The sequence below is a fragment of the Plantibacter sp. ME-Dv--P-122b genome (assembly GCF_030209375.1).
In the GTDB taxonomy this organism is placed as follows: Bacteria; Actinomycetota; Actinomycetes; order Actinomycetales; family Microbacteriaceae; genus Plantibacter.
Genome location: NZ_JARVSC010000003.1, coordinates 517,592 through 974,255 on the forward strand (window position 1 = coordinate 517,592; position 456,664 = coordinate 974,255).

Consider the following 456,664-nt stretch of genomic DNA (forward strand, 5'->3'; position numbering starts at 1 on the left):
ATCCAGACGAGGGGGGACAGGATGAGGATCTCGGAACTCGCGGCGGTGTCCGAGGTGCCGGTGGCGACCATCAAGTACTACCTGCGCGAGCAACTCCTCCCGGAGGGCGAGCGCACCTCGGCGACCCAGGCGAGCTATGGCGACGCCCACGTGTCGCGGCTGCGTGTGATCCGCGCGCTCCTCACCGCCGGCGTGAGTATCGCGGAGACCCGCAATGTCGTCGCCGCGCTCGATTCGCCGCCGCCGGGCCCGTACGACCTCCTCGGGGTCGCCCACACCGCCGTCACCCCACGCCCGAGCGGTCCGGTCGACACGACCCGCGCCCTGGAGCTCTACGAACGACTCGGCGGGATCGAGGCGCAGTGCGATCCCGGACTCCTCGCCGGCCTGGCCGGGGCCCTGGACACCCTGGAACGAGCCGGCTTCACGGTGCCGCCCGCAGTGCTCGACCGCTACGTCGACGCAGCGCGCCGCATCGCCGAGGCCGAGATCGACGGGATCCCGGCGGACTCCCCCGAGCTCGCGGTGCAGTACATCGTGCTGGGCACCGTGCTCACCGAACCGCTGATCCTCGCCCTTCGTCGGGCAGCCCAGCAGGTGGTGTCATCGGAGCACTTCGCCGGGACGGAAGTCCCGACTCCTCAGCCGTCCTGACGCTCAGGCCCCCAGCGTCTCAGGCGTCGAGTTCCGCCGAGGTGGGCGGGTTCGCCCCCGGCCGCGACACCGTGATGCTCGCGGCCCGCGCGGCGCGGTCGAGCAGCTGCTGCAGCACCTCGTCGGACACCTCACGAAGTCGTTCCGCGGCCCCGGGCCCCGCGATACCGGCGGTCAGCAGTCCGTCGATCAGCGCACCCATGAACGTGTCGCCGGCACCGACGGTGTCGGCCACCTGCACCCGCGGCGTCTCGATCTCGAGCACGGAACCGTCCCTGACGGCTACCGCCCCGTCACCACCCATCGTCACGATCACGAGTCCCGGCCCGGCCGCGACCCACTCTCGGGCGGCGTCGACCGGCGCCACACCGGGCAGGAGGAACGCGACGTCCTCGTCACTCGCCTTCACGACGTGAGCGCGCGCGATGCAGTCGAGCGCCGCCTGACGGACGCGAGCCGCGTCGTCGATGAGGGATGGCCGGATGTTCGGGTCGTAGGTGATGAGCGCCGAGGGACGACGCGCGTCGACCAGCTCGCGCAGGCGGTCGGCACTCGGCTCGAGGACCGAGGCGATCGAGCCGGTGTGGACGACGGCGGCGTCCGGCGCACCCGCCGCATCCAGATCGAGCGAGAGGTCGAACTCGTAGGTGGCCGCCCCCTCGGCGTCGAGGGTCGCCTGCGCCGTGGACGTCCGGCCGATCGGAGCCGACACGAGGGTCACCGTGGACGCGTCGAGCCAGGAGCGGATCGCCGCGCCCCGCTCGTCGTCGCCCACATGGGTCACCAAGGCCGGGGCGCGGCCCAGCCGACCGAGGGTGATCCCGACGTTCGCCGGGCTGCCGCCGGGGCTCTCCGCGTGCGTCCCGTCGAGCCGCCGGACGATGTCGATGAGGGTCTCGCCGGCGATGAGGACGTCGGTCGTGGGGGCTGCGTGCATGGCATCTCTCTCTGCTGGATCCGAGGGTCGGGTGGCGTCAACCGGCGTCGGTCGACACCGCGGCGATGAGCGAGTCGCGCTCGATGATCGGCATGGTGACCAGCTCATGCCCGAGGGCGTGCTGGCCGAGGAGCATCGACGCTCCGAGCGCGCCGATCTCCTGATAGGGCAGCCGCGCGGTGGTGAGGCCAGGACGCAGGTAGCCGGCGAGGATCTCGTCGTCGAACGAGACGACGGAGACGTCCTGCGGGATCCGACGCCCCTGTTCGAGCAGCACCTGGTAGGCACCGAAGGCGACGCCGTCGTTCGCGGCCAGGATGGCCGTGACGTCGGGGTGGCGTTCGAGGAGCGTGGCCGTCGCCTCGTAGCCGGGTTCCGGCTGCCACTCGACGATGTCGACCCGTACCGGTTCGATCCCGGCCTCCGCGAACGCCGCGGCGATGCCCGCGAAGCGCAGTGCCACCGTCGCGGTCTGTCGCGGATCGTTGATGACGTGCTGCGGCAGGTCGCCGACCACGCCGATCCGCCGGTGGCCCGCGTCGACGAGCCGCTTCGCGACCGCATAGCCGGCCGCGCGCTCGTCGGGCAGGACGTTCGCGTGCCCCGAGGAGGACGCTCCGTTGAGGACGACGACGGGGACACCGGTCGAGGTGGCGGGGAGGTCGATGAGGCGGGCGCCGAGGAGGCCGATGAGGATGCCGTCGACCCGGTGGTCGATCATCGTCTCGAAGGCGCGCGCGAGGCCACCCTCGATCCCCTCGGTCTCCGCGATGAGCATCGTGTGGTCGTGGGCCTTCGACACCTCGAGCGCACCGCCGATGAGCCCGGAAGCATGGCGGGTGAGCGTGACCTCGTCGGAGATGAACCCGATCGTCCTGGTCTTCCCGCGGCGCAGCACCTGGGCCGCGGGGTTCGGCCGGTAGTCGAGCTCCGCCGCGGCGGCGCGGACCCGCTCGACGGCGTCCGCGGACAGCCGGGAACCGGGGCGGTCGTTCATGATCATGCTCACCGCGGCCTTGGACATGCCCGCGCGCTCCGCGACGTCCGCGAGGGTCGTGCGGCGGCGTTGCGTGGACATGACACTCCCTCGTGCGGTTTGCTGAATCAGTTCAGCATATCGCGTGGAGCTGTGTTATGTTTCGTCTGCTGAATCCGTTCAGCACCAGAAACAGCACCTCCATTCACGGCTCATCGTCCGCGCCCTGCGAACGGTCTGCCCCGATCTCGCAGGAGCAACAACGTGGTTGATCTGAGTCGCAGGGCGGCACTCGCCCTGCTCGGTCTCGGTCTGGCGGGCACGGCCATCTCCTGGCCGCGCCTCACCGGCGGAGACATCCCCGGCCGAGGTGACGACGCCCTCACCGTCGCCCTCTTCGGCACCGCCCAGGACGCCGCCGCCCGGCAGTCGCTCGTGGACGGCTTCCAGAAGCTGCACCCCGACATCCCCGTCCGGATCATCGCGATCCAGGGCCAGGACTGGGGCAACTTCTTCGCCAAGATCCTCACGATGGTCGCGGCCGGTACCCCGCCGGACATCGTGTCGGTCGCCACGGAGGGCACGCAGCTGTTCGCCGAGCGACTCGCCCACCCGATCGACGAGTACGTGCAGCGCGACGCCGCCGAGCTGCAGGAGTACTTCGACGACGTGAACCCCTCGCTCATCGAGTCGTTCATGTACAAGGGCAACCTGTTCCAACTGCCGGACAACTTCAACGCGGCGAACATGTACTACAACACGTCCGCATTCGAGCGGGCCGGCCTCGAGCGTCCACGCGACGACTGGTCGGTCGACGACTTCTTCGCCGTCGGCCGCACCATGCAGGCCAGCGCCCCCGGATCGTTCCTGCCGTACTTCTGGAACAACCGGCTCTGGGGCGGTGTCGTGCCCTGGTTGTACATCAACGACACGAGCTTCCTCACCGAGGAGAAGGCACCCGGCGGCGACTGGATGTGGTCGCGGTTCTACCCGGACGAGACCCCTCGGGGTGGCGGGTACCTGTGGGAGAACGCCGACGCGTTGAGCGACCGCACCGTCGAGAGCTTCGAGGTCCTGCAGCGCATGGTCTCCGAGGGCATCGCCGCGAACCCCGCCCAGGGCGGCGGCAACGAGCTCGTCTCACTCTTCTCCCGCGGCTCGGTCGGCATGACGCCGGCCGGCGGGTTCTGGGTCAAGGGCCTCAACGACGCCGGCCTCGGTAACGACGAGTACGACGTCACCTACTTTCCGAAGATGCGCGGACAGCGCCACCAGTTCGGCGCCGGCGGCTACGCGATGATGCAGACCTCCGAACGCAAGGACGAGGCGTGGGAGTGGATGAAGTACTGCATCTCCGTCGAGGGCATGTCGATCGCGCACAGCCAGCCCGACTCGTCGCTGCCCCGGCGCTCGCTCAACGCCGAGCTGTACGGCGGTGACATCGGCCCGAAGCACTGGGAGGTCTTCTACGACACCCTCGACCGGTTCCCGACGACCGGCCCGATGCCGGCGCCGCCCCAGCAGGCGGCCGTGGAGTCGGCCCTCATCAAGAACGTGGTCGGCACGATCACGAACGGCCCGAACGGCGTCCGCCGCGGCCTCGAGACGATGCAGCGGGACCTCGAACTCGCACTGAAGGGACGATGATGGCACTGCAGTCACCGACAGCGACCCGGGCACTGGTCGTCCCGCCCGAGGCCAGGACCGGACGGGGCAAGCGTGCTCCTCGCGGCAGCCGGCTGCTCGTCTGGGTGTTCCTCGCCCCGACGCTCATCGGCCTCGGACTCTTCAGCTTCGTCCCGATCATCGGTTCGTTCGTCCTCGCCTTCTTCCGATGGGACATCATCTCGGCACCCGAGTTCGTCGGCGTCGGCAACTTCGTCGACCTCGCGGCCAACCCGACGGTGCGCGTGTCCTTCCTGAACACGGTCGGCTTCGTCGTGGTTGCGGTGACGCTGCAGCTCGCCGTCGCCCTCCTCCTCGCGATCCTCGTGCAGTCGCGCATGCCGGAATGGCTGCGTACCTTCTTCCGCTCCGCGCTGTTCTTCCCGTTGGTGCTGTCGGCCGCGTCCGTGTCGCTCGTGATGTCGTACCTGTTCAACCAGGAGTTCGGCCTCGTCAACGAGTTCCTCGGGCTCTTCGGCGTCGGGAACATCGGCTGGCTGACGACCGGGTTCGGGGCGAAGATCGTCGTCCTCCTCGTCTACGTGTGGCAGAACTTCGGCTTCACCTTCCTGCTCTTCATCGGCGGACTCGCCGCGATCCCACGCGAGGTCTACGAGGCGTCGTCGCTCGACGGCGCGTACGGCTGGAGCCAGTTCCGGAACGTCACCCTGCCCCTCGTGAGCCCCACCATGCTCGTCGCGTCCGTCATGGCCATCATCAGCGCCCTGCAGATCTTCGACCAGCCGTACGTCCTCACGCGAGGTGGGCCGGGAGACGACACCCGTACCGCGGTGATGGTGATCTACGAGTCCGCGTTCCAGCAGCTCGACTTCGGTCTCGCCGCAGCGATCGGCATCGTGCTGACGCTCCTGATCATGCTCGTCACCGCCGCACAGTTCCGGCTGAGCAAGCGTTTCGTCTTCTACGGATGAGGTCCCAGATGTCCATCGCAGCAGTCACCCCCGACTCATCACGCCGCCGACTCGCCACGGCCGGGAAGTTCCTCGTCCTCGTCATCGCCGCGTTCCTCACGCTCGCGCCCGTCGTCTGGACCCTCATCACGGCGCTCACCCCCGCGAACGTCGCCACCGGGCAGACCGAGTTCGGCCCGGGCGCCTTCATCGACGTCTTCCAGAAGATCCCGATCCTCCTCTACACGTGGAACAGCGCGCTGGTGACGCTCCTCATCGCGGCCGGGCAGATGCTCAGTGCGGCGATGGCCGGCTACGTGTTCGCGCGCTTCGACTTCGGCGGCAAGCGCATCCTGTTCGGCCTCATCCTCGCCACGATGATGGTGCCGATGCAGGTGACGATCGTCCCCGTGTTCATGCTCATCCGCGGCATGGGACTCTCCGACACGCTCCTCGCGCTCATCATCCCGATGATCCCGACGGCGTTCGGCACGTTCCTCATGCGGCAGTACTTCATGGGGTTGCCGCCGGAGCTCGCCGAGGCGGCGCAGATCGACGGGGCGGGACCGTGGAAGATCTTCTTCCGCATCTACCTGCCGCTCGCCGCCCCGGGCCTCGCCATCGTCGGCATCCTCGCGTTCAACTACCACTGGAACGAGTTCTTCCGACCACTGATCCTCACGATCAGCGAGCAGAACTTCACCCTCCCGCTCGGGCTCGTGACCCTGCAGGGCAATCTCGGCACCGGGTCGGTCGCGACCGTCCTCGCCGGTGTCGTCCTGTCCATGATCCCGGCTGCGCTGGTCTTCGTCTTCGGCCAGAAGCCGCTGCTCGAAGGGCTCACCGCCGGCGTCAGCAAGTGACCAGCACCACCGCCCTCCCCTCGATCCGACTGATCTCGAACCGAAAGGAAGCCATGACCGGCCTCCACGCAACGCACGTCCTCGACCGCGGCTTCCCGCTGCTGCACCCACGACCCGAGGCCGGGTGGTTGAACGATCCCAACGGCATCATGTTCGTCGACGGTCGCTGGCACGTGTTCTTCCAGTACAACCCGGGGTCGGCCAGGCACGAGGACATCCACTGGGGTCACGTGAGCTCGCCGGACCTGCTCGCCTGGGAGGAGCACCCGGTGGCTCTGGCCCCCCGCCCGGGCACCACCGACGGCTTCGGCTGTTGGAGCGGCGTCGGGGTCGTCGACCAGGGCCGGCCGGCCGTCGTCTACTCAGGCGCGCGTGACCGGCACGGGTTCTCGGAGGTCGTCGTCGTCCACGGCTCGGCGGATGCGCAGGACTGGAGCGGCGAACGCATCGTCGCTGCGGGGCTCCCCGCCGATGAGCGCGTGACGATGGTGCGCGACCCGTTCGTCTTCGAGCTGGGCGGGCGCCGCTGGGCGATCCAGGGCGCCGGCCGCTCCGACGTCGGTGGCGCACTGCTCCTGTACGGCGTCGACGACCTCGACGCCTGGACCGAGGAGGGGTACCTGCTGACGGCCGAGGCGCCGGTCGTCTCGGAGCTCGCTCCGTGCGAAGGGTGGGAGTGCCCCCAGCTCGTTCGCGTCGGCGACGACTGGGTGCTGCTGGTGTCACTGTGGCTCGACGGCCAGCCGCACCGCGGGGTGGCCTGGGTCCTCGGCTCGATGGAGCTCGACGAAGCCAGCGGGCGACCCGTGTTCAGGGCTCGCCGGACCGGCATCGTCGACGAGGGGTCGAGCTTCTACGCGCCGCAGGCCGTCCAGTCCGACGGCTCCGACGGCCAGCCGGAGCGGGTGCTCCTCTGGGGCTGGGCGCAGGAGATCGCCCCCGATGGCGTGCGCGGCCGGACGCAGGCGGACACCGACGAGCACGGTTGGTCGGGCATGCTGACGTTCCCACGCGAGCTCGTGGTCCGCGGCGACGAAGTCGAGCTGATCCCGGCGCGGGAGCTGACGGGACTCCGGGCGGATGTCGTCGATCCGGCAGCGCTTCCCGATCAGGCGGAGGTGCGACTCACGGGTGCAGGCGCGGCCTCCGTCGAGCTGGACGGCTCGGAGACGCAGGCAATCTGGCAGGGCGAGCTGGCCGACGGGGACGAGGTCCGGATCCTCATCGACGCGTCCATCGTCGAGATCCACCACACCGGGCACCCCACCCGCACGTTCCGTGCATACCCGGCTGACGGCGAGCGGTACGCCGTGCGGCACGACGCGACCGTGCGAGCCGAGGCCTGGTCGCTGGCGGTCTGACGGCCTGAGCGACTCCCGAGCGACGCCGCCGGCCGATGCAACCACGCATCGTCCGGCGGCGTCGACGAGGTCTTACCCGACCAGCCCTGAGCCGCATCCACATCAGCCGTCGCGGTCCGAGCAGCTTGCTAGGGTGATCGGAACGGCGGACCGGGGGTCGGGCCGCCGTTCTCGGGGGGAACGATGCGCGGACGCACGAACATGCTCACGATCGGGGTGCTGGCGCTGGCGCTCAGCGGATGTGCCGCCCCGGAGCCGCCCGCACCCGACACCACGCAAACCGTCGACGACACCTCGGTGACCACCGGCGAGAGCGTGTGCGGCGAGCAGACGGTGGAGACCATGAACACTCTCACCTCCGCGCCGACCAACAGGTGGGAGTTCGTCGGGGACATCGCCGTCACCGCCGAGAACAGCGATGGGCGGCCCCTTCGTCGTCCGTGACGGCGAACGGTACTGCTTCGCACACACGGCGTACGGGGCTCTCGCCGCCGCGGTCAACTACACCGCGTTCGCCTCCGAGACCGACCCGGAGGTGCTGGCCGGGCTCATCCCCGTGTTCGTCGCCCCGGGACCGGGTCGCGACGCAGCGGTCGCGGCACCGACCACCCTCGCCAACGGTGCACTCGGATCACCCCAGGTCGCAGGCTTCGCCATCGACGCGTACGACGTCGACGCTGCCACAGTCGACCTCGTCTGGGTCGACGCGGACCAGGGCGGTGCGCTCGTCAGTTCGCCGGTCTCCGTGCAATGGGTCGAGGGCGACTGGAAGGTCGTCCTCGACGATCGTGCGCAGTCACCACTGCCGGCGGCGGTCATCGACTCCATGGACGGCTACCTGCCCTGGTCGGGCGACTCGCGCTGACCGCGACGTCGGGCGGGGTGCCGCGCTCGGAGGCGACGGTCACGACCGTCGGGCGATGGGGCACAGCGCGCCCACCGCCCGACGCTTTACTCGATTCGGCGATTACTTCGCGAGGAACTCCAGGACGGCCCGGTTCCACTCCTCCGCGTGGCTGACGTTGACGCCGTGCGGAGCACCCTCGACGACGTACAGCGTCGACGACGGGATCGCCGCATGCGTCCGCGCACCGGAGCCCTCGAAGGGGACGGTCGCGTCGCTGTCACCGTGGATGACGAGGGTCGGGACCGTGACGTTCGGCAGGTCGTCGCGGAAGTCCGTGTTCGCGAACGACGCCATCGCCTCGAGCGCAGCGGGCTTGAACGCCTGGTGCGCGAGGGCGAGTGCCTCCTGACGCTGCTCCTCCGTGACCTTCAGGTCACCGTCGACCGAGAAGAAGTCGGTCGTGAACTGGTCGTAGAAGGCGTCCTGGTCCGCAGTGAGACCGGCGGTCATCTTCGCGGCCTCGGACACGGGGAGCGGGCCGTCCGGGTTGCCGGGCGTCTGCAGCAGGTAGGGCGGCACGGCGGAGGCGAACACCGCACTGTGGATGCGCTCCGAGCCGTGGCGGGTGAAGTAGCGGGCGACCTCGCCACCACCCATCGAGAACCCGACGAGCGTCACGTCGCGCAGGTCGAGCGCTTCGATGACGGCCTGCAGGTCGTCGGTGAGGCGGTCGTAGCCGTAACCGGTGAGCGGCTTGTCGCTGCGTCCGAAGCCGCGGCGGTCGTAGGTGATGACACGGTAGCCGGCGGCCTCGAAGGCCGGGACCTGTTCCTTCCACGACTCACCTGACAGCGGCCAACCGTGGATGAGCACGACCGGGCGTCCCGTGCCGCCGGTGTCGTCGACGTGCAGCTTCGTGTCCTTCAGCAGGCCGTGGTGTGCGGTGATCTCCGTCATGGCGTTCCTCTCCCGGGCCGCGGGTCGCGGCCTCTCAGACCAGCTTCGGAGGAGGCGGCGCGAGGGGATGGGGGCTTGCAACCGATGCCGGGATGCTCTAGCCGGGCGACTCGACCGCGGCGACCGCCGTCACCGCTCGGTCGGGAGCAGCCCCAACCGCCGGGCGGTGGCCAGCGCGTCCTCGCGGGAGTCGACACCGAGCTTCCGGTAGACGTTCCGGAAGTGGAACTTGACCGTGTTCGCGGACACGTACAGCGCCTGCGCGATGTCCTGACGGGTCCGGCCCCCCGCGGAGAGCTGGAGGATCCGGCGCTCGGTGGCGGTCAGCTCGACGAGCTGCGCGGTCTCCGGGGTCGGCTCGGGACTCGAGGCGAGCGTCCGCTCGATCCGCGCATGGGTCTCGCTGGGCGACACCGTGCCGAGGAGGTGTCGGAGCGGCCTGCGCGGCGCGACCACGAAGGGCGTGAGCATCCCGGTCCGCGCCGTCGTCGCGATCGCCTGCAGGAGATGCCGCCGCCCGTCCTCGTCCGAGTCGTCGGCGAGCGCCGAGGTGATGAGCAGCTCCGTCTGCGCACCGGCGTCGATGTGCTCCTCCGCGAGCCCGGCGGTGGCGAGTTCCCGGGCGAGGGACTTGCGGTCGGTCAGGAGCGCGAGCCGCGAGGCGACCGCCGCGGTGTGGGCGTTCCGGTCACGGCCGTCGAGGAGGACGCTGGCCTCCGTCGGACGGTCGAGGGCGAGGAGGAGTGACGCTTCCACGGCGTCGAGGAGACGCTCCGACCCGGCATGACGCAGGCTGCGACCGGCGAACACACGGGTGCGTTCGATGAGCTGCAGCGCCGCCCGTCGATCGCCCCAGAGGAGTGCGTGCTGCGCTTGCGCGTAGGTGATGAACGGGGCCCAGGACCGCTCGCGGTTGACCTGGAGCTCCAACGTCGCGAGCGCGGTCTCCGCCGCCGCACGGTCGACGCGGGCGATGGCGATCAGCGCCCGGGCGATGGACCCGGACAGTTGGACCAGGGGCACCATCCACCCATGGGCGCCGCCCCCGTCGTCGTGGCGTCCGAGCCAGCGGTCCGCCTCCACGATCTCGCCGCGCACCGCATAGAGCAGGGCGAGCTTGCCGGAGGCGTCACCGCCGTTCCGGCCGTCCCACGACTCGTCCCGGAGTTCGTATGCCTCGCGAAGCACGAGGCTCGCCTCGTGGAGGTCGCCCACGAGCAGTTTCGTGATCCCCACCTGCAGCAGGGCGGTGGGGACGCGGGGAGCGAACTCGGTCGGGCGGTGCACGCGGGCCCGTCGCGCGAGCTCCTCGGTGATCCGCGCGTAGTGCAGCGCCCGCTGGTGCCGGCCGTGCACACGGTAGGCGATCATGAACGCCGTCGATGCGCTCAGGCTGATGCGCGCGAGCTCGGTACGGGCGCGATCTCGGATGTCGTCGGGATGGGTCGGGAGCTGGAACTGCCCCACCGACTGGTCGAGTCCGTCGGTCTCCCCGCGGATGTTGAGTCGGATCTCGCGGACGGCGAAGACGATGGGGTGGTTCGAGAGCACGCGCGCCGGGAGCGCCTGCAGCGCGCGGTCGAGCGTGGCGAGGTCGAGCGCCATGAGGATCCCCCACTCGTACTCGATCACCGAGACGACCGTGTCCCAGTCCTCCTCCTGGATGGCCGTGGTGAGGAGACGGGTGACCGGGGCGACGTCCGTGGGGTGGAGGAACCCCGTCCCCAGGGAGGGAAAATACCTATCCCGACCGATGTGCACGGGTCAACCCTAAGTGACCGCCACCTGTCGGGGAACACCCGGGGCAGGATGCGGGGTGGTCTTTGGCCGATCCGCCCGGACCGCGCGCGGCTTGCCGCTCTACTGATCCTCGGCCCCTCAGCTGGGGCCAGGTTTTCGGCGGGCGCACCGCCGCTTCACGGGGAGGCAACACACATGCAGCAGCACACGGGTCGAAGGAGTCACCGCGCGCGGTGGCGGAACCGGTGGGGGGCACCGTCCGCCGGTCGCGCGACCATGGGGATCATCGGGGTGACCGTCCTGTCGGCGCTGTCGCTCGTCGGGGTCGGGTCGACCGCGCAGGCGCTGCCGGGGACGCCGGGAACGCCGCAGACGGGCTCGGTCGTCTACGCCGAGGACTTCGAGAACGGCGTGACGTCGCCGACGTACATCGAGGACTACGTCGGGGCCGACGGCACGCGGTACACCGCGGACGCCTCCTGGCGCGACCACACCCAGTGCAACGGCAACATCACGAGCTTCGCCTCGTCCGCGGAGCCGCAGTGCCTCGCGGCGTCGGCTTCCGGTGAAGGGCGCACGCGGCAGCTCGCCTGGGCGCTCGGCGGCGACGACGGCGACACGGCCAACCACTCCGTGAGTGCCTGGACCTCGCAGCAGAACCTCACGATGAACCCGCCGAACGCGATCGAGTTCGCGACCGTCGACCCGATCGCGCTCACGAGCGCCGGCCGGTTCCTGACCACCTCGGTAGATCTCGCCGCGGTGTCCTGCAACGCATCGCAGCAGCCCGTCCTCGAGTTCTTCCTCACCGACGACCAGGGTGGCGCTCACTCCGTCGGGGCCATCAACGGCTGTACTGCAGCAGGCTCCCGGTCCGTCACCGCCCCGGCGACCGGTGCGGCAGGGGCTGAGAACGTCCGTGTCGGCACCTACGTCTCACCGGGAGCGGTCCTGCTCCCCGGGGCGACCGTCGGCATCGTCGCCCGCAACCTGACCGGCGGCGGCACGGCCGGCAACGACCACGCCTTCGACAACATCCAGGTGCTCGACGTCTCCCCGCAGTTGGACAAGTCGTTCAGCCCGACGAGTGTCGTCGCCGGTGAGACGTCCACGCTGACGCTCACCATCACGAACACCGACGAGCTCGCCGCCAAGAACGGCTGGTCGTTCACGGACGCGCTGCCCACCGGCCTGACGATCGCCGACAGCGACGCGTCGACCACCTGCCCGTCGGGTGTCGTCACCGCGCCCGAGGGCGGCTCGTCGATCGACGTCACCGGCAACCTCAGCCAGGGCATGACCTCGTGCGCCGTCACCGTCGAGGTCACGTCGCCCGTCGCCGGGACGTTCACGAACGGTCCCGACAACATCACAAGCGTCGGCCTCAACCCGCCGGCCGACGCCACGGTCGAGTTCGTGCCGCAGGCTCCCGCGATCACCGTCGTGAAGTCCGCGTCCCCCGCTGCGGCGGAGTACGCCGTCGGCGACGAGATCACCTACTCCTTCCTCGTCACCAACACCGGGAACGTCCCGCTCACGGACGTCCAGGTCGACGAGGGCGCGTTCACCGGCACCGGAGACCTCTCCGATGTCGTCTGCCCGGCAGGAGCTGCGACGCTCGCACCCGCGGCGGCCATCACCTGCGAAGCGACCTACACGATGACGCAGGCCGACATCGATGCCGGTACCGTCTCCAACTCGGCCACCGCGACCGGGACGCCGCCACAGGGCCAGCCGCCGGTCTCGCCGCCGTCGGAGGTCACCATCCCGGGCGTGGCCCAGGCCCCGGCGCTCACCGTCGCGAAGTCGGCGACGCCGACCACGGTCGCGAACGCCGGCGAGGACGTCACCTACTCGTTCCTCGTCACCAACACCGGCAATGTCACCCTCACCGACGTCCAGGTCATCGAGGGCGACTTCACCGGCACCGGTGAGCTGTCCCAGGTCGTCTGCCCGCCCGCGGCAGGCGCGCTCGCCCCAGCCGCGACCGTCACCTGCGAGGCCACCTACACGGTGACCCAGGCCGACGTCGATGCAGGCTCGATCTCCAACTCCGCGACCGCGACCGGCACCCCGCCGAACGGTGGCACTCCCCCGGTCTCACCGCCGTCGGAGACCACCGTCGCGTTCCCGGCGACCCCCGCCATCACCGTCGTGAAGTCGGCCGATGCGGTGGCCCAGGACGGTCTCGCCGTCGGCCAGGTCGTCACCTACTCCTTCCTCCTCACCAACACCGGGAACGTCACGCTGACGAACCCGACGGTGACGGAAGGGGAGTTCTCGGGCGCCGGCGAGCTGTCCGACGTCGTCTGCCCGGCCGAGCCCGCTTCGCTGGCACCGGGCGCGACGACCACCTGCGAGGCCACCTACACGGTCGTGCAGGCCGACGTCGACGCGGGTCTGATCACGAACTCGGCGACCGCGACGGCGACGCCGCCGAACAGCGTGACCGGTGTGCCGCCGGTCTCGCCGCCGTCCGAGGTCACGATCCCGTCGCCGCCCGTCCCCGGGCTCTCGGTGGTCAAGACGGCCGACGTCGAGCGGGCCACCGCTGCTGGACAGGTCATCACCTACTCTTTCCAGGTGGCGAACACCGGCAACGTCACCCTGCGTGACGTCGCGGTCCAGGAGGGTGACTTCACCGGCACCGGCACGCTCTCGGCGATCACCTGCCCAACGGGCACGGCGCTCCTCGCCCCCGGGCTCCAGATCGTCTGCACCGCGACGTACACGGTCACCCAGGCGGACCTGAACGCGGGCTCGATCCGCAACACCGCGTTCGGGACCGGCGTGACGCCGGGCGGCGAATCGTTCACCTCCGACCCGTCCACGGCCACCGTGAGCACGCCGGGTCCGGTGCTCGCCTCGACCGGAACGACCGTCGCACCACTAATGGTCGGAGCGGCGATCCTGCTGCTGCTCGGTACCGGGCTCGTCATCCGACGCCGCCTCGTCACCGGGCGCTGACCCGGACCCGACCGATGGGGCGGGTCGAGCCTTCGGGCTCGGCCCGCCCCATCGCGTTTCCATCACCACTACCCTGTTGAGGCCATGAGATCCGCGACCACCACGACCCTGCTGCGCTGCGCGGCCTTCGGCGCTGTCGGCGCCCTCGTCCTCCTCCTCGTCAGCCCGCTGACCTCGACCGCCGCCGTGCTCAACCCGGTGCTCTACGCCGCGATCGCCGCTGTCACGATGGTGATGCCGATGCTCGCCAGGCGCTGGACGGGCACGCCCGGTGCGACGGTGCTCACCGCGGCCGTCACCGGCGTCCTCGCGCTGGCGTTCACGGCGCTCGGCCCGGCGATCATCGTCGCGCTCGTCGTCCCGGCGGCGGCGATCGACCTGGTGCTCGCCCGACGCCGTGATCCCGGCCGCGTGGTGACCTGGCTTGCGGCGGCGGCCGGCGGCGTCGCGATCTGGGCGCTGTCGTTCGCGGTGATCTCGCCCGGCCTCGTGTCGCCGGTGCTCGTCATGGTGCTGCTCGCGGTCCGCGTCGTGAGCTACGTGCTCGCCATGGAGCTGGCCGGTCTCGTCGCCAGGCGCCTCCGCCGATCCGGCGTGCGATCGGTGCGTGCTGCGTCCCGTCGCGACGACGCCCGCCGAGGATCCTCCGACGCCTGATCAGCGTCAGCTTGCAGGGGCCGCGTTCCACCGGGGGCGGTCGGGCGCGGCGTCCCATTCCTCCAGCACCGCTGAGGCCGAAGCCACCGGGAAGGTCGTGATCAGGCGCTCGTCGATGCCGTACACGAGCGCGACGGCGTCGGTTTCCGACCGGTCACCGAGCGCCAGACGCATCCGACCGGACGGGCCGTCGGCCGTCCGTACCGGTCGTGCGAGCAGGTCCTGCGCGGCCACCGTCACCCGCGACAGCAGGGACGACGCACGAGCCCACGGGACGAACTCGTCGTCGGGGAGCCCGAACGCGCGCGCGAGCGCTCCGTCGAGCCAGCGGTCGCGCTTCAACCCGTAGGGCGTCGGGACCGACGAGAGCAGATAGCCGTAGACATGGAGGAGCCCGGCGTTCCCGACCGGCCAGGTCGCGGCGATGCCGGCGCGCGCATGGAGCGCCTCGAACAGCACGCGTGGCACGACCGGCCCGCCCGTGTGCTCGTCGATGACGGTCGACGCACCCCACGAGGCGAACCGGCCGGCCGCCGTGTCGTCGTCGATCGCCGCGCCCAGCCACGAGCACTCCTCGAGCACGGTCGCGGGTTCGGTCACCGCTCGTCGCGCGAACTCCGTCATCATCACAGCACCACAGCATAGGCGGCTCGTGCGTCGGTGAATTCACCCGCCGTTCACCCGCCATGGTGATTGCGTCCACACTCGCCGTCCATGATGGACGCAGCGTCCGCAGGAGCGGCCGTGTGAACGAAACGCTCAGAAGGAGCGCCTGTGGCCCCCACCATCCTCTTCGATTTCGACGGCACCCTCGCCCTCGGCGACGGGCCGATCACGGCCTTCGCCCGCGCCATCGCCGAGCGCACCGGCGACGCCGAGTTCGCGATGCGCGCCGAGGCAGCCCTCGCCGCGTTCGCGAACGGCGAGACCGACGCCCGCGACGGGTACGACGCCGTGACCCGGATCGCCCGCGAAGCCGGCGTCGGCGCCGACGTCATCGGCGCCTCCTACGACGACTCCCGCGCCCTGCTCGGCTCGAGCGAAGCGGCGGTCGACTCCCCCGACGGCCTCCCCGCGTTCCTCGAGACACTCGGCACCCGGGCCCGACTCGTCCTGGCCACGAACGCCCCCGGCGACGGCATCACGGCGCTCCTCCAGACCTGGGGCGTCGCCGAGGCGTTCGACGCCGTGCACTTCACCGTCGGGAAGCCTGCCGGCCTCGTCCCGCTCATCCGCGACGCGCTCGCCACCGGCCCCGTCCTCGCCGTCGGCGACATCGTCGAGAACGACCTCGCCCCCGCAGCCGAGCTGGGTGCCGACACCGCTCTCGTCGGCGCGACCTTCGAGCGTTCGACGGCCACCGCCACGATGCGTGGGCGCTCGCTCGCCGACCTGTACGACCAGATCATCGCCTGGGCCGCAGCCGCATCGCGCCTCCCCGACGCCTCCACGACCTCCACGCCCGCTCCGTCCGCCTCCTGATCACCCTCCACCCTCGAAAGGCATCCCGAACATGCGTAAGACCCTGCTCCTCACCGGCGTCGCGGCCGTCGCCGCCCTCGCCCTCGCCGGCTGCAGCCCTGCAGCCTCCTCCCCGTCGGCCACGGGCACGGCGTCCTGGCCCGACTCCATCACCATCTCGCTCGTGCCGTCGGTGGAGGGCGAGGACCTCGCCGAAGCACTCGACCCGCTCACCAGCTACCTGTCGGAGAACCTCGGCATCGAGGTCAACGGCGTCGTCGCGACCGACTACGCCGCGACCGTCGAGGCCCTCGGCAGCGACCAGGCGCAGGTCATCATCACCGACGCCGGCTCGCTCTACAACGCGACCGAGCGCTACGACGCGAACCTCATCCTGCGCGACGTCCGCTTCGGCGCGACCTCGTACGCGTCGGTCGCCTACACGAACAACCCCGACAAGTACTGCGCCGAGGCTCCCGTCATGGTCACCTACGCGGCGAGCGACACCCCGCTCTCGTACTGCAACGGCATCGAGCCCGGCGCCGACGCTGCGACCGGTACCGGACCCGCCGCGCTGAAGGCCCTCGACAAGATCTCGAAGGGCACCAAGGTCGCTCTGCAGGCTGCCACCTCGCCCGCCGGCTACCAGTACCCCGTGGTCGCCATGCGCGACGCCGGTATCGACACGGACGCCGACATCACCCAGGTGCCGGTCGAGGGCAACAACAACGCGGTCCTCTCCGTCTACAACGGCGACGCCGAGGTCTCGTTCGGCTACTGGGACGCGCGCACGACCGTCCTCAAGGAGGCGCCCGACGTCGCCGACAAGGTCGTCGCGTTCGCCTACACCGAGATGATCCCCAACGGTGGCGTCGCGGTCTCGAAGTCGCTCCCGGCTGACCTCACCAAGCAGCTCACCACGCTCATGGCGGGCTACGCGGACTCCTCCGACGCGGCGAAGAAGGTCATGTTCGACCTCGTCGGCCTCTCCGGCTGGACCGACAAGACCGCGCCGGACGAGATCACCCGCTACGGCGAGATCCTCGACCAGTTCTCCAACTGACCCGCTCCAACCGATCGACCCTCTCCAGGAATCCGGTGCATGAACACTGATCAGCATCGCGCGGAGGCCCGAGCCCAGCTCGCGGCCTCCGCGTCGTGGTCCATCCGTCTCGACGACGTCTCGGTCACCTATCCGAACGGCACGAAGGCGCTCCGCAACGTCTCGCTCGACATCGCCGCCGGGGAGATGGTCTCCGTCGTGGGGCTCTCCGGCTCCGGCAAGTCGACGCTCATCCGCACGATCAACGGCCTCGTGTCGGCGACGAGCGGGACCGTCGCCGTCGGGCCGCACATCGTCACCGGTCTGCGCGGCCGGCAGCTCCGTCGGCTGCGCGGGCACGTCGGCATGATCTTCCAGGGCTTCAACCTGGCCGACCGGACGAGCGTGTACCGCAACGTGCTCGTCGGCCGGTTCGCCAGCACCCCGACGTACCGGAACCTCCTCGGTCTGACGACCGCCACCGACCGGGAGCTCGCTCTGCGCTCACTCCAGTCGGTCGGCATGCTCGACAAGGTCTGGACGCGCGCGGCGCAACTCTCCGGCGGGCAGAAGCAGCGCGTCGCGATCGCCCGCGCCCTCACGCAGCAGCCGAGCGTCATGCTCGCCGACGAGCCCGTCGCGAGCCTCGACCCGCCGACCGCACACACGGTGATGAACGACCTGCGCCGGGTGAACACCGAGACGGGCCTCACGGTGCTCGTGAACATCCACCTCATGGACCTCGCGCGCACCTACACGACCCGCATGATCGGGCTCCGCGACGGCGAACTCGTGTACGACGGCTCCGCAGCCGACGCGACCGAGGCGGACTTCGAGCGCATCTACGGCCGCCCCATCCAGCCCGACGATCGGCTCGACCGATGACGGCGACCGGCACCGACGTGCAGCTGCCGCCCGGCACCGACTGGCAGCTGCCGCCCAGGCCGAGCACCCGACTGCGAACCGCGCTCATCATCGGGGCCGTGGCCGCCTTCACGATCGCCACCTGCCTTCCGGCGATCGGCGGCGTACAACTCGACTTCGGCGCGCTCGTCTCCCACTGGGACAACGGATCCGGTCTGCTCCTCCAGCTCTTCCAACCCGACGTCGCCTTCCTGCCGCGCACGGTGCAACCGATGCTCGAGACGCTGCAGATGGCGCTCGTGGGTGCGGTGGCCGCTGCGTTGCTGTCCGTCCCGCTGACGCTGTGGGCGGCAGCCCCGACGAACCCGAACGGTCTGTCGCGTCGCATCCTGCGCGCGATCGTCAACGTCGTCCGAGCGGTGCCCGACCTCGTCTACGCGACCATCCTCGTCGCCATGGTCGGCGTCGGTGCGCTGCCCGGCCTCCTGACGCTCTTCCTCTTCGACCTCGGCATCATCGTCAAACTCGTCTCGGAGGCGATCGACTCCGCCGACCACCCGTACATCGAGGCCGGCAAGGCCGCCGGTGGGACGCAGACGCAGATCAACCGCGTCACCGTCCTCCCGCAGGTCTGGCCGCTGTTCGCGAACCAGTGGCTGTACACCCTGGAGCTCAACGTCCGCATCTCCGCCATCCTCGGCATCGTCGGCGCCGGCGGCATCGGTCGCCTGCTCGACGAACGGCGGGCCTTCTACGCCTACGACGACGTCTCGGTGATCGTCCTCGAGATCCTCGTCGTCGTCGTGCTCATCGAGGTCGCGTCCAACCTGCTGCGGAGGCGACTCGTATGACCGCGAACGATCCGAACACCGTGCTCCCCCGCCGTCCCTCGCGGCTCGTCCCGACCCTCGCGGCCGTCGCCGTCGGGATCGTCGTCATTGTCGCGACCGCCGGCCTGCCGATCGACTGGCGCGACCTCGGCACCGTCCCGGCGCAGCTCGTGCACTTCGGCAGGCTCATGTTCGAGAGCCCGAACTGGGAGAAGCTGCCGCGGGCGCTCACCGAGATGTGGCGGTCGATCTCGATGGCCTGGATCGGGGCCATCCTCTGCGTCCTCGTCTCGATCCCGCTCGGCATGCTCGCCGCAGGGTCGGTCGGGCCGGTCTGGCTGCGGCTGCCGTTGCGTGGGGTGTTCGCCGTCATCCGCGCGGTCCCGGAGGTGATCATCGCCCTCATCCTGCTCACGATCACCGGACTCACCCCGTTCACGGGCGCGCTGGCCCTCGGGATCGCCGGCATCGGCACCCAGGGGAAGTGGGTCTACGAGACGATCGAGTCCGTGCAGGAGGGCGCCTCGGAGGCCGTCCGCGCGGCCGGTGGCGGTACCGCCGAGGTGACGCGCTGGGCGCTCTGGCCCGCCGCCGCCCCGGCACTGCTGTCGCTCGCGCTCTACCGGTTCGAGATCAACATCCGCACCTCGGCAGTCCTCGGGCTCGTCGGCGCGGGCGGGATCGGCAGCATGCTGGCGAACTACACCAACTATCGCCAGTGGGATACAGTCGGGATGCTGCTGATCGTGGTGGTCGTCGTGACCATGACGATGGACGCGATCTCGGGTGCCATCCGACGCCGGATCACCCGGGGCCCCGGCATCGCCCGCACCACCCGTACCGCCCTTCCCGCCCGCACGACGAGGAGCCGCAATGTGGACAGGGTCCGCTGACGCCCCGCCGACGGCCAGGATCGCGATGCTCGCGCCGTCGCTCCAGCCGAGCGAACGCCGGGTGGCCGAGACGGTGGCCGAGGACATCGAGGCGAGCATCGAGCGCACCGCCCAGGAGGTCGCCGACCTCGCCGGCGTCGGCCGCGCCACCGTCATCCGCACCGCGCAGTCGCTCGGGTACGAGGGCTACCCGCAGCTGCGGGTCGCCCTCACCCGCGAGGTCGCGCTCGGGACACCGACCGCCCGTGACGATGGCGACGACACGATGCTCGGCACCCTCCGCGGGGCCATCGACCACTTCGCCGGTCGCCTCGGCCAGACGACGTCGGCGATGACGGAGGAGACGCTCGAACGGTTCGTCCGGGTGCTCGACGAGGCGCCGCGACTGCTCATCGCAGCGAACGGCCTCTCCTCACCGCTCGGTTCCGATCTGGCGATGCGGCTCATCTCGGCCGGCCGACCGGCGGAGTACCTGCCCGACACGCTCGGGCAGCAGATCGCGGCCACCCACCTCGGCCCGGGCGCGGCGTGTCTGGTCCTGTCGGGCTCGGGCGCGAACCGGGCGTCCGTCGACGTGGCCGCGGCAGCCCGGGCGAGTGGCGCGACCGTCCTCGCGATCACCTCCTTCCCACGCTCGGCCGTCGCCGAACTCGCCGATGTCGCACTCGTGGTCGCTCCCATCGACGCGACCTTCCGCGACGAACTCGTGCACACCTCCCGGGCGGCCATCATGCTCGTGACGGAATCCGTGGTCGGGCTACTCGTGGGCCGACGTGGCGATCGTGCGCAGCGCGCGCAGTCGGCGACGCTCGCGGTCATCAGCGGCTCGCTGTCGGACGACGCCTCGGACTGACCCGGCTCGGGCTGTTCCGATCGGCACCGGACCAGGCCGGTGCCGGGATCCGCGAGAATGTTCTCCATGCCCCGTCATCGACTGCGTCGTCACCTGCTCACCGCCGTGATCGCGGCCACCGGTTCCCTGCTCGTCCTCAGCGGCTGCGCGGGCCCAGCCACGACACCCACCGCGGACACCGACGCGACGCTCCGCGTGGGCCTCGTCCTCGAGCCGTCGGACCTGAACATCCGAACGACCTCCGGCGTCGCACTCGAGCAGGTCCTCATCGACAACGTCTACCAAGGGCTGGTCTCGCGTACGACGGACAACGAGATCGTCGACACCCTCGCCGAGCGCCACGAGGTCAGTGCCGACGGGCTCACGTACACCTTCGTCCTCCGCGACGGCGTGACCTTCCACGACGGCGCTCCACTCACCGCCGCCGACGTGGTCGACTCGCTCACGCAGGTGCAGCAGAACGCGGCGTTCGTCGACCACCTCGACCTGGAGCAGCTGCAGACCGTCACGGCGACCGACGACCGCACCGTCCGTCTGCAGCTCAGCTCCCCCGACTCCGACCTGCTGTGGGCGCTGACGGGTCGTGCGGGGCTCGTCCTCCGGTCCGGGGCGGACAACGACCTGTCGACGACGGCGAACGGCACCGGGCCGTTCAGCGTCACGTCGTGGAAGCAGGGCGACAGCATCACCGTCGAGCGGAACGACGACTACTTGGGTGACGCTCCGGAGGTGAAGGAGGTCGTCTTCAGCTACATCCCCGATGCGTCCTCGGCCGTCAACGCGACCCTCGCCGGCGAGGTCGACGTGCAGATCGGTCTCGATGCGAACCTGCGGGACCAGGTCGCTCGTGCCGACGGCCTGACGATCGTCGAGGGGAAGACGACCGACAAGTACACCCTCGCCTTCAACAATCAGCGCGCACCGCTCGACGACCCCCTCGTCCGGCAGGCGCTCCGTACCGCCATCGACCACGCGGCCATCGTCGAGGCGGTCGGTGGCGCCGCCGCCCTGCAGTACGGACCGATCCCGGAGCTCGATCCCGGCTACGAAGACCTCAGCGACGTCGTGAGCTACGACCCGAAGGCGGCGAAGGCGCTCCTCGCCCAGGCCGGGCAGGAGGATCTCGCGCTCACGCTCACCGTCCCGAACCACTACGGCACCGCCGCGGCCAACGTCCTGGTGTCGCAGTTCAAGGCCATCGGCGTCACCCTCACGGTCGACAGCGTCGAGTTCCCCACGTGGTTGAACGACGTCTACACCAACCACGACTACGACCTCAGTCTCGTGAACCACGTCGAGGCACGCGACATCCAGCACTGGGCGGACCCGGCCTACTACTTCGGCTACGACAACCCGACGGTGCAGTCGTTGATCGCCGAGGCGAGGGCTGCGACCGACCCGGAGGTCGCGGACGAACGACTCCGCGAAGCCGCAGCACTGGTCTCGAAGGACCACGCCGCAGACTGGCTCTACACCGGGATCACCCTCACCGTCGTGCGCGACGGCGTCACCGGCTTCCCCACCGACTTCGTCAGCGAGCACCTCGACCTCCGGGACGTCGCCGTCACGGGCTGAACGGTGGCGGGAGGTTAGCCGCGACCCGCACCTCGCGTGGCGGAGGACACCAGGTCGTCCTTCGGCAGCGCCGTGCCGTCCATGAGGGCCTGCGTCCAGGACGCCGTCGTCGCCACGGCGGCGAAGTTCGAATCGAGCAGCGCCATGAGGGTCGTGTGCACCGTCTTCGCGTCGACGGACCCGGCCGCGTTCTCGAGGTTGATCGCGCCGGTCGCGTCGGAGAGCACCTCGACGTCGATGCCGAGTTCCTCGGCGCCCGCCGCGGACGCGATGACGCAGTTGTTCGTCATGTACCCGACGAGTGTCACGGTGTCCGCGCCCTGCACGCGCAGCCACGCCTCGAGGTCCGTCCCGGCGAAGACCGAGCCGTACTCCTTCACGACCGCCTTCCACGACGGCTGCGCGCGGCGGGCGACCTCGGGGTGGAGCTCGAAGGCGCTCGTGTCCGGGTCGAAGACCGGAGCCCCGCTGCCCGATGCGTGCTGAACGACGACGACCGGGATTCCTGCTGCCGTCGCCGCGTCGATGGCGGTCGCGATACGCAGGATCGACTCGTCGCGCGGCGGGTACTGGATCGCGAGCGGACCGGCGAAGTACTCCTCCTGGACGTCGATCAGGATCAGGGCGCGGCGGGTCGTGGTCACAGGAGAACTCCTCGGTTCGGTGATGGCATCGACACGACGCCGGTTCCATCCTCCCGCGGAAGCGACCACGGCGCGCCACCGATAGTCTCGGCGCATGGGGATCATGGGTGCGGGGATGCGGTCGGTCGGAATCGGTGCGGGGCTCGCCGTGATGGTGACGCTCTCGGCGTCGGCATGCGCGTCCTCTGCGACACCGGACGCGTCGCCGACCTCCGACGCACCGCGCACCTCGGCGTCCACCGAGCTCCTGACGTGCAGCGACCTGGCATCGCTCGACACGGTCGCCGGCGTCCTCGCCGCTGAACCGGCGGACGTCGTCGAGGCCGTCCAACCGTCTGACGCCGTGGACTCGGCCGTCCTGACGGCGGCCGGTGGGCTCGCCTGCTCCTGGCGCGTGGGCGCCGGACAGCAGATCATCGGCGACGGAGCGGGAGACTGGGCCTACCTCTCGATCGAGATGTTGCCGGGCGCTGCCGACGACTGGGCCCCGCCCTACGCCGGCGACACACCGTCCGAGGACACGAGGACGATCGCGGGCGTCGAGGCGACCACCGCGTCTGGCGAGACCGGGTGGCGCGTGTCGGCGCCCGTCGGCTCGGCCTGGGTCGACCTGTCGATCACCGCTTCCGGACTGACCTCCACCGGCAGCCGGTTCGAGGGCACGCCGGCGGGCGAGGTCCTCGACAACCTCGCCACGGCGGCGGAGACGAGTTTCGCTTCCGTCGCATCCGCTTCCGAGGCTCAGCTCGCCTGGCCCGCGATCAGGCCGCGCGAAGGTGTCGCCAGATGCGATGGCGGCCTCAGCGAAACCGGGATCGTGTCGGCGCTCCAGTACGGCGAGGCCACCACGACCTACACCGTCATCGACCCACGGGTCCAGCCGATCGACGATCTGGAGGATGCGGCGAGCGCCCGCGTCGGTGCCTTCAGCTGCGAACTCTTCGCTGAGGGCTTCGGGTACACCGACATCCTGGTCGTGCGTGATGGCGCGGCGATCGTCGACGGGCTGGCAGCCCAGCCCGACATGGCGACGGCCCTGGAGCCCGTGACGCTGGAGGGCATGGCGGACGGCGAATCGGCGTTCGTCGCGCGCCGCATGGACGGTCCGCGGTCGCCGCTCTACCTCACCGTCGGTGAGACGTTCTACGCCGTCAGCTCCGGTGACGGCGCGCAAACGGTCGCCGAGGCGATCATCGCGCAGACCCGGTAGGCCGGCGGCGCGATTACTCGGTGTCGAATCCGCAGGTCTGGATGGTCCAGGCGATGAACGCCTGGTATTCCGGGTCGGTCGCGGCGCTCTGCACGGCCTGCGACTCGGTGAACCTCGGGTCGAGCCCGACGTCGGAGACGAGGCTGTCGGCCGGGAACTCGGCGAGGATCGCGGCGGTCTCCTCAGCGGCGGTCGCGAAGACCTCGGCGCCGGCTGCGACCTCGGCGCTCACGTCGTCCAGCGGCAGGAGGTCGCGGATCGTCGTGACCTGCGCCTGCACAGCTTCGAGGTCCTCGCCGACGGTGCCCGACTTCGCGGTCGCCGCCGCCCGGTTGGCCGCGCAGAACGCGGTGTAGTCGGCGGGCCCGTCCGCAACGTCGGCGGTCGCCGTGGTGGTGGGGGTCGACGACGGCGCCGCGGAGTCGCGATCCCCGCTGGACGGGGCAGAGCATCCGGCGAGGAGGCCGGCGACGAGGAGGCCGGAGCCCCAGACGAAGGCGAGTCGGCTGCGGTGCGGTGCGGTCATGAACGAGGTCCCCTTCAACGGTCTGCGAGTCAGCGCCATCCATGTTGCCGCACCCGTAGGTCCCGACGACAGTGCCACGGTCGTCGGGCTCCGTCACCGAGCCGATCCCGTGCGCGGGACGGCGTGCACGTCGGTGATGCCACGCTTCGCCAGCGAAGCCGGATCCGCCGCGGTCCGAGACGTCACGACGGTGACCGGCTCGCCCTGTTCACGCAGCTCGTGCCAGCGCTCGAACACGACGCCACCCGGTGCGAGGTCGGCCCGAGCGATCGGAAGATCGTGCTCGTCCACCTCGACGACGACACCGATCGAGCGCGGGAGTACCCGGGCCGTGGCTCCGGCGCGCGCGTCCGCGACCAGCTCGGCGAAGCGACGGCCGAGCGGCTTGACGGCGTTGTCCACGTCGAGCAGGCCGAGCGAGTACTCGAGGTCCTTGTAGTCGCCGAGCGAGCGGGACACATCGTGCGAGCACCACCAGGTGATGCCGTAGAGAGCGGGCGAGGAGAGCGCCGCCTCCACCGTCCGGGCCGCGAACTCCGGCATCTCGGCATCCGCCAGGTTCATCGACGGAGCACCGACCTCCTGCAGCCACACCTGACGCTCCGTGTCCGTCGCGAACGCCTTGGACAGCTCGATCATCCACTCGGCATGGCGGACGGATTGCGGGGACAAGCCGCCGTAGCGCTTCGCCGTGCCGTTGAAGATCCAGGAATGCACGGTCGTGATGTCACCGAGCCGCGAGGCGTGCACCGGGAGGAACGGGTGCCCGTCCCGATACCAGAGGTGATCGTTCTCGCTGTGGGTGAGCAGATGCCGGGGATCGGGGTCGACCGGAGCCTCCAGGAGACTGGTCAACCAGTGCGCGACCTGATCACTGTCCGCCGGCATCGCGGCCGGATTCGGTGGCTGGAACTGGTTGAGCTCGTTGCCCAACGTGAGGCCGATCAGGTTCGGGCGGTCCCGCACGGCGTCGTAGACGGCGGACACGAGGGCGGCCTGCGCGTCGACGGCTGCCTCGTCGACGAACATGTTGCCGTCGTGCCAGTTGAGGAGCCAGGCCGGGACGAAGTCGAACCCCGACATGTGCCCTTGGATCACGTCGACCGCGATGTCGAGTCCGAACTCGGCGGCGAGGTCGGCCACGAGCGCGATGTCGTCCAGCGCCTGGCGTCGGATCAGCGTGCGGTTCGGCTGCAGCACCGGCCAGAGCGGGAACACCCTGACGTGGTCGAGGCCGAGACCGGCCAGCGCCTCGAAGTCACCGCGGACGACGTCGGCGTCGATGCCCATCCACTGGAACATCCAGTCCTTCGAGGGGGTGTAGTTCGCTCCGAAGCGCGGAGTGTGGTCGGTCACGGGGTCACGCATCCTTCTCGATCGGGGTCTGGGGCCGGGGCCGGCACCCGTGCGGTGGATTCCCGCACGATGAGTCGGCGCGCCGAGACGGTCTGTGAGACGGCTCGCTCGCCGTTCACGAGCTGCTCGAGCAGCTTCACCGCCGTTCTCGCACTCTCCTCGACAGGCGCGTCGAGCGCGGTGATCCGGGGACGCACCAGGGTCGACACCCACGAGTCCTCCCACGCGATGACGGACAGGTGCTCAGGGACCCGCACGCCCAGCTCGGGCGCGTGGGCGATGATCTCCGCCGCCATCGCCTCGCTGTCGACCAGGAGTGCCGTCGTCGGCCCTGACCGTCGGAGCACGTCGGCGACAGGATCCTCGGCGGACGACTCCCAATGCAGCACCATCGGGGTCATGCCACGGGCGTCGGCGGCCTCGATGAAGCGACGGTCGCGCTCCGTCGAGTGCACGAGGCCCGGTGAGTCACTCACGCGGGCGATCGTGCGGTGTCCGAGCGCGGCGAGGTGCTCCAGCACCTCCTCGTAGGCCGCGTCGTCGTGCACGGTGACAGCCGGCACGACATCGTCGACCGGCGCTCCGAGGAGCACAGCCGGAGCTCCCAGTTCACGCACCTGCCCGATCCGAGGGTCGTCCTCACGCACGTCGACGAGCAGGAACGCGTCCACCCGCTGTTCGCTCCACCACTCGCGGTAGACGCGCTCCTCGTCGGCACCCTGCACGAGCGTGAGTGACAGCGACCAGCCGATGTCGGCGAGGGGTTCGGTGAGTCCGGCGATCAGCCGCATGAAGAAGGGATCGCGCTCGAACGTGTCTCCGGAGCGTGTCACGACGAGGCCGAGACTGCGCCCTCCACGACCGCTGACCTTGCGACTGGCGTAGTTCGGTCGCCAGTGCAGCTCGTCGGCCGCGCGGCGGATGCGGGCCGCGGTGGCCGCAGACACGTTCGGTCGTCCGTTGAACACGTGCGACACCGCCGACGGGGAGACCCCCGCACGGGCGGCGACCGCGGCGATGGTCGCGCGAGCCGGTTTCTTGTCGTTCATCGTGACCGAGAGTAGGGGCTTGACCGCGTCTTGTAAAGCGGTATACATTGACCGCACGTTGATGTGTACCGCTACACAAGCGCCACGCGGACGACACGATCACATCCCATCCCGACGCACCGCAGCTTTCAGGAGGTCTCATGACCGATGGCATCAGCAGACGTACGTTCCTCGGCACGGTGATCGGGGGCGGGGTGATGATCCCCCTGCTCACCGGATGCGGTCCCCTCGTCCCGGCCTCCGGCATCCCCGGGTCGATCTCGGTGCACACGCAATTGAGCGGCGCCGTCTCGGGAGCCCAGGTCTTCTCCGACGTCGTGGCCGCGTACTCCCGTGCGACCGACCGTGCCGTCGCCCTCCTCAAGAACGGTTCCGACCTCCCCATCGTCTTCGAGACGAGCTCACTCGCGGGCAAGGAGGCGGACATCGCCATGGTGAACCTCCAGGGACGCACCCTCTCCTGGACCCGACTGGGCGCCACGATCCCCGTGGAGCAGCTGCTGGACGACTGGGGGCTCCGCGACAAGATCATCCCGGAGGCACTCGCGGAGTGGACCGACGAGGAGGGGCACCTCCGCGCGTTCCCGTTCACGCGGACCAACTGGCCCGTGTCGTTCAACACCGGTCTGCTCGCGGAGGCGGGCGTCGAGCTGCCGACCACCTCCGACGAGCTCATCCTCGTCGCCGACGCCCTGCGGTCGAAGGGCATCGGCCCGGTCACGGTCGGAGGATCGGACTGGAGCGGTCAGAAGCTGTTCCTGCAGATCCTGCAGGGCTTCCTCACCAAGGACGAGGCCACCCGGGCGTTCTCCTCCGGCAAGCTCTCGGAGTTCCCGGGAGCGGTCGCCGGCGTGGAGCACTTCGTCGAACTGCGGGACGCCGGCGTCTTCGTCGACAACGTGCAGGGGTACACCTCCGACTCGGAACTCACGCAGTTCAACACCCGGAAGGCCGCGATCGTGCCGGCGATGTCGTCCGCGCTCGCCCTCGTGCCCCAGGAGCGTGCGAGCGAGGTGACCGTCGGCGGTTGGCCGGTGCCCTCCCAAGGAGGCGTGGTCGAACGGCCGACCGTCATCCAGAGCTACAACGGGCACGGCATCTGGATCAGCGCGAACGGCGCGGAGAAGCTCGAGCTCCTGAAGCCGTTCATCCAGAACCTCTACTCACCGGAGGTCACGAGCGAGTTCATCCTCGGCTCCGGGCGGGACATGAACCGGATCACGGACGTGGTCAGCACCGACTTCCCCCTTGTCGCGCAGGCGTCGCAGCTCACCACCGACCAGGTGACACCGGTCATGCTGCCCGACCTGCTCATCCCCGATGCGGTCTTCGAACCGATGATCCGGGTGACCGCGATGGCCTACGGCTCCGCGAGTGCCGACCAGATCATCGATCGGTTCGAGCAGGCCTACGACGCGGCCTGAGGGCCCGAAAGGACATCATGACCGTGCTCGACGCCGCTCCCACCACGGGACGCCCTGTCTCCGAACGACCGCCCGCCGTCCGACCGCGCCGCTCACCACTCCGCGAGCGCTTCCCGGGCCTCGCCCTCCCCGCACTCATCTGGTACGCGGTCTTCATGATCGGGCCGGTCGTCGCGATCTTCGTGATCGCCTTCCTGCGCTGGCCCGGGATGCTCGAGACCCCGTCCTTCGCCGGCCTGGACAACTTCCGGGCCGTCTTCACCGACGCCACCTTCTGGGCGGCCCTCGGCAACTCCGCCGTGCAGATCGTCGTCGGACTCCCGATCATGATCGTGCTGGCGTTCCTCCTCGCCTTCTACGTGGTGCAGAAGCCCCGTGGGCACCGCGTCCTGCGGTACATCCTGTTCATCCCCGCGCTGATCTCGGCCCCGGCCACCGCCATGGTGTTCTACGCGATGCTCAACCCGGACGGACTCGTCAACGGACTCCTCGCACCGCTCGGCCTGGCCGGCAACGCCTGGCTGGCGAACCCGTCGACCGCCCTCGGCGCCATCATCGCGGTCGAACTCTGGAGCGGGATCGGCTACTCGGCCGTGCTCATCGCCGCACGCCTCGACGGCGTCGACGCCGAGATCGTGCAGGCGGCGCGAGTGGACGGTGCCACCGACTGGCGCATCGCCTGGCGGATGTACTGGCCCATCGCCCGCGACTTCATCGGTGTGGTCACCATGCTCCAGTTCCTGTCGCTGCTGTTCAACTCGGCGCAGACCGTCCTGCTCCTCACCCAGGGCGGTCCGGGCACCTCGACGATGACGCTGTCGTACCTCATCTACAGCAAGGCGTTCGTCGAGACGGACCTCGGATACAGCCAAGCGGTCGGCGTGGTCCTGTTCGTCGTCGGGTTGCTCGGCATGTGGCTGATCCGCCGGACCCTGCGCGCCACCCACTGATCGGACCAAGGAGACTCTCATGGCATCACGCACCGTCCTCCCCCTCCGCGACCGGGTGGGGTCCCTGACGAGCGGCACCCTCGCCTGGCTGTATGCGGCGATCCTGCTCATCCCCTTCTACTACTTCATCTCGTCGTCGTTCAAGACGAACGAGGAGATCTTCGAGTCGCCGCTGGCGCTGCCGACGTCGTGGGACCTCTCGAACTTCGCCACCGCGTTCCGGCAGGCGGACCTCGGGCTCGCCATCGCGAACTCGGCGCTCACCACGATCAGTGCCCTCGTCCTCACCCTCCTGCTCGCCCTCCCCGCGGCGTTCGCGCTCGCACGGTCACAGGGCAGGCTCGGCCGGATGATCGAGAACGTCTTCAACCTCGGCTTCCTGATCCCCGCGTTCGCCGCCCTGTTCCCGACCTTCCTCCTCGCCGCCGCCGTCGGGCTGTTCCACACCCGCACCTTCGTCGTCCTGCTGCTCCCCGCCACCGCGCTCCCCCTCTCGATCGTGATCCTCACCGCGTTCATGCGGACGATCCCGCGTGAGCTCGAGGAGGCCGCATCCATGGACGGCGCGTCCACGCTGCAGGTCCTGCGCCAGGTGTACCTCCCCATCTGCATCCCCGGCATCGCGACGGTGCTGCTGCTGAACTTCCTGTCGTTCTGGAACGCCTACCTCTATCCACTCATCCTGATCGGCCCCGACACCGCCCAACGCACCATCCAGGTCGCGCTGCCGACCCTGAAGGTCGACGCCGGCACCGACTACGGTGTCCTCATGGCCGGAACCCTGCTCACGCTGCTCCCGGTCTACCTCGTCTACACGGTGCTCCAGAAGCAGATGCAGAAGGCCCTGGTGTCGGGAGCCGTCAAGGGATGACCCGGTCGGCGGCCGAGCTGAGCCTGCGCGAGCGGATCGGCCAGATCAACCAGCGACTCAAAGGGTGGGAGGCCGTCGAGTGGGTCGACGGTGCCCCGCGGGTCACCGACGTCCTCCGACGCGAGGTCGACCGGTGGGGTGGGATCGGCGCGATCTACGGCGTCCTGCGCGCGGATCCGTGGTCGCAGGTGCGCTGGAGCAACGGCATCCCGCCCGAACGGAGCGCGGAGGCCTACGAGGCGGTGCAGGAGATCGTCCGCACGCGCGGATCCGGACTGCCGACCCTCTTCGTCGAGGAGGTCCCGCACGGCCTCATGGCGCTCGGCGGCACCACGCTCCCGGTGAACCTCGCGCTCGGAGCCGGGATGGACGTCGACCTCGTGGAGGCCCTCGGCGCCCGGGTGGCGGCCGAGGCCCGGGCACGAGGCACGCACGTGGCGCTCGTCTCCGGGCTCGACGTGCTGCGCGATCCCCGGTGGGGTCGTGCGGAGGAATGCTTCAGCGAAGACCCGGCGCTGGCCGCGCTGCTCGTGGAGGCGACCGTGCGTGGCATGCAGGGGCGTGCCACCGACGGCCGGATCGCCGACGACCGCGTCGCCGTGGTGGCGAAGCACCTGGCCGGGCAGGGTGCCGGCATCGGCGGGCGGAACGGATCCGGCGCGCCGATCGGCCGTCGCGAGCTCGGCGAGATCCATCTGCGCCCGGCGTTCGTGGCTGCTCGGGCCGGGGTCGCCGGCTTCATGGCGGCGTACAACGACATCGACGGTGTCCCGTGCAGTGCCAACGCGGAGCTCCTCACCGGTGTCCTCCGTGAGGACTGGGGATGGCAGGGGATCGTCATGGCGGACGGCACTGCGGTCGACCGATTGCGGGACAGCGCGCCCGATCCGGCGAGCGCCGCGGCGCTCGCCGTCACGGCCGGGGTCGATCTGAGCCTGTGGGATGAGGCGTTCACGTACGTGGAAGAGGCCGTCGAGCGCGGGATCCTCGATACGGCACTCGTGACCCGCGCCGCCGACCGGGTGCTCGCGCTGAAACGGCGGGTGGGCCTGCTCGAGGAGGCGCGGCCGGAGCACGCCGTCGCCGATCCGACCGGGAGTCCCGCTGCACGGGAGTTCCTCGAACTCGCGCACCGCGCAGCGGCCCAGTCCTGTGTCCTCGTGCACGACGAGGGCGTACTGCCGCTCCCCGCTTCCGCCGTCGTGGCCGTGATCGGCCCGAACGCCGACGATCTCGAGGCCCAGCTCGGCGACTACACGCCTCCGCGGCCGGACGACGATCCGCACAGCTCCACGGTGCGGTCCGCGCTCGAGGCGCGTCACGGCATCGGCAACATTCGTTACGCGCGGGGCACGTCGCACCGTTCCCGCCTTCCGGGTGACGCGGCGGAGCAGGTGGACGCGGCGCTGTCCGGGGCGGATGCGGCGGTCGTCGTCCTGGGTGGGACGAGTCGGCGGAGCTACGACGAGGAGTTCGCCGACAACGGCGCCGTCGACGGCCCCGCACCGGACACCACCAACGGCGAGGGCGTCGACCTCTCGCGCCTCGAGCTCCCCGAGGCACAACTCGACCTCCTCCGCGTCGCCCGGGCCGCCGTCCCCGTCGTGATCGCAGTGCTGATCGACGGTCGTCCGCGCCCGATCGAGCCGCTCGTCGCGCTGGCCGACGCCCTGATCATCGCGCCGTTCCCCGGACCGGTGGGCGGAGCGGCGATCGTCGACGTCCTCGGGACCGGTGTCGGTGGCGGGCTGCTTCCGGCCACCTTCCCCGCGAGCGACGGCGTGCTGCCCGTCGCACACGACGAGCGTCGGGAGACGGCCCGCGGCTACGTCGACGCCCGGCATCCCGTGGGCAGACTGCTCGGCAGCGGCGCTCCCGCCGTGTCGGTCCGGCTGTGTTCCGTCGAAGCGACGCTCACCGCGGAGGCGCTGCGCGAGGGAGGCACGGTCACGCTGACCGCCGACCTCGTCAACGACACCGATCGGACGGTCTCTGTGCCGGTGCCGCTCTACGGACGCCGCCACGAGCTCGGCGTCCGACCACGTCGACGCACCCTGCTCGCGGTCGAACGGGCCCATGTCGCTGCCGGGTCGACGGCCGTCGTACAGTTCACCCTCGGTCTCGACGAGCTCGGTTCCTGGGCGGGTGGTCGTCCGGTCGCTGCCCCCGTGGAGGTGGTCGCCTGGACTGCTCAGAGCCACGATCCTCCGCCCGACGCCCTCGTCGTGCGGATCACCGATCAGGAAGGAGACACCGGATGGGGACACTGACCCCCTTCGCCCCGGACGCCCGCACCCGTGAGCTGCTCGCCGACGCCGCCGAGGAGGTGGGACAGGTCACCGACGGCCGCATCGGCGACCTGGTCGGCCGGGCGCTGCTCGCCACGCTCACCGACACCGTCGGCGTCGGCCCGTCAGGACAGGTGTTCGTCATCACGGGAGACATCCCGGCGATGTGGCTCCGCGACTCCACGACCCAGCTCACCCCGTACCTGCGGTTCCTCGAACGCAGCGGGCAACTGGCCGACCTCGTAGAGCAGGTGGTCCGACGCCAGTTCGGGTTCATCGCCCACGACCCGTACGCCAACGCGTTCAACGACGGTCCGACCGGTGCCCACTACGACCCCGAGGACGTCTGCGAGGATCCCGAGGTCTGGGAGCAGAAGTACGAGGTCGACAGCCTCGCCTACCCGATCACCCTGGCGCACGCGCTGTGGCGCAAGACGGGACGGACGGGGTTCCTCCTCGACGCCCCGACGCCCGAGGTGCTGCGGACCGTCGTCGATCAACTCCGAGTCGAGCAGCGTCACGACGCCTCTCCGTACCGGTTCGAGCGGGCGACCGCCATCCCCACCGAGACGCTGTCGCGCGGCGGTCGAGGCTCGCCCGTCGCGGAGACCGGCATGACCTGGAGCGCCTTCCGTCCCTCCGACGACGCCTGCACGTTCGGGTACAACATCCCGGCCAACCTCTTCGCTGCGGAAGCGCTGCTCGCGCTCGCCGAGATCGCGACCGAGGTGCTCCAGGACATGCCGTTGGCCGCGGACGCCCGCGCACTCTCCGCCGAGCTCGTCGCCGGCGTCGAGGCGCACGGCGTCGTGCCCGGACCCGGAGGATCCCCGATCTACGCCTACGAGGTCGACGGACTCGGCGGCAGGCTCATCATGGACGACGCGAACACGCCGTCGCTGCTCTCGCTCCCCCTGATCGCACCGACCGTCCTCGATCCGGCCGTGTGGGCGGCCACTCGCGACGTCGTGCTGAGTCCGGCGAACCCGTACTGGTTCGAGGGCTCGGCGTTGCGCGGCATCGGGAGTCCGCACACCCGTGATCGACGGGTTTGGCCGATCGCACTCGCCGTCGAAGGGCTGGTGGGCACTCCGACCGACCGTCGCCGTCTGCTGCGCATGATCGCCGACACGGATGCCGGCACCGGCCGAGTGCACGAGAGCATCGACGTCGACGATCCGGCCGTCTTCTCACGCCCCTGGTTCTCCTGGGCCGAGTCGATGTTCTGTGAACTCGCCCTCACCGTGGTGGACGACGAACGGGCGCAGGTGGGGTGACGCCCAGCCGGGCACGGCCGATCGGCCGCCGGTTCAGCGGCGATCCGGGGCGATGGTCAGCAGCGGGTCATCGACCGCCAGACGCGCCAGCACCTCGTCCGTCGTCGACCGCTTCGCCTCCTCGACATCGGCGTCGGTCAGCGCGACGGCCTGCCAGAAGGCGACCCGGCCGTTCGGCGTCTCGATGGGAGCGACCACCGGGTCGGCGGTGACGGCGAGGGTCGTGAGGGCGCCGTCGGGATCGTCGGTCACGCCGTCGGCGAGTCGGATCCGATCGCCCAGCCAGAGCTCCTGCGGCCCACTGCGCACGTACTGCGCGAGGACGATCAGCGCGCGGTACGGCCACTGGGGCGGCGTCTCGTCCGACGGCGACCGGCGCACGCGCATCGTGAGCTCGTACCCGAAACCGCTGGTCGTCGGATCATCGGAGTCCTTGCCCCACAGTTCGGTGAGCCCGTACGTGACGTAGAACCAGTGGTCGGGGCCTGGCAGTGCCGAACACCCCTGCAGGGCGGACCCGAAGTGCAGTCCCGGCGAGTAGGCGACATGGAACTCGCGGGCACCCGGGTAGTGCTGCGACACCGCCTGCGCGACCGCGTCCCATCCCCGCTCGTCGAGGTCGTCGAGGTCGTCGGGTCCGTCGGGCCCGTCGGGCCCGCCTACTGCAGGCTCGGTCGCGGTGGGCGGGGTCGGTGGCTGCTGAGTCTTGCGTCGGAAGAAGCGCATGCGACGAGTGTAGGCATCGGTCGCTCGGACGCGCCCGCGGAGGCATCCGGCGCGACGGCGATACAGTGAATTGGCCCGAAACCGGGCGGGACACCTGGGAGGCCCGATGCCACGCTGGATCGAAGGCACGGAGCGCCACCCCCGGCTCGGCCTGCTGAGCCGGAGTCAGGGGCCGCTAGCGCTGGGAGTGGGGATTGTCACGGTGATCGTCGGCACCACCAGTCCGGCCGTCCTCCGTGTCACCGAGCTCCAACTTGCTTGGGCCGTGATGGGACTCGCGCTCGTCGCGACACTCGTGCTTCCGTGGGAACGGATCGCGCGCCCGTGGGCGCTCACCCTGGTCAGCGCCGACCTCGCCGTCGTGGGGCTCGTGAACCATGCGGTGTCCCCCGTCCTCGGCGCCTCGATCGTGCTGCTCGCCTTCCCCGTGCTCTGGCTGTCCTACAGCTTCGGTCAGCTCGGGGTCGTCCTCGCTCTCGTGGGGAGTGTGCTCGTCCTCTGGTTGCCCAGCCTGTTGTACGGCGAGGGTCCCGAGAACGCGCAGGGCCAGAGCGAGCTCGTCGCGCTCACCCTGCTGCTGGTGCTGGTCATCATCGCCGTCGGTCTGCAGTCGCGGCGGTTCGAACGCGCGCAGTCGAGCGTGCGAGCCGAGGGCGAGGCGAAGGTCGAGGCCCTGGAGCGGCAGAACCGGCTGGCCGTGATGCTCCGCACCGTCGCCGACGAGGTGAACGTCGGACTGGTCTTCTTCGACGAACACGGAGACCAGATCCTCAACAACCGACTCGCCGTGGAACTCGCGACGCTGGCCGGCTACGACGCGTCGACCGGGGGCGCCCGCTTCATCTGGGCGGCGGACGGCGTCACCCCGCTGGCGACGGAGGACCAACCGGTCGTGCGGATCCTCGATGGACAGGACGTCCGTGACTTCTTCTACTGGGTGGGGCCTCCCGGCAAGCAACGAGCCCTCGTCGCGAACGGTCGGCCGGTCAGCGGCGCGGACGGCGCGCCGAACGGAGCACTCCTCGTCGGACAGGACGTGACCGAGCTCACCGAAGCCGTCCGGATGCGCACCGAGTCGCTCACGAGCCTCAGCCACGAGCTCCGGACACCGCTCACGAGCATCCTCGGGTACCTCGACATGCTCGAGGACGACGCGGACATCGCGCCCCGGGTGCAGGCTCAGCTCGCCGTCATCCGCCGGAGCGCCGATCATCTCGGGCGCCTGGCTGAACAGTTCCTCGCAGCGAGCGCACCCCACCTGGAGATCACCGACGAACCCGTCGACCTCAGCGCCATCGTCCTGGAGGCGGCCGACGAGCGACGACGACTCGGCCTGCCCGACGGCGTGGAACTGCGGACGGCGGCCGTGCCGACGCTGCAGCTCGTCGGCGATCGAGCGCGCCTCCGGGAGTTGCTCTCGATCATGCTCGACAACGCCGTGACCTACACCCGCGCCGGCGAGATCTTCCTGAGCGTGCGCTCCGACGGAGTGGATGCGATCATCCGCGTCACCGACACGGGGATCGGCATCCCGACGGACGAACTCACCCGGGTCTTCGAACGGTTCCACCGGGCCGGGAACGTGCGCGAGGAGACGATCCGCGGTTCGGGCCTCGGACTCACCATCGCCAGATCCATCGCGCAGGCGCACCGCGGCACGATCGAGGCGTTCGCCACCGGTGATCCCGGAACGACGTTCATCGTCCGCTTACCGCTCGCCCGTCGGAACCGCTCGGTCGCCTGACACCGCCGATGAGTCGTTCGGCACGGCGGCGCAGTGCGCGTCGACGGACCGTCGGAGACCCGTGCAGGAGCTGCACCCTGCGGATCACGACACGCTGAGCGATAGACACCCGATGAAGCGCACCGTGACCGGAGGCGACACGACCGGCGACCGGCTTGCTAGCCAGGCCGGACGCGGAGAGCGTCACCGTCTCCGTTCCGTGACTCCGCGTCGACCGAGATCCCCGTTGCGGCATCCTGTGCTGAGGGGGCTGCAACGCCTTCTCCGGCCATGACGGCTCGCATCGTCCAGACAGTCGGCCCCTGTGGGAGGTCGCTGCGGCCGGTGACCCGGAAACCGTGGCGTTCATAGAGCCGAACGTTGTCCTCACTGGATGTCTCGAGCCGGACTGCTCGCGCCCCGCGTCGGGTGGCCTCCGCGAGCCCGAGCTCGAGCAACGCTCCTCCAGCGCCCCGCCCTTGAACGTTCGGGTGAACGCCGAGTGTCTCGAGTGTCCAGTCGTCACCAGAGGAGCGCCGGTGTGCGAGCCGGTCCAATCGGTCGCCGTGCAGTGCCATGACCTGGTCGAGGACGTTGTCGTCTGGGCCAGGGGCGTCGGGGGGAAGGAGCGCGATCACTCCGGAGCCGTCGTCGACGACTGCGACGACCCCGTGCTGGTGGGCATGCGAGAGATAGAGGTGCTGGAGCGCGCGGAGGCGAGCCGGGTAGTCGTCGTCAGGGATGACGTGACGTGTCCACGGGTAGTCGGCGAAGGCGACAGCCAGCGCTTCAGCTGCTGCAGCGAGGTCTGTTGAAGCGCACAGGCGGACGAGGATACTCACGGGGTCGGGCCTTCTCGTTCGGTTGGGAGCTGGGAATCAGGGGAAGCAGGGCCGCCCGAGTCGACGATCGCTTGCAGGGTCGCCAGGTGCTGGGTGAACGCGGCACGGCCAGCGTCGGTGATACCCACCCAGGTGCGGGTGCGCCTGCCGGAGGGCTCCTTGCGCACGTTGACCAATCCGGCGTCCAGCAGCGCAGTGAGGGCCTGGGACAGGGTTGAGTCGCTGATCTCGAGGAGGTCACCGAGGAAGCGGAAGTCCACGTCTTCCAGATTCCGCAGCGCTGCGAGCAAGGAGAAACGCACCGGGGAGTGGATGAGCGAGTCGAGATCCTTCCGCGGGTGACTCATCGGCGCGAGCTTGCGGACAGGCACACGAGAATCGGGCTCACTGCGACGACACCGGCCAGCACCCACCACCACGAGGACGTGGCCCCCACGAGCTGCAGTGCCGGGTCGAGCATCCAGGTATAGAGCACGAACCAGGTGACGACAGCTATCTCCATGTTCCGGATGCCGTCGCGTGGAGCAGACCGACGACGCAGCAGGGCAACCAACCAGATCGACGCGGTCCCCAGCAGCATCGGTACGAACGCACTCCAGTAGGGAGTGTGGAACACGTCGACGGAGACGGTGAACGACAGGGCGAAGCATGCCTGCACGATCACGAACCACGGGAACCAGCGGGCTGCCCGACGTGCTTCGCTCGAGATCTTCTCGTTCGTCGCGAGACGGACGTGTGCTTCATCGAGGGGAAAGTGCTGTTGAGTCATGACACCACTTTATCACTTCTAAAGTGTCTTTCAATGCTCGCGCAGCTCTTGCCGCGCGGCTCTGCTGACGCCTGCCGCATCGTCTCGACGCGGCAGTCGACCAGACGGGATCAGGCAGTGTCGGCACCGGCGGCCGGGGTGCGGCCGGGGTCGATGCCCAGCCGTTCCTCGCGCCGCTCCACGTCGGCGAAGCGCTGCCCCTCGACGACGAGCAACACCTTCTTGGGCACCGTCTTGAGCCAGATCCTGCCGCCGTTGGCCAGTTCCCAGTACGGATCTCCGCCCTGGGATCCGGAGGGCTGACCACGGTGCCCGCTCAGCGCCGCCTGCAGGTCCTGTGCGGCACCCCGCAGCGCACCCGCGTCGTCGCTTTTGTCGGAGACCGCGATCACGATCTGGGAGATCGCGTCATCTGCGACGAGCGAGCGAACGGTCGGCAGGTTCACGGGATACCCGGAACGGTGCTGGACGCCGCTCGACGTCTCCAGCTTGAACTGCCACCCGAGACGCTCCGCGAGCGCCTTGAAGTCGTCGCGACCCAGCGGCCACGACACCGAGGTGAAGGCTTCGCAGACGGCATCGATCTGTGCGTCCGTGGCTCTGGCGAGTGCATCCATCCGGTCATCCTACGACTGTCTCCGCACCGGCTTCGGCGGCGGACGACGAAGCGCCCCGAAAACCAGAACAGCCGCTGACCTGGGTGTTCCAGGGCAACGGCCGGGTGAAGCTGATGGAGCCGCCCAAGGGAATCGAACCCTTGACCCTCTCATTACGAGTGAGGGCGATGGGGTACTTGGCAGTCCTTGATCGTCCACTGATGGGGCGACATCCTCGTGAATGATCCGCCGCGGTCGAAGACGACTGGTTTGCACTTCTGTCGCATTAGGGAATCCGCTTCATATCAGACAGGAACCGCACCAGGACTCCGCGGCGAGCTGCTCATTGCGACAGGTCCCCACCGGAGACATCAAAATTTGCTGCTGCGCACGCTTCGAAATCTCCGAGCCCCCTAGAGAATTCACCGCCCGGGCCATCCTGAGTGTCACAAGTGTCAGAGCAGAACTGATGGAGACGAGCCTCGCTGATCACAGGACGTCACCAGCAAATCAGGACCGCAAAGAGGGTTTCACACCAGCGGGATGGACCTCCCTGCTCGCATCAGCAGGCACGATTCTGCCCCGTCAGTTATTCGAGAGGAGGTGCCGGATCTACGATTCCCGGCTCATCGTATTGAGCAGTCTCGATACTATCCAGGTTTCCTTCAGAATGACGCAGCTCCTCCATCGCATCGAGCGGCACGACAGTGAATGCAGCGTGAGCGGAATCGGGAAGGTACATTCGAAATGGCCAGTCAGCATCCTTACTGCAAGCATCACATATCGCTATGACCTTTGATGAATCAAAACCTGAACTTCGTAGGCTTGCCATAGCTTTATTGACCGGGTCATGATAATGCCGATCAATAGCGAAAACCGGATAGTCTCGCCCACCCCAAACACCTTTCAGAAAGTGTCCGCCAAGGAACGCAAAATCATCGACCGCATGGAGTCTCGGGTTGTCGGGATCAGCCGCCTCGCCATGCGCGGAAACCGCCATTGCCCAAGCGACTTCGATGCTTAGCGTGAAGTTTCGCTGAGTGGAAAGCGAATACACCCTGAAGCCAGTATCGATACTCGGGCCAAAATAGTCATAGAGGTACTTGGACGGTGTCCTCGTACCAGACAAGGCCTTGTCATTCAACCGAACTACGGAATCGGCGGACTGCTCGATGGTCGGTTGGCGCGGAATAGTTGATTCACTATCCGGCCCAGGGAAGGTCGCAATGAATGCACCACCCTTCAGCGCAAGACTCACGTCAGACAACACATCGCGCTCATAAAAGCTAATGGCATCCAGCCAGACACGAACAGCACGCCCTACCGCTAGTTCAGTCTTAACGTCCACCTCGAAGATCAGTTCATCGCCGACCGCCTTCCACAGCGAGAACCCCGTTTCGAGGCCATCAATCGCTGAGCGACGACGATCCGCTTCGACGAGAAACTGAGGAAACTCACGATAGAACGACAGAAAAATCTTCTGCCAGCCAGGCTTCGCCTGCTTATAGCTTGTAGACCCCACAAGGTCACAAGAGAGAAACAGAGCAGACCTGTCTCGCTTCGCCGCCGGCGACACGTCTAGAGACCGAGCGCCTGAGCACGAACCTCGGCTGACCGAGGTGACACTTCAAAGCGATCTGCGAGCTTCCAAGCATCTCCGCCCAGTTCGCGATGAGCCGATCGAAAGATCTCAGCTGGCATCAGCAATGAAGCCGCGAAGTAGTTTGCCTGCGTTTCAGCGCGGTTACGATCCCCCCGCCCGAAACGCGAAGGGCCTTTGAGGTCGGGTTGTAGGTAGTGGAGGAAATAGTGCCCGATCTCGTGGGCAATCGTGAAGCGGTCCCGGCGCGTCGACGTCATCGGGGGAAGATGGATGGTGAAATCTCCGCGGTCACGCACCGTAAGAGCCTCAGTTGAGACGAACGAAGAGGAAACATCGATACGGCCGCCCAAGATTTTGACCAGACGCTCCAGGTCCGCACAGCCGGACGAATCGTAGATCGCGTGGTGCTCGCCCACGCGCTCCGCATACCCTGCGATAGCCTGGCTAGACAGCGGCGATACAGCAGCGCTCATGACTTTCCCTCCCGGAAGCAAGAGTCTACTTGAACCCTCTGTCATCCGTGACGACGATCCTCCGTGGTGGACAGCAAGATTCGTTCTCGGACAGGATCACGATCCAAGTGCAGCTGTAAGCACCCTGGGGTCGAGGATCCATCCAGCTGGCATCACCGAGAACATCGCCTCTCTGAGTCGACCTCCTGATTCCTCCTCGACCACCGACATCTCGTTGATCCCCGTTTGGAGCCGTTCGAGTAGCGTGTGGAGCCATTCGCGGGCCGTCTCGTTGAAGGGGTTCCAGGGAGGCTCGACACGGTCGACGCCAGACAGCAGGTCAACGCCGTCGCAGTGGAGGTCAACCTGTAAGCCCAACTTCTCGTCTGCGGATAGGTACACTCTCCACCTCAGTAGAGGGCCAGACGACCCGTCCACGTAGTCCGAAATGCTTGAACGGTGTGTAATGTCAACTGACGGCCCGAGGAGAGCGGCTACTCGCTCAGTCACTGACTCATCTGGATCGATCACAGTGGCAGTTTGGGGTCCCGCGGAGCTGGCGACCCATTGACGAGCGACCAGGTCTCCGGCAGGGAACGAGTATCCGACAATGACCAATTCTTCCGCTCTAGCTAGCGCTTCTGCACCTGCACGCCATTGAGCTTTGAGCGATCGATTCGCCAGGTAGGGGCCTTTTGAATACGTGGGCGGAATCAAGAGCGGCTTGAGGTCGTCGTACATGTGCTGGTACCGCGGAGGACGCTCGCCCGCGGGGGCGACTTCGGGGGCCCAGGGCAGCAGGTCCGTGGTGAGAACGATTGGGTCACTCGTGGGAGCGTCGAGGCCACCGAACGCCCAACTCGTCGACCCGTGCAACTTGAATATCGTCGGCAGTGATCCGCGCGGGTCTGAAGGACCAAGGAAGAGACCGCTAGCCGCAGCCGCGCGAGATGTGATCGGAGCAACGTACAAGTCCGCCCAGGTACCCACTCGATTGATCCGGCTCAGCGCCCTCTCAAGGAGCGTGTCGTAGTTGAAAGTGAAGACCGACGCTGATGCATCAGCCTGAGACCACGCGAATTTCAGAAGCCAGTCCGGTGGCGCAGTCGCGACGACCGAACGTTCCGCTGCGACAATCTGGCGGTACACCTCATCGGTGATCCTGATGAAGCTCGCTCGGTTAGACAAATTGTCGGCGTCAGTCAGCCAGGGTTGGTCGACGGAAAGAAACGACAGCCACTGCTCGAGATCGTTGCCAAACTTGGTCAGGCTCTCGGCATCCACTAATCCCACGCCCGAGACGGCCTTGACCAGCTCGGTCATCGTGGGCATCGCTGGCGAAATCGCTCGAGAGAAGCCTGCTCCTAGTATGAAAGCTCGCACCATCCGAACTCTAGCGTCGATGCAACGGTCCAGAGGCAGAGGCAGAGGCAGCAGCAGAGGCAGCTGCGGTCGGCCCGTCGAGTCGCTCGCTGGACCTGCACCCTGGATCTGAGTCGACTTGAGCCCCGCGTCCGCGGGTAGAGCGCCTACAGCGACAATTTCAAGTCGAGCTCCCGACAGCCGCCCGCCTGATCGATCGGTTCCTGGCGAGGACGCTACCGCCGGGTGCCTCCGGGCTCTCCGCGCCAGTCGCTAGTCTGCTTTGGATCCAAGAGCAGCCGACCACTCCGCAGAGTGCATCCAATCGGTTCGGGAGATCGTCCCGCGGAATTGGCTCAGAACCTCTCCGACCGGTCCGATCACGTGCAGACGGTGACCTCTACGACCTCGGGGCGCCGCTGGACGACAGCTTTATACAAGCGCGGATTCGGAGGCCTTCACTGACAAAACCGGTTTGTTTCGCGTGGAGCGCCAGTCTCTGCGCACAATCACCGGAATGTTCAGACAGCCTCAACTGTGTGAGTCGACACGGACAATCTGGTGGCACTAGATGCGCAGTACCATTTCCCCGTGCCCGAAGTTGAACGCGCCTGCCACTACACCAGCACTCAAGGTCTCATATCGATCCTCCAGAACCACGCCCTGCGCGCGTCCTCTGCAGCTTTCATGAATGACGCCAATGAGATGCGTAGCGGTGCCCGCGCGTTCAGAACCGCCTTCGAAGCTCGCAGAGCGGGGCTGCAATCCGACGAGCACACACACGTCGAGCACAGCGGACTCATGAACGAGGAAACCGCGTTCAGCAATTTCCTCCTCTCAGCGGCTCGCGATCCCGACAGCCTGACTCTCTGGCGAAACTACGGCGTGTCCGAGGTTGCATACTCCATTGAACTCGATGGTTCGCAATCCCTCGTGCCGCTCGTTGCACGATCCGGCGAGTCACACCCGAGCCCTCCGCCGGACTTCTACGCGCCCGACGAAGTGGCCGAAGACGGCACGCCCATCCACTACTTTCCCGCCGACGCTACCTTCGTACTCGGCGGAAGCTGGAGGGACGTTGACTATATCGAAGGTGTCGATGATCCACTCATCGGCAAGCGACTGGACGAGTTGATTGCGAGATACCGTAAGAACAGGGATGCAGGAAAGCTCATCGTCACCGGCTACGCCAACGCGCCCATCGACTTCATGAAGGATCGCGGTTTCAGCGACGAACGCGAGGTTCGGTGCGTGTTCACGGTTAATCCATGGTGGAAATTCGTTCGCTACCGGCCCACACGCTTCGGAATAGTCCCGTACATCGAACTGACCGGCGGTGGCGGCAAAATGGAAGAGGAGTGGGGATCGCGGGGATCGTGGGCGATGACTCCGCAGCCTTTGCCGGTCAAGCGGGTGACAATCGGCCCCAACGCCCCTCACGAAGCCGAGCGTGCCCTTAGGTCGCTGCTAGACCAGACGGGGTATGGAAGCGCATCGGTAGCGCGAAGCGAAACGCCGTATCGGTAGCGGCCTCAATCATGCCAGCAGGGCGATCGCCTCCGTTTTCTAGTCGCACGTCGCGGCGGCGACGCCTCGAGACGTCTCAGACGTGATGTACGCCGCACTAACTCGACCACGTCAGGACCAACATGACCACGCACGCTGATCACCGTTCGCCACCGTCCGCTGGATAAGCGCTACATGCGTTGCTATGTTTCGTGCATTACCGACGGCCGTTGCCCCACCGAGCGGGCCGCAGGATACGCGGCGCGCGCATGAAACAGCCGCTGACCGGGGTGTTCCAGGGCAACGGCCGGGTGATGCTGGTGGAGCCGCCCAAGGGAATCGAACCCTTGACCTTCTCATTACGAGTGAGATGCTCTGCCGACTGAGCTAGGGCGGCGCGTGCGCTGGTCGCCCGGCGCACGAGTATCCATGTTAGCGCAGCTTTTGGACCGTCGTGTACAGCTCGGCGAAAGAACGACGGATCCGCTCGGCGAGAGAGCCCGGCGTCGGCGCATCGGCCCAGCAGCGCCAGGCGTGACGCAGGCCGGCGAAGCCCACCATCGTCACCATCCAGCAGCGGTCGAACAGCGCCTCGGCGTCCTCCGCGAGCGTCGGATCGTCGTTCAGCACCCGGCGCTCGACGACCTTGTAGAGGCCCTCCTCGAAGCCGCGCATACTCGCGATCCGCGCGCCCAGCAGGTGCGGGTGGTCGCGCAGGACGTCCTTGCGGAGATGGTGGATCTCCACGTCCTCGTCGGCGTCACCCACGGTGCGGGCCAGGAGCTCCCCCAGGTCGGTGAGCACGTCGGTGGCGGGCCCCGCGGTCAGGAAGGCGTGCAGGGCGTCGCCGTCAGGGATCAGCGGGATGTCGCCGATCAGCGCCTCCTCCTTCGTCCCGAAGTAGTTGAAGAAGGTCCGCGGCGAGACCTCCGCCCGACGGCTCACCTCCTCCACTGTCACGTTCTCGAGCCCCTGCTCACTCGCGAGCGTCAGCACCGCGTGCTGGATCGCCCGACGCGTCGCGAGCCGCTTCCGCTCGCGGAGCCCGAGTTCAGCCGGCGCCGTCATGGTCATCAGGATCCCGCCGTCAACTGCACATCGGGTCCTTCGACGGCACCGTGCCGTCGATGAGGTACTGGTCGACCGCCTGGTTCACGCAGTCACTGCCCTTGTTGTAGCCGGTGTGACCCTCACCCTTGTAGGTGATCAGCTGACCCTTGTCGAGCTGCTCCGCGAGGTTCTGCGCCCAGACGTACGGCGTGGCCGGGTCGTTCGTCGTCCCGACGACGAGGATCGGCGCTGCGCCCTTCGCGTGGATCTCCCCACGCTCGGTCCGCGTCTGGTACGGCCAGTTGGCGCAGAACGTGTCGCCGTAGGCCATGTACTCGCCGATCACGGGAGCCGCCTCCTCCAGCTGCTTCGCCTCGTCGGCCATCTTCGTCTTGTCGTCGTCGTAGCTGTAGTCGAGGCAGTTGATCGCGTTGAAGGCCTCGGTCTGGTTGTCGGCGTACTTGCCGGACTCGTTGCGACCGTTGTACCCGTCGGCGAACTGGAACGCGATGTCGGTCCCGCCCTGCATGACCTCGGCGAACATCTTGCTGAGGTACGGCCAGGCATCGGCCTGGTACAGCGGGTAGATGATCGCCGTCAGCAGGGTGTTGCCGCCCAGCTCACGTCCGTCGTCGCCGGGGATCGGGTTCGCGTCGACCTCGTCGAGGAGCGTCTTGATCTCGGTCATCGCGCTGTCGACGGAGCCCTTGAACGGGCAATCCTTGCCCGTCATGCAGTCCTCGAGGTAGGCACGCAGAGCACTCTCGAAGCCCTTGGCCTGCTCCTTGACGACCTCGAAGTTCGACGTCGACGGGTCGATCGCACCGTCGAGCACGAGACGCCCGACGTTCTTCGGGAAGAGCTCCGCGTACGTCGCGCCGAGGAACGTGCCGTACGAGTACCCGAGGTAGTAGAGCTGTTTGTCACCGACGGCAGCACGCAGCATGTCGAGGTCCTTCGCAGCGCTCTGCGTGTCGACGAACTCGAGCATCTTGCCCGTCTCCTCCGCGCACGCGTCGCCGAAGTCCTTCGCGGCCTTCTCGTTCGCGGCGATCCACTCGTCGGAACCGCGCTTCCCCGGCGTCACGTCGTACAGGTACGCGTCCATCTCGGAGTCGGTCAGGCAGGTCACCGGCGTCGACTTGCCGACACCGCGGGGGTCGAAGCCGACGACGTCGAAGTTCTCCTGGAGGTCCTTGTCGACCGCGAAGTCAAGGCTGTCGGCGACGAGGCTGTAACCGGAACCACCCGGGCCGCCGGGGTTCATGAAGAGCGAGCCGATCGGCTTGCCGTTCGTCGCCTCGTGCCGCACGAGCGCCAGGGAGAGTTCGCCGTCCGAGGGGTTGTCCCAGTCAATGGGCGCCTTCGCCGTGGCGCATTCGAAGCCGTCGGCACAGCCACTGGTCTTCCAGTCGAGCTGCTGCTCGTAGAAGGGCTTCAGCTCGGCGTCGACGTCACTCGTCGCCGGCGAGGAGGACGACGTCGTCGGCTCGGCGGCCTTCGGCGGCAGGAAGGCCGTCACGCACCCGCTCAGGGTGAGTGCCGCGACCGCGAGACCGGCCACCAGGGCGACCCGCGCCGCACGGCGCGCACCGGGACCCCTGCGACGGGGTGCACCGGTCGATCCCGTCGAGTCCGACGGCTGCTGCCTGGGCGAAGTCACAGAGGCTCCCTACCGGACCGCCGACACGAGCATGGCCTCCAAGGCCAGCGCCGGGGCGACGTTCCCTTCGATTCGTGTGCGGGCGACGGAGATCGCCTCCAAGGTTTCGATCGTAACCGCAGGCGTCGTCCGGCGAGCGGCTTCCTCGAGTTCCGGACGCAATTCACGGTTGATGATCGTGGCGTCGTGCCCCAGCTGCAGGAGCACGATGTCGCGGTACAGCGAGAGCAGGTCGACCATGATCCGGTCGAGCCCGTCGCGCAGACTGCGGGTGGCGCGTCGCTTCTGGTCCTCCTCCATCGCCCGGACCTGCGAGCGGAGGGCCGGTGGGACCGACTGACCGGGCTCGACGCCGAGTGAGCGCAGGGTGCTCTCCCGCTCGGCCTCGTCGCGCAGCGAGGTGTACGCCTTCGCGTCGTCGCCGGCCAGCTCCAGGAGGCGGCCGGCGGTGACGACCGCTTGCCCCGCGCTCCGGATGTCGAGCACGGCACGGAGCGTGGATTCACGGCGCTGCCGTGCACCGGGGTCGGTCGCGAGGCGATGGGCCATGCCGACGTGGCTCTGCGCCTCGCGGGCGGCGCGTTCGGCGAGTTCGGGTGCCACGCCGTCGCGCCGTTCCAGCAGCTCGGCGACGTCATCGATGGTGGGGACGCCGAGGCGGACCGAGCGGACGCGCGACCGGATGGTGGGCAACAGGTCGGCCTCGCTGGGCGCGCACAGCACCCAGATCGTGCTGCTCGGCGGCTCCTCGAGCGACTTCAAAAGCAGGTTGGACGTGCGCTCGGTCATTCGATCGGCGTCCTCGACGACCATGACGCGGAAGCGGCCGACGGAAGGCGCGCGGTAGGCGTTCCGGACGAGATCGCGGACCTCGTCGATCGTGATGATGACGCGATCGGTGCTCAGCGCCGAGAGGTCGGGGTGGGTGCGGGCCTCCACCTGACGACGGGTGACGTCGTCGCCCCCGGGCTCGCGGCTGAGGAGCGCGGCGGCGAAGGCGTAGGCGAGGGTCGACCGGCCGGAACCGGGCGGTCCGGTGATGAGCCAGGCATGGGTGAGGCCCTTGGGCGTGACCGGGTCCGACGCCGACTGGAGGAGCTCGATCGCGTCGCGTTGACCCGTCAAGTCGGTCCAGGAAGCCATGCGTCTACGATACCGGGCGGTACCGACGTGAGCCGGCGGGGTGCGTGCTCAGAGGAGGGGCGCGATGCGGGCCTGGATGTTGGCGGCGAGCTGCTCGGGTGGGAGCGCGGCGTCGACGACGAGGAACCGCTCCGGCTCCGCGGCCGCGAGGGCGAGGAACGACTCCCGTACCCGGGTGTGGAAGTCCTGCGCCTCGGCCTCGAGCCGATCGAAGCGCTTGTTGGCGTTGTCGAGACGGCCGCGGGCGACGGCGACGTCCAGGTCGAGGAGCACGGTCACGTCGGGCAGGAGGTCCTCAGCAGCCCAGAGCGAGATGGCGCGGATCTGCTGGGCGTCGAGCACGCGTCCGCTGCCCTGGTACGCGACCGACGAGTCGAGGTACCGATCCTGCAGGACGACCTCGCCCCTCGCGAGGGCCGGGCGCACCACGGTGGCGATGTGGTGCGCGCGGTCGGCCGCGTAGAGCAGGGCCTCGGCACGTGGGCTGATGTCGCCCCGGTGATGCAGGACGATCTCGCGGATCTCGACACCGAGCTCACTCCCACCAGGCTCACGGGTCCGGACGACCGTCCGACCCTGTTGCTCGAACCAGTCGCTCAGGAGTCGCGCCTGCGTCGACTTCCCGACGCCGTCGCCGCCCTCGAGGGTGACGAACAGGCCCCGAGGGCGTCCTCCCTCACTCACGTGACGGCGTCGGCCTTCGCCGCAGCCGCCTTGTTCGCGGCGCGGGTCGCGGCAGCCTTCTTCGCCGCTTCCGAACGGGCGGTCGACGTGGCCGTAGCGGACTTCGTGGCCGCCGTCTTGGCGGTCCCCGTCTTCGCCGCGGCGGTCTTCTTGGCCGGAGCCTTCTTCGCGGGTGCCTTCTTCGCGGGAGCCTTGCGACCGGCCTTCGGCTTCGCCGGGCCCTTCGCGCGCTTGTCTGCCAGGAGCTGGACCGCTCGCTCGAAGTCGACGTCCTCGACCTGCTCGCCACGAGGGATCGTCGCGTTGGTCACGCCGTCCGTCACGTAGGCACCGAAACGGCCGTCCTTGATCTTGATCGGCTTCCCGCTCTCGGGGTCGGCCTCGAACTCCTTGAGGGCGCTCGACGCCTTCCGGGCTCCGTACTTGGGCTGCGCGAACAGCTCGACGGCACCGGCGAGGTCGACCGCGAAGATGTCGTCCTCGGAGGTGAGCGACCGAGTGTCGGTGCCCTTCTTCAGGTACGGACCGTACCGGCCGTTCTGCGCGAGGATCTCCTCACCCGACTCGGGGTCGGCGCCGACGACGCGGGGCAGGTCGAGAAGCTTGAGCGCGGTCTCGAGGTCGATGGTCGCGAGGTCCATCGACTTGAAGAGCGACGCGGTGCGCGGCTTCTCGGCCGCAGCCTTCTTCTTGGCGGGGGCCTTCTTCTTGGCACCTGCAGCGGGCTCGGTCACCTCTCCGGTCGCCGTGTCGACGGAGAGCTCCGCCTCGGGCTCCGGGTCGACCTCGGTGATGTACGGGCCGAAGCGTCCGTCCTTCGCGACGATCTCCTTGCCGGTCGTCGGATTCACACCGATGACGCGGTCGCCGACGACGGGTGCGTCGATGAGCTCGTGCGCCTTCGCGGGCGTCAGCTCGTCGGGCGCGAGGTCTTCGGGCAGGTTGACCCGACGCGGCGTCGGGGCCTCCTCGCCCTCGGCCGGCGGCGGACCGTCGGGGGTGACCTCGAGGTACGGGCCGTACTTGCCGATGCGGAGCGTGACACCGTCGTCGATGACGATCGAGTTGATGCGGCGGGCGTCGATGTCGCCGAGGTTGTCGATGACCTGACGGAGGCCGCGACCGGAGTCGTCGCCGAAGTAGAAGCCCTTGAGCCAGTCGACGCGGTCGACCGAGCCGCCGGCGATCCGGTCGAGGTCGTTCTCCATCTCAGCGGTGAAGTCGTACTCGACGAGTTCCTCGAAGTACTCCTCCAGAAGACGGACGACGCTGAACGCCACCCAGCTGGGGATGAGCGCCTGGCCGCGCTGCGTCACGTAGCCGCGATCGATGATCGTGGAGATGATCGACGCGAACGTGGACGGCCGGCCGATGCCGAGCTCCTCGAGTCGCTTCACCAGGCTGGCCTCGGTGTAGCGCGGGGGCGGCGAGGTCTCGTGCCCCTTCGCCTCCGGGTCCGCGATGCCGAGCTGCTGGCCTTCGGTGAGGGGCGGCAACTTCGCCTCGGATGCGTCGTCCTGGGAGTTGCGGTCCTCGTCCTGGCCCTCTTCGTAGGCGGCGAGAAAGCCGCGGAAGGTGATGACGGTACCGGAAGCGGTGAATTCGGCGCGGCCCACGTCGGTCTTCGACTCGAGCGTGATCGTCGCGGTGGAGCCCTTCGCATCGGCCATCTGGCTTGCGACGGTGCGCTTCCAGATCAGGTCGTACAGCTTGAAGTCGTTGCCGCGGAGGGTCGCGGCGAGCGAGGACGGCGTGCGGAAGGTGTCGCCCGAGGGACGGATCGCCTCGTGCGCCTCCTGCGCGTTCTTGCTCTTGCCGCTGTACAGGCGCGGCTTGTCGGGCACCGTCTCGGCACCGTAGAGGGCAGCAGCCTGCTTCCGCGCCGCGTCGATCGCCTGCTTGCTCAGCGAGGGCGAGTCGGTACGCATGTAGGTGATGTAACCGTTCTCGTAGAGCGACTGCGCGACACTCATCGTCTGGCGAGCGGAGAACCGCAGCTTGCGACCGGCCTCCTGCTGGAGCGTGGAGGTCGTGAAGGGCGCCGCCGGCCGGCGGGAGTACGGCTTGGACTCGACGGAGAGGACGGTCGCCTTCGACTGCTCGAGCGCTGCGGCGAGCGTTGTGGCCCGCTGTTCGTCGAGCGGGACGGCGCTGCCCTTGAGCTGTCCGAGGTCGTCGAAGTCGCGGCCGGTGGCGACGCGGTCGCCGTCGAGCCGGACGAGGCGTGCGGTGAAGGGCGCTCCGGTGGCGTCGGCTTCGGGGAGGAAGCGGGCGATCACGTCCCAGTAGGAGGCGGCGCGGAAGGCGAGGCGCTCGCGCTCCCGGTCGACGACGAGGCGGGTGGCGGCGGACTGCACGCGTCCGGCGCTCAGTCCGGGGCCGACCTTGCGCCAGAGCACCGGCGAGATCTCGTACCCGTAGAGACGGTCGAGGATCCGGCGGGTCTCCTGGGCGTCGACGAGGTCGGTGTCGAGGGGCCGCGTCTTGTCCTTCGCGGCGAGGATGGCGTCCTTGGTGATCTCGTGGAAGACCATGCGGCTGACGGGGACCTTGGGCTGCAGGACCTGCAGGAGGTGCCATGCGATGGCCTCGCCTTCGCGGTCCTCATCAGTCGCGAGGAGGAGTTCGTCGGCGTTCTTGAGTGCGCGCTTGAGGTCCGCGACGGTCTTCTTCTTCGCGTCGGAGACGACGTAGTACGGCTCGAAGCCGTTGTCGACGTCGACCGAGAACTTGCCGAGCGAGCCCTTCTTGAGCTCGGCGGGAAGGTTCTTCGGCTCGATGAGGTCGCGGATGTGACCGACCGAGGACAGCACCTCGTAGTCGTCACCGAGATATCCGGCGATCGACTTCATCTTGGTCGGTGACTCTACGATCACGAGTTTCTTGCCTGCCACGAGGCTCCTTCCATCAGGCACACCATACACACGTGCACAGCAGGCTTGTCCAATCGTGGGGCGGCCACGCGCGTGTCCATCCCCTTGCGTTCTGCGGCGTTCGGAGCAGAATGTCTGCCATGAGTACCCAGACGAGTTACACCGTGAAGTTGACCGACGGTCCACTGGAGGGCAAGACGATCAGCGCCCGGCTCAACGACCACGGATCACCGACGCCCACCGTCGACGTGCCGAGCGGCACCGCCGGCAAGGTCTACCGGTACGCCCGGACGACCGGCGAGGAGTACGACGACTCCGGCGCCCCGAGCGCCGTCGACTACCGCTTCCTGGAGGCGGTCTTCACGACCGACTCCGGTCAGGGCTGACCGTTCTCACCGCTACCTCTTAATAGGTGGCGGTCACGGGCACCCCGATGACGGCGCCGGATGCCTCCGGAGGAGGTCCGGCTCTCGCGGCGACCGTGATGGCGCCGAAGGCCGTGTCGACAGTGGCGTCGACGAGGACGGTGACGCCCTCCACACTGCAGGTGCCGAGCGACGCCGCATTGCGCGCCGCAACCATGCGAGCAGTTTCGCAGGGGAAGCCTGGGAGACGGCCGGACGCGGTGTCGGCTGCCGCCAACGCGGCTGCGTCGGCCGCATTCGCCGCTCGCTGATGGGCGGCGAACAGCGTCACCACGGGCAGGGTCGCCAGGAGGACGGCGACCAGCGCCCCGAGGATGCCTGCCGCCAGAACCGACCCGGCTCCGGTCTCGTCGCGCAGGGCTCGCGCCGCGCGGAGGGCGATACGGCGCGGTTGCACGCTCATCGGCCGCCGCCCATGGCGCACGAGGATGCCGACACCGGGACGACGCCGGCCAGGCCGGATCCGCCCACAGCCTCGACCCGTACGCAGACGAGGTCGCCTTCCGCGCCACTCGTCATGGTGGCTCCCGGGAGGACGCGCGCGACCCGGCCCGCCGCGGTCCCGGCGTCGTCGCCTCGCCCCAGACTCCGGGCGGCGTCGGCCGCGGCGTCCGTCGCGCGGAGCTGGGTGAGCCCCACCTGCACCGCGGAGAGCCCCATCGCCAGCACGAGGACGACGGCCGGGACGACCACTGCGAACTCCGCGGTCACCGCGCCGTCCTCGGACGCGAGGGTGGGCAGGTTCAACCGCACGGCTCAACCGTTCGCCGTCAGGGCTCGTCGGATGAGGTCGGTGAGGATGCCCCGCACCTCGTCTCCACGGAGGATGGCTACGAGGAGCCCGGCGAACCCAACGGCCGCCATCGTGGCCACCGCGTACTCCGCCGTGGCGGACCCCCGTTCGTCCTGCAGGACGCGCCGCACCTCGCGCGTGACACGCTGCTCGACTCGACGACCGATCGTGATCATGATGTTCCTTCCCCGCACCGGAGTGCTGCGCTCGTGGCACGAACACCTCCATGTTCGGTGAACGCGTCCAAGGATGTGCTGGCGGAGCCGACGACGGCGACGGGCGGCACGGACAGATGAGGTGTGGAGCGGACTCGCCTTGCAGCCAACCACTATTCATGATTGAGTAATAGTCATGGATGAACAGTTGGCGGCGCGCGACTCGCAACTCCTCCGGGGCGTCTTGCCGATGCTCATCCTGTCCACCGTGCACCGCGGCGAGACCTACGGATATGAGCTCGTCGAACGGCTCCGAGCCCTCGGGTTGGCCGATCTGGCGACCGGAGTCGTGTACCCGGTCCTCAGCCGGTTCGAACGCGATGGACTGGTGACCGCGCGTCGGGTCGCCTCCTCGGGCGGCCCCGCACGGAAGTACTACGCGATCACCGAACGAGGAGACGCGGCGAGGCTCGACGCCATCGCTCGCTGGAGGGCGATGACCGACATCGCCGAACGAGGAATCGACTCTGAAGGAGCATCAGCATGATCGACCAGAAGCGCCCCACAGCGGATGACCTGCTCGCCGAGCGCGCTGCACGCGGACTGAGCCTCGCGGACCGCTGGCGACGCAACTCGTACCTGCAGCGCCTCGACTGGCACCTCGAGGCCGTGGTCACGGGGCGGGAACGCCGCTCGATCATCCGCTCACTCCGCGACGAACTCTCGGTCGATCGGCGACCGATGACGATCGCGCTGGCCGACCTGGGCTCACCTCGCGCCCTGGCCGCCCGCTACGCCGACGACCCGGCCCGGTTGCGACCCGCTTGGTCGATCGGGGTCATCTGGGGCGGCGTCGCGATCCTCGCCTACTGGTTCTCGTTCGCCCTGTTCACTCTCGGGATGCTCGCGGTGGTCGAGCAGTCGACGCTCGATGAGGCGCACGCACGCTTCTTCTTCGTCGACGTGCTCGCGTTCGCGAACGAGGACGGCATCGGCGTCGGTTGGTCCGGTGACGTCGCGTGGATCCTCGTACCGGTCGTGATCATCGCCGTCGCCGTACTCATCGGAGCACGCTGCTGGCGCGCACTGCCACGCGCCCGCGACTGAAGCAGTATCGCCAACGGAGCAGGGCGGGTCGGCGGCGACCAGAGCGTCAGAAGCCGAGCATCGTCGACGTGACGACGCTGAGGAGGAGCGGCGCAACACCGACGAGGAGGAAGGCCGGCAGGATGCAGACCCCGAGCGGGATCATGAGGCGGGTCGCGAGGATCGCTGCTGCCCGCTCGCCATCGGACCGCGCCTGATCACGCTGCTGCTCCGCCTCGCTGCGCAGCAGCTCACCGGCGGGGATGCCCGCCCTGGCCGACAGGGCGAGGACGCTCGTGATCGTGGCTTCGTCGTAGGGGACGGCGAACCGCTCGCACGCCTCCTCGACGATCGACCGGGCCGCCGGCGCCGCTCCCCCACCCGCCATCGCCACCGCGACGAGGTCGAGCGACAACCCCGGTGCGGGGTCGCGCCTCGCCGCCCGGGCACTGAGCGCCGAACTCCAGCGCGCACCGACGATGAGGAACACCACACCGGCCGCGAGACAGCAGAGCCCAGGAGGCGTCGCGAAGAGCGTCCGCAGCGTGTCAAAACCGAGGGCCATCCCGAGGAGGACGGCGATGAGCGGCAACCAGAGCACCAGCCTCGCCGTCGCGGACGGTCCGGCGAGCGCCGTGCCGACATCGCGACCGATGCGGTCCAACTCGCGCAGCGACCCGGCGAGGTCGCGCAGACAGACGCCGAGTGGTGCGCCGCTGATCGACGCGACCTGCCAAGCGGCGGCCAAGCCCGCCCAGGCCGTGCGCGCGCCAGCACCCGTCTCCTGATCAGCGATGGCGGCGATCGCCGGCGGCAGGTCGCCGCCACGTGCCGCAGCGTCGGCCACCGCTGACAGCACCGCCGCGTCGGATCGATGATCGCTCGTCGGGCCGGTTTCATCGTCTGGTTCATCCGTCGCGAGGCCGTCTGACTCCCCGGCGGATCGGGTCCGCGCATCGGCGTCGGCTTCCAGGGCGAGATGCCTCCAGGCACTGCCGGGCGCGACGCCGGCACCCAGCAGCACGGCCAGACGACGGGTGGTGCGCGCCACGCGGGCGGGACCGTCGTCATCGGGCGGAGCCGCGCCGGGAAGCGCCGCGAGCACCCGCCGCAGGACCCGTGGCGGCATCACGGCAACTCCTCGACGGAGAGGCGGTCGTGTTCGTCGATCAGGAGGCGGCCGACCGCCACCACCTGCCGGCCGACCGGGAGCCGAGCCAGATGCACGATGAGTCCGATCGCGCTCGTCGCTTGACGGGCGACGGCCTCCTGACTCATGCCCGCAAGGGCACCGAGCGCCTCCAAGCGGGCGGGCACGTCGGTCACGGAGTTCGCATGGAGGGTGCCGGCACCACCGTCGTGCCCGGTGTTGAGCGCCGACAGCAGCTCGCGCACCTCGGGCCCCCGGCACTCGCCGAGGACGAGCCGGTCGGGACGCATGCGGAGGGCCTCGCGCAGGAGGCGTTCGAGGTCGATGCCGCCGGCCCCCTCCAGGTTTGCCTGGCGCGACTGGAGGGCGACGACATGGGGATGGAGGATCCGGAGCTCCGCGACGTCCTCGATCACGACGAGCCGCTCGGCGGGAGAGGCGAGGCCGAGCAGTGCGCCGAGGAGCGTCGTCTTCCCGGAGCCGCCCGCGCCGGTGATGAGGATGTTCGTCCGAGCGGCGACCGCGTCGCGCAGCAGTTCGGCGACCGCCGCCGGGAACATCCCGGCGGCCTGCAACGCATCGAACCCCAGCGCTTCGTCCCGCGGCACCCGGATGGACAGGAGCGTCCCTCGCGTCGACACCGGCGGCAGCACCACGTGGACCCGCACGCCGTCCTGCAGACGCACGTCGACGCAGGGGGTCGCCTCGTCGACGTGCCGCCCGCCTCTCGCCACCAGGCGCACCGCGAGCGCTCGGATGGTCGCCTCGTCGGAGCGCCACCCCACCTCCCGGACGAGCCCGGCACCGTGATCGAGCCAGAGGCCGGATGAGCCGTTGACGAAGAGGTCGGTGACCCCTGGATCGGCGAGGTAGGGAGCGAGCGCCCCGAAGTCGGCGAGCGCCGTGACCCCGCGCGACTCGGCCGCACGCGCGGGCTCGGTGTCGACCGCCGCCTCCGGCGGGTCGGGCGGAGCGGCATCGGGCGGGACGGAGACGACGAAGCGATCGGACATGCGGCGAGCGTAGGCGCGCCCATACGAGCACCGCGGTGCAGAGGCGCAGACCATGAACCGCACACGAACGATCCCGGTTGTGGAGCGGCGTCAGGCGGACGTCGACCCGACTCAGCGACCGATCGTCGAGGCGCGGATGACGAGGTCCGCAGCGATCATCGGGGCGGGTGCCACCGTCCGGCCCTCGATCCGGGCGAGGAGTTGCTCGGCGCCCGCGCGACCGAGCGCCTCACCAGGCAACCGCACACTCGTCAACGGTGGATCGCTCACGACCGACGACGCCAGGTCGTCGAACCCGACCACCGCGAGCTCCCCCGGCACCGGCATGCCCATCGCCCGCGCCGACTGCAGCACCCCGTACGCATGCGTGTCGGTCGCGCACACCAGCGCGGTCACCCCGGCGTCGCGCCACCGCGGCCAGCTGTCGACGAACGCCGCGGCCGCCGCTTCGAGGTCGATGATGCTCTCCGCGCGATCGTCCGCGTGCACCCGCATCCCACGCACGGCGGCCTCGCGCTCGAGCAGCAGCCGACGCAGGAGGAACGTGTCCGTCGCCGTCCGCCCACCGAGGTACCCGAGCTGGCGGTGGCCCAAGACGTGGAGGTGATCGAGGAGCGCTCGGACACCGCCGAGGAGGTCGAAGTCGACGGAGACGGCGCGTCGGTCGGCGGTGACGGCACCGGACGCTGCCTCCGCCGTCGTCGTCGGGAGGCGGGGTGCGTCGAGCAACACGAGCGCGGTGTCGAGCCGGAGCTCCTCGAGGAAGGCCTCGCTCGGCGCGTCGACCACGACCCCGGCAGGTCGGAGGGCCGCCAATCGGCCGAGCGCCGCCGCCGTGGGCACGTCGCCCTCCCCGGTCACCGACACGAGCAGCTGGTACGCGTCGCCGAGGCCTGCCCTGAGCCCCCGGATCACCGCACCGAAGTAGGGGTTCGACGCGTCCGGCGTCACGAAGACGACCAGGTTGCTCGACCCGCTCGCGAGTGCCCGAGCGGCGTGGTCGGCGACGTAGCCGAGCTCGGCGATCGCCTGGCGCACCCGTTCGGCGTTCTGCGCCGACACGTGCCCGGCATCCTTGCCGTTGGCGACGAGCGACACGGTCGCGACCGACGTCCCGGCCCGCTCCGCCACCATCGCAGCCGTCACGCGACGGGCGGCGCGTGGCTGGGGATCGTTCGGTTCGAGGGGCACCCGTCGATCGTATCGGGGCCGCGGAACCCTGGGCCGAACGACCCGGTTTGGCGAACCTAAAGCGCTTGACGTAGGCTGCTCCCGGCGAACCTGAAGCGCTTTACGCGCGTCGACGCCGGACTCCCCCAGCACCCCAACGATGTGGAGAACCATGCCCCGCAAGATCATCCTCGACTGCGACCCAGGCCACGACGACGCGATCGCCATCCTCCTGGCACACGGCAACCCCGAGATCGAGCTGCTCGCCGTCACGACCGTCGTCGGCAACCAGACGCTCCCGAAGGTCACCCGGAACGCCCTCGCCGTCGCCCGCATCGCCGGGATCACCGACGTGCCGTTCGCCGCCGGTGCCGACCGCCCGCTCGTGCGCCCGCTCGAGAACGCGCCGGACATCCACGGCGAATCGGGCATGGACGGCCCCGTCCTCCCCGAACCGGCGATCGCCCTCGACGACCGCCACGCCATCGACCTCATCATCGACCTCGTCATGTCGCACGAACCGGGCGAGATCACCCTCGTCCCGACCGGTGGCCTCACGAACATCGCCCTTGCAGCCCGCAAGGAGCCCCGCATCGTGGAGCGCGTCAAGGAGGTCGTCCTCATGGGCGGCGGCTACCACGTCGGCAACTGGTCGGCGGTGGCCGAGTTCAACATCAAGATCGACCCCGAGGCCGCGCACATCGTCTTCAACGAGAGCTGGCCCGTCGTCATGGTCGGCCTCGACCTCACGCACCAGGCCCTCGCCACTCCGGAGGTCGTCGAGCGGATCGCCGCGATCGGCACCGGCCCCGCACGCTTCGTCGAGGAGCTGCTGGAGTTCTTCGGCACCACCTACAAGGACGCACAGGGCTTCGACAGCCCGCCCGTGCACGACCCGTGCGCCGTCGCCTACGTGATCGACCCGACGATCGTGCGCACCGTCAAGGTGCCGATCGACATCGAACTCACGGGCACACTCACCCTCGGCATGACGGTCGCCGACTTCCGCAGCCCGGCTCCGGACGACTGCAGCACCTGGGCCGCGACCGAGCTCGACCATGCACGCTTCTGGGGCCTCGTCACCGACGCCCTCGAGAACATCGGGGAGATCGAGCTGTGAGCGACCTCCTGAACGCCACGAAACCAGCCGTCCGCATCGGCGCCCTCATGACGGCACTGCTCGCCGCCTGCGTCGCCTTCCAGTTGAACGCCAGCATGCTGAGCCCCGCGCTCGTCAGCATGGCGCGCGAACTGCGGACCGACGACGCCACCATCGGCCTCTCGCAGACCATGTTCTTCACCACGGCGGCGCTGTTCTCCGTCTTCCTCCCCCGCCTCAGCGACATCATCGGCCGGAAGCGCGTCCTGACCGGGATGCTCGTCATCATGCTCGTCGGCACCGTCGTCGCGGCACTCGCCGTGAACGTCGAGATGCTGTTCGTCGGCCGCATCATCCAGGGTGTGTCCGGGCCGGTCGTGCCCATCACCCTCCTCATGCTGCGCGCCGAGGTCACCGACCCGAAGCGGTACGGCGCCATGATGGGCCTCATCACCGCGGTCAACGGCGGCATCGCCGGGATCGACGCCCTCGCCGGCGGCTGGCTCGTCACGAACCACGGCTTCCGGTCCGTCTTCTGGACCATGGCCGTCGTCGCAGCCGTCGCGATCGTCTTCGTCGTCCTGTGGGCCGCGAACTCGCAGCCCTCGAAGGGCACGAGGATGGACTGGTGGGGCGTACTCCCGCTCGTCGTGTCGATCGCCTCACTGCTCACCGCCTTCAACGAGGCGGGCAAGCTCGCGGCGGCGAACTGGTTGCTCGTCGGCGGGTTCATCGTCGTCGCCCTCGTCGCGTTCGCGATCTTCTGGACCGTCGAGAACCGCGTCGCCGAACCACTGGTGGCCACGAAGTACCTCCGCCAGCGGAGCACCTGGGCACTCCTGCTCACGACGCTGCTCACGATGACCGGTGTCTTCGCCGTCGCCAACGGCCTCGTCACCTCGATCGCCCAGAACGCCGACGCGGGCTTCAGCATGGAGGCGGACCTCGCCTCCCTCGCGTTCCTGACGCCGTACGCCCTCGTCGGCTGGCTCGTCGGCCCGTTCGCCGGTCGTCTCGCGCCCACGCTCGGCTACCTGAACGTGCTCCGCATCGGCCTCATCGGCAGCATCGTCTCGATCGTCATCATGGCGCTCGTCGGTGTGCACTCGCTGCCCGTGCTCATCGCGACGACCGTCCTCATCGGTGCAACCTACGCAGGCATCGGCAACATCATGCTCAACGGGCTGGGCATCGTCCTGTCGCCGAAGGAGAACCCGGGCTTCCTGCCCGGGCTGAACGCGGGCGCCTTCAACCTGGGCGCCGGCCTCAGCTTCGTCGTCCTCCCAGCCGTCCAGATCGCCGTCGCGCCCGCCGGAGTGACGTCGACGGCCGGGTACACGAGTGCCATGCTGGTCGGTGCGGGCATCACCGCGGTCGCCCTGCTGGTGTCGTTCCTCATCCCGAAGCCCGCGGGCGCCGAGGTCCGTCCGGCCGAGACCGCCTCGGCAGCCTAGGAGGGTCACCATGCAGAGTCCACGCATCGTCGTCGTCGGGTCCTTGAACGCGGACCTCGTCGTCCGCACAGCACGCTTCCCGCAGCCCGGGGAGACGCTCACGGGATCCGAACTCGCCGTCATCCCCGGCGGCAAGGGCGCCAACCAGGCGGTCGCCGCGGGCAGACTCGGCGGCGACGTCACCATGGTCGGCGCGGTCGGCGACGACGCGCACGGGTCCCTCCTGGTCGATTCGCTGTCGACGTCAGGAGTGGACGTCACCCGGATCGCGCGGCGTGACGACGTCGCGACGGGCACGGCGGTCATCACCGTCGACGACGCCGGGGAGAACACGATCATCGTGTCGCCCGGGGCGAACGGCACCCTCACACCCGATCGGATCGGCGAGGCGTGGACGGCGCTCGACGGCGCCGGCGTCGTCTGCCTGTGCCTCGAGGTGCCGATCGACACCGTGCTCGAGACGGCCCGGCGGGGCGCGGCGGCCGGCGCCCTCGTGCTCCTCAACGTCTCCCCGTACGGTCCGGTGCCGGAGGAGCTCCTCCAGACGACCGGCGTCCTCCTCGTGAACGAGCACGAGGCGGCCGACCTCGCCGGGGTCGACCCGGAGGAGGCCGGGTGGGATGCGGTCGCCACGGCGCTGCGCAGCCACGGCATCCGCCGAGCCGTCGTCACGACCGGGGCGGCGGGCAGTGTCGTGATCGACGGCGAGGCCGCCCCGACGTCCGTTCCGTCACCGACGGTGGACGCCGTCGACACCACCGGCTGCGGCGACGCGTTCATGGGCGCCCTCGCGCTGCGCCTCGCTGCCGGCGACGAGCTCGTCGACGCGGCTCGATTCGCCTCGACCGTCGGCAGCTACGCGGCAACCGGGGCCGGCGCCCAGGCGTCCTACCCCGATCAGGATCAGCTCGCGGCGTTCCTCGAGGAGCGATGAGGCACGGGGTCCCGCGTGAACCGACGCGGGACCCCGTGGCGCCTCACCCGGCGGCGATCACCCAGAGGTAGAGCACCGCAGCAGCGGCGATCGCCCAGCTCGTGAAGCTGCCGACGAGGAACTCCTCAGCCTTGCCGCCGACACCGCGGTCCTCGGAGATCTCCGGGAAGCGCACGATGCCCTTCGCCGCGACGAGGGCGGCGATCACCATGCCGGTGCCACTCAGCGCGAGGACGACGATGAAGACCCGTTCGAGCGGGCCGATGAGTCGGCCGCCGAGCAGCTGTGTGGTCGGACGATGCGGCGTGGCGCCCTGCACGACACTCCCCAATTCATGACCGCGGATCCTGACCGTCCAGGCGGAGGCGGGCGTCGCGGTCGGTTGCGGCTCGTCGTCCTCACGCGCGCGGCGCAGGGACGCCCGCACGATGAGGTTGCTGCTCCGCGTGAGGAAGACGAGCGTCGACCCGGCTGCGACGGCGAGGGGCAGGGGCACCTCCTGCAGCACACCGAGATCGAAACCCGCGTAGACCTGGGCGGCGGGGCTGTCGGCCGTCCCGTCCGCCCCGAACACGAGCGTGGAGGCGGCGACGAGGAGACCGAGCACGAGCACGGGCCAGAGTCCGCGTGGTCGCGAGGCGTCCGAGGACGGCATGGCCACGATCCACCCGAGGGCGACGAGGCCGGCCAGCGTCGGCCACCACCAGTCGAGCCCGAGACCCAGCACGGCGAACAGCCAAACCACCACCAGCCCGATCGCGGGCGACCAGCGCGGCCGGCGGACCACACCACGCCAGATGTCGACGACCCCGACCATGAGCAGCAGGACGGCCGTGATCATCGAATCGGCGCTCCGGCGAGCAGGTCGAGGGCCGACACGAGCGCGGCCCCGCCCGATCGTTGCAGGTTCTGCGACACCGCGGACTGCGAGATGCCGGCTTCGGCCGCCATCGACTCCTGCGATCGACCGAGGAGCGCGCCTGCGGCGAGCTGTCGCTGTCGGGGGTTCCGCATCTGGTCGATCGCGTGGTCGCGCAGGGTGAGGAATGCGTTCACGATGGCGTCTCCGTCCTGGGGCGATTCGCCCTCGAACCACGATCGCAGGTACGGCTGACGTCGATCCTCCCGCCGATGCGCCTCGTCGATGGCGGCTCGGGCCCGCCACCAGGCGGAACCGTCCTGGATGATCGAGTCCTGCCCGGCGTCGATGTCCGTGACCTCGCCCCAGCCGAGGCCGAACCGGCAGTCGACCTCGGCTGGGAACAGGAGCCGCGCGAGGGTGGTGGCACGCAGCGCGGTCCCCACGTTCGCGTACACGACCTGGAACTCATCGCCGACCGTCGGACGCAGCGGCTGTTCGGCGGGCCAGGTGGCCTCCACCTGCAGGAAGACGTCCTGGATCGCGCGTTGAGCGCGGGTGCGATCGTCGAGACGGCGGGAACCCACGATGTCGACCACGACGGCCAGGAGGAGATCGGTCATCTCAGAAGCATAGAGCTGATAGTGGCGGAACTATAAGCAATATTCGAATGATCGTCGTCGGACGCGCTCGGTCGGAGCCGGAGACAGAAGAAGGCGGCACCCATTGGGGGGAATGGGTGCCGCCTCTACAGTGCCGGATTGGGGGGAATCGCTGGCACTGCATGCACGAATGTGTATTCGGCCGGGTCCAAGTGTACGCCAGTGGACGGGGAATACAAGCATTCAGACGACCCCAGATCGAGTGGTTTCCCTACCATGCCCAGATCATTCACAGACTGGGCCCACGAATTTGTTCGGATGAGTGACAAATCCGCAACCGAGAACGCGCTACGCTCGTGCATGGCACGGACTCGACCCGCTTCGGTGGGTCGGGTCAGGAACGCGGATTCGCAAGGGAGCGAGACACACACGATGAGCACTCAGATCGACAGCCTGCTGCACGAAGACCGACGATTCCCACCGTCGGAGGAGTTCGCCGCGCAGGCGATCGCCAGCGCCGAGCTCTACGAGCGGGCGTCGAGTGACCGGCTCGCCTTCTGGGCCGAGCAGTCCCGCGAGCTGCTCACGTGGAGCAAGCCGTTCTCGAAGACCCTCGACTGGTCGAACCCTCCCTTCGCGACCTGGTTCGACGACGGCGAGCTGAACGTCGCCTACAACTGCCTCGACCGGCACGTCGAGGCCGGTAACGGCGACCGCGTCGCACTCCACTGGGAAGGCGAGCCCGGCGACACCCGCACGATCACCTACGCCGAGCTCACGGCCGAGGTCAAGCGCGCGGCCAACCTGTTCACCAGCCTCGGCGTCGAAGCCGGCGACCGGGTCGCCATCTACCTGCCGATGATCCCGGAAGCGATCGTCGCGATGCTCGCCGTCGCGCGCATCGGCGCGGTCCACTCGGTCGTCTTCGGCGGATTCAGCGCCGACAGCCTGCGCTCCCGGATCGACGACGCGGAGGCGAAGCTCGTCATCACCGCCGATGGCGGCTACCGCAAGGGCAAGGTCTCCGCGCTCAAGCCCGCCGTCGACGCGGCGCTCGCGAGTCGCGGAGAACTGCCCGTGCAGGCGACCGTGGACCACGTACTCGTCGTCCGCCGCGGCGAGAACGAGGTCGACTGGACGGCCGGGCGCGACCTCTGGTGGCACGAGGCCATCGCCGACGCCGAATCCGAGCACGAGGCGCAGCCGTTCCCCGCCGAGCAGCCGCTCTTCATCCTCTACACCTCCGGCACCACCGGGAAGCCGAAGGGCATCCTGCACACCTCGGGTGGCTACCTGACGCAGACGGCGTTCACCCACAAGAACGTCTTCGACCTGCACCCCGAGACCGACGTGTACTGGTGCACGGCCGACATCGGTTGGATCACCGGTCACAGCTATGTCACCTACGGACCCCTCGCGAACGGCGCGACGCAGGTGCTCTACGAGGGCACGCCGGACGCCCCGCACCCGGGACGCTGGTGGGAGATCATCGAGAAGTACGGCGTGAGCATCTTCTACACGGCGCCGACGGCGATCCGCTCCTTCATGAAGCTCGGTCGCAAGATCCCGAAGCAGTTCGACCTGTCGTCACTCCGCCTGCTCGGCTCGGTGGGCGAGCCCATCAACCCCGAGGCGTGGATGTGGTACCGCAAGATCATCGGGAACAAGGTCGCGCCGATCGTCGACACCTGGTGGCAGACGGAGACGGGGGCGATCATGGTGTCGGCCCTCCCCGGCGTCACGTCGACGAAGCCCGGCAGCGCGCAGGTCCCGATCCCGGGCATCGCCATCGACGTCGTCGACGACGCCGGTGACGCCGTCGGTGCCGGCGGCGGCGGGCTCCTCGTCGTGACCGAGCCCTGGCCGTCGATGCTCCGCGGCATCTGGGGCGACCCCGAGCGGTTCAAGGAGACCTACTGGGAGAAGTTCTGGGACGTCGAGGGCGGCCCGTTCTACTTCGCCGGCGACGGCGCCCGACTCGACTCGGACCGCGACGTCTGGCTGCTCGGCCGCGTCGACGACGTCATGAACGTCTCCGGGCACCGGCTCTCGACCGCTGAGATCGAGTCGGCGCTCGTCGCCAACGAGATGGTGGCCGAGTCAGCCGTGGTCGGTGCGGCCGACGAGACCACCGGGCAGGCGGTCGTCGCGTTCGTCATCATCAAGGAGTCCCACCTCGAGCAGGCGTCGGGACTCGCGGACATCACCGGGGCGCTCCGCAGCTGGGTCGGCGAACAGATCGGTCCGATCGCCCGCCCACGCGAGGTCTACCTCGTGAACGAACTGCCGAAGACGCGCTCGGGCAAGATCATGCGCCGTCTCCTGCGTGACGTCGCCGAGGGCCGCGAGGTCGGCGACACCACGACGCTCGCCGACACGACGGTCATGCAGATCATCACCGACAAGATGGTGAAGAGCATCTGACCCGATGCTCGAAGCACGAGAGCCGGACGGAATCAGTGATTCCATCCGGCTCTCGTGCATGTGGCGACCGCCTCCCAGGCACGCATCACGACCTGACCGTCCACATCCGTTCCGCTCCCACCGGCGGTCGCACCCCGCCTGGGTCAAGCTGCCAGCATGGACCTCATCGGATGGCTGGATCGACACGGCGGCATCGCTGAACGCCGGGAGGCGATCGAGCTTGGCGCGACACGAACGCAGATCGACTCCGCTCTCAGAGCCGGCACCCTCCGACTCATTCGTCGCCGATGGCTCGCGACGGCCACCGCTCCGACCGCTCTGACCACGGCGGCAGCGCGGGGAGGGAAGCTGACGTGCCTCAGCGCGGCTCGCGCGCTGGGACTCTGGGTCATCGACGACGGACTCGTCCACGTGAGCGTCAGGGCGAGTTCATCGGAACCCTCACCTCCCGAGGTGAAGCTCCACTGGATGCGCACTCCGCCAGGCACGAGTAGCCGCCGACTGGTCGAGCCCGTCGAGACGGCCCTCATCCACTTGGCGACCTGTCAACCCTTCGAATCCGCGCTGACGACGACCGAGTCCGCAATTCGCATGGGCCTCATCGATCGTGACCACCTTGTGCGGTTGGAGACTCGTTCGACGCGCTTCCGCGCCGTCGTCGCGGAATGCACCGGCTTGGCGGACTCGGGCATCGAGACGATCTCCAGAATCCGACTCGAGCGGATCGGATTGCGCATGGAGCAACAGGCCGTCGTCGACGGCCACCGAGTCGACGGTCTCATCGGCCGTCGACTCGTTCTGCAGTTCGATGGGCATGCCCCGCACCAGCAACCGCAGCAGCGGAGTCGGGACCTGCGCCAGGATCGGCGATTGGTGTTGCTCGGCTACACCGTGCTCCGTTTCAGCTATCAGCAGGTGATGCACGAGTGGGAGCGGGTGGAGCAATCCGTGGTGGCTGCCGTCGCTCAAGGGCGGCATCGCTGAATGCACGAGAGCCGGACGGAATCAGTGATTCCATCCGGCTCTCGTGCATGTGGCGCGGGGAGGCGCTACGCGAACTCGACGATGAGCTCCACCTCGACCGGAGAGTCGAGCGGGAGCACGGCGACGCCGACGGCGGATCGGGCGTGCACGCCGAGGTCGCCGAAGATCTCGCCGAGGACCTCTGACGCACCGTTGATGACACCGGGCTGGCCGGTGAACGCCGGGTCGGAGGCGACGAAGCCGACGACCTTCACGATGCGGGTGACGCGGTCGAGCGAACCGATCTGGCTCTCCACCGCGGCGAGCGCGTTGAGGGCGCACGTCCGGGCGTAGGTCTTGGCGTCGGCGGGCGAGACGAGTCCGTCGCCCTCACCGACCTTGCCGGTGGCGGGGAGCTTGCCGTCGGTCATGGGCAGCTGGCCCGAGGTGAAGACGTGCTCGCCGGAGACCACCGCGGGGATGTAGGCGGCGACGGGCGGGACGACGGTGGGCAGGGTGATACCGAGCTCGGCGAGTCGGTCGGCGATCTGAGACATGGGGGTTCCTCCGGGGCGTCGGGTCAGTCGGCGATGGGGCGCTTGAGGTAGGCGACGAGCCCACCCTCCGGACCGGTGACGACCTGGACGAGCTCCCAACCCTCCCCGCCCCAGTTGTTCAGGATGGCAGCCGTGTTGTGGATCATCAACGGCGTGGTGAGGTACTCCCAGCGGGTCATGTCTCTCCTCGATCGGGCGCTCCGCACGGAGAGGCGGACGCGCAGGGGATCTTCATGGCGAACACCGAGTGAAGCTCGCTCACAGTTTCCCCGCTTACCTTCGATCCTATGCCTGAACCACGTACCCCCGCGAAGACGGTCGCGCAGAGCGTCCTCGGCTTCGTCGGCTTGAGCGTCGCCGCCGGTGTGCTCGCCACCGCCGCGGTCACCCCTGCCATCGCGATGACCGGTCTCGCCACCTCCACGGGCATCTCCGTCTTCGACGGCCTCCCCGACTACCTCCAACTCGACTCGCTCGCCCAGAAGTCGAGCATCTACGCCAAGGACCCCGCGGGCAACCCGGTGCTGCTCGCGTCCTTCTACGACCAGAACCGGATCGAGGACAGCTGGGACCAGATCTCCCAGTTCGCCAAGGACGCCGCGGTCTCGGCCGAGGACCCCCGCTTCTTCGAGCATGGTGGCGTCGACCTCGCGGGCACCGTCCGCGCGGTCGTCAACAACGCCGCCGGCGGGTCGACGCAGGGTGGCTCCTCCATCACGCAGCAGTACGTGAAGAACGTCCTGGTGCAGAAGGCCGAGGCGATCCCCGACAAGAAGGAGAGCGACGCGGCCTACGAGGAGGCGACCGCGACGACCCCGGAGCGCAAGCTGAAGGAGATGCGGCTCGCGATCGGTCTCGAGAAGACGTACGGCAAGGAGGACATCCTCCGCGGGTACCTCAACATCTCCGGCTTCGGCGGACGCGTCTACGGGATCGAGGCCGCGTCCAACTACTACTTCAACACCACGGCGGCGAACCTCACGCTGGAGCAGGCGGCGACGCTGCTCGCGATCGTCAACAACCCCGAGAACCTGAGGATCGACAAGCCCGACAGCGCCGACAACGGCGCGGCCAACGGCTACGCCCTGACGAAGACGCGACGGGACTACGTGCTCGACCAGATGCTCAAGGAGCAGAAGATCTCCCAGGAGCAGCACGACGCCGCCGTGGCGACGCCGATCACCCCGACGATCGTGCCACCCGTCACCGGCTGTTCCGCGGCCGGGTCGTCCGCCTACTTCTGCGACTACGTGACCCAGGTGCTGCAGAACAACGAGATCTTCGGCGCCACCCAGGACGAACGGTGGACGAACTTCAAGCGCGGTGGGTACAGCGTCTTCACGACCCTCGACCTCGACCTGCAGAACGCATCGCAGGCCGCGATCGACGAGTACGTGCCGAAGACCACGACCGAGCTCGACCTCGGTGCCGTCTCCGTCAGTGTCCAGCCGGGCAGTGGCCGGATCCTCGCCATGGCCCAGAACAAGGACTACTCACAGGATCCCGACGTGCTCGCCACGGGCCCGAACTACAGCGCGATCAACTACAACACCGACCAGGCGTACGGCGGCTCGGCCGGCTTCCAGCCCGGGTCGACGTACAAGATCTTCACCCTGACGGACTGGCTGAAGTCGGGCAAGGGCGTCAACGAGTCGATCAACGCGAATCGCAGATCCGACTGGGGTACCTTCACCAACAGCTGCGTCCCGGGTGGGACGGAGCAGGCGGAGGCCGGGTGGAGTCCGCGGAACGACGAGGGCGAATCGGGGTCCTACACCGTGAGACGCGCCACGCAGCAGTCGATCAACACCGCGTTCATCGCGATGGCGCAGGAACTCGACCTCTGCGACATCAGCAAGACCGCCGAGTCGATGGGCGTGCACCGTGCCGACGGCGCGCCACTGAACAACTCCCCCGCGACCGTGCTCGGCACGAACGAGGTCGCTCCGCTGAGCATGGCGACCGCCTTCGCGACGCTCGCCGCCGGCGGCAAGACCTGCGACCCGATCGCGATCGACTCGATCACGAAGCCCGACGGTTCCACTGCGGAGGTCCCCTCGGCGAACTGCCGCCAGTCGGTCGACGCGAAGGTGGCCGCCGCCGCCGACGATGTCCTCCAAGGTGTCGTGTCGAGCGGTACCGCGTCCGCCTCCGGCGCCCGCACCGACGGCGTCGGTGAGCTGATCGGCAAGACCGGGACCACCGACAACGCCGAGGCCACCTGGATGAGCGGCGCGAGCACGACGGTCGCGACGGTCGTCGGCACCTTCAACGTCAGCGGACACGTCAACCTCCGCGACACCTACATCGACGGCACCCAGGTCGCGTCCATGCGGCACTACATCTGGCCGGAGGTCATGTCGGCCGCGCTCGCCAAGTACCCGGGCGGCGACTTCCCCGCGGCCGACCGCGCCACGCTGCAGGGCGACGGGACTGGTGGCAGCGGCGAGGATTCGACCCCCGCCCCGACGCCGACGACCGACCCGACGCAGGCACCGAGCGAGGCGCCGACACCGGCACCCGGCGACGGCGGGGACACCGACGGGACTGGCGAGAACGGCGGCCCGGCAGCCCCGGGGAACGGCAATGGGAACGGCGGCGGTGCCGGGAACGGGAACGGGAACGGCTCACCCGGGTGATCTGAGGCGGCTGCCGGTCTGACGCCGACCGGCAGCTACCCCGCGCCGCCCGGCGGCAACGATCGGGTTTCAACGCGGCGCTGAGCGGGCCTTTTTCAGGATTGTCGCTTAGCATCGATCCATGCCTCAACAACATCGCACGGCCACCGGTGTGCTCGGCGGCTTCCTCGGCTTTCTCGGCCTGAGCGTCGCAGCGGGTGTCCTCGTCACCGCCACGGTCACCCCGGCCCTCGCCGTCACGGGGATGGCGACCAACAGCACGATCAACGTGTTCGACGGTCTGCCCGACTACCTGGCGCTCGACGAGCTGGCACAGAAGTCCAGCATCTACGCGACCGACAGCGCCGGCAACCCGCAGCTGCTCGCGTCCTTCTACCAGCAGAACCGCATCGAGGTCGGCTGGGACCAGATCAACCAGTTCGTCAAGGACGCGGCGGTCTCGGCTGAGGACCCGCGCTTCTACGAGCACGGCGGTGTCGACCTCACGGGTACGATCCGAGCCGTCGCGATCAGCGCGACGGGCCGCGACCTGCAGGGTGGTTCGTCCATCACGCAGCAGTACGTGAAGAACGTGCTGGTGCAGAAGGCCGAGGCCATCACCGACGAGGCCAAGATGAAGGCCGCGTACGAAGAGGCGACGAAGGCGACCCCGGAGCGCAAGCTCAAGGAGATGCGCATGGCCATCGGCCTCGAGAAACGCTACGGCAAGCAGGACATCCTGCGCGGCTATCTGAACATCGCCGGCTTCGGCGGCCGCACCTACGGCATCGAAGCCGCAGCCAACTACTACTTCGCAACCTCCGCCGCCAACCTCAACCTCGAGCAGGCCGCGACGCTCATGGCGATCGTCAACAATCCGGAGACCCTGCGTCTCGACCGTCCCGAGAGCGAGACGAACGGCGCAGCGAACGGGTACGCGCTCACCCTCGACCGACGGAACTACGTCCTCGATCAGATGATCAAAGAGGGCAAGATCACGCAGGAGCAGTACGACGTCGCTATCGCGACGGCCATCACGCCCACCATCAACCCGGCCAGCACGGGTTGCCAGACGGCCGTCAACGTCGTCGCGGGCGCCGGGTTCTTCTGCGACTACGTCACCCGCGTGTTCCAGAACAACCCGATCTTCGGCGCGACCGAGGACGAGCGCTGGGCCGCGTTCAACCGTGGCGGTTACAGCGTGTTCACGACGCTCGACATCGATGTCCAGAGCGCTGCACAGGCGGCGATCGACGAGCTCATCCCGCGGGTGAGCGACCAGCTCGACATCGGCGCGGTCGCCGTGACGGTCGCGCCCGGCTCGGGTCGCATCCTCGCGATGGCGCAGAACAAGGACTATTCCAACGACCCCGACGTCCTGGCGACCGGAGCGAACTACTCCGCGGTCAACTACAACACCGACGTCGATTACGGCGGTTCCACCGGCTTCCAACCCGGATCGACGTACAAGACCTTCACCCTCGCCGAGTGGCTCAAGGAAGGCCACGGTCTGAACGAAGGCGTCGACGGCCGGAAGCGCTCGCCTTGGGGCACCTTCAAGGACTCCTGTGCCGACGGCGGCACCGTGTACGCCGGTTCCGATTGGAACCCCGGCAACGACGAGGGTGGCAACGGTGGCCAGTACACCGCGCTCCAGTCGACGAAGCAGTCCATCAACACCGGCTTCATCGCGATGGCGAAGCAGCTCGACCTCTGCGGCATCCGCAAGACGGCCGAGTCGATGGGCGTGCACCGCGCCGACGGCGGCCCCCTCCTGCAGTCTCCTGCGACGGTCCTCGGCACCAACGAGGTCGCTCCGCTGAGTATGGCGACGGCCTTCGCGACCTTCGCCGCGGGTGGCGTCACCTGCGACCCGATCGCGATCGACCGGGTCGTGAAGCCCGACGGCACCGAGATCCCCGTTCCCTCGGCGAACTGCCGAGTCGGACTCGAGGCCAATGTCGCCGCCACGGCGAACGTCGCACTTCAGGCGACGTTCAATGGCGGAACGACGAGCTCCTCTCGAATCGGTGACGGCGTCCCCCTCATCGGTAAGACGGGCACCACCGACAACAACGAGGCCACCTGGATGAGCGGCGCGAGCACGAAGGCGGCGACCGTCGTCGGCGTCTTCAACGCGACCGGCCACGTCAACCTCCGCCGTACCTACTTCGACGCCGGGCAGGCCGCGACGATCCGACACAAGATCTGGCCGCGGGTGATGGAGGTCGCGAACGCCAAGTTCGGTGGCGACGCGTTCGGCGACCCCGACCCGTCGCTCATCAACGGTCAGTCGATCCAGGTGCCCGATGTGGCAGGGAAGACGATCGAGGAAGCGCAGAAGATCCTCGAGGACGCGGGCTTCGGCTTCGCGAACGGTGGCGCGGCCGACTCGGTGCTTCCCGCGGGGCAGGCGGCGAGCACCAACCCGGCCGGCACGGTCCCGAAGGGTTCGATCATCACCGTCTACACGAGCAACGGGCTGCTCGCTGCCGTGCCTGACGTGAGTGCGGCCGCGAGCTACGAGGACGCGAAGGCGGCCATCCAAGGCGCCGGCTTCGCGAACGTCGGACAGAAGTGTGTGGTCGACCCGGCAGCGACGACTCCGAAGATCACCGGGGTCGATCCGCCGGCAGGCACTGCGGCGCGCAAGGACGGCAAGATCACGGTGACCGTCTCGAAGACCAGCTGTTAGCGTCCTGACGTCAGGATGAAGGGCCCGACCGGTTTCCGGTCGGGCCCTTCGTCGCTCCGGGCTGATGCACTCCGGGGATCTTCGGAGGGGCAGCCGGTACGCTCGTGGGACGGTCGGCACCACTCGGCGACCGAAGAGGAGACGATCGATGGCGGCACCCATGAGCACCGGCGGCAGACTCGGAACGGCAGCAGCTGTCGTGGCGGGCCTCGGAGCCCTCACCTTCGGCTACGCGTCGGTCGTCGAGCGCAACGCCTTCACGCTCCGCAGGGTGACCGCTCCGGTCCTCCCGCCCGACGCCGAGCCGATCACCGTGCTGCACCTGTCCGATCTCCACATGGCGCCCTGGCAGCGCCGCAAACAGGCCTGGCTGCGGTCGCTGGCCGATCTCCGGCCGGACGTCGTGATCAACACGGGCGACAACCTGGGACATGAGCAGGGCATCGACGGGATCCGGGCTGCGCTCTCGGTGTTCGCCGGGGTTCCGGGGGCGTTCGTGCACGGCTCGAACGACTACTACGGCCCGACGGCGAAGAACCCGTTCAAGTACTTCACGCAGACGTCCTCGAAGCACGTCTCGCCGACGACCCTCGACACAGGCGCGCTCGAGCGGTTCTTCATGGACGAACTCGGGTGGATCGACCTCAACAACGCGGTCGGTGAGATCTCGGTGGGCAGGACCCGCCTCGACCTGTTCGGCGTCGACGACCCACACAAGCACTTCGACCGCCTGGACACCCTGACGGCGCTCATCGACGAGCGACTGGACGCCGAGACGTTGGAGACCGACGACCCGTCGCTGGCGCACACCGTGACGGTGGGCGTGATGCACGCTCCGTATCGGCGAGTGCTCGACGCGTTCGTGACGCAGGGCGCGCAGTTCATCTTCGCGGGGCACACCCACGGCGGCCAGGTCTGCGTGCCGGGCTACGGTGCGCTCGTGACGAACTGCGACATCCCTCGCAAGCAGGTGAAGGGGCTCAGCGTCTGGCGCCATGCCCTCCGCTCGGCGTACCTGAACGTGTCCGCGGGCGTCGGGACCTCCATCTACGCGCCCGTGCGCTTCGCCTGCCGGCCGGAAGCGTCGCTCGTGACGCTCCTCCCCCGTCGCACGGTGGTCTGACCGGGCCTGACTGCCCTTCGACAGGCTCAGGGACCGGGACTCTTCCGGAGAAACAGAGAAGCCCGGCCAGACGATTTCTCGTCCGACCGGGCTTTGCTGTCGGGGTAGCGGGATTTGAACCCACGACCTCTTCGTCCCGAACGAAGCGCGCTACCAAACTGCGCCACACCCCGATGGCCCGAAGGCCTTGTCTAGGATAGCCGATTTTTCAGCGGCTGTTCGCCACTTCCTGGAATCGGTGCATCCCGGACCGGATCAACCGGACGCCGCCATCGCCGCCCGGCCGATCCGTGATCTTACGCCTGCTGGCGGCGACGCACCATCACGGTACCGAGCGCGGCGGCACCGACGGCGAGGAGCCCGCCGGCCACCCACGGGAGGGCGGTTCCGGCGAATCCGGTGTCGGCGAGGGCGTTGCCCCCGGCAGACGGGTCGGACGCTGATGCGGCGGCCGCAGCGGCGTCCGCAGGGTCCAGAACGGTGAAGTCCGACGAGTCGGTCACGGCGCCCTGGGTCGCGGTCAGCGTGTAGGTGCCCGCGGGGTCCCCGGCGGTGTCGATGGAGACCTGGATGTCACCGGCCTCGTCGGCGACGGTCGACAGGGTGCGAGCCGAGACGCCGGCCACGGAGGAGTCGATGGTGATCGACACCGTCTGGTTCGCAGCCCAGAAGTCCGAGCACGAGTACGAGACCGCCGCGCCGCGCGCGACGCTCGCCGGCGTGATCGAGTTGCAGCTGCCAGGACCGTAGCTGTCGCCCTCGAGCGCGTTGGCTGCGGTGGGCAGCGCGACGACGGCGAGGAGGACGAGTGCGGCGGCGGAGAGAGTTCGTTTCATGTGCGGGCCCCTAAAGTGTGCGGATGGCGCATGCGCTGCGTGATGCGACATGCGGACACGGCCTGGAGCCGAGCACTGATCGCTCGTGGCCTCCATGGCCGTCATCATGCTAGGGCAGCCGTCATCTCATCAGGGCGGAAAAACCGCGGAATTCCGCGGATGTGACCACCTTTGGGGGTAGGACCTGTCCGTCTGACGCCATGCCGGGCGAGCACGGTACCAGGCCGAAGCCCATGAGGGAGAGGAGCCCTCCCGCCAGGTCGCGGTCCGAGCGGAGTACCGCTCGGACCACGGATCCCGACCGACGGATCAGGCCGTCTTGCGGCGACGGATCGCCATCGCTCCGACGACGCCGGCACCGACGACGAGGAGGCCTCCACCGATCCACGGCAGGGCTCCACCGTCGAAGCCGGTCGAGGCGAACTCGCGCTCCGAGACCTGGAACGAGGCGCTCTCGGTGGTCGCGCCCTGGGTCGCCGTGACCATGCAGGTGCCGGAGGCGGTCTTGCTGGTCTCGATCGTCACCGCGAACGCTCGGGCGGCGTCGGCGCTGAACGTGCCGGACGTCGGCACGGCGCTCTGCTCGGCGGCCTGCTCGGTCGCGCCGGCGGTGTTGGGCTTCGCAGCGGGAATGCTGCAGCCGGGCCCGGCGACCGTGACCGTCACCGGGGTGCCGGGGTCGAAGGTTCCGTCGCAGCGGAAGACGGTCGACTCCCCCTGGGTCACCGATACCGGTGTCAGGGTCGCACAGCCGGCAGGGCCGTACGTGGACGAGTCGGTCGCTGCACTCGCGGCGGTCGGGGCCGCGAAGACTGCCAGGAGGCAGAGCGATGCTAGGGCAAGGGTGCGCTTCATGTTGATATCCCCAAGGAACGTCGAATACCCCCTGCGTCCGCCGATTTCGGGTGGGCGTCCGCGCGAGGTTCCCCAGGGTCACGAATTCGGGTGCGTGGCTTCCTGAGGTGTTGTCATGCTATGTCAGGAGCCGCACCGAGGGAAGGCTGAAATGGTCGTTTTGCCCGTGATTCCGGGGGTTGTGACCAGGTTTGGGGGTACGTCGGAGGCCTTCGGAGCGAGCACCGTGAAGACGAGTTCCGTTGTCGCCCCCGGAGTGAGGGTCACGTCGGTCTGCGCGTAGAGACGACCGTTCGGGTCGGTCACGGCCTTGACCGGCAGGTCCTCGCCGTCGCTCGCTCCGAGCAGGGTCGCGCCGAGCGGACCGTGGATCACGACGCGCGTCGCAATGTCTCCCGCGGGGGTGCCGAAACGCCCTCCCGCGGTCACGTAGTCCGGCAGGGAGGTCGCGGCATCCGTCGGCGCGGTGGACGTCAGGGTGACGGCGACGACGTATTCGGCGCCCTGCTTCGTGCACCGCGCGTCGCGGATGTCGACCTTCGTCTCCAGGTAGTAGTCCATCTTCGCGCGAGTCAGGTCCTCGAGGTAGACCCCGGTGTAGACCGCCGCGTCGTCGGTCGCCGGTGGGATCCCGGCGAGGCTCGTCTGGGCGATCAACGCCTGTTCGGCGGGGACCGCACTCCACACGTGGAGACGGTTCTCCGCGCCGGACTCGGACAGGGCCTGGACGAGGGCGCCGGGGTCGGGCGAGCGGGAGATCATGCCCTCGAACACCGCACCCGAGACCGCGGCGAAGAACGCGTCCTGTACGAGCCGGTCCGGGAACCGGGCGTAGACGTCGCTCAGCAACGTCTTCGCCGCGTTGTCGGCGGTGAGCTCGGTGCCGTCCGGGAGGGAGACGGGTCCGGTCGCCTGCAGCAGGTGCGCGAGGACGTAGGGGTCGACGGCGACCACGGTGTCGATGGGCACGCCGAACACCTGGGTCCCCATGGCTGCGGCGAGCTCCCCGGTGCGACTGAAGTCGACCGTGAGATTGGTGTCCTGGATGTACCGGCCGAGGTTGTCGGTGTAGACGTTCTGCTCGAACGGGGTGAGCGGCAGCACGGGGGCGGGGAATCCGGAGAAGTCGTCGCTCCCCCGGGTGCCGACGAAGGAGATGACGCCGTTCTCCGCGTGGATGAGGGCCACCGCCCCGGCGATGCCGCCACTCGAGCGCAGCTCCGCGTTGTTCTGGATCATGACCATGATGTTCCGAGGCCCGGCCCCACCCGCCATGTCCGGCAGGAGCGCAGTGGCCCGCGCCGCGGTGTCGAGCATCGTGGACGCACCGGTGATCGTCCGGGTGAGCTTCTCGACGGCGTCGGCGACGACCGGCAGCGCACCGTCCGTGCCGATCGTGTCCACGCGGCCCGCGATGGCGTCCGCCGCTGCAGCAGCCTCGGCCACGGTGGGTGCGACGGCACGGAGCGGCTCCGTCGCGATCGACCCGTCCCCGGGGAGCAGCGACGACAGCTTGACCTGATCGGCGATCTCGACGACCCTCGGCACGACATCGACCGCGACGTCGTCGGTCGCAGCGGCAGCCTGTCGCACCGCGGAGAAGTTCACGCCGAGGAACGGGACCGCCTCGGCCGCCCTCCAGATGGGATCACTCGTCAGGGACACCGCCTCGGCGGTGTGCTGCGTGAGTGCACGCTGCGTGGCTTCGGTGCCGCTCGCGTCGCCCGAGAGCACGGCCGACTGGAGCGACTTCGCCTCGGACTGTGCGGCTTCGAGCGCGTTCTTCGCCAGGGACGCCCGGACGCCGAGCCATGCTCCGAGCGCGAGGACGACGAGGAGGACGGCGAATGCGATCCACCACAGCCGCAGGCGCCGGCGGTCGGGCAGGCGGATGCCGGCCGTCGCCGGGCGTGGGTCAGCCAAGAGTGCTCCTTGTTCGGGTAGGCACAGCCTAACCGCCGGATGACGGCCACCGAGGGTCGGTGCACGCCCCCTTTCAGGGGTGAGCGGCGCCCGCGGCAGCCGGGCTCTCGGCCGCTCATGGCCTACGATTGCGAGGTGCTGTCAGCACCCTCGCCGACCGATCTGGAGCCGCACCGCACATGACCCGCACGCCGCGCATCGTGATCGGGATCCTGCTGCTGCTCTGCCTGTGCGTCATGCTGGGCATCGCGTTCTGGCCGACGCCCGTCGACGCCGACGGTCGGACGACGCTGCTCGCGATCCTCGACCGATTGCAGGCCGCTGGCGCGCCGGCCTGGTTCGACTACCGCTTCGTCGAATCGGCCGCGAACGTGGTGCTGTTCATCCCACTCGGCGCCCTGCTCGCGCTGGAGCTGCCGCTGCGGCTCTGGTGGGTCGCACCGCTGACGACGACCGTGTTCTCGGTCGCGATCGAACTCGGACAGACGCTGCTCCCCGAACGCGTCGCGACGATCGCCGACGTCTACGCCAATGCGGCCGGAGGGCTGCTCGGCGCGACGATCGTGCTCGTCGTCCGGTTACTCGTCACCGGTCACGGACGACCGAGACCGATGTAACGCCACCCGGCGCCCCGCCAGGCGTCCACGTCGAGGCAGTTGCGTCCGTCCACGATCGTCTTACCCGCGGTCAGTTCGGCGACGGCCGTGGGGTCCAGGGCACGGAACGCCTTCCACTCGGTCACGACGACGACGATGTCCGCGTCCGTCACGGCCTCTTCCGCCGAGTCCGCGAACTTCAGCTGCGGATGGAGCCGACGCGCGTTGGGGACGGCTTCCGGGTCGAAGGCGAGCACCTGCGCACCCAGTCCGTTGAGACCGACGGCGACGTCGAGGGCCGGCGAGTCGCGGACGTCGTCGCTGTCGGGCTTGAACGCGAGCCCGAGCACTGCGACCCGCTTCTGGTAAGCACTCCCGCCCAGCTCCTCCACGACGAGGTCGATGACACGCTGACGGCGGCGCAGGTTGATCGCGTCGACCTCCTTGAGGAAGGCCACCGACTCCCCACGGCCGAGCTCCTCGGCGCGAGCGGTGAAGGCGCGGATGTCCTTCGGCAGGCAGCCGCCGCCGAACCCGACACCGGCGTTGAGGAAGCGGCGACCGATCCGGGCGTCGTAGCCGATCGCGTCGGCGAGCTCCGTGACGTCGGCGTCCGTGACCTCGGCGATCTCCGCCATCGCGTTGATGAAGGAGATCTTCGTGGCGAGGAACGCGTTCGCGGCGACCTTCACGAGCTCCGCGGTCGAGTACCCGGTGGCCACGAGCGGCGTGCCGGTCGAGAGCGCCTGGGCGTAGACCTCGTCGAAGGCGGCTCGCGCGACGGCGGCGTCCTCGGGAGCCGGCGGCAGCCCGTACACGAGTCGGTCGGGCGCGATGGTGTCCTGCACGGCGAAGCCTTCCCGCAGGAACTCGGGGTTCCAGGCGAGCACGGCGCCGGTGGGGGCGACGAGTTCCGCGAGGCGCGCAGCGGTGCCGACGGGGACGGTCGACTTGCCGACGACGACGTCACCGGCGGACAGGTGCGGCAGGAGGGCCGTCACCGCGGCGTCCACGTAGCGCAGGTCGGCCGCGTTGGAGCCGGCCTTCTGCGGCGTGCCGACCGCGACGAAGTGCATGGTCGCCCCGGCCGCGTCGGCCATGTCCGTGCTGAACCGCAGGCGGCCCGACTCGACGCCGGCCAGCAGCAACTCAGGCAGGCCGGGCTCGAAGATCGGCGAGCGTCCGGCGGCGAGCGCCTCGATCTTGGACGGGTCGACGTCGATACCGACGACCTCGTGCCCGATCGACGCCATGGCGGCCGCGTGCACGGCCCCGAGGTAGCCACAGCCGATGACGGAGAGCTTCATGCGTGTGATCCTTCGCTGATGGGACGTACGGTGGGCGTGCTGGACAGGCGTCCGCCGGACTCCTGCAGGTAGCAGACGCCGCAGAGCGATTCATAGGTGACGGTCGTGCCGTCGATGGCGACCTGGTCGCCGTCGAAGACGAAGGTGTCACCGAACCGGCGGCCGTTGAAGATCGCCTTCCGGCCACACCGGCAGATCGTCTTGAGTTCCTCGAGGCTGTGGGCCACCTCGAGGAGGCGGCGGCTCCCGGGGAACGCGACGGTCTGAAAGTCGGTCCGGATGCCGTAGGCGAGGACCGGGATGCCCTCGAGCAGCGCGATGCGCAGGAGGTCGTCGACCTGCTCACCGTGGAGGAACTGCGCTTCGTCGACGAGCAGGCAGCTGACGTCCTCACCGGTCTCCTGCACGACCCGGCGGCGGTGCTCTGCGAACACCAGGACCGCGTCGTCGTCAGGACCGAGCAGGAAGTCGGCGTCGCGGGTCACGCCGAGGCGACTGACGATGGCGGCGTCGCCCTTCGTGTCGAGGGACGGCTTGGCGAGGAGGACGCGGTGGCCGCGCTCCTCGTAGTTGAACGCCGCCTGGAGCAAAGCGGTGCTCTTGCCGGAGTTCATCGCCCCGTATCGGAAGTACAGTTTCGCCACCAGGCAAGCTTAGGGTCCCAAGCTGCACCTGTCGCATCCGACGACCGACCGGGCGAGCGCCCGTGCGGCGGCTACAGCGAGATGTCGAGGGCCTCGGCGGTGCTCTCGAGGACCTTCGCGGCCGTCGCGGGGACGTCGTTCAGCGTCGAGCCGTAGGTCGGGATCATCTCGCGGAGCCTCGGCTCCCACGCGGTCATGCGGTCGGGGAAGCACTTGCGGAGGACGTCGAGCATGATCGGGACGGCCGTCGACGCGCCGGGGGAAGCGCCCAACAGGCCCGCGATCGTGCCGTCCGCACCCGTGATGACCTCGGTGCCGAACTGCAGGACGCCGCCCTTGGCCTTGTCCTTCTTCATCACCTGGGCGCGCTGCCCGGCCTCGATGAGATACCAGTCCTCGTCCTTCGCCGTCGGCAGGAACTCGCGGAGGCTGTCCATCTTCTGCTTGCGGGACTGCAGGAGCTGCCCGATGAGGTAGGTGATCAGACTCGGGTTGTCCTTCGCGACCGCCAGCATCGGGAGGAGGTTGTGCGGTCGCACCTGGGTGACGAGGTCGAGCATCGATCCGCGCTTGAGGAACTTCGGGCTGAACGTCGCGTACGGGCCGAAGAGGAGGCTCGCCTGACCGTCGACGACGCGGGTGTCGAGGTGCGGGACCGACATCGGCGGGGCCCCCACCGAGGCCTGGCTGTAGACCTTGGCCTGGTGCTTCGAGACCACCGCGGGGTTGTCGGTGCGGAGGAACTGCCCGCCGATGGGGAAGACGCCGTAGCCCTTGATCTCGGGGATGCCGGACTTCTGCAACAGCTTGAGCGCCCATCCACCGGCGCCGACGAAGACGAAGCGGGCGTTGATCTCCATCGGTGAACGACCGAGGGTCTGGCGGCCACGGATGCGCCAGGTGCCGTCCTTCAGCCGCTTGAGCGACCGGACCTCGTGGTTCGTGCGGACGTGCGCGTTCGGTGCCGCGTCGAAGAGCTTGTGCGTGAGCGAGCCGAAGTCGACGTCGGTGCCCGCGGTGATCCGGGTGGCCGCGATGCGCTCGCCCACGGCGCGACGGTTGATGAGGAGCGGAGCCCACTCGGCGATGACGGCCGGGTCCTCCGAGAACTCGATGCCGGCGAAGAGCGGCTGGTCCTTCAGCGCCTCGTAGCGCTTCCGGAGGTATTCGACGTCCTTGTCGCCGCGCACGAACGTCATGTGCGGGGTCGGGTTGATGAAGGTGTCGGGTGCTCCGAGCAGGCCCTCCTCGACGAGGTGCGACCAGAACTGACGGCTGAGCTGGAACTGCTCGTTGATGCCGATGGCCTTCGCCGGGTCGACCTGGCCGTGGGCGTCCTGCGGCATGTAATTGAGCTCGCACAGTGCGGCGTGGCCCGTCCCGGCGTTGTTCCACGGGTTGGAGCTCTCGAGTGCGACGTCGCTCAGGCGCTCGTACACCTCGACCTTCCAGTCAGGCTGCACCTGGTGGATGAGGGCGGCGAGCGTGGCGCTCATGATGCCACCACCAATGAGGGCTACGTCGATGGTTTCGGTCACCAGAGCAGTCTAGTCGCGGCGAGGCCCGAGCTCTCCACCCGCGTGCTGTCGCTGATCGCGTGCAGTGAGATCGCTCGATGTCGAGACACTTCGACCAGACTGTCCGACCGCCGGGTCAGCGTCCGGGGAGCGCAGGGGTGAGGGCGTCGAGTTCCTCGAGCATGCGCTGAGCGAGGTGCGCATACCCGGCGTCGCTCGGGTGGAGGCCGTCGGCTGAGATCCACGTCGCCGGGTCCTCGTCCAGCCAGTGCGACGCCCCGGAGATGTAGTCGGCCCCGATGGTGTCGGCGGCGTCGTGCACCCACCCGATGATCTGTTCGACGGAGGCCGGTCGCTCAGCGGTGTACCACCAGGGCTCCACCACGATGATGCGGGTGCCCGGCAGCCCGTCGCGCAGCCGCTGGAACTCCGGCAGGATCGCGTCCTGGATCGCCTGCTCGTTGCCAGTCCACTCGAAGTTGTCGTTGATGCCGAGCGCGACGATGAGGACCTCGGGGTGCTGCGCGATGACGTCGGCCGCGACGTCGCCGACCTTGTCGCGCTTGCGGACGAAGCCGAGACCCGGGTAGCCGGCGTTGTACTCCGTCCACCCCTCGGCCTGCGCGACGAGCGAGGACCAGCGGGCGGCGGGCGATGACGCCGCCGAGCCCTTCGTGTAGGAGTCGCCGTAGAAGGCCACGAGCGGCCCGACGGCGACCTCGGAGCCGGCGGCGTCGGCTCGGGCGACCGTCGTCTGCTGGACGTCGGCACGCAGACCGCTCACGGTGATCACCGCGGTGACGGCGACGGCCGCCGCGATGAACGCGACGAACCACCGTCGGCGAAGGCGTGGTCGCTGGCGGGCCATGTCGTCGTCCCCGATCGGGTGGAGGGAGGGCCGGTCAGACCGCGGCGGGCTGTGCGAGCAGCTCGGCCGCGACGATCTCGGCGATCTGCACGGCGTTGAGGGCGGCACCCTTGCGCAGGTTGTCGTTCGAGATGAACAGGGCGAGGCCCTTGCCTGCCGGCGCGCTCTGGTCCGGACGGATGCGCCCCACGAACGACGGGTCTGCACCGGCGGCCTCGAGCGGCGTCGGCACCTCCGACAGCTGGACGCCCGGAGCGTCGCTGAGCAGCTCGATCGCCCGTTCCGGCGACAGGTCGCGCGAGAACTCGGCGTTGATCGACAGCGAGTGTCCCGTGAAGACGGGCACGCGCACGCAGGTGCCCGACACGAGCAGTTCCGGGAGCTCGAGGATCTTCCGGCTCTCGTTGCGGAGCTTCTTCTCCTCGTCGGTCTCGCCCAAGCCGTCGTCGACGATCGAACCGGCGAGCGGGATGACGTCGAAGGCGATCGGGGCGACGTACTTCTCGGGGGCCGGGAAGTCGATCGCCGAACCGTCGTGGACGAGTCGGGTGAGGTCGCCCTGGGCGACCGCGGCCTCGATCTGTCCGGCGAGTTCAGCCGCACCGGCGAGCCCGGACCCGGAGACCGCCTGGTAGGTGTTGACGATGAGGCGGGTGAGGCCGGCCTCGGCGTCGAGCACCTTGAGGACCGGCATCGCCGCCATGGTCGTGCAGTTGGGGTTCGCGACGATGCCCTTGACCGCGTCCTTGATGGCGTGCGGGTTCACCTCGCTGACGACGAGCGGGACCTCGGGGTCCATCCGCCACGCGCTCGAGTTGTCGATGACGAGCGCACCGGCAGCGGCGAACCGCGGAGCCTGCGTGCGGGAGCCGGTCGCGCCGGCCGAGAACAGGGCGATGTCGATGCCGCTCGGGTCGGCCGTCTCGACGTCCTCGACCACGATGTCCTGGCCACGGAACGGGAGCGTCGTGCCCGCCGAACGTGCCGTCGCGAAGAAGCGGATCTCGCTGATCGGGAACTCGCGTTCCTCCAGCAGGCGGCGCATGACCTTGCCGACCTGACCGGTCGCTCCGACGACACCGACACGTACACCGTTGCTCATGGGGATTCCTCTGGTTTCAGGGGGTTGTTGTGAACCATCTTGCATCAGGATCGGCGGGGTCGCGCCCGTCGGTCGCTGGTCGGCTCAGCGGCCGGTGCCACCGTGGACGACGGCTTCGTCCTCGCCGTCGAGACCGAACGCGGAGTGGACCACGTTCGCGGCCTTGTTGAGGGTGTCGGCGCGCGTGACGACCGAGATGCGGATCTCGCTCGTGGAGATCATCTCGATGTTGATGCCCGCTGCGCTGAGCGCCTCGAAGAGCTTCGCCGAGACACCGGTGTTCGTGCGCATACCGGCACCGACGAGGGCGAGCTTGCCGATCTGGTCGTCGTGCTGGATGGCCGAGAAGCCAACCCGCTCCTGCTCGGCTGCGAGCGCGCGGAGGACCTGCTGCGCCTCGGGCTTCGGCAGGGTGAACGAGATGTCGGTGACGCCGGAGACGGCGGTGGACACGTTCTGGACGATCATGTCGACGTTGCCGCCCGACTTCGCGACGATCGTGAAGATCTCCGCCGCCTTGCCCGGCAGGTCGGGGACACCGACGACGGTGATCTTGGCTTCGCTGAGGTCGGTCGCGACTCCGGCGACGATGGGCTGCTCCATGGGTGCCTCACCTGCTCCTGGGTTGTTGCGGCTCGCGTCGTTGAGGACGAGCGTGCCTTCGTTGTTGTTGAAGGACGACCGGACGTGGAGCGTCACGCCGTGGCGGCGTGCGTACTCGACGGCGCGGATGTAGAGGACCTTGGCGCCCGAGGCCGCGAGCTCCAGCATCTCCTCGCTGGAGATGCGATCGATCTTCCTGGCTTTCGGGACGACGCGGGGGTCGGAGGTGAAGATGCCGTCGACGTCGGTGTAGATCTCGCAGACGTCGGCGTCGAGGGCGGCGGCGAGCGCGACGGCCGTGGTGTCGGAGCCGCCACGACCGAGCGTGGTGATGTCGCGGGTGTCGCGGTTGAAGCCTTGGAAGCCGGCGACGATGACGATGGCGCCGTCGTCGAGGGCCTCGCGCAGGCGCACGGGGGTGACGTCGACGATGCGCGCGGCACCGTGCTGGGCGTCGGTGATCATGCCGGCCTGGCTGCCGGTGAAGGACCGTGCGACGTAGCCCATGCTGCTGATCGCCATCGCGAGGAGCGCCATCGAGATGCGCTCGCCGCTCGACAGCAGCATGTCGAGCTCTCGGGGCGCCGGGATGGGCGTCACCTCGTGGGCGAGGTCGAGCAGTTCGTCGGTCGTGTCGCCCATCGCCGAGACGGCGACGACGACCTCGTTGCCCGCTTTTCGGGTCTCCACGATGCGCTTCGCCACGCGCTTGATGCTCTCGGCGTCCGCGACGGAGGACCCGCCGAACTTCTGCACGATCAATGCCATCGGATCTCCTGGGGAAGTCGGTGCGGGCACGAGCGGCCCAGCGATCATCCTACCCATCCGGGCATTCCGCGCTGTTCATGTGACGACCCGCTCCCGGCGGCAGGAGATCCGCCCAGCAGCGGGACGCTTCGGCCCGTTCGGTCCTGCTGTCGGGCCGATCTCCTGCGGTGGGGAGGCGGGTGGGCATCGGTAGGGTTGGCCTATGCAGCAGGAAGACGCGCGGGTGCTCGCGACGGTGCGACGCCTCTGGCAGGGGCTCGCCTCGCCGACCGCGCGGTTCTCCGCCGGCAGGGTCGCCGTCGTCGTGAACGCCGGCTCGATGGCGTGCCCGCCCGGATGGATCGGCGTCGTCGAGATCGACGGCAGCGCCCTGGCGATCGTGCCCGATGAGGACACCGCCAGGCGGCTCGCCATCGAAGACGAGTCGCCGAGGAGCGTCGGGACGGTCGAGTTCCTGCGCTCGCGTGTGCAGGTCGCCGAGGTCCTCGGGCCGGCGACGCTCGACTACCTGCTGCCCGGGCGGTTCCGACCGGCCGAGGAGATCGACGTGGTGGCGAGCAAGGCGAGCGATCCCGCCATCGAGTCGCTGCTGTCGAAGGTGGGCGACGACGAGGCCTCGGAGAGCGGGATCTTCGGCATCACCTCGCCGCTGTTCTCGGTGCGCGAGCACGGTCGGGTGCTCGCCGTCGCCGGCTACCGGTCGTGGCCGTTGGGCGTCGCGCACGTCACGGCGTTGACCGCCCCGGAGGCTCGAGGGACCGGTCTCGCGACCCGGCTCGCCTCGACCGCGGTCGAGCACGCGCTGGCGGCAGGACTCCTCCCCCAGTGGCGGGCCGCCGACACGAACCCCGGCTCACGCGCCGTCGCCCGCAAGCTCGGCTTCTCCGCGATCGGTCGACAGCTGTCGGCCCGCCCGGTCGTCGCCGAGTGGCCGGCGCCCTCCGCCGACGCTTGAGGCGCGCCCGGTTGCCCCAACTCAGGAGTCCGTCGGCACGGCGGAACCCACCAGCCCCGACACACCGGACAACTCCTGAGAAAGGGACCGACCGGAAGCAGACCCCTCGCCCGGCAAACCGACCCGAGCCTGACGCCGACCCAGTTGCCCGAACTCAGGAGTCCCTCGGCGCGGCACAACCCAGCAGGCACGACACACCGGACGACTCCTGAGAAAGGACCGATGGCAAGAAGGGGGTGGAGGGGCGGGCGACGAGGCGGCGGGGTCAGCCGCTGACGACGGTGCGGCCCTCGAAGGCGCGACCGAGGGTGACCTCGTCTGCGTATTCGAGGTCGCCGCCGACCGGGAGGCCGGAGGCGAGACGCGTGATTCGGATCCCCATCGGCAGGAGCAGCCGGCTGAGGTAGGTGGCGGTCGCCTCCCCCTCGAGGTTCGGGTCGGTCGCGATGATGACCTCGGTGACGGTGCCGTCGGCGAGGCGCTGCATGAGACGACGGATGTTCAGGTCGTCGGGTCCGACGCCGTCGATCGGACTGATGGCGCCGCCGAGCACGTGGTAGAAACCGCGGAACTCACGCGTACGCTCGATGGCGACGACATCCTTCGGCTCTTCGACGACGCAGATGAGGGCCGGGTTGCGACGGGGGTCGCGGCACACGCTGCACAGGTTCTGCTCGGAGATGTTGCCGCAGATCTCGCAGAACTTGACCTTCTCGCGGACGACGGTGAGCAGCTCGGCGAGCTTCGACACGTCGAACGACTCCGTCTGGAGGATGTGGAACGCGATGCGCTGCGCCGACTTCGGACCGATACCGGGCAGCCGCCCGAACTCGTCGATCAGATCTTGGACGATTCCCTCGTACATGGCCTACCGCCCTCCGGAGCGCGGCTCGTGCGGCTGCTCCTCGATGAATGTGGCGCCGAGGAGCTCGCGGACGACGCTCTCGCCGTACCGGTTGTCGCCAGCGGGGTGGGACGTCGGCACCGGCGGCGCCTGGCGCATCCGGACGGGCGGCTGCGGGCGCCGCTCGGCGACCGGTGCGGCAGCCGGTGCGGCCTGCGGTGCGCCGACGGGAGCTGCAGATGGCGCGCCGGCCGCAGGGGATGGAGCAGGAGCCGACGACTCGAACGGGTCGGGGTAGGGCGGCTCGTCGTCCGGCGGCGGTGCGTCGTCGTCGGACGGGATCGAGACGACGTCCCACGTGACGGTGCGCGAGCCGAGCGCGTCGCCGTTGGACGGACCTCGGGCGGGTGCCTGCTGGCGCGGCGGGGCGGACGGCTGCTGCGGCGCGGGTGAGCCGGCCGGCGTCTCGGGTGCTCCGGATCCGGCGGGTCGCCCGGGCTGCCCTTCGACAGGCTCAGGGACCGGAGACGGCCGGGTCGATGAAGCAGGCTCGGGCGCGGACGTGGGCCCTTCGACGGGCTCAGGGACCGGCTCTGGGACCGGGGACAGCTCGGGCTCATCGGCCGGCGGGGCGACCGTCGCCCACGAGGAAGCGGAGACGGAGGTCTGCTCCCCCGCCGGGGCAGGGGCCGCCGGGCCCGCGGGCGATGACGCAGCAGCCGTCGACTCGGCGTCGACCGGGGCGGCGGAGGCGGGCTCGCCGCCTGCCGGTGCGACGGTGGGCCACGAGGAGCGGGATCCCGACCCGCCGCTGCTGTCGGACGACGACGGGGCCGCGGGGGCGGGGACGGTCTGCGGCAGGCTCGGGGTCGACCAGGCGGAGGCCTCCGATGACGGTGCACCGGCGGCGGACGCAGGGGCCCGCGGTGCCGGCGGCTCATCGGCACCGACCACCTTGGCGAGGTACTTCACCCGCACGCCGAGGACGTCGAGGACCGCCGTGCGCAGAACCTCCGCGACACCGGTGCCGGGCGCATGACGTGCCTTGAAGTCGTTGAGGTCGCTGTTGTTCGCGAAGACGAGCGTGAGGACGTCGTCGTCCGAGTAGCCGCCGACCTGGGTGTTGACGACGATCATCCAGGCCTTGCGGTCGGCCTTCTCGACCCGCGCCACGATCTCGGGCCAGGCGTCGCGGATGTGCTGCAGGGTGACCGGGCCGACCCGAGGGGTGGCGGGGGTCGGTGCGGTGGGCGGCTGCGAGGCCTGCGCCGCGTGCGACGGAGCGGACGCGGGGCTGGACGGACGCCCTTCGACAGGCTCAGGGACCGATGCAGGCTCAGGGACCGATGCAGCCCCAGGGAGCGATGCGGACGCCGGGGCCGATGCCGGTGCGGCGGCTGCCGATGGGTTCGCCAAGGCCGAGACGGCCGGCGCGCCCGATGCGGTGGCCGGTGCCCCGGTGCCGGGGGCCTCTGGAGTACCACCCTCGACGCCGATGCGACGTTCGAGCCGCTCCACCCGGGCCAATGCACCACGAGCGGAGTCGTCGGCTGCGGGCACGAGGATGCGCGCCATCATGAGCTCGAGGTGGAGCCGGGGCGACGTGGCGCCCGTCATCTGGGTGAGCGCCTCGTTCACGACGTCGGCCGTGCGGGACAGCTCGGCGATGCCGAACGCCCGCGCCTGGGCGAGCATCTTGTCGAGTTCGTCCTGCGGGAGCCCGCGGAGGACCGCCGCCGCGTTCTCGCCTGTGGCAGCCACGACGATGAGGTCGCGGAGTCGCTCGAGGAGGTCGTCGACGAAGCGGCGTGGGTCTTGGCCGGTCTGGATGACGCGGTCGACGGTGCTGAAGGCGGCACCGGAGTCGCGGGCGGCCAGGGCGTCGACCACTTCGTCGAGCAGTGCCGTGTGGGTGTAGCCGAGCAGGGCGACCGCGCGCTCGTAGTCGACGGAGTCGCCCTCGGAGCCGGCCATCAGCTGGTCGAGCAGGGACAGCGTGTCGCGGGCGGAACCGCCACCGGCCCGGACGACGAGCGGCAGCACGCCGGCCTCGACACCCACGTGCTCGCTCTCGCACAGCTGCTGGACGTAGTCGAGCATCTGCGCCGGCGGGATGAGCCGGAAGGGGTAGTGGTGAGTGCGGGAGCGGATCGTGCCGATCACCTTGTCGGGCTCGGTCGTCGCGAAGATGAACTTCACGTGCTCCGGCGGCTCCTCGACGATCTTGAGCAGGGCGTTGAAGCCCTGCGGGGTGACCATGTGCGCCTCGTCGAGGATGAAGATCTTGTAGCGGTCGCGCGCGGGGGCGAAGATCGCGCGCTCGCGGAGGTCGCGGGCGTCGTCGACACCGTTGTGGCTGGCCGCGTCGATCTCGACGACGTCGAGCGAGCCGGAGCCGTCGCGGGAGAGGTCGACGCAGCTCGCGCAGACGCCGCACGGGGTGTCGGTCGGGCCCTCGGCGCAGTTGAGGCAGCGGGCGAGGATGCGCGCAGACGTCGTCTTGCCGCAACCACGTGGACCACTGAACAGGTACGCGTGGTTGACGCGGTTGGTGCGCAGGGCCGTCATGAGGGGATCGGTCACCTGCGCCTGACCGATCAAGTCGGCGAACGTCTCGGGCCGATACCGGCGATACAGAGCTGTGACCACGTGTCAATGGTAGCCGTCGCCCCCGACATCGGAGTCGGGGATCGGACTGCGCCGTCAGGCCGGCCCGGGAGCCGGTCGACGGGTCGGGGACGATCCCGTGGTGCCCTTCGACCGGCTCATCCCGTGCTGCCCTTCGACAGGCTCAGGGACCGGAGCAGATGCCAGGGACCGGAGGAGATGCCAGGGACCGGGGTCGAGGGCGGGGCAGGCGATCGGCTAGAACTCGGTCGGGCCGAGGGACGGGCGGGCGAGGAAGGAGAGCTCGGGCGTCGTCAGCGCGTGGAACTCGAAGACCGTGAAGCGGTTCTCCCCGGCGCGGAGCTGCCCGCCGGGGACGTACAGCGTGTGCTGCGGTCCTCGCGACCAGTAACGGCCGAGCAGGAAGCCGTTCACCCAGACGAGCCCCTTGCCCCAGGCCGCGGTGTCGAGGAACAGGTCGGTGGGCTCGCCGAGCGTCACGGTCGCGGTGAGGAGGACCGGTCCGGCACCGCTGATCGTGGCGTCGGACGTCCGCGCAGCCGCCGCGTCGACGACGGCGTCGATCCGGTCGAGGGCCACGGGGGCGATGCCCCACGACGTGAGGTCCACGCCGTCGAGCGACACAGGCCCGATGATCCCCTTCGGCTCCCCCAGGCGCTTGCCGTAGTTGACGCGGCCCTGGTTCTCGAGGAGGAGTTCGAGCGTCTCACCCGCCGGGATGACGATGGACCGCTCCTTGAACTCGCGGGTGAGTGCACCGACCGGAACGCCGTCGACGGAGACGACCACGCGGTCGCGCACCTCGGCGAACCGGAGCACCCCGCCGCGTCCGCCGAGCGACGCCCGGTACCGCGCCAGACCGCTGAACGCTCCGAGTTCGTCCATCGTGGGGATCCGGTCGAACGCCTGGAGCGGCGCGATCTCGTCGGCCACGTCCGCGAACGGGACTTCCTGCTCGAAGGACACGGTGAACGCCGGGGCGTCCGTCGCGGCGGGCGGGATCTCGGTCGGCACCTCGGCGTACTTCGCGATCACGTCGCGGAAGGCGAAGAACTTCTCCGTCGGGTGGCCCGCCTCGTCGAGGGGCGCGTCGTAGTCGTAGGAGGTGACGTGCGAGCGGTACTGCCCCTTGTCGTTCGCGCCGCCGGTGAACCCGAAGTTCGTGCCGCCGTGGAACATGTAGATGTTCACGGACGCGCCGGCTGCGAGGAGCGCGTCGAGGTCGGCCGCCGTCTCCGCGATGGGTGTCGTGTGGTGGTGCTCGCCCCAGTGGTCGAACCAGCCGTCCCAGAACTCGGAGCACATGAGCGGCCCGGTCGGCTGGTGTTCCCGCAGGGTCGCGAGGCGTTCGAGTGAGCGGCTGCCGAAGGATGCGGTCTTGTGGAGCTCGGGGATGCTGCCGTCCTCGAGCATCTGAGCCGTGGGCTGGTCGACGGTCGTCAGCGGCACCGTGATGCCGAGCTCGCGGGTCCACGCGGTCAGGGTGCGGAGGTAGTCGTGGTCGTCGCCGTAGGCGCCGTACTCGTTCTCGACCTGCACGAGGATGACGGGACCGCCGCGGTCGATCTGCAGCGGGGCGACGATCGGCAGCAGCGCCCCGAAGTATTCGCGGACGGCGGCCAGGTAGCGCGGTTCGCTGCGACGGAGGCCGAGCTCGGGGTCGTGCAGCAGCCAGCCGGGCAGACCGCCGTTGTCCCACTCGGCGCAGATGTAGGGGCCGGGACGCACGATCGCATACATGCCGGCGTCGGCGACGAGGCCGAGGAAGCGTTCGAGGTCGTTCACGCCCGTGGTGTCGAACACGCCGCGCTCGGGGCTGTGCTGATTCCACGCGACGTAGGTCTCGATGGTGTTGAGGCCCATGAGCTTCGCCTTCGCGATGCGGTCCGCCCACTGCTCGGGGTGCACCCGGAAGTAGTGGAGGGCTCCGGAGAGGATCCGGAACGGCTGACCGTCGAGCAGGAAGTCGTCGGCGCCGATGGAGAAGGTGGGCATGCTGGGGCTCCGTGATGAAGGGGTGCGGATGGAGCGACCACGGCCGGCCGGAGCGGATCCCGGAGGACCCTCCGACCGGCCGCGGTCGATGGTGCTGGTGCTGCAGGTGTCGGTCGACTACTTCTCGGTGACCGTGAAGCCCTGCGTGTTGCCGTACTCGACGAGCTGCTTCTGCCAGTCGGCAAGACCGTCGTTCAGGTCGGCCTTGTTCGCGTAGGACTGTCCGACGGTGTCGGCGAAGATGCTGTTCGCGTAGACCTGGTACGGCAGGTACTGCCACCCGGTCGACACGTCCTTCGCGCCCTGCACGAGGACCTCGTTGATCTTCTGGCCGCCGAAGTACTCGGGAGCCGCGGAGAGGAACTCGTCGGAGTTCAGGTCGGCGGTCGTCGCCGGGAAGCCACCGTTGTCGAGGAAGACCTTGACGCTGTCCTCGTCGTTGTTCAGCCACTTGAGGAAGCCCGCGGCGAGCGCCGGGTTCTTGCTCTGCTTCAGCACGACCTGGCCACCGCCACCGTTCTCGGCGTTGGCGGGCTTGCCGTCGTAGGTCGGGATCGGGGCGACGCGCCACTGGCCGGAGGCCTCGGCGACGGACGACTCGAGCACACCCGGCATCCAGGCGCCCGTGATGAGCGTCGCGATGCTGCCGTTGCCGAGCGACTTGTACCAGTCGTCGCTCCACCCGGGGACGCTGGAGAGCAGGTCGCCCTCGACGAGCTGGTTCCAGGTGTCGGCCCACTTCTTGGAGCCCTCGTCGGCGAGGTTGACACTCACCTTGGTGCCGTCGGCGGTGAACGGACGTCCACCGGCCTGCCAGATCATGCTGGTCGCGAAGCCGGAGTCACCGGAGTCGTTGGTGATGTACTTCGACGGGTCGGCCGCGTGCAGCTGTGCGGCTGCCGCGATGTACTCGTCCCAGGTGGTCGGCACGGCGATGCCGTACTGGTCGAACACCGTCTTGTTGTAGAACATGGCCATGGGGCCGGAGTCCTGCGGGAGGGCGTAGAGGCCGTCGCCGATGTTGACGGAGCTCCACGGGCCGGGGCTGTAGTCGTCCTTCAAGTCGCCGAAGCCGTAGGCGTTGAGGTCGACGAGGGAGTCGCTGAGCGCGAACTGCGGGATGGCGTAGTACTCGACCTGCGCGACGTCGGGAGCACCCTTGCCGGCCTTGATCGCGTTCTGCAGCTTCGTGTACTCGGTGGTGTTGGTGCCGGCGTTGACCAGGTTGACCTTGACCTTGGGGTAGGCCTTCTCGAACGCGGCGACCTGCGCCTCGGCGGACGGCGTCCAGGACCAGTAGGTGATCTCGCCACCGGCTTCGAGGGCGGATTCGATGTCCTTGGCGTCGCCCGAGGCGGTGCTGCCGCCGCCGGACGAGCAGGCGACGAGCGAGGCTCCGATCATCGCGGACGCGACGGCCGCCGTGGCCGCGCGGCGCAGAACCGTGCGAGACGGTGAGATGCGCTTCATGGGTGTTTCCTTTCACTGCGTTGGGAGGAGGAGGTGATGCCCCGGTCCCTGAGCCTGTCGAAGGGCGGAGGTGGTGCCCTTCGACAAGCTCAGGGACCGGTTGGTGGTGCGGTGGCCCTTCGACAAGCTCAGGAACCGGTGGGAAAAGCGGGAATCAGCCCTTGACGCTGCCGGCGCTCAGGCCGGACTGCCAGAAGCGCTGCAGGAAGAGGAACGCGATGACGATCGGGACGATGGTCAGGAGCGATCCGGTGATCACAAGGTTGAAGATCGGCTGCGCGGCGACACCGGTGGCCTGGGCGCTCCACTGGCTGAGGCCGACCGTGAGCGGATACCAGGTCGGCTCCGACAGCATGATGAGCGGCAGGAAATAGTTGTTCCAGGTCGCGACGATCGCGAAGAGGAGCACCGTGACGATGCCGGGGCCGAGGAGTCGCAGCGAGATCGTGAAGAAGGTGCGGAACTCCCCCGCGCCGTCCATGCGGGCGGCCTCGAGCAGCTCGGTCGGGACCGCGTCGACCGCGTACGTCCAGATGAGGTACAGGCCGAACGGGCTGACGAGCGAGGGCAGGATGACCGCCCACGGCGTGTTCGTCAGGCCGACCTGGCTGAACAGCAGGAAGGTCGGGACGGCGAGTGCCGTGCCCGGCACCGCGATGGAGCCGAGGATGATCGCGAACACGGCGCGCTTGCCCGGGAACCGGAACTTGGCGAGGCCGTAGCCGCCGATCGTCGCGAGGAGCGTCGCCCCACCGGCGCCGACGACGACGTAGAGCAGTGTGTTGCCGAACCAGCCGACGAACTGCCCGTCGCGGTAGGTGAGCGTGTCCACGATGTTCTGCCAGAGGTTGAACCCGCCGTCGCCGAACCAGAGACCGAAGGACGAGAAGAGGTCGGGCTGGGACTTCGTCGCGTTGATCAGGAGCCACAGGATCGGGACGACGGAGTAGAGGAGGAACACGGCCATGACGATCGTGAGGACGATCGAGCGCTTGCGGCGCGGGTCGTGGCGCTTCCGGGTGGGCCGGTCGAAGGCACGCGGGTTGCGGGCGGTCCGGGTCGACACGGTCTGCGGGCGGACGGTCGGGTTCGAGACGGTGGCCATCAGCTGTTCTCCTGTCGGGAGCCGCGCACCTGCACGACGTAGGCGATGACGGCGGTGATGACGCCCATGATGATCGCGACCGTCGCCGCGAGGTTGAACTGCTGGCCGGCGAACGACAGGTTGTAGGCGTACATGTTCGGGGTGAAGTTGCTCGTGATCACGTTGGGCGCGAGGTTCTTCAGCAGGTTCGGCTCGTTGAAGAGCTGGAACGACCCGATGACGGAGAAGATCGTCGCGATGACGAGCGCTCCGCGGAGGGCTGGGATCTTGATGCTGAAGACGGTGCGGAACTGTCCGGCCCCGTCGATCTCGGCCGCCTCGTAGATCTCACCGGGCACGACGCGGAGGGCGGCGTAGAAGATGAGCATGTTGTAGCCCATGAACTCCCACGTCACGATGTTGCCGATGGACGCGAGGACGGCCTGGGAGCTGAACGGCTCGAGGATCTGCGCGCCGACGAGGTCGTTGAAGCTGCCGGCGAGACCGAACTGGTCGCCGTAGATGAAGCCCCAGATGAGTGCTGCGACGACGCCGGGGACGGCGTACGGCAGGAAGAGCGCGATGCGGAAGAAGGCGGCGCCGTGGAGCCGGGCGCTGTCGAGCGCGAGCGCCGCGGTGAGCGACAGGGCGAGCATGATCGGCACCTGCACGACGAAGAACAGTGCGACACGGCCGAACGGCTCCCAGAACTTCGGGTCCTGGAGCACCTGGGCGTAGTTGTCGAACCCGACGAAGGCGTTGCCGCCGATGAGCTTCTCCTGGAAGAAGCTGAGGTAGAGCGCGTAGACGAGCGGGGCGATGATCATCAGCGCGAAGACGATCATGAAGGGGGCGATGAACGCCCAGCCCTTCCAATCCCGGCGGTCGCGTCGGTGGACACGGACCGCTGGTGGCCGGCCGGTGCGAGCGGTCGTAGTGGTCATGGGCAGCTTCCTTGCTGGGATTCGGGCGGAACCGTCGTGCGGTGGAGCCGTGCGGGGGAGGGATCGCGGTGGATGTTTACGTCAACATCTGATCGGTACCATAGCATGTTCACGTCAACATGCAAGGATGGATGCGACGATAGGGAGACCATGACGGACACCACCCGGAGAGCGCCTGGCCGCGCCAGGCGAGCACCGTCGATGGCGGACGTCGCGGCGCACGCCGGCGTCTCCTCCCAGACCGTCTCCCGCGTCGCGAACGGGCTGACCAACGTCGACGACGGCACCCGCGACCGCGTGCTCGAGGCGATGACCGAGCTCGGCTACCGCCCGAACAAGGCCGCTCGAGCGTTGCGATCGGGGCGCACCCGCAGCATCGGGATCACGATGTTCACGCTCTCCTCCTACGGCAACATGCGCACGCTCGACGCGATCACGGTCCAGGCAGCACGGGCCGGCTACTCGGTCACGGTCGTCCCCGTCGAGTACCCGACGCAACGCGACGTCGCGGTCGCCCTCGACAGCCTCCGCGAGCAGGATGTCGACGGCCTCATCATCGTCATCGAGTCGCACATCGTCGACGGCGCCGACGTCGAACTCCCCTCCGGCCTGCCCGTCGTCGTCATCGACTCCGCGGCACGCACCGACTACCCGGTCGTCGACAACGACCAGGCACAGGGTGCGGCACTCGCCACCCAGCACCTCCTCGACCTCGGACACCAGGGCGTGTGGCACATCGCCGGCCCCCGCACGTCGTACTCGGCGGCTCGTCGCGAGCAGAGCTGGGCGGACACCTTGCGCGAGGCCGGGATCACGCCGCCGCCCGCGTTCCGTGGCGACTGGTCGACGACCTCGGGGTACGAGATCGGCCTCGAGATCGCCGAGCGCCCGGAGATCACGGCCGTGTTCGCCTCGAACGACCAGATGGCGCTCGGGCTCCTCCGCGCCCTGCACGAGCGCGGGCGTGCCGTGCCGGAGTCGATCAGCGTCGTCGGGTTCGACGACACCCCGGAATCGGACTCGTTCTGGCCGCCGCTCACGACGGTGCACCAGGACTTCGACGAGATCGGACGCCGGGCGATCACCACGCTCCTCCGCGAGATCGAGGAGGGCCCGCAGCTCTCCACTGAGCCCCTCACCCCGACGTCCCTCGTCGTCCGCGCGAGCACGGCGCCCCCGCCCACGGTCTGAGGTGAGCGAGACACTCCCCTGCGGTCATTGACCGCCTGTCGAAATGCCCCAGCGACACCTCGACCATCGCGGCGAACGAAGCCCCGGTCATTGAGCCTGTCGAAATGCCCACCTCCGCACTTCGACAGGCTCAGTGACCGGAACGGACCGGAGTGGGCCTCAGTGACCGGAACGGACCGGAGTGGGGCCTCAGCGACCGGCCATCGCTTGACACCCGAGCGAGGGGTCGCCCATACTCGTCGGAAATGTTGACGTGAACACGGTGGTTCGACGCCGCTAAATGTTCACGTGAACATCCCCTGTACCACGGCCTCCAACGAAGGAACCACCGATGACACTGCCGTCACCAGTCCGCCGACGAACGATCGGAGCGACCGTCGCCGTCGCCCTCGGCATCGCCGCGATCGCCCCAGCACTCGCCACCGTGGACGCCGCACCCGCGGCCGCCGCGGAGAGCACTCCCCTCACCATCACCCCCAACCCGGCCTACCAGAACGAGGCGTTCGAAGGCTGGGGCACGAGCCTCGTCTGGTTCGCCAACGCCACGGGCGACTACCCCGCGGACGTCCGCCAGGACCTCTTCGACAAGGTGTTCGGCGAGGACGGTCTCAACCTCAACATCGCCCGCTACAACATCGGTGGCGGCAACGCGAGCGACGTCCCGCCCTACCTGCGGGCCGGCGGCGCTGTCGACGGCTGGTGGAATCCGGACCTCGCCGCGAGCGACGCCGACGGCCCCATCACCTCCGACTACGCCGACCGCGACCGCTACGCCGCCGCCTGGGACGCCGACGACCCGGCCTCCTACGACTTCGACGCCGACGAGACCCAGCGCTGGTGGCTCACGGCACTCAAGGACAAGATCACCAAGTGGGAGGCGTTCAGCAACTCCCCGCCCTACTTCATGACCGAGAGCGGTTACGCGTCGGGGAACTTCAACGCCGCCGACGAGCAGCTGAAGCCCGAGAGCGTCGATGACTTCGTCGCGTACCTCACGACCGTCGTCGACCACCTCGAGGCCGACACGGGCATCGACTTCGACACCATCGACCCCTTCAACGAGCCGAACACGAACTACTGGGGCACCCAGATCGACGCGGCCACCGGTTGGCCGAAGGGCGGCCGCCAGGAGGGTGCGCACATCGGCCCGGCCATGCAGGACACCGTCATCAAGGCCCTCGCCAAGCGCCTCGCCGCTGAGGGCACGTCAACCGAGGCCGTCATCGCGGCCATGGACGAGACCAACCCCGGCATCTTCGCGACGAACTGGAACGGCTGGTCGCAGACCGCCAAGGACCTCGTCACGCAGCTCAACGTCCACAGCTACGGCCAGGGCGGCAGCGTCGTCGCGCGCGACATCGCGAAGACCGCCGGCAAGCCACTGTGGATGAGCGAGGTCGAGGGCAACTGGGACTCCAGCGGCAAACACAACCTCACGAACATCGACAACGGCATCGGCATGGCGACGCACCTCATCGACGACCTCCGCAACCTGGAGCCGACCGCGTGGGTGCTCTGGCAGCCCGTCGAGGACCTCTACAACATGGAGAAGGTCGAGAAGCTCAACTGGGGCAGCGTCCTCATCGACTTCGACTGCAACGCCGAGGGCGACTCCGAGCGACGCATCGCCGACGGTGACGCCGACCCGAGCTGCTCGGTGAAGACGAACGCGAAGTACAACACGCTCCGCAACTTCACCCACTACGTGCAGCCCGGTGACCACCTCATCCCGTCCACCGACGCGCAGACCACCACGGCCCTCCGTGCCGACGGCACCGGTGCGACCCTCGTGCACGCCAACCCGTCGACCTCGGCTCGGACGATCACGATCGACCTGTCGAAGTTCGCCGACATCGCCGCCGGCGCGACGGTCACGCCGGTCGTGACGACGGAGTCCCCCGCGGACGACGTCACCGCCAATGCACTCGTGCAGGGCGACGCCGTGTCGATCGACCCGGTGACGAAGCAGGCGACGCTCACCGTCCCGGCGAAGTCGGTCACCACCTTCCTCGTCGACGGCGCGACCGGTGTCGCAGCCGACGCGGCGCCGTTCCAGGATGGACACGCGTACCAGCTCGTCGGCAAGCAGAGCGCGAAGGCGTTCACCGCCGCAGCAACGACCGGGACGGTCCCGGCCGGCACCATCACCCCGCGTGCCTCCGACGCCACGACCGGTGCGGCGCAGGTGTGGACCGCCGAGCGACTCTCGGGTGGCGGCACGAACACCGACCGCTACGCCATCCGCAGCTCGTCCGGAGCACTGCTCTCCGCGAACTCCGCCGGCACCTCGCTCGTCGCTGCGACGCGGGAACAGGCCGGGTCCGACCCCTCGCTGCAGTGGATCCCGACGACGACCAACGGCTCCGAATGGAGCCTCGTGAACGTCGGCACCAGCCAGTCCCTCGAGGTCGGCGGGCAGTCCACCACCACGGGCGCCGCGGTCGGCGTCTACCAGTCGAACAACGGCGCGAACCAGACCTGGAGTTTCGTCGACACCGCCCTCACGGGGGTGCAGCCCGTCACGGCGCAGACCGTCGCCGGTGTTGCGGCGTCGCTGCCGACGACGGTGGTCCCGCTCTACGGCGCGGTCCAGGGCGCTCCGGTTCCGGTGACCTGGGACACCTCGGCCGTGGACTGGAACACGCCGGGCACGATCGTCGTGAACGGTTCCGGCACTGACGGCTGGGGTGCGGCGTTCACCGCGCAGGCCACCGTCGACATCGGCGGCTTCACCACCACCGAACCGGTCTCCCTGACGGTCGCGGCCGGGTCCCCGGCGAGCGCCGTCATCGCTGCGGCACCCACCACGGTCCCGGCGCAGATCGGGGCCAGCACCAACCGATTCGACACGGCCGTCACCTGGGACTTCAGCACCCTCGACGACGCCGACCTCGCCGACACCGGTGTGGTGCAGGTGCGCGGCGCGGCTGCGTCGAACGATCCGGCCGCGGCACCGATCGACGCACTCCTGTCGATCATCGTCACGGCGCCCGGCGAGCGGAACATCGCGCCGGACGCCACGACCGTCGCGAGCGCGACGTCCACCGAGTCCGGGTATCCGGCGAGCAACACCAAGAACGGTGTGCGGAACGACAAGGGCTGGTCCAACTGGCGCTCGTCGAACAAGCCGGCGAGCGACACCCTGAGCTACGAGCTCGGCGGCGAGCACACGATCGAGCACGTCACCTTCTACGCCTACAAGGACGGGAGCACCGACAGCTGGCCGAGTGCGTTGACCGTGCAGTTCCGCGACGCCGATGGCGCGTGGATCGACGCTCCGGGCGGGGCGGTCACCGTGCCGGTCCCGACCGATGGGACGGCTCCGATCGTCGACGTCGACCTCGGCGGCGTCACGACGAGTGCGGTCCGTGTCGTGATGACGGCGTATGCGAACACGCACCTGGTCGTGTCTGAGGTCGAGATCTACGCGCTCGCGCCGTCGGTCGCGACCGAGGCCAGCCTCGCGGCGCTCCGGGTGAACGGCACGCCGATCGAGGGCTTCGAACCGGCGGTGCTCGAGTACGAGGTGCCGCTGGCGGGATCCGCCGATCCGGTGGTCGACGCCATCCCGGCCGACCGCGACGCGACGGTGACGATCGAGCCGCTCCAAGCGGCACCGGCGGCTGCGGCCCGTGCTGCAGCTGACGCGAGCGACGGCGTCGTCATCACGGTGACGGCGGCTGACGGTGTGACCACGCGGTCGACGACCATCACCTTCGCCCGGACGGCGGTCGCGACCGCGATGCTGTCGAGCGTGGCCCGCGAGGGCGTCCCGACGACCGCTGCGGTCGTGGTGGACCCGGAGGACGCGGCCGTGGTCTACGCGTGGCTGCTCGACGACGCGGTGGTTGACGGAGCCGACACGGCGACGTTCACGCCGCCCGTCGGCAGTGCGGGAGCCGCGCTCGCGGTGCGGGTGACGGTCTCGGCGGAGGGCTTCGCGCCGGTCGCGACGACGTCCACGCCGGTGACGGTGCTCGCCGCCGCGGTGGACCCGGGGACCGATCCCGGCACCGACCCGGGGACGAACCCCGGCACCGGTCCCGGTACGGGCTCCGGCGGTGGCACGGCCGGCGGCGGTGACGGCACGAGCTCGCCCTCGGGCGGTTCGGCCACCGGCGCCGACTCGCTGTCCCGCACGGGTGTGGACGTGTCGAGCATCGGGCTCGTCGCGCTGCTGCTCGGCCTCGTCGGTTTCGCCTCGGTGCTGGTCGCGCGTCGCCGTCGCTCCGCCGCGTAGGTCGCTCCTGACGAACCCCGTCGCCCGTCGTCTCGGGTGGCGGGGTTCGTCGCGTGCCGGCAGCCGCGCGGTTCCCGCGAAGGCACTTCGACAAGCTCCGCGACCGGAACGATTCCACGCTCCCTGAGCCTGTCGAAGGGCCCACGAGGAAGCCCCACCGTCCGAGGTGACTCGGGCGGCGGGGCTTCGTGGCGCGGGGTGACTACTCGGCGTCGAGGTCCGTCTCGAGGAGACCGGCGAGCTCGGCGAGTGCCTCGTCGGCGCCCTCGCCCTCAGCGCGGAGGGTGACGACGTCGCCGTTGGTGGCGCCGAGGCTCATGATCGTGAGGATGCTCGAGGCGTCGAGCGGGCCCGAGTCGCCCAGCTCGATCGTGACGGGCACCGGCTGGCGCTTGACCGTCTCGATGAAGAGCTTGGCGGGGCGGGCGTGCAGCCCGACGCGGCTGGCGATGGTGGCTTGGCGTTCGGCCATGATGATGCTCCTTCTGCGGTTCGGTTGGTGCCGGCCAGACCAGTGGATCAGGTCAGGCTGTGGATCGGACGGGTATGGATCAGACGGTCGCGGGCTCGGTGGCGACCGCGGGGGCTGCCGTGTCGGCACCCTCCACCGGACGACGACGGGCGAACCGCTTGAGGAGGACGACGGCAACGGCGGTGATGACCGTACCGACGAGGACCGAGAGGGCGAACATCCCGAAGTTGCCGATGGCGAAGAACACGAAGACGCCGCCGTGCGGTGCCTGCGAGGTGACGCCGGTCGCCATGACGAGCGCACCGGTGGCGGCACCACCGAGGATCGACGCCGGGATGACGCGGAACAGGTCCGCAGCGGCGAACGGGATCGCACCCTCGCTGATGAACGCGGCACCGAGCAGCCAGGCGGCCTTGCCGTTCTCCCGCTCGACCGCGGTGAACGAACGACGGCTGAGGACGGTCGAGGCGAGCGCCATCGCGAGCGGCGGCACCATGCCGGCGGCCATCACGGCGGCCATGATCTGCCACGGTGCCTGGTTGGCGAGCGTTCCCGCACCGAGACCGGCGACGGCGAAGGAGTACGCGACCTTGTTGACGGGGCCACCGAGGTCGAACGCCATCATCGTGCCGAGGATCACGCCGAGCAGGATCGCGGAGACACCGGTGAGGCCGGAGAGCCAGGAGTTGAGACCACCCATGAGTGCGGCGATCGGGCCGCCGAGGACGAGGATCATGAGGCCGGACGCGACGATCGAGCCGATCAGCGGGATGATCACGACGGGCATCAGCCCACGCAGCCACCGCGGCACGTTCAGGCGACCGAGGCCGTACGCGACACCACCGGCGAGCAGACCACCGACGAGTCCGCCGAGGAAGCCGGCGCTCATGAGGAGGGCGACGGCACCGGCGACGAACCCGGGAGCGATGCCCGGTCGGTCGGCGATGGCGTAGGCGATGTAGCCGGCGAGGGCCGGGACGAGGAACGCCATCGAGGCGTTGCCGATGGAGAACGCGACCGCGCCGAGGTAGGCGCCGAGTCCGCCGGCCGGCAGGTTCACGAGGCTGTTCTCGACGATGATCTTGCCGGCGTTCTCGGTGATGTCGTAGCCACCGAGGAGGAAGCCGAGGGCGATGAGCAGACCGCCACCCGCGACGAACGGGATCATGTAGCTGACACCGGTGAGCAGCCAACGTTTGATCGACTGACCGACGTTGGCGTCCTTCTTGTCCGACGTCGACGCGGAGGCGTCGCCGGCCGCCGCGGCGACCCGCGGGGCGTTCGGGTTCGAGATCGCGGCGACCGCGTCGTTGATGAGCTGCTCCGGGGCGTCGATGCCGCGCTTCACGGGAGCCTTGATGACCGGCTTGCCGGCGAAGCGGGTGACGTCGCGGACGTCCACGTCGACGGCGAAGATGACCGCCTGTGCCTTCGCGACGACGTCGGCGGGCAGCGGAGTCGCACCGGAGGCACCCTGTGTCTCGACGTGCAGCTCGACACCGAGGCGCTTCGCGGTGGCGGCGAGCGAGTCGGCCGCCATGTAGGTGTGGGCGATGCCCGTGGCGCACGAGGTGACCGCGATGAGCACGGGCCGTGAGGCCTGATCGCCGGCCTCGACGGGAGCCGTCGCGGCGCGCTCGGCTGCAGGAGCCGACGCGGGCTTGGGCGCGTCGCTGAGTGCACCATCGACGAGGGCGACCACCGCGGCGGCGTCGGGCGCCTCACGCAGGGAGGTCACGAACTCGGGCTTGATGAGCGAGCGGGCGAGCTTCGACAGGAGCGCGAGGTGCGCCTGGTCGGCGCCGTCCGGGGCCGCGATGAAGAAGAGGAGGTCGGCCGGGCCGTCGTCGGAACCGAAGTCGACGAGTGGCGAGACGCGGGCCATCGCCAGCGTCGGCTCGGTGACGGCGGCCGAACGGCAGTGCGGGATCGCGATGCCGCCGGGGATGCCGGTGTCGGTCTTGCTCTCCCGCGCCCAGGCGTCGGCGAAGAGCGCCTCGGTGTCGGTGGCACGGCCGGCGCGGACGACGAGCTCGGCGAGCGCGCGGATGACACCCGCGCGATCGGTGCCGAGGTCGGCGTCGAGGGCGACGAGCCCTGGGGTGATGAGTGGGGTGGACATCTGGGTTCTCCTTCGAAACGGATGCTGGTGCTTCGGGTGGTCGGGGCGGCCCTTCGACAAGCTCAGGGACCGGGGTGGTCAGGGGGCGGATGGGATCCGCTGCGGGAGCTGGACGACGTCGATGGCGGCGGCGTCCGTCCCGGTGAGCGCCGGCACGTCGCTGCCGGGGAGCGCCGCGGCTGCGGCTCCGTGGGCGACGGCCTGCGCGAGGCGAGCTGCGGGTGCGAGACCTGCGGTTCGGGCGATCAGGTAGCCGGCGAGGGAGGAGTCCCCCGCGCCGACGGTGCTGCGCGCGACGATCTTCGGGGCCCGGGCCGACCAGGCGGTGTCGCCCTCCACGAGGACGGCTCCTCGGGAGCCGAGCGTGACGAGGACGGCGGCGACCGGACCGGGTCGGTCCGTGGTGCCGATGAGCGTGGCGGCGACGGACGCGGCGAGCGCCGGGTCCGCCTCGATCTCGTCGCCGGACGCGGTGCCGGTGAGTTCGGCGAGTTCGGCACCGTTCGGCTTGATGAGGTCGACGCGTTCCCCGGTGGCGGCGAAGGTGTCGAGGAGGGCGGCGAGCGGCTCCCCCGAGCTGTCGACGGCGACGAGCGGGCGGTCGCCGTCGGTGAGGGCGCGAGCGGCCCGGACGATCCGTGCGTAGAAGTCGGCGGGGAGACCGGGTGGCAGCGAACCGGCGATGACGAGCCATTCGGCACTCGCGGCGGCACGGGCGGTCGCGTCGACGAGGCGTGCCGCGTCGTCCTCGGTGAGGAGCGGACCCGGCTCGTTGATCTTGGTGGTGGTGCCGTCGGGCTCGGTGAGCGTGATGTTGCGACGCACGGGCTGCCCGGTCGGGACGGCGAGGACGTCGATGCCCTGCGCGCGGAGCGACTCGATCATCGGGTCGGTCGATTCGCCGGGGAGGACGGCGATGGTCGCCAGCTCGGCGGCGGCGATGGCCCGCGAGACGTTGACGCCCTTGCCGCCCGGCTGCTCCCGGCTGGCGAGGGCGCGGAGGACCTCGCCGCGCTCGACGACACCGGGGAGCTCCACCGTGTGGTCGAGCGAGGGGTTGGCGGTCAGGGTGATGATCATGCGACGACCACCTCGACACCCGCAGCCTCGAGGGCGTCCCCGAGGGTCGTCGGAACGACCTCGTCGGTGATGACGGTGTCGATCTCGTCGAGGGCGGCGAAGCGGATGAGCGCTTCCTCACCGAGCTTGGCGGCGTCGGCGAGGACGACGGCCCGGCGCGACCCACGGACGATCGCCGACTTCACGGCGCCCTCGAGTTCGTCGGGCGTGCTGAGGCCGAAGTCGGCGCTGACCCCGTTGGCGCCGACGAAGGCGATGTCGGGGCGGAACCGGCCGAGCTCGTCGACGGTCGTGCTGCCGACGGCCGCACTCGTGATGCCACGGACGCGGCCACCGAGGAGGTGCAGTTCGACGTGGTCGCAGTGGTGGAGCGTCGCGGCGATCGGGACGGAGTTGGTGATGACCGTGAGCGTCTGTCCGGCGGTGGCCGGGCGCCAGGTGACGAGCAGGTCGGCGAGGTGGGCCGTGGTCGTCCCGGCGTCGATGACGATCGAGCCGCTGAACGTCGCCGGGATGAGCCGGAGGGCCGCACGGGCGATCGTGGCCTTCGCGTCGCTCCGCTGGCCCTGGCGATCGGCGAGGCTGGCCTCCGCGACGGAAGCACGTGCTGCGGAGACGGCACCGCCGTGGACGCGGCGCAGGACACCGGAGGTCTCGAGCTGGTCGAGGTCGCGGCGGATCGTCTCAGCGGTGACGCCCAGTTCGCGGGAGACGTCGGCGACGGAGACCCGTCCGCTCGTCTTCACCCGGCTGGTGATGTGCTCGTGCCGCTCCGTCGCGTACATGCGTCGTCCTTGACCTTCGTTTCCGGTGTTGCAGGCTTGCAGTGCGAAGAAAGTATCACACAAACACAGAGAAACACAGATCCAGTTCTCCGCCGGACCCTGAGCCTGTCGAAGGGCAGCAACCACCCCCGGTCCCTGAGCCTGTCGAAGGGCGCACTCCGACAAGCTCAGTGACCGATCGAGTAGGACGGTCGGCAGCGGGTCAGGGCGCGAGGGACGGGACCGGCAAAGGGGTGGCGGTCGGCGCAACCGTGGCGCCGACCGCCGATTCGTCTCGCACCCGAACGTGCGAGACGGCTGTGGTCACGACGGCGAACCGGCCGACGTCGTGACGGGTCTCTCCGTCGCCTGGCGCTCCGGCAGCAGCTGGCGGAGCACTCCCCCGGCGTGCGCCGCCCACCGACCGACGGCGACCCAACTGCGGTCGCGGACGAACAGCAGGTCGAGCGCGATCATCGCGAGCGAGAACGGCCACAGGCCGAGGAACAGACCGATCCCGAGGTGCATGAGGATCGTGAAACCGAGCGCGAGGATCCGCGTCGGCCGCCACAGGATGAGCACCGGGAACAGCAGCTGCACCCAGACCGACAGGAACGTGGCGACCCAGACGAACGGGCCGACCTGCCAGGCGAGGTCGCTCAGCACGGGGAAGGGTCGGAACACGTCGAGGACGAGGGAGTAGTAGAACGCCGTGCCCTCGCGCCACTCGGGACCCATCAGCTTGTAGATACCGGAGTTCACGTAGACGAGCATGATCTGGTACGCGCAGAGCAGGACCGCCGTGTTGTTGGCGGCGTTCGCGAGCCACGCCGGGATCGCGAGTCGACCGCGCAGGATCGGCCGCGGCGCTCGACCCCGCCGCTTGGCGAGCCACGCGTCGACCGACCAGTGACGCGACAGGTCCGCGAACACCAGGAACAGCAGCGTGATGCGGAGGATCGTGTCGCCGCCGTTGGTCAGCACCGTGCTGTTGGTCGCGAGCCCCACCCAGAACACGAGCAGGACGGGTGTGACGAACCGGGTCTGCCAGCCGACGAGGAACAGCAGCCCGAGCACGATGAGCACCCCGTAGGCGAGGTCGAAGACGAAGGCGCTGTCCTTCGTGAAGACGACCTCGAACAGCGGGAACCACGCGCGGCGGTTCGCCTCGGGGTCGACCCACTTCGACGCGACGCCCCAGAGGTAGTGGCGGTCGGCGAGGCTCGTGACGAGGAAGCTGACGATCGCGACACCGTAGAGGATCCGCAGGGCGGAGAGGCTGTAGCCGGCGTGCTTGGCACCCGTCACCCAGCCGGCGAAACGGTCGAACCACGCGCGGACGGCGTTCATCGTGCACCTCCGTAGCGGGTGACGACATCGCGGTAGACGGCGAGGGTCTCCGGGTCGATGACGTCGTCGACGTGCCGCCAGCCGAAGGTGACGGCGGTGTCGTCGAACTGCTGCTCCTCGGAGAAGCGGTTCTCGAAGTCGTTCGGGCGGGTGCGGTCGATCCGCCACCGGACACGCTCGACGTCCTGGTCGAAGTACGCCGTGGAGAACGCTGTCGCGTACTCCTTGAGCATGTAGTCGTAGCGGAGGAACCGGACGATGTCGCCCTGCCCTGAGCCCGGCGTCGTGCTGGCGGCGTCGAGGTCGGCGATGAGCGACTCGGCCGACTGGGCGCGATACCCGCCACCGTCGGCCCGCTGGATGAAGGTGTCGCGGACGATCTCGCGCTGCTGGGCGTCGAGCGCGAGGTAGCGGGTGTTGTAGGCGAGCATCGCGTTCCACGAGGACTTCTGGATCCGCGACGGCTCGGCGTGGCCGGGGACCGCCTGCTGCTCGAGCTTCGTCACATTGACCCAGTCGGACTTCACGAGCGTCCCGTCCGCGTCGCGCCACTGCGCCTGGACGGAGAAGGTGATGTTCGTCTTCATGATGCTCGGCGCGAAGACGTTCCACTTCTGTGTGAAGTACGGGCCCGCCGCGGCGACGACGGCACCGCGGACGGGTGTGGTCGGCGAGACGATGACGAGGGTGCCGGCGACGTAGACACCGACGAGGGCGATCGAGACCGCGGCGGCGATGCGAGCGGCCCGCTTCGGCGGGGCGGACGACCCCGTTCCCTGTCCGCCCTCCGGTCCGTCAGCGCAGGGCAGTCCCTCGGCGCCGCCTGGCCCCTGAGCGCTCTTCGGTCCCTGAGCGCCCATCGGCCCCTGAGCGCCCATCGGTCCCTGAGCCTGTCGAAGGGTGTCAGGACGATCCCCGACGGGTGTGCGTGTGATCGGAGTCACGGTTCCTCCTTGGTGCTGGGTGATGATGAACCGCGGGGCACCCGTTCGGTGGTGCCGTCCGCGGGGGAAGGAGTGGGCCGTGCCGACCCGAATGCGGCACGGCCCGCTCAGCGGGGTCACTCCAGACGCGCTCGTCGCGTGGCCACGAAGGCGCCTCCGAGGAGGAGCATCGTGGCGCCGAGTCCCCCGAGCCACAGGCCGTCGAAGCCGGTGCTCGGCAGACCGGGGCGTGACCCCGGTGCGGCAGCGGCCACCGCGGTGACCGTGAAGGCGGTCGCCTCGCGGTCGAGCGGCAGGTCGCCGGTCACGGATCCGGAGAGCTCCACCCGGTGGGCACCCAGCTCGATCGACGAGTCGACCGGGAAGGTGAGGGTGGCGTTGCCGGAGGCGTCGGCGACGACCGGCGTCAGGGCGAACGGCGTCGAGAAGACGGTGGCCGAGACGGTCTCGCCGGGCTCGAAGCCGGTGGCGTAGACCTCCTGGATCACGCCCGTGTCGCGGACGATCGTCGAGTACTTGACGGTCGCCAGGCGGTCGTCGCCGGCGTCGGTGTCACCGTCGGCGTCAGCTGCCGTGTCGGCGTCGGTCGCCGTGTCGGCATCCGTCGCTGTGTCGGTGTCGACATCCGCGTTCAGGTCGACGTCAGCCCCGTCGGACGCCGCATCGACATCCGCAGCAGCGTCAGTGTCGGCCGCAGCGTCCACATCTGCCGCAGCATCGGTGTCGGCGTCAGCGGCCGTGTCCGCATCCGTCTCCGTGTCGGCGTCGACATCCGCGTTCAGGTCGACATCCACTCCGTCGGACGCTGCATCGGTGTCAGCGGCTGCATCGACATCCGCGGCGGTGTCCGTGTCGACAGCGTCCACATCAGCAGCCGCATCGGAATCGACGAAGACGTCCGCATCCGTAGCCGCATCCGTGTCAGCAGCAGCATCGGTGTCAGCAGCAGCATCCACATCCGTTGCAGCATCGGTGTCAGCGTCCACGTCAGCAGCCGCATCGACGTCTGCCGCAGCGTCCACGTCAGCAGCCGCGTCGGTGTCCGCAGCAGCATCCACATCGGCCGCAGCGTCGGTGTCGGCGGCAGCGTCCACATCAGCATCCACATCAGCCGCGGCATCCACGTCCACGTCGGTGTCGACATCGGCGTCAGCATCCGTGGCAGCGTCCACGTCGACCGCAGCGGCGTCGGTGTCGACGTCGACCGCTCCCTCCTCGATGGCGACCTCGGCCGCGGCCGGCGTCTCGGAGACGTCGCCCTCGGCGGTCACCGTGACCGGTCCGGGCGTGTAGTCGTCCGGGATCGGCAGGTCCACGGTGAAGGAACCGTCAGGGTTCGTCACCACGGTGACGGACGGTGCGCCCGGGATCGAGACCGTGACCGTCTCACCTCCGGCGAAGCCCGTCCCGTCGACCGTGACCGTCTCACCCGGCAGCACCGACGACGGGTCGACCGTGATGGCCGTGTCGTAGGCGAGGACCTCGATGATCGTGGTCGCCGGCTCGTTCGATGCAGCACCGAGTGCCGTGACCGTGACGTCGCCGAGCGCGTAACCGTCGGGGACCGGGAGGGTCACCGTGAAGCCGCCGCCGGCGTTCGTCACCTGCGTGACGACCGGAGCGCCCGGGATGGACACCGTCACCGTCTCGTTGGCTGCGAAGCCCGTGCCGGTGATGACCGTCGTGTTGCCGGCGATCAGCGCGTCCGGGGAAGCGGTGATGACGGGCGAGAAGACGACCACGGTGACCGTGACAGTGGTGGTGGCGGGTGTCTGCGACACCGCTCCCTCGGCCGTCACGACGAGCGGGCCGACGGTGGCAGCCGCGGGGATCGTGATCCCGACCGAGAACTCACCGGCGCCGTCCGTCGTCGCCGGGACGGCGGTGCCGCCCGGGACCGTGACCGTGACGGACTCGTTCGCGGCGAAGCCGGTGCCCGTGACGAGCGTCGCTCCGCCGGCCGTGACCGTGCTCGGGTCGGCGGTGATCGCCGTCTCGTAGGCCTCGACCGTGAGCTCCGCCTCAGCGGGCGTCGCCGAGGTCTCACCGACCGCGGTCACCGTGACCGGGCCGGCGGGCGTGCCGGGCGGCACCGGCAGGGTCGCGGTGAAGCCGCCGTCGCCGTCGGCCGTCACCACGACGGGGTCGCCGCCGGGGATCGAGACGCTGACCGACTCGTTCGGCTGGAAGCCGGTGCCGGTGACCGTGGTGGTCTGGCCCGGGTTCACCGTGTCCGGCGTGAGGGTGATCGCCGTGTCGTAGACCGTGGCCTCGACCGTGACGGTGGTGGTCGCCTCGGTCGCCGAGACGACGCCGAGTGCGGTGACCGTGACCGGACCGGTCGCGAAGCCCTGCGGGACGGCGAACGTCGTCGTGATCTCACCGTCGGCGTTCGAGGTGACCGTCACCGGCGCGAGACCGGGGAAGGTGACCGTGACGCTCTCGCTCGGCGCGAAGCCGCTCCCCGAGACCTCCGTCGAGGTCCCGCCGGGGACCGTCGCCGGGTCGGCGGTGATCGTCGGCGTGTAGACCAGGTCGACCGTGAGGTTCGTCGTCGCAGGGGTGTCGGACGTCGCGCCGAGCGCGGTCACCACGACCACACCTTCGGCGTAGTCGGCCGGGACGGGCAGCGACACCGAGATGGTGCCGGTCGCCGTCGCCGTGGTGGTCACCGGGTCGGCGCCGGGGATCGAGACCGTGACGCTCTCGTTCGGTGCGAAGCCGGTGCCGGTGACGAGGGTGCTGGCACCCGCGACGACGGTGGTCGGGTCGGCGGTGATGGCCGTGACGTAGGTCGTGGCCTCGACGGTGAGCGTCGCCGTGGCGGGGGTCGCCGAGACGGCCCCGGTGGCGGTGACGGTCACGGGTCCGAGCGGGAAGTCCGCCGGGAGGTCGACGCTCACGGAGATCTCACCGTTGCCGTTCGACGTGGTGGGGATCGGTGTCGCGATGCCCGGGACGGTGACGCTCACGGCCTCGTTCGGCGCGAAGCCGTCACCGGCGACCGTGGTGCTGCCACCGGGTGCGACCGTCGCCGGGTCGACCGTGATCGCGGTCTCATAGGCCTCGACGGTGACCGTCGCCGTCGCGTCCGCCGCGGAGACGGCGCCAGTTGCGGTGACGACCAGCGGTCCGGCGGGCGTGCCCGACGGGATCGGCAGGGCGGCGGTGAAGCCGCCGTCACCGTCCGCCGTCACGACGACCGGCGTGCCACCGGGGATCGAGACCGAGACGGACTCGTTCGGCGCGAAGCCGGTACCGGTGATCGTCGTCGAGGTGCCGGGGAGCAGGGTGTCCGGGTCGGCGGTGATCGCGGTGTCATAGGGCACCACGGTCACGTCGGCGTCGGCCGGTGTGTTCGACGTGTCGCCGGTCGCGGTGATCGTGATCGGCCCAGCAGGCGTTCCGGCCGGGATCGTCACGGGCTGCGTGAAGTCGCCGTCGCCGTTCGTCGTCACGGTGACGGGGTCGCCGCCCGGGATCGTGATGGTGACGGTCTCGTTCGGTGCGAAGCCGGTGCCCGTGACGGTGGTGGTCCCACCCGGGTTGACCGTCGTCGGGTCCACCGTGATCGCCGTGTCGTACACGACCGCTTCGACGAGGACCGAGGTCTGCGCCGGCGTGAGCGACAGGGCACCCGTGGCCGTGAAGGTGACCGTCACGGGGACGAAGTCCGCCGGGAAGGTGACCACCTGGCTGATCTCGCCGAGCCCGTTCGCCGTGGTCACGATGTCGTCGAAGCCGGGAGCCGAGATGGTCACCGACTCGTTCGCGACGTAGCCGCCACCCGACAGGATCGTCGAGTCACCGGGGTTCAGCGTGGACGGCGTCGCGGTGAGCGTCGTGTCGAACGCCTCGACGGTGATCGTCGCAGTGGCGGGCGTGGCCGAGACCGCGCCGACGGCCGTCACGACGACGGGGCCGGCGGGGGTGCCGGGCAGGATCGGCAGGATGGCGGTGATGTCGCCGTCCGGACCGGCCTCCACAACGACGGGCGTGCCGCCGGGGATGGAGACGGAGACGGACTCGCCGGGCAGGAAGCCCGTTCCGGTGACGGTGGTGCTGCCGCCGGGGAGGAGCGTGTCGGGGTCGGCGGTGATCGCCGTGTCGTAGACCGTCGCTTCGACCGTGACCGTGGTCGTCGCCTCGGTCGCGGAGACGACGCCGAGGGCCGTGACCGTGACCGGACCGACCGCGAAGTTCTGCGGGACGTCGACGGTGGTCGTGATCTCACCGGCTGCGTTCGACGTGACCGTGATCTGGTCGAGGCCCGGGAAGGTGACCGTGACGCTCTCGCTCGGCGCGAAGCCGGCGCCCGAGATCTCGGTGCTGGTGCCGCCGGGGACCGTGGCCGGGTCGGCGGTGATCGTCGGGGTGTAGACGACGTCGACCGCGAGGTTCGTCGTGGCCGGGGTCTCGGAGACCTCGCCGAGGGCGGTCACGACGACCGTGCCCTCCGCGTAGTCCGCTGGGACCGGGAGCGAGACGGAGATGGTGCCGGTCGCTGAGGCCTGCGTGGTGACCGCGGGCGCACCGGGGATGGAGACCGTGACGGTCTCGTCGGGCTCGAAGCCGGTACCGGTGACGAGCGTGCTCTCCCCCGCGACGACGGTCGTCGGGTCGACCGTGATGGCCGTGACGTAGGTGGTCGCCTCGACGGCGAGCGTCGCCGTGGCCGGGGTGGCCGAGACGGCACCGGTGGCGGTGACCGGGACGTCGCCGAGCGGGAAGTCCGCCGGGAGCGTGACACTGACCGTGATCTCACCGTCGCCGTTCGCCGTGGTCGTCACGGGCGTCGCGAGGCCGGGGATGGTGATCGAGACGGACTCGAGCGGAACGAAGCCGGAACCGGTGACGACCGTGCTGCCACCGGGGGCGATGGTCGCCGGGTCGAGCGCGATGTCGGTGTCGTAAGCCTCAACGGTGAGGTCCGTCTCGGCCGGCGTCGCGGAGACCGCGCCGGTGGCGGTGACCGTCAGCTGGCCGGCGGGCGTCCCCGACGGGATCGGCAGGGCGGCCGTGAAGCCGCCGTCGCCGTCAGCCGTCACGACGACGGGCGTGCCGTCCGGGACGGAGACGGAGACCGACTCGTTCGCGGCGAAGCCGGTACCCGTGATGGTGGTCGAGTTACCGGGGAGGAGCGAGGCCGGGTCGGCGGTGATGGCCGTGTCGTACGGGAGCACCTCGAGGTCGGCGGTCGCCGGGGTGGCCGACGTCTCACCGGTGGCGGTGACGACGACGGTCGCGGCGGGCGTGCCGGCCGGCACGGTGAGATCGACGGTGAAGCCGCCGTCCTCGTCGGCGACCGCGGGCACCGGGGTGCCGCCCGGGTAGCCGACGGTGACCGTCTCGCCGGGCAGGAAGCCGCTGCCGGTCACGGTCGTGGTGTTCCCAGGGATGAGCGACGTCGGGTCGAGCGTGATGGCGGTGTCGTAGACCGTCGCGGTGACGGTGACGACGGTGGTGGCCTCGGTCGCGGACACGGCGCCGAGGGCGGTGACCGTGACGTCGCCGACCGCGAAGTTCTGCGGGACCGCGATGGGGGTGCCGATCGCGCCGAGTGCCGTCGCGGTGACGGTGATCGGCTCGAGGCCGGGGAACGTCACGACGACGTCCTCACCCGGTGCGAACCCGGCACCGTTGATGATCGTGGTCGTGCCACCCGCGACCGTGGCCGGGACGGCGACGATCGAGGTCTCGTAGACCACGGCGAGGTTGGTCGTGGCCGGGGTGTCGGACGTCTCGCCGAGCGCGGTCACGACGACCGGGCCTGCGACGTAGCCGGCGGGGATGTCGAGGTCGACCGAGATCGTGCCGGTTCCGGTGGCCGTCGTGGTGACCGGGTCGACGCCGGGGATCGAGACGGCGACGGTCTCGCCCGAGGCGAAGCCGGTGCCGGTGATCGTCGTGGTCCCGCCGGCGACGACACTGGCCGGGTCGGCGGAGATCGCGGTGACGTACTGCGTCGCCTCGACCGTGACCGTCGTGGTCGCGGGGCTGGCCGAGGAGACGCCGGTCGCCGTGACCGTCACGGGGCCGAGCGGGACGTCCGCCGGAAGCGTGAGGCTGGCGGAGATCGTGCCGGTGCCCGTCGCGGTGGTGACGACCGGGTCGGTGAGGCCGAGGACGGTGATCGACACGGACTCGCCGGGCAGGAACCCGGTGCCGGTGATCGTGGTGCTGCCACCCGGAGCGATCGTCGCCGGGTCGGCGGAGATCGCGGTCACGAACGGCGCGACGATGAGGTCGGCGGTGGCCGGGGTGTCGGAGGTCGCACCGGTGGCGGTGAACGTCAGGGTCGCCGGGGTGAAGCCGGCGGGGACGGTGACGCTCTGGCTGATCGCACCGGAAGCGTCCGACGTCGTGATGACCGGGTCGAGACCGGGCGCGGTGATGGTGACCTGCTCGTTCGCCGCGAAGCCGGTGCCGTCGATCACGGTGGACTGGCCCGGGTTGACGGTCGCGGGCGTGGCGGTGATGGCCGTGTCGTACACGACGAGCGTGCCGCGGACGGAGGACGATGCGAGGTTGACCGTCGCGAGCGAGATCGCCGGGACGAGGGAGATCTGCACGGCTCGGACGGTCGCCGATCCGTCACCGAGGTCGCCGGTCGCCGGCTGCACGTTCGCGGTGACATCGGCGACGAGCCGCACGATGTCGAGGATCGGTCCGACGACGTTCGCCGCCAGGCCGCCGGTGATGCCGTTCAGGGCGGTGTTGAGCGTTCCGACACCGGTGTAGGCCGTGGCGACCGTGTTCTTCACGAGGTTGAGGACGAGGTTGACGACCTGGTCCAGGCTCAGATCGAGGGTCGCAAGGATCGGGTTCAGCACGTTCGGGAGGAGCCCGGCCGAGGTGAAGGCGGCGGTGCCGTTCTGGACGGCACCGAGGGTCGAGTCGAGCGACAGGGAGATGACCGGGACCTGCGTGACGACGACGTTCGTCGTGACGTTGCCGGTGACCTGGATACGCGTGCCGTCCACGGCCGCCTGCAGGCCGGCGGACACGGCCGTGACCTGCGCGGTGACGGCGGAGGTGATGGCCGCGGCGATGGCGGCACCGATCGGGCCCGAGAGCAGCGAGGTGTTCGGCGGCAGGTCGTTCAGGTCCGGCAGGTTCGGGTCGTTCGCGAGCAGGGTCGCGAGGTCGACGGTCACCGCGCCGGTGAGCAGGTTGACGGAGACACCGGTCGCCGCCGACTGCGATGCCTGGGTGGTGAGGATGTCGTTGACCACGGTCGCGAGGTTCGGCGGGGTCACCGTCCCCGTCGCGCTCACGCGGAGGACGCCGATGAGGTTCGCGTTCAGCGCGGTGTTGAGCGCCGACGTGAGCCCGTTGAGCGTGGTCTGCAGCGGCGGGAGGAGGCCGGTGACCTGCGTCCCGACGTTCTGCACGAGGGGGCTCTGGAGGGTGAGTGTCGCGCCAGCGATCTGGTAGTCGGGAACAGCCGTGGCGCCGCCCGTCTGCGAGATCGTGGAGGCGAGGGCGCCGAGGCTGAGCGAGAGGTCGCTGAGGACGCCGCCGGTCGGGGTGCCGACGCGGCCGAGCAGTCCGGTGAGGTCGAGTTCGGCGTCGGCCGGTGGGGCGTCCGGTCCGCCGATGGACACGCCGCCCTGGTCGGTGACGGCGCCGGACCCGGCGAGCGCGTCGCCGTTGTCGGCGGCTGCGCCGTACTGGGCGACCGCACCGAGTTCGATGACGCCGTTCGTGCCGAAGAGCTGGAGGGAGTCACCGAGGTCGACGCCGAGGGTGTCGAGCACCTCTGCCGAGAGTGGGTTCGCGGCGACCGGGTGCACCCCGCTGGGGTTCTCCGCTCGGGCACCGTTGACGGCGGCGAGCGTGTCGAGGTTGATCCCGGCAGCCTGCCCGCCGAGGAACCGGCCGAGCCCGTCCGACACGTCGGACGGTGCTGCCACTGCTGCTGTCGTCGTCGATCCCATCGCGATGACCGTGCCGACCACGGCCATGGCCGCGACCTTCCAGGCACGGCCTCGGCCGAGGATGCTGCGTTGCTGTTCCCCCACGGTGGAACCCTTTCGTCGGTGCACGGGCGGGCCCGCGTCTGGCGTCGATCCCGGCCAATCTAGGGGCGCAGGTCCGTGTCCCCCAGAGGTGGGACAGCAACCCGGGTAGTGGCGTGGCCGAAACCGGTATTCCGCTCGCCCGGGGCGGGGAGTGGGAGGTTTCCCCCGGTGACTACGAGGTATCCCCCACGCGGGGTACGTAGTTTCTACTGAGAACACTCAGCTAGGGCTCCTGAAGCACCCAGGCAGTCCGGATAATGGGGGACAGATCCAATGGAGGGTCGAGTCGAATGGAGGGTCAGTACCGCTGAGCAGGGGTGAGCGGTCAGCCGACAGGACGACGGATCTCGCTGGACGACGGAGCTTGAGGGGGCTGCGATGGAAGAGCAGGTTGAGACCGCACCGGTGCGGAGGCGGCAGGTCGGAGCCCACGAGCGAGCCCTACCGTGATCGAGCGCTCGCCGCGATACGCGGGTGGGTCCCGCTCGGCCGGGTCACCGATGCGACGGACGGCCGAGTTCCGCCAGGCCGCGTCGCGGGCGCCGGGTCCGCAAAGCAGCCGCGAGGCCGCCATCGCCCGGGTCGCCGTGCTCATCGAACACCGGACGAGTACCCTGCTCGTCGGTCCACACGGCTACGGCAAGACCCACACGGTCGATACGATCGGTGCGCACATGCAGCGCTCGGGTCGTGCCGTCGTCCGACTCTCAGGGACAGCGCCCGACGCCTCACACCTGCTGAGCGACTGGCGCACCGCCCCGAGCGGCTCCGTCTTCATCATCGACGACGGTGCCGGCCTCCAGGCGAGCGGGCTGTCCGACCTCGTCGACCTCGCAAGGTCGCGTGAACACGTCGCCCTCGTCACGCTCGAACAGGAGCGCGTCGGGCTGCCGAGTGCCTCAGACGATTCCGCGCAACGGCTGCTCTCCGTGTGGCGGGGCGGGGCGCTCACCCGGATCGACCTCCCAGCGCTCGACGGGTTCGAGGCCTCGGCGCTCGCCGACGCCGCGGCGGACGACGCCATCCTCGACGACATGGCGAAGGCCGTCATCGTGCGCCTCAGCAACGGCTCACCACGCCTCGTCCACGAGCTCACCAAGGACGCCCTCGAGACGGGCGGCGAGTTCTACCTCCCGCGCAGCATCCTGTCGCTCGGGGTGGCCGGCGTCTCGCCACGCATCCACGATCTCACCGATCCGCAGCTCTCCCGCCTCGACGACGAGGGCCGCTACGCCCTCGTCATGCTCGCGAAGCTCGGGCCCGTCCCCTACGCGCGCGCGGCACGGCTGATCGGCGAACACGAGCTCCACACGCTGTTGCGGCTGGGCCTGGCGCGCAACGACGGGTCAGGACAGGACCGGATCGTCGCGGACGAGCTGCACGCCTGGTCGGCGCTGGCCGAGTGGCGGCACGGCGGTCGGCTGCGCCCGCACGACCGCGTCCAGCGCACCCTCATCGCGGACCTCCGCTCGGGGAGCCGGCTGACGCCGAACGAGTCATTCATCCTCGGCCGGTACTGGCTGTCGATCGACGACGACCGCTTCGACCACGGGTTCGAGGCGATCACGATGGCGCGGGTCTACCTGGATGCGGCGCACGTCGCGAACGTCGCAGGACTGCCCTCGGACGGCCAGTTGCTCGCCGCTCGCGCGTTCACCTGGCGTCCGTCGGTGAGCGCGGCCCTCCAGCAGTCGAGATCACTCGCGATGCTCGGTGATGTGGACGGGGCGCAGCGCGTGCTCGAGGTCGGTCCGGAGGCCGATTCCGACGAGGACATCCAGGCCGAGGTGTTGAGTTGGCGAGCGACGCTGGACCGCTGGGGCGACCGCACGTGCGCGCAGGTCCTGACGGAACGAGCCGAGTACGGCCGTGCGCTCACGCGGCGCATCGAGATGGTCGAGCTGTGGCGCCAGCACACCGAGCCCGGGCCGACCGAGCACGACGGCAGGTATCAGGACGTCCTCGACGACGAAGCCGCCGCGCAGTCGCCGCGCCTGTACGCGGCCGCCGCGCTCCTCAGCCGACGGGGCCTGCACTCGTCGCCGACCGAGCTCCACGAACTGCTGCGTGCCGGTGATGCGGTGTACCGGCGGGTACCGTACAACGCTGCGCGCCCGCTGTCCCACGCGATGCGTGACGCGAGCGCGATGTACGTCCTCGCGGCCGGCACGGTCCGGCTCCTGACCGGCCTGTCCTGGGCCGGCTTCGCGCGGTACATCGACGAGTTCGCCGAGCGTGCGGAACGTGGAACCGGTCGGCTGGCGACGACCGATCAGTGCATCGTCGGTCTGCTCGGCGCCCAGCTCGCGTTCTTCGACGGCAGACCGGAGCGAGCGCTGGCGGACCTACGGGTCGTCGAACGCATGCTCGACTCGACGATCCCGCCCGACGTCCACACGCAGGCCTCGCTCATCCTCATCGGCGCGCTCGCGCAGACGGGACAGCTCGACGAGGCGATGGACCGGCGTGCCGGAACGGACACGCGTCTCGTCGCGTCGTCCGCGGTCCTCTCCTACCTCGCCGACATCGCTGACTTCAGCCTGCTCTTGGCCGACGGCAACCTGACGGCTGCCAAGGTGCAGTTGCACCACATGGCCGAGTCCGGCTCCAATCCGCTGACCGAACGGCTCTACTCCGCGTGCCTGGCCTCCGTGGTCGGCACTGACGCAGCGGAGGCGTTCTCCTGGGTGGCCGACGCGAAGGACCGCGAGATGACGCCGCTGCAGGGCGCGTTGTTCCTACTCCTCGATGCCGGCGCGTCGGGTGATGCGAGCCGGGTGGAGGAGGCCGCTTGCTCCCTCGAAGCCGTGGGAGCCCGGCATCGGGCCATCGGAGCCCATCAGCTCGCTGCGCGCCTGCACACGGAACAGGGACGCCCGCATCACGCTCGTCGCTGTGCCGAGCGCATCGCGGGGCTGTCGGAACAGCCGACCGGACCGCTCGTGGATCTGACACCGGGGCACACGCTCTCGGGCCCCACCACGGACGGTTTCGGACCGGCGGCGTCGGCACCGCCCGCTGCCGATGGCGCCCTCGCGGTCGGCGACCCCGCCGACCACGCACCGCTCGCCTACATCCCGTTCGATCAGCACGCGCATCGCGACGAACCGCCCGCCGACCTGTCCGCGCTCACCCGGCGCGAGTTGGAGGTGGCGCACCTCATCGCACAGGGATTGAGCAATCAGGAGATCGCCACCCGCCTGTTCCTCAGTGTCCGGACGGTCGAGTCGCACGTGCTGCAGGCGCGGACGAAGCTCGGCGCCGGGCGCCGGCGGGACCTGGGTCGGATCGTCGTGCAGTCCGGCCGACGCGAGGCGTGACCGACCCGGCCCGTGGGCGACCTCCGCTCGCGGGCCGGATCGGGCGATCTCGGTAGTCCACCAGCGCTTTGCCACGGATCCCAGTACCCCACTACTGGTGACAACACGCAGCCTGCTACCTATCGTCCTGAGTGTGTCGCGAGACGTGCGGAGACCGTCTCCGCACGCCCGACACCTGAGGTGACGCGAGCCGTCACCGGCGGACTCCAGGGGGCTTCCATGACCATCGACACCAGCACCGAGGCCCCAGTGGCCACCGCCACCGACGCGCCCGTCCGCGGCCAGCGCAGCAAGCGGGCGAAGGCGATCCTCGCCGGCGGCCTGGTGCTCGGCGTCGGTGCGGCGATCACCCTCGCGGCCTGGAACGACTCCGAGTTCGCGACGGGGATCTTCGCCGGTGGTGGGTTCGGCATCGAGGGCAGCACGAACGGCACCACGTTCTCCGAGCACCCAGCCGCAGCCGCAGCCGCACCGCTGACCTTCGCCGTCGAGGCCGACAACCTGGCTCCCGAGGAGCCCGTCTACGCCGGCTTCGCCGTGCAGCTGACCGCCGCGTCGACGTACGCCGGAACGGTCGACATCACCGCCACGAGCGGCGACGCCATCGCCTTGTCGCTCAGCTACTCCGTCGTGGAGACCACCACCTTCGGCTGTGACGCCACGAGCTTCGCGGCCGGTGACCCGCTCGTGACGGACGCCGCCACGGCGGAGAGCACGGCCGCGGACATCTTCACGCTGGGTGCCGCGACCACGCCGGTCTTCCTGTGCTTCGAGGTCACCCCGGCAGCGAGCCTCCCCCAGGCGTCGCCGAGCGGCACCGTGGTCTGGGAGTTCGCAGCCGAGTCCACCACGCCGCTGCCGTAGTCCACGGCAGGGCGGACGATCATGGGACGGCACACACCGGGGGCCGGTCGGCATCACCGCGCCGCGGAGCCAAGCGGCGGCCGATCACGGTTCACGAGGACGCGAGCGCTTCTCGCGAGTGCCCTCGTGCTTGGGGTGGGGACCTCGCTGACTCTTGCAGCGTGGAGCGACGACGAGTTCGGGTCGGCGTCGTTCGCGGCGAGCACCTTCGCCGTCGAATCGCAGACGGCGCCGGGAAGTTGGGCGGCGCACGAAGCGGCCAACCCGGTGACGCTGCTGTTCAACGCGACCGCCATGTCGCCTGGACTGTCCCAGTACGCGTACGTCGACATCCGCACCACCTCGGCGACGACCATCGGCGGGACGGCTACCCTGTCCGCAGTGTCGGCGGCAACCGGCGGGCTGCTTCCGGCGCTCGAGTACCGCGTCGTGGCGACGGCGACGGGCACGACGTGCGGAGCGGGTGCATTCGCCTCGCAGACATACACGGGGTCGTTGGCGGCCGGCGCGGGGGTGCCGACGGCGTCCGGCCCCCTGGGCACGGCGTCGGCGACCCCGGTGCGTTTCTGCTTCGACGTTCGGGTGAAGCCGGGCACGGCCTCCAGCTTCCAGGGCAACACGGCGTCGGCGACCTGGGTGTTCACCAGCACCTCCAGTTCCTGATCGGAGCACCGTGACCCGGACCCCCACGGACGCCACCGACGCCCCCGAGCCTCGGCAACCCCGCCGCTCGGTGGCGTCGATCGTCGGCAGCACCCTGCTGAACCTCGCCGCCGTCGGCGGGGTGGTCTGCATCGTGCTCGTCATCCTCGCGACCTGCTTCAACGTCACCCTCATCATGTTCAAGACCGGTTCCATGAGCCCGACGATCCCCACCGGCTCACTCGCCCTCGTGCGCGAGATCCCGGCATCCGACATCGCGGTGGGCGACGTCGTGACCGTCGACCGAGCGGGTCAGCTGCCGGTCACCCACCGCGTCACCTCGGTGACCGGCGGCGTGGACACCGCAGGGCCACAGCGGACGATCACCATGCAAGGCGATGCGAACCAGTCGGAGGACCCCGAGCCGTACACCGTCTCGACGGTCCGCATCGTGCTCGCCTCCGTCCCCGGGCTCGCCTACCTCGTCGTGTGGCTCTCCAACCCGTGGGTGCTGGCCGGACTGACGCTCAGCTGTTCGGCCCTCGTCATGTGGGCGTTCTGGCCGCGCTCCGACCGCAAGCGTCCGCCGAGCGGCTCGGGAGGGACCGGCGGCGACGGTCGTGCTGCTTCCCGACGCCGCTCCTCCACGGCAGGCGCCGACGGAGCCGGACCACGACCAGCCCGTCACGCCGCGCTCCGCTGCTCACCGGTCGCCCTGCTCCTCGGAGCCGGCCTCGCGATCGGCGGCGCCGCTCCCGCACACGCCGAACCGATGGTCGACGTCATCGCCGGCGAGGCGGTCGTCCTCACCTCGATCGGCGACCCCTCAGCCATGCGGTCCCTCACCCCGGGTCGATCGACGCCCTGGGAGGTGGGTGTCAGCACCAAGCCGGAAACCACGCCGGGCTCCATCGACGTGACCATGGTCGGCTCCGGCTCGCCCGAACTCGGACTCGTCATGGTGGTCGACGCCTGTTCCGTCCGCTGGACCGCGGCCGGCTGCGTCGGCACCGTCACCCACCTGTTCGACGAGATGGCGGTGCCCGTCGACGGCGTCGAGCGCGCAGTGCTCTCGATGCGCAGCACGGAGGCGTGGTGGCTGAAGTTCGACGTCCGGATGCCGTCCGGTGCTGCCATCGCGAACGCCTCGGTCGCCCTCACGGTCACCGCCGAGGGCATCGGCGACAACGTCTCGGTCTCGCCCGGGCCGATCACCACGCTCCCCCGCACCGGCGCGAGCATCGAGTTCGCCGTCTGGGCGGCAGCGGGCGCGATCCTCATCGGTCTCGTCGGCGCATGGTTCGGCGCGCTGCGTCAGCATTCTCGCTCGGCGAGGAGCGCTTGATGAAACCAGGTCGGTCAAGACACGTCGCGGCGGTCGTCCTCGCGACCACTGTCGCACTCGTCGCGGCTCCTGCTCCGCAACCGGTGGAGGCCGCATGGCAGGACGCCGAGTCGGGCGCCGTGACGTTCGCCGCGCTGAGCATCCCCAAGCCCGCCTACCTCGCCGGAGCAAACGGGTGCTCCATCTCGACGACGTCGGTGCTCGGCGTCGGACTGGTGATCAACTCCTACACCCTGACGTTCACCATGCCGGAGGGGTATGGTGCGGCGGACATCCAAGTCGGCGGCGGGAACACGTCGACCACGATCGCCCTCGCCTCGGCGGCGGTCACACCGGCCGCGACCTCGCCGACGCCGAACCCGACGAGGCAGTACTCGATCACCTTCAACCGCGCTCTGCTCGACGGACTACTCACCGGCCTGCTCGGTGGGTCCGGCTATCTCGGCGTCCGCGTGGCGCCGTCGAGCCTGATCGTCCCGCCGCTCGCTCGAGACACGATCTGGACGTCGCCGTGGGCCGTCGTGCAGGTGGGGACAGGCCTCCTCGGCACGAACCCGACGTGCGCCGTCATCGGGTGAGTCGCACCGGACCGGACGATTCTCGGACGATCAGCTCGAACCCGGCGCGCACCCGCCGCCCCGGCCCGACGTGCCCGGCCACGCGTTCGACCAGCATCGCGACGGCCTCGCGGGCGATGGCCTCCTTGTCGGGCGCGACCGTCGTCAGCGACCGCATCGCGTACCGGCCGTCCTCGGTGTCGTCGAAGCCCACCACCGCCAGGTCGCGCGGGATGTCGACGCCGCGATCCCACGCGGCACGCATCGCGCCCAGCGCCATGAGGTCGTTGAAACAGAACACGCCGTCAGGAGGATCGCCCGCGTCGAGCATCGCCCCCATGACGGCCGCTCCGCTCGCTCGGTCGTATTCCCCTTCGGCCATATACCGGTTCGGGTCGAGTCCGGCCTCCCGCATCGCCCGCTCGAACCCGTCCACCCGCTGCTTCGCGGTGCCCGTGGAATGAGCCTGCCGACCGATGGCGGCGATCCGGGTGCAGCCACGTTCGATCAGGTGCCGGGTCGCGACGTAGGCCGCTTCGGTGCCGTCGATGGCGACGTGGTCCGCGCTCGCGCCGTAGTCCCGCTCTCCGAGGAGGACGATCGGCTGGGTCGCGGCGGCCGCTTCGACGTCGGCTGCCGTCAGGTTGAGCGCGTTGAGCAGGACGCCGTCGAAGGTCGAGGACACCGCTCCCCCGGTGAGCACGGCGCGCTCGCGTTCCGGGTCGCCGTTCGTCTGGTCGACGACGAGGGTGAGCGAGCGCTTCGTGAGTTCGGGGATGAGGCAGCGGGCGAGGTCGGAGAAGTACGGCACGTCGAGCTCGGGGACGACGAGCGCGATGAGTCCGCTGCGGTTGTTGCGGAGCCCCCTCGCGTGCGGATTGGGCCGATAGCCGAGCTCGTCGATCACCGTCTGCACGCGCTTGCGGGTCTCTGCTCCGACCCGTCCCGGCAGGTTCACGACGTCCGACACCGTGCGCTGAGAGACGCCGGCCGCCTGCGCGACATCCCGTGCGGTCACTGCCATCCGTGCCTCCCCGTCGGTCGCGCGCGCTCCACCGTGCGTCGGTCCTGACGCAAGCGTACCGACTCCACGACCGCCGGATACCGGCGGCAACCGATTTCCAAATCCGTCTTGTGCTACGTAGCACAAGCGGTTAGCGTGTCTCCCTGTCAGCACGGTCGCAGCGAGTCGAAGGAGATGCGCAGCATGTTCGAGAGCCCACCACCCATCACCCGAGCCGCCACATGAGCGCGCTCAACGAGCTGCGCGCGCTGCGGACGCCGAAGGGGGCGATCAAGCATCGCGACGCTTCCGAGTTCCGGGACAACCGCGCGGCGCTCCTCTTCCTCGGCCCCTGGATCATCGGCTTCCTCGTCATCACGCTCGGGCCGGTACTCGTCTCGCTCTACCTGTCGTTCACCGACTACAACCTCCTCCAGAACCCGAACTTCACCGGGCTGGAGAACGCGCAGCGGATGGTCGAGGACCCCCGCCTGCACCAGTCCCTCGGTGTGACCATCACCTACGTCCTGGTCTCGGTGCCGTTGCAGCTCATGGTCGCCCTGGCGATCGCGGTCCTCCTGGATCGCGGCCTGCGCGGGCTCTCGTTCTACCGGTCGGTGCTGTACCTGCCGTCGCTGCTCGGCGGCAGCGTCGCGATCGCCGTCCTCTGGCGGCTCGTCTTCGGCTCGAGCGGTCTCGTCAACGCGCTGCTCGCCGTCTTCGGCATCCAGGGCCCCGGGTGGATCTCGGAACCCGACACCGCGCTGTCGACGCTGATCATCCTGCACGTGTGGACGTTCGGTGCCCCGATGGTGATCTTCCTCGCGGGCCTCCGGCAGATCCCTCGGCAGTACTACGAGGCGGCGTCGACGGACGGCGCCGGCCGGTGGACGCAGTTCCGGTCGATCACCCTCCCGCTGCTCAGCCCGATCATTTTCTTCAACCTCGTGCTCGGCATCATCGGCGCGTTCCAGTCGTTCACGCAGGCGTACGTGGTGTCGAACGGATCGGGCGGGCCGTCCGACTCGACGCTGTTCATCACGCTCTACCTGTACCAGAAGGGCTTCGGCAGCTTCCAGATGGGGTACGCGTCGGCGATCGCGTGGCTCCTGCTCATCATCATCGCCGCCGCCACGGCCATCAACTTCTGGGCCTCGAAGTATTGGGTGTTCTACGATGACTGACCTCAAGACCCGCCCCTCATCCGAGGACGGACTCTCACCCGATGCGGCCGCCCGTCGCGAGCGTGGTGATGCTCAGCGCGCCAAGCTCCTGCGTCGGCAGCGGATCTCGAGCATCGGCAAGCACGCGCTGCTGATCCTGCTCGGGCTGCTGATGCTCTACCCCGTGCTGTGGATGGTGGTGTCGTCACTCCGCCCGAACGGGTACATCTTCGACAACCCGGGCCTCGTGCTCGACACCTTCGAAGCGTCGAACTACACGAACGGCTGGAACGCGCTCGCACAGCCGTTCGGGAGTTACCTGGCGAACTCGGCGATCGTCGTCGTCGGGTCGATCATCGGCAATCTGCTCACCTGCTCGCTCGCCGCGTACGGCTTCGCAAGGCTGCGGTTCCGGTTCAAGCGCTTCGCCTTCGCGGCCATGCTGCTCACGATGATGCTGCCGATCCACGTGCTGATCATCCCGCAGTACGTCATCTTCGCCCAGCTCGACTGGATCAACACCTACCTGCCGCTCATCGTGCCGAAGTTCCTCGCGACGGACGCGTTCTTCATCTTCCTCATGGTGCAGTTCATCCGCGGCATCCCGCGCGAGCTCGACGAGGCGGCGCGGATCGACGGAGCCGGTCACCTGCGGATCTTCGTGCAGATCATGCTCCCGCTCATGACCCCGGCACTCGCGACGACGGCGATCTTCACCTTCATCTGGACGTGGAACGACTTCTTCGGCCAGCTGATCTTCGTGACCGACCCCGACAAGTACACGTCGTCGGTCGCCCTCCGGTCGTTCGTCGACACCCAGTCGCAATCGGACTACGGCGCCCTCTTCGCCATGAGCGTCGTCACCCTGCTGCCGGTGTTCCTCGCCTTCCTGTTCGGACAGCGGTTCCTCCTCCGCGGCATCGCGACCACCGGAGGCAAGTAACCCTCGAGCTGCACTTGGTCCCTGAGCCTGTCGAAGGGCCCGGTCCCTGAGCCTGTCGAAGGGCCCGGTCCCCGAGTCCCCAACCGGTCCCCGAGTCCACAACCCGGTCCCCGAGTCCACAACCGGTCCCTGAGCCCACAACCCGGTCCCTGAGCCTGTCGAAGGGCCAACCGATCCACCCATGCAAAGGAGCATCATGCAACGCCAACCACGATCCCGGTCCCGCCTCCTCGGCTTCGCAGCCGCCACCGCCGTCTCGGCGCTCGCCCTCAGCGGCTGCGCCGTCGGCGGTGGGAACGGCGACGCCGCGCTCAGCGACGAGGACGTCACCATCACCTTCAACTGGTGGGGTGCCACGGCCCGTGACGAGCGCACCCGCGCCGCCATCGACCTGTTCGAGAAGAAGTACCCCAACATCACCGTCAAGGGTCAGTCGACGGAGTGGGGCGGCTACTGGGACAAACTCGCCACCACGGTCGCCGGCGGTGACGCCCCCGACGTCATGCAGTTCGACCAGCTCTACCTCGCCTCGTACGCCCAGCGCGGGGCTCTCGCCGACCTCGGTGCTCTCGACAAGTTCCTCGACACCTCCGACCTCAGCGCGGAGGTGCTCGACCAGGGCAAGGTGAAGGACGAGCTGTACGGCGTGCCGATCGGCGTCGGCACCGTCGGCCTCATGGTCAACCGGTCCATCTTCGAGCAGTACGGGATCCAGCTGCCCGACGCGACGACGTGGACGTGGGACGAGCTCAACGACGTCGCCCTGCAGGTGACCGAGGCCTCGGGCGGCGCTGTCCACGGCATGTCCCCGTTCGGCGGCGACATGCCCACCCTCACGCTCTGGGCGCGGCAGCACGGCAACGACATCTACGACAAGGACGGCAAGGTCATCCTGAAGCCCGAGGTCGTGGAGAGCTACTGGCAGTACGCGCTCGACCAGATCGAGAGCGGCGCGGCCCCGAGCGCCTCGCAGCTGGCCGAGGGCAACGGTGTGGCGATCGACCTCATGGACATGAGCACGGGCAAGGTCGCGATGACCTTCCAGCCGTCGTCGGTGCTCACCGCTTTCCAGGCCGCTGCACCCGACCACCAGCTCGACATGCTCCCCTTCCCCGCGGCGAAGGACGCCTCCGAGGGATACCAGTACCTGAAGCCGTCGATGTACTGGTCGGTCTCGTCGAAGTCCGAGCACCCCGCTGAGGCGGCCTTGCTCGTGGACTTCCTCACGACGGACACCGAGGTCGCGAAGCTGTTCAGCACCGAACGCGGCATGCCGGCGAACCCGGACTTCCAGAAGGCGATCGACCCCGACCTGACGCCGACGGACCGCATCGTGGCGGGCGTCGTCGACGCTGCGCGCGAGGAGTCGGGCACCCCGCCGGCGATCACGCCCGTCGGTGGTGGCGACAGCGAGAAGATCCTCGGCCGCTACAACCAGGACGTCCAGTTCGGCAAGACCACCCCCAAGGAGGCCGCCGAGGCCTTCGTCGCCGAGCTGACGAAGGCCGTCGACGACGCCCGCTAGCGACTCCCCGCCCTTCGACAGGCTCAGCCCCCGGTCCCTGAGCCTGTCGAAGGGCCCGACGACACCTCCACCCATCACCACGCATCGGAACGACACCCATGACGCACCCTCTCCTCTTCCCCGCCCCGCTGCCGAGCGGCCGCGCCGACAACACGCCGCAGCCGCGCCCGGAGTACCCGCGGCCGCAGCTCGTCCGCGACGGCTGGGTCAATCTCAACGGCCTCTGGGAGTTCGAGATCGACGCCGGCGACAGCGGGCTCGAGCGCGGGCTCCTCGGCCGCGAACTGACCGATCGCATCCTCGTCCCGTTCGCGCCGGAGTCGGCTGCGTCGGGCGTCGAGCACACGGACTTCATGGAGGCCGTCTGGTACCGCACGCGCTTCACGGTGCCGTCGGCGTGGCAGGGCAAGCAGGGCGTGCTGCACTTCGGTGCCGTCGACCACGACACGACCGTGTGGGTCGACGGGGTCGAGGCGATGCGGCATCGGGGTGGCTTCACGCCGATCCGGGTGCCGCTCGGCGCGGTCGAGCCGGGCCAGGAACTCGAGATCGTGGTGCGCGCGCGCGACACCCGTCACGAGCCGAAGGCCGGTGGGAAGCAGGCGACCTGGTACGGCAACACCGACTGCTACTACACCCGCACCACGGGGATCTGGCAGACGGTCTGGGTGGAGGCCGTCGACGAGCTGCACCTGCGGCGGTTCACCGTGGTCCCCGATGCGGACGCCGCGCGGTTCGACTGCACGCTCGTCCCCAGTCGGAACGCGGCGGGGGCGACCGCGACGGTGACCCTGTCCGCCGACGGCGTGGTCGTCACCAGCGAGACCGCGCAGCTCGGGTCGACGATGTCGCCGTCGGTGCGGCTCGAGGTCCCGGCCGACCAGCAGCGGCTCTGGAGCCCGGCCGACCCGTTCCTCTACACCCTCGACATCGAGATCCGCGATGGTGCCGGCGACGTCACCGACCGCGTCTCGAGCTACGCGGGGCTGCGCAGTGTCGCCATCGACGGCACCGCGGTGCTGATCAACGGCGAGCACGTCTTCCAACGGCTCGTGCTCGACCAGGGGTACTGGCCGTCGTCACTCATGACCGCGCCGGACGACGACGCGCTCGTGGCCGACATCACGCTCGGGATGGACGCCGGGTTCAACGGTGCGCGGCTCCACCAGAAGGTGTTCGAGGAGCGGTACCTCTATCACGCGGACCGGCTCGGGTATCTGGTGTGGGGCGAGTTCGGCGACTGGGGAGTGTCGGGCGCGGGCACGGTCGGTCACAACCAGGGTCCGACGGCGTCGTTCATCACCCAGTGGGTCGAGGCGTTGGAGCGCGACGTCAACCATCCGTCGATCATCGGCTGGTGCCCGCTGAACGAGACGCACCAGACCCTGCACGACCGGGTGACGGTCCTCGACGACGTCACGCGCGGCATGTTCCTCGCGACGAAGCTCATCGACCCGAGTCGCCCGGTGATCGACGCCTCGGGCTACGCGCACCGGGTGCGGGAGACGGACGTGTGGGACGCGCACTCCTACGAGCAGGACCCGGCGGCGTTCGCCGTCGAACAGGGCGGGATCGCGGACGGTGAGCCGTTCACGAACCTCGAGGATGGACGCACCATCTCCCTGCCGTACGAGGGGCAGCCGTTCTTCGTGTCGGAGTTCGGCGGCATCTGGTGGAACGCGGAGCTCGCGGCGGCGGACACCGGCGGTGACTCCTGGGGCTATGGGGCGCGGGTGGCGTCGGTCGAGGAGTTCCACGAGCGCTTCGCGGGGCTCGTCCGGGTGCTGACCGACGACGAGAACATGTTCGGCTACTGCTACACGCAGCTCACCGACACGTTCCAGGAGCAGAACGGCATCTACGACTTCGATCGCAGGCCGAAGTTCGACCTGGCCCGGGTGCGTGCGGTCCTCGCGGCCGACGCCGCCTACGAGCGCCGCGTCCGACCCTCCGCCTCCTGACCCCTCGGTCCGTCAGCTCATCGCAGTCGCGATCACCGTCGCGGCGGCCATCCCGTTGAACCAGACGTGCGTCCAGATGCCGGGGCCGAGGCGCTTGGTCGTCGCGGCGTAGACGCCGTTGACGATGCCGAGCACGAGGATGCTGAGGCCCAGCGTGACCATCGTCACCGGACTCCCCCATCCTTCATAGAGGTGGACGGCGGCGAAGAGCAGCGCGCTCACCCCGACGGAGACGACGGCGGCGGCGCGACGACGAGAGGTCGACGGCGTCGCGGCGCCACCGCGCACCGCTCCGGTCGACCGTCCGCGGAGGACCGTGTTCCGGAAGCCGCGCAGCAGTAGGCCTCGGAAGAGGAGCTCTTCGCAGAAGGGCGCGACGATGGCGACCGCGATCACCGAGTTGAGGATGACCCACCCGATCTCGGGTGCCGGCGGCGCCATGTTGGACTTCGGCGTTCCGCCCATCAGGGTGATGACGACGCCGTCGATCATGCCGGCGACGAGACGGATGCCGATCGCCGAGCCCAGACCGATGAAGACGTCGAACCAGCGGAACTGCAGGCCGAAGTCGGTGACCCAGGAGCCCGTGCCGAGCCGTTTGCAGACGACGCCCATCGCCACGAGGATGCCGCCGTAGAAGACGGTCCAGAGGATGAGATCGGCGAGCTGCGTGTCCCCGAGGATCGCCGGGAGCACGATGCGGAGCACGACCAGCAGGGCCAGGGTGATCGCGAGGACGACGAGCGCGGTGCCAGCGCCCCAGCGGCTGCCGTCCGCCGGAGAGTAGGGCAGAGCCGCAGCCGCCCGGCGGTCTTCGGCGCGCTGCTGGCGCGGGGTCGGCGGTGGGTCGGTCCGTTCCTGGGTCATCGGACGGGGCGGGAGAAGTGCGCGCGGGCTGCCGGCAGGTACATCTCCACGACGGCGACGATCGTGACGATCACGACGATGATCGCGAGGATGCTACCGGTGAAGATCGTGGCGATGGAGCCGAGCACGGAGAGGACACCGAAAATCGTGAGGACGACGCGTGCCCAGTTGCGGCCCTGGACCATGAACCATGCGAAGAGCACGTGGAGTGCGGCGCCGATGATCGAGCCGATGCCGGAGGAGATGGTCATGACCTCGGTCGGCACGGGCAGCTTGAGGTTGGCGGCGGCGGTCTGTTCGGCTGGCGAGGTGGCGGTGATGATGCCGGAGATGACGAGGAGGACGGCGACGACCACCCACAGCCAGAAGGAGACGGCGATGGGCGTCGGGACGGTCTTCTTGCCGATGGTCATGGTCATGATGCTCGTTTCGGTCGTGCAGGATCCGACGACCGGACCCAGGCTGCTGGAACTGTATTGCCCGTCACCTGTCCCCCGGAAGGGAGGTATATCCCGGCCTATCCGTTTTCCGCAAGAACCGTCGGTCCGCCCGGTCCCTGAGCCCGTCGCCCCGGTCCCTGAGCAACCCCCACCGGTCCCTGAGCACCCCCCCGGTCCCTGAGCTTGTCGAAGGGCCAGAACCTCCGCCCGGACCCCCTGTCAAGCCCGCTCACCCGCGCCGCTGTACCTCTTAACGTGTTCCCCATGACGAACGACACGAACGACCCCGACCAGAACAGCAGCGAGGGAACGCCGAAGCCGGGCGGCCTGGGCGAGAACCAGACCATCCCCAACAGCGAGGACGGCCTCGCGGTCGGTCACGACCCCGACGCCTCGAACTTCAACCAGGAGGAAGACCCCGACCACCCGAGCGACGACGCGTAGGGTTCGGACACCAACAAGAACGGCCGGTGCAGATGCACCGGCCGTTCTTGTTGACCCGAAGGTCGAGAGGCTTACTACGCTGCAACGCCTGCGCGCTGGCGGCGGATCATCACGAACACCGCGATGAGCGCTGCGCCGAGGACGACTGCGCCGGCAGCACCCCACACGAGGAAGGCCGGGGTGTTGAAACCGGTGTCGGCGAGCCCGCCGTTGCCGGCGCCGCCACCTGCAGCAGCAGCCTTCACGGTGACCGTGATGGTGCCGATGAGCTGCGAGGAGAGGCCGGTGCCGGTGACCGTGTACGTGCCGGTCGCGTTGGTCGGGAGCGTGACGGTCAGGACGACGGACCCGGTGGCCGAGGCGGTCTTGACGAGCGTCTTTGTGTCAACGGCTGCGAGCGTCGCGCCGGTCGCGTTCTCACCGGTGAGGGCGAGGGACACGTCCTCGTTCGGCTGGAACGCGCCATCGGTGAACGTGACGTCGAACGTTCCACCGGGAGCGACGTTGCCGGTAACGACGATGTCGGCGCCAGGAACGTACGAAGCGTTTGCAGCGAGCGGAGCGACGAACAGGCCAGCGAGGGCCAGCGCGAAGACCGCGGTGATTTTCTTGAGCATGTGGGTTCCCCTTGGAGACTTGTCAGTTAGCGGTGCTGTGCTGGCATAGCTGTAGCTACCGTCACAACCAGCGGCGTCGTGACGAAGAATATTGCGCCGAATCTGATACCCCCCGAAAACGGCTCAAATCCGACAACACGCATCACTGTACGGCAAATTTGCAGGTAGGCACCAGTTGTTGTGTTTCGGAAAGATGAAGTTTCGGGGTCGAGACGACAAAAGGCTGCTTCGACACGCCGGACGTTGAAACCCCCACGTCGATCGTCGTGCTCTCACCTGGAGCCAACTCGAGCCTGAATTGGGACACCGGGAAATCACCGTCGAGCCCGGGTTGCACCGAGAGATCAGCGCCATCACGCTGAACTCCCTCGGTGTACGACCCTGGAGGCGAGTAGACCGCGACCTTGAAGTTGAAGTTCCCTGGCGTGACCCCGTAGATGCCAGCGCCGGTGATGTAGTCACTCAGCGAGGTGGCTGCGTCAGCCGGAGCCGTGTTCGTAATCTTCAGACGCAAACCCAAGACCTGTCCTGCGGCACCGCACTGTGCTATGCCACTCTGCGTCTCGACGTCGAGGTAGTACCCCATCTTGCTACCGGTGGAGTCGTTGATGTAGACGCCGAATGCGTCGGCCTGCTGCTCCTCGGTCGGTAGCATGTCGGTCAACGTGGTTCCGGCCAAGAGCACCTGCTCCGCTTCAGCGGCGTTCCACACCAGAACGCGTCGCTCGTCCCCCGACTTGGCGAGTGCTGCAACCAACTTCGTGGCGTCGAAGTTACCGGTCGAGATGCGGTCGAAGACCGCAGCCGATGCTGCCGCGAAGAAGGCGTCTTGCTCGGCCCCAGCGGGGTAACGCTGGTACACCTGGTTCAGCAGTAGATCTGCCGCGTTCTCGGTCGTGAGCTGATCACCCGAGGGAAGGTCGATCGGTCCCGTCGCCGCGAGCAGGTATCCCAAGGCGACCGGGTCGATACTGAGGACGCCATCGACGCGGGTACCGAACCGCTGGAACCACATTTCCGATGCAAGCTCGGCGGACACGTCGAATCGCGGCGTCAGCGTGACGTCCTGGATGAAACGGCCCGTGATGTTGCCGTAGATGCCGGCGGTCTCCGTCGACAGCGGCAGAACCGGCTCCGGGAATCGCGGGAAGTCGCCCGACGTCGCCTGCTGCAGGAGCGAGATGCGGCCTCCGTCTGTACCGATCAGAGCCAGGGCACCCGGGTTGCCGCCGCTCGCGCGCGGCTCGGCAGGATTCTGGAACATGACCAGGTAGTTGCGCGGACCGTTCGCGCCGAGCATCACCGGCAGCAGATCGATGGCGCGCCGCGCTGCATCGACGGTGTCGGCGGTCTCGGTGAGTACCGGTCCGAGCTGGTCGACCGCAGACGACACCTGACTGATGAGGCCCGACTGCTCGATCCCTCGAACTCGCTTGGCCGCACCCTCGAGAGCGTCGTCGGCCGAGCGAACGTCCTGCTGAGCATCGATCATCGGCTGCAGCGGCACCGCACCGTCAACAGGCTTGAACAGGTCGGGGCGAAGCGACCCGGAGAGGTTCACCAACGGAGCGATCGCTCCGACCGCGACCTCATCGGTCGCACCCGCCAAGTTCCGGACAGCTGCGAGGTTCGGCCCGATCCACGGCACGATCTCGGCGGCGCGCCAGATCGGATCACTCGTCAGCGCGGCAGCCTCGCGGGCGTGGGATGCGAGCTCACGAGCGGTCTTACCTGCAGCAGCTGCGTCTCCGCCGAGCACTTGCTCGCGGACCTGCTGGGCAAGGGGCACTGCCGCTTCCAGCTCCCCCTTGGCGAGGAATGCGCGTACACCGATCCACGCGACGGCCGCCAACAACAGCACGAGAACGCCGGAGACGATGAGTGCGGTCCTCCGGCGTCGAGCACGCAGCCGCTCGGGGTCGGCGTTCTCCCGTCGTCGAGCGCGGGAGCGCGCGCTCGTGGCTCGCCGGCTTCCGGACCCCCGGGAGGAGGTTCTCGATGGGCCTGAGGAAGGCGAGCGACGATTGTCGGATTCGGGTGCCGGCATGGGGGTTATTCAATCACGACGCCGGTGCCGCCGGTCACGGCGGACAGACCGAGCGCCAGGATCGACGCATTGAACACGACATGCGCCACGATCGCGGGCCCGAGCCGACCGGTCAGGACCGCGAGGCTTCCCGCGCCAAGTCCGACGAGCAGCGTCCCAACCCCGACGACGATCGCCTGGGCGACGGTGGTGACGGCGAGGAGATGCAGGACGGCGAAGAGCGACGCACTGACCGCGACCGCGATCCATCGCCCGCCGCGGAGCATCCCGATGATCGACGGGAGGACGAGCCCGCGGAAGAAGGTCTCCTCGATCACCGGCGCGATGAGGACTACTGAAAGCAGTGCGACGACGACGTACACCACGTCGTCCGCGGTCGCGAGCGGGACAGCGTTCCCAGCTGTGGCGGGAAGCCCGCCATAGGAAAGGACCTCGAGCGAGCTCACGATGATCCGCAGAAGGAGACCCGCCGCAGCACCCCAGAGAAGGTCGATCGGGCGGATGCCCCACCGGACGGCGGACGGAGCCATTGGGCGCAGGCTGGGGACGAGCAGGACGATGACGAGGGCCAGCACGAGTGGAAGCCACACGAGCAGATAGCCACCGAGCGGGGAGAACGGCCCGACCATCCGGACACCGCCCGGGAATCCCAGCGCGATCACCACGGTCGCTGCGAATCCGATCGTCGCGATCACGAGACGCGTCCGCGCCGCCTGCTGCTCGTCGCGCGGAATGGTCTCACCTGGGATCGTCACGAGAGCAAACTACGGCAATCGGCCACGCTCATGACACGGACGCTCGGGAACAAGCGTCGGTTTATGGCAGCATGGCTCCCAACGCCCTGTTCGGGGCACGCCTTGGTAGCAGGGTGAACCGCTCTCCTCCTCATCGAACGGAAGCCACCGCGTGGAGCTCACCGACTATCTCCGTGTCCTTCGCAAGTATTGGGTGCTCATCGTCGCGCTCGTGCTCGTCGGCGTCGCCGCCGCTGCCGCCTACTCTCTGGCGAAGACGCCCGAGTACAGCTCGTCGGCAAAGGTGTTCGTTTCGACACAGTCGAGTGACAACGTGTCGGACCTCACGCAGGGGAACACCTACTCGCAGCAGCGGGTCAAGACGTACGTCAACCTCGTGAGCACACCGATCGTGCTCCAGCCGGTCATCGCGGCGCTCGAACTCAACATCACCGCCGGCCAGCTCGGCGGGCAAGTGTCCGCCGTGGCCACGCCCGACACCACGATCATCCAGATCACCGCGACGAGCGAGGACCCGGTTCTCGCCGCCGAGCTCGCGAACACCACCGCGGAAAGCTTGACCGGCGTCGTCGCGAAGATCGAGAGCACCGACGACGGCGCAACGAGCCCGGTGAAACTGACTCGCGTGCAAGAAGCGAACGTGCCGACGACGCCAGGCAGCCCGAACGTACCCCTCAATCTCGCTCTCGGTGTCCTCATCGGCCTCGCGCTCGGAATCGCCTTCGCGGTCCTCCGTGAGACGCTCGACACCCGCATCCGGAACGAGCGCGACATCGAGGGTCTCACCGAGATTCCGATCATGGGCGGTATCGCATTCGATCCGAAGGCGAAGCAGCGCCCCCTGATCGTCCAAGCCGACCCGAAGAGCCCGCGCGCCGAATCGTTCCGCAGCCTTCGAACGAACCTCCAGTTCCTCGACGTCAGCGACCAACCCCGCAGCTACGTCGTCACCTCGTCGATCCAGAGCGAGGGCAAGAGCACGACGGCGGCGAACCTCGCGATTGCTTTGTCGGACGCCGGCCACCGCGTCATCATCATCGACGCCGACCTCCGTCGACCGAAGCTCGCCACCTACTTCGACCTCGAAGGAGCCGTCGGCCTCAGCGATGTCCTCATCCGGCGCGCGACGCTCGAGGACACGATGCAGCCCTGGGGCCGCGGTGCGCTCACCGTCCTCCCGGCCGGCGCGATCCCGCCGAACCCGAGCGAGCTCCTCGGCTCGAGCGTCATGCAGAAGCTCATCTCCGGTCTCGAGAAGCAGTTCGACTACGTGCTCATCGACGCACCGCCACTCCTTCCCGTCACGGATGGTGCACTGCTGGCTCGCCACACCGGCGGCGCATTGGTCGTCGTTGCCGCCGGCAGGACCCACAAGAACCAGCTGAAGGGTGCGCTCGAGGCGCTCGTCCATGTGAACGCCTCGGTCGCCGGTCTCGTCATGACCATGGTCCCGACGAAGGGCCCGGACGCCTACGGATACGCGCGCTACGGCTATGGTGCCGGCTACGGCTACGCCGAGGACGTGAAGGCGTGACCGACGCCACAATGGCGGCCATCCGTCCGTTCTCGGTGCTCTTCGTCTGCACCGGGAACATCTGCCGGTCGGCGCTTGGTGCCCAGCTCCTGAAGGCACGGCTCGATGGTGCCGGCGTCACCGCGGGTGGCCACCTCATCCGCGTGTCCAGTGCAGGCACGGGGATGCAACCTGAGCTGACCATGCCGCCAGAGGTCGTCGAGCAGTCACGTCGTTTCGGCGGAGATCCGAGCAACCACGTCGCGCGGCAGCTCGACCGGGACATCGTCGCGGAAGCGGATCTCATCCTCACGGCGACGCGAGAGCACCGGAGCGATGTCGCCCGTCTCCTCCCCCGTGCCTCGCGAGTGACATTCACCGTTCCGCAGTTCGCTCGCCTGATCGCGGAGACTGAACCAGCCGCCGATCTCCGGGAGCTCGTCGCGTCGGTCGCGGCCGAACGCGGCCTGGTGCCACCTCCGGCGAACCCTGACGACGACGACATCGAAGACCCGTACCGTCGCAGCTCGGAAACGTACGAGCGGGTCGGTGCGCAGATCAATGAGTTCATCGACATCATCGCGAAGCACTTGGCGCAGTCGGGCGATCGGCGGTGAGCACGAAGCGCGGACGCTCCACATTCCGATCGGCGAACGTCCGGTCGCGGTGGCGCGATTCCCTGAGTTCCAGCCAACGTGTGCTGGTCGTCGTCGGTCTGGTGCTGTTCCTCATCGTCGATGTGATCCTCGTCGGGCTCGCCCTCACGGCGAACCGCGCACCGACGGCTGACCGCACGCCGCGGCCACTCGTCACCTTCAACACGACGCCTGAGCCGGAACCCGCGCCTGACGCATCGGCGGAACCGACGGGTGACGCCGCAGCGGACGGCAAGCGCTTCATCACCACGGTGGACGGCCAGACCCTCTGGCGTGCCACTGCGGGCGCCTGCTCATCGACGCCCGCAGTCGTCGAGCGGAGCGTCGACGCCGGGGAGACCTGGACACCGCTGGCGACGAGCGCATTCGACCTCCGTCAGGTGCTCGCTCTCACGACCGGCGACGATGGGGAGATCGAGATCATCGGTGCAACCGGCGAAGCCTGTGCGGTCGGAGGCTTCTCGTCCTCAGATGCCGGTGACTCTTGGGCACCGGATGCCGCCCTGCCGGGCGAGATCAGCTACCTGACCCCTGATGACGCGGCCATCGTCGTGTCGGGCCAGGGAGTCGGGCTCCCCTGCCCAGCCATCGACGTCATGAGTGCGACGACCGACAGGACCGTGACCGCTTGCACGGCCGTCCTGGCGGAATGGGACCCGACCACCGGATCGTGGGGTACCACCCCGTACGCCGGTGTGCATGCGCTTGCCACCGAGGGCGAGCGCCTCATGTTCGTGGCCCGCGGTGTTCCCGGATGCAACGGCCTGGGCGCGCTGGCGATCAACGGGGTCCCCGCGGCGTTCGCGAGCGCCCCGCTCGTCGGCTGTATAGACGGAGCCGACGTGTCAGCACCGGCCGCACTCGCGATCTCCGGCCAGGGCGCTTGGCTCTGGGTCGGCGACCAGCTGTACCGCTCGCCGGACGGCGGCGTCACCTGGGGCTAGGGTTATCCCTACATTTGTCACCAATCCGGGGCGCATCCGCAAAAAGGAGGACAGATGTTGCGCATCTTCACCGATAGTCTCAGCAGCAGTCCCGATACATCCGCGTATCGAACCACCAAGCTCTTCCCTCGTCACCCGTAGTAATTACGTGTTCCACCACGGAGACCGCATGCTGTCGCAGCCTTCCGTGCCGCTGCCAACGACGCCTGCGAGCACTCCCCCCGACCCAGCTCGCGCTGTCGTGCGCGATTGGCGCCGGGTCTACGCTCGGCGCCTCGCAGTTACCGACGCGATCGTCCTCATCTGGATCGTCTTCGGCACCCAACTGTTCTGGTTCGATTTCGACCAGGAGACGACCTCGGTCGGATTCGACATGACACGCGTTGTCGTGAACTACACCGTCATCTCGATCACCCTCATCGTCGCCTGGCTCGTGACGCTTCGCATCTTCGGCACCCGGGAGTACCGAGTGGTCGGAAGCGGGAATGCGGAGTACCGACTCATCGCCGACGCGAGTATCCGCCTGTTCGGCATCATCGCGATCATCGCCTTCCTCGTGAAGCTCGATCTCGCGCGCGGATACTTCTTGCTGGCCTTCCCCCTTGGGATCCTCGTCCTGCTGCTGTCACGGTGGATGTGGCGCCAGTGGCTGTCCGTGCAGCGTGCCCACGGTCGCTACGCGTCGCTGGTGCTGCTCGTGGGATCGGCTGATTCGGCCGAACACATCGCCAAGGAACTCACCCGCAACACGGACGCCGGCTATCGAGTGGTCGGCGCCTGCGTTCCGACGGGCAAGGTCGGCGGAACCCTCGGTGACACCGGTATCCCGGTCTCTGGCACCGTTGACACAGTTCTCGACGCCCTCGCAGTGACACGCGCAGATACGGTCATCATCACCAGCTCGGACGAGTTGACGCCGGTGCGTGTCCGCGAGTTGAGCTGGAGTCTCGAACCGGGGCGCCAGCATCTCATCGTCGCGCCGAGCCTCACCGACGTCGGCGGCCCGCGCATTCACACCCGCCCAGTAGCCGGCCTTCCACTCATCCACGTGGAGACCCCTCGCTACGAGGGTCGCAAGCGCTTCTCCAAGCGCGCCTTCGACATCCTCGGTTCCGGCCTCATCCTGCTCGTCGCCTCCCCCATCCTGCTGGTGGTCGCCCTCCTGGTGAAGTTCACCAGCCCCGGTCCGGTCCTGTATCGCCAGGAACGCATCGGCCTGAACGGCGAGCCCTTCAACATGCTCAAGTTCCGATCCATGCGGGTGAACGCCGACGCCGAACTGGCCGCGCTGCTCGCCGAGCAGGGCACGAGCGACCGGCCGCTGTTCAAGGTGCAGAACGACCCACGCCTGACCCGCGTCGGCGCCACGCTGCGGAAGTTCTCGCTCGACGAGTTCCCCCAGCTCATCAACGTCTTCCGCGGCGACATGAGCCTGGTCGGTCCGCGCCCACAGCGTGAGGGCGAGGTCGCGCTCTACGACTCCGCGGCGAAGCGTCGCCTCATCGTGCAGCCCGGCATGACGGGCCTCTGGCAGGTCAGCGGTCGCTCGGCACTCAGCTGGGAGGACGCCATCCGCCTCGATCTGTACTACGTCGAGAACTGGTCGTTGACCGGCGACGTCATCATCCTCTGGCGCACCATCCGGGCCGTCGTGGCTCCGGGCAAGGAAGCCCACTGATGGCGGGGCTCATCATCCACGAGTGGATCGAGCGGCACGGCGGCTCCGAGAACGTCGTCGATGCGATGGCCGCCGCCTATCCCGACGCCGACATCCACTGCCTGTGGAGCAACGCGCCCGACCGCTTCCCCGGCCACACGGTGAGTGAATCCTGGATCGCCCGCACACCCCTGCGGAAGAGCAAAGCGGCCGCACTGCCGTTCATGCCGGCCACCTGGGCCAGGACCGACGTCACCGCCGCCGACTTCGTCCTCATCAGCTCGCACGCGTTCGCGCATCACGCCGGCGGACGCCAGGGAGCGGACGGCCCGCAGCGGTTCGTCTACGTCCACACGCCTGCTCGATACCTCTGGGCCCCTGAGCTGGACGTCCGCGGCGGCAACCTCGCGGCGCGGGCGATCGCGCCCGCACTCCGACGGATCGACCGGAACCGCGCGCAGGACGGCGCGACGTTCGCCGCCAACAGTGACTACATCCGCCAGCGGATGGAACGCTCGTGGGGCGTCGAGGCCGAGGTCATCCACCCGCCGGTCCGCGTCGAGTACCTCCAGAGCGTGCCGTCCTGGGCGGACCGCCTGAGCGCCGAGGACGCCTACCTGTTCTCGACGCTGCCGACCGAGTACGTCCTCGGTGCCTCCCGCTTCGTCGACTACAAACGACTCGACGTCGCCATCCGCGCTGGCGAACTCGCCGGCCTGCCGGTCGTGCTCGCGGGCGCTGGACCGCAGCATGCCGAACTACAGGCACTGGCAGATGCCGCGACGGTGCCGGTCATCATCATGACGAGGCCGAGCGACGAGTTGCTCTTCGCGCTCTACCAGGCGGCGTCGCTCCTCGTGTTCGCGGCCGTCGAGGACTTCGGCATCATGCCCGTCGAGGCGATGGCCCTCGGTACGCCCGCGCTCGTGCTCTCCGAAGGTGGCGCGTCTGAGAGCGTGCTCGCCATCGACGGCGGTGTCGTCGTCGATGCCCTCGACGACGCGACGCTGCGCGAGGCGGTCGAGCGCGCCCTCCTCGTCGACATGGCACCGGCTCAGGAGCGGGTCAACGCCCTGTTCGGATCCGCCGCGTTCGCCACCAAGCTCACCGGCTGGGTCGGTCATTCCGCCCGAGCTGATGGAACCGATCGGACCCTCGCCTCATGATCCTTGCCGACACCAGGTGGAGCGGCGTCCACGGCATCGGTCGTTATGCGTCCGAGGTGCTCTCGCGGCTGGGCGTCGAGTGGTCGCCGCTCGAGGTGGGCGGCAAGCCGTCCGATCCGCAGGACTTTCTCCGAGTGCGCCGCACGCCCTCCGGCGAGACCATCTACTCCCCCGGCTACAACGGGTTCCTCGCGCGCTCGCCCCAGGTGGTGACGGTGCACGACCTGATCCATCTGCACCCGACGACGAATCGTCGTGCCGTGTACCTCGCGCACTATTCGGCAGTCCTGCGCCCGATCATCCGCCGGAACAGACTGGTGCTGACCGTGTCGGAGACGTCGAAGCGCGCGATCGAAGAGTGGGTGGATGACGATCGCGTCCAGGTCGTCAACGCCGGCAACGGGCTGTCGGAGGCGTTTCACCCGGGCGACGCCCCGGCTGACGCCACGGATGCTCTCCCCTACTTCCTGTACGTCGGCAACCTGCGAGCGCACAAGAACGTCGACGTCGCGTTCCGAGCGCTGGCCCGCGTGCCGGACGCCAGACTCGTCGTCGTCATGAACGACTGTGAGGGTGCCGAGCGTCGGGCCGCCGAGCTCGGGGTTGCCGACCGCGTAGAGGTGCGGAGCGGACTCTCCGATCCGGAGCTCGCGGACCTCTACCGGGGCGCGGTGGCCACCGTCTTCCCGTCGCTGGTCGAAGGTTTCGGGCTGCCTGCCGTCGAGAGCATCGCGTGCGGGACCCCGGTGATCTTCTGGGAGGGTTGCGAGTCGATCGCCGAGATCTCGAGTGGGCAGGGTTTCCCGGTCGGTGACGCGCACGACGACCTGGCCTGGTCCGAAGCCCTGCGCACGGTCCTCGCTGACCGTCCCCGCGCCACGGCTCCGGCAGCGAGCTACAGCTGGGACCGGACGGCTGAGATCGTCTCGAACGTGTTGCGAGAGCGTTGATGGATCGTCCTGAAGCGGTCTCCTCGCCCCAACCTTCGATTGCCGCGGTCGTCCTGAACTGGCGCGACGCAGAGAACACGACCGCTTGCATCGCCTCGCTCGCACAGGACGGCGGTCTGAACCCGATCATCATCGTCGACAACGAGGCTGACGGCACGCTTCGGCAAGCGCTCGACACGTCGGACGCTCCGGATCACGTCCTGCTCGAACGGTCGCAGAACGGCGGTTTCTCCGCCGGAGTCAACGTCGGTCTGCGCTATGCCCTCGACACTGGCGCAGACTTCGTGCTCGTCATCAACAACGACGCTCGGCTGCACGAGGGAGCCTTGTCCGCGATGCTGGCCGCGTTCGAACGCGATGCGAGTGTGGGAATCGTCGGCCCGGCGATCCTCAATGAGGACGGCTCACTCCAGGCGCTTGGTCCGACCATCGGGTTCCCCCTGCGGATCGACGAGACAGCGGGGTCGACGAGCCCCGACTTCGTGACCTGGGCGTGCGTCCTGGTCTCCAGACGCCTTCTGGAGGCAATCGGCCTGCTGGACGAGACCTTCTTCATGTACTGGGAGGACGTGGAGTTCGGCTACCGCGCCCGCGCCGCGGGTTTCGGGGTTGCGATCGCACTCGACGCGACCGTCGCTCATGCGGTCTCGTCGTCGCACAGCATCGCCGGCGATCGAGTCCAGCTCTACTCGGCGTATGGACTCGGCCGTGTCGCTGCGCGTCAGCGGCACTTCCTCCTGGCGTCCGTCATCCGCGCGACGCTGCGTGTGGGCAAACGCGTCGCCGCAGGCCGATTCCGCTTCGCTGGTGACATCTGGCTGGCGTATCGAGACGGTCTGCGCCAGACGGAACAGCCTGCTTTCGAACGTGTGACGAAGGACGCTTGGCCCCGATGACCCAGAAACCCATCGCCCGGTATTACCGCGGCGCGCGAACGACGCACCTCGAGCGGCTGCACGACAGCGCCCCGGGCGACTTCTTCTATCAGAAGCCGATGTACGACTTCGATATGACCCGAGCTCCTGCGGGAGTCCGGGTCGAACAGACGTCATTCGCACACATCGCGACACTGGTCCTCAAGGGCACCTACTCCAGGCTGGAGATCGTCGAACCCTACGCTCCGAGCGCTCTGCCGCAGAACCTGATTATCTCGGCGGCAGCGCGAATCGGCCGGCTGTTCCATCGTCAGCCGACCCAGCTCGTGACCTACGCGATCGAGAACGCCGACCTGCCGCGGAAGGTCGCCTCGAGCACACATCTGCCAGTCGCCGTCACCCGAGCCCTGCTGCGGCTGACGGTCGGATTCTGCTACCGGTCGCTGACTCGCGTCGTCTTCGGCACCGCCGACGCGGAGACGAACTACGAAGCCCTCCTCGGCGCCCGGATGAAGCGTCGTCCGCCGGAGACGACCCTGATCTGGGGCCTGCCGACCGCCCACCCGTCCGCACTCGTCGGAGAGGGCGACAAGCCGGCCTCGAAGGTGCTGTTCGTCGGCGCGCTCGACGAGCGGAAGGGTATTCGCCAGCTCATGGACAGCTGGTCGGACGTGTTGGCCGCCTCACCGGACGCCGAACTGCAGATCCTCGGCAAGGGGCCGCTTGAAGCGGAGGTCCTCAGTTGGGCGCAGACGGCACCGCGAACCACCGTCATCATCGACCCCGCCCGTGACATCATCTTCGAGGCGCAGCGCCAAGCTGACGTCGCCGTTCTACTGTCGCAACCCTTCACCAACTGGAAAGAGCAGATCGGCCTTCCGATCGTCGAGGGCCTCAGCGTCGGAACCGAGATCATCGCGAGCTCGGAAACCGGCATCGCAGACTGGCTGGAAAACCACGGACATCGCGTGCTGGCGCCTCAGGCTCCGCGCGGCGAGCTGACGCGCGCAGTCGTCGACGCTCTCCGATCCCGCCGTGCGCGCTCAGCCGTACTAGCCGATCTCCCTCAGGTCGACGGTCGATTTGCCGCTGATCGATGGTTGTTCGTCCGGTCGATCTGATCGCCGTAGCGGCCTCGGTTGTGTCGGACCGCCGTCACCCACATCGAGCTTGCAAGGTGTAGCGCCAAGCCGAGTCTCAGACCGAAGACGTTCCGGCCGTCGTTCGAGACGGGCCGGTCGCTCTCGTCGATGTCGTTGACTTCGGGACGACCAACTGGGGCTGACTCTCCGCCGGACGAGCCGGGGCCGTCACCGCCGCGGCCGCGAGGGCTGCGGGGATGAACCAGGTCGGGAACAGCATGTAGCTGGAATCAATGCTTGCTCCGATGGCGAGCGTCAACCACACGACCCACATGCCGCTTCGGCGCGAGATTGAACGCGCGATGATCGCGACAAGCAGGATCATCCCGAAGATGCCGATCTGCATCATCATCCCGATGATCCCCTCCGCGGGAGTGCGCCAGGACGCCGTGCCGAAGAAGTACTCGAGCGGCGTCAGCTGCGACAACACCATGGACCAGACATCGCTCCTGCCGGCACCTCCTGATGCGAGGATGTTGTCGATCGAATACCGCTCGATGAAGCCCGGCTGAATCGTGACCACGGACATCACGACGCCCACTGCCACGGCAGAGATGGCCAGTTTGCGGCTGAGGCTTCCTCCGCGTAGGAACACGACAAGCGTCACGATCACGGCCGCGAGGATCGCCGTCCTGGAGCCAGAGAGCGCGATCGCCGCGAGTGCCCCCAAGAGGACGACGACGTCTTGAACGCTGGATTGCTTCTTCGCGATCCGCAGCAGTGCTGCTGAGAAGAACACCGCGGCCGCCAGTCCGAAGATGTTGCCGTTCTGGTAGGTCGACGGGATCTTCGAGAAGTCGGCAACGGTGCTCGAGTAGATGACGTTGTTCTTCTCCAGGATGTCATCGCCAAGTGCGTAGGAAAGGCCGGGAATCGCCGTCTCGACCACTCCACCGACGAACTGGACGAGCGCATATACGCAGGCGACGAGGAATCCGCGCTCCAAGCTCTTTCGGATGGGCGTCCCGTCGCCCTTGAGGTGAGTCGTGATGACGAGGAGGACGACTGGGATCGCCGACCAGGCAAGCAACTGGAATGCAGGTGTGAAACCGGCCGGGAGTCCGACTGCGACGACCCGGCACAGGACCCAGACCAGGTAGATCAGCAGCAGGATGTCCATCGTCGGGGCGCGACGCTTCCATCCGAGTGCGATCGTGGCGAGAGCGACAGCGAGGATGAGCCCGAAGAGGAACACAGGGAAGGGGAATCCGTCGACCTTGATTCCGGCTTTCGGGAACGCTGCCGTCAAGAAGGCGAGAACGCACGCCGCTTGGAGCGGTTTGAAGAGTGCCCACACGATCAGCAGCCCAGCCCCGAGGAGCAGCAGGGAGATCACTGGAGAGAGAAAACGAAGGCAGGCGAGCACCAGGACCGCTGTGGCGATAGCACCGCCGATCCCCCAGACCACCCCGCGATTGTTCACTGGTCCAGTATGTCTCACCCGACCAGTGGTCCCGAGAGTTCTCTCCGATATCGATGGGACGAGCGACACCCCGCAGAATGACCGGCATTCCGGATGAGTGATGCGACGTTCAGTGATGTATCCCGTTGGTAGTCTGGGACGCACCATCACGCTCAGGACAGTGCTGAGATCACGCCATTTGTTCCCGCTTCGCCCTGAAAGGCATCTTGTATGGGTCGGCTGCGCTTCCCGGACCTCTCGCGATGTGAGAACGACGCATGAGAATCGCGATCTTCACCCCGGACATCACGTCGAACTCGCTCGGTCGCACCTACTGCCTCTGGCTGCTCATGCGGGCCAACGGCTGGGAGACGCAGGTGTTCGCGCCACGTGGCGGCGAGATCTGGGGTCCACTGCGCGGCGGAGACTTCGCCGCGAACTGCCGCACGATCGACGAGGATGACCCCATACTCCTCGCGGCTGTCGAGGGTGCCGACCTGGTCTTCGCAGTCAAGCCGGTGGAGACGTCATTCGGGCGCGCAAGACGGCTCGCGCACGCCGTGCAGCGACCACTCCTCCTCGATGTCGACGACCCGGATCTCGAAGCCGCGCTGTCGTGGCGGCGCCCGCTGCGCCGCTTCGCGAAGGGCATCCTCAAGTTCAGCGCCGTGCGCAAGAACAAGGAGCTGAAGCGGCTCGCCCTGCAGGCGGAAACCATCGTGAGCAATCCGGTCCTCCAAACCATTTACGGCGGGCCTGTCGTTCCCCATGTTCGCGACGACCGGGGCTTCGGCGCACCGCACACCAGCTCCAAGCCCTCCATCGCATTCGTCGGAACGAATCGGAAGCACAAGGGCGTCGACATCCTGCGTGAGGCGGTCGCGAACCGTCAGGATCTCCACATCACGCTCAAGCTCACCGACGAAGCACCCGAGGACGCTCGGCCCTGGGAGCAGTGGGTCGGAATGACCTCGTTCGATGAGGGCCTCGCGCTGGTCGAGAACGCGGACATCGTGGTAATCCCGAGCAAAGACGACGGATACGCCCATGGTCAGCTCCCGGCGAAGTTGATGGACGCCATGCTCGCCGGTCGCGCGGTCATCGTAAGCGACATCGAGCCCATGACCTGGGCAGTGGGGTCCGGCGGTCTGACGGTGGAACCTTCATCGGTGCCCGCCCTTGCCAACGCGTTGGAGAAATTGACTGATCCTCTCGTTCGCCGGGAGCTAGGCTCTCGAGCGCGGCGCAAAGCGCTCGACCTCTTCACGATTGACGCCAACCGCGAGCCCTTCCGCGAAGTATGCGAGCAGGTGGTTTCATCTTTCCGGCGGGCAAGAGGCGAGCAGTGAGATTCGCGCCGACACGTCGTCGGCCGGAAGATAAGCTCCGATGAACGCGAAGACGTTCCGTCGACTCTTCGGGTTTCTCGTTCTCCCGATGCTTGGTGCGATCAGTCCGCTGATCGCGCTACCCGCGATCACTTCCAACTTCGGAGCCCTCGCATGGGCGGCGGTTGCGATCGCTCAATCCGTCGGTGCAGCCGGCGGCGTCCTCGTCGAATTGGGGTGGGGTCTCAATGGACCGCAGAGGGTGGCACGAGCACGAGCGACGAATCAGCGTCAGATCTTGGCGACCTCGCTTGCAACGAAAGGCGTTGCCTTTGTCGTCATAGGGCCGATCGCTGCAGTTGTTTCGGTGCTGCTGGCGCCAGGCTACGAGATCGCCGCGGCTCTCGTTGCAGTCGGAGCAACCGGCGTTGGGCTGACGGCGTCCTGGTTCTTTGTCGGGACAGGTTCACCCTCAAAGATCATGATCACGGACTCCTTGCCTCGGATCATCGCGGTGATCATCGCAACCGTGGCAATCAGCCTCGGTGCACCGCTGTTGGTCTATGGCTTGGCGATCCTCATTCCCTCCCTCGCCTCACCGGTTCTGGCGCTCCTGCTGACGCGAGTGAGGTTTGGCGATTTCCGAACTGTTCGCGGCGGTCGGATCCTCATCGCGATCCGCCTCCAGATGGTTGCCCTCTCGGGACGAGCGGTCAGCGCCCTCTACATCGCTCTCCCCATCACCCTTGTCAGCATTGTCTCTCCGCAATCGGTCGCGGTATTCGCGTCGATCGAGCGACTGCAGCGGATGACGTTGACGGTCCTGCAATCGATTCCAAACTTCATGCAGGGTTGGGTCGGTCGTGCGCCAGATCGCGAAACCAGGCTGAAGCGCGCCACTCGCTCGATACTCCTCAACGCCATCATGGGGGCCGCCGCGGGAGCGGTGTTTGCGGCGCTGGCGCCGTGGGTCAGCTCGATACTGTTCTCGGGAGTCGTCACCGTATCGTTCACCCTGAGCGCCCTCGGGGGGTGCATGATCTTCATCGTCTGTGTATCCCGAGCCACAGGGAACATCACCCTCGTCGCCTTGCGTAACATCCGTGCTATCAGCCTCAGCGCGCTCGCAGGCGCGCTGGTTGGCGTGCCAGCAATCCTTCTACTAGCTTTCCATTTCGGACCGTTGGGGGCTCTCCTCGGGGAGATCGCTGCGGAGGCGACAGTTCTCCTCATCCAGCTTTCGGCGGTCAGACGAGCACTTAAGCTGGCCCGGTAAGCTCCGTCTAACGCCGGGCCCGCGCGCCTACAGACGCCACCCTCATCTGAGTCTCAGATGTCGACTACACGGCTCTTAACCACGTTCCTTTCGGGATGCGTGGTTGGTTGGTGAGGCTACCCAGCCGCTTTGTAACTAACGTCGGCGGCGCAGTCCTCCTAGCGGTTCACGAAATTCCAGACTGTCCCTCGTGCGAAATCGGTCGCCCTGACGAAGTCGCTCGCGAGCTCACCAAGCTACGACTTACGACGTCGCTAGACCGTCGCGGATTTTCTCTTAGCCAATCACCTGTGCGAAAAGAAATCAGCCCTCCTGGTCCCGCATTCGTCGCAACGCTAGACCAAGTGCCGGGACCAGGGCGCAAGATCACCGGAGAACTTGCCCGCAGGGCAGGACTATCATATGCGCCCAGATGCAGGGTAAGGTGCGTCAGCCCAAGGGGGCGCTAACGGACGATACATCGTGGGCGCTAAGTCGGTTCACCTGTGGTAGCAGACAACGGTCCGACGGTGGGGGCCATATCAGGTCTTTTTCGAGCGAAAAGCTTGGACGATGGTTTTTCTACAAGGAACCAGCTCGCGACTGCCAGCGGTAAGGTCACGACAACACTGATCCCCGCAAAACCCCAGATCGGCAATGCCACCAAAACGGTTGACGCCAGTATCTGCTGAATGGGAAACGCGTAGATGTATACGCCGTACGAGAAATCATTTCGGAGCGCCAGCCACGGAAGCTTCACGAGAGCTCCCACAGCGACGAGGAGATACGCGTATGGCCATACGCCCAGGATCCGGTAGTCGGGTAAGAACAGGGAGACAGCCAGCAGCACCGCTGCCGCCACAACCAGCGGCCAGGTTATCGGGATTCTACGAGCGAGGGTGAAGATAAGAACACCTACCAGGAATAGCATCGCAAATCTGATGCCATCGTCGAGACGGCTCTCCAAGAAAATACTTCGATCCAGCCGACCATGTAGAGCCGTATACAGGCTCCAGAATACGAGCGTCAGGCTCGCAACGAACCACTTGCGACGAAGCAGACCCGTGAGCCCGAGAACCAACAGTCCCACATAGCAGAAAGCTTCCCACTGCAGCGTCCATAGAGAACCATTCCACGAGTCGCTGTATGGCAGGCCCACCGGAGTTCCACCGACTCGATGTTCAAAGATGTATAGAGCTGCATTCTGTACCACGTAGGACAAGGATTCGCCGGACGTGATCAGCTTCCAACCGTCAACGCCCTGGAAAGCTGCACCAATTGGCGCGAGAAGAAATGCGGTCACGACGAGCGCCACCCAGAATCCTGGGAGAATTCTCCGCCCGCGGGCCAGCAGAAATGCAGACCACTTTGGATTCCTCACCCAACTCCCGGCGATCAGGTACCCAGACAGGATGAAGAATCCGTCGACCCCGAGGGTATCAAGTGGCCCACCAAGATGACGTCCAGTCAGAGGCCAGGAGTGAGCCACGATCACGCTTACTGCAAGAATGAGTCGTATCGCGTTGAGCGAATTTAACCTAGGATTAAAGCACTGTTCCAAGCTCGGCAATTTTTCTAAGCGCGGCAAGGCCTGCCCCTTCTCGGTGGGATCGAGTGACCGAATGCTATCAGTCGGCGTCTTATCCTGGCGTACTACGTGGTAGTGCGTTTCCGCATACGCAGAGAGCAGATCAGGCTGCGTCAAACTTCTTGTTGATACGCGCAGTTCCCGCCGCTTCATGGAAGGCCGCAGGCGAATACAGGAAACGTTGCGCGCCTGGGGGCGCTAGTCCTGCCGATGACTCAGGATGCTACCCACCGCATAGTGTAGCTACTACGGTACCGGACCGGAGCCTTGAAGGTCTGCGGTTACGAAGGGGGAAGCGATGTCCAGCGACGGGGATTCACGCCCGGAGACCGGTTATGAGCCGACGGGCGGTAAACGCCCCAAACGCCCCACCTCCCGCCGCGACTTCTTCCGCGCCGCGGGCTTCGGCGTCGCGGGTCTCGCTGCCGGCGGTGCGGTCGCCGGCGGCATCGCAGCTGCCACCGCACCCAACCCGCAGGAGGACTACGGGTTCACGCCACTCTCCAAGCGCAGCGAACCAGGGTTCGACCACGTCGTGGTCGTGATGTTCGAGAACCGGTCCTTCGACCACATGCTCGGATGGCTGTACCCCGCGGGTGGCGAACCGGCCGGCCAGACCTTCGACGGCCTCGCCCAGGGCGACTACAGCAACCCCGGCGAGTCCGGTGAGCCGGTCCCCGCCCACGTCTACACAGGCCCCACCGACCAGATCATGGCGCAACCCGACCCGGACCCCGGCGAGTTCTACCCACACGTCAACACGCAGCTCTTCGGCACCATCGACCCCGCCAGCAACGGCGACCTCCGCAATCCGCTGCAGCCGCCGTGGAACCTCCCGGCCGACACCTCCTCCCCCAAGAACGACGGCTTCGTCAAGGACTACATCGTCAACTCGACGCTCGCCCGCGGACGCAAGCCGACCCCTGAGGAGTACTCCGCCGTGATGGGCGGCTTCTCCCCCGAGATGCTGCCGGTGCTGTCCACGCTCGCCAAGAACTTCGGCGTCTACGACCACTGGTACGCGGCGGTCCCCTCGCAGACCTTCTGCAACCGCTCCTTCTTCCACGCGAGCACCTCCCACGGCTACGTCACCAACATCGAGGGCGACGGCATCGGCAAGTGGTTGAGCGCACCGGCCGTCCCCACCGTGTTCAACCGGCTCGAGGAAGCCGGCAAGACCTGGCGCGTCTACTACGACGCCTTACAGGTCGTCTCCCTCACCGGCCTCCTGAGCGCACCGTCGATCGAGCAGTACTGGAAGACCAACTTCCGCAGCATGGAGCAGTTCCACGAGGACGCGGCGAACGGCAACCTGCCCGACTACGCCTTCGTCGAACCACGCATGGTGTTCGACCACAACGACATGCACCCACCGGTCGTCCGTCCCGACAACCCCGGCCGCGACGACGTCGACCCGGAGCTCGACTCCGCCTACTCCGACATGCGCGCCGGCGAGCAACTGCTCGGCGAGGTCTACACGGCGATCAAACACGGCGCGTCGACCACCGGCTCGAACGCGATGAACACGGTCATGCTCGTCACCTTCGACGAACACGGCGGCATCTACGACCACGTCGCGCCACCCAAGGCGACCCCGCCATCGGGTGAGCCGGAATCGGGCGAGATGGGCTTCACCTTCGACCGCCTCGGACTGCGGGTGCCGACCATCGTCATCTCCGCGTACACGAAGGCCGGCAGCGTCATCAACGAGGAGATGCATCACGGCTCACTCATGAAGACCCTCGCCGAGCTGCACGGACTCGACCCGCTGACCGAACGCGACCGCACCGCCACGAGCATCTTCAACGCCGTGAACCTCACCTCACCGCGGCAACCGGTGCTCTGGCCGACGGTGACGCCCGCCTACGTGCCGCCGAACCCCGAGGCGAACGCGCGGGCCGATAAGGACAAAGACCGCAAGCGACCACTCACGCCGCCGGCCCTCGGACTCATCGGCATCCTCCTCGCGAAGTACGAACCCGGCGCCCCGCTGCCCGACAACTACGCCGACGCCTACGAAGTGCTGACGAAGCACGGTGAAGGGCTGTTCGGCACGCGGGACTGAGCGGGCGGTGGCGCCCTTCGACAAGCTCAGGGACCGAACCGGATCGAGACGGATGCGAACGCTTCGGTTCTCCGCGCATCACTCCCGGCCCCCGAGCATCCGTTCCGGTCCCCGAGCACCCGTTCCGGTCCCGAGCATCCCGCCCGGTCCCGAGCATCTCTTCCGGTCCCGAGCATTCCTCCCGGCCCCGAGCCCCCCTCCCGGTCCCGAGCACCCCTCCCGGTCCCTGAGCCTGTCGAAGGGCGGCAACCGCCGTCGAGGCGCGACCTCAGAACTCGACGTCCGCCACCAGCGGGAACTCGGTGATCGGTTCATCGCCGAACGGGGCGATTTCCAGGTACGTCGGCCGGTCGTCCTCGATGAAGAGGAGGAGGAACGCGTTCGAGGTGCTCGCCTCGAGGACGGTCTGACGCGTCGGTGTCCGCCGGTCGCCGCTGTCGCGCACCAGGTCGATCGAGGGGCAGGTGCCGCACCCGCACGTTCCATGCACCATGACGCCAGGGAGCTGCCCCGCCCACCGTTCTCGATCGGAGGCCGTGATGGCCCGGTCGGCATCCGGCTCTGTGCCGCGGTCGATCAAGGCGACCAGAAGATCGCGCTCACGGACGGAGAGGGGGCGCATACCGGGAGTGTACGCGGGCCACGCGAGAAGTCCCTCGCCGCTCGCAGAGCCCGTCACGGCATCAACGTACAACAGATGTTGGCTAGATATCCCAGATCAGCGCCCAAATCGATCGGCGTTCGAATGTCAGTGGCTCATGTTTGGATGGTCCCATGTCCAGCAGCCCACGCGTTCCCCTCGGTCCGGTCTCGGCCGACCCCTTGGGCACGCTGAGCGAGACGGTGTCCGAGCTCCTCCGCGCGTGGTCGGGCGCGCTCGACCCGATCCGACCAGGCGACGACGCCATCGAGCAGCTCGCCGGCATGAACGACGCCGGCGTGGTCCGCGTCCTCGACCAACTGGGCGCAGTGCAGCACGTCGTCGAAGTCCTAGCCGCTCGTGTCATGGGTTCGGTGTCGGAACGCTCCAGGGGCGGCATCGTCGGCCAAGACCTGTTGGCCCGCAGCCACGGGTACGCGACACCGGCCGTCATGCTCTCGGAGCGGTGGCGCATCTCGCGCGGACGCGCCGCCACGATCACCTCGGTCGCCCAGGCGATCACCCCCAAGCGCGCGCTCACCGGCGACGTCATCGAATGCGACCGCCCCGAGATCGCCGCCGCCATCGAACCCCGGGCCGCCGTCGACGCCCCCTGCCTGCCCCTGTCCGAAGGCGACAACCCGACGTGCACGGTCGACCACGACGAGGCGACCACCCCGTCTGGCTTCGTCCGGTCCGCACTCAGCATCGAGGGCGCGGGGATCCTGCTGCGCGAACTGCGACTGGTGAAGTCCGGTGTCGACGACGAGCGCGTCCACCGCGCCGTCAGCGCCGGCATCGAGCACTGCGACGGTGCGCCGCTCGCCGAGGTCAGCAGCCTCGCCAAGCTCGTCCGCACCAGCCTCGACCAAGACGGCCCCGTGCCACGCGAGATCGCCCTCCGGAAGCAGCAGCGCTGCACCCTCCGCGAGCTGCCAGACGGCATGACCGAGCTCCGCGCCTTCCTCGCACCCGAGGCGGCGGGGTGGGTCCGCGCGACGATGGACGCCGTCGTCGGCAAGCAGCTGCGCCAGGTCCGGTTCGTCGATCCCTCGGATGACACCGCCGGGGCGGCAGCAACCAGCGAGTTGCCCTCAGCGGATCCCCTCGACGACGCCTACGTCCCGGCCGCGGAGATGCCCGACACCCGCACGATGGACGAACACCGAGTGGAAGCCCTCGTCGAGGTCTTCCGTCACGCCGCGGGTTGCGAGTCGGCGGTCATGGACCTGGCGCCCGTCTCCCTCATCATCCGCATGGACGAACCCGACCTGGCCGACGACGGCCAGTGGTCCGACGGCAGGGCGTACATCGACGGCGTCTCCGAACCGATCTCCGCCGGCACCGCGCGGTGCATGGCCGCCGATGGTCGGATCATCCCGATGGTGCTCGGTGGGCCGTCCCAGGTGCTCGACCTCGGAGTTGGCACACGATTGTTCACCAAAGGGCAGAAGCTGGCCCTCGCCGAGCGCGATGGCGGCTGCGCCTGGACCGGCTGTACCCATCCACCGTCGTATACCGAGGCCCATCACCTCGTCTGGTGGTCACGAGGCGGGCCGACCGATCTGTCCAACGGCATCCTGCTCTGCAGCTTCCATCACCATCGCATCCACAACGACGGATGGGAGGTCATCGTGCGCGACCACGTGCCCTGGTTCATCCCGCCCGCGCATATCGACCCGCATCGCATCCCACGCCGCGGCGGCAAGCCGAGGCTGCGCGCTGCGTGACGACCCCGTGGCGCTCCGGCGTCCACGTCCGGGCGTCGATTCCGACCAAACCGGTCTGTGGAGTGCTCCGAAGTATGGGTTCCGGTCATTTTCGTTACCCGAACGCGCAAATGGCCGGCGCGCATGGCCTGGGCCAAGCGGCCCGGGCAGATGCGACCGGGCGGGGTGCAGCAACGGGGCTGCCGCTCCGCCTTCCCTCCCCGCCGGACTCGAACCGAGGAGCGTCCCGTATGCCCTTCGACAAGCTCAGGGACCGAAGGAGTATCGGTCATTGAGCCTGTCGAAATGCACCACGCAGAACCCAGCCAGTCGCAGGAGTCACCCGTGGGCCCTTCGACAGGCTCAGGGACCGGAACAGGTAATCGGGGATGACTTCGGTCACTGAGCCTGTCGAAGTGCACTAGGGGGACCCGCCCTTCGACAAGCTCAGGGACCGGTGGGGGTAGCTCAGGGACCGGTGGGGGTAGCTCAGGGACCGGAGGATGTGCCCAGGGGCCGAAGAGGCGCGCAGAAGCGCCGTCGGTCACTGAGCTTGTCGAAGTGCGCTCAGGTACCGAAGCACCGGGGTTACGCGAGGGCGGCGACCGTCTGGCGGGCGATCTCGAGTTCCTCGTTCGTCGGGACGACGAGGACGGTCACCGGGGAGTCGTCCGTGGAGATCACCCGGATGCCACGCGCACGCTCGGCGTTACGGTCCTCGTCGAGGATGATGCCCAGCCCCTCGAGGCCCTGCACCGCACCCGCACGGATCAATGGCGCGTTCTCGCCGACACCGGCGGTGAACACCACCACGTCGAGCCCACCGAGCACCGCGAGATACGCGCCGAGGTAGTGCCGGAGGCGGTGGACGGTCACGTCGAGCGCGAGCTGCGCCGCTTCGTCGCCCTTCGCCGCGGACTCGGTGACGTCACGCATGTCTCCCGTACCCGACAGCCCCAGCAGACCACTGCGGCGGTTGAGCAACGTGTCGAGCTCGTCGAACCCGAGACCCGCCTTGCGGTGCAGGTGGAACAGCACCGCGGGGTCGAGGTCACCGGAGCGCGTACCCATGACGAGTCCTTCGAGCGGCGTCATGCCCATCGAGGTGTCGACCGAGCGGCCGCCATCGATCGCGCACGCCGACGCACCGTTGCCGAGGTGGAAGACGATCTGCTTCAGCTCGCCGAGCGGACGATCGAGGAACGCCGCCGCCGCCTCCGACACGAACTTGTGCGAGGTGCCGTGGAAGCCATAACGACGCACGCGGTGCTTCGCGGCGAGCTCCGCGTCGATCGCGTAGGTGTACGCCGCAGCCGGGATGGTCTGGTGGAACGCCGTGTCGAACACCGCCACGTGCGGGACGTCGGGGAACGCGACCTGCGCCGCATTGATGCCCTGCAGATTCGCCGGGTTGTGCAGCGGCGCGAGCTCGGAGATGTCCTCGATGTTGATCTTCACGAGGTCCGTGACCACCGTCGGCTCGAAGAAGCGCTTCCCACCGTGCACGACCCGGTGGCCGACCGCGATCGGCGCATGCTCGTCGAGTGACGGCCCGTGCTCGGCGAACGCGTCGAGCATGACCCGGAACCCGGCCGTGTGGTCGGGGATCTCACGCTCGATGACCCAACGTTCCTCGATGGGCGGCGCCGTACTCCCGGCGGCGTCGGGCAGGTACGACCGGTGCTCGGCCGCACCCGTCGCGTCGCCGATGCGTTCGACGAGTCCGCTGGCGAGCGTTCGCTCCGTCTCGACATCGATGAGCTGGTACTTGAACGACGAGGAACCGGAGTTCACCACGAGGACGGTGGGCATGTGTGTCTGGACCTATTCCTGTTCCTGCGCCTGGATGGCGGTGATCGCGACGGTGTTGACGATGTCCTGCACGAGCGCGCCGCGCGACAGGTCGTTGATCGGCTTGTTGAGGCCCTGCAGCACTGGACCGATCGCGACGGCGCCCGCGGAACGCTGCACCGCCTTGTACGTGTTGTTGCCGGTGTTGAGGTCAGGGAAGATGAACACCGTCGCGCGGCCGGCGACCTGCGAGTCGGGCATCTTCGTCGCGGCCACCGCGGCGTCGGCGGCTGCGTCGTACTGGATCGGCCCCTCGACGAGGAGGTCGGGCCGACGGTCGCGCACCTGCCTGGTCGCGGAGCGGACCTTCTCGACGTCGGCACCCGCACCGGAGTCACCGGTGGAGTACGACAGCATCGCGATGCGCTGCTCGATCCCGAACTGCTCCGCCGTCTCGGCCGAGGAGATCGCGATGTCGGCGAGCTGGGCGTCGGTCGGGTCGGGGTTCACCGCGCAGTCACCGTAGACGAGCACGCGGTCGGCGAGCGCCATGAGGAACACGCTCGACACCACGGAGACGCCGGGCTTCGTCTTGATGATCTCGAACGACGGCCGGATGGTGTGCGCCGTCGTGTGCGCGGCGCCCGAGACCATGCCGTCGGCGAGGCCGAGATGCACCATCATCGTGCCGAAGTAGGAGACGTCGGTGACGGCGTCGCTCGCCATGTCGATCGTGACGCCCTTGTGGGCCCGCAGCCGGGCGTACTCCTCCGCGAACTTCAGGCGCAGGACGGCGTCGAAGGGGCTGACGATGGTCGCCTTGCTGAGGTCGATGCCGAGCTCGATGGCCCGCGAGCGCACCTCGATCTCCTCACCGAGGATGGTGAGGTCGGCGACCTCGCGGGCGAGCAGGGTGCCGGCGGCGCGGAGGATGCGGTCGTCGTCGCCCTCCGGCAGCACGATGTGCTTGCGGTTCGACCGCGCGCGCTCCAGCAGCCCGTACTCGAACATGAGGGGCGTCACGACGTCGGCGCGCGCCACGTTGAGCAGCTCGAGCAGGAGCGGTGCGTCGACGTTCTGCTCGAACAGCGCGAGCGCGGTGTCGTACTTGCGCTGCGAGTCGGCGGCGAGCCGGCCACGGGTATTCATGACGCGGACCGCGGTGTCGTAGGTGCCGAGGTCGGTGCTGACGATCGGCGGGATCTCGCCGAGACCGGAGATGAGTTCCTCCACGACCTCGGGCAGCGGGAACCCGCCGTTGAGCACGATGCCCGCGATCGACGGGAACGTGCCGGAGGCGTTGGCCATGAGCGCGGCGAGGAGCACTTCGGTGCGGTCGGCCGGGATGACGATGACGGATCCCTCGGTGATGCGCGGGAGCACGTTCACCATCGACATGCCCGCCACGACGACGCCGAGCGCCTCGCGGGTGAGCAGCTCCTCGCTGCCCTTCACGAGCGTGCCGTCGACGGCCTCGAGGATGCTGTCCATCGTCGGGGCGATGAGGAAGGTGTCTTCGGGGATGGCCCAGACGGGGACCATTGCGGCACCGGCGGCATGACCGGCCGGGGCGACGACGGAACCGTTCGCGGAACCGTTCGGGTGGATGGCGTCGCTGATCGCCGCGGTGATCTCGAGGAGCTTGTCGGGATCGGCACGGTTCGCGACGACGGCGAGGAGCTGCGCGTGCGCGTCGGCGAGCTCACCCAGGGCGAGTTCGGCGATGTTGCGCATGTCGTCGGGTGTGCGGGCGACGGACTGGCCGAGCTGCTCCCCCGCACCCTGACCGGCGCGACCGCCGAGCACGAGCAGCACCGGCGCACCGAGGTTCGTGGCGATCCGGGCGTTGTAGCCGAGCTCCGTCGGGCTGCCGACATCGGTGTAATCGGAGCCGAGGATGACGACCGCGTCGCACTGCGCCTCGATGTGCTTGTACCGCTGGACGATGCGCGAGAGCGCCGCCTCGGGATCGGTGTGCACGTCGTCGTAGCTGACGCCGATGCAGTCCTCGTAGGCGAGGTCGACGCCGTCGTGCTCGAGCAGCAGCTGCAGCACATAATCGGGTTTCGTCGTGGACCGCGCGATGGGGCGGAACACCCCGATCCGCTCGATCTGATGGCTCAGGGTGTCGAGGACCCCGAGGGCCACCGTCGACTTCCCGGAGTGTCCTTCGGCAGAGATGATGTAGATGCTTCGCGCCACGGTTTCCAGCCTACGGGGGCGGGCTCTGCGGGGGCTGGGTAAGCGCACAATGTCGTTCTCACGGGGAGCAGTAGCAGCGGATTCGCCCCAGGGCAAGCCCGGATTTTCGCCGCCAGGAATGTTGCGGCCAATCCGCCCTGCAGGAATGGCAGAAGTGGAAACGCTTACACGATCGACAACCGCGACATTCCGCCGAAGCGGCCACCGATCCTTGCGCTACACCCGCGTAGCGTTGCGCTGATCAGGCATTTTTGTCGATTAGCCAATTTCCGCTTGGGGGCCAACAGCTCTCAGGGAACTGTTAGTTTCTCCCGCAGGGCGACCGACATCCGACGGACGCCCGGTCCGGTCGTCACACCCGTCCACGAACACGGACGCCCTGCACAGTCGCATGCGGCTGTCCTGCCGGACGCCCCAGCCCGATCCTCGAACCCAAGGAATCCTCTTGTCACGACACCTGTCCTGGCGGAAGGCACTCGCCGTGCCCGCCGCCATCGCTCTCGCCCTCGGCGGCGCAGTACTCACCGCAGCTCCGGCCTCTGCCGCCGAAGCCGGCCTCACGGTCACCGCACCGGCCCAGAACTCCACCGTCGACTCCCGCACCGTCACCGTCACCGGTTCCGTGTTCGGCGGGTCGACCGTCATCGTCTACGCGGCAGACGGCACCACCCCGCTCGCCCGGACCAACGTCGGCGGCAGCTTCGGCCAGCCCATCGACTACAGCGTCCAGCTCCCGACCTACGAGGACGACGCAGCCGTCGCCCAGAACATCAAGGTCGGTGGCCTGTTCGGCGGCAGTGGCATCCCGCAGGTCGGTGTCGACTTCTCCCTCCCGGCCGTCGCCCCCGTCTTCGCAGTGACGAGCCCGACTGAGGGCCAGTCGCTCCAGTCACGCACCGTCACGTTCACCGGTACCGGCACCGACGGCTCCACCGTCAACGTGCTCGACACCAACGGTGGCCGCGTCCCCGGCACCACCGCCGCCGTCGTGACCAACGGCCAGTGGACCACCACCGGCACCTACGCCGACGATGCAGCCGTCGCCCAGACGGTCAACATCAACCAGCTGACCGGCGGCGCAGGCCGCGGCGAGGCGACCGTGAACTTCACCCTCCCGGCCGCCGTGCCCGCGCAGACCTTCTCGGTCACCAGCCCGACCGAGGGCCAGGCTCTGGACTCCCGCACGGTCACGTTCACCGGCACCGGCACCGACGGCTCCACCGTCAACGTGCTCGACACCAACGGTGACCGCGTCCCCGGCACCACCGCCGCCGTCGTGACCAACGGCCAGTGGACCACCACCGGCACCTACGCCGACGACGCCGCCGTCGCCCAGACCGTGAACGTCAACCAGGTCACCGGTGGCGCAGGCCGCGGTGAGCAGACCGTGAACTTCACGCTCCCGACCAACACTGTCCTCGGCGCTCCGAGCATCACCAGCCCGACCGAGGGCGAGACGGTCGTCGGCGACGTCGTCACGTTCACCGGAACCGGCGAGCCCGGCGCGTACATCGGTCTCCTGACCGTCCCGACCGCCGCACTCGACGAGGTCCAGGCCAACGCTCGCGCCGCAGCCGAGCCGGCCGACCCTGCCGACGACATCCTCGTCGACGAGAACGGTCAGTGGAGCGTCACGCTCGCCTTTGCACCGAACGCGTACACGACCGTCGCGATCCAGAGCGCCGTTCCCAACCCGACCGAGGCGGACCAGATCTCGGCACCGTCCGAGCCGGTCTCCTTCACCCTTGCCGCGGCTCCGGCCGCTGTCGCACCGGGTGCAGCCACGCCGCCGGCGGCGAACGCCGGGAACTCCCTCGCGTCGACCGGTGTCGACGGCACCGCGTTCCTCGGTCTCAGCGCCCTGCTGATGCTCGGCGGAGCCGCACTGCTCGTCGTCCGGAAGCGTCGCGCTCAGCTCAGCTGATCTGACGCACTCCCGAGCCCCGGGGTCCTGCCAGGTGCAGGGCTCCGGGGCTTTCGCGTGTGCTGGCCGTCGTCGAACGACCGGCTCAGGCGCGGGAGATCGGCGCGAGTGCAGGAGCGAACGGCGCCGGAGATCCTCCTGCCGGGCGGATCTCCTGCCGCGGCACAGGCGGGCGGCGGGAGCGCACCGCGGGCACGAAAAGACTCCCCGCGCACCCGCCAGAGCCCGGTTACCCTTGCTGCGTTTCCGCCCTGGGGGAGTTGGCCTGGATGGCGCCACGCGGGGAGCCGTCACCTAGTGTACCCGAGCCGCGACCGGGTTGCGTACGCCCCGGTTCAGGCGTTGACTGGCGGATCTGGGACCACTGGACCCAGACCACCGGTCGACCGCCGTCCCCACGAACGGACGGCGCACCGATCGGGACCGCATCGAACGAGAGGACTCACATGACCGACGTCGTCATCGCCGGAGGACACGGACAGATCGCCCTGCACCTGCAGCGACTGCTCGCCGAAGCAGGACACTCCCCCGCCGGCATCATCCGCAACCCCGAACAGGTGGGCGAACTCCAGGGCATCGGTTCCCGAGCGATCGTCCTCGACCTCGAGCACTCCTCGGCAGCCGAACTGGCCGACGAACTCGCCGGAGCCGACGTCGTCGTGTTCGCGGCGGGAGCCGGCCCGAACAGCGGCGCCGACCGCAAGCTCTCCCTCGACCGCGACGGCGCCATCCTCCTCGCCGAGGCAGCGGAACTCGCCAAGGTGCCGCGGTACGTCATGGTGTCGGCGATGGGCAGCGACGACTTCGACCCCGAGTCGGACGACGTGTTCCAGGTCTACCTGCGCGCGAAGTCCGAAGCCGATGCCGACCTCCGCGGACGCGACCTCGACTGGACGATCGTCCGTCCGGGTGGTCTGACCGACGACGCCCCGACCGGCACGATCACCGCCGCGACGACCACCGACCGCGGCTCGATCCCGCGCGCCGACGTCGCCGCCGTGCTGTTCGCGCTCATCGAGTCGGGCGCGGCGTCCCGCACGCAGTTCGAGGTCATCGGCGGCGAGACCCCGATCCGCGAGGCGCTCGCGGCGCTGTAGGTCGGTCCGGTCCCTGAGCTTGTCGAAGGGCACACGGGACACCCTGCCCTTCGACAAGCTCAGGGACCGGAGAACGTCTCACCGACCAGGTGCGTGCTCAGTGCTCGCGTCCACACAACCGATGGCCACGACGGCTCCGAAGAGTTCCCTGACCGGCATCGGCACCGTGTGCGCGCGACCTGGCGCACATATGGAGTTCCTGTGGGCGACACGTCCAGGGGTGTTACCTGTTCGTTATCAGTCCTAGGATCGGGCAACGGGTTCCGGCCCGGACGATGTACGCAGCGCGACGGAGGCCGACGATGGACCAACGCTACGACCCCGCGTTCCAGCGCGGTCACACCGACGAGCGCATGCGCCCGAACGCCGGTGACCCCGGCCGCCGCAGCCGCCTCGCCTCGCTCGAGGAGATCGCCCCGCAGCTCATCCAGCCGCCCACCGACGGTCGCCCCGTCCGCCCGCCGACCGACGACCGGTTCGACGACGGCCCGCGCGCCCAGCCGTCCCGCGGCATGCCCTCGCAGACCGACCGTCGCGTCCACCCGTTCGAAGCCCGGACCGGCGACACCACGGCGGTCGCCGATCAGCCTGGGGTGGCGGGTCCCGACGCGCAGCAGACCCAGCTTGACCAGGAGCGGTACGAGGAGTACCTCGACGCCGCCGAGGCCCACCGGGTCCGCGCCGTCGTCTGGGAACGGGTCCTCTGGGTCGTCGGTGTCGTCTTCACGCTCGGCGGCGGTGTCGGGCTGTGGCAGTCGTTCACCCTGCTGTACCGCGGGTTCGTCGGCGACAGCGGCCCGACCGACAACTACCTCTGGATGCAGTTCCTCGGAGCACTCGCCCCGACCCTCATCACGATCGGCCTCGCCACCATCGTCGCGCTGCTGTTCAAGCGCATGCTCGACCACGACCGCAGGAGCCGACCATGACCGAGCAGAGCAACACCAGCCGCGCCCCACGGGACACCGTCGCCGAACTGAAGCCCGCGCTGAACGCCGAGGAGTTCCAGGTACTGGCCGAGCGCATCCTCGACAACGTCGAGCGCGTCCTCGACGGCAAGCCGTTCGCCGCGCGGATGGCGCTCATCGTGATGCTCGCCGAGGGTCACCTGCTCATCGAGGACGTCCCCGGCGTCGGCAAGACGGTCCTCGCGAAGGCCCTCGCCGCGTCCGTCGGCAGCACCGTCCGCCGCATCCAGTTCACCCCCGACCTGCTCCCGTCCGACGTCACCGGCGTCTCGATCTTCAACCAGGTCGACCGCGAGTTCGAGTTCAAGCCCGGCGCGGTGTTCGCGAACATCGTCATCGCCGACGAGATCAACCGCTCCTCGCCGAAGACCCAGTCGGCGTTGCTCGAGTCGATGGAGGAGCGTCAGGTCACGGTCGACGGCGAGACGCACGCCCTGCCGTCGCCGTTCACGGTCGTCGCCACGCAGAATCCGCTCGAGATGGAGGGCACCTACGCCCTGCCGGAGGCTCAGCGCGACCGCTTCATGGCGCGCATCTCGATGGGATACCCCGACGCGTCCGCGGAACTCGCGATGCTCCGCCAGCGTGACACGGTCAATCCGCTCGACACCATCGGCCCGGTCGCGTCGCGCGGCGACGTCGAGCGCCTCATCGCCTGGGCCCGCGGTGTCTTCGTGTCGCCGATCGTCGAGCAGTACTGCGTCTCACTCGTGCAGGCGACCCGCGTGCACCCCGAACTCCGACTCGGCGCGAGCCCGCGCGCCACCCTGCAGCTCGTCCGCGCGGCCAAGGTGCTCGCAGCGCTCGACGGTCGTGAGTTCGTCCTGCCCGACGACATCGACCAGCTGCTGGCACCGGTCCTCGCCCACCGGCTCATCCCCACCCGCCGCGCGGTGAGCGCCCACGACCGCTCGGGCGTCCAAGCGGTCTCCGAGGTGCTCGTCGAACTGCTGGAGCGGACACCCGTGCCGCACTCCGGGCGCACCGAACTGAGGTCCTGATCCGATGGCCCCGCACCACGACCGTCGGATCGCCGTGATCCGGCACCGGAGGTCCTGAGCCCATGAAGCGTCGCGTGCCGTTGACGAGACGCGCGGTCGGCGTGCTCGTCGCGGCCGGCGTGTGCCTCGTCTTCGCGCGCGGGATCGGCTCGCCGGAGTTGCTCGCGGCGGCCGGACTGCTCGTCGCGCTCGTCGCCGCCAGCTTCGGCGCGGTCTACCTCGAGCGGCCGTCGCTCCGAGTCGACCGCACCACCCGGCCCGACCTCGTCGCCGTCGGCGGTCGGATCGCCGTCGAGGTCACGATCGCCGAGTCGAGCGCGCTCCCCCACGTCCACGCGGAGTGGAAGGACCGCGTGCCGGCCGGACTCGCCGGCAGCGCCGAGGGCACCCTGCCGAGTACCGGCGTCGCGGGCATCGGTTCACGCCGCCGGACGGCCGAATACACCGTGACGGCGCTGCGTCGCGGGGAACACGAGCTCGGCCCGCTCGGGCTGACGGTGAGCGACCCGTTCGGGCTCGTCGTCCGTCGTCGCGACGTCGGAGGGACGCATGCGGTCGTCGTCCTGCCGGAGGTCGTGGTCCTGCCGGAGATCCCTGCACTCACCGCCAGCCGCGACGGTTCCACGCGCCCGTCGTCACTGCACGTCGGCGCCGGCGAGGACGACATCATCGCGCGCCCCTACCTCCCGGGAGACGCGATCCGCCGGCTGCACTGGCGGGCGAGCGCGCACCACGGTGAGCTGATGGTGCGGCAGGAGGAGCAGCGCAACGACCCCGAGGCGACCGTCCTCCTCGACACCGCCGCAGCCCACTGGGCCTGGCCCGACGACGATCCGTCGTACCTGCCGGCGTTCGAGCAGGCCGTGTCGCTCGCGGCCTCGATCACCGCCCACCTCGTCGATGCTGACTACCGCGTCAACCTGGTCGGCGCCGGCACGGAAGCGCTCTCCCGGGAGATCAGTGCGAGATCCGCGGCCGGGGGCCTGCGGTCCAGCCCGGTGGGCGACATGGGCGACGCGCTCGCACGCGGCGGGCAGCATCTCGAGGAGGACGACCTCGACGCCGCCCTGCTCGACCTAGCCCTCCTGCGTCCGTCGGTGCAGCCCAACCGCTTCCTCGACCTCTCCCCCGTCATCGCCGCGCGTCGATCGCAACCGGTCATCGCGATTCTCGGCGACGTCGAGGAGAGCGACCTCGGCGAACTCACCGCGGTCGCGCACCTCTCACCACTCCCCGTCGCGCTCCTCCCGGCCGGCGCCCGGCGTCGGAGCATCGAGCTGTTGGAGTCAGCCGGGTGGCGCTGCCATGTCGGCGAGCGCGGCGCATCGTTCCAGGCCCTGTGGCTCGGCACGAGCGGTCCGGCGACCGCCACGTCGGCGCCGTCGAGCGGCCGTGAGGGTCGGGGCGGTCGCCGGGGTGCCGGGGGTGCGTATGTCCGTCGCTGAGGAACGCCGCGCGGCGGCAGCCGCCCGTGGCCGGGGGCCGTCTCGCGGCGGCGCGCCATCGGGCTTCCGTCCTGGTTCCGGTTCGTCGAACCCTCGACGCCCCTCCCGCGGAACCAGTGGCGGCTCGTGGTCGGGAGGCGCCGGCGGACGCCGCGACGATCCGCGCGACACCGCGAACGTCGGCGATCTGCGCCTCGGCCTCGCCGCCTTCCTCCTCCTCGCGACCGGCGGTCTCGGCTTCGGGCGGGTGCTCGACGCGCTCGACTGGTGGTTCGTCACGAACCTCGTCATCGCGATCGTCCTCGCCACGACGATCCTCCTCCGGCGCACGAGACTGCCGGCGGTGTTCGTGTGGCTCGGCGCCGCGGTCGCGTGGCTGCTGACGATCACGCTGTTCTTCGCCAGTGAGACGGCGATCATCGGCATCGTCCCGACCCCGACGACGCTCGGCGCCTTCGAACGGTTGCGCGACGCCGGGTTCCAGACCTTCCACGACGGCTCGGCCCCGCTCGACACCGACGCCGGCGTGGTCTTCGTCATGGCCGCGGGCGGTGGCCTCGTCGCGCTGGCGGTCGCCTGGCTCGTGCTCGGTCGCCACGCGCCGGTGCTCGCGGCCGTCCTGGTCTTCGCCGTGTACGCCGGTCCGACGGTCGCCGTGCCGTTCCCCCTCGATCCGTGGGTCTTCGCGTTCGTCGCGCTCTCCTTCCTCTGGCTGCTCCGCGAGGACGTCCGGCGCCGAGAGCTGCTGCGAGCGCTCGCCTCGGCCCGGGCCGCCGGCGACGGGCGCGGCTTCGGCCCGTCGGCGATGACCGGTGCCGGTCGCTTCGGAGGCCTCGGCCCGGCCGTCCTCGTCAGTGCCGTCGCGGTGGTCGTCGCCCTCCTCACGCCGGCGGTGCTCCCCGACCTCGCCGTCCGGGATGTGACCGCGGGCGCCCGTGGCAGCGGTCCGTTCGTGAACGGCATCAACCCGCTCATCTCGCTCGGCCAGAGCCTGCGGCGCCCCGCGAACACGACCGCGCTCGAATACACGACCACCGCCGACGAACCGCCGTACCTCAAGGTCACCGACCTCAACGAGTTCACCGGCACCGTCTGGGGACCGGACAACTCCGGCTACGACGACGGCAACACGCTCGACGCCTTCCCCGCACCGGCCGGGCTCAGCGAGGCGATCCCGGTGGAGACCTTCGAGACGACGGTCACGGTGGACTCGCTGTCGAGCCCGTGGCTCCCCCTGCCGTACCCGACGCAGCAGGTCGACGGGCTCCGCGGTGACTGGCGCTTCGAGGCCGCCGGACTGACGGCGATGGCGGAGCGTGGATCCACCCGCGGGCAGACGTACACGGCGACGAGCACGGCGATCCTGCCGACGGCACAGCAGATGCGCGACGTCCCGCCGGTCGCCGACCCCGCGTCAGCCGCTCCGTATCTCGAGCTGCCCGACGATCTGCCGCAGATCATCCGTGACACGGCCGCCGACGTCACGGCGACCGCCTCCACCGACTACGACCGCGCGATCGCCCTGCAGCGCTACTTCCGCAGCACCTTCGAGTACTCGGAGTCGGCACCGGTCGAGGAGGGCTTCGACGGCAGCGGCGCCGAGGTCATCGCGACGTTCCTGGAGCGCAAGGCCGGATACTGCATCCACTTCTCGTCCGCGATGGCCGTGATGTCGCGCGTCCTCGGCATCCCCGCGCGCATCGCCATCGGGTACCTGCCGGGCACGACGATCGACAACACCCCGGCGAACCGCGACACCTACATCGTGACCTCGGACCAGTTGCACGCCTGGCCGGAGCTGTACTTCGAGGGTGTGGGCTGGGTGCCGTTCGAGCCGACGGCCAGCCGTGGGGTCGTGACGCAGTTCAGCGACGCGAGCACGGCGACGCCGGGCAGCGGATCGGTGAGTCCCGACAGCCGTCCGGCTCCGACCGCGGCATCGACGCCCACCCCCACTGCGGACGCGCTCGGCGGACCGACCTCGACCCGGTCCGGCGGGGCCTTCACCGCCGCCCTCGTCCCGCTCGCGATCCTGCTCGGCGTGCTCGTGCTGCTCGCCACCCCGTCGATCGCGCGGGGTCTCCGGCGTGCGGCCGGGCGTCGGCGCGCACTTGCTGCGGGGACCTCGGCGGGCTGGGCCTGGGCGGAGTTCCTCGACACCGCCCGCGACCTCGGCTTCCCCGTGACGTCGGCGGAGTCACCACGCGGGTTCGCGTCGAGGCTGCGCGGGCAGTTCCGGATCGAGTCGCCGGCCGTCGACCGGCTCGTGGCGGCGGTCGAGCGGGAGAGCTATGCGCCGAGCGCCCCGGAACGACGCGACATCGGGGGCGATCCCCGGATCGGTTCCTCGAATGGTGGTGCGGCGAGCGCCGGTTCGGTCGACGCGGCATTGGCTGAGGCGAAGGCGGCGCTGCGGTCGGCGAGTCAGCCGCTCGAACGCGTCCTCGCGGCCGTCCTCCCGCGGTCGCTCGTGCTGCGGCGCGACCAACGGGTGGACTGGCGTCCGCCTGCCGCGAGCTGACGGTCGCCGCGCTCGGTGCCGAGGTCTCCGGTCGCGAGCGCTCGTGCTCGGCCGGGCTCGGAGGGCGGCGCCGGGGCCGGGTGGCGCGCGGCGGTCCGCGAACCAGGTATGCTGCTATCTGGCCGTTTTTCACAAACAGCCTTGGAGAATTCGCCTAGTGGCCTATGGCGCACGCTTGGAAAGCGTGTTGGGTTAACGCCCTCGGGGGTTCGAATCCCCCATTCTCCGCCAGCTCCACCACGAACGCCCCGCCCACCGCGGGGCGTTCTGCGTTTCATGCTCTGCGCGCGGAAGATCACGCACAACACCCACAGCCGGGGTTCGAATCCCCCATTCTCCGCCAGCTCCACCACGAACGCCCCGCCTCGCGCGGGGCGTTCTGCGTTTCCGGAGTCAACCCAAGTGACGTATTCCCGTGGCGCCAGCGCGGTGCGCTGACGCGAGCGCGGGTCACTCGCGTGAGCGCGGGTCTCCGGAGGGGCGCGGTCAGGGCTGTGCCCCGCGCCCGCGCCGAATGAACCCATCTCGGCTCAGCGCACCGCGCTGGCGCCGATTCCGCCCCTCTCACGTCAGCGCACCGCGCCGGGCGAGAGAATCATTCGAGGGTTGACAGTTAGAAGTCAAAGCATTAGCGTTCTAACCATGGACGACGGAACACCCACCCTCAGCAGCACACTCGAACTGGTCCGCTGGATCGGGTGGGCACAGCGCAAGGCCGGCGAGGACTGGATCCGAGCGCGCGAGCTCAGTCACGAACAGGCCTTCGTCCTCGGCCACCTCGTCCGGCAGCCAGGATCGATCCAACGCGACATCGCCGAGGTGAGCCGAACGAGCGCCGCCAGCGTCTCGAGCCTTCTGCAGGGACTCGAACGCCGAGGCCTCGTCGAACGTCGCACGGAGGACGGAAACGCGCGCACCAAGCGCGTCTACGCCACCCAGCTCGGCACCGACCTCATCGCCGGGTTCGAGACCGCGATGGCCGAGGCCGACGACATCATCCTCACCCCGTTGGACCAGAGCGAACGCGACACCCTGCACGCTCTGCTCACGAAGCTCACGGCGCACCTGCCGCAGCCGACCCGCTGATCACCGCTCGGGGAACCCGAGCCCCCTGACCACGCGCCGGGACCACTCGCCGCGTCATTCACCGATCGCCGCACACCATGGTGATCGCGGATGCCACGACGGCGCTGTCCGTCGCGCCCGGACGCCCGCTGAGCCGTTCCGCTCGGCCCGCACCGGACGACCACCCCATCACCGACCCCTCGCCGCGCCGGCGCTCATCGTCGCGCCCGGAACCTGCCCGAAACGGAGCCTGCCATGCACCCCGAAGACCACACCGATCCCACAACCGGAACCCCGAGCCCCACCGACACCGCGCCATCGACCACCTCCGCACCCGCGACCACCTCCGCACCGTCGGCCGCCTCTGCGGATGCCGTGGGCAGCAACCGCTGGTACCTCTCGACCGCCCCGATCATCCGAGCGCTGATTCACCTGTGCGTCCCGATGGCAGCGGCCCTGGTCGTCAGCGCCGTCTACAACCTCATCAACGCGGGCGTCGTCGGCTCGCTGCACGACACCACCCTGCTCGCCGCGATCACGCTCGGAGCCCCAATCCTCGGACTGATCATGGCCATCGGCGACCTGTTCGGCGTCGGTGGCGGCGCGCTCATCTCCAGACTCCTGGGCGCCTCCGAACACGACCCGGCACAGGCCGCGGACATCAAACGGGCCGCCTCCTTCTCCGTCTGGGGCGCGTTCCTCGCCGGCGCCGTGCTCGGCGGGATCGGTCTCCTGTTCCTCGGCCCGCTCGTGTCGCTGCTCGGCGCGGACGCGGTCACCGCCCCGGCGACCTCGGCGTTCATCGGCGTCATGCTCGTGTTCGTCCCCGTCATGGCGACCGCGTTCTGCCTGGAACAGCTCGTGCGGGCCGAGGGTGCCGCCCGTCAGGTGATGATCGCCCTCATCGCGTCGGCCGTGGCGAACCTCGTCCTCGATCTCGTCTTCATCCTCGGCTTCGGCTGGGGCGTCGCCGGTGCGGCGCTCGCGATGGGCCTGGCGAACCTCGGTGTCCTCGTCTACTTCGTGGCGTGGTTGCAGCGCAACAGCGAGCACGTCAGCCTGGCACCGCGCTGGTTCACCCTGTCGCCGACGATCCTCAAGCCGGTCCTCGGTGTCGGGGTCAGCACGCTCCTGCAGTCGGGGTTCCTCATCGTCACCGCGCTCGTGTTGAACACCCTGGCCGCGGCCTACGGAGACGCCCCGCTCGCCGCCATGGGCGTCGCGGTCCGGATCGCCCAGGTACCCGAGTTCCTGGTCATGGGCGTCACCTTCGGGGTACTCCCCCTCCTCGCCTACTCGTTCGGCAAGGGCGACGGCGCGCGCCTCCGGTCGGCTCTCCGAGCCTCGGCACTCACGGTCGGTGGGATCTCGGTCCTCTTCGCCGGCGTCGTCTTCGTCCTGCGCGAGCCGATCGTCTCCGCGTTCATCGCCGACCCCGCCGTCCTCGGGCTCGGCGTCACGATCCTCGTCGCCCAGCTCACCGCGATGATCGCCAACGGGTTCACCGGGCTCATCACCTCGCTCTTCCAAGCGACCGGGCGAGCACTCGCCGTGGCGGTCATGGCCGTCACCCAGGGCGTGCTGTTCGTTCCGATCGTCCTCCTCGGCAACCTGTGGTTCGGACTCGATGGCATCGTCTGGTCGCTCACGGTCACCGAGGTCATCGTCTTCCTGGTCGGGGTCCTGCTCTGGCTCGGCTCGCGGAGCGCGATCGACCGAGGGCTCGCAGCCGGCTCCCCTGAACGTGCCGACGCCCAACTCGCCGACGCCTGACGGACTGCCAGCGCGGTGCGCTGACGTGAGCGCGGGTCACACGCGTGGGCGCGGGTCTCCGGAGGGCCGCGCCCACGTCCCTGGCCCGCGCTCACGCCGATTGCAGCGATCTCACGTCGGCGCACCGCGCCGGCACCCACACCACCGCGCTCGGGTCAGCGCACCGCGCTGGCGACACCCCACTGAGCGTGGAGGCCGTCCCAGGAGCATCAGACCGCCGAAGCACCCGGCAGCACGCGCATCACCGCGTTCTCGATGAGCACCCCACGGCGCTCGACCCGCTGCTCGCGGACGACGACGAAGCCGTGGCGCTCGAACACCGGCTGCGCCGTCCGACTCGCCTGCACGGTCACCTCCCGAAGCCCCACCGCCCGCGCTTCATCGAGCATCTGACGGATGAGTGCGGACCCGACGCCGCGCCGTCCAGCGTCCGGATCGACGAACAGCATGTCGAGGTAGCCGATCTCGACGTCCAGGTCGGTGAATCCGACCACCGCGTCGTCGAGCTCGGCCACCCACGTCGTCACCGCGGCACGTCGGGCTGCCCAGTCGTCCAACACCGCCTCTGCCGGGTCGTCCGGCACCCACGCGGCGAGCTGCTCGGCCGTGTAGTGAGCGGCAGCCGTCACCCGCACCGCCCGCTCGAAGACCGACCTGGTCGCTCGCGCATCGGTGTCACGGTAGCGGCGGATCCGGGGGTCGTCGAACACGCGCGTCAGCTTAGCCAAAGCGCCGGGACGCCGCAGCGAAGCGACCTCAGCCCTCGAGTGCCGGGATCTCCGAGAGGTCGGTGTACACGGGGATCCCACGCTCACGGGCGATCGCGACGTCGGTGTCGGCACCCGACGACTCCCCCGGCAACCGGAGCACGGCGTCACAGTGCTGGAGCAACCGCCTGGCCGTCTCGTACATGACGTCACCGTCGCCCGCCGCGGGGTCGATCCCGCGCAGGATCGGCAGTGCGACCCACTCCCCGATCATCGGGACGTGACCGCGCGCGTAGATCGGCGCTGCAGCGGCTTCGAGTCGCTCCAGGTTGCGGGCGATGGCATCGGGATCCCCACCGGTCCCGGAACGGTAGGGGCCGGCGATGAGGATGAGGAGTGGCGTGGTCATGTCCAGCACTGTAGCGTTAACCGTGCACTATCGTGCAACACCACGAAGGAGCACGCATGTTGAGCGCACAACGACGATCACACCTGCTCGACCTCCTCGAGCGCGACGGCCGGATCGTCGCGAAGGACGCCGCCGCCGCGCTCGGGCTCTCCGAGGACTCGATCCGCCGCGACCTCCGCGAGCTGGCCGAAGCCGGCCTCTGCGTCCGCGTCTACGGTGGTGCACTCCCGGTCGCAGCAGCCGACCGCCCGTTCCGGGATCGACTGTCCCTCGGGACGGCGAGCAAGGAGCGCGTCGCCCGCATCGCCGCCGAGCGGATCCGGCCGGGCAGCACCGTCATCATCGACGCCGGCACCACCGCGCTCGCGCTCGCCCGACTCCTCCCGGACGACCCGACCCTCACCGTCATCACCCCGAGCCCGGCGGTAGCCCTCGCCGTGGCGGAGCACTCGCCGGCGCGCGTCATCATGATCGGTGGCGAACTCGGACGTCACTCGATGGTCGCGGGCGGCGCCCTCGCCGCGGAGGCCATCCGTCACCTGAGCGCCGACGCCTGCTTCCTCGGCGTCACGGGCTTCCATCCCGAACACGGCCTCACCACCGGCGACCTCGACGACGCCGCGACGAAGCGCGCACTCGCCGAGCGCAGCACCGACGTCTACGTCCTGGCGAGCGAGGAGAAGGTCGGGGCCGTCTCCCGGTACCCGGTGCTCGACGTCGGCGAGGTCACCGAGGTCATCGTCGACCAGCAGGCGGACGGATAGGACCGGTCGACGCGGGCCGGGGGTCCGGCGCGCGGGATCGTCAGGATCGCGGGTAGGTCTCGGCGAGGAACGCGGCGTAGCCACCCGGGGTCCGGCCACGTCGCCGACCCGAGGTCTCGACGGGCGCGTCCGGCGTCGGCACGACCCGGAGACCCGCCGCCCGGGCGCGCTCGACGAGATCGACGTCCTCATGCTCGGCCAGCTCACGGAAGCCGCCGAGTTCGTCGAGCCGATCGGCCCGGACTCCCAGGTTGGCCCCGTGCACGTTGCCCGGCAGATGTCCGGGCGGGTGGGTCTCCATCCAGCGCTCGATGTCGCGCTCGGAGAAGTCCGCGAAGTCGGGGCGGACAGTCCCCAGGAGCACGTCCACGCCGGCGTCGAACGCATCGGCATGCACGGAGAACCAGTCCTCCGGAACGCGCGAGTCGGCGTCGGTGTTGGCCATCCACCGCGCGGAGATGTCGGCAGAGTCCGATCCGGCAGCGCCCGATCCCAGAGCGGCCACGACACCCGCACGCCGGGCCGCCCCGACACTGCGCTCGTCGATGACGACGGTGACCGCCTCCTCCGGATCGACGCCCGCCGACCGTTCCCCGACGATCCGCGCCGTGTCGTCGCGGCAGTCGTCGAGCACCACGACGATCCCCACCTGCAGCTCGGGACGACGACGCAGCACGGCGGCACGCGCGACGAGCAGCGCGTCGAGGCATGCCCCGATCAGCTCCTCCTCGTCGTGCGCGGGCACGACGGCATCGATCCGTCGCAGCATCAGCCGGTCAGACCGTCCACCGCGGCGACGCTCGCCTCGTCGGCAGGCACGAGGACGTCAAGCAGGAAGTCGTCCTCGACGTGCTGGATCGACCGACGGCCGGGCCAGCGTTCGAGCAACCGGCGATGGACGAACTCGGCCGACGTCGTGGCGTGGTCGTCGGGGTGCCGCCAGTGACACGCGACGATGCTCCCGCCAGGCGTGAGCGAGCCGAGGAGGTGGTCGATGACCCGGTCGAGGTCGGTCGCCGACAGGTAGTAGCCGACCTCCGACATCACCACGAGGTCGAAGGTGCCACCCGGCCAGTCGTCGGGGAGCGTGCCCCGTTCGAACCGGGCAACGGGCACCCGTCGGCGGGCGATCTCGAGCGGCGCTTCGGCGATGTCGACACCGAGCACGTCGTCGCTGCGGTCCGCGAGCCGCTCCGTGAGGACACCCGTCGCGCAGCCGAGTTCGAGCACCGAACCGTAGCGCTGGCGCGGCAGGGCGGCGAGGAGGACCCGACGTTTCCGCTCCTCGTACCAGGAGCCGAAGTCCCAGCCGTCGGGGTGGTCGCGGTAGTGGTCCTCGAACGACTCCTTCGACCGCGACGCAGCGTCGGCCGTCGCGGTGTCGTCGGCGGTTTCGGTGTCGGTGTCCGCCGCCGCGCCTACATCCGGGTCGGAACCTGGCGCGAGGTCCAGCGCACGCCCGTTCGGGAACAGCACCTCGAACCGCCGCGCGTAGTGCTGCAGGTGGTGGTGGTCGACGATCGCCTCGTCGCCCGGTGCGTCCGAGAGCGGCTCCGTCTGCGAGGGGTAGGCGTCCATCGCGGCGATCTTCGCCCCGTGGGCCGCGGCGTCGAGTGGGACGATCCGCGCCTCGCCCCATGGCAGGGTCGCGTCGTCGGTGTCGGCCCAGTGCCAGAGCCAGATGGGGAACTCCACGAGCGCGAGGTCGAGTTCGGTCGCGAGGGCCGTGGCGAGTTCGCCGGCGATCCGGTGGTCGCGGTGCCCGTCGCCGCGCCAGGGGGCGACGATGAGCGGTCGCGATCCGGCGGTTGCGACGGCCGCCCGCAGTCGCTCCGCGATGCCCGCGCGTTCGGCGTCGAGGCCGCCGTCCGGGATGTGCAGGACGTCGTACCCGACCGTCCGGTGGAGACGGCCGATCGCGTCGACGAACTCCGCCTCCCGGCGCGGGGCTAGCTCCTCGGGCGTGGTGGTCGGCGAGTCGGGGTGCGATCCCTCGCCGAGGGTCACGAGGAGGACCTCGACCGGGATCCCGGCGGCCGCGGCCGCCGCGATCAGCCCGCCGGCACCCAGCGACTCGTCGTCGGGGTGCGGCGACAGGACGACGACGCCGGTGGCGTGGCGCCAGCCGTCCCAGACGGGCAGGTCGAGCTCGTGGAGTCGCGTCGCCCAGGCGGCTGCCGACGTGCCGGGGTCGCGGTGGTCGAACGCGGGCATCAGTCGGCCTCCACCAGCATGCGGCCGTAGCGCGCGAGGTCGCGATCGCCGTGGTCCTGCTGGACGTACAGCTCGAGGTCGGACATCCGCGCGAGATACGCGGGTTCGGAGGTGAGCGGGCCGGGGCCGAGTGCTCCGAGCACCCCGGCTCGGATGGCGTCGACCCGACCGCGGACCGTCGACCGCACGCGCTGGGCGAGGCGAGGGCCGGCCGCGTCGTCGGCGTGGCCGTGCTCGATGGCCTGGGCCGCGTCGGCGATCGCCTGCTCGGCGATCGAGAGGTCGATGGCCGCGGCGCCGAGCGTGCGCAGGAGGAGGTCGGCGTCGGGTCGGGTGCGTGCCGCGGCGAGGAGACGGTCGACGAGCGTGACCGCGCCGCCCCACCAGCAGGCGGCGACGCCGATCCCGCCCCAGGAGAAGCCGGGGCGTCGCAGGTACCACCCGTCGTCGCCGACCGGGGAGGCGGGGACCCCGTCGAAGCCGACTGGGCCACTCGGTACGAGCGGCAGTCCGCGGGCGAGCCACGCGCTGTCGTCGGTCGTGACCCCGGGGTCGGTGAGCGCGACGGCGAACAGCCGCCGCTCCCCGGGCGCGGTGTGGGCGGTGACGAGGGCGTCGCTCAGATGGGACGCGAGGGAGCACCACGGCTTGGTGCCGGTCAGCTGCCAGGCGTCGTCGACCAGGGAGGCGTCGAGGCGCAGCCCCGGCGCCTCGGCCGCGAAGACGCCCCAGGTGGAGACGGCCGGCGGTTCGAGGTCGGCCTGATGCAGGATGGCGAGCGCGTCGAGGTGCGGTTCGACGACGCGTGCGAGTGTGACGTCGACCGCGGCGATCGCGCCGAGTCCCGCGAAGACGCGCCCGGCGGTGTGCTGTTCGAGGGGGCCGACGAGTCGCACGGCTGTGGAGGTGAAGGCCAGACGCGACTCGATGCTCGCCAACGACCCCGTCGCCGCGTCGTGCAGGGCGTCGAGGTCGAGGGCGGTGCCGCTGGTGGGCCAGGCGGTCGACTGCAGACGGATCATGCGATCCGCGTCTGGTGTCGGGGTTCCATCGGTGCGCGCATGCGACCTCCTCGCGTCGTGGAGGTCCAAGTCTCGCACCGCCACGCACCGCCGCACGCCCCTGGACCGCGACCACCGACCCTGGTAGTGCGCCAGCGCGGTGCGCTGACGTGAGCGCGGGTCATCGACGCGAGCGCGGGTCTCCGGAAGGGTGCCAGCGCGGTGCGCTGACGTGAGCGCGGGTCATGGACGCGGGCGCGGGTCTCCGGAGGGGCGCGGTCAGGCGTGTGACCCGCGCTCACGCCGGTTCCCTCGGGTTCGCGTCAGCGCACCGCGCTGGCACCGGTTTCCGGCGACTCAGCTCAGCGCACCGCGCCGACAACCCATCCAGGCGCGGTAGCGGGCCGAGACTCAGTCGCGGAAGAGGGCGCTGTAGGCGTTGATCGCCGGCTGCCCACCGAGGTGCGCGTACAGGACGTTGCTCGACGCCGGGATGTCACCGCTCGTGACGAGGTCGATCAGTCCAGCCATCGACTTCCCCTCGTAGACCGGGTCGATGATGACGCCTTCGAGCCGACCGGTCAGACGGATCGCCTCCATCGTCGACTCGACCGGGATCCCGTAGAGGTCTCCGGCCCACCCCTCCAGCACCGTGATCTCGTCGACGCGGAGCTCCCGTTCGAGGCCGATGAGCTCCGCCGTGTTGCGGGCGATGCGTGCGACCTGGTCGCGGGTCTCCTGGATCTTCGCCGACGCGTCGATCCCGATCACCCGGCGCGGTCGGTCCTGGCCGGCGAACCCGGCGATCATGCCGGCGTGCGTCGACCCGGTGACGCTGCAGACGACGATCGTGTCGAAGAACACGCCGAGTTCACGCTCCTGCTGCTCGACCTCGGCGGCCCAGTTCGCGAAGCCCAGACCGCCGAGCCGGTGGTCCGACGCGCCGGCCGGGATCGCGTAGGGGGTGCCGCCGCGTTCGCGCACGTCGTCGAGGGCGCGCTCCCAGCTCGACTTGAACCCGATGCCGAAGCCCGCGGGGTCGAGACGGACCTCGGCCCCCATGATCCGCGACAGCATGATGTTGCCGACCCGGTCGTTCACGGAGTCCGGCCAGTCCACCCAGTTCTCCTGCACGAGCACGGCCTGCATCCCGAGCTTCGCCGCGACGGCCGCGACCTGACGCGTGTGGTTGGACTGGTAGCCACCGATCGACACGAGCGTGTCGGCACCCTGCGCGATGGCATCGGGGATGAGGTACTCCAGCTTGCGGGTCTTGTTGCCGCCGTAGGCGAGACCGCTGTTGACGTCCTCACGCTTGGCCCAGATCGTCGCGCCACCGAGGTGGGCGGTGAGGCGGTTGAGTTCGTGGACGGGACTCGGTCCGAACGTGAGCGGGTAGCGGGAGAAGTCGCTGAGGGACATGTGGTGGCTCCTGGGTCTCGGTGGTGCTGTGGGCCCGCGACGAACTCGGGAACGGGTCGGGTCTGGGGAACGGGTGGGGTGGTGCGCGCCGCTCAGTCCTCGTCGAGGTGGGCGAGGACGAGGTCGGCGAGGGTCGTCCAGTTGCCCCGGACGAGCGCGGCCGCCGCATCGACGTCCCCCTCCGCACAGCGCTCGATGACGGCGTCGTGCTGCGCGATCGACCCGCGCGCCGCGACCGAGGAGAACCGCAGCCGTTCGATCCGGCGCAGCAACGGGGTGACCGCCTCCAGTGCGTCCCGGATGAACGGATTCCCGGCGACATCCACGGCCACGGCATGGAAGGCGTCGTCCGCTGCGAGCGCGGCGTCGGCGTCGTCACGCTGGAGCGCGGCTGCGAAGTCACGGTTCGCCGCGCGCATGCGATCAAGGTCGGCGGCACTCAGGTGCGGCACCGCCTCGCGGACGGCGAGTTCGTGCATGGCTGCGGCGACCGCCTGAGCCTGCAGCGTCGCCCGGATGTCGAGCGGGGCGACGACGGTCGACCGACCGGGTTTCGCGATGACGAGCCCGCTCCGGGCGAGGCGCAGGACGGCCTCGCGGATGGGCGTGCGGCTCACGCCCAGCCAGCGTTCGAGTTCGGTGTCGACGAGTTTCTCGCCCGGGGTGAACGTCCCGTCGACCATCGCGTTGCGGAGCGACTGATAGACGTCGTCACGGAGGAGCGCCCGGCGATGCGGGTTGGCTTGAGCGGGAGCGGGCATGCAATATATTGCACATCGCAAACGTCGGAAGTCAAATGCACCCGTGCGCCGGGTCGACGCCCACGGAGTGGGGCATTCCCCCTACTTGTCCCCCACATGGCGGATTGTCCACCCACTGAAAGCACGCCACGATGGTCCGCGGGGGGTGAGCTGGTGACGCGACGGGGTGACGAGACGGTGACGGTCAGACCGCATCCTCGCGTGCTCTGGAGCGCCGTCCTGAGCGCCGCCATCGTCGTCCTCCCGGTCTGGGGCGTCTCGCTCTGGCTCGTCGGCCCAGCCCAGAGTGTCGAACGCACGTGGGTCATCACGCTCGGCATCATCGGGATGGTCGTGCTGCTCGGTGTCGCGGTCCTGTCCCGTCGCCAACGCATCGTCGTGTGTCGCGACGGGTTCATCGAGCAGCCCATCGTTGGGCGGCAGCGGTTCGTTCCGCGGGACGCGATCGGCCGCAGCCTGCTCTTCGAATTCCGGGGTCGGGGACTGCAAGCGAGCTCGCAGTTCTTCGTCTGCGACGCCGAGAACCGGCCCCTCCTCCGGATGCGCAGCAACCGATGGAGCACGGACAGCATCGCGGCCGTCGTCGCCGCCTACGACGGTCCGGTGGAACGACCTCGCCAGCCGGTCTCTCTCGACGACCTCCGCGAGGACCACCCCGACCTGCTCACCCCGCTCGAGCGTCTGCGTTGGGCGCGCGCCGAACTCCTCTAGCGGAGACGTCCAGCCCCGACGGCGGCGGCGGATCGCGAGCGCGTCGTCGCACCACCCGGGATCCGGCTCGAGTCGGACACCGCCCGGGTCAGAGCGCCTTCGCGTACCAGTGGGCCCCGGGGTCGCCGTCGACCCGTGTGAAGCCCGTCCGCTGGTAGAACTGCTGCGCCCCGGTGTTCGAGACACCGACGCCGAGGTGGACGCCCGGGACACCGCGCTCGGCGAGGAGCCCGCAGAACGCGTCGATGAGTCGTCTGCCGACACCCATCCCCTGCGTCTCCGGCAACAGGTCGATGTGCAGATGCGCCGGGTACTGCGCGAGGAGTTCCGGGGCCAGTCCGCCGCGATCGGTCGCGGATCGGACGATGCCGCGCTCGCTCTCCGAGGCGGCACCGGAGGCCGCGGCGGCCGCGTACTTCCCCGCGACGGTCGGCCACCAGCGCTCGACGAACCACCGGTCGAAGGCGGTCGTGTCCGCCGTGCCGAGGATGTACCCGATCGGGCCAGTGCCGGCGTCGACGAGCAGCGCCAACTCGGGCTCGTGCTCGACGTAGGGCAACGCATAGATGTCGGGCAGGAGGTCGTCCGTGCTGAACTGCCCGGTCGCGTCCGCCCCCGAGTCGCCCGTTCGGGTGCAGATCGCCGCCACGGCGGCGCGGTCGGTCGGTCGGTACGCGCGGATCTCGGTCACCGCGCCAGCCTAACCGGCGTTCCTCGGTCCCGTCCCCACTCCCTCTCCCGGTCCCTGAGCCCCACCCTCCCCGGTCCCTGAGCCGCGCACTCCCGGTCCCTGAGCTTCTTCTGCCGGTCCCTGAGCCACACCTTCCCGGTGCCTGAGCTTGGCGATGTTCGCCCGCGTGCCCTTCGACAAGCTCAGGGACCGACCGAAGGGCGACCGAAGGGCGACCGAAGGCCCGGGACATGACCCGGAGACGGAGACCGAGGCGTGACCAAGGGCCCGACCGAGGTGCGACTGAGGCACCGCCCGCGGTGCCGTTCAGGGACCGAGGCGCGGCCCAGGGATCGGTTCGACCGGGTTGCTTAGGCTGAGTCCCGTGACATGGCGACCAGGAGGCATCGACGCGGCCGTCGAGCAGTGGCGGCTCGTGCGCGACGGCGAGCTGATCGTGACGCCGTCGAGCCGGCTGCTCCCCGTGACCCACCGCGGACGACCGGCGATGCTCAAGGTGCCGTTCGTCGAGGAGGAGGCGCTCGGCGGACGACTGCTCGCGGCGTGGGGCGGCACCGGGTGTGCGGCGGTGTTCGCGGGCGACGACCACGCGATCGTCCTGGAACGAGCGACGGGTGGCCGTGACCTCGCCTCGCTGACCCGCGCAGGTGACGACCTCGGAGCCGTCGCAATCCTGTGCTCCGTGCTCGACACCCTGCACACGGCGATCCCCGCCCCGTCGCCGACCGATGCCGGTGGTGTCATCGCCGAGCTCCCCTCGCTCCGCCGGTGGTTCCACGAGCTGCTCGCCGACGACACCTCCGCCGTGGGCGCCCTCGTCGGCGATCCGGCGAGCGCCGCGTTCCTCGAGCGTGGGCGGGCGATCGCGGGCCGACTGCTCGACACCACGACCCCGGCCGACGTCGTCGTGCTCCACGGCGACCTCCACCACATGAACGTGCTCGAGTTCTCACCCGGCGACTGGCGGGCGATCGACCCCAAGGGCATCGTGGGTCACCGCGCCTTCGACGCCACCGCGCTGTTCAACAACCCCGATCCCGCGACGGCGCGGAACCCACGTCTGTTCGACGAGCGGGTGGAGTTGGTGAGTCGGTCACTCGGCCTGTCGCGACGCGTCCTCCTCGAGTGGGTGGTCGCGCGCTCCGCGCTGTCCGCGGTGTGGTCGCTGCAGGACGGGCTGCTCGACGATGCCCGGGTCACCGTCGAGCTCGGTCGCCTCGCCGAGGACGCCCTGGGGTAGGAGACCGTTGGCCCCTCGACAGGCTCAGGGACCGGAGTGGTGCAGCACCGAGGACCGTCAGCGCGTACCTGCCGACGGCCGCTGTGCAGGCGCCCTTCGACAAACTCAGGGACCGGGCGGGGTCACCGAGCTTGTCGAGGCGTGCCCTTCGACAGGCTCAGGGACCGGGGAAGCGCTCAGGGGCCGGGACCCTCAGCGGCGGCGCCGCGTCCCGAAGATGCCCTCGACGACGCCGGTGAGGATCGACCGCGTCGCCTTCGACCCGAGGATCTCCTCGAGCGGACTCTTCGACGACGTCGACGACGACCTCGTCGACGTCCGGCGGGTCGTGCCGGCGGTCTTCCGGAGCAACCGTTCGTACTCGGCGTCGGCCTTCTTCTGCGCTGCTGCCTGCGCCTTGTCGGCGGCAGCCTGCTGCTTCGCGAGTTCCGTCGCGATGCGCTGCCGCTCGAGTTCGGCCTCGGCGGCGAGCGCGGCCTGGTTCGCCTCCTCGAGCTTCGCCGTCAGGATCTCCCTCGCCGACTCACGGTCGACGGGCGTCCCGTACCGCGCGAGCAACGGTGAGGCTGCGATCGCCGCATCGATCGCGGTGTCGGCACTCGGCGACATGAGTCCCTGCGGCGCCCGCAGCCTCGTCCACGCGACCGGCGACGGCGCACCCTTCTCGTTCATCACGGTGACGACCGCCTCACCGGTGCCGAGGGAGGTGAGGACCTCGCCGAGCTCGTAGCCGGAGGTCGGGTAGGTCGACACGGTCGCTTTGAGCGCCTTCGCGTCGTCCGGGGTGAACGCACGGAGGGCGTGCTGCACGCGCGAACCGAGCTGCGCGAGCACCTCGCCCGGGACGTCCTTCGGTGTCTGGGTGACGAAGAAGATGCCGACGCCCTTCGACCGGATGAGCCGGACCGTCTGCGTGATCTGCGCGAGGAAGTCCTTCGACGCGTCGCGGAACAGCAGGTGCGCCTCATCGAAGAAGAAGACGAGCTTCGGCTTCTCGGGGTCGCCCACCTCGGGGAGGGTGTTGAAGAGGTCGGCCAGCAACCACATGAGGAACGTCGAGTAAAGCGCCGGCTGGTTCTGGACGCCCGGCACCTCGAGCAGGCTGACGATGCCCTTGCCGCTCGGGTCGAGGCGGATGAAGTCGGCGGTGTCGATCTCGGGTTCGCCGAAGAAGACGTCGGCGCCCTGGTCGGCGAAGGTGATGAGCTCCCGCAGGATCACCCCGACGGTGGCGCCCGACAGCCCGCCGAGCTCCTGCAGCTCGCCCTTGCCGTCGTCGCTCGCGAGGTAGGTGAGGACCGCGCGCAGGTCGCTCAGGTCGAGGAGCGGCAGGCCGGCTTGGTCGGCGTAGTGGAAGACGAGGCCGAGGCTGGACTCCTGCGTGGCGTTCAGGCCGAGGACCTTGCTCAGCAGCAGCGGGCCGAAGGCGGCAATGGTGGCGCGGATCGGGACGCCTTTGCCGACACCGCCGAGCGCGAAGTACTCCGTCGGGGTGGCGGCCGGCGTCCAGTCCTGGCCGATGCCGCGGGTGCGGTCGAGGAGCTTCTCGTTCGACTCCCCCGGGGTCGCGATGCCCGAGAGGTCACCCTTGATGTCCGCGGCGAACACGGGGACGCCGGCGGCCGAGAGCTGCTCGACGAGGCCCTGGAGCGTGCGGGTCTTCCCGGTTCCGGTGGCGCCGGCGACGAGTCCGTGCCGGTTCATGACACTGAGCGGGATGCGGACCTGCACCCCCGGCACCGGTTCGCCGTTGACCAGGGCGCCCATCTCGAGCGCCGGGCCGTGCACGAGGTAGCCGTCGCGGATCTTCAGCACGTCGTCGAGGCCGAGCGGGCCTGGGCCGATGGTGTCGGCGTCGAGGTCGTCGGTGCTGCTGGCGCCGCTGCTGCCGGTGGCGGTGCTGCTGCTGGTCTCGGCACCGACCGCGTCGTCGGTTGTGACGTCCGCCGGGACATCGGATGGGGCCTCGGCGGCCGGCGCATCACTCGCAGAACCGGAGCCCGCCGGCTCGACGGGTGACGCCGCTCCGGTCGCCCCATCCGACGCGGTGATCCCCGCGTCGGCGAGCGCCGCTGCCGCCTCGGCCGCCTTCACCTTCGCTGCGGCGAGCGCCGCCTGCGCCTGGGCGGCTTCGAGCTCGGCCTGTGCGTGGGCGGCTGCAGCCTGGAGTGCGGCGATCTGCGGGTCGGATGCTGCATCACTGGGCGTCATGTGCCGAGCCTAGCGACGCGCTCCCCACCGGTCGAGGGGTCGCGCGAGCGCGAGGAGACTGCTCCGATCACCACTGTTCGCGGGTGCGCTCCTGGTCGACGACGGCCCGCAAGTCGGACAGTCGTCGCATGCCGGCCAGCGGCTGTGCCATGCGGGTGTTGTGCCGGATGCTCGGCTCCACACGGTCGAGGAAGGCCCAGTACCCGGCGGTGAAGGGGCAGGCGTTTTCGCCCAGCCGCACCTTGGGATCGAAGACGCACCCACCGCAGTAGTCGGACATCTTGTCGATGTACGCGCCACCCGAGGCGTAGGGCTTCGTCGCGACGATGCCGCCGTCCGCGTGCTGCGACATGCCGATGACGTTCGCGGGCATCACCCAGGGGGTGCCGTCGACGAACATGTCGATGAACCAGTCGTTGAGCGCGACCGGGTCGTACCCGTGCTGCAGGGCCCAGTTGCCGAGCACCATGAGCCGTTGGATGTGATGCGCCCAACCGTGGCGACGCATCCCGTCGATCGTCTCGCGGAGACAGTTGGACTGGATGGCGGCGGCGTCGAGTTCGCGGAACTGGCGCGGGAGCGGCTCGTGCGCTCCGAGGGCGTTGTGACTCGTCCGGTACGGCTCGCCGAGGTGCCAGTACAAATGCCAGACGTAGTCACGCCAGCCGATGATCTGGCGGGTGAAGCCCTCGACGCTCGACAGCGGTGCGCGACCGGCGTGATACTCGGCGACCACGGTCTCGACGGCGTCGCGCGGGTCGAGCAGGCCGAGGTTGAGCGGCGCGCTCAGCAGGGAGTGCGCCATCGTCCAGTCGCCGCCGAGCATGGCGTCCTCGAACGGGCCGAAGTCGCCGAGCCTGGTCTCGATGAAGTCCGCGAGCGCCGCCTCCGCCTCGGCCGCGGTGGCCGCGAAGCGCCGCGGCCCGTCGTCGCCGACCAGCTGGACCAGCCCGTCGCGCTGCCACCGGTCGAGGTCCTCCCGGACCTCCGCGTCGATGTCGTCCTCCTCGGGCCAGAGCGGCTCGGGCAGACCGAGCCGGGCGGCTCCCTTCGGCGGCGGGTTCCGGTTGTCGTGGTCGTAGTTCCACCGGCCGCCCTCAGGCTGGTCGCCGCGCATGAGGATCCCGGTCCGCTCCCGCACCGTGCGGTAGAAGTCCTCCAGGAGGAGCCGCTTGCCGTCCCGCGTCGCCGCCCAGGCCGCGAAGTCGGGCTCCGAGGTCACGAAGCCGCGGCTCGGGAGCACCCGGAGGCCGCGCTCGCGGATGAAGCGCCGAGCGGTCCACGAGGGTGGGTCGATCACCTCGAGGTCGGCCCCGGCCTCGACGACCTCCTCGTAGCGGTCGACCTGGTGGAACTCCGCACGGTCGCCGAGCTCCGCCGCGCGATGTCGGATGGCCGAGAGGAAGAGGTGCGCCTTCGCCCGGTGCATCGGTCGCTTCGCGAAGGTGGACGTCGATTCGATGAGCAGGATCGGTCCACCGTCGTCGAACGCCGGGCCGAGCTGGCCGGTGAGGATCCATCGTCGTCGGCCGGCGGTCGCTTCATCGTCGTGCTCGGCGGCGCTCCGGCCGGTGGTGTCCATCGCCTCAGGGTACGTGGGACGACGGACACCACCGGGGGCTTGCTCAGCCTGGTCCGATGCTGCTCGGTTCTGTACTGCGGTGCCCCGCTCGGCTCACAACGCTCAGAGCGTCGCGGCGAACGGGTCCCAGTCCTCCGCGACGAGCGGGACCGGCGTGACCCGGCTCGCCACGTCGACGGTCTGACCGGACACCACGGACTCGTCGATCGAGACGAGCGTGTCGAGCACGTGGTAGCCGAGGGCGCCCGAGGCGAGCGGTGTGCCGCCGGAACGGATCGCCCGGGCGAGGTCGAGGACCCCGGTCCCGCGGCCGGCGAGGACACCCTCGGTCGGCACGACCTCCCACTCCGGGTCCTGCTGCATCCGCTCGATGGGCGCCGCGCGGGTGATCCGCACCTCGCCAGTGAACATGTTCGGGTCGGGGATCACGAGTGTCCCCTCGGTGCCGGTGATCTCGACGACGCCCATCTTCGCAAGCGGCGACTCGAAGCTGAAGACGCTCTGGCTCACGCCGCCGTCCACGAAGCGGGCGATGGCGCTGACGTGCGTCGGCACCTCGACGGCGAACTCGGTGCCGACGCGGTCGCCCTGCTGGATCGTCCGCGTCGCACGCCCACGGGAGCCGGCCGCCGACACCGAGGCGACCGAACCGAACACCTGCACGAGCGTCGTCAGGTAGTACGGCCCCATGTCGAACAGCGGCCCGCCACCGTTCGCGAACAGGAACTCTGGATTCGGGTGGAAGATGTCCGGCCCGGCGTACTGCATGACGGTCTGGGCGGTGAGCGGCTGACCGATGTCACCGCGGGCGATGGCGCGACGCGCGGACTGGACGCCCGGGCCGAGCACCGTGTCCGGCGCGATGCCGACGAGGAGTCCTGCGGCGTCGGCCTGCTCGAGGAGCGCGAGCCCGCTCGCACGGTCGACGCTGATCGGCTTCTCCGTCCACACGTGCTTCCCGGCGGCGAGCACCTGCGACGCGACCTGCGCGTGGACGGCGGGGATCGTGAGGTTCACGACGAGCTCGACGTCCGGGTGCGCGAGGACGTCGTCGGCGGTCCCCCACTCGCCGACGCCCCACTTCTCGGCCTGCGCCTTCGCGCGGTCGACGTCGAGGTCACCGAGGATCACGACGCGGACGTCGGGGAACGAGGTGAGGTGCTCGAGGTAGGTGTCACTGATCATGCCGGTGCCGATGAACCCGACGCCGACCGGGCCACTGCCCTGCGGTGCGCGTGCCGTCGTGCCCTGCGCTGCCGCGGGCATCGCGCCCTGCGCTGTCGCGGCCATCAGCGGACCGCCGCTTCGGTCGAGACGAGCTGTTCGGCGACGAGCGCGTCGACGCTCGCCCGGATGCCGTCGAAGATGTCGCCGGCGCCGTAGTGGTCGAACTCGATGATCGCGAAGCGTGCCGAGGGGGCCGCCGCGATGGACTCGCGCAGCGGGACCTCGCCCTGCCCGAACGGTCGCTGGTCGAGACTCGTTGGCACGAAGGGTGCGGCGCCGGGGGCGAACGGGTCGGCGGGCAGCAGGCCGTCCTTGACGTGGAGCGCCTGGACGCGGTCGCCGAGGCGTCCGAGCAGCGCGGGGACGTCCTGACTGGCGGTCGCCGCCCAGAACAGGTCGACCTCGAGGGCGACGTCGTCACGCAGCTGATCGGCGAAGACCTCGAACGCGCTGCGTCCGCCGAACGATGCGACGAATTCCTGGGAGTGGTTGTGGTACCCGACGCGGAGGCCGTGGTCGGCGGCGCGCTCCGCTGCGGCGTTCAGGCGGGACGCGGTGTCGGCGACGGCCGCTTCGTCGAGCCAGCGGTCGGGGCTGACGAACGCGTCGATGACGATCTCGAGGCCGATGGCCTTCGCTGCCGCGAAGACCTCCTCCTGCGGGGCGACCGGCATGACCTGGTCGCCGAACCGGATCTCGTCGGAGAGGAGGGTCGCGTGCCCGGTGCGGGCGGCGAGCCCGTGGCGATCGAAGGCCTCGCGGAGCTGGGGTGCACGGGAGACGAAGTCGAAGGCTTCGACCTCGCGGATGCCCATGCCGGCGAGCCGGGCGAGGGCGTCGTCGAGTCCCTGGTCGAGGTGCTCCTTGATGCTGTAGAGCTGCACGGAGAGCGCTGGTGCGGTCATGGTGTTGCCGTCCGTTCTGACGCCGTCGTTGGCGTCGCTGGTGATGGAGTGGAGCTGGTGATCGGGGTGCGGGAGGCGGTGACCGGGGTCACCCACGGGTCGCGATCGATCCGGTGATCGTCCCGTCGGCGTTCCGTGTCATGCGGTGTCGGACCGGCAGGATCGTCAGCGCGCCGAGCACCGCGATCACCCCGGCGCCCCAGAACAGGGCCGTGTAGTTGTTGCCGACCGCGCCGAGCCCGAGGAGGAACGCGCCCACCGCGCCGGCGAGCGACTGCGGCAGGGCGTTCGCGATGTTGAGGACGCCGAGGTCCTTCGCCGCGTCGTCGGGGTTCGGGAGGACGTCGACGACGAGGGCGGTGTCGACCGCGACGTACACGCCGTACGCCGCTCCCATGATCGCCTCGACGACGTAGAACATGGGCACGGTCGTGGTGTGGGCGAGCAGGATGAGTCCGACCGCGAACACCACCGTGGAGCCGATGACGAACACCTTGCGGTTGAGCATCCGGTCCGACAGCCAGCCGCCGAGCTTCGCGGTGATGACGAGCGCGATCGTGTAGATCAGCACACCCATGGTCAGGGTGTCGACCGCGCCCTGCTGCGACAGCCCGACCTCCTCCTGCAGGAAGAACAGGCGGAACGCGACGAAGAGGAACGACGCGAGCGTCAGGAGGAAGCGCGACAGCCAGACCCAGCCGAAGTCCGGGTGCTTGAGCGGGTTCACCCAGAAGGTGAAGAGCAGGCCCTTCCAGCCGCCGACATCCGGTCGGGTCGTGATCGCGCGGTCCGGCAGGACGAAGCAGTACAGCCACACGGTGATCAGTGCGAAGACGGCCGGAGCGACGAAGAGGAGCAGCATGTCGGTGACGAACCAGCTGGCCACGAAGGCCGCCGCGAGGATGCCGACGTTCTGCATGACGCCGACGTTCGCGGACACGCTCCCGCGCTGCTCCGGCGGGACCTGGTCGGCGATCGTCGCGAGGAGCGGGCCGAGGATGGCGTTGCCGGTCAGCTGGGCGAGGCACCACCCGGCGATGAGGACCGGGACGTTCGGCGCGAGGGCGACGATCGTGAGCGACGCGACGAAGCCGATCGCGCCGAGGAACATCCACGGGCGGCGGCGACCGAACCGCGAGAGGGTGAGGTCGGAGAGTCGGCCGATCACCGGGTTCGCGACGAGGGCGAACAGGGCGGCGATGGAGAGGACGTTGCCGTTGACGACCGCCGCCTGGTCACCCGGGACGAGCTGCTGCGTCTTGAGCGCGAGGCTCACGGTGACCGGGGCGAGCAGGGCGACGAACAAGCCGAACTGGGCGAGCGCCATGGTGGTGACGACCCGTTTCGACGCCCGTTCCGTCGGTCCCGACGGGCCGGTGACGAGGCTGACGTAGGGGCCGCTCGAGGCGCGCTGGCCGGTGGGTTTGGGGCGGCGGGGTGGGTTGGACATCCGGGTTCCTCTCAACGCTGAGCTGCGGACCGGCTCTGGCCCGCGGGTGGTGCTGTCCTCACAGGATCGAGAAACCGATCACTGCACGGCTTTGAGTATAGACGCGAAACCCGAGCGGTCAATAGGTTTTCACGAAACCTGTCGGTGGGGCTGATGCCAGCGCGGTGCGCTGACGCGAGCGCGCCCCAGTCGCGTGAGCGCGGGTCTCCGGAGGGCCGCGCTCACGCGCCCGGGGCGCGCCCACGCCGATTCCCCAGCGCTCACGTCACCGCACCGCGCCGGGCCCCACAGACCCGCGCTCGGGTCAGCGCACCGCGCCGGCGTCGCCGACGAGGAGGGCCCAGGCACGCTCGAGGTCACCGGCCATGTCGACGGACGGGTCGAGCGTCCACTGCACCTGGAGCCCATCGGCGAGGGCGACCATGACACGCGCCACGTGCTCGGGGTCGAGGTCCGCGGCGACCCGCCCGGAAGCCTGGCGATCCCGCACGACGTCGGCGATGCTCCGACGCACCGCCGTGACGTGATCGACGAAGAACCCGCGCACCGGGTGCTCCGCATCACCGGCGGCGGCCGCCATCGTCAGGTACAACTCGACGAGGCCCGGGACGTCGCTGTTGTGGCGCATGACCGCGACCAGACCCTCGATCGCGTCCTGCGACCCGGCCGCGGCGAACTCCTCGTAGTCGACGGCGTCGCGCTCCCGCAGGATCGCCGCGAACAGGTGCTCCTTGGATTCGAAGTAGTGCATGAGCCCCGGCAGACTGACGCCGACCTCACGCGCGACCTCACGGAGCGACGTCCCGCGGTACCCCTCGCGCGCGAACACCGCGAGCGCGACGCGCAGGATCTCCTCCCGGCGCGCAACGCCCTTCGCGTAGGAGCCCCGTGCCGTCATGTGCCGATTGTAGGGCTGCACGACGACGGCGACGAGTGGAAGATCCCACCCGTCGCCGAGGTCGTCACGCGAGACGGACCCGTTCGCAATTCAGGACGCTTCCGGCGCGCCGCGCCCTGACCACCACAGGACCGACCGACACGCCGAACCGGTCCTGAGTTGCGAACCGGAGCACCCGTCATCCGCAGCCGACAACGCAGTAAGCAGCCCACACACCACAGCCCGCATCCCGACTCAGGCGCCGAGCGCGACCGCCGTCCACGACACGGGCGGGAGCGTGATCGTCAGGGTGCCGTCAGCGAGCGACGCGCTCTCGTTCGCGACGAGGCCGACGCGCTCGCGGTCGTCGATCGTGTTCTTCGCGTAGACGTCCTCGTCGTGGATGCCGTTCGCCTCGACGATCGAACCGACGCCGAGCGCCGAGACGTCGACGGTCACCGTGATCGCCTCGTCCTGGTGACGGTTCACGAGGAAGACGGCCGCGGTCCCGGCCTCGGCGTCGTACGTCGCGACCGAGTCGACGAGCGGTGCGTCTCCATGGATCTTCGTGGTGTAGCTGCCGACCTCGATGCGCGGCGCGATCACGACGCCCGACGCGAGCCGGCTCGTGACCGAGAACGGGAAGAACGTCGTCTGCCGCCAGGCACCGCCACCCGGCTCGGTCATGATCGGGGCGATGACGTTCACGAGCTGCGCGAGGCTCGCCGACCCGACGCGGTCGCTGTGCTTGAGGAGCGTCATGAGCAGGTTGCCGAACACGACCGCGTCGGCGACCGAGTAGACGTCCTCGATGAGGCGGGGCGCGTAGGCCCACTCCTCGATCGTGCCCTCGATCGCGTTCCACTCGTCGAGGTACCAGACGTTCCACTCGTCGAAGGAGAGCTGGATCTGCTTGTCGGAGTGACGCTTGTGCTGCACGTGGTCGGCGGCCGCGACGACCGTCCGGATGAAGTACTCCATGTTGAGGGACGACGCGAGGAACGACCCGAGGTCACCGTCGCGCTCCTGGTAGTACGCGTGGCAGGAGATGTAGTCCACCGAGTCGAAACTGTGCTCGAGGACGGTGCGTTCCCAGTCGCCGAAGGTCGGCATCGAGGAGCTCGACGAACCGCAGACGACGAGTTCGAGCTTCGGGTCGACCATCTTCATCGCCGACGCGGTGCGGGCCGCGAGCTTGCCGTAGTCGTCGGCCGACATGGCGCCGACCTGCCACGGCCCGTCCATCTCGTTGCCGAGACACCACATGCGGATGCCGTAGGGCTCGGGCGCACCGTTCGCGACCCGCTGGTCGGACAGCGCCGTACCGCTCGGGTGGTTCGTGTACTCGAGGAGGTCGAGCGCTTCGAGCACCCCGCGCGTGCCGAGGTTGACGGCCATCATCATCTCGCTGCCGGTGAGCTTGCACCACTTGGCGAACTCGTCGACGCCGACCTGGTTGGTCTCGAGCGAGTGCCAGGCCAGGTCGCGGCGCACGGGGCGGCTCTCGCGCGGCCCGACGCCGTCCTCCCAGCGGTAGCCGGAGACGAAGTTGCCGCCGGGGTAGCGGATGGTGCTCGTGCCGAGCTCGGAGACGAGGTCGACGACGTCGCCGCGGAAACCGTCGGCATCGGCGGTGGGGTGGCCGGGCTCGTAGATGCCGTCGTAGACGCAGCGGCCCAGGTGCTCCACGAACGAGCCGAAGATTCGGCGGTTGACGGGGGCGACCGTGACGTTCGGGTCGATGGCGATGCGTGCGGTGGTCATTGGGTCCTCTCCGGGGACGTCGTCGTCCAGATTTCTACAACGTTGAAGGTAAACGTTGTAGAACAGTCTCATGTGCCGATCGGCAGCTGTCAAGACACGGCTGCAGGTGGGGAGTCGGTGTCGAGGGACGGGGACGCGGTCGACTCTCGTCGCACCAGTTCGAAGTCGGCGTAGACGCGACGGGGTGGCACGTCGTCGACACCTCCGGCGATCCGCTCGACGAGCAGCGAGACCGCGGTCCGGGCGATCTGCTCCCGCCCCGGTGCGATCGTCGACAGCGATGGCAGCGAATACCGGCCCTCGTCGATGTCGTCGAAGCCGATGATCGCGACCTCGTCGGGCATGGCGACGCCTCGCTCACTCAGGACGCGCATGGCTCCGAGTGCCAGGGCGTCGTTGAACGCGACGATGCCGTCGAACGCGACACCCTCGTCGAGCATCGCGCGCATCGCGACCGCTCCGTCGAAGCGACCCCAGATCGGGACCTCGCGGACGAGCTCCGGGTCGAACACCATGCCGGCGGCCTCCAGCGCGGCTCGGTACCCGGCGAGGCGCAGACTGGCCGAACTGACGATGTCGGCGCGGTGTGCTCCGAAGGCGACGATCCGTGACCGACCGAGACCGATCAGGTGCTCCGTCGCGGCACGCGCACCCTCGGTGTTGCGCATCGTCACGTGGTCGTTCGGAGCGTTGAACATCCGTTCACCGAGGAGCACCATGGGGATGGTGACCTCTTCCACGACGGCGAGGTCCTCGTCGCCGAGGCGGAGCGCGCTGTAGAGGACGCCGTCGACCGCACGGAGTCGTGCACCGCGTACGAGCTCGGCCTCGCGTGCCCGGTCGCCGCCGCTCAGCTCGATCAGCACCGACAGGCCGAGTTGGTCGGCCGCGTGCATGACAGCGTCGGCGAGCTCGGCGAAGTAGGAGTTCCGGAGGTCGGGGATGATCAGGCTGATGACGCCGGACCGGCCGGAGCGGAGCCCGCGTGCGGAGAGGTTGGGGCGGTAGCCGAGCTCGGCGATCGCCGCGAGCACCCGCTCCTTCGTCGCCTGCTTGATGTGGGGGTAGTCGTTGACGACGTTCGAGACGGTCTTGGCGGAGACCCCGGCGAGCTTCGCCACATCGTGCAGGGTGATCGCCATGGTCCTCCTCGACGGCGGCATCCTCGGCCGCCCTGTACGCACTCTACAACGTTGAAGGAGCGGCCCTGGGTCGGGGCTCGTGAGCGGTGGCGGAGCCGGTGGACTCCCTCGGGACGACGCGGAAGCCGCTGACGATCGCGCGCGGTGCCGCCGGCTGCCCGGGCTCGGCGATCCGCTCGATCAGCAGCTCGACAGCACGCTCGGCGATCTCCTCCCGGCCGATGTCGACCGTGGACAGGGTCGGGAGGGCGTAGCGCGTCTCGTCCAGGTCGTCGAAGCCGATGATCGCGACGTCGTCGGGGATGCGGAGTCCGGCATCCTGGAGGACGCGCATGGCGCCGAGGGCCATCGCGTCGTTGAAGGCGACGACGCCGTCGAACGGGAGACCCGCGGCGATGACCTCGCGCATCGCGTTCGCCCCGTCGCTGCGATGCCAGCTGACGACGGTGCTGACGTAGGCGGGATCGGCCGGGATACCGGCGGCTTCGAGCGCCTCGCGATACCCCTGGAGGCGGAGGGCGGCCGGTCCCAGGGTGTCGTGCGGGTCGGTGCCGAGTGCGACGATGCGGCGCCTGCCCTGCGCGAGCAGGTGTTCGGTCGCCGCGCGGGCGCCGTCGACGTTCGCCATCGTCACGTGGTCGCGGTCGCCGTCGAACAATTGCTCGCCGAGGATCACCATGGGCCCGTCCGGGAGTAGCGCGCTGTCCTCTCGGTCGAGGCTGAGCGGGCTGTAGAGGATGCCGTCGACGAGCTGCATGCGCGGCCCGCGGAGGATCTCGAGCTCGACGTCGCGTCCGCCGGCGACCTGCTCGATGAGCACCGAGAGTCCGCGCGCACGGGCCTGACGCATGACCGCGTCCGCGAGCTCTGCGAAGTAGGCGTTGCGGAGGTCGGGGATGATGAGGCTGATCACGCCGGACCGGCCTGAGCGGAGACTCCGGGCCGAGAGGTTGGGGCGGTAGCCGAGCTCGGCGATCGCACGCTCGACCTTGGCCCGTGTCGCGTCGCTCACGTGCGGGTAGTCGTTGACGACGTTCGAGACGGTCTTGATCGAGACGCCCGCGCGTGCGGCGACGTCGTGCATCGTGATCGACACGCGTCTCCTCCCCCGGCCGGCTCCCGGCTGTCAGCAGACTACCGCCCCACCGGCACGGGGTGTCGTGGCCGCCAGCGCGGTGCGCTGACGCGAGCGCGGGTCTGTGGCGTGAGCGCGGGCCTCCGGAGGGGCGCGCCCACGCGGAGGACCCGCGCTCACGCCGGACCGGGCGGTCTGGGGTCAGCGCACCGCGCTGGCGTCAGGACGGAACACGGACGACGAGCGCTGGACGACCGGCATCGAGCGACGGGCGTCCACTCGGTCAGCCGTCGGTCAGCGGGACCCGTTTCTTCGGTTCGGTCGACATGCGCTGCAGCAACGGCACGGCGATGATGAGCGCGACACCGGCACCGAGCAACAGCCCACCGATCGTGTCGCTCACCCAGTGGGCGCCGAGATAGGTCCGCGACAGCATCATCAGCAGCGTGTAGGCGACGCCGATCAACCACACCCAGACCCGCGGGAAGATGATCCCGAACGCGACGGCGATGGTCGCCGCGTTCGCGCTGTGCCCCGAGGGGAACGAGCCAAAGTCCGCGTGGACGAGGATGTCCTCGGGCCGCGATCGACCGACGATGTTCTTGATGATCTGTACCGCTCCTGCGCTCAGGGCGGAGACGATCGCGAAGTACAGGGCGGCCCACGGTCGGCGAAGCAGCAGGAGGACGGCGATCCCGAGCAGCGGCACGACGAAGATCGCGACGACCCCGCCACCGAGCCAGTTCATGACGAGCGCAGCCTGGACGAGCCACGGCGAACGCTCCTCGAGGACCTCCTGCATCCACTCCTCGTCGAACCCGAACGGGGCGTTCGGACCACGCTGGAAGAGCAGCACGCCGAGCAGGAGGACGAGGACCACGGCGATCGCGCCGCTGATCAATGGCCACCGTCGGGAGACCTTCGCGGCGAGCTTCGGATCGGGCCGGATCGACGCCGGGTCCGGATCCATCGCGAGCGCACCCGACTCGTCGAGCGCGGGCGAAACTGCCTCGTGCACCTCGGGAGCCGGTGCAGCTGCTGGGTCGTCGTGGTCGTCGGGTGCCGTCATCGTCCCATCATGCCGTGTCGGGCATGTCTCACGCGTGGGCTTGCGCCAGGAGGATGACGCCCTGATCGCCGCGTCGATGCACCTCTGGACTCGCGCTGACGGGCAGGAGCGACCGACGTCCGACGAGAACGACCCGCGGGCCTGGCGGGCGATACTGGAGTGGTGACCCACGACGCCCGCATCGCTCCCCTCGCCGACGACGCACGGTGCCCCTGCCTGTCAGGTGAGACGTACGGCGCCTGCTGCGGGCGCCTGCACCGAGGCGCATCGGCGGCGGCGACCGCGGAGGCGCTCATGCGGTCGCGGTTCTCCGCCTTCGCGGTCGGCGACGCGGAGTACCTGCTGCGCACGTGGCATCCGTCGACCAGGCCGGCGTCGCTCGAATTGGACGACTCGCTCCGCTGGTACCGGCTCGACATCGTCGCGACCTCCCGCGGTGGCCTGCTCGACACCGAGGGGGTGGTCGAGTTCGTCGCGCACCACAAGGTTCTCGGCGTGCGAGGCTCCGCGGGGAGCCAGCACGAACGGAGTCGGTTCTCGAAGGACACCGGCGCCTGGACGTACGTGGACGGCGTGGACCCCTCCGTCTGACCGGGACCCCCTCACCCGATCCGGGGTCCGAGTGCCGGCGCGGTGCGCTGGCCCGAATGACCCCGAACCGGCGTCAGCGCGGTGCGGCCACCCGAGTGAGCCCGAACCGGCGTGACCGCGGGGCACAGCCCTGAGCGCGCCGCTCCGGAGACCCGCGCCCACGCCACAGGCCCGCGCTCACGTCAGCGCACCGCGCTGGCGCAACCCACCAGGTCAGCCGGCGAGGGCCGGGACCTTCTTCGGTTGCACGATGAACCAAAGCGCACACACCGACACGACCGAGGTCGCGGCCATCACGGCACCCATGGGGATCGCAGTACCGATCCCGAGCACACCAACGATCGGCGAGATGAGTCCCGCGAGACCGAAGTTGAGCGCCCCGAGGAGCGACGCCGCCGTCCCGGCCTCGTGCCCGTGGTTCGCCAGCGCGAGCACCTGCACCGCCGGGAACCCGAAGCCGCACGAGAGGATGAAGAAGAACAGCGGCACCAGCACACCGAACAGCCCGACGTCGGCCATCGTCAGCGCGACGATCGTCACCGCGGAGATGAGCTGCACGATGGTCGTGCACGCCAGGATCCACTGCGGCCCGTACCAGCGCATGAGGCGGGACGAGATCTGCACCCCGGCGACGATGCCGAGCGAGTTCACCGCGAACAGGAGACCGTACTCCTGCGCGTCGAAGTCGTAGACCTCCTGGAAGAGGAACGACGAGCTCGAGAGGTAGGCGAACAGGCCCGAGAAGCTCATACCACCGATGAGGGCGACACCGACGAACACACGGTCGCTGAACACCGAGCGGTAGCGGTCACGGACGGTGCTGTGCCCGGCGTCGCGACGTCGCGCCGGCGGCAGGGTCTCGACGATCCAGAGCGACACCGCGATGACGACGAACAGCCCGTAGGCGGCGAGGAACACGAAGAGTCCGCGCCAGTCGAGGACGAGGAGGAGCTGCGACCCGATGACGGGGGCGGCGATCGGCGCGAGCCCGTTCACGAGCGCGAGTCGCGACAGCATCCGCACGAGCGGCTTCCCGCCGAAGAGGTCGCGGACCATCGCCATCGCGACGACGCCACCGGCCGCCGCACCGGCGCCCTGCAGCACGCGGAACACCATGAGCCACCCGATGTCGGGCGCGAACGCGGCGCCGACCGAGGCCAGGATGTGGATGCTCGTCGCGAGGATGAGCGGGAGACGCCGGCCGACCTTGTCGCTCCAGGGCCCCATGAAGAGCTGGCCCACCGCGAAGCCGATCGTGGTCCCGGTGAGGGTGAGCTGGATGAGGCTGACCGGGACGTCGAGGTCCTGTTCGAGGATCGGGAATGCCGGCAGGTAGAGGTCGATGGTGAACGGCCCGAGCGCGGTGAGCGCGCCGAGCACGAGGATGTAGACGAGGCGCTGCCTGCCCGAGAGCGAGTCCCCGGGGTGGACGACGGTGATTCCTGCGGTGTGCACTGGTGAACGGATTCCTAGCGAGGTGCGGGGGGGGGTGGGAGGGGTGGTCCGAATCGATGTCGAATCGATTCGAGAATCGGCGTCAAGGCTAGCAGTCGGGGACGCGTTTTCGCGACACCCCCGGACGACCGATCGGCGTCGACCTCGCTCCACAGGCCCTGGGGAGCAGGGTCGTCTCGACGACTCCCAGGCGACCGCCCAGCATCGGTTTCACGACGTTCGCTAGGCTGATCCGGCTGCAGACGAACCGGTCGCGGTCCGCCTGCCTGGAGCCCGATCCACCCTGCATATCCCCCGATGCAGGCCCCGTAGCCGCCGACGGAAGAGAGCCATGCCAGACCACTCCCGAGCCCCGCTGCCGTTCCAGGTCGATCTCCGCGGAGTCGTCGACCTGCTCAGCCGCCACATCTACTCGGGACCGCGCGTCTACCTCCGTGAGCTCCTGCAGAACGGACGCGACGCCGTCGCAGCCCGTCGCGCCGAGGACCCGACGGCGCCTCCCGGCAGACTCCTCATCACCCCGCACGTGCCACCGTCCGGCTCGGAAGCGGGTTCGCCGTTCCGATTCCGCGACGACGGCGTCGGACTCACCCGAGACGAGGCCGCCGAGCTGCTGGCGACGGTCGGCCGCAGCTCGAAGCGCGGCGACCTCGACGAACTCCAGCGCGGCGACTACCTCGGACGGTTCGGCATCGGTCTGCTGAGCTGCTTCATGGTCGCCGACACCATCACCGTCCGCAGCCGATCGGCTCGCGGCGGTCCGGCCATCGAATGGGTCGGCGACGCCGACGGCACGTTCACGATCCGGGAACTCGACGACGCCACGAGCGCCGCCATGCCGATCGGCTCGGAGGTCGTCCTCGACCCACGCATCGACGGTCCACTGCACGACGGCAGTCTGCTCGGGCACGGCACGGTGCTCGGCCTCGCCACGACCTTCGGCCGCTTCCTCGACCTCGACGTCGAGGTGGTCGATCCCTCGGCACCCGACCACCCGGTGCGCATCAACGTCGACCCGGTGTTCCGGACGGCTGAGGCGACCACTCGCGAGGAGCTCCTGGCGTTCGGGGAGGAGCTCCTCGGGACACGTCCGTTCGACGCCGTCGAGATCGTGGTGCCCGGCACCGGCACCCGCGGCACCGCCTTCGTCCTCCCCTCGCCGCCCCCGCCGGGCGCCCGGCAGGCGAGCCGGGTCTACCTCGGCGGCATGCTGCTGAGCGAACAGATCGACGACCTGCTTCCCGAGTGGGCGTTCTTCGTGCGCTGCATCGTCGACACCACGGGGCTCCGCCCGACGGCGTCGCGCGAGCAGCTCGTGCAGGACGACGCCCTGGAGTTCACCCGCGAGGCCATCGGAGCGACCCTCCGTCGGTGGATCCTCGACCTCGCCCGCCAGCGGCCGCACCGACTCCAGGAGTTCATCGGTGTCCACCAGCTCGGCATCAAGGCGATCGCCGCACACGACGACGACCTCGCGAGCGCCGTCGTCCGCTGGCTGCCGATCGAGACCTCCGCCGGCACGATGACCATCGACGAACATCTGTCGCAGACCGACGTCATCCGGTACACGGGATCCCGCGACGAGTTCCGGCAGATCGCCGCGGTCGTCGATCCCGCTTCCCCGATCGTCAACGGCGGGTACGTGTACGACCAGGAGATCCTGGAGCGGCTGCCCCACCTGATCGACGGCGTGCGGGTCGAGCGGGTGACGGTCGCCGACGAGCTCGACAACCTCGAGCCGCCGCACCTGGACGACCTCGCCGCGACGACGGCGCTCGAGGACCGCGCCAGCCGCGTGCTCGCCGAGGTCGAGTGCCGGGTCTCGGTTCGCCGGTACCGGCCGGACGACCTCGCGGCCCTGTACGTCGCCGACCCGTCCGTGCTCCGTCGGCTCGAGCGGCACCGGGCCGCCTCGGTCGCGCCGGGCATCTGGTCGCAGGTCGTCGGGGCCGTCGACTCCTTCCTCGCCGACGCCGGCCAGGGAGCCGACGACGCCGACACCGCAGCCCGGCTCTGCCTCAACTGGAACGCGGCGCTCGTCCGCCGCCTGGCGACCCTCGACGACGACCTCGTGTTCGAGCGCAGCATCCAACTGCTCTACGTTCAGGCACTCCTCGCCGGACACCGCCCCCTCGAAGCACGCGACCGCCGCATGCTCGACGCAGCCATGACCGACCTGATCGGCCTCAGTGTCGGTCTCGACGACAAGGAACTCCGATGACCGACACCACCACCCCCGTGACCGACATCGACCCCGATGCGAGCGTCCAGGACCTCCTCGAGGAGGCCGACACCCTGCCGTGCGGTCCCGCCGAGCGCGCCCTCCTCGACGAGGCCCTCCGGCGAGCCGAGGCCGCCGGCGACGAGGAGGCCGCGTACGCGACCCGCATGCGGCTGACCCAGTCCGCGCACATGACGGGCGACACCGACGCCATGTTCAGCTCCTTCGGCTGGTGCGTCGGCAAGCACGACGCCGACCCGGAACGCTTCCCGATCACGGTCGACGGCTGCGACCTGCTGTTCCAGTACAAGTGGATGGCCGGCCGACTCTCGACGAACCCGACCTTCTCGCTCGCGCAGATCGAGGCCATGCACGAGGACATGCGGGCGAGGTACGCGGCAGCGGGTGCCACCATGAGTGGCGTGGTGCAGTCGCAGTTCCACATCGCGACGGTGACCGGCCGCCTCGACGAGGCAGCAGCGTTCCTGGAACGCCGTTCGACCATCGAGGACGACCGCTACAGCCACTGCGAGGCGTGCGTGCGCAACGAGGACGCCTGGTTCCACCAGCTCCGCGGACACGACGACGAGGCGATCCGCATCTACGACGAGATGTTCGAGAACCGCATGAGCTGTGGTGAGGAGCCGGAGACGAGCGAAGCCCAGGCACTGCTCCCCTACCTCCGAGCCGGCCGGTTCGACGACGCCAAGGCGGCGCACCAGCGCAGCTACCGGGTCGCCCGTTCCAACGCCGACGGATTCGGCATCATCGCCGACCACCTCGTGTTCTGCGCGGTCACGGGCAACGAGGCGCGCGGCCTGGCGATGCTCGAACGCCATCTGCCCACCCTCGTCAACGACCCCATCAACCTGTCCGGGCACGCCGACGGCCTGATCGCGGTCGGCGTCCTGCTGGATGCCGTCGCCCGAGCCGGTCACGGCGATCTGCCCGTCCGCGGTGCCGACGCCCCGGACCTCGCGCGGTACCTCGGCACCGAGCCGACCGACCCGGCCGACTGGACCGTCACCGCGGTCGCGGCGCGCGCCTGGGCAGCCGCCGAGCACCTGACCCGTGCCTTCGACGAACGCAACGGCAACGGCTTCCGCACCGAGCGACTCGAGGCCGCGCGGGCACTCGCGACGGAGCACTGGGACCTCCCACTGTCGGTCGAGGGGTTCGCGGCCCCCGTCGCCGAGCCGGAACCGGCGACCACGGCGGCCGAGTGGCGCGAGCGGACCTCCGCCCTCCTGCAGAGCGCGGACCCACGCGGTGCGATCATCGCCGCCGAGCAGGGCCTCGCGCTCCTCGGAAACGACGCGGATCCCGACGACAACCTCCGCGCCGGGCTCCTCGGCGCGATCGCGCAGGCGGCGGTCATCGAGGGTGACGACGACCGCGCGGGGGCGGCCTGGGCCGACCGCGGCGCGGCGCTCCGTGCAGCGGGACGCGTCGCGGTCGCCGACGTCGAGGCCCGCTTCGGCGTGGCCCTCCTCGGCACGGCGACCGAGGACCGGCTCACCCTCCTGCTCGCGGAGCTCGACGACGCCCGTCTCGTCCCCGTCGACGCGGACCGGCTCATCCACACACTCGTCGTCACCGCACGCCATGCGTTCGAGCTCGCGGGAGCGCAGACCGAGCAGGAGTCGGCGGAACGGTTCATGGGGATCGCCGATCGGCTCGCGGGTGAGGCCGTGCTCGCCGCCGCGGTCGACGACCCGGGCGAGGCAGGCCCGCCGGCCCGTCTCCTGCACGCACACCTCTTCGCCGTGACGGGACGGATCGAGGAGGCGGTAGAGCTCCTCGACCCGCTCCTCGAGCCCGAGCAGCGGGCGTCGGTCCGCCTCCCGGCGCTGACGCTCCGCACCCGGATGCTCGGCGGGGCCGGGGCCTTCGCCGAGGGGGTCGCACTCGCCGACGAGCTCGTCGCACTCCAGACCGCGCTCGGCAACCGCCTCGGCATCATCCAGGCGTGCACCCTCTCGGCGGCACTCCTCAGCGACGCCGATCGCGACCGCGAGGCCGCGGCCCGCATGCAGCTCGCGATCACCCACGCGAAGCGGGCGGAGTACGCCGACCTCGACTCGCTCACGCTCCAACTCGCGCGATACCTCCAGTTCGCGGGCGATGCCGCTACGGCGCTCGAGCACTACGACGAGGTCTACCAGGCGAGGCGCGAGCACGCCGCGCCGGGTGAGCTCGCGGACCTGCTCGCCAACATGGGCGAGGCCGCGCGCATGATCGGCGAACACGGCATGGCCTACGGCGTGTGGCGCGCCGCGATCGACGACGCCGCATCGGTCGGGAACGACCAGGTGGTCATCCGCACCGGCTTCGGGTTGAGCACGCTCCTCGTCCAGTTCGAGGACGACGACGCGATCGAGGTCATCGACCAGGCACTCGCCGCCGCTCGCCGTCTGGGCGACCCGCAGCTCCTCGTCCAGGCACTCCAGCGTGCGGCGAGCGCACGGGCGGCCTTCGGCGACGACACCGGGCTGCCGCTCTACGCGGAGGCTCGGGACATCGCCTCGGCGCACGAGGCCGCGTGGCTCGTGGCCGACATCACCGATTCGGAGGCCCGCTCGCTCGGTGCGCTCGGACGTGCCGACGACGCGACGGCGACCGCTCGGCTCGCCGCCGCGGGGTTCGTGGCCGCCGGTGACGAGAACGGAGCGGCGGTGGCCGAGGTGTTCGCGGCGAGGTCGCGGGTCGCCGTCGACGACCACGCCGGTGCCGTCGAGCTGTTCCGCTCGGCTCGCGGACGGCTCCCTGCCGGCTCGCCCGATTGGATGACGGTCACGGCCGAGCTCGCGGACGCCCACGAGCGCTTGGAGCAGCACACCGATGCGGCACTGCTCCGGGCTGAGATCGAGGAGTGATCGGGACCGCCCTCAGCGTGCCGACGGCACCGCGAGGACGGTCTTCGGACCGCGCCTAGGGCAGTCGCGCGAAGGCGCGGACGGGGAAGGTCGCGAAATCCTCGACGAGCGGCGGCGTCGCGGTGAAGGCGGCGCCGCTCGCGGGGAGCTGCTCGAGCCCGGTGAGGTGCTCGACCACCTGGATCCCGGCCTCGAGGAGCAGCGAGTGGGCCGGACGCGCGCCGCCGGATCCCGGCTCGGTGTCGTCGATGTTGATGGAGTCGATGCCGACCAGCACCACGCCCTGCTCGACGAGGTACCGCACCCCGTCCTCGGCGAGGTAGGGGGCGTCCTTCGTGTAGGCCTCGGTCGCGAAGTGGCGGTCCCACCCGGTGTGCAGGAGGACGGCTGTGCCGCGCAGTTCGCGGTCGAGGAGGGCGTTCGCGCCGATGCCGCGTTCGGTGGAGTCCTGGAGGTGGAACACCTCGGCCGGGAGGTCGACGAGCTGCTCGAGCGTCAGGCTCGCGAGGTCTCCGCCGCCGGCGTAGCGGTGGTACGGGCTGTCGAGGTAGGTGCCGGTGTTGCCGACCATCTCGATGATGTCCATCGCGAATTCGGTGCCCTCGGCGTACTTCGGGCGCGAGTCCTCACGCGTGAGGAACGGACGGATCACGGGCTCCGGCAGCCCCGGGTAGGTGCGGAGGCCGGCACGGATCGGATGGCTGAGTTCGACGAGCGCGCCCACCGGACGGGGGCGCACGGCGTCCGCATGCGCTGCGGCGTCCGGGATCTCGAGTCCGGCTGCCGCGGCCGCCGCCAGGATCCCGCGGGAGCCCTTGTGCTGCTCGCGCACGATCTCGAGCTTGGTGATGCGGATCTCGCCGACCATCGCGAGACCGAGGTGCGTGACGAGCAGCCGACCGACCTCCTGCTGCTGCGCCTTCCCCTTCGCCTGCGCGATGGCGGGCGGCAGGTCGAGACGGAAGTCCTCGACGGCGAGACCGCCGCCGTTCAGGAAGCTGACGGTGGCATCGAGGACGGCGCGTTGTTCGGTCATGCCCTCATTCTGGCGGGTGCCGCGAACCCTGCCGAGGGATTCCCGGCCATGGATCACCGATATCCGGCCATGACCGCGGGACGTCGTCGAATCGACGGCTGAGAGCACTCCACAAGCAGCCCTCACGAGGCTTTTGTACACAGGGCTTGCATATCACATACCTCATGCTTATCCTCGATATGCAAGGACGACTGACGAACCCGTCCGCGAGCGAGGAGAGCCCCCCATGAAGCACCAACGACCCCTGTCGATCGCCGCTGCAACCGCCACGTTGGCCGTGCTCTCCGCGTGCACGGGCGACGCCGGGGGCGAGCGCGTCGGTCGCTGCGCGATCGCCGACGAGTTCGCCGCTGGAACGCCGGTCGACGCGACGCCGTCCGGCGAGATCACCTTCCAGACCACCGCGCTGAAGGCCTCGTTCTCCGAGTACTTCACCGAACTCATCGAAGAGTTCGAGGCCGCCTACCCCGGCACGACCGTCACCTGGGAGGACGACCCTGGCGACGGCAGCTTCGCCACCCGGCTCGTCGCGGACGCACAGGCGTGCTCGCTGGCAGACGTCGTCAACATGCCACTCGCCACCGCCGGCGGCCTCCGCGACCAGGGCTTCCTCGCCGACCTCGACGCCGCGTCACCGGGCATCGGCGACGACTTCATCCCGAGCCTGTGGGAGAGCCTGGTCCTCCCAGGCGACGACCACCACTACGTGCTCCCGTGGTACTGGGGCCTCATCGGCCTCCAGACGTACAACACCGAGCTCATGCAGCGCGCCGGGCTCGACCCGGAGCAGCCGCCGACCACCTTCGAGGAACTCTTCGACGCGGCCGATCAGGTCGCCGAACGGTCGAACGGCGAGTTCAGTGCCTTCTCCGCGAGTCTCGGGCTGCGACTCCCGCTCGAGTGGCAGCTGCAGGAGGCCGAGGTCATCGCCGACGACGGTTCGGCGTTCGTCTTCGCCGACGATCCCGCCGTGCAGGAGTGGACCGAACGCATGACGCGACTCGCGCTGGCCGGCGGCATCCCGAAAGACTCGATCGCGTCCGACGACGAGCCCACCGCCCTGTTCACCCAGGGCGCGACCGTCTGGGGCTCACCGAACGCTTCGTCGCTCCGGTACGTGCAGGAGGGCAACCCGGGCGTGTACGAGCAGGTGGGCGTCTCGTCCCTCCTCGACCGCCGCGGCACGGCGATCGCCGAGGTCCAGACCATCGGCGTCCCGAGCACGAGCACCAACCCGGCCACCGCCATCGCGTTCGCGCGGTTCCTCCTCGCCGCCGAGCAGCAGGACCGCTTCATCAGCGACCCACGCATCCAGAATTTCCCGAGCACCACCGAGTCGCTCGGCATCCCGAAACTCACGGACATCACCGGTACCGCACCCATCGACGAGGCGAACCGTCTCGCCGTCGACCTCGCCGACGAAGCGGAGATCGTCACCATCGTCCAGTGGAGCGACGCGGTCGCGAACGCGGTCAACGCCGAGCTCCAGCTGGCGCTCACCGGGAAGAAGGCGCCGCGCGAGGCGCTCCAGGCCGCCCAGGACGCCGCCAACCGGGTCATCGGAGCCGACGCTCGATGACGAGCGCGATCCACCTCAACGGGGCGGCGCGCTATCGACCGCCCTGGGTGCCGCTGCTGTGGTGCGCACCCGCGCTGCTCATGATCACGATCTGGAGCGTCGGGCCCTTCGTCGGGACCATCGCGCTGTCGTTCACCGATACGTCCCCGCTCGGCATGGGTGGAGCGTTCGTCGGCCTCGACAACTACCGCTCGATCCTGCAGGATCCCGCGTTCTGGTCCGCGACCGGCAACAGCGTGCTGTACGCGATCATCGCCGTCCCCTTGCTCGTCGTCCTCCCGTTGCTGCTCGCGCAGCTCGTCCACACCAGGCTCCCCGGGATGGGGTTCTTCCGCTCCGCCTACGCGGCTCCGATCGTGGCGTCCGTCGTCGCGGTCGGACTGGTCTGGCAGAACCTCCTCGGTGAACAGGGGCCCGTGAACACGGTGCTCCAACGGGTCGGTCTCATCCAGCAGGCGGTGCCGTTCCTCTCCGAGGGGTCGCTCATCCTGCTCAGCGCCATCGCCCTCACGGTGTGGCGTGGGCTCGGGTGGTACCTGATCTTCTACCTGGCGGCGCTCTCCAACATCCCCCGTGAGCTGCACGAGGCGGCCGAACTCGACGGCGCCGGCCCGACGCGACGGTTCCTCACCATCACGGTGCCGGGCACCCGCCTCACGATGCTCCTCGTCGGGCTCCTCGCCGGCATCGGATCGCTCCGCGTGTTCAGCGAGGTCTACCTGCTCGGCGGCGCCACCGGTGGTCCGGGAGGCGAGGCACGGACACTCCCCTTCTTCATCCGCGACGCAGCGCTCGACCCGATCACCGGCAACGCGGGCTACGGTGCAGCCGCGAGCGTGGCACTCTTCGCGCTCACCGCCGTGTTCGCCGTGCTGGCTCAACGCTTCGGCGGGGAGCGGGACGCATGAGCGCGCACATCGAGCAGCCTTCCGCACGACCGCTCCTGCGGCGTCGGCGTCGGCGCTGGTCGAGGACGACACCGGTGCGGTACGCGCTCCTGCTCCTCGTGCTCGTCATCTCGGTCGGCCCGCTGCTGTGGCAGTTCCTGTCGTCACTCAAGGGCTCCGGCGAAGCGCTCTTCGGGCTCGAGGCCACCCTGTTCCCGCAGTCCCCGACCCTCGACGCCTACGTCACGATCTTCCAACAGATCCCGATGGACGCCTACCTCGCGAACAGCGCGATCGTCTGCGCGCTGACCATCGCCTCCCAGGTCGTGCTGCCGACCGCCGCCGGATACATGCTCTCCCGACGCGGCTGGCGCGGGCGCCGGGTCACCTTCACCGTGCTGATCGTGTCGATGGTCGTGCCCTTCGAGTCGATCATGGTGTCGCTCTTCCTCATGACCCAGGAGCTCGGCCTGCTCGACACCCTCGTCGGCGCGTGGCTCCCCGGTGCCGTCTCCGCGATGAACGTCCTCATCATGCGGGCCGCGTTCACGGCGGTGCCCGACGAGATCGAGGACGCCGCGTTCCTCGACGGAGCCTCGGAGTGGCAGCGGTTCACCGCCCTGTTCCTGCCGTCGTCCATCGGCGCGATGCTCGTCGTCGTCGTCAACTCGTTCATCACCGCGTGGGACGACTTCCTCTGGCCGCTCCTCGTCCTGCGGAGCGAGTCGTCGTTCACCGTGTCGCTCGGACTCGCACGACTCTCGGCGTCGTCGTTCGGGTTCGACCCCAGGGTCGTGATGGCCGGATCCATCATCGCCGTCGTCCCGGTCCTCGTGGTGTTCATCGTGCTGCAACGATGGTTCCACCGAGGCGTCGCAGCAGGAGGAGTCAAGTGAATCAACAGTCGCACCACCACCAGCACCGTCACCGTCCCGTCCCGACCGAAGGCCAGTTGCGTTGGCAACAGGACGGGTTCGGCGTGTTCTTCCACTTCGGAGTCAACACCTTCGCCGGCAAGGAATGGAGCGACGGCACCCTGCCCGCCTCGAGCTTCGATCCGGCCCACCTCGATGCGCGGCAGTGGGTGCGCGTGGCGGCCTCGATCGGCGCCAAGTACGTCATCCTCACCGCGAAGCACCACGACGGGTTCTGTCTCTGGCCGACCGAGACGACCGACTACAGCGTCGCATCCTCACCGTGGCAGGACGGCCACGGCGACGTCGTCGCCGAGCTCGCTGCAGCCTGTCGCGAGGTGGGTCTCGGACTGGGGTTGTACCTGTCCCCCTGGGATCGCCATGCACCCGAGTACGCCGACGAGGCGCGCTACGCCGAGGTGTACGCCCGGCAGCTCACCGAACTGTGCACGAACTACGGCGAGCTCGTCGAACTGTGGTTCGACGGCGCCGGGTCCGAGGGGTACACCTACGACTGGCCCGGCATCTCCGCCATCATCGAACGGCTCCAACCGCGGGCGATGGTGTTCAACATGGGCGCGCCGACGATCCGCTGGGTCGGCAACGAGAACGGCCTCGCCGAAGACCCGGTGCGGTACGTCGTCGACCACACCGACTTCAGCAACTACACCGTCGTCACCAGCCGGTTCGAGGAGGCCCTGTACCTGCCGCCCGAGTGCGACGTCTCACTCCGCCGCGGCTGGTTCTGGCATCCGGACGACGAACCGAAGTCGGTCGAGCATCTGCTCGCGATCTTCTACCGGTCCGTCGGACTCGGCGCGAACCTGCTCCTCAACCTCCCACCCGACACCCGCGGGCTCCTCCCCGACGCCGACGTCGAACGGGTGACCGCCTGGGCCGCGGAGCGCGACCGACGCTTCGCGCGACCGATCCCGGGAACGCTGACCACCGACGGGTCGACGGTCACGGTCGCGTTCGCGGAGCCGGTCACCATCGATCACCTCCGGCTGCACGAAGACCTCACCGCCGGGCAGCTCATCGACCGCCACGAGGTCCGGACGCCGGACGGCCGCACGCTCGTCGAAGCCGGTTCCGTCGGCGTCTCGAGGGTGCACGTGTTCGAACCGGTCACGACAGACCGGCTGACGATCGCGCTCGTCCCCGACGTCTCCGACGAGGCGGGCAGCTCTGCGGAAGCGCCGGTACCGACGCTCCTCGCGGTCACCGCGTTCCACGCCGGCACGAGCGCCGTCCCCGAGCTGCCGGCCGGATACGAGGCCCCGACGGACGCCCCCGACTGAGCGGGCCCCACCTCGACGCGGAACTAGGCTGGTGGACGTGCAGGCGCTTCCCGAACCACTCGACACGAGTGCGCTCACCCGACCGCTTCCCCGCCACGAGGTTCGAGAGCAGTGGCGAGCCTTCGTCGGGGAGCACCCGGATGCCCGCGATCGCATCGGGCGAGCCCGACGGCTCACCACCACCCTGGGCGCGTTGGGAGGGCTGTTCGGCATCTTCTTCTTCGGACTCGTCGGCCTGCTCGCCTACGCGCAAGGCGGCAGGAACGCGGGAGGGATCGCCTTCGGCATGGGCACGCTCGTGGTGGTCATGATCCTCCTCGCCGTGATCCTCGTCCGGATGACGATCCGGGTCTGGTCCCGCAGGACCCTCCGGCGCACCCACCTCCGCCTCGCGACCTTCGCCGAGGCGAACGGGTTCGACTACCGGGTCGGTCCCATCGCCCTCCAGCGCGACATGCCCTGGCGGAGCCGTGGCTCGGTGAACCTCCACCGAGTCATCCGGAGCCGGGAGCCGCGCGGCATCGAGATCGCGAACTACGAGGTCATCGGCAACCGCAAGAACCTCGCGGCCCCCTTCGGCGGCTACTGCGCGCTCCGGATGCCCGTCGCGCTCCCCCACATCCTGCTCCGCGCCCAGGACGGCCGCCGTCGAGGGATGAGTGGCGCGGGCGCCCCGACCGACACCCAACGGCTCAGCCTCGAAGGAGGCTTCGACCGTCATTTCCAGCTGTACTGCCCGATCGGCTACGAGGCCGACGCCCTCTACCTGTTCACGCCCGACGTAATGGCGCGCCTCCTCGACCATGTGCGCGGCTTCGACGTGGAGATCGTCGACGACTGGCTGCTACTCGTGACCACCGACGACCTCGTCACGACCAGACCACAGGACTGGCGGGACATCGCGGACGCCGTCGACGCGCTCGACGATCGCGTCGAACGCTGGGCCCGGTGGCAGGAGACCCGAGCTGACCGTCGGAGCGCCACAGCCGACGAGTCTGCCTCGACCGCGGCGGCCGGCCGAGTCAGCACCCGTGGCCGGCGGCTCAGGGTCCGCATGAGCATCGACGACATCCTCATGTGGAGCGCGCTCGGCTTGTTCGTCGTCGGCACGATCATCGGGCTCCGGTAGCGCGCTCGAACGCGCCCGACCCGGCCCGGCTCAGTCGCCGTATTCGTCGAGGAAGGTGTCCGACTCGGCGTCGAGCGCACAGCCCTCGGCGGCGGCCTCGCCCGGGGTGCGGTCGCCGGCGTCGATGATGCTGTTCACCCGCTCGGTGATGCAGCGTTCCATCGCCCGTTCGGCGGCCGCCGGGTCGGCGGCGGTGAACCCGCCCGTCGCCGCGACGATCGCGAGGACGGCCCCGACACCGGCGATGAGGACGGTCCCACCGATCGCGAGCTTCCACCCGAGCCTCGTCGGCTCGGCCGTCCCCTCGTCGCCCGGCTCCTGCTGCTCCGTCTGCGTGAACACATCCGTCATCGGTCGACCCCCGTCGCTCAGCGCACCACCCCCGGCGCATCGCCCCAGGCTAGCAAGCGCCGTCGTCGCACCGCCCGATCGGCGACACCACGACGCGAGACGGCCTCCCGCTGGTGGGCGGGAGACCGTCTCGGTCGGATCGTCCCGGGGCTAGAAGCCCTGGGCGAGGCGGTAGTACGCGTTGTTCCAGCGCACCTCGCGCTGGAAGTCGCGCGTCGTGGTCGACTCGTCGATCACGAGGAGCTCGGTCTTGGCGATCTCCGCGAAGTCGGCGAACACCTCGACCCCGACCGCGGTCGACATGACGGTGTGGTGCGCGGCACCGGCGGTGAGCCAGGCGGCGGCCGAGGTCGCGAAGTCCGGGGCAGGCTTCCACACGGCGCGCCCGACGGGCAGCTTCGGCAGGGCCTCGATGGGCTGGACGACCTCGACGACGTTCGCCGTGAGCCGGAAGCGGTCGCGCATGTCGCTCATCGCGACGACGACGGCGGGGCCGGAGTCTGCCGTGAAGACCAGGCGCACCGGGTCCTCCTTGCCGCCGATGCCGAGCGGGTGCACCTCGAGGGTGGCACGAGCCGAGGAGAGCGTCGGGCTGACCTCGAGCATGTGCGCCCCGAGGATGAGCTCGTTGCCGGGCTCCATGTGGTACGTGTAGTCCTCCATGAGCGAGGCGCCGCCGGGGAGGCCGGCACCCATGACGGATGCGGCGCGCACGAGGACGGCCGTCTTCCAGTCGCCCTCCGCGCCGAAGCCGTAGCCGTCGGCCATGAGGCGCTGGACGGCGAGTCCAGGCAGCTGACGCAGTTCGCCGAGGTCCTCGAAGCTCGTCGTGAACGCGGCGAAGTCGCCGGCCTCGAGGAAGGAGCGCAGCCCCAGCTCGATCGCGGCGCCGTAGCGGAGCGACTCGTGCCGCTCGCCACCCTTCCGCAGCTCGGGGACGACGTCGTACAGTTCCTCGTACTCGGCGACGAGGGCGTCGATGTCGGCGTCCGTCGACGCGTGCACGGCCTCGGCGAGCTCGTTGACACTCCACGTGTTGACCTGCACACCGAAGCGCAACTCGGCCTCGGTCTTGTCGCCCTCGGTGACCGCGACGTAGCGCATGTTGTCGCCGAAGCGTGCGAGCTTGAGCTCGTGCGTGGCCGCCCAACCGGCGGCAGCGCGCTGCCACGTGCCGACCTCACGCTGGACGCGCGGGTCGGAGACGTGCCCGACGACCGTCTTGCGGGCGACGCCGAGACGCGTCTGGATGTACCCGAACTCGCGGTCGCCGTGGGCGGCCTGGTTGAGGTTCATGAAGTCGAAGTCGATCTCCGACCACGGCAGTTCGACGTTCGCCTGCGTGTGGAGGTGGAGCAGCGGCTTCTGCAGGGCGTCGAGGCCCGCGATCCACATCTTGGCCGGACTGAAGGTGTGCATCCAGGTGACGAGACCGATGACGCTGTCGTCGGCGTTCGCGTCGAGCATCGCGCGACGGATCGACTCGGAGTCCTTGAGGACGGGCTTCCACTCGATCCGCACGGGGACGTCGGCTGCGGCGCCGAGCTCGGCGGCGATGGCCTGGGACTGCTCGGCGACCTGACGGAGGGTCTCCTCGCCGTACAGGTTCTGGCTGCCGGTGAGGAACCAGACGGTGTAGTGGTCGAGCGTGGTGGTGGGCTTCGGCATGGGTGGGTCTGCTTTCTGAATGGTTCGGAGTTCGGTGTCGTGGTCCTTGCCCTTCGACGAGCTCAGGGACCGGGATCGGCTCAGGGACCGGGATCGGACCGGAGTGCGGAGGGGTTAGAGCGTGCCCTGCGGCGCCTGGCCGTAGACGTTCTGGTAGCGGTCGAACAGGGCGTCGATCGCCTCGGTCGGCATGGGCTTCGGCTCGCCGAGCTGACGCGAGATGTGCACGGTGCGGGCGACGTCCTCGACCATGACCGCGGCCTTCACGGCGTCGCGGGCGTCCTTCCCGATCGTGAACGGTCCGTGGTTCTGCATGAGCACCGCGCGCGACCGGTGACCGGTGAGCGTCTCGACGATGCCGCGACCGATCGAGTCGTCGCCGATGATCGAGAACGGACCGACCGGGACCTCCCCGCCGAACTCGTCCGCCATCGCCGTGATGACACACGGGATCGGCTCGGCACGGGCCGCCCAGGCCACCGCGTAGGTGGAGTGGGTGTGCACGACGCCGCCGACCTCGGGCATATGCCGGTAGACGTATGCGTGCGCCGCGGTGTCGCTCGACGGCGACCGCTCGGCACCGGGGGTGCCCGGGATGACGTTGCCGTCGAGGTCGCAGAGGATCATGTTCTCGGGTGCGAGGTCGTCGTAGTCGACGCCGGAGGGCTTGATGACGAAGAGGTCGGCTCCCGGCACCCGGCCGGAGACGTTGCCGCCGGTCCAGATGACGAGCCCGTACCGGACGAGTTCGCCGTGCAGCTTGGCGACGTCCGACCGGACGCGGGCGATCGCGACCTCGATCTCGGGTGAGTAGGTGTTCACGCGGTTGCTCCTTCGAGGGCGGTGGTCTCGGTGTCGGTCGGCAGGCTGTCGACGCCGCCGCCGAGCGCGGCACGGCGGATGCGCTTCAGGCGCTTCATGACGTCGTTGGCGCCACGACCGAAGTAGTCGTGCAGCGTCGCGTACTCCGCGTAGAGCAGATCGTAGGCGTCGGCGGCGGCCTCGTTCGGCGTGTAGACGGCGCGGTTCACCTTGCCCATGGCGGCACTGGCGGCAGGGACGTCCGGGTAGGCCCCGGCGGCGACGGCCGCGTGGATGGCCGAACCGAGTGCGGGCCCCTGGTCGCTCGCGGTGATCGAGATCGGCAGGCGGAGGATGTCGGAGTACGTCTGCATGAGGAAGGGGTTCCGCTGCAGACCGCCGGCGACGATGAACTCGGTGACGGGGACGCCCGAGGCGTTGAAGGTCTCGACGATCTTCCGGGTGCCGAAGGCGGTCGCTTCGAACAGCGCGCGGTAGACCTCCTCGGTGCGGGTCGTGAGCGTCAGTCCGAGGACGGTACCGGAGAGCTCGTGGTCGACGAGTACCGAGCGGTTGCCCGAGTGCCAGTCGAGGGCGACGAGCCCGTGCGCGCCGACGGGCTGGTCCTGGATGAGCGAGGTGAGGTGTTCGTGGATGCTGACGCCGCGCGCCGCAGCCTCCTCGGTGTACCGGGCGGGGACCTGGTTGGCGACGTACCAGGCGAAGATGTCGCCGACGCCCGACTGCCCGGCCTCGTAGCCGTACAGGCCGGCGATGATGCCGCCGTCGACGACGCCGCACATGCCGGGGACCTCGCGGAGGACGTCGCCGTTCATGACGTGGCAGGTGGAGGTGCCCATGATCGCGACCATCTGGCCGGGCGAGACGGCCTGCGCCGCGGGTGCCGCGACGTGCGCGTCGACGTTCCCGACCGCGACCGCGATGCCCTCTCGGAGACCGGTCCACGCAGCGGCCTCGGCCGACAGGGTGCCGGCGGCGGCGCCCAGCTCGCCGATCTCGTGCTCGACCTTGTCGTCGGCGAACCGTTCGAAGGCGGGGTTGAGGGCCGCGAGGAACTCGTGGCTCGGGTAGGCACCGTCCTGGTAGATGCCCTTGTAGCCGGCGGTGCAGGCGTTCCGGACGTAGGTGCCGGTGAGCTGCCAGATGATCCAGTCGGCCGCTTCGACCCAGTGGTCCATGCGCTCGTAGAGCTCCGGGTCCTCCTCGAGGAGCTGGAGTCCCTTGGCGAACTCCCACTCGCTCGAGATCAGGCCGCCGTAGCGCGGCAGCCAGGACTCGCCCCGCTCGGCGGCGAGCTCGTTGATGCGGTCTGCCTGCGGCTGCGCGGAGTGGTGCTTCCACAGCTTCACGTAGGCGTGCGGGCGGTCGGCGTACTCGGGCAGCTCGTTGAGCGGCGTCCCGTCGGCGATGACGGGGACCATCGTGCAAGCGGTGAAGTCGGTGCCGATGCCGATGACGGCGGCCGGGTCGATCCCGGCGGCCTCGACGGCGCGCGGCACGGCGGACTTGATGACGGCGACGTAGTCGGCCGGCATCTGCAACGCCCAGTCGGGCGGCAGCGCGGCGCCGGTCGAGGCGAGCTCGCGATCCATGACGGCGTGCGGGTAGTCGAGCACCGCCGACCCGAGTTCGGCACCGTCGGACACGCGCACGACGACGGCTCGGCCGGACAGCGTGCCGAAGTCGACGCCGATCGTGTAGGTCTCGGCGTGCGTGGCTGTCGCCTGCTCGGGGGCGCTGGCGGCCGGGTTCTGCTCGGTGTTCACCGGTGGGACTCCTTCGTCGATCTGGTGCTCGGTTGATTCGCGATGCTGTGGTGCAAGCGGGTGGGAACGGCTGCTCGGTCGGGTGGATCAGAGCTGGGCCGCACTCCAGTGTACAACGTTGTATATTGCCGTGGCCATGGACAGGACGATGCGATCTCGACTCATGCGAGACCGCCCATCGCCTCGATGACGGCGCGTGCGTCGAGACGCTCGGCATCCGCGGCGCCGACCGTGCCCACGGTCCCCACGATCCGGCCCGCACGGACGGCGACGACCCGGTCGCAGACGGCCGCGAGCGCCGCAGGGTCCTCGCTCGAGACGACGACCGCCCGACCGGACGCCGCGAGCGAGCGGATGCGTGCGTACCGCTCCGCCCGGCGGCGTCCGTGGTCGGAGCCGGGTGCGCCCGTCGCTCCGAACGGTTCGGCGAGCAGCACGGCGCGCGCCTCCGTGTCGGCGACGACGCGGAGCGACTCGGTGAACTGGTCGGCGTCCGGTCCGCGGTGCACACCGGGCAGTGCGGCGACCAGGCCGCTCGGCACGGTGGTCGCCCGGTAGTCGCGGCGCGGGTCGGCCACGCCGAGCCTGACCATCCTCGTGAGGGCGTCCGGGGAGACGCTCGACGGCACCCCGCCGAGGAAGGCGAGGTCGAAGCGGATCGGATGTTCGGTCGTGTAGAGGACCCCGGCGGCGCGCGCCAGATCCGTCGTCGAGACGTCGACCACCGCACCGTCGAGCGCGACCGTGCCACGGGTCCGCGCGCCGTACGATCGACCGAAGACGCTCAACAGCACCTCCCCGGCACCGGAGTCGGGCGGACCGAAGAGGCCGAGCACCTCCCCCGGCGCACAGGCGAAGGACAGATCGTCGACGACGGTCCGCCCGGGGTCCGCCGGGTGACTCGCGGTCCAGTGTCCGACGGCGAGTCCGGCAGCCGTCACCGGCGTCGCGATCGACGAAGCGTGGTCCGACGTCGATGTTCCGTCGGCGACCGGACGGGACGCGTCGACGCCGCCGACCGCGGCGGCCAACGCGGCGAGCACCTCGCGTTCCCCGTCCACGGTAGACAGCCGGATCGAGGGCGACGGGGCACCGCCGACGGCGAGCACGGTCGCCGTCGTGGCGACCCGCGCGAGCCCGGTGACGGCCCCGGTCGCGAGCAGGACACCGGATGTGGGGGCAGCGGTTCGACGAGCTCGGGCCACCTCGACCATCGCCTGCCGCCAGCGCTCGACCTCGTCCGCTCGGAGTGCGGGTCCGCTGTCGTCGATCACGATGAGCGACGCCTCCGAGGCGACCGCCCTGGCCAGCTCCACGAGCCGACGCTCCACGACCGACAGGGCACCGGCGGAGTCCGCGGGTGACCGGTCGAGCCCGACGACAGCCAGAGCGCGGTGGATCCGCTCGGTGTCGCTCTGCCCGACGGACGTCCGGTCGGCGGACCGTCCTCGGAGGAGCCGCATGACCGTCTCCCGCAGTCCCACCCCACGCTCGGACCCGAGGAGCACGTTCTCACCGATGGTCTGCGACCAGCTGATGGCCTGCCCGGCCGTGACGACCGCCACCCCGGAGGCGCTCGATGCAGCCCGGGACGACAGCCGCGCCGGTCTGCCGGCGACGAGCACCGTCTCGGAACCGGACGCTCCGACCGCGCCGCGCGGGGCGGGAGACGTCCCGGACAAATGCGCGATCAGATGCCGGAGCGCGGAGACCGTTCCGAGCACGGCGTGCACCGTGCCGAAGGGCACCTCGAGCAGCGGCCGGCCGTCCCGCAGGACCGCGAGCGCCGCTGGCGGGACCGACGAGGACTCGGGTGCAGCGGTCGCCTCGCCACCACGCACGGAGGCGAGGGCACCGGCCAGGTCGCCGGTGCTCTCGCCTCCGTGGTGGATGTCCATGCGTCGGATCGATCCGGGTTCCGCGGTCGCGGACCTCGGGATCAGCGTCCGCCGCTGCGGCGCTTGTTGTAGACGTCGAAGGCGACGGCCAGCAGCAGCACGAGGCCCTTGACGGCCTGCTGCCACTCGATGCCGAGGCCGATGATCGACATACCGTTGTTCAGCACACCGATGATGAGACCACCGATGATCGCGCCGCCGATGGTACCGACGCCACCCTGCACCGCGGCTCCACCGATGAAGGCCGCGGAGATCGCCTCGAGCTCGAAGCCGTCACCGGCCTTCGGACCGGCGAGGTTCAGGCGGGCCGTGAAGATGAGGCCCGCGAGCGCCGCGAGGAAGCCCATGTTGACGAACAGGAAGAAGTCGACCTTGCGGGTCTTGATACCGGACAGCTCCGCGGCGTGACGGTTGCCACCGATCGCGTAGATGTGGCGGCCGAACACCGAGCGGTTCATGACGATGCCGTAGACGAGCACGAGGACGGCCAGCACGATGAGCGTGACCGGGATCCCCTTGTAGGCGGCGAGGGCGTACACGAAGAAGCCGATGCCCGCGATGATGAGGACGAGCTTGGCGACGAACCACGGGAACGGCTCGGTCTCCTGGCCGTACTTCTGACGACCGAGGCGCGTGCGGACCTGCTGCACGACGAGGCCGACGACGGCGATGACGCCGATGCCGAGCGTGAGCGGGTCGATCGGGAAGTCACCGAACACGTCGTTCAGGAAGCCGTTGCCGAGCGCGCGGTACTCCGCCGGGAAGGAACCGATGTTGGCGTTGCCGAGGACCACGAGCGCGAGGCCACGGAAGATGAGCATGCCGGCCAGGGTCACGATGAACGCCGGGATCCCGACGTAGGCGATCCAGAAGCCCTGCCAGACACCGACGAGCGCGCCGATGGCGAGCGACAGGATGACCGCGATCCACCACGGCATCTGCATCTGCACGGCGAACACACCGGAGACCGCACCGACGAAGGCCGCGACGGAACCGACCGACAGGTCGATGTGGCCGGCGATGATGACCATCACCATGCCGATCGCGAGGACGAGGATGTACCCGTTCTGCACGATCAGGTTGGAGATGTTCTGCGGCCGCAGCAGGATGCCGTCGGTGATGACGGCGAAGAACACGACGACGAGCAGGAGGGCGATGAAGATGCCGTTCTTGCCGAGGTCGCTGAGGATGTGGGTCAGCCAGCTCGTGAAGCGGTTGGTGGCCGGGTTGACGAGGCCGCCGGCGGCGGTGCCGTCGCCTGCCGGGACGGTGGGTTTGGTGTCCAGATCGGACATTGCGGTTCTCCTTCGATCCGTCCGCGCCCGCGTCAGCGGGGCTTCTCCATGGTCATGAGCTTGAGGAGCGCTTCGGGGTTCGCTTCCTCGATCGGCAGTTCGCCGGTGATGCGGCCCTCACTGAGGGCGTAGATGCGGTCGCAGATGCCGATGAGCTCGGGGAGCTCGGAGGAGATGACGATGACGCCCTTCCCCTCGGCGGCGAGGCGGTTGATGATCGTGTAGATCTCGTACTTCGCACCGACGTCGATGCCACGCGTGGGCTCATCGAGGATGAGGACGTCGGGGTCGGAGTAGATCCACTTCGAGAGGACGACCTTCTGCTGGTTGCCGCCCGAGAGCTTCCCGGTCTTCGCGAGCACGTTCGGAGCCTTGATGTTCATGCTCTTCCGGTACTCCTCGGCGACCTTGTACTCCTCGTTGTCGTTGACGAGTCCGCCGCGTTCGAGCTTCTTCAGCGAGGCCATCGAGATGTTCCGCTTGATGTCCTCGATGAGGTTGAGGCCGTAGTACTTGCGGTCCTCGGTGGCGTACGCGAGTCCGTTGTCGATCGCCTCCGACACCGTGCGCGTGCGGATCTCGGTGCCGTTCTTGAACACCTTGCCGCTGATGCGGCTGCCGTACGACTGGCCGAACAGGCTCATCGCGAACTCGGTGCGGCCGGCGCCCATGAGGCCGGCGATGCCGACGATCTCACCGGCGCGGACGTTGAGGTTGACGGCGTCCACCATCACGCGGGTCGGGTCCTGCGGGTGGTGGGCGGTCCAGTCCTCGACGCGCAGGATCTCCTCGCCGATGTTCGGCGTGTGGTCCGGGTAGCGGTGTTCGAGGTCGCGGCCGACCATGTCCTTGATGATGCGCTCTTCGGTGACGTCGTTCTTCACGATCGTCTCGATGGTCTTGCCGTCGCGGATGACCGTGACGGTGTCGGCGACCTTCTTGATCTCGTTGAGCTTGTGGCTGATGATGATCGACGTGATCCCCTGCTCCTTGAGGTGCAGGATCAGGTCGAGCAGGTGGTCGGAGTCCTCGTCGTTCAGTGCGGCGGTCGGCTCGTCGAGGATGAGGAGCTTCACGCGCTTCGAGAGGGCCTTCGCGATCTCGACGAGCTGCTGCTTGCCGACGCCGATCTCGAGGATCTTGGTCGTCGGGTTCTCCCGCAGGCCGACCCGGGCGAGCAGGGCTGCCGCCTCCTGGTTGGTGCGGTTCCAGTCGATGAGGCCGAGCGGCCCCTTCAGCTCGTTGTTGAGGAAGATGTTCTCCGCGATGGAGAGGTAGGGGCTGAGGGCCAGCTCCTGGTGGATGATGACGATGCCCTTGGACTCCGAGTCGCGGATGTCCTTGAACTCCATCGTCTCGCCCTCGAAGACGATGTCGCCCTCGTAGGTGCCGAACGGGTAGACGCCGGACAACACCTTCATGAGCGTCGACTTGCCGGCGCCGTTCTCACCGCAGATGGCATGCACGGTACCGCGCTGCACATCGAGCGTGACGTTCGAGAGGGCCTTGACGCCGGGGAAGGTCTTGATGATGTTGCGCATCTCGAGGATGCTCGTGGTCTCGCCTGACACCGTGTCTCCTTACAGGTGATCGTCGTTGAACCGGGCCCCCCGACAGGCCCAGGGATCGGAAGTGATTCCGTTCCCTGAGCCTGTCGAAGGGGTGTGGCAGGACTGACTAGCCCTTGATCTCGTCTTCGGTCCAGTACCCGGAGTCCACGAGGACTTCCTGGATGTTGTCCTTGACGACGATCTGCGACTCGAGGAGGAAGGACGGGACGACCTTCTTGCCGTTGTCGTAGTCCTCGGTGTTGTTGACCTCGGGCTTCTCACCGTTCAGCACGGCGACGGCCATCTTGACGGCTTCGCTCGCCAGCTGGCGGGTGTCCTTGAAGATGGTCGCGTACTGCTCGCCGGACTCGATGGCCTTGACCGAGTCGAGCTCGGCGTCCTGGCCGGAGATGACGGGCCAGCCGTCGCCCACCGAGTAGCCGGCGTCGGTCAGCGCCGAGATGATGCCTCGCGAGATGCCGTCGTAGGGCGACAGGACCGCGTTGACCTTGCTGCCGTCGGAGTAGGTCGACGTGAGGATGTTCTCCATACGCTTCTGCGCGGTCTCACCGTCCCAACGGAGCGTTGCGGCCTGCTCGAAGGAGGTCTGGCCGCTGGCGACCTTGAGGGTGCCCGCGTCGATGAACGGCTTCAGGGTGTCCTGAGCGCCGTCCCAGAAGAACGTGGCGTTGTTGTCGTCGGGCGAGCCGGCGAACATCTCGATGTTGAACGGACCGGCGGGTGCGCCCTCGGTGGGCTTGCCCTCGAGGTCGACGAGGCCGAGGCCGTTGAGGACGGAGTTGGCCTGCTGCACGCCGACCTTGTAGTTGTCGAACGACGCGTAGTAGTCGACGTTCTCGCTGTCGCGGATCAGGCGGTCGTAGGCGATGACGGGGATGTCGCCGTCCTTGGCCTCCTGCAGCACGCTCGTGAGCGTGGTGCCGTCGATGGAGGCGATGATCAGGACGGAGGCGCCCTTGGTGATCATGTTCTCGATCTGCGAGACCTGGGTGGGGATGTCGTCCTCGGCGTACTGCAGGTCGACCTTGAAGCCCTCCTTCTCCAGCTGCTCCTTGACGGCGTTGCCGTCCTGGATCCAGCGCTCGGAGCTCTTGGTGGGCATCGCGACGCCGACGAGCTTGCCGTCGCCTTCGCCGCCGCCCGATCCGCCGCTTGCGCCGCCGGAGCAGCCGGCGAGCGACACGACCATCGTGCCTGCGGCCAGCGTGGCGAGGAGCATTCTCTTCTTCACTGTGTGGTTCCTTCCCTAGGGAGTTGCTTGGACGTCATTGTCATGCGCAGGTCTGTCGGCTTCGATGTGTCCAGCTCATCGAGGCCGCTCATCGGCTACGTGGCGTTCGCGGGTGCGGGTGCGGACGCCTCGTCGTGATGCCGGCGAGGGTGCAGGGAGAGGTGGCCGGCGGAGAGCCGGGCCGAGAGGGAGCTGTGGTCGGATCGATCGGTGCCGTGGATCGGGAGGTGGCTCATCGCCGACCTGCTCGCTCCATTGCGCTTCGTTCCCACGTCGACTTCCTCGTCACTCCGAATGTGACCGTTCACATTGTGTGTCACACGATAGCCCCAGACCTCCACCTGATGTCAAGTCGGGATGTGTCTCATTTTCATAACCGGCGATTGTCGGGGCATGGTCGCGCTCTCAATCAGCCCACGCAGGCAGACGCCGGAGGAGCAGACACGCCTCGATCGGCATGCCCGGAACCCGGAGAGGTGCCCGGGCGATCCCAGTGGACGCCTAGAGTTCGGCGTCGATCGCGCGGATGACGTCCCAGGCGCCGTCCTCGGAGTTCGACAGCACGACGACGTCGATGGCGTCGGCGGCGGTCGGGCCGAAGTAGGTGCGCACGATGCCGCTCGCGCCGGGGTTGACACCGTCGAGGTACATCGATCGCACCTGGCCGTCCTCGTCGACGTCGAACTCGAAGCCGAAGCCGTAGGAGATCTCCTCGTCGACCTCGATCTGCGGGGAGGTGAACTCCTCGGTCAGCTCGGCGGTGAGGATCTTCGCGTCGCGGGCGGCGCGCAGGAAGGTGATGAGGTCGGCCGCGGTGGACTGTGCACCGGCGTCCGGGCCACCGAGCGGTGGGAACGCGTCGGCGTTGGAGTGCCAGACGCCGTCGTCGTCGACGTCGCCGCCCTCGGCCAGGCCGGGCTCGCCCGTCCGGCGGTCGACGAAGCCCGAGTGGTCCATGCCGAGGAGCGCGAACACCTGCTGCTCGATGAGCTGGCGGTATGGCAACCCCGTCACGCCCTCGAGCGCGAGCCCGAGCAGCACGTAGCCCGCGTTGACGTAGTTCGCCTCTTCCCCAGGGGCCGCGAGCGGCTCCTTGTCGGCGAAGAGCGGCAGGAGGTCGGCGGTCTCGCGGATCGACGAGGCCGGGCGCTCGGCCCAGAGGTCGTCGTAGCTCTCGCCGGCGGTCTCGTCGGCGTCATCGGCGATGCCGGAGGTGTGGGTGAGGAGGTGGAGCAGCTGGACGTCGCGGCGGATGGTGGTGCCGTCGAGGTCGACGTACTCGTGGATCGATTCGTCGAGGTCGATGTGTCCGGCGTCGACCTGCTGGAGCACGGCGGCGGCGGTGAAGAGCTTCGTGATGGACGCCGTGTCGAAGCGGGTGTCGAGCGTGATGGGCTCGTCGCGCTCCCGCGAGGCGAGGCCACGGGCGGCCTCGAAGAGCGTCTCCTCACCGCGCTTGACGAGCACGACGCCCGAGAAGTCGGTGGCTTCGATGACGCGGGCGACGCTTTCGGTATCCATCCCCCAACGGTACCGTCGTGGACCCCTCCGTGGCTCCACACACCCTGGGGGACCCGATCCGTCGGGGGCGTGGCGCGTGTGCATAATGGGTGCAGCACGAAATGTGACCGTGCACATCGAGGTCCGAGGAATCCGTGAGCGACGACGCCGAACGGGGGCGAGCCCCCAATATCCGTGATGTCGCGCGCCTGGCCGGGGTGTCCCACCAGACGGTCTCGCGAGTGCTCAACAACCACCCGAGCATCCGCGACTCCACCCGCGACCGGGTCCTCGCGGTCATGGACGAGGTCAACTACCGTCCGAACCGGGCGGCGAGGGCGCTCGTGACGAGTCGGTCGCGGACCATCGGCGTGCTCGCGAGCCAGCGGTCGCAGTACGGTCCGGCGAGCATGATCCAGGCGATCGAGAACGCGAGCAAGGACGCCGGGTACCTCGTGAGCACGGCGAACCTGCCCGACGTCTCCGACGCGTCGATCGTGGCCGCCGTCGAGCATCTCCTCGCGCAGTCGGTCGACGGCATCGTGGTCATCGCGCCGCAGGTCCGGGTGTTCCGGGCGATCGAGGAGTTGCAGGTCCGGGTGCCGTTCATCGCGGTGCAGTCCGGCGGCGACCTCGACGACCACTCGATCGGCGTCGACCAGGTCGCCGGTGGACGCTTGGCGACGCGGCACCTCATCGAGCTCGGCCACCGGAACATCTACCACCTCGCCGGCCCGCAGGACTGGATCGAGGCGGAGGCGCGCATGCACGGGTTCCTCGCCGAGATGAGCGCGCAGGACGTGCCGACGACCGCGCCGATCCTCGGTGACTGGACCGCGGACTTCGGGTATCGCGCCGGGATCGAGCTCATGCGGGTGCGCGACTTCACGGCGATCTTCTCGTCGAACGACCAGATGGCGCTCGGTCTCATCCACGCGATCCGCGACGAGGGGTACGACGTGCCGCGGGACGTGTCGATCGTGGGGTTCGACGACATCCCGGAAGCGCCCCACTTCTGGCCGCCGCTCACGACGGTGCGGCAGGACTTCGACGAGCTGGGGCGTCGCTGTGTCGCGCGGTTGCTCGGCAACCTCGAGGTCGACGCCGTCGGGTACCGGGGAACGATCGAGCCCGAGCTGATCGTGCGGAAGTCGACGGGTCGCCCGGCCTTCTGACCCCTGTCCGTCCTGGTCGTGTGTGGTGGTGGGGTGGTGGTGGCGCCAGCGCGGTGCGCTGACGCGAGCGCGGGTCACACGCGTGAGCGCGCCCCTCTGGAGACCCGCGCTCGAGTCCCCGGCCCGCGCCCAAGCCGGTTCGGGCGGTCCCACGCCAGCGCACCGCGCTGGCACCGGGTGACGACGGCTCGCGCCAGCGCACCGCGCTGGCACCGGGTGACGACGGCTCGCGCCAGCGCGGTGCGCTGACGTGAGTGCGGGTCGTACGCGTGGGCGCGCCCCTTTGGAGACCCGCGGTCACGCGCCAGGCCCGCGCTCACGCCGATGCGGGTGATCTCACGTCAGCGCACCGCGCTGACCACCAGACCCTCAGCGCCCGGGGGGAGGGGGACGATCACGAGGCGGCACGGGTCACCAGGCGGCGGGGTCCGCGATGAGTCGATCGAACGCGAGTTCCGCGGCACCGATGAGCAGGAGGTCCTGGCCGAGTGCAGCACGCACGATCGCGACGTCCTCGAACGGCGGCACGAGCGCCCGCTCACGGACCGCGTCGTGCAACTCCTCCGACGCCAGCTCGAGCACGATCCCGAGATGCCCGCCGAGGACGACGAGCTCCGGGTCGAGGATGTTCACCGTCCCGGCGAGCGCCCGCCCGAGCGTCCTGGCCTGCCGGACGACCTCCTCGCGCATCGCCCCGGCCGGATCGGCCTCGATACCCTCGGCGAGGGCAGCTTCGAGGACCGCGTCGTCCCCCGCGGCGAGGCCGGCGACGCGGAGCAGTTCGCTGCGTCGGACGGCGTCTTCGAGTGCGTTGCCCGCGGCCGTCGCCGAGGTGTGACCGAACTCCCCCGCGTACCCGCGCGCACCTCCGACGGGTCGGCCTCCGGCGATGATGCCACCACCGATACCGCTCGCGCCGCCGTTCAGGTAGACGAGGTCGTCGATGCCGCGGCCCGCTCCGAAGGTCCGCTCCGCCCGCGCGCCGAGACTCGCGTCGTTGGCCGCGAACACCGCGCGACCGGTCGCGGCGCGCAGCCGTTCGACGAGGGGCTCGTCGACCCATCCCAGGTGCGGTGCGAGCCGGACGACGCCGTCGGCGTCCCGGACGAGGCCGGGGATCGCCAGCCCGATCCCACCGCCACCCCGAGCCTCGTCGGGTAGGCGGTCGGCGAGGTCCGCGACCAGCTCCGCGATGATCTGTGTGGCCTCGGCCGCCGTCGGGGTCGTGTCGACCTCGCGACGCACTCGCTCGACGACCTCGCCGCCGAGTCGCACGGCCGCCACTGTGATCGCGTCGAGTTCCGGGTTCGCCGCGAAGGCGACGGCTCGCGGGCCGGCCGAGACGAGCGGCGAGGGCCGACCGACACCCTGCCCGCCGACCGGGACCGATTCCGTGACGATGCCGATCGACGCGAGTTCGGTGACGAGCGCTGCGACCGTCGACCGGTTGAGGCCGGTCGCCTTCGTGAGCGCCGACCGCGACTGCACGCCGCCCTGGTGCACGAGCTCGACGATCCGTCCGAGGTTGCGACGGCGCACCGAGTCGAGTCCGCTCCCCATGCCGGATCCGCCCGCCGGACCCGCCCCGACCGCTGTCGACTCGCTCACACGCACACCCTCTGCTCGATCCCTCCAGTGTTCCCTATCCGGGCCCGCGCCGGTTCATCCGGCACTCGCTCAGGTTCGGGGCACGTCTCGCCCGGTGCGCCTCGAGCCGGGGCAGGTGCCGGTTCGCCGACCTCCGGCCGCTGATGGTTGACTGGACGGATGCCCGCCGTCTGGACACTCCGCCCCGCCACCATCGATGACGCGACCTGGATGGCCGAGCTGCGCGCCGTCGTCATGCGGCCCGACCTCGAGCGCCTCGGTCGCTACGACGAGACCCGCGTCCGCCGTCGCTTCCTCGACGCGTACCGTCCGGAGCACACCTCGGTGATCGAGGTCGAGGGCGTCACCGCCGGGCTGGTCGCCGTCCGTCCGGAACCCGGCGAGCGGTGGGTCGAGCACTTCTACCTCGCACCCGAGCACCAGGGCGCCGGCCTCGGCACCGCGGTGCTGGAACAGCTCCTGACCGACGACGGTGACCCGCGCCCGTTCCGCCTCAACGTCTTGCAGGGCAGCCCGGCCCGCCGCCTCTACGAGCGCCACGGCTTCACGCTCGAACGCGAGGACGAGGTCGACGTCTGGATGGTCCGCCGAGGCTGAACGCCCAGCGGAACGGCAGCCGGAGATCGGCACCGCAGCGTGACGCCCGGCTGAGGAGCATCCTGCCACCGCGCGGATCTCCTGCCGCGACGCCGACATGGGCTGGCGGGTGAGCCGCGCGGCCCCCGGAGCAGCTCACGCCGGCTGGCGGACCGTGGTGACGATGTCGACGAGGTGCGGGTCGGCCGGCGCGGAGCCGAAGCCGAAGCGCACGGGCGGATCCAGTCGTGCGAGGGTACCGAGATCGGCGCCGGACCAGCTCGCGGTGGCAGCGGTGATACGGCGAGCGCCGGTCACGCCGTAGTACTCGCGTCGACCGTTGCCGGCGGAGCCCGCCGTCCTGGCGCCGGGTTGGAGCACGCGGGCGAGGGGGTCGATGGTCTGCAACCAGACGGGGTTCACGGCCACCGGTTTGGGGACGACCCGGAGCGCACGGCCGAGCGGCGAGCTCCCGCCGATGCGGAGGGTCGTGTCCAGCGGACCGCCCACGAAGCGGAGCCCGGTCGGCAGCCGCGTCCAGCCGACGGTGCCGATCTCGACGTCGTCGAAGGTGTATGTGGAGGAGATGAAGTCGGCGATCTCCTGCGTCGGCGCGAGCAGGAGGCGTTTGCCGCGGGAGTCCTCGATCATCGCGTCGGCGAAGGAGCCGAACGGCGAGGTGGACCAGAGCCCGAGGACGATGCGGACGCCGCCCGTGGTGCCGTAGCCGGCGATCCTCCCGGAGAAACGAAGGTCGGTTGCGGGCATGGGATCACCCTAGTCGCCCGTGCTGCGCGAGTGTCCGTGAACGGCGGTCCGCGGCCCGGTCCCCGAACCGGGTGGAGGAGGACCACAGCGCAACCCGCCCGGTCCCTGAGCCGGTCGAGGGGCGCGGGAGCACCACCCGGTTGACGGGGTCGGCGCGATCCGCTTCCGTGGGAACATGCCGACCTCGCTGCTCCTCCTCGCCGACACCCACCTGCCGAAGCGGGCCAAGGTCCTGCCGGACGCGGTCTGGGCCGCCGTCGACACGGCGGACCTCGTCGTCCATGCGGGTGACTGGGTCGATGAGGCGACCCTCGACGCCCTCGAGGCCCGGGCCGCCCGCCTCGTGGGCGTCTTCGGCAACAACGACGGCCCCGGACTCCGCACGCGTCTCCCGGAGGTCGCGCGCTTCGAGCTCGACGGGCTGCGGTTCGCCGTCGTCCATGAGACGGGGGCGGCGACCGGTCGCGAGCGACGGGCCGACGAGGCCTTCCCCGACACCGACGTCCTGGTCTTCGGGCACAGCCACATCCCGTGGAACTCGGTCTCGCCAGCTGGTCTGCGTCTGCTCAACCCCGGCTCGCCGACGGACCGCCGACGTCAACCGGAGTGCACGATGATGACCGCCCGGGTCACCGACGGCACCCTCACCGACGTCCGCCTCATCCCGGTCGCCCGCTAACCCTCCCCCTGCCCGCGAACTGTCACTCGGCGCTGGTCCGGGCGGCTGGGACTGTGCCGGAGTGACAGTTCGCGGGCAGGGGGGAGGGTCAGGCGACGGGTGCGGGACGGGGGACGGTGCTGGTGAGGTCCACGACGCGGTGCTCACGACCGGCGACGATGATCGCCTCCATGATCTCCAACACGTGGAACGCGAGGTCGCCCGACGCCCGATGCGGTCGGTCCTGCTCGATCGCCTCGCCCAGGTCGGACAGGCCCACACCGCGCCCGGCGTCGACGAAGCCGGCGCTGTCGGGGACGGCACGCCAGGTGCGGTCGTCGGCCGTCGCGATCTCCACCGGGTCCGAGAACCGGTTCGGGTCGGGCACAGCGACCGTCCCGCCCGTCCCGTAGACCTCGAAGAGCGGCACGCGGCTCGCCCACACCTCGAACGACACCGTCACGGTCGAGACCACCCCGTTCGCGTGCTCGAGGATCGCGGTGACGTGCGTGTCGACCTCCTCGTGCACCGGGATCGGCGTCCCGGCCAGCGCACCCGTCGCCACCGACCGCTCACGATCCGACCGTGCCACCGCCCCAGACACCCGCACGACGGGACCGAAGAACGACACGAGGCTCGTCAGGTAGTACGGCCCCATGTCGAGGAGCGGCCCGCCACCCGGCTGGTAGTAGAACGCGGGAGCCGGGTGCCACAGCTCGTGGCCCGGGGCGCTCCAGGCGACCGCCGCCGCGATCGGCCGACCGATGGCGCCGCTGTCGAGCACGGCGAGCGCCGTCTGGACGCCCGACCCGAGGACGGTGTCCGGTGCGCTGCCGACGCGGAGGCCGTTCGCCGCCGCGAGCTCGAGCACCGGTCGCGCCTCGGCGGTCGAGAGCGCGAGCGGCTTCTCCCCGTAGACGTGTTTGCCGGCCTCGAGGGCTCGGAGCGCGACCTCGGCGTGCGCGGCCGGGATGGTCAGGTTCAGGACGACGTCGACCTCTGGGTCGGCGAGCAGCTCGTCGACGCTCGACGACCGGACACCCTGCTCGGCGGCGACCTCCGCGGCGCGGGTGAGGTCGAGGTCCGCGACGACGACGAGCTTGAGGTTCGGCAGCTTCGGGAACTCGGCGAAGTACTGCTTCGAGATGTTGCCGACGCCGATGACGCCGACCCGGAGGACCGATCCCCCGGTCTCCGATGCCCCGTTCAGCGTGCTGCCCACAGCAGGCCCCTTTCGATGATGGTGCGGACGTTCGGGTCTTCCACGATCTCGATGCGGTGGCCGGGCGCGGACACGAAGATCCTGCCCTTCCCCCACTGCCGCGTCCAGATGGCGGGCGCCGTGACGGGACGGTTCCATGCGTCCCAGGGCCGCACCTCCTGCGTCGTCGTCGCGAGGACGTCGTTGTACTCGTCGCTCAGCACCCAGTACTGCTCGGTGACGAGGTCGAAGTCCTCGATCCCCTCCGTGATGGGGTGCGTCCGGCCGTACTCGGTGATGTGGACGGTGTAGGGGATGTAGTTGTCGGACTGCTCCCCCGTCCGCTCCGCCGGGTCCTTGCCGGCGTGGTGCGCGAACTGGCCGCCGATCATGTGGAGATAGTCGGCGTTGTTGCGGTACGAGTCCGCGATCCCGCCGTGCCAACCGGCCATGCCCGTCCCGTTCAAGACGGCGCGCTGCAGGCCGGCGAACTCCTCCGGCTCGATCGTGTTCATCGTGTTGATCTGCACGATGAGGTCGACCGTGTCGAGGTAGTCGGTGTCCGTGTAGACGGTGGTCCCGTCCTCGATGCGGACGGTGAACCCGTTCGCCTCCAGGAAGGGGATGAAGGCCGCGGTCGTCTCGACGGGCATGTGCCCGTCCCAGCCGCCTCGCACCACGAGCGCCTGCTTGTCAGTCATGTGTTCCTCTCAGGGGATGGTTCGGTCATTGGTCGGCTCGTGATCAGCACTACTTGCTGAAGCCGGCGGTCATGCCACTGATCAACTGGCGTCGGCCGAACAGGTACAGGATGAAGATCGGCAGCGTCGACAGCACCACGGCGGCGAGCACGGCCGGCACGTTCACACTGAACGAGCCCTGGAACGTCCACAGCGACAGCGGCAGCACCCGGTTGCTCGGCGACTGCGTGAGCACCAGCGGGAACAGGAAGCCGTTCCACACGTTGAGCGCGTTGTAGAGCGCGACGGTGACGATCGCCGGCCGGGCGAGCGGGAGGACGAGCGAGACGAGGGTCCGCCAGCTCGACGCCCCGTCGACGGTCATCGACTCGAACAGCTCCTTGGGGATGTCTCGGATGAAGTTCGACAGGATGAGCACGGTGACGGGCACCGCGAAGCCGATCGACGGCAGGATCAGCGCCAGGAGCGTGTCGTAGAGTCCCGCCTTGCTGAGCATGTAGAACAGCGGGATGATCGTGGCCTGCAGCGGGATCGCGAGGCCGAGCAGGAAGAACGAGAACGCTCCCCGCGTGAACCGGGAGTTGGTGCGCACGATCGCGTACGACGCCATGAGGCAGACGAACACGGTGACGGCGACGCTCGCGACGGTGATGATGACGCTGTTGCCGAGGTACAGGAAGAAGTCGCTCTGCAGGACGAGCGCGTAGCCGTCGAGGGTCGGGTCGGTGGGCGGGATGAGCTGGTTGCTCGAGAAGAACCCGGCCTGCGGGCGCACGCTCGTGATGACGATGTAGTAGATCGGCAGCACGATGATGAGCAGCCAGATCCAGGCGCCGATGCCGCCGATGATGTTCGGCTTGCGGCGGGCACCGCGGGGGCGCCTGCCTCGCGTCTCGTGTTCGCCCGGGCGTCCGCGCTTGGATCCAGCGGTCGAGACGCTGACCGTGTCGAGGCTTCCCGTCGGGAGCGCGCCGGGCTTCGTGAGTGGGTTGGTCGCTGACATCAGAGGCCCTCCTGCTGACTGTCCATCTTGGCGAAGCCGCTCAGCTTGGTGAGCAGCAGGGCGATGGCGAGACCGATGACGGCCAGGATGATCGCCATGACGCTCGCCTGCCCGAACTGGCTCGCGGAGAAGCCCGTCACGTACATGAGGATCGGGAGGATGCGGGTGCCGGCGCTCGGAACGCCGCCGGTGAGCACGAAGATCACGTCGAAGTAGGTGAGCGATCCGATGATCATGAGCGTGGACGACGTCACGAGTGTGTACCGCAGCTGCGGGAGCGTGATGTGGAAGAACTGCTTGACCGTCCCCGCACCGTCGATCTCGGCCGCCTCGTAGAGCGACGCCGGGATCTGCCGCACGCCGCCCTGGAACAGGAGCGTGTGGAAGGGCACGAACTGCCACGCGATGATGAAGATCACGACGAAGAGCACGAGCTGCTGGTTGCCGAGCCAGTCCTGCTTGAGGAACGGGATGCCGAGCGACGCCGACAGACCGAAGTTGGGGTCGAGGATCGCCTTGAACGCGATGGCCGTCGCCGCCGACGACAGCAGGAGCGGCAGGAAGAAGATCGCGCCGAGGACGGCCCGGTTGCGCTGCTTGCCGGCGGTCCACGTCCCGAGCAGCAGGCTGATCGGGGTCTGGACGATCCAGGAGATCACGATGACCTTGAGGGTCAGGACGAGGGCGTCGATCGCGACCGGGTCGACGAGGACGGAGGCCCAGTTGTCGAGGCCGACCCACGCGGGGTCGGTGATCGCGTCCCAGCGGGTGAAGCTCAGGTACAGGGCGACGATGAGCGGGATGATCGCGAAGACGAGGAAGAAGCCCAGCGCCGGCGCGACCATCCAGCCACTGGGGCCGGTGCGACGACGCATCGCTGCCGCACCGGCCCCTCGGGCCCCGTTCAATGGACGGGTGACGGTCATCGGGAGATCACTGTCCGATCGTCTTGTTCATGTTGTCGGAGAACTCCTGCGGGGTGATCTGCAGGTTGAACAGCTGGTCGAGGTTCGTCAGCAGTGCGGTCGCCTGTGCGGGCGGGAGCGCCTGGTCCCACGACATCTGGAAGTTCTTGGCGTTCTTCGTCAGGTCGTAGACGGTCGTGCCGAAGTCGCCACCGGCGTCCGCGATCTGGTCGTCGATCCCCGTGATCGGCGGCACCTGGCCGGCCTCGACCATGCGGTCGATGTAGCCCTTGTCGAAGACGCCCTCGGTGAGGTACTTCAGCGCGCTGGCTTTCTGCTCCTTCGTCGCCGAGGCGGAGATGGAGAAGTAGCCCGAGGGGTTGCCGACGATGTTCGACGGGTCGCCCTTGCCACCGGTGACGGCGGGGAAGGTCGTGTAGCCGAGACCCTTCTCGGCGAACTCGGCCGCCTGCTGCTTGAAGGTCGTCATGACCCAGGCGCCCTGGAGCATCATCGCGGCCTTGCCCGTGTAGAGCAGCGCGACGTCGGCGTTGCTGTCGGCGGTGACCGAGGCGTAGCCGTCGACGAACGCGCCGGCCTTCACGAGCTCCTGGATCTTCTCGTTCGCCTCGATGATGCCGGGGTCGCTCCACGCGTCGGCTTCACCGGCCATGATCTTGTTGAAGGCCTCGGGTCCGGCGACGCGGTCGACGAGGTACTCCTCCCACATGAGCGACGGCCACTTGGACGCACCGGCGAGCGAGAACGGCGCGACGCCCGCGGCCTTGAGCTTGGGGATGGCGTCGACGATCTCGTCGAAGTTCGTCGGGACCTCGACGCCGGCGGCCTTCAGGACGTCCTTGTTGTAATAGAACATGATCGGCGTGGTGGCGTTCATCGGCACCGCGTAGACCTTGTCGTCGATGACGCCCTGGTTCCAGACGGACTCGAGGAACTTGCCCTTGGCGTCCGCGGTCTCCGAGGTGATGTCGGCGACCTTGCCGGCGTCCACGTAGGAGTTCAGGGTGCCGCCCGCCCAGCTGTAGATGATGGTCGGGGCACTGCCCGCGCCGACGGCCGTGCGGATCTTGGTCTTGTAGGCGTCGTTCTGGAAGTAGGTCGCGGCGACCTGGCCGTCGGCGTTGGCGGCGTTCCACTCCTTGAGCGACGGGCCGAGGACGGTGTCCTCGTCGGTGCCGGTGAGGCCCCAGAGCGTGGCACTGCCGCTCGGGGCGCCACCGCCGCTGGAGCAGGCGGTCGCGCCGAGCATGAGGGCCGAGACGCCGAGGGCGACTGCGGCCAGTCGGGTCCGACGGCGGGATGAAGTACGAAGCGTCATTGCGTTCTCTCCTTGGTGGGTGCTGCTGCTGATGGTGCGAGGTGGTCGGGTCAGTCGGTGGGCGTCCAGGCGCTGCCGTCGGCGGCGCTGCGTTCGACGGCGCGCAGGACGCGCTGGACCTGCAGCCCGTCGGCGAAGGACGGCTCGGGATCGGTGCCGCCGGTGATGGCCTGGACGAGGTCGCGCACCTGGTGCGAGAACGGGTGCTCGTAGCCGATGCCGTGGCCGGTCGGCCACCAGGCGGCCATGTACGGGTGCTCCGGCTCGGTGACGACGATGCGCGTGAAGCCCTGCTTGCCGGCGGGAGCGGTGGCGTCGTACACCTCGAGCTCGTTCATCCGCTCGAGGTCGAAGGCGATGGCTCCGCGCGAGCCGCTCAGCTCGATGCGGAGCGCGTTCTTCCGTCCGGTCGCGTAGCGGGTGGCTTCGAAGGCACCGATGGCGCCGTCCGCGAGTCCGCCCGTGAGCTTCGCGGTGAACCAGGCGGCGTCGTCGACGGTGACCGCGCCGCGTTCCTCCGAGGCGGTCCCGCTCAGGCCGACGGTCTCACCGAGGAGCGGTCGCTCGGTGACGAAGGTGGCGAGCGTCCCGCTGACGGTGTCGAGTCGGGCACCGGTCAGGTGCTGCACGAGGTCGATGGCGTGCGCGCCGATGTCGCCGAGGGAGCCGGAGCCGGCCTGGTCCTTGTCGAGGCGCCAGGTCATCGGACCCTCGGCGTCGCTCAGCCAGTCCTGGAGGTAGAGCGCGCGGATCTGGCGGACGTCCCCGAGCGCGCCGTCCGCGATGAGCTGGCGCGCGTACCCGATGGCGGGCACGCGACGGTAGCTGAAACCGACCATGGAGCGGACGCCACGAGCCCTGGCCGCCTCGGCCGCGGCGACCATCAGCTCCGCCTCTTCGACGCTGTTGGCGAGCGGCTTCTCGCAGAGGACGTGCTTGCCGGCTTCGAGGGCGGCGATCGCGATCTCGACGTGCGAGGAACCGGGCGTGCAGACGTCGACGATGTCGATGGTCGGGTCCTCGATGACGCTCCGCCAGTCGGTCGAGGCCGACTCCCAGCCGAACTTCACGCGGGCCGCCTCGAGTGCTTCGGGATTGCGGCCGACGATCGTCGCCATGACCGGTTCCGCGTCGAGGTCGAAGAAGCGCGGTGCCGTGCGCCAGGCCTGCGAGTGCGCGGCTCCCATGAAGCCGTATCCGATCATCGCGACCCGGAGTTCCGGCCGTCCGCTTCCCGCCATGTGCAACGCTCCCGAGCTGCTCGCGCAGCTGCGGCCCCGGGGCTCCGGATCGCTTCGCTGCGGTGCCCTGAAGCTAGCCCCGCCGCCTGTCTCCCCGCAACTTCCCCATCCTCGATTGGAAACTTTTCGCACCCGCCACCCATCCCCCTGCCCGCGAACTGTCACTCCGACACAGTCCCGGCCGCTCGGACTAGCGTCGATTGACAGTTCGCGGGCTAGGGGGTGGGCGGGGCGGCGGTCGAACCCCGGACGACGAGGGAGGTGGCGAGGTCGAGGCGGATGTTGTCGACCGCCTCGGAGCGGAGCTTCAGCACCAGGCGGGTCGCCTCCTCGGCCATCTCGATGAGCGGCTGCCGGATGGTCGTGAGGGCAGGGCCGACCCATTTCGCCGGCGGGACGTCGTCGTATCCGACGACCGACAGCTGCTCCGGGATGGAGATCCCGAGCGAGCGCGCCGCCTCGTAGACGCCGAACGCCTGCATGTCGTTGCCGGCGAAGATCGCGGTCGGTCGGTCGTCGAGCTGCAGCAGTTCGAGCGCGAGGACGCGCCCCGCCTCCGGGATGAACTCACCGCGACGCAGGATGGTCTCGTCGAGCGGGATCCCGGCCTCCTCGAGCGCGGACCGGTAGCCGGAGACCCGGGCTCGCGAGCACATGAGATCCTGCGGGCCCGAGATCAAGCCGATCCTGCGGTGACCGAGCTCGATGAGATGGCGGGTCGCGGCCATCCCGCCGGACCAGTTCGTGGAGCCGATGGCGGCGACCTCGGGGCCCGGGTCCCCCGCCGGGTCGACCACGACGACCGGGATGTTGCGCGTGTGGAGCTGCCGCCGGTACGCCGGGTCGATGTCCGAGAACACGAGGATGACCCCGACCGGCTTCCGCGAGATGATGCTCTCGACCCAGCCCTCGCCGGTCGAGCGCCTCGCCCCCGTCTCGGTGAGGGTGACGCTCATGCCGTGCTGGCGCGCGACCTTCTCGACACCGCGGATGATCTCGAGCGACCACGAGCTGTCGATGTACTCGAAGACGAGCTCGATGAGCGAGCCCTGCGCGAGCTCGCCGCCGCGGCGACTGTAGCCGTGGCGGTCCAGCAGCCGCTCGACGATCTCCCGGGTGTCCGGCGACACCCCCGGTCGCCCGTTGAGCACCTTCGAGGCGGTCGACACCGACACGGAGGCCTCCCTGGCGATGCGCGACAGGGTCGCTCGCCCGCCACCGGCACCGGCACCGGGTCCAGCGGTCTGCACCGCGAGGTCGTCGCTCATCCGAGTCCTCCGATCCCTCCCTGTCGGGCCGGCCGGCCGTCTCTGCAGCGAGAAGTTCTGCCCATGCTAACGAAATATTTCGCGTCACTCGACCGGCGACGCGAGGCCAACGATCTGCTACTCTCGACCATAAGTTGTGGTTAACAACAAATCATCCGCTCACCAACGACGTTGAAGGACTGCACGCATGAGCCTCACCCCCACCAAAGCCGATCGCTTCTCCTTCGGCCTCTGGACGATCGGCTACAACGGGACCGACCCGTTCGGTGGCCCCACCCGCCCCGACCTCGACGTGGTCGAGGCCGTCACCCGCCTGAACGAGCTCGGCGCCTACGGCCTCACCTTCCACGACGACGACCTCTTCGCCTTCGGCTCAACCGACGCCGAACGCCAGAAACAGATCGACCGCCTCAAGCAGGCGCTCGCCGACACCGGCGTCATCGTGCCGATGGTGACCACCAACCTGTTCAGCGCGCCCGTCTTCAAGGACGGCGGCTTCACGTCGAACGACCGCGCCGTCCGTCGCTTCGCCCTCCGCAAGGTGCTCCGCAACCTCGACCTCGCCGCCGAGCTCGGTGCGAAGACCTTCGTCATGTGGGGCGGCCGCGAGGGCGCCGAGTACGACTCCGCGAAGGACGTGCAGGCGGCCCTCGAGCGCTACCGCGAGGCCGTCAACTTCCTCGGCGACTACGTGACCGACAAGGGCTACGACATCCGCTTCGCGATCGAGCCGAAGCCCAACGAGCCCCGCGGCGACATCCTGCTCCCGACGCTCGGCCACGCGATGGCGTTCATCGAGACCCTCGAGCGCCCGGAGCTCGTCGGCATCAACCCCGAGGTCGGCCACGAGCAGATGGCGGGCCTCAACTTCACGGCCGGCATCGCTCAGGCGCTCTACCAGGGCAAGCTCTACCACATCGACCTCAACGGCCAGCGGGGCATCAAGTACGACCAGGACCTCGTCTTCGGTCACGGCGACCTGCAGAACGCGTTCTCGCTCGTCGACCTCCTCGAGCACGGTGGCGTGAACGGCGGCCCCGCGTACGACGGCCCGCGTCACTTCGACTACAAGCCGAGCCGCACCGAGGACATCAGCGGCGTGTGGGACTCCGCAGCCGCCAACATGCGCATGTACCTGCTGCTCAAGGAGCGTGCCGAAGCGTTCCGCGCCGACCCCGAGGTGCAGGAGGCGCTGGCCGCCGCCCGCGTGCCCGAGCTGCGCGAACCGACGCTGAACCCCGGCGAGACCGTCGAGCAGCTGCTCGCCGACCGCTCGTCCTACGAGGACTTCGACGCCGACGCCTACTTCGGCGGCAAGGGCTTCGGATTCGTCCGCCTGCAGCAGCTCGCCGTCGACCACCTCATGGGCGCGCGCTAGCCACACCCGCGAACCTGGCGTTCCGTCTCCTGATCCGAGAGGATCGGGGGCGGAACGCCGTTCCGCGTTCCACCCCACCGCAGACCCGGCGGTCACCCGACCGCCCCACCACCGAGAACAGGGAGAGCGATGACGCTCGTCGCCGGCATCGATTCGTCCACCCAGAGCTGCAAGGTCGTCATCCGCGACGCTGAGACCGGAGCGCTCGTCCGCGAAGGACGCGCGGCGCACCCGGCCGGCACCGAGGTCGACCCGGCCGCGTGGTGGCAGGCGTTGCAGGAGGCGGCCGCCGCCGCCGGCGGATTGTCCGATGTCGCCGCGGTGTCGGTCGCGGCCCAGCAGCACGGCATGGTCGCGCTCGACGTCGACGGACGCGTCATCCGTCCGGCGCTCCTCTGGAACGACACCCGGAGCGCGCAGGCCGCGACGGACCTCATCGCCGAGTTCGGCGCTGCAGAGCTCGCCCAGCGCACCGGGTGCGTCCCCGTCGCCTCGTTCACGATCACGAAGCTGCGCTGGCTGCGCGACGCCGAACCCGCGAACGCCTCCGAGGTCGCCGCCGTCGCGCTCCCCCACGACTGGCTGAGCTGGCGTCTGCGCGGCTTCGGTCCGGCCGACGAGAGCCCGCTCGGCGCCGACCTCGCCGAACTGAGCACCGACCGCTCCGACGCCTCCGGCACCGGGTACTGGTCCCCGGCCGACGGCGAGTACGACCGCGAGCTGTTCGTCGCGGCGCTCGGCCACGATGCGATCCTGCCGCGCGTGCTCGCGCCCGAGGAGTCCGCCGGGACCGGTGTCGACGGTGGCCTCATCGGGCCGGACACCGTCATCGGGGCGGGCGCCGGCGACAACGCGGGAGCCGCCCTCGGACTCGGGGCGACGGCCGGCGATGTCGTCGTGTCGATCGGCACGAGCGGGACGGTGTTCGCCGTCACGCCGGCCGTGGTCCGCGACAGCTCGGGCACCGTCGCCGGGTTCGCCTCGGCCGACGGCGCGTTCCTGCCGCTCATCGCGACGCTCAACGCCGCCCGGATCCTCGACGCGGTGGCCGCGCTGCTCGGCGTCGACCACACGGAACTCGGTCGACTCGCGCTCGAGGTCCCGGCCGGGGCACGCGGCCTCGTGCTCCAGCCGTACTTCGAGGGTGAGCGGACGCCGAACCGGCCGGACGCGACCGCGACCCTCTTCGGCATGACTCTGGAGTCGACGACGCGTGAGGGCCTCGCCCGGGCGGCGATCGAGGGGCTGCTCTGCGGCCTCGCGGACGGCCTCGACGCGGTGCTCGCGCAGGGCGTCACGGCGGAGCGGGTCCTCCTCATCGGCGGTGCGGCGCAGAACCCGGCGGTGCAGGCGATCGCGCGCGAGGTGTTCGACGTGCCGGTCGTCGTGCCCGCACCCGGGGAGTACGTCGCCGACGGCGCCGCCGTGCAGGCCGCCTGGGCGCTCAGCGGGACCCGCCCGACGTGGGCTGCGGTGGGGGCCGGCGACGGCGCGGACCCGGCGGGCGAGGTCGCCGCCGACGCCTCCGGGATCGCGCGGGAGCAGTACGCCGCCCGAGCCTGAACCGGCGCCGGTCGCCGGTCACTGAGCCGAACCCGCCCGGTCACCGAGCCGCCCCCTCCCGGTCACTGAGCCTGTCGAAGTGCCGACGGAATCTTCCGCGGGGTGGAGGCGTTGGCCCCGGTATGCGATCGATCGTCTACTCCACCAACGGTGACCCGTCCGTCCTCCACCTCGTCGAGCGCGAGCTCCCCGAGCCCGGCCCCGGCGAGGTCCGCGTCAAGCTCGCGTTCTCCGGCGTCAACCCGACCGACTGGAAGACCAGGCGCGGCGGCGGCCCGTCGGGCGGCATGCCCTTCCCCGAGGTCGTCCCGAACCTCGACGGCGCCGGCGTGATCGACGCGGTCGGCCCTGCTGCCGACGATGCGGCGTCCACGACCGGCTTCGCCGTCGGCGACCGCGTCTGGGTGTACCTCGCGGCGCATGAGAGCCCGCTCGGCACGGCCCAGGAGTTCACCGTGCAGCCGGTCTCCCGGGTGGTCCCGTTGCCCGACGCCGCGTCCTTCGAGCTCGGCGCCAGCCTCGGTGTCCCTGCGATGACCGCGCACCGCGCCCTCACCGTCGCGCAGGACGGCCCGACCCGGCTCTCCCCCGGCGCCCTCGACGGCCGGACCGTCCTCGTCCAGGGCGGCGCCGGCGCGGTCGGCAACGCCGCGATCCAGCTCGCACGCTGGGCCGGCGCGACGGTCATCAGCACCATCAGCAGCGACGAGAAGGCCCGCCTCGCGACCGCCGCGGGTGCGCACCACGTCGTCAACTACCGCGAGGGTGATACCGCCGCGGCGATCCGTGAGGTGGCACCCGACGGCGTCGACCTCGTCGTGGAGGTCGCGATCGCGCAGAACCTCCCCCTCGACCAGGCGATCCTCGCCCCGCGCGGCACCGTCGTCAGCTACGCGAACAACGGCGGTGACTCGGTCACGCTCGACATCCGGCCGCACATGGGGCTCAACACGCGGCTCCAGTTCATGCTGCTCTACACGGTCGGCGACGCCGCCCTTCACGCCGCGGCCGAGGACATCACGGCGGCGATCGAGGACGGCGCGCTCGACGTCGGCGAGGACCACGGTCTGGCGCTGACGGTGTTCCCGCTCGCCGAAACGGCTGCGGCCCATGCCGCCGTCGAGGACGACACGGTCGGGAAGGTCCTCATCGCCGTCACCGAGTGACACGAGACGTCCCTCGGCACCACGCAGAACCGGCCCCTCCGCACGAGCGGAGGGGCCGGTTCCGGCACCGGTGAACTACTTGAGAGCGGCTTTCAGCTGGTCGACGAACGCCTTCGCGGCCTCCTTCGGCGTGGTCGACCCGAACATCACGTCGCTGCCGAGCTTGGCGATGATCGTCTGCGTCTCCGTGCCACCGACGGGCGTCTGGACGTTCGGCGCACCACCCTCGGCGAGGATCTTGTCGAGGAAGTCCTTCTGCACGACCTCGTTCGGGGTCAGGTCGGGTTCGATCGCCGCCAGCACATCGGGGTTCGCCGGGATGCCGAGGGTCAGCTTGTTGAGCGGGGCGGCCTCCTTGCTGTTCAGCAGCCAGTCGATGAGCATCGCCGACTCCTTCGGGTGCGCGCTCTTCGCGGACGCCGAGTAGAGGACGGTCGGCTGCGGCCAGAGACCCGGCTTCCCGCCGTCGTTCGGCACGTTCAGGATCTTGAGCTCCTGGCCCGAGGACTGCGCGTAGATGTCGATGAAGTTGATCGGTTCGAACGACATCGCCACCTTGCCGGTCCCCATGAGGCGCTGCTCGAGCGCGAGCCCGTCCTGCTCCGCGGTCGCCGACGCGTCGGGCGAGCCGCCGGTCTCGATGAGGCGCTTCGAGAGGTCGAACATGAACTCGGCGTCCTGCTCGATGCCCTTGCCGACGCCGCCGTCCTCGGAGTAGATGTTGCGGCCGTTCTGTCGGGCGATGGTGTTGAGACCCTGCTCGGTGTTGTTCTGCGTGGACCCGAAGGTACCGGCGGGTGACGCCGCGGTGATCTTGGCGGCGATGTCGACGTAGTCGTCCCAGGTCCAGGTGCTGTCGTCGGGGAGCGGGACTCCCGCCGCTTCGAAGATGGCCGGGTTCACGATGATGCCGCGAGCACCGAGGCCGGTGGGGACACCGTAGTTCTTGCCCTCGTACATACCGCCGTCGAGCGAACCCTCGGCGTAGTCGGAGAGGTCGAGCTGCTTCTCCACGGTGGAGAGGTCGAGGAGGGCGTTCCGGCCCGCGTACTCGGCGATGTAGTTGTAGGTGATCTGCAGGACGTCCGGGCCGTTACCGCCGGCCACCTGGGTGGCGAGCTTGTCGTAGTAGCCGTTGTACTCGCTCGGCTCCCCGGTGACCGTGATGTTCGGGTGCGCCTTCTCGAAGGAGGCGATCTGCTCGGCCTTGATGGCGTCGAGTTGTTCGCTGCCCCACCAGGCGAAGCGGAGGGTGATCTTCTCGTCACCACCGCTGCCGGCGGAGGAGCAGCTGGTGGTCAGGAGGGCTGCGGCGACCGCTGCCACGGCGATGGCGGTGCGCGCTGTGCGCCGTCGAAGGTTCATCATCATCGATTCCAATCGAGCTCTGGAGTGCGCATCCGCCGCCCCGCCTCCTCGAACCACGTTGATCGAGAAAGCGTTTTCTCACGAGTGCGGAAACTGGTCGGGAAAGCGTTTCCTCGGAAAGCTAGCAGACGCATTCGAACCCTGTCAACGCGATCCCGGGAGCGTGTCCTGGAGGAAGCGCCACGCGTCCTGCTGCATGTCCTCGTCGAAACGGTGTCCGACCGGGAAGAAGCGCCCCTCGTAGCGTCCGCGGACCGCCTCGGTGAGTCGCTCGTGCGCAGCCCGCATCCCCTCCATCGGGAAGAGGGCGTCGGTCTCGCCGTACTGCACCAGCAGCGATCGCCCGGAGAGCGGTCCGACGGCGTCCGGCCACTCCGTCCGCGCCCACAGACCCGGCGTGTTGAGCAGCCAGGAGTGCGCCTCCAGGTAGTCGGGCATGAGCGACGCGAACGTCGCCATCATGCACACGACGACCGTGCTCGACACACGTTCGTCGAGTGCGGCGAGCGCCACCGCGCGTCCTCCCCCGCCGGAGAAACCGAAGGTCCCGATGCGAGCCGCGTCCACCTCGGGCACGGCCAGCAACACCCTGAGCGCGATCAGGTCGTCCCTCGCGACCGTGCCGGCGAGGCTCGTGCCGAGGACACCGGCCGTCTTGGCGACGACCTGCTCGTGGAGGCCCGCGAGGACGTTGTACCGTTCGGCCTCCGTCGGCGTCTCGCCGCGTTCGCGCCACAGCGCGTCGTACGCTTCGGCGGCGCCGGCGACGGTCGACGGCAGTGGGTCGAACCCGAAGCCGCGTGACCCCCAGCAGAAGGCGTCATGGGCGAGGACGGCGAAGCCGCGCCTCGCGAGGTCCTCCGCCGCCCAGCGCCCGCCGTAGTAGGCGTCGCGCATGGCGATCGCCTCACGCGAGGACGGTTCACCACCGGTGAGCTGCTCGTGTCCGAGCCATTTGTCGCCCCCGTGGCAGTGCAGGGCGAGGACGCCGGGCAGGGAGCCCTGCACGTCCGCCGGCGTGAGGAGCTGCGCGTGGGTGCGTGGGCCGAAGCCCGTACTCCAGCTGAGCCGCCGCCGCCGGACACCGTCGATCACCGTGTCGGACTCGGTGACGACCGGAGGCGCCTCCTCGCCGGGGTCGGCGACACCGAGAGCCTCGGCGACCGAACGCCCGTGGCCGTCGGCCGGTCGGTAGGTGTCCGCCGCGCGCGCGAACGCCGGCCAGTCCTCGTACCCCTGCAGCGGCCGTGAGGTCACGCGTCCACCGCCTGCGGCGCGGCGGTGCTGCCCCGGACCTCGAGCCGGGGCCGGAAGTACACGTTGTGGTCCGGCGCCTCGCCGTCGAGGAGTGCACGCAGTCGCAGCCAGGCCTGCTCGCCGAGTTCCGTGACCGGCACGGACACGGTGGTGAGCGGCGGGGTCGTGTACTGCGCGAAAGGGATGTCGTCGAACCCGGCGACGGAGAGCTGTTCGGGGACGCGGACGCCCGCCTCGCCCAGGCCGCTGAGCAGGCCCATCGCGACGAGGTCGTTGAACGCCATCACCGCCGTCGCATCCGACGCCGCGACCGCCGCAGCGGCCCCGTGCCCGTCGGCGAAGGTCACGCCGCAGGCCACCTCCGTGACGACGAGGTCGGGGTGGGCCCGGACGACCTCCTCGATCCCGAGCTGACGATGACGGTTCGAGGCGCTGTTGTGCGCGCCGGCGAGGAAGGTGACCCGCCGGTGGCCGAGCCCGACCAGGTGCATGAGGAGTTCGACGATCCCGGAGCGGTAGTCGGCGGCGGCCACCGGGGCCGAGGTCCCGAGGACGTCGCGGTTGATGAGGACGGCTGGTTCGAGCTGCGGAAGCAGTTCGCGGAGGCGTTCCTCGGACATCCGGGGTGCGCAGAGGATCACGGCGTCGCAACGGCGCCGGGTCTCGAGGGCGAGGATCGACTCCTCCGAGACGACCTCGCCGGTGTCTGCGATGAGCACCCGGTAGCCGTCCTTCGCCGCGGCCCGGCTCACACCGCGGAGCGCCCCCTGGAAGGTCGGGTTGGCGAGATCAGGCAGGACGAAGGCGACCGTGAACGTCTTCCCGAGGACGAGGCTCCTCGCGAGCGGACTGGCGGAGTAGTTCAGGGCTTTCGACGCTTCGAGCACGCGTTCCGCGAGGTCGGTGTCCACCGTGCCGTTGCCGTTCATGACCCGCGAGACCGTCGAGAGCGACACCCCGGCCTTCGCCGCGACGTCTCCGATCGTGACCGATCTCGACCCGGTCGATCTGCCTGTCCTCACCACTGCACACCTGCGCTTTCCCCGTCTGTGACGTCGGATCCCGGTGATCGACGCACCTCCCCCAGGGGCGCAGGGACGAGGGAACCGTGGTTCCCGGTCACCCTTGACCCGCTGAGCCGAGTCTATGTTACAGTCCCCAGAAAGCGTTTTCTCGCATCGCAGCAAGAACGCCCCGCACCGTCGCGGGAGATTGGAAGACACCATGTCGCACTGCAGCGGCGGAGGCTCCGCATGAGCGCGCTGAACGAGCTCGGGCAGCTCGCCAAGCACCGCGGACCCGCAACCAAGGCGGAGCGCCGCGACGGGAAGGCGGCCTTCGTCTTCCTGCTCCCGTGGCTCCTCGGCCTGGCGGTCATCACCCTCATCCCGATCATCGCCTCGCTGTACCTGTCGTTCACCGACTACAGCCTGCTCGAGAGCCCGAACTGGATCGGCATCGAGAACTACCTGCGCATGTTCGAGGACCCGCGCCTGCTCAACTCGCTCCGGGTCACCTTCACCTACGTACTCGTCGGCACGCCTCTGCAGTTGATCCTCGCACTGCTCGTCGCGATGCTGCTCGACAAGGGCATCCGCGGACTGCCGATCTACCGCTCGGTGTTCTACCTGCCCTCGCTGCTCGGCGCGTCCGTCGCCGTCGCCATCCTGTGGCGGCAGATGTTCGGCACCTCGGGGCTCGTGAACCAGTTCCTGTCCCTCTTCGGCATCGAGGGCATGGGGTGGATCTCGAACCCGGACACGGCGCTCAGCACGATCATCCTGCTGCACGTGTGGACGTTCGGTGCGCCGATGATCATCTTCCTCGCCGGCCTCCGCCAGATCCCGGCGATGTACTACGAGGCGGCCCAGGTCGACGGGGCGGGCGCGTTCAAGCGCTTCTTCCACATCACGCTGCCGCTGCTCAGCCCGATCATCTTCTTCAACCTCGTGCTCGGGATCATCGGTGCGTTCCAGTCCTTCACGCAGGCGTTCATCGTCTCCGGCGGCAGCGGCGGCCCCTCCGACTCGACCATGTTCTACACGCTGTACCTCTACCAGCGTGGCTTCGCGAACTTCGACATGGGGTACGCATCGGCCATGGCCTGGCTCCTCCTCCTCATCATCGCGGCCTTCACCGCGATCAACTTCATCGCTTCGAAGTACTGGGTGTTCTATGACGACTGATCTCGGGCGACGTCCCGCCACTGTCACGCAAGCCATCACCACCGACCCCTCGGGTCGGCGGCGGCGCCGCAACGACGACGACTTCGTCGCCGTGAAGCAGCGCTACCTGCGACGCGAACGCCTCCGCGGCTTCGGGAAGCACCTCCTCCTGCTCGCCCTCTGCTTCGTCCTGCTCTACCCGCTCATCTGGATGGTCGTCAGCTCGCTGCGTCCCTCCGACGAGATCTTCCGGGAGCCGGGCATCGTCCTCGACTCGCTCGAGGTGCAGAACTACGTCGACGGGTGGAACGCCCTCGCCTTCCCGTTCTGGCACTACCTGGTGAACTCGGCCCTGGTGACGCTCGGCGCGATCCTCGGGACCCTGTTCTCCTGCTCGCTCGCCGCCTACGCGTTCGCCCGGCTGCAGTTCCGCGGGCGCAACGTCTTCTTCGCACTCATGCTCATCACGATCATGCTGCCGTTCCACGTGGTGATCGTGCCGCAGTACATCATGTTCAACCAGCTCGGCTGGGTGAACACGTTCCTCCCGCTGATCGTGCCGAAGTTCCTCGCCACCGACGCCTTCTTCGTCTTCCTCATGGTGCAGTTCATCCGGGGGATCCCGAAGGAGCTCGACGAGGCGGCCCGACTCGACGGCGCCGGACACGGCCGGATCTTCTTCCAGATCATCCTGCCGCTCATGAAGCCGGCGCTCGCGACGGCGGCGATCTTCACCTTCGTGTGGACGTTCAACGACTTCTTCGGAGCACTCCTCTACCTGAACACACCGGACATGTGGACCGTGCCGCTCGCACTCCGCAACTTCCTCGACGCGCAGGGCAAGTCGAACTTCGGCCCGCTGTTCGCGATGTCGATCGTGTCCCTCCTCCCGGTGTTCATCGCCTTCCTCATCGGGCAGAAGTTCCTCATCAAAGGCATCGCGACGACGGGAATCAAATGACCTCCTCACCCTCCACCGGGCCGAACGACGGCCGACGGACCCGCTACGCCCTCGTCGGCACCGGATCCCGCGCCGAGATGTACCTCGACGCCATCGCGACGGCGCACGCCGACGTGGCGGAACTCGTCGCCCTCGCCGACGTGAACCCCGGGCGCCTCGCGCACTACCAGGCCAGGGCCACCGCTACGGGCTCCGCGCCCGTCCCCGGCTACCACCCCGACGACCTCGAGTCGATGATCGGCGAGCGGTCCGTCGACCGGATCATCGTGACGACGCCCGACCACACGCACGCCGACCTCATCGTGCGCGCACTCGACGCCGGGACCGATGTCGTGGTCGAGAAGCCGATCACGATCGACGACGCCGGGTGCCGCCGCATCTCCGAGGCCGTCGATCGCACCGGCCGGTCGGTCGTCGTCACGTTCAACTACCGCTACTCGCCGCGGAACAGCGCCCTGAAGCAGCTCATCCAGGACGGTGTCGTCGGTCGGGTCACCTCGGTCGACTTCGAGTGGACGCTCGACACCTCGCACGGCGCCGACTACTTCCGGCGTTGGCACCGCGAGAAGCGCAACTCGGGCGGTTTGCTCGTGCACAAGTCGTCGCACCACTTCGACCTCGTGAACTGGTGGATCGACGGCACGCCCGCGAAGGTCTACGCGGCCGGAGGGCTGCGGTTCTACGGCGGTGCGGACGAGGGCGTCGCCGAGCACTACCGCCTCGAGCGGAGCGCGGGGAACGACCCGTTCGGCCTCGACCTGGCAGCCGACCCGCGCCTCGACGCCCTCTACGGCGCCCCGAGCGCGCACGACGGCTACCGACGGGACCTCGACGTCTTCGCGCCCGGGATCACCATCGAGGACAACCTCGCCGTGATCGTCGAGTACTCGGACGGCGTGCCGCTCACCTACTCCCTCAACGCGCACAGCCCTTTCGAGGGCTACCGCGTCGTCGTCAACGGCACCCTCGGCCGGGTCGAGCTGGAGGTGATCGAGCGGAGCGCCGTGCTCACGGACACCGACGGCGGCACCGTCGTCGACCCGACCGCCCATCCCGAACTGTCCGCCCCCGACCCGCTCCGGCCGGGCGGCGCGCGCCTGATCCTGCAGCGCCACTGGGAGCGCGCCGAGGAGATCGCGATCCCCGAGGGGACCGGCGGCCACGGCGGCGGCGACGAGATCCTCCTGAGCGACGTCTTCCGCGGACCGGGAGCCGACCCGCTCGGCCGGCCGAGCGACTCCCTCGACGGCTTCCGCGCGATCGCCGTCGGCATCCTCGGCAACCGGTCGCTGCGGAGCGGCGACGCCGTCCGCGTGTCCGACGTCGACTTCGGCGTGTCCCTCGATCGTGGCCTCAGCGCCCGGCAGGACGCCTGATGGCGCGCGTACTCGTCACCGGGTCGTCCGGTCGGCTCGGTCGCAGCGTCGTCCAGGCCCTCGTCGACGCCGGCTCCGAGGTCGTCGCGGTCGACAGCGCCACGAGTCCGGGCAGCCCGGCGGCCAGCACCGAACGCGTCGACCTCACCGACATCGGCTCCTGCTACGCCGTCATCGCGAAGCACCGCCCGGACGCGGTGGTCCACCTCGCGGCGATCGCCGTCCCCTTCAGCGCCCCGGAGCACGTCATCCTGCGGACGAACACCCTGCTCGCCTTCAACGTCGTGCGCGCAGCGGTCGATCTCGGGACGACCCGGATCGTGACCGCGTCGAGCCCGACCGTGATCGGCTACGGGTCGCCGGCCGGCTGGACCCCGGAGCGACTCCCGCTCGACGAACGGGTCACGCCGAAACCGTGGAACGCGTACGCGCTGTCGAAGCTGTTCGCCGAGCAGCTGACCGCGTCGGTCGCCGCCGAGCGCGGTGACGACATCGCCGTCGCGGCGTTCCGACCGTGTTACGTCATCTCCCCCGAGGAGTGGCGCGGTGCACTCACCCAACAGGGCCACACGGTGCACGAACGGATCGCCCGCCCGGAGCTCGCCGCGCCATCGTTGTTCAACTACCTGGACGCGCGCGACGCCGGCGCGTTCGTGGTGCGGCTCCTCGAGGCCATGGGCGGTGTCGAGAACGCGCAGAGCTACTTCGTCGGTGCCTCCGACGCCCTGGCCGAACGCCCGCTCGCGGAGCTCCTCCCCGAGTTCTTCCCCGCGACGACCGGCCTCGCCGCGGAGCTCACCGGTGACCGCCCCGCATTCTCCATCGGGAAGGCGGAGCGCCTCCTCGGCTGGCGCCCGACGCATCGCTGGCGCACCGAACTCACCTCATCCACCCCCCTGCTCGACCGACTGGAGACCGTATGACCACCCCGCTCGCCTTCGACGGCGTCCTCTTCTTCCCGGTCACGCCGTTCGCCCCGGACGGCACCGTCGACCACGGGCTGCTCGCCGAACACCTCACGTCCCGGCTGTCCTGGAACCCCGGCGCCGTGTTCCCCGCCTGCGGCACGGGCGAGTTCCACGCCCTCGCCGCAGAGGAGGTCCGCGAGGTCGTCGCCACGACCGTGTCCACGGTCGCCGGTGCGGTGCCCGTCGTCGCCGGGACCGGCGGTCCACTCGGCCACGCGATCGCCTGCGCTCGCTCCGCGGAGGTGTCGGGCGCCGACGCGCTGCTGATCCTGCCGCCGTACCTCGTCGCCGGCCCGATCGACGGCACGGTCGCGTACATCGAGGCGATCCTCGCCGCCACGTCGCTGCCGGTCATCGTCTACCACCGCGGCACCGCCCAGTATTCGGCTGCGGCGATGCGTCGACTCGTCGAGCACCCGCAGGTGGTCGGGTTCAAGGACGGCAGCGGCGACGTCGCCCTCGCCCAGGAGATCGTCAGTGCGGTGCATGCCGCCGGCCGCGAGGACTTCTTGTTCTTCAACGGACTCCTCACCGCCGAGCTCAGCCAGCGCGCCTACCGGGCCCTCGGCATCCCGCTCTACTCCTCGGCGAGCTTCGCGATGGCCCCGGCGATCGCGGACGCCTTCTACCGCGCCTACCGCGACGACGACCAGACGTCGATGGAACGCCTGCTCACCGGGTACTACGCACCGCTCGTCCGACTGCGCGACGAGACGCCCGGGTTCGGCGTCTCCCTGATCAAGGCGGGCATCCGTCGCGAGGGGCTGCCCGTCGGACCGGTGCGCGCACCGCTCGTCGACCCGTCGCCGGCGCAGCTCGAGCGGCTGGGATCGATCATCGACGCCGGGCTCGCCCTCGTCGAGTCGACGCGAACGCTGACGGATGCCTGAGCCACGACCCGAGCCCTCCTGGGCCGACGACTGCATCGCGAGTGTCACGACGGGTCTCCGACGGGTCCCGCTGCCGAGGCCGTGGGGGCCGGACGTCACCACGATCGACCTCATCGAGGTGACGGTCACGACCGTCGGGGGGCGCGTCGGGCACGGCTTCAGCTGGACGCCCACCATCGGCGGGGCTGCCGTCGAGGCCATGCTGCGCTCCGACATCGCGCCACGCGCCGTCGGTTCCGGCCTCGACCCCGAGGTCCAGTGGGACGAACTCTGGTGGCAGCTCCACGAGGCCGGGTCCGCCGGAGTCACGACGTTCGCGCTCGCCGGGCTCGACCTCGCGCTCTGGGACCTCCGGGCGCGGACGGAGCGTGCCTCATTGGGCGGCCTCCTGACCCGGCTCGGACGTCGGCCGCGGCCGCAGGTCGAGGTCTACGGCAGCGGGGTCAACCTCCACTACCCGCTCGAGGACCTCGTGGAGCAGGCGCGCCGATGGGTCGGGCTCGGCTACGACGCGGTCAAGATGAAGGTCGGCGGGCCGGACCTCGCGGTCGACGTCGACCGGGTGGCGGCCGTCCGCGACGTCATCGGGCCGGACCGCCGACTCATGATCGACGCCAACCAGCGCTGGGACCTGCGTCGAGCGCTCGCCGCCGCGTCCGCACTCGAGCGGTTCCAGCCGGCCTGGCTGGAGGAACCGTTGCTGTCGGACGACCTCGCCGCCCACATCGAGCTCCGTCGGGAGACGGCCATCCCGATCGCCGTCGGCGAGAGCATCCACTCCGTGTGGCGGTTCCGCGAGTGGCTCGACGCCGGGGCGGCCGACATCCTGCAGCCGAACGTGATACGCGTCGGCGGCATCACCCCGTTCCTCCGCATCGCCGACGAAGCGACCACCCGCGGGGCCACCGTGCACCCCCACCTGCTCCCGGAACTGTCCGGCCAGCTCGCCCCCTTCCTCCCCGAGGGTTCGCTCGTCGAAGCCGTGGATGGAGCGATGTTCGCGGAGCTCGGCATCCTCGCCGGCCCCGGCCCGATCGACATCCAGGGACCGACCCTCACCACCACCGACCGGCCCGGTCTGGGCCTCGACCTCCGGAGCACCAGATGACCACCCTCGACGAACTCGCGACGACCACCGCGACCGCTGCGGCAGCGGCGCCCGCCGTCGCCGCCTCCTCCCCCGCCACCCGTGCCGCCTGGCTGCGCGCCGCCGCCGACGCCCTCGATGCGAACGTCGACGAGCTGGTCGGGATCGCCGACCGGGAGACCCGCCTCGGCCGTCCGCGACTCACCGGAGAGGTCGGCCGCACCAGTGGTCAGCTCCGCCTCTTCGCGGACGTCGTGCTCGACGGCGCCTTCCACGAGGCGATCATCGACCACGCGGTCCCCGACGCGACCCCGCCGCGGCCCGACCTCCGTCGCATCCTCCGCCCCATCGGACCGGTCGCGGTCTTCTCCGCCTCGAACTTCCCCTTCGCCTTCTCGGTGGCCGGGGGCGACACGGCGTCCGCGCTCGCAGCCGGGAACCCCGTCGTCGTGAAGGCCCACTCCGGGCACCTGGACCTGTCGACCCGGGTCGCCGGGATCGTGGCCGCCGCCCTTGAAGCGGCCGGTGCGCCGCACGGGACGCTGCAGCTCGTCACCGGCCGGGAGACCGGCAGCGCGCTCGTCGTCGACCCGGCGATCGCCGCCGTCGGCTTCACCGGCTCCGTCGACGGTGGACGCGCGCTGTTCGCACTCGCCGCCGGTCGCGACGACCCGATCCCGTTCTACGGCGAACTCGGGAGCATCAACCCGGTCGTCGTCACGCCGTCCGCGGCGGACGGCCGAGGCGACGAACTCGCCGCCGGCTTCACCGCTTCCTTCACGCTCGGTGCCGGCCAGTTCTGCACGAAGCCCGGGCTCGTCTTCGTACCGTTCGACTCGGCGTTCGAGCGCGCGGCCGTCGCCGCCGTCCGGGCCGTGGAGACGACGAGCTCACCGCTCCTGACCGACCGCATCTCGGAGGGGTTCGGCGTCCTCGTGGGCGCCGCCGCCGCCGACCCGGACGTCGAGGTGCTCGCCGGTGACGCCGGGCAGTCGTCGTCCGACGGGGCCAGCCCGGTGCTGCTCGCGACGACGGCCGCGGCCGTGGTCGAGCGCGCCGAGACCCTGGCGGAGGAACGCTTCGGCCCCACCTCGCTGCTCGTGCGCTACCGGGACGAGGCCGAACTGCTCGCCGCGATCCGCGCCCTCCCGGGCAGCCTCACCGGCACCATCCACGCCGACCCCGATGAGGCGATCGACGCGGTCGTCGACGCCCTCGTCGACCGCTCGGGACGCCTGCTCTTCGGCGGCTGGCCGACCGGTGTCGCGGTGACCTGGTCGCAGCACCACGGCGGCCCGTGGCCGGCGACGACCTCGTTCCACAGCTCCGTGGGTGCGACGGCCATCCGCCGGTTCCTGCGGCCGATCACCTTCCAGGACGCGCCGGACGCCATCCTCCCCGAAGCGCTGCGCGAGGCGAACCCGCTCGGCATCCCGCGCCGGGTCGACGGGGTGCAGACCGTCTGATTCCCGGGCCAGGAGGAACGTCAATCGGTGCGACCGCTCGACGCGGTCGCACCGATTCGTCCGTTCAGCGCTCGAGTTGCACCGGACGCGGTCGGCCGTCGACGACGGTCGTCGGCCAGGCGGGGTCGACCGTGAGGGCCTCGACACCGGCCGACCCGAGGAGGACGGTGTCCTCGACCTTCGCTCCCGGTGCGGACGGGTTCCAGGCGAACGCCTGACCGAGGGCCACCGTGTCCCGGGCGCCGGGCGTCGCGCGGGGGTCGCGCCCCGCATAGCCGGCGGCCCCGCCCTGGTGGTGCGCCCGCCACTCCTCGGGCCCGAAGCCGTGGTCGGCGTAGGCGCGCTCGATGTCGACGAGGACCTCGCCGAGACTCCGGCCGGGCACCGTCGCCCGGAACGCCGTTGCCTCAACCTCGAGGATGCGCTGCTGCCGTTCCTGATCCGCCCGACGTTCCGCGGAGTCGCCGCCGTCGAACCCGACCCAGCGGGTGACGTTGGCGATGAGCCCGTGACGACGGGCGCACAGGACGACCATCGCTCGCCGACCGAGCGGCGCGTCCGTCGGGAGCGGGTGTCGGAACCCGAGACGGGAGGCCCCGGCCACGAGGACGACGACCGGGTCCGCCCCGCGCGCGACGACCTCACCGGCGACCCGCGCGGCGATCGACCGCTCGGTGTCCGACGGGTCGGCGGCACGCAGGACGGCGGTGAGGACGGCAGCGGCGTCCTGCCCCAGCGACCGGAACCGGCGCGACTCGGCCGGCAGCAGCACGCGGCGCAGGGACCGCAGCTCGCCGTCGACAGCGGACTCGTCGAGCGCCCCCGCGTCGTCGAGCGCTTGGAACCACGGCCGCTCGACGATCGACACGTCGGCCGGAAGCTCCTCGGCCACCAATCGCCCGGTCTCGTTGTCGGTGACGCGCACCTCGTCGCGGTCGCGGGTCACCCGTACGGTGACGATCGGATCGGCGGCGAGGCTCACGTGGGCGCGGGCTCCGTCGAGGTACCAGGTCACCGCGGCCGCGGAGCGGAGGACGACGGACTCGGCCCCGTGACGGTCGAGCAGCTCGTGCACGGCCGCGCGCTTCCGGGCCCGGTCTGCTGCATCGGGGGCGCCGGTTTCCGGGTCGCTCGGCCGGGTCGCCGCGACCGGTTGCAGGAGGGCGGCGTCGCCGACCGTTCCTGCGGGGTTCACCGGATCCCTCCGGCGGCACGCAGTGCGGCGTCATCGAGGACCCCGTCGGCGACGACGATCCGGAGACCGCGCCGGAGCGGCCGGTCCTCCGACACGACAGTCGGTCGCACGACGGCGATCGACGATCCGATGCCGGGGTACCCGTCCACTCGGACGAACCACGGATCCTCGCGCGTGGCGTCGTCCGTCCCGGCCAGCAGCAGGCTCGCCGGGCCGCCGGGGAACGTCCCGGTCCAGGCGATCCAGGGAGCGCTGGTGCCATGCGTCGCGGCCTCGCCGACGTGGTCGGCGGTGCGGACCCGGACGTCCGAGCAGGCGGCGAGGCGGAGGAAGAACCCGCCGTAACCGGCGCCCTCCCGGCCGTTCGTCGCCGGGCTGCCGAGCAGGACCTCCCCGACACCTGCGGGCGTCCGCAATTCGAGGTCGACGTCGAGCACCCAGGCGGTGTCGACGGCGTCACCGGGTGCCCGCGACGCTCGGACGCTGGTCCGCTCCTCGAGGAGTGTGGCGCCAGCCGGACCCAGCCAGCGTCGGTCGGTGTCGAACCCGTCGCGCCGGGCGGTCAGCGCGGTGGTCTCGATCCGGCCGTGGTCGGGTCGGAGCACGTATCCGAGGTCGCGCACGAAGGTCCCGCCGCCCCAGAGGTTCGCTCCGCCGACGTCCTGCACGGTGAACCCGAACCCGAGATGCCAATCGTGGTCCGCCGGATGGGCGTCGGTGATCGTGACGCCAGCGAGCGTGGCGAGTGGATGCAGGTGGGGCCGGGGCGAGGACGCCGGAGCACTCCCCCGGCCGTCGAGCAGGGTGCCGGTCACCGGTCCGTCACCGGGTCGGAGCTCCGCCAGAACGCGGTCGGCCCGCGGGAATGCCCAGGGCGCACCGAGCTCGCTGAAGGTCGCCTGGGCACGGACCGCCCGCGCCGACCACTCGGCGATGTCCGCGAGCACCGGAGACGCCTCGGCCCCCTCGCCGACCCACTCGACGAACGCGCCATCGATAGGCGTGGGGTCCGGTGCGGTGCGGATGGCCTCGAGGACCTCGACGAACGCTCCGGCCGAGGCGAGGGAGGAGCGCAGCGGCGCCCCCGCAGCACGGGAGGCCAGCAGGTCTTCGAGGAGGTCGATCCGGTCGAACACCCGCGATGTCGACTCGTCGTCGGACTCGGACGCGGGTACACGACCCTCGATCCGCATCCGGTCCGTCGTGTACTCGAGCACCGCCGTCCCGTGCTCGCCGTGGACGGAGACGGTCGGCTCGAGCTGCTCGGGCGCCGCAAGGGTGAGCGCTGCGGTGATCACGACGCCGTCCACCAGCTCGACCCGGATCACCGAGGTGTCGTCGCTCTCGATGTCGTTGACGCGGTACAGGTCGGTCGTCACGCGGGCGACGCTCTCCCGGGTGCCGTCACCGGCGATGCGGAGCGCGGTCGCGATGGCGTGGGCCAGCGGGTTGGTCGCGACGCCGTCGACGACGTCCTCGCCGTCGAGTCGACGACGCCCGGCCCACGGGGACCGACTCCAGTACCGGAGCGGGCGACTCCACAGGCCGACGACGCTGAGCGCGCCCACCGGTCCCAGCCCGACGGTGTCCTCCGCGAGGGCGTCGAGCGCCGCGGAACCGAGGCTTTGGAAGCCCACCTGGACGAGCCCACCGGTGCGATCGGCCGTGAGCAGGAGTTCCTCGAACTGCGCCAGCGAGGCGACCGGTGGTTTCTCGAGGAGCACGTCGGCCCCGGCTTCGAGGGCCGCCGTCGCGATGGCCGCATGGGAGGAGATCGGGGTGGCGACGATCACGACGTCGAGGTCCGGCGTCGCCCGCAGCAGCTCGTCGACGTCGGTGAAGGCGACGACCTCGCCGTGCGACCAGACCGGAGCCGGGAGGAACGGGTCGGCGACGGCCACGAGTTCGAGCCGACCGGCCGCCTGGAGCCGGTCGAGGTTCTCGAGATGGACCGTCCCGAACCCACCGACGCCGACCAGCGCGATCCGCGGTGTCCGCGTGGCCGGTTGCCCGTCGTCCGGGTGCGGTCGGTCGGCGGTGCCGTGCTGCGGTGCACTGGTGGTCATGGTCGCCCTTCGTCGTCGCGAGTGCTCCCATCGTATCCGGCAAGCGCTTTCCCGCAAGGGTTGAGACGCGGTCGCCGCACCCGCTCCCAGTCACCCGCGGCAGCGTGTCCCGCTCAGGTCTCTGCGGGCACTCCGACCCGGCTCGCGAGCGCAGCGCCAGCGGCCCGGAGGTGGACGAGCGGATCCGCCATCGCAGCCTCGACGCCACCGGCGAGTTCCGTCAACGAGACGGCGTCACGGAACACGTCCTCCGTCGCCGCGGCGATCGCCCCGGCGACGAGCATCGTCCGCCCCGGCGCTTGCGCGGCCACGTACGCCGCGACCTTACCGGAGGCGGTCTGCGCGTCGTACCGCCCCTCACCGGTGACCACGAGGTCGGCCGCACCGACCGCCTCGGGCAACCCGATCGCCGCCCCGACCCCCGTCGCGCCCGAGCTCGGCGTGGCTCCCCACAGGAGCAGGCCGAACCCGGCACCACCCGCGGCACCGGCGCCCGGGGTTCGAGCAGCCGACCGGGCCTCCACCGGGGTCTCGGCTGCGGCGAGCTGCCCGACGAACCGTCCGAGCGCAGCCTCGAGCGCCGCGACGTCGTCGGGTCGGGCTCCCTTCTGCGGCCCGTAGACCGCAGCGGCCCCGTCCGGGCCGAGGAGCGGGTTCGCGACGTCGTTGAGGATCACGGCACCGCCCGGCGGCAGGGCGCGGAGGTTCGCGCAGTCCACCACGACGACCGATCCGGCTCCGGTGTTCCCAGGCGGCAGGTCCCGCCCCTCGGCGTCGCGGAACCGGGCACCGAGGGCCTGCAGCAACCCCATGCCGCCGTCGGTGCTCGAACTCCCGCCGATCGCGAGGAGCAACCGCTCGACGCCGGCGTCGAGGGCGGCCGCGATCGCCTCACCGAAGCCGATGGTCTGCGCCTCGAACGGTCGGAGGTCGTCGAGGAGCGTCAGGCCGCTCGTGAGCGCGAGCTCGACGACGCCCGTCCTGTCCGGCAGCTCCAACCAGGCCGAGGCCACCTCGCGTCCGTCGGGGCCGGTGACGACGATCGCGTGCCGCACCGCGCCCGGTACCGCCGCGGCGAACGCATCGAGCGTCCCCTCTCCGCCGTCGGCCATCGGGAGTTGGACGACCTCGTCGTCGGGGCGGACGGAACACCACCCCTCGGCGATGGAGCGGGCGACGTCCGGGGCTTCAGCCGTCCCCTTGAACGAGTCGGGCGAGATGACCACGGTGCGTCGATGCATGCCGACAGCCTGCCATGCCACCGTCCCCCACCGCACCTTGCGGAGCGCGTCGAACCCGGCTAGCTTGTCCATGGTAAACGCTTTCCGAACCCAAGGAGCCACCGTGTCAGAGCCGACCATCGGGATCATCGTCAACGGCGCCACCGGGCGCATGGGCTACCGGCAGCACCTCGTGCGGTCGCTGCTGGCCATCCAGGAGCAGGGCGGCGTGCAGCTGTCCGACGGCACCCGCCGCCAGATCGAGTTGATCCTCGTCGGCCGCAACCAGGTGACGCTCGACGAGCTCGCCGCACGGCACGGCATCGAGCACACCTCGACCGACCTCGACGCGGTCCTCGCCGACCCCCGCTGGGACATCTACGCCGACTTCCTCGTCACGAAGGCCCGCGCCACCGCGCTCCGCAAGGCGATCGCGGCCGGCAAGACCATCTACACCGAGAAGCCGACGGCGGAGACCTTCGAGGAGGCGCTGGAACTCGCACGCCTCGCCGCCGAGGCCGGCGTGAAGAACGGCGTCGTGCACGACAAGCTCTACCTGCCGGGGCTGCGCAAGCTCAAGCGCCTCATCGACTCGGGCTTCTTCGGTCGGATCCTCTCCGTCCGCGGCGAGTTCGGCTACTGGGTGTTCGAGGGCGACTGGCAGCCGGCGCAGCGCCCGAGCTGGAACTACCGGGCCGAGGACGGCGGCGGCATCGTCGTCGACATGTTCCCGCACTGGAGCTACGTGCTCGAAAACCTGTTCGGTCGGGTCGAGTCCGTGTACGCGAAGGCGACGACGCACATCCCCGAGCGCTTCGACGAGCGGGGCGAGGCCTACGCTGCCACCGCCGACGACGCCGCCTACGGGGTCTTCGAGCTCGAGGGCGGCGTCATCGCCCAGCTCAACTCCAGCTGGACGGTGCGCGTCGACCGCGACGAGCTCGTGCAGTTCCAGGTCGACGGCACGCACGGCTCCGCGGTGGCCGGGCTCTTCGGCTGCAAGGTGCAGCCGCGGAACGTCACCCCGAAGCCGGTGTGGAACCCCGACCTCGCCGACGACCACGACTACGCGGGCGACTGGCAGGACGTACCGACGAACGACGCGTTCGAGAACGGCTTCAAGACGCAGTGGGAGGAGTTCCTCCGCCACGTCGTCGAGGACGGCCGCTACGAGTACGACCTCCTCGCCGGCGCGCGCGGCGTCCTGCTCGCGGAGCTCGGCCTCGAGAGCTCGCGCACCGGCCGCCGCCTCGACCTGCCCGAGGTGACGCTCGGAAGCACGGGCGACACCGCCGGCGCGGACGAGGAGCTGGCGTCGCTCGAGGCCTCGGTCGCACGATGACGTCCGTCCCGCTGCTCTCGACCGACGGCACGGTCACCGCGCTGGAGCTCCGCGAGCCCGTCGTGGCCGAGCGCCCGACCACTCCCCTGACGAGCCGCACCGCCTACGCCGCGGCACACGTCGTCCCGAAGCCTTGGGCGGACAACGTGCCTGGCGCGCTGGCCGAGCTCGACTGGGACGCGACGCTCGCCTACCGCCACCACGTGTGGTCGTACGGCCTCGGCGTCGCGGACGCGATGGACACCGCCCAGCGGAACATGGGACTCGACACCGCTGCCACGCGCGAGCTGATCACCCGGAGCGCCGCCGAGGCCGCATCCGTCGGCGGAGCGCTCGTCGTGGGCGTCAACACCGACCACCTCACCGACGAGACCGTCTCGCTCGACGCGGTCGCCGACGCCTACCTCGAACAACTCGCGTTCGCGGAGGACGCGGGCGCCGGGACCGTGCTCATGGCCAGCCGACACCTGGCGAGGGCGGCGCGGTCCACCGACGACTACCGTCGCGTCTACGACCGGGTCCTGTCGGCGGCGCAGGCACCCGTGGTCCTGCACTGGCTCGGCACGGCGTTCGACCCGAGCCTCGAGGGCTACTTCGGTTCCAGCGACGTCGCCGAGGCCTCGGACACCCTGCTGCGCATCATGGCCGACCACGTCGACCACGTCGCCGGGGTCAAGATGAGCCTCCTCGACGCCGGCGCGGAGATCGCCGTCCGACGTCGCCTCCCGGCCGGCACGACGATGTTCACCGGGGACGACTTCAACTACGTCGACCTCATCGCCGGTGACGCTGTCGGACACTCCGACGCCCTGCTCGGTGCGTTCACCGCGATCGCACCGGCCGCGTCCGCTGCGATCCAGGCGCTCGACGCCGGCGACCCGGCCGCCTACGAGCGGATCCTCCGACCGACCGAGGCCCTGTCGCGGCAGATCTTCGCCGCACCGACCTACTACTACAAGACGGGCATCGCCTTCCTCAGTTGGCTGAACGGTCACCAGCCGGCGTTCTCGATGGTCGGCGGTCTGCACGCGGCCCGGAGCCTGCCGCACCTGTCGGAGATCGTGCGCCTCGCCGACGCGGCCGGCGCGCTCGAACACCCGGAGCTCGCCGCCGAACGCTGGACGGGCCTGCTGCGCTCGGCCGGCGTCGTCGACGCCCTGCCCCTCCGGTCCCCGAGCCTGTCGAGGGGAGCCCGATGAGCGCCACCGCCCGCACCCCGGTCCCCGAGCCTGTCGAGGGGCGCACCACCCCGCACCCGCGGCTCTCGGTCAATCAGGCCACGATCAAGTACGCCACCCTCCCGGAGGCGGTCGCGGCCGTCACCGCGGCCGGCGTCACGAGCTTCGGCGCTTGGCGCGAGCCGGTGCAGGAGTACGGCGTCGCAGCCTCGGCGAGCCTCCTCACGGACAGCGGCCTGCGCGTCTCGAGCCTGTGCCGTGGTGGCTTCTTCACGATGCCCGAGGGACCGACTCGCCGGGCGTCGATCGACGACAACCGGACCGCGATCGACGAGGCCGCCGCGCTCGGTGCCCCGGCACTCGTCCTCGTCGTCGGCGGTCTCCCGGCCGGGTCCCGTGACCTCCTCGGCGCCCGCGAACTCGTCCGCGACGCGATCGGCGAGCTCACCGACCACGCCCTCGAGTCCGGCGTGCAGCTCGCCATCGAGCCGCTGCATCCGATGTACGCTTCGGACCGCGCGGTCGTCTCGACGCTCGGTCAGGCCCTCGACATCGCCGAGCAGTTCGCTCCGGAGGCCGTCGGAGTGGTCGTCGACACCTTCCACATCTGGTGGGACCCGCAGGTCCTCGAACAGATCGCCCGAGCGGGTGCGACCGGTCGGATCTCCAGCTATCAGGCGTGCGACTGGGCGACACCGCTCGCCGCCGACGTCCTCCTCTCCCGGCACTACCCGGGCGACGGCGTGATCGACTTCGGTTCGCTGACCCGTGCCGTGGAGGCAGCGGGGTACACGGGCGACATCGAGGTCGAACTCTTCAACCAGGAGATCTGGGACAGCCCGTTCCAGCAGGTGGTCGATCGCACCGTCGACGCATTCCAGGCGACGGTCGTCCCGCACCTCGACCACGAGGACGACGCGATCCACCAGCCCTGATCGCCGCGGCCGCCCTGTGGCAGAGTGTGTCTCAGCAGCCGCCCATACGAAGGAGCGCCATGTCGGTCGACGAGCACCGGACGACGCCGGTCCCCCCGACGCTGCACGACGTCGCGCGGGAGGCCGGCGTGTCCTTGGCCACCGCGTCACGGGCGCTCAATGGGAGCACCAGGACGGTCAACGAGGCCTTCCGTCGCCGGGTGCTCGACGCCGCGGACCGCCTGAACTACACGCCGAACCTCTCCGCCCAGACGGTCGCGAGGGGCCTGTCGTCGACGATCTCGCTGCTCGTGAGCGATATCGCCGACCCGTATTTCTCGTCCATCGCGGCCGGAGCCATCCGCACGGCCGACGAACAGCGGATCGCCACGACGATGGCCGTGACGCACCGCGACCACGACCGCGAACTGGAACTCGTCCGGGTGCTCCGCGGACAGCGGCCGCGCGCCATCATCCTGACGGGCAGTCGCTGGGACGGGGCTGCGTCGGAGCACCGGCTGGCGGATGAACTCGCAGCCTACGAGTCCACGGGCGGACGCGTCGTCCTTGTCTCGCAGCGGACACTCCCGTTCGCAACGGTGCAGCTCGGCAACGCGACCGGCGCCCGCGAGCTGGCCCGGGAACTCGTCGGTGCCGGGTACCGCCGGTTCGCGGTCATCGCCGGCGACGACCGGCTGCTCACCTCCCGCGAGCGTGCGGGTGGGTTCGCGGAGGGCCTGGCCGAGCAGGGCATCGCGATCCACCCCTCGCGGATCGTCCGAGCCGAGTTCACCCGCGACGGTGGACGCCAGGGCGCCCTCGACCTCCTGGAGCAGGGGCTCGACGACGTCGACCTGGTCTTCGCCGTGAACGACGTGATGGCGATCGGGGCGATGTCGGCGTTCCGTGCGGCCGGACTCCGCCTCCCCGAGGATCTCGCCGTCGCCGGCTACGACGACATCGCGACCTCCCGCGACGTCACCCCGGCGCTCACCACGGTCGCCGTGCCGCTCGAGGCGGTCGGTGAGCGCGCGGTGCGGCTGGCGCTCGACCCGGCGACGGACAGCACGACCACGGAGCCCGTCGGCGCGACGGTCCTCCTCCGCGAGAGCACGCCCGCGCGCGCCTGACCCGTCCTGTTCTGTTCGCAATTCAGGAACGCCACGGCGAGCCGTCCGCAACCGGTGCGGAGGTGGGGTCGGCTCGCCGGAGGCGTTCTGAATGGTGAACGCGGTGTTGCCTCGTCTACTCGGCGACGTGCTCCTGGAACCACGGCGTGTAGGCCGCGACCTTGGTGCGGTGACCGGCACCGGCGACGAGTCGCTTGACGTGCTCGCGGACGTTGACCGTCGCGACGCCGATCACGGTGACGCGGTCGAACGGCACGGCGTCGGCGACGAGCACCTCGGCGCGTCGCAAGGCCGCGGGGTCCTCGTCGGTCGCGAAGCGCTGCACCATGCGGTCGGCGGTCATCGGGTTGGCGCCGATGCTCGTGAGCACGTGGGAGGCGTCACCGTCGGCGACCACGACGCGCGCGCGGGACGGCCGGCCGGTGTCGGCGTCGAACTCGCCCGGGTGCACGGCTGCGCCGTCGATGGTGGTGACGAGCACGACGTAGTCGTTGACGGACGATGCGAGCGCCTCGGCGGACAGTCGGACGTCCTGCTCGCCCGCACGGATGCCCGCCCAGAGGTCGGCGTCCGGGGTGAGGAAGAACGGGACGAAGTCGGCCGGCGTGAGGTCGTCGGTGCCGGCGAGGACCATCGTGCGTCGCGCCTCGCGGTGGCTCGCGGCGGCGATGTCGACGACCGGCCCGTCGGGGAGCGCCGGGGACGCCACCGGCAGGATGCTGCCGGTCTCGAGGATGCGCTCCAGGTTGCGGATGTGGGTGACGTGGTACAGCCGCTGCTCGCCGACGCGCACCACGGGCAGGGCGGCCGCCGCCTTCGTCACCGTCTTCGCGGTCGCGGCGGTCCGCACACGGGTCGGGGCCGGTTCGCGGAGCGATGGCGCGACCGTCGACCGACGGACCTTGGGAGCGGGTGGTTCAGCGACCGGCACCTCGCGGGGCGGCGGCGGGAAGCAGGTCGCGCAGAGGCCGTTGTCGAAACCGTGTTTGCATTCGTCGCTCAAGAGAGTCCTTCTGCAGTCCGGCTCCGAGACACGAGGAGCGGGTCACTGGGGGGACGAGCCGAGACGTACGCATCAAGGGTACGCGGCTTCCGCACCCCTCGTGCACGCGAACGGCGTCAGGCGAGTCCGCGCTGGGCCCGGAACACCCGGACGCACGAGACGGCGAGCGATCCGAAGAACGCCGCCATCAGCACCGGGAGCAGCCACGGTGCCATCCACGCGGGCACGCCGAGCCACGTGGTGAGTGCGACGACGGCGATGAGCGCGGCGGTCGCGATGGTCAGGTTCCCCAGCAGTCGCACGGTGGCGTCCAGCGTGGCAGCCGTCACCTCGGGACGAGGAGACAGTTGCGTGGACCACGTCGGTGCAGTGGCCGGTGGGTGGGGATCGACATCCGATCGGGTCCTTCCGGCGAGCGGCATGCAGGCGGCGACGATCCAGAAGACCGCCACGACCGCGGCACCGATGATGGCGGGGAGCAGGAACCCGCCGAGGCTCTTGTCCGCCCAGGCGTCCGGCTGGAGCGCGGCGTCGAAGTGCACCGGCATCGGATCCGGAGCGGACGGATAGACGACCAGACCGACGACCAGCGTCGCCGCGACGATGACGAGCGCGACCAGATGCGGCCAGACCGGCGGCCGGCGAACGGGCCGGTCCGCAGAGGCGGTCATCGATTCCTGCACGATCCCCCTCATCTGCACGAGGCCCCCTCGGTGCACCTGCCGCCGGCGCACAGCAGATCGGCATCAAGGATACCCAGTACCCCCGCCCTCCGTCTCGCGACGCCGCCTGGACACTGCAGCGATGCGTGGGCGACGCTACCCCCCACGCACCGCAGCACTGTCCAGGCGACGGCGTCTCGGCTCACCCGGTCGCGTCGGGCTCCGCTGGTCGGCTCACGCGGCGCGCGACGACGACGGCCGCGACACCGGCGACCAGCGCGATCGCGAAGCATCCGGCGAACGCGATCCCGCCGGACGCGATCCACCCCAGCCCCGCGAACACACGGGAGCCGTCGAGTGCCGTGAACGCCAGCCCGGTCGCCGCGAGGGCGAGGGCCCCGCCGATCGCGTCGCCGATCGACATCGCCGCGCTGTTGAACCCCTGCGAGCGCTCGTCGGAGTAGGCGAGCGTCATGACACTGAGTCGCGGGAACATGAGGCCCATCCCGCCACCGCTCACCACCCAGGCGGCGATCGGCACCACCGGCGGCAGGCCGATGAGCGCTGCGGACAGGGCGATCGCGACGGCGACCGTCACGAGCGACGACCCGATCTGCACGGCGTTCGCATTCGACAGCCGGTCCCCGAGGCGCCCCTGCAACCAGGACGACAGCGACCACGCGATCGCCCCGCCGGTGAGCGCGAGTCCGGCGAGCGCCGGCGTGAGCCCGTGCTCGCGGGTCAGCAGGTACGGCACGTACACCTCGGCACCGAAGAACGCGGCGGAGGTCAGTCCGCGCACGAGGATGACCGTCGGGAGCCCGCGGCGTGCGGTGAGCGTGCCGAGCGGGATGAGTGGGCGGAGGGCGAGGATCGCGACCACGGCACCGACGACCGGCAGGGCCCAGGCGGTCCACCCGGAGAACTCGGTCGAGAGGTTGACCGCGAGGACCGCCGCCGCGACGAGCACCGCCCACCCGAGTCGACGCAGCTCCGCGCCCGTCCGCGCGACGGTGGCCGCCTCTCCGCCATCGTCCGCCGACTGCCGCTCGGCGGCCTCTCGCTCGGCGCGTTCGGTCGTGGAGGCCCGCAGCATCCGGAGCGCCGGCAGGAGGAGGAGCGTCGCGACGACCACGAGACCGACCACACCGAGGAAGACCCAGTGCCAGCTGAACCGCTCCGCGACCACCCCGGCGAGGAACGGTCCGATCAGGGAGGGGACGACCCAGGCGGCAGCGAACCCGGCGAAGATCCGCGGGTGCAGGGCCGGTGGGTAGATGCGGGCGACGAGGACGTACAGGGCGACGGTCATCGCTCCCGAACCGAGGCTCTGGACGAGGCGTCCGGCGACGACGGCCCACATGGTGGTCGCGGTTCCGGCCAGGAGGAGACCCACGAGGAACAGGACGACGGAGGCCAGCAGCGGCTGGACCGGGCCGATACGGTCGGCGACCGAGCCCGCCGCGACCATGCCGATGACACTCACGGCGAGCGGGCCGGCGAAGGCGAGGGCGTAGAGCTGCTCGCCGCCGAGCTCGCCACTCACGAGCGGCATGATCGTCGTGACGGCGAGGGACTCGAAGGCGCCGAGGAACACGAGCGCGCACGCACCGATGGTGACGAGGACGAACCGGCGGCTGAAGATCCCGCGGTCGCGGGGCGTCGGTCCGGTACTGGACGCGTGCTGGGAGGTGGTCGCTGCGGTCACGCATCCGAGCCTAGAACCTCAACGTGACTTGAGGTCAAGCACTGCAGTGCCGTCGACCCGTTCACCATTCAGGACGGGCCCGGTGCGCCGTCGCCGTTCGACGGATTCGGGCGCGGGCGCGCCGCAGCCTTCCTGAATTGCGAACGAGCCGGAACGGCCCGCTAGTGCTTGGCGCTCGCCTTCAGGACCTTCGTGAGTGCGCGGTCGAGGTCGGCGATGAGGTCCGCGACGTCCTCGATGCCGACCGACAGGCGGACGACGTTCTCGGGGACCGCCAGCTCCGTGCCCTTCACCGAGGCGTGCGTCATCTGCGCCGGCAGGCCGATGAGCGACTCGACACCGCCGAGCGACTCGGCGAGTGCGAAGAGCTTCGTCTTCTCGACGAGGCGCGTGGCTGCAGCCGGGCCACCGACGAGCGCGAGCGAGAGCATGCCACCGAACCCGGACATCTGGCGGGCGGCGAGCTCGTGACCGGGGTGGCTCTCGAGGCCCGGGTAGTAGACGCGCTCGACGGCGGCGTGGCCGTCGAGGAACTCGGCGATCGCCTGCGCGTTCGCACTGTGCTGACGCATGCGCACCGCGAGGGTCTTGATGCCGCGGGTCGTGAGCCACGCGTCGAGCGGGGCCGAGACCGCGCCTGCGGCGAACTGCACGAAGCCCAACTGCTCGGCGAGCTCGTCGTCGTTCATGATGATGGCGCCACCGAGGACGTCGGAGTGACCGCCGAGGTACTTCGTCGTGGAGTGCACGACGATGTCGGCCCCGAGCGAGAGCGGCTGCTGCAGCGCCGGCGAGGCGAAGGTGTTGTCCACCACGGAGAGCACCTCGTGGCGGTGCGCGAGGGCCGCGAGCGCCGCGATGTCGCTGATCTTCATGAGCGGGTTGCTCGGCGTCTCGACCCACAGCAGTTTCGTGCGGCCCGGGATGATCGCGGCTTCGACGGCCGCGAGGTCGCCGAGGTCGACGACCGTGTGCTCGATCCCCCAGGCGCCGTGCACCCGGTTGATCAGCCGGTAGGTGCCGCCGTAGACGTCGTTGCCGATCACGATGTGGTCGCCGGGGCGGAGGGCCGTACGGATGAGCGCGTCCTCGGCGGCCAGGCCGGAGGCGAAGGAGAAGCCGTGCTTCGCGCCCTCGAGGGCGGCGAGCTGCGTCTCGAGCGCCGTGCGGGTCGGGTTGGCGGAGCGGCTGTACTCGTAGCCGCCGCGGAGCCCGCCCACGCCGTCCTGGACGAAGGTCGACGTCTGGTAGATCGGCGGGATGATCGCCCCGGTGGTGGGGTCGAACTCCTGTCCGGCGTGGATGCTGCGGGTGGCGAAGCCGTGGTCGTGCTTGCTCATGGGTGACTCTTTCGATTCAGGTTTCGGGGAGGTGTCGGGCTGGGCGACCGGTCGGACGGGTCACCGGGGTCGGGCGTGGTCGGGACATCGCCCGGACCCCGCCCACACGACCTGCATTCCGCCCACGCTCAACCCGCCAGGTAGGTGAGGAGGTCGTGCCGCGTGATGACACCGATCGGCTTGCCGCCGTCGGTGACGAGGAACGCCGGGGCGGCACCGAGCGCCGCACGCGCCGCCGGGATGGACTCACCGAGACCGATGAGCGGCAGCGGGTCGCCGACGAAGGCGCTCGCGGCGTCGTTCATCTTCGCCGCGCCACTGAAGACGGCGTCCATGAGGCTCGCCTCGTCGATCGCACCGACGACCTCGCCCATCACGACGGGCGGCTCGGCGCTCAGCACCGGGAGCTGCGAGACGCCGTACTCGGTCATGATGTCGACGACGTCGCGGACGGTGTCGCTCGGGTGCACGTGCACCAGGTCGGGCATCTCCGAGCCCTTACCACGGAGGATGTCTCCGACCGTGCGGTCGTCGGCGACCTCGCTGAAGCCGTAGGACTGCAGCCAGGAGTCGTTGAAGATCTTGCCGAGGTAGCCACGCCCGCCGTCGGGCAGGAGGACGACGACCACGGCGGACGCCGGGAGGTCGCGGGCCGCGACGAGGGCGGCCTGGACCGCCATGCCACTGGAGCCGCCCACGAGCAGTCCCTCCTCACGGGCGAGGCGACGTGTCATCGCGAACGACTCGGCGTCGGTGACGGCGATGATCTCGTCGGGGATGGACGGGTCGTACGCGGTCGGCCAGAAGTCCTCGCCGACGCCCTCGACGAGGTAGGGGCGACCGGTGCCACCGGAGTAGACCGAGCCCTCCGGGTCTGCACCGATGATGCGCACGCCGCCCTCGGAGACCTCCTTGAGGTACTTGCCCGTTCCGGAGATGGTCCCTCCGGTGCCGACACCCGCGACGAAGTGGGTGATCTCGCCCTCGGTGTCGCGCCAGATCTCGGGACCGGTCGACTCGTAGTGGCTGCGCGGCCCGTTCGGGTTCGCGTACTGGTTGGGCTTGAACGCCCCCGGGATCTCGGCGGTGAGGCGGTCGGACACGCTGTAGTAGGAGTCGGGGCTGTCGGGAGCGACGGAGGTCGGCGTCACGACGATCTCCGCACCGTAGGCGGTGAGCACGTTCCGCTTGTCCTCGCCGACCTTGTCGGGCAGGACGAACACGCAGCGGTACCCGCGCTGCTGGGCGACGAGGGCGAGGCCGACGCCGGTGTTGCCGGAGGTGGGCTCGACGATCGTGCCGCCCGGCTTGAGGTCGCCCGATGCTTCGGCGGCGTCGATGATGCGCGTCGCGATGCGGTCCTTCGAGGAACCGCCCGGGTTGAGGTACTCGACCTTGACGAGCACGGTGGCCGCGATGCCCTCGGTGACCCGGTTGAGCTTGACGAGGGGCGTGTTCCCGATGAGATCGAGGACGGAGTCTGCGTAGTTCATGTCTGCAATCTGTTCCTGTGGTGCGTCACCGCACGACTCTCGCGTGCGTCACCGGACGGCTGGGGCGGCTGAGGCGGCATCCCGGCAGGGACGGTTCAGCGGGGACAGCAGGAACACGACAGGCGGAGACGCATGCTGACCACCCTACCCGGCGAGTGCGGGGAACGCAGCCGGATGTCGGCGCCGATCCGACGTCAGTGGATCGCGACGAGTCGCTGCCGCGGACCGAGTGCCGAGACAGCCGAGGACACCAGCCGGATGGCGAGGGTCAGCACCATGAGGATACCGATGACCGTGAGCACGACCGCGGCGAGCAGCAGCACCGCGAGGAGCGCCGGGAGTCGGCGCAGCGCGAGTTCGACCGGGCGACGACGGGGTGTCCCGTCCGCCTCGGGCGTCTCCAGGTGGCCTTCGCCGGCCATCGCCGCGGCGACGAGTTCGAGCGTGGCACGCGCGCCGGATCCGAGCCGCGCGGTCGAGGTGCGCAGTGCCTGGGACATCACGGGGCCCTTCTCGTCGGGTGGATCGGTGTTCGCGGGTGTGAGGTCTCGACCGTAGCAGTCGGGTGCCCTGTTCGGGGGTGCCTGCGCCTATTCTGCCAGGCGGGGGTGAACACGCGGTGGCCTGCCGACGGCCGCATGATGGACGCCTACCGTGCTCTCTAGACTGGAGGCATGACCGTCTCCGGCCTCTCCGCCGTCTCCCAGGACTACCTCAAGACGATCTGGACGACCTCCGAGTGGGCCGACGAGTCGGCCACCGTCAAGCTGCTCGCGGATCGCATGGGTGTGCGCCCCGCGACCGCCTCCGACGCCGTGAAGCGACTCGCCGCCCAGGGACTCGTCGTGCACGAGCCCTACGGCAGCATCGAGCTCACCCCTGCCGGGCAGGCGCACGCGGTCGCGATGGTGCGCCGTCACCGGCTCATCGAGACCTTCCTCGTCGAGATGCTCGGGTACGGCTGGGACGAGGTCCACGACGAGGCGGAGATCCTCGAGCACGCGGCCAGCGACACGATGATCGAGCGCATCGACGCCGCACTCGGCCACCCGATCCGCGACCCGCACGGCGACCCGATCCCCTCGGCCGACGGCACGCCGCACCGCCCGGACGCGGTCCGGTTGAACGAGGCGCCGTCCGACAGCCCACTCATGGTGTGCCGCATCTCGGACGCCGACCCGGAGACCCTCCGCCACCTGAGCACCCTCGGCATCGTCCTCGACACCGAACTCAGCGTGGACGACCACCGTGCGTTCGCGGGCGAGCTGGAACTCCGGCTCACCGCGACCGGCACACGCCTCACCCTCGGTCGGCTCGCCGCGGATGCGGTGTGGGTGACCGTCGCCGCCTGACCGCCGACCTCTCCGTCCGCCCAGGTTCGGGCGGGTGAACCGCCGGGCGGATCACCCGAAGAACGTCAGCACGATGAGCGCGACGTTCAGCGTGACGATGAGCGCGACCACGATCCAGGCGAACACCCGGGTGGCGAGCTGGTCGACGTGGACGCCCATGATCCGGCGGTCGCCCGTGTAGCGCACGAGCGGGATGAGCGCGAAGGGGATCCCGAGGCTGAGGAACACCTGGCTCAGCACGAGCGCGGTGGTCGGGTCGATGCCCGCCGCCAGGATGACGAGCGCCGGGATGAGGGTGATCACCCGTCGGGCGAGCAACGGGATGCGCACCTTGAGGAGCCCGCCCATGATCGCCGCTCCCGCGTAGGCGCCCACCGAGGTCGAGGCGAGCCCAGAGGCGAGCAGGCCGATGGCGAAGATCACGCCGATGACCGGCCCGAGCGCAGCGGTGATGGCCGCGTGGGCCCCCTCGATCGAGTCCGTCCCCTCGACACCGCCGAGCGACGCGGCCGCGAGCAGCAGCATCGCGATGTTCACCGCTCCGGCGAGGACGAGTGCCGCGGCGACGTCCCAGCGGGTCGCCACGATGAGCCGACGGATGGCACCGTCGCTCGTCTGGACGCCGTGCCGGTCCCGGCTGAGCGAGGAGTGGAGGTAGATCGCGTGCGGCATGACCGTCGCGCCCAGCATGCTCGCGGCGAGCAGGACCGTCGCCGTGCCCTCGAACCGCGGCACGAGGCCACCGGCCGCGGCACCCCAGTCGACGGGACTGACGAACAGACCGGCGAGGAAGCCGACGGCGATGACGGCGAGGAGCGTCAGGATCGCGAACTCGAAGTGCCGCTGGCCGTACCAGTTCTGCACAGCGAGGAGCACGATCGAGAAGACCCCGACGATGACGCCGCCGAGCACGAGTGGGATCCCGAAGAGCAGGTACAGCGCCACGGCGCCGCCGATCACCTCGGCGAGGTCGGTCGCTGCGGCGACGAGCTCCGCCTGCACCCAGTAGAGCCGACGCGGGCCGGTGCGCAGCCGCGAGCCGAGCAGCTCGGGCAGGCTCTGCCCGGTGACGAGGCCGAGCTTGGCGGAGAGGTACTGGACGAGCACGGCCATCGCGTTCGCGGCGACGAGCACCCAGACGAGCAGGTAGCCGTACTGGGCTCCCGCCGTGAGGTTCGCCGCGACGTTCCCGGGATCGACGTACGCGATCGCCGCCACGAAGGCGGGCCCGAGGAGGAACAGGAGTCGCGGTCCGCGTGGCGTGCGGGTCGTCGGAGCGGCGAGGTCAGTGGTCACGTCGGCCATGTTAGCAACACCGCGCTACATTTGTTAGATGAGGCTAACTCTTGGATTCACCCGCCTTCTGCTTGGATGAGCCTGAGAATCGACTGCGCATCGCGAGGCGCCCGAACGGCCTCCGGAACCACATCTGGTTCGATAGTTACGCATACAACTTTTCGAGAGGCCCCCGTGACCCCCGCAGCAGATCGCCCCAAGAACACCCCCGTCCCGCCCGCCGTGAAGCAGCAGAGCGTGAAGCAGGAGCGCGAAGCCCAGCGTCAGGCCAAGGTCGCGGCGTTCAAGCAGGCGCAGAAGCGGAAGAACCGCAACCGCCGCATCGGAATCTGGGCCGGTGTCGTCGGCGGCGTGGCCGTCATCGCGGTCCTCATCACGAGTGTCGTCCTCACCCTGCCGAAGAACGCCAGCTACCCCGGCGGTGGCACCGGCACCGGCCAGGACATCGCGGGCGTGGAACTCTTCCAGAACACCTCGGAGCACGTCGAGGGCACGGTCGACTACCCGCAGAACCCGCCGGCCGGTGGCCCGCACAACCAGTACTGGCTGAACTGCGGCATCTACACCGAGGAGCAGACCAATGAGAACGCGGTCCACTCCCTCGAGCACGGCGCGATCTGGGTCACCTACGACCCGTCCCTCAGCGACGCGGAGCTCACGAAGCTCAAGGAGCTGCTCCCCACCACGTACGTCGTCCTGTCGCCGAAGTCCGACCTTCCCTCGCCGATCGTGCTGAGCGGCTGGAACTCGCAGCTGCAGGTCAACAACGCCAGTGACGCGCGCATCGCCGATTTCTTCGAGGAGTTCTGGAAGAGCAACAACGTCCCGGAACCCGGCGCGGCCTGCACCGGCGCGATCGACGGTCCCGGCAAGGTCTGATCCGTTGACCCCGGCGACCCGACCCGACGCCCCGGCGACCGGTGGACCGGCCGACGGCGGCGTGACCGACGAGGAACTCGCCGCCTGGGAGGCGCAAGGCTCCCCCGACGGCTCCAGCCGGACCCGCGTCGTCATCGCCGCGATGGCCGTCGTCGCGATCATGGTGGCCGCGGCGATCGGTTTCTCGGTCGGTCGGCTCAGCACGCTCGCCGACCCGACACCCACCACGACGAGTGCGGAAGCGGGCTTCTCGCGCGACATGCAGGTGCACCACAACCAGGGCGTGGAGCTCGCCATGATCATCCGCGACCGGACGGACGCGGTCGACGTGCGCACCCTCGCGTACGACATCGCGACCACCCAGGCGCAGCAGTCCGGCCAGCTGTACGACTGGCTCGTCCAATGGAATCTGCCACAGGGGTCGCGCCAGCCGGACATGACGTGGATGACGCTCCCCACCCTCACAGGCGCGAGCGGCCATGCGCACGGCGGCGACACGGCGACGCCCGGATCCACGCACACCCCGGGCGACCCGATGCCGGGCCTCGCCACACCCGCCCAGATCGACCAGCTGACGGCGGCGTCCGGGCTCCAGGCCGAGCGGGTCTTCCTCACGCTGATGATCGCCCACCACCAGGGTGCGGTCGAGATGGCCGAAGCGCTGCAGCCGCGGACCACGAACGCGACCGCGCTGGCCTTCACACGCGCGGTGATCGCGAGCCAGCAGGCGGAGATCGAGCTCATGACCCGCATGCTCGACGACCGGGGTGGGCCGGTCGACCTCGCCGGCTGACGCCTCCCGGCGATGCCCCATGCGCACGGTGCGCGCCGACAAGGGGCTAGCCAGAACACCGACTGACGGCGAAGAATGATCCCGACGCCCGAACGGGCCCGATGAACAGGAGCGACGAATGGCACTCGACGACATCACCAAGAAGGCTCAGGAATTCCTGAACGACAACAAGGTCAAGGACGCCCTGAAGAGCGAGCAGGCCGAGGACATCAGCGACAAGCTCCTCGGCAGTGTCGCCGACGCGGCGAAGAAGGTCACCGGCGGCAAGTTCGACCAGCAGATCGACGGCGCCCGCGACGCGGCCGACAAGGCCGTCGGCAACGAGTAGTTCCCCGATCCGAGACGAGCGACGGCCGGGTCCCGATGGGCGCCCGGCCGTTCGCGTCTGCGACGGTCAGCGCTCGATCGTCGCTCCGGGTCGGTCAGCGCCCGTCGAGCTCGGCGTCGACGGGATTGCTCCGGAACCGGTCGAGCGCGATGGCCACGAGTTCGGGGGCCGACAGGTGCGTGTCCTGCATGAGGTCCGAGAGGACTTCGGACGCGCGCCCGCTGAGCGTCAGTTGCACGGTCGCGGAGCGGTCTTCATCAACACCGCTCAACGCGCGACGACGTTCGCCCAGGCTGAGGATGGCCGACCGCAGATAGGTGCGGCTGGCGACGGTGTCGATCTCCCATCGGCCGGCGCGGCGGTTCGCGACGACGTTGCCACGACGGATGTTGGTCATGAGGGACGCTCGGCTCACATGGAGCCGCGCGGCGAGTTCCGCCGTCCGGACCGGTCGCGGGAGGTCGTCGATGAAGTCCTCGACGAGCGCCTCCCGGAGGAGCTCCCAGGCGACGTCCGGTGGGAGCGGCGCATCGGGCACGCCGCCGCCATCCTGCAGCGGACCCACCCACGCGGTCGTGGGGGCGTCGCGTTCGGTCATCGTCATCGCCCCTCCAAGGTTCCGGCGCTCGAACCTCAAGCATGCTCGGTGCCCGTGGAAAGCGCGTCCCCCAATGCGGGTTGCCCGCGTTCGCGGGGTGCCGGCCCGAAACGACGCACCCCGTCCACCAGGGCGGACGGGGTGCGGGCGACGCTCGGACGACTCAGCTGCGGTTCGCGATCGGTCGGGAACCCACCGGGCGGGTCCCCTCGAACAGGATCCGGTAGCTGAATCCGGCGATCAGGGCACCGATGATCGGGAACACGATGAACACCCAGACCTGCGCGAGCCAGTCGCCCCCGCCGAAGATGGCGGTCGCGATGGAGCGCGCCGGGTTGATCGAGCCGTTGTCGATCGGGATCGCGATCAACAGAAACAGCGTGAGGGCGCCGCCGATGGCGATCGGCGCGAAGCCCGCGGCCGCACGAGTGTGTGTGACGCCCAGGATGACGTAGAGGAACAGTGCGGTGATGACGACCTCGATCACGATCGCCGAGACGAGTCCGAATCCTCCGGGCGAGAGCTCGCCGAACCCGTTCGAGACGAAACCGCTCGCGACGGCCTTGTCGAGGAAGCCCGCCGGGCCGCCGGCCGCAAGGCCGAACACCACGAGTGCGCCGAGGAACGCTCCGACCAGCTGCGCGAGGATGAACGTCCATGTCGCGCGCCAGGGGAACCGACCGGCCGCGGCCAGCCCGAGCGTCACCGCCGGGTTGAAGTGCCCGCCGGAGATGGGGCCGAACGCGTAGGCGGCGATGGTCACCGAGAGGCCGAGGGCGATCGCCACCCCGAGGAAGCCGACGCCCAGGGGGTTCGACGTCTCCTCGCCGAAGAACGCGGAGAAGGTCGCCGTCCCGACGAGACCGAAGACGAGGAGGAAGGTACCCGCGACCTCGGCGAGCAGCTGTGACGCGGTCGTCGGTTCGACAGAGGGTGGGACTTCCGGGGAGGACATCTGGACTCTTCTCGCTCGAGGTGACGACGTGGACACGGTCGGCCGGCGGCTACCGCATCACCAGCAGACTATTGCCCGGCGTCCCACCGGCGACAGCCCGCGGTCCGCATGTCGCCGTCCGTCAGTGCACCTCCAGGTCGTGGAGCGGGACCTGGAGCCGGAAGACGTGCTCGATCGCGAGTTCCGCGCCGACGGCGTCGCCCGAGGCGATCGCGGAGCGGAGGTGCGGGTACCCGACGCGCAGATCCGACCAGTCGACCGTCTCAGCCGACCGCGTCGCCGCGACGCGGTAGATCAGGGCGCCGATCACGTCCTTCGTCGCCGTGACGAGGACCGGGTTCTCGCAGTGCTTCAGGAACCGGTCCACGAGGCCCCAGACGCAGCGGCCGTGCGCATCCGCGTCCTCCGCCGTCACCGTCGTCATCGTGTGCTCGACGAACGCGACGAGCTCGGCCCGCTGCCCCGCCGTCAGCGTCGGGACGGTGACGCGGACGACGCCGCTCACGAGTGCCCCGAGCGTCTGGAGCACGGCTGTCCGGTCCTCGGCCCGTGGCTGCGCGACGCGCGTGTGCCGCTGCGGTGCCGTCTCGACCAGTCCGACGCGCTCGAGTTCCTGGAGCGCTGCGTCGATCGCGTCCGGCGGCGCGCCGAGCCACACCCGCAGCTCCTCCTCGATGAGCAGCTCGCCAGAGGCGAGCGTCCCGTCGTAGATCGCCGTGCGGATCCGCTCGGTCACGGACTCGCGGGCGGGAGACGGCCGCGACCCGGACGGTCCATCGGGGTTCGGCATCGGTTCCTCGCTCGGCTGGGGACGGCTGCTGGCTATCGGCCGATCGTACCGCGGACGATCCCCGCTTCGGCGAGCGCCGCGTGCGCCTGCCGACCGCGTCTGTGTGTTGTGCCGCGCTCGCTCGACGAAGCTCCTTCGCTCAGACGGTGACGGCCTGCTGGGCGTAGAGGGTCGCGTACACGCCGCCGGCCGCGAGGAGCTCCTGGTGGGTGCCGCGCTCCACGACGCGCCCACGGTCGAGGACGAAGATGACGTCGGCGTGCACGATGGTCGAGAGGCGGTGGGCGATCGACACCGTGGTGCGTCCGCGGGTCGCGTCGTCGAGAGCCACTTGGACGACCCGTTCGGAGATGGTGTCGAGGGCGCTCGTGGCCTCGTCGAGGATGAGCACCTCCGGGTCCTTCAGCAGCACGCGCGCGATGGCGATGCGCTGCTTCTCGCCGCCGGACAACCGGTAGCCGCGTTCGCCGACGAGCGTGTCGTAGCCGTCCTCGAAACGCATGATCGTCTCGTGGATGTTCGCCGCGCGGCAGGCGGTCTCGAGTTCGTCGAGGGTCGCGTCGGGCTTCGCGTAGCGGAGGTTCTCCGCGATCGTCGCGTGGAAGAGGTAGGTCTCCTGGCTGACGATGCCGATGCGGGAGACGAGGGACTCCTGCGTGACGTCGCGGACGTCGGCGCCCGCCACCATGACCCGGCCACCCGACACCTCCTGGAAGCGCGGGATGAGGTAGGAGATGGTCGTCTTGCCTGCTCCCGACGGTCCGACGAATGCGGCGAACTGTCCGGGTTCGATCGTGAAGGAGACACCGTCGAGGGTGGGGGTCGAGTCGTCCTGGGCGTCGGCGTAGCGGAAGGTGACGTCGTCGAAGCGGATCTGCGGTGCGACGCTCGGGAGCGGTGCGGCGCCGGGGCGGTCGGCGATGGCGGGCTTGAGGTCGAGGTACTCGAAGATCCGCGCGAAGAGGGCGCCCGAGGTCTGCAGGTCGAGGGCGACGCGCATGACGCCCATGAGCGGGAACAGCAGGCGGGCCTGGATGGTGGTGAAGGCCACGATCGAGCCGGCGGTGACGTCCGCCGCGCCGCCGGTGATGAGCCAGCCGGCGACCAGGTACACGATCGCTGGGATGGACGACAGGAAGATGTTCACCATCGCGAAGAACCACTGACCACTCATCGCCTGGCTGACCTGGAGGCGGATCTGGGTGCGGTTCTCGGCGCTGTAGCGCTCGACCTCGGTGTCCTGGCGGTTGAAGCTCTTCGCGAGGAGCACGCCGGAGACGCTCAGCGCCTCCTGGGTGATCGCGGTCATCTCCGACAGCGACTCCTGCGTCTTCGTCGCGATCCGCGCTCGGACCTGACCGACGCGGCGCTGCGCGATCACGAGGATCGGCATGAGGATGAGGGCGACGATCGTCAGCTGCCAGTTGAGGATGAGCATGGCGACGAGCGCGGAGATGACCGTCACGGTGTTGCCGAGCACGCTCGACACGGTGTTGGTGAGGACGTTCGCGACGCCGCCGACGTCGTTCTGGAGGCGCGACTGGATGATGCCCGTCTTCGTGCGGGTGAAGAAGCTCAGTTCCATCGCCTGCAATTGCGAGAACAGCTTGATGCGCAGGGCACCCATGACACTGTTGCCGACGGTCGCCGTGAGGTAGGTCTGCCAGACGCCGAGGAGGGCGGCGATGATGAACAGCGCCACCATCGCGCCGACGATCTCCGCGAGCGCGACGAGGTTCGGACTGCCACCGTCGGTCGGGAACAGGCCGACGTCGAACGCCTGCTTGACCAGCAGCGGAGGGAGCACCGCGAGGGCGGCACCGATGACGACGAGCACCATCGTGAGGATGATCTTCGCGCGGAACGGCACGAACAGCGCGACGATGCGCTTGCCGAGGTTCGGGATCCTCGGCGCCTCCGCGTTGAGCGCCTTCTGCGCCGCCATGTCGCCACCGCTGACGCGGCTGCCCGCGCGGGGCCCGCCACCCCCGGGTGCACCGCCGCGTGGCCCGCCCCGTCCGCCGTGCATGCTCATCCCGCCACCCTATCCCCGCCCACCCTCCTCCCCCTCCCCTGTCCCCGTCCCGCGGTTCACAACTCAGGAGCGGCTCGGCGTTTCGCCTCCGTTCGTGTGCCTGCGGGCCGACACGCCGTCCCCGATCCTGAGTTGTGAACCGACACGAGCGTGCTCCACAACCGGTCGAACCGGTCATCCGTGCACATCGGCGCAGGCGTGCGTCATCGCGACCGATGCGACACGACGACGCTGGAGCGATGATCGGACTCACGACCGCCGTCGAGCACCTGGGGCAGGTGGCGACTCGACGTGAACTGATCGACCACGGGTTCACTGGGCGACAGCTGACGTTTGCAGTGGCGGCAGGACTCCTCGTCCGACCACGCCGCGGCTGGTACGCAACACCCGCCGCAGATCCCGCGTTGATCAGGGCCGTCCGGGTGGGCGGGCGACTGGGCTGCGTTTCGGCCGCGGAGCGTTATGGCTGGGCCGTTGCACGGAGAGGCGAGGTGCATGTGAGTCTCACTGAGAACGCCTCACGACTCCGCCATCCCGATGACCGGACGACCTACCCCAGTGGCGAGGAGTTCCGCGACCTGCAGGGTCTCGTTCTCCACTGGCACTCGCCCCTCTCCAGAGATGACCGGCCGAAGCTCCTGACCTCGCCGTACGAGACCACCCTGCAGATTGCGGCTTGCCAGCATCCCGACCTCGCTGTCGCCGCATTCGACTCCTTCATCAACGTCGATCCACGCGGCGCAGCTCATCTCGAGGACTGGCTGCTGGACCTCCCCCGCCGGTTCTTCGACGCCCTCCCCCGGCGAGAGAGCGGCTGCCACAGCTTCCTCGAGACCATCGGCCGGATCCGCCTCGAGCGCGCGGGCATCCGCGGAGTCCACCAGGTGTTCGTCGAGGGGGTGGGACGGGTCGACCTCGTCCTGGCTGGACGGATCGTCATCGAGTGGGACGGACGTGAGTTCCATGACACACCCGATGCTCACGAGCAGGACCGCTGGCGGGACGCGATGCTGGCGATCCGCGGGTACCGAGTCCTCCGGTTCACCTACCGGATGGTCATGGACGACTGGTACGCCGTCGAAGGAGCCATTCGTTCGGCTCTCGCCGAAACGTGACCTCGACTGGTCGTTCGATGCGCCGCTGTTCTCGGTTCACAATTCAGGACGTCCACGGAGTGTCGCGTCCACAACCCGGTTGATCGGCCGTGGCGCGCCGAGGCTCTCCTGAATTGCGAACACCGCCGTCGGACTCCCCCACCTGTCTCCGTGTTCACAATTCAGGACGTACCCGGCGAGCCCAGACCGTGTAGCCCGGTGGCAGGTCCGACACGCCGAGACTCGCCTGAATTGTGAACAAAACGAACGACCGGCGGGCGCACGGACGCCCCGGGAGCGTGAGCTCCCGGGGCGTGCGCGCACCGACGACGCTGTCGATCGGAGGATCGAACCGCGTGTCGGGTCAGCCCTTCGTCGAACCGGCCAGGAGCCCGCGGACGAAGTACCGCTGCAGCGCGAAGAACACGACGAGCGGGACGAGGATCGAGATGAACGCGCCGGCCGTGAGCAGGTGCCACTCGTTGCCACGCGTACCGGTGATCTCCGCCAGCAGCTTCGTGATCGGCGCGACCTCGCCGTCCGCGAAGATGAGCGCGACGAGCAGGTCGTTCCACACCCACAGGAACTGGAAGATCGCGAACGATGCGATTGCGGGCATCGTCAGCGGCAGCACGATCCGGAAGAAGATCTGACCGTGACCGGCGCCGTCCACGCGTGCCGCTTCGATGACCTCGCCGGGGATCTCCGCGACGAAGTTGTGCAGCAGGAAGATCGCCAGCGGCAGCGCGAACATGGTGTGGGCGATCCACACCTGGGCGAAGGTGCCGCTCGCGTCCAGGCCCTCGCCGACCTGCAGACCGAAGATGTTCAGTCCACGGGAGAACGTCGACAGCAGCGGGACGAGCGCCATCTGGATCGGCACCACCTGCAGCGCAAACACGAGGATGAACAGGAAGTTCTTGCCGCGGAAGTCGATCCACGCGAACGCGTACGCCGCGAGGCTCGCCACCACCAGCGGGATCAGCGTCGCCGGGACCGCGATGGCGATCGAGTTGACCCACGAGCCCGCGAGGTTCAGTGTCGAGTTGCCGGCCTGCAGCACCTGCACGTAGTTGTCGATGGTGACCTGGAAGTCGGAGAAGATCGTCCACCAACCGGTGGTCTTCACCTGCTGCTCGGGCCGGAACGAGGAGACGAAGAGACCGAAGGTCGGGATCGTCCACAGCACCGCGATGACGACGGCCGCGATGGTCGCGCCACGGCTCGTGAGCCGCTTCTTCGTCCGTCGGCTCGCGGCCTCGATGCCGCGTTCACCCTTCGCGAGCTGTTCCTTCGTCGAGTCGTCGATCGGTAGTTCGATCGGCTGCACAGCACTCATCGGATCTCCCTCTGCTTCTTGATCTGCCGTGCGTTGTAGATGACGATCGGCAGCACGAGGATGAACAGGATCACGGCGAACGCCGCACTCCGGCCGTTCTCGAAGTTCTTGAACTGGGTGTACATCTCATTCGCGATGACCGAGGTGCCGTTGTTGCCGGCGGTCATGGTGCGGACGATGTCGAAGACCTTCAGCGACGCGATGGAGATCGTCGTGACGACGACGACCAGCGAGGAGCGGATGCCGGGGACGATGACGTTGGTGAAGCGCTGCCAGCCGTTCGTGCCGTCGAGCTCGGCGGCCTCGATCTGCTCGGTGGGGACACCCTTGATCGCGGCGGACAGGACGACCATCGCGAATCCGGTCTGCACCCAGATGAGCACGACGATGAGGAACAGCGTGTTCCACGGCTCGTTCTGCAACCACTGCACCGGAGTGCCGCCGAACCACACGACGATCTGGTTGAGCAGACCGATCTGGGTCGCATCGGCCTCACGGTAGGCGTAGATGAAGCGCCAGATGATCGATGCGCCCACGAAGGAGATCGCCATCGGCATGAAGACGAGGATCTTGAAGTACTTCTCACCGCGGGACTTGTCGATGAACACGGCGTAGGCGAGGCCGAAGGCCGTCGACAGCGCCGGGACGAGCAGCACCCAGATGATCGTGTTGATCACGGTGCGGATCGCACTCGGCTGCGTGAACAGCCAGATGAAGTTGTTCAGGCCGACGAAGTTCTTGCCGGACGCCGACATGAAGGCGGCGATCGTCGTGTTGATCGACGGCAGGATGAGGCCGATCAGGAGGAGCAGGAACGCCGGTGCGAGGAAGCCGACGAGCTGCACGAGGTAGCCGACGCCCTTCTTCGAGCGGTAGTCGAGGAGGAACAACACGCCACCGAGGACGGCGGCGACGGCTGCGGCCCACAGGAACGAGCCGAAGAAGAGGACGACCACGACGGGCACCAGGACGCAGAACGCCAGACGGATGACCGTGTAGAGGGTGCCCTTGCGTGGCGCGATGTCCACGAAGAAGAGGAGGAGGGCCACCACCGCGCCGAAGGCGATGACGACGATCGGGATCTGGGCGAGCGGTGGCAGTCCGCCCAACCAGTTGAGGAAACCTGACATAGCTGGCCTTTCGAGTACGGCGTTGGACCCTGAGTGAACCCTAGGGGGTTCCACTGCCGAGGCGGAAGCGCCGGAGGGTGGTGATCACCCTCCAGCGCTCCCGCTCACGAGCAGCAGTTCCGGATATCGATTACTCGCTGGAGGGCCAGCCGGCTTCGATGTCCTTGAGGACCTGGTCGGTCTCGTCGCCGTTGATCCAGTTCACGAGGCCCTTCCAGAAGGTTCCGGCACCGACGGCACCGGGCATCAGGTCGGAGGCGTCGAAGCGGAACGTGGTGTCCTTGTCCTGCAGGATCTCGATCGCCTGGCTGAGGATCGGGGTCGAGGCGTTCGCCGGGTCGAGGCCGTTGTTGGCGGAGATGACGCCGCCGAGCTTGACCCGCTTGTTCGCCCACTCAGGGCTCGAGAGGTACTCCTGGACCTTGACGGTGCTCTCGTCGTCGCTGAACGCGCCGACGATCTCGCCACCGCCGGTGACAGCGGTCTCGCCTTCCTTGATGCCGGGGGTCACGAAGGCCCACACGTCACCGTCGGGGGCGACGGTCGCGCCGGCGTCCTCGAGGAAGCCGGAGAAGAACGACGCCTGGTGGTGCAGTGCGCAGGCACCGGAGGCGAGCGCCGGAGCGACGTCACCGAACTCGGTCGAGTTGATCGAGGACACGTCGCCGAAGCTCGCGTTCACGTACTCCGGGTTCTTGAGGATCTCGCCGACCGAGTCGAACGCTTCCTTGATCTTCGGGTCGGTGAACTTGACCTTGTTGGCCACCCAGTCGTCGTAGACGTCCGGGCCCTGCTGGCGCAGGACGAGGTCTTCGATCCAGTCGGTGCCGGGCCAGCCCGAGGCGTCGCCGGAGCCGAAGCCGGCGCACCAGGGTGCGGAACCAGTCTTCTCCTGGATGGTCTTGGTCAGTGTGAGCAGCTCGTCCCAGGTCTTCGGGACCTCGACGCCCCACTCCTTGAACTTGGCCGGCTGGTACCAGACGAGGCCCTTGACGCTCGCCATGAGCGGAGCGCCGTAGACGGTGTCGTTGACGGTGCCGTAGGCGGCCCAGTCCTTCGACCAGTACTTCTCGATGTTCGCCTTGACGCTGTCGGGCGCGGGCTTCAGGTAGTCGCGCTTGGCGAGGTCGGCCAGGAGGCCGGGCTGCGGGAAGATCGCGAGGTCGGGCGGGTTACCACCCTGGGCGCGGATACCGATCTGCGACTCGAACTCCTTGGAGGACTCGTACTTGATCGTGATGCCGCTGTCCTTCTCGAAGTCGGCCCAGCTCTCCTCGAGCAGCTTCGCCTCGGTGTCGGCGATCGTCCCGTAGATGGTGACGGTCTTGTCGTCGTCGCCACCGCCGCTGCTGCCCGATCCGCCTGAACAAGCGGTGAGCGCGACGCCCGCGACGGCCAGGACGGCCAGCGGCAGGGCCGCTCGGCGGGTCCGAATGAAACTCATCTGTGTCCTCCTCATTGAGTGCTGCAGGTTCGAACGTCTCCAGGGTCGAGCCGTTCCGATGATGCACTGGTGCGGAATCGGTCCGGATGCGGAACCGTTTCCATGCGTCAAAGTACTTCACCCGGCGACAGGATGCAAGCACGAGAACATAACGAAATAGACAGTGAGAGCGCTCCCACCGAAATCATGTGGCCGGGCGGACCATTCGTGTTCCAGATGTTATGGATCAGTTCCAGTCGGCAGTTCCAGGTCTGTTCCAGATTCGCTATGGTGGTGCTACCCAACGGAGGGAGTCGGCATGAGTGGTGCCATCAGTGATGTCGCGGCCCTCGCCGGCGTCTCGAAAGCGACGGCCTCGCGAGCGCTCACCGGGCGCGGATACGTGTCGGCCGAGACCCGGGAACGGGTCGTGCAGGCCGCGGCCACGATCGGGTACGTCGCTTCGCCCATCGCCGCGAGCCTGTCCACCGGACGCACGCTGGCCATCGGCGTCCTCACCTCGTTCCTCAACCGCTGGTACTTCGGCGAGGTCCTGGAAGGCGCCGAGGGCGCCCTCCGTGCGCGGGGCTACGACCTGACGCTCCACCATCTGCCGCCCGACTCCCCGGAACGCGACCGCATCTTCGACTCGTACCTCACGAACAAGCGCTTCGACGGCATGATCTCGATCGGGATCGAGGCCTCGCAGGACGAGATCGCACGTCTGCTCGCCAACCCCCGTCCGCTGGTGTCGATCGGCGGCAACATCCGCGGGGCTCACTCCATCAACATCGACGACCAGGCGCTCGGCCGCGAGGCGACGGAACACCTCATCACCCTCGGCCACACGCGCATCGCCCACATCACCGGTCACGACGCCGAATTGCAGACGGACACCGTGCACGGCAGGCGGTTGGCCGGATACCTGGCGGCGATGGAGGAGGCGGGGCTCACCTCGGCCGTGCACGTCCTGCCCGCGGTCCACTCGTTGCCGGGCGGATACGAGGCCGCCGCGCAGCTGCTGCGGGACGCACGGATCCGCCCGACGGCGGTGTTCGCCTCGACGGACGAGGTGGCGATCGGCATCGTCATCGCGGCACGCCGCCTCGGGATCACCGTTCCTGCGGAGCTGTCGGTCATCGGGATCGACGGGCACTCCTACGCGGAGATGTTCGCACTGACCACCTTCGAGCAGGAGCCCCGCGCGCAGGGGCGACGTGCCGTCGAGATCCTCCTCCAGGACCTCGAGGACGAGCAACGCGCGCAGGCCCCGGACGCCGGGGACTCGGGCAGCAGCGTCTCGGAGGTGCACTGGCCGACCCGCCTGGTGATCCGACAGACCACGACGCGACCCGAATCCATCGAGTGACGACCTCCCTGCCGCACACCCCCGCCACGGTTCGCCAGCGCGGTGCGCTGACGCGAGCGCGCCCCACTGACGCGAGCGCGGGCCCCTGGAGGGTGGCGCTCGCGTCAGTGGGGCGCGGTGACCGGTCGGATCAGCTCGCGTCGGCTGCGGTGATCGCGATGGCCTCGTCGAGCTCGCTCTCCACCGGGCCGTCGACGCGGGCGAGGTGCTTGCGCCCGAGGACGACGATGAGGACCGCGATGATGAGCGAGCCTGCGGCGACGTAGTAGGGCGCGGCGGGCGAGAGGAGCTTCGCGATCTCGGCGGCGGCCGGCGGCGCGATGGCCCCACCGAGGAACCGCACCGACGAGTAGGCCGAGGATGCGACGTTGCTCGGCAGGTCCGTCGCCTCCATGACCGACTCGGTCAGCACCGTGTTCATGACGCCGAGCAGGAGTCCGCCGACGACGATGCAGACGATGAGGCCGGCGGTGGACTGCACGAGGAGTCCGGCGGCGACCAGGTCCAGCGCGAGCAGCGGCAGGACCAGCTTGATCACCGAAGTGCGACGCATCCGAGCCGTGAGCAGCGGCGCGACGAACACGCTCGTGATCGCCAGCGCGACACCCCACCCGAAGAAGGTGAACCCGAGCCCCATCGCGTCGAGGCCGAGCGGGAACGGCGAGTACGCGAGGAGCGTGAAGAAGCCGATGTTGTAGAACAGGGCGGCTGCCGCGAGGATGCCGAGCGACGGGATCGCCAACGCCTTGAACGGTGCGGACAGCTTGAGCGGCGCGGGCTTCGGACCCTCGGTCTTCAGCAGGGTGACGATCGCGATGAACCCCACGGCCATGAGGGTCGCCGTGCCGAAGAACGGCCACTTCCAACCGATGCCACCGAGGAGACCACCGAGCAGCGGACCGATCGCGATACCGAGCCCGAGTGCCGCCTCGTACAGGATGATCGCGTTGGCGCGGCCGCCCGCTGCGGCTCCGACGATCGTGGCGAGTGCCGTCGAGATGAAGAGCGCGTTGCCGAGGCCCCAGCCGGCACGGAAGCCGATGACGGCACCGACCGAGTCGGACAGGCCTGCGAGGAGCGCGAACAGGACGACGAGCGCGAGTCCGATGAGGAGCGTGCGCTTGGCGCCGATCCGGCTCGACAGCCAGCTCGTGAACAGCATGGCCACACCGGTGACGAGCAGGTAGCTCGTGAAGAGCATCTCGGCCTGGGTCGGCGTCGCCTGGAGGTCTTCGGCGATCGCGGGCAGGATCGGGTCGACGAGGCCGATCCCCATGAAGGCGATGACGCTCGCGAAGGCGACCGCCCACACGGCCTTCGGTTGGTGGAGGATGCCGCCGAGCCCGGCACCGTGGCCGTGGCTCGATGCCGTGGGCGTGGAGGACGTGCGTGCGCCGGTGTCGGCGCTCATGCCGTCAGCTCCGAGGCGACCTCGACGGCCACACGGGCCTGGATGATCTCGACCGTCCTGGCGATCGCGGCGAGGTCGTCGTCCTCGAGGTCGGTGAAGGCCGGCTCCAGGGCGTCGGTCAGCTCGTCGCGCCAGGCGAGGAGAGCGGCCGTCCCTTTCGGCGCGATGGCGATGAGCCACGCGCGGTGGTCGTCGACGTCGGCGATCCGCTTGATCCAGTCGCGCTCGTCGAGGCTCTGCACGAGCTTCGTCATCGTGGGTTGGGACACCCGGCTCTGGCGGGCCAGTTCGCCGACCCGGACGGGGCCGACCGTGGTGAGCACGGAGAGCGTGCGCCAGACGGCGGGCGATTCGGAGGATCCGGTGGCCTGGGCGGCAAGGCGGGTGAGCCGGTGCGATGCCGTGATGAGGTCGCCGAGGATGGTGTGCAGGGATGAATGCGTGCGGTTCTCGGTCATGATCCACCCAGTATACATAGCCTGGCTATGCACTTGCACACTCGGTCCGATGATCACAATTCAGGAGGCTCCCGGCGCGTCGGCACCGGGAACCTCCCGCAGGGCGGGACTCGCCCATGCGGTCCTGAACTGTGAACCGGGTCAGCGCATCCAGGTGGTGAAGGACTGGCTGACCCGCGGATCGGGCGGGTGGGCGTCGCTCGCCCGTTCCGACTCGGTGCAGGCGGATGCGAGCTGGGCTCGGATCCAGGTGATGGTTGCACGCCAGCGTGCGTGGGTGTTCATGGTGGTGGGTTCTCCCGATTCGGGCACCGCACCGACGGCCAACTCTCACCGGGAGCGGGACGACGACGCGGATACCTGCGTGAACCGTCGACGAACGTCGTCGACGGGTGCAGAGCATCCGCGTCCGTGTGGAGCGACGCGACGAATCGCAGGCCCTCCGGTTAACTGACGGAGGGCACCGCTCCCGAACGAATCGGGGGCGATGCCCTCCGATCACGGATGTCTCTGCCGAGTGCATGCAGCACTCGTCTCAGGAAGATCCGCGATCGTCAGCGGCGAACGAACGGAGTCGGTCGCCAGCCCAGTGGTTGTCCCCCGCAGGGGACCGACTACTTGAGCGTGACGGTGGCGCCGGCAGCCTCGAGGGCTTCCTTCGCCTTGTCAGCGGCTTCCTTGTTGGCGCCTTCGAGGACGGCAGCCGGAGCGCCGTCGACGAGAGCCTTGGCCTCGCCGAGGCCGAGCGAGGTGAGCTCGCGGACCGTCTTGATGACCTGGATCTTCTTGTCGCCAGCAGCCTCGAGGATGACGTCGAAGTCGGACTTCTCCTCGACCTCTTCAGCAGCAGCGCCGCCGGCAGCAGCCGGGCCGGCAACGGCGACGGGAGCAGCAGCGGTGACCTCGAAGGTCTCCTCGAACAGCTTGACGAACTCGCTGAGCTCGATGAGCGTGAGCTCCTTGAACGCGTTGATCAGTTCTTCGTTTGACAGCTTTGCCATGATTGTTCTCCTTGTTTCATGCCCTGCAGCCGCTTCACGCGGCGTACAGATACGGGGTTGATGGTTCGCGGAACCGAATTACTCGGCCGCGGACTCCTGCTTCTCGCGCAGCGCCTCGACCGTGCGAACGGCCTTCGAGAGCGGTGCGTTGAAGAGGTAGGCAGCTCCGAACAGCGAGGCCTTGACGGCGCCGGCAAGCTTTGCCAGCAGCACTTCACGGGACTCGAGGTCGGCGAGCTTGCGCACCTCGTCAGCGGTCAGCGGGTTACCGTCGAAGTAACCGCCCTTGACCACGAGGAGAGGGTTTGCCTTGGCGAAGTCACGAAGAGCCTTCGCGACGGCGACTGGGTCACCGTGCACGAATGCGATCGCGGACGGACCGGCGAGCTCGTCGTCGAACGACGAGATGCCGGCGTTGTTCGCCGCGATCTTGGTCAGCGTGTTCTTCACCACGGCGTAGGTTGCGTCCGCACTGATGCTCTTGCGCAGGTTCTTGAGCTGAGCAACAGTGAGGCCGCGGTACTCGGTCAGCAGAACGGCGGTCGAGCTCTGGAACTTCTCCGTGAGTTCGGCAACCGAGGCTTCCTTGTTCGCCATGGCCACTCCTTTTCGAATCTTGAATGCATGCAGCGGAGGCCGCACACACCAACCGCCGGGCCGGTGAAGGGTTCGGGCATGAAAAAAGCTCCGGCGCAAGCGCACGGAGCTGGGGAGAGGCGAGCCTCGATCAGATCTTCATACACCTGCGCTGGACGTCTCGTCATGAGAACCTTCGATTGTCTCGTTTGCACGCGACAATGACCGGCGGTCTTTGGTTTCGACAACCATAGCACACCCCCGGCCCTGTTCCGACAGGCGTGCACCGGGCGCTCACGACCATACGACCGGATGTCCGAGGCGACGGGCACCATGGAGCCATGATCCAGACGCTCGCCATCTCCGGCTACCGGTCCATCCGAGACACCGTGCTGCCGCTGCACGGCCTCGACGTCGTGACGGGCGCGAACGGCACCGGCAAGTCCAACCTCTACCGGGCACTCCGACTCCTCGCGAGTGCGGGCGACGGCGATGTCGTCGGATCCCTCGCGCGCGACGGCGGACTCTCCTCGACGCTCTGGGCCGGCCCCGAGCACGTGAGTCGGGCCATGGTCGACGGCTCCGTCCCGGTCCAGGGCACGCGCCGCTCGGGTCCGATCGGCCTGCGACTCGGGTTCGCGACGGACACGCTCGGCTATCTCATCGACCTCGGGATCCCGCAACCGTCCACGACGCTGTTCGGCCGCGACCCCGAGATCAAGCGGGAGCAGATCTTCGCCGGCGCACTGGCCAAACCGAGCAGCCTCCTCGTCGACCGGCACGGTCCGGCGGTCCGCGTCCGCGACGGCTCCTGGCGTCCGATCGGTCGAACGCTCGGCAGCTCGGAGAGCATCCTCACCGAGTTCTCGGACGCCGACGCGACGCCCGAGGTCCTCCGTGTGCGCGGCCAGGTGCGCGGCTGGCGGTTCTACGACCAGTTCCGGACCGACCGCGAGGCCCCCGCACGTGCGCCGCAGGTCGGCACGAGGACGCCGATCCTCGGCCACGACGGCGCGGACCTCGCCGCCGCGGTGCAGACGATCATCGAGTCCGGCGGACGGGACCGGCTCGACGCCGCCGTCGACGACGCGTTCCCCGGCAGCGTGCTGCGCGTGCGCGCCGACGACGGGGTGTTCCGACTGGAGCTCGAACAGCCCGGGATGCTCCGTCCGCTCTCGGCCGGCGAGCTGTCCGACGGCACGCTCCGCTACCTGCTGCTCGTCGCGGCGCTCCTCACGCCTCGCCCGCCCGAGCTCATGGTGCTGAACGAGCCGGAGACGAGCCTGCACGGCGACCTCCTGCCGCAGCTCGCCCGGCTCATCACGGCGGCGAGCGCCGATACCCAGCTCGTGGTCGTCTCCCACGCCCGCCCGCTCATCGAGGCCATGCTCGACGCCGGCGAGGTGCACGAGCACCGGCTGGTGAAGCGACTCGGCGAGACGACCGTCCAGGATCAGGGCCTGCTGTCGACGCCGCCGTGGGCCTGGCCGTCGCGGTGAGTGTCCGGCCCCGGTGACCGCCGTCTAGGCGCGGTCGGCCTGCTTGCCCAGGTAGCGGTCCGAACCGTAGCTGAGGATGAAGAAGCCGATCAGCTGGAACAGGATGAGCCCGAAGATCCGGAACACCGTGCTCTTGTCGAACTGCTTGCCGATGTGCCATCCGACGATCCAACCGAACACGATGTTCACGAGCGGGATGAAGTAGAGGATGGTCGCCGCTCCCGTGAAGCCGGCGAGCTTCACGACGACGTACCAGTTGTAGATCGGGATGATCGCGGTCCAGCCGGAGCGGCCCGACTTCTCGAACATCCCCCAGACGGACGCGACGAACAGGGCGTAGCCGATGATGCCGCCGAACACGTTGGCGGGGGCGTTCATGAACTCGATGGCGGCACGACCGTTGTCGTCGGCGGCGAGCAGGATGGTGTCGAACACGGTGGTGGCGCTCCTTGTCGTCATCGCGGTCGACCGACCGCCTCATCCGACGAATGTAGCGTGCGGGTCACGCCCCGGACCAGCGGGTGTCCCTCGGACGCTCAGACGGCCCGGGCGGTTCGGGCGGCGTGCACGAACGACCGGATGAGCTCCGGCGACTTCACTCCGCGCGATGACTCGACCCCGCTGGACACGTCGACCCCCCATGGGCGGAGTTCCGCGACGAGGCCCTGGACGTTCTCCGGGGTGAGCCCGCCGGCGAGGATCCAGGTGCGGGTGGGTGGGTTCGCCACCAGGGCGATCGTGTCGAAGGTCTTCCCGGCTCCCGGGTCCGGTGCATCGAGGAGCAGCAGCTCCTCGGCGTAGGCGGCGCGCTCGGCGGCGTTCTCGGAGGCGTAGTGCACCGCCGAGGTCGCCCGGAGCGTCCGCCACCCCATGGCCTGCAGCTCGTGGAAGGCCTCGGGTGGTTCGTCGCCGTGGAGCTGGACGGCCTGCACACCAGCGGCACCGGCGATCCGCGAGACCTCCTCGACGGACTGGCGCCGGAAGACGCCGACCGTGAGGACCGACTCGGGGACGTCGGCGAGCAGCGAGGCGACGCGTTCGGGCTCGACGGTCCGGGGCGACCCCGGCGCGAAGACGAATCCGATCGCGTCGGCGCCGGCGTCGACCGCCGCAGCGACGTCGGATGCCTCGGACAGACCGCACACCTTCACCCACATGGGGACCACGCTACCCGGCCGCACGGATCACTCCGCCGTCGGGACGAGGACGTCCGGGGTGACGACGGCCGGCAGCTCCACGCGGAACACCGTCCGTCCTGGTGCACTCTCGCATCTGACGGTGCCGTGGTGCGCTGTCACGACGGCGTGCACGATCGCGAGCCCGAGGCCGGTGCTCCCCGTGGCCCGGGAGCGGGAGTCGTCACCGCGGACGAAGCGCTCGAAGAGGTTGGGCTGCAGCGCAGGGTCGATGCCGGGGCCGTCGTCCGAGACGGTCAGTACGGCGATCTCGCCCGCAGGACCGCTCTCGACCGCGAGACCCGTCCGCACGGTCGTCCCGGCGGGCGTGTGGGTCCGCGCGTTGGCCAGCAGGTTGACGATCACCTGTTGCAGCCGGGACGCGTCACCCGTGACGAGGACGGGCTCCTCGGGGAAGTCGAGTTCGAACACGTGGTCCGGCCCGGCGACGTGGGCGTCGCCGACGGTGTGGATGACGAGTTCGGTGAGGTCGACGGGGCGCTTCGCGAGTTCGCGTCCCTCGTCCAACCGCGCCAGCAGCAACAGGTCCTCGACGATCGTGGTCATGCGACCGGCCTCGGAGCGGATCCGCCCGAGCGAGTGGGTGACGTCCTCCGGCAGCGCGTCCGACTTCCGGGCGGCGAGTTCCGAGTATCCGGCGATGGACGCCAGCGGGGTCCGGAGCTCGTGGCTCGCGTCCGAGACGAACCGGCGAACCTTGTTCTCGCTCGCCTGCCGCGCGTTCAGCGCGGACGAGACGTGCCCGAGCATGCGGTTGATCGCCGATCCGACGCGTCCGACCTCGGTTCGCGGGTCGGTGTCCGACTCCGGTACCCGGACGGCGAGCGCCACCTCACCGCGGTCGAGGGGCAGCTCGGCGACGACCGCGGCCGTCGCGACGACCCGGTCGAGCGGGCGGAGCGAGTACCGCACGATCGCGAACGCGGCCAGCCCGGCGAGCAGCAGGACCACGACGCTCATGATCGCGATGAGGGTGACGAGCTGCATGACCGTCGAGGTGACCTCGGCGAGCGGGAGCCCGATGATCCTCGTCGCGCCGCTCGCGTCGGTGACGGCGACGACACGATACTCGCCGAGGTGCTCCCCGAGGTCGATGGTCGACGGTCGGTCGCCCGCCGACACCGTGAGGATCATGGCGTCCTGGCTCTCCGTGCACGGGACCGTGCTGCCGTCGGCGTTGAGGTATCCGGCGTTGACGATGGTGCCGTCGACGACGATCGCCCCCAGTGCGCCGGGGCCGAGGCCCGGAGCGCCGATGAAGGCGGGAGGTTCGCGCGTGCCCGAGCCACCGCCGTAGCCGTCCGGGATCGCAGCGTCGGGGATGGATTCCGGCGCGGGGAGTTGACCGTTCCGGCCGTAGTCGACGATCCGCTCCGCGGCCTTCGTGAGCTGGTTGTCGACGCCTTCGGTGAGGAGGCCGCTCACCGCCACCGCGCTCGCGACGCCGACGACGGCGCTGCCGAGGGCGAGGAGGCCGACGACGACGACCATGAGACGTCGACGGAGCGTCCATGGAGCCCGCTTGGGGTGGGTGGAACCGGGGGTCGTCGCTGCCGGGTCGGTGACGGGGGCGCTCGTGGTCACGAACCGACCGTCGGGATCTTCAACATGTAGCCGGCACCGCGCACGGTGTGGATCATGGGCTCGCGTCCGGCGTCGATCTTCTTCCGCAGGTAGGAGATGTAGATCTCGACGACGCTCGCTCGACCACCGAAGTCGTAGCTCCACACCCGGTCGAGGATCTGGGCCTTGCTCAGCACCCGGCGCGGGTTCCGCATGAGGAACCGCAGCAGCTCGAACTCGGTCGCGGTGAGCTCGATGGGCTCGCCGTCGCGCGTCACCTCGTGGCTGTCCTCGTTGAGCACGAGGTCGCCGACCACGATGTCCGGGCCGGACTCGTCCGCGGCCAGCAGGGTCGAGCGGCGGATGAGCCCGCGCAGCCGCGCGACGACCTCCTCGAGGCTGAAGGGTTTCGTCACGTAGTCGTCGCCGCCGGCGGTGAGGCCGGCGATGCGGTCGTCGAGCGAGTCCTTGGCGGTGAGGAACAGCACGGGGACGTCGCTCCCCGAGGTCCGCAGGCGGTTCAGCACCTGCAGTCCGTCCAGGTCGGGCAGCATGATGTCGAGCACGATGGCGTCCGGTCGGAAGTCGCGGGCGGTCGTGAGGGCCTCGCGGCCGTCGGCGGCGGTCCTGATCTCCCAGCCCTCGTAACGCAGGGCCATCTGCAGGAGGTCCGTGAGCGTGGCCTCGTCGTCGACGACGAGCACGCGGACGGCGGTGCCGTCGGCCCGTTTGAGTGCGCTTCGCGCGGCACCGGGCGCCTGGGTCGGGATGTTCACGGGTTCAGTATTGGCCGCCGCCCTATGAGCTGTCTATGAACCGACCAGACGGATGCTGTGCCCTCCCCGAGTCGGCGACGCGCCCGTAGCGGCCTGGGCCGATTCATAGCGTCGCCGAGGCGCAGGCCAAGCGGGCCTCCGTAGCGTCCGGTCCGAGTCATCCGCGACGTGCGGATCGTCGGCGTCGCGCAACGGGGACGCCGGCACGTGCACCAGAGCAGAAGGAAACACAGACATGTTCGGAACGTATCTCCGGCGGGAACTCGTCGGTCGTCGCAAACAGACCATCATCATCGCCATCGGGATGGCGCTCGCCATCGCCCTCGTGATCCTCGTCAATTCGGTCGCTGCCGGCGTGAAGACGGCGCAGGCGTCGGTGCTGGAATCGGTCTACGGGGTCGGAACGGACATCACGGTGAGTCAGGCCGCCGAGGCACCGACGGACGGCGGCGGCCCCGGCCAGAACTTCGACTTCGGGTCGGGCGACGGGTCGACGAGCGACGGGACGACGACCGTCAACCAGTCGCGGCTCGAGGCGGCGCGCGGCACCTCGACCTTCGACGCGACGGCGCTCGGCACGATCACCGACGTCGCCGACGTCGAAGCCGCGGCAGCCACCCTGTCGCTCACGAACACGACCTTCACCGGTGAGCTGCCCGACTTCTCCCAGGCGCAGGGATCCGATGGGGCGGCGGGCGTCCCCGGCGGCGATGCGACCGGTGCGACCCCGCCGCAGGGCGGTCCGGACGGCGCAGGCGGGAGTTCCTTCGGCGTCGACTCCTTCACCGTCCTCGGTCTCGACCCCTCGGGCGACGCCGTCGGTCCGCTCTCGGCCGTCACCCTCAGCGACGGTCGCTCGCTCGCAGCCGACGACGCGGGCACGGACGTCGCCGTCCTCGACGCCTCCTACGCGACCGAGGCCGGGATCGCCACCGGCGACACGATCGACATCGCGGGCACCACGTTCAGCGTGGTCGGCACGGTGACCGCCTCCGGAGCCGACGCCACGACCGCTTCGAACGTCTACATCCCCCTCGACGTCGCGCAGACGCTCGCCGGACTCGACGGCCAGGTCAGCCACGTGTACGTGCAGGCCGCCTCGTCGACCGACATCACACAGGTGCAGACCGACATCGAGGCGGCACTGCCCGACGCGACCGTGAGCACCCAGGAGGACCTCGCGTCCACCGTGTCCGGCTCGCTCGCCTCGGCGTCGACGCTCGTGTCGAACCTCGGAACCTGGCTGTCGCTCATCGTGCTCGCCGCAGCGTTCCTCATCGCGATCCTGTTCACGATCTCCGGAGTCACGCGCCGGACCCGCGAGTTCGGCACGCTCAAGGCGATCGGCTGGAGCAACCGGCGCATCGTCGGCCAGGTCGCGGGTGAATCCGTCGTGCAGTCGCTCATCGGCGGCGCCGTCGGTGTCGCGGTCGGCCTCGTCGGCATCCTCGTCGTGAACCTCGTCGCGCCGACGCTCAGCGCGGCGGCGACGACGACCTCGGCCGATGTCGGTCTCGGCGGCCCCGGAGCTGCCGCCGGCATGCCGTCGGACGTGGCGGCGGGAGCAGCCGGAGGGTTCGGCGGTGCCCCGGGCGCTGCAGCCGCGAGCACCACCGACATCGTCCTCCAGGCCCCCGTGACCGCGTGGATCATCGTCATCGCCGTCGGGATCGCCATCCTCGGCGGGCTGCTCGCCGGTGCCATCGGCGGGTGGCGTGCCTCACGGCTCCGTCCGGCCGAGGCACTCCGCTCCGTCGCCTAGGCGACGCACCAGACGCCGCCGGGTGGTCGTCTCCCCCGCGACCATCCGGCGGCCCCATTCCTCACTCCGACCAGCAGAACGAAGGACCCCATGTACACGATCACCGGCCTCACCAAGCAGTACCGCCAGGCGAAGCGCTCCGTCACCGCGCTCGACGGCGTCGACCTCGAGATCCCCGACGGCCAGCTCGTCGCCATCCAAGGCCCGACCGGCGGCGGCAAGTCGACGCTCCTCCAGATGCTCGGCGCGCTGGACCGACCGACCGCCGGCAGCATCTCCCTCGCCGGCGACGACCTCTCGACGCTCAGCGAGACGAAGCTCGGCAGGATCCGCGCCACGGAGATCGGCTTCGTGTTCCAGGGATTCAACCTCATCCCGACGCTGACGGCACAGGAGAACGTCGAGATGGCCCTCGTCCCGATCGGCACCCCGCGGGCCGAACGCGAGACCAGGGCTCGTGCGGCACTCGCGTCCGTCGGACTCGCGGAGCGCGGTTCGCACCTCCCCACCGAGCTGTCGGGCGGGCAGCAGCAGCGGGTCGCGATCGCCCGTGCGCTCGTCAAGGAGCCCGAGGTGCTGCTCGCCGACGAACCGACCGGCAACCTCGACGAGGAGACCCGCGACGAGATCATGGACCTCCTCGAGGGCCTGTGGCGCGACCGCGGACTCACGGTCGTGGTGGTGACGCACGACACCGCGGTCGCCAAGCGCGCCGAGCGGCGTCTGCACCTCGCGAACGGGAAACTCAAGGACGTCACGACGCGGCGCTGACCGGCCCCTCGGCAGGCTCGGGGAGCGGCTCCCATCCGCTCCTCGAGCCGCCCCACCCCGGTCCCCGAGCCGCCCCTCCCCGGTCCCTGAGCCGCCCCTCCCCGGCCCCTGAGCCTGTCGAAGGGCGACGGGAATACCCCGCCACCGCGATTGGTTGACACTGATCAACTACTTCTCATATAGTTGACGCATATCAACTAGCTGACGTCATCACGATCGCGGAGCCCATGTCACACACCACCTCAACACCCGCCACGCCCGCTCGCGCGGACAACGGCATGACGCATCGCCAGGTGCTCGAGGCCCTCTCCGGCCTCCTCCTCGGCATGTTCGTGTCGATCCTCGCCGGAACCGTCGTCTCCACGTCCCTCCCCCGGATCATCTCCGACCTGAACGGCGACCAGACGGCGTTCACCTGGGTCGTCACGGCCACGTTGCTCGCCACCACCGTCTCGACGCCCATCTGGGGCAAGTTCGCCGACCTCTTCAACCGCAAGCTGCTCATCCAGCTGGCGCTCGGCGTCTTCGTGCTCGGTTCGGCACTCGCCGGCTTCTCGCAGGACACCGGCACGCTCATCGGCTTCCGCGTCCTGCAGGGTCTCGGCGCCGGTGGACTCACGGCGCTCAGCCAGATCATCATGGCCGACATCATCAGCCCGCGCGAGCGTGGCCGGTACATGGGCCTCTTCGGTGCGGTCATGGCGGTCGGCACGGTCGGCGGCCCGCTCTTCGGCGGACTCCTCACCGACTCGCTCGGCTGGCGCTGGAACTTCTTCGTCGGCGTGCCCTTCGCGATCGCGGCGATCTTCCTGCTGCAGCGCACGCTCCACCTCCCGAAGCGGAAGGTGGGCAAGGTCAAGATCGACTACCTGGGCGCCGCTCTCATCGCCGGCGGTGTCTCGCTGCTGCTCATCTGGGTCACCCTGGCGGGGACGCAGTTCGAGTGGGCGAGCTTCACGACGCTCGTCATGGTGGGCATCTCCGTCCTCCTGCTCGCCGCCGCGGTCATCGTCGAGATCAAGGTCGACGAGCCGATCATCCCGATGTCGCTGTTCAAGAACCGCACCTTCACCCTCGCCGTCATCGCGAGCATCTCGGTGGGCGTGGCGATGTTCGGCACCTCGGTGTTCCTCAGCCAGTACATGCAGCTGGCGCGTGGCGCGACGCCGACCGAGTCGGGCCTGCTCACGCTCCCGATGATCGGTGGCCTGCTGATCGCCTCCATCGTGGTCGGACAGTTCATCTCCCGCTTCGGCCACTGGAAGCCGTACCTCATCGTGGGTTCGATCCTCCTCACCGTCGGCCTCTTCCTCATGAGCACGATCCACTACGACACGAACTACGTGCTCGTCTCCGTGTACATGTTCGTCCTCGGCGCCGGCGTCGGCATGGTGATGCAGAACCTCGTGCTCGTGGTCCAGAACGACGTCCTGCCGCAGCAGCTGGGGACGGCGAGCGCCGGTGTCGCGTTCTTCCGCAGCCTCGGCGGCACGATCGGCGTCTCGGTCATGGGCTCGGTGCTCGCGACGAAGGTCACCGACATGCTCGCCGACCGCCAGGACGACCTGCAGGCGGCCATCGTCGCCCTCGGTGCTCCCGGCGCCAAGATCGCCGAGACGCTCTCCAGCGGCACGATCCCGAAGGTGAGCACGCTGCCCGAGTCGGTGCGGACCATCATCGAGTCCGTCTACGGTGACGCGGTGGCCGACATCTTCCTCGTCGCCGCACCGCTCGCGATCCTGACGATCATCGCCGTGATCTTCCTGCCCAACAAGAAGCTCGGGTCGAAGAACGCCGTCCAGCGCATGGCCGAGCAGGGTCCCGCGGAGCCCGCCCTCGTCGGCGCGGCCACCGGGTCCGTCACGACGGCCACCGCGTCCACGTCGACCCAGTCCTTCGCGACCGGCGCGCTCGACGTCGCCGAGGCCATAATCGGTGGCGAGGCGGACACCCGACTCGAGCGAGGACGGGACGAGACCGCCGACACGGACAGCGGCACGGAGGCCGACACGCACAGCCCCCGGCACGGCCGCTAGTCCGTACAATGCGAACGATGTCCATCGATCACGACGCCCAGGCCGGGCCGGCCGCTGCCGACGACGCAGCGGCCGGCACCGCGCACGACCTCGCGATCGGTGCCGTGGAGGAGCAGTTCGCGCTCCTCGTCAACCGCATCCGCAACGGCATCCGCGACCGCGCCGAGCGGATCTCCCCCGGACTCCAGCCGGCCGGCTACAAGTTGCTCAGCATGGTCTCGCGCTCCGGAGCGATCCGCGCCGGTGCCCTGGCCGAGATGCTCGCGACCGACAAGAGCGCGGTGAGTCGCCTCATCCACCAGCTGGAGACGCTCGGCCTCGTGACGAGGACGCCGGACCCCGAGGACGGCCGGGCGAGCCTCGTCGTCGCGACCGCCGAAGGTGAGCGCCGGATGGAGTCGACACGGGCCAGCGACCAGGCGATGCTCTACCAGCAGCTCTCGTCCTGGGACGAGGACGAGGTGCGGCGGCTCGCCGAACTCCTCGCGAAGCTCAACGGCGCCCTCTGACCGGGAGTGCTGTTCACAATTCAGGACGCCCGCGGCGCGTCGCGCCGGCTACCCGTCGCGAGGTCGGAACACGCCGTAGGCGTCCTGAGTTGTGAACGTCACCCTGTCCGGTTCACAACTCAGGACGCCCGCGGCGCGTCGGCGGCTCAGGAGCAAGCCGGCGGGCGACTGGCCGGGGCCGTCCTGAATTGTGAACCGTCAGGGGGCTGAAGGGGCGTCGCGCCAGCTGTGCTTCGGGTCGTACCCGAGGACCTCGCGGGCGTGGTCGATCGACAGCAGCGTCCCGTTGCCGGCGATGTCACCGGTGACGGGGACGTCCGGGAAGACCTCTGCGACGAGCTCGACGTTGTCGCGCGACATGACCGTGTCGGCCGCCGCGATGATGAACCGGTCGAACCCCGTGGCCTGGTGCTCGAGCGCGAGCCGCACGGCTTGGGCGCCGTCACGGCCGTCGATGTAGCCCCAGAGGTTCCACTTGCGGAGGGTGGCGTCGGCGTCGAACGACGGGAACGCCGCGTAGTCGGCCTCGTCCATCACGTTGGAGAAGCGGAGGGCGATGATCTTGAGCTCGGGGTGCCACCGCGTGAGCTCGATCGCCAACTGCTCCTCAAGGTGCTTCGACAGCGAGTACGTCGACTCGGGTCGGGCGGCGTAGGCCTCGTCGACGGGGATGTAGGGCGGCGGGGTGTCGAACGGCAGCCCCAGGACGGTCTCGCTCGACGCCGTGACGATGTTCGTGATGCCGGCCTTGATGGCGGCGTTGAACACGTTGTACGTGCTGAGGATGTTGTTCTGGAAGGTCGCGGTGTTCGTCGAGAGCCCGGGCGCGGGGATGGCGCTCAGGTGGACGACCGCGTCGAACCCGTCCGGCGCCTGCTCGTCGACACCGGTGAGGGCGTCGAACACCTGGCCCGCGTCACGCAGGTCGATGCGGACGAAGCCGTCACCGCGCTCTCCCGCCTGGTCGAGGTTGACCACCAGGTGACCGTGCTCCCGAAGATGGCCGACCACTGTTCGCCCGAGCTTGCCCGAGCCTCCCGTCACTGCGATTCTCATGACGCCATCCTGGTCCATCAACCCGAGATCGTGCGGACGATTGACAACTCCCCCAGGATCCCGCGACCGAAGCGGAATGGTCGACCGCCGGGTCGCGTTGCAGGAGACGTGAAGCTCACCCTGTACACCTCCGCGTTCTGTGCCCCCTGCATGCAGGCTCGCGCCGTCCTGGCCGAGGTCCCGGCGCTCGTGGCCGGCGCCGTCGTCGAGGAACGCGACGTCGCCTTCCGTTCGGCGGAGGCGGAGGCCGACGGCATCCGTTCCACCCCGACGGTCATCATCACCGCCGACGACGGCACCGAGGTGTTCCGCGCGACCGGTGCGCCCACGCTCAACCAGGTGCTCGTCGCGGCGGCGAAGGCGTTGTAGCCCTTCGACAGGCTCAGGGACCGAACAGGCGGCTCAGGGACCGAAGAGGCAGCTCAGGGACCGGGGCTACTGGGTGCTGAACGCCGCGTCGAACGACTGCTCGGGCAGCTTCCAGAGCAGGTTCCGGATGTACCCGACGGCCTCCTCGGCACCGTGCAGGCGGTCCATGCCCGCGTCCTCCCACTCGATGGAGATCGGACCGGCGTAGCCGATGCTCGACAGGGCACGGAACGCGTCCTCCCACGGCACGTCGCCGTGACCGGTCGACACGAAGTCCCAACCGCGTCGCGGGTCGCCCCAGGGCAGGTGCGAGCCGACGATGCCGGCGTGACCGGTGGCCGGCCGGATCCGCGTGTCCTTGCAGTCGACGTGGTAGATCCGGTTCGCGAACTCGACGATGAACCCGACCGGGTCGACGCCCTGCCACATCATGTGCGACGGGTCCCAGTTGAAGCCGAACGCCGGGCGGTGGTCGATCGCCTCGAGGGTGCGGACACTCGTCCAGTAGTCGTAGGCGATCTCGGACGGGTGCACCTCGTGTGCGAAGCGGACACCTTCGGCGTCGAAGACGTCGAGGATCGGGTTCCAACGGGTCGCGAAGTCCTCGTACCCGGCGTCGATGACGGCGGCCGGCACCGGTGGGAACATCGCGGAGTACTGCCAGATCTTCGACCCCGTGAAGCCGACGACCGTGTCGACGCCCAGCTTGCGCGCGACCCTCGCGGACCGCTTCATGTCCTCGGCCGCCCGCTGCCGCACCCCCTCCGCGTCGCCGTCGCCCCAGGTGTAGTCACGCACGATCGCCTGGTGGCGGAAGTCGATCGGGTCGTCGCACACGGCCTGGCCGGTGAGGTGGTTCGAGATCGCGAAGACCTCGAGGCCGTGCCGGTCGAGGATGTCGAGGCGGGACCGCAGGTAGGCGTCGTCCTCATCCGCGCGCTTGAGGTCGAGGTGGTCGCCCGAGGCCGCGATCTCGAGGCCGTCGTAGCCCCAGGAGGCGGCGAGGCGGGCGACCTCTTCGAAGGGGAGGTCCGCCCACTGTCCGGTGAACAGGGTCACCGGGAGGCGGCTGGCGTAGGTCTTGTCGGTGGTGTCGGTCATGCGGTGATCCTCGTCTCGTCGTCGGTGGAGGTGGTGATCGCTTCCCAGCGGCCGGTGTCGGCCGCGTCCAGAACGGCCTCGGTGATCCGCGCGGTGCGGAGTCCGTCGGCGAAGACGGGCAGGCCGTCCGGCGACTGCCCGGCCATCGCCGCGTAGCTGTCAGCCACGAACGCATTGAAGGCGTCCTGGTAGCCCATCGGATGCCCGGAGGGGACGATGGACAGCCGAGCGGCGTCGGGGTGCAGCTGGTCGGCGTCGCGAGGCAACACCTGCGTGCCCGACCGACGGCCGAGCCACAGCGTCTCGGGCGCTTCCTGATCGAAGCCGATGCTGAGCTCCGTACCCGCGATCTCGAGGTGCAGTCGGTTCTTCCGACCCGGTGCCACCTGGGAGACGAGCAGCGTGCCGATCGCGCCGCCCTCGAGCCGGATGACGACCGCCGCAGCGTCCTCGGTCGTGACCTCCGGGGTGTTCGCGCGTTCGGCGAAGAAGGTGCGGACCGTCGAACTCAGCTCGGTGATGCGCGCGCCCGTGATGAACTCCAGGAGGTCGACGAGGTGCGAACCGATGTCGGCGAAAGCGCGAGAACGGCCACCGGCCGCCGAGTCGACCCGCCAGTTGTCGTCGGCCTGCGCGAGCAACCAGTCCTGGAGGTACGACCCGCTGATCGTGAGCAGGGTCCCGAGGTCACCCGCGGCGACGCGCGCCCGGGCCTCCCGGACGAGCGGGTGGAAGCGGTACACGAACGGCACCGTGCCGACGACACCGGCCTCCGCGGCGGTGGTGACGAGACGCTCGGCGGTCGCGGCGTCGGTCGCGAGGGGTTTCTCACAGACGACGTGCTTGCCGGCCGCGATGGCCGCGAGGGCCTGCTCGGCGTGGAGCGCGTTCGGCGTGCAGACATGCACCACGTCTACCGAGGGGTCGGCCAGCAGCTCGTCGAGCGAGCCGTACCCGCGCTCGAAACCGAGGTTCGCGGCGACCTCCTGCGAGCGTTCGGGCGTCGAGGCGACGACGCCGACCAGCCGGGCACCCGCAGCGCGGGCCGCCCGGCTGTGGACGGTGGCCATGAAGCCACCGCCCACCACGGCGATACCGGGACCGGCCACGGTCATGCCCCGAAGGTGCCGTCCGCCGGCGTCCACGACTCGGGCAGCGCGGGCGCGAGCTCCACGGTGCTGACGACGTCGACCGAGGTGCGGCTGAGACCCGACTCGGCCGTCGAGACCATGACGTCGAGCACGTGGTACGCGAGCTCGCCCGACGCCCGCTCGGGACGACCGGCGCGGATCGCCTGGGCGAGCTCGACCACCCCGGTTCCGCGGCCCTGCGTCGGGCCGGTCGACGGGATCGACTCGGGCTCCTCGCCACCGCCGTAGACGAGCAGGTCGCCCTCGAAGGTGTTCGGGTCGGGGACGACGAGCGTGCCGGTCGAGCCGGCGACCTCGAACTGCGTGCGGCCGAGCTTGGAGTCGAAGCTGAAGACGCTCTGCGCGAGCTGGCCGCTCTCGAACTCGAAGAGGGCGCTCACGTGGGTCGGCACCGTCACGTCGAACGACTGACCGGCGCGCGGGCCGGATCCGATCGTCCGCTGGGGGAAGGCCTGCGAGGCCAGGGCCGTGACCCGGGCGACCGGCCCGAACAGCTGCACGAGCGCCGTGATGTAGTACGGGCCGATGTCGAAGAGCGGGCCGGCACCATCCTGGAACAGGAAGTCGGGGTTCGGGTGCCACGACTCCGGGCCGGGGCTCTGCATGAGGGTCAGCGCGGTGAGGGGCTGGCCGATGCCGCCGGCCTCGACGAGGCGGCGGGCGGACTGGATGCCGGCGCCGAGGAAGGTGTCCGGTGCCGTGGCGACGCGGAGCCCCTTCTCTTTCGCGGCGGCGAGCAGGGCCTGCCCGCTCTCGCGGTCGAGCGCGAAGGGCTTCTCGCTCCACACGTGCTTGCCGGCGTCGAGGATCTGCATGGCGACCTCGACGTGGACCTTCGGGATGGTCAGGTTGACGACGATCTCGATCTCGGGGTCGGCCAGGAGCTCGGCGACCGAACCGTGGCCGGGCACCCCGTACTTCTCGGCCTGCGTCTTCGCCCGCTCGAGGTCGAGGTCCGCGACGAACCGGACGTCGAGGTCGGGGAAGGTGACCAGGTTGCTGAGGTACTGGTCGCTGATGACGCCGGCGCCGATGAGGCCGACACCGACCGTTCCGGTGCTGTTGCTCATGCCTGGACTCCGTTCGTGGTGAGGTACGTGAAGCTCTGCTCGAGCCCCTGGAAGATGTCGCCGTCGAACGCGTCGAACTCGACGACGCGCAGGGCCTGCGGTGCCGCGGCGAGGATGTCGAGCACCGGGACGACCCCGGCACCCGCTGGCAGCTGCTTCAGCGTGTCGCGTGAGGCGTCGCCGTCCTTGACGTGGATGAAGCGCACGCGATCGCCGATCGCGGCGAGGACGTCGACCGCGCGGCGTCCGCCGACCTCGACCCAGTAGGTGTCGACCTCGAACACGACGGCCGGGTCGGTGAGTGCGGCGAGGTGCTCGAGCGGGCTGGTGCCCGCGACGTCACCCTCGAGCTCCCACCAGTGGTTGTGGTAGCCCACCTGGACCCCGTGACCGGCGGCGACCGCTGCCGCGGCGTTCAGCTCGTCGGCGATCGACGCGACCGTCTCGGCCGTGGCGAAGCGCTCCTCGGCGATGGCGGGATCGATGAGGACCTGCACGCCCTGCTCGGCCGCCGCGCCGAAGGCCGCCGACAGGTCGATGTCGTCGGCGATGACCTTGCCGTGCGCGCTCGGGGTGGCGAGGCCTGCATCGTGGATGTCCTGGAGGCTGACGCCGGGACCGAAGCCGAACGGCTCGGCCTGGCGGAAACCGATCTCGGTCAGGCGCTGCAGCGCTGCGGCGCGATCCGCGGTGAGCGGCTCCCGTACCGAGTAGAGCTGGACAGAGAGTTGGGAAGTCGACACGATGCTCCTCAATGATGATGGTGTCAGGCAGCCGCTGCTGCGAGATCCAGGCTAACCACACTTCTGTCGGTGGTCAAACAAAAGTCTCCCACCGGTCGCCGCTCCCCCGGCGACCAATACCGCAGGAGTCGGAAGCGTGGGGGACAATGGTCAGGTGAACCCCGCACTGCTCTCCCGGATCGTCGCTGACTCCAGCGACCGCATCTCGTGGCTGCGGGCTCGTTCGCGCGGGATCACCGCGACCGACGTCGCGACGCTCTCGACGCCGGCCTCGATCCAGCGGGCGGCCGACGCGAAGCTCGGCGGGACGGGTTTCTCCGGCAACGCCTTCACCGACCACGGGCGCGCCCGCGAACCGGAGATCGCCCGATGGGTCGCCGCGACCCACGGCATCAACCCCTCGTCGGCACTCTTCCGAGCCGAGGTCGAACACCGCCATCTGGCCACCCCCGACGGCATCGCCGTGACCGAACGCGGTGCGGTCGTCCTCGCCGAGATCAAGACCACGAAGAAGTCCTGGCGCTCGATCCCCCGCAACTACCTGCGCCAGGTCTGGTGGCAGCAGTACGTGATCGGCGCGGAGCGGACGCTCGTCGTCTGGGAGGAGCACAAGGACTTCGTCCCCGTCGACGACGAGCCGCTCTGTCGGTGGGTCGAGCGCGACGACGCCGAGATCGCGAAGCTGGTCGGGCTCGCGAACGCGCTCATCGACGAGCTGTACCACCGCACCAATCCCGCCGCTCGGCGCCCGGTCCTCCCGGAGCCCGCGCCGGTCGCACAGCCGCTCCAGGAATCCCAGCTGAGCCTCGACTTCTGACGGTAAGTCGACAGAAGTCGACCGGGATGGTTGACTGTCGCCATGACCGAGCCGCAACGCCCCTCCCCCGGAGCACCGGGCGCCGGCGACCTCTTCCAGCTCTTCCGCGGCGGTGAGGCACGCACGAAGTCGGAGTTGTGCGCCCTGACCGGCCTGGCCCGCTCCACCGTCTCCCTCCGGATCGACGCCCTCGTCGCCGCAGACCTGCTCCGCCCCGCCGGAGAAGCGGCCTCGTCAGGCGGTCGCCCGCCCGCCCGGATCGCGTTCAACCCGCTCGCGCGCGTCGTCGTCGCCGTCGACCTGGGGGCGACGCACGGGACGGTGGCCGTCACCGACCTGTCCGGAGCGATCCTCGCGACGAGTCGGTCGGAGCTGCAGATCGCCACAGGACCCGAGCCCGTCCTCGACTGGGTGGTCGAAGCGGCGTCGGCCCTGCTGGCCGCTCCGCAGACGTGGGCCACACCCCAGCCGGTCGCTCCCCCGGTCATCGGGATCGGCATCGGCCTCCCGGGGCCGGTCGAGCACTCCACCGGACGGCCGACGAACCCGCCGATCATGCCGGGATGGGACCGCTTCGACGTCCCCGCCTACATCCGCCGGACCATCGACGTCCCGGTCCTCGTCGACAACGACGTCAACGTCCTCGCGCTCGGCGAGCACGCGATCTCCTGGCCGCACACGGCCGACCTCGTCTATGTGAAGGTCTCCACGGGGATCGGTGCCGGGATCATCGCGGGAGGCGAACTGCAGCGCGGGGCACTCGGTGCTGCCGGCGACATCGGACACGTGCAGGTCCCCGTCGGTCGCGACTCCCCTCGCGCGGCGGACGACGAGCGCGACCTCGAGGCCATCGCGAGCGGACCGGCGATCGCCACCGAACTCCGCGCCCACGGGATCGACGCCGTCAGCAGTCGCGACGTCGCGGCACTCATCCGTGCGGGTGACCGGACGGCCATCGAGACCACCCGGCAAGCCGGCCGGGAGATCGGTGAGGTCCTCAGCGTCGTGGTGAACCTCCTGAACCCCTCCGTGATCGTGCTCGGCGGGACGATGACCCGGGCGGGCGAGCATCTCCTGACCGGCGTCCGCGAAGTGGTCTACCGTCGGTCGATGCCGCTCGCCACCGGGCACCTCGGCATCGTCACCTCGACGGCCGGCGAGGAGGCCGGGGTGTTGGGAGCGGCGATCATGGTGCTCCGCGAAGCCCTCTCAGCACCGGCGATCGATGCGATGACTCAGCCCCGGGCGCTCGACGCCGCATCGACCTGACGCGCGTCCTCGACCGCCGAACCAAGGCGTCCGACAACGTCCGTCCTCCCGACGGCGAGTACCTCCGCCAGGCCGTACCCGACGAGCCAGAACAGGGCGATGGTCATCGCCGCGAACTCCAACCAACTGCCGACCTGCTGCCCGATCTCGGCGAGCGAGAGCAGGCCACCCACCCCCGCGACCACCGCGACGGCGGACCCGGCGAACCAGGACAACCGCCGGACGGCGCGCAGCCGCGACCCGAGGGCCGACCCGATCATCGCCAGGCAGGCGAGCGCGAAGCCCAGCACCGCGAAGGAGATGTGCACCGCGTCCTGGAGCGTGAACAGGGGGTTCGACGGGATCGGGCACTCGTAGGTGCAGGTCACCCGCGAGGCCACGAGGAAGCACAGGCTCGACAGTCCCACGAGCAGCCAGGGCACGAGCAGCAGCCGCACTCGCGAGCGGCGCGGACCGGCCTCTCGGGACTGGCCCACTCGCTGCAGGGCGACGGCGATGCTGAGACCGCCGACCGCGACCATGAGCAGCGCGGTGTTGAAGACCGGAGCCGTCACCTCGCCGGTGGAGCCGAGCCCGCTCACATAGCTGTTCTTGCCGAGGCTGAGTCGTGCGCCCCAGATCATGATCGTGGCGACCACGACGAGCACGCCCCCGATGACCGCGAACCAGAGCGCGATGGAGCGGCGACGGCGCACCGCCGAGGATCGAAGGACCCGCTGGTCTGGTGTGGGCCCCGTCATCCGCGGATGAGCCTCGTCCGGCTCAACGCGATGACGGCGCAGCCCATGAGGCCGATGAACCCGGCGATGGCGATCATGTAGACGACGACGGCTCCCCAGCCGCCGGGCTGCGCCGGGTTGAGGAACGGGTACGGGTACCAGCCGACGATCGATCCGCGGATCATCGTGTAGACGGTCCACACGAGCGGGAACGCGATGATCGCCCACACCTGACGCCATTCCAGGCGCGACTTGCCGGGCGTCACGATCCAGACGAGCACCAGGTAGATCGGTGCGATGAGGTGCAGCACCTCGTTCGACCAGCCGAGGGTGTGTCCCTGGTCGAGGGCGATGCCGCGCAGCAAGAGGTTGTAGACCACGCCGGTGGTCGCCATGTACGTCACGACGCAGCCGAGGACCAGGTTGTACCAGGCGGGATCGCGTCGCAGCCGGAAGCAGAACCCGGCGCCGACCAACAGGACGATCGCACTCAGCGCGTTCGACAGGATCGTGAAGTAGCTGAAGAAGTTGACGAAGAAGTCGTCGGGCGCATCGCCGAAGGACAGGGTGTAGACGAACTGGCCGACGATGGCGGCGATGATCACCCCGGCCGCGATGATCCTGATGACTCCGAACAGTGCTCGCATTGCGACACTGTATCGGAAGCATGCGCCCGACGATCGGGCGACAGCCGGGCCGTCGTGTCCCCCGAAGAGAGGGAATCGTTTCCAGCCAATTGACACCCCCGTAACAGCGCCGACTCATTCGACGGCTTTGATGAGAGCAGAGCCGGACCACGCACCGGAGCGAGACTCGTCGCCGAGCCGACCTCCGCCGGGTGGAGCGTTCGGGGGATGAACGACGAAGGAGTACTCGATGCGTCAAGGAGTCGGACACTCCTGGTCACTGGTGACAACCGCGGACGCGGTGAAGCCGGCACCGGAGACCATGCGAGCCGCGGTGATCGACGCCGTCGGCAGCCCTGAGGTCCTCCGGATGGAGACCGTGCCGACACCGCGTCCGGTCATGGCGGAGTTCCTCGTGAAGGTCGTCGCGGCCGGCGTGAATCCGATCGACGCCAAGACCCGCTCAGGCCGAGGCGTCTCGTCGGCCATCACGGCGATGCCTGCCGTCCTCGGGTACGACTTCAGCGGCATCGTGGTCGAGTCGCCCTTCGCGGCCGCCGGCCTCCTGCCCGGCGACGAGGTCTACGGCATGACGAGCTTCCCGCGGACGGGCGGCAGCTACGCCGAGTACGTCACGGTGTCCTCGCTGAGCCTGACACGGAAGCCGACGACCCTGTCGCACGTCGAGGCAGCCGGGGTCCCCCTCGCCGCGCTGACCGCATGGGGCATGGTCGTCGACGTCGCGAAGGCGCACGAGGGGCAGCGCATCCTCATCCACGCCGGGAGTGGCGGCGTCGGACACTTCGCCGTGCAGTTCGCCACGTACTTCGGCGCGCGGGTGATCGCCACCGGCTCCGGTCGGAACGTCGGTTGGCTCCGCGAACTCGGCGCTCATCAGGCGGTCGACCATGAGCTGCACCGGTTCGAGGACGTCGTCGACCAGGTCGACGTGGTGATCGACCTCGTGGGCAACACCGTGGAGGACACGGGGTCGCGTTCCCTGCGGGTCCTGCGTCCCGGCGGGCTCGTCATCAACGCGCCGACCGGTTCCTGGCCGACGCTCGAGGAGGAGGCCCGGACCGCAGGTGTCCGTGCGACGCGGTTCACCGTGGCTCCCGACGGCGCGACACTCGACACCATCAGTCGGCTGCTCGAGTCCGGGGACGTCCGGGTGTTCGTCGACCAGGTGTTCGACCTGGACGCCGTCCGGCAGGCCCACGTGCTCCTCGAGGGCGGACACTCCCGGGGCAAGATCGTCCTCAAGGTCGCCGACGGCTAGGCACCCCGCCCTTCGACAAGCTCAGGGACCGGTAGGGGCCCAGGGACCGGTAGGGGCTCAGGGACCGGAGGACCGGTCACTGAGCCTGTCGAAGTGCGTCCCCGAAGACCTGCTCCATGACGAAGTCGTCGTGCCGTTCGGGTCCGACGAGGAACGTCTTCGTCCCCGCGACCGCGAAGCCGCTCTTGCCGTAGAACCGGATCGCCCTGGCGTTCTGCTGGTTCACCCCGAGCCACACCGACGTCACGCCTCGGGACCGCGCGTCGTCGAGAGTCGCCTCCATGAGCGTGCGCGCTCCGCCGGCACCGTGACTCGCGGGGAGCACGTAGAGCTTGCTGAGTTCCACCGTCGGGCGGTGCATGATCGCGGCGAGCACGTCGGGGTCGACCGGGTCTCCGAAGACGAGCATCGTGTAGCCGATGGCGGTGCCGTCATCGTCGTCGACCAGGAGCCGGAGCGAGCGTCCGGGGTCGGCCAGGTAGTCGGTGAACCGGTCGAGCGTGAAGTGCTCGGCGATGAACGCGTCGATGTGTTCCTGCGCGGTGCCGGGTGGGCAGGCGAGGGCGAAGGTCGCTGCGGCGAGCGTTGCGAGGGCGGCGGCGTCATCGACCGTGGCGGGGCGGGTGGAGACCATCCCTGCATCGTACGACGCCACCCCGCTGAACGACGAAGGCCCGGTCGCGTGACGCGACCGGGCCTTCGTGCTGGTGAGACTAGATGGAGTTGACGTCCAGCGGGATGCCGGGGCCGAACGTGGTCGACACGGCGCCCTTCTGGATGTAGCGACCCTTCGAGGACGACGGCTTGAGGCGGAGGATCTCCTCGAGCGCGGCGTTGATGTTCTCCTCGAGCTGCGAGGCGTCGAACGAGGCCTTGCCGACGACGAAGTGCACGTTGGAGTGCTTGTCGACGCGGAACTCGATCTTGCCGCCCTTGATGTCGGACACGGCCTTGGCCACGTCCGGCGTCACGGTGCCGGTCTTGGGGTTCGGCATGAGGCCGCGGGGACCGAGGACCTTACCGAGACGACCGACCTTGCCCATGAGCTCCGGGGTGGAGACCGCGGAGTCGAACGAGGTGTAGCCCTCGGCGACCTTCGCGATGAGCTCGTCGCCGCCGACCTCGTCAGCACCGGCCGCGATCGCGGCCTCTGCTGCCGGGCCCGTCGCGAAGACGATGACACGGGCGGTCTTACCCGTGCCGTGCGGGAGGATGACCGTGCCGCGGACCATCTGGTCCGCCTTGCGCGGGTCGACACCGAGCTTGAGGGCGACCTCGACGGTGCTGTTGAACTTGGCGGAACCGGTCTCCTTGGCGAGGGCGACCGCCTCGTTCGGGGAGTAGTACTTGTCAGCCTCGATCTTCTCGGCTGCGGCCCGGTAGGCCTTCGACTTCTGTGCCATGTGCGTTCTCCTATGAGAAATGTGGTCATCTGCGCCTGGCCGGCGCTGCCACGAGTGAAAAAGTGAGACGTGCGCGGTTCCGCCTGATGGCGTCCCCGAAGCTGGTCGGGAGGGTTAGCCCTCGACCGTGATGCCCATGGAGCGGGCGGTGCCGGCGATGATCTTCGCGGCTGCGTCGATGTCGTTCGAGTTCAGGTCGGGAGCCTTCTGCTCGGCGATCTGACGGACCTGCTCCTTGGTGAGCTTCGCGACCTTGACGGTGTGCGGGGTGCCGGAGCCCTTGGCGACGCCGGCGGCCTTCTTGATGAGCTCCGCTGCGGGCGGGGTCTTCAGGATGAAGGTGAACGAACGGTCCTCGTAGACGGTGATCTCGACGGGGATGACGTTGCCGCGCTGCGACTCGGTGGCCGCGTTGTACGCCTTGCAGAACTCCATGATGTTGACGCCGTGCTGACCAAGGGCGGGGCCGATGGGGGGAGCAGGGTTTGCGGCGCCGGCCTGGATCTGCAGCTTGATGAGACCCGTGACCTTCTTCTTCGGTGCCATGTTTCTTCCTTCTTCTGGGGTTCGAGCGCCATCGGATGATGTGCGCTCTCCCGCGCGCCCGTCGGGCGGCGGTGGACTGTGGAGCCGTGCGGCTTAGAGCTTGGTGACCTGGTCGAAGCTGAGCTCGACCGGCGTCTCGCGCTCGAAGAGGGAGACGAGCACCGTGAGCTTGCCGCTCTCGGGCTTGATCTCGCTGATGGAGCCGGGCAGGCCCGCGAACGAGCCTTCCTTGATCGTGATGGTCTCGCCGATCTCGAAGTCGACCTCGGCGGGGATGACACGCTGCTGCGTGGCGCTGCCCTTGGTGCCGGAGCCCTTGACGGGTGCGGTCTCCTTGACCTCGACGAGCGACTTCAACATGTTGAAGGACTCTTCGAAGCGGAGCGGCGTGGGGTTGTGCGCGTTGCCGACGAAGCCGGTGACGCCAGGCGTGTGGCGGACGACCGACCAGCTGTCCTCGTTGAGGTCCATGCGGACGAGCACGTAGCCGGGGATGCGGACGCGGGTGACCATCTTGCGCTGGCCGTTCTTGATCTCGACCACGTCTTCCATGGGGACCTCGACCTGGTAGATGTAGTCCGCGACCTCGAGCGTCGACTTGCGCTGCTCGATGTTGGCCTTCACCTTGCGCTCGAAACCGGCGTAGGAGTGGATGACGTACCACTTGCCGGGCAGGAAGCGGAGTTCCTTGCGGAACGCGTCGTAGGGGTCCTCCTCGGACTCCTCGGCGGGCTCGGCGTCGGTGTCCGTTGGGTCTGCCTCTTCTTCGGCGATGGCCTCTGCTGCGGCTTCGACCTCGGCGGCCTCATCGAGCTCGAGGGCGTCGTCGACGACGGCGTCGGCCTCGGGGTCGACGGCCTCGGCCATCGCGTCGAGCACGGCGTCGAGGTCGACCTCGGTGTCGCCGGTCTCCTCGACGTGGACGGCGTTGTGCTCAGCGGGGTCGACGGAGTGCTCGTCGGCCGAGAGCACGTTGCCCTCCTGGGCCTCGTCGTCCTCCGAGGACTGCTCGGCAGCGGTTGCCCAGTCGACGTCGTTCGAGTTTCGCTCAGACACTGATTTCCATTCCGTTTCTGTTGTGCGGACCGTGGGTGATCCCCGACCGCGGCGCCAGATGCTGGCGCGTGACGACTGCGTCGCCGTCTGTGATTGTGGAACCCGGGTGCCGGGCCGGAGCACCGGAACCTGAGCGTGACTAGCTCGCGGTACCGAACACCAACGTGACGACCCAGGCGAAGACGAAGTCGATGCCGTAGACGAGCGCCATCATGATGCAGACGAAGACGAGCACCACAGCCGTGTAGCTGAGGAGTTCCTTCCGCGTCGGCGTGACGACCTTCTTGAGTTCCGCGAAGACCTGCTTCAGGAACAGGACGATGCCCGAGAAGAAGCCGCGCCGTTCAGCACGGTCCGCCTTCGCCTTGACGACGACGTCCTCGCCGGGCGTGTCGGTACTCTTCGGGGCCACTCGTTACACCTTTCGTGTGCCGGTGCATACGCACCGACTCGCAGGGCGGACAGGACTTGAACCTGCAACCTGCGGTTTTGGAGACCGCTGCTCTACCAATTGAGCCACCGCCCTTCAGTGCTGACGCACCGGAGGGGTCGAAGCTACCCTGAGCTCCTGAGCGTTGCCTCACCACACGGGTGAAAACAGGCGCAGAAAATCATGGCAGATTTCAACTACCTCCATCCAGTGTACGGCACGGTCGCCCGGCTGTAAAACCAGGGGCGGGACGCCCCCGCGACCACGCAGCATCCCCTGCCCCCACGGCCCTCGCTCGCGTAGGGTTGCTCCTTCGAACGCACGACGACTCGACCCAGGGGGACCGATGAGCAGCGCAGACGAACACGCCGCGACCGCGAAGGCGGCCGAGACGCACCGCGAGGACGGTCGCCGGATCCCGGCCCGGTTCGCGGACGACAGCCCGCTCCCGGGCGCCGGCCCGGTCCAGGCGTTCCTGCGCTTCTGGAAGCGGTATCCGATCTTCACCGGGCGGGCCAGCCGGAGCGAGTTCTGGTGGTGGGTGGTCGTCCACGCCGTCATCGTCACCGTGCTCCTGGTGATCGGACGCGGTGTCGACGTCGCGACCGGCGTCACGGCAGGGTTCTGGGAGGGTCAGATCACCGAAGGCCCCGCATGGGGTGCCCAGAGCATCCTGTCGGGTGCCTGGGGCCTCGCGACGATCATCCCGGGGCTGTCGCTGAACGCGCGCCGCATGCACGACACGGACCATAGCGGCTGGTGGCAGCTCATCAACCTGGTCCCGATCTTCGGGTGGTTCTTCTTCATCTGGCTCGCGGCCCAGCCGAGCGACCCGGGCGGCGCCCGCTACGACACGGGGCCGCACCGCGAGGCCGTGCAGATCAAGCCGGGCGGCGCTCCGCAGTGACCCGACGGTCCGGGAGGACCGTGTCGGCGATCGCGGCGAGGACGAGCACCGCCGTGCAGAGACACCCGAGGGCGAGTTCTCCGAGCTGCGGCACGAGGAGCGCGACGGCCGCGCAGCACGCGAGCAACGCGAGGCCGATGACCGGTGCGAGTGGAACGGCGCGATCGACCACGAACCGGAACAGCGACAGCCCGAGGAGGTAGAGGACCGGGCCGCCGATGATCACGACGCCCCCGGCGAGCTCGACGGCGGCGGCCGGTCGGTCGAGGATCTCCTTGTCCCCCACCGAGACGAGCACGATCCCGGCGACGATCACGACGTGGGCGTAGCTGTACCCGTCACGGGCGATGCGTCCGAGACGTCCGGGCCCACGTCGTCCGGGGCGGGACCCGTCGCGGTCGGCGCGGTCGGCCTCCTCCTCGGCGGCCTCCACCGCTCGTCGTCCCGCCGCCTCCGTGCGGTGGAAGTACAACCACCACAGCGCCACCGCCGAGACGAAGGCGCTGAGCATCCCGACGACGGCGGCGGCCGACGTCTCGAGCTCCACGAACGCGAACCCGGTGACGAGCAGCGACTCGCCGATCGCGATGATGATGAAGAGCGACGCCCGCTCGGAGAGGTGCGCGCCGGAGAGCTCCCAGCTCTCGACCTCCGAGGCCCGCACACCCGGCAGTCGGAATCCGAGGGCCCCACCGCCGTACTCGATGGCGACGGCGCAGATCCAGAACGCCAGCTGCCAGTCGGCCGGCACCAGCGCGCCGGCGATCCAGAAGCAGGCGGCGAACACGGTCCAGACGAGGACGCGCGCGAAGCTCAGGGCCACGTCGCGGTCGTGCCGCCAGGTCGCCACCACCATGAACAGCGTCCGGACGAGTTGGAGCACGACGTAGGCGACGGCGAACGCCAGCGCACGGTCGGTGAACGACGCGGACACCGACACCGCCGCGACGAACGCCAACAGGCCGAAACCGATGAGCGCGAGTCGCACCGCGAGCCGTTCCGGGTCGAGCCAGTTCGTCACCCAGCTCGTGGACACCCAGGACCACCAGAGCGCCAGGATGAGGACGATCGACTCGAGCGCGGCGGTGACGCTCTGGTCGTCGGCGATGAGCTTGCTCAGCTGGGTGAGCGCGAAGACGAAGACGAGGTCGAAGAACAACTCGACGAACGTGACGCGCTCGGCACGTTCACCGGACTCCGGGCGGCGGAGATCGGAGACGAGGCCGAATCTGGGGGCGGACATCTTCGTATCCTGGCAGGCATTCGACGGATGTCGGGAGAACGGCCGATGAGGGATCCCGGTGCCGACGCCTCCCCCTCGGATTCGTCGACACCGGGTCGTGCTCGTCGCGAGCTGCGGGGACAGAGCCCGACGACCACACCATGAGCCTAACAAGAAGTATTCCAGATGCACAAGGTCCAGAAGCATCATCGGAATATCGACGGTCATCGGTGGGTTGCGTCCGGAGGCCGCGTCGTCCGCGTGCCGCACCCCCACGAAAGGCACCACCCGTATGGATCTCTTCGCCCCCGTCCGACTCGGCGACCTCGAACTCGCCAACCGCGTCGTCATGGCCCCGCTCACCCGCATGCGGTCCGGAGCCGACGGCGTCCCCGGCGACCTCGTCGCCGAGCACTACAGCCAGCGCGCAGGCCTCGGGCTCATCATCACGGAGGGCACCTACCCCAGCGCCGAGTCGCGCTCCTACCCGGGCCAGCCCGGCATCGTCACCCCCGAGCAGGTCGAGGGCTGGCGCGGCGTCGCGGAGGCCGTGCACGGAGCAGGCGGGCTCATCGTCATGCAGCTCATGAACGGTGGCCGCGTCTCGCACACCGACATCACGGGCACCGACCGCATCGTCGCGCCGAGCGCGATCGCCATCGCCGGCGAGGTCCGGACGCCCGCGGGTGCCCAGCCGTACCCCGTCCCGCACGCGCTGACCACCGAGGAGCTCGACACGGTCCGCGACGAGTTCGTCCAGGCAGCCCGCAACGCGATCGAGGCAGGTCTCGACGGCGTCGAGCTCCACGCCGCGAACGGCTACCTGCTGCACCAGTTCCTCTCCCCCGTCTCCAACGTGCGCGACGACCGTGCCGGAGGCAGCCCGGAGGCCCGTGCGTCCTACGTCGCCGAGATCGTCGGTGCCGTCGCCGAGGCGGTCGGTGCAGCGCGCGTCGGCATCCGCATCTCCCCCATGAACGGCGCCGGTGACACGGCGGAAACCGACGAGGCCGACGTCCGCGCGACCTACGAGGCGCTCCTCGACACCCTGGCACCGCTCGGCCTCGCCTACCTCAGCATCCTCCACGAGGACCCGGCCGGCGCGCTCGTGCAGGACCTCCGCGGTCACTTCGGCGGCAAGCTCATCGTCAACAGCGGCTTCGGCACCGTCACGACGCGCGACGAGGCGATCGCCCTCGTCGAGCACGCGCACGCCGACGCCGTCGCCGTCGGGCGGCTCGCCATCGCGAACCCCGACCTCGTCGAGCGCTGGGCGGGCGAACACGAGGAGAACACGCCGAACCCGGCCACCTTCTACGGTCCGGGCGCCGAGGGCTACACCGACTACCCGCGGCTCGCGAGCTGATCACGCTGAGGTGAGGCACCTCGTCGCTCGACGCACTGCGCAGCGACGAGGTGCCTCACCTCAGTCCGCCCGTGGCGCGTGCGACTCGAGGAACTCGTACACCTCGACGGAGTCGACCCCCGGGAACGACCCGGTCGGCAGCGCGGCCAGCAGACTCGTCGGCGTCCGCGCCGCCGGCCAGGCCTTCCCCTCCCACCGTTCGGCGAGCGCCGGCGACGCCCGACGGCAGCATCGCTCGTCGGGACAGTTCGACGTCGACCGATGCGGTGTCTCGCGTCCGCGGAACCACTTCACGTGCGCGAACGGGACGCCGACGCTGACCGAGTACTCGCCCTCCTTGGCCTTCTCGATCCGCGAGGTGCACCAGAAGGTGCCGGTGTCCATGTCGGTGTACTGATACCAGGGGCTGAAGCGGTCCTCGACGTCGAAGACGGTCCTGGCCGTCCAGTTGCGGCAGACGAGCGAGCCCTCCACGGCTCCGAGGACGTCGGAGGGGAACGTCACCCCGTCGTTCTCGTACGCCTTGATGATCGTCCCAGACTCGTGCACCTTCATGAAGTGCACCGGGAGTCCGAGGTGTCTCGTCGCGAGGTTCGTGAAGCGGTGGGCTGCGGTCTCGTACGACACCGCGAACGCGTCGCGCAGGTCCTCCATCGAGATGCGTCGGAGCTGTTTCGCCTCGCCGAGGACGCGCACGGCGTCGCGCTCGGGTAGCAGGATGGCCGCCGTCAGGTAGTTGGTCTCGACGCGCTGCCGCAGAAAGTCCGCGTAGTTTCTCGGTTCCTCGTGCCCGCACAGGTGACTGGCGAACGCCTGGAGGATGGGCGATCGCGAGTCTCGGGAGATCGAGGGTTCGGTCGGCAGGTAGATCCGACCGTTGCGTCGGTCGGTGACCGAACGCGTCGAGTGCGGCAGGTCGCCGACGTAGTGGAGTGAGAACCCGAGGTGCTGCGCCATCTCAGCGACCGTCTGGTGCGAGACCGGACCTCCGGTGTAGCCGACGGCGTCGAGCAGCCCCTTCGCGACGGCCTCGAGGTCGGGGAAGTGGTTGTCGGCCGCTCGCATGTCCGCCCGGAGGACCGCGTTGGCCCGGCGCGCCTCCTCCGGCGTCGCCGCACGCTCCCGGTGCAGGCGGGCGACCTCGTCGTGCAGCGCCAGCACGGTGCGGAGCGTCTCGTCCGCGGTCCCCTTCGAGACACGGATGGGCGCGATCCCGAGGGCGGAGAAGACCGGGCCGCGCTGGGCGCGTTCGACGGCGATCTCGAGAGCGGCCCGGTCGTTCGGCGGTTCGTCGCGGAGCAGCTCGTCGACGGTGGTGCCGAGCGCGGTGGCGATGACGCGGAGCATCGAGAGGCTCGGCTCCCGATGCCCGTTCTCGATCGCCGACGCCTGGGACGGTGCGCGGTCGATCGCCTGCGCGAGGTCGTCGAGGGTGAGGCCAGCGCGGGCGCGGGCGTCACGGATCCGACGACCGAGGACGAGGGCGTCCGCGTGCGGAGCAGGTCCGTCACCGGGGGTGGCGGAGGCGGGTGGAGCAGCGGCGGTGCTGGTCATGGTGATCATGCTCACACGCGCCGGTTGTTCCGGCAAACAGAAGGTCGGCCGTTCTTCTGTCCACGGATGACGGTCGTCGGGGTTGCGGCGAGCGCAGGATCGTTCCCACAGCACGACCCACCCACCGACCTCGACACCACAGGAGTCATCGTGAGCAGCGAAGCCACCCGACCGACCGACCACCGCACGCCCCTCCGCGCCGGCGACCAGACGCAGACGGCCGAGGAATTGCAGCGTGAGTGGGACACCGACCCGCGCTGGGACGGGGTCCGCCGCGACTACACCGCCGAGGACGTCGTCCGCCTGCGCGGCGGCGTCCGGGAGGAACCGACGCTCGCCCGCCGTGGGGCGGAGCGCCTGTGGAACCTCCTCCACACCGAGGAGTGGGTGCCCGCCCTCGGAGCCCTCACCGGCAACCAGGCGGTGCAGCAGGTCCGCGCCGGCCTGCAGGCGATCTACCTCTCCGGGTGGCAGGTCGCCGCCGACGCCAACCTCTCCGGCCAGACCTACCCCGATCAGAGCCTCTACCCGGCGAACTCCGTCCCGGCGGTCGTCAGGCGGATCAACAACGCGCTGCTCCGGGCCGAGCAGATCGACTTCGCCGAGCGCACCGTCGAGGAGGCCCCGGGACACGAGGCGATCGACTGGCTCGCGCCGATCGTCGCCGACGCCGAGGCGGGCTTCGGTGGGCCGCTCAACGCCTACGAACTCATGGCCGGCATGATCCAGGCCGGCGCCGCGGGCGTCCACTGGGAGGACCAGCTCGCGGCTGAGAAGAAGTGCGGCCACATGGGCGGCAAGGTGCTGGTGCCGACGAGCCAGCACATCCGGACCCTCAATGCGGCCCGGCTGGCGGCGGACGTCGCCGGTGTCCCGACCATCGTCATCGCCCGCACCGATGCGTTGGCCGCCACGCTCCTCACGAGCGACATCGACGAGCGCGATCTGCCGTTCCTGAACGGGAACCGGACCCCGGAGGGCTTCTACGAGGTGGAGAACGGCATCGGTCCGGTGTTGGCGCGCGGCCTCGCCTACGCGGAGTACGCCGACCTGCTCTGGGTCGAGTCCGCGGAACCCGACCTCGACCTCGCCCGGCGGTTCGCCGAGACCGTCCACGAGCGGTTCCCGGGCAAGCTGCTCGCCTACAACTGCTCGCCGTCGTTCAACTGGAAGTCGCACCTCGACGATGCGCAGATCGCGTCCTTCCAGCGCGAGCTCGCCGCCATGGGATACGCGTTCCAGTTCATCACCCTGGCCGGCTTCCACGCGTTGAACCACTCGATGTTCACCCTGGCGAGCGACTACAAGGAGCGGGCGATGAGCGCCTACGTCGACCTCCAGGAAGCCGAGTTCGCCGCAGAAGCCAGCGGCTACACCGCCACCAAGCACCAGCGGGAGGTCGGTACCGGCTACTTCGACCTGGTCGCGACCGCCCTCAACCCCGGCAGCGCCACCCTCGCCCTCGCCGGGTCGACGGAGGAACAACAGTTCCACTGATCCACACCAGCCCCGCCCTTCGACAAGCTCAGGGACCACTCGAAGGGCCCATCCGACGCACGACCATCCGAAACGGAGTCACCCCATGAACACCATGCTCGCTTCCCCGTCCACACCCACCACCGCGCCGGTGCCCACGCAACGCACCGGCCCTGCCATCGAGGTCGTCGGTCGACTCGGTGACCGGTACGACGAGATCCTCACCCCGGACGCCCTCGCCTTCCTCGCGGACCTCCACCAGCGGTTCGCGGGTGCGCGGCACGACCGCCTCGCCGAGCGCATGCGCCGACGCTTCGAGATCGGGAACGGCCGCGACCCTCGGTTCCGCGACGACACCGCGGCGATCCGGGAAGACGGCGCCTGGCGCGTCGCCGGCGCCGGGCCTGGTCTCGAAGACCGCCGGGTCGAGATCACCGGCCCCACCGACCCGAAGATGACGATCAACGCCCTCAACTCCGGCGCGAACGTCTGGCTCGCCGATCAGGAGGACGCGACGAGCCCGACGTGGGCCAACGTCATCGGTGGTCAGCTCTCGCTGCGCGACGCCGTCCGCGGCGAGCTGACGTTCACGAACGAGGCGGGGAAGGTGTACCGCGTGACTGCGACGGAGACGCCGACGATCGTCATGCGACCGCGCGGCTGGCACCTCGTGGAGAAGCACCTGCGGTTCATCGACCGTTCCGGGGCGGCGATGGCGGCCTCCGGGAGCCTCGTCGACTACGGCCTCTACGTCTTCCACAACGCCCGACCGCTCATCGACGCCGGCCGCGGGCCCTACTTCTACCTCCCGAAGTTGGAGTCGAGCGAGGAGGCGCAGCTCTGGGACGACGTCTTCACGTTCACCGAGGAGCGTCTGGGTCTCGACCACGGCACGATCCGTGCCACCGTGCTCATCGAGACGCTCCCGGCGGCGTTCGAGATGGACGAGATCCTGTACGCACTCCGCGACCACTGCGCCGGTCTCAACGCCGGCCGGTGGGACTACATCTTCTCGATCATCAAGAACTACCGGGGACGCGGTGCCCGGTTCGTCCTGCCCGACCGCAGCGAGGTGACGATGACGGTGCCGTTCATGCGGGCCTACACGGAGCTCCTCGTGCAGACGTGCCACCGCCGCGGCGCGCACGCGATCGGCGGGATGTCCGCATTCATCCCCAACCGGCGCGATCCGGAGGCGACGGCGCGCGCGATCGAGAAGGTCTCAGCCGACAAGCGTCGCGAGGCCGGCGACGGCTTCGACGGGACCTGGGTGGCGCACCCGGACCTCATCGACACCGCGAGGGCCGAGTTCGACGCGGTCCTCGGTGATCGTCCGAACCAGCTCGACCGCCTGCGGGAAGACGTGTCGGTGACACCGTCGCAGCTCCTCGACGTCCGGATCGGTCGCGCGGTCACGGATGCCGGTCTCCACGACAACGTGTCGATCGCCGTCCGCTACCTCGACTCCTGGCTGCGCGGGATCGGAGCTGCGGCCATCGACGGATTGATGGAGGACGCGGCGACGGCGGAGATCAGTCGGTCGCAGGTCTGGCAGTGGATCCACCAGGACGTCGCGACCGACGACGGCCGTCCGATCACCCGTGAGCGGGTCGAGGGCCTCCTCGACGACCTCCTCGCCTCGCTCCCCCGCACCGCGGACGACCGCTTCGATGACGCCGCCGAGCTGTTCCGCGAGGTCGCGCTCCGGGACGAGTTCCCGACGTTCCTCACCGTCCCGGCATACACGCGGTACCTCGTCGACCCCGCGTGAGGCACGAGGTGAGGCACCTCGTCGTTCCCCGCTGCACCGGGCGACGAGGTGCCTCACCTCGCTGCAGGTGAGGTCGGACACACACTGTCCTCTCGACACCGGGTTCGGTACGCTCGGACTCGTGCCTGAATCGACTCCCACGCCCCGCCTGTCCACGAAGATCTCAGCGATCGCCGAGTCCGCCACGCTGAAGGTGGACGCGAAGGCGAAGGCGCTGCAGGCGCAAGGCCGACCCGTGATCTCCTACGCGGCGGGCGAGCCGGACTTCCCGACGCCCGAGCACATCGTCGAAGCGGCACTCGTCGCCGCCCGCGACCCGAAGGCGCACCGGTACACCCCCGCGGCCGGCCTGCCCGACCTCCGTGCCGCCATCGCGGAGAAGACGCTCCGCGACTCCGGCCTCGAGGTCGACCCGAGCCGCGTCATCGTCACGAACGGCGGCAAGCAGTCGGTGTACGAGGCGTTCCAGGTCCTGCTGAACCCGGGCGACGAGGTCATCGTCCCGACCCCGTTCTGGACCACCTACCCCGAGGCCATCGCCCTCGCCGACGGTGTCGCGGTCGACGTCTTCGCCGACGCCTCGCAGAACTACCAGGTCACGGTCGAGCAGCTCGAGGCGGCGCGCACCCCGCGTACCAAGGTCCTCCTGTTCGTCTCCCCCTCGAACCCGACCGGGTCCGTCTACCCCCCCGAGCAGACGAAGGCGATCGGCGAGTGGGCGCTCGAGCACGGCATCTGGGTCATCACCGACGAGATCTACCAGAACCTCACCTACGACGGCGTCCGCGCGACGTCGATCGTCGAAGCGGTCCCCGAGCTCGCCGAGCAGACGCTCCTCGTGAACGGCGTCGCCAAGACGTACGCGATGACGGGCTGGCGCGTCGGGTGGACCGTCGGCCCGGCGGACGCGATCAAGGCGCTCGGGAACCTCCAGTCGCACCTCTCCGGCAACGTGAACAACATCGCGCAACGCGCGGCGATCGCGGCCCTCACCGGTCCGCAGGACGCCGCGGAGGCGATGCGTGAGGCGTTCGACCGCCGCCGCAAGCTCATCGTCGGTGAGCTGAACAAGATCGACGGGTTCGAGACGCCGACCCCGCAGGGCGCCTTCTACGTCTACCCCGACGTCACGGCGCTGCTCGGCCGGACGTTCGGCGGCGTGACGCCCACGACGTCGCTCGAACTCGCCGACCTCATGCTCGACCAGGCCGAGGTCGCGGCCGTGCCCGGTGAGGCGTTCGGGCCGTCCGGTTACCTGCGCTTCAGCTACGCGCTCGGCGACGACCAGCTCCTCGAGGGCGTCCAGCGTCTCCAGCGCCTCTTCGCGTCCTGAGCAGAGGTCCGCTCGCCCGTCTCCGGGCGAGCGGACCTGAACAGCGTCAGATCGTGACGCCGACCACGACGGGCTCGGGCTGCAGGAGGACGCCGAACTCGGCGTGGACCCGAGCCTGCACGAATCGCGCGAGCTCGGCGATCTCGGTCGCGGTCGCCCCGCCCCGGTTCGTGAGGGCGAGCGTGTGCTTCATGGAGACCGCAGCGTGCGACGACGGGAGCGCGTAGCCGCGTCGGATGCCGGCGCGCTCGATCAGCCAGGCGGCCGAGAGCTTCGCCAGGCGTTCGGTCTGGGCCGGGCGGGGTGGGTTCACGACCGCACCGAGCGGGAAGACGTACTCGGTGTCGTCATCGGCCGCCGGGTCGACCGGCCACCACGGGGCGTCCCCCGGCAGCGAGCGGGCGACGTGCTCGGACACGATCGGGTTCGTGAAGAACGACCCGGCGCTGGCGGTGTCGGGGTCGTCGGGATCGAGCACCATGCCCTTCGACGCCCGGAGTGCGAGAACGGTCGTGCGCACCTGGGCCAGGCGGACCTGCTCGCCGACCTCCACACCGAGCGCGAAGGCGAGCTGCTGATAGGCGATCGGTGCGGCCAGGCCGTCGACACCGACGTCGTCGAGGTCGATGATGATCGCCACGACCACGCCGGAGCGCTCAGGCTCTCCGCCACCGTGGCGCTTGAGGACCGACGTCCGGTAGCCGAGCCCGAGCTCCGCGGCCGGAACGCGCTCGACGGTCTGCGACTCCTCGTCGAGCAGGTCGACGGCGACGAGCGACGACACGATCTCCTGTCCGTAGGCACCGATGTTCTGGACGGGTGCCGCCCCGCAGGATCCCGGGATGCCGGAGAGCGCCTCGATGCCGGCCCAGCCGTGCTCGACCGTGTCGGCGACAAGCGCATCCCAGTCCTCACCGGCCTGCACCCGCAGGCGAACCCGGCCGGACGGCGCGTCGAGGCGCTCGATGCCGCGGTTGGCCGCCTTGATGACGGTCGCGTCGAGGGGCTCGTCGCCGATCAGCAGGTTCGATCCGCCGCCGAGCAACAGCCAGGGCTGGTCGGCGTTCCAGACGCCGAGCACGGCCTCGATCAGCGCCGCCTCGCTCGTGCACTCCACGAAGGCTGCGGCCTGCCCACCGACCCCGAGGGTGGTGAGCTCGCTCAGACGGATGGCGTCGTTCATGGTCCTCCGGGTCAGGCGAAGCTGATGACGAGCTGCGCCTTGCCGAGCACCGTCTGCTCGGCGTAGGTGACGGTGAGGTCGACGCGCGCGGTGCGGGCTTCCTCGTCGATCTTGCCGACCTTGGCGACGATCTGGAGGTCGGCACCGGTCTCGGGGTCGACGACGACCGGTCGGGTGAACCGCACCTGGTACTCGAGCACGCGACCGGGGTCGCCGATCCAGTCGACAACCGGCTGGGCCGCGATCCCCATCGTCAGCATGCCGTGGGCGAGCACGCCCGGCAGCCCGACGGACGCGGCGACGTCGTCGCGGTAGTGGATGGGGTTGAAGTCTCCGGAGGCGCCGGCGTACCGCACGAGGGCGTCGCGCGTCAGGTGCACCGTCCGCTCCGCGACGACGTCTCCGACGGCCGGCATGGTCGGGGTCTGCTGCACGTCGCTCATCCTTCGTCTCCTCGCACCACGAGCGTCGAGGTCGCGGTGACCACGGGCTCGCCGGTGGCATCGGTCATGACCGAGTCGCACGTCACCATCGAGTGGCCACCGAGGGACTTCACCGCGGTGACGGTGAGCTGCGCGGTGAGCTCGTCGCCGGCGACGATCGGACGGTGGTGCACGAAGCGCTGGTCGCCGTGGACGACCCGGCTGAAGTCGATACCGGCGTCGGGTGCGGCGAGCAGTTGTTGGAGCGTGTGCTCCTGGACGACGACGGCGAAGGTGGGCGGCGCCACGACGTCGGCGTATCCTGCGGCGCGGGCCGACTCCGGGTCGAGGTTGATCGGGTTCGTCGCGAAGACGGCCCGCGAGAACTCGCGGATCTTCTCGCGTCCGACCAGGTACGGGGCGACGGGCGGGAAGACCCGACCGGCGAGCTCTGGGTTCACTGACACGCCCTCCAGCCTACCCGCTGCCCCGGCTTGACGACCGGGCACGGACGGACCGGCAGCGGTCGGTCAGGAGCGCTTGAGCGCCTGGAACACCATGCGGATGGCGATGACCACGAGGAACGCCGCGAAGAGCAGGTTGCCGACGAACGGCGGGACGACCGAGGCGACGATGGCACCGAGGGCCGTGGTCGTGCAGGCGGAGATGCCGATGATCGCTGCGGCCGTCAGGTCGACGTTGCCTCGCCGGACGTTGCCGACGGTGCCGGAGATCGCGGTCGGCACCATCATGAGCAGTGAGGTGCCCTTGGCGATGAGGTCGCTCGCGCCGAACAGCAGGATCAGCATCGGCACGACGACGACCCCGCCGCCGATGCCGAGCAGCCCCGACAGGACACCGGTCAGGAAGCCGAGCACGATGAGACCGATGATCGAGCCGACGTGCAGATCGATCTCGGCCGTGCGGGACGGGACGATCAGGAACAGCGAGACCACCACGACGAGCAGGAAGCCGATGAAGCCCCACTGGAGCGCCTGCTTGGGGAGCTTCGCCAGCAGATAGCTGCCGAGTTGCGCACCGCCGATCGCACCGGCCGCCAGCAGGATCGCCGCCACCCAGTCGACGGTCCCGTTCACGGCGTAGGACACGACGCCGACGAGCGAGGTCGGGACGATCGCCGCGAGCGACGTCCCGGCCGCGAGCCGCTGGCCGAAGCCGAGGAGGAAGACGACGGCCGGGACGATGAGGATGCCGCCGCCGACCCCGAACAGGCCGGAGAGGAATCCGGCGGTCAGTCCGATGCCGATGAGCCAGGCGATGCCCGACGGGGAGCGGACCGGACGGCCGATCGAGTCGTTCCCGCTCACTGCGCGCTGGAGCCGGACAGCGCGGTCTCGAGCGAGGGCGTCGTGCGAGCGGTACCGGCGTCCAGGAGCGACCAGCCGCTGTCGGTCGCCTCGATGACCGACACGGAGCAGTTCTCCAGCGGCGGGACCGTCGTACCGGAGAGGTGGCTGAGCGTGAGTCGGATGAGCGTGCCGTGGCTCACGACGAGGACGTTCTGCCCGGGGAAGTCGCGTGCGATGGCGTCGATGCCGCGGAGTCCGCGCTCGATGACCGACTCCTCGGTCTCGAGGTTCGGGTACTGGTGGTCGGGCCAGTTCTCGACGACCATCTGCGCCGTCGCGCCCTCGGCGTCGCCGTAGTGGCGTTCGACGACGTCCTGGTACGTCGGGCCGAGCTCGAGACCCAGCGCGTCCGCGATGATCTGCGCGGTCTCGCGTGCGCGCCCCAGTGGGGAGCTGACGACGACGTCCCAGGTGCCGGTGAGCCGAGGGGCGACCGTGGCCGCCTGCTCCCGCCCGGTGTCGTTCAGGGGGATGTCCGTCGTGCCCTGCAGCCGTCGTTCGAAGTTCCAGGCGGTCTGTCCGTGACGGATGAGGGCGATGGTCATGTCCCAAGCCTAACCGGCGTCGACCCGAGCGCTTCCTATCGTCACGACGACCCGGGGCTCACTGCGCGACGCCGGTGTCCTTCGCCCATCGGATCCGGATGGGGCCGCGGACCGTCGCGCGGTCGACCGCTTCGTCGCCCTGCGTGATCCGCACCCGGCCCTCGTCGACCAAGCGCCAGGCGACCCGGCGGGTGTCGTCCATCAGCGCTCGCCAGTCGTCGCCGCCGACGGCTCGCGCGACGTCGGACGGACAGATGGACGAGGTCGCGGCCCGCTTCCCCAGCAGGTCGAGCATCGTCGACTCCAGGAGGCCGTCGTCCACGGCTCCCGCAGGCTGCGGGTCCGGTGCGGCTTCGTCGGTCATGGTCCCAGTACGCGCGCGCCGCTACGCGAGGTCGGCGTGCCGGGACAGGTCCGCATGCTGCGCGACGAATGCCCGGGCAAGGCGCTTCGTGACGCCGAGTTCCGCGACGAGATGCTCGAAGTCCGGTGCCCAGCGCGCGATGGCCCGGAACTCGTCGAGGTCGATGAGGTTCGACGCGGCGAAGCGGTCGGCCTGCACCTCGTGCTTCGGTCGGTCGTCCTCGTGGCCGAGCACGCAGTGAGCGATGCCGTGGGCGAGAGCGTTCCGCCGGTGGACGGACCGGAGCGACTCCTGGATGACGATCGTGTGCGCGGACGGCAGCCAGCGCTCATGGGACACCCGCAGGGGCCGGAAGATGACCGCGAGACCGAGCTCTTCCGCGTGCGCATACGGGTCGTAGGCGCGTCCACGTTCACGGGGCTTCCGGCTCGGGTTGCTCCAGTTCTCCATCGGTGATTGCCGCCCCACGTTCCCCCTCCAACTGCTCCGTCGTCCACGACGCAGCTTCCCGCTGCCGGCGTCTGCGATCCAGCTCGTCATTCGTAGCAGTGGTGTCCGACACGGGAGCCACACGCTCATCGTCGCTCGCCTGCAGTTCGGCCTCGATCCGGCTCATCCCCCCGACCGCTTGCAGGGCGTCGGCCAGGAGTCGCACCGGATCGGCACCGGTCGCGGCGCAGAGCGTGACGAAGGTCGGGCCGCTGATCTCGCTGCGACCGGCGAGGACACGTTGCAGTGTCGTCGGACTCATCCCGGTCGCCTCAGCCAGGGCGCGCTGATTCATGCGTCGCCGCTTGTAAGCGGCCACGAGTTCGTCTGCCAACGCCTGATTGACCATCGCCTCTGCTGCGTTCACGTTCCGATCGTAGCCAGAAACCCTGTCGTGAACGGCAGAAAACCTGCCTCACGCGCTCTATAGTGTCACCTCCGACCTGAATGATGCCAGATGAGACAACTTCTGGAAACCATCCGGGTTGTCCACCACCACCCACGACGCCTGAGGAGGCACCATGACCGAACACCGGACCTCACCGGAACCACCGCCCACATCACCGCCCGTCCCGTTTCCTGCACAGCGGATCATCCGCACCGTGATCCAGACGACCGCGGCCGTGATCCTGAGCTCGGTGGCCTGCATCACGACCGCGAGCATCATCGCGCCACAACTCCTGGAGGCGATCCGAGAACTCCTTCCGGACGACGTCTACGCCTGGGCGGCGGCAGCCGTGGCCACGACGGCGGCGATCGCCGCAGCACTGGCCCGGATCATGGCGATCCCCGGCGTGAACGGGTTCCTGACGAGACTGAGCGCAGGATCCACCCCTCGTCATGCTCGACTCGATTCAGGCGCGAAATCTGCCACTGAAGAAAGAATTTCAGGGTGAATCGGCAAAATGAACTGGACAAGACGAGGAGATCGTCGTAGAGTCTTGCTCGAACACACGTTCGAATGTCGGAGGACACTTCCTCTATCAATAGAAAGGAGGGCTCATGGTGTTGAAGTATCAGCAACCGTTCGCACAGACGGATCAGGCGACAGACGGCTGGGGCTCCTGGGCGGATGGACGCACACAGGCTCATCGAGGCGTCGACTACCAACCTGGGGCAGGCGCGTCGATTCCCGCAGTGGCAACCGGGACGGTGTCTTACAACGGCTGGAACTCCGCGCTCGGAAACGTCCTCGTGATCGCCCATCCAGATGGCATGTACTCGGGATACTCGCACATGCGTGACCGATCGCCGCACGCGCTCGGGACGGGGATTACGCGGGGCCAGCACGTCGGCTACGTCGGGAACACCGGCACGGCGTCACGCGCTGCGCATCTGCACCTCACCATTACCCACACCGCGGACGGGACCTGGAACAACGGCGACATCAACGTCACCGTCGACCCGTACGCATTCATCAACGCTCGCCTCAATGGCGACGACCCCATCACCGCACCACCCAAACCGAAGGAGGACGACATGATTCGTCTCGCAAGGATCCCCATCAACGGCGCCAACGAGAGCGCAGGTGTGCACTGGATCGTCATCGACCACGGCGCTCGCGCCTACTGGAACGTCAAGAGCATGCCGGCGGTGGATCTGCTGCGCGCACAGGGCATCATCGAGATCCCCGACCTGCAGGCGCCGAGCATCGTGGGAACGTACCGCAACATCACCAACCTCACCTGAGCCTGCTCAGTGAACGGCGCCTTCGAGCCGACCGTAACGCCTCGAGGGCGCCCATCGACGCCCGAATGCCGGAGGACATCTCCTCCACGAACAGAAAGGAGGGCTCATGGTCCTGAAGTATCAATACCCATTCGATCTCAGCCACTACGACAGCAGCGACGGGTACAACGCCCCACGAGCCGGCGGCTCAAACCATCGGGGTGCCGACTTCAACGGCTTCCCGGAGGGCACGCCGATTCCCGCGGTCGCTGCCGGAACCGTCGTCGAGAACTACCGGAGCGGAGGGCTCGGATGGCTTGTCGTCCTGGCACACCCTGACGGCGCGTTCTCGGGGTACTGCCACATGTACCAGCAGTCCCCGCTCGCCATCGGCACCAGCGTCACACGAGGGCAGATCCTCGGAGGAATCGGTAACACCGGCGAGTACTCCTTCGGCGCCCACCTCCACCTCACCATCGGGCTCAACCAGTCCGGCGCGACGGGCGGAGGCTCCCACTGGATCGATCACACCGATCCGATCCAGTTCATCAACGATCGCCTCAACGGCGACGACCCAGGCAACACCGGCGGACCGACCGCCCCGACTCAGGAAGAAATCGACGAAATGGCAGCTACGAAGAACGCATCGATCGTCCGCGACTACCAGAAGGAGAACGCGGGCACCCTCGCGATCGCCCTCGTGTACCCGGACGGCAAGGCCGTGAAGCTCGCGGGCAACATGGACGTGGACGGGGCGATCACCGCTCACGTGCAGGTCTACGGCATCTCGCCCACCAACCCGAGCAACACGGCGCTGCGCGACAAGTACGCGTCCCAGCTGACCACTGCTCAGTGGAACGCGTTCTGGGCCGTCTACCCGGGCACCAAGATCGGCTTCTGAGCCGAGGAGCCTCACCCGATGCCCCCGAGCAGACCGTAACTGCTCGGGGGCATCCCCATCGGCACCACGAAAGGAGCCACATGGTTCTCAAGTATCAACACCCGTTCGCGCAGATCGACCTGGCCGACGGCTGGGGATCGATGGCCGGCGGGCGGACCCAGCCGCACCGCGGGCTGGACTACCAGCCCGGCGCCGGGGCCGCGGTCCCCGCGGTCGCAGCCGGCGTCGTCTCCGCTAACCGCTGGAGCGACGCCCTCGGCAACGTCCTCGTCATCGCCCACCCCGACGGCATGTACTCGGGCTACTGCCATCTGGCGGCCGCCTCACCCCATCAGGTCGGGACGGCGATCGCTCGCGGAGCACCCGTCGGTGTCGTCGGGAACACCGGGTCCGCCTCCAGCGGAGCCCACCTGCACCTCACCATCACTGTCACCGCAGACGGCACGTGGAACAACGCCGACATCGGCGTCACCGCCGATCCCTATCCGTTCATCAACGCTCGCCTGACCGGCGACGACCCAGGACACCCCCTCAAGGAGTCAGACATGCCCAAGATCATCAGCGTTCCGGCCGGCACCATCGCGCTCGTCACCGAGACGTTCGGCATGATGTACACATCGCCCGACGGCGGGCAGGGGTTCTCCATCGCCGCCAACTCGCAGGCGTACGGCCACGTCAGCGGCCTGACGGAGGACCAGGTCACGACGCTCGTCGCGGAGGCGAACGCACGAGGTCAGCATTTCGCCGAACTCGTCGCGGGGCTGCGGTAGCCACACTGGCATGAGGAAGCCCCCGAGCAGACCGTAACTGCTCGGGGGCTTCCTCCATTCTGCACCGTGCGCACCAGCAGCGCAGCGTGAAGACTCGAGGCTCAGGCGAACTGCGCGTAGAACGCGTCCGGGCCGTGCGCGAGCGAAGCCTTGACCATCGCGCTCCAGTCGTCGACGACGACCTCGGAAGCGCCGGCCGCGACGCCGTCGAGGCTCGCCCGTGCGACGTCCGCAGGGTCGACCATGGGGCCCTCGTAGCCGGCCATGATGTCGGTGTCGGCGGCCCCGAGGTGCAGCCCCTGCACCGTGACGCCCTTTGGGGCGAGTTCCAGACGGACCGCGTTCGTCATGTTCCACTCCGCCGCCTTTGCCGCGGCGTACCCGCCGGAGCCGGGGTGGGCGAACCAGCTCAGGGCGGAGAGCACGTTGACGATCGTCCCTCCGCCGTTCGCCTCGATCACCGGCGCGAACGCACGCACCATGGCGAGGTTGCCCCAGTAGTGCGTGTCCATCTCGCGCCGAGCGTTCGCGAGGTCGTCGGTCAACATCGAGCCCTGCGTGGCGATGCCGGCGTTGTTGACGAGCAACGTGACGTCGGTCGCGATCTCGGCCGCCGCAGCGACGGACGCCTGATCGGTGATGTCGAGCTGCAGCACCTCCACGCCCGGGATGTCCACGAGTTCCGGGCGTCGTGCGGTCGCGTACACCTTCGAGGCGCCGCGCTCGAGGAGCTGCACGACGAACCTGCGTCCGATGCCCCGGTTCGAGCCGGTGACGAGTGCGACGGATCCTGCGATGTCCATGATTCCCTTCCGCGTGCGGGGCGATCCCACAGCAGCCTGGTTAGGCTAAGACCTCACATCAATGTCAGGTGCAAGCCAGGAACGGAAGCTCGATGCGCATCGGAGATCTCGCGGCCCGGACCGGGGTGAGCGTCCGCTCGCTCCGCTACTACGAGGAGCAGGGGCTCCTCACCGCCACCCGCACGACGAGTGGCCAGCGGACCTATGAACGAGCGGCGGTCGAACGCGTCGAGCTCGTGCAGCAGCTCTTCGCGGCCGGCCTGCCGAGCCGCACGATCGTCCAGCTGCTTCCCTGCGTCGATGCGGGGGTCGCGACACCGGAGTCTCTGGGGCTACTCCAGGCCGAACGCGACCGCATCACCGCGCAGCTGGCCGACCTCGAGGCTGCGCGCGCCCGCTTGGAAGCGGTCATCGACATCACCCTCCACCCGACGCCGGAGCACTGCCCCGCGCTGCGCAACGGACTTCCAGCCGAGCTGGACGCCGCCTGAGCCAGGGATGAGCCTCGTCGGCGGGCGATGGGGAGCACTACCCATCCGAAGATCGTCGCGGATCCCTGCCGCGTCGCCATACTGAGTCCTGAGGCAGGAACGTGGAGATGGGATGGTGGTGGTGCACTGATGGCGGCGAGCAAGCGCGCGACAGCAAGCACCCGACGCGTCCAACGCAGCAGAGTGCTCCAGACGGTGGCGATCGTCCTGATGCTGCTGGCCGGTCCGGTGGCCGTGGTCGTCGGTTCCTTCATGATGGCTGCCGACAGTGACCTGTTGCAGAACGGGGAGCGGACGAGTGGGACGGTCACCGAGGTAGACGACGGTAGGAAGGCATCGGACCACCGGTTCAGGACCGACTATCTGGCACCTGACGGTTGGGAGCAGCGCGTCTGGGCGGACTGGCCCCTCGACGGCAAGCCCGCCGTCGGCGACGTCGTCACCGTGATCTATCGAGCGGACGACCCCGGCACGGCGGCGCTCGAGGGCTATGACGGACCGGGGACCTCGGTCGTCGGTATCGGTGTCGTGCTGACCGGCGTGAGTCTCCTGATCGGCACCGCCATGCTCGTAGGCGTCCTGCTCCGTGCAGGACGGGGACCCGAGCCCAAGGGCACCTCACCGGAGTGAAGGCGTCGTGACCTGCAGCGCGGAAGAAACACAGCAGCCAGGAAACGCAGAACGCGACCGCAACACCGATTGCTCCCGCGAACCACCGAACGCCGTAGCGGCGTTGTTTCGGTATTTGCCGAAGCATTCGCGTCCTAGCGTGGTGGCATGACGACACACGACTACACCTCCACCGTGACGTGGAGCGGGCGGACCGACGCCTACGAGACCTACAGCCGGCGCCATGAGGTGCGTTTGGGGGATTCGTCGATCGACCTGAGCGCAGCGGCCGAGTTCCGAGGCGACAGTGCGCTGCCGAACCCTGAGCAATTGTTGGTGGCGGCTGCGAGTTCGTGTCAGCTGCTGTCCTTCCTGGCGGTCGCCGCCCATGCGGGCGTCGAGATCATCGACTACCGGGACGCGGCGACCGGGATCATGCCGGGCGACGCACGTCCGATGCGGCTCACCGAGATCGTGCTTCGACCGACGATCGTAGCCCAGGGCACGACCACGACCGTGGTGGAACGACTCCTGGAGAAAGCCCACCGGCAGTGCTACATCGCGAACAGCCTCACCGCCGTCGTCACCCTCGAACCCGAGATCACGGTGCGGTGATGTTCGACGTCGAGATCCCGGCCCCGGACGGTGCTTCCTCCCTCGCGGCGATCGGACGCGCACTGGGAGCGGCCGGTATCGGCTTGGAGGGCGGGGGCTTGTGGTCGGGCGTGGCGCACTATCTCGTAGCCGAAGGGGCTCGCGCTGGGGAGGTATTGCGTGAGATCGGGCTCGGGCCTGTGCTCGTGCGGGAAGTGCTCGTGGTCGATCTCGACGTGGATGCGCCGGGCGCGCTCGGCCGGATGATGGAGCGGCTCGCCGGGGCCGGCGTCGTGTTGCACGGCCAGTACAGCGACCATGACAACCGCAAGGTGCTACTCGTGGACGATGTCGCCGCTGCCCGTCGAGCGCTCGAAACGGCCGGGTCGTGACCGGCGACGCGGACATCTCGGTGCCGGCGCGAGCACTCGGTGATCCCGCTCGCGGACGGATCGTGACGGCTCTGCTCGGTGGCCGTGCCATCCCCGCCGGGGAGCTCGCCCACGCTGCCGGTGTCTCGGCCTCCACCGCCAGTGAGCATCTCCGGGTGCTCCTCGACGCAGGCGTCGTCACGGTCGATCGGGTAGGCCGGAACCGCTTCTTCCGTCTGACGAACGACGAGGTCGCCCGTGCGGTGGAGGCGCTCCAGGCCATCGCCCCTCGCACGGTCGTGCAGTCCTTCCGACAGCACCGCGCCTCGGAGGAGCTCCGGGAGGCGCGGACCTGCTACGACCATCTCGCCGGAGATCTCGGCCTACGCGTCACGGACCTGCTCGTCCACGCAAGCATCCTCTCGAGCATCCGCACCGCGGCGACGGAGAACGCCCCGTCACCATTCCCGGCCGGCCCCGTTGTGGAATCGCTCCGTCTACATCCTGGTTCTGGTCCACGGCCGTGGTCACGGGGATGCCTGGACTGGACCGGGCGCCGCGCTCACGTCGCCGGCCAGGTTGGAGCTCAAATCTTGGAGGCGATGGAAACGCAGCAGTGGATCACCCGTCGCCCCGACTCGCGGGCCGTCCGCCTCACGGATCGCGGTGCGCTGGGGCTCAGCAACTTGGAGACGACCGTCGGCGGCCGCGGGGCGAAGCTAGGCTTGGTTGATGAGCTCCGATGACGAAGTGATTCAAGCCATCACCGCTGGTTCGGATGCAGGACTCGTGATGGATTTCGACGGTGTCCTCTCCCCGATCACGGACGAACCGGCCCTCAGCGAGTTGCTGCCTGGCACGGCGCAGACGCTCGAGAGCTCGGCTGGGAAGCTCTCCACGGTCGCGCTCCTCTCGGGGCGCCCGGTGAGCTTCCTCGCCGAACGCGCCACGATCCCCGGCGTCGACCTCTACGGTTCGTACGGTCTCGAACGTCTCACCGACGGCGGCATCGACGTCGTGCCCGAAGCCCAGGAGTGGACGGCCGCTGTTCAAGCCGCGACACGCGAACTCCACCGAGAACTCGACAGCATCGACGGTATCGACGTCGAAGAGAAGTCCCTCGCTGTCGCGGTCCACTGGCGCCGTGCACTCGACCGCGCGGCTGCCGAGCAATTGGTGGAGCCGCTCGTCGAGCGCGTCATCGACGAGTTCGGTCTCAGGCGGGAACCCGGCAAATGCGTCGAAGAGCTGCGGATGCCCTTGGATGAGGACAAAGGCACGGCGCTGCACAGGATCATCCGGGCTGATGGCTTGGGTGTCGTCGCATACGCCGGTGACGACCGTGGGGACCTGCCTGCGTTCCGGGTGGCGCTGGCCAGCGGCGGGTATGCACTCGTCGTCGACGGCCCCGATGCTGCGGAGGAGGTCGTTTCGGTGGCCGGAGTCCACTTCTCAGGTCCCGGCGAGTTCCAGCAGTGGCTCCAGCAACTCAACGACGCTCTGGGATGATCGGATCGCTCTGAGAACCAGTAGCCTCGATGACATCCTCGCCGCGTGGGCGGGCACGCTCAGTGCACGCACGCACGCACGGCAGGGCGGCATCACACCAGGGGGAAACGCATGAATCACTCGTCCGTGCGATGCATCGCCGTCGTGTCTGCAGTCGTCGTCCTCGGCGTGAGCATTGCCGGCTGTACCTCATCGTCGTCGCCTGAGCAGACCGCCGTGGCAGGCGGATCCGGCTCGGCAGTCGCGGCAGCTACGACCTGCGGCGCTGTGTCCGTCATCTTCGCGAACCTCCAGAGCGCAGACTCGGACTTCATGGCCGGCCGCATCACGGAGGCAGAATGGGTTGCCATGACCAACCTGGCCAAGACGGATCTCGACGGCATACGCAGGTTCCGCGATTGGGGTCTCCAGGACGAGCTCAGTGGACTGACCGACTACATGACGACTCATGAGGCGCTGCCGTCTGGCGCACAGTTCGACTCGACAACCGATGAGTTCGGTGGGCTCCAGAACGACGTGCGAGACGCCTGCGAAGCCAACGGCTCGCCGGTCACGACGTTCGCAACCTCGGGCGGTTGAGTGCTCTCACGCCGACGACGATGTGACTCCGACCTTGTGGAGCGTCGTCCCGGGCTATCACATCTCTGAGGATGGGCGAGTTCGTTCAGCCCATGGCGAGGGGAATCGAATGGTGCCGGCGGGCATTCAGTCGCCTCGATCGAGCCAATGATGTGCACGGGGCGCCGCTGACCAGCTTCAAGCGCTACTCGCAGTCGTGCGCGATTCAGCGAACGCCACAGCAAAAAAGAGAAGCACCGGAGAAATCTCCGGTGCTTCTCTCTGGAACAGCTGATCTGGTAGCAGGAGAGAGATTCGAACTCTCGACCTCACGATTATGAGTCGTGCGCTCTCACCAACTGAGCTACCCTGCCACGTCTCTCCGTATGCCGGCGAGAGCAGTGACGGAGAGAACGAGCCCCGAGCGGGACTTGAACCCGCGACCTCTTCCTTACCAAGGAAGTGCTCTACCACTGAGCTATCGGAGCGCGAACCAAACCGCTCACGCGGAAATGGCACCAGTAGAGACTAGCATCCCGCGAGGGGTGCTTCGTACACCGGATCAGGATCAGTTCGCGGCGAAGGTGTCCGCGGCGTGGACGACCTTCTGCAGGTACGACGCGGCCCCGTTGTACGACCCGATCGCCGCGATCCAATCGGCCTCGATGCGAAGGTCCCGGCCGCCGTGGCACAGGTAGTGCGCTGCGGCGAGCGCCGCGTCGTCGATCTGCTGCGGGTCCGCGACGCCGTCGCCGTTCCCGTCCGCTCCCCACCGCTGCCAGGTAGACGGGATGAACTGCATCGGCCCGACCGCATGATCCCATCTGGCGTCGCCGTCGAAGGCGCCGCGGTCCGTGTCGGTGACGGCATCGAACTCGGTGCCGGTGAGCGCCGGGCCGACGATGGGTGGAACGGCCCGCCCGGCGTCGTCGAGCGCACCGCCGAAGATCGTGCCGTGGCCGGACTCGACGCTGCCGAGCGCGGCCAGCGTGTTCCAAGCGATCCCGCAGCCCGGCTGCGTCTCCGCGACGGCGAGCGCCGCACCGGCGTAGGCGACCATCGCCCGCTCGGGGATGCCGAGGCGGAGCGCCGTGGCCGCCGACCAGGCACGGTCCACGCGGTCGGTGACGGCCGCCGGCGCTGTCCCGGCCGAGCCCGCGGCGGGGATGCCCGGTCCCTCGACGGCAGCATGTGGCGCGGTTCCGAGGGTCGAGTCCCGTGCTTCCGCTCGACTGACGAGCTCCGGTCCCCAGACGACCGCTGCCACGATGACGGCGAGACCGACGATCGCGACCGCCCCACCGGCGACGAGCCATCCCACACGGATGCCCGCCCGCCGGTTCCGGCGCGTCGGCGCGGCGGGGCGCCGGGAGCCGTTGCGCACGCTGGACGGTCGGGACCGCGGCTTCCGCGTCGAGCGGGTGGCGCTGGTCGTGCGTCGTCCGGGCGCAGCGGTCTTGCGCTGTGCGGGCCGACGCGCACCACTCCCCTTCGCCGATGTCCCCACCGGTCCACCGTACCCGCGCGTCGGTCGGCGCCGTGCGCCGCAGGTTCAGTGCTCCGGCGCGGCCTTCGCAGCCTGCTTGGCCTGGCGCTTCGCCCGAAGGTCTTTCGCGACGGCGACGCCCTTCTTGGCGGCGGCGTTCGCCTTCGTGCTGGCCCGCTTCGCACCCTCGAACTCCGAAGCGAGGACGGCGAGCCCGCCGACGGCGATCAGTGCTCCCGGTCCGGGGAGCGGGATCAGGGCGACGCCGAGCGCCACCGTGCCACCGCCGACGACACCGACGCCCGCCCGGTACACCCGATTCGCGGTCGGATTCCGACGGATGATGCCGCGCGTCGTCCGGGCCGCCGATCCGGCGATGCCTCCCGCCTGCGCGGCGACGCGCTTCGCCGTACTGCGGGCCGAGCCGTCCGATTCCGTGGTCATGTCCCCACTCTAAGCAGGACGGACGGGTCGGTGGCCGGGAATCCGGTCCGAATCGACACCCGCGCGTCCGCCCTGGCGACACCGTGCTGGCCAGTCCACGAGCGGCGACAGGCCCCGTGAATGGCCTAGGGTAGCGACATGGACTCCGCCCTCCCGACCACGTCGGCGACCGCAGCTCAGCACGCCTCCCCCGCAGGAGGCTCCACCCCCGGTTCGGAGTGGTGGCGCTCCGCCGTCATCTACCAGATCTACCCGCGATCCTTCGCGGACGCGAACGGCGACGGCCTCGGCGACCTGCCCGGGATCACCTCCCGCCTCGGCGCCCTGCAGGAGCTCGGCGTCGACGCCATCTGGCTGTCCCCCTTCATGACGAGCCCACAGAAGGACGCCGGCTACGACGTCGCCGACTACTGCGACGTCGACCCCATCTTCGGCACGCTGGCCGACTTCGACGCGATGACCGCAGCCGCGCACGACGCCGGCATCCGCGTCATCGTCGACCTCGTCCCCAACCACTCCTCGAGCGCCCATCGCTGGTTCCAGGAGGCCCTCGCGGCCGGCCCCGGCTCGGCGGAGCGCGCCCGGTACATGTTCCGCGACGGCAAGGGCGAGCACGGCGAGATCGCCCCCAACAACTGGGAGTCCGTCTTCGGCGGCCCGGCCTGGACGCGCGTCACCGAGGCCGACGGCACGCCTGGCCAGTGGTACCTGCACATCTTCGACTCCTCGCAGCCCGACTTCGACTGGACGAACCCGTGGGTGCGCGAGCAGTTCCGCGACATCCTCCGGTTCTGGCTCGACCGCGGCGTCGACGGGTTCCGCGTCGACGTGGCGCACGGCATGATCAAGGCCGACGGCCTGCCCGACTACACCCCGCCGGCGGAGGGCGGCAGCATGGGTGGCGCCTCGGCAGGCGTCGCACTCGAACCCGGCATCAGCACCGGGCCCGCCTCATGGCCGGAGACCGCGCCGTACTGGGGTCAGGACGGCGTGCACGAGATCTACCGCGACTGGCGCGAGCTCCTGGAGACGTACGACGGCGACCGCGTGCTCTGCGCCGAGGCCTGGGTCGACCCGCTCGACAAGATGGCCCTGTGGGTGCGCCCCGACGAGATGCAGCAGGCGTTCAACTTCCCGTACCTCGAGACCCCGTGGAACGCTGCGGATCTCAAGGCGGTCATCGGCGAGTCGCTGCGGGCGTTCGCGCAGGTCGGCGCTCCGAGCACCTGGGTGCTGTCCAACCACGACGTCGTCCGGCACGCGTCCCGCCTCGCGCTCACGGAGGAGAACCCGCAGGGCTACGGTGTCGGTCCGAACACCCCCGGCCAGCCGGACCGGGCCCTCGGGTTGCAGCGGGCCAGGGCGGCGACCGCCCTCATGCTGAGCCTGCCCGGTGGGGCGTACCTCTACCAGGGCGAGGAGCTCGGGCTCCCCGAGGTCATCGACCTGCCGGATGACGCCCGACAGGACCCGACGTGGTTCCGCACGAACCACGAACGGTACGGCCGCGACGGTTGCCGCGTGCCGATCCCGTGGGAGGCCGGCCACCCCGCGTACGGCTTCAACACGACCGGTGCGTCCTGGCTGCCGCAGCCCGACGACTGGAACGACTACTCGCGCGACGCACAGGCCGGCATCCCCGGTTCGACGCTGGAGCTGTACCGAACGCTGCTCCGCCTGCGCCGCGAGCACACGCTGGGACTCGGTTCGATCGCCTGGATCGAGGGGGCTCCCGACACCATCCTCGCGCTGACCAACGGCGCGGTCACGGTCGTCGCGAACACCGGTGCCGACGACATCGCCGTTCCCTCGTCGCTCGCGGACTCGGCCGTGCTCGTCGCGAGCGGACCCTTCGACGGCAGGACCATCCACGGCGACACGACGGTCTGGTTCACGACGCCCTCGACCCTGCCCGTCGCCTGAGTCACTCCGCGGGCCGGTGTGCCAGCGCGGTGCGCCGACGTGACCGCGGCTGTTCGGTTCCGGCGCGGTGCGCTGACGTGAGCGCGCCGGAACCGGCCCCGCCGCGGGGCGTGCGCGTGAGCGCACCCCTCCGGAGGGGTGCGCTCACGGCGTAGACCCGCGCTCGGGTCAGCGCACCGCGCTGACCCAAGGGCAGTGAGGTCAGTGGTGGAGGATCGCGACCGCGTGGGGACCGAGACGGAGTGATCCGTCCGTCGTGACGACCTCACCGAAGCTGTCGAGGAGCTCACCGACCCGCAGCGCGACCTCGACGGGTTCCATCCCGAAGTTCACCGCCAGGGTGGCCGAGCCACGACGCAGCAGGAACGAGCCGGTCGCCTCGTCGACGATCGCGGTCGTGTCGGCGAACGCCGGATCGGTGAACGCCGGGACCGTGCGTCGCAGCTCGATGACCCGGCGGTACCAGGTCAGCAGCGTCGCGTGCCGCCCTCCGGACCGCTCCGACCAGTCGAGCACTGACCGACGATAGGTCTCGGGATCCTGCGGGTCCGGCACGTCAGCCTCGTTCCAACCCATCCGCGCGAACTCGGCGATCCGGCCTTTCGCCGTCGCCTCACCGAGCTCGGGCTCCGGGTGCGAGGTGAAGAACTGCCAGGGCGTCGACGCGGCCCACTCCTCCCCCATGAACAGCATCGGGGTGAACGGTCCGAGCAGCGTGACGGCGGCGGCGATGGCGAGCTGCCCGTCGTCGAGGGTCGCAGCCAGCCGGTCGCCCGTCGCCCGGTTCCCGATCTGGTCGTGGTTCTGGTCGGAGACGACGAGCCGCCAGCTCGGCGTCCGTTCGAGGTCGATGCGGCGGCCGTGGTGGCGCTTGCGGAAGCTCGACCAGGTGCCGTTGTGGAAGAATCCCTCCTCCATGACCTTGCCGAGCGCACCGAGCGGCGCGAAGTCGGCGTAGTAGCCGGACACCTCACCGGTGAGCGCCACGTGCAGTGCGTGGTGGAAGTCGTCGCTCCACTGCGCGTCGAGACCGTACCCGCCCGCACCGCCGGGGCCCCGGGGTGTGATGAGCTTCGGGTCGTTCAGATCCGACTCGGCGATGAGCGTGAACGGCCGGTCGAGGTCGGCGCTGAGCGCATCCACCGCGGCATCGAGTTCCTCGAGGAGGTGGATCGCACGGGTGTCGTGCAGGGCGTGGACGGCGTCGAGGCGCAGGCCGTCGACACCGTACTCCTCGAACCACAGCAGCGCGCTGTCGATGATGTATCGCCGCACCTCGTCGGAGTCCGGCCCGTCGAGGTTGAGACTGTCGCCCCAGGTGTTGCCGGCGCCGTCCGCGAGGTAGGGACCGAAGCGGGGCAGGACGTTGCCGGAGGGACCGAGGTGGTTGTACACGACGTCCTGGATGACGGCGAGCCCGCGCTCGTGGCAGGCGGTGACGAAACGTCGGTAGCCGTCCGGTCCGCCGTAGGCCTCGTGGACCGCCGACCAGAAGACGCCGTCATAGCCCCAGTTCCAGACACCGTTGAACGCGTTGACCGGCAGGATCTCGACGGCGTCGACGCCAAGCTCGACCAGGTCGTCGAGGCGTTCGATCGCCCCGTCGAAGGTGGCCGCCTCGGTGAAGGTGCCGATGTGGAGCTCGTAGAGGACGGCGCCGATGAGGGAGCGACCCCGCCAGCCGGTCCCGTCGCATGGCACGGGGTCGGACGCGACGACGCGTGACGGGCCGTGGACACCCTCCGGTTGCCGACGCGAGCGCGGATCGGCGAACGGCCCCTCACCGTCGACGAGGTAGCGGTAGTCGCTGTCGACGACGGCGGCCCGCGGCTCGGCGCCGTCGAGCGCGATCCACCAACCGTCGGCGACGTCGCGGTCCATCGGGTGCTGCTCACCGTCCAGGACGAGGTCGACGCGCTGGGCCTCGGGTGCCCACACGCGGAACCCGTCGGCCGGACTCGTGGTGCTGGTCGTCATCGTGCTCACTCCTCGCTCGCGGCCTCGGCCGCATCGTCGGGCCGCGTCAGGACGGCGACGGGATACTGCTCCAGCAGCGCCGCGAGACGGACCTCGCCGCCCTGCAGCTCACGGCCGGTCAGCACGTCGACGAGCCGACCCTCGGGCAGGGTGACCGTGGTCGACGTCCACCCACCATGCTCGGCGAGCCGGAGCGAGAGGCGGGTCGCCACCGTGGTCACGCCACCGCGTGAGAACGCGACGACGTGGTCGGCGGCCGGTCCGTCCGCCCCGATGGGCGTGTACTCGGCGAACCGCGAAGGGTGCTCCCGTCGCAGGCGCAGGAGCCGGCTGGTCACGAGGAGCTTCGCCGCCCCGTCGGCGTCGACCGGCGGCAGCCATCCCTCGTCGAGACGGGCGAGCACCGCGCGACGCTCGGCGTAGTCGACCGGGCGACGGTTGTCGGGGTCCACGAGCGATCGGTCCCAGAGCTCGCTGCCCTGGTACACGTCCGGTACGCCCGGCATCGTCAGCTGGATCGCCTTGGCGACCAGACTGTTCGACCATCCGGCCGCCTCGACGTCCGCGACGGCATCGAGCAGCGCGGCATTCGCACGACGGCTGTCGTACAGTCCGTCGACCGCCGCATGCAGAGCGGCCTCGAACGTCTCATCCGGAGCGGTCCAGGTGGTCGAGTCGCCGGCCTCACGGGCGGCCTTCTCGACGTAGGCGTGCAGTCGTTCGCGCTCGATCGGCCACGCACCGACGGCAGCCTGCCAGACCAGCTGCTCGAGCTGCCGATCCGGGAAGCCGTTCGAGGTGTGGAGGGCGACGGCGTGCTCCGCCCACCGGTCCGCGACCTCGCTCAGGGCGTCGATGCGGGCACGGACGTCCTCGCTGCGCTTCGTGTCGTGGGTGCTGAGCGTCGTCATCGAGGACGGCCACTCCGCCTGCCGCCGCGCCTGGCGGTGGTGGAACTCGGCGACGCTGATGTCGGTCTCGGCGGGGTCGCCACCGACCTCGGTCAGCGAGGTGAGCGCCGTGTAGCGGTAGAACGCGGTGTCCTCGACGCCCTTCGCCATCACCATGCCCGAGGTCTGCTGGAACCGCGCGGCGAGCGGGTCGGTCGAGCTGCGCAGGCGCGGAGCCAGCGCGGCGAAGGCGTTGGCGAGCTCGGGCCGACGGGTCTCCGCCTCGTCGAGCGCGGCGTCCAGGTACTCGTCGCCGAGCGGCAGGTAGGAGCGGTAGACCGGGAACGCGGTCAGGATCTCGGCGAGCGCGTCCACGGCGTCCGGCACCTCGGGGACGAGCCTGGCGAGGCGTCGGACCTCGGAGCCGAGGATCCCGTCGGCGATGCCCCGCTTCGTGGTGTGTACGAGGTCGTCCCAGGCGTCACGCGTCAGCTCGACCCCCGCGAGCTGACCGAGCGTGGGCAGACCGGTCGGGTCGACGAGCACGCGGTCGACGTCGCCCAGGGCGTCGTAGCCGGTGGTGCCGAGCGTGGCCCACTCGGCCGGGAGGTCCTCTTCGCCCTCGAGGATCTTCTCCACCCAGATGGGTGCCCCACCGATGCGCTCGGACAGTCGGTCCAGGTAGGCGCCGGGGTCGAGGAGGCCGTCCGGGTGGTCCACGCGGATGCCGTCGGCGAGGCCGTCGTCGAACCAGCGGCCGATCTCGACGTGCGAGCCGTCGAAGACCGCCGGGTCCTCGACCCGGATCGCGGCGAGCGTGTTGACGGCGAAGAACCGCCGGTAGTTCAGCTCGCTGTCGGCGCGGCGCCAGTTCACGAGTTCGTAGTGCTGCCGGTCGTGCACCTCGCGCGGGCTCGCGTCGTCGTCGGCCGTCCCGGGAGCGATGGGCAGTCGGTGGTCGAAGTACCGCAGTTCGCCCTCCTCGATACGGAGGTCGTCGAGCGCGCTGCGGCCGTCCTCGTCGTCGCCGAGGATCGGCACCCGGATGCGACCGTCACCGGCCTCCCAGTCGACGTCGAAGGCGGTCGCGTGCTCTGCGTCACGACCGTGCTGGAGCAGATCCCACCACCAGGCGTTCTCCACCGGCGTCGCGACGCCCATGTGGTTCGGGACGGTGTCGATGAGGACGCCCAGTCCGGCGGCGTGTGCGGCCTCGGCGAGCGCCGTGAGCCCGTCGGCACCGCCGCGCTCCGGGTCGACCTGGGTGTGGTCGACGACGTCGTAGCCGTGGGTGGATCCGGGTTCCGCGCGGAGGATCGGCGACAGGTAGACCCAGTCGGCACCGAGGGCCTGGAGGTAGTCGACGAGCGCCGCGGCGTCCTGCAGCCGGAAGTCCGCGGTCAGCTGGAGCCGGTAGGTCGAGACGGGCACGGTGGAGCGCTGTGGTCCGCCGCCGGACACGGTGGTCATGATGCGACCCCCGATCGCAGGAGGGTGAAGGAGGTCCCCTGGACGATCACCGTCGTCGACCCCTCGGCGAGCATCTGCTCCGGGTCGCTCGACTCGACGAGCGTCCACGGCAGGCCGGGAGCCTTCGGCAGGCTGAACTCGACACCGTTCTCGGCCGCGTTGAGCAGCAGGGCGAACGACGCCGATCCGGCGTGACGGAACACGAAGGTGATCGAGCGGGCGTCGGGGTTGTCCCAGTCCTCGTCGGCGAAGGGTTCGTCGTCGGACCGGGTGATGAAGACCCGGTCGTCCGCCTTGGAGCCCGGACCCTGGCGGAACCAGTCGGGTCGCAGCGCCGGCTCGGCTCGGCGCAGGGCGATGAGGCGCTTGGTGAAGCCGAGGAGGTCGTGGTCGGCGTGCTCCCAGTCGAACCACGACACCTCGTTGTCCTGGCAGTAGGCATTGTTGTTGCCACCCTGGGTGCGGGCGATCTCGTCGCCGCCGAGGATCATCGGGACGCCGGCAGACAGCAGAACCGTCGCGAGGAAGTTGCGGCGCTGGCGGTCGCGGCGCGCGTTCACGGCGGCGTCGTCCGTCGGGCCCTCGGCACCGTTGTTGCTGGAGCGGTTGTCGCTCTCGCCGTCGTTGTTGTCCTCGCCGTTCGCGGCGTTGTGCTTCATCGAGTACGCGGTGAGGTCGGCGAGGGTGAAGCCGTCGTGCGCGGTGACGAAGTTGACGCTGGACAGTGGCGAGCGGCGGGACGCCTCGTAGACGTCCGGGCTGCCGAGCACGCGCTGCGACATGGTGCCGAGCACGCTGTCGGCGCCGTTCCAGAAGTCGCGCACGTCGTCGCGGAACTTCCCGTTCCACTCCGACCAGCTCGCCGGGAAGCCACCGACCTGGTAGCCGGCGGTGTCCCACGGCTCCGCGATCATCTTGATGGGTGCGAGGACCGGGTCCTGCTCGATGAGCGACAGGAACGCGCTGTGGATCTCGGCGGAGCCGTCCTGGCGGGTGAGCGTCGTCGCGAGGTCGAAGCGGAAGCCGTCGACGTGCATCTCGGTCACCCAGTAGCGCAGGGAGTCCATGATGAGTCCGAGCGCCGCTGGGTGGCCGACGTTGACACTGTTGCCCGTGCCCGTGGTGTCGAAGTAGTGCTCGCGGTCCTCGTCGACGAGACGGTAGTAGGCCGCGTTGTCGATGCCCTTGAACGACAGGGTCGGGCCCATGTGGTTGCCCTCGGCGGTGTGGTTGTAGACGACGTCGAGGATGACCTCGAGGCCGGCCGCGTGCATCGCCTTGACCATGGCCTTGAACTCGTCGACCTGCCCACCGGTGTCGCCGGCGGCCGCGTACTCGCCGTGCGGAGCGAAGAAGCCGATGGAGTTGTAGCCCCAGTAGTTGCGGAGGCCCTTCTCCTCGAGGTGACTGTCCTGCACGAACTGGTGCACCGGGAGGAGTTCGACCGCGGTCACGCCGAGGTCGGTGAGGTAGCGGATGGCCGCCGGGTGGGCGAGACCGGCGTAGGTGCCGCGGATCTCCTCGGGCACCTCGGCGAGCTGCTTGGTGAAGCCCTTCACATGGACCTCGTACACGATCGTCTCGGCGAGCGGGATGCGCGGAGCGACGTCCTGGCCGTCGGCGTCCCAGTCGAACGACGACGGGTCGGTGACCACGCCGAGCGCGACGTGGCCTGCGGAGTCGGTGTCGTCCATCGACTCCGGTGCGTCGAGGCGGTGACTGAACTGCGCCTGGCCGAGGTCGTAGCGCCCGGTGATCGCCGTCGCGTGCGGGTCGAGCAGCACCTTCGCGGGGTTGTGCCGGAGCCCGTTCGCCGGGTCCCAGGGGCCGTCGACGCGGATGCCGTACCGCGTCCCAGGGACGAGGCCTTCCACCAGCCCGTGGAACACGTGTCCGGTGCGCTGTTCGAGGCGCGTCTGCTGCTCCTCCCCGCCCTCGGGGAAGATGCACACGGTGACGGCGTCGGCGGTCTCCGAGTAGATGGCGACGTTCGCACCATCGCCCCGAAGGGTGACGCCGAGCGGATAGGGGGTCGAGAGCGTCATGGCGCCCTTTCACTCGAAGGGATCGATCGTTGTTGAGACGGTACACCGGCCGGGTGACTTCCCCGGATCCGGACGAAACGTGGTAATGGGCCGATCAGAACGCGAAGATACCGATCGCCACACCGATGGCGAGCCCCGCAGCGGCCGTCGCGGCGGCGAGGAGCAATGCGATCCGCGGGTCGACGCCCTGGTCGACGACGAGACCGAGCCGTGCACGCACCCGACGGACCCGGCGCACGCGCGACTCCGACCAGATCTCGCGCAGGCTGGCCGCGACCTCGTGGGCGGCGGGTCGGTCCTCCGGCTTGCGGGCGGTCATCGACCGCAGCAGCGGGTGCCAGGCGGCGGGGAGCTCGGGCGGGATCACCGGGTCGCGGTGCAGGCGTGCGATGGCGGCCTCGACGAGACCTCCGTCGAACTCCCGGCGGCCGGTGACGGCCTCGAGCAGGACGAGGCCGAGCGAGTAGATGTCCGTCTCGGTGCCGACGGTGTCGCCGAGCGCCTGCTCGGGCGACAGATAGGACGCGGTGCCGGAGATAGCCTCGGTGTTCGTCAGACGGGAGCCGCCGACGAAGTGCGCGATCCCGAAGTCGGACAGCTTCACGAGGTTCGCGTGCCCGAACGCGGCGATGTCGCTGAAGAGCATGTTGTCGGGCTTGATGTCGCGGTGCACGATCGACCGGGCGTGGATGAAGGACAGCGCGTCCGCGACCTGCGCACCGAGCGCGGCGGCGTCGCGTGGGAGCATCGGGCCCGCCTGCAGCTTGTCGGTGAGCGTGGCGCCCGGGATGTACTCCATGACGAGGAACCGGTGCTCGACGCCGCGGTGGACGACGGAACCGGAGTCGTAGAGCTCGACGAGGCCCGGGTGGCGGAGTTCGCCGAGGAGACGGATCTCGCGCTCTTGGCGCAGCCGGTCGTTCGCGGTCGCAGCCTCGTCGCGGAAGAGCTTGACGGCGACGGGACGGGAGAGCAGTTCGTCGCGTGCCCGGTAGACGTTGGCGGACCCGCCGGAGCCGAGCTGCTCGCCGATGCTGTAGCGCCCGTTGGACAGGCTGACGCCGGTGACGACCGTCTCGGTGTGCTCGGTGAACATCGCCGCCGGATCGGTGATCGATCCGGCGTGTGCCGGGGGTCGGTTCGGGGAGTCGCTCACGGCCGCCCCCTTCACGGTGCAGTCGGTAATGGCCGCGCCACCGTGTTCTCGGCAGGCTGTTCCAAGATCCACGCTACAAGGCGTTCGTCGTTCAGGGGGATTCGTGTCGGAGTGTTGAGAACCGGTAGCGCACCTGGTAGGCGACTGCAAGACCACGATGCTCCCTTGCGGGCCCCGAACCGCGACGAGGACCATGGAGGAGGCCGGGAAACCCGGGCCGAGTCGTCTGCTGCGAGGAGCACACATGTCCACTGTCGCTGAAACCGTCGTCGCAACCCTCCAGGCCAGCGGGGTGCAGCGCGTCTACGGGCTGCCGGGCGACTCCCTGAACGGCTTCACCGACGCCCTCCGCTCGTCCGGCGGCATCGACTGGGTGCACGTGCGCCACGAGGAGGCGGCCGCCTTCGCCGCAGCCGCGGAAGCGGAGCTGACGGGCGAGCTGGCGGTCGTCGCGGCGAGCTGCGGCCCCGGCAACCTCCACCTCATCAACGGCCTGTTCGACGCGAACCGATCGCGGGTACCGGTGCTCGCGATCGCCGCCCACATCCCGAGCTCGGAGATCGGCAGCACCTACTTCCAGGAGACCCACCCCCAGGAACTGTTCCGTGAGTGCAGCGTCTACGTCGAACTCGTGTCCGTCCCGGAGCAGCTCCCGCGGGTGCTCGAGATCGCGATGCGCACCGCCGTCGAGCGCCGCGGCGTAGCCGTCGTCGTCGTGCCGGGCGACGTCATGCTCCAGCGCGCCGTGAGCGAGCACGTCTCCGCCATCCGTGCCACGCAGCCTCGCATCCTGCCGTCGGAGCACGAGCTCGACGAGGCCGCACGCCTCCTCAACGCCGGCAAGCGCGTCACGATCCTGGCCGGTGCGGGCGTCGCGGGCGCCCACGCGCAGCTCATCGAGACGGCCGACGCGCTCGCCGCGCCGATCGTGCACGCCCTCCGGGGCAAGGAGCACGTCGAATACGACAACCCCTTCGACGTCGGCATGACCGGTCTGCTCGGATTCGCGAGCGGCTACCACGCGATGCTGTCGTGCGACGTCCTCCTCATGCTCGGCACCGACTTCCCCTACCCGCAGTTCTTCCCCGAGGATGCGACCGTCATCCAGGTCGACATCCGCGGTGAGCAGATCGGCCGCCGACACCCGGTGGACCTCCCGCTCGTAGGCACCGTCCGCGACACCCTCGACGCGCTGCTGCCGAAGCTCGAGCGCAAGACCCATCGCAAACACCTCGAGGAGTCGCTCAAGCACTACCGAAGCTCGCGGAAGGGCCTCGACGATCTGGCCACGGCCGATCACGACGGCCAGGCGATCCACCCGCAGTACCTCGCGAAGGTCGTCGACGAGTTGGCGACGGACGACGCCGTGTTCATCCCCGACGTCGGCTCCCCCGTCGTCTGGGCCTCGCGCTACCTCACCATGAACGGCCGACGTCGACTCATCGGTTCGTTCAGTCACGGCAGCATGGCGAACGCCGTCTCGCACGGGCTCGGTGCGCAGGCCTCGCACCCGGGTCGTCAGGTCGTCGCGCTCGCGGGCGACGGTGGACTCACCATGCTGCTCGGCGAGCTCATCTCCCTCACGCAGAACAAGCTGCCCGTGAAGATCATCGTGATCAACAACTCCTCACTCAACTTCGTCGAGCTGGAGATGAAGGCGGCCGGCTTCGTCAACTATGGGACCGACCTCGAGAACCCCGATTTCGCCCGCGTGGCCGAGGGGATGGGCATCCACGGCGAACGGGTCGAGCGGGCGAGCGAGTTGGAGGGCGCGATCCGCCGGGCCTTCGATCACGACGGTCCGGCACTCGTCGACGTCGTGACCGCCAGGCAGGAACTGTCGATCCCCCCGACGATCACCGCCGAGCAGATGAAGGGCTTCACCTTGTACGCGCTCCGGACGGTCATGTCGGGCCGCGGCGACGAACTGCTCGACCTCGCGAACACGAACCTGCTGCGCCGCATCCTGCCCGGCCACTGAGCGACGGCCGGATTCTCCCGCAGCATCCAGACGTCGCCGGGTAGACTCGGCTACCGTGTCCAGACTTCTCGTTACCGGCGGCGCCGGATTCATCGGCTCGAACTTCGTCCACTACGTCCTGAACAACACCGATCACTCGGTGACCGTCCTCGACAAGATGACCTACGCGGGCAACCGCGCCTCACTCGACGGCCTCCCGGCCGATCGTTTCGAGCTCGTCGTCGGCGACATCCAGGACGCGACGCTCGTCGACGAGCTCTTCGCGCGTCACGACGCCGTCGTGCACTACGCGGCGGAGTCGCACAACGACAACTCCCTGCACGACCCGCGCCCGTTCCTCGACACGAACATCATCGGCACGTACACGCTGCTCGAGGCGGCCCGCAAGCACGGCACGCGGTTCCACCACATCTCGACCGACGAGGTCTACGGCGACCTCGAACTCGACGACCCGGAGCGCTTCACCGAGCAGACGCCGTACAACCCGTCGAGCCCGTACTCCTCGACGAAGGCCGGCAGCGACCTCCTCGTCCGCGCGTGGGTGCGTTCCTTCGGCGTCAAGGCGACGATCTCGAACTGCTCGAACAACTACGGTCCGTACCAGCACGTGGAGAAGTTCATCCCACGTCAGATCACGAACGTGCTCGGCGGTGAGCGCCCGAAGCTGTACGGCACGGGCGAGAACGTCCGCGACTGGATCCACGCGAACGACCACTCCTCCGCCGTCCTCACGATCCTCGACAAGGGGGTCATCGGTGAGACGTACCTCATCGGTGCCGACGGCGAGAAGAACAACAAGGACGTCGTCGAGCTCATCCTCACGCAGCTCGGTCAGCCGGCGGACGCCTACGACCACGTGAACGACCGCCCGGGCCACGACCTCCGCTACGCGATCGACTCGTCGAAGCTGCGCACGGAGCTCGGCTGGACCCCGGCGTTCAGCGACTTCGAGGCCGGCCTCGCCGACACGATCGCTTGGTACCGCGACAACGAGTCGTGGTGGAAGCCGCAGAAGGCCGCCACCGAGGCGAAGTACCAGGAGCAGGGTCAGTAGCCCTCCGACATCGACACCAAGGCCCGTCCGGCATCAGCCGGGCGGGCCTTCGTCGTTCCGTGCCCACGCTTCCGGTCCCTGGGCGCCCACCACCGGTCCCTGAGCCTGTCAAAGGGCGACTCACCTCGTGGGCACTTCGACAAGCTCAGTGACCGAAGGAGGTACCCCGCGCCACGAGGGCTTCATCCACGCCCGAGAACCCCTCCCCGTCCCTGAGCTGCAACCTCCGGGTGAAACACGACTGCCCCGCCCGGAGTCGGGCGAGGCAGTCGAGACATCGGGTTCCGCGGTGTCAGTCGACGTTCGCGTAGAGCCACTCGAGCGGGTCGACCCAGGTGACGCCGTCGAGTCGGATCTCGAAGTGGAGGTGCGGGCCCGTGGACATGCCCGTGCTGCCGGTGAGGCCGAGGATCGTGCCGACCTTGATCGCCTGGCCCTCGGTCACGCGGACCGAGCCGTGCTGCATGTGCGCGTAGACACTCGAGACGAGGCGGCCGTTGATGGTGTGGTCGACGATGACGTTGACGCCGAGCGAGCCTTCGCCGTCTTCGACGTGGCGGACGACGCCGTCGGCGATGACCTGGATGGGCGCGCCGTTGCCGGGGTTGAAGTCCTGGCCGTGGTGGTCGCTGGAGCAACCGGCGCAGTCGCGGGCACCGAAGCGGTCGCCGATGGTGACACCGACCGCGAACGGCCACTGGATGGTCCCGTTCGGGTTGTTCGTGAAGGTGTTCGCCGGGCGGATACCCATGGCGGCGGCGGCTTCCTCGACGGTGCTCGTCGTGTAATCGTCGCGGGTGAAGGTCAGCTCAGCCGAACCCTCGCTGTCGAGGGACTGCGACGCCTGGTTGCTCAGCCCGTTGCCGTCGCCGAGCTCTGCCTGCGAGGCTTCGGCGACCGAGGTCGCGACGTCCTCAGCGGTGAGCAGCGCGTTGGCGGGCACCGAGGTGGCCACGGCCATGAGCGCGACGAAACCCATCGCGGCACCCGCGAAGATCTTGGTGGTGATGCGACGCTTACGCGCGATGGTCGTCGGGCGGGGCGACGCCGGTGCGGCAGCCGGACGGGACGATGCGCGGGGCTTCGAGGCCGGCTTCTGGGCAGCGGACCGGCGCGCACGGGGGGCGTCGACCGTGGACGCGTCGACCGTCACGGTGATGGACTCGGTGGCCGGAGTGGCGTCGGAAGCCACGGCCGGTTCGGTGATGAGCGGCTCCGCCTCGACCGGCGCGATGTCGGCGACGTCGGTGGTGTGCACGGCGTCGATCGCCTCGGCGATCATCTGGTCGACCGGATCGACGACCGCGGCCGTCTCCTCCTGGTCGGCGCTGGCCTCGTGCGTCGGCTCCTGCAGGACGGACTCCTGGTGCTCCAGGGCAGCCGCCGCTTGACGCTCACGCTCACGGAGTTCACGGCGGCTGAGCGGTGGCGTCTGCAGGGGTGCAGCGTCGTGCTCGACAGACGTGTTCTGCGGGTCCTGAGGGTCGGGAAGCACAGGGGTGTCCTCAGGGCTGGCATGGCGTGACAAGGGGGCGGGGGCCTTTCAATGGGGCTGGCAAGAAGATCTCGACGTCCGTTCGCGCGGGGGAACGCGAAGGTAACGAATGCATAAATGCTAGCAACGGGAGACTGAAAAAGCCATGGCAGTGCTCGGTTTTATCCCATAAACCCCTGGTCAGGTGCCATATGAGAGTTCTCTTATGAACGAGTCGCCACCGGAGCGTTACCGAGAGCAGCGGCAGCGCTCGTAGAGCGTCACCCGATCGGTGTCGCGAAGCCCTGCTCGACGAGGAGCCGTTCGAGGACCGCGAGCAGCGGCGCATCGGCGGCCATGATGAGCTGCGTGGTGGCCGGGGCGCCGTCGAAGCCGGCGACCGTCGCGCCCGCCTCGGCCGCGATGAGTGCGCCCGCGACCTGGTCCCACGGTTTCAGGCCGCTCTCGTAGTAGGCGTCCAGGCGACCGGACGCGACGCTGCAGAGGTCGAGTGCGGCGGATCCGATCCGACGGACGTCGCGGAAGGTCCCGAGGAGGGCACCGAGCACGGCCGCCTGTTCCATGCGCCGGGAGGCTGTGTACGAGAAGCCGGTGCCGAGGAGCGCCACGTTCGGGGCCACGCCACGGTTGACCTCCAGGGTGCGGCCGTTCAGTCGCGCACCCCCGCCGCGGGAGGCGGTGTAGCGCTCACCCAGGACCGGGTTGACCACGGCTCCGGCGAGCGCGGTCCAGGTGGCCGGGTCCGGTTCGCCTTCGACGACCCCGATGCTGACGGCGTACGCGGGGATGTCGTAGAGGTAGTTGACGGTGCCGTCGATGGGGTCGACGACCCAGGTCAGGCCGGAGGTCCCCGTCGCTCCGCCCTCCGTGCCGGTCTCCTCGCCGAGGAATCCGTCGTCCGGTCGTGCTGCGAGGAGGCGCTCGCGGATGAACTGCTCGGACTCGCGGTCGGCTCGGGTCACGACGTCCTCGACCGACGACTTGCTCGCGGCGATCTCGACACCCTCGCGGCGTCGGCGCAGGATCAGCTCGCCGGCCTCCGTGGCGATATCGGTGGCGATCTGGAGGAGTTCTTCGTGTCCGGTCACCCCACCACCCTAAGGCGGCCCCTGGCGCCCTTCGACATGTCGACAGCCTCAGCGCGGCGCAGCTCAGGGACCGGAACGCACCCGGGACACGTCCGCCGCAGACCGAGGCGCCACGACCCGAGTGCCCTTCGACAGGCTCAGGGACCGGAACGGTTCGGGCACACCACTCCCGGTCACTGAGCTTGTCGAAGTGCCCACGAGGAACCCTTCGATCCGAGCACGCCGGGCAGGTCAGAACGGTGCGGGGTCCGGTTCAGTCCGGTGGTGTTTGCCGTCGGGTGTCGTCCAGTCGAGGACGCCGCCGGGTCCGTGGTCGAGGTTCCACCCTGGGAGATGCTTCATCCGGTGGTGATGTCGGCACAGGCAGGCGAGATTCCCTTCATCCGTCGTCCCGCCGTCTTCCCAGGCGACGGAATGGTCGAGGTCGCAGGCTCTGGCTCGTCTGCCACAGCCCGGTGCGCGACAGGTGCCGTCCCGGAGACGGACCGCGCGCTGCAGGTCGGCCGGAACGCGGTACTGGTTCCGCCCGACCGACAAGACCGCGCCCGTTTCCGGCTGGACCAGGATCCGGGTGAAGCTGGGCGCGTTCACCGCAATACGGGCTGCAGTCTCCGGATCGATGGGGCCGTAGCCGTCCAGGGTTGCCGGTGCGTCGCTGACACCGGCCATGCTGAGCGCCGGGACGGTGATCTGCACGGTCGGCGTGATGTGCTCCTGCACCTCGATCGGGTGCGGCAGCACCGGGCTGGACATCACGTCCTCGGGCGTCACACCGGTCAGGGTGAGGGCTGCCAGGGCGTCGGCTTGGAGTTGTGCGCAGGTGCGGGTGTCACCAGCTGAGCGCGACTCGGCCGCGGCTGCTTCGACGCGCTCGATGATGCCCTGCGCGATGGGCGCCGTCGTGAACAGGTGCACCCAGGCCATGCCGTCCGCTGCGGGCTCGAACTCCACCCGGCGGTCCGCTTCTGAACGGACCGCGCGAGCCGTGATCGACTCCGGGTGGAGGCGCTCGCGGAGGACGCGGGCGCGTCTGCGGAGGTTCGCGTTGGTGGACTCTTCTGCGACCGGCAGGACTTCGGCGAGGAACGCCGCCCGCCCTGCGGTCGGCACGTCACTGAGTTGGTCGATGATCGTCTGTGCGTGCCGCGCTGAGATGCGGCCGGCCTCGAGGGACGCCAGGACCGTCGGTGCTTCGTTGACGAGGCGTTCGGCGTCGTTCGTCGCTCGCTGAACGGTCCGCTCGGGCGTGCGGGTCGCCATCGCGAGGGCTGCACAGGTCGACCGGCGGGAGAGTGCCTGCCGCTCCGCGGGCGGGAAGACGGCCGGAACCGTGACGTCTGCGAAGGCGTCCGCGTAGGCGGCAGAACGGGCGAGGAGGCGGGCTTTGCGTGCGTCGAGGACGGCCTGTTGCCGGTGGATCTCGACCCACTCGTCCGAGAACTCCGCGAGCTGCGCGGCGTAGTCATCGCCTGCGCGGATCGCGGTGAGGGTGGTCTCGGTCATGGGACAAGTCCACCACGGACCACTGACATTCCAGATGCTGAGTCGGGCCGGTTGTGAAAGTCGCTCGTGTGCCCTTCGACAAGCTCAGGGACCGGAGGGGGTTGCTCCGGGACCGGCGGCGGCGCCCGCCCGGCCCACCGTCACAACGAAAAATCGCCCCATCCGGAGGATGAGACGATTTGTCCGTGGCGAGTGAGGGATTCGAACCCCCGAAGGCTGAGCCGTCTGATTTACAGTCAGATCCCTTTGGCCGCTAGGGTAACTCGCCAAGCGCGCCCGACCGACTTTCGAACAGCCAACCGAAAGCGCTTGACCAATATAGCCGTCAGACCGCCGGACGCGAAATCAGCATCGGCATCCGTCACCGGGCCGCTCAGCGCTCATCGGACGGCACGGCCTCCGCGTACTCGTTCGCCGCGGCGGCGACCCGCCGAAGGTACTCGGGTGACGAGTTGTACGCCCGGATCCCGCTCAGCCAGCCGTCCTCCGTGCGCATGTCGTAGTCGCTCGCCCGGCAGAGGTAGTTCGCGGCCGCCATCGCCGCATCGTCGAGGTTCTGCGGGTCGAGCACGCCGTCACCACTCGCGTCAGTCCCCCAGTTCTCCCACGACTGTGGGATGAACTGGAACGGCCCGACGGCACGGTCGTGGACCGGGTCCCCGTCGATGACCCCCTGGTCGGTGTCGGTGATCTCCTCGGTCTCGCCGCCCTTGAGTGGCACACCGAAGATCGGCGGCGTCACGACGCCGTCCTCGCCGAGCTTCGAGCCGTCGTGGCGACCGTGGTCACTCTCGGCGAACCCGACGGCCGCGATCGTCGTCCAGCCGATACCGCACTCCGGCGTCAGCTCGGCCTTGCGGGTGGCGGCACCGGCATAGGACCGCAGGGCGCGCTCCGGGATGCCACTCGCCTCGGCGACGTCGGTGATCCATGCGGGGTCGGCGAGGTCGACGTTCGCGACACCACCGTCGGGGGCGTCGCTCGTCGGCGGGAGCTCGACGGGAAGTGCATACGGGACGGGGTCCTGCTCGGGAGCGCAACCGCTCAACCCGAGGACGCCGATCACCAGAGTCGCTCCGATGAGCGCCCCTCGTCGTCCGACGATGGTCCGCTGGTCCTGCTTCACCGGGCTGCGCATCGCATCCACCCAACCACACCTGCCTGAGCGGCACCGGCGCTACCATGGTCCACATGGCAGATTCATCGTTTGACGTCGTGAGCAAGGTCGACAAGATGGAGGCGGACAACGCCCTCAACCAGGCACACAAGGAGGTCGAGCAGCGGTACGACTTCAAGAACGTCGGTGCCTCGATCGCCTGGAGCGGCGAGAAGATCCTCATGAAGGCCAACACCGAGGAGCGCGTGAAGGCGATCCTCGACGTCTTCGAGTCCAAGCTCATCAAGCGCGGCATCTCGCTCAAGAGCCTCGAGGTCGGCGACCCGTTCGCGAGCGGCAAGGAGTACCGGATCGAGGCGACCCTCAAGGAAGGCATCAGCCAGGAGATCGCGAAGAAGGCCAACAAGCTCATCCGGGACGAGGGCCCCAAGTCGGTCAAGTCGCAGATCCAGGGCGACGAGCTCCGCGTCTCGTCGAAGAGCCGTGACGATCTCCAGGCCACCATGGCACTCCTCAAGGGTGCCGACCTCGACATCGACCTCCAGTTCGTCAACTACCGCTAGCGGGTCGGACGCGGTCGATCACCTCGATCGCGTCATGATCGACCCCCGCACCACTCTCTTCACCGGAGCACCCGATCCAGTGGGCTCCCGTTCGGCACCGTGCCGGACGAGCCGTACCCCGCATGAGCGGGCTCGATGGTTGGAGTGGAGCAGTGGATCACCAGAGACCCGCCGACGTGTCGCATCTCGAACTCTTCCGGACCTCCCGCGCCGATCAGGAGGTCGGGGTCCCGTGCTGGTGCGCGATCGGCGCGAACCACAGCTACGCCGACTGGCTCGCCGCCGGACGACCGGATCCGCGGCGTCCGCGCCGAGGACTCCCGCCTGCTGAGCGCTAGCGGTCGACCTTCGGCGGCGCCGCGAGATAGCCGCGTGCCCAGGTGACGATCTGCTCGAAAGCGCGGCGCCTGACGGCCTCCTCCGACAGGAAGACGTCGTGCAGCGCGCCGTCGAGCCGGACGATCGTGACGGTCTCGCCGAGGTCGAGCGCGCGTTCCGCGACCGCGTCGACGTCAAGCGCCGTGTCGCTCCGCATCATCGCGTCGTTCCAGCGTGGGAGCAGCACACTCCGTGCGGACAGCAGCGTGAGTGCCGGTACACGCAACTGCAGGCCCGCGTCGACGAGGCGATGCCCTCGGAGGATGGCGTTCAGCCAGCCGGGATGCAGTGGGAAGCCGTGCAGCGGCCGCCAGGCGAAGTCGTAGTCCCAGGCGCCGTCCATCGTGCTCGACACGGAGCGCGTGTAGAACCCGAGGTCGACGACGGGGAGCTGCGCACGCGGGTCGATCCGCGATCCGGCTTGGACGAGCGGGGCGATCGCGAGCCGCCCGAGCTGCCTCGCCTGGAATTCGAGCCACGGACTGTTCAGGACGAGACCGGCGACGCGGTCCTGGTTCCTGGCCGTCCAGAGACTCAGGGTGAGCCCGCCGGTCGAGTGGCCGAGGAGGACGAGGCGGCGGCGGGTCCGGCGCCCGGCGGCGTGGTCCGTTGAGCCGTGCCCCATCACCGCGAGCGCGGCCTCGATGTCCTCGTCGTAGGTGCGGAGGTCGTCGACGTATCCCGGCGTCTGGTGTGGGCGGAGGCTCCGACCGTACTTGCGCAGGTCGAGGGCGTAGAACCGCGCGCCGAGCCTGGCCCAGAATCGCGCGAGGTGGCGCTGGAAGAAGTAGTCGGACCAGCCGTGCACGTAGAGGACGTCGATGCCGTCCGCGACGTCGGGCAGCAGGAATTCACCGAGCTGCTCGAGGGGCGGCATCCGATAGCGGACGAGGGTCGCGACGACGTCGCCCTCGTCATCCGGTTCGAGGGTCAGCGTGCGCTGCTGGAATCCCTCGCCGAGGATGTCGGCGGTCCACCCGCGAGGTCCGGCCATACGGCCACGTTACCGTGACGGGTGATCGAGGGCCGGATGGTCGGGCTCACGCGCCGACCATCCGACCGTCGACTACTGCTGGTAGGGGTTGTGCTGCTGCGGAGCCTGCGGCTGCTGCCCGTACTGCTGGGGCGCCTGGCCGTGCTGCTGCGATCCCTGGTCGTGCTGGCCCGTCTGGTGCTGGCCGCCCTGCTGCTCGTGCTGACCCTGCAGGAACTGCTGACCGTGCTGCTGACCACGGTGCTGCTCGTGCGGAGCGTCGGCGAGTCCTTCAGGTGCGACGAAGCGCGTCACGAGGACGGTGCCGATGGTGAGGAAGCCGGCGAGGGTGACCCCGTAGAGGATCGGCGAGAGGAAGCCCTGGTTGACGAAGAACGCCGGCGTGCCGTACTGGTCGACGATGCCGCGCACGATGGTGACGATGAGCACGATGAGCAGCATGACGCCGGTGCCGACGGCCGCGGCGATGCCCACCGACTGGATCAGGTCGCGGGCGGTGCGGACCCGCGTGAGGGGACGGACCATGATGAGGATGAGCGCCGCTCCAGCGCCCCAGAGGGCGATGTTCACGAGGTTCGCGCCGAAGCCCAACAGGACGTCGCCGATGGGGTAGTACTCCGAGATGCTGAAGAAGGACCCGATGAGGCTCACCAGTGCGACGGCCGCGGCGATACCCGCTGCGATCCCGACCGCCACGAGCGCGAGACGCGTCTCGCGGGCACGGGGGTTCGGTGCCTTCTGCGGAGCCTGCGCGTACTGCTGCGGCTGACTGTACTGGCCCTGCTGCGGCTGACCGTACTGGCCCTGGGGCGCTCCGTACTGGCCCGTGTGCTGAGGCTGCTGGCCGTACTGACCGGTGTCCTGCCCGTACTGGCCGGTGTGCTGCGGCTGCCCGTACTGGCCCTGCTGCGGCTGACCCCACTGGCCCGCCTGCTCACCGGTCTGCGGCTGCCCCCACTGGCCACCCTGCTGCGGAGCCGGGGTCTGCTGGCCCGTCTGGTCCCACTGCTGCTGCACGGGATCCGGGTGCATCTCGCCGTAGCGCGGCTGCTGCTGTTGCTGCTGCTGGCCGTCTGCGACGAATGCCGGCGGCTCGGACGGCGGTACGGACGTCGGCTGCTCCGACGGGACGTTCTGGGGCGCGTTGGGGTCGGTCATCCGTCCAGCATAGTGACCGACGCCCGTCGGAACCGGGTTCCGTCGAGCGGCTTGACGCGGGTCGATCGGCCGGGTCGAGACCGTCGCGGGCGCGGCTCAGGCGGACGGCATCCCGGTGCCTGACGGCTGCGCCCGCGAGATCGCCACCATCTCCTCACGCGGTACCACCTTGATGCGGGCGCGACCCTGTGGTTCGCCGAGCGCGATCTCATGCTGGTCGAGGAGGTGCCAGCCTTCGAGGTCCGTGTAGGCCACGCCGCGCGACTCGAGCAGCGCGACGATGGCCTTCTCCTCGGGTTCGGCCGGTGCCCACCAGTCCGCCTGGTCGTTGATGACGTGGCTGATGGTCTCCATCGCGTCCGACTTCGTGTGGCCGATGAGGCCGACCGGACCACGCTTGATCCACCCGGTCGCGTAGACGCCCGGGACGCGCTCGTTGCTCTCGGGGTGGAGGACCTTGCCCTCGTGGTTGGGGATGACGCCGTGCCTCGAGTCGAAGGGCACGCCGGGCAGCGGGCTTCCGAAGTACCCCACCGCGCGGTAGAGCGCCTGGATCGGGACCTCGCGGATCTCACCCGTGCCTTCGACCCCGCCCTGACCGTCGGGCCTCGTCCGCTCGTACCGGAAGGCGGCGACCTTCCCGGAGCCGTCGTCGACGATCTCGAGCGGCTTCGCGTAGAAGTGCAGGTGCAGTCGGCGGGAGGCCTGACCGGTCTCGCGCTTGCGCCACTGCTGCAGGACGCGGTCGATCACCATGACCTGCTTGTTGCTCGCCACCGCCGCCTTCGACGCCTCGTCGTAGTCGAAGTCCTCGTCGGCGAGGATCATGTCGACGTCGTTGAGTTCCCCGAGTTCGCGGAGCTCCAGCGGCGTGAACTTCACCTGTGCGGGCCCGCGACGCCCGAAGACGTGCACGTCGGTCACGGGTGACTGCTGCAGCCCCTCGTGGACGTTGGCAGGGATCTCGGTCGGGAGCAGGTCCTCCGGGTGCTTCGCGAGCATGCGTGCGACGTCGAGCGCGACGTTGCCGTTGCCGATGACGGCGATCGACTCCGCTTCGAGCGGCCAGGTGCGGGGGACGTCGGGGTGTCCGTCGAACCAGCTCACGAACTCGGCGGCGCCGTACGACCCGTCGAGGTCGATCCCCGGGATGTCCAGCGGGGCGTCCTCGACGGCACCGGTGGAGAAGATCACGGCGTTGTAGTGGTGCTTGAGGTCGTCGAGCGTGATGTCGACGCCGAAGCGGACATTGCCGAAGATCCGGATGTCGCCGCGGTCGAGGACGTCGCGGAGCGCGTTGATGATCCCCTTGATGCGCGGGTGGTCGGGGGCGACGCCGTAGCGGACCAGGCCGTAGGGGGCCGGAAGCTGCTCGAAGAGGTCGATGGAGACGTCGAACTTCCGTTCCGCCTTCAGAAGGATGTCCGCCGCGTAGATGCCTGCGGGTCCTGCGCCGACGATGGCCAGCCTGAGCTTGGTCACGGTGGTTCCTTTCGTGTCCCCGTGCGGGGTTCCGGGTGCGGCCGGTTGAGCGCTCCGGCCGTCATGCATGCGCGTCTGGGATGCCGTGCCGCTCCGGTGGAGCGGCGCCGCCATCAACTCCTTCGGTCGACGATCGCCTTCGCGAAGTGCACGAGCGCCTTCTTGACGGAGCCGTCGGGCAGCGGTGCGAGTGCCGCGATCGCCTCGTTGGCCCACTGCCGGGCCTCGGCGAAGGTTCTGGCGGTCACGGCGTGGTCGCGCAGGGTGGCGACGAGCGCGGCGAAGCGGGCCGGGTCGTGGTCCGTCTCCGTGACCTCGGCGTCGAGACGGGCGACGAGGGCGGCGGCTTCGGGGTCGGCGACCGCCTCGCGGCGCAGGTAGAGCATGGGGAGGGTGACGACGCCGGCCCGCAGGTCGGTGCCGGGGACCTTGCCGGTCTCCTCGGGTTGCGGCGACAGGTCGATGACGTCGTCGATGAGCTGGAAGGCGATGCCGACCTTCTCGCCGAACTCGACGACCGCGCTCTCGTACACCTCGGGGGCGTTGGAGAAGATGACGCCGCTCCGGGCGGCGGCGGCGATGAGTGAACCGGTCTTGTCGGCGAGGACCTGGATGTAGTGCTCGACCTCGTCCTGACCCTCACGAGGGCCGGTGGTCTCGTGCAGCTGCCCGAGCACGAGGCGCTCGAACGTGGCGGCCTGAATCCGGATCGCCCGCTCACCGAGGTCGGCCATGATCTGGCTGGCACGGGCGAACAGCAGGTCGCCGGTGAGGATGGCGGTGTTGTTGCCGAACACCTGGTGGGCACTGGGGACGCCGCGGCGCTTGTCGGCGTCGTCCATGACGTCGTCGTGGTACAGCGAGCCGAGATGGGTGATCTCGATCGCCTCGGCCGCCCGCAGGACGTTGTCGGTGATGCCGTCGCCGAGCTGGGCGATGAGCATCGTGAGCAGCGGGCGGACCCGCTTGCCACCGGCCTCGAGCAGGTACCGTGCGGTGACGTCGACGAGGTCGTCGGTGAACCCGAGCTGCTCCTCCAGACCGATCTCGAGGCGGGCTACGCCGTCGTCGATGGTCTTGGCGAGCTTGCGGTCTGCACCGGTCGCGAACATGCGTTCGGCAAGCCCGGCCTGGCTGGCCAGGTTGCTGACACGGCGGGTCGCGCTGGGATTCACAGCTCTAGCCTAGCCGGGGCAGCCCGTCACCTGTGCCGGAGGACCGGAATCCACGGGCGCGATCAGGCGATTGGCAGCTGTGGTCGGACCACATGACTCGAATCAGCGGAGTCGCACGCCCTCGGCGTCGTAGAACGCCAGATGCGGGAACTCGTGCGCGAGGTCGAGCAGCATCGTGTATCCATCGGTGTTGAGCGGCGGCCACGTCCAGGCGTCGACGCCCTGGGCGGCCGGCAGCGCGGCGCGGAAGAGGCCGGCTTCGACGCCGGTCCCGAGGTGTTTCGGTGGCACGACGACGAGGGCGATCCTGGCCGACGGCCCGGACGCCACGAACTGGAGCCGCGCACCGGTCGCGTCGTCTCGCACGATGAACTCGCGGGTGCCAGGGGTGTCCGGCGGGATCTCGGTGGTGTCGTACCGTTCGTACGGCTTCGCGAACGCGGACTTCGCCCGCCTGGCGTTCAGGAGGATGACGACGAGCACGAGACCGACGATCGCGATGCCCCAGATCCACGGGCCGCCTGGCAGGGTGTCCAACATCCAACCAGTATGCCCGGCCCGCCTGGACGACCCCGGGAGATGCGCCCTTCGACAAGCTCAGGGACCGGAGTGAGGCTCAGGGACCGGCGTGAGGGTCAGGGACCGGAGTGAGGCTCAGGGACCCGAGGTCAGGCGAGACCGCCGTCGACGGAGCGGCCGTACTCGATCGGCTCGTCGGGCACGAGGACCTCGGTGTCGCGGTTGAGGCTTTCCCCACGGAAGAAGGGCCGCGAGGACTTCCGGCCGTACCAGAGCAGCATGAGCACGAAACCGAAGGCCAGCGAACCGACGCCGATGACGAACGTGCCGCCGACGCCGAACAGGACGGTGTAGCCGTAGTCGACGTCGAACATGTCGATGCAGCTCTGCACGAAGGCGAAGGTGAGCATGAGCGCCCCGAGGAGCGGGAAGAGGCCCTTGAAGAAGAAGTCCTGCGCGGAGCGGAAGAGCACCTTCCGGAAGTACCAGACGCACGCGTACCCGGTGATGCCGTAGTAGAAGGCGATCGCCAGTCCGAGGGAGAGGATCGAGTCCGCCAGGATGTTCTCACTGACGAGCGTCATGCCGACGTAGTAGACGATGGCGACGATGCCCATGACGAGCGTCGAGAAGGACGGCGTCTTGAACGTCGGGTGGACGGTCGCGAACCGTTTCGGCAGGGCCTTGTAGGCCGCCATCGCGAGCGTGCCGCGCGCCGTCGGGAGGATCGTCGTCTGCGTCGACGACACCGCCGAGATGAGTACGGCGACGACGAGGATCCACGCCCACGGACCGAGCACGAGGTCCTTCAGCGCCAGGAAGATGTCGTTCGCATTGTCCTCGTTGGCGAGGCCGGTCCCCGTGGTCCCGAGGCCGGCGTAGACCATCGCGGCGACCGTGACGGTGACGTAGGTGACCAGCAGGATGACCGTGGAGATGACCGCGGCGCGGCCCGGGATCTTCTGGGGGTCCTTCGTCTCCTCGTTCAGGGCGAGACACGTGTCCCAACCCCAGTAGATGAAGAGTGCGAGCAGCACAGCCTCGATGAAGCCGTGGTAGTCGGTGAACGCGAACGGGTTGAACCAGTCGAGGGAGATCGGCGTCGCGTCGGGCGCGGTGCCGTTCGACGCTCCGATGAAGGCGAACACGGCGAACAGCACGAGTGCGAGGTACTGGACCGCGAGGAGGATGTTCTGGATCCGCTCGCCCAGCTCGATGCCGCGGTACGACACCCACGTCATGAGGGCGATGAACACGACACCGGTGGCGGTGACGAGCGGGACGTTCGAGGCGAGCGAACCGTCGCCGATGAGCAGCCACAGGTACTGCCCCGCGATCTGCGCGAGGTTCGCGAGCACCACGATGCCGGCGAGCGCGACGCCCCATCCACCGATCCAGCCGGTGACCGGGCCGAAGGCCTTCGTCGCCCAGGTGAAGGTGGTGCCGCAGTCGGGCACGTCCCGGTTCAACTCGCGGTAGGCGAACGCGATGAACAGCATCGGGATGAAGGCGACGATGAAGGCGATCGGCGCCTGGGCACCGACGGCGAGCACGACGAACCCGAGGGTCGCGACGAGCGAGTACACCGGCGCGGTCGAGGCCAAGCCGATGATCACGGAGCCGAAGAGGCCGAGGGTGCCGGTGGCGAGACCCTTGCCGCCGGTGGGCGATGCCGGCTGCGACCCGTGGGCCGTGTCCTGTGCTGTCATGACGGAACGGTAGGGCCGGGCGCACCCGTGTGTCAATGCTCCCGTTCGGGACCGGGCTACGGAATCAGTCGCTACGACTCGCGGGAAGTGACGGGATCAACCGGTTCCACCCCTCGGGAATGCCGAGACGAACCCCGGCGGTGACGATACTCAGGCCGGCTTGATGCCCCGGTGCAGGGCGACGATCCCGCCGGTGAGGTTGCGGTACGCGACGTGCTCGTAGCCCGCTTCGCGCAACCAGGCGGCCAACTCCGGCTGGCTCGGCCACGCGCGGATCGAGTCGTTCAGGTAGGTGTACGCCTCGGCGTTCGACGATGCGACGCCGGCGACGAGCGGCATGACCCGCTCGAGGTAGAGGTTGTAGGCGGCGCGCATGGGGGCGAGCGTCGGTGTGGAGAACTCGCAGATGACGATCCGGCCGCCGGGCTTGGTGACCCGGAGCATCTCGGCGAGGGCGTCCTTCGGGCGGACGACGTTGCGGAGGCCGAAGGAGATCGTGGTGGCGTCGAACTCCTCGTCGGCGAACGGCAGCGCGGTCGCGTCGGCCTCGACGAACTGGATGTCGGAGCGGTCGGCGTACTTGTCGCGACCCACGGCGATCATGCCGGGTGAGAAGTCGGCGGCCACGACCTGCGCACCGTTGCGGGCCAACGCCGCGGAGGACGTTCCCGTGCCGGCCGCGAGGTCGAGGATGCGCTCACCGACTGCCGGACCGACTGCACGAGTGGTCGCGATGCGCCACAGGGCGTCGTTCCCGACGGAGAGGACCGCGTTCATGCGGTCGTACTTCGTCGAGACGTCGTCGAACATGGCCGAGACCTGCTCGGGCTGCTTGGAGAGGTCGGCGCGGTTCACCCGTCCATCCTACGTCCGCGCCGCTGGGAGCCGGCCGTCCGAGCACGCCGGCGTCGCAACCGCTACGTGCCCTCGCCATCGCACTGCGACTGGTGAACGCCCCGCCGACGAGGCGGTGAACGACCCTCCATCAGTCGGGCTGCGGCGGGGAGGGACCCCTCCTGCTCGGGCGTAGGGTTGAACGGTGACCATTCCCCTGACCTCGTCACTGGTCGCCCAGACCGTCGCCATCGACGACCCGCGCCAGCTCCTCCCGTTCGCCGACCAGACCTCGCCGCTCCTCTGGGTGCGGAAGGGACACGGCCTGGTCGGACTGGGCGAGGCGCTCCGCCTGGAGTTCTCGGGCCCCGACCGGTTCACGCGTGCCGCGGCGGCCTGGCGGGACGTCTGCGCCGCAGCAGTGGTGACGGACGAGGTACGACGGCCCGGGACCGGCCTGGTCGCGTTCGGCACGTTCGCCTTCGACGACGAGTCCTCCGCGACGAGCGTCCTCATCGTGCCGCGCACGATCATCGGGCGGTACCCCGACGCGAGCTTCATCACGCGGGTCTCCCTCGGCGACGGCTCCGAGGACGTCGATCCCGTGACCACGGCGTACGGGCCGGAGTACCGCATCCAGCTGACCCCCGGCGTGCAGAGCCGCGAGGGCTACCTCGACTCGGCCGAGCGCGCCATCGCCCGCATCCAGGCCGGCGGCCTGAGCAAGGTCGTGCTCGCACGCGACCTGGCCGGGCACCTCCCCGCGGAAGCGGACCGCCGCCGGGTGCTCCACGACCTCGCCCTCGGCTACCCCGACTGCTGGACCTACGCGGTCGACGGCTTCATCGGCTCGAGTCCGGAGACGCTCGTCCGCGTGGATCGGGGTGCCGTGTCGGCCCGCGTCCTCGCCGGCACGATCTCGCGTGGTCCCGACGCCGAGAGCGACCACGATCAGGCCGTCGCCCTCACGACGAGCGCGAAGGACCAGGGCGAGCACGAATTCGCCGTGCAGTCGGTGCTGACCGCCCTGCACGCCCACAGCCCGCAGTTGCGCCGCAGCGAGGTCCCGTTCACCCTCAAGCTGCCGAACCTCTGGCACCTCGCGACCGACATCGACGGACGACTCTCGGACGGCTCGTCCTCGCTCGACCTCATGGACGGCCTGCACCCGACGGCCGCCGTCGCCGGAACCCCGACCCGCGACGCCGTCGCCCTCATCCGCGAGCTGGAACCGTTCGACCGCGGTCGCTACGCCGGTCCGGTCGGCTGGGTGGACGCCTCGGGTGACGGCGAGTGGGCGGTGGCCCTCCGGTGTGCGCAGATCGCGCCGGGCGGTGACATCACGGCCTACGCCGGCTGCGGGATCGTCGCCGACTCGGACGCCGCGACGGAGCTCGTCGAAACGAAGATGAAGTTCCGTCCGATCGTGGATGCCTTCGGCTGAGCCGACGCCCTCGGCTTCAGCTCGCCGCGAGTCGCGCCTGCTCGACGGCGATGTCGTAGTCGGCCGCCGGCCACTGCGGATCGATGTCCTCGAGGGCGTCGAGCAGCAGACGTTGGACCGCGATACGCGCGTACCACTTGCGGTCCGCCGGCACGACGAACCACGGGGCGGCCTCGGTGCTCGTGCGCTCGAACGCCACCTGGTAGGCGTCCTGATAGGCCGGCCAGAGCTCTCGTTCGTCCACATCGCCGGGGTTGTACTTCCAGTACTTGTCCGGACGCGCGAGGCGGTCGGCCAGCCGCTCCTTCTGCTCGTCGGCGCTGATCTGCAGCATCACCTTGACGATGCGGGTCCCGCTCGCGACGATGCCCGCCTCGAAGTCGTTGATCGCCCCGTACCGACGCTCGATCTCGTCCGGGTCGGCGAGCTGACGCACCCGACCGATGAGGACGTCCTCGTAGTGCGAACGGTCGAAGACGCCGATCTGACCGGGCTTCGGCAGGTGCGGCTCCACCCGCCAGAGGAAGTCGTGGGAGCGCTCCTCCTCCGTTGGCTTCTTGAAGGCGTAGTGGTGCACGCCCTGCGGGTCGACGGAGCCGACGACGTGCTTGACGATGCCGCCCTTGCCCGCCGTGTCCATCGCCTGCAGGACGAGGAGTACCGCTTCCGGGGCCCCCTGCGTGCTCGCCGCGAAGAGTCGCTCCTGCAGTTCGGAGAGTGCGGGCACCCCCGCGTCCAGCTCCTGCCTGCCCTGCTGCTTGTCACCGTCGAAGCCCGGCGTCGACGAGGGGTCGACGTCGGCGAGGCGGAACCCCTCCCCCACGCGCAGCGTGTCTCGGGGTGGTGCCGTCCAGGTCGATGCGTGCTTCGATGCCGTCATCCGCCCATTCTGGCCGCAGGTCGCGCCGGAAGTCGACCCTTGCGACGGCCGCCCTTCGACAAGCTCAGGGACCGGAAGGGGTGCTCAGGGACCGGAAAGGGTGCTCAGGGACCGGCGCCGGTCAGGGACGCGGCGGCTCGACGACAGGTCCGTCAGGCTCGCGGCAGCGGGACCTCGATGAGGACGGGACCGGTCACGGGCGCGGTGAAGGCCTGGTCCAGCTCCGCGCGGGTGCGGGCCGAGCGGTACTCCCACCCGTAGGCGGTCGCGAGCGCCTCGAGCCGGACGTGCTGCGGCGTGTACTGGACACGGTCGAACAGCGCTCCGGGTGCGCTGCGGGCGACCTCGAGCCCGTCGAAGATGGTGCCGCCGCCGTCGTTGCCGACGATCACCTGCAGGCGTGGTGCGACCCCGTCGTCGAGGAGCAACGCGCCGACGTCGTGGAGGAACGCGAGGTCGCCGAGGAGCACCCGCGTGACACCGGGTCCGCCGTCGGCCTGGCTCGCCAGCGCGATCCCCGTGGCGGTGGCGATGGTGCCGTCGATGCCGGCGAGTCCGCGGTTGGCGTGGACGCTGATCTTGCGGCCGGGGACGAGACCGTCCGCCACGCGGATGAGCCTCGACGCGCCGACGACGAGCCGGTCGTGCGGCCAGGTGGCACGCCAGACCGCGTCGACAAGGACCTCGCGGGTGACCGGGAGGCGCACGGCCTCGAGCTCGGCGCGGACGGAGGCGAGTCGCTCAGCGGGGGTCGTCGAATGCAGCCCGTCGAGATCGGGGGCTGCGGGCGACGGGTCGACCACGCGTTCGCGGGATCCGACGACCCAGGCACCGAGCCAGGCGCGATCCGCGGGCCCAGCCTCGACGGCGACGGAGGACACGATCCGGTCGGCCCGTCGCCCGGGGTTGTAGACCTCGGCTCCGGCCGGGGCGACGACGATCGTCTCGACCTGGGGCTGCTGCAGCAGGAGCGGGACCTCACGGCTGAGGGTCGGGTGACCGAAGACGACGACCCGCTCGACGGCCTCGCGGTAGTCCTCCTCGCGCAGCAGCTCCCGGTAGGCGGCGATGACGTTCCGCCCGAACCGGGATCCGCTCGACACCTCCGCGATGAGCGGCCACCCGCCGTCGGCTGCGAGCTGCTCGGCGGCCGGGCCGGCGTGGTGCCCGGCGACGACGAGGGTCCTCGGTCCGCGCTCCAGGACGAGATGCGGTCGCCCCGGGTAGAGCGGTGCCTCCTCGTCGGCGTCCGTCTCGACCGGGAGATCGGGGCCCGCCTCGGAGACGACCGGGTCGAAGCTGCCCGAGAGCGGCTCCCGGAAGGCGAGGTTCAGGTGCACCGGGCCCGGGTCGAGGACGTCCGTCGCGGCGCGGTAGGCCCGCTGGGCGAGATCGCGGGCGGCGTCCTGCTCACCGGCGTCGCCGGTCGGGGCCTCGACGACCACGGCGAGGCGCGCTGCGGACCCGTAGAGGTCGTCCTGCCTCGTCGTCTGGTTCGCCCGGATGCCGTGCGCCTCGGCCGGCCGGTCGGCGGTGAGGACGATGAGTGGGACGCGCGAGTGATGCGCCTCGAGGACCGCCGGATGCAGGTTCGCGGTCGCCGTGCCCGAGGTGGTGATCACGACGGCCGGGCGGGCGGTCTCGACGCCGAGGCCCACGGCGAGGAAGCCGGCGACCCGCTCGTCGATGCGCACGTGCAGGGTGATCCGTCCGGAGGCCGCCAGCTCGGCAGCGGCGAGCGCGAGCGCCTGCGACCGGGAACCGGGACAGACGACGACGTCGGAGACACCCGCGGCGACGAGCGCGGCGAGGAGCGCCCAGGCGGACGCGCTCGCCGGGCTCGACGAGGGAGCCGAGCCGACGGGCTCGGGAGCGGCGGGCGGGTTCACGAGGCGCTCGGGGCGCCAGGCGGTCTGCGGCCGGAGCCGTCGTCGGGCGTGTCTGATCCTGGAGCGGGGTCGTCGTGCGTCGTCGCATCCGGGCCGTCGCCCGACCCGTCGTCGAAGCGCTTGAGCTCGTCCTCGAGGTCGCGGATGCGCTTCGTCTGTGCACGGTCGGCGTCGAGCTTCTTGAGGAAGTCGGGGTCGTCGTCCGGGGCGGAGCCACGGGGCACGGCCTTGGGAGCACGGACCCGGCCGATGATCCACCAGAGGACTCCGCCGATGACCGGCAGGAGGAGGATGGCGATGATCCACGAGGTCTTGCTGATCCCTCGGACGCGGTCGCGCGGCATCGTGGCGCAGTCGACCACCGAATACACGATGAAGACGACTGCCGCGACGGCGAGGCCGATCCAGAGACGAACCATGTCTCCATCGTAAACGCCAGGTGACGTGATTACCTGGGGTTGCCTTCAGGCGGGACGCCTAGACTTGACTGGTGAAACGCGTTCCCGCCGCCGTCCGGTACACCATCCTCCGCCTGCTGGCGTTCGTGGTGCCGCTCCTGCTCCTCGTCTTCCTCACGGGCTTGCAGCCCTGGGTCGCCGCGATCATCGCCGCGATCATCGGACTCTGCGTGTCCTACATCTTCCTGCGCACCCCACGCGAGACCGTCGCGCAGGAGCTCTACGCCCGTCGGCACGGCGACAAGCCGACGCCGCACGACGACGAGGACTCCGAGGACGCGGCGCTCGATGCGAGCGCGGCGACACCGGAAGCGCCCTCAGTCGGCGACGTCCAACCCTCAGCTGGCGATGCCCGGCGTGTAGAAGAACGCCAGACCGAGGATCACCCCTAACGCTAGCTGCACGAGTCCCGTCAGCTTGAGCACCAGGATCTGCTCCCTGGCCGTCGTGGAGAACAGCGCGATCACGCACGCCGGGATGGCGGCGAGCAGCGCGAACATGGTGAACCACGCGATCGGGTAGAAGAGCGCGAGGAACGCGGCGATGCCGAACGGCACGAGCAGCAGGACGCAGTAGAGCACCTTCGACGCGATCCGGCCGATGAACGTCGACAGGGTGCGCTTCCCGACCGCCTTGTCCTGCTCGAGGTCGCGGAGGTTGTTGACGACGAGCGCCGCGCAGGCGATGAGGCCGGCACCGATCGCGCCGAACCACGCCTCCTGGTTCACGGTCCCGACCTGGACGAAGGTCGTGCCGAGCGTGGCGACGAGGCCGAAGAACACGAAGACGAACACCTCGCCGAGCGCGAAGTACCCGTAGGGCCGTTTCCCGCCCGTGTAGAACCAGGCGGCGACGATCGCGACCGCCCCGACGAGGAGCAGCCACCAGAACTGGGTGAGGATCGTGAGGACGACGCCGGCCACCGCCGCGATACCGAAGAACACCAGCGCGACGGTCAGGACGGTCTTGGGCTTCGCCGCGCCGGAACCGGTCAGTCGGCTCGGGCCGACCCGCAGGTCGTCCGTTCCTCGGATGCCGTCGGAGTAGTCGTTGGCGTAGTTGACACCGATCTGCAGCGCGAGCGCGACGACGAGACAGAGCAGCGCACGCACGGGGTGGTAGACCCCGGGGCCCGCGATGATCGTCGCGGCGCCGGTGCCGATGAGCACCGGGGCGACCGCCATCGGCAGGGTGCGGATGCGAGCCGCGCCGACCCAGTCGCCGAAGGTCGCCGGCTTCGCGAGGGGGACCTTGCGACCGCCACCGCGTGCGGGGTTGCCCGATCGTCCACCGTTCGCGCCACGACCCGCCGTGGGGCGCTGTGCGGACGTCTTCTGCTGTTTCGGCGCTGCCGGCCGTGCTCCATGTGCCACGACGGCGAGTCTACCCGCGGAGCCTCGGGGCGGACCGCGTCACAGTGCCCCGGCGGCCTGCAGCGTCTGGAGGACCGCCGGAGCGATGTGCTCGGCGAACGCCGGGGTGAGGTGCACACTGTCGTACTTCGTCGGCGTCGTCCCGGCGAACGGCGGGCAGACGCCCTCCGAACAGCTGAACGGGAGCGATGAGACGAAGCGCTCTCCGGCCGCAGTCGCCGCGGACTCGGTCGCCGCGGCGAAGTCGTTCCAGGCCGCGTCGACACCGACGGCGCAGTCCTGCGGACTGGACACCCGCGAGTAGCAGGAACCGAGATCCGCGCCGAGCGGCGGCGGCGCCAGGAAGACGACGCGGCCCGGGACCTGATACCCCGCCGTCTCTGCGAGCGCCGACGCGACCATCGACGTCGTGTCGAGCGACCGGCCGTCGGTGGTGCGGCCCGCGGCGAACGCGTTCGAGACGATCACGAGGTCGGGCTGGTCCGCGGCGATGCGTTCGGCGATGTCGTGCTTGCGCGTCGGGCAGTCGTCCATGACCCCGGCGCCGCTGTTCTGGATGAGGTCCTGCGTGAAGCGGCACCCGTAGAGGCCGATCGTGGTGATCCGCACCGCACCACCGCTCTGATCCGCGATCGCGCGGAACGCCGGCGCGTAGGCGAGCGCGGTCGAGTCGCCGACGAGGTAGACGTGCTTCGGCGCGGACGCATCGCCCCAGGTGCACGAACCGTCGTCGGGCGTCGAACCCAGGTCGAAACAGGCCCGGGCGGGGTTGGTGCTCGAGGTCGCGCGGATCGCGTCGTCGAGGCTCGGCGAGAGGTTGTCGGGCCACGCGGAGGCCTGGCTCGCGAGTTGCAGCTCAGCCGCGATGCCCTGGAGCGGGTCTCCGGCCGGAGCCGCGACGGCCGCCGGTCCCCCGGTGGTCACCGGCATGCGGAGCGCGGGGCCGATGGCGATCACCGCGAGCCCGGCGACGATCACGAGTCCGACCGCCGAGTAGAGGAACTGGGAGGCGAACCGCTCGCGCCAGGCGGTCCAGGCCGCGTCCCTGGCGTCGCGGTCACCGTGGAAGGAACCCACGAGTGGGGTGCGGTGCAACGGCTGCTCGATGAGCAGGAAGGACAGCACCGATACCCCGAGGATGAGCCCGAGCATCCCCGGGACCGTGCTGAGGGCGGTGTCGGGGACGAGCATCGGCACGAACACGAGGATCGGGAGGTGCCAGAGGTAGAGCGAGTAGGAGATCGCTCCGACACCCCTGCTCAGTGGGTTGGCGAGCGGGAACATCCAGCGCGGGTAGGCCGGGCCGGCGCCGGTCCCGGCGGCGATGAGCAGCATCGCGGCGGCGACAGGGGCGATCGCCCAGGGGCCGGGGAACCCGATCGACCCGGTGATGAGCAGCGCGGACGCGACGACGCCGCCGAGCCCCACCCACCCGGCGACCACCCGGAGCGCCAGCGGCAGCCGGGCGAGGAGCGGTGCGCACACCGCGAGGAGCGCGCCGGCCCCCAGCTCCCAAACCCGTGCACCGGTCGCGAAGTAGGCGGCCTGCGGAGCCGCCCCGGACTGCCACACGGCGACGGCGAACGAGGCCGCGATGAGGACGACGAGGACGCCACCGACGACGATGCGCGAACGCAGGACGGGTCTGGCTCCGCGGGCCGCGACGGCGAGCAGGACGACGAGCAGCACCGGCCAGGCGAGGTAGAACTGCTCCTCGATCGAAAGGGACCAGAAGTGCTGCAGCGGTGACGCGGCGTCCGTCGCGTGGAAGTAGTCGGTCCCCGAGGCCTCGAAACGCCAGTTCGAGACGAGCAGTGCGGCCGACACGGCGTCCCACCAGGTCTCGAGCGCCCGCGGGGCGTTGAAGAGCCACGACCCCAGCGCGACGGTTGTTGCCAGGACGACGAGCGACGCGGGCAGGATCCGCTTGATCCGCCGACCGAAGAAGGCAGGCAGGGAGATGCGCCCGGAGCGCTCGTGTTCGCGCAGGAGCAACCCGGTGATGAGGAAGCCGGAGATCACGAAGAACACGTCCACGCCCACGAAGCCGCCGGCCGGCCAGCCGGTCGCGTGGGCGAGGATCACGGCGGTCACGGCGAGCGCCCGCATCCCCTGGATGTCGGCGCGGAACGCCGTCGTCGGCCTCGTGGGCGCAGCGCCCGTGTCGGTCCCCGTTGTCACCTGTCGTCGTCCCCCGGCTGCGGTCGCTCGTCGACACGCATGGGAGAGCATGCCCTATGCGACAACCGCCTGCAAACCGACCTTCACTGACACGCGGAGGACGGGCTCAACCCAGTCGTGAACGGAGCGCGACGAGGTCGGGTTTGCCGCTCGGGAGCACCGGCAACTCGGCCAGACGGACCAGTCGGGCGGGGCGCGCCGGGCGGCCGAGGGCCTCCGCGACGGTGGCCCGAGCCGTCTGCAACAACGCGTCGTCCACGCGTGCGTCCGAGGGGGTCCCGGCCCCCGTGACGATCGCGGACGCCTGACCGAACCGCTCGTCTGGGATGGCGACGACGACGGCCTCGGCCAGCCCCGGCACCGACCGGACGACCGCCTGCACGCGGTCGAGGGAGATGTTCACCCCGCCGCTGATGATCACGTTGTCCGCCCGCCCGGTCACGCGGACGACGCCGTCGACGAGCTCGGCGGTGTCGCCGGTTCGGTACCAGCGGCGACCGCCGTCGTCCGGGAAGGCGGCCGCCGTGCGGTCCGGCTCACCGAGGTAACCGTCGGCGAGCACCGGCCCGGCGATGTGGAGCTCCCCGTTCACCAGCCGGGGTTCGACACCGGGGAACGGCACGCCGTCGTACAGACAGCCGCCGGACGTCTCGCTCGAGCCGTAGCTCCGCACGACGCGGATGCCGAGCGCTGCGGACCGCTCGAGCAGTGGGACCGGGGTGGCCTGTCCCCCGACGAGCAGCCCGGCGAGTCCGGCGAGCGTGTCGCGCACCGAGGTGCTCGTCTCGGCGGCTTCGACGAGCATGCGCAGTTGTGCCGGCACGAGGGCGGCGAAGCCGGCATCGTCGTCGAGCCGCTCGACGAGACCGCAGAACGCCCGGGCGTCGAACGATCCCGCCGGTGCCTCGATCGGCCTCGTCCCGGCGACGATCGACCGGAGCAGGACGTTCACGCCGGCGATGTAGTGCGTCGGGAGCGCCAGGATCCACTGCGACGACCGCAGGTGCGCGTCCGGACCCCCGAGCGCCACCGCCGAACCGGCCGCACTGGCCAGGAGGGCGTCGGCCGCGAGGGCGACCCGCTTCGGCACGCCCGTCGATCCGGACGTCTCGATCACGAGCGCCACCCGGCCGTCGACCACGGCCGGTGCCGCGGACGATCCGGGTCGCATCGGGAGGACCGCTGGTCCGGAACCGTCGAGCGCCGTCTCCAGGGCCGCGAGCATCGCCGAGGCGGACGCGTCGACGGGGAGCAGCTGACGGGTCATGGATTCAGCGTACGCCGGGTATGTCGCTGCTCCGCCGATCCCCCGATGTCCCGGAGCTCAGAACTGCCAGGGGAACGGAGCCCAGTCCGGCTTGCGCTTCTCCAGGAAGGCGTCGCGTCCCTCCACCGCCTCATCGGTGCCGTAGGCGAGGCGGGTGGCTTCGCCCGCGAAGACCTGCTGACCGACGAGACCGTCGTCGACGGCGTTGAAGGCGAACTTCAGCATGCGGATGGCGGTCGGCGACTTGCCGAGGATGGTGCGGGCCCAGGCGACCCCCGTCTGCTCGAGCTCGGCGTGCGGGACGACCGCGTTGATCGCGCCCGCCTGCAGTGCACGCTCCGCGTCGTACTCCTGGGCGAGGAAGAACACCTCGCGGGCGAACTTCTGACCCACCTGCTTGGCGAAGTACGCGCTCCCGTACCCCGCGTCGAAGGAGCCGACGTCGGCGTCGGTCTGCTTGAACCGCGCGTGTTCCCGACTCGCGATGGACAGGTCGCACACGACGCCGAGGGAATGCCCGCCGCCCGCGGACCACCCGGGAACGAGGTTGATGACGACCTTCGGCATGAAACGGATGAGGCGCTGGACCTCGAGGATGTGCAGGCGACCGTTGCGCGCGGCGTCGATGCCGCTCGCCGTCTCGTCGTCCGCGGCGTCGTCGCTCGCGTAGCGGTAGCCGTCCCGACCACGGATGCGCTGGTCGCCGCCCGAGCAGAACGCCCAGCCGCCGTCCTTCGCGCTCGGTCCGTTCCCGGTGAGGAGCACCACGCCGACGGTCGGGCTCTGGCGTGCGTGGTCGAGCGCGCGGTACAGCTCGTCGACGGTGTGCGGGCGGAAGGCGTTGCGCACCTCGGGGCGGTCGAACGCGATGCGCACGAAGCCGCCCTCGCGCGCGACGTGGTACGTCAGATCGGTGAGGTCCTCGAACCCCGGTACGACGTCCCAGATCTCCGGGTCGAACAGTTCGGACACTCGATCGCTCATGCGTCCAGCCTAGGCACTACTTCGGCTTGTCGAGGTCCGCGTAGGGCTTGAGCGCCTCCAGGTAGTCGGCACGGTCCGCCTCCTTCAGGAGCGCATACGAGTCGAGGTGCAGCTCGATGCCCTCCGCCGCCATGTCGTAGTAGTCGACGTCGAACTCGCGGTCCTTGGCGACGGTGCCGGCCGAATCGAGCGTGAGATCGACGATGACCGTCCGGAAGTCCCCGGCGCCCGTGATGGCGTTGTAGGTGTGCAGGTCCCACAGCGCCTGGGTGTCGAGGGTCTCGCCGCCGTACTGCTCGGTGAGCTCGCCCGGTTCGCGCCAGGAGGACGGGGCGTTCCGCATGTCGAGGTTCGCGATGTCGTACCGGAGCAGGACCTGGCGGATCAGTTCGACGACCCGGGACTTCTCCTCGAAGGTGCGCACGGTCGTCGTCGTCTGCCACACGGGCGCCGTGTACTGGACGAGCATGGAGTTCCCGCCGTACCCGTTCTGATCGGCCTTCGTCTCGGCGGGCTGTCGCTCGACCCAGTCGAACCCGAACTCCGTGGTCAGCGCCGTCCGGATCTCCGCGAGCATCTCGTCGGAGGTCCCGACGAAGTCCTCGTAGCTCGGCCCGTCGAGGGTCTCCTTCGCATCGACGTAGGCCGACCCCGGGTAGGTGTCCCAGATCGGGTCGTGCTCCTCGTCGCCACCCCCGCCACCGCCGGCGGAAGTGCCATCCCCTGCCTGGTCGGTGGAGAGACCGCCGACCGCCATCGCCGTGACCGGGTTGACGACGAGGAGGAGCACCAGCGCCAGCACGCCCCAGCGGCGCCGTACCCTTCGGCGGATGACGATGACACTCCCGATGAGCAGCACGATCTGCACGACGACGACGAGGACGAACGCCACGAGGATGGCCCAGGCCCCCTCGCCGGGCCGGTAGCTCACGGCCAGCAGGACGGTGAACAGGGTGACGGCGACCACCGCGCCGAGCAGGGCGAGCGGTGAGAAGGAGGCGACGACACCCCGGCTCCACGCGCCGAGTTCGTCCCGACCCGTCGGGGATGCACCGGCGGCAGGCGGGTGGGCCGCCGGGGTCCGCTGGCCGTCGTCGGCCGGGATCGCCGCGGCCGTCGCTTGCGAGGCGGCCACGCGCTCCGCCGCCTTCCGTTGACGGCGCGACGACGGCTTCCGTGGTGCGGGCTGCCGCGGCGTGCGTCGTCCTCGGGACCCTGGACGCCGGAACCTGGCGGTCTCCGCCTCCAGCTCCTCGGGCGTGCGTTCCGGAATGGCAGGTGCTGGCGCGGTCGTGGACGCGGCCGCCGGCGACGCCCCGGGGATGGGCGGGGCGTTCGGATCGCGCGGCTCGTCGGAGGATGCGCCCGGTGACTCCTCGATCACCGGGAACACGTCGACGTCGGGGCTCGGCTCGAAGATCGGCTCGGGCACCGAGAAGGCCGCGGGTTCGTCCGCGGGCACGCTTCGCCGATCGCCGGGCGTCGGCTTGCGTCGGGAGAACAGCGGCACGGGATCGATTGTGTCACGGGCGCCCCGCGACGGCTTCCGACGTCCGGGGTGCAGGATGGGGACATGCAAGCGACCCTCGACGACGTCCTCGCCACCGCCCGCGTGGTCTCCATCCCCCTCCGGGTCCGGTTCCGGGGCATCGACACCCGCGAGGCCGTCCTCTTCCGTGGTCCCGCCGGGTGGACGGAGTTCTCCCCGTTCGTCGAGTACGACGACCAGGAGTCGGCCGCGTGGCTCCGGGCCGCGATCGACTTCGGGTGGTCGGATCTCCCGCCCCTCCATCGGGATCGCATCCGCGTGAACGCGACGGTCCCGGCCGTGGACGCGACGGACGTCCCGGCGGTCCTCTCCCGCTTCCCGGGCTGCCGGACCGCCAAGGTGAAGGTGGCCGAGCGCGGGCAGGTGCTCGCCGACGACGTCGCGCGCGTCGCCGCCGTCCGGCGGGCCATCGGGCCCGAAGGCCGACTCCGCGTGGACGCCAACACCAATTGGAACGTCGACGAGGCCGAACACGCCATCCGCGCCCTCGAACCCTTCGACCTCGAGTACGTCGAGCAGCCCTGCGCGAGCGTCGCGGAACTCGCCCAGATCCGCGAGCGGGTCTCGTCCCTGGACGTCGCCATCGCTGCGGACGAGAGCGTCCGGAAGGCCGAGGATCCCCTGGCCGTGGCTCGCGCGGGCGCCGCCGACCTGCTCGTCGTGAAGGCGCAGCCCCTCGGCGGCGTGCATGCCGCGCTCCGCATCGCCGGCGAAGCCGGACTGCCGATCGTCGTCTCGAGCGCGCTGGACACCTCCGTCGGTATCTCCATGGGCGCCCACCTCGCGGCGGCGCTCCCGGAACTCGACTACGACTGCGGGCTCGCCACGACCGCGCTCCTCGGCGGCGACGTGACGACCGCACCGCTCGATCCCGTGGACGGCGGCATCGCCGTCCGGCGCGTCGAGGTGGACGTCGATCTCCTCGAGCACTTCACCGCGTCACCGGAGCGCACGGCATGGTGGCTCGACCGACTCCGCCGCACACACGAGTTGCTGGGCTGAGGGCCGGCGTAGGGACCTACAGGCCGCTGTAGGCGTGCAGGCCCTTGAAGAACACGTTGACGACGACGAAGTTGAACATCACGGCGCTGAAGCCGATGATCGCGAGCGTGGCCGCCCGTGATCCGCGCCAGCCGCGCGTCGCCCTGGCGTGGATGTACCCGGCGTAGATCACCCAGATGATGAAGGTCCACACCTCTTTGGTGTCCCAGCCCCAGTACCGACCCCAGGCGCGCTCGGCCCAGATGGCACCGGCCATGAGCGTGAACGTCCAGAAGATGAAGCCGATGATGTTGACGCGGTAGGCGAGGTTCTCGAGACGCTCCGCGCTCGGCAGCGTGAGCAGGAAGCGGAGGCGTCCGGAGCTCTGGGTGGGCTGCACGAGCCCGAGCCGGCGCTCGCGACGCCCCTGCAGGAGCTGCACGACGCTCAATGCGAAGCCGATGGCGAAGAACGCCGTGCCGAGGCTCGCGACGAACACGTGGATGACGAGCCACGCCGACTGGAGCGCCGGCGGCAGCGGGACGACCTCGACGTAGAAGTTCGCGGTGGCGAGGCCGAGGAGCACGGTCACGAGGCCGATCACGAAGCTGCCGAGGAACCGGAGGTCGACGCGCGCGATGACCACGAGGAACACCGCGACGATGAGCAGCGTGCCCGTCATCGCGAACTCGTACATGTTCGCCCACGGGACACGACCGGCGGCGATACCGCGCGTCACGTCTGCGACGAGGTGGAGCAGGAACGCGATGACCGTGAGCGAGACCCCGACCCGGAGGCTCGGCGACTTGCGCGACGCCTGCTGCACGGGCTCGTCCGCGGAACGGCGGGGCTTGCGCGGGACACCGTCGCTCGTGACGATCGGTGCGGCGGTCCGCGTCGCGGCGGAGGCGAGTGCTCCGACGCGTTCCTCGGCGGCAGCCGACCGTTCCAACTCGGCCCGCTCGGCCGCGTCGATCGCCGCGGTGACCTCGGCGCTGCGGCGCGCGAGGTCGAACGTGAAGGCGATGAACGCCAGCGCGTAGACGGCGACGGCCGACCAGAGGCAGAGGTTCGAGATTTCGACGAGGGTCACGGGGCGATTCTACCTTCGGGTTCGGACGGGACAGGCGTTGGACTGTGCGCTTCGGCGATCGCCGCGACGGCCGCTTCGAGGCCCGGGTCCTCGCCGCGGGCGAGCCCGGCGTATTCGAGGGACACGGTGCCGTCGCTTCCCGTCACGGCCTTCACCCAGACGCGGCGTCTGGCGACGAAGAGCGAGGTGATGAGGCCGGACAGGGCCAGGATGGCGAACGCGAGCACCCACAGCTGGGTCGGGTCGTGGTGGACGTCGAACGAGGCGAACCGCTTGACGGAACCGGCGTAGTTCTCGGTCGACGGGTTGGCCGAGACGTTGTCGAAGGACACCGTTCCGAGTCCGTTCGGCAGGTCGGTGATCTGCCCCGGCGAGAGTTCGATCGACTCGACGCCGGTGTCGCCGCCCGTGAGCTGCTTCATGTCATCGACATCGAGCGCGTAGACCGACTTCGGAGCACCGGCGTTGATGCCGAGGTCGCCGGAGTAGACGTTGAGCGTCAGCACCGGGTAGGCGAGGTCGGGGTAGGACGAGAAGAACGGCGGCTTGGACGCGGCCTGCGTCGGGTAGAAGAACCCGATCATGCCGAGCTGCTCCGCCAGTCCGTCCGGGACCTTCACGATGCCGAGCGAGGTGAGCTGGGCGTCCTGTGGCAGGAACGGGATGGAGTCGCTGAACACGACCTTGCCCTCGGGATCGCGGACGGTGATCGTCGGTGCGTAGCCGTTGCCGAGCAGGTAGACGTCGGTGCCCTCGAACCGCAGCGGGTCGTTGACCTTGATCGTCGCGTCCTGCGGCTTCCCGCCGGGCGCGGTCGTCGTGACCTTCGCGCGGTAGTCGATCGCCTGCCCGTACGCGTCGAGGTTCTCGGTCTCGTAGGTGACGCCGAACTCGTCGAGCGTCAGCTTGTACGGCGCGAGCTCCGACTCGTTGAAGAAGCGACCGGGGTTGAACGAGTCGTAGTCGAGCAGCGTGTTCACGAAGGTCTGACCCTCGACGAGCACGCGCTGACCGGAGAACCCGAAGCCGCCGCCGAAACCGACCGTCACGAGGATGCCGACGAGGGCCGAGTGGAAGACGAGGTTGCCGGTCTCGCGGAGGAAGCCGCGCTCGGCGGACACCGATGCTGACCCCTCGGCGTCGTAGCGCTCGACGCGGTACCCCTGACGCTTCAACTGCTTCGTCGCATCGTCGATGAGCTCGGTGGCGGTCGCCCCGCTGTCGTCGCTGCGGCGCTCGAACGCGGAGAGCCGTGACAGGCGCGCGGGCGTGCGCGGCGGACGGGAGCGCAGGGCGAGCCAGTGGTGCTTCGTGCGCGGGATCACGCAGCCGATGAGCGAGATGAACAGCAGCAGGTAGATCGCGGAGAACCAGGCCGAGCTGTAGACGTCGAACGCCTGCACCTTGTCGAGGATGGGCGCGAGGTCCGGGTTGTCGGTGAAGTACTGGGTGACGCCGTTCGGGTCGCTCGACCGTTGCGGGACGAGCGAACCGGGCACCGCGGCGATCGCGAGGAGCAACAGCAGGAAGAGCGCCGTGCGCATGCTCGTGAGCTGACGCCAGAAGAAGCGGAGCCAGCCGACGAAGCCGAGCTTCGGCTGGTTGATGCCGTCGGCCGGAGCCGGGGCGGCGGAATCGATGTGATCAGAGGGGCGTGACAAGGCCGCTCATCACCCCCTGCAGCGAGTACATCCAAGCGGACCAGAGACCAGACACCATCAACACACCGATCACGATGAGGAGCACGCCGCCGATGATGTTGATCGTGCGGATGTGCCGTTTGAGGAACGCCAGCGACCCCGTGACCCAACCGAGTCCGAGCGCGACGAGCAGGAAGGGGATGCCGAGACCGAGGCAGTAGAACAGCCCGAGGAGGGCCCCGCGCCAGGCGGAGCCGCCCGAGAGGGAGAGCGCACTGATCGCGGTGAGCGTCGGACCGAGGCAGGGCGTCCAGCCGATGGCGAAGACGAAGCCGAGCAGCGGTGCACCGGCGAGGCCGGTGGCGGGTGCCCAGCTCGTGCGCACCGTGCGCTGCAGCCGGGAGAACTGCCCGATGAAGATGAGCCCCATGAGGATGACGACCGCGCCGAGGACGCGGGTGATGACGCCCTCCCACTCGACGAACCAGGCGCCGACCGTTCCGACGAACGCCGCGATCGCCACGAACACGACGGTGAAGCCGAGGATGAAGAGACTGACGCCGAGCAGCACGCGCCGACGGCCCGCACCGGAGCGCCCCTCCTCGGCCGTCGTCATGCCGCCGACGTATCCGAGGTAGCCGGGGACGAGCGGGAGCACGCACGGCGAGAGGAAGGACAGCAGACCGGCCGCGATGGCGATCGGGATCGCCACGAGGAGCTGGCCGCCGTAGACGAGCTCGCCGGGGCTCACTCTGGGGCGCTCTCGGCGATCGTGTCGCGGATGAGGGTGTCGAGGATGGTGCGGTCCTGCAGTTGCCCGAGGATGCGTGCGGCGACCCGGCCCTCGGCGTCGAGGACGATGGTGGTCGGCACCGCGTTCGGCGGGACACTGCCCGTGAAGGCGAGCTTCGCCTCCCCGCTGTCCACGTCGAGGATGGAGGGGTAGGTGATGCCGAAGGTGCCGTTGAACGCCTTCGCGGTGTCGGCGGTGTCGCGGACGTTGACGCCGATGAAGGTGGCGCCCTGGTCGGTGTAGGCCTCGTTGAGCGCCTGCAGGTCCTTCGCCTCAGCGCGGCAGGGGGCGCAGGCGGCGTACCAGAAGTTCACGACGAGGACCTGGCCCGCGTGGTCGGCGGAGGAGATCTGCTCGCCGTCCTCGCCGACGCCCGAGAAGCTGATTGGCTCGCCGCGCTCGTCGACCGCGACCTCGGTCACGCTGCCGTCGCCCGCGACGTAGCCCTTGCTGCTGCCCTCGCGGTACTGATCGGCCAACGGATCGCTCCCGCACGCCGTGAGCAGCAAGGCCCCGACGGCCAGCACGGCGGCGACGGCGAACGTCCTCGATCTGCGGGCCATCAGACGGCCCCGACATCGGTCGCGCCGGACGCGAGACGGGCAGCCGGGTCGACGTAGCCGACCTCGAGGAAGCCGTGCTCGGTCCGTTCGAAGGTGGTGATGCTCGACAGGGCGCAGCGTCGCTTCCGCGGGTCGTGACGATACGGCGCCCCGACGATCGAGCTGTGCAGCATCCAGATCGGCAGCTGGTGGCTGACGATGACGACGTCGCCGGACGGCGTCGCACGCCAGGCGTCCTCGACGGCCGCGGTCATGCGGTTGACGATCGACGCGTAGGGCTCGCCCCAGCTCGGGCGGGACGGGTTGCGGAGCTTGGGCCAGTTGAGCGGGTTCTTCAGGGCGCGACTCATGCGCTTGCCCTCGAACTCGTTGAACGGTTCGATCACGCGCGGCTCGGAGACGACGGCGAGGCCGAAGGCGGCGGCGACCGGTGCGGCGGACTCCTGCGTGCGCTGCAACGGGGACGCGTAGAGGGCGCCCACCGTGCGGTCGCGGCTCACGAGGTCGTCGGCGGCGGCCTGCGCCATGCGCTCGCCGAGCTCCGACAGTCGGAATGCGGGGAGTCGACCGTAGAGCACACGAGAAGGGTTGTGCACCTCGCCGTGACGCACGAGATGGATCTGGTCGGCTACCACCCTCCAAGTGTACGTTTCCCCAAGCTGCGGATTCACCGTGACCTCCGTCCAGGTCCGAGCCACGAGCGACGGCTAAGCTGTCGGGGTGAGTGAACGCGTCGTTGTGAAGAACCTGGCCGCCCTGTCCGACGGTCCCGTCACCGTCTCCGGATGGGTCGAGACCGTCCGCGACCAGAAGAAGGTGCAGTTCGTCGTCCTCCGCGACGAGAGCGGCGCCGTCCAGCTGGTGAACCCGGCGGTCCGCGAGGTCGACCCGGAGGTCGAGGGCTCCGCCGAGCGCCTCGCCACCACCGAGGCGATCTCCGCCCTCGCGCACGGCTCCTTCATCACCGTCACCGGCGAGCTCAAGCACGACGAACGCGTCAAGCTCGGCGGCATCGAGGTCAAGGTCGCGACGCTCGAGGTCGTCACCGCCGCCAACCCCGAGACGCCGATCGCAGCGGACTCCTCGCTCGACAAGCGGCTCGACTGGCGTTTCCTCGACCTGCGTCAGCCGAAGCAGGCCCTGATCTTCCGCATCCAGACCACGTTTGAGCACGCGCTGCGTCAGTACTGGATCGACAACGACTTCATCGAGATCCACACCCCGAAGCTCATGGCGAGCGCGAGCGAGTCGCGTGCCGAGCTCTTCGAGGTCGACTACTTCGAGGGCAAGGCGTACCTCGCGCAGTCGCCGCAGTTCTTCAAGCAGATGGCGCAGTCGGCCGGCTTCGGCAAGGTGTTCGAGGTCGGACCGGCATTCCGCGCCGACCCGTCGTTCACCAGCCGACACGCGACCGAGTTCACGAGCGTCGACGCCGAGATCAGCTGGATCGAGTCCCACGAGGACGTCATGCAGCTGCACGAGGAGCTCCTCGTCGCCGGCTTCACGGCGGTCAAGGAGAAGCACGGCGAGCAGATCTCCGAGCTCTTCGGCATCGAGCTCGAGGTCCCGTCGCGTCCGTTCCCGCGCATCCCGCTGGCCGAGGCCAAGCGCATCGTCGCCGAGCGCGGCTACGAGATCCCTCGTGCCGACGACGACATGGACCCCGAGGGCGAGCGTCAGATCGCGGCCTACGTCAAGGAGACCTTCGGTCACGACTTCGTCTTCCTGACCGACTACGCGTCGAGCATCCGGCCGTTCTACCACATGCGCAACGCCGAGGACGGCTCGCTCACCAACAGCTACGACCTCATCTACAACGGCGTCGAGATCTCCACGGGCGCGCAGCGCGAGCACCGCGTCGACGTCCTCGTCGAGCAGGCCAAGGAGAAGGGCCTGGAGCCCGAGGAGCTCGAGTTCTACCTCGACTTCTTCCGCTACGGCGTCCCGGCGCACGGCGGCTTCGGCATGGGCCTCGCCCGCGTGCTCATGCTCATGCTGCACGAGACCTCCATCCGTGAGGTCACCTACCTGTTCCGCGGCCCGACCCGCCTCGCCCCGTAACCCCGCAAGAAGGACGCCATGCAGATCGTCATCCTGTACGGGACCGAATCCGGCAACGCCGAACGCCTGGCCGGCGACCTCGGCAAGGCCATCGGCTCACAGCACCAGTGGCGCGTCGTCGACCTCGGCGACGTCGACCCCGCGGAGCTGTCGACCGACGAGATCCACATCTTCATCACGTCGACGTACGGCGACGGCCTCCTCGGTGAGACCGGCCAGATCTTCTACGAGGCGCTCGAGGAGTCCGACGTCGAGCTCGACGGGCTCCGGTACGCCATCTTCGGGCTGGGCGACAGCAGCTACGAGGACACGTACAACCAGGGCAGCTCGCTGCTCGACGCCATCCTCACCGAGCACGGCGCGACCCGCTTCGGTGAGTTCGGTCTGCACGACGACGGCGGGTTCGAGCGGAAGAAGGACGTCGCGCTCGCCTGGCTGCCCGGCGTGCTCTCCGCAGCAGAACAGCTCTGACCTCCGCTCTGGTGCGTGCTCGGACGCGACGGTAGCGTGACTCGCACCGGCCGTGCGGCGTCTTCGCACGTGAGCGAGGGGTGAGCCAGATGAACGCGACCGCCGAATCCGTGGTCCTGCGCCTTCGTGCGGCGGGGTGTGTCTTCGCCGAGGACGAGGTGGCACTGCTCCTCGCCGAGTCGGACGACCCGGACCGACTGGAACGGATGGTCGCGGCACGGGTCGCCGGCCGGCCGCTCGAACACGTCCTCGGCTGGGTCGCGTTCCGAGGCCGCCGGGTGGTCGTCGAGGACGGGGTCTTCGTGCCGAGGCGGCGGACCGAGCTCCTGGTCGACGTCGCCCTCCCACGCCTCCGGAACGGTTCGGTGGTCGTCGAACTCTGCTGCGGTGCGGCGGCCGTCGGGAGCGCACTCCTCTCCGAGACGCCCGGCCCGATCGATGTCTGGGCGTCGGACATCGACCCCGCCGCGGTGGACTGCGCACGCCGCAACCTCGAGTCGCTCGGCGGGCACGCCCTGCCCGGCGACCTGTTCGGCGGGCTGCCCGAAGCGCTTGCCGGGCGCGTCGACCTCCTGCTCGCGAACGCGCCCTACGTCCCGACGGCGTCGATGTCGACGATGCCCCCTGAGGCTCGGGAGCACGAGGCCGCGGTCGCCCTCGACGGCGGTGCCGACGGACTCGACGTGCAGCGTCGGATCATCGCGCGGGCCCCTGACTGGCTTGCGCCGGCCGGCGCCGTCCTGATCGAGACGAGCGAACGTCAGGCCCCCGAGACCGCCGAACTCATGCGAGCGGTGGGCCTCACGACGTCGATCGTCCGCGACGACGACCTCGACGGCACCGTCGCCGTCGGGGTCATGGTCTGAGTCCTGCGGGCTCCGGGCTCAGTCGAGCTGGAAGTCGACCGCGGAGCGCTCGACCACGAGCTGACGGACGATCTGCACCACGCGCACGTGCTCCGGGTGGACCTGGTAGCGCTCCAGCGCTTCGAGGCTCGGGTAGTCGCCGACCAGCACGACGTCCCAGTTGCTCTCGGGGTAGGCGATGTTGCGGCCGACCTGGAGGTGCTCGATGTCGTTCGGCATGAACCCGGCGAGTGCCTCGAGTTCGGACTGCATCGTGGCGAAGGCCTCGTCGCGACCGGCTTCGTCGGTTGCCGCCAGCTTCCAGCTGACGATGTGGCGGATGGTCACTGGGCCCCCAAGGGTCGGTGTGGATGGATGGACGTGCGGATCAGCCGGCGAGCAACGCGGACCGCAGGCGGTCGGGGTCGATCCGCCAGTAATTGTGCACCCTGCCGTCGATGAGGACGACGGGGATCTCCTCCCAGTGACGGTCGTGGAGTGCAGGATCGTCGAGGATCGAGAGTTCCTCGCGTTCGATCGCGGGGCCGTCGGACGGGAGGCCTGCGACCACCTCGTCGATCACGGCACGGGCGTCGTCGCAGAGGTGGCAGCCGGGCTTGCCGATGAGCGTGACGTGCAGAGTGGACACCTCCTCAACTGTACGGGGTGCCCGACGTCCGAGCACATCCAGGGAACCGACATGTGTGGTGTTTCACGGCCACATCTGACACGATGCCGGAATGATGATGCCGCTGAACCCAGGAATGAGAACCATGGGTGTCGATGCCGTCAGGCTCAGACACTCTGGCATGCGCCGGTCGAGGTCCGTTGTCATTGAGTGATGCCTACACATTCCGAAGCCGCGACCATCCTCGGCGAGCGGTTGCGCGCCGCTCGCAACGAGCGCCAGCTGACCCTCGAGGACCTCGGCGTGCTGGCCGGGATGCACTGGACGAACATCGGCAAGATCGAGCGGGGGCAGGTGCACCCGAGCGTTGAGACACTCGTCCGACTGAGCACCGCGCTCGACCTCGACCCGGCCCCGTTCATCACGGGTCTCAACGCCGACATGTACCCGGGACGGGCGCACAAGTTGACGGCGCGCGACCTGCTGGCCGCTCGCCGCGAACTGGAACGCTGACCCGCGCGTCGGAGACCGCACCCCTCCACCTGATGGCGCCCCTCAGAAGGTGACCCGCCAGAGGTACTGGTGACCACCGGGACGGAACCAGGACACCTGCACACTGGTCGCGCGGGCCAGCTCGGTGCCCATCACCTCGAACTCCAGGGCGCTCCCCGGCGTCAGGCGACACGGTTCCAGTGGAGCGAGGAGTCCAGGCCCGATCAGGCGCAGCACGACCCAGTGGACGGCTTCGTCACCGACGTTCCGGAGTCGATACCGAGGTGCGTCGTCTCGTTCGACGACGAACGGCACCCGGTACGCGAGTTCGCGTCGATTGCGGCGGACGGTTGGCGGGAGATCGCGGGTCATGTGAAGAACCTACGAAGGACCGCCGACGATCTCGGGGCGACGGACCGCGTGCCGCGACGCGCTGTGGATCAGTCCTCTCCTGCCTCACCTGTGGAGGAACCTCGGCACCGCTCGACCTGCGGAGACGGTGGGCCAGGCAGGAACCGCGAACGAGGCGATCACCTCGCCAACGCCAGAAAGCGCCGTGCCCGAATGGGCAGGCGCTTCCGGTGGACGAAGAGTCGTCAGGTGCTCCGAGCGGAGCAGCCGGCTACTTCTTGTTGCGGCGCTGGTGACGGGTCTTGCGAAGCAGCTTGCGGTGCTTCTTCTTCGCCATACGCTTGCGGCGCTTCTTGATAACAGAACCCACGGATTTACCTCACAGAATTGGGGGGCTTGGCCGCAGGGATCGCGACCGAAGAGAACAAGTCTTGTTGCCAGTCTAGCCGATTGCAGCGCGCGTCGTTCACACGCCGTACGCCTGCAGGCTGCTAGGAGCGGGAAACGCCTCAGCCGGCGTCGGCGACCGGGCGCTGCCGGACGGCGTCGACGGCGGTCTCCGGCACCCGGAACGACTTCCCGAATCGGATGGCCGGGAGTTCCCCCGAATGCACCAGGCGATACACGGTCATCTTGGACACCCGCATCATCTCGGCGACTTCGGCGACGGTGAGGAAGCGGACGTCGGCAGTGTCCTGCGTCATCGAACCCCTCCTGCGCCTCTGGAAACCTGCTTGAACGGCGCTCCGAGGACCGGGACGCCGCATGGCAACTCTAGAGGGCCGACGCCCGCCCTGTACATCCCCTGTGTGAACGGTATGGGGGCTGGGTCACGGGCGGAGCTTCTTCGTGACCGACTGCACTGCGTGCGTCACGTCCGCAGCGACCTTGCCGACCGATCCCGCGACCGCCTTGGCCTGGTCCGGCAGCGACAGCGCAGCGAAGTCGACACCGTCGTCCTGGTAGTCGACGCTGAGGAACGGGATGAGCCAGTCCTCCACGTCCTCGAGCGGCGCCGAGTCCAGGCTGTAGTAGCGGTGCTGCCCCTCCTCGCGCACCTCCACGAGCTCTGCTTCGCGCAGGACCTTGAGGTGTTTCGACACCGTCGGTTGGCTGAGGCCGAGCTGCGCGACGATCTCGGAGACGCTCGTCCCGGTGCCACCGTGCCGTTCGAGCAGCAGCGCGAGGATGTCCCGCCTGGTGGTGTCAGCGATCACGTCGAAAATGTCGGCCATGGTCCAACGATAGTGATGGAGCGCACGGAGTACCATTGCCTCCGGCGCAGTCCTGAGGTGTTGAGGGGTCAGATGAGCGGCAATGCCATGGGGCGTCGTCCCGAGATCATCGTGCGCCACGGCCTCGCGAGGGTCAGGGAGGCCGTCAGCGACTTCGCCGCGAAGTCGACCTCCCGCTTCGCCATCCTCGTGTTCAGCTTCCTGATCTTCGTCTTCACGATGCTGTTCTCGCTCCCCATCGCGAGCGCCGACCGCCAGGTGACCCCGATCGCCGACGCCCTCTTCACCGCGGTCTCCGTCATCTGCGTCACCGGGCTCTCGACCGTCGACATGGCGACGCACTGGTCGCTCTTCGGTCACGTGCTCGTCTTCATCGGCGTCCAGATCGGCGCGCTCGGCGTCCTGACCCTGGCCTCGATCCTCGGGTTCGTGATCGCCCGACGACTCGGACTCCGCCAGAAGCTCATGGCGGCGAGCGACACGAACCCCCTGCGGTCGCACCACGGCCCCGTCGCCGAAGGTCAGGCGGTCCGCCTCGGGGAGATCGGCAACCTGCTCGTCACCGTCGCCGTCAGCGCCCTCGTGATCGAGGCGGCACTGGCGGTCCTACTCTTCCCGCGCATGCTGCTCGACGGCATCAACCCCTGGGACGCCGCCTGGAACAGCGTCTACTACGCCGCCATGGCCTTCACCAACACCGGCTTCACGCCGAACGCCGAGGGGCTCGCGGCCTTCGAGAACGACTACTGGTTCCTCAGCATCCTCATGCTCGGGGTCTTCCTCGGCAGCATCGGCTTCCCGGTCATCTACGCGCTGAGCCGCAACTTCCGTCGACCGAGCCGCTGGTCGCTGCACGTCAAGCTCACGCTCGTCACGACGATCATCCTGTTCTTCGCCGGGGCGCTCGCCTTCATCCTGCTCGAGTTCAACAACCCCGAGACCTGGAACAAGTGGAACCTCTGGGACACGATCTTCCAGGGGTTCTTCCTGTCGGCAATGACACGGTCGGGCGGTTTCTCCACCGTGGACATCGGCGACCTCAACGGCTCGACCCTGCTCGTCGCCGACATGCTCATGTTCATCGGCGGCGGTTCCGCCTCGACCGCCGGCGGGATCAAGGTCACGACGCTCGCCGTCCTGTTCCTGGCGGCGTTCGCGGAGGCCCGCGGCCGCGAGGGCGTCGAGGTCTTCCGCCGGCGGATCCCGCAGGACGTGCTCCGCGTCGCGGTGAGCGTCGTCCTCTGGGGTGCGACGATCGTCGCCCTGTCGACGATCGTCATCCTGCAGATGACCAAGGCTCCGCTCGACCACGTGCTGTTCGACGTCATCTCCGCCTTCGCGACCGTCGGACTGAGCACCGGCCTCGTCGCGGACCTGCCCGACGCCGGAGTGTACGTCCTCGCCGTCACCATGTTCCTGGGCCGCGTTGGTACAGTGACACTCGCTGCAGCGGTGGCCGCGAGTCAGAGCGGCCAGCTGTTCAAACGACCCGAAGAGAGGCCCATCGTTGGTTGACCGCATCAAGCACGACGCCCCGGTCCTCGTCATCGGACTCGGTCGGTTCGGTGCGGCCTGCGCCGGCGAACTCGACCGTCTCGACCGCGAGGTGCTCGCGATCGACGACAACTCCGACCTCGTGCAGAAGTGGTCCGACCGGGTCACGCACACCGTGCAGGCCGACGCGAAGAACATCGAGGCACTCCGGCAGATCGGCGCCCAGGACTTCTCGGTCGCGGTCGTCGCGGTCGGCTCCTCGATCGAGGCGAGCGTGCTCATCACCGCCAACCTCGTCGACCTCAAGATCCCGCAGATCTGGGCCAAGGCCGTCTCGCAGTCGCACGGCAAGATCCTCGCCCGGGTGGGGGCGAGCCACGTCATCTACCCCGAGCGCGAAGCCGGCGAACGCGTCGCCCACCTCGTGTCGGGCCGCATGCTCGACTTCATCCAGTTCGACGACGACTTCGCGCTCGTCAAGATGTACCCGCCGAAGCCCATCCGCGGGCTGAACCTGACGGAGTCGGGCGTCCGGACGAAGTACCGGATCACCGTCGTCGGCGTGAAGTCACCGGGGAAGCCCTTCACCTACGCGACCGCCGACACCGTCGTGTCGAACCACGACCTCATCATCGTCTCCGGCACGTCGGCCGACATCGAACGCTTCGCCTCACTCGAGGGCTGAAGTCCCCTCAGCCGAGGCTGCGCGCGTAGCAGCGCGACCGTGGCTCGTCAACGTACGGCCCGAACGCCTCGATCGGATGGTACCCCTCGCGCTCGTAGAAGCGCATCGCGTCCGGTTGCTCCGTGCCGGTCTCGAGGAGGAGTTCGGCGAGACCCAGCGACCGCGCCTCGTCCTCCAGCGCCCGCAGCAACGCGGTGGCGACGCCGGTCCCCCGGGCGTGCTGCACGACGAACATGCGCTTGATCTCGGCCCGGCCCTCGCCGAGCATCCGCAGGCCGCCGCAGCCCAACGGGGCGTCGTCGACGTCGCTGGCGAGCAGGAAGCGCGTGATGTCGGCTGCGGTCGGCGGCGTGCCGGGTTCATGGTCATCGCTCCCGTAGCGCGCGTCGAGCTCGCGGCGTTGGGCGGCCCGCAGCTCGGCTCCCGCCTCGTCATCCCAGGCCACCCGGCTGATCCTGATTGTCATGCGCGTCCTCCAGTCATTCCGTAACAAGCATTACGGTAACATCGGTTCCGAGGTGATCACGACATGGCCAGAACCAAAGACCCAGCGGCTCACGCGCGGATCTCGCACGCGGTCTGGGAGGTGCTGGGCGAGCACGGCCCCCACGGGTTGACCCTCCGCGCGGTCGCGGAGCGGGCCGGGTGCACCACCGGCCTCGTCCTGCATCGCTTCCCCGACAAACGCGCGCTCCTGCTGCACGCTCGCGACCTCCTGCACGAGCGGACGGCGGCGCGCACCGAGGCACTCGAGGCCGCCGCCTCGACGCCGCACGCCGCGCTGCGCGCCGTCCTCCGGCAGGCCTTGTCCCTCACCGACGAGACGCGCCAGGAGGCCCGCGTCTGGCTCGGCTACCTCGCGGCGGCTCTCGACGACGACGTGCTGGCCGAACGGCACCGCGCGGGTCATGGCGTGTTCGTCGCGCGCACCCGCCGCCTCGTGGCTCAGATCCGCCCCGAGCTCACCGAGGCCGAGGTCGCCGCGTCGGCCACCGTCGTCGTCGGATTCATCGAGGGTGTCAGCACCCTGAGCACGGCCGACGACGACCACTACGACGCCACGTCCCAGCTCGCGGCACTGGACCGGCTGCTGCTCGTCCTCGAGCTCGACGAGACGAGCGGCAAGTGATCGTCGTGGAGCGCTGGGCGGATGCTTCGGCTCATCAGCGCGAGCGATTCACCGAGCTCCTCTCGGAGTACCACCGCCGGACCGAGCACGAGAAACTCCTCGGCCATGACCCGCGTCCGGACGATCCCGCTCCGACGATCACGCTCGCCGACCGCTACCGGGCCGAGATCTCCGACCCGGGCACCGCCTTCGCCTCCGACGAGATCCTCTTGGCCGTCGAGGACGACCGGGTGCTCGGCTGCGTCGTCCTGACGGACGGCCCGTCGCCGGAGCTCAAGCGACTCTGGGTCGCCCCCGATGCTCGTCGCCGGGGCGTGGCCGCAACCCTGATCGAGGCAGCGACGACCGTCTCGCGGCGACGGGGCGACGACAGCGTGCGTCTCTCCGTGTGGCACTGGCGCTCGTCAGCGATCGCGCTCTACCGGCGGTCCGGCTTCGTCGCGGTCGCTTCCTGGGACGACAGACCCGGCCTCGACTGCTTCGTGCGGTCCTTCGACTGATCGGATCGCCGTCGCGTCAGGACGCCGACAGCTCCTCGGCGCGTGCGATGGCGGCTGCCGCAGCGCGGTCGAACGTCTCGCTGAAGCCCGCCTGGGCGAGCACGGCGAGCGCCTGCTCCGTCGTCCCCTTGGGGCTCGTGACGTTGATGCGGAGCTGCTCGGCGCTCTCCCCCGTCGTCGCAAGGAGTTCCGTCGCGCCGCGGAAGGTCCCGTCGACCATCACGGACGCCTGCTCGGGGGTGAACCCGAGGCCGATCGCCGTGCGGGTCAGTTCCTCGATGAGGTAGTAGACGTACGCCGGGCCGGAGCCGGAGATGGCACTGAGGGCGTCGATCTTCGACTCGGGGATGACGACCACCTGGCCGACGGTCTCGAACAGCGCGGTGACGACGGCGAGGTCGTCCTCGCTCGACCGGGTGCCGGGGGCGAGCCCGGTGACACCGAGCCCGACGTAGGACGGGGTGTTCGGCATGGAGCGCAACACTGAGACCGACTCAGGCAGGGCGGCCTCGAACGCCGCACTGCGGATGCCGGCCGCGAGGCTCACGACGATCGTGCCGGGCTGCAGTGCGTCGGCGATCTCGGCGAGGAGGTCGGCGACCAGGTAGGGCTTCACACCGATCAGGACGATCTTCGCCGCGGCTGCCGCCCGACGGTTGCCGTCGGCGTCCTGCTCGAGGGCGATCGAGGTGACGCCGGGCAGCTCGGCCAGCGCCTCCGCCTTGGCGATCGTCCGGTTCGTCACCGTGATGCCACCGTCGACCTCGACACCCGGCTGGACGAGACCGCGGAGGACGGCCCCTCCCATCGAACCGGCTCCGAGGATGGCGATGCTGGGCAGGCTGATCGTTTCACTCACCCTGCGAGTCTAGGCACCTGCATGCTCGTCGGCACGTGCCTGGCCGGGTCAGTCGGCGAGGCAGGCGCCCGACGGGACCGCTGACTGCAGCGACCCGGCGAGCGCGACGACGGGCAGGACCTCGTCCATCGCTAGCGCGTAGCCGACCGGCGCGGAGTTCGCGTCGCGGGCGAAGATCACGCCGGCCACCTCACCGGACTCGGTGAGGAGCGGTCCACCGGAGTTGCCCGGCTGCACCGTCCCGGACAGCGTCACGACCTGACGGCTCGTCGGGTTGTTCCCGCTGATGTCGGCGACGAGGCTCGGCCCCACCACGATGACCTGCGCGCCGCCGGCCGTGTACGGGCCACCGAACGGATACCCGGCGACGACGGCGTTCGAACCGGGCGCCGGATTCGGTGCGAGCGGCAGCGATCGGGCGCCGAGGTCGTCGACACGGATGACGGCGAGGTCGTCGACCGGATCGAAGTAGACGATCCGTCCTTCCCTGGGCATGGCCCCTGGGACCTCGACGACCGGGTTCGTCACGCCGGCGAGGACGTGCGCGTTCGTCATGACCAGGTCGTCGGCGAAGACGAAGCCGCTTCCGGTGAGGCTCCGCGAGCAGGACTCGGCGGTGCCGCTGATGCGCACCACGGACGCGGAGGCCGTCTGCAGCGCCGGCGTCGACGTGTCGAGCTGCGGGGCGGCGGGTACGTCCGCGGTTCCACCGAAGGCCTCGATGACGCGTTGGGCCCCACCGTCGACCACCGTGGAGCGGAGCTGCGCGAGCGTGCTCTTCACCTGCACGGGCGTGACGCGGTCGATCGTGCCGATCACCGCAGACGACCCGACCGCCTGGGCGAGCAGCGGGATGCCGAGGGACCCGACACCGAGCGCCGCGGTCACGAGGACGAGTGCGGTGACGACGAGGTTGAGGGCGGCGCCGAGCAGGCGTTCCAGACCGCGCAGCGGGGTCTTGCGGACGACGGAGCCGATGGCCCCGCCGATGAACGCACCGATGGTGTAGCCGACGGCGAGGACGACCACCGCCGCAGCTACCGCCGCCCAGCCACGCCAGGCCGCATCCGGCACCCACGAGGCGACGAGCGGGATCGCGAAGAAGGCGCCCACCCCGCCGGCCGCCAGCCCGACGAGCCCGCCGAGGCTCCCGAGGAGCCCCGCACGCCACCCGCGGATCAGGAAGCCGATCAGGACGACGACGAGGATGATGTCGAGGATCACGCCGGGTTGCATCCTGCGATCCTGCCATCACCCGCCGACAACGGGCTCCGGAAGTGCTGGGAGCAGCAGCATCCGGTCACCGATCCTGTCGAGGCGCGGGGACATCCGGGGCCGTGTGTGCCCTCAGGAGGCTCCGACGCCGCCCGAGCCCCGGAAGAAGTCGGTGAGGAGCGTCGAGCAGCGCTCGGCCTCCACGCCCGCGTAGACCTCGACACGGTGCTGCAGTCGCCGGTCGCGCAGGACGTCGTAGACGGAACCGACCGCGCCGGCTTTCTCGTCCCAGGCCCCGAAGACGATCCGCGGGATCCGGGCGGCGAGGATCGCGCCGGCGCACATGACGCAGGGTTCGAGCGTGACGACGAGCGTCAGCTCCGTGAGATGCCAGTCGGCAAGCGCGGCCGCGGCGGCGCGGATGGCCACCACCTCGGCGTGGGCGGTCGGATCGGTGTGCAGCTCGCGCTCGTTGCGACCGACGGCGACCACCGAGCCGTCCGGGCCGACGAGCACCGCGCCCACCGGGACGTCGTCGCTGGCCAGGGCCGCCTCGGCCTCGGCGATGGCGAGGTCCATCCACGCGGCGAACTCGGCCGGTGCGTGCATCCGTCATCTCCCCGAAATCCTGGTCGCCGCGCGAGCGACTAGATTGATCGTATGCGAGTGCACGTAGCCGACCATCCCCTCATCACCCACAAGCTCACGGTGCTGCGCGACAAGACGACACCGTCACCGGTGTTCCGTGCCCTCACCGAGGAGCTCGTCACGCTGCTCGCCTACGAGGCGACGCGCGGGGTCACGGTCGAGGAGATCACGATCCAGACGCCCGTCACCGAGACGGTCGGCGTCAAGATCAGCGAGCCGCGCCCGCTCGTGGTCCCGATCCTGCGGGCCGGCCTGGGCATGCTCGAGGGCATGGTGAAGCTGCTCCCCACCGCCGAGGTCGGCTTCCTCGGCATGGTGCGCAACGAGGAGACCCTCGAACCCACCACCTACGCGGAGCGTCTCCCCGACGACCTGTCCGACCGCCAGTGCTTCGTGCTCGACCCGATGCTCGCGACCGGCGGCTCGCTCGCGGCGGCCATCGACTTCCTCTTCCAGCGTGGCGCGATGCACGTCACCGCCATCTGCCTGCTCGCCGCCCCCGAGGGCATCGAGCGTCTCGAGGCCGAGACGGCCGGCAAGGACGTCACCATCGTCCTGGGCGCCCTCGACGAGAAGCTCGACGAGAACGGGTACATCGTCCCCGGGCTCGGCGACGCCGGCGACCGCCTCTACGGCGTCGTCTGACCCCTGCTCCCGCCGACATGAGGCGGATCGTCGTCCATCCCCGCGATGGACGACGATCCGCCTCATCTCAGTTGTGCCGCCAGCTGGCAATCCCCGTGCAACACAACGTCATCTTCCGCCCACACTTGACAGGATCCGGGGGATTCCTGTTGTATTGCGGACTATGACGACCAACGCGCCCACCCTGACCTCCTTCGAGGCCCCTGGGAACGCCGGCATGATGATGCCCGGCCGCGCTGTCATGTGCTGTCGAATGTGTCGCTGATCCGACTCCTCCAGCACCGGTAGCGATCCACACGGATCCGCTCCACTGCTCCCAGCACCTCCGAGTCCGCCGCTCCCCCACCAGGTGAGCCGACTCCCGGACGTACCCCGTCCGTACCCGGCCGACGCGCCACTTCCCGGATCGCGGGACCGCCACTGCCCACCGGCAGGCGGGATCACCCCGAGCGCACCGCGCACGATCCGTCGTAGCATCATCACTCCCGAGGACCTCGCACTCATGTCTCTTGCAGCCGTTCAGACCACTCGCCCCACCCGCCAGCTCGCCGCCGTCGAGGACGCTCCTCGGGCCGCGACCCCGCACGTCCGCGCCGTACCGGCCGGCCCCGAAGCCCGTGGCTTCGTCCTGTACGTCGGCCTCGACGAGGCGAAGGCGGCGGCCGCCGGCACGAGCCTCGGTGAGATCGTCGAGGCCATCAAGGCGCTGACCGCCCAGTTCGCTCCGGAGGCCGAGACGCACGCTGCCGTCGCCCTCGCCCCGCGCGGTGCCGGCGGACGCGACCTCGACGTCGTCCGGCTCGCCCTGCAGGACCCGTCGGCACTCGCCGCCCACCGCGACGAGGTCGACGAGGAGGAGCAGGACCGCGCCCACGCCGGTGTCGTGGTCGACATCTCCCGGAAGCGCCTCGTCCTCGACAACGAGGCTGCGCCGCTCACGTACAAGGAGTTCGAGCTCCTCCAGTACCTCGTCCTCCGCGAAGGACGCACGATCGAGCGCGCGGAGCTCATCTCCTCGCTGTGGCGGGCCGGCGACGACGAAGAGGTCCCGAACGAGCGGACCATCGACGTCCACGTGCGTCGCCTCCGCGCCAAGCTCGGCCGCTACGAGGACATCGTCCGCACCGTGCGCGGCGTCGGCTACCGCTTCGACCGTCACGCGGACGTGTCCATCCGCTACGCCAGCACCCCGTCGCCCGACCTCTTCTGAGCCGGACGGCTCGACACACGAGACGACGGGCCCGTGAGCGGGGGTTCCGCTCGCCGAGCCCGTCGGGTGTCCTCGATCAGATGACGCGGGGCTTCTTCGGCTGCTCGCCCGGAGCCGGGACCGGTCGCATCGCGAGCTTCCAGACGCCGAACACGGCCACCGCTCCGGCCACCACGAACAGCACCAGGGCGTACCAGGGGGCGTTCGACGCCTCGCCCAGCACCACGATGCCGATGCCGACCGCGACGAGCGGGTCGACGACGGTGAGGCCGGCGACCACGAGGTCGGGCTGCCCACTCTGGTGCGCCTTCTGCACGAAGAAGCCACCGAGACCCGCTGCGACGAGGAGCGCGATGATGCCGACGACGGTGAGGCCCTCGAAGTTCTGCGTGATCACCCGGTTGATGACGACCTTCGCGAGCGTGACGACGAAGCCGTACAGCACGCCGGCCGCGACGACGTAGAACACGGTGTGCAGCTTTCGGCGCCAGAGCGCGTACGCGGCTGCGAGTGCTGCGGTCACGACCGCGAGCATGATGAGGATGATGATGAGCTGCGGCTGACGGATCGGCTCCTCGACCGCGTACAGGGCCGCCACGATGACGAAGAGGCCGATACCGGCGACGCAGAGCACCATCGCGCGGGTCTGTTCCTTGGTGATCTTGACCCTCGTGACCCTGGCGTTCAGCAGCGCCGTGATGACGAGGGCGATCGCGCCGAGCGGCTGCACGACGATGAGCGGAGCGAAGCCGAGTGCGACGAGCTGGAACACGATCGCCAGGCCGAGGAGCAGCGTGCCGATGAGCCAGGACGGGCGTCCGAGCAGCTGCGGCAGCTGCTTCAGGCCGAACGCCGAGGACGCCGCCTCGACCTTGCCCACGCCGCGGGACTGCAGCTGGGTCCCGACCGCGAGGAAGAAGGCGCCGACGAGCGCGATGGGGATGCCGATCGCCTGGTACGGCGTGACGCTGATCGTGGGGATGTCCAGGTCGACGGCCGTCCGAGCCGACTGCGCGACCACGCCGGCGGTACCCGACAGCAACAGGGCACCGGCCGCGAGGACCGGGAAGGACGTGGTCGCCATCACTTCGCCGCCGCGCTCGTGCCGACGGCAGCCGTCTCGGCGTCACCGAGTTTGTTCTCCGGTACCACCTTGGCGTCCTGGCTCGGGAAGACGACCTTCTGCACGATGATGATGATCGACGCGGCGACCGGGATCGCCACGAGGGCGCCGAGGATGCCACCGAGGGCGCCGCCGCCGAAGGCCGCGATGACGACGAGCGCACCGGGGACCGCGACCGCCTTGTTCATGATGCGCGGGCTCAGGAAGTAGGCCTCGATCTGCATGTAGATGAGGTAGTAGATGATCGCGATGAGCGCGGTGACCGGCGATACGAAGAGGCAGAGCGCGCTGTTCACGATCGAGGCGCTCAGCGTGCCGACGAGCGGGATCATCGAACCGATGAACGCCAGGAGGGCGAGCAGCGGCGGGAAGGGCGCTCCGATGATGCTGAGGAAGATGAAGCTCAGCACACCGTTGACGAGCGCGAGCCCGACCTGTCCGACGACGTAGCGTCCGACGGCCTGCGTGATCTCCTCGAGCACCTGCGCGAAGCCCTCGCGGCGGTAGGCGGGGAGGAAGCGGTACGTGACCGCCTTCATCGAGCGCAGCGACGCGAGGAAGTACAGGGTCAGGATGAGGACGATGATCGCGCCCGTGATGCCGGACGCGACGCCCGCACCGACTGCGACGATGCCGCCACCGATGTTCAGCAGATTGTTGGGGTCCTTGAGGAAGGAGAACGCGTCGTTGAGCGCCGAGTCGATGTCGAAGGCGTTGCCGATCGTGGTCTGCACCCAGGCGACGAAGTCGCTGTTCAGGAACTGCTGGGAGATCTTGGGGTAGTCGTTCACGAGATTGGTGATCTGCGTCACGAGCAGGGGCACGATCGCGAAGATGATCCCGACGAACGCGCCGATCACGGCGAGGAAGACGACGGCGATGGCGAGGCCGCGCGGCAGCTTCTGTTCGAGCCAGGACACGAGCGGGTCCAGGCCGAGCGCGATGAACAGTGCGACGCCGACGTAGATCAGCGTGGTGCTGAGCTGGGTGACGATACTGCCGATGACGAGCGCGACGAGCACGCCGATACCGCCGACGAGGCCGATGCGGAACGCGTTGATGCGCACGCTCGGTGCCGAAGGCTGGAGGGCCGCGACCACGGCGGCCGACGGCGGCGAGGATGCCGCGGCCTTCGCCGCGCGCTCCTGCTTGGCCTCCTGGTGCTTGGCGCGCCTGGCTTCGCGCTCCTCCGGGGTGGAGGAGAACCCCGGCAACCGGAGCTTGGGTGTCTTCATCGTGCGGTCTCCTCGGTGGTGGTGCGATCGGGGTGCTGGAGGCAGTTCACATGGATCTCCGCTCTGTGCCTACAGTAGTGAGACGGAGCCCGACTCGCAGATGTCACGGTCGGGTGTGACGAAACCGCCGGGAGATGTCCAGGCCGGCACAGAGAGGTGGCAGGCGGTGGGTGTCGATCCAGAGCGCACATCGAGTGGCCTCCTCGAGCAGGCCACCGACCGGACCCTCGTGGAGCGGTGCGTCGACGGCGACACCCGCGCATTCCAGGTGCTGATCACGCGCTACGGCCGGATGATGAAGGCGTACGCCGTGCGACTCACGCGCTCCTCGGCGGACGGAGACGACGTCGTCCAGGAGGCGCTCATCTCGGCCTGGAAGCGGATCGACACGCTCGAGGACGGCGCGATGGTGAAGAGCTGGCTGATGCGCATCGTGAGCCGCCGGGCGATCGACCTCATGCGTCAGCGCAAAGACACCGAATCGACCGACGACGCCGTCATCGAGGCACCGGAGCGCGACGGACCCGAGCGGAGGGCCGAGGCGTCGTCGCAGCTGGGAGCACTGTCAGCAGCACTCGACAGACTGCCGCACGGACAGCACCAGGCTTGGGTGCTCCGCGAGATCGGCGGATACTCGTACGAGGAGATCGCCGAACAGCTGGGGCAGAGCGTCGCCAGCGTCCGAGGGAGTCTCGCACGAGCTCGGGCGACACTGGTCAAGGACATGGAGGGGTGGCGATGAACACCGATATTCCGGGCTCCGGACCGGGCGAACCGGGCGGTTGCGCGCACGGCATCGACGCCCTCACGGACTACCTCGAACGGGACATGACGCCCGCCGACCCGACGATCGACGAGTCACCCGAATGCCAGCGGGTCCTGCGCTCCCTGCGCCGCGTCCGCTCGCTCGCCACGCCCCTGATGGAGGCTGACGAGGCCGCGATCACCGCCCTGGACCAGGACTGGATCCGCGGGATCATGGAGAACATCGGCCGTGAGGCGAAGGCCGGACGCGACATCCCGTTCGCCGCATCCGACGACGACGCCGCGCTCGTCATCACGGAGGGGACGGTCCGCGGGCTGGTCCGCGGTGCCGGCGACCGCACCCCCGGCGTGCTCGTCGGTCGCTGCGTGCTCGAGGGCGACGTCACCGTGGCCGGCGAACCGATCATGCTCCACGTCACGGTGAGCATCGGCTGGGGCAAATCGGTCGCCGACACGGTTGCACGGTTCCGCGAGGAGGTCGCCGCCAGCCTCCGGCAGCACACGGACCTCGTCGTGGCGGGACTCGACATCGTCGTCGACGATCTGCACTTCGAGGCCGACGAGATCGGAGAGGTGGGGGACGATGCGTGACCTGACGGAGATGGACGACGACCTCGGTGCGCTCGCGAGCTCACTCGACGACGTGGTGCAGGCGGTGCCCGGCGTGGTCGGGTTGACCGCCGTCGAGCCGACGCTGCTCCGGGCTGCGAGGGAGGGTGTCGGCGCGCTGCTCGGCTCGCCCGACCAGCAGGCACGGGTGAGCGTCAAGCGCGTCCACGGCGTCCTGACCGTCCACACCAACATCTCCGTGGCCGCGGAAGCGGCCTCCCCTGCCGTCGCGCAGGCCGTGCACCGAGCCATCGCGGAGCGACTCTCCTCGTCCACCGGTGAGAGCGTTCCGTCCATCACGGTCCGCGTGATCGACGTCGTCCCGAGCGGTTCCCAGGACTGACACGGCAGCAGGAGTCGTCGCGCTCCGTCCGGGTAGCGTCACTCGGGCAACTCCCAGCAAAAATAACAGTTCGATAACTACCGCTCGTTACCGATCCGTTATATGGTTTTGGAACGTTAGTTGTTTTGCTGTGGCAGCTGACGGAATGTGATTGCAGGACACTCTTGGTGCAAGGGAAAGAGACCCGGTCGTAGCCTCTGCGACCGGGTCTCGTCATGTCCGGAGACGATACGGAGCGCAACCACCTCATCCCGACGCACCGCTCGACGGCCGTCCAGGATAGATTCAGGTGGTGGATCGTCGGACGGCAGCGGGAGCAGGTATGGACGAGAGGCGACTCGCGATCGCCGCGTGGGAGTCACTCTTCCGCGCGCAGGTCGACGTGATGCGCCACATCTCGCACGACTTCCCGAGCCACGGCATCTCGCTCAACGAGTACGACGTCCTGCACACGATGTCGCGCGAGCCCGATCGTCGCATCCGCCTGCGCGACCTCAACTCGAGCGTGCTGCTCTCGCAGCCGAGCATCAGTCGCCTGGTCGATCGGCTCGTCGCGCGCGGGCTGGTCGGCAAATGCCCCGACCCGGACGACGGCCGCGGCACCCTCGTCCGCATGACCGACGCGGGCTATGACGTCTACCGCGCCGTCGCCATCGCCCACGGTACGACGATCGCGGAACGCGTGACCACCTCGCTCAGCCCGCAGGAGATGGCGACCCTCGCGGCGCTCAGCGACAAGCTCCGCGGCGCCTGAACCGCGCCGACTGATCCGGCGCGCACGGCCCCCACTGCCGTGTCCGATTTCCGCTCGTCCGAGCCGGTCGCGCATGTCAGACTCGGACCATGGACGACACCCGGAGCATGGACTTCGCCGAACGCTACCGCGCGATCCAAGCCCGCGACCAGCGCTTCGACGGGCAGTTCTTCACGGCCGTGAGCTCCACCGGGATCTACTGCCGGCCGTCCTGCCCGGCTCGCACCCCGAAGCCGGAGAACGTCACCTTCTACGCGACGAGTGCTGCAGCGCACGAGGCAGGCTTCCGCGCGTGCAAACGGTGCCTGCCTGAGGCGGTCCCGGGCACGCCCGCCTGGAACCTCGGCAACGACGTCGCCGCGCGCAGCATGCGCCTCATCGCCGACGGCGTCGTCGAACGCGAGGGCGTCCCTGGACTCGCCTCGCGCCTCGGGTATTCGAGCCGGCATCTGACGCGGATCCTCAGCGCCGAGCTGGGCGCGGGTCCACTCGCGCTGGCGCGGGCGCATCGGGCGCAGGGCGCACGACAGCTGCTGACCGGCACCGATCTCCCCTTCGGTGACATCGCCTTCGCCGCCGGGTTCTCGAGCATCCGGCAGTTCAACGACACGATGCGGGAGGTGTTCGAGCTCACCCCCGGCGAGCTGCGCGCGAAACACCGGACGGTCGGCGAGCACGCGCCCGGCTCGATCACCCTGTCCCTGCCGTTCCGCCGCCCGTTCGATGCAGCGGGCGTCTTCGCCTGGCTCGCGCCACGGGCGGTGGACGGCGTCGAGCTCGCGGGTCCCGACCACTACGCCCGGCTCCTCGCCCTCCCCGGTGGCACGGCGTGGTTCGAGGTCCGGCAGGTCGGCGACGACCTCCGACTCACCGCCGAGGTGACGGACCTCGCCGACCTGCCGGTGCTCGTCTCGCGGGTCCGTCGGCTCTTCGACCTCGACGCCGACCCCACGTCCGCCGACGCCGTGCTCGCGACGGACCCGCGTCTCGCCGCCTCGGTCGCGGCCACACCGGGCATCCGACTCCCCGGGGCGGTCGACCCGGAGGAGATGCTGGTCCGGGCGATGGTCGGCCAGCAGATCACCGTGGCCGCAGCGCGCACCCAGCTCCGCCGTCTCGCGGACGAGGTGAGCACGACGGTCCCTGAACGACACGGGCTGCACCGGCTCTTCCCGACGGCGACGCAGATCGCGGACGGCGGGGAGTCCGCACTCGTCGGGCCCCGAGCGCGGATCGACAGCCTGCTCGGCGTCGCGCGGGCACTCGTGTCCGGTGAACTCACGATCGGGTTCGGCGACGACCGCGACGAGCTCCGGACCCGCTTGCTCGCCAGGAAGGGTATCGGCCCCTGGACGGCCGACTACGTCAGCATGCGGGTGCTCGGCAACCCCGACGCCTTCCTGCCCGGCGACGTCGCCGTCCGCACCGGTGCCGGCCGACTCGGCCTGCCTTCCGACGCCCGCACCCTCACCGCGGAGGCGGAGGCCTTCGCCCCGTGGCGCTCCTACCTCTGCCTCCACCTGTGGAAGGCGGCCTCCACACCGGCACCGACCGCCGCGCCCTCAGCCCTCGAGAAAGGTCCAGCAGTATGACCACCATCATCTCCAGCACGAGCGTCCGCCGCGGCGACGACCGGGCGCCCGGCGCGCAGCTCACCGCGACCAGCCAGACCGTCGACACTCCGGACGGCCCCTTCACGATCCTCGCGCGCGAGGACGGGGCGGTGCTCTCCTCAGGGTGGTCCGACGACATCGGCGTCATGCTCGAACGGATCCGGCCGGCCGACCGCCCCGGCGAGACGGTGGCGGGGACGATCGCGGCGATGGACGCCGTCCGCGCATACTACGACGGCGACCTGACGGCGATCGACGTGGTGCCGGTCGCCCAGTTCGGCGGCCCGTTCCGCACGCACGCCTGGACAGTGCTGCGGACGATCGCCGCAGGGCACCCGGTGACCTACACGGAGTTCGCCGCGGCGAGCGGTCGACCGTCGGCGGTCCGTGCTGCGGCGAGCGCCTGCGCGACGAACGCCCCCGCCCTCTTCGTCCCGTGCCATCGCGTCCTCCGGACCGACGGGACACTCGGCGGGTTCGCCTGGGGACTCGACGTGAAACAGTCGTTGCTCGCCCGCGAGGCCGCGCTGAGCTGAGTGATCAGGGAGAGCGGGAACACCGGTCCCTGAGCACCCATCCACGGTCCCTGAGCGCCCATCCGCGGTCCCTGAAGCACCCATCCACGGTCCCTGAGCACCTATCCGCTGTCCCTGAAGCACCCATCCGCGGTCCCTGAAGCACCCATCCGCGGTCCCTGAGCCTGTCGAAGGGCGGCGCCAGCCCGTGGGCACTTCGACAAGCTCAGTGACCGGAAGGGGCGGGTCCGGTCAACCCCGAGGTTCCGCTGAACCGTCCGCGTAGGCTGACGGGATGGCTGCTGCCCCGACGATCGTATGGTTCCGTGACGACCTCCGCCTGGCCGACAACCCCGCCCTGCATGCAGCGGTCGAGCTCGACGCCCCGATTCTCTGCCTGTTCGTCCTCGACGACAGCGAGGAGCTGCGACCACTCGGTGGCGCGTCCCGCTGGTGGTTGCACCACAGTCTGCAAGCGCTCGGCGACGACATCCGCGGTCTCGGTGGCACGCTGCTCCTCCGATCCGGGAGCGCGGCGACGATCGTGCCCGAGCTCGCTCACGCGATCGGTGCCGGTGCCGTCGTGTGGAACCGTCGCTACGGCGCGGCCGAGCGGGAGATCGACGCCGGGATCAAGTCGGGGCTGAAGGAGGCCGGGCTCGACGCCAGGAGCTTCGCCGCGAACCTCCTCGCCGAGCCGTGGGAGATCGTCACCGGGCAGGGCCAGCCGTACTCGGTGTTCACCCCGTTCTGGAAGGCGTCACTGCAGCGGCACACGGCGAACCCGCCGAGACACCCCCTCCCCGCGCCGACGACGCTGACCGCCATGGCCGAGCCGCCCTCCGGCGAAGAGCTCGACTCCTGGAACCTGCTCCCGACGAAGCCGGACTGGGCCGGTGGACTCCGGGAGCAGTGGACGCCCGGCGAGGCCGGGGCAGACGAACGGCTCGCCGAGTTCCTCGACGGCGGCGTCACGGGGTACGCGGAGGACCGCGACTTCCCGGCCCAACCGTCGACCTCCGGACTCTCGCCGCACCTCCGGTTCGGCGAGATCAGCTCACCGCAGATCTGGCACGCCGCCCGCGACGGCCGGCGACACCTCGGCGACGACGGCGCCACCTTCCTCAAGGAGCTGGGCTGGCGCGACTTCGCCTACCACTGCTTGTTCGCCTTCCCCGACCTCGCGACGCGCAACTGGCGTCAGGCCTTCGACCGGTTCCCCTGGCCGGACGTCGACCAGGAGGCGTTCGACGCCTGGACCGCAGGGAAGACCGGGATCCCGCTCGTCGACGCCGGCATGCGGGAGTTGTGGGCGACGGGCACCATGCACAACCGGATCCGGATGGTGACGGCGTCGTTCCTCACCAAGAACCTGCTCATCCACTGGAAGCTCGGCGAGGACTGGTTCTGGGACACGCTCGTCGACGCCGACCCGGCGTCCAACCCGTTCAACTGGCAGTGGGTCGCCGGCAGCGGCTTCGACGCCTCGCCGTACTTCCGCATCTTCAACCCGGAACGGCAGCGCGAACGCTTCGACGCCGATGACGCGTACATCAAGCGGTGGGTGCCCGAATTCGGGACGCCCGACTACCCCGAGCCGATCGTCGACCTCGGCGAGACGAGACAGGCCGCGCTCGCGGCATACGAGCAGGTCAAGGGGGCGTAGCTCCGGGGCGGCGTCCTTCGACACTTCGACAGGCTCAGTGACCGGGTGGGGCTCAGTGACCGGGATAGGGGTCAGGGATTGGGCTCAGGACCGGGATCGGGGTCAGGGGCCGGGTGGGCGCTCAGCGGGTGCGGAAGAGACCCGCGCGCTGGGCCGCGGCGATCGCCGCCGAGCGGTTCGACACGTCGAGCTTCGTGTAGATGTGGGCGAGGTGCGACTTCACCGTCGTCTCCCCGACGTGCAGTCGCCCGGCGATCTCGAGGTTGGTGAGCCCCTCGGCCGCCCGCGCGAGCACCTCGATCTCCCGCGCGCTCAGCGCCTGCTGGGGCGCGCTCACCCGAGCGACCAGCCGGGTCGCCACGGCCGGCCCGAGCACCGAGTTCCCGCCGGCCGCCGAGCGGATGCCGTCGATCAGGTCCTCCGGGGCGGCGTCCTTCAACAGATACCCCGCGGCTCCGGCTTCGATCGCGCCGAGGATGTCGGCGTCGGAGTCGTAGTTCGTCAGCACGAGGACCGACGGACCGCCAGCCAGCGACGCGATCTCCCTCGTCGCATCGATCCCCGTCGGACCGTCGCCGAAGCTCAGGTCCATGAGGACGAGGTCCGCGCCGGGTGCGGCGGCAACGGCCTCGGCTGCGGTCGACGCGGTCCCGACCACCTCGATGTCGGCGATCGGCGCGAGCACCGCGAGGAGTCCGGCTCGGACGATCGGGTGGTCGTCCGCCACCACGACCCGGATGACCGTCGGTTCCCCGGCATCGGTCGCATCGTCACGCACGGACGTCCCCTTTTCCTCCTGGTGCCGCGAACCGCACGGTGATGGTCGTACCGGCGCCCGGCGCGCTGCGCACCTCGACCTCGCCACCCAGTTCGGTGATGCGACGTCGCATGGACATCATGCCGAACGATCCGCCCGCAGTGCGCTCGGCGACCCTCGCCGGATCGAACCCCACCCCGTCGTCGTCGATGTCGAGGATGACCTCCTCGTCGAGGTAGGTGAGGGTGACGTCCGCCCGGCTCGCTCCGGCATGCCGGACGACGTTCGCGAGACTGCTCTGCGCGGCCCGGAGGAGCGCGGTCGTCACCGGCGTGCCGAGGACGAACGCATCGCCGGTGACCGTCGTGGAGACCGGCGTGCCGCTCTGGGCGGTCGTCGTCTCGGCGAGCCGCCCGAGCGCGTCCGCGATCGTCGCACCCACCAACGCCGGCGGGCTCAGCTCGTCGATGAGGCTGCGCGTCTCGGCGAGGGCCGTCGCTGCGGCGTCCCGGGCCAGCCCGATGTGCGAACGCAGCTGCTCCGTGCCCGGCTGCTCGACGGCGGAGCGTTCGGCCGCATGCAGGAGCAGTTGGATGCTCGACAGGGCCTGGGCGACCGTGTCGTGGAGGTCGGCGGCGAGGCGCTCCCGCTCCGCCAGCTTGCCCGCCTGCCGGCCCCGCTCGGCGAGCTCCTCGCGTGCCGCGACGAGCTCGGCGATGAGTCGCTCCCGCTCGGCCGCCTCCCGGGCCAGCGCCTCGTAGCCGAGTCCGATCGCGACGGCCACGGCCGCACCGACGAGCGGGCCCACGACTCCCCCGACGCTGAAGCCGGCGTGCAGACCGATCGCGACGACCGCGGCGATGGTGGCGATCACGACGGCGGGCACCGCGACGGCCCTGGGGAGGAGGTGCAGATAGAGGAAGAACAACGGGAAGACGAGGTAGGCGGCATCCGGGCTGAGCAGCACGAGGACCACCCACTCGACGCTGAGCACCACCAGCCAGGCGAGGACCGACACCCGACCTCGACGCACGCCCGCCGGCGCGGTGGCGCGATCGGTCCCTCCGGTGGCGGCCACTGCACGGCGGACCCGACCGCCGAGGATCGCGCCAGCGGCATAGGTGAGCAGCATGACGACGGCGAGGACGATCGCTGCGAGGGCCGCCCGGCCACCGACCGAGACGGATCGCGCGATCACGAGCACGATGAGTGCCGCGACGAGGCCGTGGAGGCCGAGTTGCAGGCCGGTGAACACGGGGCTGAGTGCCGAGTGCTTCATCCGCCCAGCGTACGGCGGGGATCGTCCTCGCGAATCATCAGAAAGGTGGAACGTCGCCTCCACCTGACCGCGCCGGAGGACCGTCCCGTCCGACGATGCCCGGCGTCGGCGACACGACGAGGCTGGAATCCTGCCGCACCACGGAGACGCCGTCGGGCGGCTGACAAGGAGTCCCCATGTTCGTCGCCTGGCGCGACATGCGCTTCGCCACCGGTCGCTTCGTGCTGATCGGGGCGGTCGTCGCCCTCATCACCCTGCTCGTCGGATTCCTCAGCGGCCTCACCGCGGGACTGGCGAACCAGAACATCTCGGCGATCACCGGGCTGGGTGCGTCGAGCATCGTCCTCGCGGCCCCGTCCGACGGCGAGCAGGCGACGTTCGCGGACTCCACGATCGGCGCGGACGCGGCCACCACGTGGGCTGCGGTCCCCGGGGTGGACGGCGTCCAGGAGCTCGGCATCAGCCAGACGCGGATGACCACGGACGATGCACGCACCTCCGTGGCACTGTTCGGGATCAGCGGTGACGCCGTCGCGGGTCGCGCCGCCGACGTGCCCACCGACGGGACCGTCCGCCTGAGTCGGACCGCCGCGGAGGCCCTCCACGTCTCCCGAGGAGACACCGTCTCGATCGGTGGCAGCGACCTCGAGGTCGAATCGGTCGTCGACGACCAGTGGTACAGCCACACGACGGTCGTCTGGACGAGCCTGTCGGACTGGCGGTCGCTGCAGGCCGCGCAAGGGTCCCCCGGCGACGGAGCGACCGCGCTCGCCATCACCGGGAACCCGAGCGCCGATGCGGTGGCGGAAGCGGAGCAGGCCACCGGCACGGTGTCGAAGGACGTCCTGGCGTCCCTGCTCGCGATCGGCTCGTTCCGCTCCGAGATCGGATCGCTCCTCCTCATGGTCGCCATGCTGTTCGGGATCTCCGCGCTCGTCATCGGAGCCTTCTTCACGGTGTGGACCATGCAGCGCGCGGGCGACGTGGCGATCCTCAAAGCGCTGGGCGCGACGACCCGTCGGCTGTCGCTCGATGCGCTCGGCCAGGCCCTCGTCCTCCTCGTCCTCGGCGTCGGACTCGGCATCGGCATCACCGCCGCACTCGGTTCCGCGGCTGGCACGGCGCTGCCCTTCGTACTCAGCCCACTGAAGACGCTCGTGCCCGGGGTGATCATGATCGCCCTCGGCTTGATCGGCGCAGCGTTCGCCCTGCGGTCCATCCTCTCGGCCGACCCGTTGACCGCGCTCGGCGGCAACCGGTGAACGCGCACGCCCTTCCCGCATCCTTCCTCGCACCCACCCTCGTCACCATCGGAGTCACCGCATGATCTCGCTCACCGACGTCACCCTCACCTTCCCCGACGGTGACCACCGCGTCACCGCCGTCGACCACGCGACCCTCACCGTCCCGGCCGGGACCGTCACAGCGCTCACCGGGCCCTCGGGCTCCGGGAAGTCGAGCGTGCTCGCCGTCGCGGCCGGCCTCATCCGGCCCGACAGCGGCCTCGTGGAGGTGGCCGGGGTCGACGTCACCTCCCTCGACCGCCGTGCGGCCTCCGACTTCCGCCGCACGAGGCTCGGCATCGTGTTCCAGCAGGCCAACCTGCTGCCGTCGCTCACGGCCCTCGAGCAGCTGTGCGTCCTCGGGACGCTCGGCGGCCGCACGTCGCGGGCTGACCGGACGCGCACCCGCGAGCGGGCAGCGATGCTGCTCGCCGCGGTTGGACTCGCCGACCAGGCCGGCAAGCGGCCGCACCAGCTCTCCGGTGGTCAGCGGCAGCGGGTCAACATCGCGCGCGCCCTCATGAACGAGCCCGACGCCCTCGTCGTGGACGAGCCGACCAGTGCCCTCGACCACGAGCGGGGATCCGCGATCATCGAGCTCATCCTCGAACTCACCACGACCTCGGGCGCCGCGACGTTGCTGGTCACCCACGACCGGAGCCACCTCGACCGGATGGACCAGGTGCTCGTCATGGAGGACGGCCGGCTCAGCGCCGCCGCCGACGCGCTGTCCCTGCGGTCCTGAGGTCCACCGTCGCCCGGCGGTAGGGTGAGGTCACGTCGAGAGAGGACCGCCATGCGCCGTGCCGCCCGTGGGCTGACCGTGATCGCGATCGTCGGAGCCGTGCTCGGCATGAGTGCCTGCACCGGTGGTGGGGACGCTCCTTCCGGTCAGAGCTCCCCGAGCGAGGCCGGCGTGATCGCACCCGTCATCGTGCAGCTCGTCGATCAGGACGGTCGCACGGTCACCGTCGACCTCGACAACGTCGTGGACCTCGTCGCCGTCGATCCGACCGTGTGGTCCGCGGAGATCGAGGATCGGTCGATCGCGGAGTACGTGCCGGGCGGATCCCGCGGCGGCGCGTCCTTCAACCCCGGTCTGCAGCCGCTCGAGGTCGGGAGCACGACGGTGACGCTGACGAACAGCTCCGACGATTCGACCGTCGTCCTCACACTCGAGGTCGTCGACCGATCCTGAGCCGGGGACGCTCGGACGACCCGAACCTGCCCTTGAGCCTGTCGAAGGGCGCACCCACCCCGGTCCCTGAGCCTGTCGAAGGGCGTTCAGATGTTGAGGTAGCGGCAGAGGTACGCGGTCGTGACCTCGACCTCGACCTGGAAGCTGCTGCTCCCCGGGACACTGAACTGCGCGTCGGGCCCGAAGTCCTGCCAGGCACTCGTGTTCGGCAGCAACACGCGGAGCTTGCCGGAGATCACCGACATCTCCTCGGCCTTGCCCGTGGTGAAGGTGTACTCCCCCGGCTCCATCACTCCGACGCTGGCCGACTCCGCACCGGGCTCGTTCGTGGTGAAGCCGATCGACTTCACGTTGCCGTCGAAGTACTCGTTGCTCGTCAGCATCAGGGGCCTCTCGTCGTGGTCCGGGATCGCGGCGGCGGATCCGGCCTTCATCGTATCGGCTCGGCGAAGAACGCCTCCTCGTGTGCCGCCGACGCCAGGAACGCCCGTCGCATCGTGTCGCGGCCGGTCTCGTCCGCGCGAGCTGCCGCCCCGGCGACGATCTCGATCGCCCGGGCGTTCGCGGTCGCGAAGGCGGGGTCGGCGTAGGTGTCGAGCCACGCCGCGAAGGGGTGCTCCGCGTGCGATGCGCTGACGAGCCGTTCACCGAGATCCTGGTAGATCCAGTAGCAGGGCAACACGGCGGCGACCACCCGCCCGTAGTCGCCGTCGACCGTCGCCGCGTGCAGGTGGTCGAGGTACGCCGTGGTCGTCACCGACGGTTCCACGTTCATACCGCTGACGGCATACGTACTGAGCCAGGTGCGGTGCAGCTCCATCTCGGCCTCGATCGAGCCCGCCGCGCCGGTCGCCCAGAACACCTGTTCCTCGGCCGTCGGCGCCAAGGCACTCGCTCTCGCGAGGACCCGCGAGTAGGCCCGCAGGTAGATCGCGTCCTGCTGCAGGTACCAGGCGAACCGGGCAGGGTCGAGGGTGCCGTCCGCGAGCGTCGTCACGAACGGCAGGTCGTCGATCCTGGCCCGCACCTCCGCGATGTCCTCCCACCAGCCCGTGAGGATGCCGGTGCCGTCCTGGCGACCCGATGCCATCCCGGCCGACGCCCAGAGCTCGGCGAAGTGGCTGATCGGGCCGTTGCCCGAGCCGACCTCGAGCGCGTCCGCGTGCCGGAGGCTCGACGTGAGCCACGACTTCGCCTCGCCGAGCGCCTCGGTCCAAGACCCCGAACGGACGACGAGGGTGGCCATCGCGCTCGACAAGGAGCACCCGGTCCCGTGGGTGTTCCGTGTATCGACTCGAAGACCGTCGAACTCGACGAGTGATCGGTCGTCGCCCAGACCACCCGCGGCGTCGACGAGCGCATCCGGGCACGCGGTCGTCCCCGTCAGGTGCCCGCCCTTCACGAGCACGATCACGCCCGCCTGCGCCGACACCCGCTCCGCCTGGGCGAGTGCGTCGGCCCAGCTCGTCGCCACCGGTTCGTCCGCCAACACGGCGAGCTCCGGCAGGTTCGGGGTGACGAGGTCGACGTGTGGCAGGAGCGCGCGCATGGCCGCCTCGGCGTCGCGGTGGAGGAGGCGGTCGCCGCTCGTCGCCACCATCACCGGGTCGAGGACGACGGGTCCGGTCACCGTCTCCTGCAGCCAGGTCGACACGGTGTCGATGATCGCGACGTCGCCCAGCATCCCGATCTTGACCGCGTCGATCACCACGTCGTCCGCGACCGCGTCCAACTGCTCGCGGAGGAACCCGACGGGCGGGGTGTGCACGGATCGGACGCCCCGGGTGTTCTGCGCGACGAGTGCGGTGACGACCGCCATGCCGTATCCGCCGTTCGCGGCGATGCTCTTGAGGTCGGCCTGGATCCCGGCACCACCGGTCGGGTCGGTCCCGGCGATGCTCAGTACCCGGGGTGTCTCGCGGATCGTGACGGGTCGTCGACCGTGCACCCGGTCCGAGGTCGACGCCGCCGGAGTCGTCGTCTGTTCCACGGCGCTCATGCCGAGACCTCGGTCCAGGCCGCGCGGAACGCCCGTGCGGCATCAGCCGGATCGTCGGCGGCGCAGATGGCGGAGACCACGGCGAGCCCGGCGGCACCGGCGGCGTGGAGCTCTGCCGTGTCCTCCAGCGAGACACCGCCGATCGCGACGCACGGGAGCGGGGTCGCGGCGGCGATGGCGGCGAACCCCGCGACGCCCAGCGGCTCCGGGTGGTCCGGCTTGGTCGTCGTCGGGCGGATGACACCGACGCCCAGGTAGTCGACCGTCCCGGGTTGCAGTGCTGCGACCGCAGCGAGGTGCGCCGGGGTGTTCGCCGTCAGCCCCACGACGGCGGCCTGCCCCACGATGCGACGCACGGCGTCGACGGGGAGATCGCTCTGACCCACGTGGACGCCGTGGACGACGGCGCCGGCAGAACGGGCGGCGAGGAAGACGTCGACCCGGTCGTCGATGAGGAGCAGCGCCCGACCGGCGACGACCTCCGCCGCGCGCACGGTCAGGTCGAACAGCTCTCGCGCCGATGCGGTCTTCTCCCGCAGCTGGACTGCGGTCACCCCGCCGTCGACGGCTCGGCGCACGACGTCGAGGACACCGCGATCACCGCTCGCCGAAGCATCCGTGACGAGGTAGGTGGCGATGCCGCGGCGCACGAGCTCGGCGTGCGAACGGGCCGCGAGGACCCGGTCCGCGGTGGTCGAGGCGCTCACGCGATCACCGCCAGGGTACGGACGGTGTCGGCGTCGAGGAGGTGGAGGTGGTCGAGGAAGGCGGGAGCGAACGAGCCGGGGCCCCGGGTCTCCGCAGCCGCCAGCTGCGCGGCGACCGTGTACGCGGTGGTCGCCGCGACCGTCGTCAGCAGCCGGTCGTCGTCGAGTGACGCGAAGGCGGCGAGTACGGCCCCGAGGGCACAGCCACCGCCCGTCACGAGGGTGAGCCAGGCGTGTCCGTTCGAACAGCGGACGATCCGCTCACCGTCGGTGATGACGTCCGTCGGGCCGGAGATCGCGACGACGGCACCCGAGGTGCGGGCGATCGCAGTGGCCGCCTCGATCGCGCTGTCGACCGAGTCGGTGCTGTCGACCCCGCGACCGCCGGCGCCCAGTCCCGCGAGCGCGATGATCTCGCTGGCGTTGCCGCGGACGATCGTCGGCCGGAGAGCGAGGAGGTCGGATGCGAGCGCCGTCCGCACCGGCAGGAAGCCGACGGCGACGGGGTCGAGCACCCACGGGGTGCCGGCGTCGTTCGCGGCGGTGGCGGCTTCGACCATGGCGTCGCGCTGCTCCGCCTGCGGCGTCCCGAGGTTGAGGAGCACCCCGGAGGCGATGCGGGCGAACGGTCCGGCCTCGGTGGGGATGTCGGTCATCGCCGGGGCGGCGCCGACGGCGAGCAGGACGTTCGCGGTGAAGCCCGTCACCACGGCGTTCGTGATCGATTGGACGAGCGGCGTGCGCTCGCGCAGGCGGTCGAGGAGGACCCCCGAGGCGCTCGCGTACTCGCCGACGGACGGCTCGTCGGTGGACGGGTGGGCAGACTGCTGCGGTGTGCGAATGCTCATTCGCGACATCCCTTCGCTCGGACTAACGAGATCAGGTTCGACGGGTGTGTTCTCAGCCGATCGTCGTGGGATCGGCACCCCGTGTCACTCGCGACCACCCTAGCGGGTCGGTCCGGCTTCCCGTCCAGTGGGCGGGCGAGGATGATGGAGGGATGGACTTCTTCGAGCTGGTCACCATCGTCTTCGAGGTCGCCGGTGTCGGGGCGATGGTCGTGGGCTTCGTGATCGCCGTCACGCTCTCGGCCCGCCTGTGGTGGAGCACACGCGACGGTGCACGGGCCTTCCGGATGCTGCGGGAGACGATCGGCTCGGTCATCCTGCTCGGGCTGGAGATCCTCGTGGCCGCCGACCTCGTGAAGACGGTCACGTCGACACCGTCGCTGACCGACGCACTCGTCCTCGCGATCATCGTCGTCATCCGCACCCTGCTGAGCTTCTCCCTCCAGATCGAGATCGAGGGCACCCTCCCCTGGAGGCGCCTGGCGACGACCGGCCCGCAGCTGTTCGACCGTGCCGTCAAGCGCGGCGGCGAACGCACCCGACGTCGCGCCGAGGAACAGGACGCCTCGGTCCAGGATCTCGAACCCTCCGGTTCGATGCCGGCACCGACGGTCACGGCGCAGACCAGCCCCGACGATGAGGACGGCTTCCCCGAGCTCCGCAGTCGCAGCTAGTGCGGCGCGGCTAGCGTGCTGCGGAGGTCGCCCAGGTGTCGCGGATGAGGTCGGGCAGCAGGCGCATGTCGTCGAAGACGTGGGTGCCGTCGCCGACGAGGCGCTCGGCGGGCGTCATGCCACCGGCGTAGGCGTACACCGTCATGCCGGCCGCGCGGGCAGCCAGGACGCCGACGACGCTGTCCTCGACGACCGCGCACCGCTCGGGCGCGGTGTCGAAGTCGGCGGCGGCGTGGAGGAAGAGGTCGGGTGCGGGCTTGCCCACGGCGACGTCGGTCGCGCTGAAGATGCGACCGTCGAAGCGGTCGTGGATACCGACCTGCCCGAGGTTGCGGACGACGTCGTGCAGCATCCCGTTCGAGGCGACGCAGAGCGGCACCCCGGTCGCCGCGATGCCGTCGAGGGCGTCGACCACCCCGTCGACCGCTTCGAGCTCGCGCTCGCAGATGCCGCGGAACATGTCGCTCCAGCGCTGGATCCAGTCGGCCTCGAGCGGCTTCCCGAGGCGCTGCTCGACGAGCGTCGCGTAGGTCTCGAGCGAGGCGCCGACGAAGAGCTCCCGCACCTCAGCCTCGGTGTAGTCGCCGCCGACCTCGTTGAGCAGCTGCAGGTTCACCCGGACGGAGATGCGTTCCGTGTCGACGAGCGTGCCGTCGCAGTCGAAGATGACGAGGTCCGGATAGTCGACTGGCATGCTCCGAGCCTAAACGACCCCGCCTGCGGCGTGGCCGTGTGCCATCCGGCGGTGACCTGCCACGACGGCCGGCGCGGCGGTCAGCGGGACGCGCGGACACCCTGTCGCTGCCAGGTGACGACCATGCGTCGCGCATACTGGGTCGCGGCGACGAAGTGGCCGAGCAGTCCGAGGAGGATCGCGACGAAGCCGACGCCGCCGAACACCCGGTAGAGCGCCGACGCCGGATCCCCGCCGCCGAGCGCGAGGCCGGTGAGCAGCGCGAAGAAGCCGACGAAGAGGAACACCGTCCGGATCTTGCCCGCGATGCTCACCGGCACCTCGGGCGTCCCTCGGAACGCGACGACGGCGACGAACGCGAGCAGGAGGTCGGGGACGATCATGACCACGAACACCTGCCACGGGATGATCTGCGCGATGGCGAACGACGCGGCGACCACGACCACGGTCAGCCGGTCGGCGACCCCGTCGAGCCAGGTGCCGAGTGCGGACACCGTGCCCATGCGGCGCGCGATCTGCCCGTCGGCGACGTCGCTCAGGAACACGACCGCGCCGACGACGAGTGCAGCCCAGTAAGCCCCGGTGATCACGAGGGCGGCGAAGACCGGGAGCAGGACGATACGTCCCGCCGTGATCGCGTTCGGCAGGTTCTTCCAGTCGTCGTCGGAGAACAACTGCGTCCGGAGGCGCGCGAGCGGCGTCTTCTCGTGCAGCGTCACCGGGATCATCGCCTCATCGCCGGGGATCGCGGCACCACGGCGGAATCGGGCGATCGCGATGACCGTCACCACCACGACGAGCGCGAACAGCAGCACCCAGCCGGTGGCACCGAGGTACTGGCGGACGGTGTCGAGTGTGGCGCGGACGAGGGAGCCGACCCCGACGTAGACAGCGGACCAGAGGAGGGAGCCCAGCACGGACGCCGCGAGGAACGACCGGTAGGGCACGCGGGCGACCCCGGCGGCGGTGGGGGTCAGGCACCGGAGCACGGGGACGAGCCGCGTGAGGAAGACGGCCTGGGCTCCACGTCGCTCGAGCGCCTCGACCGCGCGGTCCCAGCCGTCGACGCCGAGACGCCGGACGATGGCCGAGTCACGGAGGCGACCACCGGAACGACGACCGATGAGGTAGCCGAGCTGGTCACCGAACGATCCGCCGAGGGCGACAGCGAGGAACAGCACGAGGGCACCGGGGGCGGAGTCGAGCATGGCCGCGAGGAGGAGCACCGCCGGTTCACCGGGGACCACGAGGCCGAGCCAGAGGCCGGACTCGGCGGTCGTGAACAGGAGCCCGAGGAGCCAGATCAGCGGATCGGGCAGCGCCGTCGCGGCGTCGTTCACCCACCCGATGATGTCCACGGATCCCCGTTCAGCAGTGCGAGCCGCACTCCTGGGTGGGGCGCGGCTCGCCCAAGTCTACGGACGAGCCGAGCCCTCCCCTCCCCGAGGAGTCGTTCAAACGGTCATTCGCCGGACAGCTCGTCCCGATTCGCGCGTCGACGACGCAGGACGGCAGCGGTGACCACACCTGCGGCACCGAGCACGAAGAGCGCCCCGGCCGCGACGATCCACGGCATCGCGTCCGCACCGGTCGAGGGCAGACGACCCGAGTTGCCCGGAACGGCCGGGTCGCTCGGGTTCGCCGACGGCACGGGTACGACGGCGTCGGCAACGAGGACGAAGGCCGGCACCGAGACCACGGAACCGTCTGCAGCGACGACCACGGTCGCCGTCGTGGCACCCTCAGCCGTGTAGCCCTCCGGCACCGTCACGGACACCTCGTAGGAGCCTGGCGCGAGGCCGTCGAGGTCGTAGGCACCGTCGGCGTCCGTCGTGACGTCGACCGGGCCGGCCGGGGTCTCGACGGTCACGGTCACGTCCGCGATCGGTGCACCGGCGTCCGTCTCGACCGTTCCGGTGAGGCCGCCGAGGACGGCGTCGGCGACGAGCACGAAGGTGGGCACCGTCTGGACCGCGCCGTCCGTACCGACGACGACGGTGGCGGTCGTGGCGCCACCCGCGGGCACGGAGTACCCGGCCGGGACGGTCAGCGTGACCTCGTAGCTGCCCGGCGCCAGATCGGCGAGCCCGTAGGAGCCCTCGGCCGTCGTGGTCAGGGCGACCGGGCCACCCGGCGTCGTCACCGTGACCGTCGCTGCGGGAACGGGGGCGTCGTCGTCCGTCCGAACGTCGCCGATGACGGTGCCGAGCCGAGCGAGCTCGAAGTCGACCGCGTCGAGATCGGTGCCGGCGAGCTCCTCCTCCCGGGTGGCCGATCCGGACACGACGTACCCCTCCGGGGCGACGACCGAGACCTCGTAGGCACCCGCGGGCAGGAGTGGGAAGCGATAGGAACCGTCAGCGGCCGTGACCGTGCGCTCGACGCCGTTCGGGCCGTCGACGCTCACGGTGACGCCGGCCACACCGACGCCGCCGGACGTGATCACCCCACCGAGACTGGGGTTCGCGACGAGCACGAAGTCCTGCTCGGTGATGGGTGTCTCGCTGCCGACCGGCACGGTGAACGATGCCGGGGCGGTCTGCACCGCGTAGCCCTCGGGCGGCGTGATGACGACCGTGTGGTCACCGACCGGCACGGTGTCGAAGAGGTAGTTCCCGTCAGTGTCGGTGGTGACGCTGCCGACACCGACGATGGTGACGGTGGCACCGACGATCGGGACGCCGTCGGTGTCGAGCGCGGTCCCGGACACGGCGACGGGCACGATGTCACGGACGGTGAAGTCCGCGACGGCATCGCCGGTCGTGAGGTCGGCACCGACTCGTGAGGCGGTATCCGCGATCTTCCCGGCCGGCGGGACGAGCTGCACGGTGTAGCCGTCGGTCGCGAAGTAGCCGGCGAAGGTGTACGCGCCGCCACCGGCGGTCGTGGTCGACGCCACCACCCGACCGTCGCGGTCGATGAGCCGGACGCCGACACCGTCCAACGGGCCCGTGGTCTGGTCGGTCACGGTGCCGGTCACGTCGCGCGCGAGGGAAGCGAACCAGGTCTGGTAAACCGGCGCGCCCGACCGCTGCCGGAAGGAGAAGGTGAGGCTGGAGATCGGGGCGGACGGCTCGAACCACCCCGCTGCGCCGGCGGTGTCCTGGGCGGCGGCGTTACCGCGTAACACCTGCGTCGTCGGGTCCCAGCTCGGGACGTCGGTCGCCGAACCTGTGCAGGAGGGCTTGCCGGTGAGGGCGGGGTCGCAGTAATTGAACCCACCGTTGAAGCCGAGTTCGTCCGCGGAGAGCGGGGTGCCGTCCGGACCGATCGCCGTCACCTCGACCTGGTCGGCGTCGATGTCACCGAGGACGAAGGTCCAGCCTGACGGCGGTGTCGGCGTCGCGAAGGAGTAGGTCGTGGTCGAGGGCGACGCCGCGTTGTTCGCCTTCGGCCGGAGGTTGAGGTAGGGCTGATCACGGCTGCTGCCGTACTTGGCGCCGACCGGGGTCGACGCCGCCAGCCAGGTCGAGGCGCCGGAGATGACGCCGACGCCACCACCGCCGACCGAGTCGCTCGTCAACGCTGCGGTGAGGGCGGGTTGACCGGCCAGGGTCATGGTGCCCTGGTACGACCCCGATGCACCGGAGAATGTGGGCCACGTCGCCCAGCTCGAGGTGGTCGCGGCGGAGGCCGCCGGGACGGCTGCGGTGAGGGCGAGCGCGGAGGCTCCGAGCAGGGCGAGCACAGCGGCTCCGATGCGGCGGGACATGGGCGACAGGATAAACGCACAGCTGTCGCCTGCGGAACCCCTCTGTCCCGTTTCCGAGGGTCAGCCCGAACCGTGCTTCCGACGGCGACGGCACCGCAGACCCATGGATCGGACGCGCAGGATCATCCCGCGGGAGGACGGGAGATCGGGCCCACGGGCGACGCGCCCCCGCGGCGATCCGAGGAGGCTGGAACCATCAACCGATCAGCTCCGCACCGTGCGGAGTCAGCTCCGCAGCCGCGGAGGAAGGAACCAGCTCATGTCCGCCTCAGCCACCACCGAGTCCACCACGATCTCGCCCGCCGAGGACGTGACCCTGGCAGACGCCCCGACCGAAGCGTTCGGGCCCGAACCGCTCACCCAGGCCACGGCCGTGCAGGAGGTCGCGCCGACCCAGCCGACGACCCCGCTACCCCTCGCACCCGCACCTGTTGCGACGGCCGCCGACCGCGAGAGTTCGACCCAGACCCTGTCGATCATCGCGTTCGCCCTGTCGATCGCCGCGGTCGTCGCCCCGTCGTTCGTGCTCCTGCCGATCGCCTCGCTCGTGCTCGGCATCATCGCGCTCGCCCGCAAGCCGAAGTCGAAGGGCTTCGCCCTCACCGCGGTCATCATCTCCGGCACCATGCTGGCGCTCGCCCTCATCGTCGCCGCCGGCGCAGCCCTGCTGCTCGGCGTGTCGGTGATCAGCAGCGGCTACGCCGGCTGACCCGGTCACCCACCCGATGCCCGTCCGCTCCTCGAGCGGGCGGGCATCGTGTGGGTGACTCCCCGACATCCGATCGGCCGTTGATTGTTACACAATCCTGCGGCAAGCTGTCCGCATGCCCACTTCGCCCATGGAGATCCGGACGACCGGCAGCAGCACCGCCGCAGGGCGCCTGCCCGTCGCCGCCGCGATCCTCGCCGCCGTGTGTTTCGGGACGACGGGGACGGCCCACGCGCTCCTCCCGATCGAGGTGGGCTCGGTCGCGTTCGGCGCCGCCCGCATCGTCTTCGGCGGGGCGTTCCTCGTCCTGGTGTGGGCGGCGTTCGCCCGCCGCTCCGGGTCCAGGCGACCGCAACGACCACGCGCGGCGGAACTCGGGAGGCCCGCGCTCATCGTCGCCGTCGTCGTCGGCACGATCGGCGTCACCGCGTACCAGCCGTTCTTCTTCCTCGGCGTGGAGCGCAACGGTGTCGCGATCGGAACCCTCACGGCACTCGGCTCCGCACCCGCCATCACCGGCCTCCTCGAATGGGCGATCCACCGCCGGCGCCCGAGCGGCCGCTGGTTCCTGGCCACGATCGTCGCCGCAGCCGGTGTCGCCGTCCTGTCCGGGGTGACGGGCGGTGGGATCGGAACCGTCTCGGTGGACGGGCTGCTCGCATCCGTCGGTGCCGGAGCCTCCTACGCCCTGTACACGCTCTGCAGCAAGGCGCTCATCGAGCACGGGTGGACGCCGCTCGGCACCATGGCGGCACTCTTCGGCGGAGCGGCGCTCGTCTCGGTGCCGATCCTCCTCACGACCGAGACCGCATGGATCCTCACCCTCCCCGGCGCCCTCGCGGTCGCGTGGCTCGCGCTCGTGAACACGGTGGCGGGGTACCTGCTGTTCGGCTACGCGCTCGGTGGGCTGCCGGCGTCGCGGGTCGCGACGCTCACCCTCTTCGAACCCCTGACGGCGACGCTCCTCGGCATCCTGCTGCTCGGCGAGTCCTTCGGGCCGTCCACTGTCGTCGGTGCCGCGTTGCTCGTGACCGGACTCGCGATCCTCGTCGTACCGAAGCGCATCGTCCGTCGCGAGGTCGCCCGATGACCGCGGTCGACGCGGTCGCGGACGCGCTGCGGGAGGACATCCTCGACGGCCGGCTCGGCGCGGACGAGCCGTTGCGTGAGACCGCCCTCACCGCTCGGTTCGGCGTCAACCGGCATACCGTCCGGGCGGCGCTCCAGGCGCTCGCGGCGGAGCGCCTCGTGACGTTCGAGGCCTACCGCGGGGCACGGGTGCGGTCGTTCAGCGACGCCGACGTGTTCGCCCTCATGGAGTACCGGACGGCGATCGAGGCCGAGGCGGTCCGGCTGCTGCGAACGCGTGCGGAACCGTCGTCGCCCCCACCGGCCTCGATCATCGCGGCGAACGACAGTCTCCGACGCATCTGCATCGACCGACCCGGCGATCACCGCGCCATCGAGGTCGCGCACGCCGAGCTGCACCACACGATCGTCGCCGCGGCCCGGAGCCCTCGACTCAGCGAGGCGCACGCTGGACTGCTCGCCGAGCTCGGCCTGTTCATGGTGCAGCTCCGGAGCGTCCTGCCGCCCGAGGAACTCATCGACCAGCACGACCGGCTCATCCACGCGCTCAGCGGCGACCAGGGCGAGGCGGAGCTCCGCGCGCACCTCGCGCACTCGGCGGAGCAGCTCATCGCCCTCCGCCGGTCGACCCCTTGAGCCGCTCCTTCCGGTCTCTGAGCTTGTCGAAGGGCGCCTCGGTGACCGGGTTCGGCTCGGCGACAGGTCGGACCGTCAGCCTCGCGTCGAGGTGACCGCCTCCGGGCGCGACCCGGTGGCGTCGGCCACCGGTCGGACCGCGGGGTGCTCCTCGGACGGGCCCGACCACGGCAGGGTCACCGTGAACGTCGTGCCGGCGGGTGAGGAGGCGACCTCGATCGCTCCCTCGTGTCCCTCCGCAATCGACAGCGCGATCGCCAAGCCGAGGCCCGTGCTGCCGGCAGCACGGGAGCGCGACGAGTCCGCCCGGGCGAACCGGTCGAAGAGTTCGGGGAGGAAGGCCTCGTCGATGCCGGGTCCGTCGTCGGCGATCGTCAGCGAGGCGCGCTGCGGCTCGTCGCGACTCTTCGGTGCGCTGATGCGGGTGACCACGGAGGTGCCGGCCGGGGTGTGCACGGCGGCGTTCGACAGCAGGTTCACGACGAGCTGGTGCAGGCGCTCGCGGTCGCCGCGCACGATGATCGCGCGCTCCGGCACGTCGACCGACCAGTGGTGCGACGGCGCAGAGACGGCCGCGTCACTCACGGCGGCGGCGACGAGGTCGCTCAAGTCGACGTCGTCGAGGTGCAGGTCCTGCCCCTCGTCGAGCCGCGCCAGCAGGAGCAACTCGCTGACGAGCGAACTCATCCGGGTCGCCTCCGACTCGATGCGGGCGAGTGCGTGCTCCGTCATGGGCGGGAGGTTCTCGCTGTCCTGACGGGTGAGCTCGGCATAGCCCTGGATCGCGGCGAGCGGCGTCCGGAGTTCGTGGCTCGCGTCGGTGACGAACCGGCGCATGCGTTTGTCGGTCGCGGCTCGGACGGCGAGCGCGCGGTCGACGTGGTCGATGAGGCCGTTGAGCGCCTCGCCGACCTTGCCGATCTCCGTCCGAGGATCGGTGTCGGCCTGATCGACCCGCACGTCGATCCCGGTGTCGCCGCGCTCGAGTTGCAGCGTGGACACCTCCTCGGCAGCGGCGGCCACGCGCGACAACGGCCGGAGCCCGAGGCGCACCACGATGATCGCCCCGATGATGGTGACCGCGAGCGCGAGCACGGCGAGGATCGCGATGACGATCGCCTCCTGCTGCACGGCCGCCCGCGGGGTGGCGAGCGAGACGCCGGCCACGAGGGTCTCGCCGTCGCCGTGGTCGAGGAACTCGAGCCGGTAACCGCCGAGCGAACCCAACTCGATGTTCTGTCGCTCGGAGCTGTCCGCCGCGACGGCCTCCTCGATGAGCGCCTTCGTCCGCACGTCGAGCGCCGTCGCGTTGGACTGCGTGAAGCGTGCGGAGTCGACGACCCCGCCGTCCGCGACGAGCGCGATGAGCGTCCCGGGCCCGTGACCGACGTAATCCACGAACGGCTTGACGTAGCCAGGCTCACCGCGCGTGGCGTCGGGGTCCACCACGACACCCGCACCCGCCTGCTGGTCGTGGAACTTCACGACGGAGTGCTCGAAGGCCTCCATCGATCCGGTGAGCTGGGTGTCGACGACGGCCGTGACCGACGCCTCGACCGTGACGATCGTGAGGATGCCCGACACCGCGAGCACCGCTGCGATGACCGCAGCGATGCCGGTCACGAGCCGTCGCTGGAGCGTCCACGGGTGCCGTCGGTTCGCCAGCGGCGCCGGCTCGCCCGCGGTCGGAACCGATGCGGTGCTCATTCGACGGGCCGCAGCACGTACCCGACACCGCGGACGGTGTGGATCATCGGCGCCCGGTCGGCGTCGATCTTCTTGCGGAGGTAGGAGACGTAGAGGTCGACGATGCTGGCCTTGCCGGCGAAGTCGTAGTTCCACACGCGGTCGAGGATCTGGGCGCGACTCAGCACACGCTTCGGGTTGCGCATGAAGTAGCGGAGCAGCTCGAACTCCGTCGTGGTGAGCGCCACCGGCTCGCCGTCGCGGCTGACCTCGTAGCTGCGCTCGTCGAGGAAGAGCCCGCCGATCGTGATGCGGGAGTCGTCGTCGGACACGACGTGTGCCGTGCGACGCAGGAGACCGCGAAGGCGGGCCACGAGCTCCTCGAGCGAGAACGGCTTGGTCATGTAGTCGTCGCCGCCGGCGGTGAGTCCCATGATGCGGTCGTCGACCGAGTCGCGTGCGGTGAGGAACAGCGTCGGGGTGCCCGATTCCGGCTCCCCCTGCGAGAAGCTGCGGAGCTGACGGAGCACGCTCAGCCCGTCCATGTCGGGCAGCATGATGTCGAGGACCACGACGTCGGGACGTTCCGTGCGGTAGCGCTGGACGGCCTCTCGACCGTTGGTGGCGACGTCCACGACCCAGCCCTCGTAGCCGAGGGCCAGGCTCACGAGGTCGGTGAGCACCGCTTCGTCGTCGACGAGGAGGACGCGGATGGGTGAACCGTCGGCCCGGTACATCCGCGGTAGCTTGGCGAGGACCGCCCGGCGGCGCCCCGAGTCGACGATCTGCGTTGGCAGGTCGGAGGGCATGGGTCGATTATCCGTCGTCGAGCTGCGAGGCGCGGGAGCGACGGGCGATTCATAGAGGGCTCATATCTTTTCAGGCCGAGCCCATGGGTGCGGTGCCTACCGTGGAGGGCATGACCCGAGCAGAGCCCCTGGGCACGTCGTTCGCCCCCCGCCGTCGTCGCACGGCGGGCGCGACGGCCGAGCCTGCGGAGCGGGTCCGGGCCGGCCTCGCCGCTGCGGTTCGCGCTCTGCGCCCGCTCCTCCCGGCAGGTGTCTCGCGACCGCGATTCCTCCGTGGCCCGCGGATCGAGGCGCCGGTCGACGCGCACCCGATCAGCACCGACCGCCTCGTCCTGCGTCGCCACCGTCTGGAGGACGCCGAAGCCTGGTACCGCATCCAGTCCACCCCCGAGGTCGTCGAGCACCTGCCGTGGCCGGTCCGCGACCGGGAGGCATCCCGCGAGCACCTGCGCCACCGGGTCGGGCACAGCCGCCTCTGGCAGTCGGGCGACTTCCTCGCCCTGGCCGTCGAGCACGACGGACGGCTCGTCGGCGACGTCTCCCTGCACCTCCGCGAGGTCGACCCCGCCGAGCGCTCGGTCGAGATCGGCTGGGTCCTCGACCCCGCCGTCGGCGGACGGGGTCTCGCGAGCGAGGCCTCGGCGGCGATGATCGACCTGGCCTTCCGCGAGGTCGGGGCGAAGACGGTGACGGCCGTCATCGAGCCGGAGAACACCAGATCGATCGCCCTCGCCGAGCGGCTCGGCTTCCTCCGGGCGACCGCGCCGCGCCGCTCGTCGAGCATCACCTTCGCGATCACGCCCTCGCTCCTCGCCGCACGTCGCGCGGAACGCGTCGAAGCCACGCACACGGAGCCCACCGTCACACGCCCCTGATCGCCGGCGTCCCGATCGCCGAACCTGCCGGGGCTCTGAGTCTCCCCCACTCCAGCCTCGGCAGGTTCAGCCGTCGGGACGCCGTCGACGGGTGCCCCTCGAGTCACGCGTCCACAACGCATGAGGTCCTCGGCGCGTCTCCTCCGGCTGCTGCCCGACGGTGCCGACCCGCCTGCGGTCTCCTGCGTTGTGCGCAGCCCAGGGTTCCGGTCGGTTCCAATATCCTATAGGATTATCGTGATGTGCCGGCTCGCGCCGGATCGACGGACTCGATGACGAGGAGATGCAGATGACCAGGCTCTGGAACCGACCGGCCGACTTCGCGGATGAGATGGTGGACGGCTTCGTCCGAGCCAACGGACGCTGGGTGCGCAAAGTCTCCGGCGGGGTGTCGCGCTCCACGAAGTCCGCGGAACCGGAGGTCGCGCTGGTGATCGGTGGCGGATCCGGCCACTACCCCGCCTTCGCCGGCCTCGTCGGCCCGGGACTCGCCCACGGTGCGGCCATGGGCAACCTCTTCGCGTCGCCGTCCGCTCACCAGGTGGAGAGCGTCGTCCGCGCGAGCGAACAGGGTCGGGGTGTCCTCCTCAGCTACGGCAACTACGCCGGCGACGTGCTGCACTTCACCGCCGCCCAGGACGCCGTGCGCGCCGACGGCATCGACTGCCGCACGGTCACCGTGACCGACGACATCTTCAGCGCACCGCCCACCGAGCTCGAGAAGCGGCGCGGGATCGCGGGCGACCTCACCGTCTTCAAGGTCGCGGGTGGCGCTGCCTCTGGTGGGTACGCCATCGACGACGTCGAGCGCGTGGCGATCCTGGCCAACGCCCGGACCCGTTCGATGGGCGTCGCATTCTCCGGGTGCACGCTGCCCGGTGCGGACGAACCGTTGTTCTCCGTACCGGAGGGGCGGATGGCCGTCGGGCTCGGTATCCACGGCGAGCCCGGTATCGACGAGACCGACATCCCCTCCGCGGACGGACTGGCGGAGTTGTTCGTGCACCACCTCCTCGACGGGGCCGAGATCCCGGAAGGGGTCTCCGTCGACGGCGCGCGTGTCGTCCCCATCCTCAACGGCCTCGGCTCCGTGAAGTCCGAGGAGCTCTTCGTCGTCTACGACCGTGTCGCCTCCCTCCTCGAGGACACCGGGATCACGCTCGTCGACCCGCAGGTCGGCGAGTTCTGCACGAGCTTCGACATGGCCGGTGTCTCACTCACCCTCCTCTGGGTGGACGAGGAACTGGAGCGACTGTGGAGTGCCGCCGCGGACACGCCCGCGTTCCGCACGGGCGCCGTCGACTCCGGGGCGCTCGAGACCGTCGCCGCCGACGACACCGAGGATGTCACCTTCGTCGTGCCGGACGCCTCGCCCGAGTCGCAGGAGTCGGCGGCCGTCGTGGCCGACGCGATCTCCGCGATCCACGAACTCCTCGCGGAGCACGCGGACGAGCTGGGACGCCTCGACGCCATCGTCGGCGACGGCGACCACGGCATCGGCATGGACCGCGGGGCGACCGCCGCCGCCGAGGAGGCCGAGCGCCTGCGTGAGGCCGGTGCCGGCGTCGCGACGCTGCTCGACCGCTCGGGCGACGCCTGGTCCGACCGCGCCGGTGGCACCTCGGGCGCGCTGTGGGGCGTCATGCTCCGCACCCTCGGCGAGCGCCTCGGCGACGCCGAGCGCCCGACCGCCACCGCCGTGAGCGAGGGCGTGACCGCAGCGAAGGACGCCGTCATGCGCTACGGCAAGGCCTCCGTCGGCGACAAGACGCTCGTCGACGCCCTGGTCCCGTTCGCTGACACGCTCGCAGAACGCGTCACCGCCGGGGACGACCTCGCCACCGCCTGGACCGCGGCGGCGGCAGCGGCCACCGCCGCAGCACACGACACGGCCGGACTCATGCCAGGCATGGGACGAGCCCGCTCGCACGGCTCGAAGGCCGTCGGCGTCGAGGACCCCGGAGCCGTCTCCCTCGCCCTCATCGTCGAGCGCGTCGGCACCCTGCTCGCCGACCGCTGAACACCCATCCCCGACCAGACACCCCGGTCCCTGAATAGACACCCCGCTCCCTGAATAGACACCCCGCTCCCTGAAGCGACACCCCGGTCCCTGAGCTTGTCGAAGGGCCAACCACGAAAGGCACACCATGACCCGCACCTGGCGAATCGTCATCGGCTCCGATGACGCCGGTTACGACTACAAGGAGATCCTCAAGCGAGACCTCGAGGCGAGCGACCTCGTCGCCTCCGTGGTCGACGTCGGGGTCGACGCCGACGGCCACACCAACTACCCGACGGTCGCGGTGACCGCGGCCGAGATCGTCGCCCGCGGGGAGGCCGACCGCGCGCTGCTCATCTGCGGCACGGGCCTCGGCGTCGCGATCGCGGCGAACAAGGTCCAGGGCATCCGAGCCGTCACCGCACACGACGGTTTCTCCGTCGAACGCGGAGTGCTCTCGAACGATGCCCAGGTGCTCTGCATGGGCCAGCGCGTCGTCGGCATCGAACTCGCCCGCCGCAACGTGCGCGAATGGCTCACCTACGAGTTCGACGCCTCGAGCGCGTCGAACGACAAGGTGCAGGAGATCAGCGCGTACGAAGCGTCCTGATGGCGGAGGGTACGCACCCCATACTCGTCGGCGTGAGTCTGAAGATGTACTTCGGGCACGCGCAGACGCTCGACTGGTGCTCGGTCGTCGCGGGGGTGTCGGCCGAGCACCACGCCATCCGATCCGGAGCGGCGGAGCTGTTCGTCATCCCCGGGTACCTCTCGGTGACCGGCGCGGTGGAACGGCTCCGCGGCGTCGCGTCCGTGGGGGCTCAAGACCTCGCGACCGAGGACACCGGGGCGTTCACCGGTGAGGTGAGCGGCGCGGAGCTCCGCGAGGTCGGCTGCGAGGTCGTCGAGGTCGGGCACGCGGAGCGGCGCCGACTGTTCGGTGAGACGCCCGACGTCGTCCGCGCGAAGACGACCGCCGCGCTCCGCAACGGTCTCGCGCCGGTGCTGTGCATCGGGGAGGCCGAGCACGGAGACGCCGAAGTGGCGGCTGTTGAATGCGTCACGCAGCTCGACGACGCCCTGGCGGGGGCGGTCGCCGCCGGGATCGTGGGCCGCGTCATCGTCGCCTATGAACCGCACTGGGCCATCGGAGCCACCGAGGCCGCGAGTCCAGCCCACATCCGCACGGTGTGCTCCAGGCTCCGCGACCACCTCGACACGCTCGCCGCGAGGGGTCTGGTCGGCACCTCCTCGGCCGTCATCTACGGCGGCAGCGCCGGACCCGGCCTGCTCACGACGATCGGCGACGCGGTCGACGGGGTCTTCCTCGGTCGCTTCGCCCACGACCCGGCGGCCCTCTCGCTGGTGCTCGACGAGGTGGCCGGCCTCGACCGCGCGCGCTCCGACCTGCCGCGATGACACCTGGCGGCCCCGTAAACTGGTCCTCGACGATCATCGCGGCCGCTCGACCGGAGGTCCCCCTCCGTGACGACGCCTCGAGCACACCCTTCGGAGCCTGCCGTGGTTGATGCCGTGTTCCCGCTCGGCGCCTCCTCCTCGCTCGAGCGCCGTGGTCTGCGCGACCGCGTCTACGAGCTGGTGCTCGACATGCTCCTGAGCTCCGGCATCGAGCCGGGTGCCCGCCTGTCGATCGACGCCATCGCCCGCGACCTCGACGTCTCGCCGACGCCGGTCCGCGAAGCGCTCGTCCAGCTGGAGCGCACCGGGCTCGTCACCCGGGTCACCCACAAGGGCTACCGGGTGGCACCGCCGCTCGCCGACGACCAGCTCGAGTCACTGTTCGACGCCCGCATCGTGCTCGAGAGCGGCGCCACCGCACTGGCCGCCGCCCACGCCGACGAGCTCCTCCCAGCGCTCGAGGTCGCCCTCGCCCAGCACGTCGAGATGACCGCCAGCGTGCGCGCCGCGGCGTCGGCCGGTGAGATCCCCGTCGCGCTCCTCCGCGAGTACTTCGCAGTGGACTGGAACTTCCACCACCTCATCTTCGAGGGCACCCGCAACCCGTTCCTCCTCGACATGTCCGAGGGCATCTCCACCCGCGTGCACCGCATGCGCCAGACGGTCGAGACGGGCGTCACCGACGCCGACCAGGCGGTCGTCGAGCACCGTGCCATCCTGGACGCGTTCTCCGACGGCCCCGAGGCCGCCGCGGCGGCCATGCGCTCGCACATCGAGCTCGTGCGCACCCGCGCCCGCAGCGACGCCGAGCACTGAGCCCCACCGCTCCGGTCCCCGAGCCGCCCTCCTCCGGTCCCTGAGCCTGTCGAAGGGCGCAGAACGGGGCCGACCGCCTGAGCGATCGACCCCGTCCGGGTGGTGCGTCGTGACTAGTGGGCCGTGCGCGTCGCCGTCGTCTCAAGCAGCTCGTCCGCCTTCGCCCCACGGAAGAACCGGGTGCAGTAGAGCATCACCGCCGCGAGGAAGGCGAACACCCCGAGCGAGACCACGCCCCACACGCCGCTGTCGGTCGGCACGCTCTCGTTGATGCCGGTGCGCATGATCGGGGCGACGAAGCCGCCGAGGTTACCGAGCGAGTTGATGAGGCCGATGCCCGCCGCTGCAGCCGTTCCGGTGAGGAACGCCGTCGGGTAGGCCCACGTGATCGGCCCGACCGAGAGGAAGCTCGCCACCGCGATGGTGATGAACAGGATGCCGAGGAACGGCTGGTTGTTCGCGCCCGCCCAGGCGGAGGCCAGGATGAACACGCCGGTGGAGATGTAGAACATCGTTCCCCAGGTGCGACGACGGACGACCGTGTTCGCGTTCCGGCCCACGTAGTAGCAGGCGAACAGACCCACGAGCCACGGGATGGCCGCCACGAGACCGACCTGCCAGCCGACGTCCTGACCGATGAGGTTCGAGACCTGCTGCGGCAGGTAGAAGGTCGTGCCGTACACCGCGATCTGCAGGCAGAAGTAGATGATGGTGAAGTACCACACCTTCCAACTCGTCATCGCCTTCGCGATACCGGTCGGGCCGTCCGACTGCCGCACGGTGTCCTCGCGTTCCATCGCGGCCGTCAACGAGTCCTTCTCCTGTTGGTCCAGCCACTTCGCCTGCTGTGGCGAGTTCGTGAGGAAGTAGAGCGCTGCGAAGCCGGCGAGGACCGCGAGCAAGCCCTCGGCGAAGAACATCACCTGCCAGCCGTGCCACGGGGTCAGGGCGTCGCCGAAGCTGATGAGGCCACCACTCAGCGGGGCGCCGAGCATCTGCGAGAACGGCTGCGCCAGGTAGAAGATCGAGAACATCTGGACGCGGACCTTGTTCGGGAACCACTCCGAGAGGAACATGATGACGCCGGGGAAGAGCCCGGCCTCGGTCACGCCGAGCAGGAAGCGCAGGACGATGAACATCGTGTCGTTCGTCGTGAAGGCGAACAGGGCGGCGACGATGCCCCAGGTCACCGCGATGCGGGCGAGCCAGAACCGGGCGCCGAACTTCTTCAGCAGCAGATTGCTCGGGATCTCGAAGATCGCGTAGCCGATGAAGAAGATGCCGGCGCCGAGGGCGAAGGCACCGTTCGAGATGCCGCGGTCGACGCTGAGCGCCTCCTCGGCGAAGCCGACGTTCGTGCGGTCCAGGAACGCGACGAAGTAGAGGATGACGAGCATCGGCATGAGGTGCTTCGACGCCTTGCGGATCGCCGACTTCAGCGCCGGATCGTTGGTCGATCCGATCGCCGGCGGATTGGGTGTGGACAAGACACTCTCCTTTGAGATGACTGGTGCGGGTGGGTGCTGCTGGTGCTACTGCTGCTGCTGGCGGTGGTCAGGAGACCATCGAGGGGATGATCATCCAGAGGCCGACGCCGACGAAGACGACGCCGAGACCGAGGAAGATCAACCGGGATTTGGTCCACTGACCGGTGAGGTGCTGCATGGTGCTGCTCCGTTCGCTCGTGGTGCGTGGGGTGGATCAGTGCATGTAGAGGCCGCCGTCGACGTTCAGCGTCTGACCGGTGACGAAGCCGGCGTCCTCACTGATGAGGTAGGCGATGGCGGCGGCGATGTCGCGTGGGGTGCCGATGCGGGGCAGGACGCCGTCGGCGGCCATGGCCGTCTTGCGCTCCTCGGTGAGGGTGCCGCCCATGATGTCGGTGTCGATGGGTCCGGGCGAGATGGCGTTGACCGTGATGCCGTCGTGGCCGAGCTCGCGGGCGACGCTGCGGGTGAAGCCGATCACGCCGGCCTTCGCCGCCGAGTAGGCCGTCTTGCTGAAGGTGCCGCCGCCGCGCTGGGCGGAGACGGACGACAGGCTGACGACGCGACCGACGCCGTTCGACACCATCGACTCGACCGCACGACGGGTCGTGTAGTGGACGCCGTTGAGGTTGATGTCGATGACGCGCTTCCACTCGTCGGCGCTCACCTCGAGGTAGGGCACCGGTGAAGCGACGCCCGCGAGGTTCACGAGGGCGACGAGCTGCGGGAGTGACGCTTCGAGCGCGTCGAACGCGGCACGCACCTGCGCCTCGTCGGCGACGTTCGCGCCGGCACCCGCCGCCTGCACCCCGTGCTGCTCCGCGATCTCGGCGGCGACCGCCTGCGCCGCAGCCTCATCGAGGTCGATGATCCCGATGTTCCAGCCGAGTTCGGCGAGGTGGTGGGCGGAGGCGCGACCGATGCCGCGCGGGGAGGCTGCTCCGGTGAGGACGACGGTCTTGGATTCGGGGAAGCTGGTGGCGGTCATGGCCGGCCTTTCTGCGTGGGGGTGGTGAAGTCGGTGTCCGATCGAGCGGGACGGTGCGCCCGGTCGGCGCGGCGCGGCGCTCAGTTGATGGGTGCGGGGCCGAGCTCGTCCATGAGCTGCTTGATCGCGACGTAGGCCTTGTTGCGGTAGGCGATCAGCTCGGGCGTGCGGTCGGCCGGGACGTCGAGGTAGCCGGCACCCGACTTGGTGCCGAACTTGCCGGCGTCGACGAGCTCCTTGAGGGAGTCTGGCGTGGCGAACCGCTCCGGCCACCGGGTCTGGAGCGAGGCGTAGCAGAAGGAGTAGACGTCGAGCCCGGCCATGTCGGCGATGGCGAAGGGGCCGAAGACGGGCAGCCGGAAGCCGAAGGTGGTGCGGACGATCGTGTCGATGTCCTCGGGTGTCGCGACGCCCTCCTCGACGAGCTGCGTCGCCTCGTGGAACAGCGCGTACTGCAGGCGGTTGAGCACGAAGCCGGTGGCGTCCTTGACGCGGGCGGTCTCCTTGCCGGTCGCTGCGACGATCTCCTCGACGGTGGCGATCGCCGCGTCGGCGGTGGTCTCGTGCGGGATGAGTTCGACACCGGGGATGAATGGGGCCGGGTTCGAGAAGTGGACGCCGAGGAACCGCTCCGGGTTCGTGACGGCCTCGGCGAGCGAACCGATGAGGATGGTCGAGGTGTTCGAGCCGATGATGGCGTCGGGCGAGGCGGCGGCGCTGATGCGACGGAGGGTCTCGTGCTTGATCTCGATCTTCTCGGGCACGGCCTCCTCGATGAAGTCGGCTCCGGTGACGGCCTCCTCGATGGACGCGGCGGGCGAGACGTTAGCGCGGATCCGCTCCACGGCGTCGGCGGGGAAGAGTCCGTCGGCGACGAACTGCTCGGCCTCGGCGATGAGGCGGTCGTAGTTCTTGCGCGCGATCTCCTCGGAGATGTCGGCGATGCGGACGGTGGCGCCGGACAGCGCGAGCACCTGGGCGATGCCGCCGCCCATGTAGCCCGATCCGACGACGGCGATGGTGTGTGTGGTCATGATGAAGCTCTCCTGTGGTCGTCTGGATCAGGCCTGCGGCAGCAGGGTCCTGATGTACTTCTGGTTGGTGGCGCACATGCCGAGGCTGTCGCCGCCGTAATGCTCGGCCAGGATGATGCCGTTGAAGCCGAGCTCGACGGCATCGCGGAAGACCTGTCGGTAGTTGATGAGCCCGGCCTCCATGGTGGAGGGCACGGACGTCGCCCAGCTGCCGTCGGCCGCCTCGTCGCGGGTGTAGTTCTTCACGTGCATGTAGTTGGCGTAGGGCAGGGTCTTGGCGAACAGCTCTCGCCAGTCCTCGACGGGACGGTGGAGGCGGATGAGGTTCGCGACGTCGGGGTTCAGGCCGACGTTGTCGAGCCCGACCTCCTCCACGAACCGGACCGCGCTGTCGGCGGTGCCGAGGTAGGTGTCCTCGTAGAGCTCGAGTGCGAGCGGCAGGCCGACCTCGGCCGCGTGCTTGCCGAGCTCGCGGATGCGGCTGACGGCGGCGTTCCAGACCTCGGGGTCGTCGGGGTCCTTCGGGCCCTGCGCGGTCCAGAACCAGAGCGCATCGCGCTGCGCCTCGTTGAACGGCTGGTGCAGGCCGGTGGAGAAGACCTGCATCCCCCACTCGGCGGCAGCGTCGATCGTGCGGTGCGCGTATTCGAGGTTGCGTTCCTCGTGGCCCGGCATGATCACGCTCTGCCGCTGCAGGTGGACGGACGGTACGCCGACACCGTGCGACTTCGCGATGGCGAGGAACTCGTCTCGACGCGAGGGCTCGAGATCGGCGGGCCGGACGTGACTGTCGGGCAGTTCAGCGAGGGTGAAGCCAACGCCGGCGACCTGCGCGAAGAGGTCGTCCCAGGCTTCGGGTTCCGCGTCGTGCAGGGAGACGCCGTTGCGATCGACGGGCGGGATGCCGTGCAGGCAGGTGGCGATGGGCCAGGTGTCGGCGGTCCATCGGGGGGTCGACGCGGTCACGGTCGTATCCGTCATGATGCTCCATTGCGCTCAGGGACTACTCGGGGCTGGTGCTCCCGGTCAAAAAGATCCTATAGGAAATAGTAAAGTGTTTCCACGAATGCGCAAGGGCACTTCGACAGGCTCAGTGACCGGCGGAGGGGAGGCGAGCTTGGCGAGGTGCGACGACGGGGCTCAGCCGCCGAGGATGTCCCAGTCCTCGTCGTCCGCGTCGGCGATGCCGCCCGCGATGAACGCCTCGCCGGCCTCGATGGCACGATCGCGCACGCCGACCAGCAACTCCTCGAGCGACCCGGCCGAGAGGAACCGCATCTGGTCGAGCTCACTCACCGGGGCGATACCCGCGAGCTGCCACGACGATTCCAGCGGGTCGTCGGCGAGTTCCACGACCGAGGCCCACTGCTGTTCACTGAACTCGCTGGCGACGGCGAGCGACCGTCGCACCGCCGCCTCCGTCTCGTCGCGGAGCCGCTCGAACTCGTCGTCCCACTCCAGGTCGTCGAGCGGACGGATCTCGGCGCGTGGGTACGGGTCGTCGGGCAACCAGTCGGTCACCTCGAAGCGCTGACCGCCCTCGGCGATCACCGCGACGAAGCCCTCGCCGCCGTCGACCTCGACGATCTCGGCCACGGTCCCGGTGCGGAACCGGTGCTCGCCGCCGCCCGTCTCGCGCCCGCGCTCGATGAGCACCACCCCGAACGCCGGGTCCTCGGCCTCGAGCAGGTGGGCGAGCATGGTGAGGTAGCGCTCCTCGAAGAGCCGCAGAGCGAGCGGCATGTGCGGGAACAACACGGAGCCGAGCGGGAACATCGGCAGTTCGAGGACCGGGAGTCCGGATGCCCAGGGCTCGGCACTGGAGGAGTCGGTCATGTCAGTCCCCCTCCGTCTCGCAGGTCCCATCGGATACCGCCCGGCGAACCACCCACCCGAACCGTGCTGCGATCATAGTCGCCGGACACCGGAGGCGACTCAGTCGCCGAGGACCGCTCGCAGCGCCTGATCGAACCGGATCGCCCGATCGATCTCGACCGCCGTCTCGTAGTCGGCCCCACGCAGAGCGACGTGCAGTGGCCAGTCGACGTCGATGAACCCGATTCGCCGGTCCCCCACGAAGACCCCGAAGCGGTCGGCCGTGAGCTGCTCCACCCACGCGCGGCGGAGTACAGACGTCTCGCTGCCGGTGGAGCCCATGGGACGACCTCTCTCGGCAGGTGCAGCGACCGGGTCCGGACAACCCCTCGAAGTATCTCGATCGTCTAGCTATCTCCGCCGTGATTCATCATGACACCACGGACGGCTGATGGACAACTCCGTATCCATTCAGCGCATGGAGCGCGATTCGGCGCCATCGTTGCAAGATCGTGGCGCGATGGTCCGCCGATCCTCAGGAACCGTCCGTAGGATGCTGATCGTGGGGTGGAAGTGGCCGTGGGGACGCAAGCGCATCGTCGATGCGCCGGTCGATGCCGGGTCCGACCCCTACCTCCAGTACCTCGAATGGGTCCGCCTCGGGAAGCCGTCACTGGCATCACCCGACGATCCACCGCTGCAGTTCGACCCGCGGTTCGCGCCACGACTGGCGTCCGACGCCGTCAACTCCTCGCGGGCCGACGGCGTCTGAGCCTGCCGGTCCGCGCACAGCACAACGCCCGCCACCGTGGTGACGGGCGCTGTGGACGTGCTTACGCGGTGGCCTGCTCCGCGACCTCAGCGCGGCGAGGGAGCTTCCAGCCCGGGCGCACGAAGTGGCAGGTGTAGCCCCACGGGATGCGCTCCAGGTAGTCCTGGTGCTCCGGCTCGGCCTCCCAGAACTCGGACACGGGCTCGACCTCGGTGACGACTTTGCCGGGCCACAGCCCTGAGGCGTCGACGTCGGCGATCGTGTCGCGCGCGACGCGCTCCTGCTCGGGCGAGGTGTAGAAGATCGCCGAGCGGTAGCTCAGGCCGACGTCGTTGCCCTGGCGGTTCTTCGTCGACGGGTCGTGGATCTGGAAGAAGAACTCCAGGAGCTCGCGGAAGGACAGCTTGCTCGGGTCGAAGACGACCTCGAGGGCCTCCGCGTGGGTGCCGTGGTTGCGGTAGGTGGCGTTGGCGACGTCGCCACCGCTGTAGCCCACGCGCGTCGACTTCACGCCCGGCATCTTCCGGACGAGGTCTTCCATGCCCCAGAAGCATCCGCCGGCCAGCACCGCGCGCTCGGTCGTCGTGCTCTGCTCGTCTGCTGCACTCATCGTGACTCCTCCTTCGTGCCGAGCACCGTGCGGGGTCCCCGCGTGCTCCGGTCTTCGGCTCCATGGTATGCAACAGCGTCCGCTTCCGGACTGTTCCGACCGGGGGTTGCACTCAGCGGTCGCACAGGTCTGAGGGTGCGACGGCGACGGTCAGGCGGTCCGCTTGCGGCGGAGCTGCGTGATCGACTCGTGGATCTCGGGGGCCAGCACCACGGCACCCGACCGCTCCGACTGTTCGAGCGAGACGGCCTGTGCCTCGTCGGCCGCGGCGAACCAGGAGGCGATGGTCACGCCGTGGCCGGGCTGTCGGACGATCTCGATCGGGTCGCCCGCCTGCACCCTCCCGCTCTTGACCACCTTGAGGTAGGCGCCGGGGCGTGCGGCGTCGGCGAAGCGCTTCACCCACCGTGGCTCGCCCAACCGCCGCTGGAAGGTGCCGCACGGGGTGCGTGGGCAGGTCACCTCGACGACGAGGGTGTCGCCGATCCGCCAGCGTTCACCGATCTCGGCACCGTTCACGTCGAGCCCCTGCGTGCGGAGGTTCTCGCCGAAGAGCCCCGGCGTGATCTCCCGACCGAGCTCGCCCTCCCAGAACCGCGCGTCCTCCTCGGCGTAGGCGTAGAGCGCCTTCGTCAGGCCGCCGTGGTGTTTGCGATCGGCCTGCACGTCGCCGTACAGCCCCATCGGCCGCACGTGCAGCGGCTCGTCGACCGGGCGCTTGTCGATCGCGGTGACACCGATCGAGCCGTCGTCCGCCTGGAGGGCTTCGACGCGACAGAGGGCGAGGAGTTCAGACATGCGACCAGTCTGCCGTGTCCGCGGCGTCCGCTCATCCGACGGAGCCGAAGCGGCTCAGGCGGACTCGCGGACGACGAGCGAGACACCCACCGAGCGGCGGACGGACGGCCCCGAGAGCGGGAGCGAGCCGGACATCATGCCGTCGAGCAACTCGAGGCTGAGCCGTGCGATGTCGCCCTTGTCGACGGCGACGCTCGTGAGCTCAGGGGTGACGAACCGACCGAGGTCGAGTCCGTCGATGCCGATGACGGCGACGTCCTCCGGCACGCCGACCCCGGCACGGGCGAGGCCCTTGAGCACGCCGACCGCCATGACGTCGTTGAAGACGAGCACGGCGTCGACGCCGGGCATCGCGGCGCGGCACCGCAGGGCGGCCGAGACGCCGCCCTGGTGGGTGTCCTCCGCCCAGGTCTCCGACGCCTCCGACCACGGCAGCCCGTGCTCCGCGAGGAACGCGCGGTACGCGAGGCGTCGTCCGGACGGTTCGGCAGAGGCGTCGATCATGGCGATGGACCGGCGTCCGGTCGCGACGAAGTGGGCGAGCGCCTGCCTGATGCCGTCGTCGAAGTCGATGTCGACACCCGCAACCTGCAACGCGGGTTCCGGGCCGGACGGGTCCGCTCCAGCCTCGGACTCGTCTGGCCGATGGTCACCGAGGGAGACGAACGGGATGGTGGCGAACGCGCCCTGGAGTGCTCCGTGATCGGCGCCGTTGCGCCCGACGACCGCGTCGACCTGCCTCGCGAGTTCGGCGAGCTGCGCACGTTCCGCGTCAGGGAGGTCCGGTCCACGATCCGCGGCGGCGGGCCGCTCGCCCGATGCGTTCGCCGCTCCCCCGACCTCGGCGACCAACACGGTCCATCCCCGCTCGGCCGCCTGCTGCACGAGGGCGGCCGCGAGCTCCGGGTAGTAGGGGTTCCGCAGGTCGTCGACGACCAGTCCGAGGGTCGTCGTCCGACCGCTCACCAGGTGCTGTGCGGCGCGGTTCGGCCGGTAGTTGAGCGAGGCTGCGACCTCGACGACCCGTTGTCTCGTGGCGTCGCTGACGTCGCGCATCCCGTTGAGCGCGCGGGTCACGGTCTGGCGCGAGACACCGGCGACCCGGGCGACGTCGATGATCGTCGCTCGCGCCGGAGCGTGTTCGTCGCGGGGCCTGGTCATGGTCACATCGTACTGATACGCTCGCACCGTGAACGTTCACGGTGACGTTCACCACAGACCACCGCACCGCCGATCAACGTTGAGGAGCACCACCATATGGAACACGTCGCCTGGGGGATCATCGGACCCGGAACGATCGCCGAACGGTTCGCGACCGAGCTGCACGCGAGTCGCACCGGTCGACTCGCCGCCGTCGCCAGTCGTGACGCATCGCGCGCCGAGGAGTTCGGCGAGCGCTTCGGCGACGGCACGGCTCCCGTCCGCGGGTACGGCTCCGTCGCCGAGTTGCTGGCCGACCCCGGCGTCGACGCGGTCTACATCGCGACCCCGCACACGGAGCACGTCCGGCTGGTGATCGAAGCGGCCGAAGCAGGCAAGCACATCGTCAGCGAGAAGCCGCTCTCGGTGAACCGTGCCGGCGCGATGCTCGCGATCGAGGCCGCCCGTCGTGCCGGCGTGTACCTCGCCGAGGCGTTCATGTACCGCTTCCACCCGCAGACCGCGAAGCTGGTCGAGCTCGTGTCGTCCGGCGCCATCGGCGAGGTCGAGCACATCGAGGCGTCGTTCGCGTTCGCCGCGGACCTGCCGGCCGACCACCGGCTCATGAACCCCGAACTGGCGGGCGGCGGCATCCTCGACGTCGGGGGCTACCCCGTCTCCATCTCGCGACTCATCGCGGGTGCCGCCGTGGGTGCACCGTTCGCCGACCCGACGGAGGTCACCGGGAACGGCACCATCGGCTCCACCGGCGTCGACGAGTGGGCCAGCGCGTCGCTCGTCTTCCCGTCGGGCATCACGGCGCACGTCACGAGCGGTGTGCGGCTGCAGGACGACAACCGCGTCGTCGTCACCGGCTCGACCGGCCAGATCATCGTGTCCGACCCGTGGCTGCCGTCGGTCGAGGACGGCTCGTCGATCGAGGTCCGCACCATCTCGGGCACGGAGTCGATCCACATCCCCGGGGCACCGCAGTACGCGATCCAGGCCGACGCGGTCGCGCAGTTCGCCGACGCCGGTCAGGCGCCGCAGATGCGCTGGGCGGACTCGCTCGGCAACGCGGCGACCCTCGACCGCTGGCGCGAGGCGGTCGGCCTCGAGTACCCGTTCGAGTCGATCGACACCGACATCCCGACCGGTTCCGGTCGCCCGCTCGCCGTGCGCGCCGAGCTCGCGATGCCGACCGGTCGCATCGCGGGCATCGACCACGACATCTCGCGGCTCGTGATGGGTGTCGACAACCAGCAGACCCTGGCGCACGCGTCGGCGATGTTCGACGACTTCTTCGAGCGCGGCGGCAACGCCTTCGACACGGCCTGGCTGTACGGCGACGGCCTGCAGGAGCAGCTGCTCGGACGCTGGCTCGCCAACCGCGGCCTCCGTGACGACGTCGTGGTGATCGGCAAGGGTGCGCACACGCCGTTCTGCGACCCGGAGTCGATCTCGCGCCAGCTGTTCGAGAGCCTCGACCGCCTCGGCACCGACCACCTCGACCTGTACCTGATGCACCGCGACAACGTCGAGGTGCCGGTGGGCGAGTTCGTCGACGTGCTGAACGAGCACGCCGAGGCCGGTCGCATCCGTGCGTTCGGTGGCTCCAACTGGTCGATCGAGCGGTTCGAGCAGGCGAACGCGTACGCTGCGGCGAACGGCAAGCGGGGCTTCGCGGCGCTGAGCAACCACTTCGGTCTCGCTCGTGCACTCGACGTGCCGTGGGCCGGGTGTGTGGAGGTCACGGATCCGACGAGCCGGGCGTGGCTCGAGGAGACGAAGACGCCGTTGCTGCCGTGGTCGTCCCAGGCGCGCGGCTTCTTCACGGGGCGTGCCGAGCCCGAGGACCTGTCGGACCCGGATCTCGTGCGCTGCTACTACAGCGACGACAACTTCGAGCGCTTGGCCCGTGCCCGGCAGCTCGGCTCGGAGCTGGGTGTCGCGCCGACCGCGATCGCCCTGGCGTACGTGCTGGCGCAGGACTTCCCGACCTTCGCGCTCATCGGTCCGCGGTCCATCGAGGAGACGCGCTCGTCGACCGATGCCCTGTCCCTGCAGCTGACCCCGGAGCAGGTCGCCTGGCTCGACCTCCGAGTCTGATCGGCTCCCTCGGGTGATGCCAGCGCGGTGCGCTGACGTCGCCGCGGGGCATGAGCGCGAGCGCGGGTCTCCGGAGACCCGCGCTCACGTGTGTGGGTCGCGCTCGCGCCGAATCCCTCCTCCTCGCGTCAGCGCACCGCGCTGACGTGAGCGCGGGGTGAGGCCCGGCCAGGTGCGACTCGATGCCAGCGCGGTGCGCTGGGCCTCACCGCGGGTCATGAGCGCGAGCGCGGGTCTCCAGAGACCCGCGCTCACGCGTGTGGGTCGCGCTCGCGTCAGCGCACCGCGCTGGCGCAACCACACCACGACGCCCCGGGTCGGGCGGGCGTCACGTGAGGGGTTTGCGGGCGCGGTCGCGCGCCAGGAGGACGCCCAGGAGCAGGATCAGGATGAGGACGACACCTCGGGCGAGCCCCTGCCAGTAGAAGGACAGCCCGACGAGGTTCATCCCGTTCGTCAGCAGCGCGAAGATGAGCACGCCGACGAGCGTCCCGAAGAGGTTCGGCCGTCCCGTCCGACTGAGCGTCGTCCCGATGAACACCGCACCGATCGAGTCGAGCACGTAGAGCTGACCGCTGTTCGCGACGAAGCCCTGGCTCCGCGAGGCCAGGATCAGCCCGGCGATGGCCGCGATCCCGGCGGCGAAGATGAACGCCGTGGCCATCGACGTCCCCGCCAAACGCCCGGCGATCCGGGTCGCCGTCGGCTGCTCCCCCGCCGCGGTCAGCACCCGACCCCAGCGACTCCGTTCGAGTGCAGCCCAGACGAGGATCAGCACGAGCACGGCGACGACGATCGGCGCAGCGACGCCGAGGACCGTCCCCGCGCCAAGCCACGCGAACTCGTCCGGCACACTGCTCCGCGACAGGTAGATGGGCGACCCGCCGTCGGTCGCGACCTGCTGCACGCCACCGCCGATGAACCAGACGCTCAGCGTCGCGAGGAACGGTCGGATGCGCAGCACCACGATGAGGAACGCGTTCACGGCCCCGACGAGCAGCCCGACGACGAGGCCACCGACGATCGCGACCCACGCCACGTAGTCGTCGGCCAGGAGCGCCGAAGCGGTGAGCGCCGCGAGGTCGATGGCGACACCGATCGAGAGGTCGATGCCGCCGGCGCGGACGACGACGGTCATCGCGACGGCCGCGAGCAGGAGCAGCGCGTTCTGGTTGAGCACACCGAGCAGGTTGTCGACGGTGAGGAAGGACGGCGACAGCACCGCGAACACGATGAGCAGTACGGCCAGGACCGCGGGGGCGAGCGCTTGCGGCACCGCGGCGCCGAGGCCCCGGACCGTCAGCTTCGAGAGCGGTCCGCCGGGACGCTGGTCGCCGCCGCCTCCCGGTGCCGCCGGCCCGGTGTTCGGGACGAGGACGCCGCTGGTGGCGGATGACTGCGCACGCGTGTCGATGCTCATCGCTTGACGCTCCGTTCGCGGATCGCAGCGACCGCGAGGACCAGCAGGATCAGCACACCCTTGGTGATGCCGATCCACTGGCTCGGGACGCCGAGCTGACTGAAGCCGTTGGTGAGGATGGCGACGAACACGGCGCTGAACAGCGTCCCGGTGATCGTGACGACGAGCCGACGGGAGAACGCGATGGACAGGAACGTCGCGAGGAGGATGTCGATGAGCGACTGCTCGCCGATCCCCGGCAATGCAGCGGACAACCGGCTGGTCATGAGGACGCCCGCGATTCCTGCGAGAACCGCCGCGAGGACGTAGCTGACGACGATGTGGCGGTTGACGTCGATCCCGGCCACCCGGGCGGCCGTCGGGTTCTGCCCGACCGCGGCGTTCTTGACACCCCAGCTGGTGCGCCCTGTGGCGAAGGCGACGACTGCGAAGACGAGCAGGAGCACGACGACCGCGGCGGGGACACCCACGACGTGCCCGCTCCGCAGCCACACCAGCCCGGCGTCGGAGACCGGCACCTTGACGTTGTTCGTGATCACGATCGTGAGGCTCGTGACGATGCTCATCATCGCCAGGGTGACGAGGAGTGGTCGGATCCCGGCGATCACGACGAGACCGTTCACGAGCCCGATGACCGCCGTCGCACCGAGCCCGATGAGCAGCGCGAGCGGCAGACCGAGCTCGGCCTGCAGGAGCACCGCGACGAGCGCCCCTGAGAAGCCGAGGACGGCGCCGATCGAGAGGTCGATGCCGCCGCGGACGACGTCCTCACCGCCCGTGACGACGACGATCGACAGCCCGAAGGCCGCGATCGCGTAGACCGCCGACTGGGTGAGGATCGTCGCGAGGTTCGCCGGGTCGAGGAAGCCGGGCGAGGCGACCGCGAAGACGACGACCTCGATGACGACGATCGCGTAGCCGATGAGTCCCAGCCGCGAGACCGGACGACGCTTCGTCGTGGACTCCGCCGCGGCAGAGGGCGCAGCGGGTGGAGCGGAGAGGGCGGTCATGCGGAGTCTCCTCTGGTGGGCAGCGTGCCGCCTCCAGGGCCTGCCGACGGGGCAGACCTCGGGGGATCGGCCTGCGTCGACGACGTGGGCCCTTCGACAGACTCAGGGACCGGGGCGGTCCAGGTGCCGGAATCCGCGTGGGTTGACGAGGTGGGCCCGTCGACAAGCGGTTCATGCCCTTCGACAGGCTCAGGGACCGAAGGAGTCTCAGGGACCGAAGGAGGCTCAGGGACCGAAGAAGGCTCAGGGACCGAAGAAGGCTCAGAGACCGGCGGGACCGAGGGGGACTTCGGCGAGGACGCGACCTCGGCGGCGCCGGTCGACCAGGCGAGGATCGTGTCGGCAGTGGCCTGCGATCGGGGCAGCTCGGTGCGGATCGTCCCGCGGTACAGCACGAGGACGCGGTCGGCGAGGCCGATCAGCTCCTCGAGGTCGACGCTCACGAGCAGGACCCCGGCGCCCTGCGCGACGAGCGCGTCGATCTCCGCGTAGATCTGCTGGCGCGACCCGATGTCGACGCCGGAGGTCGGCTGGTCGAGCACGAAGACCGTCGACCCGGCCGCGAGCCACCGTCCGAGCACGACCTTCTGCTGATTGCCGCCGGAGAGATTGCCGGCCACCGTGGTGTCGTTCGCGGGCCGGACGTCGAGCCTCGTGACGAGATCGGCGGCGATCTCCCGCTCGCGTCGACCACGCAGGATCCCGCCGAGGCCGGTGATGCGGTCGAGCGCGGCGAGCGTGAGGTTCTCGCGGACGGATTGGCGGTTCAGGATGCCGTCGCGGTGGCGGTTCGCCGGGACGTACGCCCCACCCGCCCGGACGAAGGCCCGCGGCGAGCGGATCGTGGCACCGCCGAGTCGCACGGTTCCGCCATGTGCGCGCAGGCCGGTGACCGCGTCGGCCAGTTCCTCGAGGCCCGAGCCGACGAGACCCGTGACGCCCACGATCTCGCCCGGACGGACGTCGATCGAGACGCCGTGCAGCCGTTCCGGGACCGTCAGGCCGTCGATCGCGAGCACCGGTTCCGCGCCGGCGTCGGCGGCGATCCGTTCGCGGTCGCCGAACTCCTCGACGCTTCGCCCCACCATGAGCTGGACGATGGCGTCGAGGGTCGCGTCGGGATCGGCGAGGTCGAGCGCACCGACACGTTCACCGTTGCGGAGGACGACGACGCGGGAAGCGATGTCGCGCACCTCCTGCAGGTAGTGGGAGATGTAGATGACGGCGACGCCCTGGTCCTGCAGGGTCCGGACGGTGCGGAACAACCGCTCCACGTCACCGGCGGCGAGCGGTGCGGTGGGTTCGTCGAGCACGAGGACGCGTGGGCGGGTGATCGTCGCGATCGCGAGCTGCAGGAGTTGCTGCTCGGCGACACTCAGCTCGTCGACGAGGGTCCTGCCCGGCACGTCCAGGCCGACGAGGTCGAGCAGTTCGCGCTCGGAACGGCGGTCCAGCTGCCGACCGGTGAGGAACGCGGAGCGCGACCCGAGGAAGAGCTGCTCCGCGACCGTGAGTCGACCGGCCAGGTGGCGGTCCTGGTGGATGACGCGGACACCGAGTCGTTCGGCGTCGCCCGGGTTGCGGATGACGACCGGTTCGCCGTCGATCTCGATGGTGCCCTCGCTCGCCGTGTAGAGGCCGGTGAGGATCTTGATGAGCGTCGACTTGCCTGCGCCGTTCTCGCCGACGAGCGCGACCACCTCGCCCGGGTGCACCTCGAGGTCGACGTCGTCCAGCACGCGGACGCCACCGAAGTCCTTCGCGATGCCCCGCATGCTCACGGCGGGAGCCGATGCGCCGGTCGTCACGGCACCGGCCCGGCCGCCCGACGTGCGCTGGGCGGTCGACTCGTCGATCGAGGTGTCGTACGTCATTCCAGACCGAGTCGCTTGCGCTCGTCGGCGACGTTCGCCTTGTCGATGAACACGGCGTCGAGGTAGGTGCTCAGCGGCACCTCGTCCTGCTTGCCACCGAGGTACAGGGCGACGTTGTTCGCGCTCGTCGTCCCGAACAGCGTCGGCTGCTGCGCGACCGTGAACTGGTACACCGAGTCGGGGTCCTGGATGAGGTCGAGCGCACCGGGCTCGGCGTCGACGCCGTAGACCTTGATCTCGTCGCGACCCGCCGCGTCGATGGCCTGCGAGGCGCCGATCGCGGGGAGGTCCCAGCACGACCACACGGCCGAGATCTCGCCCTTGGGGTAGCGGGTGAGTGCGTCGTTCGTCTTCTGCTTGGCGTCCTCGATCGTGCCCTCGTAGATGTCCTGCAGCTCGGGCTCGATGATCTCGATGTTCGGGTAGTTCTTCAGCACGAGCTTGAACTCGTCGTAGCGGATCTGGCAGGGGGTGACGTCGTAGAAGCCGTTGAAGACGAGCACCTTGCCCTTCCCGCCGATGTCCTCGGCGAGGGTGCGGGCAAGGGTCGACCCGATCTGCCAGTTGTCGGAACCGATGTTGTTCACCGAGTTCTCGCTGGCGTGGTCGATCGTGAACACCGGGATGTCGGCGTCCTTCGCCTGCTGCAGCGCCGGGGCGAGCGTGGTCGCGTCGCCGAGGATGACGACGATCGCGTCGACCTTCTGCGAGACGAGGTTCTCGACGTTGGCCAGGTGCTTGTCATCCTGTGCGTCGGCCTGGGTGGCGACGACCGTGGCGCCGAGCTCCTCCAGGCGGTCCTGCACGCCCTGGTAGGTGAGGCGGCCGAAGTCGCGGACGACGTCCTTGGCGGCGACGCCGACGGTCTTGCCCTTGAGTGAGGGGACGTCGACGTCGGAGGCGGCCGAGCTGGCAGTGGCGCCACTCGTCGACTCGCTGGACGAGGACTGCTTGAGGGAACAACCGGTGGCGAGGCCGGCCACGACGGCCAGGGTGACCAGGGACAGCGCGAGGCGCGATCGACGACGCATGGAGACTCCAGAGGACGGTGGGGTGCGGGACGGATCTGGGGGGTGGTGGAGCGTGCCGGCGTCCGCTGTCGGTGCGGTCGGAGCGCACCGGGACGTCGGGTTGCAGCAACAGTAGGGAGTGATCGGACGGGCCGCGAGAGGGCGCTCAACCTGACGTAACACAAGGCGCCCGGCGTCGGCGGTGCGTGGAGGCCGATCGGAATGCGGCCAGCGAAAACGTCGGATGTATCATGGCGCGAGGCGGTGCGCGCGGTGACCGTCTCGCTCGAGCAGGGGGTCGCATGGCAGTCACGGACGAGGCGATCGCGCGGATCCAGGCGATGATCGTCGCCGGCGACCTCACACCCGGCCAGCGCCTCCCTCCGGAGAAGGAGCTCAGCGAGACCCTGGGGCTCTCCCGCAGTTCCCTTCGCGAGGCGGTGAAGGCGCTGGAGCTCATCCGTGTGCTCGACGTCCGTCGCGGCGACGGCACCTACGTCACCACCCTGGAGCCGAGCCTGCTCCACGAGGCGATGTCGTTCGTCATCGACATGCACGCCGACGCCTCCCTCATCGAGATGTTCGAGGTGCGCCGCATCCTCGAACCCTCCGCGTCGGTGATGGCGATCCAACACCTCGACGACGAGCGGATCGCCGAGCTGCGCAGCATGGTCGACGAGGTCGACGAGTCGACGACGGTCGAGGATCTCGTCGCGCACGACCTGCAGTTCCACGCCCGCGTGATCGAGCTGAGCGGCAACGCCTACCTCGCGAGCCTGCTCGCCGCGCTCGGCAGCAAGACGGTTCGGGCCCGCATCTGGCGCGGCCTCACCGAGGAGAAGGCCGTCGCCCGCACCCTGCAGGAGCACCACGCGATCGTCGACGCCCTCGAGAAACGCGACACCGAACTCACCCGTGCCCTGGTCACCGTCCACGTCTCCGGCGTCGAAAGCTGGCTCCGCCGCTCGATGTAATCCCTCCCCCTGCCCGCGAACTGTCACTTGCTGCTAGTCCTGGCCGCTTCAACTAGCCGTTGGTGACAGTTCGCGGGCAGGTAGCGTGAGGGGATGGACGGCACGATCGACACCCGAGCGCTCATCGACCCCATCGACCGTGACGCCATGGCGAAAGCGCCCTCGTATCATCGCGCGCCGTCGGCCCGTCTGTTCGTCGGCCTGATCGCGGGGATCGCCGTGGTCGCCGTCGCCGGGTTCGTCCTGCTGGGCGGGCTGCCGTCGCGGTCCGGAAACGGCTCCGGCCCGACGCCGCTGCTGATGATCGGGCTCCTCGCGGGCGCCGTCGTCGCGGTGCTCGCGGTCTTCTCCTGGCGGACAAGGCGCATCAAGCGCTTCCGCCTCTCCCAGTTCGCCGCGGCCAACGGGATGACCTACACGGCCGACTCCAGTCATCCTCCGTTCCCCGGCATGATCTTCGGGATCGGATCGTCGCGGCAGTCCACCGACGTGCTGCGCGGCAACCGTCCCCGCCCCGTGGAGTTCGCCAACTACCGGTACACGGTCCGTCATGGGAAGAGCTCGACGACGCACCACTGGGGGTACGTCGCGGTGAAGCTCGACGTCCCGCTGCCGAACATCGTGCTCGACGCGATCGGCAACAACGGCTTCGGCTCGAACCTCCCGGCGGCGTTCCAACGGGCCCAGCGACTGTCGCTGGAAGGCGATTTCGACCGGCACTTCACGCTCTACTGTCCCGCGGGCTACGAACGCGACGCCCTGTACCTGTTCACGCCGGACATCATGGCGAGGTTCATCGACCACGCCGCCGAGCTCGACGTCGAGATCATCGACGACTGGCTCTTCCTCTACACGAAACGGGAGGTGTCGACCCTCGATCCCGACACGTGGGCCTGGCTGTTCGGCATCGTCGACGCGCTGATGACGAAGTTCGACCAGTGGGCCCGGTGGCGGGACGACCGTCTTCCGTCGCAAGCGACCGGAGCGTCAGGGCACCAGCTCGTACCCGGTGCTCAGACCGCCTCCCCCGCTATCGGACTGCTCACCCCACCGCCAGGCGTCGCTCCGTCGGGCCGGCGGTTGCGACGATCCGGGACGTGGATCCCCGTCGCGTTCCTCGTCGGAACGCTCATCGTCTGGATCGTCACACGCATGAACTGACCCTCGCCCTGCCCGCGAACTGTCACTTGCTGCTAGTCCGGACGGGCAGGACTAGCAGCAAGTGACAGTTCGCGGGCAGGGGGGTGTTGGGAACGTCTGGTGATCGGGAGACGAGGACGGAACAAGCGGGTTGATGGGATGACTGGGTGACCGACACCGGTCGCCCGTCAGAAAGGACCTTCCCATGCGCCGACCAGTCGCTCTCGGCTTCGCCGTCCCCGTCCTCGCCCTCATGCTGGGGCTCACCGCCTGCTCCGAATCAGCCGAGACGCCCTCGGGCGGTGGCTCGCCGACGACCGCCGACTCCTACGCCCAGGCGTACGACGACTACACGATCTCCCTCGCCGGCTGCCTCCGTGACCGGGGCATCGACGTCGACGACCCGGAGCCGGGCACCGCGATCACGCTCGACGGCAGCGAGGCGATGAACGCGGCCTACGACGCCTGCGTCACCGAACTCGGCCCACCGCCCGCGGACCCCGACCAGCCCAGCAGGGTGGAGATCTCCGACGAGCTCCGGCTCCGCGCCCAGTGCCTGCGTGACCAGGGTTTCGACGTCCCGGACCCGGATGCGAACGGCGTGTGGGACCTGCCGGAGGACCTGTTCGATGAGGCCAGGGCCTGCGCCGTGCAGTGAGCCCGGTACCGACGGAACGGCCGACCGATCGAGCTGATCGGTCGGCCGTTCCGTCGTTCCACGGTCAGGCTTCGGTCGGCCCGGCGCCGTGCGCCTCTGGCAGCAGCACCGTCGCCTCGAGTCCGCCGGCCGGCAGCGGTGCGAGCCGGAGGGAGCCACCGTGCAGCTCGACGATGCGGGCAGCGAGGGTCAGCCCGAGTCCGTTCCCACGATCGCGTCCGGCGCCCCGCGCGATCCGGGCGTCCTTGCGGTCGAACGGCTCCACGAACCGCGCCACCTCGGCCGCACCGAGCAACGGCCCCGAGTTGCTGACCACGACGACGGCGCGGCCCGGTGCCTGCGTGCCGGGACCGACCCACACCGAGACCCAGCCGTCCGGACCACCGTTGTACCGCACGGCGTTCGACAGCAGGTTCGTCACGAGCTGCTGGAGGAGCACGCGATTGCCGAGCACGGCGGTGCTCTCGAGGGTCGACGAGATCGTGACCCCGGCGTCGGCGGCCTCCGGCGAGATGAGCTGCGACGCGTCGCGGGCCACCGCCGCCAGGTCGACGGGCGACGTCACGAGGGGTCGGCGGTCGAGCTGGTTCAGCTGCAGGAGCGCCTCCACGATCGCGATCCCGCGCTCGTTCGTCTCGTGCATCCGCCGCAGCGCGCGGTCGACGTCGCGGCCCTCCGGGTCCGCCTGAGCCACCTCGATCAGCATCTTCATCGTCGCGAGCGGCGTCCGCAGCTCGTGCGAGGCGTTGGCCGCGAACCGCTTCTGCGTCAGGAACGACTGCTCGAGGCGCGCGAGCATGTCGTCGAAGCGGTCGGCGAGCTCGCGGAACTCGTCGCGAGGACCCGTCATCGCGATGCGGTGGTCGAGCGCGCCCTCGGCCGCCGCCCGCACGGCCTGATTGAGATCGTGCAGCGGCCGCAGGACACGGCCGGCCACGATCCAGCCGACACTGGTGCCGATCACGGCCATCGCGATGAGCGCGAGCATCGAGTAGTTGATGAGCGAATCGCGGATCTCACCGCGGGTGATGGCGGACAACTGCTTCGGATCGCTCGCCAGCGCGAGCGGGTAGTCGGGGAAGCGCCAGATGATCACGTTGATGACGATGAGCGCGATGAGTCCCGTCACGATGGTGAAGGCCGCGTAGGTCGCGGTGAGTTTGACGCGGGCCGTCACCCACGTCGTGCGGACCGCGTCGTCTCCGGAGGGACCGGCCGTCATGCTCGCGCCTCGTCGTCGGCGTCGTCGGCGTCCGCATCGCCCACCTCGGCGGGCGCTTCTCCCGGCGGGAGCACGCGGTACCCGACGGCCGGCACGGTGTGGATGATCCACGGCTCGCCGAGGACCTTGCGGAGTGTGGACATCGTCACTCGCACGGCGTTCGTGAACGGGTCGGCGTGCTCGTCCCAGGCTCGCTCGAGGAGTTCCTCAGCACTCACGACGCCACCCTTGGCCGCGAGCAGGATCTCCAGCACCGCGAACTGTTTCTTCGCCAGACGCACGTACCGGCCGTTCCGGTACACCTCGCGGCGGAACGGGTCGAGCCGCACACCGGCGTACTCGAGGACGGGCGGGAGCGACGCCTTGGGTCGGCGCGCCAGTGACCGGAGCCGGAGCACGAGCTCACGCAGCTCGAACGGCTTCGTCAGGTAGTCGTCGGCGCCGATCTCGAAGCCGCTCTCCTTGTCGTCGAGGTCAGCGGCCGCGGTGAGCATGAGCACCCGGCAGGGCAGTTCCTGGGCGATGATCCAGCGACAGACGTCGTCGCCGTGCGTGCCAGGGAGGTCGCGGTCGAGCACCACGACGTCGTAGGCGTTGACGGCGAGACGCTCGAGCGCGGCGTCACCGTCGAACACGAGGTCGGCGGCGAGCCCCTCGTGCTGCAGCCCCTCGAGGATGCTCTCGGCGAGGTACTGCTCGTCCTCGGCGATCAGGACACGCATGGGACCTCCGGTGTTCGGGACGGAGGACGCGGCTGTGGCGTCGCTCCGGCGCCCGCGATGGGCGTCGTGTCGATCGTAGGCGGCTCGGTGTTTCGGAACCGTCTGGTGATCGACCGACGCCCGCGCAACCGCCGTCCAGATGGACTGGGGTCCTGGCCGTCGGGTGTCGAACGCCGACGACCGACCGAGGAGGAACCATGAACGACCACATCCAGCACCAGCGCTCGGGCCGACCGAGCACCCGCCCCCGCCGCGGCCCGAACCGGGCCGTCGTCGTCCTCGCCGCCACGGCTGTCGCCCTCACCGCCGCGATCGCCCTGGTCGCCTGCACGGGCGTCGCGCCGACCATCACCCGCGGGATCACCGCGCTGGCCGAGCGCCCGCCTGGAGCGTCGGGTGACGGAACCCCGACCACGAGCGACGGCGCGTTCGGGGCCGACGACGGCGTGCTGGACGAGAACCGGTACTCGGCCTACGACACCGATCTCCCGGCCATCGCGAACCTCGACGCGGACCTCCTGGAGGCCGTCCAGCAGGCGACCGACGCGGCGGCGGCCGACGACATCACGCTGTTCGTGAGTTCCGGCTGGCGGAGCACGGCGTACCAACAGCACCTGCTCGACGAGGCGATCCTCCAGTACGGCAGCGAGGCGGCGGCCCGGCAGTACGTCGCCACGCCCGACGGCTCCTCGCACACGCGCGGGGCGGCCGTCGACATCGGCGCGACGGACGCCGATTACTGGCTCATCGAGCACGGCGCCGACTACGGCCTCTGCCAGACCTACGCGAACGAGATCTGGCATTTCGAGTTGGCCACCGTCCCCGGCGGCGAGTGCCCGGAACTCCTGCCCGACGCCGGGTGATGTCGGTGGCGGTCGAGACAGACGCCCTTACTCCTCCGCGTTCCGCCGCCACAACCCCCGTCTCATCAACGGCGATCACCCCGATACTGGGTTGAGTCGGTCGCGGGACCTGCACTGCTCGAGCCTGCCGCTCGGGACCGCGAAGGCCGAGAGAAGTGGAGTCCGTCATGGGTATCGGAACTGGAATCGCACTGGTGGTCATCGGCGCCATCCTGGCCTTCGCCATCAACGTCGACGTGCCCGCCGTCGACCTCACGATGATCGGGTACATCCTCATGGCCGCCGGCGCCGTCGTGTTCCTCATCTCGCTGATCCTCATGCTGCGTCACCGCCAGGTCTCATCGACCACGCGCTCAGCCGTCGACCCGAACAGCGGCGAACGCGTCACCCGACGGAGCACGACCGACAACGACGGTCCGGTCCTCTGAACGACTGGATGGCCCGTCTGACCCGACGCGGCGACGGAGCAGCCGAGATGGACGACGAGACGACGCCCGGCCAGCAGGGCGAGGAGCAGACCAAGCGAATCCGCGCGGTGGAGGACGGCGTGTCCACCGTGCAGCACAGCATCGTCGTCGACCTCCCCCTCGCCGCCGTCTACAAGCAGTGGGTCGACTTCGAGGCGTACCCGGAGTTCTTGCCGGCTGTGCGCGAGGTGAAGCTGACCGGCGAGGTCTACAGTCGCTGGACCGTTGCGATCAGCAAACTCTCGCGGCAGTTCCTCGTCGAGATCCTGGAGCAGCTCCCCGAGGAGCGTCTGGTCTGGCGCACCATCGAGGGCGACGTCTGGTTCAGTGGCGACGCCACCTTCGACGCGATCGACAAGCAGCAGACCCGCGTGGACGTCACGGTGCACTGGAAGCCGGTGTCCGCGGTGGAGCGGACCGCTGCGGCACTCGGGCTCGCCGGACGGGTCGTCCGCGGGACGCTCGAGGCGTTCAAGACCTACATCGAGTCGACCGGCGGCCCCTCGGGTCACTCCCGCATCAAGGTCGTCTCCCCGAAGGGCTAGCCGTCGACCCCACCCGAGATCGGTCAGCTCATGAACGGTCGCAGGTCCGGGTACCCGGTGGTCTGCCAGGCGCCGTCGACGACCAGGTTGTCGCCCGAGATGTACGACGCGTCGTCGCTCGCGAGGAACAGGGCGGCTGCGGCGATCTCCTCCGGCGCAGCGGCACGACGGAGCGGTATGCGCTCGTCGTACGCGGCCTGCACACCGGGGATGTCGGTCAGCGACTTCGTCAACGGCGTCGCGACGAGACCTGGCGACACGGCGTTCACGCGGATGCCGTGCTCACCGAGCTCGAGGGCCGCCTGTTTGGTCAACATGACCGCGCCGGCCTTCGACGCCGTGTAACCGACACCGAAGTGCATGGGGACGAGCGAGTTGAGCGAAGCGATGTTGACGATCGACCCGTCCTTTTCCTCGGCGAGGAACTGACGGGCGGCGAGCCGGGTGCCGTTGAAGGCGCTGTAGAGGTTCAGCCGGACCGTGAAGTCCCAGTCCTTGAAGGAGATGTCGGTGATCGTCCCGGCGCGTGATCCACCGGCGACGTTGAAGAGCGTGTCGAGCGTGCCGAAGCGTTCGACGGTCTCGGCGACCAACGCGGAGAAGTCCGCCTCATCGGTGACGTCGGTGCGCCGACCCCACACCCGATCGCCGAAGGTCTCGGCGGCGCTCGCGATCAGCTCGGCGTTGATGTCCGCGACGACGACCGAGGCACCCTCGGTGACCAGCCGTTCGGTGATCTTCGCCCCGATGCCGGACACGCCCCCGGTGACGATCGCGACCTTGCCGGCGAACCGGCCCTGGATGGATTCATTCGACATGATGCGGCTCCATTCTGCTCGCCGGCTCTGGCGAGCACCTCCAGCATACGCATCTATAAGTCACATGTCAGATAGTTCTAGCCGGCCCTCAGCATGACGACGCCGGCCCCGGGACGGTGTGTCCCAGGGCCGGCGTCAGGCAGGGGCGAATGCTACCGCGGTGACTGCTCGCGATCGGCGTCCGCCAGCTCACCGTCGTCGGTCGAGGCTCCGTCAAACGAGGGCGCCCCGGCGGTCGAAGCAGGCACCTTGCCGCGCGCTGCAGCCTCGAGTGACTCCGCCTCGTCCCCGCCGATGGCCTCACCGCGGGCGACGAGCCCGGCGACGTCGGACAGCGGGATCTGCTTGAGGAACAACGACAGCAGGAAGGCCGCACCGATGAACGGCAGCAGGTACCAGAACACCGGGGCCAGAGCGTCGGCGTAGGCAGTCACGACACCGTCGCGGATGCCCGGCGCAAGCTGGCTGAGCGTCTGCGGATCGATCGTCGCCGCCGCGTTGGAGGCGTCACCCGCGCTGGCTCCCGAACTCGCGAACACGTCCGTGAGGTTCGCGGTGAGCCGCGTGGTGAAGATCGTGCCGAACACGGCGACACCGAGCGACGCCCCGACCTCGCGGAAGTAGTTGTTCGTGCTGGTCGCGGTTCCGACCATCGACGCGTCCACCGAGTTCTGCGCGACGAGCACGACGACCTGCATGATCAGGCCGAGACCGGCGCCGAAGAAGAGCAGGAAGACGCAGATCAGCCAGATCGGGGTGTCCGCCGTGAGCGTCGTGAACGCGACCATGGAGGCGGCGGTGACGAGCGTGCCGATGACCGGGAACATCCGGTAGCGACCGGTCCTGGTGATCAGGTTCCCCGAGACGATCGAGGTGCCGATGAGGCCGACCATCATCGGGATCATGAGGAGGCCCGATGCAGCTGCCGAGGTGCCGGACGACATCTGCAGGAAGGTCGGCACGAAACCGATCGCCGAGAACATGCCGAGCCCGAGGGTGAGGCCGATCGCGGTCGCGTTGATGAACGTCGGGTTCTTGAAGAGCGACAGCGGGATGATTGGGTCCTTAGCGCGCGCCTCGGTGATGACGAAGAGCAGCGCCGCGAGCAGCATGCCGATGCCGAACATCCAGGTCTCGATGGCACCCCAACCGTGAGCGGCGTCGCCACCGAAGTCGGTGAAGAAGATGAGGCAGGTGGTGAACGCCGAGAGGAAGATCACGCCGAGGAGGTCGATCGGCGCGGTCGCCTGCTTGTTCGGCAGCTTCAGGGTGAAGAACGCGATCGCGAAGGCCGCGATACCGACCGGGATGTTGATGTAGAACGCCCACTGCCAGGTGAGGTGATCGACGAAGAAGCCACCGAGGAGCGGCCCACCGACGGCGGAGAGACCGAACACCGCGCCGAGCGGCCCGAGGTACTTGCCGCGCTCGGAGGCGGGCACGATGTCGGCGATGATCGCCTGCGACAGGATCATGAGGCCACCGCCACCGAGGCCCTGGACGGCACGCCAGACGATGAGCTGCGTGAAGTCGCCCGCGAACGCACAGCCGACGGAGGCGATCGTGAACAGGGCGATCGCGACGAGGAAGAGGCGACGACGGCCGAGGACGTCACCGAACTTGCCGTAGACGGGCATGACGATCGTGGTCGCCAAGAGGTAGGCGGTGGTGAGCCAGACCTGGTGATCGACGCCGCCCAGCTGTCCGACGATCGTCGGCATGGCGGTGGAGACGATCGTCTGGTCGAGGCTGGAGAGCAGCATGCCCGCGATGAGGGCGGCGAAGATGATCCAGATACGGCGCTTGGTGAGCAGCATCGGGCCCTCGGTGGGTGCGGCGGTGGCGGCGGTCACGGGAGGTCCTTTCGGGGAGTGGGGATTCGTGTGGGGGTTCTGGGGCGCGGCGGCGGTGGGCGCTGCGGCGCTGGGGCGGTCTCAGCGCATGGTGTCGACACGTCAGGCGGGAGCGGGACCGGCTGACTCGGTGTCGTCGGGCTCGGGGTCGTCGGGCTCGGGGTCGTCGGGCTCGAGAATGGTGCGATACGTCGCCAGGCAGTCGCGGATGGATCCGACGATGTCGAACTCACCGCCCGGGCCGAGGTCGGCGACGCCGCTGCCGAAGACGCGCGCCATCGTCGTCTTGATCGCCATCCCGAAGAGATCGGCGCAGGCGCGGGCACGCGGGTCGTCCGCGGGGACCCCTTCACGCACGGCGATCAGCTCGACGAGCAGTTGCTCGCGTTCGCGGTTGAGGCCCATGAACCGGACCAGCAGTTTGGGTTCGCGCTCGAGGGCGGCGTGGAAGTCGACGTGCTCGGCAAGGCCGAACCCGGACCGCTCCGCATGGGCGGCCGCGATGAGCATGAAGTCGTCGAGCACGGCGCGCCACCCCCGCGAACCGAGGGCGAGGAACTCGGTGGCGAACCGTTCGCTCTCCTCGGTCTCGTCGATGCCGAGGACCGCGTCCTCCTTGCTCGGGAAGTAGTTGAAGAAGGTGCGGCGCGAGACGCCGACCTCCTCGCAGAGTTCCTCGATCGTGAAGCCGTTGAGGCCCTGGGTGGCCGTGAGCCGACGAGACACGGTCGTCAGACGCGCGGCGGTGGCGGCCATCCGATCGGACAGTCGATTCGTCGAAGTTGCACTCTGCATCACGAAGTGCAGTATTGCACTTTCCAATCCGTGGTGCAACGTTGTTGTTCGGATCGCTCGACGGGCGCTCACTAGAGTGAACGCATGGACCCCCGTCAGGCACGAACACGCAGTGCCCTCCGCGACGCGATCCACACCCTCGCGGCGGCGAAGCGCATCGATCAGGTGACCGTGGCGGAGGTGTCCCGGGTCGCGGGGATCACCCGCGACACCTTCTACCGTCACGCCGCGACGCCAGTCCACCTGCTCGCGGCCGTGCTCGGTGAGGAACTGGACGAGACGCTCAGCGCGCACGCCGATCTCCCGGCGCACAGTGACTCGACACTGAGCGTCTTCGACGATTCGGAGCGCGACCTCCTGCGCCACGTCGCGGAGCACGCGACGATCTACCGGAACGCAATGCACCCGCGGCTCATCGGACCCCTGCGCGACGCCCTCACCGAGCGGATCGAGCAGGCACTCGCGCACCACCTCGAACGCCACCCGCACATCGCCCCTCCGCGCGAGGACGGCATCATGCCGGAGCGACACGTGCGCATGCTCGTGGCCTACGCCGGCGCCGGCACGGTCGCGGCGATCGAGGAGTGGCTGCGATCCGGCGACCTCGATGACATCGACGCTGCGGCCCGCACGGTCATCGCTGCTTCCCCTGCCTGGTGGCTCGGCCGCGCCTGACCCTGGGCCCGGGCCTGACGCCAGCGCGGTGCGCTGAGGCGAGCGCGGGTCAGCGACGTGAGCGCGCCCCTCCGGAGACCCGCGCCCACGTCCCCCGGGGCGCGCTCACGTCAGCGCACCGCGCTGGCACAACGGCCTCATGCGCGACATATGTCGGTGTAGGCATATCTGCTCTGTGGATAACCCGGGTGACCTCTTCGACCGCCCGTAGCGTCGAGGAATGTCAACGATCTCCTCACCTCGAACCCTCTCCACGCTCGCGCTAGCAGTGGGACTCCTCGCCCTCACCGCGTGCACTGACGTCGAGCCGGCTCCCCCTCCGAGTAGCACTCCGCCGGTCTTCGAAAACGAGGAGCAGGCCCTGGCGGCGGTGACCGAGACGTATCAGGAGTTCATGCGGATCTCGAACACAATCCTCGTCGAAGGGGGTGTCGACGTTGATCGAATCGACGTCATCGTCGGAGAGGATTTGGCCGAGTTCGAGCACGGCAGCCTGATCGAACTCGCTACTGCGGGAAAGACTCTTGTGGGCGCACCGGCACTCGTCTCGACGCGTCTCTCAGAGTGGTATCCAGCTCCTGACTCCCTGGGTGTCATCGCGAAGGCGAAGTCATGTATCGATCTCACCCCTGTCGATGTCCTTGACGCTGCGGGTAACTCGACGGTACGACCCGACCGCCCGCGGACCCGCACTTGGGCGTACGACGTGGGAGTGGGTGGCAAGGGGCAATCCGACTATGTCCTTCTAGCCCATGACGTAAGCGCCGAAGGAGAATCATGCGAAATCTGAAATGCGCACTCGCGGCCGCGACAGCCTTACTCGTTGCGATGGCACTCGCACCCGGGAGCGCTGCGTTCGCTACCTCATGCGGTTCGGAGGGCCAGCTGGAAGGCGCATGTGTCGGTAGCGGCTCGGTCGACATCGGCGACAGTATCGAGCAGCCCGGCTCAGGTGGAGGCGGTGGCTCCGGTGGCGGAACGGGCGGAGACAGCAGCGACGGCGGAGGTTCGGCCGAGTTGCCGCCCGGGGTGACCGACGGGCCCAACGGTGAGCGGACGGTCTGCAGCCTCATGCGCCCCGACGAGTGCTACACCTTCACGCCCGGCGATCTCGGCACCGACCTCGGAGTAGCACCGGCCGCCCCGGTCACGATCCGCGACGTCGCCAGCTTCGCACCCGCCGCACCGACCGTCACGACCGAACCCGCCGCCTGGGGTGTCCGCGGGCTCCACACCAACGTCATCGCCGCCGCCTCCGGACATACCCGCACCGGCACCCTGTTGGGCCAGGTCGCGGAGGTGAATTTCATCCCCGTCGGCTTCACCTTCGACTACGGCGACGGCGACACGACCACCACCCGGACCGGTGGATCCAGCTGGGCCTCCCTCGGACTCGCGGAGTTCTCCAAGACCGCGACGAGCCACCGCTACACGACGGTCGGAACCAAGACCATCACCGCCGAGGTCGAGTACGCCGCCGAGTACCGCATCGGCGACAGCGGGTGGCTCCCCGTCGTCGGAACCCTGTCGATCCCGACCGAAGAACCCCACACGGTCCAGATCGTCCGCAACTCGACCGTCGGCGTCGACAAACCCTGCCGCCCCGGCAAACCAGCCATCGGCTGCTGAACCCGGAACCGTGCTCGAGGTCGGTCCCGATCAGATGAGCCCTTCTCGTCCGCCCGACACCCAGTTCGGGTCGGCGGCGCGCGGACCGCTCACCTGGTCGGCGTAGGTGTCGATCTCGGCTCGGATATCATCCGTCAGCTCCACCTGGAACGCCTCGAGGTTCGCGTGCAGGTGCGCGACGCTCCGGGTGCCGGGGATCGAGACGACCCGTGCGCCGAGCTGCTGTCCTCGGTCGTGCACCCAGGCGAGCGCGAGCGCCTCCGCCGTCGTCCCGAAGCGGTGGGCGAGCGTGCGGAACCGGGCCGCGAGTTCGAGGTTCGCCGCGAGGTGCTCGGGCTGGAAGCGCGGGAAGTTGGCGCGCGTCCCGCCCAACGGAACCGTCTCGGCCGTGAAGTCCTCGGTGAACAGCCCGCGCGACAGCGGCGAGAACGCGACGACCGTCACGCCGAGCTCCGCCGCCGTCGGGACCACGTGGGTCTCGATGTCGCGGCTGACGATGCTCCACTCGGACTGGATGGCGGCGATCGGGTGAACGGCGTGGGCTCGTCGGAGTTCATCGCCGGTCGCCTCTGAGAGCCCGATGCGGCGGACCTTGCCGGCGGCCACCAGTTCGGCGAGCGCCCCCACGGTCTCCTCGATCGGGATATCCGGGTCGACGCGATGCTGGTAGTAGAGGTCGAGGTGGTCGGTGCCGAGGCGGGTGAGCGTCCCGTCGATCTGCTCGTGGAGGTGGGCGCGGTCGCCTCGGATCCCCCGCTTGCCGATGCCGCCGCCGGTGACGATGCCCACCTTGGACGCCAGGAAGACGTCTTCGCGGCGCCCCGCGAGGTACCGGCCGAGGAGTTCCTCGCTCCGGCCGTCGCCGTAGACATTCGCCGTGTCGATGAGGTTCACGCCGCTCGCCAGGGTGGCGTCGAGGATCGTGGTGACATCGGCATCGGCGATCGCGCCGTAGGTACCCGCGATGGACATCGCGCCGTAGCCGATGGCGCCGACCTCCGCAGCGGTGTCGCCCACGCCGATGGTGGTCGTGGATGGTGCGATCGTGGACGACTCGGTGGCCAGGGGTGCTTCGCTCATGGATTCACCGTACGGCTTTACGACAGGTTCGACCTCCGGTTCGTCACGCGGTGCAACGTCAGACGCGCGAACCGGCTCGGGCGGCGAGCGCCTGCAGGAGCGCGGCGGGTTCCTCGGGGTCGTGGATCGTGATCGCGAACTGCTTGCCCGAGGTGCTCGTGACGACGAGTCCGGGCCCGGAGCGCAGCACGACAGCCGAGCGGCCGGGCATGATCCGGTAGCCCCAGCCACCCCAGTCCATCGGGCGGATGTCGGTGGCCTCGACGACGTCGACCTGGTCGAGCGGGACACGCTTCATCGGGATACCGAAGAGCGAGACGACGCGGAGGCCGCGCCAGTCGACGCTGATCCGGAGCCGGATGAACGAGGCACACAACAGGGTCGCGACGGCGAGGACCGACAGACCGAACATCGCGACGGCCGACTCGCCACCCAGCAGGATCGGCGTGTAGGCGACGGCGCCGATCACGACGAGGGCGAGCGTGAGCCAGAGGAACATGAGGGCCGTGACGCTTCGACTCCAGGCACCGACCTCGGTCTCGCCGAGGTCCATCGGCGCCGGTCGTGCAGCTGCACCGGCGAGCAGCGGCTGAGCCGGCAGGATCACGGCGGGGATCACGCCCCAGAGCGAGCATGCGGCGAGCGGGACGATCCACCATCCGAGGACGGCACCGTCGACCGATCCCGCCTGCAGGGTGAGCCACGTCGGGATGATCCACACGGCGGCGGCCGATCCCGCGGCGATGCCGAGGATCAGGATGACCATGCGCTTGGTGCGCATCTCGGGCTTCCCCAGGGCGAGCAGGATGACGGCCGCGACGGCGGCGACGGACGCGATGACCAGGGTCACGAGGAAGACACCCGCGGTGGGTTGAGAGTCGTCCGGCGCCCCGGTGCCCGACCAGTGCGAGGCGACGTCGACCGGGAGCGCATCGCCCCAGACGAGCCGGGTGAGTGCGATCGTGATCGCCGGGACGGCCATGGCGAGGCCGGCGAGGACGATCCGTCCGCGCGCTGGTGCTGCCGGTGGCGGTGTGGTGGTGGTGTCGTGCATGTGCTCCCCCTGAGCTGCTGAGGTGGTCCGATCGTGAGTGTCGTCGACCGACGTGGGTCGCGAGGTGGGCGCCGGAGCCCGTCAGGTGCGTTCGATCATCCGGCTGAGGTCCGTCGGCGATATCCCGAACTTGCGCGCTTCGGTGACGAGCTGGGCGACGAGTTCGTTGACCCGGACGAGGCCCGGTGCTGCATCCTCGTTGACCCACGCGCCGCGGCCCTGTCGCATCCCGATGAGGCCGTCGTCGCGGAGCTCGCCGTAGGCACGGAGGACGGTGTGCATGTTGATCTGCAGCGCGCGGGCGAGGTCGCGGGCAGGCGGGAGGCGCTCCCCAGGTGCCAGCGCGCCCGTCGCGATGCCGGAGCGTACCTGCACCGCGATCTGCTCGGCGAGCGAGACCGCAGAGGTGGGATCGACGCGGAACAACATGTTTGCAATGGTACTAGAACAATGCCGTCTGTGCCTGCGACATCTGTGGGGTTGAGGGTCGGCGCGGTGCGCTGACGAGAGTGTGCGCCACTCGGCGTGGGCGCACCCCGCAACCGCGAGCGCGCCCCTCCGGAGGCCCGCGCTCACGTCGCAGACCCGCGCTCGCGTCAGCGCACCGCGCTGGCACAACCCACCGGGTAAGGAGCGGGGCAGGTCAGAGGGCGACGACGTGCACCGCGATGTCCGCGGCCGCCAGGCGCTCGAGCTCGTCGGGGTCGGCGGACGAGTCGGTCACGAGGTCGTGGATCTGCCCCAACTCGGCCATGCGCGCGAGCGTGACCCTCCCGACCTTCGAGCCGTCGGCCACCACGACCACCCGCTGGGCATGCGACACCATCGCCAGGTTCGTCCGCGCCTCACGCTCGTCGTGCGTCGTCGCACCGCCCTGGGCGCTGATGCCGTCGGTCCCGAGGATCGCGGTACCCACGTTGATCGCACTGAAGGTGCTCTCGGCGAGCGCCCCCACCGCCTCGAACGACGTCGATCGCACCAGTCCGCCGGTCATGATCACCTGCAGGTTCGGCCGGGAGGCGATCTCGGTCGCCGTCGTGAGCGAGTTCGTCACGATCGTGAGCTCCGACCGGTTCGTCAGCTCTTTCGCGACCGCAGCAGTCGTCGTGCCGCCACTTAAGGCGATCGCGTACGGCCCCGCCGGGATCATCTCCGCCACCCGCATCGCGATCCGCCGCTTCGCCTCACGGAACTGGGTATCGCGAAACCGGACAGGCACCTCGTCGCGCGCCTCGATCGCCCGAGCACCGCCGTGGGTGCGGAGAACGAGACCGAGGTCGTCGAGGTCTGCGAGGTCGCGCCGGATCGTCGGCGCCGAGACCTGGAGCCGCTCAGTGAGCTCGTCGATCGAAACCACGACATCGTCGACGGCGAGCAGCGCGAGGATGTCGCGCATCCGCTGGCTACGCTTCCCCGACGGCGCGTGTCGGGACAGTTCTGCCGCCGTCGGTGCCCGCATCACTGCCTCCGTCCTCCGTGCCCGATCGACCGACTCGCGACGCCTCGGTCGGCATACTCGCGACTCCCCGCTCCAGGTGCTCAGCGAAAGTGAGCATTTGAGTCGATTTCCGATCAAGTTCTTGCTCGGTTCGATCACTGTAGTCGATGATCACTGCATGACACGAGTGACTTTCATCGGGGCGGGCAGCGTCGTCTTCACCCGCCAACTCATCGCCGACCTCCTGCGTTACCGCGACCTCGCTGGCCTCGAGATCGTCCTGCACGACATCGACCCCGAACGCCTCGCGGTGGCCGAGGGCACCGCCCGCCACGTCGACGAGCGCCTCGACGGCCGCGCGACGATCACGGCGGAGTCCGATCGCCGTCGCGCCCTCGCCGGCGCGGACTTCGTGATCAACATGGTCCAGGTCGGCGGCATCCGCGCGACCGTCTCCGACCTCGAGATCCCCGCAGCCCGCGGCCTCCTGCAGACCATCGGCGACACCACCGGCGTCGGCGGCGTCTTCCGTGCCCTCCGCACCTTCCCGCTGCTCTCGGCACTGACCGCCGACATGCGGGAGATCTGCCCCGACGCCCATCTCCTCAACTACACCAACCCGATGGCGATGAACATCTGGTGGGCGTCGGTCGTCGCCCCCGACATCAGCGCGATCGGCCTCTGCCACAGCGTGTTCTGGACGGTCAACGACCTCTGCGAGCTCGTCGGCGTGCCGATCGAGGGCACGAGCTATCGCGCCGCCGGGGTCAACCACCAGTCGTGGCTCCTCGAGTGGACCCACGAGGGCCGCGACCTCTACCCCGCCCTGCGCGACCGCATCCGCGAAGATCCGGAACTCAGCCGCCGTGTGCGCGTCGAGATGTTCCGCCGCATCGGCTACTACCCCACCGAGACGAGCGAGCACTCGTCCGAGTACCTGTCGTGGTTCCTCCGCTCCCCCGAGCAGATCGAGCGCTTCCGCCTCCAGCCGCTCGAGTACCTCGGCATCAGCGAGGAGAACGTCGCGGAGTTCGAGGCGACGAAGGCCGCCCTCGCCGCCGGGACCCCGCTGACGCTCGAGGACGAGGCGAGCGAGTACGCCCCGCAGCTCATCCACTCCCTCGTGACCGACACCCCGCGACTCATCCACGGGAACGTCGTCAACCGCGGCCTTATCGACAACCTGCCGCAGGGCGCCGTCGTCGAGGTTCCGGTCCAGGTCGACGGGAACGGCATCGCCCCGCAGGCCATGGGTGCTCTGCCCGTCCAGTGCGCCGCGCTCAACCGGCCGTACGTCTCCGTCGCGGAACTCACCATCGAGGCCGCGCGCACCGGCAACCCGACCCTCATCCGGCAGGCGGTCCTCATGGACCCCAACGCCTCGTCCACCCTCACGCCCGAGCAGATCTGGGAGCTGTGCAACGACCTCGTCGCCGCGCACGGCGAGCTGCTGCCGGAGCCACTGCGGGAGATCATCCCCGCCGACCGCATCTGACCGACCCGAAGCACTGCAGACCCGCACCGTTCCCGAACGATCGACACAGGAGACGACCACCGATGTTCCCACCCCGTTCCACGATCCACGCTTCCACCTCACCCCACGCCCGCCGCGCACGTCGCCTCATCACCGCGACCGCCGTCCTCGCCGTCGGAGCGCTCGCGCTCTCCGGTTGCGCCGGCGGGTCCTCCGGTGCCACGACGCTCGACAAGGACGCGAAGGTGAAGCTCACCTTCTGGACCGGGCAGGCCGATGCCGCCCAGCAGATCCTCACCGGTCTCGTCGACGACTTCGAGAAGCTGCACCCCAACGTGACCATCGACGTCTCCTCGGGCGCGCCGTCCACGGAGGATCTCCTGCAGAAGCTGTCCGCGAGCTTCGCGGGCGGCAACTACCCCGACGTCTCCTATGCCTTCGGCTCCTGGGCGAGCCGGCTCGAGGCGTCCGGCCGCACCCTCGACATCACCGACCAGGTGGCCGAGCCCGACGTCAAGTGGGACGAGTTCTCCGAGGCGGCCCGCAAGACGGTGCAGCCGACCGGCGAGAAGACGATCGGCTTCCCCGCCGTGGTCGACAACATCTCGCTCCTGTACAACACGACCGTGTTCGACGCGGCCGGCGTCGCCTACCCGACGGCCGACTGGACGTGGGACGACTTCCGCGAGGCGTCGAAGCAGCTCACCGACCCGGCGACGAACACCTACGGCTACGCGTATTCGGTGTCGGGCAGTGAGGAGACGACCTGGCAGTTCTGGCCGCACCTCTGGCAGAACGGCGGGTCGATCATCTCCGACGACACCAAGACGGCCGAGTTCGCCTCGGATGCGGGCGTCGACGCACTCACCTTCCTCCGCGACATGGCGGTCGACGACAAGAGCGTCTACCTCGACCAGACCGACACGAAGTTCGGTGACCTCTTTGCCAGCGACCGCATCGGCATGATCACCTCCGGTCCGTGGCAGCTGTCGACGCTGCAGACGAAGGGCACGAAGTACGGCGTCACCGTGCTCCCCGGCACCGACGGCGACCACCAGACGGTCTCCGGCCCCGACGTGTGGGCGCTCTTCGACCACAAGGACAAGAACCGCGAGTACTGGGCGTACGAGTTCACGAAGTGGCTCACCGATTCGGAGCAGGACCTCAAGTGGAACGTCGCCTACGGCAACCTCCCGCTGCGCTCGAGCGAGATCGACACCCCCGAGTTCCAGGCGCAGGTGGCTCAGCTGCCCGGCCTCGACGTGATGGCCGAGAACGGCGTCAACGCCAAGCAGGCCCGTCCGACGGTACCCGGTTACGTCGGCCTCTCGGAGGCGATCGGGAAGGCGATCTCCTCGGTGTTGCAGGGCCAGGGCGACCCGAAGCAAGCGCTCGAGGACGCCGCGAAGACGGCCGACGACGCCCTGGCGGAGGACTGATGTCTACGGTCGCCGGACGCGACACACGTCCATCGACGGAGGCGAAGCCGGAGCGTGCCGAGCGCGCTCCGGCCCGGCCCCGCCGTTCTGGACGACGGTTCCGCGACAACCTCACCGGGTGGGGCTTCGTCGCCCCGGCGATGCTCATCGTGCTGGGCCTGTCGATCTTCCCCGCGATCTGGGCGTTCTTCCTGTCGCTCCAGAAGTGGGACGGGTTCAGCGAGCCGGAGCAGGTCGGGCTGGAGAACTACGCCAGCATGATCGGCAACGACGAGCTGCAGGCGGCCGTCGTGCACACGGTCGTCTACACGCTCCTCTTCGTCCCGGCGTCGCTCGGACTCGGCCTGTTCCTCGCCGTCGCGCTCAACCGCCGGATCCGTTTCATCGGCGTCTACCGCACCGCGATCTTCGTCCCCTTCGTCGCCTCCGCAGCCGCGACCGGCATCCTCACGACGTACCTCTTCAACCCGCAGTTCGGCCTCCTCAACACCGTGTTCCGGTTCCTCGGGCTCCCGGCGCAGGGCTGGCTCGAAGACCAGGGGCAGGCGATGGTGGTCATCACGATCATGTCGCTCTGGGGCCAGGCCGCGTTCACGACCGTCATCTACCTGGCGGCCCTGCAGGACATCCCCGCCGAACTGCTCGAGGCCGCCCGGATCGACGGCGCGAACGCCTGGCAGTCGTTCTGGCGCATCACCTTCCCGCAGCTCGGGCCGGTCACCGTGTTCGTCGCCATCTGGCAGTTCATCCAGGCGATCCAGCTGTTCGACCTCGTGTACACCACCACCAGGGGCGGCCCGCTCGGCGCCACCCAGACGATCGTGTTCTACCTCTGGGACGCGGCATTCAAGCAGTTGCAGTTCGGGTACGGCTCCGCGGTCGCCTACGGGCTGTTCGTGGTGACGCTCATCGCAACGATCGGTGTGGTCCTCTACTCCCGCCGTTCCAACGTGGAGGCATTCTGATGACCGTCCTAACCACCCCGCCCCGAGGCGACGCCGCCACCGGCAAGCCGTCCGTGACCGCTCCGCCCGCCGAGCGACGCACGCGTCGACGCTTCAGCCCCTGGCACCTCGTGCTCGCGCCGATCGCGATCATCTTCGCGATCCCGTTCGTGCAGATGTTCATCACCTCGGTGACGCCGGAGTCGGAGATCAACACCTACCCGCCCCGCATCCTTCCGTCGCACATCACCTTCGACGGGTTCGCGAAGCTCTTCTCCGAATCGAACATCCTGCTCTGGCTCGGCAATACCGTCATCGTGTCGACGGTCGCGGTCCTGTCCCACCTCGTGCTCTGCTCGCTCGCCGGCTACGGGTTCGCGCGCCTGAAGTTCCGCGGCAAGACGATGGGCTTCCTCATGATCGTCGCGACGATCATGATCCCGACGCAGCTGCTCATGATCCCGACCTACATCCTGTTCTCCCGGATCGGGCTCATCGACAGCCTCGGCGCGGCGATCGTGCCATGGCTGGCGTCCGCGTTCGGCATCTTCCTCATGCGGCAGTTCTTCCTGTCGCTGCCGGCGGAGCTCGAGGAGGCCGCACTCATCGACGGCTGCACCCGCCTGCAGGTGTTCTTCCGGGTCATCCTGCCGCTCGCGAAGCCGGCCCTGGCGACGCTCGCGATCTTCACCCTGCTGGGCTCGTGGAACGACCTCGTCTGGCCGCTCATCGCGATCAACAACGACCAGGCCTTCACGCTGCAGCTCGGCATCACGAACTTCCAGGGCGCGCGCCGCACCGACTGGGCACTCCTCATGGCGGGCAACGTCGTCGCCACGCTCCCGCTCATCGTGTTCTTCCTCTTCGCCCAGAAGCAGTTCGTGGCGACCATGACCTTCTCAGGCCTCAAGGGGTAGGCACCGATCCCGGCGTGGCAGGATCACGTCCATCGCCGCGCGTCACCGAATCATCGCAACTCCCCCTCATCACCTCGACCCACCCCAGGAGCAACCCGTGTCCATCACCACCATCGTCGGTTCGGAAGCCACCGTCCGCGAGATCACCCAGCAGCCCGACGTCTGGCTCGAGGCGTCGACGGGGATCGCCGCCCGCCGCGAGGAGATCGACGCGTTCCTCGCGCCGCTCCTGGCACGGCCCGAGCTGCGCATCGTCCTGACCGGGGCGGGGACCTCGGCCTTCATCGGCGAAATCGCCGCGCCCGCGCTGACCCGTACGCTCCGTCGCCGGATCGACGCGGTCGCGACCACCGACATCGTCTCCAACCCGCGGGAGTCGTTCGCCGAGGACGTCCCGCTGCTCCTCGTGTCGTTCGCGCGCTCCGGCAACAGCCCGGAGAGCGTGGCTGCGACGGAACTCGCCGACCAGTCGCTCGCCGAGGTGCACCACCTGGTGATCACGTGCGACGAGACCGGCGAGTTGTACCGACGCCACCACGACCGCGCGTCGTCCCTCACCGTCCTCATGCCCCTGCGGTCGAACGACGAGGGCTTCGCGATGACCTCGAGTTTCAGTTCGATGCTGCTCTCGGTGCTCCTCATCCTCGGCGGCGGCGACGAGGCCGCGGTGCAGGCGCTCGCGGCCGGAGCGACGACGATCCTCGACCAGCGCGAGGTGGACATCCGCGCGCTCGCCAACGAGGGGTGCGAACGCGTCGTCTACATCGGCAGCGGCCCGCTCACCGGGCTGGCACGCGAGTCGGCGCTCAAGCTGCTCGAGCTGACCGCCGGACGGATCGTCACCTACTACGACTCGGCGCTCGGGTTCCGTCACGGACCAAAAGCGGTCGTCGACGACAGCACGCTCGTCGTCGTCTACCTGTCGTCCGACCCGTACACACGGCGCTACGACCTCGACATTGTCGCCGAACTGCGCGCGACGCTGTCGCCGGAGCGCGTGATCGCGATCTCCTCCGAGCCGGTCGCCGATGCCACGACGTACGACTGGGTGCTGCCCGAGCTCGCCGGCCTCGACGACGCGCAGCTCGCGATCGGCTACGTGCTCGTGGCCCAGCTGCTCGGCCTGTCGTATTCGCTCCAGCTCGGTGCGACCCCCGACAACCCGTTCCCGAGCGGCACGGTGAACCGCGTCGTGCAGGGGGTCCGGATCCACCCGGTGACCTCCGGCGCAGCGGGCACCGCACCCGAGGAGCGGTAGGCGTGTCACTCTTCCTCGGCGTGGACGGCGGCGGCTCGAAGACCGCGTTCGTGCTCCTCGACGACGGCGGACACATCGTCGCCGAGGCACAGACGGCCAGCTGCTACTACTTCGATGACGGCATCGAGCTCGTCGGTCGGATCCTCACCGAGGGCGTGGCGGCGGTCACGGCGCGGGCGGGGGTCGAGGCGTCCCACATCGATCAGGCGTTCCTCGGCCTGCCGGGATACGGCGAGGTCAGTTCCGACCTCGACCGACTGAACGCGATCCCCGGCGAGGTGCTCGGCCACGGGCGGTACTCGTGCGACAACGACATGGTGTGCGGGTGGGCCGGATCGCTCGGCGCCGTCGACGGCATCAACGTCATCAGCGGGACCGGTTCGATGACCTACGGCGAGCGCCGTGGCCGCGGGCACCGGGTCGGCGGCTGGAGCGAGCTGTTCGGCGACGAGGGGTCGGCGTACTGGATCGCCGCCCGGGGCTTGAACGCGTTCACGCGGATGAGCGACGGCCGCCTGCCGCGCGGGCCGCTCTACGACCTCATGAAGGCGCGGGTCGGGATCACGAGCGATCTCGACGTGATCGACGTCGTGGTCAACGAGTGGAAGGGGCAGCGGGCGTTGATCGCCGACCTCTCCAAGACGGTCGTCGACGCCGCCGGCCACGGTGACGAGGCGTCGTCGACCATCCTGCGGGAGGCGAGCGGGGAGCTGGTCGAGATCGTGGAGGCGACCCGCGTCGCGCTCGGCTTCCTGGACGACGAGGTCGTCCCGGTGTCCTACTCCGGCGGCATGTTCACGGCGGACGCGATCCGGCTCGGCTTCGAGCAGGCGCTCCACACGCTGCCACCGGCGTACGAACTCCGCGTCCCGATGTTCGGGCCCGCGGTGGGCGCCGCCCTGTACGCGGCGAAGCAGCACGGCTCGCCACTGGCCGAGGCGGCCCTGGGCCGCCTGGGTTCCCGCTGACTCTCGACCCCGCCCGCATCCGCGGACGCCATCACCATCACCCCGGCGACCGTCGGGGTGCACACTCCTGCCCGAATCAGTAGTCAAGGAAGACCATCGTGAAGAAGACCCAGAGTTGGATGTTGTATGCCGGACTGTTGGTGCTGTTCTGGGGCGTCTGGGGAGCGTTCTCCTCGCTCCCCATCACGCTCTACGGCTACCCGGACGAGATGGTCTACGTCATCTGGGCGGTCGTGATGATCATCCCCGCCGTGTTCGCGCTGCGCGGGCAGACCTTCGACCGTCGGCCACGAGCCGCCGTCTACGGACTGCTGATCGGGCTCACCGGCGCCGGCGGGCAGCTCCTGTTGTTCAACGCCCTGTCGACCGGCCCGGCTTACCTGATCTTCCCGATCATCTCGATCTCCCCGGCGATCACCGTCATCATGGCCGTCATCCTGCTGCGTGAGCGGCTCAATGCGGTCGCGATCGTCGGGCTCGTCGCGGCACTCGCGGCGATCGTGCTCTTCAGTGTGTCGAGCGGGTCCGCCGAGGGTGCGTCAGGGCCGTGGCTGATCATCGCGATCCTCGTGAGCATCGCTTGGGGCGTCCAGGCGTTCTTCATGCGCAAGGCCGCGACGATCGGCGTGAACGATGCGACGACCTTCTCCTGGATGGCGATCAGTGGCCTCATCCTCACGCCGTTCGCGATCATCGCGATGGGCGGGCTCCCGCTCGACGCACCGTGGCAGGCGCCGGTGCTGACGGCGGGCACGCAGCTGTTGAACGCGGTCGGTGCCCTGTTCCTCGTGATGGCGCTCAGCCGCGGGAAGGCGTCCGTCGTGGCGCCGACGACCAACGCGCTCGCGCCGGTGCTCACCATCCTCGTCTCGCTCGTCGTCTACCAGACCCTGCCGAGCATCTTCGGCACCATCGCGATCGTGCTGGCGCTCATCGGTTCGACACTCATGGTCTACAGCGACGAGCGACGCGGCGAAGCCGTCCCTCCGGCCCTCTGCGACGGTGCGCGGGCGACCGCGAACCGCTGACACCTCCCCACCCGGTTGGTGCCAGCGCGGTGCGCTGACGTGAGCGCGGTGCATAGCCTCGAGCGCGGGTCTCCGGAGACCCGCGCTCGACCGTGCGGGGCGCGCTCACGCCGCATCGGGTGCGCTCGGGCCGGGTGGGGTGTGCTCCTACCGAGTGTGAGTCGCTCGCGCCAGCGCACCGCTCTGGCGCGAGCACGGGCCTCGTGGAAGCTTGACCCTCACGCGGCGTGAGGCTTTAGCGTCGTCACCATGACGATCACGATCCTCGACACCGCCAGCAGCATGCGTTCCGTCCTCGATGCATCGGAAGCCGAACGACCAGCGCGACTCCGCGCCATGCTCGAGCCCGTCGCCGACATGTACCGGTACTTCCCGGGCGAGGTCGACCTGCTCGCCATGCACACGATGGGCTCGGGTTTCCCGATCGATCGGAGCCGAGATCGGGTCGTAGACGGCCTCGACCGGCTCGTCGCGGCGGACGCGTGGGGACGGATCTCACGGGCGCTCGACGCGGCGGTCGCCACCCAGCTCGCGGCGGTGCCGACCCTCGTGATCCCCGACATCACCGTCCTGCTCGTCCTCGGCGACCCCGACGACACCTACTTCATGGAGTCGATCCGCGGATTCATCGGCAACGGCAGCGCGACCGGGTTCATCTCGCTCATCCTCTGGCCGACGGAGGAGAACCTCGCGCGTCTCGAGGCGTCCGCCGTCCACGAACTCAACCACAATCTGCGATACGCGCCGGGCGGGGTGGTGTGGGATCCGGCGACCGTCGTGGTCGGTGAGCAGGTGGTGTCGGAGGGGCTCGCGGACGCGTTCGCCCGGCAGATGTACGGGTCGTCCGGCTACACGCCGATCGGTGTCGCGCACCTCGACGACGACGCGGTGTTCGATCGGGTCGTCGAGGGTCTCGACGTCGGAGGAATGCAGCACTTCGTCTCGTGGGTGCACGGCGACGAAGCCGCGCTGCGGTACGGGGGCGAGCCGGTCGGTCTGCCGATGGGTGCCGGGTACGCGGCCGGCAACCGACTGGTGGACGCCTACCTGTCGGCGACGGAGACGACCGCCGCCGAGGCGCTGCACGTCCCGAGCGCGACGGTCATCGAGGTCGGGTTGCGCGAGCTGGGCTGAGGCGGGTCGCGCTCACTCCCAGACGGCGTTCTCGGGGTCCACGCCGTGGCTGCGCGCGTTGGCGTCGATGATGTTCGACAGCCACTCGGCGAGGCCGGGCTCGATCCGGTCGTAGGTGTCGGCCATGC

General features: G+C 69.5%; 415 protein-coding genes, 8 tRNA genes, 1 other RNA gene and 1 riboswitch (1 of these 425 only partly in view). Of the genes, 184 read left to right on the forward strand and 240 right to left on the reverse strand.

Annotation, left to right across the window (positions count from 1 at the left end; translation table 11 throughout):
- The first annotated feature begins 21 nt into the window (after positions 1-21).
- On the forward strand, positions 22-654 hold the full coding sequence (locus tag QRN19_RS07135; RefSeq protein ID WP_285026052.1) for a MerR family transcriptional regulator: 633 nt from the start codon (positions 22-24) through the stop codon (positions 652-654).
- 19 nt (positions 655-673) lie between these two features.
- On the opposite strand, the gene QRN19_RS07140 is transcribed toward QRN19_RS07135, so the two are convergent.
- Both QRN19_RS07140 and QRN19_RS07145 read right to left on the reverse strand, forming a co-directional pair.
- Positions 674-1,591 (reverse strand): carbohydrate kinase family protein, encoded by a 918-nt coding sequence (locus QRN19_RS07140; protein ID WP_285026053.1) that lies wholly within the window; start codon positions 1,589-1,591, stop codon positions 674-676.
- A 37-nt stretch (positions 1,592-1,628) separates the two neighbouring features.
- Entirely contained in the window at positions 1,629-2,669 is a 1,041-nt protein-coding gene (locus QRN19_RS07145; RefSeq protein ID WP_285026054.1) for a LacI family DNA-binding transcriptional regulator, read from the reverse strand.
- 162 nt (positions 2,670-2,831) lie between these two features.
- Here QRN19_RS07145 and QRN19_RS07150 point away from each other — a divergent pair, with 162 nt between their 5' ends.
- The 6 genes from QRN19_RS07150 to QRN19_RS07175 all read left to right on the forward strand — a co-directional run bounded on the left by QRN19_RS07150 (position 2,832) and on the right by QRN19_RS07175 (position 8,232).
- Entirely contained in the window at positions 2,832-4,214 is a 1,383-nt protein-coding gene (locus tag QRN19_RS07150; RefSeq protein ID WP_285026055.1) for an ABC transporter substrate-binding protein, read from the forward strand.
- A complete protein-coding gene (locus tag QRN19_RS07155; RefSeq protein ID WP_502928054.1) occupies positions 4,214-5,164 on the forward strand; it encodes a carbohydrate ABC transporter permease in 951 nt (316 codons plus the stop codon). The genes QRN19_RS07150 and QRN19_RS07155 overlap by 1 nt, the downstream gene beginning before the upstream one ends.
- Before the next feature lie 8 nt (positions 5,165-5,172).
- On the forward strand, positions 5,173-6,006 hold the full coding sequence (locus tag QRN19_RS07160; RefSeq protein WP_285026056.1) for a carbohydrate ABC transporter permease: 834 nt from the start codon (positions 5,173-5,175) through the stop codon (positions 6,004-6,006).
- 53 nt (positions 6,007-6,059) lie between these two features.
- Positions 6,060-7,367: a glycoside hydrolase family 32 protein gene (locus tag QRN19_RS07165; protein ID WP_285026057.1), complete on the forward strand. Its 1,308-nt coding sequence runs from the start codon at positions 6,060-6,062 to the stop codon at positions 7,365-7,367.
- Positions 7,368-7,550: 183 nt separating this feature from the next.
- On the forward strand, positions 7,551-7,811 hold the full coding sequence (locus QRN19_RS07170) for a hypothetical protein (RefSeq protein ID WP_285026058.1): 261 nt from the start codon (positions 7,551-7,553) through the stop codon (positions 7,809-7,811).
- Positions 7,786-8,232 (forward strand): DUF8175 domain-containg protein, encoded by a 447-nt coding sequence (locus QRN19_RS07175; protein WP_285026059.1) that lies wholly within the window; start codon positions 7,786-7,788, stop codon positions 8,230-8,232. Before QRN19_RS07170 ends, QRN19_RS07175 begins: the two co-directional genes overlap by 26 nt.
- A gap of 102 nt (positions 8,233-8,334) precedes the next feature.
- On the opposite strand, the gene QRN19_RS07180 is transcribed toward QRN19_RS07175, so the two are convergent.
- On the reverse strand, positions 8,335-9,171 hold the full coding sequence (locus tag QRN19_RS07180) for an alpha/beta fold hydrolase (protein ID WP_285026060.1): 837 nt from the start codon (positions 9,169-9,171) through the stop codon (positions 8,335-8,337).
- A gap of 129 nt (positions 9,172-9,300) precedes the next feature.
- Positions 9,301-10,932, reverse strand: coding sequence for a helix-turn-helix transcriptional regulator (locus tag QRN19_RS07185; RefSeq protein WP_285026061.1), 1,632 nt, complete (start codon positions 10,930-10,932; stop codon positions 9,301-9,303).
- Between the two features lie 174 nt (positions 10,933-11,106).
- Between QRN19_RS07185 and QRN19_RS07190 the strand changes: the two genes are divergently transcribed.
- A complete protein-coding gene (locus QRN19_RS07190; RefSeq protein ID WP_285026063.1) occupies positions 11,107-13,878 on the forward strand; it encodes a CLIPPER-2 domain-containing protein in 2,772 nt (923 codons plus the stop codon).
- Positions 13,879-13,962: 84 nt separating this feature from the next.
- Positions 13,963-14,535, forward strand: coding sequence for a hypothetical protein (locus tag QRN19_RS07195; RefSeq protein ID WP_285026064.1), 573 nt, complete (start codon positions 13,963-13,965; stop codon positions 14,533-14,535).
- 6 nt (positions 14,536-14,541) lie between these two features.
- Here QRN19_RS07195 and QRN19_RS07200 read toward each other — a convergent pair whose 3' ends face one another.
- The gene (locus QRN19_RS07200) at positions 14,542-15,135 is read right to left on the reverse strand and encodes an amino acid deaminase (RefSeq protein ID WP_285026065.1); all 594 of its coding nucleotides are present in this window, start codon (positions 15,133-15,135) and stop codon (positions 14,542-14,544) included.
- 174 nt (positions 15,136-15,309) lie between these two features.
- Here QRN19_RS07200 and QRN19_RS07205 point away from each other — a divergent pair, with 174 nt between their 5' ends.
- The 7 genes from QRN19_RS07205 (at position 15,310) to QRN19_RS07235 (ending at position 22,053) form a co-directional block, all read left to right on the forward strand.
- Positions 15,310-16,017: an HAD family hydrolase gene (locus QRN19_RS07205; RefSeq protein WP_285026067.1), complete on the forward strand. Its 708-nt coding sequence runs from the start codon at positions 15,310-15,312 to the stop codon at positions 16,015-16,017.
- A gap of 31 nt (positions 16,018-16,048) precedes the next feature.
- The gene (gene phnD / locus QRN19_RS07210; RefSeq protein ID WP_285026068.1) at positions 16,049-17,059 is read left to right on the forward strand and encodes a phosphate/phosphite/phosphonate ABC transporter substrate-binding protein; all 1,011 of its coding nucleotides are present in this window, start codon (positions 16,049-16,051) and stop codon (positions 17,057-17,059) included.
- Between the two features lie 39 nt (positions 17,060-17,098).
- Positions 17,099-17,923, forward strand: coding sequence for a phosphonate ABC transporter ATP-binding protein (gene phnC, locus QRN19_RS07215; protein WP_285026070.1), 825 nt, complete (start codon positions 17,099-17,101; stop codon positions 17,921-17,923).
- Positions 17,920-18,753, forward strand: coding sequence for a phosphonate ABC transporter, permease protein PhnE (gene phnE, locus QRN19_RS07220; RefSeq protein ID WP_285026071.1), 834 nt, complete (start codon positions 17,920-17,922; stop codon positions 18,751-18,753). The genes phnC and phnE (QRN19_RS07220) overlap by 4 nt, the downstream gene beginning before the upstream one ends.
- On the forward strand, positions 18,750-19,625 hold the full coding sequence (gene phnE, locus QRN19_RS07225; protein WP_285026072.1) for a phosphonate ABC transporter, permease protein PhnE: 876 nt from the start codon (positions 18,750-18,752) through the stop codon (positions 19,623-19,625). Before phnE (QRN19_RS07220) ends, phnE (QRN19_RS07225) begins: the two co-directional genes overlap by 4 nt.
- Positions 19,606-20,478 (forward strand): MurR/RpiR family transcriptional regulator, encoded by an 873-nt coding sequence (locus QRN19_RS07230; RefSeq protein WP_121293987.1) that lies wholly within the window; start codon positions 19,606-19,608, stop codon positions 20,476-20,478. The genes phnE (QRN19_RS07225) and QRN19_RS07230 overlap by 20 nt, the downstream gene beginning before the upstream one ends.
- Positions 20,479-20,544: 66 nt before the next feature.
- A complete protein-coding gene (locus QRN19_RS07235; protein WP_285026075.1) occupies positions 20,545-22,053 on the forward strand; it encodes an ABC transporter substrate-binding protein in 1,509 nt (502 codons plus the stop codon).
- Between the two features lie 14 nt (positions 22,054-22,067).
- Here QRN19_RS07235 and QRN19_RS07240 read toward each other — a convergent pair whose 3' ends face one another.
- Positions 22,068-22,697 carry an isochorismatase family protein gene (locus QRN19_RS07240; protein ID WP_285026076.1) on the reverse strand — a complete coding sequence of 210 codons (630 nt, stop codon included), beginning with the start codon at positions 22,695-22,697 and terminating at the stop codon, positions 22,068-22,070.
- A 94-nt stretch (positions 22,698-22,791) separates the two neighbouring features.
- Here QRN19_RS07240 and QRN19_RS07245 point away from each other — a divergent pair, with 94 nt between their 5' ends.
- A complete protein-coding gene (locus tag QRN19_RS07245; RefSeq protein WP_285026078.1) occupies positions 22,792-23,907 on the forward strand; it encodes a hypothetical protein in 1,116 nt (371 codons plus the stop codon).
- Positions 23,908-23,920: 13 nt separating this feature from the next.
- Here QRN19_RS07245 and QRN19_RS07250 read toward each other — a convergent pair whose 3' ends face one another.
- The 3 genes from QRN19_RS07250 to QRN19_RS07260 form a co-directional block, all read right to left on the reverse strand.
- Positions 23,921-24,433: a hypothetical protein gene (locus tag QRN19_RS07250; RefSeq protein WP_285026080.1), complete on the reverse strand. Its 513-nt coding sequence runs from the start codon at positions 24,431-24,433 to the stop codon at positions 23,921-23,923.
- Positions 24,434-24,526: 93 nt separating this feature from the next.
- Entirely contained in the window at positions 24,527-25,789 is a 1,263-nt protein-coding gene (locus QRN19_RS07255; protein ID WP_285026081.1) for a glycoside hydrolase 5 family protein, read from the reverse strand.
- Positions 25,786-26,838 (reverse strand): LacI family DNA-binding transcriptional regulator, encoded by a 1,053-nt coding sequence (locus tag QRN19_RS07260; RefSeq protein WP_285026082.1) that lies wholly within the window; start codon positions 26,836-26,838, stop codon positions 25,786-25,788. The genes QRN19_RS07255 and QRN19_RS07260 overlap by 4 nt, the downstream gene beginning before the upstream one ends.
- 140 nt (positions 26,839-26,978) lie before the next feature.
- Here QRN19_RS07260 and QRN19_RS07265 point away from each other — a divergent pair, with 140 nt between their 5' ends.
- Genes QRN19_RS07265 through QRN19_RS07285 form a run of 5 tightly spaced genes read left to right on the forward strand, consistent with a single transcriptional unit; the run spans position 26,979 to position 33,648 of the window.
- Entirely contained in the window at positions 26,979-28,262 is a 1,284-nt protein-coding gene (locus tag QRN19_RS07265) for an ABC transporter substrate-binding protein (protein WP_285026083.1), read from the forward strand.
- Positions 28,263-28,279: 17 nt separating this feature from the next.
- Positions 28,280-29,212: a carbohydrate ABC transporter permease gene (locus QRN19_RS07270; protein ID WP_285026084.1), complete on the forward strand. Its 933-nt coding sequence runs from the start codon at positions 28,280-28,282 to the stop codon at positions 29,210-29,212.
- A gap of 19 nt (positions 29,213-29,231) precedes the next feature.
- Positions 29,232-30,083: a carbohydrate ABC transporter permease gene (locus QRN19_RS07275; RefSeq protein ID WP_285026085.1), complete on the forward strand. Its 852-nt coding sequence runs from the start codon at positions 29,232-29,234 to the stop codon at positions 30,081-30,083.
- Positions 30,080-32,353 carry a glycoside hydrolase family 3 protein gene (locus tag QRN19_RS07280; protein WP_285026086.1) on the forward strand — a complete coding sequence of 758 codons (2,274 nt, stop codon included), beginning with the start codon at positions 30,080-30,082 and terminating at the stop codon, positions 32,351-32,353. Before QRN19_RS07275 ends, QRN19_RS07280 begins: the two co-directional genes overlap by 4 nt.
- Positions 32,341-33,648, forward strand: coding sequence for a glycoside hydrolase family 125 protein (locus QRN19_RS07285; protein WP_285026087.1), 1,308 nt, complete (start codon positions 32,341-32,343; stop codon positions 33,646-33,648). Before QRN19_RS07280 ends, QRN19_RS07285 begins: the two co-directional genes overlap by 13 nt.
- Positions 33,649-33,681: 33 nt before the next feature.
- Here the strand turns inward: QRN19_RS07285 and QRN19_RS07290 are convergent, their stop codons facing one another.
- Positions 33,682-34,374: a suppressor of fused domain protein gene (locus tag QRN19_RS07290; RefSeq protein ID WP_285026088.1), complete on the reverse strand. Its 693-nt coding sequence runs from the start codon at positions 34,372-34,374 to the stop codon at positions 33,682-33,684.
- A 202-nt stretch (positions 34,375-34,576) separates the two neighbouring features.
- On the opposite strand from QRN19_RS07290, the gene QRN19_RS07295 reads away from it, so the two are divergent.
- Positions 34,577-36,118: an ATP-binding protein gene (locus tag QRN19_RS07295; protein WP_285026089.1), complete on the forward strand. Its 1,542-nt coding sequence runs from the start codon at positions 34,577-34,579 to the stop codon at positions 36,116-36,118.
- Between the two features lie 158 nt (positions 36,119-36,276).
- Here the strand turns inward: QRN19_RS07295 and QRN19_RS07300 are convergent, their stop codons facing one another.
- The 8 genes from QRN19_RS07300 to QRN19_RS07335 form a co-directional block, all read right to left on the reverse strand.
- Positions 36,277-36,939: a GNAT family N-acetyltransferase gene (locus QRN19_RS07300; protein ID WP_285026090.1), complete on the reverse strand. Its 663-nt coding sequence runs from the start codon at positions 36,937-36,939 to the stop codon at positions 36,277-36,279.
- The gene (locus QRN19_RS07305) at positions 36,936-37,286 is read right to left on the reverse strand and encodes a transcriptional regulator (RefSeq protein WP_285026091.1); all 351 of its coding nucleotides are present in this window, start codon (positions 37,284-37,286) and stop codon (positions 36,936-36,938) included. Before QRN19_RS07305 ends, QRN19_RS07300 begins: the two co-directional genes overlap by 4 nt.
- Entirely contained in the window at positions 37,283-37,708 is a 426-nt protein-coding gene (locus QRN19_RS07310) for a hypothetical protein (RefSeq protein WP_285026092.1), read from the reverse strand. The genes QRN19_RS07305 and QRN19_RS07310 overlap by 4 nt, the downstream gene beginning before the upstream one ends.
- Before the next feature lie 110 nt (positions 37,709-37,818).
- Entirely contained in the window at positions 37,819-38,325 is a 507-nt protein-coding gene (locus QRN19_RS07315; protein WP_285026093.1) for a DUF6301 family protein, read from the reverse strand.
- Between the two features lie 114 nt (positions 38,326-38,439).
- Positions 38,440-38,535: transfer RNA gene (locus tag QRN19_RS07320), tRNA-OTHER, on the reverse strand.
- A gap of 358 nt (positions 38,536-38,893) precedes the next feature.
- Positions 38,894-39,826: a hypothetical protein gene (locus QRN19_RS07325; RefSeq protein ID WP_285026094.1), complete on the reverse strand. Its 933-nt coding sequence runs from the start codon at positions 39,824-39,826 to the stop codon at positions 38,894-38,896.
- 56 nt (positions 39,827-39,882) lie between these two features.
- Positions 39,883-40,380: an ImmA/IrrE family metallo-endopeptidase gene (locus QRN19_RS07330; protein WP_285026096.1), complete on the reverse strand. Its 498-nt coding sequence runs from the start codon at positions 40,378-40,380 to the stop codon at positions 39,883-39,885.
- Positions 40,381-40,476: 96 nt separating this feature from the next.
- Positions 40,477-41,682 carry an SIR2 family protein gene (locus QRN19_RS07335; protein WP_285026097.1) on the reverse strand — a complete coding sequence of 402 codons (1,206 nt, stop codon included), beginning with the start codon at positions 41,680-41,682 and terminating at the stop codon, positions 40,477-40,479.
- Positions 41,683-42,312: 630 nt separating this feature from the next.
- Here QRN19_RS07335 and QRN19_RS07340 point away from each other — a divergent pair.
- The gene (locus QRN19_RS07340; protein ID WP_285026098.1) at positions 42,313-43,248 is read left to right on the forward strand and encodes a hypothetical protein; all 936 of its coding nucleotides are present in this window, start codon (positions 42,313-42,315) and stop codon (positions 43,246-43,248) included.
- A gap of 300 nt (positions 43,249-43,548) precedes the next feature.
- On the opposite strand, the gene QRN19_RS07345 is transcribed toward QRN19_RS07340, so the two are convergent.
- From QRN19_RS07345 to topA, 6 genes are all read right to left on the reverse strand, one after another.
- A tRNA-Thr gene (locus QRN19_RS07345) sits at positions 43,549-43,624 on the reverse strand.
- A 35-nt stretch (positions 43,625-43,659) separates the two neighbouring features.
- Complete coding sequence (locus QRN19_RS07350; protein WP_175117477.1) at positions 43,660-44,295, reverse strand: TetR/AcrR family transcriptional regulator; 636 nt, start codon at positions 44,293-44,295, stop codon at positions 43,660-43,662.
- Between the two features lie 19 nt (positions 44,296-44,314).
- The gene (locus tag QRN19_RS07355; protein ID WP_350224028.1) at positions 44,315-45,940 is read right to left on the reverse strand and encodes an alpha/beta hydrolase; all 1,626 of its coding nucleotides are present in this window, start codon (positions 45,938-45,940) and stop codon (positions 44,315-44,317) included.
- A 9-nt stretch (positions 45,941-45,949) separates the two neighbouring features.
- A complete protein-coding gene (locus tag QRN19_RS07360; protein ID WP_137243700.1) occupies positions 45,950-47,083 on the reverse strand; it encodes a DNA polymerase III subunit delta' in 1,134 nt (377 codons plus the stop codon).
- Positions 47,084-47,131: 48 nt separating this feature from the next.
- Complete coding sequence (gene tmk / locus QRN19_RS07365) at positions 47,132-47,767, reverse strand: dTMP kinase (protein ID WP_285026103.1); 636 nt, start codon at positions 47,765-47,767, stop codon at positions 47,132-47,134.
- Entirely contained in the window at positions 47,764-50,619 is a 2,856-nt protein-coding gene (gene topA / locus QRN19_RS07370) for a type I DNA topoisomerase (protein ID WP_502928134.1), read from the reverse strand. The genes tmk and topA overlap by 4 nt, the downstream gene beginning before the upstream one ends.
- A 161-nt stretch (positions 50,620-50,780) precedes the next feature.
- Here topA and QRN19_RS07375 point away from each other — a divergent pair, with 161 nt between their 5' ends.
- Positions 50,781-51,026, forward strand: a complete 246-nt coding sequence (locus tag QRN19_RS07375; RefSeq protein ID WP_285026105.1) for a DUF8847 domain-containing protein — start codon at positions 50,781-50,783, stop codon at positions 51,024-51,026.
- A gap of 19 nt (positions 51,027-51,045) precedes the next feature.
- On the opposite strand, the gene QRN19_RS07380 is transcribed toward QRN19_RS07375, so the two are convergent.
- The 3 genes from QRN19_RS07380 to QRN19_RS07390 are packed head-to-tail and all read right to left on the reverse strand — an operon-like array spanning position 51,046 to position 52,034.
- Positions 51,046-51,468, reverse strand: a complete 423-nt coding sequence (locus QRN19_RS07380; protein ID WP_285026107.1) for an Rv3654c family TadE-like protein — start codon at positions 51,466-51,468, stop codon at positions 51,046-51,048.
- The gene (locus QRN19_RS07385; protein WP_285026108.1) at positions 51,465-51,818 is read right to left on the reverse strand and encodes a TadE family type IV pilus minor pilin; all 354 of its coding nucleotides are present in this window, start codon (positions 51,816-51,818) and stop codon (positions 51,465-51,467) included. The genes QRN19_RS07380 and QRN19_RS07385 overlap by 4 nt, the downstream gene beginning before the upstream one ends.
- Positions 51,819-51,821: 3 nt before the next feature.
- Positions 51,822-52,034 carry a DUF4244 domain-containing protein gene (locus QRN19_RS07390; RefSeq protein ID WP_121293956.1) on the reverse strand — a complete coding sequence of 71 codons (213 nt, stop codon included), beginning with the start codon at positions 52,032-52,034 and terminating at the stop codon, positions 51,822-51,824.
- A 175-nt stretch (positions 52,035-52,209) separates the two neighbouring features.
- Here QRN19_RS07390 and QRN19_RS07395 point away from each other — a divergent pair, with 175 nt between their 5' ends.
- Positions 52,210-52,560, forward strand: coding sequence for a PadR family transcriptional regulator (locus QRN19_RS07395; RefSeq protein WP_285026110.1), 351 nt, complete (start codon positions 52,210-52,212; stop codon positions 52,558-52,560).
- Positions 52,557-53,120: a hypothetical protein gene (locus tag QRN19_RS07400; protein ID WP_285026111.1), complete on the forward strand. Its 564-nt coding sequence runs from the start codon at positions 52,557-52,559 to the stop codon at positions 53,118-53,120. The genes QRN19_RS07395 and QRN19_RS07400 overlap by 4 nt, the downstream gene beginning before the upstream one ends.
- Positions 53,121-53,166: 46 nt before the next feature.
- Here the strand turns inward: QRN19_RS07400 and QRN19_RS07405 are convergent, their stop codons facing one another.
- The 3 genes from QRN19_RS07405 to QRN19_RS07415 all read right to left on the reverse strand — a co-directional run bounded on the left by QRN19_RS07405 (position 53,167) and on the right by QRN19_RS07415 (position 56,453).
- Entirely contained in the window at positions 53,167-54,228 is a 1,062-nt protein-coding gene (locus QRN19_RS07405) for a type II secretion system F family protein (RefSeq protein WP_285026748.1), read from the reverse strand.
- On the reverse strand, positions 54,228-55,262 hold the full coding sequence (locus QRN19_RS07410; RefSeq protein WP_285026112.1) for a TadA family conjugal transfer-associated ATPase: 1,035 nt from the start codon (positions 55,260-55,262) through the stop codon (positions 54,228-54,230). Before QRN19_RS07410 ends, QRN19_RS07405 begins: the two co-directional genes overlap by 1 nt.
- Before the next feature lie 111 nt (positions 55,263-55,373).
- On the reverse strand, positions 55,374-56,453 hold the full coding sequence (locus QRN19_RS07415; protein ID WP_350224029.1) for a LacI family DNA-binding transcriptional regulator: 1,080 nt from the start codon (positions 56,451-56,453) through the stop codon (positions 55,374-55,376).
- 151 nt (positions 56,454-56,604) lie between these two features.
- Between QRN19_RS07415 and uriH the strand changes: the two genes are divergently transcribed.
- The 3 genes from uriH to QRN19_RS07430 are packed head-to-tail and all read left to right on the forward strand — an operon-like array spanning position 56,605 to position 59,919.
- On the forward strand, positions 56,605-57,552 hold the full coding sequence (uriH, locus tag QRN19_RS07420; protein WP_079003118.1) for a uridine-preferring nucleoside hydrolase UriH: 948 nt from the start codon (positions 56,605-56,607) through the stop codon (positions 57,550-57,552).
- Positions 57,549-58,985, forward strand: a complete 1,437-nt coding sequence (gene uriT / locus QRN19_RS07425; RefSeq protein ID WP_502928057.1) for a uridine transporter UriT — start codon at positions 57,549-57,551, stop codon at positions 58,983-58,985. The genes uriH and uriT overlap by 4 nt, the downstream gene beginning before the upstream one ends.
- 10 nt (positions 58,986-58,995) lie before the next feature.
- Entirely contained in the window at positions 58,996-59,919 is a 924-nt protein-coding gene (locus QRN19_RS07430) for a ribokinase (RefSeq protein WP_285026114.1), read from the forward strand.
- A gap of 43 nt (positions 59,920-59,962) precedes the next feature.
- Here the strand turns inward: QRN19_RS07430 and QRN19_RS07435 are convergent, their stop codons facing one another.
- Both QRN19_RS07435 and QRN19_RS07440 read right to left on the reverse strand, forming a co-directional pair.
- A complete protein-coding gene (locus QRN19_RS07435; RefSeq protein WP_285026115.1) occupies positions 59,963-60,760 on the reverse strand; it encodes a hypothetical protein in 798 nt (265 codons plus the stop codon).
- Positions 60,757-61,401, reverse strand: a complete 645-nt coding sequence (locus QRN19_RS07440; protein WP_285026116.1) for a SatD family protein — start codon at positions 61,399-61,401, stop codon at positions 60,757-60,759. Before QRN19_RS07440 ends, QRN19_RS07435 begins: the two co-directional genes overlap by 4 nt.
- A gap of 411 nt (positions 61,402-61,812) precedes the next feature.
- On the opposite strand from QRN19_RS07440, the gene acs reads away from it, so the two are divergent.
- A complete protein-coding gene (acs, locus tag QRN19_RS07445; protein ID WP_285026117.1) occupies positions 61,813-63,804 on the forward strand; it encodes an acetate--CoA ligase in 1,992 nt (663 codons plus the stop codon).
- Positions 63,805-64,395: 591 nt separating this feature from the next.
- A complete protein-coding gene (locus QRN19_RS07450; RefSeq protein WP_285026119.1) occupies positions 64,396-64,788 on the forward strand; it encodes an endonuclease domain-containing protein in 393 nt (130 codons plus the stop codon).
- 65 nt (positions 64,789-64,853) lie between these two features.
- Here the strand turns inward: QRN19_RS07450 and QRN19_RS07455 are convergent, their stop codons facing one another.
- Both QRN19_RS07455 and sp36 read right to left on the reverse strand, forming a co-directional pair.
- Positions 64,854-65,324, reverse strand: coding sequence for a RidA family protein (locus tag QRN19_RS07455; protein ID WP_079706877.1), 471 nt, complete (start codon positions 65,322-65,324; stop codon positions 64,854-64,856).
- Positions 65,325-65,347: 23 nt separating this feature from the next.
- Positions 65,348-65,503 carry a Sp36 family protein gene (gene sp36, locus QRN19_RS07460; RefSeq protein ID WP_162852301.1) on the reverse strand — a complete coding sequence of 52 codons (156 nt, stop codon included), beginning with the start codon at positions 65,501-65,503 and terminating at the stop codon, positions 65,348-65,350.
- A gap of 108 nt (positions 65,504-65,611) precedes the next feature.
- Between sp36 and QRN19_RS07465 the strand changes: the two genes are divergently transcribed.
- From QRN19_RS07465 to QRN19_RS07475, 3 genes are all read left to right on the forward strand, one after another.
- The gene (locus QRN19_RS07465) at positions 65,612-67,963 is read left to right on the forward strand and encodes a transglycosylase domain-containing protein (RefSeq protein WP_285026120.1); all 2,352 of its coding nucleotides are present in this window, start codon (positions 65,612-65,614) and stop codon (positions 67,961-67,963) included.
- A 121-nt stretch (positions 67,964-68,084) separates the two neighbouring features.
- Positions 68,085-70,637, forward strand: a complete 2,553-nt coding sequence (locus QRN19_RS07470; protein ID WP_285026121.1) for a transglycosylase domain-containing protein — start codon at positions 68,085-68,087, stop codon at positions 70,635-70,637.
- Between the two features lie 148 nt (positions 70,638-70,785).
- The gene (locus QRN19_RS07475) at positions 70,786-71,760 is read left to right on the forward strand and encodes a metallophosphoesterase (RefSeq protein ID WP_244650744.1); all 975 of its coding nucleotides are present in this window, start codon (positions 70,786-70,788) and stop codon (positions 71,758-71,760) included.
- 99 nt (positions 71,761-71,859) lie between these two features.
- Here QRN19_RS07475 and QRN19_RS07480 read toward each other — a convergent pair.
- The 4 genes from QRN19_RS07480 to QRN19_RS07495 all read right to left on the reverse strand — a co-directional run bounded on the left by QRN19_RS07480 (position 71,860) and on the right by QRN19_RS07495 (position 75,374).
- Positions 71,860-71,933: transfer RNA gene (locus QRN19_RS07480), tRNA-Pro, on the reverse strand.
- A gap of 123 nt (positions 71,934-72,056) precedes the next feature.
- Positions 72,057-72,596 (reverse strand): hypothetical protein, encoded by a 540-nt coding sequence (locus QRN19_RS07485; protein WP_285026122.1) that lies wholly within the window; start codon positions 72,594-72,596, stop codon positions 72,057-72,059.
- A 309-nt stretch (positions 72,597-72,905) separates the two neighbouring features.
- On the reverse strand, positions 72,906-73,451 hold the full coding sequence (locus QRN19_RS07490) for a hypothetical protein (RefSeq protein ID WP_064296099.1): 546 nt from the start codon (positions 73,449-73,451) through the stop codon (positions 72,906-72,908).
- Positions 73,452-73,574: 123 nt separating this feature from the next.
- Entirely contained in the window at positions 73,575-75,374 is a 1,800-nt protein-coding gene (locus QRN19_RS07495) for a DUF4012 domain-containing protein (RefSeq protein WP_285026124.1), read from the reverse strand.
- Positions 75,375-75,553: 179 nt separating this feature from the next.
- On the opposite strand from QRN19_RS07495, the gene QRN19_RS07500 reads away from it, so the two are divergent.
- Positions 75,554-75,991: a VanZ family protein gene (locus QRN19_RS07500; protein ID WP_285026126.1), complete on the forward strand. Its 438-nt coding sequence runs from the start codon at positions 75,554-75,556 to the stop codon at positions 75,989-75,991.
- Here the strand turns inward: QRN19_RS07500 and QRN19_RS07505 are convergent.
- From QRN19_RS07505 to QRN19_RS07530, 6 genes are all read right to left on the reverse strand, one after another.
- The gene (locus QRN19_RS07505; protein WP_285026127.1) at positions 75,967-77,277 is read right to left on the reverse strand and encodes a UDP-glucose dehydrogenase family protein; all 1,311 of its coding nucleotides are present in this window, start codon (positions 77,275-77,277) and stop codon (positions 75,967-75,969) included. The genes QRN19_RS07500 and QRN19_RS07505 overlap by 25 nt on opposite strands.
- The gene (locus tag QRN19_RS07510; protein WP_285026128.1) at positions 77,274-77,921 is read right to left on the reverse strand and encodes a thymidine kinase; all 648 of its coding nucleotides are present in this window, start codon (positions 77,919-77,921) and stop codon (positions 77,274-77,276) included. The genes QRN19_RS07505 and QRN19_RS07510 overlap by 4 nt, the downstream gene beginning before the upstream one ends.
- Before the next feature lie 71 nt (positions 77,922-77,992).
- Positions 77,993-79,459: a malate:quinone oxidoreductase gene (locus QRN19_RS07515; protein WP_285026129.1), complete on the reverse strand. Its 1,467-nt coding sequence runs from the start codon at positions 79,457-79,459 to the stop codon at positions 77,993-77,995.
- A 115-nt stretch (positions 79,460-79,574) separates the two neighbouring features.
- A complete protein-coding gene (locus tag QRN19_RS07520) occupies positions 79,575-80,306 on the reverse strand; it encodes an SGNH/GDSL hydrolase family protein (RefSeq protein WP_285026130.1) in 732 nt (243 codons plus the stop codon).
- Positions 80,307-80,340: 34 nt separating this feature from the next.
- Positions 80,341-81,408, reverse strand: a complete 1,068-nt coding sequence (locus tag QRN19_RS07525; protein ID WP_194645251.1) for an aspartate-semialdehyde dehydrogenase — start codon at positions 81,406-81,408, stop codon at positions 80,341-80,343.
- An 84-nt stretch (positions 81,409-81,492) separates the two neighbouring features.
- Positions 81,493-82,779 (reverse strand): aspartate kinase, encoded by a 1,287-nt coding sequence (locus tag QRN19_RS07530; RefSeq protein ID WP_079706865.1) that lies wholly within the window; start codon positions 82,777-82,779, stop codon positions 81,493-81,495.
- 202 nt (positions 82,780-82,981) lie between these two features.
- Here QRN19_RS07530 and QRN19_RS07535 point away from each other — a divergent pair, with 202 nt between their 5' ends.
- Positions 82,982-83,734 (forward strand): GNAT family N-acetyltransferase, encoded by a 753-nt coding sequence (locus QRN19_RS07535; RefSeq protein WP_064296091.1) that lies wholly within the window; start codon positions 82,982-82,984, stop codon positions 83,732-83,734.
- A 265-nt stretch (positions 83,735-83,999) separates the two neighbouring features.
- On the opposite strand, the gene recR is transcribed toward QRN19_RS07535, so the two are convergent.
- The 6 genes from recR to QRN19_RS07565 all read right to left on the reverse strand — a co-directional run bounded on the left by recR (position 84,000) and on the right by QRN19_RS07565 (position 92,699).
- On the reverse strand, positions 84,000-84,599 hold the full coding sequence (recR, locus tag QRN19_RS07540; RefSeq protein ID WP_056014479.1) for a recombination mediator RecR: 600 nt from the start codon (positions 84,597-84,599) through the stop codon (positions 84,000-84,002).
- A gap of 3 nt (positions 84,600-84,602) precedes the next feature.
- Positions 84,603-87,227, reverse strand: coding sequence for a DNA polymerase III subunit gamma and tau (locus QRN19_RS07545; RefSeq protein ID WP_285026132.1), 2,625 nt, complete (start codon positions 87,225-87,227; stop codon positions 84,603-84,605).
- 216 nt (positions 87,228-87,443) lie between these two features.
- On the reverse strand, positions 87,444-89,201 hold the full coding sequence (locus QRN19_RS07550) for a glycoside hydrolase family 35 protein (protein WP_285026133.1): 1,758 nt from the start codon (positions 89,199-89,201) through the stop codon (positions 87,444-87,446).
- Positions 89,202-89,318: 117 nt separating this feature from the next.
- On the reverse strand, positions 89,319-90,671 hold the full coding sequence (locus QRN19_RS07555) for an ABC transporter substrate-binding protein (RefSeq protein ID WP_086475056.1): 1,353 nt from the start codon (positions 90,669-90,671) through the stop codon (positions 89,319-89,321).
- 154 nt (positions 90,672-90,825) lie between these two features.
- Positions 90,826-91,776, reverse strand: a complete 951-nt coding sequence (locus tag QRN19_RS07560; RefSeq protein ID WP_086475055.1) for a carbohydrate ABC transporter permease — start codon at positions 91,774-91,776, stop codon at positions 90,826-90,828.
- On the reverse strand, positions 91,776-92,699 hold the full coding sequence (locus tag QRN19_RS07565; RefSeq protein WP_086475054.1) for a carbohydrate ABC transporter permease: 924 nt from the start codon (positions 92,697-92,699) through the stop codon (positions 91,776-91,778). The genes QRN19_RS07560 and QRN19_RS07565 overlap by 1 nt, the downstream gene beginning before the upstream one ends.
- 150 nt (positions 92,700-92,849) lie before the next feature.
- Here QRN19_RS07565 and QRN19_RS07570 point away from each other — a divergent pair, with 150 nt between their 5' ends.
- Both QRN19_RS07570 and QRN19_RS07575 read left to right on the forward strand, forming a co-directional pair.
- Entirely contained in the window at positions 92,850-93,890 is a 1,041-nt protein-coding gene (locus tag QRN19_RS07570; RefSeq protein ID WP_285026135.1) for a LacI family DNA-binding transcriptional regulator, read from the forward strand.
- A gap of 331 nt (positions 93,891-94,221) precedes the next feature.
- The gene (locus QRN19_RS07575; RefSeq protein ID WP_285026136.1) at positions 94,222-98,130 is read left to right on the forward strand and encodes a glycoside hydrolase; all 3,909 of its coding nucleotides are present in this window, start codon (positions 94,222-94,224) and stop codon (positions 98,128-98,130) included.
- Between the two features lie 202 nt (positions 98,131-98,332).
- Here QRN19_RS07575 and QRN19_RS07580 read toward each other — a convergent pair whose 3' ends face one another.
- The 7 genes from QRN19_RS07580 to QRN19_RS07610 all read right to left on the reverse strand — a co-directional run bounded on the left by QRN19_RS07580 (position 98,333) and on the right by QRN19_RS07610 (position 112,886).
- The gene (locus QRN19_RS07580; RefSeq protein ID WP_056014456.1) at positions 98,333-98,602 is read right to left on the reverse strand and encodes an HPr family phosphocarrier protein; all 270 of its coding nucleotides are present in this window, start codon (positions 98,600-98,602) and stop codon (positions 98,333-98,335) included.
- Positions 98,603-98,681: 79 nt separating this feature from the next.
- A complete protein-coding gene (locus QRN19_RS07585; protein WP_285026138.1) occupies positions 98,682-100,724 on the reverse strand; it encodes a PTS fructose transporter subunit IIABC in 2,043 nt (680 codons plus the stop codon).
- 78 nt (positions 100,725-100,802) lie between these two features.
- The gene (locus QRN19_RS07590) at positions 100,803-101,804 is read right to left on the reverse strand and encodes a 1-phosphofructokinase family hexose kinase (protein ID WP_285026139.1); all 1,002 of its coding nucleotides are present in this window, start codon (positions 101,802-101,804) and stop codon (positions 100,803-100,805) included.
- Positions 101,801-102,589, reverse strand: a complete 789-nt coding sequence (locus QRN19_RS07595; protein WP_085512485.1) for a DeoR/GlpR family DNA-binding transcription regulator — start codon at positions 102,587-102,589, stop codon at positions 101,801-101,803. The genes QRN19_RS07590 and QRN19_RS07595 overlap by 4 nt, the downstream gene beginning before the upstream one ends.
- Before the next feature lie 303 nt (positions 102,590-102,892).
- Positions 102,893-103,918, reverse strand: a complete 1,026-nt coding sequence (locus QRN19_RS07600) for an HTTM domain-containing protein (protein WP_285026141.1) — start codon at positions 103,916-103,918, stop codon at positions 102,893-102,895.
- Entirely contained in the window at positions 103,915-104,862 is a 948-nt protein-coding gene (locus tag QRN19_RS07605) for a DUF5819 family protein (protein WP_285026142.1), read from the reverse strand. The genes QRN19_RS07600 and QRN19_RS07605 overlap by 4 nt, the downstream gene beginning before the upstream one ends.
- 116 nt (positions 104,863-104,978) lie before the next feature.
- Positions 104,979-112,886 carry a choice-of-anchor G family protein gene (locus QRN19_RS07610; RefSeq protein WP_285026143.1) on the reverse strand — a complete coding sequence of 2,636 codons (7,908 nt, stop codon included), beginning with the start codon at positions 112,884-112,886 and terminating at the stop codon, positions 104,979-104,981.
- A 500-nt stretch (positions 112,887-113,386) separates the two neighbouring features.
- Here QRN19_RS07610 and QRN19_RS07615 point away from each other — a divergent pair, with 500 nt between their 5' ends.
- From QRN19_RS07615 to QRN19_RS07635, 5 genes are all read left to right on the forward strand, one after another.
- The gene (locus tag QRN19_RS07615; protein ID WP_285026144.1) at positions 113,387-116,206 is read left to right on the forward strand and encodes a helix-turn-helix transcriptional regulator; all 2,820 of its coding nucleotides are present in this window, start codon (positions 113,387-113,389) and stop codon (positions 116,204-116,206) included.
- 219 nt (positions 116,207-116,425) lie between these two features.
- Positions 116,426-117,070 (forward strand): SipW-dependent-type signal peptide-containing protein, encoded by a 645-nt coding sequence (locus QRN19_RS07620; RefSeq protein ID WP_285026146.1) that lies wholly within the window; start codon positions 116,426-116,428, stop codon positions 117,068-117,070.
- 135 nt (positions 117,071-117,205) lie between these two features.
- The gene (locus QRN19_RS07625; protein ID WP_285026147.1) at positions 117,206-117,733 is read left to right on the forward strand and encodes a hypothetical protein; all 528 of its coding nucleotides are present in this window, start codon (positions 117,206-117,208) and stop codon (positions 117,731-117,733) included.
- Between the two features lie 10 nt (positions 117,734-117,743).
- The gene (locus tag QRN19_RS07630) at positions 117,744-119,057 is read left to right on the forward strand and encodes a signal peptidase I (RefSeq protein WP_285026149.1); all 1,314 of its coding nucleotides are present in this window, start codon (positions 117,744-117,746) and stop codon (positions 119,055-119,057) included.
- Positions 119,057-119,635, forward strand: coding sequence for a hypothetical protein (locus QRN19_RS07635; protein WP_285026151.1), 579 nt, complete (start codon positions 119,057-119,059; stop codon positions 119,633-119,635). Before QRN19_RS07630 ends, QRN19_RS07635 begins: the two co-directional genes overlap by 1 nt.
- On the opposite strand, the gene QRN19_RS07640 is transcribed toward QRN19_RS07635, so the two are convergent.
- The gene (locus QRN19_RS07640) at positions 119,625-120,638 is read right to left on the reverse strand and encodes a LacI family DNA-binding transcriptional regulator (RefSeq protein ID WP_285026153.1); all 1,014 of its coding nucleotides are present in this window, start codon (positions 120,636-120,638) and stop codon (positions 119,625-119,627) included. The genes QRN19_RS07635 and QRN19_RS07640 overlap by 11 nt on opposite strands.
- A 221-nt stretch (positions 120,639-120,859) precedes the next feature.
- Between QRN19_RS07640 and QRN19_RS07645 the strand changes: the two genes are divergently transcribed.
- From QRN19_RS07645 to QRN19_RS07660, 4 genes are all read left to right on the forward strand, one after another.
- Positions 120,860-121,801: a carbohydrate ABC transporter permease gene (locus QRN19_RS07645; protein ID WP_079706839.1), complete on the forward strand. Its 942-nt coding sequence runs from the start codon at positions 120,860-120,862 to the stop codon at positions 121,799-121,801.
- Positions 121,794-122,723 (forward strand): carbohydrate ABC transporter permease, encoded by a 930-nt coding sequence (locus QRN19_RS07650; protein WP_085512504.1) that lies wholly within the window; start codon positions 121,794-121,796, stop codon positions 122,721-122,723. Before QRN19_RS07645 ends, QRN19_RS07650 begins: the two co-directional genes overlap by 8 nt.
- A 196-nt stretch (positions 122,724-122,919) precedes the next feature.
- Positions 122,920-124,248 carry an ABC transporter substrate-binding protein gene (locus QRN19_RS07655; protein ID WP_285026155.1) on the forward strand — a complete coding sequence of 443 codons (1,329 nt, stop codon included), beginning with the start codon at positions 122,920-122,922 and terminating at the stop codon, positions 124,246-124,248.
- Between the two features lie 98 nt (positions 124,249-124,346).
- Positions 124,347-126,209, forward strand: coding sequence for a glycoside hydrolase family 2 protein (locus tag QRN19_RS07660; protein WP_285026156.1), 1,863 nt, complete (start codon positions 124,347-124,349; stop codon positions 126,207-126,209).
- Between the two features lie 12 nt (positions 126,210-126,221).
- On the opposite strand, the gene QRN19_RS07665 is transcribed toward QRN19_RS07660, so the two are convergent.
- Both QRN19_RS07665 and QRN19_RS07670 read right to left on the reverse strand, forming a co-directional pair.
- Positions 126,222-127,076 carry a CPBP family intramembrane glutamic endopeptidase gene (locus QRN19_RS07665; RefSeq protein WP_285026158.1) on the reverse strand — a complete coding sequence of 285 codons (855 nt, stop codon included), beginning with the start codon at positions 127,074-127,076 and terminating at the stop codon, positions 126,222-126,224.
- Positions 127,073-127,495 carry a hypothetical protein gene (locus QRN19_RS07670; RefSeq protein ID WP_285026160.1) on the reverse strand — a complete coding sequence of 141 codons (423 nt, stop codon included), beginning with the start codon at positions 127,493-127,495 and terminating at the stop codon, positions 127,073-127,075. Before QRN19_RS07670 ends, QRN19_RS07665 begins: the two co-directional genes overlap by 4 nt.
- Before the next feature lie 285 nt (positions 127,496-127,780).
- On the opposite strand from QRN19_RS07670, the gene QRN19_RS07675 reads away from it, so the two are divergent.
- Entirely contained in the window at positions 127,781-127,960 is a 180-nt protein-coding gene (locus QRN19_RS07675) for a hypothetical protein (protein WP_285026161.1), read from the forward strand.
- A gap of 74 nt (positions 127,961-128,034) precedes the next feature.
- Here QRN19_RS07675 and QRN19_RS07680 read toward each other — a convergent pair whose 3' ends face one another.
- The 3 genes from QRN19_RS07680 to QRN19_RS07690 all read right to left on the reverse strand — a co-directional run bounded on the left by QRN19_RS07680 (position 128,035) and on the right by QRN19_RS07690 (position 131,379).
- Positions 128,035-128,577 (reverse strand): hypothetical protein, encoded by a 543-nt coding sequence (locus tag QRN19_RS07680; protein ID WP_285026162.1) that lies wholly within the window; start codon positions 128,575-128,577, stop codon positions 128,035-128,037.
- A gap of 142 nt (positions 128,578-128,719) precedes the next feature.
- A complete protein-coding gene (locus QRN19_RS07685) occupies positions 128,720-130,438 on the reverse strand; it encodes a DUF4012 domain-containing protein (protein WP_285026164.1) in 1,719 nt (572 codons plus the stop codon).
- A gap of 191 nt (positions 130,439-130,629) precedes the next feature.
- Entirely contained in the window at positions 130,630-131,379 is a 750-nt protein-coding gene (locus tag QRN19_RS07690) for a CPBP family intramembrane glutamic endopeptidase (RefSeq protein ID WP_285026166.1), read from the reverse strand.
- 151 nt (positions 131,380-131,530) lie between these two features.
- Between QRN19_RS07690 and QRN19_RS07695 the strand changes: the two genes are divergently transcribed.
- From QRN19_RS07695 to QRN19_RS07730, 8 genes are all read left to right on the forward strand, one after another.
- A complete protein-coding gene (locus QRN19_RS07695; protein ID WP_285026167.1) occupies positions 131,531-132,913 on the forward strand; it encodes a tyrosine-protein kinase domain-containing protein in 1,383 nt (460 codons plus the stop codon).
- A complete protein-coding gene (locus tag QRN19_RS07700) occupies positions 132,910-133,509 on the forward strand; it encodes an arsenate reductase/protein-tyrosine-phosphatase family protein (protein ID WP_285026168.1) in 600 nt (199 codons plus the stop codon). The genes QRN19_RS07695 and QRN19_RS07700 overlap by 4 nt, the downstream gene beginning before the upstream one ends.
- Before the next feature lie 80 nt (positions 133,510-133,589).
- Complete coding sequence (locus QRN19_RS07705) at positions 133,590-134,492, forward strand: hypothetical protein (RefSeq protein ID WP_285026169.1); 903 nt, start codon at positions 133,590-133,592, stop codon at positions 134,490-134,492.
- A gap of 241 nt (positions 134,493-134,733) precedes the next feature.
- Positions 134,734-136,170 carry a sugar transferase gene (locus QRN19_RS07710; RefSeq protein ID WP_285026170.1) on the forward strand — a complete coding sequence of 479 codons (1,437 nt, stop codon included), beginning with the start codon at positions 134,734-134,736 and terminating at the stop codon, positions 136,168-136,170.
- Positions 136,170-137,315, forward strand: coding sequence for a glycosyltransferase (locus QRN19_RS07715; protein ID WP_285026172.1), 1,146 nt, complete (start codon positions 136,170-136,172; stop codon positions 137,313-137,315). Before QRN19_RS07710 ends, QRN19_RS07715 begins: the two co-directional genes overlap by 1 nt.
- Positions 137,312-138,265 carry a glycosyltransferase family 4 protein gene (locus QRN19_RS07720; protein WP_285026173.1) on the forward strand — a complete coding sequence of 318 codons (954 nt, stop codon included), beginning with the start codon at positions 137,312-137,314 and terminating at the stop codon, positions 138,263-138,265. The genes QRN19_RS07715 and QRN19_RS07720 overlap by 4 nt, the downstream gene beginning before the upstream one ends.
- Positions 138,265-139,161 carry a glycosyltransferase family 2 protein gene (locus QRN19_RS07725; RefSeq protein WP_285026174.1) on the forward strand — a complete coding sequence of 299 codons (897 nt, stop codon included), beginning with the start codon at positions 138,265-138,267 and terminating at the stop codon, positions 139,159-139,161. The genes QRN19_RS07720 and QRN19_RS07725 overlap by 1 nt, the downstream gene beginning before the upstream one ends.
- On the forward strand, positions 139,158-140,261 hold the full coding sequence (locus QRN19_RS07730; RefSeq protein ID WP_285026175.1) for a glycosyltransferase: 1,104 nt from the start codon (positions 139,158-139,160) through the stop codon (positions 140,259-140,261). The genes QRN19_RS07725 and QRN19_RS07730 overlap by 4 nt, the downstream gene beginning before the upstream one ends.
- A 76-nt stretch (positions 140,262-140,337) precedes the next feature.
- Here the strand turns inward: QRN19_RS07730 and QRN19_RS07735 are convergent, their stop codons facing one another.
- Positions 140,338-141,855, reverse strand: coding sequence for a hypothetical protein (locus QRN19_RS07735; protein ID WP_285026176.1), 1,518 nt, complete (start codon positions 141,853-141,855; stop codon positions 140,338-140,340).
- Between the two features lie 107 nt (positions 141,856-141,962).
- On the opposite strand from QRN19_RS07735, the gene QRN19_RS07740 reads away from it, so the two are divergent.
- A complete protein-coding gene (locus QRN19_RS07740; protein WP_285026177.1) occupies positions 141,963-143,033 on the forward strand; it encodes a glycosyltransferase family 4 protein in 1,071 nt (356 codons plus the stop codon).
- Between the two features lie 40 nt (positions 143,034-143,073).
- Entirely contained in the window at positions 143,074-144,288 is a 1,215-nt protein-coding gene (locus tag QRN19_RS07745; protein ID WP_285026178.1) for a polysaccharide biosynthesis protein, read from the forward strand.
- Positions 144,289-144,757: 469 nt separating this feature from the next.
- Here the strand turns inward: QRN19_RS07745 and QRN19_RS07750 are convergent, their stop codons facing one another.
- Positions 144,758-146,008 (reverse strand): acyltransferase family protein, encoded by a 1,251-nt coding sequence (locus tag QRN19_RS07750; RefSeq protein ID WP_285026179.1) that lies wholly within the window; start codon positions 146,006-146,008, stop codon positions 144,758-144,760.
- 145 nt (positions 146,009-146,153) lie between these two features.
- Here QRN19_RS07750 and QRN19_RS07755 point away from each other — a divergent pair, with 145 nt between their 5' ends.
- A complete protein-coding gene (locus QRN19_RS07755) occupies positions 146,154-147,920 on the forward strand; it encodes an alkaline phosphatase family protein (protein ID WP_285026180.1) in 1,767 nt (588 codons plus the stop codon).
- Between the two features lie 268 nt (positions 147,921-148,188).
- Here the strand turns inward: QRN19_RS07755 and QRN19_RS07760 are convergent, their stop codons facing one another.
- The gene (locus tag QRN19_RS07760) at positions 148,189-148,542 is read right to left on the reverse strand and encodes a hypothetical protein (protein WP_285026181.1); all 354 of its coding nucleotides are present in this window, start codon (positions 148,540-148,542) and stop codon (positions 148,189-148,191) included.
- 152 nt (positions 148,543-148,694) lie between these two features.
- On the opposite strand from QRN19_RS07760, the gene QRN19_RS07765 reads away from it, so the two are divergent.
- Positions 148,695-150,290 (forward strand): HNH endonuclease signature motif containing protein, encoded by a 1,596-nt coding sequence (locus QRN19_RS07765; protein ID WP_285026182.1) that lies wholly within the window; start codon positions 148,695-148,697, stop codon positions 150,288-150,290.
- A 567-nt stretch (positions 150,291-150,857) separates the two neighbouring features.
- Here QRN19_RS07765 and QRN19_RS07770 read toward each other — a convergent pair.
- Positions 150,858-152,081: an acetate/propionate family kinase gene (locus QRN19_RS07770; RefSeq protein WP_285026183.1), complete on the reverse strand. Its 1,224-nt coding sequence runs from the start codon at positions 152,079-152,081 to the stop codon at positions 150,858-150,860.
- Between the two features lie 12 nt (positions 152,082-152,093).
- Positions 152,094-154,262 carry a phosphate acetyltransferase gene (gene pta, locus QRN19_RS07775; RefSeq protein WP_285026185.1) on the reverse strand — a complete coding sequence of 723 codons (2,169 nt, stop codon included), beginning with the start codon at positions 154,260-154,262 and terminating at the stop codon, positions 152,094-152,096.
- Between the two features lie 445 nt (positions 154,263-154,707).
- On the opposite strand from pta, the gene QRN19_RS07780 reads away from it, so the two are divergent.
- On the forward strand, positions 154,708-156,186 hold the full coding sequence (locus QRN19_RS07780; protein ID WP_285026186.1) for an LPXTG cell wall anchor domain-containing protein: 1,479 nt from the start codon (positions 154,708-154,710) through the stop codon (positions 156,184-156,186).
- 195 nt (positions 156,187-156,381) lie between these two features.
- Here QRN19_RS07780 and ffs read toward each other — a convergent pair.
- Positions 156,382-156,478: signal recognition particle sRNA small type (gene ffs, locus QRN19_RS07785), an RNA gene on the reverse strand.
- A gap of 154 nt (positions 156,479-156,632) precedes the next feature.
- Between ffs and QRN19_RS07790 the strand changes: the two genes are divergently transcribed.
- The 8 genes from QRN19_RS07790 (at position 156,633) to QRN19_RS07825 (ending at position 166,056) form a co-directional block, all read left to right on the forward strand.
- Positions 156,633-157,283 (forward strand): SDR family oxidoreductase, encoded by a 651-nt coding sequence (locus QRN19_RS07790; protein WP_285026187.1) that lies wholly within the window; start codon positions 156,633-156,635, stop codon positions 157,281-157,283.
- 302 nt (positions 157,284-157,585) lie between these two features.
- A complete protein-coding gene (locus QRN19_RS07795; RefSeq protein ID WP_285026188.1) occupies positions 157,586-158,212 on the forward strand; it encodes a hypothetical protein in 627 nt (208 codons plus the stop codon).
- The gene (locus QRN19_RS07800; RefSeq protein ID WP_086475010.1) at positions 158,209-159,252 is read left to right on the forward strand and encodes an AAA family ATPase; all 1,044 of its coding nucleotides are present in this window, start codon (positions 158,209-158,211) and stop codon (positions 159,250-159,252) included. The genes QRN19_RS07795 and QRN19_RS07800 overlap by 4 nt, the downstream gene beginning before the upstream one ends.
- A gap of 62 nt (positions 159,253-159,314) precedes the next feature.
- Positions 159,315-160,697: a DUF58 domain-containing protein gene (locus tag QRN19_RS07805; RefSeq protein WP_285026190.1), complete on the forward strand. Its 1,383-nt coding sequence runs from the start codon at positions 159,315-159,317 to the stop codon at positions 160,695-160,697.
- Complete coding sequence (locus tag QRN19_RS07810; RefSeq protein ID WP_285026191.1) at positions 160,684-163,218, forward strand: transglutaminase TgpA family protein; 2,535 nt, start codon at positions 160,684-160,686, stop codon at positions 163,216-163,218. Before QRN19_RS07805 ends, QRN19_RS07810 begins: the two co-directional genes overlap by 14 nt.
- 143 nt (positions 163,219-163,361) lie before the next feature.
- Positions 163,362-163,449, forward strand: a tRNA-Ser gene (locus tag QRN19_RS07815).
- 411 nt (positions 163,450-163,860) lie between these two features.
- Entirely contained in the window at positions 163,861-164,304 is a 444-nt protein-coding gene (locus QRN19_RS07820) for a MarR family winged helix-turn-helix transcriptional regulator (protein ID WP_285026192.1), read from the forward strand.
- 234 nt (positions 164,305-164,538) lie between these two features.
- A complete protein-coding gene (locus QRN19_RS07825; protein ID WP_285026194.1) occupies positions 164,539-166,056 on the forward strand; it encodes an MATE family efflux transporter in 1,518 nt (505 codons plus the stop codon).
- A gap of 209 nt (positions 166,057-166,265) precedes the next feature.
- On the opposite strand, the gene QRN19_RS07830 is transcribed toward QRN19_RS07825, so the two are convergent.
- Together QRN19_RS07830 and QRN19_RS07835 are read right to left on the reverse strand one after the other, a co-directional pair.
- Positions 166,266-166,766 carry a GNAT family N-acetyltransferase gene (locus QRN19_RS07830; RefSeq protein ID WP_285026195.1) on the reverse strand — a complete coding sequence of 167 codons (501 nt, stop codon included), beginning with the start codon at positions 166,764-166,766 and terminating at the stop codon, positions 166,266-166,268.
- A gap of 46 nt (positions 166,767-166,812) precedes the next feature.
- Entirely contained in the window at positions 166,813-167,172 is a 360-nt protein-coding gene (locus tag QRN19_RS07835) for a DUF4406 domain-containing protein (RefSeq protein ID WP_285026197.1), read from the reverse strand.
- Between the two features lie 56 nt (positions 167,173-167,228).
- Here QRN19_RS07835 and QRN19_RS07840 point away from each other — a divergent pair, with 56 nt between their 5' ends.
- The gene (locus QRN19_RS07840) at positions 167,229-167,936 is read left to right on the forward strand and encodes a DeoR/GlpR family DNA-binding transcription regulator (RefSeq protein ID WP_285026198.1); all 708 of its coding nucleotides are present in this window, start codon (positions 167,229-167,231) and stop codon (positions 167,934-167,936) included.
- Between the two features lie 40 nt (positions 167,937-167,976).
- On the opposite strand, the gene QRN19_RS07845 is transcribed toward QRN19_RS07840, so the two are convergent.
- The 5 genes from QRN19_RS07845 to QRN19_RS07865 all read right to left on the reverse strand — a co-directional run bounded on the left by QRN19_RS07845 (position 167,977) and on the right by QRN19_RS07865 (position 173,334).
- Positions 167,977-168,681: a glycosyltransferase family 2 protein gene (locus QRN19_RS07845; RefSeq protein WP_285026199.1), complete on the reverse strand. Its 705-nt coding sequence runs from the start codon at positions 168,679-168,681 to the stop codon at positions 167,977-167,979.
- A gap of 23 nt (positions 168,682-168,704) precedes the next feature.
- Positions 168,705-170,150, reverse strand: coding sequence for a bifunctional PIG-L family deacetylase/class I SAM-dependent methyltransferase (locus QRN19_RS07850; protein WP_285026200.1), 1,446 nt, complete (start codon positions 170,148-170,150; stop codon positions 168,705-168,707).
- Entirely contained in the window at positions 170,150-171,172 is a 1,023-nt protein-coding gene (locus QRN19_RS07855; protein ID WP_285026201.1) for an acyl-CoA dehydrogenase family protein, read from the reverse strand. Before QRN19_RS07855 ends, QRN19_RS07850 begins: the two co-directional genes overlap by 1 nt.
- A 390-nt stretch (positions 171,173-171,562) precedes the next feature.
- Positions 171,563-172,573, reverse strand: coding sequence for a 1-aminocyclopropane-1-carboxylate deaminase (locus QRN19_RS07860; protein ID WP_285026202.1), 1,011 nt, complete (start codon positions 172,571-172,573; stop codon positions 171,563-171,565).
- 92 nt (positions 172,574-172,665) lie between these two features.
- Positions 172,666-173,334 (reverse strand): GntR family transcriptional regulator, encoded by a 669-nt coding sequence (locus tag QRN19_RS07865; protein WP_285026203.1) that lies wholly within the window; start codon positions 173,332-173,334, stop codon positions 172,666-172,668.
- 201 nt (positions 173,335-173,535) lie between these two features.
- Here QRN19_RS07865 and QRN19_RS07870 point away from each other — a divergent pair, with 201 nt between their 5' ends.
- Complete coding sequence (locus QRN19_RS07870) at positions 173,536-174,045, forward strand: hypothetical protein (RefSeq protein ID WP_285026204.1); 510 nt, start codon at positions 173,536-173,538, stop codon at positions 174,043-174,045.
- 88 nt (positions 174,046-174,133) lie between these two features.
- Here the strand turns inward: QRN19_RS07870 and QRN19_RS07875 are convergent, their stop codons facing one another.
- Positions 174,134-174,736, reverse strand: a complete 603-nt coding sequence (locus tag QRN19_RS07875) for a GNAT family N-acetyltransferase (RefSeq protein WP_285026205.1) — start codon at positions 174,734-174,736, stop codon at positions 174,134-174,136.
- 364 nt (positions 174,737-175,100) lie between these two features.
- On the opposite strand from QRN19_RS07875, the gene QRN19_RS07880 reads away from it, so the two are divergent.
- A complete protein-coding gene (locus QRN19_RS07880; RefSeq protein ID WP_285026206.1) occupies positions 175,101-175,976 on the forward strand; it encodes an aminoglycoside phosphotransferase family protein in 876 nt (291 codons plus the stop codon).
- A 192-nt stretch (positions 175,977-176,168) separates the two neighbouring features.
- Here the strand turns inward: QRN19_RS07880 and QRN19_RS07885 are convergent, their stop codons facing one another.
- From QRN19_RS07885 to QRN19_RS07930, 10 genes are all read right to left on the reverse strand, one after another.
- Positions 176,169-178,187, reverse strand: a complete 2,019-nt coding sequence (locus tag QRN19_RS07885) for a helicase HerA-like domain-containing protein (protein ID WP_285026207.1) — start codon at positions 178,185-178,187, stop codon at positions 176,169-176,171.
- Positions 178,188-178,254: 67 nt separating this feature from the next.
- Entirely contained in the window at positions 178,255-179,769 is a 1,515-nt protein-coding gene (locus QRN19_RS07890) for a cryptochrome/photolyase family protein (RefSeq protein ID WP_285026208.1), read from the reverse strand.
- A 102-nt stretch (positions 179,770-179,871) separates the two neighbouring features.
- Complete coding sequence (locus tag QRN19_RS07895) at positions 179,872-181,035, reverse strand: Gfo/Idh/MocA family protein (RefSeq protein ID WP_285026751.1); 1,164 nt, start codon at positions 181,033-181,035, stop codon at positions 179,872-179,874.
- Positions 181,036-181,058: 23 nt separating this feature from the next.
- Positions 181,059-181,997 (reverse strand): sugar phosphate isomerase/epimerase family protein, encoded by a 939-nt coding sequence (locus QRN19_RS07900; protein ID WP_285026209.1) that lies wholly within the window; start codon positions 181,995-181,997, stop codon positions 181,059-181,061.
- Positions 181,990-183,351, reverse strand: a complete 1,362-nt coding sequence (locus QRN19_RS07905; RefSeq protein WP_285026210.1) for an MFS transporter — start codon at positions 183,349-183,351, stop codon at positions 181,990-181,992. Before QRN19_RS07905 ends, QRN19_RS07900 begins: the two co-directional genes overlap by 8 nt.
- Positions 183,352-183,655: 304 nt before the next feature.
- Positions 183,656-184,249 carry a TetR/AcrR family transcriptional regulator gene (locus QRN19_RS07910; RefSeq protein WP_285026211.1) on the reverse strand — a complete coding sequence of 198 codons (594 nt, stop codon included), beginning with the start codon at positions 184,247-184,249 and terminating at the stop codon, positions 183,656-183,658.
- Between the two features lie 234 nt (positions 184,250-184,483).
- Positions 184,484-185,992 (reverse strand): arabinosylfuranosidase ArfA, encoded by a 1,509-nt coding sequence (arfA, locus tag QRN19_RS07915; protein ID WP_285026212.1) that lies wholly within the window; start codon positions 185,990-185,992, stop codon positions 184,484-184,486.
- Positions 185,993-186,081: 89 nt separating this feature from the next.
- Complete coding sequence (locus QRN19_RS07920) at positions 186,082-187,134, reverse strand: LacI family DNA-binding transcriptional regulator (protein WP_285026213.1); 1,053 nt, start codon at positions 187,132-187,134, stop codon at positions 186,082-186,084.
- Positions 187,135-187,177: 43 nt separating this feature from the next.
- Positions 187,178-188,230 (reverse strand): LacI family DNA-binding transcriptional regulator, encoded by a 1,053-nt coding sequence (locus QRN19_RS07925; RefSeq protein ID WP_285026214.1) that lies wholly within the window; start codon positions 188,228-188,230, stop codon positions 187,178-187,180.
- Positions 188,231-188,492: 262 nt separating this feature from the next.
- Positions 188,493-189,278 carry a phosphatase PAP2 family protein gene (locus QRN19_RS07930; RefSeq protein ID WP_285026215.1) on the reverse strand — a complete coding sequence of 262 codons (786 nt, stop codon included), beginning with the start codon at positions 189,276-189,278 and terminating at the stop codon, positions 188,493-188,495.
- Between the two features lie 162 nt (positions 189,279-189,440).
- On the opposite strand from QRN19_RS07930, the gene QRN19_RS07935 reads away from it, so the two are divergent.
- The gene (locus QRN19_RS07935) at positions 189,441-189,869 is read left to right on the forward strand and encodes a YchJ family protein (RefSeq protein ID WP_502928067.1); all 429 of its coding nucleotides are present in this window, start codon (positions 189,441-189,443) and stop codon (positions 189,867-189,869) included.
- 213 nt (positions 189,870-190,082) lie between these two features.
- On the opposite strand, the gene QRN19_RS07940 is transcribed toward QRN19_RS07935, so the two are convergent.
- Positions 190,083-191,324, reverse strand: a complete 1,242-nt coding sequence (locus QRN19_RS07940) for a multidrug effflux MFS transporter (RefSeq protein WP_205858686.1) — start codon at positions 191,322-191,324, stop codon at positions 190,083-190,085.
- Between the two features lie 331 nt (positions 191,325-191,655).
- Between QRN19_RS07940 and QRN19_RS07945 the strand changes: the two genes are divergently transcribed.
- The gene (locus tag QRN19_RS07945) at positions 191,656-193,545 is read left to right on the forward strand and encodes an HSP90 family protein (protein ID WP_285026217.1); all 1,890 of its coding nucleotides are present in this window, start codon (positions 191,656-191,658) and stop codon (positions 193,543-193,545) included.
- Complete coding sequence (locus tag QRN19_RS07950; protein WP_285026218.1) at positions 193,542-196,421, forward strand: hypothetical protein; 2,880 nt, start codon at positions 193,542-193,544, stop codon at positions 196,419-196,421. Before QRN19_RS07945 ends, QRN19_RS07950 begins: the two co-directional genes overlap by 4 nt.
- Positions 196,422-196,476: 55 nt before the next feature.
- On the opposite strand, the gene QRN19_RS07955 is transcribed toward QRN19_RS07950, so the two are convergent.
- A complete protein-coding gene (locus QRN19_RS07955; RefSeq protein WP_285026219.1) occupies positions 196,477-197,457 on the reverse strand; it encodes a cyclase family protein in 981 nt (326 codons plus the stop codon).
- 226 nt (positions 197,458-197,683) lie between these two features.
- Between QRN19_RS07955 and QRN19_RS07960 the strand changes: the two genes are divergently transcribed.
- From QRN19_RS07960 to QRN19_RS07980, 5 genes are read left to right on the forward strand one after another with little or no spacing between them, the layout of a single operon-like run.
- Complete coding sequence (locus QRN19_RS07960; protein ID WP_285026220.1) at positions 197,684-199,036, forward strand: extracellular solute-binding protein; 1,353 nt, start codon at positions 197,684-197,686, stop codon at positions 199,034-199,036.
- On the forward strand, positions 199,033-199,944 hold the full coding sequence (locus QRN19_RS07965; RefSeq protein WP_285026221.1) for a carbohydrate ABC transporter permease: 912 nt from the start codon (positions 199,033-199,035) through the stop codon (positions 199,942-199,944). The genes QRN19_RS07960 and QRN19_RS07965 overlap by 4 nt, the downstream gene beginning before the upstream one ends.
- Entirely contained in the window at positions 199,941-200,819 is an 879-nt protein-coding gene (locus QRN19_RS07970) for a carbohydrate ABC transporter permease (RefSeq protein WP_285026222.1), read from the forward strand. The genes QRN19_RS07965 and QRN19_RS07970 overlap by 4 nt, the downstream gene beginning before the upstream one ends.
- On the forward strand, positions 200,816-202,138 hold the full coding sequence (locus tag QRN19_RS07975; protein ID WP_285026223.1) for an alpha-L-fucosidase: 1,323 nt from the start codon (positions 200,816-200,818) through the stop codon (positions 202,136-202,138). Before QRN19_RS07970 ends, QRN19_RS07975 begins: the two co-directional genes overlap by 4 nt.
- A gap of 37 nt (positions 202,139-202,175) precedes the next feature.
- Positions 202,176-203,267: a hypothetical protein gene (locus QRN19_RS07980; RefSeq protein ID WP_285026224.1), complete on the forward strand. Its 1,092-nt coding sequence runs from the start codon at positions 202,176-202,178 to the stop codon at positions 203,265-203,267.
- Positions 203,268-203,297: 30 nt separating this feature from the next.
- Here QRN19_RS07980 and QRN19_RS07985 read toward each other — a convergent pair whose 3' ends face one another.
- The 10 genes from QRN19_RS07985 to QRN19_RS08030 all read right to left on the reverse strand — a co-directional run bounded on the left by QRN19_RS07985 (position 203,298) and on the right by QRN19_RS08030 (position 215,390).
- Positions 203,298-203,618, reverse strand: coding sequence for a hypothetical protein (locus QRN19_RS07985; protein ID WP_285026226.1), 321 nt, complete (start codon positions 203,616-203,618; stop codon positions 203,298-203,300).
- Positions 203,619-203,768: 150 nt separating this feature from the next.
- The gene (gene araA / locus QRN19_RS07990) at positions 203,769-205,286 is read right to left on the reverse strand and encodes an L-arabinose isomerase (protein WP_056014267.1); all 1,518 of its coding nucleotides are present in this window, start codon (positions 205,284-205,286) and stop codon (positions 203,769-203,771) included.
- A gap of 114 nt (positions 205,287-205,400) precedes the next feature.
- Positions 205,401-206,108 carry an L-ribulose-5-phosphate 4-epimerase gene (locus tag QRN19_RS07995; protein ID WP_285026227.1) on the reverse strand — a complete coding sequence of 236 codons (708 nt, stop codon included), beginning with the start codon at positions 206,106-206,108 and terminating at the stop codon, positions 205,401-205,403.
- Complete coding sequence (gene araB, locus QRN19_RS08000; RefSeq protein WP_502928136.1) at positions 206,105-207,802, reverse strand: ribulokinase; 1,698 nt, start codon at positions 207,800-207,802, stop codon at positions 206,105-206,107. Before araB ends, QRN19_RS07995 begins: the two co-directional genes overlap by 4 nt.
- Before the next feature lie 233 nt (positions 207,803-208,035).
- Entirely contained in the window at positions 208,036-209,772 is a 1,737-nt protein-coding gene (locus QRN19_RS08005; RefSeq protein ID WP_285026229.1) for an ATP-binding cassette domain-containing protein, read from the reverse strand.
- A gap of 41 nt (positions 209,773-209,813) precedes the next feature.
- Positions 209,814-211,067 carry a multiple monosaccharide ABC transporter permease gene (mmsB, locus tag QRN19_RS08010; RefSeq protein ID WP_064294995.1) on the reverse strand — a complete coding sequence of 418 codons (1,254 nt, stop codon included), beginning with the start codon at positions 211,065-211,067 and terminating at the stop codon, positions 209,814-209,816.
- A gap of 32 nt (positions 211,068-211,099) precedes the next feature.
- Positions 211,100-212,608, reverse strand: a complete 1,509-nt coding sequence (mmsA, locus tag QRN19_RS08015; RefSeq protein ID WP_064295024.1) for a multiple monosaccharide ABC transporter ATP-binding protein — start codon at positions 212,606-212,608, stop codon at positions 211,100-211,102.
- A 136-nt stretch (positions 212,609-212,744) separates the two neighbouring features.
- Entirely contained in the window at positions 212,745-213,857 is a 1,113-nt protein-coding gene (gene chvE, locus QRN19_RS08020) for a multiple monosaccharide ABC transporter substrate-binding protein (RefSeq protein WP_079706775.1), read from the reverse strand.
- Positions 213,858-213,964: 107 nt separating this feature from the next.
- A complete protein-coding gene (locus QRN19_RS08025) occupies positions 213,965-214,105 on the reverse strand; it encodes a hypothetical protein (RefSeq protein ID WP_168223312.1) in 141 nt (46 codons plus the stop codon).
- A 265-nt stretch (positions 214,106-214,370) separates the two neighbouring features.
- Entirely contained in the window at positions 214,371-215,390 is a 1,020-nt protein-coding gene (locus QRN19_RS08030) for a serine hydrolase domain-containing protein (protein WP_285026230.1), read from the reverse strand.
- A gap of 134 nt (positions 215,391-215,524) precedes the next feature.
- On the opposite strand from QRN19_RS08030, the gene QRN19_RS08035 reads away from it, so the two are divergent.
- Positions 215,525-216,544 carry a LacI family DNA-binding transcriptional regulator gene (locus tag QRN19_RS08035; RefSeq protein ID WP_064294998.1) on the forward strand — a complete coding sequence of 340 codons (1,020 nt, stop codon included), beginning with the start codon at positions 215,525-215,527 and terminating at the stop codon, positions 216,542-216,544.
- A gap of 411 nt (positions 216,545-216,955) precedes the next feature.
- On the opposite strand, the gene QRN19_RS08040 is transcribed toward QRN19_RS08035, so the two are convergent.
- Positions 216,956-218,152: an ROK family protein gene (locus QRN19_RS08040; RefSeq protein ID WP_285026231.1), complete on the reverse strand. Its 1,197-nt coding sequence runs from the start codon at positions 218,150-218,152 to the stop codon at positions 216,956-216,958.
- A 159-nt stretch (positions 218,153-218,311) separates the two neighbouring features.
- Here QRN19_RS08040 and QRN19_RS08045 point away from each other — a divergent pair, with 159 nt between their 5' ends.
- Positions 218,312-218,749, forward strand: a complete 438-nt coding sequence (locus QRN19_RS08045) for a GNAT family N-acetyltransferase (protein ID WP_285026233.1) — start codon at positions 218,312-218,314, stop codon at positions 218,747-218,749.
- A 135-nt stretch (positions 218,750-218,884) separates the two neighbouring features.
- On the opposite strand, the gene QRN19_RS08050 is transcribed toward QRN19_RS08045, so the two are convergent.
- Entirely contained in the window at positions 218,885-219,496 is a 612-nt protein-coding gene (locus tag QRN19_RS08050) for a hypothetical protein (protein WP_064295001.1), read from the reverse strand.
- 175 nt (positions 219,497-219,671) lie between these two features.
- On the opposite strand from QRN19_RS08050, the gene QRN19_RS08055 reads away from it, so the two are divergent.
- Positions 219,672-220,175, forward strand: coding sequence for a metallophosphoesterase family protein (locus tag QRN19_RS08055; protein ID WP_285026235.1), 504 nt, complete (start codon positions 219,672-219,674; stop codon positions 220,173-220,175).
- 88 nt (positions 220,176-220,263) lie between these two features.
- On the opposite strand, the gene QRN19_RS08060 is transcribed toward QRN19_RS08055, so the two are convergent.
- From QRN19_RS08060 to QRN19_RS08090, 7 genes are all read right to left on the reverse strand, one after another.
- Complete coding sequence (locus tag QRN19_RS08060; protein ID WP_285026236.1) at positions 220,264-221,376, reverse strand: Gfo/Idh/MocA family protein; 1,113 nt, start codon at positions 221,374-221,376, stop codon at positions 220,264-220,266.
- A complete protein-coding gene (locus QRN19_RS08065; protein ID WP_285026237.1) occupies positions 221,361-222,056 on the reverse strand; it encodes a ThuA domain-containing protein in 696 nt (231 codons plus the stop codon). The genes QRN19_RS08060 and QRN19_RS08065 overlap by 16 nt, the downstream gene beginning before the upstream one ends.
- A 49-nt stretch (positions 222,057-222,105) precedes the next feature.
- Entirely contained in the window at positions 222,106-223,059 is a 954-nt protein-coding gene (locus QRN19_RS08070) for a carbohydrate ABC transporter permease (protein WP_285026238.1), read from the reverse strand.
- Positions 223,059-223,985 (reverse strand): carbohydrate ABC transporter permease, encoded by a 927-nt coding sequence (locus tag QRN19_RS08075; RefSeq protein ID WP_071258845.1) that lies wholly within the window; start codon positions 223,983-223,985, stop codon positions 223,059-223,061. Before QRN19_RS08075 ends, QRN19_RS08070 begins: the two co-directional genes overlap by 1 nt.
- Before the next feature lie 7 nt (positions 223,986-223,992).
- The gene (locus QRN19_RS08080; protein WP_285026239.1) at positions 223,993-225,303 is read right to left on the reverse strand and encodes an extracellular solute-binding protein; all 1,311 of its coding nucleotides are present in this window, start codon (positions 225,301-225,303) and stop codon (positions 223,993-223,995) included.
- A 50-nt stretch (positions 225,304-225,353) separates the two neighbouring features.
- The gene (locus QRN19_RS08085; RefSeq protein ID WP_285026241.1) at positions 225,354-226,544 is read right to left on the reverse strand and encodes a Gfo/Idh/MocA family protein; all 1,191 of its coding nucleotides are present in this window, start codon (positions 226,542-226,544) and stop codon (positions 225,354-225,356) included.
- 215 nt (positions 226,545-226,759) lie between these two features.
- Entirely contained in the window at positions 226,760-227,812 is a 1,053-nt protein-coding gene (locus QRN19_RS08090) for a LacI family DNA-binding transcriptional regulator (protein ID WP_285026243.1), read from the reverse strand.
- 187 nt (positions 227,813-227,999) lie between these two features.
- Between QRN19_RS08090 and xylA the strand changes: the two genes are divergently transcribed.
- The 3 genes from xylA to QRN19_RS08105 all read left to right on the forward strand — a co-directional run bounded on the left by xylA (position 228,000) and on the right by QRN19_RS08105 (position 231,919).
- On the forward strand, positions 228,000-229,190 hold the full coding sequence (gene xylA / locus QRN19_RS08095) for a xylose isomerase (RefSeq protein ID WP_285026244.1): 1,191 nt from the start codon (positions 228,000-228,002) through the stop codon (positions 229,188-229,190).
- Between the two features lie 129 nt (positions 229,191-229,319).
- Positions 229,320-230,753 carry a xylulokinase gene (gene xylB, locus QRN19_RS08100; protein WP_285026246.1) on the forward strand — a complete coding sequence of 478 codons (1,434 nt, stop codon included), beginning with the start codon at positions 229,320-229,322 and terminating at the stop codon, positions 230,751-230,753.
- Between the two features lie 122 nt (positions 230,754-230,875).
- On the forward strand, positions 230,876-231,919 hold the full coding sequence (locus QRN19_RS08105) for an NADPH:quinone reductase (RefSeq protein ID WP_285026247.1): 1,044 nt from the start codon (positions 230,876-230,878) through the stop codon (positions 231,917-231,919).
- Positions 231,920-231,994: 75 nt separating this feature from the next.
- On the opposite strand, the gene QRN19_RS08110 is transcribed toward QRN19_RS08105, so the two are convergent.
- The 3 genes from QRN19_RS08110 to QRN19_RS08120 all read right to left on the reverse strand — a co-directional run bounded on the left by QRN19_RS08110 (position 231,995) and on the right by QRN19_RS08120 (position 235,566).
- Positions 231,995-233,287 carry an ABC transporter substrate-binding protein gene (locus QRN19_RS08110; RefSeq protein ID WP_285026249.1) on the reverse strand — a complete coding sequence of 431 codons (1,293 nt, stop codon included), beginning with the start codon at positions 233,285-233,287 and terminating at the stop codon, positions 231,995-231,997.
- Positions 233,288-233,431: 144 nt separating this feature from the next.
- Complete coding sequence (locus QRN19_RS08115; protein WP_285026250.1) at positions 233,432-234,544, reverse strand: acetylxylan esterase; 1,113 nt, start codon at positions 234,542-234,544, stop codon at positions 233,432-233,434.
- Positions 234,541-235,566, reverse strand: a complete 1,026-nt coding sequence (locus QRN19_RS08120; protein ID WP_285026251.1) for a LacI family DNA-binding transcriptional regulator — start codon at positions 235,564-235,566, stop codon at positions 234,541-234,543. Before QRN19_RS08120 ends, QRN19_RS08115 begins: the two co-directional genes overlap by 4 nt.
- Positions 235,567-235,797: 231 nt before the next feature.
- Between QRN19_RS08120 and QRN19_RS08125 the strand changes: the two genes are divergently transcribed.
- The 7 genes from QRN19_RS08125 to QRN19_RS08155 are packed head-to-tail and all read left to right on the forward strand — an operon-like array spanning position 235,798 to position 243,457.
- Positions 235,798-236,730 (forward strand): carbohydrate ABC transporter permease, encoded by a 933-nt coding sequence (locus tag QRN19_RS08125; protein ID WP_285026252.1) that lies wholly within the window; start codon positions 235,798-235,800, stop codon positions 236,728-236,730.
- Complete coding sequence (locus tag QRN19_RS08130) at positions 236,720-237,670, forward strand: carbohydrate ABC transporter permease (protein ID WP_285026254.1); 951 nt, start codon at positions 236,720-236,722, stop codon at positions 237,668-237,670. Before QRN19_RS08125 ends, QRN19_RS08130 begins: the two co-directional genes overlap by 11 nt.
- A complete protein-coding gene (locus QRN19_RS08135) occupies positions 237,667-239,046 on the forward strand; it encodes a Gfo/Idh/MocA family protein (protein ID WP_285026255.1) in 1,380 nt (459 codons plus the stop codon). The genes QRN19_RS08130 and QRN19_RS08135 overlap by 4 nt, the downstream gene beginning before the upstream one ends.
- The gene (locus QRN19_RS08140) at positions 239,046-239,969 is read left to right on the forward strand and encodes an NAD-dependent epimerase/dehydratase family protein (protein WP_285026256.1); all 924 of its coding nucleotides are present in this window, start codon (positions 239,046-239,048) and stop codon (positions 239,967-239,969) included. The genes QRN19_RS08135 and QRN19_RS08140 overlap by 1 nt, the downstream gene beginning before the upstream one ends.
- A complete protein-coding gene (locus tag QRN19_RS08145) occupies positions 239,966-240,904 on the forward strand; it encodes a 5-dehydro-4-deoxyglucarate dehydratase (protein ID WP_285026257.1) in 939 nt (312 codons plus the stop codon). The genes QRN19_RS08140 and QRN19_RS08145 overlap by 4 nt, the downstream gene beginning before the upstream one ends.
- A complete protein-coding gene (locus tag QRN19_RS08150) occupies positions 240,897-242,012 on the forward strand; it encodes a mandelate racemase/muconate lactonizing enzyme family protein (protein ID WP_285026258.1) in 1,116 nt (371 codons plus the stop codon). Before QRN19_RS08145 ends, QRN19_RS08150 begins: the two co-directional genes overlap by 8 nt.
- Positions 242,009-243,457: an aldehyde dehydrogenase (NADP(+)) gene (locus tag QRN19_RS08155; protein ID WP_285026260.1), complete on the forward strand. Its 1,449-nt coding sequence runs from the start codon at positions 242,009-242,011 to the stop codon at positions 243,455-243,457. Before QRN19_RS08150 ends, QRN19_RS08155 begins: the two co-directional genes overlap by 4 nt.
- Positions 243,458-243,521: 64 nt before the next feature.
- Here the strand turns inward: QRN19_RS08155 and QRN19_RS08160 are convergent, their stop codons facing one another.
- The 3 genes from QRN19_RS08160 to QRN19_RS08170 form a co-directional block, all read right to left on the reverse strand.
- The gene (locus QRN19_RS08160; RefSeq protein ID WP_350224030.1) at positions 243,522-244,652 is read right to left on the reverse strand and encodes a M24 family metallopeptidase; all 1,131 of its coding nucleotides are present in this window, start codon (positions 244,650-244,652) and stop codon (positions 243,522-243,524) included.
- Positions 244,649-246,718, reverse strand: coding sequence for a DUF6807 family protein (locus QRN19_RS08165; protein WP_285026261.1), 2,070 nt, complete (start codon positions 246,716-246,718; stop codon positions 244,649-244,651). The genes QRN19_RS08160 and QRN19_RS08165 overlap by 4 nt, the downstream gene beginning before the upstream one ends.
- Positions 246,719-246,831: 113 nt before the next feature.
- Positions 246,832-247,959 carry a glycerate kinase gene (locus QRN19_RS08170; RefSeq protein WP_285026753.1) on the reverse strand — a complete coding sequence of 376 codons (1,128 nt, stop codon included), beginning with the start codon at positions 247,957-247,959 and terminating at the stop codon, positions 246,832-246,834.
- Between the two features lie 151 nt (positions 247,960-248,110).
- Here QRN19_RS08170 and QRN19_RS08175 point away from each other — a divergent pair, with 151 nt between their 5' ends.
- The 4 genes from QRN19_RS08175 to QRN19_RS08190 are packed head-to-tail and all read left to right on the forward strand — an operon-like array spanning position 248,111 to position 252,502.
- The gene (locus QRN19_RS08175) at positions 248,111-249,280 is read left to right on the forward strand and encodes a Gfo/Idh/MocA family protein (protein ID WP_285026754.1); all 1,170 of its coding nucleotides are present in this window, start codon (positions 248,111-248,113) and stop codon (positions 249,278-249,280) included.
- Positions 249,277-250,479 carry a dihydrodipicolinate synthase family protein gene (locus tag QRN19_RS08180; protein WP_285026262.1) on the forward strand — a complete coding sequence of 401 codons (1,203 nt, stop codon included), beginning with the start codon at positions 249,277-249,279 and terminating at the stop codon, positions 250,477-250,479. Before QRN19_RS08175 ends, QRN19_RS08180 begins: the two co-directional genes overlap by 4 nt.
- A complete protein-coding gene (locus QRN19_RS08185) occupies positions 250,476-251,393 on the forward strand; it encodes a sugar phosphate isomerase/epimerase family protein (protein WP_285026263.1) in 918 nt (305 codons plus the stop codon). The genes QRN19_RS08180 and QRN19_RS08185 overlap by 4 nt, the downstream gene beginning before the upstream one ends.
- Positions 251,394-251,452: 59 nt before the next feature.
- The gene (locus QRN19_RS08190) at positions 251,453-252,502 is read left to right on the forward strand and encodes a LacI family DNA-binding transcriptional regulator (RefSeq protein WP_285026265.1); all 1,050 of its coding nucleotides are present in this window, start codon (positions 251,453-251,455) and stop codon (positions 252,500-252,502) included.
- Between the two features lie 115 nt (positions 252,503-252,617).
- Here QRN19_RS08190 and QRN19_RS08195 read toward each other — a convergent pair whose 3' ends face one another.
- The 6 genes from QRN19_RS08195 to QRN19_RS08220 form a co-directional block, all read right to left on the reverse strand.
- The gene (locus QRN19_RS08195) at positions 252,618-253,505 is read right to left on the reverse strand and encodes a DarT ssDNA thymidine ADP-ribosyltransferase family protein (protein ID WP_285026266.1); all 888 of its coding nucleotides are present in this window, start codon (positions 253,503-253,505) and stop codon (positions 252,618-252,620) included.
- Positions 253,506-253,621: 116 nt separating this feature from the next.
- Positions 253,622-254,176, reverse strand: a complete 555-nt coding sequence (locus QRN19_RS08200) for a DUF1648 domain-containing protein (protein WP_285026267.1) — start codon at positions 254,174-254,176, stop codon at positions 253,622-253,624.
- Between the two features lie 193 nt (positions 254,177-254,369).
- Positions 254,370-255,875 carry an MFS transporter gene (locus QRN19_RS08205; protein ID WP_285026268.1) on the reverse strand — a complete coding sequence of 502 codons (1,506 nt, stop codon included), beginning with the start codon at positions 255,873-255,875 and terminating at the stop codon, positions 254,370-254,372.
- 161 nt (positions 255,876-256,036) lie between these two features.
- A complete protein-coding gene (locus QRN19_RS08210) occupies positions 256,037-257,215 on the reverse strand; it encodes a cystathionine gamma-synthase (protein WP_285026270.1) in 1,179 nt (392 codons plus the stop codon).
- 128 nt (positions 257,216-257,343) lie between these two features.
- Positions 257,344-258,708 (reverse strand): cystathionine beta-synthase, encoded by a 1,365-nt coding sequence (locus tag QRN19_RS08215; protein WP_285026271.1) that lies wholly within the window; start codon positions 258,706-258,708, stop codon positions 257,344-257,346.
- Positions 258,709-258,902: 194 nt separating this feature from the next.
- Positions 258,903-259,208, reverse strand: coding sequence for a hypothetical protein (locus QRN19_RS08220; protein ID WP_285026272.1), 306 nt, complete (start codon positions 259,206-259,208; stop codon positions 258,903-258,905).
- A gap of 174 nt (positions 259,209-259,382) precedes the next feature.
- Between QRN19_RS08220 and QRN19_RS08225 the strand changes: the two genes are divergently transcribed.
- Positions 259,383-260,060, forward strand: coding sequence for a metal-dependent transcriptional regulator (locus tag QRN19_RS08225; RefSeq protein WP_285026273.1), 678 nt, complete (start codon positions 259,383-259,385; stop codon positions 260,058-260,060).
- 51 nt (positions 260,061-260,111) lie between these two features.
- Here the strand turns inward: QRN19_RS08225 and QRN19_RS08230 are convergent, their stop codons facing one another.
- Positions 260,112-261,356, reverse strand: coding sequence for an Nramp family divalent metal transporter (locus QRN19_RS08230; RefSeq protein WP_285026274.1), 1,245 nt, complete (start codon positions 261,354-261,356; stop codon positions 260,112-260,114).
- A 174-nt stretch (positions 261,357-261,530) separates the two neighbouring features.
- Here QRN19_RS08230 and QRN19_RS08235 point away from each other — a divergent pair, with 174 nt between their 5' ends.
- From QRN19_RS08235 to QRN19_RS08245, 3 genes are all read left to right on the forward strand, one after another.
- The gene (locus QRN19_RS08235; RefSeq protein ID WP_124767330.1) at positions 261,531-262,235 is read left to right on the forward strand and encodes a thioredoxin-like domain-containing protein; all 705 of its coding nucleotides are present in this window, start codon (positions 261,531-261,533) and stop codon (positions 262,233-262,235) included.
- Between the two features lie 4 nt (positions 262,236-262,239).
- Positions 262,240-263,028 (forward strand): DUF305 domain-containing protein, encoded by a 789-nt coding sequence (locus QRN19_RS08240; RefSeq protein ID WP_285026275.1) that lies wholly within the window; start codon positions 262,240-262,242, stop codon positions 263,026-263,028.
- A gap of 118 nt (positions 263,029-263,146) precedes the next feature.
- Positions 263,147-263,356, forward strand: a complete 210-nt coding sequence (locus QRN19_RS08245; RefSeq protein ID WP_285026277.1) for an antitoxin — start codon at positions 263,147-263,149, stop codon at positions 263,354-263,356.
- Positions 263,357-263,450: 94 nt separating this feature from the next.
- On the opposite strand, the gene QRN19_RS08250 is transcribed toward QRN19_RS08245, so the two are convergent.
- The 4 genes from QRN19_RS08250 to QRN19_RS08265 all read right to left on the reverse strand — a co-directional run bounded on the left by QRN19_RS08250 (position 263,451) and on the right by QRN19_RS08265 (position 267,728).
- A complete protein-coding gene (locus QRN19_RS08250; RefSeq protein WP_285026278.1) occupies positions 263,451-263,960 on the reverse strand; it encodes a hypothetical protein in 510 nt (169 codons plus the stop codon).
- A gap of 157 nt (positions 263,961-264,117) precedes the next feature.
- A complete protein-coding gene (locus QRN19_RS08255) occupies positions 264,118-264,909 on the reverse strand; it encodes an aquaporin (protein WP_285026279.1) in 792 nt (263 codons plus the stop codon).
- A 121-nt stretch (positions 264,910-265,030) separates the two neighbouring features.
- Positions 265,031-265,699 carry a GntR family transcriptional regulator gene (locus QRN19_RS08260; protein WP_285026280.1) on the reverse strand — a complete coding sequence of 223 codons (669 nt, stop codon included), beginning with the start codon at positions 265,697-265,699 and terminating at the stop codon, positions 265,031-265,033.
- A 139-nt stretch (positions 265,700-265,838) separates the two neighbouring features.
- Entirely contained in the window at positions 265,839-267,728 is a 1,890-nt protein-coding gene (locus QRN19_RS08265) for an ABC transporter ATP-binding protein (protein ID WP_502928138.1), read from the reverse strand.
- Positions 267,729-268,231: 503 nt separating this feature from the next.
- Here QRN19_RS08265 and QRN19_RS08270 point away from each other — a divergent pair.
- A complete protein-coding gene (locus tag QRN19_RS08270; protein ID WP_285026283.1) occupies positions 268,232-268,849 on the forward strand; it encodes an endonuclease domain-containing protein in 618 nt (205 codons plus the stop codon).
- 343 nt (positions 268,850-269,192) lie between these two features.
- Here QRN19_RS08270 and QRN19_RS08275 read toward each other — a convergent pair whose 3' ends face one another.
- The 3 genes from QRN19_RS08275 to QRN19_RS08285 all read right to left on the reverse strand — a co-directional run bounded on the left by QRN19_RS08275 (position 269,193) and on the right by QRN19_RS08285 (position 272,741).
- Entirely contained in the window at positions 269,193-270,167 is a 975-nt protein-coding gene (locus tag QRN19_RS08275; RefSeq protein ID WP_285026285.1) for a carbohydrate ABC transporter permease, read from the reverse strand.
- Positions 270,164-271,297 carry a carbohydrate ABC transporter permease gene (locus QRN19_RS08280; RefSeq protein WP_285026286.1) on the reverse strand — a complete coding sequence of 378 codons (1,134 nt, stop codon included), beginning with the start codon at positions 271,295-271,297 and terminating at the stop codon, positions 270,164-270,166. Before QRN19_RS08280 ends, QRN19_RS08275 begins: the two co-directional genes overlap by 4 nt.
- A gap of 130 nt (positions 271,298-271,427) precedes the next feature.
- Complete coding sequence (locus QRN19_RS08285; RefSeq protein ID WP_285026287.1) at positions 271,428-272,741, reverse strand: ABC transporter substrate-binding protein; 1,314 nt, start codon at positions 272,739-272,741, stop codon at positions 271,428-271,430.
- Positions 272,742-273,039: 298 nt separating this feature from the next.
- Here QRN19_RS08285 and QRN19_RS08290 point away from each other — a divergent pair, with 298 nt between their 5' ends.
- A complete protein-coding gene (locus QRN19_RS08290) occupies positions 273,040-274,089 on the forward strand; it encodes a LacI family DNA-binding transcriptional regulator (protein ID WP_285026289.1) in 1,050 nt (349 codons plus the stop codon).
- Between the two features lie 130 nt (positions 274,090-274,219).
- Here QRN19_RS08290 and QRN19_RS08295 read toward each other — a convergent pair whose 3' ends face one another.
- The 5 genes from QRN19_RS08295 to rplJ form a co-directional block, all read right to left on the reverse strand.
- On the reverse strand, positions 274,220-275,500 hold the full coding sequence (locus QRN19_RS08295) for an MFS transporter (RefSeq protein WP_285026291.1): 1,281 nt from the start codon (positions 275,498-275,500) through the stop codon (positions 274,220-274,222).
- Positions 275,497-275,958 (reverse strand): MarR family winged helix-turn-helix transcriptional regulator, encoded by a 462-nt coding sequence (locus QRN19_RS08300; RefSeq protein ID WP_285026293.1) that lies wholly within the window; start codon positions 275,956-275,958, stop codon positions 275,497-275,499. The genes QRN19_RS08295 and QRN19_RS08300 overlap by 4 nt, the downstream gene beginning before the upstream one ends.
- 141 nt (positions 275,959-276,099) lie before the next feature.
- The gene (locus tag QRN19_RS08305; RefSeq protein ID WP_285026294.1) at positions 276,100-276,243 is read right to left on the reverse strand and encodes a hypothetical protein; all 144 of its coding nucleotides are present in this window, start codon (positions 276,241-276,243) and stop codon (positions 276,100-276,102) included.
- Between the two features lie 329 nt (positions 276,244-276,572).
- Positions 276,573-276,959 (reverse strand): 50S ribosomal protein L7/L12, encoded by a 387-nt coding sequence (rplL, locus tag QRN19_RS08310; protein WP_064294533.1) that lies wholly within the window; start codon positions 276,957-276,959, stop codon positions 276,573-276,575.
- 78 nt (positions 276,960-277,037) lie between these two features.
- Positions 277,038-277,556, reverse strand: coding sequence for a 50S ribosomal protein L10 (gene rplJ, locus QRN19_RS08315; protein ID WP_137243886.1), 519 nt, complete (start codon positions 277,554-277,556; stop codon positions 277,038-277,040).
- Positions 277,557-277,876: 320 nt separating this feature from the next.
- Here rplJ and QRN19_RS08320 point away from each other — a divergent pair, with 320 nt between their 5' ends.
- Positions 277,877-279,034 carry an AAA family ATPase gene (locus QRN19_RS08320; RefSeq protein WP_285026295.1) on the forward strand — a complete coding sequence of 386 codons (1,158 nt, stop codon included), beginning with the start codon at positions 277,877-277,879 and terminating at the stop codon, positions 279,032-279,034.
- Positions 279,035-279,058: 24 nt separating this feature from the next.
- Here QRN19_RS08320 and QRN19_RS08325 read toward each other — a convergent pair whose 3' ends face one another.
- The 4 genes from QRN19_RS08325 to QRN19_RS08340 form a co-directional block, all read right to left on the reverse strand.
- Complete coding sequence (locus tag QRN19_RS08325) at positions 279,059-279,469, reverse strand: DUF5684 domain-containing protein (RefSeq protein ID WP_082915920.1); 411 nt, start codon at positions 279,467-279,469, stop codon at positions 279,059-279,061.
- Positions 279,470-279,570: 101 nt separating this feature from the next.
- Complete coding sequence (locus tag QRN19_RS08330; protein WP_285026298.1) at positions 279,571-280,191, reverse strand: phosphoribosylanthranilate isomerase; 621 nt, start codon at positions 280,189-280,191, stop codon at positions 279,571-279,573.
- Between the two features lie 27 nt (positions 280,192-280,218).
- Complete coding sequence (locus tag QRN19_RS08335; RefSeq protein ID WP_285026299.1) at positions 280,219-281,814, reverse strand: sensor histidine kinase; 1,596 nt, start codon at positions 281,812-281,814, stop codon at positions 280,219-280,221.
- A complete protein-coding gene (locus tag QRN19_RS08340) occupies positions 281,811-282,569 on the reverse strand; it encodes a response regulator transcription factor (RefSeq protein ID WP_124767343.1) in 759 nt (252 codons plus the stop codon). The genes QRN19_RS08335 and QRN19_RS08340 overlap by 4 nt, the downstream gene beginning before the upstream one ends.
- 235 nt (positions 282,570-282,804) lie before the next feature.
- Here QRN19_RS08340 and QRN19_RS08345 point away from each other — a divergent pair, with 235 nt between their 5' ends.
- From QRN19_RS08345 to QRN19_RS08360, 4 genes are all read left to right on the forward strand, one after another.
- Complete coding sequence (locus QRN19_RS08345) at positions 282,805-284,331, forward strand: ABC transporter permease (protein ID WP_285026300.1); 1,527 nt, start codon at positions 282,805-282,807, stop codon at positions 284,329-284,331.
- Positions 284,332-284,421: 90 nt separating this feature from the next.
- Positions 284,422-285,102: an ABC transporter ATP-binding protein gene (locus QRN19_RS08350; protein ID WP_285026301.1), complete on the forward strand. Its 681-nt coding sequence runs from the start codon at positions 284,422-284,424 to the stop codon at positions 285,100-285,102.
- Positions 285,103-285,329: 227 nt separating this feature from the next.
- Positions 285,330-287,138, forward strand: a complete 1,809-nt coding sequence (locus QRN19_RS08355; RefSeq protein WP_502928079.1) for an MDR family MFS transporter — start codon at positions 285,330-285,332, stop codon at positions 287,136-287,138.
- A gap of 17 nt (positions 287,139-287,155) precedes the next feature.
- Entirely contained in the window at positions 287,156-287,647 is a 492-nt protein-coding gene (locus QRN19_RS08360) for a MarR family winged helix-turn-helix transcriptional regulator (protein ID WP_285026302.1), read from the forward strand.
- 198 nt (positions 287,648-287,845) lie between these two features.
- Here QRN19_RS08360 and QRN19_RS08365 read toward each other — a convergent pair whose 3' ends face one another.
- Positions 287,846-288,703, reverse strand: coding sequence for an NAD-dependent epimerase/dehydratase family protein (locus QRN19_RS08365; protein ID WP_285026304.1), 858 nt, complete (start codon positions 288,701-288,703; stop codon positions 287,846-287,848).
- A gap of 108 nt (positions 288,704-288,811) precedes the next feature.
- Between QRN19_RS08365 and QRN19_RS08370 the strand changes: the two genes are divergently transcribed.
- Positions 288,812-289,072, forward strand: a complete 261-nt coding sequence (locus QRN19_RS08370) for a thioredoxin domain-containing protein (protein ID WP_064294542.1) — start codon at positions 288,812-288,814, stop codon at positions 289,070-289,072.
- A 66-nt stretch (positions 289,073-289,138) separates the two neighbouring features.
- On the opposite strand, the gene QRN19_RS08375 is transcribed toward QRN19_RS08370, so the two are convergent.
- Genes QRN19_RS08375 through QRN19_RS08390 form a run of 4 tightly spaced genes read right to left on the reverse strand, consistent with a single transcriptional unit; the run spans position 289,139 to position 293,137 of the window.
- The gene (locus QRN19_RS08375; RefSeq protein WP_285026305.1) at positions 289,139-290,173 is read right to left on the reverse strand and encodes a sugar phosphate isomerase/epimerase family protein; all 1,035 of its coding nucleotides are present in this window, start codon (positions 290,171-290,173) and stop codon (positions 289,139-289,141) included.
- Entirely contained in the window at positions 290,170-291,288 is a 1,119-nt protein-coding gene (locus tag QRN19_RS08380) for a Gfo/Idh/MocA family protein (RefSeq protein ID WP_285026306.1), read from the reverse strand. The genes QRN19_RS08375 and QRN19_RS08380 overlap by 4 nt, the downstream gene beginning before the upstream one ends.
- Positions 291,285-292,394: a Gfo/Idh/MocA family protein gene (locus tag QRN19_RS08385; RefSeq protein ID WP_285026307.1), complete on the reverse strand. Its 1,110-nt coding sequence runs from the start codon at positions 292,392-292,394 to the stop codon at positions 291,285-291,287. Before QRN19_RS08385 ends, QRN19_RS08380 begins: the two co-directional genes overlap by 4 nt.
- Entirely contained in the window at positions 292,391-293,137 is a 747-nt protein-coding gene (locus tag QRN19_RS08390; RefSeq protein WP_274500396.1) for a sugar phosphate isomerase/epimerase family protein, read from the reverse strand. The genes QRN19_RS08385 and QRN19_RS08390 overlap by 4 nt, the downstream gene beginning before the upstream one ends.
- Before the next feature lie 154 nt (positions 293,138-293,291).
- On the opposite strand from QRN19_RS08390, the gene QRN19_RS08395 reads away from it, so the two are divergent.
- Both QRN19_RS08395 and QRN19_RS08400 read left to right on the forward strand, forming a co-directional pair.
- Positions 293,292-293,954: a YqaJ viral recombinase family protein gene (locus QRN19_RS08395; protein ID WP_285026309.1), complete on the forward strand. Its 663-nt coding sequence runs from the start codon at positions 293,292-293,294 to the stop codon at positions 293,952-293,954.
- A 42-nt stretch (positions 293,955-293,996) separates the two neighbouring features.
- Positions 293,997-295,223 (forward strand): ROK family transcriptional regulator, encoded by a 1,227-nt coding sequence (locus QRN19_RS08400; RefSeq protein ID WP_285026310.1) that lies wholly within the window; start codon positions 293,997-293,999, stop codon positions 295,221-295,223.
- Here QRN19_RS08400 and QRN19_RS08405 read toward each other — a convergent pair.
- Positions 295,190-295,918 carry a DUF998 domain-containing protein gene (locus QRN19_RS08405; protein ID WP_285026311.1) on the reverse strand — a complete coding sequence of 243 codons (729 nt, stop codon included), beginning with the start codon at positions 295,916-295,918 and terminating at the stop codon, positions 295,190-295,192. The two genes, QRN19_RS08400 and QRN19_RS08405, sit on opposite strands and share 34 nt — an antisense overlap.
- A 41-nt stretch (positions 295,919-295,959) precedes the next feature.
- Positions 295,960-296,589 carry a Pr6Pr family membrane protein gene (locus QRN19_RS08410; RefSeq protein ID WP_285026313.1) on the reverse strand — a complete coding sequence of 210 codons (630 nt, stop codon included), beginning with the start codon at positions 296,587-296,589 and terminating at the stop codon, positions 295,960-295,962.
- A gap of 229 nt (positions 296,590-296,818) precedes the next feature.
- Here QRN19_RS08410 and QRN19_RS08415 point away from each other — a divergent pair, with 229 nt between their 5' ends.
- Positions 296,819-297,847, forward strand: coding sequence for an NADP-dependent oxidoreductase (locus tag QRN19_RS08415; RefSeq protein WP_502928082.1), 1,029 nt, complete (start codon positions 296,819-296,821; stop codon positions 297,845-297,847).
- 76 nt (positions 297,848-297,923) lie between these two features.
- On the opposite strand, the gene QRN19_RS08420 is transcribed toward QRN19_RS08415, so the two are convergent.
- The 6 genes from QRN19_RS08420 to QRN19_RS08445 form a co-directional block, all read right to left on the reverse strand.
- Positions 297,924-298,481 (reverse strand): GNAT family N-acetyltransferase, encoded by a 558-nt coding sequence (locus tag QRN19_RS08420; protein WP_285026314.1) that lies wholly within the window; start codon positions 298,479-298,481, stop codon positions 297,924-297,926.
- Positions 298,482-298,560: 79 nt separating this feature from the next.
- Complete coding sequence (gene rplA / locus QRN19_RS08425) at positions 298,561-299,250, reverse strand: 50S ribosomal protein L1 (protein ID WP_285026315.1); 690 nt, start codon at positions 299,248-299,250, stop codon at positions 298,561-298,563.
- Positions 299,251-299,364: 114 nt separating this feature from the next.
- On the reverse strand, positions 299,365-299,796 hold the full coding sequence (gene rplK / locus QRN19_RS08430) for a 50S ribosomal protein L11 (protein WP_056014074.1): 432 nt from the start codon (positions 299,794-299,796) through the stop codon (positions 299,365-299,367).
- Between the two features lie 93 nt (positions 299,797-299,889).
- Complete coding sequence (nusG, locus tag QRN19_RS08435; protein WP_285026317.1) at positions 299,890-300,852, reverse strand: transcription termination/antitermination protein NusG; 963 nt, start codon at positions 300,850-300,852, stop codon at positions 299,890-299,892.
- A 139-nt stretch (positions 300,853-300,991) separates the two neighbouring features.
- Positions 300,992-301,264: a preprotein translocase subunit SecE gene (gene secE, locus QRN19_RS08440; protein WP_079706702.1), complete on the reverse strand. Its 273-nt coding sequence runs from the start codon at positions 301,262-301,264 to the stop codon at positions 300,992-300,994.
- A 41-nt stretch (positions 301,265-301,305) separates the two neighbouring features.
- Positions 301,306-301,378, reverse strand: a tRNA-Trp gene (locus tag QRN19_RS08445).
- A gap of 250 nt (positions 301,379-301,628) precedes the next feature.
- Between QRN19_RS08445 and QRN19_RS08450 the strand changes: the two genes are divergently transcribed.
- Positions 301,629-302,189 carry a DUF805 domain-containing protein gene (locus tag QRN19_RS08450; RefSeq protein WP_285026318.1) on the forward strand — a complete coding sequence of 187 codons (561 nt, stop codon included), beginning with the start codon at positions 301,629-301,631 and terminating at the stop codon, positions 302,187-302,189.
- Here QRN19_RS08450 and QRN19_RS08455 read toward each other — a convergent pair.
- Positions 302,164-303,432 carry a low temperature requirement protein A gene (locus QRN19_RS08455; protein ID WP_285026319.1) on the reverse strand — a complete coding sequence of 423 codons (1,269 nt, stop codon included), beginning with the start codon at positions 303,430-303,432 and terminating at the stop codon, positions 302,164-302,166. The genes QRN19_RS08450 and QRN19_RS08455 overlap by 26 nt on opposite strands.
- A gap of 271 nt (positions 303,433-303,703) precedes the next feature.
- Here QRN19_RS08455 and QRN19_RS08460 point away from each other — a divergent pair, with 271 nt between their 5' ends.
- Positions 303,704-304,777, forward strand: coding sequence for an alkene reductase (locus QRN19_RS08460; protein WP_285026320.1), 1,074 nt, complete (start codon positions 303,704-303,706; stop codon positions 304,775-304,777).
- Positions 304,778-304,837: 60 nt separating this feature from the next.
- Here the strand turns inward: QRN19_RS08460 and QRN19_RS08465 are convergent, their stop codons facing one another.
- Positions 304,838-306,331 carry an XRE family transcriptional regulator gene (locus QRN19_RS08465; RefSeq protein WP_285026321.1) on the reverse strand — a complete coding sequence of 498 codons (1,494 nt, stop codon included), beginning with the start codon at positions 306,329-306,331 and terminating at the stop codon, positions 304,838-304,840.
- 150 nt (positions 306,332-306,481) lie between these two features.
- Here QRN19_RS08465 and aceA point away from each other — a divergent pair, with 150 nt between their 5' ends.
- The 3 genes from aceA to QRN19_RS08480 all read left to right on the forward strand — a co-directional run bounded on the left by aceA (position 306,482) and on the right by QRN19_RS08480 (position 310,911).
- Complete coding sequence (aceA, locus tag QRN19_RS08470; protein WP_285026322.1) at positions 306,482-307,828, forward strand: isocitrate lyase; 1,347 nt, start codon at positions 306,482-306,484, stop codon at positions 307,826-307,828.
- A 94-nt stretch (positions 307,829-307,922) separates the two neighbouring features.
- On the forward strand, positions 307,923-309,578 hold the full coding sequence (aceB, locus tag QRN19_RS08475) for a malate synthase A (RefSeq protein WP_285026757.1): 1,656 nt from the start codon (positions 307,923-307,925) through the stop codon (positions 309,576-309,578).
- 121 nt (positions 309,579-309,699) lie between these two features.
- Positions 309,700-310,911, forward strand: a complete 1,212-nt coding sequence (locus QRN19_RS08480) for a pyridoxal phosphate-dependent aminotransferase (RefSeq protein WP_285026324.1) — start codon at positions 309,700-309,702, stop codon at positions 310,909-310,911.
- A gap of 46 nt (positions 310,912-310,957) precedes the next feature.
- On the opposite strand, the gene QRN19_RS08485 is transcribed toward QRN19_RS08480, so the two are convergent.
- The 8 genes from QRN19_RS08485 to QRN19_RS08520 form a co-directional block, all read right to left on the reverse strand.
- On the reverse strand, positions 310,958-312,094 hold the full coding sequence (locus tag QRN19_RS08485) for a UDP-N-acetylmuramate dehydrogenase (RefSeq protein WP_285026325.1): 1,137 nt from the start codon (positions 312,092-312,094) through the stop codon (positions 310,958-310,960).
- Positions 312,095-312,105: 11 nt separating this feature from the next.
- A complete protein-coding gene (locus QRN19_RS08490) occupies positions 312,106-312,537 on the reverse strand; it encodes a MaoC family dehydratase (RefSeq protein ID WP_285026326.1) in 432 nt (143 codons plus the stop codon).
- Complete coding sequence (locus QRN19_RS08495) at positions 312,534-312,983, reverse strand: MaoC family dehydratase N-terminal domain-containing protein (protein WP_285026327.1); 450 nt, start codon at positions 312,981-312,983, stop codon at positions 312,534-312,536. Before QRN19_RS08495 ends, QRN19_RS08490 begins: the two co-directional genes overlap by 4 nt.
- A 63-nt stretch (positions 312,984-313,046) precedes the next feature.
- Positions 313,047-313,844, reverse strand: coding sequence for a sulfite exporter TauE/SafE family protein (locus QRN19_RS08500; protein WP_285026329.1), 798 nt, complete (start codon positions 313,842-313,844; stop codon positions 313,047-313,049).
- The gene (locus tag QRN19_RS08505) at positions 313,841-314,431 is read right to left on the reverse strand and encodes a histidine phosphatase family protein (RefSeq protein ID WP_285026330.1); all 591 of its coding nucleotides are present in this window, start codon (positions 314,429-314,431) and stop codon (positions 313,841-313,843) included. The genes QRN19_RS08500 and QRN19_RS08505 overlap by 4 nt, the downstream gene beginning before the upstream one ends.
- A 58-nt stretch (positions 314,432-314,489) precedes the next feature.
- Positions 314,490-314,795 carry a DUF3253 domain-containing protein gene (locus tag QRN19_RS08510; protein WP_285026331.1) on the reverse strand — a complete coding sequence of 102 codons (306 nt, stop codon included), beginning with the start codon at positions 314,793-314,795 and terminating at the stop codon, positions 314,490-314,492.
- A 21-nt stretch (positions 314,796-314,816) separates the two neighbouring features.
- Positions 314,817-315,263 (reverse strand): ImmA/IrrE family metallo-endopeptidase, encoded by a 447-nt coding sequence (locus tag QRN19_RS08515; RefSeq protein WP_285026332.1) that lies wholly within the window; start codon positions 315,261-315,263, stop codon positions 314,817-314,819.
- Complete coding sequence (locus QRN19_RS08520; protein WP_085512825.1) at positions 315,208-315,651, reverse strand: helix-turn-helix domain-containing protein; 444 nt, start codon at positions 315,649-315,651, stop codon at positions 315,208-315,210. The genes QRN19_RS08515 and QRN19_RS08520 overlap by 56 nt, the downstream gene beginning before the upstream one ends.
- Before the next feature lie 154 nt (positions 315,652-315,805).
- Here QRN19_RS08520 and QRN19_RS08525 point away from each other — a divergent pair, with 154 nt between their 5' ends.
- From QRN19_RS08525 to QRN19_RS08540, 4 genes are all read left to right on the forward strand, one after another.
- On the forward strand, positions 315,806-316,180 hold the full coding sequence (locus tag QRN19_RS08525) for a hypothetical protein (protein ID WP_285026334.1): 375 nt from the start codon (positions 315,806-315,808) through the stop codon (positions 316,178-316,180).
- Positions 316,181-316,286: 106 nt separating this feature from the next.
- On the forward strand, positions 316,287-316,973 hold the full coding sequence (locus tag QRN19_RS08530) for a M23 family metallopeptidase (RefSeq protein ID WP_285026335.1): 687 nt from the start codon (positions 316,287-316,289) through the stop codon (positions 316,971-316,973).
- A gap of 106 nt (positions 316,974-317,079) precedes the next feature.
- Positions 317,080-317,853: a M23 family metallopeptidase gene (locus QRN19_RS08535; RefSeq protein WP_285026336.1), complete on the forward strand. Its 774-nt coding sequence runs from the start codon at positions 317,080-317,082 to the stop codon at positions 317,851-317,853.
- A gap of 80 nt (positions 317,854-317,933) precedes the next feature.
- On the forward strand, positions 317,934-318,623 hold the full coding sequence (locus tag QRN19_RS08540) for a M23 family metallopeptidase (protein WP_285026338.1): 690 nt from the start codon (positions 317,934-317,936) through the stop codon (positions 318,621-318,623).
- Between the two features lie 101 nt (positions 318,624-318,724).
- On the opposite strand, the gene QRN19_RS08545 is transcribed toward QRN19_RS08540, so the two are convergent.
- Positions 318,725-319,426 (reverse strand): SDR family oxidoreductase, encoded by a 702-nt coding sequence (locus QRN19_RS08545; RefSeq protein ID WP_285026339.1) that lies wholly within the window; start codon positions 319,424-319,426, stop codon positions 318,725-318,727.
- A 92-nt stretch (positions 319,427-319,518) separates the two neighbouring features.
- Between QRN19_RS08545 and QRN19_RS08550 the strand changes: the two genes are divergently transcribed.
- The 7 genes from QRN19_RS08550 to QRN19_RS08580 all read left to right on the forward strand — a co-directional run bounded on the left by QRN19_RS08550 (position 319,519) and on the right by QRN19_RS08580 (position 323,579).
- Positions 319,519-319,917 carry a MerR family transcriptional regulator gene (locus QRN19_RS08550; protein ID WP_285026340.1) on the forward strand — a complete coding sequence of 133 codons (399 nt, stop codon included), beginning with the start codon at positions 319,519-319,521 and terminating at the stop codon, positions 319,915-319,917.
- A gap of 195 nt (positions 319,918-320,112) precedes the next feature.
- Entirely contained in the window at positions 320,113-320,547 is a 435-nt protein-coding gene (locus QRN19_RS08555) for a DUF3592 domain-containing protein (RefSeq protein WP_285026341.1), read from the forward strand.
- A 147-nt stretch (positions 320,548-320,694) separates the two neighbouring features.
- The gene (locus tag QRN19_RS08560; RefSeq protein WP_285026342.1) at positions 320,695-321,141 is read left to right on the forward strand and encodes an OsmC family protein; all 447 of its coding nucleotides are present in this window, start codon (positions 320,695-320,697) and stop codon (positions 321,139-321,141) included.
- Complete coding sequence (locus QRN19_RS08565; protein ID WP_285026343.1) at positions 321,141-321,512, forward strand: hypothetical protein; 372 nt, start codon at positions 321,141-321,143, stop codon at positions 321,510-321,512. The genes QRN19_RS08560 and QRN19_RS08565 overlap by 1 nt, the downstream gene beginning before the upstream one ends.
- Positions 321,509-322,237, forward strand: coding sequence for an ArsR/SmtB family transcription factor (locus tag QRN19_RS08570; RefSeq protein ID WP_285026344.1), 729 nt, complete (start codon positions 321,509-321,511; stop codon positions 322,235-322,237). Before QRN19_RS08565 ends, QRN19_RS08570 begins: the two co-directional genes overlap by 4 nt.
- A gap of 46 nt (positions 322,238-322,283) precedes the next feature.
- A complete protein-coding gene (gene otsB, locus QRN19_RS08575) occupies positions 322,284-323,000 on the forward strand; it encodes a trehalose-phosphatase (protein ID WP_285026758.1) in 717 nt (238 codons plus the stop codon).
- A gap of 111 nt (positions 323,001-323,111) precedes the next feature.
- Entirely contained in the window at positions 323,112-323,579 is a 468-nt protein-coding gene (locus QRN19_RS08580; RefSeq protein ID WP_285026346.1) for a hypothetical protein, read from the forward strand.
- 276 nt (positions 323,580-323,855) lie between these two features.
- Here the strand turns inward: QRN19_RS08580 and QRN19_RS08585 are convergent.
- The 4 genes from QRN19_RS08585 to QRN19_RS08600 form a co-directional block, all read right to left on the reverse strand.
- Positions 323,856-323,932: transfer RNA gene (locus tag QRN19_RS08585), tRNA-Met, on the reverse strand.
- A 42-nt stretch (positions 323,933-323,974) separates the two neighbouring features.
- Positions 323,975-324,046 (reverse strand) — tRNA-Thr (locus tag QRN19_RS08590).
- Positions 324,047-324,126: 80 nt separating this feature from the next.
- A complete protein-coding gene (locus QRN19_RS08595) occupies positions 324,127-325,065 on the reverse strand; it encodes a lytic transglycosylase domain-containing protein (RefSeq protein WP_285026348.1) in 939 nt (312 codons plus the stop codon).
- Positions 325,066-325,110: 45 nt separating this feature from the next.
- Entirely contained in the window at positions 325,111-325,488 is a 378-nt protein-coding gene (locus QRN19_RS08600; protein WP_285026349.1) for a PGPGW domain-containing protein, read from the reverse strand.
- A gap of 138 nt (positions 325,489-325,626) precedes the next feature.
- On the opposite strand from QRN19_RS08600, the gene QRN19_RS08605 reads away from it, so the two are divergent.
- Positions 325,627-327,411, forward strand: a complete 1,785-nt coding sequence (locus QRN19_RS08605; RefSeq protein ID WP_285026350.1) for a glycoside hydrolase family 13 protein — start codon at positions 325,627-325,629, stop codon at positions 327,409-327,411.
- Positions 327,412-327,612: 201 nt separating this feature from the next.
- Here the strand turns inward: QRN19_RS08605 and treZ are convergent, their stop codons facing one another.
- From treZ to QRN19_RS08625, 4 genes are all read right to left on the reverse strand, one after another.
- Positions 327,613-329,388 (reverse strand): malto-oligosyltrehalose trehalohydrolase, encoded by a 1,776-nt coding sequence (treZ, locus tag QRN19_RS08610; protein ID WP_285026352.1) that lies wholly within the window; start codon positions 329,386-329,388, stop codon positions 327,613-327,615.
- A 5-nt stretch (positions 329,389-329,393) separates the two neighbouring features.
- Complete coding sequence (gene treY / locus QRN19_RS08615; RefSeq protein WP_285026353.1) at positions 329,394-331,748, reverse strand: malto-oligosyltrehalose synthase; 2,355 nt, start codon at positions 331,746-331,748, stop codon at positions 329,394-329,396.
- Positions 331,745-333,793: a glycogen debranching protein GlgX gene (gene glgX, locus QRN19_RS08620; protein ID WP_285026354.1), complete on the reverse strand. Its 2,049-nt coding sequence runs from the start codon at positions 333,791-333,793 to the stop codon at positions 331,745-331,747. The genes treY and glgX overlap by 4 nt, the downstream gene beginning before the upstream one ends.
- Positions 333,794-333,887: 94 nt before the next feature.
- Positions 333,888-334,949 (reverse strand): serine/threonine-protein kinase, encoded by a 1,062-nt coding sequence (locus tag QRN19_RS08625; RefSeq protein WP_285026355.1) that lies wholly within the window; start codon positions 334,947-334,949, stop codon positions 333,888-333,890.
- A gap of 244 nt (positions 334,950-335,193) precedes the next feature.
- On the opposite strand from QRN19_RS08625, the gene poxB reads away from it, so the two are divergent.
- Together poxB and rfbB are read left to right on the forward strand one after the other, a co-directional pair.
- Positions 335,194-336,930 carry a ubiquinone-dependent pyruvate dehydrogenase gene (poxB, locus tag QRN19_RS08630; protein ID WP_285026356.1) on the forward strand — a complete coding sequence of 579 codons (1,737 nt, stop codon included), beginning with the start codon at positions 335,194-335,196 and terminating at the stop codon, positions 336,928-336,930.
- Between the two features lie 55 nt (positions 336,931-336,985).
- Complete coding sequence (rfbB, locus tag QRN19_RS08635; protein WP_071258697.1) at positions 336,986-337,984, forward strand: dTDP-glucose 4,6-dehydratase; 999 nt, start codon at positions 336,986-336,988, stop codon at positions 337,982-337,984.
- Positions 337,985-338,276: 292 nt separating this feature from the next.
- Here rfbB and QRN19_RS08640 read toward each other — a convergent pair whose 3' ends face one another.
- From QRN19_RS08640 to QRN19_RS08660, 5 genes are all read right to left on the reverse strand, one after another.
- Positions 338,277-339,479 (reverse strand): M23 family metallopeptidase, encoded by a 1,203-nt coding sequence (locus tag QRN19_RS08640; protein WP_285026357.1) that lies wholly within the window; start codon positions 339,477-339,479, stop codon positions 338,277-338,279.
- A gap of 260 nt (positions 339,480-339,739) precedes the next feature.
- Positions 339,740-340,567 carry an inositol monophosphatase family protein gene (locus tag QRN19_RS08645; RefSeq protein ID WP_285026358.1) on the reverse strand — a complete coding sequence of 276 codons (828 nt, stop codon included), beginning with the start codon at positions 340,565-340,567 and terminating at the stop codon, positions 339,740-339,742.
- A gap of 231 nt (positions 340,568-340,798) precedes the next feature.
- Complete coding sequence (locus tag QRN19_RS08650) at positions 340,799-342,070, reverse strand: HNH endonuclease signature motif containing protein (RefSeq protein ID WP_285026359.1); 1,272 nt, start codon at positions 342,068-342,070, stop codon at positions 340,799-340,801.
- 186 nt (positions 342,071-342,256) lie between these two features.
- Positions 342,257-342,338: transfer RNA gene (locus QRN19_RS08655), tRNA-Tyr, on the reverse strand.
- Between the two features lie 105 nt (positions 342,339-342,443).
- Positions 342,444-343,208 carry a lytic transglycosylase domain-containing protein gene (locus tag QRN19_RS08660; RefSeq protein WP_285026360.1) on the reverse strand — a complete coding sequence of 255 codons (765 nt, stop codon included), beginning with the start codon at positions 343,206-343,208 and terminating at the stop codon, positions 342,444-342,446.
- A 53-nt stretch (positions 343,209-343,261) separates the two neighbouring features.
- On the opposite strand from QRN19_RS08660, the gene QRN19_RS08665 reads away from it, so the two are divergent.
- Positions 343,262-343,750, forward strand: a complete 489-nt coding sequence (locus QRN19_RS08665; protein ID WP_056014685.1) for a YajQ family cyclic di-GMP-binding protein — start codon at positions 343,262-343,264, stop codon at positions 343,748-343,750.
- A 334-nt stretch (positions 343,751-344,084) separates the two neighbouring features.
- Here the strand turns inward: QRN19_RS08665 and QRN19_RS08670 are convergent, their stop codons facing one another.
- The 7 genes from QRN19_RS08670 to QRN19_RS08700 all read right to left on the reverse strand — a co-directional run bounded on the left by QRN19_RS08670 (position 344,085) and on the right by QRN19_RS08700 (position 352,020).
- Entirely contained in the window at positions 344,085-345,122 is a 1,038-nt protein-coding gene (locus QRN19_RS08670; protein WP_285026361.1) for an alpha/beta hydrolase, read from the reverse strand.
- Between the two features lie 72 nt (positions 345,123-345,194).
- Positions 345,195-346,280: a hypothetical protein gene (locus tag QRN19_RS08675; RefSeq protein WP_285026362.1), complete on the reverse strand. Its 1,086-nt coding sequence runs from the start codon at positions 346,278-346,280 to the stop codon at positions 345,195-345,197.
- 96 nt (positions 346,281-346,376) lie between these two features.
- Positions 346,377-347,762, reverse strand: coding sequence for an FAD-dependent oxidoreductase (locus QRN19_RS08680; protein ID WP_285026364.1), 1,386 nt, complete (start codon positions 347,760-347,762; stop codon positions 346,377-346,379).
- Positions 347,763-347,875: 113 nt separating this feature from the next.
- Positions 347,876-348,937, reverse strand: a complete 1,062-nt coding sequence (locus tag QRN19_RS08685; protein ID WP_285026365.1) for a polyprenyl synthetase family protein — start codon at positions 348,935-348,937, stop codon at positions 347,876-347,878.
- A gap of 102 nt (positions 348,938-349,039) precedes the next feature.
- Complete coding sequence (locus tag QRN19_RS08690; RefSeq protein ID WP_285026366.1) at positions 349,040-349,477, reverse strand: hypothetical protein; 438 nt, start codon at positions 349,475-349,477, stop codon at positions 349,040-349,042.
- Positions 349,478-349,605: 128 nt separating this feature from the next.
- Entirely contained in the window at positions 349,606-351,165 is a 1,560-nt protein-coding gene (locus QRN19_RS08695; protein ID WP_285026367.1) for an APC family permease, read from the reverse strand.
- A 150-nt stretch (positions 351,166-351,315) separates the two neighbouring features.
- Positions 351,316-352,020, reverse strand: a complete 705-nt coding sequence (locus QRN19_RS08700; protein WP_285026368.1) for a demethylmenaquinone methyltransferase — start codon at positions 352,018-352,020, stop codon at positions 351,316-351,318.
- A gap of 184 nt (positions 352,021-352,204) precedes the next feature.
- Here QRN19_RS08700 and QRN19_RS08705 point away from each other — a divergent pair, with 184 nt between their 5' ends.
- On the forward strand, positions 352,205-353,443 hold the full coding sequence (locus QRN19_RS08705; protein WP_285026369.1) for an isochorismate synthase: 1,239 nt from the start codon (positions 352,205-352,207) through the stop codon (positions 353,441-353,443).
- 16 nt (positions 353,444-353,459) lie between these two features.
- Here QRN19_RS08705 and QRN19_RS08710 read toward each other — a convergent pair whose 3' ends face one another.
- The 3 genes from QRN19_RS08710 to QRN19_RS08720 form a co-directional block, all read right to left on the reverse strand.
- A complete protein-coding gene (locus tag QRN19_RS08710; RefSeq protein WP_285026371.1) occupies positions 353,460-354,323 on the reverse strand; it encodes a polyphosphate kinase 2 family protein in 864 nt (287 codons plus the stop codon).
- Positions 354,324-354,475: 152 nt separating this feature from the next.
- Positions 354,476-356,212 (reverse strand): 2-succinyl-5-enolpyruvyl-6-hydroxy-3-cyclohexene-1-carboxylic-acid synthase, encoded by a 1,737-nt coding sequence (gene menD, locus QRN19_RS08715; protein ID WP_285026372.1) that lies wholly within the window; start codon positions 356,210-356,212, stop codon positions 354,476-354,478.
- Positions 356,209-356,631 (reverse strand): PLD nuclease N-terminal domain-containing protein, encoded by a 423-nt coding sequence (locus QRN19_RS08720; protein WP_285026374.1) that lies wholly within the window; start codon positions 356,629-356,631, stop codon positions 356,209-356,211. Before QRN19_RS08720 ends, menD begins: the two co-directional genes overlap by 4 nt.
- 71 nt (positions 356,632-356,702) lie before the next feature.
- On the opposite strand from QRN19_RS08720, the gene QRN19_RS08725 reads away from it, so the two are divergent.
- Entirely contained in the window at positions 356,703-357,062 is a 360-nt protein-coding gene (locus QRN19_RS08725; protein ID WP_285026375.1) for a DUF4229 domain-containing protein, read from the forward strand.
- On the opposite strand, the gene QRN19_RS08730 is transcribed toward QRN19_RS08725, so the two are convergent.
- The 5 genes from QRN19_RS08730 to QRN19_RS08750 all read right to left on the reverse strand — a co-directional run bounded on the left by QRN19_RS08730 (position 357,009) and on the right by QRN19_RS08750 (position 363,985).
- Positions 357,009-358,043: a 1,4-dihydroxy-2-naphthoate polyprenyltransferase gene (locus tag QRN19_RS08730; protein WP_502928088.1), complete on the reverse strand. Its 1,035-nt coding sequence runs from the start codon at positions 358,041-358,043 to the stop codon at positions 357,009-357,011. The two genes, QRN19_RS08725 and QRN19_RS08730, sit on opposite strands and share 54 nt — an antisense overlap.
- A gap of 39 nt (positions 358,044-358,082) precedes the next feature.
- A complete protein-coding gene (locus QRN19_RS08735; RefSeq protein WP_285026376.1) occupies positions 358,083-360,224 on the reverse strand; it encodes an acyltransferase family protein in 2,142 nt (713 codons plus the stop codon).
- 106 nt (positions 360,225-360,330) lie between these two features.
- Positions 360,331-361,491 carry an AMP-binding protein gene (locus QRN19_RS08740; protein ID WP_285026378.1) on the reverse strand — a complete coding sequence of 387 codons (1,161 nt, stop codon included), beginning with the start codon at positions 361,489-361,491 and terminating at the stop codon, positions 360,331-360,333.
- 57 nt (positions 361,492-361,548) lie between these two features.
- Entirely contained in the window at positions 361,549-362,475 is a 927-nt protein-coding gene (locus QRN19_RS08745; protein ID WP_064294597.1) for a 1,4-dihydroxy-2-naphthoyl-CoA synthase, read from the reverse strand.
- 16 nt (positions 362,476-362,491) lie between these two features.
- Positions 362,492-363,985 (reverse strand): hypothetical protein, encoded by a 1,494-nt coding sequence (locus tag QRN19_RS08750; RefSeq protein ID WP_285026379.1) that lies wholly within the window; start codon positions 363,983-363,985, stop codon positions 362,492-362,494.
- A 63-nt stretch (positions 363,986-364,048) separates the two neighbouring features.
- On the opposite strand from QRN19_RS08750, the gene QRN19_RS08755 reads away from it, so the two are divergent.
- The gene (locus tag QRN19_RS08755; protein ID WP_285026380.1) at positions 364,049-365,026 is read left to right on the forward strand and encodes an o-succinylbenzoate synthase; all 978 of its coding nucleotides are present in this window, start codon (positions 364,049-364,051) and stop codon (positions 365,024-365,026) included.
- A 16-nt stretch (positions 365,027-365,042) separates the two neighbouring features.
- On the opposite strand, the gene ccsB is transcribed toward QRN19_RS08755, so the two are convergent.
- Genes ccsB through QRN19_RS08780 form a run of 5 tightly spaced genes read right to left on the reverse strand, consistent with a single transcriptional unit; the run spans position 365,043 to position 369,729 of the window.
- The gene (gene ccsB, locus QRN19_RS08760; RefSeq protein WP_285026381.1) at positions 365,043-366,098 is read right to left on the reverse strand and encodes a c-type cytochrome biogenesis protein CcsB; all 1,056 of its coding nucleotides are present in this window, start codon (positions 366,096-366,098) and stop codon (positions 365,043-365,045) included.
- Positions 366,095-367,759, reverse strand: a complete 1,665-nt coding sequence (gene resB / locus QRN19_RS08765; RefSeq protein WP_285026383.1) for a cytochrome c biogenesis protein ResB — start codon at positions 367,757-367,759, stop codon at positions 366,095-366,097. Before resB ends, ccsB begins: the two co-directional genes overlap by 4 nt.
- The gene (locus tag QRN19_RS08770) at positions 367,743-368,489 is read right to left on the reverse strand and encodes a cytochrome c biogenesis CcdA family protein (RefSeq protein ID WP_285026384.1); all 747 of its coding nucleotides are present in this window, start codon (positions 368,487-368,489) and stop codon (positions 367,743-367,745) included. Before QRN19_RS08770 ends, resB begins: the two co-directional genes overlap by 17 nt.
- Entirely contained in the window at positions 368,486-369,094 is a 609-nt protein-coding gene (locus QRN19_RS08775) for a TlpA family protein disulfide reductase (protein WP_285026385.1), read from the reverse strand. Before QRN19_RS08775 ends, QRN19_RS08770 begins: the two co-directional genes overlap by 4 nt.
- Positions 369,094-369,729 carry a histidine phosphatase family protein gene (locus tag QRN19_RS08780; RefSeq protein WP_285026387.1) on the reverse strand — a complete coding sequence of 212 codons (636 nt, stop codon included), beginning with the start codon at positions 369,727-369,729 and terminating at the stop codon, positions 369,094-369,096. The genes QRN19_RS08775 and QRN19_RS08780 overlap by 1 nt, the downstream gene beginning before the upstream one ends.
- Positions 369,730-369,814: 85 nt before the next feature.
- On the opposite strand from QRN19_RS08780, the gene aspS reads away from it, so the two are divergent.
- The 3 genes from aspS (at position 369,815) to QRN19_RS08795 (ending at position 372,492) form a co-directional block, all read left to right on the forward strand.
- A complete protein-coding gene (gene aspS, locus QRN19_RS08785; RefSeq protein WP_285026388.1) occupies positions 369,815-371,155 on the forward strand; it encodes an aspartate--tRNA(Asn) ligase in 1,341 nt (446 codons plus the stop codon).
- Positions 371,156-371,173: 18 nt separating this feature from the next.
- A complete protein-coding gene (locus QRN19_RS08790; RefSeq protein ID WP_285026390.1) occupies positions 371,174-371,626 on the forward strand; it encodes a flavodoxin domain-containing protein in 453 nt (150 codons plus the stop codon).
- Between the two features lie 89 nt (positions 371,627-371,715).
- Positions 371,716-372,492, forward strand: coding sequence for a putative protein N(5)-glutamine methyltransferase (locus QRN19_RS08795; RefSeq protein WP_285026391.1), 777 nt, complete (start codon positions 371,716-371,718; stop codon positions 372,490-372,492).
- An 18-nt stretch (positions 372,493-372,510) separates the two neighbouring features.
- On the opposite strand, the gene QRN19_RS08800 is transcribed toward QRN19_RS08795, so the two are convergent.
- Together QRN19_RS08800 and QRN19_RS08805 are read right to left on the reverse strand one after the other, a co-directional pair.
- Entirely contained in the window at positions 372,511-372,819 is a 309-nt protein-coding gene (locus tag QRN19_RS08800; protein ID WP_285026392.1) for a Dabb family protein, read from the reverse strand.
- A 40-nt stretch (positions 372,820-372,859) separates the two neighbouring features.
- Positions 372,860-373,120 carry a glutaredoxin family protein gene (locus QRN19_RS08805; RefSeq protein WP_285026394.1) on the reverse strand — a complete coding sequence of 87 codons (261 nt, stop codon included), beginning with the start codon at positions 373,118-373,120 and terminating at the stop codon, positions 372,860-372,862.
- A gap of 192 nt (positions 373,121-373,312) precedes the next feature.
- On the opposite strand from QRN19_RS08805, the gene QRN19_RS08810 reads away from it, so the two are divergent.
- Positions 373,313-373,612, forward strand: coding sequence for a helix-turn-helix domain-containing protein (locus QRN19_RS08810; RefSeq protein WP_285026396.1), 300 nt, complete (start codon positions 373,313-373,315; stop codon positions 373,610-373,612).
- Between the two features lie 42 nt (positions 373,613-373,654).
- Here QRN19_RS08810 and QRN19_RS08815 read toward each other — a convergent pair whose 3' ends face one another.
- From QRN19_RS08815 to QRN19_RS08830, 4 genes are all read right to left on the reverse strand, one after another.
- Positions 373,655-373,963, reverse strand: a complete 309-nt coding sequence (locus QRN19_RS08815) for a hypothetical protein (RefSeq protein WP_285026398.1) — start codon at positions 373,961-373,963, stop codon at positions 373,655-373,657.
- A gap of 250 nt (positions 373,964-374,213) precedes the next feature.
- Positions 374,214-374,312 carry a 30S ribosomal protein bS22 gene (locus tag QRN19_RS08820; protein ID WP_003792170.1) on the reverse strand — a complete coding sequence of 33 codons (99 nt, stop codon included), beginning with the start codon at positions 374,310-374,312 and terminating at the stop codon, positions 374,214-374,216.
- 139 nt (positions 374,313-374,451) lie between these two features.
- Positions 374,452-374,646: a helix-turn-helix domain-containing protein gene (locus QRN19_RS08825; protein ID WP_064294612.1), complete on the reverse strand. Its 195-nt coding sequence runs from the start codon at positions 374,644-374,646 to the stop codon at positions 374,452-374,454.
- Between the two features lie 126 nt (positions 374,647-374,772).
- On the reverse strand, positions 374,773-375,177 hold the full coding sequence (locus QRN19_RS08830) for an ArsR/SmtB family transcription factor (RefSeq protein ID WP_064294613.1): 405 nt from the start codon (positions 375,175-375,177) through the stop codon (positions 374,773-374,775).
- Between the two features lie 72 nt (positions 375,178-375,249).
- Here QRN19_RS08830 and QRN19_RS08835 point away from each other — a divergent pair, with 72 nt between their 5' ends.
- Both QRN19_RS08835 and QRN19_RS08840 read left to right on the forward strand, forming a co-directional pair.
- A complete protein-coding gene (locus QRN19_RS08835; protein ID WP_079003294.1) occupies positions 375,250-376,692 on the forward strand; it encodes a TrkH family potassium uptake protein in 1,443 nt (480 codons plus the stop codon).
- Entirely contained in the window at positions 376,685-377,356 is a 672-nt protein-coding gene (locus tag QRN19_RS08840; RefSeq protein WP_056013885.1) for a potassium channel family protein, read from the forward strand. The genes QRN19_RS08835 and QRN19_RS08840 overlap by 8 nt, the downstream gene beginning before the upstream one ends.
- A 7-nt stretch (positions 377,357-377,363) precedes the next feature.
- On the opposite strand, the gene QRN19_RS08845 is transcribed toward QRN19_RS08840, so the two are convergent.
- Positions 377,364-377,822, reverse strand: a complete 459-nt coding sequence (locus QRN19_RS08845; RefSeq protein WP_285026404.1) for a GNAT family N-acetyltransferase — start codon at positions 377,820-377,822, stop codon at positions 377,364-377,366.
- Between the two features lie 63 nt (positions 377,823-377,885).
- On the opposite strand from QRN19_RS08845, the gene QRN19_RS08850 reads away from it, so the two are divergent.
- On the forward strand, positions 377,886-378,485 hold the full coding sequence (locus QRN19_RS08850) for a TetR/AcrR family transcriptional regulator (RefSeq protein ID WP_285026406.1): 600 nt from the start codon (positions 377,886-377,888) through the stop codon (positions 378,483-378,485).
- Positions 378,482-378,985, forward strand: a complete 504-nt coding sequence (locus QRN19_RS08855; protein WP_285026408.1) for a GNAT family N-acetyltransferase — start codon at positions 378,482-378,484, stop codon at positions 378,983-378,985. Before QRN19_RS08850 ends, QRN19_RS08855 begins: the two co-directional genes overlap by 4 nt.
- Positions 378,986-379,001: 16 nt before the next feature.
- On the opposite strand, the gene proC is transcribed toward QRN19_RS08855, so the two are convergent.
- The 3 genes from proC to tadA form a co-directional block, all read right to left on the reverse strand.
- Positions 379,002-379,844, reverse strand: a complete 843-nt coding sequence (gene proC / locus QRN19_RS08860; RefSeq protein ID WP_285026409.1) for a pyrroline-5-carboxylate reductase — start codon at positions 379,842-379,844, stop codon at positions 379,002-379,004.
- A gap of 48 nt (positions 379,845-379,892) precedes the next feature.
- Positions 379,893-381,080, reverse strand: coding sequence for a MarP family serine protease (locus QRN19_RS08865; RefSeq protein ID WP_085513994.1), 1,188 nt, complete (start codon positions 381,078-381,080; stop codon positions 379,893-379,895).
- A gap of 111 nt (positions 381,081-381,191) precedes the next feature.
- Positions 381,192-381,668 carry a tRNA adenosine(34) deaminase TadA gene (tadA, locus tag QRN19_RS08870; RefSeq protein ID WP_285026411.1) on the reverse strand — a complete coding sequence of 159 codons (477 nt, stop codon included), beginning with the start codon at positions 381,666-381,668 and terminating at the stop codon, positions 381,192-381,194.
- A 51-nt stretch (positions 381,669-381,719) separates the two neighbouring features.
- On the opposite strand from tadA, the gene upp reads away from it, so the two are divergent.
- Positions 381,720-382,352, forward strand: coding sequence for a uracil phosphoribosyltransferase (upp, locus tag QRN19_RS08875; RefSeq protein ID WP_285026413.1), 633 nt, complete (start codon positions 381,720-381,722; stop codon positions 382,350-382,352).
- Positions 382,353-382,854: 502 nt separating this feature from the next.
- Positions 382,855-383,562, forward strand: a complete 708-nt coding sequence (locus QRN19_RS08880; protein ID WP_079003301.1) for a winged helix-turn-helix domain-containing protein — start codon at positions 382,855-382,857, stop codon at positions 383,560-383,562.
- Positions 383,563-383,638: 76 nt separating this feature from the next.
- Here QRN19_RS08880 and QRN19_RS08885 read toward each other — a convergent pair whose 3' ends face one another.
- Together QRN19_RS08885 and QRN19_RS08890 are read right to left on the reverse strand one after the other, a co-directional pair.
- Entirely contained in the window at positions 383,639-384,646 is a 1,008-nt protein-coding gene (locus tag QRN19_RS08885) for a DMT family transporter (RefSeq protein ID WP_285026416.1), read from the reverse strand.
- Complete coding sequence (locus tag QRN19_RS08890) at positions 384,646-385,920, reverse strand: AI-2E family transporter (protein ID WP_285026418.1); 1,275 nt, start codon at positions 385,918-385,920, stop codon at positions 384,646-384,648. Before QRN19_RS08890 ends, QRN19_RS08885 begins: the two co-directional genes overlap by 1 nt.
- Before the next feature lie 166 nt (positions 385,921-386,086).
- Between QRN19_RS08890 and QRN19_RS08895 the strand changes: the two genes are divergently transcribed.
- The 7 genes from QRN19_RS08895 (at position 386,087) to QRN19_RS08925 (ending at position 392,185) form a co-directional block, all read left to right on the forward strand.
- On the forward strand, positions 386,087-386,662 hold the full coding sequence (locus QRN19_RS08895; protein ID WP_285026419.1) for an RNA polymerase sigma factor: 576 nt from the start codon (positions 386,087-386,089) through the stop codon (positions 386,660-386,662).
- Entirely contained in the window at positions 386,659-387,276 is a 618-nt protein-coding gene (locus QRN19_RS08900) for an Asp23/Gls24 family envelope stress response protein (protein ID WP_285026421.1), read from the forward strand. The genes QRN19_RS08895 and QRN19_RS08900 overlap by 4 nt, the downstream gene beginning before the upstream one ends.
- Positions 387,269-387,637 carry an Asp23/Gls24 family envelope stress response protein gene (locus QRN19_RS08905; protein ID WP_285026423.1) on the forward strand — a complete coding sequence of 123 codons (369 nt, stop codon included), beginning with the start codon at positions 387,269-387,271 and terminating at the stop codon, positions 387,635-387,637. Before QRN19_RS08900 ends, QRN19_RS08905 begins: the two co-directional genes overlap by 8 nt.
- A gap of 322 nt (positions 387,638-387,959) precedes the next feature.
- Entirely contained in the window at positions 387,960-388,391 is a 432-nt protein-coding gene (locus QRN19_RS08910; RefSeq protein WP_285026425.1) for a MarR family winged helix-turn-helix transcriptional regulator, read from the forward strand.
- Positions 388,392-388,480: 89 nt separating this feature from the next.
- The gene (locus QRN19_RS08915; RefSeq protein ID WP_285026427.1) at positions 388,481-389,983 is read left to right on the forward strand and encodes a DNA-3-methyladenine glycosylase 2; all 1,503 of its coding nucleotides are present in this window, start codon (positions 388,481-388,483) and stop codon (positions 389,981-389,983) included.
- On the forward strand, positions 389,980-390,540 hold the full coding sequence (locus tag QRN19_RS08920; protein WP_285026429.1) for a methylated-DNA--[protein]-cysteine S-methyltransferase: 561 nt from the start codon (positions 389,980-389,982) through the stop codon (positions 390,538-390,540). The genes QRN19_RS08915 and QRN19_RS08920 overlap by 4 nt, the downstream gene beginning before the upstream one ends.
- A 274-nt stretch (positions 390,541-390,814) precedes the next feature.
- Positions 390,815-392,185 (forward strand): cryptochrome/photolyase family protein, encoded by a 1,371-nt coding sequence (locus QRN19_RS08925; RefSeq protein WP_285026431.1) that lies wholly within the window; start codon positions 390,815-390,817, stop codon positions 392,183-392,185.
- Between the two features lie 121 nt (positions 392,186-392,306).
- On the opposite strand, the gene QRN19_RS08930 is transcribed toward QRN19_RS08925, so the two are convergent.
- Positions 392,307-392,963, reverse strand: coding sequence for a response regulator transcription factor (locus QRN19_RS08930; protein ID WP_285026433.1), 657 nt, complete (start codon positions 392,961-392,963; stop codon positions 392,307-392,309).
- Positions 392,956-394,221: a sensor histidine kinase gene (locus QRN19_RS08935; RefSeq protein WP_285026435.1), complete on the reverse strand. Its 1,266-nt coding sequence runs from the start codon at positions 394,219-394,221 to the stop codon at positions 392,956-392,958. Before QRN19_RS08935 ends, QRN19_RS08930 begins: the two co-directional genes overlap by 8 nt.
- A gap of 176 nt (positions 394,222-394,397) precedes the next feature.
- Here QRN19_RS08935 and QRN19_RS08940 point away from each other — a divergent pair, with 176 nt between their 5' ends.
- From QRN19_RS08940 to QRN19_RS08950, 3 genes are all read left to right on the forward strand, one after another.
- Positions 394,398-395,483, forward strand: coding sequence for an ABC transporter permease (locus QRN19_RS08940; RefSeq protein WP_285026436.1), 1,086 nt, complete (start codon positions 394,398-394,400; stop codon positions 395,481-395,483).
- Positions 395,484-395,544: 61 nt separating this feature from the next.
- Positions 395,545-396,249, forward strand: a complete 705-nt coding sequence (locus QRN19_RS08945) for an ABC transporter ATP-binding protein (RefSeq protein WP_285026437.1) — start codon at positions 395,545-395,547, stop codon at positions 396,247-396,249.
- 51 nt (positions 396,250-396,300) lie between these two features.
- Complete coding sequence (locus QRN19_RS08950) at positions 396,301-396,702, forward strand: hypothetical protein (protein ID WP_285026439.1); 402 nt, start codon at positions 396,301-396,303, stop codon at positions 396,700-396,702.
- A gap of 86 nt (positions 396,703-396,788) precedes the next feature.
- On the opposite strand, the gene ppnP is transcribed toward QRN19_RS08950, so the two are convergent.
- The 4 genes from ppnP to thiM all read right to left on the reverse strand — a co-directional run bounded on the left by ppnP (position 396,789) and on the right by thiM (position 400,256).
- Entirely contained in the window at positions 396,789-397,085 is a 297-nt protein-coding gene (gene ppnP / locus QRN19_RS08955; RefSeq protein WP_064296149.1) for a pyrimidine/purine nucleoside phosphorylase, read from the reverse strand.
- A gap of 47 nt (positions 397,086-397,132) precedes the next feature.
- Positions 397,133-398,701: a bifunctional hydroxymethylpyrimidine kinase/phosphomethylpyrimidine kinase gene (locus tag QRN19_RS08960; protein ID WP_285026442.1), complete on the reverse strand. Its 1,569-nt coding sequence runs from the start codon at positions 398,699-398,701 to the stop codon at positions 397,133-397,135.
- Positions 398,698-399,408, reverse strand: a complete 711-nt coding sequence (thiE, locus tag QRN19_RS08965; RefSeq protein ID WP_285026443.1) for a thiamine phosphate synthase — start codon at positions 399,406-399,408, stop codon at positions 398,698-398,700. The genes QRN19_RS08960 and thiE overlap by 4 nt, the downstream gene beginning before the upstream one ends.
- Positions 399,405-400,256: a hydroxyethylthiazole kinase gene (gene thiM / locus QRN19_RS08970; RefSeq protein ID WP_285026445.1), complete on the reverse strand. Its 852-nt coding sequence runs from the start codon at positions 400,254-400,256 to the stop codon at positions 399,405-399,407. The genes thiE and thiM overlap by 4 nt, the downstream gene beginning before the upstream one ends.
- Positions 400,248-400,348, reverse strand: a riboswitch (TPP riboswitch). Its footprint overlaps the gene before it by 9 nt.
- A 60-nt stretch (positions 400,349-400,408) precedes the next feature.
- On the opposite strand from thiM, the gene QRN19_RS08975 reads away from it, so the two are divergent.
- Positions 400,409-400,930 (forward strand): DUF1622 domain-containing protein, encoded by a 522-nt coding sequence (locus QRN19_RS08975; RefSeq protein WP_285026446.1) that lies wholly within the window; start codon positions 400,409-400,411, stop codon positions 400,928-400,930.
- A 10-nt stretch (positions 400,931-400,940) separates the two neighbouring features.
- Here the strand turns inward: QRN19_RS08975 and QRN19_RS08980 are convergent, their stop codons facing one another.
- From QRN19_RS08980 to QRN19_RS08990, 3 genes are all read right to left on the reverse strand, one after another.
- Positions 400,941-401,624, reverse strand: coding sequence for an HAD family hydrolase (locus tag QRN19_RS08980; protein WP_285026448.1), 684 nt, complete (start codon positions 401,622-401,624; stop codon positions 400,941-400,943).
- An 80-nt stretch (positions 401,625-401,704) separates the two neighbouring features.
- Complete coding sequence (locus QRN19_RS08985) at positions 401,705-402,982, reverse strand: CDP-alcohol phosphatidyltransferase family protein (protein WP_285026449.1); 1,278 nt, start codon at positions 402,980-402,982, stop codon at positions 401,705-401,707.
- Between the two features lie 104 nt (positions 402,983-403,086).
- Positions 403,087-405,336 (reverse strand): carboxypeptidase regulatory-like domain-containing protein, encoded by a 2,250-nt coding sequence (locus tag QRN19_RS08990; protein WP_285026451.1) that lies wholly within the window; start codon positions 405,334-405,336, stop codon positions 403,087-403,089.
- Positions 405,337-405,595: 259 nt separating this feature from the next.
- Here QRN19_RS08990 and QRN19_RS08995 point away from each other — a divergent pair, with 259 nt between their 5' ends.
- From QRN19_RS08995 to QRN19_RS09005, 3 genes are all read left to right on the forward strand, one after another.
- Positions 405,596-406,045 (forward strand): hypothetical protein, encoded by a 450-nt coding sequence (locus tag QRN19_RS08995; protein ID WP_285026453.1) that lies wholly within the window; start codon positions 405,596-405,598, stop codon positions 406,043-406,045.
- Positions 406,046-406,160: 115 nt separating this feature from the next.
- Entirely contained in the window at positions 406,161-407,135 is a 975-nt protein-coding gene (locus QRN19_RS09000) for a DMT family transporter (RefSeq protein ID WP_285026454.1), read from the forward strand.
- Entirely contained in the window at positions 407,132-407,770 is a 639-nt protein-coding gene (locus QRN19_RS09005) for a GntR family transcriptional regulator (RefSeq protein ID WP_285026456.1), read from the forward strand. Before QRN19_RS09000 ends, QRN19_RS09005 begins: the two co-directional genes overlap by 4 nt.
- Positions 407,771-407,845: 75 nt before the next feature.
- On the opposite strand, the gene QRN19_RS09010 is transcribed toward QRN19_RS09005, so the two are convergent.
- Together QRN19_RS09010 and QRN19_RS09015 are read right to left on the reverse strand one after the other, a co-directional pair.
- Positions 407,846-409,477 (reverse strand): sensor histidine kinase, encoded by a 1,632-nt coding sequence (locus QRN19_RS09010; protein ID WP_285026458.1) that lies wholly within the window; start codon positions 409,475-409,477, stop codon positions 407,846-407,848.
- Positions 409,474-410,265 (reverse strand): response regulator transcription factor, encoded by a 792-nt coding sequence (locus tag QRN19_RS09015; protein WP_064295688.1) that lies wholly within the window; start codon positions 410,263-410,265, stop codon positions 409,474-409,476. The genes QRN19_RS09010 and QRN19_RS09015 overlap by 4 nt, the downstream gene beginning before the upstream one ends.
- Before the next feature lie 110 nt (positions 410,266-410,375).
- Between QRN19_RS09015 and QRN19_RS09020 the strand changes: the two genes are divergently transcribed.
- The 5 genes from QRN19_RS09020 to QRN19_RS09040 all read left to right on the forward strand — a co-directional run bounded on the left by QRN19_RS09020 (position 410,376) and on the right by QRN19_RS09040 (position 415,374).
- On the forward strand, positions 410,376-411,140 hold the full coding sequence (locus QRN19_RS09020) for a GNAT family N-acetyltransferase (RefSeq protein WP_285026459.1): 765 nt from the start codon (positions 410,376-410,378) through the stop codon (positions 411,138-411,140).
- A 289-nt stretch (positions 411,141-411,429) separates the two neighbouring features.
- On the forward strand, positions 411,430-413,160 hold the full coding sequence (locus QRN19_RS09025) for a dihydroxyacetone kinase family protein (protein ID WP_285026460.1): 1,731 nt from the start codon (positions 411,430-411,432) through the stop codon (positions 413,158-413,160).
- A 127-nt stretch (positions 413,161-413,287) separates the two neighbouring features.
- On the forward strand, positions 413,288-413,749 hold the full coding sequence (locus QRN19_RS09030; RefSeq protein WP_071258616.1) for a ribose-5-phosphate isomerase: 462 nt from the start codon (positions 413,288-413,290) through the stop codon (positions 413,747-413,749).
- Between the two features lie 32 nt (positions 413,750-413,781).
- Entirely contained in the window at positions 413,782-414,558 is a 777-nt protein-coding gene (locus QRN19_RS09035; protein ID WP_285026462.1) for a triose-phosphate isomerase family protein, read from the forward strand.
- Between the two features lie 102 nt (positions 414,559-414,660).
- A complete protein-coding gene (locus QRN19_RS09040; RefSeq protein ID WP_285026463.1) occupies positions 414,661-415,374 on the forward strand; it encodes a GntR family transcriptional regulator in 714 nt (237 codons plus the stop codon).
- Between the two features lie 113 nt (positions 415,375-415,487).
- Here the strand turns inward: QRN19_RS09040 and QRN19_RS09045 are convergent, their stop codons facing one another.
- The 6 genes from QRN19_RS09045 to QRN19_RS09070 all read right to left on the reverse strand — a co-directional run bounded on the left by QRN19_RS09045 (position 415,488) and on the right by QRN19_RS09070 (position 421,040).
- Complete coding sequence (locus QRN19_RS09045) at positions 415,488-416,861, reverse strand: MFS transporter (RefSeq protein ID WP_285026465.1); 1,374 nt, start codon at positions 416,859-416,861, stop codon at positions 415,488-415,490.
- Between the two features lie 214 nt (positions 416,862-417,075).
- Positions 417,076-417,849, reverse strand: a complete 774-nt coding sequence (locus tag QRN19_RS09050) for an SDR family NAD(P)-dependent oxidoreductase (RefSeq protein WP_285026466.1) — start codon at positions 417,847-417,849, stop codon at positions 417,076-417,078.
- An 80-nt stretch (positions 417,850-417,929) separates the two neighbouring features.
- On the reverse strand, positions 417,930-418,883 hold the full coding sequence (locus tag QRN19_RS09055) for a 3-hydroxyacyl-CoA dehydrogenase family protein (RefSeq protein WP_079706602.1): 954 nt from the start codon (positions 418,881-418,883) through the stop codon (positions 417,930-417,932).
- Positions 418,884-418,910: 27 nt separating this feature from the next.
- Complete coding sequence (locus tag QRN19_RS09060; RefSeq protein ID WP_285026468.1) at positions 418,911-419,864, reverse strand: sugar phosphate isomerase/epimerase family protein; 954 nt, start codon at positions 419,862-419,864, stop codon at positions 418,911-418,913.
- A 159-nt stretch (positions 419,865-420,023) separates the two neighbouring features.
- A complete protein-coding gene (locus QRN19_RS09065; RefSeq protein ID WP_285026470.1) occupies positions 420,024-420,719 on the reverse strand; it encodes an LON peptidase substrate-binding domain-containing protein in 696 nt (231 codons plus the stop codon).
- Between the two features lie 99 nt (positions 420,720-420,818).
- Positions 420,819-421,040, reverse strand: coding sequence for a hypothetical protein (locus tag QRN19_RS09070; RefSeq protein ID WP_285026471.1), 222 nt, complete (start codon positions 421,038-421,040; stop codon positions 420,819-420,821).
- 220 nt (positions 421,041-421,260) lie between these two features.
- Between QRN19_RS09070 and QRN19_RS09075 the strand changes: the two genes are divergently transcribed.
- Complete coding sequence (locus tag QRN19_RS09075) at positions 421,261-421,470, forward strand: hypothetical protein (protein ID WP_124767435.1); 210 nt, start codon at positions 421,261-421,263, stop codon at positions 421,468-421,470.
- A gap of 61 nt (positions 421,471-421,531) precedes the next feature.
- Here QRN19_RS09075 and msrA read toward each other — a convergent pair whose 3' ends face one another.
- From msrA to QRN19_RS09090, 3 genes are all read right to left on the reverse strand, one after another.
- Entirely contained in the window at positions 421,532-422,080 is a 549-nt protein-coding gene (gene msrA / locus QRN19_RS09080; protein WP_079706599.1) for a peptide-methionine (S)-S-oxide reductase MsrA, read from the reverse strand.
- A 150-nt stretch (positions 422,081-422,230) separates the two neighbouring features.
- Entirely contained in the window at positions 422,231-422,878 is a 648-nt protein-coding gene (locus QRN19_RS09085; RefSeq protein ID WP_285026473.1) for an MOSC domain-containing protein, read from the reverse strand.
- Between the two features lie 54 nt (positions 422,879-422,932).
- Positions 422,933-424,039: a LacI family DNA-binding transcriptional regulator gene (locus tag QRN19_RS09090; protein ID WP_285026474.1), complete on the reverse strand. Its 1,107-nt coding sequence runs from the start codon at positions 424,037-424,039 to the stop codon at positions 422,933-422,935.
- Positions 424,040-424,135: 96 nt separating this feature from the next.
- Here QRN19_RS09090 and QRN19_RS09095 point away from each other — a divergent pair, with 96 nt between their 5' ends.
- Positions 424,136-426,127, forward strand: a complete 1,992-nt coding sequence (locus tag QRN19_RS09095) for an aldo/keto reductase (protein WP_285026475.1) — start codon at positions 424,136-424,138, stop codon at positions 426,125-426,127.
- 328 nt (positions 426,128-426,455) lie between these two features.
- Here the strand turns inward: QRN19_RS09095 and QRN19_RS09100 are convergent, their stop codons facing one another.
- The 4 genes from QRN19_RS09100 to QRN19_RS09115 are packed head-to-tail and all read right to left on the reverse strand — an operon-like array spanning position 426,456 to position 431,462.
- On the reverse strand, positions 426,456-427,547 hold the full coding sequence (locus QRN19_RS09100) for an ABC transporter permease (RefSeq protein WP_285026476.1): 1,092 nt from the start codon (positions 427,545-427,547) through the stop codon (positions 426,456-426,458).
- Entirely contained in the window at positions 427,544-428,557 is a 1,014-nt protein-coding gene (locus QRN19_RS09105; RefSeq protein WP_285026477.1) for an ABC transporter permease, read from the reverse strand. Before QRN19_RS09105 ends, QRN19_RS09100 begins: the two co-directional genes overlap by 4 nt.
- Positions 428,554-430,431, reverse strand: a complete 1,878-nt coding sequence (locus QRN19_RS09110; RefSeq protein WP_285026478.1) for a sugar ABC transporter ATP-binding protein — start codon at positions 430,429-430,431, stop codon at positions 428,554-428,556. The genes QRN19_RS09105 and QRN19_RS09110 overlap by 4 nt, the downstream gene beginning before the upstream one ends.
- On the reverse strand, positions 430,428-431,462 hold the full coding sequence (locus tag QRN19_RS09115; protein ID WP_285026479.1) for a sugar ABC transporter substrate-binding protein: 1,035 nt from the start codon (positions 431,460-431,462) through the stop codon (positions 430,428-430,430). The genes QRN19_RS09110 and QRN19_RS09115 overlap by 4 nt, the downstream gene beginning before the upstream one ends.
- Before the next feature lie 281 nt (positions 431,463-431,743).
- Here QRN19_RS09115 and QRN19_RS09120 point away from each other — a divergent pair, with 281 nt between their 5' ends.
- The 3 genes from QRN19_RS09120 to QRN19_RS09130 all read left to right on the forward strand — a co-directional run bounded on the left by QRN19_RS09120 (position 431,744) and on the right by QRN19_RS09130 (position 434,213).
- Positions 431,744-432,415: a FadR/GntR family transcriptional regulator gene (locus QRN19_RS09120; protein ID WP_064295672.1), complete on the forward strand. Its 672-nt coding sequence runs from the start codon at positions 431,744-431,746 to the stop codon at positions 432,413-432,415.
- Between the two features lie 93 nt (positions 432,416-432,508).
- Positions 432,509-433,576 carry a hypothetical protein gene (locus QRN19_RS09125; protein WP_285026480.1) on the forward strand — a complete coding sequence of 356 codons (1,068 nt, stop codon included), beginning with the start codon at positions 432,509-432,511 and terminating at the stop codon, positions 433,574-433,576.
- A gap of 184 nt (positions 433,577-433,760) precedes the next feature.
- Positions 433,761-434,213 (forward strand): hypothetical protein, encoded by a 453-nt coding sequence (locus QRN19_RS09130; protein ID WP_285026482.1) that lies wholly within the window; start codon positions 433,761-433,763, stop codon positions 434,211-434,213.
- 64 nt (positions 434,214-434,277) lie between these two features.
- On the opposite strand, the gene QRN19_RS09135 is transcribed toward QRN19_RS09130, so the two are convergent.
- Entirely contained in the window at positions 434,278-435,435 is a 1,158-nt protein-coding gene (locus tag QRN19_RS09135; RefSeq protein WP_285026484.1) for a sensor histidine kinase, read from the reverse strand.
- Positions 435,432-436,157 carry a response regulator transcription factor gene (locus QRN19_RS09140; RefSeq protein ID WP_285026486.1) on the reverse strand — a complete coding sequence of 242 codons (726 nt, stop codon included), beginning with the start codon at positions 436,155-436,157 and terminating at the stop codon, positions 435,432-435,434. Before QRN19_RS09140 ends, QRN19_RS09135 begins: the two co-directional genes overlap by 4 nt.
- A 197-nt stretch (positions 436,158-436,354) precedes the next feature.
- On the opposite strand from QRN19_RS09140, the gene QRN19_RS09145 reads away from it, so the two are divergent.
- The 3 genes from QRN19_RS09145 (at position 436,355) to QRN19_RS09155 (ending at position 438,032) form a co-directional block, all read left to right on the forward strand.
- Positions 436,355-437,020, forward strand: a complete 666-nt coding sequence (locus tag QRN19_RS09145; RefSeq protein ID WP_285026487.1) for a M15 family metallopeptidase — start codon at positions 436,355-436,357, stop codon at positions 437,018-437,020.
- Between the two features lie 167 nt (positions 437,021-437,187).
- Positions 437,188-437,448, forward strand: a complete 261-nt coding sequence (locus tag QRN19_RS09150; RefSeq protein ID WP_085513906.1) for a DUF6458 family protein — start codon at positions 437,188-437,190, stop codon at positions 437,446-437,448.
- Positions 437,449-437,456: 8 nt separating this feature from the next.
- On the forward strand, positions 437,457-438,032 hold the full coding sequence (locus QRN19_RS09155) for an SRPBCC family protein (RefSeq protein WP_285026489.1): 576 nt from the start codon (positions 437,457-437,459) through the stop codon (positions 438,030-438,032).
- A 23-nt stretch (positions 438,033-438,055) separates the two neighbouring features.
- Here the strand turns inward: QRN19_RS09155 and QRN19_RS09160 are convergent, their stop codons facing one another.
- From QRN19_RS09160 to QRN19_RS09170, 3 genes are all read right to left on the reverse strand, one after another.
- Positions 438,056-438,850, reverse strand: coding sequence for an SDR family NAD(P)-dependent oxidoreductase (locus QRN19_RS09160; protein ID WP_285026490.1), 795 nt, complete (start codon positions 438,848-438,850; stop codon positions 438,056-438,058).
- A 152-nt stretch (positions 438,851-439,002) separates the two neighbouring features.
- Positions 439,003-440,667, reverse strand: coding sequence for an MDR family MFS transporter (locus QRN19_RS09165; RefSeq protein WP_285026760.1), 1,665 nt, complete (start codon positions 440,665-440,667; stop codon positions 439,003-439,005).
- Positions 440,668-440,805: 138 nt separating this feature from the next.
- Entirely contained in the window at positions 440,806-441,459 is a 654-nt protein-coding gene (locus QRN19_RS09170) for a TetR/AcrR family transcriptional regulator (protein ID WP_285026492.1), read from the reverse strand.
- Between the two features lie 123 nt (positions 441,460-441,582).
- Between QRN19_RS09170 and QRN19_RS09175 the strand changes: the two genes are divergently transcribed.
- From QRN19_RS09175 to QRN19_RS09185, 3 genes are all read left to right on the forward strand, one after another.
- Positions 441,583-442,173: a TetR/AcrR family transcriptional regulator gene (locus QRN19_RS09175; protein ID WP_285026493.1), complete on the forward strand. Its 591-nt coding sequence runs from the start codon at positions 441,583-441,585 to the stop codon at positions 442,171-442,173.
- 220 nt (positions 442,174-442,393) lie between these two features.
- Entirely contained in the window at positions 442,394-442,963 is a 570-nt protein-coding gene (locus tag QRN19_RS09180; protein ID WP_285026495.1) for a hypothetical protein, read from the forward strand.
- Positions 442,964-443,202: 239 nt separating this feature from the next.
- Positions 443,203-443,802: a hypothetical protein gene (locus QRN19_RS09185; RefSeq protein WP_285026496.1), complete on the forward strand. Its 600-nt coding sequence runs from the start codon at positions 443,203-443,205 to the stop codon at positions 443,800-443,802.
- Positions 443,803-443,832: 30 nt separating this feature from the next.
- Here QRN19_RS09185 and QRN19_RS09190 read toward each other — a convergent pair whose 3' ends face one another.
- From QRN19_RS09190 to QRN19_RS09205, 4 genes are all read right to left on the reverse strand, one after another.
- On the reverse strand, positions 443,833-444,882 hold the full coding sequence (locus QRN19_RS09190; RefSeq protein ID WP_285026498.1) for an aldo/keto reductase: 1,050 nt from the start codon (positions 444,880-444,882) through the stop codon (positions 443,833-443,835).
- 58 nt (positions 444,883-444,940) lie between these two features.
- Positions 444,941-445,936: a hypothetical protein gene (locus QRN19_RS09195; RefSeq protein WP_285026499.1), complete on the reverse strand. Its 996-nt coding sequence runs from the start codon at positions 445,934-445,936 to the stop codon at positions 444,941-444,943.
- A gap of 81 nt (positions 445,937-446,017) precedes the next feature.
- Entirely contained in the window at positions 446,018-446,365 is a 348-nt protein-coding gene (locus tag QRN19_RS09200; protein WP_137244023.1) for a GntR family transcriptional regulator, read from the reverse strand.
- A 214-nt stretch (positions 446,366-446,579) separates the two neighbouring features.
- Positions 446,580-447,332, reverse strand: coding sequence for a DeoR/GlpR family DNA-binding transcription regulator (locus tag QRN19_RS09205; RefSeq protein ID WP_285026500.1), 753 nt, complete (start codon positions 447,330-447,332; stop codon positions 446,580-446,582).
- Positions 447,333-447,552: 220 nt separating this feature from the next.
- Here QRN19_RS09205 and QRN19_RS09210 point away from each other — a divergent pair, with 220 nt between their 5' ends.
- The 8 genes from QRN19_RS09210 (at position 447,553) to QRN19_RS09245 (ending at position 456,536) form a co-directional block, all read left to right on the forward strand.
- Positions 447,553-448,869, forward strand: a complete 1,317-nt coding sequence (locus QRN19_RS09210) for an alpha-glucosidase/alpha-galactosidase (RefSeq protein WP_285026502.1) — start codon at positions 447,553-447,555, stop codon at positions 448,867-448,869.
- Between the two features lie 62 nt (positions 448,870-448,931).
- Positions 448,932-450,287 (forward strand): ABC transporter substrate-binding protein, encoded by a 1,356-nt coding sequence (locus QRN19_RS09215; RefSeq protein WP_285026504.1) that lies wholly within the window; start codon positions 448,932-448,934, stop codon positions 450,285-450,287.
- Positions 450,287-451,252 carry a carbohydrate ABC transporter permease gene (locus QRN19_RS09220; protein ID WP_285026505.1) on the forward strand — a complete coding sequence of 322 codons (966 nt, stop codon included), beginning with the start codon at positions 450,287-450,289 and terminating at the stop codon, positions 451,250-451,252. Before QRN19_RS09215 ends, QRN19_RS09220 begins: the two co-directional genes overlap by 1 nt.
- Complete coding sequence (locus QRN19_RS09225) at positions 451,252-452,148, forward strand: carbohydrate ABC transporter permease (RefSeq protein WP_079003358.1); 897 nt, start codon at positions 451,252-451,254, stop codon at positions 452,146-452,148. The genes QRN19_RS09220 and QRN19_RS09225 overlap by 1 nt, the downstream gene beginning before the upstream one ends.
- A gap of 97 nt (positions 452,149-452,245) precedes the next feature.
- Positions 452,246-453,406 carry an SIS domain-containing protein gene (locus tag QRN19_RS09230; protein WP_285026507.1) on the forward strand — a complete coding sequence of 387 codons (1,161 nt, stop codon included), beginning with the start codon at positions 452,246-452,248 and terminating at the stop codon, positions 453,404-453,406.
- 2 nt (positions 453,407-453,408) lie between these two features.
- Positions 453,409-454,374, forward strand: coding sequence for a BadF/BadG/BcrA/BcrD ATPase family protein (locus QRN19_RS09235; RefSeq protein ID WP_285026509.1), 966 nt, complete (start codon positions 453,409-453,411; stop codon positions 454,372-454,374).
- Between the two features lie 98 nt (positions 454,375-454,472).
- Positions 454,473-455,402 (forward strand): DMT family transporter, encoded by a 930-nt coding sequence (locus tag QRN19_RS09240; RefSeq protein ID WP_285026510.1) that lies wholly within the window; start codon positions 454,473-454,475, stop codon positions 455,400-455,402.
- 249 nt (positions 455,403-455,651) lie between these two features.
- The gene (locus tag QRN19_RS09245; RefSeq protein WP_285026511.1) at positions 455,652-456,536 is read left to right on the forward strand and encodes a DUF2268 domain-containing putative Zn-dependent protease; all 885 of its coding nucleotides are present in this window, start codon (positions 455,652-455,654) and stop codon (positions 456,534-456,536) included.
- Positions 456,537-456,548: 12 nt separating this feature from the next.
- Here QRN19_RS09245 and QRN19_RS09250 read toward each other — a convergent pair whose 3' ends face one another.
- On the reverse strand, positions 456,549-456,664 hold the 3' end of the coding sequence (locus tag QRN19_RS09250) for a MerR family transcriptional regulator (protein WP_285026512.1). The gene runs 691 nt beyond the window's last position; 116 of the gene's 807 nt are visible here — the last part of the coding sequence; its start codon lies off the right edge, out of view — the gene reads right to left on this strand; it ends in the stop codon at positions 456,549-456,551.

Coding starts and splice junctions, on each gene's coding strand:
- xylA (WP_285026244.1), top strand. CDS start 228,000: ATGAGCCTCACCCCCACCAAAGCCGATCGCTTCTCCTTCGGCCTCTGG.
- QRN19_RS07680 (WP_285026162.1), bottom strand. CDS start 128,577: ATGCTCAAGAAAATCACCGCGGTCTTCGCGCTGGCCCTCGCTGGCCTG.
- QRN19_RS07470 (WP_285026121.1), top strand. CDS start 68,085: ATGCCTCAACAACATCGCACGGCCACCGGTGTGCTCGGCGGCTTCCTC.
- QRN19_RS08245 (WP_285026277.1), top strand. CDS start 263,147: ATGGCACTCGACGACATCACCAAGAAGGCTCAGGAATTCCTGAACGAC.
- QRN19_RS08975 (WP_285026446.1), top strand. CDS start 400,409: ATGGACTTCTTCGAGCTGGTCACCATCGTCTTCGAGGTCGCCGGTGTC.
- QRN19_RS07310 (WP_285026092.1), bottom strand. CDS start 37,708: ATGACTCAACAGCACTTTCCCCTCGATGAAGCACACGTCCGTCTCGCG.
- QRN19_RS08345 (WP_285026300.1), top strand. CDS start 282,805: ATGTTCGGAACGTATCTCCGGCGGGAACTCGTCGGTCGTCGCAAACAG.
- QRN19_RS08210 (WP_285026270.1), bottom strand. CDS start 257,215: ATGAGCAAGCACGACCACGGCTTCGCCACCCGCAGCATCCACGCCGGA.
- QRN19_RS08265 (WP_502928138.1), bottom strand. CDS start 267,728: ATGCACGGCGGACGGGGCGGGCCACGCGGCGGTGCACCCGGGGGTGGC.
- QRN19_RS07665 (WP_285026158.1), bottom strand. CDS start 127,076: ATGACCCAGGAACGGACCGACCCACCGCCGACCCCGCGCCAGCAGCGC.
- QRN19_RS08825 (WP_064294612.1), bottom strand. CDS start 374,646: ATGACGCAGGACACTGCCGACGTCCGCTTCCTCACCGTCGCCGAAGTC.
- QRN19_RS07145 (WP_285026054.1), bottom strand. CDS start 2,669: ATGTCCACGCAACGCCGCCGCACGACCCTCGCGGACGTCGCGGAGCGC.
- QRN19_RS09110 (WP_285026478.1), bottom strand. CDS start 430,431: ATGACGTACGACACCTCGATCGACGAGTCGACCGCCCAGCGCACGTCG.
- QRN19_RS07820 (WP_285026192.1), top strand. CDS start 163,861: ATGGACGACGGAACACCCACCCTCAGCAGCACACTCGAACTGGTCCGC.
- thiM (WP_285026445.1), bottom strand. CDS start 400,256: ATGAGCATTCGCACACCGCAGCAGTCTGCCCACCCGTCCACCGACGAG.
- QRN19_RS09060 (WP_285026468.1), bottom strand. CDS start 419,864: ATGACGGATACGACCGTGACCGCGTCGACCCCCCGATGGACCGCCGAC.
- QRN19_RS08290 (WP_285026289.1), top strand. CDS start 273,040: ATGAGTGGTGCCATCAGTGATGTCGCGGCCCTCGCCGGCGTCTCGAAA.
- chvE (WP_079706775.1), bottom strand. CDS start 213,857: ATGCTCCTCGCCACGCTGGCCGCAGGCACGATGGTCGTGTCGCTCGCC.
- QRN19_RS08505 (WP_285026330.1), bottom strand. CDS start 314,431: ATGACCATCGCCCTCATCCGTCACGGACAGACCGCCTGGAACTTCGAA.
- QRN19_RS08795 (WP_285026391.1), top strand. CDS start 371,716: ATGAACGCGACCGCCGAATCCGTGGTCCTGCGCCTTCGTGCGGCGGGG.
- QRN19_RS07675 (WP_285026161.1), top strand. CDS start 127,781: ATGACGAACGACACGAACGACCCCGACCAGAACAGCAGCGAGGGAACG.
- QRN19_RS08415 (WP_502928082.1), top strand. CDS start 296,819: ATGCGTCAAGGAGTCGGACACTCCTGGTCACTGGTGACAACCGCGGAC.
- mmsA (WP_064295024.1), bottom strand. CDS start 212,608: ATGCGCAACATCATCAAGACCTTCCCCGGCGTCAAGGCCCTCTCGAAC.
- QRN19_RS08155 (WP_285026260.1), top strand. CDS start 242,009: ATGACCACCCTCGACGAACTCGCGACGACCACCGCGACCGCTGCGGCA.
- QRN19_RS08145 (WP_285026257.1), top strand. CDS start 239,966: ATGACCACCCCGCTCGCCTTCGACGGCGTCCTCTTCTTCCCGGTCACG.
- QRN19_RS09180 (WP_285026495.1), top strand. CDS start 442,394: ATGTCAACGATCTCCTCACCTCGAACCCTCTCCACGCTCGCGCTAGCA.
- QRN19_RS09015 (WP_064295688.1), bottom strand. CDS start 410,265: ATGCCCTCCGACCTGCCAACGCAGATCGTCGACTCGGGGCGCCGCCGG.
- QRN19_RS07290 (WP_285026088.1), bottom strand. CDS start 34,374: ATGCGCTTCTTCCGACGCAAGACTCAGCAGCCACCGACCCCGCCCACC.
- QRN19_RS08940 (WP_285026436.1), top strand. CDS start 394,398: ATGTTCGTCGCCTGGCGCGACATGCGCTTCGCCACCGGTCGCTTCGTG.
- QRN19_RS08650 (WP_285026359.1), bottom strand. CDS start 342,070: ATGACCGAGACCACCCTCACCGCGATCCGCGCAGGCGATGACTACGCC.
- QRN19_RS09065 (WP_285026470.1), bottom strand. CDS start 420,719: ATGACCGACTCCTCCAGTGCCGAGCCCTGGGCATCCGGACTCCCGGTC.
- QRN19_RS08030 (WP_285026230.1), bottom strand. CDS start 215,390: ATGGATACCGAAAGCGTCGCCCGCGTCATCGAAGCCACCGACTTCTCG.
- QRN19_RS07965 (WP_285026221.1), top strand. CDS start 199,033: ATGACGAGCGCGATCCACCTCAACGGGGCGGCGCGCTATCGACCGCCC.
- QRN19_RS08130 (WP_285026254.1), top strand. CDS start 236,720: ATGACGACTGATCTCGGGCGACGTCCCGCCACTGTCACGCAAGCCATC.
- QRN19_RS08690 (WP_285026366.1), bottom strand. CDS start 349,477: ATGTTGGACACCCTGCCAGGCGGCCCGTGGATCTGGGGCATCGCGATC.
- QRN19_RS07570 (WP_285026135.1), top strand. CDS start 92,850: ATGACGGACACCACCCGGAGAGCGCCTGGCCGCGCCAGGCGAGCACCG.
- QRN19_RS09100 (WP_285026476.1), bottom strand. CDS start 427,547: ATGAGCATCGACACGCGTGCGCAGTCATCCGCCACCAGCGGCGTCCTC.
- QRN19_RS08200 (WP_285026267.1), bottom strand. CDS start 254,176: ATGACCGCCTCTGCGGACCGGCCCGTTCGCCGGCCGCCGGTCTGGCCG.
- QRN19_RS09085 (WP_285026473.1), bottom strand. CDS start 422,878: ATGTCTGAACTCCTCGCCCTCTGTCGCGTCGAAGCCCTCCAGGCGGAC.
- QRN19_RS08740 (WP_285026378.1), bottom strand. CDS start 361,491: ATGACCCGTCAGCTGCTCCCCGTCGACGCGTCCGCCTCGGCGATGCTC.
- QRN19_RS08890 (WP_285026418.1), bottom strand. CDS start 385,920: ATGAAGACACCCAAGCTCCGGTTGCCGGGGTTCTCCTCCACCCCGGAG.
- QRN19_RS08080 (WP_285026239.1), bottom strand. CDS start 225,303: ATGACGCTTCGTACTTCATCCCGCCGTCGGACCCGACTGGCCGCAGTC.
- QRN19_RS07465 (WP_285026120.1), top strand. CDS start 65,612: ATGCCTGAACCACGTACCCCCGCGAAGACGGTCGCGCAGAGCGTCCTC.
- QRN19_RS08815 (WP_285026398.1), bottom strand. CDS start 373,963: ATGACCCGCGATCTCCCGCCAACCGTCCGCCGCAATCGACGCGAACTC.
- QRN19_RS07270 (WP_285026084.1), top strand. CDS start 28,280: ATGACCGTGCTCGACGCCGCTCCCACCACGGGACGCCCTGTCTCCGAA.
- QRN19_RS08055 (WP_285026235.1), top strand. CDS start 219,672: ATGCCGACCTCGCTGCTCCTCCTCGCCGACACCCACCTGCCGAAGCGG.
- QRN19_RS08225 (WP_285026273.1), top strand. CDS start 259,383: ATGACCGTCTCCGGCCTCTCCGCCGTCTCCCAGGACTACCTCAAGACG.
- QRN19_RS09200 (WP_137244023.1), bottom strand. CDS start 446,365: ATGTTGTTCCGCGTCGATCCCACCTCTGCGGTCTCGCTCGCCGAGCAG.
- QRN19_RS07640 (WP_285026153.1), bottom strand. CDS start 120,638: ATGGCAGTGACCGCACGGGATGTCGCGCAGGCGGCCGGCGTCTCTCAG.
- QRN19_RS08845 (WP_285026404.1), bottom strand. CDS start 377,822: ATGACAATCAGGATCAGCCGGGTGGCCTGGGATGACGAGGCGGGAGCC.
- QRN19_RS07555 (WP_086475056.1), bottom strand. CDS start 90,671: ATGAAGCGCATCTCACCGTCTCGCACGGTTCTGCGCCGCGCGGCCACG.
- QRN19_RS08665 (WP_056014685.1), top strand. CDS start 343,262: ATGGCAGATTCATCGTTTGACGTCGTGAGCAAGGTCGACAAGATGGAG.
- QRN19_RS08285 (WP_285026287.1), bottom strand. CDS start 272,741: ATGAGTTTCATTCGGACCCGCCGAGCGGCCCTGCCGCTGGCCGTCCTG.
- QRN19_RS07725 (WP_285026174.1), top strand. CDS start 138,265: ATGGATCGTCCTGAAGCGGTCTCCTCGCCCCAACCTTCGATTGCCGCG.
- QRN19_RS07160 (WP_285026056.1), top strand. CDS start 5,173: ATGTCCATCGCAGCAGTCACCCCCGACTCATCACGCCGCCGACTCGCC.
- QRN19_RS09245 (WP_285026511.1), top strand. CDS start 455,652: ATGACGATCACGATCCTCGACACCGCCAGCAGCATGCGTTCCGTCCTC.
- QRN19_RS08085 (WP_285026241.1), bottom strand. CDS start 226,544: ATGGCGGGAAGCGGACGGCCGGAACTCCGGGTCGCGATGATCGGATAC.
- QRN19_RS08170 (WP_285026753.1), bottom strand. CDS start 247,959: ATGCATCGACGCACCGTGGTCATCTCGCCCGACTCGTTCAAGGGGACG.
- QRN19_RS08720 (WP_285026374.1), bottom strand. CDS start 356,631: ATGGTTCGTCTCTGGATCGGCCTCGCCGTCGCGGCAGTCGTCTTCATC.
- QRN19_RS07390 (WP_121293956.1), bottom strand. CDS start 52,034: ATGATCACGATCGGTCGTCGAGTCGAGCAGCGTGTCACGCGCGAGGTG.
- QRN19_RS07380 (WP_285026107.1), bottom strand. CDS start 51,468: ATGAGCGTGCAACCGCGCCGTATCGCCCTCCGCGCGGCGCGAGCCCTG.
- QRN19_RS07620 (WP_285026146.1), top strand. CDS start 116,426: ATGACCATCGACACCAGCACCGAGGCCCCAGTGGCCACCGCCACCGAC.
- QRN19_RS07195 (WP_285026064.1), top strand. CDS start 13,963: ATGAGATCCGCGACCACCACGACCCTGCTGCGCTGCGCGGCCTTCGGC.
- QRN19_RS07180 (WP_285026060.1), bottom strand. CDS start 9,171: ATGACGGAGATCACCGCACACCACGGCCTGCTGAAGGACACGAAGCTG.
- QRN19_RS07745 (WP_285026178.1), top strand. CDS start 143,074: ATGAACGCGAAGACGTTCCGTCGACTCTTCGGGTTTCTCGTTCTCCCG.
- QRN19_RS08180 (WP_285026262.1), top strand. CDS start 249,277: ATGACGTCCGTCCCGCTGCTCTCGACCGACGGCACGGTCACCGCGCTG.
- QRN19_RS08510 (WP_285026331.1), bottom strand. CDS start 314,795: ATGACCGACGAAGCCGCACCGGACCCGCAGCCTGCGGGAGCCGTGGAC.
- QRN19_RS08670 (WP_285026361.1), bottom strand. CDS start 345,122: ATGGCCGGACCTCGCGGGTGGACCGCCGACATCCTCGGCGAGGGATTC.
- QRN19_RS08455 (WP_285026319.1), bottom strand. CDS start 303,432: ATGTCCGCCCCCAGATTCGGCCTCGTCTCCGATCTCCGCCGCCCGGAG.
- QRN19_RS08420 (WP_285026314.1), bottom strand. CDS start 298,481: ATGGTCTCCACCCGCCCCGCCACGGTCGATGACGCCGCCGCCCTCGCA.
- QRN19_RS08605 (WP_285026350.1), top strand. CDS start 325,627: ATGGACTCCGCCCTCCCGACCACGTCGGCGACCGCAGCTCAGCACGCC.
- QRN19_RS08660 (WP_285026360.1), bottom strand. CDS start 343,208: ATGCGCAGCCCGGTGAAGCAGGACCAGCGGACCATCGTCGGACGACGA.
- QRN19_RS07455 (WP_079706877.1), bottom strand. CDS start 65,324: ATGTCTCAGATCGCCGACCGACTCGCCGAGCTCGGTATCACCCTGCCC.
- QRN19_RS08215 (WP_285026271.1), bottom strand. CDS start 258,708: ATGAACTACGCAGACTCCGTCCTCGATCTCATCGGGAACACGCCCCTC.
- QRN19_RS09130 (WP_285026482.1), top strand. CDS start 433,761: ATGCGCCGACCAGTCGCTCTCGGCTTCGCCGTCCCCGTCCTCGCCCTC.
- QRN19_RS07315 (WP_285026093.1), bottom strand. CDS start 38,325: ATGGATGCACTCGCCAGAGCCACGGACGCACAGATCGATGCCGTCTGC.
- QRN19_RS07335 (WP_285026097.1), bottom strand. CDS start 41,682: ATGACCGAGCTGGTCAAGGCCGTCTCGGGCGTGGGATTAGTGGATGCC.
- treY (WP_285026353.1), bottom strand. CDS start 331,748: ATGACCACCGTGTCCGGCGGCGGACCACAGCGCTCCACCGTGCCCGTC.
- aceB (WP_285026757.1), top strand. CDS start 307,923: ATGCTCGCTTCCCCGTCCACACCCACCACCGCGCCGGTGCCCACGCAA.
- QRN19_RS07305 (WP_285026091.1), bottom strand. CDS start 37,286: ATGAGTCACCCGCGGAAGGATCTCGACTCGCTCATCCACTCCCCGGTG.
- QRN19_RS08110 (WP_285026249.1), bottom strand. CDS start 233,287: ATGATGAACCTTCGACGGCGCACAGCGCGCACCGCCATCGCCGTGGCA.
- recR (WP_056014479.1), bottom strand. CDS start 84,599: ATGTACGAGGGAATCGTCCAAGATCTGATCGACGAGTTCGGGCGGCTG.
- QRN19_RS07230 (WP_121293987.1), top strand. CDS start 19,606: ATGTGGACAGGGTCCGCTGACGCCCCGCCGACGGCCAGGATCGCGATG.
- QRN19_RS07360 (WP_137243700.1), bottom strand. CDS start 47,083: ATGGCTTCCTGGACCGACTTGACGGGTCAACGCGACGCGATCGAGCTC.
- QRN19_RS07260 (WP_285026082.1), bottom strand. CDS start 26,838: ATGAACGACAAGAAACCGGCTCGCGCGACCATCGCCGCGGTCGCCGCC.
- QRN19_RS07840 (WP_285026198.1), top strand. CDS start 167,229: ATGTTGAGCGCACAACGACGATCACACCTGCTCGACCTCCTCGAGCGC.
- QRN19_RS08165 (WP_285026261.1), bottom strand. CDS start 246,718: ATGACCACCAGTGCACCGCAGCACGGCACCGCCGACCGACCGCACCCG.
- QRN19_RS08915 (WP_285026427.1), top strand. CDS start 388,481: ATGGACGACACCCGGAGCATGGACTTCGCCGAACGCTACCGCGCGATC.
- QRN19_RS07375 (WP_285026105.1), top strand. CDS start 50,781: ATGAGTACCCAGACGAGTTACACCGTGAAGTTGACCGACGGTCCACTG.
- QRN19_RS07855 (WP_285026201.1), bottom strand. CDS start 171,172: ATGATCCGTCTGCAGTCGACCGCCTGGCCCACCAGCGGCACCGCCCTC.
- QRN19_RS08065 (WP_285026237.1), bottom strand. CDS start 222,056: ATGACTGACAAGCAGGCGCTCGTGGTGCGAGGCGGCTGGGACGGGCAC.
- QRN19_RS09115 (WP_285026479.1), bottom strand. CDS start 431,462: ATGCGTCGTCGATCGCGCCTCGCGCTGTCCCTGGTCACCCTGGCCGTC.
- QRN19_RS08375 (WP_285026305.1), bottom strand. CDS start 290,173: ATGACCGACACCACCGACAAGACCTACGCCAGCCGCCTCCCGGTGACC.
- QRN19_RS07730 (WP_285026175.1), top strand. CDS start 139,158: ATGACCCAGAAACCCATCGCCCGGTATTACCGCGGCGCGCGAACGACG.
- QRN19_RS09050 (WP_285026466.1), bottom strand. CDS start 417,849: ATGACCGCCACCAGCTTCCCCGAATCCAAGACCGTCGTCCTCACCGGA.
- QRN19_RS08185 (WP_285026263.1), top strand. CDS start 250,476: ATGAGCGCCACCGCCCGCACCCCGGTCCCCGAGCCTGTCGAGGGGCGC.
- QRN19_RS08365 (WP_285026304.1), bottom strand. CDS start 288,703: ATGAGAATCGCAGTGACGGGAGGCTCGGGCAAGCTCGGGCGAACAGTG.
- QRN19_RS08105 (WP_285026247.1), top strand. CDS start 230,876: ATGCGATCGATCGTCTACTCCACCAACGGTGACCCGTCCGTCCTCCAC.
- QRN19_RS08275 (WP_285026285.1), bottom strand. CDS start 270,167: ATGAGTGCTGTGCAGCCGATCGAACTACCGATCGACGACTCGACGAAG.
- QRN19_RS07520 (WP_285026130.1), bottom strand. CDS start 80,306: ATGGCCCGCCAGCGACCACGCCTTCGCCGACGGTGGTTCGTCGCGTTC.
- QRN19_RS09165 (WP_285026760.1), bottom strand. CDS start 440,667: ATGCTGCTCACCAAGCGCCGTATCTGGATCATCTTCGCCGCCCTCATC.
- rplL (WP_064294533.1), bottom strand. CDS start 276,959: ATGGCAAAGCTGTCAAACGAAGAACTGATCAACGCGTTCAAGGAGCTC.
- QRN19_RS07275 (WP_285026085.1), top strand. CDS start 29,232: ATGGCATCACGCACCGTCCTCCCCCTCCGCGACCGGGTGGGGTCCCTG.
- QRN19_RS08865 (WP_085513994.1), bottom strand. CDS start 381,080: ATGCAACCCGGCGTGATCCTCGACATCATCCTCGTCGTCGTCCTGATC.
- QRN19_RS07635 (WP_285026151.1), top strand. CDS start 119,057: ATGAAACCAGGTCGGTCAAGACACGTCGCGGCGGTCGTCCTCGCGACC.
- QRN19_RS08190 (WP_285026265.1), top strand. CDS start 251,453: ATGTCGGTCGACGAGCACCGGACGACGCCGGTCCCCCCGACGCTGCAC.
- QRN19_RS07565 (WP_086475054.1), bottom strand. CDS start 92,699: ATGACCACTACGACCGCTCGCACCGGCCGGCCACCAGCGGTCCGTGTC.
- QRN19_RS08675 (WP_285026362.1), bottom strand. CDS start 346,280: ATGACCGACCCCAACGCGCCCCAGAACGTCCCGTCGGAGCAGCCGACG.
- QRN19_RS08900 (WP_285026421.1), top strand. CDS start 386,659: ATGAACACCGATATTCCGGGCTCCGGACCGGGCGAACCGGGCGGTTGC.
- QRN19_RS08090 (WP_285026243.1), bottom strand. CDS start 227,812: ATGAGCGACGACCTCGCGGTGCAGACCGCTGGACCCGGTGCCGGTGCC.
- QRN19_RS07790 (WP_285026187.1), top strand. CDS start 156,633: ATGACCGACGTCGTCATCGCCGGAGGACACGGACAGATCGCCCTGCAC.
- QRN19_RS08710 (WP_285026371.1), bottom strand. CDS start 354,323: ATGACGGCATCGAAGCACGCATCGACCTGGACGGCACCACCCCGAGAC.
- QRN19_RS07715 (WP_285026172.1), top strand. CDS start 136,170: ATGGCGGGGCTCATCATCCACGAGTGGATCGAGCGGCACGGCGGCTCC.
- QRN19_RS07760 (WP_285026181.1), bottom strand. CDS start 148,542: ATGCGCCCCCTCTCCGTCCGTGAGCGCGATCTTCTGGTCGCCTTGATC.
- QRN19_RS09000 (WP_285026454.1), top strand. CDS start 406,161: ATGCCCACTTCGCCCATGGAGATCCGGACGACCGGCAGCAGCACCGCC.
- QRN19_RS08960 (WP_285026442.1), bottom strand. CDS start 398,701: ATGAGCGCCGTGGAACAGACGACGACTCCGGCGGCGTCGACCTCGGAC.
- QRN19_RS08535 (WP_285026336.1), top strand. CDS start 317,080: ATGGTCCTGAAGTATCAATACCCATTCGATCTCAGCCACTACGACAGC.
- QRN19_RS07250 (WP_285026080.1), bottom strand. CDS start 24,433: ATGACCGCACCGCACCGCAGCCGACTCGCCTTCGTCTGGGGCTCCGGC.
- QRN19_RS07885 (WP_285026207.1), bottom strand. CDS start 178,187: ATGACGCCCAGTGATGCAGCATCCGACCCGCAGATCGCCGCACTCCAG.
- QRN19_RS07930 (WP_285026215.1), bottom strand. CDS start 189,278: ATGACGGCACCCGACGACCACGACGACCCAGCAGCTGCACCGGCTCCC.
- QRN19_RS08350 (WP_285026301.1), top strand. CDS start 284,422: ATGTACACGATCACCGGCCTCACCAAGCAGTACCGCCAGGCGAAGCGC.
- QRN19_RS09020 (WP_285026459.1), top strand. CDS start 410,376: ATGACCCGAGCAGAGCCCCTGGGCACGTCGTTCGCCCCCCGCCGTCGT.
- QRN19_RS07955 (WP_285026219.1), bottom strand. CDS start 197,457: ATGACCGAACAACGCGCCGTCCTCGATGCCACCGTCAGCTTCCTGAAC.
- QRN19_RS07805 (WP_285026190.1), top strand. CDS start 159,315: ATGAAGCGTCGCGTGCCGTTGACGAGACGCGCGGTCGGCGTGCTCGTC.
- QRN19_RS09140 (WP_285026486.1), bottom strand. CDS start 436,157: ATGCGTGTCCTGATCGCCGAGGACGAGCAGTACCTCGCCGAGAGCATC.
- QRN19_RS09090 (WP_285026474.1), bottom strand. CDS start 424,039: ATGACCAGGCCCCGCGACGAACACGCTCCGGCGCGAGCGACGATCATC.
- QRN19_RS08075 (WP_071258845.1), bottom strand. CDS start 223,985: ATGACCGTCACCCGTCCATTGAACGGGGCCCGAGGGGCCGGTGCGGCA.
- QRN19_RS09005 (WP_285026456.1), top strand. CDS start 407,132: ATGACCGCGGTCGACGCGGTCGCGGACGCGCTGCGGGAGGACATCCTC.
- QRN19_RS07945 (WP_285026217.1), top strand. CDS start 191,656: ATGCCAGACCACTCCCGAGCCCCGCTGCCGTTCCAGGTCGATCTCCGC.
- QRN19_RS08070 (WP_285026238.1), bottom strand. CDS start 223,059: ATGTCAGCGACCAACCCACTCACGAAGCCCGGCGCGCTCCCGACGGGA.
- acs (WP_285026117.1), top strand. CDS start 61,813: ATGAGCACTCAGATCGACAGCCTGCTGCACGAAGACCGACGATTCCCA.
- QRN19_RS08560 (WP_285026342.1), top strand. CDS start 320,695: ATGACGACACACGACTACACCTCCACCGTGACGTGGAGCGGGCGGACC.
- QRN19_RS07155 (WP_502928054.1), top strand. CDS start 4,214: ATGGCACTGCAGTCACCGACAGCGACCCGGGCACTGGTCGTCCCGCCC.
- QRN19_RS08850 (WP_285026406.1), top strand. CDS start 377,886: ATGGCCAGAACCAAAGACCCAGCGGCTCACGCGCGGATCTCGCACGCG.
- QRN19_RS08565 (WP_285026343.1), top strand. CDS start 321,141: ATGTTCGACGTCGAGATCCCGGCCCCGGACGGTGCTTCCTCCCTCGCG.
- QRN19_RS08280 (WP_285026286.1), bottom strand. CDS start 271,297: ATGTCAGGTTTCCTCAACTGGTTGGGCGGACTGCCACCGCTCGCCCAG.
- QRN19_RS09175 (WP_285026493.1), top strand. CDS start 441,583: ATGGACCCCCGTCAGGCACGAACACGCAGTGCCCTCCGCGACGCGATC.
- QRN19_RS08295 (WP_285026291.1), bottom strand. CDS start 275,500: ATGAGCGCCGACACCGGCGCACGCACGTCCTCCACGCCCACGGCATCG.
- QRN19_RS08025 (WP_168223312.1), bottom strand. CDS start 214,105: ATGAGCCACCTCCCGATCCACGGCACCGATCGATCCGACCACAGCTCC.
- QRN19_RS08530 (WP_285026335.1), top strand. CDS start 316,287: ATGGTGTTGAAGTATCAGCAACCGTTCGCACAGACGGATCAGGCGACA.
- rplA (WP_285026315.1), bottom strand. CDS start 299,250: ATGGCACAGAAGTCGAAGGCCTACCGGGCCGCAGCCGAGAAGATCGAG.
- QRN19_RS07660 (WP_285026156.1), top strand. CDS start 124,347: ATGACGCACCCTCTCCTCTTCCCCGCCCCGCTGCCGAGCGGCCGCGCC.
- QRN19_RS07590 (WP_285026139.1), bottom strand. CDS start 101,804: ATGATCATCACCCTGACCGCCAACCCCTCGCTCGACCACACGGTGGAG.
- QRN19_RS08525 (WP_285026334.1), top strand. CDS start 315,806: ATGACCGAACACCGGACCTCACCGGAACCACCGCCCACATCACCGCCC.
- QRN19_RS07670 (WP_285026160.1), bottom strand. CDS start 127,495: ATGACCATGACCATCGGCAAGAAGACCGTCCCGACGCCCATCGCCGTC.
- QRN19_RS08490 (WP_285026326.1), bottom strand. CDS start 312,537: ATGAGCGACGTGCAGCAGACCCCGACCATGCCGGCCGTCGGAGACGTC.
- sp36 (WP_162852301.1), bottom strand. CDS start 65,503: ATGACCCGCTGGGAGTACCTCACCACGCCGTTGATGATCCACAACACG.
- QRN19_RS07585 (WP_285026138.1), bottom strand. CDS start 100,724: ATGTCCACCCCACTCATCACCCCAGGGCTCGTCGCCCTCGACGCCGAC.
- QRN19_RS08945 (WP_285026437.1), top strand. CDS start 395,545: ATGATCTCGCTCACCGACGTCACCCTCACCTTCCCCGACGGTGACCAC.
- QRN19_RS09190 (WP_285026498.1), bottom strand. CDS start 444,882: ATGAGCGAAGCACCCCTGGCCACCGAGTCGTCCACGATCGCACCATCC.
- QRN19_RS09215 (WP_285026504.1), top strand. CDS start 448,932: ATGTTCCCACCCCGTTCCACGATCCACGCTTCCACCTCACCCCACGCC.
- QRN19_RS07720 (WP_285026173.1), top strand. CDS start 137,312: ATGATCCTTGCCGACACCAGGTGGAGCGGCGTCCACGGCATCGGTCGT.
- rplK (WP_056014074.1), bottom strand. CDS start 299,796: ATGGCACCGAAGAAGAAGGTCACGGGTCTCATCAAGCTGCAGATCCAG.
- QRN19_RS09170 (WP_285026492.1), bottom strand. CDS start 441,459: ATGGCCGCCACCGCCGCGCGTCTGACGACCGTGTCTCGTCGGCTCACG.
- QRN19_RS09025 (WP_285026460.1), top strand. CDS start 411,430: ATGACCAGGCTCTGGAACCGACCGGCCGACTTCGCGGATGAGATGGTG.
- glgX (WP_285026354.1), bottom strand. CDS start 333,793: ATGACGCTCTCGACCCCCTATCCGCTCGGCGTCACCCTTCGGGGCGAT.
- phnD (WP_285026068.1), top strand. CDS start 16,049: ATGCGTAAGACCCTGCTCCTCACCGGCGTCGCGGCCGTCGCCGCCCTC.
- QRN19_RS07235 (WP_285026075.1), top strand. CDS start 20,545: ATGCCCCGTCATCGACTGCGTCGTCACCTGCTCACCGCCGTGATCGCG.
- QRN19_RS07850 (WP_285026200.1), bottom strand. CDS start 170,150: ATGCCCGCGTTCGACCACCGCGACCCCGGCACGTCGGCAGCCGCCTGG.
- QRN19_RS07615 (WP_285026144.1), top strand. CDS start 113,387: ATGCGACGGACGGCCGAGTTCCGCCAGGCCGCGTCGCGGGCGCCGGGT.
- xylB (WP_285026246.1), top strand. CDS start 229,320: ATGACGCTCGTCGCCGGCATCGATTCGTCCACCCAGAGCTGCAAGGTC.
- QRN19_RS07450 (WP_285026119.1), top strand. CDS start 64,396: ATGGGCCTCATCGATCGTGACCACCTTGTGCGGTTGGAGACTCGTTCG.
- QRN19_RS07575 (WP_285026136.1), top strand. CDS start 94,222: ATGACACTGCCGTCACCAGTCCGCCGACGAACGATCGGAGCGACCGTC.
- msrA (WP_079706599.1), bottom strand. CDS start 422,080: ATGAGTGCAGCAGACGAGCAGAGCACGACGACCGAGCGCGCGGTGCTG.
- QRN19_RS08920 (WP_285026429.1), top strand. CDS start 389,980: ATGACCACCATCATCTCCAGCACGAGCGTCCGCCGCGGCGACGACCGG.
- QRN19_RS08830 (WP_064294613.1), bottom strand. CDS start 375,177: ATGGCCGACATTTTCGACGTGATCGCTGACACCACCAGGCGGGACATC.
- QRN19_RS07500 (WP_285026126.1), top strand. CDS start 75,554: ATGACCCGCACGCCGCGCATCGTGATCGGGATCCTGCTGCTGCTCTGC.
- arfA (WP_285026212.1), bottom strand. CDS start 185,992: ATGACCACCGCACGCATCGCCATCGACCCGAACGTCACGGTCGCCCCC.
- QRN19_RS08260 (WP_285026280.1), bottom strand. CDS start 265,699: ATGCCGAACCCCGATGGACCGTCCGGGTCGCGGCCGTCTCCCGCCCGC.
- QRN19_RS07595 (WP_085512485.1), bottom strand. CDS start 102,589: ATGTACGCGACGGAGCGGCACGAGCACATCACCAGCCGGGTGAAGACG.
- QRN19_RS08380 (WP_285026306.1), bottom strand. CDS start 291,288: ATGACCGTGGCCGGTCCCGGTATCGCCGTGGTGGGCGGTGGCTTCATG.
- QRN19_RS07825 (WP_285026194.1), top strand. CDS start 164,539: ATGCACCCCGAAGACCACACCGATCCCACAACCGGAACCCCGAGCCCC.
- araA (WP_056014267.1), bottom strand. CDS start 205,286: ATGCCGAAGCCCACCACCACGCTCGACCACTACACCGTCTGGTTCCTC.
- QRN19_RS08580 (WP_285026346.1), top strand. CDS start 323,112: ATGAATCACTCGTCCGTGCGATGCATCGCCGTCGTGTCTGCAGTCGTC.
- QRN19_RS08755 (WP_285026380.1), top strand. CDS start 364,049: ATGCAAGCGACCCTCGACGACGTCCTCGCCACCGCCCGCGTGGTCTCC.
- QRN19_RS08540 (WP_285026338.1), top strand. CDS start 317,934: ATGGTTCTCAAGTATCAACACCCGTTCGCGCAGATCGACCTGGCCGAC.
- QRN19_RS07970 (WP_285026222.1), top strand. CDS start 199,941: ATGAGCGCGCACATCGAGCAGCCTTCCGCACGACCGCTCCTGCGGCGT.
- QRN19_RS07490 (WP_064296099.1), bottom strand. CDS start 73,451: ATGAAGCGCACCCTTGCCCTAGCATCGCTCTGCCTCCTGGCAGTCTTC.
- QRN19_RS08450 (WP_285026318.1), top strand. CDS start 301,629: ATGAGCAGCGCAGACGAACACGCCGCGACCGCGAAGGCGGCCGAGACG.
- QRN19_RS08410 (WP_285026313.1), bottom strand. CDS start 296,589: ATGCGAGCACTGTTCGGAGTCATCAGGATCATCGCGGCCGGGGTGATC.
- QRN19_RS09205 (WP_285026500.1), bottom strand. CDS start 447,332: ATGCGCGACATCCTCGCGCTGCTCGCCGTCGACGATGTCGTGGTTTCG.
- QRN19_RS08775 (WP_285026385.1), bottom strand. CDS start 369,094: ATGGCCCGCAGATCGAGGACGTTCGCCGTCGCCGCCGTGCTGGCCGTC.
- QRN19_RS08910 (WP_285026425.1), top strand. CDS start 387,960: ATGGACGAGAGGCGACTCGCGATCGCCGCGTGGGAGTCACTCTTCCGC.
- QRN19_RS07860 (WP_285026202.1), bottom strand. CDS start 172,573: ATGTCCCTCAGCGACTTCTCCCGCTACCCGCTCACGTTCGGACCGAGT.
- QRN19_RS07285 (WP_285026087.1), top strand. CDS start 32,341: ATGGGGACACTGACCCCCTTCGCCCCGGACGCCCGCACCCGTGAGCTG.
- QRN19_RS07655 (WP_285026155.1), top strand. CDS start 122,920: ATGCAACGCCAACCACGATCCCGGTCCCGCCTCCTCGGCTTCGCAGCC.
- QRN19_RS07895 (WP_285026751.1), bottom strand. CDS start 181,035: ATGCCCGCGGCAGCGCAGGGCACGACGGCACGCGCACCGCAGGGCAGT.
- QRN19_RS08305 (WP_285026294.1), bottom strand. CDS start 276,243: ATGAACACCCACGCACGCTGGCGTGCAACCATCACCTGGATCCGAGCC.
- QRN19_RS07330 (WP_285026096.1), bottom strand. CDS start 40,380: ATGAGCGCTGCTGTATCGCCGCTGTCTAGCCAGGCTATCGCAGGGTAT.
- tadA (WP_285026411.1), bottom strand. CDS start 381,668: ATGCACGCACCGGCCGAGTTCGCCGCGTGGATGGACCTCGCCATCGCC.
- QRN19_RS07750 (WP_285026179.1), bottom strand. CDS start 146,008: ATGAAGCGGCGGGAACTGCGCGTATCAACAAGAAGTTTGACGCAGCCT.
- QRN19_RS07800 (WP_086475010.1), top strand. CDS start 158,209: ATGACCGAGCAGAGCAACACCAGCCGCGCCCCACGGGACACCGTCGCC.
- QRN19_RS07435 (WP_285026115.1), bottom strand. CDS start 60,760: ATGATCACGGCCGTCCTGCTGCTCATGGTCGGGGTCGTCGACATCTGG.
- QRN19_RS07920 (WP_285026213.1), bottom strand. CDS start 187,134: ATGGCGATCACCCTGCACGATGTGGCGAAGCTCGCCGGGGTCTCCGCC.
- QRN19_RS07560 (WP_086475055.1), bottom strand. CDS start 91,776: ATGGCCACCGTCTCGAACCCGACCGTCCGCCCGCAGACCGTGTCGACC.
- QRN19_RS08005 (WP_285026229.1), bottom strand. CDS start 209,772: ATGGACATCCACCACGGAGGCGAGAGCACCGGCGACCTGGCCGGTGCC.
- QRN19_RS08995 (WP_285026453.1), top strand. CDS start 405,596: ATGTCCGCCTCAGCCACCACCGAGTCCACCACGATCTCGCCCGCCGAG.
- QRN19_RS07650 (WP_085512504.1), top strand. CDS start 121,794: ATGACTGACCTCAAGACCCGCCCCTCATCCGAGGACGGACTCTCACCC.
- QRN19_RS07770 (WP_285026183.1), bottom strand. CDS start 152,081: ATGCCCACCGTCCTCGTGGTGAACTCCGGTTCCTCGTCGTTCAAGTAC.
- QRN19_RS08385 (WP_285026307.1), bottom strand. CDS start 292,394: ATGAGCAACAGCACCGGAACGGTCGGTGTCGGCCTCATCGGCGCCGGC.
- QRN19_RS07265 (WP_285026083.1), top strand. CDS start 26,979: ATGACCGATGGCATCAGCAGACGTACGTTCCTCGGCACGGTGATCGGG.
- QRN19_RS09125 (WP_285026480.1), top strand. CDS start 432,509: ATGGACGGCACGATCGACACCCGAGCGCTCATCGACCCCATCGACCGT.
- QRN19_RS07400 (WP_285026111.1), top strand. CDS start 52,557: ATGATCGACCAGAAGCGCCCCACAGCGGATGACCTGCTCGCCGAGCGC.
- QRN19_RS08810 (WP_285026396.1), top strand. CDS start 373,313: ATGCCTACACATTCCGAAGCCGCGACCATCCTCGGCGAGCGGTTGCGC.
- topA (WP_502928134.1), bottom strand. CDS start 50,619: ATGAAGTCGATCGCCGGATATCTCGGTGACGACTACGAGGTGCTGTCC.
- QRN19_RS09160 (WP_285026490.1), bottom strand. CDS start 438,850: ATGTCGAATGAATCCATCCAGGGCCGGTTCGCCGGCAAGGTCGCGATC.
- QRN19_RS08330 (WP_285026298.1), bottom strand. CDS start 280,191: ATGTGGGTGAAGGTGTGCGGTCTGTCCGAGGCATCCGACGTCGCTGCG.
- QRN19_RS08360 (WP_285026302.1), top strand. CDS start 287,156: ATGTCCATCGATCACGACGCCCAGGCCGGGCCGGCCGCTGCCGACGAC.
- QRN19_RS07960 (WP_285026220.1), top strand. CDS start 197,684: ATGAAGCACCAACGACCCCTGTCGATCGCCGCTGCAACCGCCACGTTG.
- QRN19_RS09210 (WP_285026502.1), top strand. CDS start 447,553: ATGACACGAGTGACTTTCATCGGGGCGGGCAGCGTCGTCTTCACCCGC.
- QRN19_RS07175 (WP_285026059.1), top strand. CDS start 7,786: ATGGGCGGCCCCTTCGTCGTCCGTGACGGCGAACGGTACTGCTTCGCA.
- ppnP (WP_064296149.1), bottom strand. CDS start 397,085: ATGCTGACGAGCAACGAGTACTTCGACGGCAACGTGAAGTCGATCGGC.
- QRN19_RS07795 (WP_285026188.1), top strand. CDS start 157,586: ATGGACCAACGCTACGACCCCGCGTTCCAGCGCGGTCACACCGACGAG.
- QRN19_RS07600 (WP_285026141.1), bottom strand. CDS start 103,918: ATGAACGCCGTCCGCGCGTGGTTCGACCGTTTCGCCGGCTGGGTGACG.
- uriH (WP_079003118.1), top strand. CDS start 56,605: ATGCCCCGCAAGATCATCCTCGACTGCGACCCAGGCCACGACGACGCG.
- QRN19_RS07440 (WP_285026116.1), bottom strand. CDS start 61,401: ATGACCGATCTCCTCCTGGCCGTCGTGGTCGACATCGTGGGTTCCCGC.
- QRN19_RS07985 (WP_285026226.1), bottom strand. CDS start 203,618: ATGACGGATGTGTTCACGCAGACGGAGCAGCAGGAGCCGGGCGACGAG.
- QRN19_RS07535 (WP_064296091.1), top strand. CDS start 82,982: ATGCAGCAGGAAGACGCGCGGGTGCTCGCGACGGTGCGACGCCTCTGG.
- QRN19_RS08300 (WP_285026293.1), bottom strand. CDS start 275,958: ATGACCGAGAACCGCACGCATTCATCCCTGCACACCATCCTCGGCGAC.
- QRN19_RS07165 (WP_285026057.1), top strand. CDS start 6,060: ATGACCGGCCTCCACGCAACGCACGTCCTCGACCGCGGCTTCCCGCTG.
- QRN19_RS09010 (WP_285026458.1), bottom strand. CDS start 409,477: ATGAGCACCGCATCGGTTCCGACCGCGGGCGAGCCGGCGCCGCTGGCG.
- QRN19_RS08790 (WP_285026390.1), top strand. CDS start 371,174: ATGCAGATCGTCATCCTGTACGGGACCGAATCCGGCAACGCCGAACGC.
- QRN19_RS09145 (WP_285026487.1), top strand. CDS start 436,355: ATGAACGACCACATCCAGCACCAGCGCTCGGGCCGACCGAGCACCCGC.
- QRN19_RS09150 (WP_085513906.1), top strand. CDS start 437,188: ATGGGTATCGGAACTGGAATCGCACTGGTGGTCATCGGCGCCATCCTG.
- QRN19_RS08545 (WP_285026339.1), bottom strand. CDS start 319,426: ATGGACATCGCAGGATCCGTCGCACTCGTCACCGGCTCGAACCGGGGC.
- QRN19_RS08150 (WP_285026258.1), top strand. CDS start 240,897: ATGCCTGAGCCACGACCCGAGCCCTCCTGGGCCGACGACTGCATCGCG.
- QRN19_RS08045 (WP_285026233.1), top strand. CDS start 218,312: ATGCCCGCCGTCTGGACACTCCGCCCCGCCACCATCGATGACGCGACC.
- QRN19_RS07835 (WP_285026197.1), bottom strand. CDS start 167,172: ATGACCACGCCACTCCTCATCCTCATCGCCGGCCCCTACCGTTCCGGG.
- QRN19_RS07525 (WP_194645251.1), bottom strand. CDS start 81,408: ATGAGCAACGGTGTACGTGTCGGTGTCGTCGGAGCGACCGGTCAGGTC.
- otsB (WP_285026758.1), top strand. CDS start 322,284: ATGGATTTCGACGGTGTCCTCTCCCCGATCACGGACGAACCGGCCCTC.
- QRN19_RS08835 (WP_079003294.1), top strand. CDS start 375,250: ATGAGCGGCAATGCCATGGGGCGTCGTCCCGAGATCATCGTGCGCCAC.
- QRN19_RS09135 (WP_285026484.1), bottom strand. CDS start 435,435: ATGACGGCCGGTCCCTCCGGAGACGACGCGGTCCGCACGACGTGGGTG.
- QRN19_RS08175 (WP_285026754.1), top strand. CDS start 248,111: ATGGGCTACCGGCAGCACCTCGTGCGGTCGCTGCTGGCCATCCAGGAG.
- QRN19_RS07950 (WP_285026218.1), top strand. CDS start 193,542: ATGACCGACACCACCACCCCCGTGACCGACATCGACCCCGATGCGAGC.
- QRN19_RS07190 (WP_285026063.1), top strand. CDS start 11,107: ATGCAGCAGCACACGGGTCGAAGGAGTCACCGCGCGCGGTGGCGGAAC.
- QRN19_RS07475 (WP_244650744.1), top strand. CDS start 70,786: ATGGCGGCACCCATGAGCACCGGCGGCAGACTCGGAACGGCAGCAGCT.
- QRN19_RS07410 (WP_285026112.1), bottom strand. CDS start 55,262: ATGTCCGATCGCTTCGTCGTCTCCGTCCCGCCCGATGCCGCTCCGCCC.
- QRN19_RS09155 (WP_285026489.1), top strand. CDS start 437,457: ATGGCCCGTCTGACCCGACGCGGCGACGGAGCAGCCGAGATGGACGAC.
- QRN19_RS07530 (WP_079706865.1), bottom strand. CDS start 82,779: ATGGCATTGATCGTGCAGAAGTTCGGCGGGTCCTCCGTCGCGGACGCC.
- QRN19_RS07890 (WP_285026208.1), bottom strand. CDS start 179,769: ATGGACACCACCGGCCGGAGCGCCGCCGAGCACGACGATGAAGCGACC.
- QRN19_RS07350 (WP_175117477.1), bottom strand. CDS start 44,295: ATGACGGCGCCGGCTGAACTCGGGCTCCGCGAGCGGAAGCGGCTCGCG.
- QRN19_RS09030 (WP_071258616.1), top strand. CDS start 413,288: ATGACCCGCACCTGGCGAATCGTCATCGGCTCCGATGACGCCGGTTAC.
- mmsB (WP_064294995.1), bottom strand. CDS start 211,067: ATGTCCGATCTGGACACCAAACCCACCGTCCCGGCAGGCGACGGCACC.
- phnE (WP_285026072.1), top strand. CDS start 18,750: ATGACCGCGAACGATCCGAACACCGTGCTCCCCCGCCGTCCCTCGCGG.
- QRN19_RS09095 (WP_285026475.1), top strand. CDS start 424,136: ATGGAACACGTCGCCTGGGGGATCATCGGACCCGGAACGATCGCCGAA.
- QRN19_RS07245 (WP_285026078.1), top strand. CDS start 22,792: ATGGGGATCATGGGTGCGGGGATGCGGTCGGTCGGAATCGGTGCGGGG.
- QRN19_RS08460 (WP_285026320.1), top strand. CDS start 303,704: ATGGATCTCTTCGCCCCCGTCCGACTCGGCGACCTCGAACTCGCCAAC.
- QRN19_RS08550 (WP_285026340.1), top strand. CDS start 319,519: ATGCGCATCGGAGATCTCGCGGCCCGGACCGGGGTGAGCGTCCGCTCG.
- QRN19_RS07550 (WP_285026133.1), bottom strand. CDS start 89,201: ATGCCCACCTTCTCCATCGGCGCCGACGACTTCCTGCTCGACGGTCAG.
- QRN19_RS07765 (WP_285026182.1), top strand. CDS start 148,695: ATGTCCAGCAGCCCACGCGTTCCCCTCGGTCCGGTCTCGGCCGACCCC.
- QRN19_RS08990 (WP_285026451.1), bottom strand. CDS start 405,336: ATGTCCCGCCGCATCGGAGCCGCTGTGCTCGCCCTGCTCGGAGCCTCC.
- QRN19_RS08320 (WP_285026295.1), top strand. CDS start 277,877: ATGATCCAGACGCTCGCCATCTCCGGCTACCGGTCCATCCGAGACACC.
- QRN19_RS07135 (WP_285026052.1), top strand. CDS start 22: ATGAGGATCTCGGAACTCGCGGCGGTGTCCGAGGTGCCGGTGGCGACC.
- QRN19_RS08745 (WP_064294597.1), bottom strand. CDS start 362,475: ATGAGCGATCGAGTGTCCGAACTGTTCGACCCGGAGATCTGGGACGTC.
- QRN19_RS09120 (WP_064295672.1), top strand. CDS start 431,744: ATGGCAGTCACGGACGAGGCGATCGCGCGGATCCAGGCGATGATCGTC.
- QRN19_RS08905 (WP_285026423.1), top strand. CDS start 387,269: ATGCGTGACCTGACGGAGATGGACGACGACCTCGGTGCGCTCGCGAGC.
- QRN19_RS08255 (WP_285026279.1), bottom strand. CDS start 264,909: ATGTCCTCCCCGGAAGTCCCACCCTCTGTCGAACCGACGACCGCGTCA.
- QRN19_RS07140 (WP_285026053.1), bottom strand. CDS start 1,591: ATGCACGCAGCCCCCACGACCGACGTCCTCATCGCCGGCGAGACCCTC.
- QRN19_RS08925 (WP_285026431.1), top strand. CDS start 390,815: ATGGCTGCTGCCCCGACGATCGTATGGTTCCGTGACGACCTCCGCCTG.
- QRN19_RS08465 (WP_285026321.1), bottom strand. CDS start 306,331: ATGACCAGCACCGCCGCTGCTCCACCCGCCTCCGCCACCCCCGGTGAC.
- QRN19_RS07280 (WP_285026086.1), top strand. CDS start 30,080: ATGACCCGGTCGGCGGCCGAGCTGAGCCTGCGCGAGCGGATCGGCCAG.
- QRN19_RS09105 (WP_285026477.1), bottom strand. CDS start 428,557: ATGACCGCCCTCTCCGCTCCACCCGCTGCGCCCTCTGCCGCGGCGGAG.
- QRN19_RS07485 (WP_285026122.1), bottom strand. CDS start 72,596: ATGAAACGAACTCTCTCCGCCGCCGCACTCGTCCTCCTCGCCGTCGTC.
- QRN19_RS07755 (WP_285026180.1), top strand. CDS start 146,154: ATGTCCAGCGACGGGGATTCACGCCCGGAGACCGGTTATGAGCCGACG.
- QRN19_RS07405 (WP_285026748.1), bottom strand. CDS start 54,228: ATGCCGCCACGGGTCCTGCGGCGGGTGCTCGCGGCGCTTCCCGGCGCG.
- QRN19_RS07580 (WP_056014456.1), bottom strand. CDS start 98,602: ATGGCCGAACGCCAAGCCACCATCGCCAGCCGCGTCGGGCTGCACGCC.
- QRN19_RS08880 (WP_079003301.1), top strand. CDS start 382,855: ATGTCTCTTGCAGCCGTTCAGACCACTCGCCCCACCCGCCAGCTCGCC.
- QRN19_RS08485 (WP_285026325.1), bottom strand. CDS start 312,094: ATGAACGACGCCATCCGTCTGAGCGAGCTCACCACCCTCGGGGTCGGT.
- QRN19_RS07740 (WP_285026177.1), top strand. CDS start 141,963: ATGAGAATCGCGATCTTCACCCCGGACATCACGTCGAACTCGCTCGGT.
- QRN19_RS08135 (WP_285026255.1), top strand. CDS start 237,667: ATGACCTCCTCACCCTCCACCGGGCCGAACGACGGCCGACGGACCCGC.
- QRN19_RS07910 (WP_285026211.1), bottom strand. CDS start 184,249: ATGACGGCACGGGGCTCCTACGCGAAGGGCGTTGCGCGCCGGGAGGAG.
- upp (WP_285026413.1), top strand. CDS start 381,720: ATGCGAGTGCACGTAGCCGACCATCCCCTCATCACCCACAAGCTCACG.
- QRN19_RS09225 (WP_079003358.1), top strand. CDS start 451,252: ATGACCGTCCTAACCACCCCGCCCCGAGGCGACGCCGCCACCGGCAAG.
- QRN19_RS08885 (WP_285026416.1), bottom strand. CDS start 384,646: ATGGCGACCACGTCCTTCCCGGTCCTCGCGGCCGGTGCCCTGTTGCTG.
- QRN19_RS08950 (WP_285026439.1), top strand. CDS start 396,301: ATGCGCCGTGCCGCCCGTGGGCTGACCGTGATCGCGATCGTCGGAGCC.
- QRN19_RS09055 (WP_079706602.1), bottom strand. CDS start 418,883: ATGACCACACACACCATCGCCGTCGTCGGATCGGGCTACATGGGCGGC.
- QRN19_RS08600 (WP_285026349.1), bottom strand. CDS start 325,488: ATGACCACGGAATCGGACGGCTCGGCCCGCAGTACGGCGAAGCGCGTC.
- QRN19_RS08400 (WP_285026310.1), top strand. CDS start 293,997: ATGACCGAGCCGCAACGCCCCTCCCCCGGAGCACCGGGCGCCGGCGAC.
- QRN19_RS08980 (WP_285026448.1), bottom strand. CDS start 401,624: ATGCCAGTCGACTATCCGGACCTCGTCATCTTCGACTGCGACGGCACG.
- QRN19_RS09070 (WP_285026471.1), bottom strand. CDS start 421,040: ATGGGCTCCACCGGCAGCGAGACGTCTGTACTCCGCCGCGCGTGGGTG.
- QRN19_RS07170 (WP_285026058.1), top strand. CDS start 7,551: ATGCGCGGACGCACGAACATGCTCACGATCGGGGTGCTGGCGCTGGCG.
- QRN19_RS07865 (WP_285026203.1), bottom strand. CDS start 173,334: ATGCCCGCTCCCGCTCAAGCCAACCCGCATCGCCGGGCGCTCCTCCGT.
- QRN19_RS08355 (WP_502928079.1), top strand. CDS start 285,330: ATGTCACACACCACCTCAACACCCGCCACGCCCGCTCGCGCGGACAAC.
- QRN19_RS07430 (WP_285026114.1), top strand. CDS start 58,996: ATGCAGAGTCCACGCATCGTCGTCGTCGGGTCCTTGAACGCGGACCTC.
- QRN19_RS07645 (WP_079706839.1), top strand. CDS start 120,860: ATGAGCGCGCTCAACGAGCTGCGCGCGCTGCGGACGCCGAAGGGGGCG.
- QRN19_RS07810 (WP_285026191.1), top strand. CDS start 160,684: ATGTCCGTCGCTGAGGAACGCCGCGCGGCGGCAGCCGCCCGTGGCCGG.
- QRN19_RS08695 (WP_285026367.1), bottom strand. CDS start 351,165: ATGACAGCACAGGACACGGCCCACGGGTCGCAGCCGGCATCGCCCACC.
- QRN19_RS08220 (WP_285026272.1), bottom strand. CDS start 259,208: ATGTCCCAGGCACTGCGCACCTCGACCGCGCGGCTCGGATCCGGCGCG.
- QRN19_RS07395 (WP_285026110.1), top strand. CDS start 52,210: ATGGATGAACAGTTGGCGGCGCGCGACTCGCAACTCCTCCGGGGCGTC.
- phnE (WP_285026071.1), top strand. CDS start 17,920: ATGACGGCGACCGGCACCGACGTGCAGCTGCCGCCCGGCACCGACTGG.
- QRN19_RS08140 (WP_285026256.1), top strand. CDS start 239,046: ATGGCGCGCGTACTCGTCACCGGGTCGTCCGGTCGGCTCGGTCGCAGC.
- QRN19_RS08125 (WP_285026252.1), top strand. CDS start 235,798: ATGAGCGCGCTGAACGAGCTCGGGCAGCTCGCCAAGCACCGCGGACCC.
- QRN19_RS07505 (WP_285026127.1), bottom strand. CDS start 77,277: ATGAAGCTCTCCGTCATCGGCTGTGGCTACCTCGGGGCCGTGCACGCG.
- QRN19_RS07905 (WP_285026210.1), bottom strand. CDS start 183,351: ATGTCCAACCCACCCCGCCGCCCCAAACCCACCGGCCAGCGCGCCTCG.
- QRN19_RS08050 (WP_064295001.1), bottom strand. CDS start 219,496: ATGCCCGCAACCGACCTTCGTTTCTCCGGGAGGATCGCCGGCTACGGC.
- QRN19_RS08250 (WP_285026278.1), bottom strand. CDS start 263,960: ATGACGATGACCGAACGCGACGCCCCCACGACCGCGTGGGTGGGTCCG.
- treZ (WP_285026352.1), bottom strand. CDS start 329,388: ATGACGACCAGCACCACGAGTCCGGCCGACGGGTTCCGCGTGTGGGCA.
- QRN19_RS08935 (WP_285026435.1), bottom strand. CDS start 394,221: ATGAAGCACTCGGCACTCAGCCCCGTGTTCACCGGCCTGCAACTCGGC.
- rplJ (WP_137243886.1), bottom strand. CDS start 277,556: ATGGCGAACAAGGAAGCCTCGGTTGCCGAACTCACGGAGAAGTTCCAG.
- poxB (WP_285026356.1), top strand. CDS start 335,194: ATGTCCACTGTCGCTGAAACCGTCGTCGCAACCCTCCAGGCCAGCGGG.
- phnC (WP_285026070.1), top strand. CDS start 17,099: ATGAACACTGATCAGCATCGCGCGGAGGCCCGAGCCCAGCTCGCGGCC.
- QRN19_RS09195 (WP_285026499.1), bottom strand. CDS start 445,936: ATGCACGACACCACCACCACACCGCCACCGGCAGCACCAGCGCGCGGA.
- QRN19_RS09220 (WP_285026505.1), top strand. CDS start 450,287: ATGTCTACGGTCGCCGGACGCGACACACGTCCATCGACGGAGGCGAAG.